429 protein-coding genes, 14 tRNA genes, 2 pseudogenes and 2 riboswitches (1 of these 447 cut by a window edge) are annotated in these 461,373 nt (G+C 54.2%); of the genes and pseudogenes, 206 read left to right on the top strand and 239 right to left on the bottom strand.

Annotation, left to right across the window (positions count from 1 at the left end; translation table 11 throughout):
• Window positions 1-44: 44 nt before the first annotated feature.
• Both mnmH and selD read right to left on the bottom strand, forming a co-directional pair.
• On the bottom strand, window positions 45-1,130 hold the full coding sequence (gene mnmH / locus LN244_RS08555) for a tRNA 2-selenouridine(34) synthase MnmH (RefSeq protein ID WP_239039379.1): 1,086 nt from the start codon (window positions 1,128-1,130) through the stop codon (window positions 45-47).
• Complete coding sequence (selD, locus tag LN244_RS08550; protein ID WP_239042395.1) at window positions 1,130-2,164, bottom strand: selenide, water dikinase SelD; 1,035 nt, start codon at window positions 2,162-2,164, stop codon at window positions 1,130-1,132. Before selD ends, mnmH begins: the two co-directional genes overlap by 1 nt.
• 253 nt (window positions 2,165-2,417) lie before the next feature.
• On the opposite strand from selD, the gene LN244_RS08545 reads away from it, so the two are divergent.
• Both LN244_RS08545 and LN244_RS08540 read left to right on the top strand, forming a co-directional pair.
• On the top strand, window positions 2,418-2,837 hold the full coding sequence (locus LN244_RS08545) for a PACE efflux transporter (protein ID WP_239039378.1): 420 nt from the start codon (window positions 2,418-2,420) through the stop codon (window positions 2,835-2,837).
• A gap of 34 nt (window positions 2,838-2,871) precedes the next feature.
• A complete protein-coding gene (locus LN244_RS08540; RefSeq protein WP_239039377.1) occupies window positions 2,872-3,447 on the top strand; it encodes a TetR/AcrR family transcriptional regulator in 576 nt (191 codons plus the stop codon).
• Window positions 3,448-3,515: 68 nt separating this feature from the next.
• Here LN244_RS08540 and LN244_RS08535 read toward each other — a convergent pair whose 3' ends face one another.
• Complete coding sequence (locus LN244_RS08535; protein WP_239039376.1) at window positions 3,516-3,929, bottom strand: YgaP family membrane protein; 414 nt, start codon at window positions 3,927-3,929, stop codon at window positions 3,516-3,518.
• 154 nt (window positions 3,930-4,083) lie between these two features.
• Here LN244_RS08535 and LN244_RS08530 point away from each other — a divergent pair, with 154 nt between their 5' ends.
• From LN244_RS08530 to hypE, 7 genes are all read left to right on the top strand, one after another.
• The gene (locus LN244_RS08530; RefSeq protein WP_239039375.1) at window positions 4,084-4,770 is read left to right on the top strand and encodes a haloacid dehalogenase type II; all 687 of its coding nucleotides are present in this window, start codon (window positions 4,084-4,086) and stop codon (window positions 4,768-4,770) included.
• Between the two features lie 110 nt (window positions 4,771-4,880).
• Window positions 4,881-7,199, top strand: coding sequence for a carbamoyltransferase HypF (gene hypF, locus LN244_RS08525; RefSeq protein ID WP_275424721.1), 2,319 nt, complete (start codon window positions 4,881-4,883; stop codon window positions 7,197-7,199).
• Window positions 7,192-7,533: a hydrogenase maturation nickel metallochaperone HypA gene (gene hypA, locus LN244_RS08520; RefSeq protein WP_239039374.1), complete on the top strand. Its 342-nt coding sequence runs from the start codon at window positions 7,192-7,194 to the stop codon at window positions 7,531-7,533. The genes hypF and hypA overlap by 8 nt, the downstream gene beginning before the upstream one ends.
• Complete coding sequence (gene hypB, locus LN244_RS08515) at window positions 7,533-8,330, top strand: hydrogenase nickel incorporation protein HypB (RefSeq protein ID WP_239039373.1); 798 nt, start codon at window positions 7,533-7,535, stop codon at window positions 8,328-8,330. The genes hypA and hypB overlap by 1 nt, the downstream gene beginning before the upstream one ends.
• A gap of 39 nt (window positions 8,331-8,369) precedes the next feature.
• On the top strand, window positions 8,370-8,657 hold the full coding sequence (locus tag LN244_RS08510; protein ID WP_239039372.1) for a HypC/HybG/HupF family hydrogenase formation chaperone: 288 nt from the start codon (window positions 8,370-8,372) through the stop codon (window positions 8,655-8,657).
• The gene (gene hypD, locus LN244_RS08505) at window positions 8,644-9,762 is read left to right on the top strand and encodes a hydrogenase formation protein HypD (RefSeq protein ID WP_239039371.1); all 1,119 of its coding nucleotides are present in this window, start codon (window positions 8,644-8,646) and stop codon (window positions 9,760-9,762) included. Before LN244_RS08510 ends, hypD begins: the two co-directional genes overlap by 14 nt.
• Window positions 9,759-10,799 (top strand): hydrogenase expression/formation protein HypE, encoded by a 1,041-nt coding sequence (gene hypE / locus LN244_RS08500; RefSeq protein ID WP_275424671.1) that lies wholly within the window; start codon window positions 9,759-9,761, stop codon window positions 10,797-10,799. The genes hypD and hypE overlap by 4 nt, the downstream gene beginning before the upstream one ends.
• 14 nt (window positions 10,800-10,813) lie before the next feature.
• Here hypE and LN244_RS08495 read toward each other — a convergent pair whose 3' ends face one another.
• Both LN244_RS08495 and LN244_RS08490 read right to left on the bottom strand, forming a co-directional pair.
• Complete coding sequence (locus LN244_RS08495; protein ID WP_239039370.1) at window positions 10,814-10,996, bottom strand: PLDc N-terminal domain-containing protein; 183 nt, start codon at window positions 10,994-10,996, stop codon at window positions 10,814-10,816.
• A 58-nt stretch (window positions 10,997-11,054) separates the two neighbouring features.
• Window positions 11,055-12,476: an aminotransferase-like domain-containing protein gene (locus LN244_RS08490; RefSeq protein ID WP_239039369.1), complete on the bottom strand. Its 1,422-nt coding sequence runs from the start codon at window positions 12,474-12,476 to the stop codon at window positions 11,055-11,057.
• Window positions 12,477-12,539: 63 nt separating this feature from the next.
• Between LN244_RS08490 and LN244_RS08485 the strand changes: the two genes are divergently transcribed.
• Window positions 12,540-13,250: a LysE family translocator gene (locus LN244_RS08485; RefSeq protein ID WP_338037865.1), complete on the top strand. Its 711-nt coding sequence runs from the start codon at window positions 12,540-12,542 to the stop codon at window positions 13,248-13,250.
• Between the two features lie 2 nt (window positions 13,251-13,252).
• Here LN244_RS08485 and LN244_RS08480 read toward each other — a convergent pair whose 3' ends face one another.
• The 3 genes from LN244_RS08480 to LN244_RS08470 form a co-directional block, all read right to left on the bottom strand.
• Window positions 13,253-14,806, bottom strand: a complete 1,554-nt coding sequence (locus LN244_RS08480; protein WP_239039368.1) for a methyl-accepting chemotaxis protein — start codon at window positions 14,804-14,806, stop codon at window positions 13,253-13,255.
• A 253-nt stretch (window positions 14,807-15,059) separates the two neighbouring features.
• Window positions 15,060-15,965, bottom strand: coding sequence for an ADP-ribosylglycohydrolase family protein (locus tag LN244_RS08475; protein ID WP_239039367.1), 906 nt, complete (start codon window positions 15,963-15,965; stop codon window positions 15,060-15,062).
• Between the two features lie 148 nt (window positions 15,966-16,113).
• On the bottom strand, window positions 16,114-17,421 hold the full coding sequence (locus LN244_RS08470) for an NAD(P)/FAD-dependent oxidoreductase (protein WP_239039366.1): 1,308 nt from the start codon (window positions 17,419-17,421) through the stop codon (window positions 16,114-16,116).
• Between the two features lie 233 nt (window positions 17,422-17,654).
• On the opposite strand from LN244_RS08470, the gene ercA reads away from it, so the two are divergent.
• Window positions 17,655-18,815, top strand: a complete 1,161-nt coding sequence (gene ercA / locus LN244_RS08465; RefSeq protein WP_239039365.1) for an alcohol dehydrogenase-like regulatory protein ErcA — start codon at window positions 17,655-17,657, stop codon at window positions 18,813-18,815.
• The gene (locus LN244_RS08460; protein ID WP_239039364.1) at window positions 18,799-20,532 is read left to right on the top strand and encodes a PAS domain-containing hybrid sensor histidine kinase/response regulator; all 1,734 of its coding nucleotides are present in this window, start codon (window positions 18,799-18,801) and stop codon (window positions 20,530-20,532) included. The genes ercA and LN244_RS08460 overlap by 17 nt, the downstream gene beginning before the upstream one ends.
• A gap of 24 nt (window positions 20,533-20,556) precedes the next feature.
• Here LN244_RS08460 and LN244_RS08455 read toward each other — a convergent pair whose 3' ends face one another.
• The 5 genes from LN244_RS08455 to LN244_RS08435 all read right to left on the bottom strand — a co-directional run bounded on the left by LN244_RS08455 (window position 20,557) and on the right by LN244_RS08435 (window position 24,795).
• Entirely contained in the window at window positions 20,557-21,030 is a 474-nt protein-coding gene (locus tag LN244_RS08455; RefSeq protein ID WP_239039363.1) for a hypothetical protein, read from the bottom strand.
• A gap of 78 nt (window positions 21,031-21,108) precedes the next feature.
• Window positions 21,109-21,900, bottom strand: coding sequence for an ABC transporter permease (locus tag LN244_RS08450; protein WP_239039362.1), 792 nt, complete (start codon window positions 21,898-21,900; stop codon window positions 21,109-21,111).
• Complete coding sequence (locus LN244_RS08445; protein ID WP_239039361.1) at window positions 21,891-22,631, bottom strand: ABC transporter ATP-binding protein; 741 nt, start codon at window positions 22,629-22,631, stop codon at window positions 21,891-21,893. The genes LN244_RS08450 and LN244_RS08445 overlap by 10 nt, the downstream gene beginning before the upstream one ends.
• A 14-nt stretch (window positions 22,632-22,645) precedes the next feature.
• Window positions 22,646-23,620 carry a YVTN family beta-propeller repeat protein gene (locus tag LN244_RS08440; RefSeq protein ID WP_239039360.1) on the bottom strand — a complete coding sequence of 325 codons (975 nt, stop codon included), beginning with the start codon at window positions 23,618-23,620 and terminating at the stop codon, window positions 22,646-22,648.
• The gene (locus LN244_RS08435; RefSeq protein WP_239039359.1) at window positions 23,617-24,795 is read right to left on the bottom strand and encodes an ABC transporter substrate-binding protein; all 1,179 of its coding nucleotides are present in this window, start codon (window positions 24,793-24,795) and stop codon (window positions 23,617-23,619) included. Before LN244_RS08435 ends, LN244_RS08440 begins: the two co-directional genes overlap by 4 nt.
• A 173-nt stretch (window positions 24,796-24,968) precedes the next feature.
• On the opposite strand from LN244_RS08435, the gene LN244_RS08430 reads away from it, so the two are divergent.
• The 7 genes from LN244_RS08430 (at window position 24,969) to LN244_RS08400 (ending at window position 30,282) form a co-directional block, all read left to right on the top strand.
• Entirely contained in the window at window positions 24,969-25,409 is a 441-nt protein-coding gene (locus tag LN244_RS08430) for a cupredoxin domain-containing protein (RefSeq protein ID WP_239039358.1), read from the top strand.
• An 18-nt stretch (window positions 25,410-25,427) separates the two neighbouring features.
• Window positions 25,428-26,690, top strand: coding sequence for a sensor histidine kinase (locus tag LN244_RS08425; RefSeq protein WP_239039357.1), 1,263 nt, complete (start codon window positions 25,428-25,430; stop codon window positions 26,688-26,690).
• A gap of 10 nt (window positions 26,691-26,700) precedes the next feature.
• The gene (locus tag LN244_RS08420) at window positions 26,701-27,342 is read left to right on the top strand and encodes a response regulator transcription factor (RefSeq protein WP_239039356.1); all 642 of its coding nucleotides are present in this window, start codon (window positions 26,701-26,703) and stop codon (window positions 27,340-27,342) included.
• Between the two features lie 123 nt (window positions 27,343-27,465).
• Entirely contained in the window at window positions 27,466-28,467 is a 1,002-nt protein-coding gene (locus LN244_RS08415) for an ABC transporter substrate-binding protein (RefSeq protein WP_239039355.1), read from the top strand.
• An 11-nt stretch (window positions 28,468-28,478) separates the two neighbouring features.
• Entirely contained in the window at window positions 28,479-29,264 is a 786-nt protein-coding gene (locus tag LN244_RS08410; protein ID WP_239039354.1) for an ABC transporter permease, read from the top strand.
• The gene (locus LN244_RS08405; protein WP_239039353.1) at window positions 29,249-29,980 is read left to right on the top strand and encodes an ABC transporter ATP-binding protein; all 732 of its coding nucleotides are present in this window, start codon (window positions 29,249-29,251) and stop codon (window positions 29,978-29,980) included. The genes LN244_RS08410 and LN244_RS08405 overlap by 16 nt, the downstream gene beginning before the upstream one ends.
• Window positions 29,981-29,982: 2 nt before the next feature.
• Window positions 29,983-30,282 (top strand): DsrE family protein, encoded by a 300-nt coding sequence (locus LN244_RS08400; RefSeq protein ID WP_239039352.1) that lies wholly within the window; start codon window positions 29,983-29,985, stop codon window positions 30,280-30,282.
• 37 nt (window positions 30,283-30,319) lie between these two features.
• Here the strand turns inward: LN244_RS08400 and LN244_RS08395 are convergent, their stop codons facing one another.
• Together LN244_RS08395 and LN244_RS08390 are read right to left on the bottom strand one after the other, a co-directional pair.
• Window positions 30,320-30,967: a pentapeptide repeat-containing protein gene (locus LN244_RS08395; protein WP_239039351.1), complete on the bottom strand. Its 648-nt coding sequence runs from the start codon at window positions 30,965-30,967 to the stop codon at window positions 30,320-30,322.
• A 58-nt stretch (window positions 30,968-31,025) separates the two neighbouring features.
• Window positions 31,026-32,903 carry a PQQ-dependent methanol/ethanol family dehydrogenase gene (locus LN244_RS08390; RefSeq protein WP_408904440.1) on the bottom strand — a complete coding sequence of 626 codons (1,878 nt, stop codon included), beginning with the start codon at window positions 32,901-32,903 and terminating at the stop codon, window positions 31,026-31,028.
• A gap of 387 nt (window positions 32,904-33,290) precedes the next feature.
• Between LN244_RS08390 and pedF the strand changes: the two genes are divergently transcribed.
• From pedF to LN244_RS08350, 8 genes are all read left to right on the top strand, one after another.
• On the top strand, window positions 33,291-33,731 hold the full coding sequence (pedF, locus tag LN244_RS08385; protein WP_239039350.1) for a cytochrome c-550 PedF: 441 nt from the start codon (window positions 33,291-33,293) through the stop codon (window positions 33,729-33,731).
• On the top strand, window positions 33,718-34,653 hold the full coding sequence (locus LN244_RS08380) for a substrate-binding periplasmic protein (protein WP_239039349.1): 936 nt from the start codon (window positions 33,718-33,720) through the stop codon (window positions 34,651-34,653). The genes pedF and LN244_RS08380 overlap by 14 nt, the downstream gene beginning before the upstream one ends.
• A gap of 58 nt (window positions 34,654-34,711) precedes the next feature.
• Complete coding sequence (locus tag LN244_RS08375) at window positions 34,712-35,461, top strand: quinoprotein dehydrogenase-associated SoxYZ-like carrier (RefSeq protein ID WP_239039348.1); 750 nt, start codon at window positions 34,712-34,714, stop codon at window positions 35,459-35,461.
• A 9-nt stretch (window positions 35,462-35,470) separates the two neighbouring features.
• Window positions 35,471-36,394, top strand: a complete 924-nt coding sequence (locus LN244_RS08370; RefSeq protein ID WP_239039347.1) for a quinoprotein relay system zinc metallohydrolase 1 — start codon at window positions 35,471-35,473, stop codon at window positions 36,392-36,394.
• Between the two features lie 178 nt (window positions 36,395-36,572).
• On the top strand, window positions 36,573-38,345 hold the full coding sequence (locus tag LN244_RS08365; protein ID WP_239039346.1) for a PQQ-dependent methanol/ethanol family dehydrogenase: 1,773 nt from the start codon (window positions 36,573-36,575) through the stop codon (window positions 38,343-38,345).
• 313 nt (window positions 38,346-38,658) lie between these two features.
• Entirely contained in the window at window positions 38,659-39,750 is a 1,092-nt protein-coding gene (locus tag LN244_RS08360) for a porin (RefSeq protein WP_239039345.1), read from the top strand.
• Window positions 39,751-40,094: 344 nt separating this feature from the next.
• Window positions 40,095-41,243, top strand: coding sequence for a nitric oxide-sensing protein NosP (gene nosP / locus LN244_RS08355; RefSeq protein ID WP_338037864.1), 1,149 nt, complete (start codon window positions 40,095-40,097; stop codon window positions 41,241-41,243).
• Window positions 41,233-43,824, top strand: a complete 2,592-nt coding sequence (locus LN244_RS08350) for a hybrid sensor histidine kinase/response regulator (RefSeq protein WP_239039343.1) — start codon at window positions 41,233-41,235, stop codon at window positions 43,822-43,824. The genes nosP and LN244_RS08350 overlap by 11 nt, the downstream gene beginning before the upstream one ends.
• A gap of 16 nt (window positions 43,825-43,840) precedes the next feature.
• On the opposite strand, the gene LN244_RS08345 is transcribed toward LN244_RS08350, so the two are convergent.
• Window positions 43,841-44,515 (bottom strand): response regulator, encoded by a 675-nt coding sequence (locus tag LN244_RS08345; protein WP_239039342.1) that lies wholly within the window; start codon window positions 44,513-44,515, stop codon window positions 43,841-43,843.
• A gap of 66 nt (window positions 44,516-44,581) precedes the next feature.
• Window positions 44,582-45,160: a rhodanese-like domain-containing protein gene (locus LN244_RS08340; protein WP_239039341.1), complete on the bottom strand. Its 579-nt coding sequence runs from the start codon at window positions 45,158-45,160 to the stop codon at window positions 44,582-44,584.
• Window positions 45,161-45,361: 201 nt separating this feature from the next.
• Between LN244_RS08340 and LN244_RS08335 the strand changes: the two genes are divergently transcribed.
• Both LN244_RS08335 and LN244_RS08330 read left to right on the top strand, forming a co-directional pair.
• Window positions 45,362-45,709: a PilZ domain-containing protein gene (locus LN244_RS08335; protein ID WP_239039340.1), complete on the top strand. Its 348-nt coding sequence runs from the start codon at window positions 45,362-45,364 to the stop codon at window positions 45,707-45,709.
• A gap of 19 nt (window positions 45,710-45,728) precedes the next feature.
• Window positions 45,729-46,334, top strand: coding sequence for a hypothetical protein (locus tag LN244_RS08330; RefSeq protein WP_239039339.1), 606 nt, complete (start codon window positions 45,729-45,731; stop codon window positions 46,332-46,334).
• Here the strand turns inward: LN244_RS08330 and LN244_RS08325 are convergent.
• Window positions 46,309-47,220, bottom strand: a complete 912-nt coding sequence (locus LN244_RS08325) for a DMT family transporter (RefSeq protein WP_239039338.1) — start codon at window positions 47,218-47,220, stop codon at window positions 46,309-46,311. The genes LN244_RS08330 and LN244_RS08325 overlap by 26 nt on opposite strands.
• Window positions 47,221-47,308: 88 nt before the next feature.
• Window positions 47,309-47,740 carry an RrF2 family transcriptional regulator gene (locus LN244_RS08320; RefSeq protein WP_239039337.1) on the bottom strand — a complete coding sequence of 144 codons (432 nt, stop codon included), beginning with the start codon at window positions 47,738-47,740 and terminating at the stop codon, window positions 47,309-47,311.
• Between the two features lie 380 nt (window positions 47,741-48,120).
• On the opposite strand from LN244_RS08320, the gene rnk reads away from it, so the two are divergent.
• Window positions 48,121-48,507 carry a nucleoside diphosphate kinase regulator gene (gene rnk, locus LN244_RS08315; protein ID WP_239039336.1) on the top strand — a complete coding sequence of 129 codons (387 nt, stop codon included), beginning with the start codon at window positions 48,121-48,123 and terminating at the stop codon, window positions 48,505-48,507.
• Window positions 48,508-48,574: 67 nt separating this feature from the next.
• Here rnk and paaK read toward each other — a convergent pair whose 3' ends face one another.
• The 6 genes from paaK to paaF are packed head-to-tail and all read right to left on the bottom strand — an operon-like array spanning window position 48,575 to window position 54,704.
• Entirely contained in the window at window positions 48,575-49,882 is a 1,308-nt protein-coding gene (gene paaK, locus LN244_RS08310) for a phenylacetate--CoA ligase PaaK (RefSeq protein WP_239039335.1), read from the bottom strand.
• Window positions 49,883-49,940: 58 nt separating this feature from the next.
• Complete coding sequence (gene pcaF, locus LN244_RS08305) at window positions 49,941-51,149, bottom strand: 3-oxoadipyl-CoA thiolase (protein ID WP_239039334.1); 1,209 nt, start codon at window positions 51,147-51,149, stop codon at window positions 49,941-49,943.
• Window positions 51,150-51,160: 11 nt separating this feature from the next.
• The gene (gene paaI, locus LN244_RS08300; protein ID WP_239039333.1) at window positions 51,161-51,616 is read right to left on the bottom strand and encodes a hydroxyphenylacetyl-CoA thioesterase PaaI; all 456 of its coding nucleotides are present in this window, start codon (window positions 51,614-51,616) and stop codon (window positions 51,161-51,163) included.
• On the bottom strand, window positions 51,613-53,124 hold the full coding sequence (gene paaH, locus LN244_RS08295) for a 3-hydroxyacyl-CoA dehydrogenase PaaH (protein ID WP_239039332.1): 1,512 nt from the start codon (window positions 53,122-53,124) through the stop codon (window positions 51,613-51,615). The genes paaI and paaH overlap by 4 nt, the downstream gene beginning before the upstream one ends.
• Window positions 53,125-53,126: 2 nt before the next feature.
• Window positions 53,127-53,918, bottom strand: coding sequence for a 2-(1,2-epoxy-1,2-dihydrophenyl)acetyl-CoA isomerase PaaG (paaG, locus tag LN244_RS08290; RefSeq protein ID WP_239039331.1), 792 nt, complete (start codon window positions 53,916-53,918; stop codon window positions 53,127-53,129).
• Window positions 53,919-53,921: 3 nt separating this feature from the next.
• The gene (gene paaF, locus LN244_RS08285) at window positions 53,922-54,704 is read right to left on the bottom strand and encodes a 2,3-dehydroadipyl-CoA hydratase PaaF (RefSeq protein ID WP_239039330.1); all 783 of its coding nucleotides are present in this window, start codon (window positions 54,702-54,704) and stop codon (window positions 53,922-53,924) included.
• 406 nt (window positions 54,705-55,110) lie between these two features.
• Between paaF and paaN the strand changes: the two genes are divergently transcribed.
• The 5 genes from paaN (at window position 55,111) to sppA (ending at window position 60,211) form a co-directional block, all read left to right on the top strand.
• Window positions 55,111-56,781 carry a phenylacetic acid degradation protein PaaN gene (gene paaN, locus LN244_RS08280; protein ID WP_239039329.1) on the top strand — a complete coding sequence of 557 codons (1,671 nt, stop codon included), beginning with the start codon at window positions 55,111-55,113 and terminating at the stop codon, window positions 56,779-56,781.
• Window positions 56,782-56,795: 14 nt separating this feature from the next.
• Window positions 56,796-57,581: an enoyl-CoA hydratase-related protein gene (locus LN244_RS08275; protein WP_239039328.1), complete on the top strand. Its 786-nt coding sequence runs from the start codon at window positions 56,796-56,798 to the stop codon at window positions 57,579-57,581.
• Window positions 57,582-57,726: 145 nt separating this feature from the next.
• Window positions 57,727-58,473, top strand: coding sequence for an SDR family oxidoreductase (locus tag LN244_RS08270; protein WP_239039327.1), 747 nt, complete (start codon window positions 57,727-57,729; stop codon window positions 58,471-58,473).
• 30 nt (window positions 58,474-58,503) lie between these two features.
• Window positions 58,504-59,157: an HAD family hydrolase gene (locus LN244_RS08265; RefSeq protein WP_239039326.1), complete on the top strand. Its 654-nt coding sequence runs from the start codon at window positions 58,504-58,506 to the stop codon at window positions 59,155-59,157.
• A gap of 22 nt (window positions 59,158-59,179) precedes the next feature.
• Window positions 59,180-60,211 carry a signal peptide peptidase SppA gene (gene sppA, locus LN244_RS08260; RefSeq protein WP_408904439.1) on the top strand — a complete coding sequence of 344 codons (1,032 nt, stop codon included), beginning with the start codon at window positions 59,180-59,182 and terminating at the stop codon, window positions 60,209-60,211.
• On the opposite strand, the gene LN244_RS08255 is transcribed toward sppA, so the two are convergent.
• Window positions 60,199-60,795: a Maf family protein gene (locus LN244_RS08255; protein ID WP_239039325.1), complete on the bottom strand. Its 597-nt coding sequence runs from the start codon at window positions 60,793-60,795 to the stop codon at window positions 60,199-60,201. The genes sppA and LN244_RS08255 overlap by 13 nt on opposite strands.
• A 122-nt stretch (window positions 60,796-60,917) precedes the next feature.
• Here LN244_RS08255 and LN244_RS08250 point away from each other — a divergent pair, with 122 nt between their 5' ends.
• The 14 genes from LN244_RS08250 to LN244_RS08185 all read left to right on the top strand — a co-directional run bounded on the left by LN244_RS08250 (window position 60,918) and on the right by LN244_RS08185 (window position 71,821).
• Entirely contained in the window at window positions 60,918-61,442 is a 525-nt protein-coding gene (locus LN244_RS08250; RefSeq protein WP_239039324.1) for a YceD family protein, read from the top strand.
• A gap of 17 nt (window positions 61,443-61,459) precedes the next feature.
• A complete protein-coding gene (gene rpmF, locus LN244_RS08245) occupies window positions 61,460-61,639 on the top strand; it encodes a 50S ribosomal protein L32 (protein ID WP_239039323.1) in 180 nt (59 codons plus the stop codon).
• 2 nt (window positions 61,640-61,641) lie between these two features.
• Window positions 61,642-62,700, top strand: a complete 1,059-nt coding sequence (plsX, locus tag LN244_RS08240) for a phosphate acyltransferase PlsX (RefSeq protein WP_239039322.1) — start codon at window positions 61,642-61,644, stop codon at window positions 62,698-62,700.
• 85 nt (window positions 62,701-62,785) lie between these two features.
• On the top strand, window positions 62,786-63,715 hold the full coding sequence (gene fabD, locus LN244_RS08235; RefSeq protein ID WP_239039321.1) for an ACP S-malonyltransferase: 930 nt from the start codon (window positions 62,786-62,788) through the stop codon (window positions 63,713-63,715).
• A 27-nt stretch (window positions 63,716-63,742) separates the two neighbouring features.
• On the top strand, window positions 63,743-64,486 hold the full coding sequence (gene fabG, locus LN244_RS08230; RefSeq protein ID WP_239039320.1) for a 3-oxoacyl-ACP reductase FabG: 744 nt from the start codon (window positions 63,743-63,745) through the stop codon (window positions 64,484-64,486).
• Window positions 64,487-64,666: 180 nt separating this feature from the next.
• Window positions 64,667-64,900 carry an acyl carrier protein gene (gene acpP / locus LN244_RS08225; protein WP_010323864.1) on the top strand — a complete coding sequence of 78 codons (234 nt, stop codon included), beginning with the start codon at window positions 64,667-64,669 and terminating at the stop codon, window positions 64,898-64,900.
• 93 nt (window positions 64,901-64,993) lie between these two features.
• Complete coding sequence (fabF, locus tag LN244_RS08220) at window positions 64,994-66,232, top strand: beta-ketoacyl-ACP synthase II (protein ID WP_239042342.1); 1,239 nt, start codon at window positions 64,994-64,996, stop codon at window positions 66,230-66,232.
• Window positions 66,233-66,244: 12 nt separating this feature from the next.
• The gene (gene pabC, locus LN244_RS08215) at window positions 66,245-67,093 is read left to right on the top strand and encodes an aminodeoxychorismate lyase (RefSeq protein ID WP_239042341.1); all 849 of its coding nucleotides are present in this window, start codon (window positions 66,245-66,247) and stop codon (window positions 67,091-67,093) included.
• The gene (gene mltG, locus LN244_RS08210; RefSeq protein ID WP_239042340.1) at window positions 67,087-68,121 is read left to right on the top strand and encodes an endolytic transglycosylase MltG; all 1,035 of its coding nucleotides are present in this window, start codon (window positions 67,087-67,089) and stop codon (window positions 68,119-68,121) included. The genes pabC and mltG overlap by 7 nt, the downstream gene beginning before the upstream one ends.
• Window positions 68,121-68,762: a dTMP kinase gene (gene tmk, locus LN244_RS08205; protein WP_239042339.1), complete on the top strand. Its 642-nt coding sequence runs from the start codon at window positions 68,121-68,123 to the stop codon at window positions 68,760-68,762. The genes mltG and tmk overlap by 1 nt, the downstream gene beginning before the upstream one ends.
• The gene (locus tag LN244_RS08200; RefSeq protein ID WP_338037887.1) at window positions 68,683-69,750 is read left to right on the top strand and encodes a DNA polymerase III subunit delta'; all 1,068 of its coding nucleotides are present in this window, start codon (window positions 68,683-68,685) and stop codon (window positions 69,748-69,750) included. Before tmk ends, LN244_RS08200 begins: the two co-directional genes overlap by 80 nt.
• Before the next feature lie 13 nt (window positions 69,751-69,763).
• Complete coding sequence (locus tag LN244_RS08195; RefSeq protein ID WP_239042338.1) at window positions 69,764-70,114, top strand: PilZ domain-containing protein; 351 nt, start codon at window positions 69,764-69,766, stop codon at window positions 70,112-70,114.
• Between the two features lie 16 nt (window positions 70,115-70,130).
• Complete coding sequence (locus tag LN244_RS08190; RefSeq protein ID WP_239042337.1) at window positions 70,131-70,913, top strand: TatD family hydrolase; 783 nt, start codon at window positions 70,131-70,133, stop codon at window positions 70,911-70,913.
• A 5-nt stretch (window positions 70,914-70,918) separates the two neighbouring features.
• Window positions 70,919-71,821 carry a radical SAM protein gene (locus LN244_RS08185; protein ID WP_275424712.1) on the top strand — a complete coding sequence of 301 codons (903 nt, stop codon included), beginning with the start codon at window positions 70,919-70,921 and terminating at the stop codon, window positions 71,819-71,821.
• A 51-nt stretch (window positions 71,822-71,872) separates the two neighbouring features.
• Here LN244_RS08185 and LN244_RS08180 read toward each other — a convergent pair whose 3' ends face one another.
• From LN244_RS08180 to LN244_RS08150, 7 genes are all read right to left on the bottom strand, one after another.
• Window positions 71,873-72,433, bottom strand: a complete 561-nt coding sequence (locus LN244_RS08180; protein ID WP_239042335.1) for a chemotaxis protein CheW — start codon at window positions 72,431-72,433, stop codon at window positions 71,873-71,875.
• Entirely contained in the window at window positions 72,411-73,223 is an 813-nt protein-coding gene (gene hyi, locus LN244_RS08175; protein ID WP_239042334.1) for a hydroxypyruvate isomerase, read from the bottom strand. Before hyi ends, LN244_RS08180 begins: the two co-directional genes overlap by 23 nt.
• A gap of 5 nt (window positions 73,224-73,228) precedes the next feature.
• Entirely contained in the window at window positions 73,229-73,561 is a 333-nt protein-coding gene (locus tag LN244_RS08170; protein ID WP_239042333.1) for a TusE/DsrC/DsvC family sulfur relay protein, read from the bottom strand.
• 1 nt (window position 73,562) lies between these two features.
• Window positions 73,563-73,844 (bottom strand): sulfurtransferase complex subunit TusB, encoded by a 282-nt coding sequence (gene tusB, locus LN244_RS08165; protein WP_239042332.1) that lies wholly within the window; start codon window positions 73,842-73,844, stop codon window positions 73,563-73,565.
• Window positions 73,841-74,203 carry a sulfurtransferase complex subunit TusC gene (tusC, locus tag LN244_RS08160; RefSeq protein WP_239042331.1) on the bottom strand — a complete coding sequence of 121 codons (363 nt, stop codon included), beginning with the start codon at window positions 74,201-74,203 and terminating at the stop codon, window positions 73,841-73,843. Before tusC ends, tusB begins: the two co-directional genes overlap by 4 nt.
• Window positions 74,200-74,598, bottom strand: a complete 399-nt coding sequence (gene tusD, locus LN244_RS08155) for a sulfurtransferase complex subunit TusD (RefSeq protein WP_239042330.1) — start codon at window positions 74,596-74,598, stop codon at window positions 74,200-74,202. Before tusD ends, tusC begins: the two co-directional genes overlap by 4 nt.
• A 73-nt stretch (window positions 74,599-74,671) precedes the next feature.
• Entirely contained in the window at window positions 74,672-75,352 is a 681-nt protein-coding gene (locus LN244_RS08150) for a Bax inhibitor-1/YccA family protein (RefSeq protein WP_239042329.1), read from the bottom strand.
• A gap of 115 nt (window positions 75,353-75,467) precedes the next feature.
• Here LN244_RS08150 and LN244_RS08145 point away from each other — a divergent pair.
• A tRNA-Ser gene (locus LN244_RS08145) sits at window positions 75,468-75,555 on the top strand.
• A 40-nt stretch (window positions 75,556-75,595) separates the two neighbouring features.
• Entirely contained in the window at window positions 75,596-76,363 is a 768-nt protein-coding gene (locus LN244_RS08140) for a pseudouridine synthase (RefSeq protein ID WP_239042328.1), read from the top strand.
• An 11-nt stretch (window positions 76,364-76,374) separates the two neighbouring features.
• On the opposite strand, the gene LN244_RS08135 is transcribed toward LN244_RS08140, so the two are convergent.
• The gene (locus LN244_RS08135; RefSeq protein WP_239042327.1) at window positions 76,375-76,854 is read right to left on the bottom strand and encodes an S-ribosylhomocysteine lyase; all 480 of its coding nucleotides are present in this window, start codon (window positions 76,852-76,854) and stop codon (window positions 76,375-76,377) included.
• Window positions 76,855-77,112: 258 nt separating this feature from the next.
• Here LN244_RS08135 and LN244_RS08130 point away from each other — a divergent pair, with 258 nt between their 5' ends.
• Complete coding sequence (locus LN244_RS08130; RefSeq protein ID WP_239042326.1) at window positions 77,113-78,417, top strand: DEAD/DEAH box helicase; 1,305 nt, start codon at window positions 77,113-77,115, stop codon at window positions 78,415-78,417.
• Window positions 78,418-78,472: 55 nt separating this feature from the next.
• On the opposite strand, the gene cspE is transcribed toward LN244_RS08130, so the two are convergent.
• On the bottom strand, window positions 78,473-78,679 hold the full coding sequence (gene cspE / locus LN244_RS08125; RefSeq protein WP_181738938.1) for a transcription antiterminator/RNA stability regulator CspE: 207 nt from the start codon (window positions 78,677-78,679) through the stop codon (window positions 78,473-78,475).
• Between the two features lie 363 nt (window positions 78,680-79,042).
• Between cspE and mtnN the strand changes: the two genes are divergently transcribed.
• From mtnN to LN244_RS08070, 11 genes are all read left to right on the top strand, one after another.
• Window positions 79,043-79,807, top strand: coding sequence for a 5'-methylthioadenosine/S-adenosylhomocysteine nucleosidase (gene mtnN / locus LN244_RS08120; protein ID WP_239042325.1), 765 nt, complete (start codon window positions 79,043-79,045; stop codon window positions 79,805-79,807).
• Window positions 79,808-79,843: 36 nt separating this feature from the next.
• Window positions 79,844-81,031: a pyridoxal-phosphate-dependent aminotransferase family protein gene (locus LN244_RS08115; protein ID WP_239042324.1), complete on the top strand. Its 1,188-nt coding sequence runs from the start codon at window positions 79,844-79,846 to the stop codon at window positions 81,029-81,031.
• 23 nt (window positions 81,032-81,054) lie between these two features.
• Complete coding sequence (locus LN244_RS08110) at window positions 81,055-81,927, top strand: NAD(P)-dependent oxidoreductase (RefSeq protein WP_239042323.1); 873 nt, start codon at window positions 81,055-81,057, stop codon at window positions 81,925-81,927.
• A 61-nt stretch (window positions 81,928-81,988) separates the two neighbouring features.
• Entirely contained in the window at window positions 81,989-82,135 is a 147-nt protein-coding gene (locus LN244_RS08105) for a hypothetical protein (protein WP_239042322.1), read from the top strand.
• A gap of 65 nt (window positions 82,136-82,200) precedes the next feature.
• Window positions 82,201-82,515 carry an excinuclease ABC subunit C gene (locus LN244_RS08100; protein WP_239042321.1) on the top strand — a complete coding sequence of 105 codons (315 nt, stop codon included), beginning with the start codon at window positions 82,201-82,203 and terminating at the stop codon, window positions 82,513-82,515.
• Between the two features lie 20 nt (window positions 82,516-82,535).
• Window positions 82,536-84,359, top strand: coding sequence for an excinuclease ABC subunit UvrC (gene uvrC, locus LN244_RS08095; RefSeq protein ID WP_275424711.1), 1,824 nt, complete (start codon window positions 82,536-82,538; stop codon window positions 84,357-84,359).
• Between the two features lie 32 nt (window positions 84,360-84,391).
• Window positions 84,392-84,940: a CDP-diacylglycerol--glycerol-3-phosphate 3-phosphatidyltransferase gene (gene pgsA, locus LN244_RS08090; RefSeq protein ID WP_239042387.1), complete on the top strand. Its 549-nt coding sequence runs from the start codon at window positions 84,392-84,394 to the stop codon at window positions 84,938-84,940.
• Window positions 84,941-85,036: 96 nt separating this feature from the next.
• Window positions 85,037-85,112, top strand: a tRNA-Gly gene (locus LN244_RS08085).
• A gap of 16 nt (window positions 85,113-85,128) precedes the next feature.
• A tRNA-Cys gene (locus LN244_RS08080) sits at window positions 85,129-85,202 on the top strand.
• 164 nt (window positions 85,203-85,366) lie between these two features.
• Window positions 85,367-85,442, top strand: a tRNA-Gly gene (locus LN244_RS08075).
• A 14-nt stretch (window positions 85,443-85,456) separates the two neighbouring features.
• Window positions 85,457-85,530 (top strand) — tRNA-Cys (locus LN244_RS08070).
• A gap of 146 nt (window positions 85,531-85,676) precedes the next feature.
• On the opposite strand, the gene LN244_RS08065 is transcribed toward LN244_RS08070, so the two are convergent.
• The 4 genes from LN244_RS08065 to gap all read right to left on the bottom strand — a co-directional run bounded on the left by LN244_RS08065 (window position 85,677) and on the right by gap (window position 88,086).
• Entirely contained in the window at window positions 85,677-86,294 is a 618-nt protein-coding gene (locus LN244_RS08065; protein WP_239042320.1) for a trimeric intracellular cation channel family protein, read from the bottom strand.
• Window positions 86,295-86,324: 30 nt separating this feature from the next.
• A riboswitch (glycine riboswitch) is annotated at window positions 86,325-86,424 on the bottom strand.
• Between the two features lie 4 nt (window positions 86,425-86,428).
• Window positions 86,429-86,521, bottom strand: a riboswitch (glycine riboswitch).
• A 37-nt stretch (window positions 86,522-86,558) separates the two neighbouring features.
• Window positions 86,559-86,798, bottom strand: coding sequence for a hypothetical protein (locus LN244_RS08060; RefSeq protein ID WP_239042319.1), 240 nt, complete (start codon window positions 86,796-86,798; stop codon window positions 86,559-86,561).
• 89 nt (window positions 86,799-86,887) lie between these two features.
• Window positions 86,888-86,973, bottom strand: a tRNA-Leu gene (locus LN244_RS08055).
• Window positions 86,974-87,081: 108 nt separating this feature from the next.
• Window positions 87,082-88,086 carry a type I glyceraldehyde-3-phosphate dehydrogenase gene (gene gap, locus LN244_RS08050; protein WP_239042318.1) on the bottom strand — a complete coding sequence of 335 codons (1,005 nt, stop codon included), beginning with the start codon at window positions 88,084-88,086 and terminating at the stop codon, window positions 87,082-87,084.
• Window positions 88,087-88,237: 151 nt separating this feature from the next.
• Between gap and LN244_RS08045 the strand changes: the two genes are divergently transcribed.
• The 4 genes from LN244_RS08045 (at window position 88,238) to LN244_RS08030 (ending at window position 90,508) form a co-directional block, all read left to right on the top strand.
• Complete coding sequence (locus tag LN244_RS08045; RefSeq protein ID WP_239042317.1) at window positions 88,238-88,897, top strand: DNA-binding protein; 660 nt, start codon at window positions 88,238-88,240, stop codon at window positions 88,895-88,897.
• Between the two features lie 53 nt (window positions 88,898-88,950).
• A complete protein-coding gene (locus LN244_RS08040) occupies window positions 88,951-89,388 on the top strand; it encodes a response regulator (protein WP_239042316.1) in 438 nt (145 codons plus the stop codon).
• A gap of 95 nt (window positions 89,389-89,483) precedes the next feature.
• Window positions 89,484-90,158, top strand: coding sequence for a response regulator (locus tag LN244_RS08035; RefSeq protein WP_239042315.1), 675 nt, complete (start codon window positions 89,484-89,486; stop codon window positions 90,156-90,158).
• Between the two features lie 53 nt (window positions 90,159-90,211).
• Entirely contained in the window at window positions 90,212-90,508 is a 297-nt protein-coding gene (locus LN244_RS08030; protein WP_239042314.1) for a hypothetical protein, read from the top strand.
• Between the two features lie 715 nt (window positions 90,509-91,223).
• Here LN244_RS08030 and LN244_RS08025 read toward each other — a convergent pair.
• From LN244_RS08025 to LN244_RS07985, 9 genes are all read right to left on the bottom strand, one after another.
• Window positions 91,224-91,442 carry an OST-HTH/LOTUS domain-containing protein gene (locus LN244_RS08025; protein ID WP_239042313.1) on the bottom strand — a complete coding sequence of 73 codons (219 nt, stop codon included), beginning with the start codon at window positions 91,440-91,442 and terminating at the stop codon, window positions 91,224-91,226.
• Between the two features lie 47 nt (window positions 91,443-91,489).
• A protein-coding gene (locus LN244_RS08020) for an IS3 family transposase (RefSeq protein WP_239042305.1) occupies window positions 91,490-92,622 on the bottom strand; the annotation gives its coding sequence in 2 pieces (ribosomal slippage) (window positions 91,490-92,364 and window positions 92,364-92,622; 1,134 coding nt in all).
• Window positions 92,623-92,652: 30 nt separating this feature from the next.
• Entirely contained in the window at window positions 92,653-93,219 is a 567-nt protein-coding gene (locus tag LN244_RS08015) for an NYN domain-containing protein (RefSeq protein ID WP_239042312.1), read from the bottom strand.
• Window positions 93,220-93,410: 191 nt separating this feature from the next.
• A complete protein-coding gene (locus LN244_RS08010; RefSeq protein ID WP_239042311.1) occupies window positions 93,411-96,392 on the bottom strand; it encodes a DEAD/DEAH box helicase in 2,982 nt (993 codons plus the stop codon).
• Window positions 96,393-96,415: 23 nt separating this feature from the next.
• On the bottom strand, window positions 96,416-98,044 hold the full coding sequence (locus LN244_RS08005; RefSeq protein ID WP_239042310.1) for an EH signature domain-containing protein: 1,629 nt from the start codon (window positions 98,042-98,044) through the stop codon (window positions 96,416-96,418).
• Window positions 98,041-98,916 carry a hypothetical protein gene (locus LN244_RS08000; RefSeq protein ID WP_239042309.1) on the bottom strand — a complete coding sequence of 292 codons (876 nt, stop codon included), beginning with the start codon at window positions 98,914-98,916 and terminating at the stop codon, window positions 98,041-98,043. Before LN244_RS08000 ends, LN244_RS08005 begins: the two co-directional genes overlap by 4 nt.
• A gap of 14 nt (window positions 98,917-98,930) precedes the next feature.
• Window positions 98,931-100,967, bottom strand: coding sequence for an anti-phage ZorAB system protein ZorA (zorA, locus tag LN244_RS07995; RefSeq protein WP_239042308.1), 2,037 nt, complete (start codon window positions 100,965-100,967; stop codon window positions 98,931-98,933).
• Between the two features lie 36 nt (window positions 100,968-101,003).
• The gene (locus LN244_RS07990) at window positions 101,004-101,672 is read right to left on the bottom strand and encodes an ASCH domain-containing protein (RefSeq protein WP_239042307.1); all 669 of its coding nucleotides are present in this window, start codon (window positions 101,670-101,672) and stop codon (window positions 101,004-101,006) included.
• A 47-nt stretch (window positions 101,673-101,719) separates the two neighbouring features.
• Window positions 101,720-102,376, bottom strand: coding sequence for a HEPN domain-containing protein (locus LN244_RS07985; protein WP_239042306.1), 657 nt, complete (start codon window positions 102,374-102,376; stop codon window positions 101,720-101,722).
• Between the two features lie 566 nt (window positions 102,377-102,942).
• On the opposite strand from LN244_RS07985, the gene LN244_RS07980 reads away from it, so the two are divergent.
• The 7 genes from LN244_RS07980 (at window position 102,943) to LN244_RS07955 (ending at window position 106,612) form a co-directional block, all read left to right on the top strand.
• A protein-coding gene (locus tag LN244_RS07980; protein ID WP_239042305.1) for an IS3 family transposase occupies window positions 102,943-104,075 on the top strand; the annotation gives its coding sequence in 2 pieces (ribosomal slippage) (window positions 102,943-103,201 and window positions 103,201-104,075; 1,134 coding nt in all).
• Between the two features lie 205 nt (window positions 104,076-104,280).
• Window positions 104,281-104,601: a hypothetical protein gene (locus tag LN244_RS07975; protein WP_239042304.1), complete on the top strand. Its 321-nt coding sequence runs from the start codon at window positions 104,281-104,283 to the stop codon at window positions 104,599-104,601.
• Window positions 104,598-104,930 (top strand): hypothetical protein, encoded by a 333-nt coding sequence (locus tag LN244_RS07970; RefSeq protein ID WP_239042303.1) that lies wholly within the window; start codon window positions 104,598-104,600, stop codon window positions 104,928-104,930. Before LN244_RS07975 ends, LN244_RS07970 begins: the two co-directional genes overlap by 4 nt.
• Window positions 104,920-105,603 carry a hypothetical protein gene (locus LN244_RS07965; RefSeq protein WP_239042302.1) on the top strand — a complete coding sequence of 228 codons (684 nt, stop codon included), beginning with the start codon at window positions 104,920-104,922 and terminating at the stop codon, window positions 105,601-105,603. The genes LN244_RS07970 and LN244_RS07965 overlap by 11 nt, the downstream gene beginning before the upstream one ends.
• A gap of 57 nt (window positions 105,604-105,660) precedes the next feature.
• Window positions 105,661-105,930 carry a ParE family toxin-like protein gene (locus LN244_RS16505; protein ID WP_425542805.1) on the top strand — a complete coding sequence of 90 codons (270 nt, stop codon included), beginning with the start codon at window positions 105,661-105,663 and terminating at the stop codon, window positions 105,928-105,930.
• Between the two features lie 36 nt (window positions 105,931-105,966).
• On the top strand, window positions 105,967-106,458 hold the full coding sequence (locus LN244_RS07960; RefSeq protein WP_239042301.1) for a glycine-rich domain-containing protein: 492 nt from the start codon (window positions 105,967-105,969) through the stop codon (window positions 106,456-106,458).
• A gap of 16 nt (window positions 106,459-106,474) precedes the next feature.
• Window positions 106,475-106,612 carry an alpha-amylase gene (locus tag LN244_RS07955; RefSeq protein WP_239042300.1) on the top strand — a complete coding sequence of 46 codons (138 nt, stop codon included), beginning with the start codon at window positions 106,475-106,477 and terminating at the stop codon, window positions 106,610-106,612.
• A gap of 2,001 nt (window positions 106,613-108,613) precedes the next feature.
• Here LN244_RS07955 and LN244_RS07950 read toward each other — a convergent pair.
• Entirely contained in the window at window positions 108,614-109,933 is a 1,320-nt protein-coding gene (locus LN244_RS07950) for a tyrosine-type recombinase/integrase (RefSeq protein ID WP_239042299.1), read from the bottom strand.
• Window positions 109,934-110,078: 145 nt separating this feature from the next.
• Between LN244_RS07950 and LN244_RS07945 the strand changes: the two genes are divergently transcribed.
• Together LN244_RS07945 and LN244_RS07940 are read left to right on the top strand one after the other, a co-directional pair.
• Window positions 110,079-110,519, top strand: coding sequence for a YeeE/YedE family protein (locus LN244_RS07945; RefSeq protein ID WP_239042298.1), 441 nt, complete (start codon window positions 110,079-110,081; stop codon window positions 110,517-110,519).
• A gap of 1 nt (window position 110,520) precedes the next feature.
• Window positions 110,521-110,952: a YeeE/YedE family protein gene (locus tag LN244_RS07940; protein WP_239042297.1), complete on the top strand. Its 432-nt coding sequence runs from the start codon at window positions 110,521-110,523 to the stop codon at window positions 110,950-110,952.
• A 65-nt stretch (window positions 110,953-111,017) separates the two neighbouring features.
• On the opposite strand, the gene LN244_RS07935 is transcribed toward LN244_RS07940, so the two are convergent.
• A complete protein-coding gene (locus LN244_RS07935; RefSeq protein WP_239042296.1) occupies window positions 111,018-112,913 on the bottom strand; it encodes a propionyl-CoA synthetase in 1,896 nt (631 codons plus the stop codon).
• Between the two features lie 354 nt (window positions 112,914-113,267).
• Window positions 113,268-113,702: an aspartate 1-decarboxylase gene (panD, locus tag LN244_RS07930; protein ID WP_239042295.1), complete on the bottom strand. Its 435-nt coding sequence runs from the start codon at window positions 113,700-113,702 to the stop codon at window positions 113,268-113,270.
• A 368-nt stretch (window positions 113,703-114,070) separates the two neighbouring features.
• On the opposite strand from panD, the gene metH reads away from it, so the two are divergent.
• On the top strand, window positions 114,071-117,793 hold the full coding sequence (gene metH / locus LN244_RS07925; RefSeq protein WP_343774632.1) for a methionine synthase: 3,723 nt from the start codon (window positions 114,071-114,073) through the stop codon (window positions 117,791-117,793).
• 10 nt (window positions 117,794-117,803) lie between these two features.
• On the opposite strand, the gene LN244_RS07920 is transcribed toward metH, so the two are convergent.
• Entirely contained in the window at window positions 117,804-119,294 is a 1,491-nt protein-coding gene (locus tag LN244_RS07920) for a sensor domain-containing diguanylate cyclase (RefSeq protein ID WP_239042294.1), read from the bottom strand.
• A gap of 281 nt (window positions 119,295-119,575) precedes the next feature.
• Between LN244_RS07920 and LN244_RS07915 the strand changes: the two genes are divergently transcribed.
• On the top strand, window positions 119,576-121,804 hold the full coding sequence (locus LN244_RS07915) for an NADP-dependent isocitrate dehydrogenase (protein WP_239042293.1): 2,229 nt from the start codon (window positions 119,576-119,578) through the stop codon (window positions 121,802-121,804).
• A gap of 96 nt (window positions 121,805-121,900) precedes the next feature.
• Here the strand turns inward: LN244_RS07915 and LN244_RS07910 are convergent, their stop codons facing one another.
• The 3 genes from LN244_RS07910 to LN244_RS07900 all read right to left on the bottom strand — a co-directional run bounded on the left by LN244_RS07910 (window position 121,901) and on the right by LN244_RS07900 (window position 126,024).
• A complete protein-coding gene (locus tag LN244_RS07910) occupies window positions 121,901-122,752 on the bottom strand; it encodes a DMT family transporter (protein ID WP_239042292.1) in 852 nt (283 codons plus the stop codon).
• Between the two features lie 67 nt (window positions 122,753-122,819).
• The gene (locus LN244_RS07905; protein ID WP_239042291.1) at window positions 122,820-125,738 is read right to left on the bottom strand and encodes an insulinase family protein; all 2,919 of its coding nucleotides are present in this window, start codon (window positions 125,736-125,738) and stop codon (window positions 122,820-122,822) included.
• 61 nt (window positions 125,739-125,799) lie between these two features.
• Entirely contained in the window at window positions 125,800-126,024 is a 225-nt protein-coding gene (locus LN244_RS07900; protein WP_239042290.1) for a hypothetical protein, read from the bottom strand.
• 14 nt (window positions 126,025-126,038) lie between these two features.
• On the opposite strand from LN244_RS07900, the gene LN244_RS07895 reads away from it, so the two are divergent.
• Both LN244_RS07895 and LN244_RS07890 read left to right on the top strand, forming a co-directional pair.
• Entirely contained in the window at window positions 126,039-126,425 is a 387-nt protein-coding gene (locus tag LN244_RS07895; protein WP_239042289.1) for a phasin family protein, read from the top strand.
• 240 nt (window positions 126,426-126,665) lie between these two features.
• Entirely contained in the window at window positions 126,666-127,166 is a 501-nt protein-coding gene (locus LN244_RS07890; RefSeq protein ID WP_239042288.1) for a phasin family protein, read from the top strand.
• 51 nt (window positions 127,167-127,217) lie between these two features.
• Here LN244_RS07890 and LN244_RS07885 read toward each other — a convergent pair whose 3' ends face one another.
• From LN244_RS07885 to LN244_RS07860, 6 genes are all read right to left on the bottom strand, one after another.
• Complete coding sequence (locus tag LN244_RS07885) at window positions 127,218-128,426, bottom strand: UbiH/UbiF/VisC/COQ6 family ubiquinone biosynthesis hydroxylase (protein WP_239042287.1); 1,209 nt, start codon at window positions 128,424-128,426, stop codon at window positions 127,218-127,220.
• A 140-nt stretch (window positions 128,427-128,566) separates the two neighbouring features.
• Window positions 128,567-129,841, bottom strand: coding sequence for a serine--tRNA ligase (gene serS / locus LN244_RS07880; protein ID WP_239042286.1), 1,275 nt, complete (start codon window positions 129,839-129,841; stop codon window positions 128,567-128,569).
• A 21-nt stretch (window positions 129,842-129,862) separates the two neighbouring features.
• Window positions 129,863-130,234, bottom strand: coding sequence for a fluoride efflux transporter CrcB (gene crcB / locus LN244_RS07875; protein ID WP_239042285.1), 372 nt, complete (start codon window positions 130,232-130,234; stop codon window positions 129,863-129,865).
• Complete coding sequence (locus LN244_RS07870) at window positions 130,234-131,583, bottom strand: replication-associated recombination protein A (RefSeq protein ID WP_239042284.1); 1,350 nt, start codon at window positions 131,581-131,583, stop codon at window positions 130,234-130,236. The genes crcB and LN244_RS07870 overlap by 1 nt, the downstream gene beginning before the upstream one ends.
• The gene (gene lolA / locus LN244_RS07865; protein ID WP_239042283.1) at window positions 131,583-132,227 is read right to left on the bottom strand and encodes an outer membrane lipoprotein chaperone LolA; all 645 of its coding nucleotides are present in this window, start codon (window positions 132,225-132,227) and stop codon (window positions 131,583-131,585) included. The genes LN244_RS07870 and lolA overlap by 1 nt, the downstream gene beginning before the upstream one ends.
• A gap of 3 nt (window positions 132,228-132,230) precedes the next feature.
• Entirely contained in the window at window positions 132,231-134,747 is a 2,517-nt protein-coding gene (locus LN244_RS07860; protein WP_239042282.1) for a DNA translocase FtsK, read from the bottom strand.
• A gap of 198 nt (window positions 134,748-134,945) precedes the next feature.
• Here LN244_RS07860 and trxB point away from each other — a divergent pair, with 198 nt between their 5' ends.
• From trxB to infA, 4 genes are all read left to right on the top strand, one after another.
• Window positions 134,946-135,902, top strand: a complete 957-nt coding sequence (gene trxB / locus LN244_RS07855; protein WP_239042281.1) for a thioredoxin-disulfide reductase — start codon at window positions 134,946-134,948, stop codon at window positions 135,900-135,902.
• Window positions 135,902-136,618: a leucyl/phenylalanyl-tRNA--protein transferase gene (gene aat / locus LN244_RS07850; protein WP_239042280.1), complete on the top strand. Its 717-nt coding sequence runs from the start codon at window positions 135,902-135,904 to the stop codon at window positions 136,616-136,618. The genes trxB and aat overlap by 1 nt, the downstream gene beginning before the upstream one ends.
• Window positions 136,615-137,322, top strand: coding sequence for an arginyltransferase (locus LN244_RS07845; RefSeq protein WP_239042279.1), 708 nt, complete (start codon window positions 136,615-136,617; stop codon window positions 137,320-137,322). The genes aat and LN244_RS07845 overlap by 4 nt, the downstream gene beginning before the upstream one ends.
• A 98-nt stretch (window positions 137,323-137,420) precedes the next feature.
• Entirely contained in the window at window positions 137,421-137,639 is a 219-nt protein-coding gene (gene infA / locus LN244_RS07840; RefSeq protein ID WP_091824146.1) for a translation initiation factor IF-1, read from the top strand.
• Between the two features lie 33 nt (window positions 137,640-137,672).
• Here the strand turns inward: infA and clpA are convergent, their stop codons facing one another.
• The gene (clpA, locus tag LN244_RS07835) at window positions 137,673-139,931 is read right to left on the bottom strand and encodes an ATP-dependent Clp protease ATP-binding subunit ClpA (protein ID WP_239042278.1); all 2,259 of its coding nucleotides are present in this window, start codon (window positions 139,929-139,931) and stop codon (window positions 137,673-137,675) included.
• 14 nt (window positions 139,932-139,945) lie between these two features.
• Window positions 139,946-140,278 carry an ATP-dependent Clp protease adapter ClpS gene (gene clpS, locus LN244_RS07830; RefSeq protein WP_239042385.1) on the bottom strand — a complete coding sequence of 111 codons (333 nt, stop codon included), beginning with the start codon at window positions 140,276-140,278 and terminating at the stop codon, window positions 139,946-139,948.
• Between the two features lie 297 nt (window positions 140,279-140,575).
• Here clpS and cspD point away from each other — a divergent pair, with 297 nt between their 5' ends.
• Window positions 140,576-140,782, top strand: a complete 207-nt coding sequence (gene cspD, locus LN244_RS07825) for a cold shock domain-containing protein CspD (RefSeq protein WP_239042277.1) — start codon at window positions 140,576-140,578, stop codon at window positions 140,780-140,782.
• Window positions 140,783-140,794: 12 nt separating this feature from the next.
• Window positions 140,795-141,421, top strand: coding sequence for a pseudouridine synthase (locus tag LN244_RS07820; protein ID WP_239042276.1), 627 nt, complete (start codon window positions 140,795-140,797; stop codon window positions 141,419-141,421).
• Here the strand turns inward: LN244_RS07820 and moaE are convergent.
• Window positions 141,418-141,879, bottom strand: a complete 462-nt coding sequence (moaE, locus tag LN244_RS07815) for a molybdopterin synthase catalytic subunit MoaE (protein ID WP_239042275.1) — start codon at window positions 141,877-141,879, stop codon at window positions 141,418-141,420. The genes LN244_RS07820 and moaE overlap by 4 nt on opposite strands.
• Window positions 141,880-141,970: 91 nt before the next feature.
• On the opposite strand from moaE, the gene LN244_RS07810 reads away from it, so the two are divergent.
• The 3 genes from LN244_RS07810 to LN244_RS07800 are packed head-to-tail and all read left to right on the top strand — an operon-like array spanning window position 141,971 to window position 144,224.
• Complete coding sequence (locus tag LN244_RS07810; RefSeq protein ID WP_239042274.1) at window positions 141,971-142,417, top strand: NUDIX hydrolase; 447 nt, start codon at window positions 141,971-141,973, stop codon at window positions 142,415-142,417.
• Between the two features lie 2 nt (window positions 142,418-142,419).
• Window positions 142,420-143,550 (top strand): tRNA 2-thiouridine(34) synthase MnmA, encoded by a 1,131-nt coding sequence (mnmA, locus tag LN244_RS07805; RefSeq protein ID WP_239042273.1) that lies wholly within the window; start codon window positions 142,420-142,422, stop codon window positions 143,548-143,550.
• Window positions 143,550-144,224 (top strand): lysogenization protein HflD, encoded by a 675-nt coding sequence (locus LN244_RS07800; protein ID WP_239042272.1) that lies wholly within the window; start codon window positions 143,550-143,552, stop codon window positions 144,222-144,224. Before mnmA ends, LN244_RS07800 begins: the two co-directional genes overlap by 1 nt.
• Window positions 144,225-144,252: 28 nt before the next feature.
• Here the strand turns inward: LN244_RS07800 and LN244_RS07795 are convergent, their stop codons facing one another.
• Window positions 144,253-144,621 (bottom strand): hypothetical protein, encoded by a 369-nt coding sequence (locus LN244_RS07795; RefSeq protein ID WP_239042271.1) that lies wholly within the window; start codon window positions 144,619-144,621, stop codon window positions 144,253-144,255.
• 9 nt (window positions 144,622-144,630) lie between these two features.
• The gene (locus tag LN244_RS07790; protein WP_239042270.1) at window positions 144,631-145,977 is read right to left on the bottom strand and encodes a sulfite oxidase; all 1,347 of its coding nucleotides are present in this window, start codon (window positions 145,975-145,977) and stop codon (window positions 144,631-144,633) included.
• Window positions 145,978-146,332: 355 nt separating this feature from the next.
• Here LN244_RS07790 and purB point away from each other — a divergent pair, with 355 nt between their 5' ends.
• The 8 genes from purB to umuC all read left to right on the top strand — a co-directional run bounded on the left by purB (window position 146,333) and on the right by umuC (window position 154,901).
• Complete coding sequence (purB, locus tag LN244_RS07785) at window positions 146,333-147,697, top strand: adenylosuccinate lyase (RefSeq protein WP_239042269.1); 1,365 nt, start codon at window positions 146,333-146,335, stop codon at window positions 147,695-147,697.
• A gap of 59 nt (window positions 147,698-147,756) precedes the next feature.
• Complete coding sequence (locus LN244_RS07780) at window positions 147,757-148,590, top strand: alpha/beta fold hydrolase (RefSeq protein WP_239042268.1); 834 nt, start codon at window positions 147,757-147,759, stop codon at window positions 148,588-148,590.
• A gap of 129 nt (window positions 148,591-148,719) precedes the next feature.
• Window positions 148,720-149,451, top strand: a complete 732-nt coding sequence (locus LN244_RS07775; RefSeq protein ID WP_239042267.1) for an RNA methyltransferase — start codon at window positions 148,720-148,722, stop codon at window positions 149,449-149,451.
• Window positions 149,452-149,511: 60 nt separating this feature from the next.
• Entirely contained in the window at window positions 149,512-149,775 is a 264-nt protein-coding gene (locus LN244_RS07770; protein WP_239042266.1) for a hypothetical protein, read from the top strand.
• A complete protein-coding gene (locus LN244_RS07765) occupies window positions 149,768-150,916 on the top strand; it encodes a ribosomal protein uL16 3-hydroxylase (RefSeq protein WP_239042265.1) in 1,149 nt (382 codons plus the stop codon). Before LN244_RS07770 ends, LN244_RS07765 begins: the two co-directional genes overlap by 8 nt.
• 508 nt (window positions 150,917-151,424) lie before the next feature.
• Window positions 151,425-153,020: an isocitrate lyase gene (locus LN244_RS07760; protein WP_239042264.1), complete on the top strand. Its 1,596-nt coding sequence runs from the start codon at window positions 151,425-151,427 to the stop codon at window positions 153,018-153,020.
• 172 nt (window positions 153,021-153,192) lie between these two features.
• Window positions 153,193-153,633 carry a translesion error-prone DNA polymerase V autoproteolytic subunit gene (umuD, locus tag LN244_RS07755; protein ID WP_239042263.1) on the top strand — a complete coding sequence of 147 codons (441 nt, stop codon included), beginning with the start codon at window positions 153,193-153,195 and terminating at the stop codon, window positions 153,631-153,633.
• Window positions 153,630-154,901, top strand: coding sequence for a translesion error-prone DNA polymerase V subunit UmuC (gene umuC, locus LN244_RS07750; RefSeq protein WP_239042262.1), 1,272 nt, complete (start codon window positions 153,630-153,632; stop codon window positions 154,899-154,901). The genes umuD and umuC overlap by 4 nt, the downstream gene beginning before the upstream one ends.
• 33 nt (window positions 154,902-154,934) lie before the next feature.
• Here the strand turns inward: umuC and LN244_RS07745 are convergent, their stop codons facing one another.
• Window positions 154,935-156,026, bottom strand: coding sequence for an FAD-dependent oxidoreductase (locus LN244_RS07745; RefSeq protein ID WP_239042261.1), 1,092 nt, complete (start codon window positions 156,024-156,026; stop codon window positions 154,935-154,937).
• Window positions 156,027-156,260: 234 nt separating this feature from the next.
• Between LN244_RS07745 and arsS the strand changes: the two genes are divergently transcribed.
• From arsS to LN244_RS07725, 4 genes are read left to right on the top strand one after another with little or no spacing between them, the layout of a single operon-like run.
• Window positions 156,261-157,223, top strand: coding sequence for an arsenosugar biosynthesis radical SAM (seleno)protein ArsS (gene arsS / locus LN244_RS07740; protein WP_239042260.1), 963 nt, complete (start codon window positions 156,261-156,263; stop codon window positions 157,221-157,223).
• Entirely contained in the window at window positions 157,220-159,370 is a 2,151-nt protein-coding gene (locus LN244_RS07735; protein ID WP_239042259.1) for an FAD-dependent oxidoreductase, read from the top strand. Before arsS ends, LN244_RS07735 begins: the two co-directional genes overlap by 4 nt.
• Window positions 159,367-160,056, top strand: a complete 690-nt coding sequence (locus tag LN244_RS07730; RefSeq protein ID WP_239042258.1) for a TIGR04283 family arsenosugar biosynthesis glycosyltransferase — start codon at window positions 159,367-159,369, stop codon at window positions 160,054-160,056. The genes LN244_RS07735 and LN244_RS07730 overlap by 4 nt, the downstream gene beginning before the upstream one ends.
• Window positions 160,053-160,697 carry a TIGR04282 family arsenosugar biosynthesis glycosyltransferase gene (locus LN244_RS07725; RefSeq protein ID WP_239042257.1) on the top strand — a complete coding sequence of 215 codons (645 nt, stop codon included), beginning with the start codon at window positions 160,053-160,055 and terminating at the stop codon, window positions 160,695-160,697. The genes LN244_RS07730 and LN244_RS07725 overlap by 4 nt, the downstream gene beginning before the upstream one ends.
• Before the next feature lie 87 nt (window positions 160,698-160,784).
• Here LN244_RS07725 and LN244_RS07720 read toward each other — a convergent pair whose 3' ends face one another.
• Window positions 160,785-161,510 carry an endonuclease gene (locus LN244_RS07720; protein WP_239042256.1) on the bottom strand — a complete coding sequence of 242 codons (726 nt, stop codon included), beginning with the start codon at window positions 161,508-161,510 and terminating at the stop codon, window positions 160,785-160,787.
• Between the two features lie 181 nt (window positions 161,511-161,691).
• Between LN244_RS07720 and LN244_RS07715 the strand changes: the two genes are divergently transcribed.
• The gene (locus tag LN244_RS07715) at window positions 161,692-162,522 is read left to right on the top strand and encodes an enoyl-CoA hydratase-related protein (protein WP_239042255.1); all 831 of its coding nucleotides are present in this window, start codon (window positions 161,692-161,694) and stop codon (window positions 162,520-162,522) included.
• Between the two features lie 165 nt (window positions 162,523-162,687).
• Here LN244_RS07715 and LN244_RS07710 read toward each other — a convergent pair whose 3' ends face one another.
• Both LN244_RS07710 and LN244_RS07705 read right to left on the bottom strand, forming a co-directional pair.
• Entirely contained in the window at window positions 162,688-162,849 is a 162-nt protein-coding gene (locus LN244_RS07710; protein ID WP_239042254.1) for a hypothetical protein, read from the bottom strand.
• Between the two features lie 338 nt (window positions 162,850-163,187).
• On the bottom strand, window positions 163,188-163,844 hold the full coding sequence (locus LN244_RS07705; RefSeq protein WP_239042253.1) for a hypothetical protein: 657 nt from the start codon (window positions 163,842-163,844) through the stop codon (window positions 163,188-163,190).
• A 626-nt stretch (window positions 163,845-164,470) separates the two neighbouring features.
• Between LN244_RS07705 and LN244_RS07700 the strand changes: the two genes are divergently transcribed.
• The 7 genes from LN244_RS07700 to LN244_RS07670 all read left to right on the top strand — a co-directional run bounded on the left by LN244_RS07700 (window position 164,471) and on the right by LN244_RS07670 (window position 173,724).
• Window positions 164,471-166,270 carry an acyl-CoA dehydrogenase C-terminal domain-containing protein gene (locus LN244_RS07700; RefSeq protein WP_239042252.1) on the top strand — a complete coding sequence of 600 codons (1,800 nt, stop codon included), beginning with the start codon at window positions 164,471-164,473 and terminating at the stop codon, window positions 166,268-166,270.
• A gap of 112 nt (window positions 166,271-166,382) precedes the next feature.
• Window positions 166,383-168,047, top strand: coding sequence for an AMP-binding protein (locus LN244_RS07695; protein WP_239042251.1), 1,665 nt, complete (start codon window positions 166,383-166,385; stop codon window positions 168,045-168,047).
• An 11-nt stretch (window positions 168,048-168,058) separates the two neighbouring features.
• Window positions 168,059-168,631 carry a DUF2889 domain-containing protein gene (locus tag LN244_RS07690; protein WP_239042250.1) on the top strand — a complete coding sequence of 191 codons (573 nt, stop codon included), beginning with the start codon at window positions 168,059-168,061 and terminating at the stop codon, window positions 168,629-168,631.
• Between the two features lie 3 nt (window positions 168,632-168,634).
• Complete coding sequence (locus LN244_RS07685; RefSeq protein WP_239042249.1) at window positions 168,635-169,378, top strand: enoyl-CoA hydratase-related protein; 744 nt, start codon at window positions 168,635-168,637, stop codon at window positions 169,376-169,378.
• A 254-nt stretch (window positions 169,379-169,632) separates the two neighbouring features.
• Window positions 169,633-171,780: a fatty acid oxidation complex subunit alpha FadB gene (gene fadB, locus LN244_RS07680; protein ID WP_239042248.1), complete on the top strand. Its 2,148-nt coding sequence runs from the start codon at window positions 169,633-169,635 to the stop codon at window positions 171,778-171,780.
• Between the two features lie 12 nt (window positions 171,781-171,792).
• The gene (gene fadA, locus LN244_RS07675) at window positions 171,793-172,971 is read left to right on the top strand and encodes an acetyl-CoA C-acyltransferase FadA (protein WP_239042247.1); all 1,179 of its coding nucleotides are present in this window, start codon (window positions 171,793-171,795) and stop codon (window positions 172,969-172,971) included.
• 351 nt (window positions 172,972-173,322) lie between these two features.
• Window positions 173,323-173,724: a hypothetical protein gene (locus LN244_RS07670; protein ID WP_239042246.1), complete on the top strand. Its 402-nt coding sequence runs from the start codon at window positions 173,323-173,325 to the stop codon at window positions 173,722-173,724.
• Window positions 173,725-173,778: 54 nt separating this feature from the next.
• Here the strand turns inward: LN244_RS07670 and LN244_RS07665 are convergent, their stop codons facing one another.
• From LN244_RS07665 to LN244_RS07655, 3 genes are all read right to left on the bottom strand, one after another.
• Entirely contained in the window at window positions 173,779-176,148 is a 2,370-nt protein-coding gene (locus LN244_RS07665) for an efflux RND transporter permease subunit (protein ID WP_239042245.1), read from the bottom strand.
• Entirely contained in the window at window positions 176,145-177,245 is a 1,101-nt protein-coding gene (locus LN244_RS07660) for a WD40/YVTN/BNR-like repeat-containing protein (RefSeq protein ID WP_239042244.1), read from the bottom strand. The genes LN244_RS07665 and LN244_RS07660 overlap by 4 nt, the downstream gene beginning before the upstream one ends.
• Before the next feature lie 189 nt (window positions 177,246-177,434).
• Window positions 177,435-178,481: an AraC family transcriptional regulator gene (locus LN244_RS07655; RefSeq protein WP_408904459.1), complete on the bottom strand. Its 1,047-nt coding sequence runs from the start codon at window positions 178,479-178,481 to the stop codon at window positions 177,435-177,437.
• A gap of 241 nt (window positions 178,482-178,722) precedes the next feature.
• On the opposite strand from LN244_RS07655, the gene LN244_RS07650 reads away from it, so the two are divergent.
• Both LN244_RS07650 and LN244_RS07645 read left to right on the top strand, forming a co-directional pair.
• Complete coding sequence (locus tag LN244_RS07650) at window positions 178,723-180,663, top strand: DUF1302 domain-containing protein (RefSeq protein WP_239042243.1); 1,941 nt, start codon at window positions 178,723-178,725, stop codon at window positions 180,661-180,663.
• Between the two features lie 22 nt (window positions 180,664-180,685).
• Window positions 180,686-182,026, top strand: a complete 1,341-nt coding sequence (locus LN244_RS07645) for a DUF1329 domain-containing protein (protein WP_239042242.1) — start codon at window positions 180,686-180,688, stop codon at window positions 182,024-182,026.
• Between the two features lie 109 nt (window positions 182,027-182,135).
• On the opposite strand, the gene LN244_RS07640 is transcribed toward LN244_RS07645, so the two are convergent.
• The 17 genes from LN244_RS07640 to LN244_RS07560 all read right to left on the bottom strand — a co-directional run bounded on the left by LN244_RS07640 (window position 182,136) and on the right by LN244_RS07560 (window position 196,384).
• Entirely contained in the window at window positions 182,136-184,004 is a 1,869-nt protein-coding gene (locus LN244_RS07640; protein ID WP_239042241.1) for a S9 family peptidase, read from the bottom strand.
• Window positions 183,985-185,103, bottom strand: a complete 1,119-nt coding sequence (pqqE, locus tag LN244_RS07635; RefSeq protein WP_239042383.1) for a pyrroloquinoline quinone biosynthesis protein PqqE — start codon at window positions 185,101-185,103, stop codon at window positions 183,985-183,987. Before pqqE ends, LN244_RS07640 begins: the two co-directional genes overlap by 20 nt.
• Window positions 185,104-185,107: 4 nt before the next feature.
• On the bottom strand, window positions 185,108-185,386 hold the full coding sequence (pqqD, locus tag LN244_RS07630; RefSeq protein WP_239042240.1) for a pyrroloquinoline quinone biosynthesis peptide chaperone PqqD: 279 nt from the start codon (window positions 185,384-185,386) through the stop codon (window positions 185,108-185,110).
• A complete protein-coding gene (gene pqqC / locus LN244_RS07625) occupies window positions 185,379-186,137 on the bottom strand; it encodes a pyrroloquinoline-quinone synthase PqqC (protein ID WP_239042239.1) in 759 nt (252 codons plus the stop codon). The genes pqqD and pqqC overlap by 8 nt, the downstream gene beginning before the upstream one ends.
• Window positions 186,138-186,148: 11 nt before the next feature.
• Complete coding sequence (pqqB, locus tag LN244_RS07620) at window positions 186,149-187,069, bottom strand: pyrroloquinoline quinone biosynthesis protein PqqB (RefSeq protein WP_239042238.1); 921 nt, start codon at window positions 187,067-187,069, stop codon at window positions 186,149-186,151.
• Window positions 187,070-187,143: 74 nt separating this feature from the next.
• Window positions 187,144-187,215 (bottom strand): pyrroloquinoline quinone precursor peptide PqqA, encoded by a 72-nt coding sequence (pqqA, locus tag LN244_RS07615; RefSeq protein WP_003243383.1) that lies wholly within the window; start codon window positions 187,213-187,215, stop codon window positions 187,144-187,146.
• A gap of 310 nt (window positions 187,216-187,525) precedes the next feature.
• A complete protein-coding gene (gene exaC / locus LN244_RS07610; protein WP_239042237.1) occupies window positions 187,526-189,046 on the bottom strand; it encodes an acetaldehyde dehydrogenase ExaC in 1,521 nt (506 codons plus the stop codon).
• 194 nt (window positions 189,047-189,240) lie between these two features.
• Window positions 189,241-190,545, bottom strand: coding sequence for a TRAP transporter large permease (locus LN244_RS07605; protein ID WP_239042236.1), 1,305 nt, complete (start codon window positions 190,543-190,545; stop codon window positions 189,241-189,243).
• On the bottom strand, window positions 190,535-191,029 hold the full coding sequence (locus LN244_RS07600; RefSeq protein WP_239042235.1) for a TRAP transporter small permease: 495 nt from the start codon (window positions 191,027-191,029) through the stop codon (window positions 190,535-190,537). The genes LN244_RS07605 and LN244_RS07600 overlap by 11 nt, the downstream gene beginning before the upstream one ends.
• A gap of 63 nt (window positions 191,030-191,092) precedes the next feature.
• Window positions 191,093-192,100: a DctP family TRAP transporter solute-binding subunit gene (locus LN244_RS07595; RefSeq protein ID WP_408904458.1), complete on the bottom strand. Its 1,008-nt coding sequence runs from the start codon at window positions 192,098-192,100 to the stop codon at window positions 191,093-191,095.
• Between the two features lie 194 nt (window positions 192,101-192,294).
• Entirely contained in the window at window positions 192,295-193,569 is a 1,275-nt protein-coding gene (clpX, locus tag LN244_RS07590) for an ATP-dependent Clp protease ATP-binding subunit ClpX (RefSeq protein ID WP_239042234.1), read from the bottom strand.
• A 112-nt stretch (window positions 193,570-193,681) separates the two neighbouring features.
• Window positions 193,682-194,317, bottom strand: a complete 636-nt coding sequence (clpP, locus tag LN244_RS07585; RefSeq protein ID WP_239042233.1) for an ATP-dependent Clp endopeptidase proteolytic subunit ClpP — start codon at window positions 194,315-194,317, stop codon at window positions 193,682-193,684.
• Window positions 194,318-194,413: 96 nt separating this feature from the next.
• Window positions 194,414-195,757, bottom strand: a complete 1,344-nt coding sequence (gene tig / locus LN244_RS07580; protein WP_239042232.1) for a trigger factor — start codon at window positions 195,755-195,757, stop codon at window positions 194,414-194,416.
• A gap of 223 nt (window positions 195,758-195,980) precedes the next feature.
• Window positions 195,981-196,056: transfer RNA gene (locus LN244_RS07575), tRNA-His, on the bottom strand.
• Between the two features lie 23 nt (window positions 196,057-196,079).
• Window positions 196,080-196,164 (bottom strand) — tRNA-Leu (locus LN244_RS07570).
• Window positions 196,165-196,197: 33 nt separating this feature from the next.
• Window positions 196,198-196,273: transfer RNA gene (locus LN244_RS07565), tRNA-His, on the bottom strand.
• Window positions 196,274-196,307: 34 nt separating this feature from the next.
• Window positions 196,308-196,384 (bottom strand) — tRNA-Arg (locus tag LN244_RS07560).
• A 220-nt stretch (window positions 196,385-196,604) separates the two neighbouring features.
• On the opposite strand from LN244_RS07560, the gene folD reads away from it, so the two are divergent.
• Entirely contained in the window at window positions 196,605-197,459 is an 855-nt protein-coding gene (gene folD / locus LN244_RS07555) for a bifunctional methylenetetrahydrofolate dehydrogenase/methenyltetrahydrofolate cyclohydrolase FolD (protein WP_239042231.1), read from the top strand.
• Window positions 197,460-197,571: 112 nt separating this feature from the next.
• Window positions 197,572-199,833 (top strand): PAS domain S-box protein, encoded by a 2,262-nt coding sequence (locus tag LN244_RS07550; RefSeq protein ID WP_239042230.1) that lies wholly within the window; start codon window positions 197,572-197,574, stop codon window positions 199,831-199,833.
• A gap of 50 nt (window positions 199,834-199,883) precedes the next feature.
• Here LN244_RS07550 and cysS read toward each other — a convergent pair whose 3' ends face one another.
• From cysS to LN244_RS07535, 3 genes are all read right to left on the bottom strand, one after another.
• Window positions 199,884-201,275: a cysteine--tRNA ligase gene (cysS, locus tag LN244_RS07545; protein ID WP_239042229.1), complete on the bottom strand. Its 1,392-nt coding sequence runs from the start codon at window positions 201,273-201,275 to the stop codon at window positions 199,884-199,886.
• A gap of 93 nt (window positions 201,276-201,368) precedes the next feature.
• Window positions 201,369-202,253, bottom strand: a complete 885-nt coding sequence (locus tag LN244_RS07540; protein WP_239042228.1) for a hypothetical protein — start codon at window positions 202,251-202,253, stop codon at window positions 201,369-201,371.
• Between the two features lie 3 nt (window positions 202,254-202,256).
• The gene (locus LN244_RS07535; protein WP_239042227.1) at window positions 202,257-203,936 is read right to left on the bottom strand and encodes a glutamine--tRNA ligase/YqeY domain fusion protein; all 1,680 of its coding nucleotides are present in this window, start codon (window positions 203,934-203,936) and stop codon (window positions 202,257-202,259) included.
• A 188-nt stretch (window positions 203,937-204,124) separates the two neighbouring features.
• On the opposite strand from LN244_RS07535, the gene LN244_RS07530 reads away from it, so the two are divergent.
• Together LN244_RS07530 and LN244_RS07525 are read left to right on the top strand one after the other, a co-directional pair.
• Complete coding sequence (locus tag LN244_RS07530) at window positions 204,125-204,628, top strand: peptidylprolyl isomerase (RefSeq protein WP_239042226.1); 504 nt, start codon at window positions 204,125-204,127, stop codon at window positions 204,626-204,628.
• The gene (locus LN244_RS07525; RefSeq protein WP_239042225.1) at window positions 204,628-205,401 is read left to right on the top strand and encodes a UDP-2,3-diacylglucosamine diphosphatase; all 774 of its coding nucleotides are present in this window, start codon (window positions 204,628-204,630) and stop codon (window positions 205,399-205,401) included. Before LN244_RS07530 ends, LN244_RS07525 begins: the two co-directional genes overlap by 1 nt.
• On the opposite strand, the gene miaE is transcribed toward LN244_RS07525, so the two are convergent.
• The 8 genes from miaE to LN244_RS07485 form a co-directional block, all read right to left on the bottom strand.
• Window positions 205,361-206,002 carry a tRNA-(ms[2]io[6]A)-hydroxylase gene (gene miaE / locus LN244_RS07520; protein WP_239042224.1) on the bottom strand — a complete coding sequence of 214 codons (642 nt, stop codon included), beginning with the start codon at window positions 206,000-206,002 and terminating at the stop codon, window positions 205,361-205,363. The two genes, LN244_RS07525 and miaE, sit on opposite strands and share 41 nt — an antisense overlap.
• 158 nt (window positions 206,003-206,160) lie before the next feature.
• A complete protein-coding gene (locus tag LN244_RS07515; protein ID WP_239042223.1) occupies window positions 206,161-206,907 on the bottom strand; it encodes a phosphate/phosphite/phosphonate ABC transporter substrate-binding protein in 747 nt (248 codons plus the stop codon).
• Window positions 206,908-206,920: 13 nt separating this feature from the next.
• A complete protein-coding gene (locus tag LN244_RS07510) occupies window positions 206,921-207,382 on the bottom strand; it encodes a PAS domain-containing protein (RefSeq protein ID WP_239042222.1) in 462 nt (153 codons plus the stop codon).
• A 73-nt stretch (window positions 207,383-207,455) separates the two neighbouring features.
• A complete protein-coding gene (locus LN244_RS07505) occupies window positions 207,456-207,818 on the bottom strand; it encodes a roadblock/LC7 domain-containing protein (RefSeq protein ID WP_181738152.1) in 363 nt (120 codons plus the stop codon).
• 64 nt (window positions 207,819-207,882) lie between these two features.
• Entirely contained in the window at window positions 207,883-208,515 is a 633-nt protein-coding gene (locus tag LN244_RS07500; RefSeq protein ID WP_239042221.1) for a hypothetical protein, read from the bottom strand.
• A 44-nt stretch (window positions 208,516-208,559) separates the two neighbouring features.
• Entirely contained in the window at window positions 208,560-209,786 is a 1,227-nt protein-coding gene (locus LN244_RS07495; protein ID WP_239042220.1) for a hypothetical protein, read from the bottom strand.
• 25 nt (window positions 209,787-209,811) lie between these two features.
• Window positions 209,812-210,282: a hypothetical protein gene (locus LN244_RS07490; protein WP_239042219.1), complete on the bottom strand. Its 471-nt coding sequence runs from the start codon at window positions 210,280-210,282 to the stop codon at window positions 209,812-209,814.
• Between the two features lie 414 nt (window positions 210,283-210,696).
• Window positions 210,697-211,772, bottom strand: a protein-coding gene (locus tag LN244_RS07485; protein ID WP_239039826.1) for an IS3 family transposase whose coding sequence is annotated in 2 segments (ribosomal slippage) — window positions 210,697-211,523 and window positions 211,523-211,772 — 1,077 coding nt in all. Because the reading frame shifts where the segments join, the coding sequence is not laid out codon by codon here.
• Window positions 211,773-212,132: 360 nt separating this feature from the next.
• Between LN244_RS07485 and acnB the strand changes: the two genes are divergently transcribed.
• Both acnB and LN244_RS07475 read left to right on the top strand, forming a co-directional pair.
• The gene (acnB, locus tag LN244_RS07480; RefSeq protein ID WP_239042381.1) at window positions 212,133-214,730 is read left to right on the top strand and encodes a bifunctional aconitate hydratase 2/2-methylisocitrate dehydratase; all 2,598 of its coding nucleotides are present in this window, start codon (window positions 212,133-212,135) and stop codon (window positions 214,728-214,730) included.
• Window positions 214,731-214,878: 148 nt separating this feature from the next.
• On the top strand, window positions 214,879-215,301 hold the full coding sequence (locus LN244_RS07475; RefSeq protein WP_239042218.1) for an immunity protein Imm33 domain-containing protein: 423 nt from the start codon (window positions 214,879-214,881) through the stop codon (window positions 215,299-215,301).
• 18 nt (window positions 215,302-215,319) lie between these two features.
• Here the strand turns inward: LN244_RS07475 and amrA are convergent, their stop codons facing one another.
• Both amrA and amrB read right to left on the bottom strand, forming a co-directional pair.
• A complete protein-coding gene (gene amrA, locus LN244_RS07470) occupies window positions 215,320-215,907 on the bottom strand; it encodes an AmmeMemoRadiSam system protein A (RefSeq protein WP_239042217.1) in 588 nt (195 codons plus the stop codon).
• On the bottom strand, window positions 215,894-216,694 hold the full coding sequence (gene amrB / locus LN244_RS07465; protein ID WP_239042216.1) for an AmmeMemoRadiSam system protein B: 801 nt from the start codon (window positions 216,692-216,694) through the stop codon (window positions 215,894-215,896). The genes amrA and amrB overlap by 14 nt, the downstream gene beginning before the upstream one ends.
• A 58-nt stretch (window positions 216,695-216,752) precedes the next feature.
• On the opposite strand from amrB, the gene amrS reads away from it, so the two are divergent.
• The gene (amrS, locus tag LN244_RS07460; protein ID WP_239042215.1) at window positions 216,753-217,835 is read left to right on the top strand and encodes an AmmeMemoRadiSam system radical SAM enzyme; all 1,083 of its coding nucleotides are present in this window, start codon (window positions 216,753-216,755) and stop codon (window positions 217,833-217,835) included.
• Here amrS and LN244_RS07455 read toward each other — a convergent pair.
• The 15 genes from LN244_RS07455 to leuC form a co-directional block, all read right to left on the bottom strand.
• On the bottom strand, window positions 217,822-218,778 hold the full coding sequence (locus tag LN244_RS07455; protein ID WP_239042214.1) for a tRNA dihydrouridine synthase: 957 nt from the start codon (window positions 218,776-218,778) through the stop codon (window positions 217,822-217,824). The two genes, amrS and LN244_RS07455, sit on opposite strands and share 14 nt — an antisense overlap.
• 58 nt (window positions 218,779-218,836) lie before the next feature.
• On the bottom strand, window positions 218,837-220,063 hold the full coding sequence (locus LN244_RS07450; protein WP_239042213.1) for an O-succinylhomoserine sulfhydrylase: 1,227 nt from the start codon (window positions 220,061-220,063) through the stop codon (window positions 218,837-218,839).
• A gap of 8 nt (window positions 220,064-220,071) precedes the next feature.
• Window positions 220,072-221,598: an amidophosphoribosyltransferase gene (gene purF, locus LN244_RS07445; protein ID WP_239042212.1), complete on the bottom strand. Its 1,527-nt coding sequence runs from the start codon at window positions 221,596-221,598 to the stop codon at window positions 220,072-220,074.
• A 51-nt stretch (window positions 221,599-221,649) separates the two neighbouring features.
• Window positions 221,650-222,144 (bottom strand): CvpA family protein, encoded by a 495-nt coding sequence (locus LN244_RS07440; protein WP_239042211.1) that lies wholly within the window; start codon window positions 222,142-222,144, stop codon window positions 221,650-221,652.
• Window positions 222,145-222,211: 67 nt separating this feature from the next.
• A complete protein-coding gene (locus tag LN244_RS07435) occupies window positions 222,212-222,766 on the bottom strand; it encodes an SPOR domain-containing protein (RefSeq protein ID WP_239042210.1) in 555 nt (184 codons plus the stop codon).
• Entirely contained in the window at window positions 222,766-224,046 is a 1,281-nt protein-coding gene (gene folC / locus LN244_RS07430; RefSeq protein ID WP_239042209.1) for a bifunctional tetrahydrofolate synthase/dihydrofolate synthase, read from the bottom strand. Before folC ends, LN244_RS07435 begins: the two co-directional genes overlap by 1 nt.
• Complete coding sequence (gene accD / locus LN244_RS07425) at window positions 224,043-224,972, bottom strand: acetyl-CoA carboxylase, carboxyltransferase subunit beta (protein WP_239042208.1); 930 nt, start codon at window positions 224,970-224,972, stop codon at window positions 224,043-224,045. Before accD ends, folC begins: the two co-directional genes overlap by 4 nt.
• A gap of 77 nt (window positions 224,973-225,049) precedes the next feature.
• Window positions 225,050-225,667 carry a phosphoribosylanthranilate isomerase gene (locus LN244_RS07420; protein ID WP_239042207.1) on the bottom strand — a complete coding sequence of 206 codons (618 nt, stop codon included), beginning with the start codon at window positions 225,665-225,667 and terminating at the stop codon, window positions 225,050-225,052.
• A gap of 56 nt (window positions 225,668-225,723) precedes the next feature.
• Window positions 225,724-226,563, bottom strand: coding sequence for a tRNA pseudouridine(38-40) synthase TruA (gene truA, locus LN244_RS07415; RefSeq protein ID WP_239042206.1), 840 nt, complete (start codon window positions 226,561-226,563; stop codon window positions 225,724-225,726).
• 12 nt (window positions 226,564-226,575) lie between these two features.
• The gene (locus LN244_RS07410; protein ID WP_239042205.1) at window positions 226,576-229,257 is read right to left on the bottom strand and encodes a FimV/HubP family polar landmark protein; all 2,682 of its coding nucleotides are present in this window, start codon (window positions 229,255-229,257) and stop codon (window positions 226,576-226,578) included.
• Window positions 229,258-229,392: 135 nt separating this feature from the next.
• Window positions 229,393-230,385 (bottom strand): Asd/ArgC dimerization domain-containing protein, encoded by a 993-nt coding sequence (locus LN244_RS07405; protein WP_239042204.1) that lies wholly within the window; start codon window positions 230,383-230,385, stop codon window positions 229,393-229,395.
• 80 nt (window positions 230,386-230,465) lie between these two features.
• On the bottom strand, window positions 230,466-231,581 hold the full coding sequence (gene asd / locus LN244_RS07400; RefSeq protein ID WP_239042203.1) for an aspartate-semialdehyde dehydrogenase: 1,116 nt from the start codon (window positions 231,579-231,581) through the stop codon (window positions 230,466-230,468).
• 95 nt (window positions 231,582-231,676) lie between these two features.
• On the bottom strand, window positions 231,677-232,759 hold the full coding sequence (gene leuB, locus LN244_RS07395) for a 3-isopropylmalate dehydrogenase (protein WP_239042202.1): 1,083 nt from the start codon (window positions 232,757-232,759) through the stop codon (window positions 231,677-231,679).
• A 30-nt stretch (window positions 232,760-232,789) separates the two neighbouring features.
• Window positions 232,790-233,437: a 3-isopropylmalate dehydratase small subunit gene (gene leuD, locus LN244_RS07390; RefSeq protein WP_239042201.1), complete on the bottom strand. Its 648-nt coding sequence runs from the start codon at window positions 233,435-233,437 to the stop codon at window positions 232,790-232,792.
• Window positions 233,438-233,451: 14 nt separating this feature from the next.
• A complete protein-coding gene (gene leuC / locus LN244_RS07385; RefSeq protein ID WP_239042200.1) occupies window positions 233,452-234,870 on the bottom strand; it encodes a 3-isopropylmalate dehydratase large subunit in 1,419 nt (472 codons plus the stop codon).
• A 156-nt stretch (window positions 234,871-235,026) separates the two neighbouring features.
• Here leuC and LN244_RS07380 point away from each other — a divergent pair, with 156 nt between their 5' ends.
• Genes LN244_RS07380 through LN244_RS07370 form a run of 3 tightly spaced genes read left to right on the top strand, consistent with a single transcriptional unit; the run spans window position 235,027 to window position 237,889 of the window.
• Window positions 235,027-235,896: a LysR family transcriptional regulator gene (locus LN244_RS07380; RefSeq protein WP_239042199.1), complete on the top strand. Its 870-nt coding sequence runs from the start codon at window positions 235,027-235,029 to the stop codon at window positions 235,894-235,896.
• 54 nt (window positions 235,897-235,950) lie between these two features.
• Window positions 235,951-236,838, top strand: a complete 888-nt coding sequence (locus LN244_RS07375; RefSeq protein ID WP_239042198.1) for a poly(R)-hydroxyalkanoic acid synthase subunit PhaE — start codon at window positions 235,951-235,953, stop codon at window positions 236,836-236,838.
• Window positions 236,819-237,889 (top strand): alpha/beta fold hydrolase, encoded by a 1,071-nt coding sequence (locus tag LN244_RS07370; RefSeq protein WP_239042197.1) that lies wholly within the window; start codon window positions 236,819-236,821, stop codon window positions 237,887-237,889. Before LN244_RS07375 ends, LN244_RS07370 begins: the two co-directional genes overlap by 20 nt.
• 5 nt (window positions 237,890-237,894) lie before the next feature.
• Here the strand turns inward: LN244_RS07370 and phaR are convergent, their stop codons facing one another.
• The 7 genes from phaR to prmB all read right to left on the bottom strand — a co-directional run bounded on the left by phaR (window position 237,895) and on the right by prmB (window position 243,672).
• Window positions 237,895-238,443, bottom strand: coding sequence for a polyhydroxyalkanoate synthesis repressor PhaR (gene phaR / locus LN244_RS07365; protein ID WP_239042196.1), 549 nt, complete (start codon window positions 238,441-238,443; stop codon window positions 237,895-237,897).
• Between the two features lie 13 nt (window positions 238,444-238,456).
• Complete coding sequence (locus LN244_RS07360; protein WP_239042195.1) at window positions 238,457-238,711, bottom strand: DUF6489 family protein; 255 nt, start codon at window positions 238,709-238,711, stop codon at window positions 238,457-238,459.
• A gap of 65 nt (window positions 238,712-238,776) precedes the next feature.
• Window positions 238,777-239,928 (bottom strand): MFS transporter, encoded by a 1,152-nt coding sequence (locus tag LN244_RS07355; protein WP_239042194.1) that lies wholly within the window; start codon window positions 239,926-239,928, stop codon window positions 238,777-238,779.
• A gap of 64 nt (window positions 239,929-239,992) precedes the next feature.
• Window positions 239,993-240,850 (bottom strand): polyamine aminopropyltransferase, encoded by an 858-nt coding sequence (gene speE, locus LN244_RS07350; RefSeq protein WP_239042193.1) that lies wholly within the window; start codon window positions 240,848-240,850, stop codon window positions 239,993-239,995.
• On the bottom strand, window positions 240,828-241,325 hold the full coding sequence (gene speD / locus LN244_RS07345) for an adenosylmethionine decarboxylase (RefSeq protein ID WP_239042192.1): 498 nt from the start codon (window positions 241,323-241,325) through the stop codon (window positions 240,828-240,830). The genes speE and speD overlap by 23 nt, the downstream gene beginning before the upstream one ends.
• A gap of 278 nt (window positions 241,326-241,603) precedes the next feature.
• A complete protein-coding gene (aroC, locus tag LN244_RS07340) occupies window positions 241,604-242,701 on the bottom strand; it encodes a chorismate synthase (protein WP_239042191.1) in 1,098 nt (365 codons plus the stop codon).
• A 53-nt stretch (window positions 242,702-242,754) separates the two neighbouring features.
• Window positions 242,755-243,672, bottom strand: a complete 918-nt coding sequence (gene prmB / locus LN244_RS07335) for a 50S ribosomal protein L3 N(5)-glutamine methyltransferase (RefSeq protein WP_239042190.1) — start codon at window positions 243,670-243,672, stop codon at window positions 242,755-242,757.
• 67 nt (window positions 243,673-243,739) lie between these two features.
• Here prmB and LN244_RS07330 point away from each other — a divergent pair, with 67 nt between their 5' ends.
• The 3 genes from LN244_RS07330 to folE all read left to right on the top strand — a co-directional run bounded on the left by LN244_RS07330 (window position 243,740) and on the right by folE (window position 246,090).
• On the top strand, window positions 243,740-244,312 hold the full coding sequence (locus tag LN244_RS07330) for a Smr/MutS family protein (protein ID WP_239042189.1): 573 nt from the start codon (window positions 243,740-243,742) through the stop codon (window positions 244,310-244,312).
• A 75-nt stretch (window positions 244,313-244,387) separates the two neighbouring features.
• Window positions 244,388-245,455, top strand: a complete 1,068-nt coding sequence (locus tag LN244_RS07325; RefSeq protein WP_239042188.1) for a PilT/PilU family type 4a pilus ATPase — start codon at window positions 244,388-244,390, stop codon at window positions 245,453-245,455.
• A gap of 92 nt (window positions 245,456-245,547) precedes the next feature.
• On the top strand, window positions 245,548-246,090 hold the full coding sequence (gene folE / locus LN244_RS07320) for a GTP cyclohydrolase I FolE (protein ID WP_239042187.1): 543 nt from the start codon (window positions 245,548-245,550) through the stop codon (window positions 246,088-246,090).
• A 28-nt stretch (window positions 246,091-246,118) separates the two neighbouring features.
• On the opposite strand, the gene LN244_RS07315 is transcribed toward folE, so the two are convergent.
• The 7 genes and pseudogenes from LN244_RS07315 to dinG form a co-directional block, all read right to left on the bottom strand.
• Entirely contained in the window at window positions 246,119-246,967 is an 849-nt protein-coding gene (locus LN244_RS07315; protein WP_239042186.1) for a DUF4892 domain-containing protein, read from the bottom strand.
• A gap of 19 nt (window positions 246,968-246,986) precedes the next feature.
• Complete coding sequence (locus LN244_RS07310) at window positions 246,987-247,835, bottom strand: alpha/beta fold hydrolase (protein WP_239042185.1); 849 nt, start codon at window positions 247,833-247,835, stop codon at window positions 246,987-246,989.
• 12 nt (window positions 247,836-247,847) lie between these two features.
• On the bottom strand, window positions 247,848-248,312 hold the full coding sequence (locus LN244_RS07305; RefSeq protein ID WP_239042184.1) for a SixA phosphatase family protein: 465 nt from the start codon (window positions 248,310-248,312) through the stop codon (window positions 247,848-247,850).
• The gene (locus LN244_RS07300; protein ID WP_239042183.1) at window positions 248,312-249,340 is read right to left on the bottom strand and encodes an NAD(P)H-dependent glycerol-3-phosphate dehydrogenase; all 1,029 of its coding nucleotides are present in this window, start codon (window positions 249,338-249,340) and stop codon (window positions 248,312-248,314) included. Before LN244_RS07300 ends, LN244_RS07305 begins: the two co-directional genes overlap by 1 nt.
• 45 nt (window positions 249,341-249,385) lie before the next feature.
• Entirely contained in the window at window positions 249,386-249,598 is a 213-nt protein-coding gene (locus LN244_RS07295) for a hypothetical protein (RefSeq protein WP_239042182.1), read from the bottom strand.
• A 626-nt stretch (window positions 249,599-250,224) separates the two neighbouring features.
• Window positions 250,225-251,550: pseudogene (gene rhlB, locus LN244_RS07290) on the bottom strand (ATP-dependent RNA helicase RhlB); the annotation flags it as partial.
• A gap of 5 nt (window positions 251,551-251,555) precedes the next feature.
• The gene (gene dinG, locus LN244_RS07285; RefSeq protein ID WP_239042181.1) at window positions 251,556-253,667 is read right to left on the bottom strand and encodes an ATP-dependent DNA helicase DinG; all 2,112 of its coding nucleotides are present in this window, start codon (window positions 253,665-253,667) and stop codon (window positions 251,556-251,558) included.
• A 124-nt stretch (window positions 253,668-253,791) separates the two neighbouring features.
• On the opposite strand from dinG, the gene lexA reads away from it, so the two are divergent.
• Both lexA and LN244_RS07275 read left to right on the top strand, forming a co-directional pair.
• Window positions 253,792-254,403 (top strand): transcriptional repressor LexA, encoded by a 612-nt coding sequence (gene lexA / locus LN244_RS07280; protein ID WP_239042180.1) that lies wholly within the window; start codon window positions 253,792-253,794, stop codon window positions 254,401-254,403.
• A gap of 13 nt (window positions 254,404-254,416) precedes the next feature.
• On the top strand, window positions 254,417-254,839 hold the full coding sequence (locus tag LN244_RS07275) for a SulA-like leucine-rich domain-containing protein (RefSeq protein ID WP_239042179.1): 423 nt from the start codon (window positions 254,417-254,419) through the stop codon (window positions 254,837-254,839).
• 10 nt (window positions 254,840-254,849) lie between these two features.
• Here LN244_RS07275 and LN244_RS07270 read toward each other — a convergent pair whose 3' ends face one another.
• Window positions 254,850-255,377 carry a DUF6586 family protein gene (locus LN244_RS07270; RefSeq protein ID WP_239042178.1) on the bottom strand — a complete coding sequence of 176 codons (528 nt, stop codon included), beginning with the start codon at window positions 255,375-255,377 and terminating at the stop codon, window positions 254,850-254,852.
• A gap of 38 nt (window positions 255,378-255,415) precedes the next feature.
• Window positions 255,416-258,049 (bottom strand): type I DNA topoisomerase, encoded by a 2,634-nt coding sequence (gene topA / locus LN244_RS07265; RefSeq protein WP_239042177.1) that lies wholly within the window; start codon window positions 258,047-258,049, stop codon window positions 255,416-255,418.
• Window positions 258,050-258,224: 175 nt separating this feature from the next.
• Here topA and LN244_RS07260 point away from each other — a divergent pair, with 175 nt between their 5' ends.
• Window positions 258,225-258,941 carry a DNA topoisomerase I gene (locus LN244_RS07260; RefSeq protein WP_239042176.1) on the top strand — a complete coding sequence of 239 codons (717 nt, stop codon included), beginning with the start codon at window positions 258,225-258,227 and terminating at the stop codon, window positions 258,939-258,941.
• Between the two features lie 5 nt (window positions 258,942-258,946).
• On the opposite strand, the gene LN244_RS07255 is transcribed toward LN244_RS07260, so the two are convergent.
• On the bottom strand, window positions 258,947-259,453 hold the full coding sequence (locus LN244_RS07255) for a hypothetical protein (RefSeq protein WP_239042175.1): 507 nt from the start codon (window positions 259,451-259,453) through the stop codon (window positions 258,947-258,949).
• 212 nt (window positions 259,454-259,665) lie between these two features.
• Between LN244_RS07255 and LN244_RS07250 the strand changes: the two genes are divergently transcribed.
• On the top strand, window positions 259,666-260,106 hold the full coding sequence (locus LN244_RS07250) for a universal stress protein (RefSeq protein WP_239042174.1): 441 nt from the start codon (window positions 259,666-259,668) through the stop codon (window positions 260,104-260,106).
• Here the strand turns inward: LN244_RS07250 and uup are convergent.
• Entirely contained in the window at window positions 260,103-261,989 is a 1,887-nt protein-coding gene (gene uup / locus LN244_RS07245) for an ATP-binding cassette ATPase Uup (protein ID WP_239042173.1), read from the bottom strand. The two genes, LN244_RS07250 and uup, sit on opposite strands and share 4 nt — an antisense overlap.
• A gap of 146 nt (window positions 261,990-262,135) precedes the next feature.
• Between uup and LN244_RS07240 the strand changes: the two genes are divergently transcribed.
• Window positions 262,136-264,079: a transglycosylase SLT domain-containing protein gene (locus LN244_RS07240; RefSeq protein WP_239042172.1), complete on the top strand. Its 1,944-nt coding sequence runs from the start codon at window positions 262,136-262,138 to the stop codon at window positions 264,077-264,079.
• A 9-nt stretch (window positions 264,080-264,088) separates the two neighbouring features.
• Here LN244_RS07240 and LN244_RS07235 read toward each other — a convergent pair whose 3' ends face one another.
• Window positions 264,089-264,340 (bottom strand): glutaredoxin family protein, encoded by a 252-nt coding sequence (locus tag LN244_RS07235; RefSeq protein ID WP_239042171.1) that lies wholly within the window; start codon window positions 264,338-264,340, stop codon window positions 264,089-264,091.
• A gap of 297 nt (window positions 264,341-264,637) precedes the next feature.
• Between LN244_RS07235 and LN244_RS07230 the strand changes: the two genes are divergently transcribed.
• Complete coding sequence (locus tag LN244_RS07230) at window positions 264,638-266,383, top strand: PHA/PHB synthase family protein (protein WP_239042170.1); 1,746 nt, start codon at window positions 264,638-264,640, stop codon at window positions 266,381-266,383.
• Between the two features lie 61 nt (window positions 266,384-266,444).
• On the opposite strand, the gene LN244_RS07225 is transcribed toward LN244_RS07230, so the two are convergent.
• Window positions 266,445-267,896, bottom strand: coding sequence for an NAD-dependent succinate-semialdehyde dehydrogenase (locus LN244_RS07225; RefSeq protein ID WP_239042169.1), 1,452 nt, complete (start codon window positions 267,894-267,896; stop codon window positions 266,445-266,447).
• 185 nt (window positions 267,897-268,081) lie between these two features.
• On the opposite strand from LN244_RS07225, the gene LN244_RS07220 reads away from it, so the two are divergent.
• From LN244_RS07220 to LN244_RS07205, 4 genes are read left to right on the top strand one after another with little or no spacing between them, the layout of a single operon-like run.
• Entirely contained in the window at window positions 268,082-269,464 is a 1,383-nt protein-coding gene (locus tag LN244_RS07220; protein ID WP_408904457.1) for an MATE family efflux transporter, read from the top strand.
• Window positions 269,418-270,482 carry a DUF3080 family protein gene (locus tag LN244_RS07215; protein ID WP_239042167.1) on the top strand — a complete coding sequence of 355 codons (1,065 nt, stop codon included), beginning with the start codon at window positions 269,418-269,420 and terminating at the stop codon, window positions 270,480-270,482. The genes LN244_RS07220 and LN244_RS07215 overlap by 47 nt, the downstream gene beginning before the upstream one ends.
• A gap of 54 nt (window positions 270,483-270,536) precedes the next feature.
• Window positions 270,537-271,244, top strand: coding sequence for a transglutaminase-like cysteine peptidase (locus LN244_RS07210; RefSeq protein WP_408904456.1), 708 nt, complete (start codon window positions 270,537-270,539; stop codon window positions 271,242-271,244).
• 2 nt (window positions 271,245-271,246) lie between these two features.
• On the top strand, window positions 271,247-273,193 hold the full coding sequence (locus tag LN244_RS07205) for a bifunctional diguanylate cyclase/phosphodiesterase (RefSeq protein ID WP_239042166.1): 1,947 nt from the start codon (window positions 271,247-271,249) through the stop codon (window positions 273,191-273,193).
• A gap of 7 nt (window positions 273,194-273,200) precedes the next feature.
• Here the strand turns inward: LN244_RS07205 and trxC are convergent, their stop codons facing one another.
• From trxC to tusA, 3 genes are all read right to left on the bottom strand, one after another.
• The gene (gene trxC / locus LN244_RS07200; RefSeq protein ID WP_239042165.1) at window positions 273,201-273,635 is read right to left on the bottom strand and encodes a thioredoxin TrxC; all 435 of its coding nucleotides are present in this window, start codon (window positions 273,633-273,635) and stop codon (window positions 273,201-273,203) included.
• 62 nt (window positions 273,636-273,697) lie between these two features.
• Window positions 273,698-274,264, bottom strand: a complete 567-nt coding sequence (locus LN244_RS07195; protein ID WP_239042164.1) for a ProQ/FINO family protein — start codon at window positions 274,262-274,264, stop codon at window positions 273,698-273,700.
• Window positions 274,265-274,510, bottom strand: coding sequence for a sulfurtransferase TusA (gene tusA, locus LN244_RS07190; protein ID WP_239042163.1), 246 nt, complete (start codon window positions 274,508-274,510; stop codon window positions 274,265-274,267). It abuts the gene before it with no gap.
• Window positions 274,511-274,636: 126 nt separating this feature from the next.
• On the opposite strand from tusA, the gene LN244_RS07185 reads away from it, so the two are divergent.
• A complete protein-coding gene (locus tag LN244_RS07185; RefSeq protein WP_239042162.1) occupies window positions 274,637-274,918 on the top strand; it encodes an antibiotic biosynthesis monooxygenase family protein in 282 nt (93 codons plus the stop codon).
• A 1-nt stretch (window position 274,919) separates the two neighbouring features.
• Here the strand turns inward: LN244_RS07185 and rlmM are convergent, their stop codons facing one another.
• Window positions 274,920-275,999, bottom strand: a complete 1,080-nt coding sequence (rlmM, locus tag LN244_RS07180; RefSeq protein WP_239042161.1) for a 23S rRNA (cytidine(2498)-2'-O)-methyltransferase RlmM — start codon at window positions 275,997-275,999, stop codon at window positions 274,920-274,922.
• Between the two features lie 398 nt (window positions 276,000-276,397).
• On the opposite strand from rlmM, the gene ccoN reads away from it, so the two are divergent.
• From ccoN to queE, 15 genes and pseudogenes are all read left to right on the top strand, one after another.
• Complete coding sequence (ccoN, locus tag LN244_RS07175) at window positions 276,398-277,828, top strand: cytochrome-c oxidase, cbb3-type subunit I (protein ID WP_239042160.1); 1,431 nt, start codon at window positions 276,398-276,400, stop codon at window positions 277,826-277,828.
• 22 nt (window positions 277,829-277,850) lie between these two features.
• On the top strand, window positions 277,851-278,471 hold the full coding sequence (gene ccoO / locus LN244_RS07170) for a cytochrome-c oxidase, cbb3-type subunit II (RefSeq protein WP_425542730.1): 621 nt from the start codon (window positions 277,851-277,853) through the stop codon (window positions 278,469-278,471).
• 6 nt (window positions 278,472-278,477) lie between these two features.
• Window positions 278,478-278,678 (top strand): cbb3-type cytochrome oxidase subunit 3, encoded by a 201-nt coding sequence (locus LN244_RS07165; RefSeq protein ID WP_239042159.1) that lies wholly within the window; start codon window positions 278,478-278,480, stop codon window positions 278,676-278,678.
• Window positions 278,675-279,571 carry a cytochrome-c oxidase, cbb3-type subunit III gene (ccoP, locus tag LN244_RS07160; protein WP_239042158.1) on the top strand — a complete coding sequence of 299 codons (897 nt, stop codon included), beginning with the start codon at window positions 278,675-278,677 and terminating at the stop codon, window positions 279,569-279,571. Before LN244_RS07165 ends, ccoP begins: the two co-directional genes overlap by 4 nt.
• A 132-nt stretch (window positions 279,572-279,703) precedes the next feature.
• Window positions 279,704-281,128: a cytochrome c oxidase accessory protein CcoG gene (gene ccoG, locus LN244_RS07155; RefSeq protein WP_239042157.1), complete on the top strand. Its 1,425-nt coding sequence runs from the start codon at window positions 279,704-279,706 to the stop codon at window positions 281,126-281,128.
• 72 nt (window positions 281,129-281,200) lie between these two features.
• The gene (locus LN244_RS07150) at window positions 281,201-281,719 is read left to right on the top strand and encodes a FixH family protein (RefSeq protein WP_239042156.1); all 519 of its coding nucleotides are present in this window, start codon (window positions 281,201-281,203) and stop codon (window positions 281,717-281,719) included.
• A gap of 8 nt (window positions 281,720-281,727) precedes the next feature.
• Window positions 281,728-284,181, top strand: a complete 2,454-nt coding sequence (locus LN244_RS07145; RefSeq protein WP_239042155.1) for a heavy metal translocating P-type ATPase — start codon at window positions 281,728-281,730, stop codon at window positions 284,179-284,181.
• A 3-nt stretch (window positions 284,182-284,184) separates the two neighbouring features.
• Window positions 284,185-284,385 (top strand): cbb3-type cytochrome oxidase assembly protein CcoS, encoded by a 201-nt coding sequence (ccoS, locus tag LN244_RS07140; protein ID WP_239042154.1) that lies wholly within the window; start codon window positions 284,185-284,187, stop codon window positions 284,383-284,385.
• Window positions 284,382-285,059, top strand: a complete 678-nt coding sequence (locus LN244_RS07135) for a sulfite exporter TauE/SafE family protein (protein WP_239042153.1) — start codon at window positions 284,382-284,384, stop codon at window positions 285,057-285,059. Before ccoS ends, LN244_RS07135 begins: the two co-directional genes overlap by 4 nt.
• A gap of 70 nt (window positions 285,060-285,129) precedes the next feature.
• A complete protein-coding gene (gene hemN / locus LN244_RS07130) occupies window positions 285,130-286,521 on the top strand; it encodes an oxygen-independent coproporphyrinogen III oxidase (RefSeq protein ID WP_239042152.1) in 1,392 nt (463 codons plus the stop codon).
• Window positions 286,522-286,624: 103 nt separating this feature from the next.
• Window positions 286,625-287,401 carry a fumarate/nitrate reduction transcriptional regulator Fnr gene (fnr, locus tag LN244_RS07125; RefSeq protein WP_239042151.1) on the top strand — a complete coding sequence of 259 codons (777 nt, stop codon included), beginning with the start codon at window positions 286,625-286,627 and terminating at the stop codon, window positions 287,399-287,401.
• Between the two features lie 195 nt (window positions 287,402-287,596).
• Window positions 287,597-288,138, top strand: a pseudogene (locus LN244_RS07120) (adenine phosphoribosyltransferase).
• Window positions 288,139-288,343: 205 nt separating this feature from the next.
• Window positions 288,344-288,796, top strand: coding sequence for a thioredoxin family protein (locus LN244_RS07115; RefSeq protein WP_239042150.1), 453 nt, complete (start codon window positions 288,344-288,346; stop codon window positions 288,794-288,796).
• 63 nt (window positions 288,797-288,859) lie between these two features.
• Entirely contained in the window at window positions 288,860-289,771 is a 912-nt protein-coding gene (locus tag LN244_RS07110; RefSeq protein WP_239042149.1) for a recombination-associated protein RdgC, read from the top strand.
• 163 nt (window positions 289,772-289,934) lie between these two features.
• Window positions 289,935-290,567: a 7-carboxy-7-deazaguanine synthase gene (gene queE, locus LN244_RS07105; RefSeq protein ID WP_239042148.1), complete on the top strand. Its 633-nt coding sequence runs from the start codon at window positions 289,935-289,937 to the stop codon at window positions 290,565-290,567.
• Window positions 290,568-290,577: 10 nt separating this feature from the next.
• On the opposite strand, the gene LN244_RS07100 is transcribed toward queE, so the two are convergent.
• Window positions 290,578-291,465 (bottom strand): bile acid:sodium symporter family protein, encoded by an 888-nt coding sequence (locus LN244_RS07100; RefSeq protein ID WP_239042147.1) that lies wholly within the window; start codon window positions 291,463-291,465, stop codon window positions 290,578-290,580.
• A gap of 336 nt (window positions 291,466-291,801) precedes the next feature.
• Here LN244_RS07100 and LN244_RS07095 point away from each other — a divergent pair, with 336 nt between their 5' ends.
• Window positions 291,802-292,968 carry a cation diffusion facilitator family transporter gene (locus LN244_RS07095; RefSeq protein WP_239042146.1) on the top strand — a complete coding sequence of 389 codons (1,167 nt, stop codon included), beginning with the start codon at window positions 291,802-291,804 and terminating at the stop codon, window positions 292,966-292,968.
• A 45-nt stretch (window positions 292,969-293,013) separates the two neighbouring features.
• Here the strand turns inward: LN244_RS07095 and gorA are convergent, their stop codons facing one another.
• Window positions 293,014-294,369: a glutathione-disulfide reductase gene (gene gorA, locus LN244_RS07090; protein WP_239042145.1), complete on the bottom strand. Its 1,356-nt coding sequence runs from the start codon at window positions 294,367-294,369 to the stop codon at window positions 293,014-293,016.
• Window positions 294,370-294,543: 174 nt separating this feature from the next.
• Between gorA and xthA the strand changes: the two genes are divergently transcribed.
• On the top strand, window positions 294,544-295,359 hold the full coding sequence (xthA, locus tag LN244_RS07085; protein WP_239042144.1) for an exodeoxyribonuclease III: 816 nt from the start codon (window positions 294,544-294,546) through the stop codon (window positions 295,357-295,359).
• Here xthA and LN244_RS07080 read toward each other — a convergent pair.
• Window positions 295,356-296,294, bottom strand: coding sequence for a universal stress protein (locus tag LN244_RS07080; RefSeq protein ID WP_239042143.1), 939 nt, complete (start codon window positions 296,292-296,294; stop codon window positions 295,356-295,358). The two genes, xthA and LN244_RS07080, sit on opposite strands and share 4 nt — an antisense overlap.
• A gap of 166 nt (window positions 296,295-296,460) precedes the next feature.
• Between LN244_RS07080 and LN244_RS07075 the strand changes: the two genes are divergently transcribed.
• Complete coding sequence (locus tag LN244_RS07075) at window positions 296,461-297,747, top strand: GGDEF domain-containing protein (protein ID WP_239042142.1); 1,287 nt, start codon at window positions 296,461-296,463, stop codon at window positions 297,745-297,747.
• Window positions 297,748-297,762: 15 nt separating this feature from the next.
• Here LN244_RS07075 and LN244_RS07070 read toward each other — a convergent pair whose 3' ends face one another.
• Window positions 297,763-299,166: a solute carrier family 23 protein gene (locus LN244_RS07070; protein ID WP_239042141.1), complete on the bottom strand. Its 1,404-nt coding sequence runs from the start codon at window positions 299,164-299,166 to the stop codon at window positions 297,763-297,765.
• Window positions 299,167-299,550: 384 nt separating this feature from the next.
• On the opposite strand from LN244_RS07070, the gene LN244_RS07065 reads away from it, so the two are divergent.
• Window positions 299,551-299,838, top strand: coding sequence for an ArsR/SmtB family transcription factor (locus LN244_RS07065; RefSeq protein ID WP_239042378.1), 288 nt, complete (start codon window positions 299,551-299,553; stop codon window positions 299,836-299,838).
• 3 nt (window positions 299,839-299,841) lie between these two features.
• Here LN244_RS07065 and LN244_RS07060 read toward each other — a convergent pair whose 3' ends face one another.
• From LN244_RS07060 to LN244_RS07050, 3 genes are read right to left on the bottom strand one after another with little or no spacing between them, the layout of a single operon-like run.
• Entirely contained in the window at window positions 299,842-300,171 is a 330-nt protein-coding gene (locus tag LN244_RS07060) for a branched-chain amino acid transporter permease (protein WP_239042140.1), read from the bottom strand.
• Window positions 300,147-300,842 (bottom strand): AzlC family ABC transporter permease, encoded by a 696-nt coding sequence (locus tag LN244_RS07055; RefSeq protein WP_239042139.1) that lies wholly within the window; start codon window positions 300,840-300,842, stop codon window positions 300,147-300,149. Before LN244_RS07055 ends, LN244_RS07060 begins: the two co-directional genes overlap by 25 nt.
• Before the next feature lie 56 nt (window positions 300,843-300,898).
• Window positions 300,899-303,634, bottom strand: a complete 2,736-nt coding sequence (locus tag LN244_RS07050; RefSeq protein ID WP_239042138.1) for a bifunctional acetate--CoA ligase family protein/GNAT family N-acetyltransferase — start codon at window positions 303,632-303,634, stop codon at window positions 300,899-300,901.
• Window positions 303,635-303,837: 203 nt separating this feature from the next.
• Between LN244_RS07050 and LN244_RS07045 the strand changes: the two genes are divergently transcribed.
• Both LN244_RS07045 and LN244_RS07040 read left to right on the top strand, forming a co-directional pair.
• Window positions 303,838-305,574, top strand: coding sequence for a PHA/PHB synthase family protein (locus LN244_RS07045; RefSeq protein ID WP_239042137.1), 1,737 nt, complete (start codon window positions 303,838-303,840; stop codon window positions 305,572-305,574).
• Between the two features lie 240 nt (window positions 305,575-305,814).
• Entirely contained in the window at window positions 305,815-306,021 is a 207-nt protein-coding gene (locus tag LN244_RS07040) for a PA3496 family putative envelope integrity protein (RefSeq protein WP_239042136.1), read from the top strand.
• A 20-nt stretch (window positions 306,022-306,041) separates the two neighbouring features.
• Here LN244_RS07040 and LN244_RS07035 read toward each other — a convergent pair whose 3' ends face one another.
• The 5 genes from LN244_RS07035 to ectA form a co-directional block, all read right to left on the bottom strand.
• The gene (locus LN244_RS07035) at window positions 306,042-306,890 is read right to left on the bottom strand and encodes a TPR end-of-group domain-containing protein (protein WP_239042135.1); all 849 of its coding nucleotides are present in this window, start codon (window positions 306,888-306,890) and stop codon (window positions 306,042-306,044) included.
• 77 nt (window positions 306,891-306,967) lie between these two features.
• Window positions 306,968-308,398 (bottom strand): aspartate kinase, encoded by a 1,431-nt coding sequence (locus LN244_RS07030; RefSeq protein WP_239042134.1) that lies wholly within the window; start codon window positions 308,396-308,398, stop codon window positions 306,968-306,970.
• Between the two features lie 109 nt (window positions 308,399-308,507).
• Window positions 308,508-308,906, bottom strand: coding sequence for an ectoine synthase (locus LN244_RS07025; protein ID WP_239042133.1), 399 nt, complete (start codon window positions 308,904-308,906; stop codon window positions 308,508-308,510).
• 54 nt (window positions 308,907-308,960) lie between these two features.
• Window positions 308,961-310,235 carry a diaminobutyrate--2-oxoglutarate transaminase gene (gene ectB, locus LN244_RS07020; protein ID WP_239042132.1) on the bottom strand — a complete coding sequence of 425 codons (1,275 nt, stop codon included), beginning with the start codon at window positions 310,233-310,235 and terminating at the stop codon, window positions 308,961-308,963.
• Between the two features lie 14 nt (window positions 310,236-310,249).
• Entirely contained in the window at window positions 310,250-310,762 is a 513-nt protein-coding gene (gene ectA, locus LN244_RS07015) for a diaminobutyrate acetyltransferase (RefSeq protein ID WP_239042131.1), read from the bottom strand.
• Window positions 310,763-311,042: 280 nt separating this feature from the next.
• On the opposite strand from ectA, the gene LN244_RS07010 reads away from it, so the two are divergent.
• Both LN244_RS07010 and hisC read left to right on the top strand, forming a co-directional pair.
• Window positions 311,043-311,570, top strand: coding sequence for a MarR family winged helix-turn-helix transcriptional regulator (locus LN244_RS07010; protein ID WP_239042130.1), 528 nt, complete (start codon window positions 311,043-311,045; stop codon window positions 311,568-311,570).
• Between the two features lie 73 nt (window positions 311,571-311,643).
• Entirely contained in the window at window positions 311,644-312,705 is a 1,062-nt protein-coding gene (gene hisC / locus LN244_RS07005; protein ID WP_239042129.1) for a histidinol-phosphate transaminase, read from the top strand.
• A gap of 16 nt (window positions 312,706-312,721) precedes the next feature.
• On the opposite strand, the gene LN244_RS07000 is transcribed toward hisC, so the two are convergent.
• Window positions 312,722-313,615 (bottom strand): GGDEF domain-containing protein, encoded by an 894-nt coding sequence (locus LN244_RS07000; protein WP_239042128.1) that lies wholly within the window; start codon window positions 313,613-313,615, stop codon window positions 312,722-312,724.
• A gap of 150 nt (window positions 313,616-313,765) precedes the next feature.
• On the opposite strand from LN244_RS07000, the gene LN244_RS06995 reads away from it, so the two are divergent.
• Complete coding sequence (locus LN244_RS06995) at window positions 313,766-314,974, top strand: EAL and HDOD domain-containing protein (RefSeq protein ID WP_239042127.1); 1,209 nt, start codon at window positions 313,766-313,768, stop codon at window positions 314,972-314,974.
• A gap of 3 nt (window positions 314,975-314,977) precedes the next feature.
• Here LN244_RS06995 and LN244_RS06990 read toward each other — a convergent pair whose 3' ends face one another.
• The 5 genes from LN244_RS06990 to LN244_RS06970 form a co-directional block, all read right to left on the bottom strand.
• Window positions 314,978-315,280, bottom strand: coding sequence for a c-type cytochrome (locus LN244_RS06990; protein ID WP_239042126.1), 303 nt, complete (start codon window positions 315,278-315,280; stop codon window positions 314,978-314,980).
• A gap of 120 nt (window positions 315,281-315,400) precedes the next feature.
• The gene (gene htpG, locus LN244_RS06985; RefSeq protein ID WP_239042125.1) at window positions 315,401-317,317 is read right to left on the bottom strand and encodes a molecular chaperone HtpG; all 1,917 of its coding nucleotides are present in this window, start codon (window positions 317,315-317,317) and stop codon (window positions 315,401-315,403) included.
• 75 nt (window positions 317,318-317,392) lie between these two features.
• The gene (locus tag LN244_RS06980) at window positions 317,393-317,854 is read right to left on the bottom strand and encodes a PaaI family thioesterase (protein WP_239042124.1); all 462 of its coding nucleotides are present in this window, start codon (window positions 317,852-317,854) and stop codon (window positions 317,393-317,395) included.
• Complete coding sequence (locus LN244_RS06975; protein WP_239042123.1) at window positions 317,838-318,323, bottom strand: PaaI family thioesterase; 486 nt, start codon at window positions 318,321-318,323, stop codon at window positions 317,838-317,840. Before LN244_RS06975 ends, LN244_RS06980 begins: the two co-directional genes overlap by 17 nt.
• Window positions 318,324-318,325: 2 nt before the next feature.
• The gene (locus LN244_RS06970; RefSeq protein ID WP_239042122.1) at window positions 318,326-319,042 is read right to left on the bottom strand and encodes a DUF599 domain-containing protein; all 717 of its coding nucleotides are present in this window, start codon (window positions 319,040-319,042) and stop codon (window positions 318,326-318,328) included.
• A gap of 55 nt (window positions 319,043-319,097) precedes the next feature.
• On the opposite strand from LN244_RS06970, the gene LN244_RS06965 reads away from it, so the two are divergent.
• On the top strand, window positions 319,098-319,970 hold the full coding sequence (locus LN244_RS06965) for a DMT family transporter (RefSeq protein ID WP_239042121.1): 873 nt from the start codon (window positions 319,098-319,100) through the stop codon (window positions 319,968-319,970).
• Between the two features lie 9 nt (window positions 319,971-319,979).
• Here LN244_RS06965 and LN244_RS06960 read toward each other — a convergent pair whose 3' ends face one another.
• Window positions 319,980-321,455, bottom strand: a complete 1,476-nt coding sequence (locus tag LN244_RS06960) for a protein adenylyltransferase SelO (protein WP_239042120.1) — start codon at window positions 321,453-321,455, stop codon at window positions 319,980-319,982.
• Window positions 321,456-321,579: 124 nt separating this feature from the next.
• Between LN244_RS06960 and LN244_RS06955 the strand changes: the two genes are divergently transcribed.
• Window positions 321,580-321,903 carry a DUF3301 domain-containing protein gene (locus LN244_RS06955; protein ID WP_239042119.1) on the top strand — a complete coding sequence of 108 codons (324 nt, stop codon included), beginning with the start codon at window positions 321,580-321,582 and terminating at the stop codon, window positions 321,901-321,903.
• A gap of 5 nt (window positions 321,904-321,908) precedes the next feature.
• Here LN244_RS06955 and LN244_RS06950 read toward each other — a convergent pair whose 3' ends face one another.
• The 11 genes from LN244_RS06950 to sdhC form a co-directional block, all read right to left on the bottom strand.
• Window positions 321,909-322,364, bottom strand: coding sequence for a YaiI/YqxD family protein (locus LN244_RS06950; protein WP_239042118.1), 456 nt, complete (start codon window positions 322,362-322,364; stop codon window positions 321,909-321,911).
• A gap of 9 nt (window positions 322,365-322,373) precedes the next feature.
• On the bottom strand, window positions 322,374-323,750 hold the full coding sequence (gene dbpA / locus LN244_RS06945) for an ATP-dependent RNA helicase DbpA (protein ID WP_239042117.1): 1,377 nt from the start codon (window positions 323,748-323,750) through the stop codon (window positions 322,374-322,376).
• Between the two features lie 120 nt (window positions 323,751-323,870).
• A complete protein-coding gene (gene sucD, locus LN244_RS06940) occupies window positions 323,871-324,752 on the bottom strand; it encodes a succinate--CoA ligase subunit alpha (RefSeq protein WP_239042116.1) in 882 nt (293 codons plus the stop codon).
• Window positions 324,753-324,754: 2 nt separating this feature from the next.
• Window positions 324,755-325,921, bottom strand: a complete 1,167-nt coding sequence (gene sucC, locus LN244_RS06935) for an ADP-forming succinate--CoA ligase subunit beta (RefSeq protein ID WP_239042115.1) — start codon at window positions 325,919-325,921, stop codon at window positions 324,755-324,757.
• 124 nt (window positions 325,922-326,045) lie between these two features.
• On the bottom strand, window positions 326,046-327,485 hold the full coding sequence (gene lpdA / locus LN244_RS06930) for a dihydrolipoyl dehydrogenase (RefSeq protein ID WP_239042114.1): 1,440 nt from the start codon (window positions 327,483-327,485) through the stop codon (window positions 326,046-326,048).
• A gap of 39 nt (window positions 327,486-327,524) precedes the next feature.
• Window positions 327,525-328,727, bottom strand: a complete 1,203-nt coding sequence (gene odhB, locus LN244_RS06925) for a 2-oxoglutarate dehydrogenase complex dihydrolipoyllysine-residue succinyltransferase (protein WP_239042113.1) — start codon at window positions 328,725-328,727, stop codon at window positions 327,525-327,527.
• 54 nt (window positions 328,728-328,781) lie between these two features.
• Window positions 328,782-331,613, bottom strand: a complete 2,832-nt coding sequence (locus tag LN244_RS06920) for a 2-oxoglutarate dehydrogenase E1 component (protein ID WP_239042112.1) — start codon at window positions 331,611-331,613, stop codon at window positions 328,782-328,784.
• A gap of 311 nt (window positions 331,614-331,924) precedes the next feature.
• A complete protein-coding gene (locus LN244_RS06915; RefSeq protein WP_239042111.1) occupies window positions 331,925-332,629 on the bottom strand; it encodes a succinate dehydrogenase iron-sulfur subunit in 705 nt (234 codons plus the stop codon).
• Window positions 332,630-332,641: 12 nt separating this feature from the next.
• Window positions 332,642-334,417 carry a succinate dehydrogenase flavoprotein subunit gene (gene sdhA, locus LN244_RS06910; RefSeq protein ID WP_239042110.1) on the bottom strand — a complete coding sequence of 592 codons (1,776 nt, stop codon included), beginning with the start codon at window positions 334,415-334,417 and terminating at the stop codon, window positions 332,642-332,644.
• Window positions 334,418-334,420: 3 nt separating this feature from the next.
• Entirely contained in the window at window positions 334,421-334,768 is a 348-nt protein-coding gene (gene sdhD, locus LN244_RS06905) for a succinate dehydrogenase, hydrophobic membrane anchor protein (RefSeq protein ID WP_181739836.1), read from the bottom strand.
• Entirely contained in the window at window positions 334,762-335,139 is a 378-nt protein-coding gene (sdhC, locus tag LN244_RS06900) for a succinate dehydrogenase, cytochrome b556 subunit (protein ID WP_239042109.1), read from the bottom strand. Before sdhC ends, sdhD begins: the two co-directional genes overlap by 7 nt.
• 446 nt (window positions 335,140-335,585) lie before the next feature.
• On the opposite strand from sdhC, the gene gltA reads away from it, so the two are divergent.
• The gene (gene gltA / locus LN244_RS06895; RefSeq protein WP_239042108.1) at window positions 335,586-336,863 is read left to right on the top strand and encodes a citrate synthase; all 1,278 of its coding nucleotides are present in this window, start codon (window positions 335,586-335,588) and stop codon (window positions 336,861-336,863) included.
• A 1,213-nt stretch (window positions 336,864-338,076) separates the two neighbouring features.
• On the opposite strand, the gene LN244_RS06890 is transcribed toward gltA, so the two are convergent.
• The 10 genes from LN244_RS06890 to uvrB form a co-directional block, all read right to left on the bottom strand.
• A tRNA-Val gene (locus LN244_RS06890) sits at window positions 338,077-338,153 on the bottom strand.
• 130 nt (window positions 338,154-338,283) lie between these two features.
• Window positions 338,284-338,937: a response regulator transcription factor gene (locus LN244_RS06885; protein WP_239042377.1), complete on the bottom strand. Its 654-nt coding sequence runs from the start codon at window positions 338,935-338,937 to the stop codon at window positions 338,284-338,286.
• 4 nt (window positions 338,938-338,941) lie between these two features.
• Window positions 338,942-340,303: a cache domain-containing protein gene (locus tag LN244_RS06880; RefSeq protein ID WP_239042107.1), complete on the bottom strand. Its 1,362-nt coding sequence runs from the start codon at window positions 340,301-340,303 to the stop codon at window positions 338,942-338,944.
• Between the two features lie 63 nt (window positions 340,304-340,366).
• Window positions 340,367-341,656: a TRAP transporter large permease gene (locus LN244_RS06875; protein ID WP_239042106.1), complete on the bottom strand. Its 1,290-nt coding sequence runs from the start codon at window positions 341,654-341,656 to the stop codon at window positions 340,367-340,369.
• A 14-nt stretch (window positions 341,657-341,670) separates the two neighbouring features.
• Window positions 341,671-342,207 (bottom strand): TRAP transporter small permease subunit, encoded by a 537-nt coding sequence (locus tag LN244_RS06870; protein ID WP_239042105.1) that lies wholly within the window; start codon window positions 342,205-342,207, stop codon window positions 341,671-341,673.
• A gap of 81 nt (window positions 342,208-342,288) precedes the next feature.
• Window positions 342,289-343,362, bottom strand: coding sequence for a TRAP transporter substrate-binding protein (locus LN244_RS06865; RefSeq protein ID WP_239042104.1), 1,074 nt, complete (start codon window positions 343,360-343,362; stop codon window positions 342,289-342,291).
• Window positions 343,363-343,528: 166 nt separating this feature from the next.
• Window positions 343,529-345,259: a sensor histidine kinase gene (locus LN244_RS06860; RefSeq protein ID WP_239042103.1), complete on the bottom strand. Its 1,731-nt coding sequence runs from the start codon at window positions 345,257-345,259 to the stop codon at window positions 343,529-343,531.
• Window positions 345,249-346,394, bottom strand: a complete 1,146-nt coding sequence (locus LN244_RS06855; RefSeq protein ID WP_239042102.1) for a substrate-binding domain-containing protein — start codon at window positions 346,392-346,394, stop codon at window positions 345,249-345,251. The genes LN244_RS06860 and LN244_RS06855 overlap by 11 nt, the downstream gene beginning before the upstream one ends.
• 34 nt (window positions 346,395-346,428) lie before the next feature.
• Window positions 346,429-347,166: a sulfite exporter TauE/SafE family protein gene (locus LN244_RS06850; RefSeq protein WP_239042101.1), complete on the bottom strand. Its 738-nt coding sequence runs from the start codon at window positions 347,164-347,166 to the stop codon at window positions 346,429-346,431.
• 37 nt (window positions 347,167-347,203) lie between these two features.
• Window positions 347,204-349,216 (bottom strand): excinuclease ABC subunit UvrB, encoded by a 2,013-nt coding sequence (gene uvrB / locus LN244_RS06845; RefSeq protein WP_239042100.1) that lies wholly within the window; start codon window positions 349,214-349,216, stop codon window positions 347,204-347,206.
• A gap of 198 nt (window positions 349,217-349,414) precedes the next feature.
• Here uvrB and LN244_RS06840 point away from each other — a divergent pair, with 198 nt between their 5' ends.
• From LN244_RS06840 to LN244_RS06815, 6 genes are all read left to right on the top strand, one after another.
• Window positions 349,415-350,602, top strand: coding sequence for a pyridoxal phosphate-dependent aminotransferase (locus LN244_RS06840; RefSeq protein ID WP_239042099.1), 1,188 nt, complete (start codon window positions 349,415-349,417; stop codon window positions 350,600-350,602).
• Between the two features lie 55 nt (window positions 350,603-350,657).
• On the top strand, window positions 350,658-351,824 hold the full coding sequence (locus LN244_RS06835; RefSeq protein ID WP_239042098.1) for a GGDEF domain-containing protein: 1,167 nt from the start codon (window positions 350,658-350,660) through the stop codon (window positions 351,822-351,824).
• 85 nt (window positions 351,825-351,909) lie between these two features.
• Window positions 351,910-352,515 carry a TetR/AcrR family transcriptional regulator gene (locus LN244_RS06830; RefSeq protein ID WP_239042097.1) on the top strand — a complete coding sequence of 202 codons (606 nt, stop codon included), beginning with the start codon at window positions 351,910-351,912 and terminating at the stop codon, window positions 352,513-352,515.
• A gap of 17 nt (window positions 352,516-352,532) precedes the next feature.
• Entirely contained in the window at window positions 352,533-353,585 is a 1,053-nt protein-coding gene (locus LN244_RS06825; RefSeq protein WP_239042096.1) for an efflux RND transporter periplasmic adaptor subunit, read from the top strand.
• The gene (locus tag LN244_RS06820) at window positions 353,582-356,638 is read left to right on the top strand and encodes an efflux RND transporter permease subunit (RefSeq protein ID WP_239042095.1); all 3,057 of its coding nucleotides are present in this window, start codon (window positions 353,582-353,584) and stop codon (window positions 356,636-356,638) included. Before LN244_RS06825 ends, LN244_RS06820 begins: the two co-directional genes overlap by 4 nt.
• Before the next feature lie 22 nt (window positions 356,639-356,660).
• Window positions 356,661-357,968: a TolC family outer membrane protein gene (locus LN244_RS06815; RefSeq protein ID WP_239042376.1), complete on the top strand. Its 1,308-nt coding sequence runs from the start codon at window positions 356,661-356,663 to the stop codon at window positions 357,966-357,968.
• 55 nt (window positions 357,969-358,023) lie between these two features.
• On the opposite strand, the gene LN244_RS06810 is transcribed toward LN244_RS06815, so the two are convergent.
• The 7 genes from LN244_RS06810 to LN244_RS06780 form a co-directional block, all read right to left on the bottom strand.
• A complete protein-coding gene (locus tag LN244_RS06810) occupies window positions 358,024-358,815 on the bottom strand; it encodes a hypothetical protein (protein ID WP_239042094.1) in 792 nt (263 codons plus the stop codon).
• Window positions 358,816-358,845: 30 nt separating this feature from the next.
• Entirely contained in the window at window positions 358,846-359,493 is a 648-nt protein-coding gene (locus LN244_RS06805) for a hypothetical protein (RefSeq protein ID WP_239042093.1), read from the bottom strand.
• Between the two features lie 18 nt (window positions 359,494-359,511).
• Complete coding sequence (gene dcd / locus LN244_RS06800) at window positions 359,512-360,078, bottom strand: dCTP deaminase (protein WP_239042092.1); 567 nt, start codon at window positions 360,076-360,078, stop codon at window positions 359,512-359,514.
• 112 nt (window positions 360,079-360,190) lie between these two features.
• On the bottom strand, window positions 360,191-361,288 hold the full coding sequence (apbC, locus tag LN244_RS06795; protein ID WP_239042091.1) for an iron-sulfur cluster carrier protein ApbC: 1,098 nt from the start codon (window positions 361,286-361,288) through the stop codon (window positions 360,191-360,193).
• A gap of 54 nt (window positions 361,289-361,342) precedes the next feature.
• Window positions 361,343-364,819: an acyl-[ACP]--phospholipid O-acyltransferase gene (locus LN244_RS06790; protein ID WP_239042090.1), complete on the bottom strand. Its 3,477-nt coding sequence runs from the start codon at window positions 364,817-364,819 to the stop codon at window positions 361,343-361,345.
• Window positions 364,812-365,420: a TetR/AcrR family transcriptional regulator gene (locus LN244_RS06785; RefSeq protein ID WP_239042089.1), complete on the bottom strand. Its 609-nt coding sequence runs from the start codon at window positions 365,418-365,420 to the stop codon at window positions 364,812-364,814. The genes LN244_RS06790 and LN244_RS06785 overlap by 8 nt, the downstream gene beginning before the upstream one ends.
• Before the next feature lie 108 nt (window positions 365,421-365,528).
• Window positions 365,529-366,293 (bottom strand): EAL domain-containing protein, encoded by a 765-nt coding sequence (locus tag LN244_RS06780; protein WP_239042088.1) that lies wholly within the window; start codon window positions 366,291-366,293, stop codon window positions 365,529-365,531.
• Between the two features lie 164 nt (window positions 366,294-366,457).
• Here LN244_RS06780 and LN244_RS06775 point away from each other — a divergent pair, with 164 nt between their 5' ends.
• From LN244_RS06775 to LN244_RS06765, 3 genes are all read left to right on the top strand, one after another.
• The gene (locus LN244_RS06775; protein WP_408904455.1) at window positions 366,458-367,021 is read left to right on the top strand and encodes a peptidylprolyl isomerase; all 564 of its coding nucleotides are present in this window, start codon (window positions 366,458-366,460) and stop codon (window positions 367,019-367,021) included.
• A gap of 167 nt (window positions 367,022-367,188) precedes the next feature.
• Window positions 367,189-368,163 carry an amidoligase family protein gene (locus LN244_RS06770; RefSeq protein WP_239042087.1) on the top strand — a complete coding sequence of 325 codons (975 nt, stop codon included), beginning with the start codon at window positions 367,189-367,191 and terminating at the stop codon, window positions 368,161-368,163.
• A 98-nt stretch (window positions 368,164-368,261) separates the two neighbouring features.
• Window positions 368,262-368,837 carry a gamma-glutamyl-gamma-aminobutyrate hydrolase family protein gene (locus LN244_RS06765; RefSeq protein WP_239042086.1) on the top strand — a complete coding sequence of 192 codons (576 nt, stop codon included), beginning with the start codon at window positions 368,262-368,264 and terminating at the stop codon, window positions 368,835-368,837.
• Between the two features lie 20 nt (window positions 368,838-368,857).
• On the opposite strand, the gene paaE is transcribed toward LN244_RS06765, so the two are convergent.
• The 12 genes from paaE to LN244_RS06705 form a co-directional block, all read right to left on the bottom strand.
• Entirely contained in the window at window positions 368,858-369,958 is a 1,101-nt protein-coding gene (paaE, locus tag LN244_RS06760; RefSeq protein WP_239042085.1) for a 1,2-phenylacetyl-CoA epoxidase subunit PaaE, read from the bottom strand.
• A 9-nt stretch (window positions 369,959-369,967) separates the two neighbouring features.
• Window positions 369,968-370,507 carry a 1,2-phenylacetyl-CoA epoxidase subunit PaaD gene (paaD, locus tag LN244_RS06755; RefSeq protein WP_239042084.1) on the bottom strand — a complete coding sequence of 180 codons (540 nt, stop codon included), beginning with the start codon at window positions 370,505-370,507 and terminating at the stop codon, window positions 369,968-369,970.
• Window positions 370,508-370,532: 25 nt separating this feature from the next.
• The gene (gene paaC, locus LN244_RS06750) at window positions 370,533-371,297 is read right to left on the bottom strand and encodes a 1,2-phenylacetyl-CoA epoxidase subunit PaaC (protein WP_239042083.1); all 765 of its coding nucleotides are present in this window, start codon (window positions 371,295-371,297) and stop codon (window positions 370,533-370,535) included.
• Window positions 371,298-371,331: 34 nt separating this feature from the next.
• Window positions 371,332-371,625, bottom strand: a complete 294-nt coding sequence (gene paaB / locus LN244_RS06745) for a 1,2-phenylacetyl-CoA epoxidase subunit PaaB (protein ID WP_239042082.1) — start codon at window positions 371,623-371,625, stop codon at window positions 371,332-371,334.
• A gap of 13 nt (window positions 371,626-371,638) precedes the next feature.
• Entirely contained in the window at window positions 371,639-372,580 is a 942-nt protein-coding gene (paaA, locus tag LN244_RS06740; RefSeq protein ID WP_239042081.1) for a 1,2-phenylacetyl-CoA epoxidase subunit PaaA, read from the bottom strand.
• Between the two features lie 645 nt (window positions 372,581-373,225).
• Entirely contained in the window at window positions 373,226-373,990 is a 765-nt protein-coding gene (locus LN244_RS06735) for a metallophosphoesterase (protein ID WP_239042080.1), read from the bottom strand.
• A 237-nt stretch (window positions 373,991-374,227) separates the two neighbouring features.
• A tRNA-Ala gene (locus LN244_RS06730) sits at window positions 374,228-374,303 on the bottom strand.
• A 24-nt stretch (window positions 374,304-374,327) separates the two neighbouring features.
• Window positions 374,328-374,403, bottom strand: a tRNA-Glu gene (locus LN244_RS06725).
• Between the two features lie 20 nt (window positions 374,404-374,423).
• Window positions 374,424-374,499, bottom strand: a tRNA-Ala gene (locus LN244_RS06720).
• Window positions 374,500-374,588: 89 nt separating this feature from the next.
• A complete protein-coding gene (gene gltX, locus LN244_RS06715; RefSeq protein ID WP_239042079.1) occupies window positions 374,589-376,073 on the bottom strand; it encodes a glutamate--tRNA ligase in 1,485 nt (494 codons plus the stop codon).
• An 89-nt stretch (window positions 376,074-376,162) separates the two neighbouring features.
• Window positions 376,163-376,540, bottom strand: a complete 378-nt coding sequence (locus tag LN244_RS06710; protein ID WP_239042078.1) for a diacylglycerol kinase — start codon at window positions 376,538-376,540, stop codon at window positions 376,163-376,165.
• Window positions 376,537-378,279 (bottom strand): phosphoethanolamine transferase, encoded by a 1,743-nt coding sequence (locus LN244_RS06705; protein ID WP_239042077.1) that lies wholly within the window; start codon window positions 378,277-378,279, stop codon window positions 376,537-376,539. Before LN244_RS06705 ends, LN244_RS06710 begins: the two co-directional genes overlap by 4 nt.
• Window positions 378,280-378,493: 214 nt before the next feature.
• On the opposite strand from LN244_RS06705, the gene LN244_RS06700 reads away from it, so the two are divergent.
• Window positions 378,494-379,708, top strand: a complete 1,215-nt coding sequence (locus LN244_RS06700) for an OprD family outer membrane porin (RefSeq protein WP_239042076.1) — start codon at window positions 378,494-378,496, stop codon at window positions 379,706-379,708.
• Between the two features lie 109 nt (window positions 379,709-379,817).
• On the opposite strand, the gene LN244_RS06695 is transcribed toward LN244_RS06700, so the two are convergent.
• The 10 genes from LN244_RS06695 to LN244_RS06650 all read right to left on the bottom strand — a co-directional run bounded on the left by LN244_RS06695 (window position 379,818) and on the right by LN244_RS06650 (window position 391,376).
• A complete protein-coding gene (locus LN244_RS06695) occupies window positions 379,818-380,237 on the bottom strand; it encodes a YccF domain-containing protein (RefSeq protein WP_239042075.1) in 420 nt (139 codons plus the stop codon).
• 133 nt (window positions 380,238-380,370) lie between these two features.
• Window positions 380,371-381,207 carry an ion transporter gene (locus tag LN244_RS06690; RefSeq protein WP_239042074.1) on the bottom strand — a complete coding sequence of 279 codons (837 nt, stop codon included), beginning with the start codon at window positions 381,205-381,207 and terminating at the stop codon, window positions 380,371-380,373.
• 72 nt (window positions 381,208-381,279) lie between these two features.
• Window positions 381,280-383,220, bottom strand: coding sequence for an alkaline phosphatase D family protein (locus LN244_RS06685; protein ID WP_239042073.1), 1,941 nt, complete (start codon window positions 383,218-383,220; stop codon window positions 381,280-381,282).
• 60 nt (window positions 383,221-383,280) lie between these two features.
• On the bottom strand, window positions 383,281-383,466 hold the full coding sequence (locus tag LN244_RS06680) for a hypothetical protein (RefSeq protein ID WP_239042072.1): 186 nt from the start codon (window positions 383,464-383,466) through the stop codon (window positions 383,281-383,283).
• 340 nt (window positions 383,467-383,806) lie between these two features.
• Entirely contained in the window at window positions 383,807-385,696 is a 1,890-nt protein-coding gene (locus LN244_RS06675; RefSeq protein WP_239042071.1) for a propionyl-CoA synthetase, read from the bottom strand.
• 85 nt (window positions 385,697-385,781) lie between these two features.
• Window positions 385,782-386,675 carry a 3-hydroxyisobutyrate dehydrogenase gene (gene mmsB / locus LN244_RS06670; RefSeq protein ID WP_239042070.1) on the bottom strand — a complete coding sequence of 298 codons (894 nt, stop codon included), beginning with the start codon at window positions 386,673-386,675 and terminating at the stop codon, window positions 385,782-385,784.
• A gap of 69 nt (window positions 386,676-386,744) precedes the next feature.
• A complete protein-coding gene (locus LN244_RS06665; protein WP_239042069.1) occupies window positions 386,745-387,842 on the bottom strand; it encodes an enoyl-CoA hydratase/isomerase family protein in 1,098 nt (365 codons plus the stop codon).
• A 17-nt stretch (window positions 387,843-387,859) separates the two neighbouring features.
• Window positions 387,860-388,636, bottom strand: coding sequence for an enoyl-CoA hydratase (locus LN244_RS06660; RefSeq protein WP_239042068.1), 777 nt, complete (start codon window positions 388,634-388,636; stop codon window positions 387,860-387,862).
• A gap of 13 nt (window positions 388,637-388,649) precedes the next feature.
• Entirely contained in the window at window positions 388,650-389,804 is a 1,155-nt protein-coding gene (locus tag LN244_RS06655) for an acyl-CoA dehydrogenase family protein (RefSeq protein WP_239042067.1), read from the bottom strand.
• A gap of 78 nt (window positions 389,805-389,882) precedes the next feature.
• Window positions 389,883-391,376, bottom strand: coding sequence for a CoA-acylating methylmalonate-semialdehyde dehydrogenase (locus tag LN244_RS06650; protein WP_239042066.1), 1,494 nt, complete (start codon window positions 391,374-391,376; stop codon window positions 389,883-389,885).
• 268 nt (window positions 391,377-391,644) lie between these two features.
• On the opposite strand from LN244_RS06650, the gene LN244_RS06645 reads away from it, so the two are divergent.
• The gene (locus tag LN244_RS06645) at window positions 391,645-392,490 is read left to right on the top strand and encodes an AraC family transcriptional regulator (protein ID WP_338037892.1); all 846 of its coding nucleotides are present in this window, start codon (window positions 391,645-391,647) and stop codon (window positions 392,488-392,490) included.
• Here the strand turns inward: LN244_RS06645 and LN244_RS06640 are convergent.
• From LN244_RS06640 to LN244_RS06610, 7 genes are all read right to left on the bottom strand, one after another.
• Window positions 392,470-393,762, bottom strand: a complete 1,293-nt coding sequence (locus LN244_RS06640; protein ID WP_239042064.1) for a sensor domain-containing diguanylate cyclase — start codon at window positions 393,760-393,762, stop codon at window positions 392,470-392,472. The two genes, LN244_RS06645 and LN244_RS06640, sit on opposite strands and share 21 nt — an antisense overlap.
• Window positions 393,763-393,858: 96 nt before the next feature.
• Entirely contained in the window at window positions 393,859-394,944 is a 1,086-nt protein-coding gene (gene hemH, locus LN244_RS06635; RefSeq protein WP_239042374.1) for a ferrochelatase, read from the bottom strand.
• A gap of 147 nt (window positions 394,945-395,091) precedes the next feature.
• On the bottom strand, window positions 395,092-396,018 hold the full coding sequence (locus tag LN244_RS06630) for a branched-chain amino acid ABC transporter permease (RefSeq protein ID WP_239042063.1): 927 nt from the start codon (window positions 396,016-396,018) through the stop codon (window positions 395,092-395,094).
• A 10-nt stretch (window positions 396,019-396,028) separates the two neighbouring features.
• Window positions 396,029-396,916, bottom strand: a complete 888-nt coding sequence (locus LN244_RS06625; protein ID WP_239042062.1) for a branched-chain amino acid ABC transporter permease — start codon at window positions 396,914-396,916, stop codon at window positions 396,029-396,031.
• A gap of 108 nt (window positions 396,917-397,024) precedes the next feature.
• On the bottom strand, window positions 397,025-398,224 hold the full coding sequence (locus tag LN244_RS06620) for an ABC transporter substrate-binding protein (RefSeq protein WP_239042061.1): 1,200 nt from the start codon (window positions 398,222-398,224) through the stop codon (window positions 397,025-397,027).
• Window positions 398,225-398,271: 47 nt separating this feature from the next.
• On the bottom strand, window positions 398,272-398,982 hold the full coding sequence (locus LN244_RS06615; RefSeq protein ID WP_239042060.1) for an ABC transporter ATP-binding protein: 711 nt from the start codon (window positions 398,980-398,982) through the stop codon (window positions 398,272-398,274).
• Window positions 398,979-399,800, bottom strand: a complete 822-nt coding sequence (locus tag LN244_RS06610; RefSeq protein ID WP_239042059.1) for an ABC transporter ATP-binding protein — start codon at window positions 399,798-399,800, stop codon at window positions 398,979-398,981. The genes LN244_RS06615 and LN244_RS06610 overlap by 4 nt, the downstream gene beginning before the upstream one ends.
• 304 nt (window positions 399,801-400,104) lie before the next feature.
• Here LN244_RS06610 and LN244_RS06605 point away from each other — a divergent pair, with 304 nt between their 5' ends.
• From LN244_RS06605 to LN244_RS06555, 11 genes are all read left to right on the top strand, one after another.
• A complete protein-coding gene (locus tag LN244_RS06605; protein ID WP_239042058.1) occupies window positions 400,105-400,506 on the top strand; it encodes a MerR family transcriptional regulator in 402 nt (133 codons plus the stop codon).
• Between the two features lie 42 nt (window positions 400,507-400,548).
• On the top strand, window positions 400,549-401,715 hold the full coding sequence (locus LN244_RS06600) for an isovaleryl-CoA dehydrogenase (protein ID WP_239042057.1): 1,167 nt from the start codon (window positions 400,549-400,551) through the stop codon (window positions 401,713-401,715).
• 57 nt (window positions 401,716-401,772) lie between these two features.
• Window positions 401,773-403,383, top strand: coding sequence for a carboxyl transferase domain-containing protein (locus tag LN244_RS06595; protein ID WP_239042056.1), 1,611 nt, complete (start codon window positions 401,773-401,775; stop codon window positions 403,381-403,383).
• A gap of 25 nt (window positions 403,384-403,408) precedes the next feature.
• Window positions 403,409-404,209 carry an enoyl-CoA hydratase/isomerase family protein gene (locus LN244_RS06590; RefSeq protein WP_239042055.1) on the top strand — a complete coding sequence of 267 codons (801 nt, stop codon included), beginning with the start codon at window positions 403,409-403,411 and terminating at the stop codon, window positions 404,207-404,209.
• Between the two features lie 5 nt (window positions 404,210-404,214).
• Window positions 404,215-406,209, top strand: a complete 1,995-nt coding sequence (locus tag LN244_RS06585) for an acetyl/propionyl/methylcrotonyl-CoA carboxylase subunit alpha (protein WP_239042054.1) — start codon at window positions 404,215-404,217, stop codon at window positions 406,207-406,209.
• Window positions 406,209-407,117: a hydroxymethylglutaryl-CoA lyase gene (locus LN244_RS06580; protein WP_239042053.1), complete on the top strand. Its 909-nt coding sequence runs from the start codon at window positions 406,209-406,211 to the stop codon at window positions 407,115-407,117. The genes LN244_RS06585 and LN244_RS06580 overlap by 1 nt, the downstream gene beginning before the upstream one ends.
• 61 nt (window positions 407,118-407,178) lie before the next feature.
• Window positions 407,179-407,757: a peroxidase-related enzyme gene (locus LN244_RS06575; protein ID WP_239042052.1), complete on the top strand. Its 579-nt coding sequence runs from the start codon at window positions 407,179-407,181 to the stop codon at window positions 407,755-407,757.
• A 58-nt stretch (window positions 407,758-407,815) separates the two neighbouring features.
• The gene (locus LN244_RS06570; RefSeq protein ID WP_239042051.1) at window positions 407,816-409,504 is read left to right on the top strand and encodes an AMP-binding protein; all 1,689 of its coding nucleotides are present in this window, start codon (window positions 407,816-407,818) and stop codon (window positions 409,502-409,504) included.
• A gap of 50 nt (window positions 409,505-409,554) precedes the next feature.
• Entirely contained in the window at window positions 409,555-410,376 is an 822-nt protein-coding gene (locus LN244_RS06565; protein ID WP_239042050.1) for a class I SAM-dependent methyltransferase, read from the top strand.
• A 148-nt stretch (window positions 410,377-410,524) separates the two neighbouring features.
• Entirely contained in the window at window positions 410,525-411,127 is a 603-nt protein-coding gene (locus LN244_RS06560) for a hypothetical protein (protein WP_239042049.1), read from the top strand.
• 119 nt (window positions 411,128-411,246) lie between these two features.
• Window positions 411,247-411,450 carry a hypothetical protein gene (locus tag LN244_RS06555; protein WP_239042048.1) on the top strand — a complete coding sequence of 68 codons (204 nt, stop codon included), beginning with the start codon at window positions 411,247-411,249 and terminating at the stop codon, window positions 411,448-411,450.
• A gap of 128 nt (window positions 411,451-411,578) precedes the next feature.
• On the opposite strand, the gene fabV is transcribed toward LN244_RS06555, so the two are convergent.
• Window positions 411,579-412,775: an enoyl-ACP reductase FabV gene (gene fabV, locus LN244_RS06550; protein WP_239042047.1), complete on the bottom strand. Its 1,197-nt coding sequence runs from the start codon at window positions 412,773-412,775 to the stop codon at window positions 411,579-411,581.
• Window positions 412,776-412,875: 100 nt separating this feature from the next.
• On the bottom strand, window positions 412,876-413,529 hold the full coding sequence (locus tag LN244_RS06545) for a TetR/AcrR family transcriptional regulator (RefSeq protein ID WP_239042046.1): 654 nt from the start codon (window positions 413,527-413,529) through the stop codon (window positions 412,876-412,878).
• A gap of 208 nt (window positions 413,530-413,737) precedes the next feature.
• On the opposite strand from LN244_RS06545, the gene LN244_RS06540 reads away from it, so the two are divergent.
• Window positions 413,738-414,952 (top strand): multidrug effflux MFS transporter, encoded by a 1,215-nt coding sequence (locus LN244_RS06540; protein WP_239042045.1) that lies wholly within the window; start codon window positions 413,738-413,740, stop codon window positions 414,950-414,952.
• On the opposite strand, the gene pbpC is transcribed toward LN244_RS06540, so the two are convergent.
• The 5 genes from pbpC to LN244_RS06515 all read right to left on the bottom strand — a co-directional run bounded on the left by pbpC (window position 414,921) and on the right by LN244_RS06515 (window position 425,818).
• Window positions 414,921-417,248 carry a penicillin-binding protein 1C gene (gene pbpC, locus LN244_RS06535; RefSeq protein ID WP_239042044.1) on the bottom strand — a complete coding sequence of 776 codons (2,328 nt, stop codon included), beginning with the start codon at window positions 417,246-417,248 and terminating at the stop codon, window positions 414,921-414,923. The two genes, LN244_RS06540 and pbpC, sit on opposite strands and share 32 nt — an antisense overlap.
• A gap of 6 nt (window positions 417,249-417,254) precedes the next feature.
• A complete protein-coding gene (locus tag LN244_RS06530; protein ID WP_239042043.1) occupies window positions 417,255-422,144 on the bottom strand; it encodes an alpha-2-macroglobulin family protein in 4,890 nt (1,629 codons plus the stop codon).
• 89 nt (window positions 422,145-422,233) lie between these two features.
• Window positions 422,234-423,448: a YbfB/YjiJ family MFS transporter gene (locus LN244_RS06525; RefSeq protein ID WP_239042042.1), complete on the bottom strand. Its 1,215-nt coding sequence runs from the start codon at window positions 423,446-423,448 to the stop codon at window positions 422,234-422,236.
• A gap of 101 nt (window positions 423,449-423,549) precedes the next feature.
• Window positions 423,550-423,957, bottom strand: a complete 408-nt coding sequence (locus tag LN244_RS06520; protein WP_239042041.1) for a MarR family winged helix-turn-helix transcriptional regulator — start codon at window positions 423,955-423,957, stop codon at window positions 423,550-423,552.
• A gap of 82 nt (window positions 423,958-424,039) precedes the next feature.
• Window positions 424,040-425,818, bottom strand: a complete 1,779-nt coding sequence (locus LN244_RS06515; protein WP_239042040.1) for an acyl-CoA dehydrogenase family protein — start codon at window positions 425,816-425,818, stop codon at window positions 424,040-424,042.
• A gap of 196 nt (window positions 425,819-426,014) precedes the next feature.
• Between LN244_RS06515 and LN244_RS06510 the strand changes: the two genes are divergently transcribed.
• On the top strand, window positions 426,015-426,446 hold the full coding sequence (locus tag LN244_RS06510; RefSeq protein WP_239042039.1) for a MaoC family dehydratase: 432 nt from the start codon (window positions 426,015-426,017) through the stop codon (window positions 426,444-426,446).
• Window positions 426,447-426,670: 224 nt separating this feature from the next.
• Window positions 426,671-427,255 carry an HAD family hydrolase gene (locus tag LN244_RS06505; RefSeq protein WP_239042038.1) on the top strand — a complete coding sequence of 195 codons (585 nt, stop codon included), beginning with the start codon at window positions 426,671-426,673 and terminating at the stop codon, window positions 427,253-427,255.
• A 111-nt stretch (window positions 427,256-427,366) separates the two neighbouring features.
• Here LN244_RS06505 and LN244_RS06500 read toward each other — a convergent pair whose 3' ends face one another.
• Window positions 427,367-427,768, bottom strand: coding sequence for a GFA family protein (locus tag LN244_RS06500; protein WP_239042037.1), 402 nt, complete (start codon window positions 427,766-427,768; stop codon window positions 427,367-427,369).
• A 127-nt stretch (window positions 427,769-427,895) separates the two neighbouring features.
• Entirely contained in the window at window positions 427,896-428,303 is a 408-nt protein-coding gene (locus LN244_RS06495; RefSeq protein WP_239042036.1) for a GFA family protein, read from the bottom strand.
• Window positions 428,304-428,695: 392 nt separating this feature from the next.
• Between LN244_RS06495 and ppiC the strand changes: the two genes are divergently transcribed.
• Window positions 428,696-428,974 (top strand): peptidylprolyl isomerase PpiC, encoded by a 279-nt coding sequence (gene ppiC / locus LN244_RS06490; protein WP_239042035.1) that lies wholly within the window; start codon window positions 428,696-428,698, stop codon window positions 428,972-428,974.
• Window positions 428,975-429,050: 76 nt separating this feature from the next.
• On the opposite strand, the gene LN244_RS06485 is transcribed toward ppiC, so the two are convergent.
• Window positions 429,051-430,688 (bottom strand): acyl-CoA synthetase, encoded by a 1,638-nt coding sequence (locus LN244_RS06485; RefSeq protein WP_239042034.1) that lies wholly within the window; start codon window positions 430,686-430,688, stop codon window positions 429,051-429,053.
• Between the two features lie 199 nt (window positions 430,689-430,887).
• On the opposite strand from LN244_RS06485, the gene LN244_RS06480 reads away from it, so the two are divergent.
• Both LN244_RS06480 and LN244_RS06475 read left to right on the top strand, forming a co-directional pair.
• On the top strand, window positions 430,888-432,405 hold the full coding sequence (locus LN244_RS06480) for a PAS domain-containing sensor histidine kinase (RefSeq protein WP_239042033.1): 1,518 nt from the start codon (window positions 430,888-430,890) through the stop codon (window positions 432,403-432,405).
• Window positions 432,402-433,010 carry a response regulator transcription factor gene (locus LN244_RS06475; RefSeq protein ID WP_239042032.1) on the top strand — a complete coding sequence of 203 codons (609 nt, stop codon included), beginning with the start codon at window positions 432,402-432,404 and terminating at the stop codon, window positions 433,008-433,010. Before LN244_RS06480 ends, LN244_RS06475 begins: the two co-directional genes overlap by 4 nt.
• Here LN244_RS06475 and LN244_RS06470 read toward each other — a convergent pair.
• From LN244_RS06470 to LN244_RS06455, 4 genes are read right to left on the bottom strand one after another with little or no spacing between them, the layout of a single operon-like run.
• Entirely contained in the window at window positions 433,007-433,819 is an 813-nt protein-coding gene (locus LN244_RS06470) for an alpha/beta fold hydrolase (protein ID WP_239042031.1), read from the bottom strand. The genes LN244_RS06475 and LN244_RS06470 overlap by 4 nt on opposite strands.
• Window positions 433,816-434,235: a PaaI family thioesterase gene (locus tag LN244_RS06465; RefSeq protein WP_239042030.1), complete on the bottom strand. Its 420-nt coding sequence runs from the start codon at window positions 434,233-434,235 to the stop codon at window positions 433,816-433,818. The genes LN244_RS06470 and LN244_RS06465 overlap by 4 nt, the downstream gene beginning before the upstream one ends.
• Before the next feature lie 3 nt (window positions 434,236-434,238).
• Entirely contained in the window at window positions 434,239-434,694 is a 456-nt protein-coding gene (locus LN244_RS06460) for a PaaI family thioesterase (RefSeq protein WP_239042029.1), read from the bottom strand.
• Window positions 434,691-436,337, bottom strand: coding sequence for an AMP-binding protein (locus LN244_RS06455; RefSeq protein ID WP_239042028.1), 1,647 nt, complete (start codon window positions 436,335-436,337; stop codon window positions 434,691-434,693). The genes LN244_RS06460 and LN244_RS06455 overlap by 4 nt, the downstream gene beginning before the upstream one ends.
• 258 nt (window positions 436,338-436,595) lie before the next feature.
• On the opposite strand from LN244_RS06455, the gene LN244_RS06450 reads away from it, so the two are divergent.
• The 4 genes from LN244_RS06450 (at window position 436,596) to dmeF (ending at window position 441,655) form a co-directional block, all read left to right on the top strand.
• Complete coding sequence (locus LN244_RS06450; RefSeq protein ID WP_239042027.1) at window positions 436,596-438,152, top strand: methyl-accepting chemotaxis protein; 1,557 nt, start codon at window positions 436,596-436,598, stop codon at window positions 438,150-438,152.
• Window positions 438,153-438,250: 98 nt separating this feature from the next.
• Complete coding sequence (locus LN244_RS06445) at window positions 438,251-438,727, top strand: DUF523 domain-containing protein (protein ID WP_239042026.1); 477 nt, start codon at window positions 438,251-438,253, stop codon at window positions 438,725-438,727.
• A gap of 88 nt (window positions 438,728-438,815) precedes the next feature.
• Complete coding sequence (locus tag LN244_RS06440; RefSeq protein ID WP_239042025.1) at window positions 438,816-440,528, top strand: proline--tRNA ligase; 1,713 nt, start codon at window positions 438,816-438,818, stop codon at window positions 440,526-440,528.
• A 158-nt stretch (window positions 440,529-440,686) separates the two neighbouring features.
• Entirely contained in the window at window positions 440,687-441,655 is a 969-nt protein-coding gene (gene dmeF, locus LN244_RS06435; RefSeq protein ID WP_239042024.1) for a CDF family Co(II)/Ni(II) efflux transporter DmeF, read from the top strand.
• Window positions 441,656-441,748: 93 nt separating this feature from the next.
• On the opposite strand, the gene trpA is transcribed toward dmeF, so the two are convergent.
• Window positions 441,749-442,570, bottom strand: coding sequence for a tryptophan synthase subunit alpha (trpA, locus tag LN244_RS06430; protein ID WP_239042023.1), 822 nt, complete (start codon window positions 442,568-442,570; stop codon window positions 441,749-441,751).
• Between the two features lie 10 nt (window positions 442,571-442,580).
• The gene (gene trpB / locus LN244_RS06425; protein WP_239042022.1) at window positions 442,581-443,795 is read right to left on the bottom strand and encodes a tryptophan synthase subunit beta; all 1,215 of its coding nucleotides are present in this window, start codon (window positions 443,793-443,795) and stop codon (window positions 442,581-442,583) included.
• Window positions 443,796-443,898: 103 nt separating this feature from the next.
• Here trpB and LN244_RS06420 point away from each other — a divergent pair, with 103 nt between their 5' ends.
• Window positions 443,899-444,777: a LysR family transcriptional regulator gene (locus LN244_RS06420; protein WP_239042021.1), complete on the top strand. Its 879-nt coding sequence runs from the start codon at window positions 443,899-443,901 to the stop codon at window positions 444,775-444,777.
• Here the strand turns inward: LN244_RS06420 and LN244_RS06415 are convergent.
• A complete protein-coding gene (locus LN244_RS06415) occupies window positions 444,767-445,045 on the bottom strand; it encodes an acylphosphatase (RefSeq protein WP_239042020.1) in 279 nt (92 codons plus the stop codon). The two genes, LN244_RS06420 and LN244_RS06415, sit on opposite strands and share 11 nt — an antisense overlap.
• Window positions 445,046-445,047: 2 nt before the next feature.
• Window positions 445,048-446,289, bottom strand: coding sequence for a YihY family inner membrane protein (locus LN244_RS06410; RefSeq protein WP_239042019.1), 1,242 nt, complete (start codon window positions 446,287-446,289; stop codon window positions 445,048-445,050).
• Window positions 446,290-446,371: 82 nt separating this feature from the next.
• Between LN244_RS06410 and arsC the strand changes: the two genes are divergently transcribed.
• The 6 genes from arsC to LN244_RS06380 all read left to right on the top strand — a co-directional run bounded on the left by arsC (window position 446,372) and on the right by LN244_RS06380 (window position 452,215).
• Complete coding sequence (arsC, locus tag LN244_RS06405; RefSeq protein ID WP_239042018.1) at window positions 446,372-446,722, top strand: arsenate reductase (glutaredoxin); 351 nt, start codon at window positions 446,372-446,374, stop codon at window positions 446,720-446,722.
• The gene (gene wrbA / locus LN244_RS06400; protein ID WP_239042017.1) at window positions 446,719-447,327 is read left to right on the top strand and encodes an NAD(P)H:quinone oxidoreductase; all 609 of its coding nucleotides are present in this window, start codon (window positions 446,719-446,721) and stop codon (window positions 447,325-447,327) included. Before arsC ends, wrbA (LN244_RS06400) begins: the two co-directional genes overlap by 4 nt.
• Entirely contained in the window at window positions 447,327-447,716 is a 390-nt protein-coding gene (locus tag LN244_RS06395; RefSeq protein WP_239042016.1) for a DUF2069 domain-containing protein, read from the top strand. Before wrbA (LN244_RS06400) ends, LN244_RS06395 begins: the two co-directional genes overlap by 1 nt.
• The gene (locus tag LN244_RS06390) at window positions 447,713-449,371 is read left to right on the top strand and encodes a SufS family cysteine desulfurase (RefSeq protein WP_239042015.1); all 1,659 of its coding nucleotides are present in this window, start codon (window positions 447,713-447,715) and stop codon (window positions 449,369-449,371) included. Before LN244_RS06395 ends, LN244_RS06390 begins: the two co-directional genes overlap by 4 nt.
• A 33-nt stretch (window positions 449,372-449,404) precedes the next feature.
• Window positions 449,405-450,319, top strand: a complete 915-nt coding sequence (locus LN244_RS06385; RefSeq protein ID WP_239042014.1) for a LysR family transcriptional regulator — start codon at window positions 449,405-449,407, stop codon at window positions 450,317-450,319.
• Between the two features lie 321 nt (window positions 450,320-450,640).
• On the top strand, window positions 450,641-452,215 hold the full coding sequence (locus LN244_RS06380; protein ID WP_239042013.1) for a sensor domain-containing diguanylate cyclase: 1,575 nt from the start codon (window positions 450,641-450,643) through the stop codon (window positions 452,213-452,215).
• Between the two features lie 20 nt (window positions 452,216-452,235).
• Here the strand turns inward: LN244_RS06380 and LN244_RS06375 are convergent, their stop codons facing one another.
• Both LN244_RS06375 and LN244_RS06370 read right to left on the bottom strand, forming a co-directional pair.
• The gene (locus tag LN244_RS06375; RefSeq protein ID WP_239042012.1) at window positions 452,236-453,675 is read right to left on the bottom strand and encodes an aldehyde dehydrogenase family protein; all 1,440 of its coding nucleotides are present in this window, start codon (window positions 453,673-453,675) and stop codon (window positions 452,236-452,238) included.
• A gap of 99 nt (window positions 453,676-453,774) precedes the next feature.
• Window positions 453,775-455,718: a DNA topoisomerase III gene (locus LN244_RS06370; protein ID WP_239042011.1), complete on the bottom strand. Its 1,944-nt coding sequence runs from the start codon at window positions 455,716-455,718 to the stop codon at window positions 453,775-453,777.
• A gap of 228 nt (window positions 455,719-455,946) precedes the next feature.
• Here LN244_RS06370 and LN244_RS06365 point away from each other — a divergent pair, with 228 nt between their 5' ends.
• From LN244_RS06365 to wrbA (LN244_RS06355), 3 genes are read left to right on the top strand one after another with little or no spacing between them, the layout of a single operon-like run.
• Entirely contained in the window at window positions 455,947-456,393 is a 447-nt protein-coding gene (locus LN244_RS06365; RefSeq protein ID WP_239042010.1) for a DoxX family protein, read from the top strand.
• A 43-nt stretch (window positions 456,394-456,436) separates the two neighbouring features.
• On the top strand, window positions 456,437-457,420 hold the full coding sequence (locus LN244_RS06360) for a glutathione S-transferase family protein (RefSeq protein ID WP_239042009.1): 984 nt from the start codon (window positions 456,437-456,439) through the stop codon (window positions 457,418-457,420).
• A gap of 18 nt (window positions 457,421-457,438) precedes the next feature.
• On the top strand, window positions 457,439-458,038 hold the full coding sequence (gene wrbA, locus LN244_RS06355) for an NAD(P)H:quinone oxidoreductase (RefSeq protein ID WP_239042008.1): 600 nt from the start codon (window positions 457,439-457,441) through the stop codon (window positions 458,036-458,038).
• Here wrbA (LN244_RS06355) and LN244_RS06350 read toward each other — a convergent pair.
• Complete coding sequence (locus tag LN244_RS06350; protein ID WP_239042007.1) at window positions 458,018-459,292, bottom strand: YbfB/YjiJ family MFS transporter; 1,275 nt, start codon at window positions 459,290-459,292, stop codon at window positions 458,018-458,020. The genes wrbA (LN244_RS06355) and LN244_RS06350 overlap by 21 nt on opposite strands.
• A gap of 138 nt (window positions 459,293-459,430) precedes the next feature.
• Between LN244_RS06350 and LN244_RS06345 the strand changes: the two genes are divergently transcribed.
• Window positions 459,431-460,186, top strand: a complete 756-nt coding sequence (locus LN244_RS06345; RefSeq protein WP_239042006.1) for an AraC family transcriptional regulator — start codon at window positions 459,431-459,433, stop codon at window positions 460,184-460,186.
• Window positions 460,187-460,278: 92 nt separating this feature from the next.
• Window positions 460,279-461,373, top strand: partial view of a chromate efflux transporter gene (gene chrA, locus LN244_RS06340; protein ID WP_239042005.1) — the 5' portion only. 90 nt of this gene lie beyond the right edge of the window; only the first 1,095 of its 1,185 coding nucleotides appear in the window; it begins with the start codon at window positions 460,279-460,281; its stop codon lies beyond the right edge, outside the window.

Here is a 461,373-nt window from a genome sequence, read left to right as displayed (position 1 = left end):
CGATAAAGCCGATGAGGCAGTCCTTTGCCGGTAGCGCTTGCCTGTTACTGCTTGAGGAACTCAAGCACTTCCTCATGGTTACCCCTGAAAATGACTCTGCCTGCGTTCCGTTCGCTTTGAAAGCGATACATAGGGTCGTAATACTCGTTCAGCAGGGCTGAAATCCAGTCACGGTGGCGGGCTGTATCTCCCGTTTGCATCTGAACAGCCAGGGCTTCGTCCATGATGCCAGCCAAGCGTTGATAGCGTTCGGCACCCAGGCGCTTGGTAATGTTTTTAAGGCTCTGTCGCAAGCGTTTCGCATAGGCGGAGTAGCCGTCGATTTCGCCTTCAAGCGCAATAAATTCAGCGGAGAGGTCAACGACATAGTCCTTGAGGATGCGCTCGACGCGGTTCTCGATACTGTCCTCCAGCCAGATCAGAGGTGAATCAACGAGTCGGCGATGCAGCTCGAGGGGGACATGACAGCTCCCGATGGCGCGATTTTCATCCTCGACCACAAAGTGGCTTACGCCTGCGTCGGCTTTTCGCAGAATATCGATTGCCAAAGCGTTTTCGAAATTGATCTGTGTAGGCTGAGGTCTGGCATGACGGCCAAAGCTGGACCCACGATGATTGGCGTGACCTTCCAGATCGAGTGCGTTTCCCAGCTGATGCAACAGTTCTGTTTTGCCGCAACCGGTCAGCCCGCCCAGCTGAGTAAAGCGGAACTGCACAGCCGCCTGATCAAGGGTATCGATAAGGAAACCACGCAGGGCCTTGTAACCACCGACAATCATTGGATAGTCGATACCGGCCTCATGCAGCCATTGCTGGGTGATGCGCGAACGCAAACCGCCACGGAAACAGTACAGAAAACCATTCGGGTTGGCCCGGGCGAACTCCACCCAGCCTTGGACCCTGGCTTCCTTGATCTCGCCATCGACCAGGCGATGCCCGAGCTTGATGGCTGCATCCTGTCCGTGCTGCTTATAGCATGTGCCCACTCGGTGGCGTTCATCATCCGTCATTAGCGGCAGGTTTTTGCTTTCAGGGAAGGCTCCCTTGGCAAACTCGATGGGTGCGCGCGTATCCAGAAGCGCAGCGCCGCTCAAAAAGATTTGGCGGTAATCTGCACAATTATCGCGCATCAGATCACCTCGACCGCATGCTCAGAGGCTGAGATCAACTCCCCAATGGGCGCAAGTGACAAGCCAAGTTCACAGGCGATGGAAAGAAAGGCATCTTCGGCATCCGGTTTGACAGCGACCAGCAAGCCACCACTGGTTTGAGGGTCGCAGAGAAGCTGTCGTTGTGCTTCGTTCAGATTAGCCACACGGTGACCATAACTCGCAAAGTTGCGGCCGGTTCCACCTGGAACGCATCCCTGACTCAAATAGTAATCGACGCTGCCAATCTTCGGGACGGCATCATAGTGCACGCGAGCACACAGGCCACTGCCATCGGCCATTTCGACCAGGTGTCCAAGAAGACCGAAACCGGTCACATCTGTCATGGCACATACGCCTTCAAGATAAGCAAAACGCTGTCCTGCGCTGTTGAGGGTGCACATGAGGTCCCGTGCGACACCCGCATCTTCAGCGCGGAGTTTGCCTTGCTTCTCGGCAGTGGTGAGAATGCCGATGCCCAGTGGTTTGGTGAGGTAGAGGCGGTTGCCAGCCTGGGCACTGTCATTTCGCTTCAACTGAGCCTTGTCGACACGGCCGGTTACGGCCAGACCGAAGATAGGTTCCGGAGCGTCGATGGAATGCCCTCCCGCCAGGGGCATGCCCGCCAGGTCACAGACTGACCGTGCTCCGCGGATCACCTCGCCGGCGATTTCAGCCGGAATCAGATTGATGGGCCAACCAAGGATCGCAATTGCCATCATCGGAGAACCGCCCATGGCATAGATATCACTGATTGCGTTGGTCGCGGCAATACGTCCGAAGTCGAAGGGGTCATCGACGATCGGCATGAAAAAATCCGTTGTGGAGACGATGCCAGTGTGTTCGTCAAACGCATAAACAGCCGCATCATCGCGGGAAGCGTTGCCCACCCAGAGATTCGGATCAAGTGTCTGGCTGCCACTGCCGGACAGGATGGTATCCAGAACGGCTGGAGAAATTTTGCAGCCACAACCTGCGCCGTGGCTGTACTGAGTAAGGCGAATGGGGTCTGTCATGTACCAACCTGTAATATCCATAGGTTTTGATCCCGCTATCTTACACGAAACACAGGATTGACCTTCAAGTTACAAATGGTAAATTACCTATCGTAACTTGCTGCCGGGCGGCCAATCTCCCGTATGTGCTTTCAATCGCATTTGAGGTGTCAAATGGCGGAGTCGACCTTTTGCCTGGCTTTGAGGAATCGCCGTTCAGCACGTTGGTGTGTGGACTCGTCATTTTAATTCAATGTGCTGCATGGAGCCTTTAATGCAGGGCGTCAAGCGTAAGTTCACCTATGTGTTTTTTTATGAAGCCATCAGTCTGGTGATGTTGAGTACAGCTTTTGTCATTTTTTCAGACAAGAACATGGCACATGCCGGTGCACTTGGGGTGATCACTGTGGTGTTGGCAGTTGTATGGAATTTTCTCTACAACCACGTATTTGAATGTTGGGAGAGCGGGCAGGTAAAACGGGGACGAAATCTTGCCAGACGCGTGACACATGCGGTTGGCTTTGAGCTTGGTTTGGTGGCGATGACACTGCCGCTTTTCGCCTGGTGGCTTGATTTGAGACTGCTGGATGCATTGATGCTGGATGCAGGATTGACGCTGACGTTCATGGTGTTCACATTCGTATACAACTGGTGCTTCGATCGCATATTTGGGCTGCCGTTGGCGGCTCAATAGGCGTTAAATGGATGACAGAAAGGGATCATTCGCAATGAGTCAGTCGCGCATGCCTGCCGCCAAACGGCGCGAACAATTGCTCAAGACAGCTGCTGCCATTGTGGCGACGGAAGGGGCTGATCGCCTGACGCTCCAGACACTTGCCGATAGAGCCGGCGTCAGTAAGCCGATCACGTATAACCATTTTGGAGACCGGAAAGGTCTGCTGCAACAGCTTTACCAGAGTTATGACGAACGGTTGGTCAGTCAACTTCGAGCTGTTGAGTCATCCCGGGTCAGAACGGTTGAGGAGTTGGCTGAAGTTTTGGCCGTTGCCTATTTCGACTGTGCTGAGCGAAATGGCGACATTTACGATGCTGTTGTGGCCGCATTGAGTGCCTATCCAGAGTACATGGATTTGAAAACCCGAATCTGTGTGTATTTCGTCGAGTTTTATCGTGACTTCTTTGGTCCTGTTGCCAATCTGAACGAGCCGGGGCAAAAGGCATCATTAATTGCGATTTACGGTGCCAGTGATGAGCTGGCGCGGGCCCTTACCGCTGGACACTTGAGCAAAGCGGATGCGGTCAGTGGATTGTCGCAGCTGATAAGCAGGATTCTTAAGGGATAATCGTGTGGGTCCTGAACAAAAGCCGCTTCATACACGATACAAGGGCTGTATGAGCGGCTTAATCGTCATCAGACCGAGCGTGTCGGCTTGAACCCCAGCATTCTTGCGACCTGAATGGCGGGACACCAGCCGGTGAAGGCCGATTGCATCAGGCTCACACCAATGATCAGAGTCGCGATCAGCAGTGTTTGTGGCCAGTAGCCCAGAATCACGGGCACAGTGGTCACCAGAATCAGCATGCCTGCAATGATATGTACCCCCTGGTTGATGTTCATTCCATGCCTGTCGCAAACCTCATCCTTGAGTCCCAGTACTCGAAAAATTGTCACAGCGGGACACCAGCGGGTAAAGGCTGACTGCAGCAGGTTCAGACCCACAAAAGCGGTCAACCAAAGCCATGCAGGGCCGAAAAAATGGCTCAAAACCAGGCTCAGTGTCACGACGGAACCTGCCATCAGGCGCAGAGCAGCGTTGAGTGTCATGATGATCTCCATAAATAAGAATGTTCTAATACTATATATTAGTATTATTTAAAGTAAACTCCTGATCATGTTGCGTGGCGGTGCATTTTTGGAACCTTTCGACGAGCCTTGCTAAGGTTCACATTCACTGAATTCTGTTGCGACTGAGGTGCTCATGGCTACCACACTGGCGTTTGATGTCTATGGAACCCTGATCGATACTCAGGGCGTCCTGGGATTGCTGCAGCAAATGATGGGCGAAACAGCAGTCCCGTTTTCACAAACCTGGCGTTCAAAACAGCTGGAATACAGTTTTAGGCGGGGTTTGATGCGGATGTACGCCGACTTTTCGGTGTGTACCCGTGAGGCGCTGGAGTATTGCTGCAAGCTCTATCAGCAACCATTGAATGACGAACAGAAGCACCAGTTGATGTCGATTTACGCCGAGTTGCCAGCATTCAATGATGTCGCTGAAAGCCTCAAAGTGCTCAAGCTGAAGGGATATCGTTTGTTCGCTTTTTCCAATGGCAGTGCATCCGCTGTTGAAGGCCTGCTGCAACAGGCCGGTATTTGTTCTTTTTTTGAAGGTGTGGTCAGTGTCGAGGAGCAGTGCTCTTTCAAACCGGACCCCGGTGTTTACAGCTTATTCCACCGCAAGGCCGAGACCGACGGAGGTCCTGTCTGGCTGATTTCAGGTAATCCGTTTGATGTGATCGGTGCCAAGGCCTCGGGTATGCGGGCGGCGTGGGTATGCCGTTCTCCCGAAGCGGTGTATGACCCCTGGGGGATAGAACCCGATGTAACCGTTGGTAGCCTCATGGAGCTGCCGACCGTTCTGCTCCCGTACACTGCAAGGGGATGATGCTGCCCCACGGATACGCCAAAGAGTGCTAAAGTGCTATCAAGATATTGATAAACAGCAGGAAATCCTTGATAGACACGGCAGAAAAGGGCTCTGAAGCGGGCTACAGAGTGCATGTTCGCGGCCACGTGCAGGGCGTCGGCTTTCGTCCCTGTGTCTGGCGTTTAGCTCAAGCAATGGGACTTTGCGGAGACGTGTGCAATACCAGCGCGGGCGTGGAGATCCGGCTGAGATGTTCGGCAGGCGAACTGGAGCGGTTTGAACGGGCACTTTCACGGAAGCTGCCGCCCCAGGCCAGAATCGAGAGCCTGTATGCCGAGCCGGTTTCGGCCGTTGATCTGGCCGGAGTCGGTCAAGACTTTGCTATTCGCTCTTCGAAGCCCGGTGAAGAATCGACCTGGGTACCTCAGGACACAGCGACCTGTCCAGAATGTCTTGCCGAACTATTTGACCCGCATAACCGCCGCTATCGCTATCCCTTCACCAATTGCACCCATTGTGGACCTCGTTTCAGCCTCATCGAGGCTTTGCCATACGATCGAAAACTCACAGGCATGTCATCATTCGACCTTTGTCGTGACTGCATTGAAGAGTACAGCGACCCTGAAGACCGTCGCTTTCATGCTCAGATTAACGCTTGTGAGAAGTGCGGGCCGAGGCTTTGGCTGGAATCTCCCGATGGCACTGTTCTGACTGTCGACGATCCTGTTGCCAAGGCAAGAGACCAGCTTCTCGAGGGCGGTATCCTCGCCCTGAAAGGGCTGGGGGGCTTTCACCTCTGCTGTGACGCAGGCAATGAGGCTGCCGTCATGCGGCTGCGGAGCTGCAAGCAGCGGCCAGCCAAAGCGCTTGCCGTGATGTTTCCAAGCCTTGCGCATATGGAAGAATTCGCACTGATTAGCCCGGAGGAGCGCCGGGTGCTGCTTTCCCCTCAGGCCCCCATCCTGCTGTTGCGGCCTCGCCCTCAGGGCAAAAGCCTGGCGTCATCGGTTGCCCCTGATTCGGCACGGCTAGGCTGCTTTCTGCCGTATACACCACTGCATCATCTGTTGTTGGATGCATTTTCAGGCCCGTTGGTAATGACCAGTGGCAACGGATCAGGCCTGCCTCAGGTGATTGATAATGATGCGGCACGTCAGCAATTGGCAGGCATGGCGGATCTCTTCCTGATGCACAATCGTCCGATCGTCTGCCGGGTTGATGATGCGGTAGTGCGTCTCCAGCGTGCTTCGGCACAGATGGAGGTATTGCGGCCAGGAAGAGGGCTGGCGCCCGTTAGCCTGCCTTTGCCTCCGGGTTTTGCGAACGACAGGAAAGTGATGGCTCTGGGTGCAGACTTGAAGAATACCTTTTGCCTTGCGGTAGACGGGCAAGCGGTCATGAGCCAGTATCAGGGCAATTTGCAGCAACTGGCGGTCAATGAAAGTGCGCTTTTGGCCAGGCAGCACTTTGCTGAACTTTATCGGTTCGAACCCAGGTTGATCGTCTGTGACCAGCATCCGGCATATGTCTCTACCCAAATGGCGCTTGCCAGCCCTGAGTGTCCGGTTCTTCAAGTACAGCATCATCATGCCCATTTAGCCTCCTGTCTGGGACAACATGGTTACCCGCTGCATGGCAGGCCCGTGCTGGGAATCTGCCTGGACGGTACTGGCTATGGAGACAACGGACAGCTTTGGGGCGGAGAGCTGCTTTACGGGGGGTATGCCGAAGTGAAACGTGTGGGCTGCCTGCAGCCTGTCGCACTGCCGGGAGGTGAGAATGCTATCCGTGAGCCCTGGCGTGTGCTGGTTGCGCAACTGCTGCATGCCGGCATCGACCCTGCAGCGACCTTGCATCTCTTTCCAATACTGGAGGATAAGCCGCTTGTGGTCATCAAGGGTATGATCGACCAGGGTTTCAATTCGCCACTTTCCAGTTCAGCCGGGCGTCTGTTTGATGCCGTTGCGGCCGCTTTGGGTTGCTATGCTGAAGGTATCAGTTATGAGGCGCAGGCCGCTGTAGCATTGGAAACACTGGCGCTGGACAGTTCATCTCAATTAATGGGGCGGGAGTATAGCTTCCCATTTGTGCAGGGGACGGCCTGCAGTCATCTGGATGTTCGCCAGCACTGGCATGAGCTGATCGCCGATTTGAAGAGTGGGCGGTCGAAAGAAGAGATTGCAAGGGCCTTTCATCTTGGACTGTCCAAGGGGATTGTGGACTTGGCTCTGCATGTCAGGCAGGAGTTCCCCTACTCAAGCGTTGTACTGAGTGGAGGGGTCATGCAGAACGAACTGATCGTTGAGCAGTTGGCAAAGCGGTTCGAGTCAGAACACATCGAAGTGCTCAGGCATCAAAAGGTACCCTGTAATGATTCGGGCGTGAGTCTGGGGCAGTTGCTCGTGGCTCTGGCACAGTGTCCACTGGAAGGTGGTCAACATGCATGAACTATCCCTGTGCCGAAGCTTGATAGAGCTGCTGCAGGAACAGGCTGAGCAACATCGCTTTACGCGAGTTAAACAGCTGTGGCTCGAAGTGGGGCCTCTTGCAGCAGTGGTGCCTGAGGCGATGCAGTTCGCCTTCGAGGCAGCCAGCCGGGGAAGTCTGGCCGAAGGCGCGCGACTGCATCTTGTTGAATTGCCGGGAGAGGCTCACTGTCAGGCATGTGGTTTTGAAACGAGTATATCCCAGTGGTATCAGGCCTGCCCGCGATGCGGTGAGTATCAACTGAAGGTGCTATCGGGCGATGAGCTGCAAATCAGGGAACTGGAGGTAGAGTGATGTGTGGTATTTGTGGTTGTGGGCAGCCTCATGGGCATCAAGGTCTGGATGAATCTGCACATGCTGAAGAGCAGGAATCAGGCCATCAGCGGCGGTTGCAGGTTGAGCTGGATCTTTTCAGCCAGAACAATCGTTATGCTCAGGCCAACCGGGAATTGTTCCAGCGGCGCAATCTGCTGGTGCTGAATCTGGTTTCAAGCCCGGGTTCGGGCAAGACGGCGCTGCTGACCCGGACGTTGCAGCATCAATTGGATAAGGTGCCGCTGGCGGTGATCGAAGGCGATCAGCAAACCTCTCATGATGCCGATCGAATCCGAGAGACTGGAGCCGAGGCAGTACAGCTGAATACCGGAAGGCTTTGTCATCTCGATGCACACATGGTGGGGCATGCGATGGAGCAATTGCCGCACCTGGAAAATGGCCTGCTTTATATCGAAAACGTGGGTAACCTGGTGTGTCCGGCTGGTTTTGATCTCGGGGAGGCCGCCAAAGTTGTGGTGCTGTCGGTAACCGAGGGTGACGACAAGCCCCTTAAGTACCCGGATATGTTCCATGCTGCCCGGTTGATGGTGTTGAACAAAGTCGATCTTCTGCCCTACGTGAACTTTGATGTTGAAGCCTGCATCGAATACGCACGTCGCATCAATCCTGAAATTGAAGTCATAACCCTGTCTGCACAAACCGGTGAAGGCATGGAAAACTGGCTCGAATGGATAGAACACCGGCGTCAAGGTCAGACCGCGGCACGTGTCGCGCAGCTTGAACGTGAACTGCTGGTCCTGAAATCGCAGCTTTAGTGCTTTTTAGTCATTTACTCAGCAGTATAAGGAGTCATCATGTGTTTGGGTGTGCCTGGTCAAATCATCGCCATAGATGACTCAGATCGTTCAGTGGCCATCGTCGAGGTTTCGAGTGTACGCAGACGCATCAATCTTGCCTGTGTGCTGAATGACGCGCAGCCGCCGGAATCTTTGGTGGGTGGCTGGGTGCTGGTGCACGTTGGGTTTGCCATGAACCTCATTGATGCGGATGAGGCGCGCAAGACACTGGAGCTTCTGTCCGAGCTGCAAAGCTTTGCCGATGAACAGGGTATGCAGGAGGCGGGAATCGATGAGATACGTTGATGAATTTCGCGATCCCTTGCTGGCTCGTCAACTGCTGGATCGCATTGCTCAGCGCATGCGGTCTCCCTCACTCAAAGCCCGGTTGCCGGTTCGAATCATGGAAGTCTGCGGTGGCCACACCCATTCAATTTTCCGTTACGGACTTGAATCGCTATTACCGGAAGGAATCGAGCTGATTCATGGGCCGGGCTGTCCCGTCTGTGTCTTGCCCAGAGAGCGCGTCGATGACTGTCTGGCGATTGCCGCTCAGCCTGATGTCATATTTGCCACCTTTGGCGACGCAATGCGTGTGCCGGGAACACAAAAAAGTCTGCAACAGGCCCGTTCCGAGGGGCTTGATATTCGCATGGTGTATTCCCCCCTGGATGCACTGGAACTTGCACGCAAGAACCCTTCCCGGCGAATCGTGTTCTTTGGGCTTGGTTTCGAGACCACCATGCCGAGCACCGCGTTGACGCTCAAGCAGGCAGCAGACGAAGGTGTGAGCAATTTTTTCCTGTTGTGTCACCACATTACTATCGTGCCTACATTGAAGGCTCTACTGGATGATGGTGATGTGGCGCTGGATGGTTTTATCGGACCAGGTCATGTCAGCATGGTGATTGGCCTTGAGCCCTATGCCTTCATTGCGCGCCAATTTCAAAAGCCGTTTATCGTCTCGGGTTTTGAGCCTCTGGATATTCTGCAATCAATACTGATTTTGCTTGAACAGCTGGCTAACACAGAGGCTCGTGTTGAAAATCAATACACCCGTGTAGTCCAGCCAGCTGGTAACCGGCAAGCCCAGGCCGCAGTAGCAGAGGTATTCGAGTTGCGTGAGCGTTTTGTCTGGCGAGGATTGGGGGAGATTGAACATTCAGGCGTCAGAATTCGACCCGCCTATGCGGCCTTTGATGCCGAACGGGTTTTCGATCTGCCGGCAGGGCGTGGCGAACAGGGGGAAGATGTTCATTGTGGCCAGGTTCTGAAAGGTCTGTTGCATCCTCATCAGTGTCCGCTGTTTGGTAAGGTCTGTACGCCTTCAACTCCCATAGGTGCGCTCATGGTTTCATCCGAAGGGGCTTGTTCAGCCTGTTACCAATACAAGAGGACTGAAGTTCTGTGACGCTTTCAATCAACGATCACACCCTGATCACCATGGCTCATGGTGCAGGCGGTCGCGCCATGCGCTGCCTGATCGAAGAGGTCTTTATCAATGTATTCGGTGGCGAGCAGTTATTGAGAATGGAAGATCAGGCTCGGCTCGATATGGCGCAGCTATCCTCTCTGGGAGACCGTCTCGCCTATACAACCGATAGCTATGTGATCGATCCGCTCGAATTTCCCGGGGGGAATATCGGTAGCCTGGCGGTCAATGGCACGGTCAATGATCTGGCGGTTGGCGGTGCCCGACCGCTCTATCTGTCCTGTGCCTTCATCATTGAGGAAGGGATCGAAGTCGGACTACTGCGTCGGATTGTCGAGGGCATGCGTGATGCTGCGTTGCGAGCCGGCGTTACTGTCGTTACAGGGGATACGAAGGTTGTGCCCAGAGGCAAGGGTGACAAGGTGTTCATAAACACCAGCGGTATCGGTGTCATTGAACACGGCGTTAATCTGCATGCCACCCAGTGCCAGCCGGGTGACAAAATTATTGTCAGTGGCAGCCTGGGCGATCATGGGGCGACGATTTTGCAGGCAAGGGGCGATCTGGCGTTGGAAGCGGATCTTCAAAGTGACTGCCAGCCGCTTCACGGGCTGGTGCAATTGATGTTGGCCGAGTGCCCCGATATCAGAGCAATGCGCGACGCTACCCGAGGGGGGATTGCTGCCGTTTTGCATGAATTTGCCACAGCCTCGGGGTTTGCGATGCGGCTTCATGAGGAGATGTTACCCGTTAAGCCCGAGGTACGTGGAGTCTGTGAGATTCTGGGCCTGGATGCGTTGCATTTTGCCAATGAGGGTAGGCTGGTCGCTGTGGTGCCGGCAAAGCACGCTGAAGCCTTACTGCGCTCCATGCGTCAGCATCCTGCTGGGCAGGATGCCAACATCATCGGTGAGGTGCTTGATAAAGCCGTCGCCCGGGTGCAGGTGGCTACCGCATTGGGCGGTGAACGTCTGCTGGAAATGCCGGATGGAGAGCTATTGCCGCGTATCTGTTAATGATGCGGGGTGTCTCAGTCCCTGGGACCAAAAAGGAACCACAGAATCAGTCCCAGCACCGGTAGCAGCAAAATAGCGACAACCCACATGACTTTTGCCCCTGTGCTTGCCCGACTCTGAACAGTTTTGATGATGGCCATGACGTCCAGCACCAGGATGATGAGACCAAACAACCCACTGACTTCCACGCTCAACATTTTCGAAATCTCCATTACGAAAGTGATTTGACTATAACACGGGTGATTAAGGGCAGTGTTACAGCAAGGGCGCAGGGATCGCGGGGGCATCATCCAGCAATGCACGTATTCGCTGGAGTCCTTCTGCCAGTGCATCGCGGCTGGCGGGAGGTGTCACACAAATGCGCACTGCCTGAGGCGCCGGTTGGCTGCCGACACAGAAGGGTTCAGATGCAATCAGCGTGACGCCGCGCCCGTCAGCCAAATGGACGAAATCAACAGCTCGCAACCCTTCGGGTAACCTGAGCCAGGCGTGAAAACCGCAAGGGTGAGCAGAAACTTCATAGGGTGACAATATCTCTTGAACCAACGCCTGGCGGGCACGGATCTCTTCCCATTGCCAATTCAACAGTGCATCGGCACCACCGTCGGCAAGCCAGTCACAAGTGACGGCTCCCATCAGCCCCGGTGATGACCAGCACTGTGCGCGCAACGCCACCCGAAGGTGCGCCATCAGGTTAACTGGCGCTCGAAGCGCACCGAATCGAAGTCCGCCCGCGAGCAGCTTGGACACACTGAAAATATAAAGCGCACGCTCCGGAGCGAGTTCGAACAAAGGTGTGCCCCGGTACTCGGCCGTGACGAACTGAACGCCATCCTCCAGCAATAAAAGGTCATGCCGTCGGGCAACTTCCACAATCGCCATGCGACGGCTATCGCTCATGCGCTGACCAGTAGGGTTATTGTACTCCGGCATCAAATACAGGAGACGAATACGCTGCTGCTGACAGAGGCGTTCCAGCAGGTCAGGCCGGATACCCTCGGAATCAGTGCCCACCGGCAGATGCTTCAGCCCCAGTTGTCGTGCGGCAGCGATCATTCCAGGATAGGTCAGGGCGGCGGAAGCAACCGCTTCGCCGGGCTTTACCAAGGCCTGCAAGGCAAGGAAGTCAGCGTGTTGCCCGCCCTCGGTCAGGATCAATTCATCGGGATCCATCTGCAATCCCTGAGTCGACAGCCACTGGCAGAGTTGTTCCCGCTGATTGGGGCAGCCCTGTTCAGGTTGATAAGCCAAAGCCTCATCAATTGCAGCGGGACGGGACGAAACACGTTGCAGGCTGGCTGCCAATTGCTGTTGGCGCAGCGGCGTGGGAATGGGAATGCTCAGTGAAAGGTCTATGCTGTCCTGTCCGGCGCGTGTCAGGTGATGGAAGTGGGGCAGGGACTCTGTTTTGCCTTTGACACGGGTTCCGCTGCCGACTCGCGCTTCGACAAGTCCTCTGCGTTCTGCCTCACGATAGGCGCGCGTAATGGTGCCTACGGTAACCCCAAGTGCATCGGCCAGCAGACGCTGGGGGGGCAGACGGACGCCGGGCTGTAGCTTGCCGGACGCAATATCGCTGGCAAGCTGGTCAACCAGTGCCTTGTACATGGGGCCTGCAGGCATGTTGTCTTCAGGTAGCCAGTGACAGCGTTTGCGAGCCTTTTGTTGCAGATCCATAGTCAAACCCATTGTCATGATTTGTAACGATTACAATTGATTGTAGCAGTCACAAAGTAACAATTGCTGTTATTTATTCGCCGTATTAACGTTAATTGTATCGATTGGCTCTGCCAGTTTGTATCGAATGAACCCCTACAATTAATGGAGAATCCCATGGATACGGCTACTGGAGAACTGGTAGCTCTGATTGCCCCGGTTATTCTGTTTGCATTCACAATGACCGCGACACCAGGCCCAAACAATATGATGCTCACGGCATCTGGCGCAAACTTCGGCTTTCGTAAAACCTTGCCTCACATTGTGGGCGTCATGCTGGGCTGTGTAGGACTGATGACTGCAGTTGCACTGGGCTTGGGCCATATCTTCACCACTTGGCCGATCTTGCAGTCTGTGTTGAAAGTGGTGGGTAGTGCCTATCTGCTTTGGCTGGCCTGGAAAATTGCTACGGCAGCGCCTCCCAGTGCAAAGTCGGCATCTGAAGCCAAGCCTTTATCAGTCATGCAGGCTGCCGCTTTTCAGTTTGCCAACCCCAAGGCATGGATCATGGCGATTTCGGGCGTGGCGTCATTTACTCTGGCAGGTGACGGCTACCTGCTGTCAGCGGCACTATTGATTGGGCTGATGGCGCTGGTGACAATTCCGGCCATATCAATGTGGGCCGGTTTTGGAGTGGCGGTAGGAAGAATGCTGAAAACAGCACGTCACTGGCGGGTTTTTAATCTATCGATGGGCGGCCTGACGGCCGCCTGTGTGGTGCTGATTCTGGTTTGAACTCAGCGTTTGAAGCCGGTTACCAGCTCGTGCATATCCGCCGCTACTGATTGCAGTTTACGGGTCATAGTGGCGGATTCCTCAGCCTGAGACATGCTCTGGGTGGAGAGGCTGGAGATGTTAACGATCTGACCGTTGATCTCCTCGGAAACCTGAGCCTGTTCCTCAATGGCAGCAGCCATCTGCAGCGACATGTTGGCGATGGTGCTCATCATTTCAGAGATGTTATTGAGCAGCTCACCTGCTTCATTCACCTGCTCCAGGCCCGCCTGTGCTTCAGACTGGCCTTCATGTGCGATGGCAACGGACGCCTCTGTGCGAGCGGTCAGGTCGCGAACAATATCATGAATCTCCTTGGTGGAATTCTGAGTGCGAAGCGCCAGCTGTCGAACTTCATCAGCGACAACGGCAAACCCGCGCCCATGTTCCCCGGCTCGGGCTGCTTCGATCGCGGCATTGAGTGCCAACAGGTTGGTCTGGTCGGCAATCTGTTCAATCATCTCCGCAGCTTTGGCGATCTGGTTGGTCTGTTCAGCCAGGCCCGTTACAGACTCCGCAATGTCATTGACGGTACGTCCCAGCTGGGCGATGGATTCACTGGTGGTCGATGCCAACTCACGCCCGCGGATTGCCGTATTGTTCGAGTTTTCAGCCTGATTGGCCGTTAGCTGTACGTGGCTGGAGACTTCAGCGATAGTGGCTGTCATTTCGTGCATGGCAGCTGCCACCTGGTCAGTCTCATGCTGCTGCTGGCGCATGGCGGCACAGGATTGCTCGGATACTTCCAGACTCATGCTCGCCTGATCAGAGACCATCTGCGCAGCATCATCAATTCGGGTCAGTACAGTCGTCAGGTGGGCCTGCTCGCTGAGAATTGCAACTTTCAGGGCAGCAAGATCGCCACTGTCATCCGTGTAGGTGGCCGCTGCCACTGGATGATGGAAAGCAGATGGCATCATCGCCAGAATATTCTGCTGCGCCTTGCGGCGTCTGACGTAACCGGCAATCTGCCCGAGCGCAGAAACCACCGCCAGCAACACCAGCGAGCCAAGCTCGAAGCCGCTACTGAACAGCCAGCCGCTCAACAGCAAAGCGACAGCCAGTGCGATCCATTCTGACTGAAGCGGTAAGCGTTGCTTGAGCGGTTTGCCCTTGTTAATCGCAGCATACACGCGTTCCGCACGCTCTACATCTGTGCGTGAGGGACAGACACGAACGGATTCATAGCCAACGGTTTTGCCGTGTTCGGTGATGGGCGTGACATAAGCATGCACCCAATAGAAGTCACCGTTTTTGCATCGGTTCTTAACCAACCCCATCCAGGGCTTGCCGGCTTTTAAATGTTCCCACATCACCTGAAAGGCCGCAGGGGGCATGTCGGGATGTCGAACGAGATTGTGTGGCTGGCCAATCAGCTCTTCACGGGTATAGCCGCTGACTTTGACAAAAACATCGTTGCAGTGGGTAATGATGCCTTTAAGGTCGGTTGTAGAAATCAGCTTTTGCTCTTCAGAAAAGCGTTTCTCTTTATCGGTTACAGGCAGATTTGTTTTCATGCTTGGTTAACTCGGCATCACTAAAAAAGGGGCCTATTGAATTCCTCAGACCGGCATGCTCCTTGCGAGCGGGGAGGGCGAATACATTATGAACACGCTCGTCCCATACAAGTCTCAAATGATTGCTCAAGGGCTGAGAAAGGAGCGCTGGCGCGAATTCTATGGGTATATAACCTAATGTCAATGCAACAGCTGTTTCATATGCGCGACATTGGGTTGCACGTAGACCATAAGCTTCGTGTCAAACCTAAAGTTAGACAATCGGCTGATATAGATCAAAATATTTTTCATTGTTAAGCAGGGCTTCAAGCCACTGCTGAGGCAGTCGTTGGAGGCGTTCAGGCTGCTCCGCAATCAAAAGCATCACGCTGATCATGCCGCGAGCACTGGAGTCTCCCCCTGCCAGAACATTCTCTTGCAGCATGGCTAATGGATCCTGGTAGCGATGAATCAGGTGCATGACTCCGGGCAGGCCATAGCGGGTATCACAGGCTATTCCGAACTGGCGCAAGACTGTGCGCGTGTCTTCCTGTGACGAGGCTATGCCGGCCCGTGCAACGCGCCTCAATGCCTCTGGCAGGCAGATCAGGTTAGCGGCGACTGATTCGGCGATCGATTTTCCATTGAGGCAGTCGAGCAGTACCGAGGCGAAGAAACGGCAGCTGGCGACGGCAACGTCCGAATCGTGCGTCAGCCGTGCCAGTTGCTCTACATCATCGAGGTAGCACTGGGATGATTTTGCATAGAGCAAAGGGCAGGCAACACGTGCGGTTACCGATAATTCGGTAGAGGGGGATCCTGAGGGCGTTATACCCTGGCAGATGTTAGCAAGCGTTGTCGCAGACGCCTTATCAAGAAAGCCATGATAGTTCGCCATGAATTTGGACCATTCACTTCGATAGTGGTCGATATCAAGGGTCTGGTGTTGCTGCAGATATTGATACAGGTGCCATAGTTGATCACCATAATGTGTCAGATCACCCGCCGCTTTTGTGCAGTGCCAGTGGCTCATGGGGGCATTCAGCTGATCGGTGGGCAGCGGTTGACTGTCAAGCAGATGGTGATCATAGATCCAGTGCAACCCCAGCGCAAAACTGTCTGCAACAAGCGCAGCCTGAATGAGCGAGGCAACACGAGCGGGTTCAATCATCGTTGGCATACTGGGTACTCCACACTGCATCAAGCTTAGCAGATGCGGATCAGTCTGCTTAGAACGTGGTTGCCGAGGGGTTGCATTAAAAAAACCGGCCTTGAGGGCCGGTAAGGCTCAGTGCTGCATACTCGGTTGTACCGAGGCTCCCGGTAGATCAGTGCAACTTGAGGCGGGGACGGATCACCTTGTTGATGCGGTCAACCAGGGTGATCAGAAAAGTCTTGGTGTAGCCGTACACGGCCAGTTGATGAAGCCGGTACAGGGATACATAGACCAGGCGAGCCAGTCGGCCTTCTACCATCATGCTGCCATTGGTCAGGTTGCCCATCAGACTGCCGACAGTACTGAACCGTGACAGTGATACCAGTGAACCGTAATCCTTGTACTCATAAGCAGGCAGAGGTTCTCCCTTCACGATACGGCGGAAATTCTTGAACAGGAAAGAAGCCATCTGGTGAGCCGCCTGGGCTCTGGGCGGTACGTTGCCATTGCCGTCCGCTCTGGCACAGGCAGCACAATCTCCCAATGCAAAGATCCGCTCGTCCTGAGTGGTGCGCAGATCAGGGCCGACAACCAATTGGTTAAGCCGGTTAAACTCAAGGCCATCCAGTCGGGTTATGAACTCGGGTGCGCGAATACCTGCGGCCCATACTTTCAGCTCGGCTTCAATCAGTTCGCCAGTGTCTGTCATGAGGCCTTCCTCATTGACAGAGGTGATGCGCGTGTCCTGTCGAACCTGTACACCCAGCTTCTCAAGCTCATGGCGTGCCGCTGATGAAATCCGATCAGGCAATGCGGGTAATATACGAGGACCTGCCTCAATCAGAATGACCTCAAGCCGATTTCGGTCCAGCTTCGAAATACCATAGGCAGCCAACTCCCGGGCGGTGTTGAATAGCTCAGCCGAAAGCTCGACGCCGGTGGCACCTGCGCCTACGATGGCGATACGCAAGCGCTGTTTTTCCGTATTGCTCGCTTTCAGGCAAGCCTCCAGCAGTGTTCGTCTGAACTGCTCGGCCTGCTTGCGGCTATCCAGAAAGGTGCAGTGCTCGGCGACACCATCCACCCCAAAATCATTGGTGACACTGCCAACGGCCATGACAAGATAGTCATAATAGAGTGTTCTGACCGGCAACAATGTCTGGCCATTTTGTCCCTTTACCGCCGCCAGATGAATACAGCGTTGCTCACGATCGATCGAGTCCATCTGTCCGACCTGGAATTTGAATCCGGCACTGCGTGCCTGAGCGCTGTAGCTGAGTTCATCAATGCCGGCATCAAGCGACCCTGTGGCGACTTCGTGCAGCAGGGGCTTCCAGATGTGTGTCGGCTCGCGGTCCACAAGCGTGACTTTCAAACCCTTGCGCCGGTACTTGCGTGCCAGCCGGGTAGCCAGTTCAAGGCCGCCAGCACCACCGCCGACGACGACCACATGTTGATAGAGAGGAGATGTCTGTTCCATAACAGCAATTATCCTGCAGTTTTGGCAGCGGGAATCTGCTGCCTTGGCGAGATTTATTGCCGTCTATGGTACCTAATACCAAAGTTGCAACCACATGACAGTTTGTGCAACTTTGTGGCTTTTTGTAGCCATTTGTACTCTGGCTGTTGCCTGATGCGTGGGTATAATGTGGGTTGTTAATAATAATTATCAAGCACCGGCCATGAATCGGTGCCGAAGAACAGGCCGTCCCCATGAGTGAAGTCTCTCGACTGCGCAAGTTTGTCTCTCCTGAAATCATTTTTGGCAGTGGAGCCCGCAAAACGGTTGCCAATTACGCATTGACCTTTGGTGCCCGCAAGGTTCTGATAGTGTCCGATCCCGGTGTTCAGCAGGCTGGCTGGGTTGCTGAAGTCGAACAGCTACTGGCAGATCAACAGATCCCCTCCGTTGTCTTTACCGATGTTTCGCCAAATCCGCGTGTCGAGCAGGTGATGAAAGGGGCTGAGCTCTATTCCGAGCAGGGATGTAACGTGATCGTGGCGGTGGGTGGTGGAAGTCCCATGGACTGTGCCAAGGGTATCGGGATCGTAAGCACTCATGGGCGAAGTATCCTCGAGTTCGAAGGGGTAGACCGTATTGAAATACCCATCCCTCCCATGATCTGTATCCCCACCACGGCCGGTACCTCCGCGGACGTGTCCCAGTTTGCGATCATTTCCAATCAGCATGAGAAACTGAAATTTTCGATTATCAGCAAATCCGTAGTGCCTGATGTAGCACTGATTGACCCGGATACCACGCGTACCATGGATTCCTTCCTGACGGCTTGTACAGGTGTCGATGCGCTTGTGCATGCAATAGAGGCATTTGTGTCAACCGCCAGTGGGCCTTTGACGGATATGCATGCTCTGGATGCAATCAGGTTAATCAATACCCATCTGGCGCTGCTGGTCGAGCAGCCCGACGACACTCACTTGCGTGAGCAGGTGATGTTGGGGTCCATGAAGGCAGGCTTGGCGTTTTCAAATGCCGTGCTGGGTGCAGTCCATGCCATGTCTCATAGCCTGGGGGGCTATCTGGACTTGCCACATGGTTTGTGTAACGCCATGTTGCTCGAGCATGTCATTGATTACAACTATGAGTCTGCCTCCGATCGTTTTCGTATCGTGGCTGAAACCATGGGCATTGATCCACGTGGATTGAGTCAGTCACAAATCAAGCGGCGTCTGATGCAGCATGTCATTTCACTGAAACGTGAAGTGGGCCTGTATCAGAAACTGGCAGAGCAGGGCGTTCATCTTACTGACATCCCTTACCTTAGTCAGAATGCCCTCAAGGATCCATGCATTCTGACCAACCCGAGAAAATCCAGCCGGCGCGATGTAGAGGCCGTGTATGAAGAAGCCCTCTGAAAACAGTGAACTGACGGTTGAGCATCTTATCGGACTGGGTGGCCAGTCTGCGCGTAAGAGCTATTACCCGGAACTGCTCAGCAAAATCGAAGAGCTGGAGTCTGAACGGAACCGCTACAAGTGGCTTTTCGATAATGCTCTGCATGGCATTTTTCAGGCTGATCTTACAGGACGGGTTGGCAAGGCAAACCGGGCCATGGCCCGTATCTGTGGCTTTCCTGATCACGAAAGCATGGTTCAGGGGGTGAATTTCGCCACGGATCTGTTGTTCAGTGAGCAGGAATTCCGCCTGATGATGGCCAGGCTGGTGAATGATGGTCAGCTGTTCCTGTATGAAACCCGCATGCGCAAGGCTTGCGGTGAGGCTATCGAAGTATCGATGAACATACTGCTGCGTCGAAAGGGTGATGAGCCTGACATCGTGGCGTTTGTGGCTGATATTACCGAGCGCAAAAAGGTTCAGCAGCGCATGCTCTCACTGAATGAAGAGCTTGAGCAACGTGTTGAAGAACGCACGCGTGAATTGGTGCAGCTCAATGATCGTCTATGGCGAGAAGTGCGAACCCGCCAGCAGGCAGAGCAGGAGATGCTTCAGGCCAAGGAAGCGGCAGAAGCCGCAAACCTGAGTAAGGATAAGTATCTGGCAGCGGCCAGTCATGATCTGCTCCAGCCGATGAATGCGGCGCGTTTGCTCGTCGCTGCATTGCAGGAGCGTAATTTGCCTGCGGCCGAAGCGGATCTGGTGGATCGGGTGCATGTGGCACTGGATGGGGCTGAGCATCTGCTGACCGACCTGCTCGAGATTTCCAAGCTGGATCAGAATGCGGTACAGCCCGAGTTGCAAAGTTTCCCGGTCAGTCGACTGGCTGAAACACTTCGAGCTGAATTTGAACCTGTGGCAGAAGCGGCAGAGTTGAGCTTTGCGGTACATTGCGGAAGTGACTGGGTTGCCAGTGACTTGCGCTTGTTGACCCGGATACTGCGCAACTTTCTCAGTAACGCTTTTCGCTATACCGATCAGGGTGGCGTACTGCTGGGCTTCCGGCGACGTGGAGATCGGATGAGCATTCAGGTCTGGGATACGGGCGGCGGCATCCCTGATGACAAGCAGGAAGCAATATTTCAGGAGTTTTGCCGGCTCAGTCAACATCACTCAAAAAAGGTGGGAGTTGGTCTTGGTTTGGCCATCGTCGAGCGTATCGCACGCATGCTGGATCACCCGATCAGCCTCCGCTCAGTTGTAGGAGCGGGGTCCTGCTTCGAAGTCAGCATTCCGCTCGCCGCTGCAACCTATCAAGTCCCTTCCAGTCAGGCTGCACAACCGGTGGTGAATACTGATCTGCTTGAGGGCCGAAAGGTCTTGGTTCTGGACAATGACCCGGCCATTTTGATCAGTATGCAGGCCCTGCTCGGTGGCTGGGGATGTGATGTACTGCTTGCGCATAACTTGAGTGAGGCAAAAGAGGCCTGTGCTGAAAATCCTGATCTGGTATTGGCAGACTACCATCTTGAAGATCATGATACGGGGCTGGAGCTGCGTGCCTGGCTCAATGACTCCGGTTTTGAGTCTGTGCCGATGGTCATGCTGACGGCTGATCGCAGCGACGAGACACGAAAGGCGTTTCGAGCACAAGGTGTGCAGGTGCTGAATAAACCCGTCAAACCCGGCAAATTGAGAGCGCTAATGACTCACCTTACAGCTGAAAAATCCGTTTAACCATCATCCCCAGCTGCATCATTATTAGCGGATTCTTAGGCGAGAGCGGCTAATTTTGCTCTCTGGGGTCAGAGATTCAAGAGCACGTACCATTTCAGCCATCTCCTCATAGCCTTCAAGCCTGAGTACCTGTCCCTCATCGGTCGTGATTTGAATACGCTCCACCTGGCTGAAACGATAATCCAGTTTCAGGTGGAGAATGCGGCTGATATCAATCTCGACCCTTGTATCGCCTTCTTTTATGGCCAGTTGCCTGGCCTCCATATCCAGATGAATCTCGGGATAGCCTTGACGACCCGCACGCAGATGCTGAAAAAGTTTAATGAAATAGGCAGAGCAGGCGCTCACTCCAAGAACCGGAAGCAGAAAGTCGACGACTTTCGATGCCTGCAACAGATAATGGAAGCTGGCAATGATCGCGACGATCAGGCCCAGCATCCACAGCAGGTGGCTGGCTGTTTGTCGGCGGTAATAGCGGTTTGAAATTCGAAAAAGCATAAAGCAAGCGGCCTGTTATTGCATAGCAGGCCGTGAGTGTAGCCATGGCGGGGGCCTTTGGGAAGGTGGCAGATTTGATCAGGACTTTCGGACTGCCTGCTCCGAATTGAACCCGAGCAAAGCCAGGACGGTAAAGACCAGAGTGGTCCCGGTGGTGACCAGTAGTGCTTCAAGGTTGAGCTCGGTGTAAAGAGCGAAACGGACCAGCTCTACCGCATGGGTAAAGGGATTGAGGCTACAGATCCAATACAGCCATTCACTGGACTCGCGCATCTTCCATAGCGGGTAGAGTGCCGAGGACATGAAAAACATAGGGAAAATAACAAAATTCATTACGCCAGCAAAATTCTCCAACTGGCGAATGCGGGAAGACAAAAACAGCCCTATCGCGCCCAGCATCAAAGCTGTCAGCACCAATGCCGGCAAAACGGTCAAAAGCCCTGTGAGCGGGGGTTCAACATTGACCAGAAAGCCCAGTCCGATAAAAGCATACACCTGAGCCAGAGATAAAAGCGCAATGGCAATCAGCTTGCAGAAAAGTAGCCAGGCGCGTGGCAGTGGACTCATGAGCAAGACTTTCATGCTGCCCATTTCCCGGTCATACACCATGGATAAAGAGCTTTGCATGCCGTTAAACAGCAGAATCATGCAACAAAGGCCCGGCAGAATGTAGGTCTCATAGGTGATGTAGGTTTCGTAGGGCGGAATGATGGAGACGCCCAATGCTGCTCTGAAGCCGGCAGCGAACACGACCAGCCACAAAAGCGGTCGTACAAGCGCGCTTAGAAAGCGAGTCCGCTGATGGATAAAGCGCAAAAATTCACGCTTCAGAATCCCCTTGAGGGCGATCAGGTAAGCGGTCATGCGCATTGGGTTGATTCCTTGAGTCCGGTGATCTGCTCGAAAGCTGCGGCAAGAGTGCGGGTTTGCTGCATATGGCAAATCTCATGTGCAAGTGCGTCTGCGTGCAGGCGCCCCTGGTGCAGGACGAGTACGGGATCGTCTGAATCGATCTCTTCAATAAGGTGGGTGGCCCACAGAACCGTAAGCGCCTGATCGCGGCAAAGATCACGGACATGGCGGTTGATGGACTGGCGTGCAGCCGTGTCCAGGCCTACGGTCGCTTCATCCAGCAGGAGAATCGACGGGCGATGCAGCAGGGCGCGGGCTATCTCGACACGGCGGCGGTGGCCACCGTTCAGGCTGCGGATGCTGTCATGAAGGCGATCGCCAAGCTCCAGGCGTTCAAGCAAGGCCGAGGCCTGATGTCGAACGTCTCTGGATGATAGACCGTGCAGTGCACCGTGATATTCCAGGTTTTGCAGTACGCTCAGGTCCAGATCAAGCGTGCTTTGCTGAAAGACCACCCCAAGTTGCTGCTTGAGTTTTCTGGACTGGCGGCTGATCGGGACTCCATTCAGCAGTATCTCGCCCTGTTGCAGATTGAAAAGCTGGGTCAGCAAGGCGTACAGGGTGCTTTTGCCGGCGCCGTTTGGGCCAAGCAGGGCATTGAGTTTACCATCCACCAGGCGGAAGCTGACGTCCTGCAGTGCCTGGCGTGTACCGTAACGAAAACAAAGGTTGCGCACTTCAATGCCCATACTGCTCTCCCGAATCAATCCAGGGTGACGACACCCCAGGGGTAACGACCTACCTTGATCGACTTGATGACCTTGAGTTTATCGACATCAATCACGGATACGTCACCGCTGACCCCATTGGTGGTCAGAAGATATTTTTGATCGGGAGTGAACTCCATGTGCCACACTCGGCGACCGACCAGCAGATAGTCCAGTACCTCATAGGTTTTGGCATCGACGACCGCGACATGGTTCGAAGGCCCAAGCGCCACGAAAGCGTAACGGCCATCAGCGGACAGTTTGACACCGACCGGCTGAATCTTGTCGGGGTGAATCCCGCGAATCTGGAATGTCAGCTTGTGAATGATCTGGCGAGTGGCAACATCCACGACGGATACCGTGCCACCGATTTCGGATGAGGCCCAGAGAATATCACCTTCCTTGGTAAATTCGACATGACGGGGGCGCTGATCCACCAGCGTATTGTCAATCAGGTCATGCGTTTCAGTGTCGATCCAATGCAGCATGCTGGTCGTTTCACTGGTGTTGACGGCCCATCGGCCATCGGGGCTCACTGCCATCCCTTCAGGTTCTACGCCCACTTCAATCTGAGCCAGCACCTCATGCGTTTCCGTGTCGACCACAGTCACCAGGGCGTCATCTTCATTGGAAATGTAGAGGCGACGGTTATCGGGGTGCAGGGAAAACTGCTCGGGGTCCTCACCGGAGGGGAGGTTGGCAATGATCTTGTGGGTTGCCAGATCCATGACTTGAACGGTATCGGAATCACTGGCACAGATATACAGTTTGGTGTGATCCTTGGACAGAGCAATACCGCGTGGGCGCTCACCCACTTCAATGGTCTTGGTAACCTCCATGGTATCCAGATCAATGACGGAGAGTGTGTTGTCTTTCTCATTGGAAACATAGGCTGTGGCCGCATGAGCTGCCGGGGTGGCCAGCATGGCGGCAATTAGCAATGATTTGAGAAAAGGGGGCTGGTACATCATGAGTCTCCTTTGACAGAACACTGGCTTTCACGTTGATCGAAGCCGAGGGTATCGAGATCGGTAACCGGGTGCAGGTAACCTGCCTGTGGTGATTGGGACACCAGTGCCCGTGGATGAGTGAGAGGTATCGGTTGACGCAGCTGTCCGCTCCAGTCTCGATAGGTCAGCTTGCGCCCTTTGAAGGCACCAAGCTGAAACTTGTCGGAAAGAATGAACTGCTTCAGTGCAGCGGGATCGGTTTCGCCAGTCTGAGTAACGGCTTCAGCCAGAGTGCGTACGCCAGCCCAGCTGGCATAATCACGGCCGTTCATCCATCGGTCAGCCAGTTTTTCGAACCGGCTTTGCAGCTGAGCAGCGCCCCAGGCTTCAACGACACGATGCCAGACCACAGGGCTCATACCCTGTGTGCCCACGACCGGACGCGGGTACCAGGTGTTGAAGGGTACGTACTCGCCGAAATCGCCACGCTCATCAGCTACGACTACGACATCGTACTCGTCGGTCTGGGTAAAGGGCGGCAGCTCTTTCTGAGCCGTTCGTCTCAGGTCAGTATCAAAACTCCATTGCTTGCGCTCAACAATAACGGCGCCCATGCGCTGGGCGCTCCGGGCTACGGAGTCTGCATAGGCACGATCTTCCGGGGTTTGGCCCTCAAGCAAGAGCCAGCGCTTCCAGCGCTTGGTCATCAGCCACTGGGCCAGAGCATCGGTCAACATCGCACGAGAGGGCATGCTGTGCAGCATTCCAGGAATGCATTGTTCAGTCCGCAGCGCATTATCCTGGCTACCAGCATTGATCAGTAAGACATCATCAGGAAGTTCTGCTTCGACGGCGACAAGCTGCTCTCTGGTCAGATTCAATACCATTAAGCGGATGCCCTGATCATAGAGTGCCTGGGTCATCGGCACGATCTGGTCCGGTTGATCAGTGCTTCGTGCATGAAGGGTGTAATGCTGTTTGAGGAAACGACCGGTGGTGTTGCTGTCGTTAATGGCCAGCTCGGCACCCTTGAGCCCAGCATCAGCCGGTTCAGGCAAAATATTGGACAAGACCGGTCCATGATCCGGTTCAAAACCGATATAGCCGATCTCGATCTCCAGGGGGGTAGTCGCGGCACTGGCAAGTAATGGAATGCTCAGGGTCGCCGCGCTCAGCAGTCGGGGCAGCTTGTTCATTGGGTTACACTCGGGTTTATCGTTGTTATCAGTGATGCATTGAGCTTAGGGATGATGGGGGCGGGATTAAATATTCAGAAAGTCTCAATCATTCAGTACCGAAGTAGTATGTTTTCGCGGGTGCTGGTCACTAGGATGTTGTGTGAAGAACTCAACAAGAACAGGAAAGTGACATGAAAACCCCCATTCGTACTCTGAGTTTGGCTCTTGCCCTGTCTGCAGGTGCCGTTGCATCCACGCCTGCACTGGCAGAAGGAGACCTGACAACGCGCCCTGAACGACTGCCTGACCTGGTGCTGGGCAGCGAGGTTACTGACTACGCCATGTCCCAGACCCGATACGAAATGGAGACCGGCAAGGCCTATCGTCTGAAAGTGATATCCAGCGGCCTGAAAGAATACGCCATGCAGGCTCCCGAGTTTTTCAGTTCCATTTATCTGCGTAAAGTCGAAGCCGGTGATATGGAAATCAAAGCGATTGCACTGACTGAGCTGGAATTTGAGCAGGAAGGCGAAGCCGAGATCTATTTCGTGCCGATCAAGCCGGGCGAGTATCGCTTTTACATGAGCGGCCTTGAGCAAAAGGGAATGGAGGGTGTGTTTAGCGTTCGTTAACAGCAAGGATTGCCAGACATGCGTGCTGTCGTGAGATTGAACGTAATGGTTGCGGCCGCATTCATGTTGGCCCTGATGCTCAGCCTGTTCGGGCTGATGCGTCAGGCCAAAACAGACATTGAACGTGAGCTGGCGTCCAGCATGGTTGTTGCCGACCTGCTGATCACGGGGGCAAGCAAGGATGAAGCCTTGCTGGAATCCTTGATTACAACGGACTGGCGTCATCTGACCATTATCAAGCTGCCCATCGGCATCTCTCCACCATCACCGTCCATCGAGCAGGTACCAACCTGGTTTGCCCGCTGGATCTGGCCTGAGATAACACCGCGAATCGAGCGACGAGTGCTGCTGGATGAAGAGGTTCTGGTGCTGATCGCCGATCCTGAAGATGAATTGGCCGAGGTTTGGGAGTCTGCACTTCAGGTGCTCGTCCTGTTTTGTGGAGGAGCATTACTGTCGATCGCCGCCATCAGTTGGGGCGTTGCAAAGGGGATGAGGCCCTTCGGCCAGGTATTGGCCGCCATCGACCAGATCCAACAGGGGCGATTTACCGCAAGGTTGCAGGCGTTCTCGGTACCTGAAGCCAACCGCTTGGCAAACCATTTCAACCGCATGGCACAGGCATTGGAACAGGAACAGGATGACAATCGTCGCCTGACGCGAGAATTGATGGCATTGCAAGAGAAGGAGAGAGCCTATCTTGCTCGGGAGCTGCATGACGACCTGGGTCAGTACCTGACCGGTATCCGGGCCCAGGCATACCTGATTGGACAAACTGCCAATCGTCCTGAGCTCGTGGCGACAACAGCCCCTCGCATTGTGCGTGATTGTGAAGCGATGCAGCAGGGGTTTCGCCGCCTTATCCGGAGCCTGCATCCCGTGATACTCGAGCCGTTGGGGCTTGAAGAATCTCTGCGTAGTCTGGTCGAACAATGGCAGCAAAGCAGCGGTATCAAGTGCCATCTCACGATCCAGGATTTGCCCGTTCTGAGTGATGAAACCTCGACCCATCTCTATCGCCTCCTGCAGGAGGCCCTGAACAACGTGGCACGCCATGCTTGCGCATCCCGCGTGGATATCGGCATTGAAGCCAAGGCCAGGCATCTTCTGGTACATGTGGCGGACGATGGTTTGGGGCTGGCAGACAATATTAGGCCGGGTGTTGGTATCCGCTCGATGCATGAGCGGGCACGGTATATGGATGCAAAGCTCAGCCTGTCATCCGCACCGGGTGGTGGCCTTAAACTGATGCTGGAGCTGCCCTTGGCGGTCAAAACATGAGGACTCAAACGTGAAAGTGTTATTGACGGACGATCATGCTGTTGTAAGGCAGGGCTATGCCAGTCTTCTTTCAACAATGCTGGACGGTTGCGAGATGATGGAGGCCTCAAGCGGGTGGGAATGCCTGACCCTTTGGCAGCAACATCGTCCCGATGTGTTGGTGCTGGATATTAATCTGACCGATATCAGCGGTATTGAGACCGCACGACGGATTCTTCAGCGGGACAGAGAGGCTCGTATCCTGTTTTTCAGTATGTACGATGAACTGCCCATGGTTCAGCAGGCGCTGGACGCGGGTGCCTTGGGTTATATCACCAAGAGCAGCAGTCCTGAAGTGCTGCTCGAAGCCGTGCGCAAAGTGATGATGGGTCAGCCCTATGTGGAACACGAGCTTGCAACGCGGTTGGCCATGCAGCGCAACACCGGCATGGACCCCAGGCTCGAAGGTATGACGCAGCGTGAATTTGAAATATTCGTCATGCTGGCGCGTGGACTCACGCCTAAGGCCATTGCCGAACAGCTTTGCATCAGTGCTAAGACTGTCTCCAACCACAGCACTTTGCTCAAGAACAAGCTTCAGGTTTCCTCGACCGCGGAGCTGGTCCATCTGGCCATTCAATGTGGGCTTTTGAAACTCGGGATCAGCGAATAAACCTGACTAACTTAGTCAACTAAGCTGACTATTGATATGCTTATATGTGATAAAAAATAGATTGTAACTTCAAAAAGAATATATAGCATGAAGGATCATATTGTCCGACAGGAGAGATCCGTCATGCGTAAACTCTTTTCCATCCTTGCCCTGTGTTTGTCTGGCTGGTCTTTAAACGCAGCGGCATCTGATCAAGTTGAGATTGGCTATATGCCAATCATTCCTGTTTCGCAGGCATTCCTGACCCTGGAGCAGGAACGGCTGGCTGCAACAGGGTTTGAGAATCCGGAACTGATTCAATTCCAGAATGGACCTGCAATGGTTCAGGCTCTGCTTGCAGGGCAACTTGATATTGCCTACCTGGGCATTGGGCCGGCGATGGTTGCTCGTGCCAAAGGCGCTGATATCAAGGTAGTCGCGTCTAATATTGTCGAGCAGATCAGCCTGGTTGCCTTGGGTGAGCTGGCGCCCTATTTTGAGTCCGGTGATCCTGCAACGGCATTCAGCCGCTTTGCTGCGGACAAGGGGCGCAAACCTGTCATTGCGACTTTTCCAGCAGGCTCTGTACCTGAAACAGTCCTGCAATACTGGCTGCGCAAGCAATTAGCGATCGATCCCTCACAAGTAGAAATTGTTTATCAGGGTGCCGCGCAGGTACAGCAGTCTCTGCTCACAGGTGCAGTGGACGGGGCGGCCATTCTTGAACCCATCGTCAGCATCAGCCTCGAGCGCATCCCGGAAGCCCGAGTGGTCGCATCCGGCTCTGAGATGTTCCCTAAGCAACCGGGAGCCGTGCTGGTGGTGCGTGAAGCACTGATCAATGAACAGCCAGAAAAGGTTCAGGCGCTGGTCAATGTGCATGCAGAAGTGTCGCGTGTACTCAGAGAGCAGCCAGAAACAGCTGTGGCGGCTGTCCAGCGTTATGTGGGCGGGGGGCGTCTGTCGATTGATGTTGTGCAGCGTGCACTGGAAAACTCACGTGAAAATTTTGTCGATGATCCTCGCCTGATTGTAGAAGGCGCTCGCAACATGCGTGATTTCCAGGCTGAAATCGGCACTCTGAAGGCTGACGTGGATCTGGACCAGTTGTTCGATACCCGCTTTTACCAGTCACTGACACAGTAACGGAGATCAGAATGCACAAGCATCGCTCATCCTTCTGGACGGGACATGCCGTTGGGCGCGCAGTGCTGGGATTCGTTGGGGTTATAGCCTTTGTCGCGATCTGGAAACTGGCTCAGTCCACCGGCTGGGCCAAGGCGGGTACTATCCCGGATCCCTTCCTGTTGCCGCAAACCTTAGTGGAAGAATGGCGTGCTGAGCGTCTGTTGCCAGCTGTTATGTCGAGTCTTGTTCATTATGTCTGGGGCTTGAGTCTGGGAACTTTGCTTGGATTTCTGGTCGGGGCGGTGGCTGCGTCCTCCCGTTGGGCGGACGCACTGCACGCCTGGTTGGCACGCATTCTCAGACCGATTCCGCCGTTGGCATGGGTTGTGTTCGCTATCGCATGGTTCAAAGTGAGTCATGCCGGTGCCGCATTCGTAATTGCCATTGGGGTATTCTGGGTCAACTATTTTGCTACCTGGTCAGCTGTACGCAATGTTGACCCCAAATATTATGAGTTGGCGAGGGCATTCGGCCAGCAGGGCGTGTTGAACCAGGCCGTCAACGTCACCCTGCCTGCTTCGGCACCGGGTATTCTGGCGGGCATGCGTACCGGAATAGGGCAGGCCTGGATGACGTTGATCGCGGCTGAACTGCTGGGCGTACCGGGTATGGGGCAGGAGATGAACGCTGCCGCGGGTGTCGGAGCCTATGAAGCCGTGGTGATCTATATGCTCGTGATATCGCTGGTGTACACCCTGAGCGATACCCTGTTTGCCCGATTTGAAAAGCGAGTGTTGCAATGGCGCCCATCCTGACAATCAAAGACCTGAGCTTTCACTATGGTGACAACTCGTCACCGGTATTTGAAAAACTGAACCTCGAGATCGACAAGGGCGAATTTGTCGCCGTCGTGGGCGGTTCTGGTGTGGGCAAATCAACGCTGCTCAAGTGTGTAGCCGATCTGGCTCACAGCAGTGGGGGGACGATTACGCTGGATATTCCGGAGCGACGTTCAACGCGCCGCCGGGCAACAGTTTTTCAGGATGGCCGCTTGTTACCGTGGAAGCGACTGAGACACAACATTGGCTATGGCCTGAAAGGGCTGGAACTCACGGCTGAGGAGCGCGAGTCTCGCATCGACGAAGTGCTGGTACTGACACGTTTGCAGGAGTTGGCGGATCGCTGGCCTCACCAGTTGTCGGGTGGTCAGGTACAGCGTGCGGGCATTGCCCGTGCACTGGCGGTTCATCCGGATCTGTTGCTGATGGATGAGCCCTTCAGTGCCGTCGATGCGATTACCCGTCAGCATCTGCAGGACGAATTGCTCAATATCTGGCAGAAGACCGGTGCTGCGGTCATGTTTATCACCCATGATATTGAAGAGGCAGTCTATTTGGCTGATCGTGTGGTGGTGTTGTCCGGAAGTCCCGCTCATGTGACCCATGATCAGCGTATAGACTTGCCTCGTCCTCGCGGACGAAATGAGGAAAACTTGCAGCAACTGGCCCACGATATTGCACAGGAGCTTTGAAAGTGGAAAGACTAAAGGTTTTGGTGCATGCACCGACACCCGACGCATTGCAGCGCGCACAGGCAAATGTGCGCAACCTGCTAAAGCTGGAGCCGAATGCAGAGGTTGAGTTGGTCGTTAACGGTCCTGCAGCAGCTGCCGTGGAGATTGACGATGACGATCTGCTGACACGATTGGTGCTTTGCCGCAACAGTCTGGATAAGCAGAATCTCACGCCTCAATCAGAGGCGACGGTTGTTGCTGCTGCGGTTCAGCATCTGGCCCGTCGCCAGCAGCAGGGCTGGAGTTATATCCGGGCCTGAGTGCATGCTTTCCTGAGCACCCGGTTGAGTGGCCAGCCTATTCAACCGGGTGTTTGGGCACCATCCAGTCTGTCGGACAGTTCTGACATTCATTCATATGCGTACCCTGGAAGGTGGCGAACCTGATTTGGGCCCCCCTCAGATCGGCGCCTTGCAGATTGGCATAATTGAACTTGGCTTCCTGTAAATTGGCATTTCTGAGATTGCAGTTGATGAACCGGGTTTTGGTAGCCCAGACCATTTCAAGGTTGGCTGCATACAGAACCGCTGAGTCGAAGTCTGCATTGCTGAGCCTGGCGAAAGAAAGATCGGCTCCGTCCAGACGGGTCTCGCGAAACGATGCTCCCTGCGCATGCATGGCCCAGGCTGAAACTGCCACCATATTGGCATAATCCAGAATGGCACCTTTCAGGTTGGCCTTCTCCAGATTGGCTCGGCTCAGCAGGGCATAGCTGAGATCGGCCCCGCTCAAGTTGGCGCCGCGCAGGTCGGCATGCCTCAAATCCGCGTAGCGCAGGTCAGCACCGCTAAGATCAATTCGATCGAGCTCAAGCCCTGACAGGTCGCGCCCCATCAGATTCGCACCGCTACAAATGGACTCGATGCCCGGATTGCAGTCTGCAATGACGCTTGAGGACAGTAGAAGAGTCAATACTCCGCTGGGAATCAAAGCTGTTTTGGCCATCTTATGGTGTCCTGAGAAGAGGCCTGCCGTCAGGCAGGCCATGGGTGGAGGGTTAGGTCTACTTTTGTGTGATCTCAGATGCCCACTTCGGCAATTTGAAAGCCCAGAAAGAGCCGCCCTGAGGAACGGGTTTGGTCAGGTCAGCCATATCGCCCCCCCACAACGGAACCGCGCCGCCATAGCCGGAGGCAATACCGACATATTGCTCACCATCCATCTCCCAAGTGACAGGGCTGGACACAATTCCTGAACCTGTCTGGAACTTCCATAACTCCTCGCCCGTCCTGGCATCAAAGGCTTTCAGGTAGCCATCGCCGGTGCCCGTGAAGACCAGTCCTCCCTTGGTGGTCAGCACGCCTGCCCAGAGAGGCAGAGCTTCCTTATGTTCCCATTCGATCTCACCGGTCAGGGGGTTCATGGCTCTCAGGATGCCAACGTGATCGTCGTACATCTTGCGAATACGGAAACCCTGTCCCAGGTATGCGGCACCTTTCTGGTAAGTGACGTCTTCAGTCCAGTAGTCTTCCTTCCAGTGGTTGCCAGGCACATAGAACAGGCCGGTATCCTGACTGTAGGCCATGGGATTCCAGTTCTTGCCGCCAAGGAAGGGAGGTGAAACCTCAATTGACTCACCTTTTTTCTCGCCCGGTTTCGGGGGTGGTGGACGCTGACCTTCTACTTCAGCAGGGCGGCCGGTTTCAGGGTCGATGTGGGTTGCCCAGGTAATGTTGTCAACGAAGGGGAAGGCACGAATGAAGTCACCATTTTCGCGGTTAACCACATAGAAGAAACCGTTTCGGTCTGCATGGGCCGTCGCTTTGACCGTTTTACCATCCTCATCGTATTCAAACAGAACCAGTTCGTTGTTGCCGGAGAAGTCCCAGGCATCATTCGGGGTATGCTGGTAGAACCATTTTACTTCGCCTGTGGACGGGTCAACCGCTACCTGACCAGAGGTATAGAGGTTGTCATAATCGAGCGGGTTACCGCCTTTTGACGTTCTTTCCCATGTGTTCCAGGGGGCAGGATTGCCTGCACCGACGATGATGGTGTTGGTCTCAACATCAAAGCTGGCACTCTGCCAGGGAGCACCGCCACCATGGCTCCAGGCTTCAACTTTGCCTGTGGGGGAGTTGGGGTCATCGGGCCAACTCGGTGCACGAGGGTCACCGGTTGGAGTGCTTTCCTTGCCATTCAGGCGCCCCATGTGGCCTTCAACGAAGGGGCGCATCCAGATTTCTTCACCCGTATCAGGATCACGCGCAAACAGTTTTCCAACAACACCAAACTCGTCACCGGATGATCCGTGTATCAGCAACACTTTGCCGGTCTTCTGATCCTTGATCAGAGTAGGGGCCCCGGTCATGGTATAGCCGGCGGTGTGGTCACCAAATTTCTTCTTCCAGACGACTTTGCCGGTGTCCTTGTCCAGCGCGACGATTGCTGCGTCCAGGGTGCCAAAAAATATTTTGTCGCCAAATATGGCGGCGCCTCGATTGACTACATCGCAGCAGGGGCGGATGTCGTCAGGCAGGCGAGCGGCATAGCTCCAGAGCTTCTTGCCACTCTTTGCGTCTATGGCGAATACGCGAGAGTAGGAGCCGGTGATATAAATCACGCCGTCGTGAACAAGGGCCTGAGACTCCTGCCCGCGCTGCTTTTCATCCCCGAAGGAGAAAGACCAGGCGGGCGTGAGCATCTTTACGTTGTCAGTATTCAGTTGTGTCATCGGGCTGTAACGCTGTGCCTTGGGGCCGATGCCATAACCCAGAACGTCTTCAGTAGTCGCCTGGTCATTGAGAATATCTTCCCATGTAACGTCGGAAGACTTGGCCTGGACCATTGTGCTGCCAAGGCCGATGGCAGCCCCAAGGATGACGGCTTGTATCCGTTGGCTCAAAAGCGTACGACCAGGAGTCGTTATTGTTGTTTTCATCTTCTCAATACCCTTTTGGTGAAAGTCGTCAGCCAGGAAATGCTGGCTGTGTGCAAGGGCATTGTGCGAGGTGTTGTGTGGAGGAAGCGACGGAAAGCAGCCCCGACGGATGTGGGAGCCTGTAAGTGGATGATCGGGAAAGCAGACGGGTGTGTCGGGAAAAATTCCCATTTGAAACAATGGTTTATGCGTAAGTTTTACTACTTTCGTGCCGAAGGGTCAAACCATGGTCTTGTTGATGCGCAAAATTTACTACCAAGGGACCATATTTTGGGTGCCAAGGTGTAATTCTGGGCAAAGAGCGTCTGGTTCATCATGAGGCCATCAAAGTCGGGCGGTTGCGCTCGACATTCCGATTAGCCTGAAAAAAAATAATGGTGACCCCGCATGTCCAAGCTGAACAAGTTCACTGGCCTCATGGCCGCTGCCGCCATGGCTACTGCAGTATCCGGTACTGTTCTGGCCCATGGTGATGTCACGCCTCAGGCGGTTAATACAGAAGGTCTGGCTCAACTGGGTGAGGAATGGGCTGATACCAACCCTTACCGTGACAGTGATGACTTCGATCGTGCAGTAGAGATCGGTGCCTCTGCTTATAACCAGAACTGTGCCCGTTGTCACGGCCTGGATGGCATTTCCGGCGGTATTGCTCCTGACCTGCGTTTCCTGACGCCTGATTATGACGGTGACGAATGGTTCAAGTATCGCGTCATCAATGGTGCCGTGCGTGACGGTGCTGTCTACATGCCGCGTATGGCTGATACGTTGAGCCAGGAGGCGCTATGGGCAATTCGCAGCTGGCTGGAGACCAAGTATGTTGAGGAATAAGCTGAAATTACTGCTTATCCCCCTTCTGACAGGCCTGCTCGCGTGCGAGCAGGCTTTTGCACGTCTGTATGATGACGTCATGGCGTCCGGGTACATTCGTATCGGTGTATACAAGGACTTCCCGCCATACTCATTCGTGAAAGACGGGAATCCTTCCGGCGTTGATGTGGAAATCGCGCGCCGCATTGCGGAAGCATTTGATCTGGATCTTCAGTTGCACTGGATTACACCGGACGAGAATCTGGAAGACGACCTGCGTAACAACGTCTGGAAGGGGCATTACCTGGATAAGGACGAAGAAAACCCGCTGGCAATGAAACATCTGGCTGATGTCATGCTCAGGGTTCCCTATGACAAGGCTTATGCCTACAAGCAGGATTCTTTGGGCTACCTGATTAATGAACAGGTGGTGATGAAGGCGCCTTACCAGCAGGAGAGCTGGCAGGTGGCCTACGACAGCAACCGGCTGAACGCTGTTCGTACGGTGGCGGTATTTCAGTATGAACCCATTGGAGTGGAGGTTGATAGCGTTCCGGCTTTCTACTTTACCTCGGCCATGGGGGGGCGCATGCGCAATATGACACGCCATTATCCCACGCCAGGGCTGGCTTTTGAGGCCATGCAGAAGGGGGAGGTGGCAGCGGTAATGGCGATGCAATCTGAAATCGACTGGCTGCTGAAACAGGCCGGTGATCCCCAATACCGTCTGGCTGAAAACGGGTTTCCCACCATGGGGAAGCAGACCTGGGATATCGGTATTGCCATTCGCCAGTCTGATCGTCAATTGGGTTATGCCGTTGAGGAGGTCCTTGATGGAATGATCCGCAGCGGTGACATGGCTGAACTCTTTGCGTCCTATGGGCTTCGATACACCAAGCCCGAGTTTTATCAGGTGATGGCGGAGGTTGGTTCGGAAAATTGATCGCCCCTCCTGAACAATAAAAACAACTGAGGCGAAAATGATGACAGGGATATCTCGAATGCTGACAGGGCTTTTTGCCCTGTTCGCATTTTCGTATGCGCATGCAGCACAACCGGCAGATCCGCTTGAGTCGGTCATGTGGGACTACACCCGCGAGATCTTTATCGGTGATGCCGATTATCGCTTTGATACCTCCATTAAGGTTGAGGTTCCTTCATTTGCAGAGGATCCGACGCAGGTTCCGATAACCATTGATGCTCGCTCCCTGAAAGGGCGTATAGAACGTATCGTAGTCTGGGCTGATCTTAACCCTATCCAGCATATCTTCAATTACTACCCCGGCGACCGTGCCAGCCCTAAAGTGTCTCTGCGTATCAAAGTGCAACAAAGTACGGCAATACGTGCTGCAGTTCGAACACTGAACGGCGAGTGGCATATTGGCTATGCGCAGCTGGAAGCGGCCGGTGGAGGATGTACGACGCCCAGCATGGGGAATGCCGACCCTTACTGGCAAAGCCACCTGGGTGAAGTGAAGGCACGCCGCTTTGCAACCGATGATATGCAGGGCACACGCTTCAAATTTCGCGTGATCCATCCAATGGATACAGGGTTGGTGGATGCCATTCCTGAGTTCTACCTGCAACAGGTCGAGCTGAAGGGGCCTGATGGCGAAGCAGTGGTGCGTATGGAGCTGTCGCCGCCAGTATCCGAAAACCCGGTTATCAGTTTTGATCTGGATGATGAGCGTGAGGGCTACCGTCTGTGGATGCGTGATAACGGTGGCAATGAGTTCAGCCGGGTGCTTTAAGGAGGCGGCATGAGAATCTTGACCTTGTTGATGGTAATGACTTTAAGCATTCCAGTTATTGCTGCGCCGCTTGAGTACAACCTGAGTGCTGAAAAGGTAGCCCTCAATACCTGGTTTATTGAAGGCAAAACTGAAGACTTCAGTTTTGAAAACGGCGGAAATATTGTCAACACAGCGTTCATTGTGACAAATGAAGGGGTAGTGGTGCTCGATACCGGTGTCTCCCGACGCTATGGCGAGGCATTGCATTCATTGATCAGGAGTATCACTGACAAGCCAATCAAGCTGGTGGTGAATACGCATCAGCATCCGGATCATTTTCTGGGTAATCAGGCCTTTGACAGGGCAGTCATCGCTTCACTCGAGCATACGCGAGATCAGATTAGGCAGAATGGTGATGCGTTTGCCGAAAACATGTACCGCCTGGTGGGTGATTGGATGCGTGGTACCGAAGTCGTCGTGCCCGAAAAGGTTATCGAGCCCGGCATGATGGAGATGGGTGGACACCGGCTTGAATGGATCGAGCTGACGGGGCATAGCGGCTCCGACCTGGTACTCTACGACCATACCACAGGTGTGCTGTTTCCGTTTGATATGGTCTTTTATCAGCGTGCACTGACAACGCCTCATACCCCTGGGTTGAACCAGTGGCGGTCTGAAATTCAGCAGCTCAGGCAGATTCCCTTCAGGATTATGCTTCCAGGGCATGGCCCTAAAGTCACAGACCATCGAGCGCTGGACCAGATGAGTGACTATCTGAGCTGGCTGGACGAAACGCTGAAGTCGTCTGCGGAGGCAGGTATGAGCATGACCGAGGTGATGGCACTGCCCATACCTTCGCGTTTTGGTAGTGTTGCGCTCCGGCAAGCCGAATTCGAACGCAGTGTGGTTCATCTCTATCCCGAATATGAAGTTGCTGTCTTTGACCACTGAAATCTCCTTAACGCCCCGAAATACGGGGCTTTCCAAGGAGTATTACTACCAAGTGAGGATAAAACTGCTTCGCCGGTTCAATTGTTGGATCTCTGGTCAGATTCAAAAATGCCTAAACGAGTTGGGAAATTTTCCCGACTTCTCCTGGAAAACAAAAAAATCCTAAAAGGGGACAGCAATGAAGAAGATTGGCCGCAGCAAAGGCTTTGCCCTGACCGCTCTGGTTGCTGCCATGTCTTGTGCAGGTTTTGCACAGGCAGGCATCACTGACAAGGATATCCTTGCCGACCAGATGACCACTGATGACGTGGTATCCAATGGTCTGGGTCCGCGCGCTCAGCGCTACAGCCCGCTCGACAAGCTGAATGCTGAAACCGTCAAGGAACTGCGTCCTGTATGGTCGTTCTCCTTCGGCGGCGAAAAACAGCGTGGGCAGGAATCTCAGCCGATGGTGAAAGACGGTGTCATGTATGTCACCGGTTCCTACTCCCGCGTATTTGCGATTGATGCCAAAACCGGTGAAGAGCTTTGGGAATACAACGCTCGACTGCCCGACGGCATCATGCCCTGCTGTGACGTAATCAACCGTGGCGTTGCCCTGTATGACGACCTGGTGATTTTCGGCACTCTGGACGCCAAGCTGGTTGCCCTGAACAAGGACACCGGTAAGGTGGTTTGGAAGAAGACCGTTGCCGATTACAAGGAAGGTTACTCGCTGACGGCAGCTCCGCTGGTCGTTAAAGGCAAGATCATTACCGGTGTATCCGGTGGTGAATTTGGCGTTGTCGGCAAGGTCGAGGCTTATGACGCCAAGACCGGTGATCTGGTCTGGACTCGCCCGACCGTAGAAGGTCACATGGGTTACATCTGGAAAGATGGCAAGAAGATTGAGAATGGTATTTCCGGTGGCAAGCCGGGCGAAACCTGGCCGGGCGACCTGTGGAAGACCGGTGGCGCTGCGACCTGGTTGGGCGGTACCTATGACCCTGATACCGACCTGCTGTTCTTCGGTACTGGTAACCCGGCTCCGTGGAACTCCCATCTGCGTCCAGGCGACAACCTGTTCTCCTCATCTCGTCTTGCGATCGATCCGGATACCGGCAAAATCGCTTGGCACTTCCAGACCACGCCGCACGATGGCTGGGACTTTGACGGTGTTAACGAGCTGATCGCTTTTGATTACAAGGACGGCGGCAAAACCGTAAAAGCGGCTGCAACTGCAGACCGTAACGGTTTCTTCTACGTGCTTAACCGTGAAAACGGTGACTTCATCCGTGGCTTCCCGTTCGTCGACAAAATCACCTGGGCTGAAGGTCTGGATGAAAAAGGTCGTCCGATCTTCACCAAAGATGGTCGTCCGGGTAACCCCGCAGATGCCAAAGATGGTAAGAAAGGTGAGCCTGTAGTATCTGCACCGTCCTTCCTGGGTGGTAAGAACTGGATGCCAATGGCATACAGCCAGGATACCGGTTTGTTCTATGTGCCCTCTAACGAGTGGGCCATGGATATCTGGAACGAGCCAGTTTCCTACAAGAAAGGTGCCGCTTACCTGGGTGCAGGCTTTACCATCAAGCCGCTGAATGAAGAGTACATCGGTGTGCTGCGTGCAATAGATCCGAAATCCGGCAAGGAAGTATGGCGTTACAAGAACTTCGCACCTCTGTGGGGCGGCGTTCTGGCCACCAAGGGTAACCTGGTTTTCACCGGTAACCCTGAAGGTTACCTGATGGCGTTTGACGCCAAGACAGGTGAAATGCTGTACAAGTTCCAGACCGGTTCCGGCATCGTTGGTTCTCCGATCACCTGGGAAATGGATGGCGAACAGTACGTATCCGTTGTTTCCGGCTGGGGTGGTGCAGTACCGCTCTGGGGTGGTGAAGTGGCCAAGCGCGTGAAGCACCTGAACCAGGGTGGTTCCGTGTGGACCTTCAAGCTGCCAAAAGACAGCTGATCAACGCCTGAGTAAAGTGTTTTAAAAAGCCCTGCCGGGAAACCGGCAGGGCTTTTTTGTGTTGAACTTTTCAAGGTGTTTAATCTCAATAATTCAGTGTGTTACAGCATAAATCTAATGTTGCAGGTGCTTCTACTACCTTAGGGCAGGGGAGTACGACTGGTGCAGGAATACCGGTATTAATGCTGTGGGTTCGGCGCTAAAGTTTCAGTCCAACAATGCCTCTGCAGCATGGGTTTGTGTCCCTCAAATCGAGATCATCATGCCATCGTATTAACGATGTCATGACTGAAGTTTCAATCTGGGGGAAACCATGAAGAATAAAAAAATGACCACCAAACTCCTGCCTGCGATGATCGCGCTGGGTATGGCTGCTCAGGCGCAAGCCGGTATTACACTGTATGACCAGGAAGGCACAACCTTTTCTGCGGATGGTCTTCTGAATGCATTTTACACCTACCAGGACCAGGGAGATCAGCAGGTTTCTCGTGTCCGTATGGGCTTCCTGCCAAACTACATTGGTTTCAATGTCACCAAAGAAGCTGATGGCCTCAAGCTGGGCGGTCGTTCTTCTTTTTGGGTAACCATTAACGACTCAAATAATCTTAATGAAGATTCAACCAAAACCGATACAGGCATAGACGTTCGTCAATTTTATGCAACTGTAGACGGTGAATTCGGTCAGGTATTGTTTGGTAAGGATTTCGGCCTTTATGCTCGCAGCAATATCTTTAACGATGAGCTGCTGCTGGGCGTAGGCTTTGCACCTAAGGGAACTGCAGGAACAACCTTCGGTAACATCACCACTGGTTACCCCTATGCAAATCCCAATGCACAGATTACCTACCGTACTCCAGAAGTAAACGGTTTTAAACTGGCTGTCGGTATCCTTGATCCGAATTATGATTTTACCCCAGGTAATACTCGCTACAGCGAAGATCCGCGTCTGGAAGCTGAACTGACCTACGGTACCAAGTTTGACGGCGGGCACTTCAATGCTTGGATCAGTGCTGCTGTTGGTGAAACCACAACGGCAGCTACTGATACCACTGTAGATGCACATGGTGTCGCTTACGGTGCTCAGATTGGTTACGGTGGTCTTAAGTTGACCGTTTCAGGCTTCGATCAGCAGGGTATTCCGACCAGCTTCGCAAGCAACAACCTCTCAACTGAAGCCGAATCAGATGGCTATCTCGTCCAGACTTCATACACTTACAACTCAGTGCGTGGTGTCTTGTCTCATGGCAACGTTGATAACAATGGCACCGAGAGTGAGCTGAATGCAGCAGGGCTGTTCTACAGTATCAACGACAACCTGCAGTTGGTTGCAGAGTACAGCGTGTATGAGGCAGATGGCAATGATGATATCGATACTATCGCGATGGGTGCCGTTCTGACCTGGTAAACCGCGTTGTTGTGACACCTGACCGCACAACTGGACCCCTTCACCGGTTGTGCGGTTTTTTTTGCTTGATTTTGCCCTCAATATGCTCACATTGACGGTCATCTCGGTCCTGTAGTACAGAGTCGATCATGTGAATCCGCTTTCTTACATCTTTAGTAGTAGTTTTCGCGGCCTGGATTTTATAAAAGCGACTCCATAATTAATTGTTCTTTTATAACAATTAGTTAGGCTTGTTTATGCTTTGTTGAGAAAGTACTGAAGTAGCATTACCTGACTCTATGAGCAGGATTACAATTTAAATTGCCTTGTTTTTCAGCGCGAGTACCACTCCAATGAACGCGCCCTTGTTCAAAGATCCAATCCGCTCCTCGATGTCTTCGGCACAGGATCCACAGCTGGCCGCTTTTGAGCTGGCGGCTGAGCTTAATGATTCAGAGCTTGGATTCGTTCTCTTTTTCTGCTCGGCCGAGTATAACCTCCAGGCCTTGTCTGTTGCGTTGACGACCGCCTTTCCCGGAGTGCGTCTTGCCGGCTGTACCACCGCAGGTGAATTAACCCCCAGGGGTTACGATCAGGGTACAGTTACGGCAATTGGCTTCGACCGAAACCTCTTTTCAATTGAGGTTGGGTTGGTCGAGGCGCTGGATCAATTTACGCTGACTGAAGCGCAATCTTTGATTGATGCACTCGTCGCCGGTTGCCAGCAGAGACGGGTGGCCCCCATCAAGGGTCATACCTTTGCACTGACTCTACTTGATGGCTTGTCGAGTCAGGAAGAACTGGTGTTGCTGACTCTGGATTCCGTATTGGGCAGCATCCCTCATTTTGGTGGCTCAGCGGGGGACGATATTCACCTGACGGGTACACATGTTTACTATGATGGTGAGTTTCGCACACGGGCCGCCGTTGTCATCATGGTCAATACACCGTTGGATTTTGAAGTCTTTACGACACACCACATGCGCAGCCTTGAGCAGAAACTCGTTGTGACTCAGGCAGACCCGGCAACGCGCACGGTCTACGAATTGAATGCAGAACCTGCTGCAATTGAATATGCGCGCCAGCTTGGTCTTAATCCTGAAGAGCTGGATTACCGTGTATTTGCTTTGAATCCTCTCGCTGTTCGAATAGGGCAGGAGTATTACGTGAGGTCTATCCAGAAAGTAAACCCGGATATGAGCCTTACTTTCTACTGCGCAGTGGAGAACGGCATCGTCCTGACAGCCATGCAGCCCGAAGCCATGTTGCCGAATTTGGCTCAGCGCTTTGAGGCGATCGAACAGACGCTGGGTAAACCCCTGATCACGATTGGTTGTGATTGCTTCCTGCGGCGGCTGGAGGCGGAATACACCGAACATACCCAGGAGACTTCCGAATTCCTGGTCGATCATAACGTGATCGGTTTCAATACCTATGGCGAACAGTTTGACGGTATGCACCTCAACCAGACCTTTACCGGGGTCGTGATCGGCAGGACAGCGAATGAGTTCTGAGCCTACACGCGAACAGTTATTGGCAAGGATCGCCCAGCTTGAGCAGGAGAACGACAAGCTTACGCGCATGAAGGATGCGCTGATCGAGCGTGTGGAATCAAGCAGTACTGTGCGTACCGCTCCCTATGCGGCGTTCGAGCATTCAGTTGTGCTTGCTGAACAGGTTAGAGAGCGTACTGAGGCACTGAATACCGCTCTGGCAGAGCTTAAGCGTAGCAACTATGCGCTCAAGCAGGCCAATCAGGAGGCGGCGACTGCCCATCAGCGCCTCATTGATGCAATCGAGAGTATTTCGGATGCGTTTGTGCTGTTCGATGAGCAACGCAGAATCCTGCTGTTCAACAGTCGTTTTCGTGATTACTGGGAAGGCACCGGCACGGAGATTGAGCGTGGTGCAACGATTCAGGATGTCAGTCGACTTGCACTGGAGCGGGGCGTTGTTCTTGAAGAGCATGTTGGCAAAGGTGATGAAGCGACTGTCTACCGCCTGTCCAATGGTCGCTGGGTCCAGGTGAGTGAACGTCATACCGGTGAAGGCGGCCTGGTTATTCTCTACACCGACATCACCGACCTGAAAGCCAGTGAGGCGGCTCAGCGTGAGCAGGCGCTGGCGCAAAAAAGCAGGCTTCTGCAGAGTACGGTTGACAACCTTTCACAAGGGGTCGCGCTGGTTAACCCGGAGGGCTGTCTCGAAGTATGGAACCATCGTTTCGTCGAATTAACGCATATCCATGCTGCCGGAGGCATGCCGTTTGACCAGTTGATGGAGCAATCCGAGGTTGCGCTACTGACACCCGATGTTCAGGACAGCTCTGGCAGGCCATTGCAGGAAATGGAGCAGCGCCTTTCGGATGGCAGGGTTTTGGAGATTCGTACCCATCCCATGCCTTCGGGTGGCTTCGTAAACACCTACACCGATATTACCGAGCGTTATCAGTATGCCGAAACCCTTCGCGAGAATGAGCACTGGCTGCGTCTGATCACCGACCATGTGCCTGCGTTGATTGCCTACGTGGGTGAAAACGGCTGCTTCCAGTTCACCAGTCAGGTCTATGACGACTGGTACGGCTGGCCCCGGGGTTCACTTATTGGGCAGAGTATTCGCCAGGTACATGGCGATCAGTTGTACAGTCGCCTGGAACCTTATATCCAGCATGCATTGGGTGGGGAGAATACGACCTTTGAGATCGATGAGTACAATGCCGCCGGCGAGCCGCGACATATGCTCAAGTCCTATGTTCCCAACCTTGATGCAGAAGGACGTGCCGTTGGCTTCTTCGTATTGATTCGTGATATCACCGAACGTAAGCGTACGGCTATGGCGCTGCAGCAGGCCTACCAGAATCTTGAACAGCGTGTTCGTGAGCGTACGTCTGAATTGACCGAGGTTAACCAGCAGTTGCGCCAGGAAATTGAGGAGCGTCGTGAGATCGAAGCTCGTCTGCTGGATGCTAAGCAGGATGCTGAACAGGCCAATTTGTCTAAAACCAAATTCCTGGCTGCAGTGAGTCACGACCTCTTACAGCCGCTGAATGCAGCACGATTGTTCACCGGGGCATTGCAGGAACAGGCAATGCCTGAGCGTATCAGTTCTCTGGTTTACTCAGTCAGTAATTCCCTGCAGGACGTTGAAACACTTCTGGGGACGCTGGTTGATATTTCAAAGCTGGATGCCGGGGTTATCAAGCCGGATATCAGTGCCTTCAGACTGAACGAACTGCTCGATACCCTGGCCACTGAATACACGCAGATAGCCGCTGCAGAAGGGCTCAGGTTTCGTTTCCGTGGAAGCGATGCGGTAGTGGTCAGTGATGCTACCTTGCTGGCTCGTATCTTGCGGAATTTTCTCACCAATGCGTTGCGTTATACGCCTTCCGGAGGTGAAATCCTGCTGGGGTGCCGCAGACGGGGCGAAAAACTGCTGATTGAGGTCTGGGATACGGGGTCTGGCATACCGGCAGACAAGTTGACCGAGATCTTTCAGGAGTTTCGTCGCATCCCGAATGCCAATCATCAGCAGGATAAAGGGCTTGGTCTGGGTTTGGCGATCGTCGACAAAATCAGTCACATGCTTGAACATCCCGTTCGTGTTCGCTCACAGGAAGGTGTGGGCTCCGTATTCTCCGTCGAACTCCCGATCGGTCGTTTGAATCCTCAGTCCTTTACACCCAGATTCAAGGATCCGGGTATTGATAACCAGTTGCAGGGTGCTCGTATCTGGATGGTGGACAATGATGCCGCTATTTGTGCAGGCATGGCCACTTTGCTTGGTGGTTGGGGGTGTGAAGTCATTACCGCGCTGGGGCTTGAAGACTTGCAGCAGCACGTGTCGATAGGCAGTGAAGCTCTGGATCTTCTGATTGCAGACTACCATCTCGACGACGGTGCCACAGGCATTGAGCTTGTCAGGGATATTCTGCAGCAGCGTTCAGACACGCCTCCCGTGTTAATGATCACGGCCAACTACAGCAACGAGCTCAAGCAGGAAGTGAAGGAGCAGGGGTATCTCTTGATGAATAAGCCAATCCGGCCGCTGAAGCTCAAGGCCACGCTCGCGCACCTGCTCCAGGGGCGGCCCTGACCGCCCCTGGCTGCCTTCAGCGACGAAGATATTGCGCGAAGTCGATATCGCTTGCTGACAGAATCGCCTGTACCCGGTTGTGCACGCCCAGTTTACGCAAGATAGCCGAAACATGAGCCTTAACGGTCGTTTCTGCGATGTGCAGGTTGTAGGCAATCTGCTTGTTTGACTCACCCTTGGCCATTCTTTCCAGCACCAACAGCTGTCGTCGAGTCAAAGAGGACAGGAGTTCAGGGGCAATTTGTGGGTGCTCATTGCTGCGCCGGTTGCGACGATTGCTGTCCTGTTCAGTCTGGCGAATGATGTCAGAAGGCAGATAAACATTACCATCAAGAATTTGTTGCAGTGCTTCTGTCATTTGCGCTCTGGGTGAAGACTTGGAGATAAAGCCCACTGCGCCACAGGTGATCGCTTGCAACACAATCTGCTTGTCGTCTTCGGCAGATACGATAACGACTGGTATGGTCGGTGCTTCATTGCGCAATGAAATAAGGCCATTCAGGCCATTCATGCCAGGCATGTTCAGATCCAACAGAACAAGATCCAAGTCATCATGCTGTTGAGCCAATTCAAGCGCCGATTCAAGATCTTCAGTTTCGAAGGTTTCAGCTTCTGGAAAACCCGATTCGATCACATTGGTGATGGCTTCTCGAAACAGAGGATGGTCGTCGGCGATGAGAATTTTATACACGTTGTTATTCCCCATTTATCGTTATTATTCAGGCACTCAAGGACCATCCGTCTCAAATCTTATGTCTCAATTGCCAGGCTGTAGAGTAACCGGGAAAGGCAAGGGTGTCGCCTTCTCCAGTGCCAAATCAGCCTCTTTCCAGCCGTCAGTGCCTTCAGCGTACCAATACACCTGGGTGTAGCCCCAGACCGAGGCGCGCTTAACTGCATTCCATGACATCCAGCAATCGGCTGTGCAGTATATGACCAGTGGGTAATCCATTTTACCTGAACTGGCCTGACGCAAGCCTTTACTGAAGTAATCAGCCCACTCAGGTTCCAGCTCCCCCAGCCCCACGTTAGGCATCCAGATGCTGCCCGGGAGATTGAAGCGGGGCTTGCTTTGCAGGAAGATGCCATCCTGCCAGCGCACCGGCTGTACATCAATCAATGCAGGCTTGGGCTGCTGTTGGTTCATATCCTGAAGGGAGATTGTATCGATACGCTGACCGCCTTCGGCGAACTCAGGGGTTGGGCTACGATACTTGGTAACTCTGAAGCCTTCCCATGAGAACATGATGTCGATATCCGAACCTTCAGCATAAACCTGCCCAATGAAAGACCCTGAAAGGATCGCCACCACGAGTTGATGCAATATTCGATGCATAGGCGTTTCTCCGATGATGCTATTACACCTTGGTGTGCTTTTAGGCTGAATTCTACGTTGGCGGCAAACAACCGGTACTGAAGTAGTAAGGGTAAGCTCTTAGGGCAAGGTATTGATTATGAAGAACATGATTTCAGACATTGCTGTGCTTGCTACGCCTGCATATGATTATCTCCATTGTTTTGGTAACGGGTTCACACAATGTTTCAGGAAAGACGTATCTATCCCCGCATTCCGTGCAACGTGAATGCAGAGCTGGAAACTGCCGATGGTCGTATGGTGGATGTTCAGATCGTCAACATCAGTCGCAGTGGTTTTTATGTTGAAGGGGCAGACGATCTTTCTGACCTGCAACCTCCCGAAGGGCTTGGTGCAACCGAGGTGTGGCTACATTTTGGACTGCAAACCAGCGCGCTTCACTGTCACTGCCGAATCATCTATAAACGTCGAAATGCGGCTGACAGTATCGGTCTGGGGTTGCATATCATCTCTACTGACGAGTCGGCCCTTCACAGTATCGACCACTTTGTGACTGCACATCTGAATTGACCATCAGTTGGGGCTCGGTTTGTTAAGATCTTTCCATCTGTATCTGTTTGCAGCCCTCCTGATCGGCCTATGGCTGACAAACCCTTTTGAGGAACGTCAGCCACCCGTTTCAACGCCCGTGGTCAATCTACCCTTTGATCGTCACCAGCCAGTGCAGCTCAATCTGTCTTCGGCTCCTGAAGTTCGATTCAATGAGTATGACCTCACGCTGCTTGCCGAGTTTTCAATTGATGCTCGTGTGCTCGGTCGCGAGGATTATAGTCTGGGGCGAGAAGCTGAATTGTCGCCCTGGGATTTCGCGTTAGGCTGGGGCGAAATGGCTCAGCCTGAAGTTGCCAAACAGTTCGAGATACGTCAGTCCGGTCGTTGGTACTATTGGCGGGCAGATACGCTGCCGATTCCCAGACGTCAGATCGAAACCAGTAGCGCCAATATGCACCTTATCCCTGCCTCGCAGCAGGTAAGGGATCGCCTGGAGCAGATTAAAGAACATGACCAGCTGCGCCTGCGGGGGTTTCTGGTTGAGGCGCGTGGTGATGATGGCTGGCGTTGGCGCAGTTCATTAAGCCGTAACGATACGGGCAACGGCGCCTGTGAACTCATTCTGGTGACAGAGGTTCTCTGAGCGATTCATGTCGCAGCGGAGATTTGCGCCTTTCCGCATGAATGTTGATCAGGTTGCCTGCCAGCATGAGTCCTGCCCCTGCTGCAACAGGCCAGTCAATTACTTCTTCGTAAAAGAGATAGCCAACAACAGCAATCAATGGCAGACGCAAAAAGTCCATCGGCACGACGACCGTGGCATCTGCCAGCTTGAATGCCCGCGCCATGCAGTAATGTGCGCTCATCGCGGTTAATGCCACCACAAGAATCCAGGGAATTGAGTGCATCCCGGGCGTTTTCCAGTCCATCACCGAGGGGATGAGACCCAGCGGCAGCTGCATCACTGTCATGTAAAATAAAATACACAGGGGCGTATCGGTTGCTGACAGAGACTTTGTCTGGATGTAGGAAAGGGCATACCCCATGGCGCCTGCCAGCACCGCAAATGAAGCCGGGTGAAGTGATTCCATTCCTGGGCGCAGAATCAGCAACAGACCGCTAACACCGAAAATAAGAGCGATCAGCCGCGGCAGGGTAATCCGTTCCGACAGCAGAAGCCATGCCAGCAGAGCTGTCCAGATCGGCGTTGTGAACTCAATCGCAATCACTTCAGCCAGTGGGATAAAGGCCAGTCCATAAAACCAGCCATACTGACCGCCAAAGTGTGCAAGGTTTCGTATAAGGTGTCCTTTGGTCCGCCTCGTGGCTAACTGAGACCAGCCGTGCCGGCTTCTGGCTACCAGAAAGCCAATCAAAAATACTCCGATCAAACTGCGGAAAAACAGAATCTGAAAAGTGGACAAGTCCTGTGACAGCTCCCGTCCTGAAACCGCCATGGCCATAAAGGAAAAAAGTGCTCCGGTCATCCAGAATGCGGCAATGATTGAGGGGTGTTGATCCTTGCTCATGGTGGGGGCTCATCAAGTGGAGGGATTATGAACTTGCTGGATGGGTAGAACAGGGGCTATTGGGCCTGATCGACTTCAGTCGTTCTTGTCAGGCCGATTCGACGGCTATCAACTCATCACGCAGGGGCTTATGGGTCAGCAAATCTGCCAGGGTATATTTTGACAAGGTATCGAAAAACGCCTGACGCGCCTCTTCAAGAACGGTTTGAAGTGTACAGCTGGTGACCAGTCGGCATGGGCCCCGAAGACAATCCACCAACGGGGCAGCGCCTTCTGTCAGTAGAATCAGTGTGCCCAAATTAATACTTTCAGGCGCCAAAGCAAGACGAATGCCGCCATTCTTGCCACGAAAGGTCTCAAGGTGACCGCTCTTGCCCAGGGCATGAACAACTTTTCGCAGGTGTTCCAGCGAGATGTCATAGAACTGAGCAATCTCGCTCAGTGTGGCCAGCCGGTTAGAATTCAGGGTCACATAAAACAGTACACGAAGCGAGTAATCAGTGAAGCGACTCAATTGCATTACGAATGTCTCAAGTGATAGCTGTTAACGATGATACTAAATAACCACCTGAAATATAATCAAGGTAGAGCTGTGACACAGGTATTCAAAAGCGTGTTATATGCTTGCCTTTTCTCTTTGAAAGCGTTATCAATAGCGGAACATTTAATGAGTTCATAAGGCGCCTTTACCGGCGCCTTTTCATGTTTTTGAGCCCCATGTATAGCCCGTTCAGATCGAAAACGTATCAGGCCTGCAGTGTCACAGGCCCGTTTGCCCGCCTCTGAATCTGATCCTGCCTGCATCAGATCAGTGCAGGCTTTCGGGAACTTCACTTAACAACCTGTTTTTCATTTGCACCGCCAAACGGTGTGCAACTTTGTATATCAATGGAGTTATAAATGGCTGATATGCCCGGTATCAAGGTGTCCGAAAAGGATATCGATCAACTCGAAGCCATGCTGGAGCGTAAGGAATATCGTGATAATCCTGCTCTGGATGGTTTGCGGGCCGAACTGGATCGTGCCGAAGTGGTCTCAGCGGATGAACTGCCGGACAATGTTGTGAGAATGAACTCGACGGTGACTTTTGAAGTGGAAGAAAGTGGCCGTCAGTTTCACCGTACGCTCTATTATCCGCACCAGATGGCGGGTAAGGAAGACGCTATCTCCATCGTTGCGCCTATTGGCTCGGCTTTGCTTGGACTTGAGGTCGGTCAGAAAATCGACTGGCGTCTGCCCGATGGCAAGCACAGTCACGTAAAAATTATTGAAGTCAGCCACGCTTGAACTTTGGTTGATAAGAAAAAGGCCGGTCATGTGACCGGCCTTTTTTGTCATTGGCGAGGAGCGTTTATCAGCCTTTACGCTGGTCGAAAACGCGCTTGGCCTTGCCCTCTGAACGGGGGATACTACCCACTGGCACGATATTGATCTTGGTGCTGATGCCGATGTAGGACTTGATGTGGTGCTGCAGTTCCTTGATAACCGCAGTCTCATCAGTGCCGGTGGCTTCAGGCGACAGTTCAACCTTAACCTCAACCATGTCCAGGTTACCATTCTTGGTCACGAGGATTTCGTAGTGTGGTGCCAGAGCAGGCACTTTCAGAATCTGCTCCTCGATCTGGGTCGGGAATACGTTCACGCCACGAATAATCAGCATGTCATCGGAACGGCCAGTAATCTTGTCGATACGGCGCATCGGGCGTGCGGTACCCGGCAGCAGGCGAGTCAGGTCACGTGTGCGGTAACGAATGACCGGCATCGCTTCCTTGGTCAGTGAAGTGAACACAAGTTCACCGTATTCGCCGTCAGGCAGTACTTCACCGGTGTTCGGATCGATGATCTCAGGGTAGAAGTGGTCTTCCCAAATGGTGGGGCCGTCTTTGGTTTCGATACATTCCATCGCGACACCCGGGCCCATGACCTCTGACAGACCATAGATATCAACTGCATTGATGCCTGCGCGCTGCTCGATGTTCTTGCGCATCTCATCGGTCCAGGGCTCGGCACCAAAGATACCAGTACGCAGCGGCAATTCACGCGGGTCCACGCCCTGACGTTCCATCTCATCCAGAATGTTCAGGAAGTAGGATGGAGTAACCATGATGATGTCAGGTGCAAAGTCCTGAATCAGCTGTACCTGCTTCTCGGTCTGACCACCGGACATTGGAATCACGGTGCAACCCAGACGCTCGGCACCATAGTGCGCACCCAGACCACCGGTGAACAGGCCGTATCCGTAGGAAACATGTACCTTGTCGCCGCGATGGCCACCTGCTGCACGAATAGAGCGCGCTACCACGTTAGCCCAGGTATCGATATCACCCTGGGTATAGCCTACAACTGTGGGCTTGCCGGTAGTACCTGAAGAAGCGTGGATACGGACCACATCCTCCATCGGCACGGCGAACATCCCATACGGGTAGTTTTCACGCAGGTCCTGCTTGGTAGTGAACGGGAAGTGCTTCAGATCTTCAAGCGTTTTGAGCTCAAACGGATGAACACCTTTCTCGTCACACTTCTTCTTGAAATGGGGAACATTGTTGTAGCTGTGCACAAGACTCCAGCGCAAACGACGCAGCTGCAGCTGGCGCAGCTCATCAATGCTTGCAGTCTCGATTTCTTCAAGGGATCCGCGCATCAGAGGCTGTTGAATAGTCATGCTTTTTCTTATCCCGTTGTCTGTAATAATTATGTTGATTCTGGCACCTGAATGGGGATCAGACGCGTTCGATGATGGTTGCGATGCCCTGACCGACACCGATACACATCATGCACAGTGCATAGCGACCGCCGGTACGGTGCAGCTCATACATGGCAGTGGTGATCAGGCGCGCACCGCTCATGCCCAGCGGGTGACCAAGAGAAATGGCGCCGCCATTGGGGTTAACGTGCGCTGCATCGTCTGGCAGGCCGAGATCACGGGTAACGGCCAGCGCTTGAGCAGCAAACGCTTCGTTCAGCTCGATCACGTCCATATCGTCAAGCGTCAGACCAGCCTTGGCCAGTACCTTACGGGCGGCCGGAGCGGGACCAAAGCCCATGATGCGCGGCTCCACACCGGCTGTTGCCATGGCAACGATACGAGCTTTCGGCGTCAGACCATGCGCCTTGGCCGCTTCAGCAGAAGCGATCAGTAGGGCACAGGCACCGTCGTTGACGCCTGAAGCGTTACCGGCTGTTACAGAACCACCGGCACGGAAGGGCGCTTTCAGCTTGGCCAGGGTTTCCAGAGTAGTGCTGGCACGGGGGTGCTCGTCGGTATCAAAGATGATCGGATCACCCTTACGCTGCGGGATGGTGACGGGCACGATCTCTTCCGCCAGCTTGCCATTTTGCTGAGCTGCAGCGGTGCGCTGCTGGCTGCGTACGGCAAAGGCGTCCTGGTCTTCACGGCTGATGTTGAAGTCTTCAGCGACGTTTTCAGCCGTTTCAGGCATGGTGTCCACACCGTACTGGGATTTCATCAACGGGTTGATGAAGCGCCAGCCAATGGTGGTGTCATACAGGCCGTTCGGATCGCGGGAGAAGGCAGATTCAGCCTTGCCCATAACGAAAGGCGCACGTGACATGGACTCAACACCACCGGCAATCATCAGTTCAGTGTCGCCTGACTTGATGGAGCGAGCTGCCAGGCCCACAGCATCCATACCTGAGCCGCACAGGCGGTTGACGGTTGTGCCCGGTACGCTTGTGGGCAGGCCTGCCAGCAGTGAAGACATGCGCGCAACGTTGCGGTTATCTTCACCCGCCTGGTTGGCGCAACCGTAGATCACGTCATCGACCTGGCTCCAATCGACATCCGGATTACGCTCCATCAGCGCTTTCATCGGAATAGCGCCCAGGTCGTCAGCACGAACACTGGCCAGGGTGCCGGCATAACGACCGATCGGGGTGCGGATCGCATCGCAGATAAAGGCATCTTTCATTGGGTCTCTCCTCAGATGGCGGTCTCGTCTTCCGGCAGCAGTGTCCCCTTGATCTGGTAGGACTTGCCACGGAAGAAAGCCAGCTCTTCATTGTTCTGGTTGTAAACGGTGATGTCGTATACGCCTGTACGTCCCTTGCGCTGACGTTCCTGAGCAACTGCGGTCAGTGTGTCGTCAAGAAAGCCGGGAGCGACGTATTCAATACTGCATCCGCTCGCGACAGTAACCTTGTTGTAGCTGTTGCAGGCGTGCGCGAAAGCCGTATCGGACAGTGCAAAAATAAAACCGCCATGGCACATGCCATGCCCGTTGAGCATGTCCTTACGGACTTTCATGCTCAGTCGTGCGTAACCCGGCCGGGTTTCCTCGATCTCGATACACAGGCCTTGGGCGGCGTAATCCGTTTCATGCATGGCAGCGCTGCATGCTGTTGCCAGCTGCTCTGGTGTCATAGTCGATGTGCTCATGCCTGACGACCTCCGGCAACTTTGCGCAACAACAACGGAGAAGGGCGGTAGCGGTCTTCACCGTAGCTAGCACCCAGATTACGCAGTACGTTCAGAATGCGTGACAGACCGACTTCTGTAGCCCAGTTGATCGGGCCGCGCGGATAGTTGACACCGCCCTGCATGGCAATATCGACAGCTTCTTCGTTGCAGACCTGCTGGTTGACGGCGTCAAAGCCTTCATTGGCCAGCATGGCCAGCGTACGCATGACAATCATGCCAGGAATATCATCGATAATGCTGACAGCCTTGCCAGCCGCCTGGAAGAGACCAACGGCCAATTCGACAGCCTTGGTATCAGCCTTGTCTGCTGGGGCCAGGGCGATGCGTGTCGCCTGAGCGTAATCGAGGGCCAGGTCAAAATGGATCAGGTTGCGGTTGCTGATCTCTGCTGCGCGCACAGTGGAGAACTGCCCATTGGTCAGCATCAGAGTGGCATCGCCGACCTGAATGCGACCATCACCCTCGGTACGGATAACCTCGATACCGGCTGCTTCAAACTGAGCAACAAGCGGCTCAGCAACGCCCAGGTCACCTTCAATGGTTACACTGGAAGGCTTGGCGGCCGCTTCGGCGGTCTGAGGAACAGGTTTCTCGGCACCTTCACTGTAGTCGTAGAATCCCTTGCCGGTCTTGCGGCCGAAATGGCCTGCGTTCACCAGTTCCAGCTGAATCAGCGACGGCAAGAAACGCTGGTCGTTATAATAGGCGGCAAAAACGGATGAGGTGACGGCATAGTTTACGTCATGGCCGATGAGGTCCGTGAGTTCGAACGGGCCCATACGGAATCCGCCGGCTTCGCGAATAACAGCATCAATGGTGGCATTATCGGCACCGCCTTCCTGGAAGATGCGAAAGCCTTCCGCATAGAAGGGGCGGGCAACCCTGTTGACGATGAAGCCAGGAGTCGACTTGGCATGTACCGGTTTTTTGCCCCAGCTGACGGATAGATCATAGATTGCACTGGCGATCTCAGCCTTGGTGTCCAGGCCGCTGATGACCTCAACCAGCTTCATGATCGGTGCCGGGTTGAAGAAATGCATGCCGACCAGATTCTGTGGGCGCTTCAGCGTGCTGCCGATGGCGGTCACAGAAATCGATGAGGTGTTGGTCGCCAATACTGTTTGCTCGGAGCAGATGTCTTCAAGCTGGCCGAATACGCTCTGTTTGACGTCAAGACGCTCAACGATCGCTTCAATGACAAGAGCAGCAGGAGCCATGTCTTCGAGGGACTCGATGACCTGGATACGGCTCATCAGGGCCTCCACGTCTTCAGCCTTCATCTTGCCGCGGGCAACCAGCTTCTGCAGACCTTTATCTACGCCTTCGCGGCCGCGTGCAGCCGCACCTTCGGCAGCATCGAACAGCAGAACAGGGTGACCGGCATTGGCTGCAACCTGAGCGATGCCCGCGCCCATGGTGCCGGCGCCAATAACACCGATAACGGATTCAGTGGTAAACATGCTCATCATCACTTGCCTTTGAAGTTGGGCTGACGTTTTGCCATGAAAGCGGAAACGCCTTCACGATAATCTTCGGTGCGGCCAGCGAGGGTCTGCAGGTCGCGCTCAAGGTCGAGCTGCTCGTCAAAGCTGTTGTCCCAGCTGGCTTGAATGGCGCGCTTGATCAGTGCCAGGCCCTTGGTGGGCTGAGTTGCCAGCTGCTTGGCCATCGCCAGCGCTTCTTCTTTCAGATTTTCATCGTCAACACATTTCCAGATCATGCCCCAGGCCATTGCCTGTTCGGCACTGATCTTGTCGCCCAGCATGGAAAGAGCCATTGCGCGGGCATGGCCGACCAGGCGGGGAAGGGTCCAGGTACCACCGGAGTCCGGCACCAGGCCGATCTTGCAGAATGCCTGAATGAAGGACGCAGAACGGGCCGCCAGTACGATGTCACAGGCAAATGCGATATTGGCGCCTGCTCCGGCCGCAACACCGTTTACTGCACAGATGACAGGCATTTCGAGGCCCTGCAGGGTACGGATCAGAGGGTTGTAATTCTTTTCAATGGACTCGCCCAGGTTTGGCATCTCGGCATTAGGGTCTACATTGCGATCACTCAGATCCTGACCGGCACAGAAGCCGCGGCCATTGCCGGTGATGAGCAAGCAGCGAACCGCTTCGTCCTTCTTGGCCTGCTTCAGCGCATCACGAACTTCAGCATGCATCTGGGTATTGAAACTGTTCATCCGGTCCGGACGGTTGAGGGTCAATACCGCAACCCCGTCAGTAATCTCGAATTCAATCGTTTCGTAAGACATGTCTTATTTTCCTGTGAAGTTCGGTTTACGTTTTTCCATGAAAGCAGCAATGCCTTCGTTACGATCAGCTGTCGCCGCCAATAGCGTGAAAGCCTTGCGCTCCAGGCTCAAGCCGCTTTCAAGGGTGGTGTCATAGGCCTTGAGCAGAACCTCTTTCGCCTGTCGAACAGCAATCGGGGGTTTGGTTGCAATCTTGCGGGCCAGTTCGGTTGCACGGTCAAGAGTCCGCTCAGGGATTGTAACTTCGCTAATCAGGCCGAAATCACGAGCCTGTGCTGCCGAAATGAACTCACCAGACAATACCAGTTGCATGGCCATGGATTTGCCAACGGTACGCAGCAAGCGCTGAGTTCCACCTGCGCCCGGGATGATGCCGAGATTGATTTCAGGTTGACCGAATTGGGCATTGTCGCCAGCGATGACAATGTCTGCATGCATCACCAGTTCACATCCACCACCCAGTGCGAAGCCGTTAACAGCTGCAATCAAGGGTTTCGGGAACTGTGCAATAGTGCGCCAGTGGAGGACGCGTGGATCATTCAGCACGCCAACAGCATCCAGAGCTGCCATTTCCTTGATATCTGCGCCCGCCGCAAAGACTTTTTCATTGCCTGTGAGCACGACTGCACGCACTTCATCATTACCTGTTGCCCACTGAAGGACTTCAGCGATTTCACTGAGTAGCTGGGTGCGCAGGGCATTATAGGCTTCCGGGCGGTTGAGGGTGATGGTCAGTACACCATCAGAAACCGCGGAGACAAGAATGTCCTGATACTCATGTTGCATAGAAATACCGTCATCTGTGTTTTGTTATTCTGCCCGGTATGATCTTATTGGTGTCTACCGGACACATTTGGGTGCGCAGGCACGATTTCCGCGGCATGCAGCAATTTCTGGATCCGCTATAGTAGAGAGGCCATACTACACCCAGAGTTTTGGCAAGATTACCCCAAAAGCCAAAAGAGATACAATATTTAGAGACCATATTGTTCTTTTCGTATCACAATGATTGTTGTATCGTGTGGCCTACGATCATGAATACTATAGTCAGGATCATTTCGATACGCTGGGTTGTGGAGCCTGCAGGGCATTCATAACCTTGTTTGACTGCGTTTGATCCTGGTCTGGGACCAATAAACAGAACAAGTCAGCGCCGTATCATGTCGGCGCCGAGCACAATGGGAGATCCCTGATGAGCGAGAATCTTTTTGCCAAGCATAAAGCGACCCTGGATGGTGCGCTGGCAGCGATCCACAGCCGCGACTACTTCAGCCCCTGGTCTGAAAACCCCAGTCCCCGCGCCTATGGCGAGACTGCAGCGGCTGAAGGCGAGGCTGCATTCAAGTCTCATCTGAACAAGCCTTTCGAACTTGAGATGCCTGGCATCAGTGGTCGTGTGGGTGGCGAAGTCTCTCCTTATGGCATGGAGCTGAATGTACAGTACCCGACCGTCGACATGGACAAGCTGCTCCCGGCTATGGAAGATGCACGCAAGGTGTGGCGTGATCAGGGTGTAGAAGGTCGTACCGGCATCTGTCTGGAAATTCTGGATCGCCTGAACAAGCACAGCTTCGAGATTGCTCATGCCGTGATGCACACTTCCGGTCAGGGCTTCATGATGGCGTTTCAGGCAGGTGGTCCTCATGCGCAGGACCGCGGTCTGGAAGCGGTTGCCTACGGTTACGAAACCATGGCGAGCGTTCCTGCTCAGGCAACCTGGACCAAGCCGCAGGGCAAACATGACCCGCTGGTCATGGAGAAAAAATTTACAGCGTGCGGTCGTGGTGTCGGTCTTGTGATTGGCTGCTCCACCTTCCCGACCTGGAATACTTACCCGGGCATGTTTGCTTCACTGGTAACCGGTAACCCGGTTGTCGTGAAGGCGCACCCGGCAGCTGTACTGCCAGCTGCTATCAGCGTCAAGATCGCTCAGGAAGTACTCAAGGAGCAGGGGCTGCCCGCGCATATCGTTTCACTGTTCGTTGATGCCGATCCCGCGAAGCCCGAAACCATGACCCTGGCTCAGCGCCCGGAAGTCAAGGTGATCGATTTTACCGGTAATACCGCTTTCGGTGACTGGCTGGAACAGAACTGCAAGCAGGCGCTGGTATACACCGAGAAGGCCGGCGCCAACACCATCATCATTGACTCGACCGATGATTTCAAAGGCATGGTGCGAAACCTGGCCTTCACTCTGAGTCTTTACTCTGGCCAGATGTGTACCACGACTCAGGATATTTTTGTGCCGAAAGACGGTATCGAAACCGACCTCGGGCACAAGAGCTTTGACGAGGTTGCTGAAGCGATCGCTTCCGGTGTGACCAAGTTCCTGTCTGATCCTGACCGTGCCGCCATGGTTCTGGGTGCTATCCAGTCTGAAGCCACTGCTCAGCGTATCCTGGACAGCAAAGGTTTGGGTAAAGTCGTTCGTGATTCAGAGGTGTTGACGCACCCTGAGTTTGAAAACGCACGCGTGCGCAGCCCGCTGATCATGACCATCGACGCCGATAAGGAAGATGTATGGGGCCAGGAGCTGTTTGGTCCGATCAGCTTCATCATTGCGACCGATAGCCGCGATCACAGCATCGAACTGGCTCGTGATGTGGTCAAGAAGCATGGTGCCATCACCATGGGTTGCTACAGCAGTGACAATGCTCAGCTGGAGAAAATCGAAGAAGCTGCTCTGGATGCCTGCGTTGCTCTGAGTATCAACCTGACAGGTGGCGTGTTCGTCAACCAGAGCGCGGCTTTCAGTGACTTCCACGGTACCGGTGGCAACCCGGCTGCGAATGCTTCCCTGGCTGACCATGCGTTCGTTGCCAACCGTTTCCGCTTCGTTCAGAGCCGTCGTCACCCGAAGTGAGCGAGGATCGATTGATGGAATTCGAAACTGTACTGGTTGAAGTGCGCGATGGTGTCGGTATCGTCACGCTGAATCGACCGAAGGCAATGAATGCGCTTAACCTCCAGCTGACCTCCGAGTTGGGTCAGGCAATCGATGCTCTTGAGGCGGATAATAACGTCCGCTGCATTCTGCTGACCGGTGGTGAGCAGGTGTTTGCCGCAGGTGCCGATATCAAGGAGATGAAGGAACACAACTTCGCTTCTCTGTATGCGCTTAACTTTCCCTATGTGAAACGGGATTGCTGGCGTGCCATTGATGAAGCTCGCAAGCCTGTCATTGCTGCGGTTGCCGGTTTTGCGCTGGGTGGCGGTTGTGAAATGGCTATGGCGTGTGACTTCATCATTGCAGCCGAGACGGCCAAGTTCGGCCAGCCTGAGATCGGTATCGGCACCATGCCGGGGGCCGGTGGCACTCAGCGTCTGACCAAGGCTGTTGGAAAGGCAAAGGCTATGGAGATGTGCTTGACCGGTCGCATGATGGATGCGGAAGAGGCAGAGCGCAGTGGCTTGGTATCACGCATTGTTCCGGCCGAGGAGTTGCTGGAAGCGGCATTCAAGACTGCACGCAAGATTGCGTCCAACTCTGCTCCTGCTGTCAGCATGATCAAGCAGGCGGTCAATATGGCCGTGGATGCTCATCTGGCCGACGGGTTGCGTCATGAGCGTCATGCTTTCCAGTCAACCTTCGCCTTCGAAGATTGCGCAGAAGGCATGAATGCCTTTGCTGAAAAGCGTAAGCCGGAATTCAAGCATCGCTGATCCGCATTGCTTGGTCTGATTAAAACCGCTGCCGCTTGCGCCAGCGGTTTTTTCGTTAAGGGGCAGGTGGACGCCCCTTGGGGCTTGGTTCAGAATATGGTCTGGCCGGATTGTTGAAATTTGCTTAACTTGAATGGGTAACCTAATGAAATTCAAAGGAAAGCGCGCCTGGGTAACGGGTGCCAGCTCGGGTATTGGTCAGGCAACAGCAAAGGCCCTTGCGGCTGAAGGTGCAGAGCTGGTCCTGTCGGCACGTCGCGCTGACCGTTTGGAGGCGCTGGCACACGAACTTCGTCATAGCGGTGCACTGGTACATCTTGAGCCGTTGGACGTATCAGATCGGCAGGCAATTGAGGCTGCAGGTGAGCGTATGGCTGCTCTGGGTGGCATCGATATCCTGATCAATAATGCCGGTACCATGCCAATCAGTCCGATCATCAACGGTCGTGTTGATGAGTGGGAGCAGATGATTGATGTCAATATCAAGGGAGTGCTTTACGCCATTCATGCCGTTTATTCAGGCATGGCTGAACGCAAGCAGGGACACATCATCAATGTCAGCTCCATTGCGGCCCGAACAACCTATCCGAGCGCAGGCGTTTATGCCGGTACCAAGCATGCCGTGCGCGCCATTTCCGAAACGCTGCGTAAAGAAGCGATTCGCTTTGGCGTGCGTGTGACCGACATTCAGCCCGGCTCCGTTGATACCGAGCTGCCTGACAGCATCGGGCACGACAAAATTCGCGGCATAGTGAAGAGCAACATGTACGGTGATGCAGCCAGCATGCTCAAGCCGGAGGATATTGCCAACGCGATTATCTATGCGCTGGAGCAGCCGCAGCATGTGGATGTGGGCGAGCTGCTGATCTGGCCGACGCGCCAGGAAAACTGATTAAGCGATCACGCGTTAAAGGAGCTAAGCTTGTACAAGCTACTGATATTCGACTGGGATGGCACCATCATCGATTCCACTCAGCGTATTGCATCCAGTATTCGCGCATCTGCCCGTGATCTGGGACTGCCTGAGCCGAGTTGGGATGCGGCCAAGGATATTATCGGTCTGGGGCTGCCGGAGGCGATCAAGGCGCTGTTCCCTAATGAGGGCGATGTCATCATCGAGCCTCTGCGTCAGCGCTATGCGCATCATTATCTTGAGGCCGACGAAACGCCGACGGAATTGTTCCCCGGGGTTCAGCGTACTCTGGAGAGCCTGAAAGCAAAGGGCTATCGCCTGGCGGTTGCGACCGGAAAAAGTCGTACCGGTCTTGAGCATGTCTTTGCTCAGACCGGAATTGGTTCGCTGTTTGAGACCAGTCGCTGTGCAGATGAAACCACATCCAAGCCCGATCCGCATATGCTGCATGAGCTGCTGGAAGAAACCGGTGTGCCACGACAGCAAGCACTGATGATTGGTGATACGGAATATGATCTCGAAATGGGGCAGATGGCAGGAATGGATACGGTTGCTGTCAGTTATGGGGCTCATCATTTGGATAGACTCAGAGTGCTCCGGCCGGTGAAAGAGATTCACCATTTTGCGGAACTGGAATCCTGGCTGGATGGTCTGTCAGCGTAACTAGATCGAATGAGGGAATATTGTGAGCGATAATCATTGGGGTGAATCAGGAGCGTCCTCGACGCCGCAAGCAGCTTCTGACAGTACTAAAGGAACCGGGGATGGTCGTCCCGGCACCCAGAAAGAGTGGCGATTGATCGAAAAGATGGTCAACAGCTTGCACGTCGAGCACAGGCGCTCACGTCGCTGGGGGATTTTCTTCAAGCTGCTGACGTTCGTATATCTGTTTTCACTGCTGGCTATTTTCTATGTGGGCAAGGATCTGGATGCAGACAAGGTTGTGCCTCAGGATCATACTGCAATCGTAGAAGTGAAGGGTCCTATTATGGATGACGAGGAGGCCAGTGCCGATACGATCATCCATGCGCTTCGTGATGCTTTTAAAGCGGAACGCAGTCGAGCCATCATCCTGAGGATTAACAGCCCCGGCGGTAGTCCAGTTCAGGCCGGTTATGTATACGATGAGATCAAACGCCTGCGCGCACTTCATCCTGACAAAAAAGTTTATGCGGTCATTACCGACATCGGTGCTTCAGGTGCTTATTATATCGCCGCGGCCGCTGATGAAATTTATGCTGACAAGGCCAGTCTGGTTGGCTCTATTGGAGTGATTTCATCCAGCTTTGGTTTTGTAGAGCTGATTGACAAGCTTGGGGTGGAGCGTCGCACCCTGACAGCTGGTGAGAACAAGGCCTTCCTTGATCCCTTCACGCCCTTAAAGGATAAGGATCGTGAATTCTGGCAGTCGGTGCTTAATACAACACATCAGCAATTTATCGCCCAAGTAAAGCAGGGCAGAGGTGGCAGGCTCAAGGGTGGTGAGGAAATCTTCTCCGGACTGGTTTGGACCGGGGAGCAGGCTCTGGAGCTTGGTTTGATTGATGGTCTTGGCAGCAGCTCCATGGTGGCGCGCGACATTGTCGGGGCTGAAAAGCTCATCGATTATACCTCGCGACCCAAAGCGCTTGACCGAATTATCGAGCGCCTGGGTATCGGTGTGGCCAAGGAGCTGGCTTTGCAGATGGGGCTTAAAAGCGACTATCAGCTACGCTGAGTTTGAAACAGAACAACCCCTTCGGCCTCCAGCATTCGGACAAGTCGAATGAGCGGAAGGCCGATGAGGGTGTTTGGATCATCACCCTCAAGGCGCTCAAAGAGCGCGATTCCGGCACCTTCTGATCTAAAGCTACCGGCGCAGTTATAGGGCTGCTCGTGGGTCAGGTAGCCCTCAATCATGTCTTCGTTAAGGTCCCTGAAATGTACCTGATAAGGGATCACCTCGGTCTGGACTCGTCCGGTTTTGGTGTTAAGCAGGCACAGCCCGGTAAGAAAGGTGACTGACCGTCCTGAAAGGGAGCGCAGTTGATCCTTGGCGCGATCGTGGGTGCCAGGCTTGCCGATAATGACATCGTCAAGTACCGCTACCTGATCAGAGCCGATCACCAGTGCATCCGGAAAAGAGGGTGCTACAGCTCTGGCTTTTTCTTCAGCCAGGCGCGAGACTAGCGCCGCTGCTGTTTCAGCGCCCAGCGGTGTCTCGTCGATATCGGGGTGCTTGGTGCGATATGGCAGGCCCAATTTATCCAGGATTTCCCGTCGCCAGGGTGAGCTTGAGGCGAGTACCAGGGTGGGTAACATGATATTTCCTTTTGAGACCACAGGTTACAAATATTTCTGGTATCATAGTAACCCTAATTTTAATTGCTTAAACCCCTATTTTCTTTGACAGCAAGGGGTTCTAACCATAGAATTGCGCGCTTATGTCGTACGGTCCATTACCGAAAAAAGTTGACCCTCGCAAACTTGCCGAGCGGGAAGCGGTATTCCAAGGCCCAGCAGCTATTGCTGATATGCCTCGTCTTGCATCCTTCTTGGTAGATGACAGCGGCAGTATTGATGCTGAGGTTTCGTTTGCCAAGGATGAACAGGGCCTGCGTGTTCTGAGCGGCAAGATGCATGGCACTGTCAGCATGACATGTCAGCGATGCTTGGAACCGGTTGATGTTGAGATTGAAGCCACGCTCAATCTCGCGGTTGCATTGACTGAGCAGCAGGCGGAGAATTTGCCCCGTTACTATGATCCTCTGATCATGGAGACGGACGAGATTGAACTGCTGCCAGTTATCGAGGACGAGCTGATGCTGAGTCTGCCGCTTGTGCCGTATCACGATGACTGCAGTATTCAGACCTCGTTCGGTGACGTGGAAACGGCCCGGACGCAGGAAGAAAAACCCAACCCCTTTAGTGTATTGGCCCAGCTTAAAGAAAAGGCCGATAAGAGTTAAACCAGGAGCTACATACCATGGCAGTACAGCAGAACAAAAAGTCTCGTTCACGTCGCGACATGCGTCGTTCCCACGATGCCCTGAGCAACCCGACTCTGTCTGTAGACGCAACTACCGGTGAAACCCACCGTCGTCACCACGTCAGCGCTGACGGCTTTTACCGTGGCCGTCAGGTAGTTGCCAAAGGCGACGAGTAAGCTTGACAGCACAGTATTGCATCGCTGTTGATGCAATGGGCGGGGACTTCGGTCCCCGCGTTACAGTTCCTGCTGCACTGGACGCGCTTGAGCGTCATCCATCCCTGACCATTCTTCTGGTCGGTCATCAAGATCAAATCGCGTCTGTACTGAAACGTCTAGGTCATTCCGAACACCCTCGCATTGAGCTTTTGCATGCCGAAACTGTAGTGGCAATGGATGAGCGACCGACCTTTGCATTACGTCGCCGGAAAGATTCCTCCATGTATATTGCGCTGCAGGCTGTTGCCGCCGGTCAGGCTCAGGCGTGTGTCAGTGCCGGTAATACGGGGGCGTTGATGGTGATGGGGCGCGGCATCCTCCAGATGCTGCCCGGGATAGACCGCCCGGCAATCACGTCGGCCATCCCTACCATGAGAGGCTACAGCCACATGCTTGATCTCGGGGCAAACGTGGACTGTTCGGCAGAGCACTTGCTGCAGTTTGCCATCATGGGGTCCGTGATGCTTAAGGCTGTGGCACACATAGAGTCACCCACCGTGGCGCTGCTCAATATCGGGGCAGAAGAGATCAAGGGTAACGAGCAAGTCAAACTGGCCTCTCGCCTGTTGGCGGAGCAGCCGGATCTGAACTATATCGGCTTCGTTGAAGGGGATGGTGTGTTCTCTGGCAAGGCGGATCTGGTTGTGTGCGATGGTTTTGTTGGCAACATAGCGCTGAAGAGCAGTGAAGGTCTCGCGCGGCTGATCAGTCGCAAGGTGCGCAAAAGCTTCAGTCGCAATGTGTATCGTCGACTGCTGGCATTACTGGCACGTCCCGTCATTCACGAATTACAGCAGCAGCTCGATCCGGGCAAGCAGAATGGGGCCAGCTTGCTGGGCCTTCAAGGGATCGTAATCAAGAGTCATGGCGGTGCTAATCGCAACTGTTTTGCTCACGCGATTGATCAGGCTGTGTCTGAAGTTGAGATGAATATCCCTGGACGCATCAGTGAACACCTGGAACACTACCTGATCAATTCAAGCGACCCCGCATCAGCGGGGCGTTCTAATTACCCCTGAATGTTGTACACTAACGGCCTTTAAAGCCCTGTCTCTGCTCAAGAGGCAGGGTATTGAAGTCACTTGTACAGAATATGGGGAAACCATGTCGCAAACGCTTGCTTTCGTTTTTCCTGGTCAGGGCTCTCAGCAGCTGGGAATGCTCTCCGAGCTTGCTGCAGCACACCCGATTATAGAGCAGACCTTCGCTGAAGCCTCCGATGCACTTGGCTTTGATCTTTGGAAAATGACCCAGGAAGGCCCGGAAGAGGCTCTGAACAGCACTGAAAATACTCAGCCGGCGCTGCTGACAGCGGGCGTTGCTCTCTGGCGTCTGTGGCAGGAGCAGGGTGGTGCAAAGCCGTCCGTCATGGCAGGGCATAGCCTGGGTGAATATACTGCTCTGGTGTGTGCCGGTGCTCTTTCTCTGGCAGATGGCGTGCGTCTGGTTAAGCTGCGTGGCGAGTACATGCAGCAGGCTGTGCCTGCCGGTAGCGGTGCCATGGCTGCCATTCTGGGGCTGGACGACGATGCAATCGCCAAGGCCTGTGAGGACGCTGCTCAGGGTGGTGTGGTATCGCCGGTGAACTACAACTGTCCAGGGCAGGTTGTGATCGCGGGTGAAAAAGCAGCTGTTGAGCGCGGCATCGAAGCCTGTAAGGCGGCCGGCGCCAAGCGTGCAGTTCCTCTGCCTGTCAGCGTGCCTTCTCACTGTGCACTGATGAAGCCTGCCGCCGAAAAACTGGCTGAAGCTCTCGGTCAGATAGACCTCCAGCAGCCAGAAATCCCTGTGGTTCAAAACGTTGCTGCCAGCGTCGCTGATGATCTTGATATGCTGCGTGATAACCTTGTGGCTCAGCTGTACAGCCCGGTGCTTTGGACTGCATCAGTACAGAAAATTGCCTCTGAGGGTTCCGATACGCTGATCGAATGCGGTCCGGGCAAGGTCCTGACTGGCCTCATCAAGAAAATCGACCGCTCGTTGAATGGTGTGTCTATCAGCGATCCTGCCGGTCTTGAGAAAGCGCTGGGCTGAACATAAACGGATATTAGGAATACGATCATGAGTATTGAAGGTAAAGTTGCACTGGTGACCGGGGCGACTCGCGGTATTGGCAAGGCGATCGCTATCAACCTGGCATCGCAGGGCGCGGTAGTGATCGGGACGGCGACCAGTGAGAGTGGTGCCGAAACCATTTCTGCCTACTTGGCCGAGGCGGGTAACAAAGGCACCGGCCTGGTCCTGGATGTTTCTGATTCGGCCTCTATAGAAACAGTCCTGAAGAGCATTCAGGCTGATTTTGGCACTATCGAAATCCTGGTCAACAATGCCGGTATCACCAAAGACAACATCCTGATGCGCATGAAGGACGATGAATGGGATGGCGTGATTAACACCAACCTGAACTCCATCTATCGTCTTGTAAAAGGCTGCCTTCGCGGTATGACCAAGACGCGCTGGGGTCGTATTATCAACATCAGTTCGGTGGTTGCGTCCATGGGTAACGCCGGTCAGACCAACTATGCGGCTGCCAAATCCGGCATGGAAGGTTTTACCCGTGCTCTGGCCCGTGAAGTCGGCTCTCGTAACATTACAGTGAACTGCGTTGCTCCCGGCTTCATTGATACTGACATGACCGCAGGACTGGCTGACGAGCACAAGCAGCACCTGCAGGCACAGATTCCGATGAACCGTCTTGGGCGGCCAGAAGAGATCGCGGCTGTAGTCGGTTTCCTGGCTGGTAACGGCGGTGCCTATGTCACCGGTGATACCATCCATGTGAACGGCGGAATGTACATGTCCTGATTCGGAGCAATACCGACTACATAAAGATTTGTGTTTTCTTCGGATTTGTTGATAATTGGCCGTCAGTTGACGGATTATGAAATTCACACCGTCACGCTTGTTGCCAGAGCGTAATGGGTTTTCTAAAATTCCAAATCGCATCCTGCGATGTGATGGTATTGAGAAAAAATAGGAAGAGATATGAGTAACATTGAAGAGCGCGTAAAGAAAATCATCGCTGAACAGCTGGGCGTTAAAGAAGAAGAAGTTGTTAACTCTGCTTCCTTCGTCGAAGACCTGGGCGCTGACTCCCTGGACACTGTTGAGCTGGTTATGGCTCTGGAAGAGGAATTCGAGACCGAAATCCCTGACGAAGAAGCTGAAAAGATCACTACTGTTCAGCTGGCGATCGATTACATCAACGCTCATCAGTAATCAATCCCCACAGAATTAGTCGAAAAGCCGCATCTATATGCGAATATAGTGCGGCTTTTCTTTTGCAAGGCCTGGTAAGGCTGGAGGAGTAGGATGTCTCGCAGAAAAGTTGTTGTGACCGGAATCGGTTTGCTGACACCCGTAGGTAATACCGTCAAGGACACCTGGGACAATATCCTGGCCGGTAAAAGCGGTGCAGCGCCAATTGATTTTTTTGACGCTTCTCAGTTCGCAACTCGCTTCTCTGCATCGGTAAAGGATTTTTCCCTGGAGCCCTACATGAGCGCCAAGGAAGCGCGCAAGATGGATCTCTTTATTCAGTACGGAATGGTCGCTGCAGCCCAGGCCATCGAGGATTCCGGTATTGAGGCAAACGATAGCAATGCGCATCGCATCGGCTGTGCCATAGGCTCAGGCATCGGTGGCTTGCCGATGATCGAAAAGACCCATGATACGCTCAACACCAGTGGCGCTCGTCGTGTGTCACCGTTCTTTGTGCCGGGCAGTATCATCAACATGATCTCCGGTAACGTCGCGATCAAATATGGTTTTCGCGGTCCTAATATCGCAATTACTACCGCATGCACCAGCGGTACTCATAACATCGGTCATGCCATGCGCATGATCCAGTATGGCGATGCGGATGTTATGGTTGCGGGGGGGGCCGAAATGGCGACTACACCTTTGGGTGTTGCCGGCTTCTCTGCGGCTCGAGCTCTGTCTACTCGTAATGATGCTCCTGAGCAAGCAAGCCGTCCCTGGGATCGTGATCGTGACGGCTTTGTGCTCGGTGATGGCGCGGGCGTTCTTATTCTGGAAGAGTATGAACACGCGAAGGCACGTGGTGCTCATATCTACTGTGAGCTTTCAGGTTTTGGCATGTCTGACGACGCCTACCATATGACCGCGCCTCCTGAAAATGGGGCGGGTGCTGCTCTGTCCATGCAGAATGCCATCAATGATGCCGCCATGGCGGTTGAGAATATTCACTATATCAATGCGCACGGCACCTCGACTCCGGCAGGTGATATTGCAGAGTCCAACGCGGCAAAACGAGTGCTGGGCAGCGCTGCAGAACAGGTGCGCATGAGTTCCACGAAATCCATGATTGGTCACTTGCTGGGTGCTGCTGGAGCTGTAGAAGCGGCTTTCTGCGTGCTGGCACTGCGCGATCAGGTAGCGCCACCGACCATCAATCTGGACAATCCTTCTGATGGCTGCGACCTTAACTATGTCGCGCACACGGCTCAGGAATGCCAGATTGAAGCGGCGATGTCCAACTCATTCGGCTTCGGCGGTACCAACGGTACCCTGATTTTCAACCGCATCTAAGGAGCAGGGAGGGTGTTCACCCTCCCTCTGTTGATGCAGCCGCAGACACTGATCAATGGCCAGGCTTCCGATGCTATCGGTTTGAGCGACCGAGGTCTGGCATATGGTCATGGCCTGTTTGAAACCTTCCTGGTCATCGACGGCCAACCTGTTTTTTACCAAGAGCACCTTCAGCGTCTTTTCAGAGGGTGTAAAAGGCTTGGTATTCCGTCGGATTGTCTTGACTCTTTGATCCAGCAGGATCTTCAGAAACTCGTCTACCCGGCCGGTCGCTGTGTGCTCAAGCTGATTTTGACCTGTGGATCCGGTGGCAGGGGCTACCTGACTCCTGATCCTGCCTCGCCGGCCCGTATTCTTATTCTGACGTCAATGCCTGAGTATCCTGATTCACCCGAAGACGGCATACGCGTGCGCTGGTGTCAGACCCAGTTGGCCTGTCAGCCCTTATTGAGCGGCATCAAACATCTGAACCGCCTGGAGCAAGTGCTTGCGCGGAACGAATGGCACGGTACTGATATTCGCGAAGGGTTGGTATGTGACACCCGGGGCTTTGTCATCGAAGGTACAATGAGCAACCTCTGCTTTATCCATGAGGGACGCTTCTGTACACCGGCTCTTGATCAGAATGGGATTGAAGGCGTCATTCGAAACCAGTTGATGCAACTGGCCGTGCAGCAAGGTTTGAAGGTTGAAGTCAGTAACTATACACCGCAGGATGTGCTATCTGCGGACGAAATTTTTCTCTGTAACAGCCTGATCGGAGTCTGGCCTGTCGTGGCACTGGAAAACCATCAATATGCGGTGGGTCCACACACTCGATCCCTTCAGGCCGCTCTGACACAACGGATGGTTCAATGCTGAAAAGACTGTTCTGGTTTTCGGGTTTACTGGTCTTGATGGTGGTGGGCGCAAGTCTGTGGCTGTTTCAGCAGTTAGAGCGAACACTTGAGGCTCCGATTCCGCTCAATGAACCGCAAGTTCTGGAAATCGAGCAGGGTACCTGGTTCAGGAAATTTGCTGTGCAGCTTGAACAGCGAGGAATTGTACAATCTCACCTGTGGCTGCGCCTGGCAGCCCAGTTCAACCCGGAAGTAACAGCAATCAAGGCAGGCGAATATCAAATCGAACCGGGTATGTCCTTGCGTCAGCTCCTCGACAATGTCGTCAGCGGAAAGACGATCAGCTACACCTTTACCCTTATCGAAGGTACTACCTACAAGCAGCTGCGCCAGTCACTGCTTAGTAATGACCAGCTCAAACATGAGCTGGGCGATATGAGTGAAGCGCTATTGCTCGACCAGCTGGGAAGCGACGCCCCGTCCGTGGAGGGGCTTTTCCTGGCCGAGACCTATCATTTCACACGTGGCATGACCGACCTGCAATTGTTGCAACGTGCTCACGAAGACCTGAAACAGGTACTTGAGGAAGCATGGTCCCGGCGAGCAAAGGACCTGCCTTATAAGACGCCCTATGAAGCGCTAATCATGGCCTCCATCATCGAAAAGGAAACCGCCGTGCCGGCCGAACGTGGTCAGATATCAGGCGTTTTCGTGCGTCGTCTCAAACGAGGGATGCGCCTGCAAACCGATCCCACGGTTATCTATGGTATGGGTGAGCGCTACAAGGGCAACATCACCCGTGCCGACCTGAGGCGTCCGACACCCTGGAATACTTATGTCATTGACGGATTACCGCCGACTCCCATTGCGCTGGTAGGCCGGGACGCTGTTGAGGCCGCCCTTAATCCTGTTGATGGCAAGTCGCTGTATTTCGTTGCCAAAGGGGATGGTTCTCATCATTTCTCCAATACGCTTCAAGAGCACAACCGAGCTGTACGCCAGTATCAGCTCAAGCGCCGTGCTGATTATCGATCTTCACCTGAGAACTGATGCCAATGTCTCGAGGATGCTTTATCACCGTCGAAGGAACCGAAGGTGTCGGTAAAACAACCAATCTGGATTTCATTCAGCAGTGCCTTGAACAGCAAGGGATTGATGTTGTTCGTACCCGGGAGCCGGGTGGAACTCCATTGGCAGAAAATATCCGAGAATTATTACTGGCCCCCCGTGATGAGCCAGTATCTGAACTGACAGAGCTTCTTATGATGTTTGCTGCCCGTGCGCAGCACTTGAAGCAGGTGATATTGCCTGCTCTTGACGCCGGGCAGTGGGTCCTCTGCGATCGTTTTACTGATGCTACCTACGCCTATCAAGGTGGTGGTCGCGGCATGGACACCAGGCAGATTTCCACTTTGGAGCAGTTGGTTCAGGCAGACCTCAGACCTGACTTGACTCTCTTGCTGGACCTGCCGGTCAAAACCGGTCTGGCCCGTGCTCGGGCGCGCAGCACTCCGGATCGGTTTGAAGCGGAAAAAGTTAATTTCTTTGAAGCCGTACGCAGCCATTATCTGGAACGCGCCCGGCGTGAGCCTGAGCGTTTTGCCGTGATTGATGCGGAGCCAGCACTCAGTCAGGTACAGATGCAGATTAAAGGCGCGTTGCTGCGGCTGGGAGTTCGTGTGGATGTCTGACTTGCTGCACCCTTGGTTTATGCCTCAATGGCAGCGACTTTGTGCTCAGCACCAGTCAGATCGGCTCCCGCATGCGCTGTTACTGTCTGGACCGAATGGTGTAGGCAAGCGGGATTTTGCGCAGGCTCTGGCGAATCAACTCCTATGCCACCAACCGACAGCGCAGGGACCATGCAATCATTGCCATAGCTGCGACCTGCGGATAGCCGGACATCATCCTGACCTTGTCAGAGTTGCGCCTGAAGCCGAAGGCAAACCGATTAAGGTCGATCAGGTGCGTCTGTTGATTGACCACCTGCACAGTACTGCACAGCAGGGCGGTTACCGGGTTGTAATCATGGAGCCGGCTGAGGCCCTGAATACATCGTCTGCCAACGCACTGTTGAAGATACTGGAAGAGCCGGGCGAGAAGACACTGCTGATTCTGGTTTGCCATCAGCCAGGGCAGCTTATGCCGACCATTCGCAGCCGCTGTCAGCGTATTGATTTCACAACACCCTCAGCTGAACTGGCTTCTGAATGGCTAACATCCAAGCTTGGCTTGGATGCTGATCGATCCGCGCAGTTACTTCGCCTGTCACATGGTGCTCCCCTGAAGGCCTTTCATCTCTATCAAGGCGATTTGTTAGAGCAGCGCAAAAAATTGATGACTGGACTGGCTGATTTGCTGCGAGGTCGAGCTTCAGTGACTGATCTGGCGCTACAGTTTAACAAGTTTGACCTGTTACAATGCCTTGACTGGTTGAATAGCGTGCTCAGCGACATTGTACGCATGCAAATGACCGGGCAATCCAGCCCTCGCGTCAATCCGGATATGTCCAGCATGTTGCAGGCGGTTGCCAAGCAGGCGCACAGCGCTAAAATCTTTGCATTGGCTGACCGAATTCAGGAAGAACGAGTCAGCTTGATGCTGCGCCAGAATCCGAACCGTCAGCTGCTGCTTGAGCGACTTTTACTGCAATGGTCCGACTTGGCACGTAAAACATAGGAGTGTTGATTACATGTCCATCATACCGCGTATCAGCCACGGTATTCTTTCGCTGACAATCGACAACAAGGAGAGTCTTTACAAGGCATACATGCCCTTTATTACCAATGGCGGCCTCTTTATACCGACCACTCGCACTTATCAGCTTGGAGAAGAGGTCTTCATGCTGTTGATGTTGATGGATGAACCGGACAAGGTGCCGGTGACGGGCAAAGTTGTCTGGGTGACTCCCAAGGCCGCTCAGGGCGGTCGCACGCCCGGGATCGGTATTCAACTATCAGCGGATGATACTGCCTTGGTAAACAAGATCGAAACCTATCTGGCTGGTATGGCCGGTACGGGACGTCGCACCAATACTTTGTAAATTTTTCAGAGAAACGATGTTAATAGATTCGCACTGCCATCTCGATATGCTGGATCTCAGCCGGCATGACAACTCGCTGGACAACGTGATTGCGGCAGCAGGAGAGCGTGATGTCTCCAAAATGCTCTGCGTATGTGTTGACCTCAATAAATTTGACCATATGTATCAGGCGGCAAAGCGATTTGATAACGTCTGGTTTTCGGCAGGCGTTCACCCCCTTCATATTGAAGAATCTCCATTTGACCGAGATGAGCTGTCCCGACTCGCAGCAGATCCTCGTGTTGTCGCTTTGGGTGAAACCGGTCTGGACTACTACTATTCAACCGAGACGGTTGAGCAGCAGCAGGCCAGCTTTGCCGGGCATCTTGAGCTGGCGGGTGAGCTGGGGTTGCCGGTCATTGTTCATACACGTGAGGCTCGTGAAGATACCATTCGCCTGATCCGCGAGCATGGCAATACCGAATCTTCAGGTGTATTGCACTGTTTCACAGAATCGTTGGAGATGGCCAAGGCCGCACTTGATCTTGGATATATGATTTCCTTTTCCGGCATCATCAGTTTCCGGAATGCGGCCGAACTGCGTGAGGTCGTAAAAGCGGTTCCTCTGGAGCGTATGCTGGTTGAAACTGATTCTCCCTATCTGGCGCCTGTGCCTTATCGTGGCAAGCAGAACCAGCCGGCCTATGTCGCGGAGGTTGCTGCCTGCGTGGCTGAATTGAAAGGCATCAGTGTCGAGCAGGTTGCCGAGCAAACGACCGCCAATTTTCATCAGCTGTTCAAGCGCACCGCTAATCACTGATCACCATGTTCTATCAGCCACCTGTCGATTATATCGAACCCGTTTTTCGTCCACCCAGCGAAGCAGATTCTCTGATTTTGCAGGTCACAAACGGTTGCAGCTGGAACCGTTGCACCTTTTGCGACATGTATACGGACGAACATAAGAAGTTCCGCCCCAAATCTGAATCCGATGTGTTGGCAGAGATCGAGCGTTGCGGGCAAATGATGCCTTGGGTAAGACGCATCTTTCTGGCTGATGGAGATGCGATGGCACTCTCCATACGTCGCCTGACAGTGATTCTGGAGGCGATTCGAACGCATCTGCCGAATGTAAGCCGCGTTTCCGCATACTGCCTGCCATCAAACCTTCAGCGCAAGAGTGTTGATGAGCTGAAAGCACTGCGCGAGCTCGGGCTGACACTGATCTACATGGGGGCGGAAAGCGGCTGTAATGAAGTGCTCAAGGCTTTCGACAAGGGAGAAACCTTCGACAGTACTGCAGAAGCCTTGATCAAGGCCGGAGAGGCGGGTATCAAGCGTTCTGTTATGTTGATCAACGGTGCCGGCGGCCGTTCATACTCCGAACAGCATGCGCTTGAATCCGCGCGTTTGGTCAACCTGGTTCAGCCTGAGTATCTGGCGACTCTGGTGCTGTTTTTCCGTCGCGATGCTGAAGTGCGGGTGAGGGCGGGATTTAAAGGGCAGTTTGAGCCTCTGGATGCTCAAGGTCTTTTTCGCGAGATGCATCGCCTGATTGGAGCCACCGCGTTGAGGCAGACAATCTTTCGCAGCGATCATGTGTCCAATCGACTGGTACTCAAGGGTGTTCTTGGGAAGGATAGGGCACGAATGCTGGCTGAAATCGAAGCAGCGATTGACTATGCTGCAGGGCACGATATCCCGCTTTATCACGACAAGGGTTTTTGAAGCTGACCGGTTGGGCAGAATGGTTTCACGCCCAACCGAGTCCGTCCACTGTCAGCTATTTCCCATCAACTCTTCTTCCGTCAGAGGTGTGATGCTGAGCAGCATCTTGGTCAAATCAAGCAGAATGATCAGGATGTTGTTGTAGTAACACACGCCCTGAACAAAACGCTTGGTGGAGTCGTCACCGGAAACGCTCGGCGCGCGGTCCATATCGTTGTGCGGCAGATTGATCACCTCATCAACGCTATCGACGACCAGTCCGATCACTTCCTGTTCATTGAATTCGACCACGATCACTCGAGTGTCGTCATCATAGGGTGCCAGCGGCAGCCCGAACATCTGGCGGGTATCTATAACGGTCACGACATTGCCGCGCAGATTGATGATGCCCAGAATAGAGCTGTCTGCGCCCGGCACCGGCGTAATTTCGCTGAAACGCAGCACTTCCTTGACCTGCATGACGTCAATGCCATAAAGCTCGTTATCGACACGGAACGTGGCCCACTGGTGATAAACGACTTCTTCCTGTTGTGTACGGCGGGAGCGATCCGACTCGGCCACTTGCCCATCCTGCAATGTTTTCAAATATTCAGCCGCTGCATTCAAGCTCATTGCGTTCGTCCTGTGTCTTCCAAGTTTTCAACCACCCCAAACCCGCTTCTGTCTTGCACCGGGGGATATATTCCAGACTGATATACCCCTTGTATTCTTGAGACTCGAGCGCCTTGAACAGGTTGGTAAAGTTGATTTCGCCGGTGCCTGGTTCATGACGACCCGGGACATCGGCGATCTGTATATGCCCGATTTTGTCTGCATTCTGCTGCAAAGTCGAGATTAGATTACCTTCCATCATTTGCATATGATAGACATCATACTGCAGAGACGTAGCCGGTAACTCAAGTTTACGGATTAAATCGAGTACCTGATGGCTGTGATGTAGATAAAAGCCGGGAACATCCCGATTATTGATAGCTTCTATCATCAGCTCAATGCCGGCACCCTCGCATCTTTGTGCTGCCAGTTTCAAGTTGTGCGCCAATGTGGCGCTCACTCGTTCAGCCGGCACGTTCTCAGGAGGAACGCCTGCCAGGCAGTTGAGCCTCTCGACCCCAAGTGTTTTGGCCCATTCGATAGCCAAATCAACTGATTCCGCAAACTCGTCTTCCCGGCCGGGAAGGCAGGCCAGGCCGCGATCACCGGCTTCCCAGTTGCCGGCCGGCAGGTTGATTAACACCATTTTGAGCGCATGGTCTTGCAGTTCCTTCCTGACCGCTTCAGGTGTAAGGGTGTAGGGGAACTGGACTTCGACTGCGTCAAATCCGGCGGCCCGAGCAGCGCCAAAGCGTTGGATCAGCGGGTACTCAGTGAACAGCAGGCTCAGGTTTGCGGCAAATTTCAGCATACAGGTTACAGACAATTATCCGGTTTGGGTAAGCCAGCCAGGCGTGCAGCCACTTTGGCTGGGCTGCCCGGAAAAAGCTTCATCAGGTAGATGCTGCGTCCCTTTTCCTTGCCCAGCTTGGCAGCAACAGCCTTGACCAGCGGTCGCATGGCCGGTGAGAGCTGATATTGCTGGTAAAAATCACGGAGCAGGTAGATGACCTCCCAGTGCGCCTCGGTCAGGTCCAGTTGCTCCTCTTTTGCCAGTAACAGGGCCACCTCAGGTGACCACTGCTCAAGATCATACAGGTAGCCTTCATCATCCAGGGCTATCTGATGTTCATTTACGAGAAGTTGCATATCAGAACCAACTCACTATGCGATCATGCTGGACAGTCAGCTCAACAAAGCCGGCATCATCCACTTCTGTCATATTATCTACGACTACGCCCCGCGCAAGTCGATCCGGGGCCAGGGCCACCACGCGGGCCGGGACTCGCGCCAGCTCGCTTCTGTGCTGAGGCAGTAGCCAGTATGTGCCATCTTCAATCAGCAAAAGTGTATCGTCCTCCGCAAGTGCCAGGGCGCAGGTCAAAAACGTATTACGGTCACTGGGTGAAGTATTCAAAATATGAAGAGTCATACAGTCAGTACCACATCATGGCGTTTAATCAGGTCATGCAACTCAGTGGTATCCAGCGCGACAGGGCAGGGCTCAAGCCGCTGAGCCTCAAGTCCATGCAGCGCCAGACTCTGCAGGCTGGTGTAAACCTGATTGATGTCATACAGAGGTAATGCGCCCAGCATTGCATTCAGATTTTTCTCGCCTACCAGGCTGCTGTTCTGATCGGGGAGAAGCTGCAGAACAGCATCGTCGAGTAACAGTAGAGATACCGGGATATCGAATATTGTTCCACTCAGAGCGATGTCAAGCGCGTCACGGGCTGCTGAGGAACCGTAGGGCGCCTTGCGACAGATCACCAGGATAGACTTCTGGCTCATCGCTGTCCTCCGAAAGTAATCACTCGGTCAGAGTGCAGACTGGCTTCTGCCAGTTGACCGAGCCCTGAGAGTTCAAAGCCATCAGCCAGGTTGTGATGGAGCTTTTCATAACGCTTGGCTTCACCAGCGTCCAGAACACCGCGTCGAACCGCTGCGGCTATACAGACAACCATGTCAAGACCATGTTCCTGCGCCAGCTGCTGCCAGTGCGCAGGGATGTTTTGCTCATCACGAGGCGGAGAGGCCAGTGCGCTGGCGTTGTAAACGCCGTCACGATAGAAGAATACACGGTGAATGTCATGGCCGGCCGCAAGAGCTGCCTTGGCAAAGCGGAGAGCCGTTCCAGCAGCGGCGGACTGATAGGGGGCCGCATGTACGACAAGGGTATAAATCATCTGCCTTGACCCTGAAATAAAAAAGCCCCGCAATCTTAACAGATTTGCGGGGCTCTGGTGGTCACTGAAATGATCAGTCGTCGCTGAAAGCGCCAACCAGGCTCAGCAGGTGCACCAGCAGGTTATAGATACTCAGGTAGAGACCTACCGTTGCCATCACATAGTTAGTGTAACGACCGTTAACAATGTTGCTCGTATCGTAAAGAATAAAACTTGACATCAACAATACTACCGCAGCAGAGAAAGCGAGCTGAATGCCGGAGATATCCACGCCGAACAGCGGCAGCACGAAGAGTGCGATCATCGCCACGATCAGGATCATGGAGCCAGCTGCCAGGAAGCCACCCATGAAGCTGAAATCCTTACGAGAAGAAAGGACGTAGGCAGACAGGCCCAGGAATGTAATGGCGGTCATACCCATGGCAGTCATCACGATATGGCCACCGTTCGGCAGCGCCAGATAATGATTCAGAATGGGACCCAAGCCGAAGCCAAGAAGACCGGTAAAGGCGAACGTCAGTGGCAGCGCAGCCGCTGAGTTTTGCTTGCGGTTGATGACGAACAGCAGTACAAAACTAAGCAGCACGCTACCCAGATACACCATAAACGGCGGATTGATCGCCATTGAAATACCTGCAGTCACGGCGCTGAACACCAGCGTCATGGCCAAGAGCATATAGGTATTGCGGATGACCTTATTGGTCTCCAGCACCGCGTGCGACGAGCGGGTTTCGATTGTACGTACGTTATCCATCATGAACCTCGTTAGTTATTTCCTTCTGCCTGCAATGATGAGGGTTTATACCTTTTTTTCAACTTTTTTGGCTGTTTGACTTCAAAAAGATTCCCAGTAGAATTTCAACCCGTGCGGAGGGGTGGCTGAGTGGTCGAAAGCACCGGTCTTGAAAACCGACGAGTCGAGAGGCTCCCAGGGTTCGAATCCCTGCCCCTCCGCCAATCTTCCTTATATGACTGTGCTCATCCTTACGAGTTCCCCGTGTCCGAATCCCATCTGCTCGATATTCTGTACGAAGACGAACACCTTGTTGCGATCAATAAGCCGGCCGGCTTACTGGTTCATCCCAGCTGGATTGCCCCGGCACGAACCCCCAACCTGGTGTCATTGTTGAAACTCCGTTACCCGGGGGAAACCGTTCACACCGTGCATCGCCTGGATCGAGCAACCTCGGGGGTTATCTTGTTTGCCCGTAAGAAGGATGTGGGTCAGCATCTGCAGCAACAATTCATCGAGAGAAGCGTCAACAAGACCTACCTGTGTGTTGTGAGAGGCTGGACAGAAGAGGGCGGGATAATCGACTATGCTCTCAAGCCTATTCACGATAAGCGTGAAGACCCTCGCGCAAACCCTGACAAAGAACCTCAGGATGCAATTTCCAGCTATCGTCGTGTTGCCACCGTGAGTCTGCCCATCCCGGTGGGTCGATATCCGGAAGCACGGTACTCATTGGTGGAGGTCAAGCCTGCAACCGGCAGGAAGCACCAGATTCGCCGTCATATGAAGCACATTCTGCATCCCATCATCGGAGATACCAAACACGGGGAAGGGCGCCATAACCGTCTGTTTCGAGAACACTTCGACTTACATCGAATGCTGTTGATGGCGACGGAGATTGAGTTTGAGCACCCTGTAACCGGGCGCAGAATGCATATTGAAGCCAGTATTGCCGAGGATGTGAAGAGCCTGTTTGAACAGCTCGGCTGGCTGGAGGGCTATCCGGTTACTGACAGGGTATCTGGTCAGTAACCGGAGGTTGATCAGGACAACCAGTTGTCCGGGTCATTCTCATCTGCAAACACTTGTGGCCATTCATCACGGCGATTGAGCATCTCACGCGCGATTGCTTTGGCGCCTTCAAGATCATGACTGGCCGCCCAGCCACACTGCAGTTCGTTACAGGCCGGCACTTCGGTTGCTGCCAGCACATCTTCGAGTGTGCGAGCAAAAACGTCCAGAATCTCCTGGTAATTGTCGTGGTTGAGAACGGAAAGGTAGAAGCCTGTCTGGCAACCCATAGGGCTGAAATCAAGCACGCAATCCAGATGGTTACGAATCAGTTCGGCAATCATATGTTCCAGGGAGTGCAATGACGGCATGGGCATATGAGCCTGGTTGGGCTGGCAGAAGCGCACGTCGTATTTGTGGACTCGGTCTTTCTCGCCTTCGGTCACACCGACCAGGCGGACATATGGGGCCACAACTTTAGTGTGATTAAAGTTAAAACTCTCGACGTTCATTAAAAAGCCTTTGTTTGATAAATACTTAAGAGCATGTTCTCACCTGGTTTGCCAACAACTGACCGCCACTCTCAGGTGATGCTGATGCCATATCTTAGCAAAGCCCGTCAGGAAAAGCAGAGGCTTCGCGATAGTCATAGTCAACTTGGCCAGGTTACTGTAAGCTTGACGTCCTAACACCTCCAGCCTGGAAATCGCTTCCGGGCTCAGGCTGGCACCCAAGATGCTGCCATCCTTTCATAACCAAGAGATCACTGAATGAGTTTTGCCTCACTGGGGTTATCCGCTCCATTGCTTAAGGCTGTTGCCGAGCAGCAGTACACTATACCTTCACCGATTCAGCAACAGGCGATCCCTGCGGTATTATCCGGCCGCGACGTCATGGCCGCCGCGCAGACCGGCACCGGAAAGACCGCCGGCTTTACCTTGCCGATCCTCGAGCAGCTTAGCCAGGGCAAGCCGGCAAAAGGTAATCGGGCTCGCGTGTTGATCCTGACACCCACGCGTGAACTGGCCGCTCAGGTAGCGGAGAGCGTAGCCACCTATGGCAAATATCTCTCCCTGAAATCAGCCGTTGTCTTCGGTGGAGTGAAGATTAATCCTCAGATGATGAAGCTTAGAGGCGGCGTGGATGTGCTTGTCGCAACCCCTGGTCGTCTGCTCGACTTATATCAGCAAAATGCCATTCGATTCGACAGCATTGAAACGTTCGTGCTGGACGAGGCTGATCGCATGCTTGATATGGGGTTTATTCGTGATATTCGAAAGATCATTCAGTTATTGCCGTCGAAACGTCAAAACTTGATGTTTTCGGCAACATTCTCGGATCCAATTCGTAAACTCGCCAAGGAGTTGATCCACGATCCTGTGGAAGTCTCTGTTACTCCTAGCAACAGTACCGCCAAGACTGTTACCCAGTTCGTTTATCCGGTCGATAAGAAGCAAAAGCCAAAATTGCTGTTGAAGTTGATCGAAGATGGAAACTGGGAGCAGGTGCTTGTCTTCACCAAAACCAAGCATGGCGCCAATCGCCTGACTCGCTTTCTGGATGAGGCGGGGATTAGTGCCGCAGCCATCCATGGAAATAAAAGCCAGGGAGCTCGCACCAAGGCGTTGTCAGGCTTCAAGAATGGTGAGGTGCGAGCGCTTGTTGCCACTGATATTGCGGCTCGAGGGCTGGATATTGACCAGCTGCCGCAGGTTGTCAACTTTGAGCTGCCCAATGTAGCGGAAGATTACGTTCATCGTATAGGCCGTACGGGGCGAGCGGGCGCCAGTGGTCAGGCCATATCGCTTGTTTGCCTGGATGAAAGCGACCTGCTGGGTGGGATTGAGCGCCTCACACGACAAACCATCGAGCGGCGAATTGTAGAAGGCTTCGAGCCTGTTCATCCGCTGCCGGATGCATCAGCAAAGCCTGGTGCGCACAGCAAGCGCAGGCCTCATCATAAAAATCATAAATCCGCACGACCAGAGCATAAAGATGGGCAGCGTACTCCTGGTACGCCAAAGCCGGCGCGGCGCCGCCCACGTACTCAAAGCAAGGCAAAGGCAACCGTCTGAGACGGGCACAAAAAAAGCGATCCCTTCGGATCGCTTTTTTTGTCAGCTCAGTACATTACAGAGCGACGATGTTCTCAGCCTGAGGACCTTTCTGGCCCTGAGTCACAGTAAACTGAACTTTCTGGCCTTCCTGCAGGGTTTTGAAGCCGCTGCCCTGGATAGCGCTGAAGTGAGCAAAAACGTCCGGGCCGTTTTCCTGTTCGATGAAGCCGAAGCCTTTAGTTTCGTTGAACCATTTTACAGTGCCGGTAGTAGTAGACATGCTGTTCTTCCTAAAACTTGAATGTGCCGGGATTACCCGAAAAAAAATGCTCTAAAAGTGGTGTTCTATCTACTCTTTGAGGCTCAGGACGAGTCAACGACAAGGCGGGACTTCGAAATGGACGCGGGTAAATATCTTCTTACTTTTAAGCGTTATCCATTCTAATGGGTTGTTTGCAGGTGTCAAACATTAATACCTCCTCAGCATACACTCAAAGTATTAGATACATATTATGTATTAATAATACAAATGAATCTTGAGTGCCCCTATCTTAGTCTTGGCGGGGTGTAAAAAATTGCCAATTGACTCGAGCGTGGTAGCATGCGTTTTTGCATACAACCACGCCAAAAGTACACACAGCTAATGACAACAAATTCTTCCTTCGCAGAGCAACTCAAGGGTCTCGACCGACCGCCTCGCATAGCCCTCATCGGGGCAATGGATCAGGAAATCGAACTGCTGAAAAATAGTCTTGATGACCTCGAGTCTCGCTCAATATGCGGCTTTGACTTCTACACGGGCACAATGCACGGTGTAGAGGTGGTTCTCCTCAAGTCAGGTATCGGCAAGGTTAACGCAGCGATCGGCACTACGCTGCTACTGCAGGCCTTTTCACCTGACTGCGTAATCAATACTGGCTCTGCGGGCGGCTTTGACAGTCGTCTTAACGTGGGAGATGTCGTTATTTCTGATGAAGTGCGGCACCATGACGTTGATGTGACCGTGTTTGGCTATGAGCCTGGTCAGGTTCCAGGCTTACCGCCTGCATTTACGGCAGATCCCTTACTGGCTCGGATGGCAGAGGAGTGCATTTCACAACTGCCGCACACAAACACTGTTCGCGGCCTGATTGCCACCGGCGACAGCTTCATGAACTGCCCCGAGCGTGTTGCTCATACCCGCAAGATATTTCCTGCCATGCAGGCGGTTGAGATGGAGGCTGCTGCAATCGCTCAAACCTGCCACCAGTTCGAGACACCATTTATTGTCATTCGGGCACTTTCGGACATTGCCGGCAAGGAGTCCAATCTGTCATTCGAGCAATTTCTGGATACGGCTGCCAAGCACTCTGCAGAGATGGTAATGGCACTGGTGCAACGCATAGCCGAGTATCACTCAAAACATTAAATAAAAAACATAACTTACTGTTTTAAAGGAATAAACATGATCAAGTCCTTCTATCCGCCAATGCGAACACTCATGGGGCCAGGCCCTTCCGATGTGCATCCCCGAGTACTGGCGGCGATGGCCCGACCAACCATAGGGCATCTGGATCCTGCATTCGTCGGAATGATGGATGAGATCAAGCAGCTTTTGCAGTACGCCTTACGCACTGATAATCCCCTGACAATGCCGGTTTCCGCTCCAGGCTCTGCCGGCATGGAGGCTTGTTTTGTAAACCTGGTCGAGCCCGGTGACAAGATTATCGTCTGCCAGAACGGGGTTTTTGGTGGCCGCATGAAGGAAAACGTGGAGCGTTTTGGCGGCATTGCACTCATGGTGGAAGACGCTTGGGGTGATGCTGTCAGCGTTGAAAAAGTACGTGCTGTGATGGAGCAGCATGACGATATCAAGGCTCTGGCCTTTGTGCATGCCGAAACATCAACGGGTGTTCGATCTGATGCCCAGGCGCTGTGCCGCCTTGCACGAGACTATGGGTGTCTGACCATTGTGGATGCCGTGACATCCCTTGGCGGCATCGAACTGGAAGTGGATGCCTGGGGGATTGATGCACTTTATTCTGGGACTCAGAAGTGCCTGTCTGCGCCACCTGGCATTTCGCCGGTCACCTTCAGCGAGCGCGCGCTGGATAAAGTCAGTAAGCGCAATACTCGCATTCCAAGCTGGTTCCTCGATAAAACGCTGGTGATGGGCTATTGGGGTGGCGGACAGAAGCGTGCCTACCATCATACGGCGCCTGTGAATGCTCTTTATGGCCTTCATGAAGCTTTGGTAATGCTGCAGGAAGAGGGCATTGAAAACGCATGGAAGCGTCATGAAACACATCATGAGGCACTGCGTAACGGCTTGGAAGCGATGGGCCTTCAGATGTCGGTTGCAGCTGATATCCGCTTGCCACAGCTCAATTCTGTTGCCATACCCGAAGGTATTGATGATGCAAAAGCGCGTGGCCAAATGTTGGAAAATTATGGTCTGGAAATTGGTGCAGGGCTTGGCGCCTTGGCTGGAAAGGTGTGGCGCGTAGGCTTGATGGGCACCTCATGCACCCGTCGCCATGTCATGCTTTGTCTGGATGCACTTGAAAATACGCTGCTTGAGCAGGGCGCTGCCATTCATGCTGGTCGGGCAGCGGCGGCCGCGGCCGCAGTCTATGCTACCCAGAACAAATAACAACGCACAACAGGAGGCGTCGTATGGCTAAGATTGCATTTATCGGGCTCGGTGTGATGGGTTTCCCAATGGCTGGACACCTGGCCAATGCAGGGCATGACGTGTGCGTCTATAACAGAACCGCCCAGAAAGCGGAGCGCTGGGTAGAAAAGTACAAGGGCTCATCTGCTCCAACCCCGGCAAAAGCAGCCGAAGGTGCCGAGTTTGTATTTACCTGCGTCGGCAACGATGACGATTTGCTGGAGGTGACCACGGGTGCGCAGGGTGTCTTGAGCACCATGCAACCAGGCAGTCTTCTCATTGACCATACCACAGCCTCTGCTGAAGTGGCTCGCAAGCTGGACGGACTGACCCGTCAGCAATCTCTTGGCTTTCTGGATGCACCTGTTTCAGGTGGCCAGGCCGGAGCCGAGAATGGCGCATTGAGCGTCATGGTTGGCGGTACAGCAGCCGATTATGCACGCGCAGAGTCTGTACTTCAGGCCTACGCCCGCTCGCAGAAGCTGTTGGGACCAGCAGGGAGCGGCCAGCTGGCAAAAATGGTCAACCAGATAGCGATTGCCGGTCTTGTCCAGGGGCTTGCGGAAGCAGTCCATTTCGTTCATCAATCAGGGCTTGATGGTGAAGCTGTTTTTGACGTGATTCAACACGGAGCCGCTGGTTCCTGGCAGATGATCAATAGACATAAAACCATGCTCAAGGGGGAGTATGACTTCGGTTTTGCTGTCGACTGGATGCGCAAGGATCTCCAAATTGCATTGAGTGAGGCCAGGCGCAATGGAGCACGCTTACCGGTGACGGCTTTGGTTGATCAATTCTATGCCGACATCCAGGCGAATGGCGGTGGTAGGCTTGACACATCAAGCCTCCTGAAAAGGCTTGAGAAAGAGGGTTAAAGTCTCGATAATGCTGCGTTTTGTGTATCCCAACTAGAATGATTACAACAGAGGTAGTTCTATGTTCGATATCGACAAATACAGCATGATCTCTTTTGCTCCAAGCATTCTGATCGTCGCAGCGATGCTGGTAATCAGCTTTTTTGGCCTGCGCTTCATGAAGCGTGAAATTGCCAAAGACGCTGCACGCGCTCAGCAGCAGAAGTAAGTCTGCATATTGTGCCGGAGACAACTCCGGCACATGTTTTATCCCACCGCGCTCAAGGAGTTGTTATGACTGTCAACAGCCGATCCCGTCTGGATTCTGCCGCCCAGCAAAGTGATAAAGAGCGCCATCCGTTACTGTCCGATAACGATATAAACACCATTCTCGTCAATGGCGCGCAAATTTCACTAAGCAAACTCAAGCGCGCACGGTCCTTCGATGCTCGCCTGTATTATTACGCCGAAATTGGCGCCTATCTTGAGGTTTCACTGTCCCGAGGCGCCGGCATTCTGGATACCACTAGGGAGCAACTGCAGCGCATTCATACGGAAGCAACGCATCTGCACATGGATGCTAACAAAACCCTCAACGCCGTTGGCTGACACCACCGAAATACAGCCCAGTGACCGAGTTTGATAGCAAATCCTTTCTAAAGGGACTGACGCGCCGCCCAGGCATCTACCAGATGTATGACGAGGCGGATAAGATTCTGTATGTCGGCAAGGCCAAGAATCTGCGCAATCGCGTCAGTAGCTATTTTCGCACAACGGGTTTGAGTCCCAAGACACAGGCACTGGTGGCTCGCATCAGCCGAATAGAGGTGACCGTTACGGGGAGTGAGACGGAAGCGTTGCTCCTGGAACAAAACCTCATCAAGCAGCAACGCCCGCCTTACAATATCCTGCTGCGCGATGATAAATCCTATCCCTATATCTTCGTTTCAGATCGGGATCAATTTCCAGCAATTCGGTTTCGTCGCGGTACAGGGCGACAAAAAGGGCGCTATTTCGGCCCTTATCCAAGCTCTGGCGCAGTTCGCGAGAGCTTGAATCTGTTGCAGAAAGTGTTTCGCATACGGCAGTGTGAAGACAGCTTCTTTCGCAACCGCTCTCGTCCCTGTCTCCAGTATCAGATCAAGCGCTGTACTGCACCCTGTGTAGATCTGATCCCGGAGAGTGAATATCGACAGGACCTCAACAATGCCATGTTGTTTCTGGAAGGGCGAAATCACGAAATTATGCAAACGCTGGGCGAAGAAATGGATGCCGCAGCCCAGCGACTTGATTTTGAACGTGCTGCTCAACTGCGCGATCAGATCAGTGCGCTTCAGCAGGTACAAGAGCAACAGTATGTATCGGGCCAGTCTGGAGATGCTGATATTTTCGGATGCGCCATTCAGCCGGGAGGCGTTTCCATCCACGCGCTTTTTGTACGTGCAGGCCGCGTAATCGGCAGCAAGGCATACCACCCCAAAGTATCGATCGAGGACAGTGCTGATGAAGTGCTGTCTTCCTTTGTTGCTCAATTTTATCTGTCAGGTCCGCGTGAAATCCCCCCCCTGGTAATTACATCGGTAGCGATCACCGACGCTGAATGCGTTCAGCAGGCCCTGGAGCAGCGCCGCGGTCGCAAAGTAGCAGTTCAGCACAGCGTGAGAGGTGAGCGTGCAGGTTGGCAACGATTGGCTCAGACAAACGCTGAGCAACAACTCAGTAGCCATTTGGCCAGCAAGCAGAACGTTTACAACCGCTTCCTGAGTCTGCAGGACGCATTGTCACTGGATAGTATGCCCACGCGGCTGGAATGCTTTGATATCAGCCACAGCTCAGGTGAGGCCACCGTAGCCTCCTGCGTCGTATTTGACCGGGACGGACCCAAAAAGAGTGATTACCGTCGCTTCAATATCGACGGGATTACCCCGGGAGACGACTATGCCGCAATGCATCAGGCCCTGACCCGCCGATATACAAAGGTGAAAAAAGGAGAGGGTGCATTACCTGAACTGCTGATTATTGACGGCGGAAAGGGACAGGTGGCTCAGGCCATGGACGTACTTGAGAGTTTACAGATCAATGAAATTACCGTCGTAGGCATTGCCAAGGGGCCCACACGTAAAGCGGGTTTTGAGATTCTGATTCGGGGAGATACGGGTGAAGAAAGTCTTTTGGCGTCCGATTCACCGGCACTACACTTGCTTCAGCACATTCGAGATGAATCACATCGCTTTGCAATTGCAGGGCACCGAGCCCAGCGAGGAAAAGCACGAAAGCGATCGATGCTGGAAGAAATACCAGGAGTCGGCCCCAAACGACGGAGAGAGCTGCTTCGCCACTTTGGCGGAATCAAAGAGGTCGAGCGCGCCAGTATTGAAGAAATCGCTAAAGTCTCTAGTATAAGCCGGACGCTAGCACAGGAAATATATGCAGCGCTCCACCCCGAAAGTTGACCAGGATGTAACGGGATACTCTTTTGCTGACAATCAAAATACCTAATCTGCTTACGCTACTGCGTATTGTGTTGATACCGGTCTTCATACTGGTTTATTACCTGCCATATGGCTGGGCTCCTTGGCTTGCATCGGGGATATTTGGACTCGCGGCGGTGACGGACTGGTTCGATGGTTATCTGGCTCGTCGTTTGAACCAGAGCTCGCCTTTTGGCGCCTTCCTGGATCCGGTTGCGGATAAATTGATGGTCGCGGCAGCGCTGGTATTGCTGGTAGAGGCCTATGCCAATCCTATTGTAACCATTCCGGCTATTGTCATTATCGGACGCGAGATTGTGATTTCAGCCTTGAGAGAGTGGATGGCAGAGCTAGGACAGCGTGCCAGTGTTGCCGTCTCGATGATTGGCAAGATCAAGACGACCTTGCAGATGGTATCCATTCTGGTGCTGATCGCTGCTCCACTGGAATCACTACTGTCATTGCTCGGTATCTTGGCGCTTTATGGCGCTGCAGCTCTGACTCTCTGGTCCATGCTGGTTTATTTACGTGCAGCATGGCCGCATCTAAGTGAAGATATCTGAGTAAGTGGTTAATTTTTAAGCACTTTTCAAGTATTTTTTTTGTAAAACAGTTGACATGAAGGCGGAGCGCCTTATAATACGCTCCATTGTTGAGGCGCGGGAATAGCTCAGTTGGTAGAGCACAACCTTGCCAAGGTTGGGGTCGCGAGTTCGAGTCTCGTTTCCCGCTCCAATTCAACAATATGTGAGGCTGGATGGCAGAGTGGTCATGCAGCGGACTGCAACTCCGTGTACGCCGGTTCGATTCCGACTCCAGCCTCCATTCACTCCCTTGTTTTACGCTGTTAGAAATTTTCATACTGTCTTATAGAAGTTAAACCGACCGAGTGTCGGTGTTTTTGTTTTTAAAACCTCAACAAATTTTGTTTAAATTAACTTGTTGACAGTATCAATCAACTCTCTATAATACGCATCCACTGTTGAGACGCGGGAATAGCTCAGTTGGTAGAGCACAACCTTGCCAAGGTTGGGGTCGCGAGTTCGAGTCTCGTTTCCCGCTCCAATTCAACAGTATGAGGCTGGATGGCAGAGTGGTCATGCAGCGGACTGCAACTCCGTGTACGCCGGTTCGATTCCGACTCCAGCCTCCATTCACTCCCTTAGCGCCCTCAACAAAGCGCATCCGGTATTTCCCAAGCCCAAGCCGTCACGATCTCAAGTATTCGTTCAGGCTTTGTTTGACTTGTGTTCATGCTCACCGCATATAAAAAGGGCGCTTTTGAGCACCCCTGCGTTATTACTTCCAGCGATTCGGTTCGTATCTGAACGTCGGTAATGACCATCGCCAATAAAGTGCTGCTAACCTGATGGTTAGTCCGAATGCAAATGAGGCAATCAGATTTATATCTTCTTCAATGCCCATGGCATTAAGCTGCAAATAAAGAAGGGCAACCAGCAGAGAGACGCTCGCATAAAGCTCGTGGCGAAACACGACGGGGACACGCTGACATAGCACGTCACGAAGGATGCCGCCAAAAATGCCGGTAATCATGCCTGCCATTACGACGACTGCCAGGTTGTACTCCAGATTGAGGGCGACGTTGCAGCCTATAATCGTGAAGGCGATCAGTCCCATCGCATCCAGCAGCAGGAAAAGCTTATGCAGATGATGCATAAAGCGCGCAATAACAATGGTGAGAAGGCCGGCAGAAACTGTCAGGTAGATATAGGATGGATGCTGTGTCCACGAAACCGGGAAGTTACCCAGAAGGATGTCGCGGATCGTCCCGCCCCCAAGTGCCGTAATAAATGCAATGACACCCACGCCAAAGATATCCATGTTGCGTCTTCCGGCAGCAAGGGCGCCCGACATGCCTTCAGCGATAATCGCGATGATATAGATATAGGTGAGCACGAAAAAACCTCCCTCTTGGGAATGATTTTCGCCTCTCCCTCTGTCCGGTTACCTGAGAGTTTGAGCGGTCGATGCCGCATTGCCCCTTCGGTGGGCTGGTAGGATCCAGCCTCTCTCCAGTCGACGTGTTAGAACTGATGATCGCAGTACATGAGCCTGAGCGATTATGGGAGTTTGCGCCTTCGGCGGAATGACTAAGAAGCCACTCTCTCTCCTGCGATGGGGGGGATTATAAATGGATGGGATGGAAAGACCAATAGCCGCTCAGGTGCGACGCTTAATATCTTTGATGAGACCACTCAGATCAAGGCCTGTATTCGCGGCAAGCGTGTCCAGGTCGTGGAAAGTAGGGGGGAGTTTGGGGCGGTTAAGGTGTGCTTGCTGCTGTTTTTCTCTTTCTTCGTGTCTTTGCTTAATAAGCTTTTCCAGCTTCAGCTTGATACTTTCAAGCTGCTCAGGCTCGAGCCCCATAAGAAAAGCAGAAACATCACAGCTATCGGTCATAATGATCAAACCTGGCAGAAAAACTGCCGATCAAGAATAGATAAAGACATCAAATGTGAGAAAAAAGGCACAGGGCGTTTATCTTAGATTGGTGCCCGGAACCGGACTCGAACCGGTACAGCCAAAGGCCGAGGGATTTTAAATCCCTTGTGTCTACCAATTTCACCATCCGGGCTGGGGGAGACGCCATAAAAAAGCAGGTAGCCTTTTTAATCAATGCGTTAAGCGCGCATTGTGACTTCCCCAGTCTGGAAAGTCAATGACCAATACGCGCTCAATTCAATTAGAGGCGTGCCATGCACGCCGCAGTATCAAGCATCCGGTTAGAGAAGCCCCATTCATTGTCATACCAGGCAAAAACCTTAACCATTCTGCCGCTTACGTGTGTTTGAAGGCTGTCGAAAATACAAGAGGCACTGTGGTGGTTGAAATCAACTGAAACGAGGGGTGTTTCATTGTATTCAATAATGTCGCGTAGATCCGAAATTGACGCCTGACGCATCAAGTCATTGACTTCTTCAACCGAAGTTTCACGTTCAGCTGTAAATGTAAGATCAACCAAAGACACATTAGCTGTTGGTACGCGCACAGCCAGCCCGGACAGTTTGCCGTTCAACTCCGGCAGTACCAAACCAACCGCTTTCGCTGCGCCGGTTTTGGTCGGGATCATGGACAGGGCGGCTGCACGCGCACGATAGAGGTCGGTATGGTAGACATCAGTCAGATGTTGATCATTAGTGTAAGCGTGAATGGTTGTCATCAGGCCTTGAGTGATTCCCAAGCCATCATTGAGCACTTTAGCCATGGGGGCCAGACAATTCGTTGTGCATGATGCATTTGAGACAATGAGATCTGAGGCCGTCAAAGTGGATTCATTGACACCAAAGACAACAGTAGCATCTGCATCCTTGGCGGGAGCTGAAACCAGAACCTTTCGTGCACCCTGTTGAATATGAATCTCTGCCTGCTCTTTTGAAGTAAAGCGACCGGTGCACTCGAGTACGATATCAACATCCAGATCGCGCCAGGGCAGGGCATGGGGATCGGCCTGTTGCAGCATGGGGATGCGATAATCACCGACCAGCAAGTGATTATCAGATGTGCTTACAGGCCACATGAAACGGCCATGTACAGAATCAAACTGGGTCAGATGGGCGCTGATAGCTGCATCGCCAAGATCATTGATAGCAACGATCTGAAATTCTTCTTGTCGTCCACTTTCAAAGAGTGCGCGCAGAATATTTCGGCCGATACGGCCATAACCATTAATCGCAATTCTAATAGGCATCTGTCAGTCTCCTTTGCCGCCATAGTGACATCTTAGAATAAATCGCACCTTTGGGAACGTATTAAGACACAACTACTTGCGTGGGAACGGCAGAGGTCGTTAAATAAAGGCTGCATGGCAATACGTATTATCAATACATATCCGGTACTTTATGACCAGAAAAAATGACACCCACAGCAGAGCGATAGAAATTGCAGATAAGCTGCTTGAGGAGGGCATACGCCCCACGCAGCAGAATGTACGTGAACGCCTTGGTACCGGTAGCCTGACAACAATCAATCGCGCGTTGAATGATTGGTGGCATACTCTCGCTGAGCGTGTACAACGACGAAACGAGCACCCTGAACTCCCCGAGCCGGTGGTTCAACTGGCAAACCAGACATGGAATCGTGCTCTGGCGTACGCAGAACACCGCTTCAATCAGCAAAGAGCCGAAATCGAGCGGCAACAGGCTGAGTTGAAGCAGGCTGCCGAGACGCAGAGATCTGGCGGGGAAGCTGCATTGCTGGAGGCACAAAAGCAGAATGCGCGGTTACTGGAGCGTTGCGAACGTTTGGCTGATGAGAAACACATGCTTGAGAAACGTCTCCTGGAGGCAGAGGAACAGCACATCAGGCTCAGCATGGAAAGAGACCGGGCGCTGCATGAAATAAAGCAACTCAAGAAGCTAAGCAGCCATCAGGGCATGCACGATGAAGCCATTATCGAGCTAAAGGTACAGACGCGTATTCAGGAAGAGGAGCTTCAGCGACTGAGGCGTCAGAACGACCAGCTCAGTAAGGAAAATGCGGCATACAAGGCGCGCAACTGACTCTGCAACACTTAATAAACTGCCTTCCAATAAACCCGCAGGGTATTGTTTATATGGAGTTTTACCTAGAGCCTAGCACCAAGGTAAAAGACGTTACAGAACGCCTGAAAGCATGTCGCTATGGCGATGTAATCAGCTGTACTGATGCCGGTCTGTTCGAGGTTGCCAAGGCAATCCTGGTTCGTGAAAAGCTGCCAGGCCTGACTGTGCAATTATTGGACGACTCGGATTATGTTTTGCGTTCGGTAACCAGTCGAAAGCGGCGCGATAATCAAAAGACGGACCGGTTTAACGATCGACAGGAAGCTGTTCTCAAGGCACTGGAGAAGGTGCTTGCACATTGCGAGAAAGAGGGTATTAGATTGATCGGGTTCAGTGATGATCTGGTTGCTGTGCCCGCTCATCTTGATGACGGAAGTGGCTTGTCTGCAGAAGCCGTCGATCTGGATACATGTGGTGTGTATCGGGGTGCCGAATACAGAGGCAACTAGGCCAAAAGCAACTAGACCAAAAGGTAGTGCAGTCACAATGTCGCGTCAGTCCGAATCTGTTAATCTTTCCCGCGTGTGATGCAAGAGGCCCCGACATGAACAACAAGATCCGTATTCTGCTGGTAGATGACCACTCGATCGTAAGAGCAGGTTTTCAGCACATGCTGCTCAAAGAGGCAGATATGGAAATTGTGGCAGAAGCTGAAAATGGCAGTCAGGCAGTTGATCTGTACCGGCGCGTCAAGCCCGATGTCGTGGTAATGGATCTGGCAATGCCTGCTGATCAAGACACCCCGGAAGCATCTTCAACGACGGGGGGGCTTGATGCTATCAAACGCATCATGCTGGGAGATCCTGAGGCCCGCATACTGGTGCTGACCATCTGGGAGGCCAGTCCTTATCCCTTGCGAGTAGCCGAAGCCGGTGTAAAAGGTTATGTCACCAAGCGTTGCGCCCAGAATGAGCTGGTACACGCAGTTCGCGAGGTTTATGCCGGGCGCACGTACTTTTCTCCCTCAGTAAGCGAACAGATTTCACAGGATGCGGAAGGGGGTGTGGAGTCTTCTCCGATTTCCCAGCTGACACGACGTGAACTCGAAATCTTCACATTACTGGCCGAAGGTCGTAGCGTGAATACCATTGCCGAGACTGTCTTCCTGAGCCCAAAAACAGTGCATGCACACCGTGCAAACATCTTGCGCAAGCTCAAGCTCAACAACGGTTCCGAAATTATTCACCTGGCATTGCGCATCGGCATCATACAGGCCTGATTTTCGGCATGCGCTATACTGGATACAGACCCAGTAGCAGCAGGTGATCTTCCATGTGTTCACTCGGCCCCGAATTCATCGACATCGGGACAGAGATGGTGTTGGAATCCCATCAGCTATGGAAGGCAATCCCGATAGGCAGTTTGGTTCAGATTGAAGCCGATCTGATCGACCACAATCATAAAGTACTGACCCGAGGTCGCCTTTATGAGGTTCTTGCCAAGACTGATCAATCTCCATGTCACCAGATGTTCGTGGTGCAGTCGGAACTTACTCGAGAGTTGGTAGAACTGCACCCCGGACTGATTTGTAACTATCTGGACAGCCCTGTGGAAGTGTACAGGGCTTAGCCAAGCAGAGTCCCATATCACAGTACTGGCAGCCGAGAAAAATTCGATCGAGCTACTCAAGCAGATCGATGGGTTGCTTAGTTGTGTGGCGCGCATAAAAGAGCAAATGATTCATAGAAGAGGATGATGCAAGCAGTCCTGGGTGAGCTTGAACCTTATTGTCCGTTATCAAATTTAACATAATATACATTATACGAATATAGGTATAGGCGCTTCAGCGCCATTTATCAGAAGCAAGACACGTGTCAGTTCCGATTTAAAAGTGAATTAGTTCACACCAAATCGGAATTCGTAGAATGTGCTGTAGCCCTGATAGCCAGAGGCTTTGGCTATCATTGGGTCATTTCAGCTTTGAGGTCGATTCCGGTTTCGGGCTGAATTCTGCTTCATGGGTCTACACAGGCATATGCACGAAACCAGCGGTAAACGCAGATTGAACATACGAATTGTGATGCGCATATACAGGTATGCCGATAAATCACGTTATCGGCACTGAGACTGTACACTGACATTTTTTAAAAACTTGATTTCCCATAGTGTTGGCAGACTATAATCAGGTCAAAGAGCTCTCATTTGATAGCAAAGTCGAAAAGGCAAAAAATACCTAGGGAGTTCATGTTCCAGTAGTATGGTGTACAACGCCCTCCAAGGGATTGGTCAACACGACAAGGAAATATCTTTCCCATACAGCTCACGCTCCTTGATGCAAACTGACTTACCGAGAGCCATTTTTTCTAGCATCACGGATTAAGACCACTTTCCCATCCCATTGGATTTCAAAGAGGCCAATTGCCTCTACTAAATCACTTAGTTTCTTGTAACCATAGTTACGAGGATCAAAGTCAGGACTGGCCTTTGCAATGTAGTTACCTACAAAACCAAGGTGGGCCCAACCATTGTCATCAGACGCAGCGTCAATGCCAGTGCGAATCATTAGAAGAAGCTTCGTGTTCCCACGTAACTCTGACCTGCCCCCAACATTTAATCCAACCGGCTTCTAGTAATGTTGTTGGTTGTTGAGTCTATTTCCTGCTTCCGGAACGCAGATGCGAACTCCAACGGGGTCTGGTAGCCCAGTGATGAGTGCGGTCGTTGTTCATTATAATCGACTCGCCATTCACTGATGAGCCGCCGGGCCTGAGCCAAATCCCCAAACCAGTGCTCATTCAGACATTCATCCCGGAACTTGCCATTAAAGCTTTCGATATACCCGTTTTGCATCGGCTTTCCAGGCTGTATCAGCATCAGTTCCACCTTATTCTCATAGGCCCACTGATCCAGTGCTTTACCAGTAAACTCCGGCCCTTGGTCCGTTCTGACAGCGCTCGGATAGCCTCTGAACGCCGCTATAGCATCGAGTGAGCGACAGACCTGTTCACCTGATATGCCCAGTGCAACCGGTATGTCCAGGCACTCTTTCGTGAAGTCATCCACGATTGTCAGACACTTAATGCGTCGGCCATTCGAGAGTGAATCCATGACAAAATCCATAGACCAGGTCTGGTTGGGTCGATCGGGCAGCGTCAGTGGCTGACGTTCCAGCATTATGCCTTTGCGGCGTTTACGCTTGCGAACGGCTAACCCAGCCTGCCGGTATAACCGATAGACCTTCTTGTGGTTCACTTCGATGCCTTCCCGACGCAAGAGCTGATGGACGCGCCGATAGCCAAATCGGCGCCGCTCCAACGCGAGCTCCCGGATCCGTTCGGCTAACGCATCATTCTCGGCGGAGTAGCGAGGCTCATAGCGCTGTGTGGCGCGGCATAACCCGACGAGTGAACAGGCCCTGCGTTCCGATATTGCTGTTTCAGATCGCATCGTGTGCACGGCCTCGCGCTTGTTCCCGACGGTTAATACTTTCGGTTCAACGCCGCCTTCAAGGCCTCGGTATCGAGCATCGACTCCGCCAGAAGCTTCTTCAGTCGAGCATTCTCATCTTCTAGCGCCTTCAGCCGGCGGGCCTCTGAAACCTCCATGCCACCGTACTTTTTACGCCACGTATAAAACGTGGCGTCGGAGATACTGTACTTCCGACACAGCTCTTTGACTGGCAGGCCTGCTTCCGCTTCTTTCAGGATCGGGATGATCTGTTCTTCAGTGAATCGCTTCTTCATGTTCATCTTCCTTCTCTGTGATGAACATTACTAAGAGCTTGCTGGTTTAGAAAGTGGGGAGCAGGTCAACTCCTTTGATGTCTGTTTAGATAGTGCTGCTTCCGATGAAACCTCTTCGTTATCTGAGCCTGAGTGTTGAGGCGTAAATACCTCGGTGTAAATGAAACGATCACACGCGGCGACGAACGGCTTTGGTGTTTTCATCTCACCAAAGCCGTAAACAACCTTACCTGCTTCCCTTAGCCGGGAGGCTAAACGGGTAAAGTCACTATCACTGGATACAATGCAGAATCCTTTGAACGGCCCCGTGTACAGTAAGTCCATGGCGTCGATGATCATCGCGCTATCGGTCGCGTTTTTACCAGTCGTGTAGCGAAACTGTTGGATGGGTTGAATCGAATGCTCCAGGAGAACCAACTTCCAACCATTGAGGTTTGGTATTGTCCAATCCCCATAGATGCGCTTGACGCTTGCTACCCCCAGTTTTGCGATTTCGCTCAGCAGGCCATCGACTATGTTGGGGTTCGCATTGTCAGCATCAATCAATACAGCTAGAGGGTTTTCAGTTTCTGCTACTTTAAGTGTGCCATTAGCCATCACTTATCTCATCCTTGAAATTGAATCAGCCCAACGAGATACCATTGGTGCATGAGGGTCAGTCGTCCCTTCAGCTTTGTTAAGTGTCGAATTGGTGCTCTATGCACACCGAACATGGGACAGTCGTCTTTATACCCTGAAGTGAGTAAGCCAGGTATAACCAACGACAATACCATCGTTAAATTCCAACTTTAGAGCTTGCTAAAAAACTCGTCGATATCGCCTTTACTTTCCATTGGAATCAGCATATTGCGGGAGAGCGTACGCTTCCGCTCCAGCAGGTCATGCAGAATCGCGTCAAAGCTACCATCACCGTAAAGTGGATGTATTGCCCTTGGAATGTACACGTTGACCTCTCTCTCCTGCCCTATTCGATAAGCTCGGTCGGTACATTGATCCTCGACAGCCGGATTCCACCAACGGGAAAGGTGTATGACGTGCGTTGCAGCCGTAATAGTCAGTCCTACCCCCCCCGCTTTTGGGGACAACAACATAACTCCAAAGACATCTTTGCGTTCTTGAAAGCGATCAACGAGGCGCTTGCGTTCGGCGGATGGGGTCTCCCCATAAATCCTAGGTGGAAGACGTTTGAGCTTGTACCGCTGCTTGATCACAAACGATAGCCATTCCTGCATCGAAAGGGACTCAACAAAGATGAGCACTTTTTCATTTCTTGAAGCAACTTGGTCGAGGATCTTGAACACCGTACGAAGCCTGGCTGATTCAGCGATGTAATTATCAGCTTCGTTACTAGCAGCACTGTCAGGCGCATGAGGATGCAATGAAATGCCGCGCATATGGTGTAGTAGTTTAAGACCTTTCGCTACCTCTTCTCTTTTTACTTGCTTGATTAACGTGTCGTAGCATTCCGCCTGGTATCCGTGCATCGGTTCATCAAGTACATGCTGGGTTTTGGCTGGCAAGTCGGCCAAGATGTCGAGCTTTAACCTTCGTAGCATTGGGGCTGGTGTTTCTGTAGCTCGGTCCATCAAAGTGGCTCGTAGCTTACCAAGTGCTTCATGATCATCCTCAGGGTAATCGCTCATAAACGACTTCAAATCACCCATTAACCCTGGAAACAGCGTATCCAAAATGCACCAAAGATCTGCAAGACTGTTTTCGACTGGGGTACCCGTCAAGCCTAGTGTGAAGTCTGCATTTAGCGATTTTGAGGCATTAGTCGTCAGGGATTTCGGGTTTTTGACCCTTTGAATCTCGTCGAATACGACGCAGGCTAGTGGTAACATCCCTAACGAGATTTGATAGTCACGCAGCGTTTCGTAAGTGGTCAGGAGCCAGTCGCAAGATGCCAACGAGGCAAGCTTAAGCGTGTTTGTTCCTTCCTTTACGTCATTACTACCCTTCATCCCCTTGAACATCTTCAGTTCTTTGCCGAAAAGTAATCCTGGTTCACCAAGACCTGGCTCGTGTAGATGCATCGTCTCTTCGTCAAGCCAGTTATTAAGAAGACTAGTCGGTGCAACGATCAAGACAGGCTGCCTCGGTAGGCCTAACTGTTGACGCTTCTGCTGCAACCAAGAAATGAAGCCCAAGGTTTGGAATGTCTTACCCAACCCCATATCATCAGCTAATAAAGCTCCTGGAAACCCTTTGCACCAGCACTCTTGAAGCCAGCCTATACCCTCAACCTGGTGAGGTTTCGGTGGATTTTTCAGTAATTGAGGTATTTCGGGTGTTAAAAACGCGCAACGGTCCGCATAACTCTTCAGATATGAAACTTCTTCGACGTTTTCTTCTACGATGAGGACATGTTTGAGGGGCTTATGATCCGGTTCATCAGGCAGGACTTCCGGTTCGTCTAGTATGCCTGCTGCTGAAACCTCTGTTGTCCTGCGCTGAAGCTCAGCCCGGAGGGACTCCAAGGCTAATCTCGTGTCTTCAGAGGCTGGAACGGTGGTTCCATCAGGGAATACAGCTTCTGGCTGTTGGTTGGTTATAGCTTGATTAACCGACGCCAGGCAGTGATCTAAGTCTTTCTCGTCAACCTTAAAAAGCTTATCGCCGATTTTCAGTCCAAAACTTTCGGGTAACCAGCTATTCGGTTGACGTTGCAGCCAGGGAATAGCCTTGGGTACCCAAAGCCCTAACTCTCGTACTCGGTCAGAGAACCCTGTAGTTTCAACAAATAACTTCTCTAAAGCTTCGGTCAGTTCTGGATCATCAGCATTCTCGCCTAACAGTCGATCCTTAACGTATCCAGAGGGATTTTTTGCGAAATTTCGGCGGCTGGCAGCATCAGCCTGCTGTTGCTCTCTTACTATCTCGAGAGCCGGCCGTAACGATGGGTCAATGTAGAGATAGGTCCCGCGTTCAATTACATAGCTCGGTTTTGCCTTGTCGCTCTGCTTAAACAAACTGCTGGCAAACCGCTCCTGTTGCTTTTCGGTCAGCAGATGTGATGTGTCGCTAATCTGTTCACCCGTAATCTCTGCCTCTTCTATAACCTCTTGCCCAAAGAGCAGCGGATCGAAAGTAATCCCATCAGACCCGGGCTTTAAGTCCAGCCCAAACGCTGTAGCATGACTAATGCGCAAGTCTTTAAGTGTTTTTTCCAGATGTACAATGTCTCGCGCCTCACCATGGAAAAGCGCCGACATTCCCGCCAATGCTTCTAGACGGTCATCAACCGACTTTGCATCTGCTGTATTGAACTGCTCGATAGCATCTAAAGACGAAAACAGGGGCTCAGGTATACGGTAATGGGCGGGGCCGACTTCCAAAATCGCACCCACCTTCTCTGCCTGCACCTGACGCCCAGACGAATACCAGCGAGCTTTGATGTGAGTCGTTGGCTCAAGAAGAGGGCCGTTTGTCTCAATCCTAAGTTGGAAAGGAACTGACGAGGGTAGCCCTAAGGATAAAGCCTGAGCTTCGGTAAATTCAGCAACAATAGCGTGCGGAATAAAGTACCCATCACCGTCTGGCAGAACGGTGACGGCTTTCTCCTCATCAAGCGTTTTATCGGTGTGATCCACCGTTAAAGCGGCAAGCTTGGCAAGTCCACTGAGCGAATGTAGATCGTCGCAAATGTCCCACTTTTCGACATTGAGCCTTTCCGACACTTGCTTCAAAAGCAGCGTTCTTTTTTGCTCAGTGAGGTAAAGGTAGATACCTCCGGGCGCAGGGTCGTACTTCAGTTCATGTTTGGCCATGGTAAGTCGTTCTTAAATCGCTATTATTTTTTGGCGGAGCATTGCTTGCAGAAAACTGTCAGCTGCCCGGGCCTTTTTCGGGACAAATAAAACTCAGATGCAGGCTTAGTTTTGCCACACGATTTACAGGTGCCAGTAGTAGGCCCCCCGGAGATCGCCCCCCTATTGCCTGTCCGTCCTGAGGTGGTGCTGGGTACAGCATGATACTGAGCCGCCGAGGTCCGGTTCGTACTGGCAGAAGGCTTTTTGGACCCGGGATGCGTGGAGGTTTTAACCGCACCGTGTTTTATACCTGTTCGGGCTTGTATGAAGGCCGCAACCTTATTCTTCCAGCTACCATGTTGATCATGCCTGTGCTCATCTTGTGGTGGGTTACCTGCTGAGCCTCTCAATACTTCAGATTTATAAACAGAACGGTAGAAAGGCGGACTACCAGTACCCACCCTGTCCCACAGACGAACCATACCATTGTGGGTCCACTCGGCGATCACAACACTATCAATCCGCATGAGTAAAACAGAGTGATTAGCTTGAATCTGCCCTGCACCTTTTACTAACTGTGCAAAGGTCCCGGCCACAAAATCACTATCAAAACGAATCAGATCTGTCGCCTGCTGGTAGGCATTGGGTCCAAAAGCCACCCACGCTTCATCGACCAGATCGTTGTCCAGATAGTAATTCCAGAAGTCGTGTCTGGAGTCCCAGTGGTGGTCATCCGCCGTTTTATTTAGCACCTCGATCAACAAGCCCATGGCTTGCTTCGTAAGCCAACGTTTTAATAGCTCGACCAACTCAGTTGGAACCTGGCCCCACTTACCCGGGTTTACTCGAGGATCAGAGTATGCAGTCAACAAGAAATGCTGGATACGCCGCGTCAGTTGTTGGCTAACCCCTCCATCTAGGCAGGGCGTCAGTAAGGCACGGACTATCTTTACCTGGTTCTTGCTACCCAAAAACAAGAGTTTGTCTTGTGGTGCCAAGTAAAACAGAAAGCGGGCTAATAGCTCCTCTGCCTTTGCTTCAGTTAGCCACTCTCCTTGGCTCAACTCGTCACATATCGCGCTCAGTACGCATGCGCCGATACCATTTGTGTAGAGTGACCCAGTAACCCCAGCCTCATGCAATTGACGATCGAAATTTACGTCAACCGCCTTAAAGGAATAAACAAGCGACCGGCAGGGGGATTCATCAAGCAGCCCATAGTCTTCGCAACGCTGGCGCCAGCGTTCTGGCAGTTCGTCGCTATGTCTTTTGAGGAAACGTCTAATGGCACCGGTCCAGACATAGTCCAAGTCTGCGATTTGCAGATAACCATTCAATAGCGCTCTCAAAAGCGATCTCTTTGCGCGTTTTTCAACTTCTCCAAGAAGATTTTGAACCGCCCCTTTTGCTTCGCTAATGTCACAAAAACTGGCTAAGCCTGCAACACAGAACAGGCGAAGGGTCCGCTGTGGAATTCGGCTGGTCTGCCCCTCTGATACAAGAGATGCAGTCTCCTTGATGAGTTGATCAGGAATAGAAACACTCGTAGACTGCACATCAAGATCTCTCTCGAGCTTGATGGAGGCCTGCTTCAACCTGCTTTTCGATGGCAGGTGAATTGAGAAGCGTATCGATGGATCGAAAGTGTCTAACAGTTCTTTTACGCTCATTGCAGACGCTCTATCCTTGATTGCAGGCTAGCCCGGGCTGCTTCATCCTTTGGTAGATACATCACAAAACGCAAATCTATGCGGCGGTTCGCTGCTTTCGCAGCGGTTGAATATCCCTCTTTAATCGGGCGCTGCGAGCCGTACGCGGCGGTACTTAATGCCTGCTGGTCAAACGGGTTTACGATCTTCGTGAGTGATGGTGTAAAAGAGACCATCTGGGCATAGGTATTCGTTGCTCTTCGAGCACTCAGCTCTAAATTGTTGCGACTACCGTCTTTAAGCGTACCGCGTAGGCGGTCTGAATCAGAGTGTCCTTCTACATACACGGCTTCTATGAAGACCTGGTCCGGGTTGCAGGATTCGAAATCTTCAGGGAGTGATGGTTTTAGCCCCTCTTCTTTGTGAAGGCCGTAACACCTGATGCTATCGTACAGTGCCCCTGATAACTGATTAATGAGTTCAACGGCACCTACCCGCTCACTCAGGTTCGAGCTTGTCTGGTTAAACAGCCCGTCCCCTTCGAGCCTGATGACACCCACTTCCAAGTCTACATTGACCTTAATGCCCTGCTGCTCGAGCTTCTGCGAAATTGACTGAATGATTTCACTTCGTTTGTTATTTGCCGCTGCGGCATAGAGCTCCCAGGATTTTCGCTTAAGCTTTTCTATCTCTTCCTTTAGAAGGGCTATCTCTTTGTCTTTCCGCTCGACAATTCTTTCGTGCGCAGTTCGTGAGATAACGTCATTATTCTCGACCGTCTTTTGCAGCTCCATAACGAAATAAGACACGATAATGATGAAGACGAACAACACCCCCACCATCATGTCAGTCATCGAAATGAAGTAGTTGCCATCGTGCCCCTGCTGATCCATATCTACACACTCACTCAGTGACGAGGCCGCTGCGATTCACTCAGCTCTTCGACAAGTTCGCTGACTTCAAGAACGAATCCGCTGAGTTTGCCGACGCTTTCCGATAGATTGGTGTCGAGCTCGCTCGCAAAGGAACTGAGTTGGCTCAAACTATCACTTAGGTGTTTAGATACTTGGCGGAAAGCATTCTCCAGTTCAGTATCTACGTTTGTCAGGTGTTGGCCATTACGTTCCCATGCAGACTGAAGAGCGGCGACAGAGCCGGCCATGATTTTAATGTGCTCCTCCATTGCTGCTGATGCGGTACGTGTTTCGTTTAGTGTTGACTCTATTAGTCCAGACATCTGAGTCATGGATTGGTCCAGTTGGCGTGAAGCCTGGGTTAATGGGGCTGATGCCTCTTGTACTGCTCGCGCAGACTGCTGGAAGTTAAGACCAGATCGCCCTATTTGCTCATTTACATTAGAAATAGCACCAACCTGCTGCGCCAACTGACCTGAAATCGTTTCGAAACGTGTCGATATCTCGTTGAGGTGGGTGCGCCAGCCATTAATACTGGTGGTCAAACCTTCACTGGTATCATTGAGCTGCTGCTGTAATGAAGCAAATGAACTGGTAAACGAATTTTGTGCTGTCTTTGTCGCGGTGGTGACTCTTCCCTCAATGACATCACCAAGTGACCGCAAAGCGTTTTCAACCGTTTCAGACGTGCCCTTAACACTCCCCTTAATAGATTCACTTAGCTCAGTGCCTGAACGCTCTATGAGTTCTTCCACTGAACGCGACACCTTTGTGCTCATGTCGTTCAGGGCCTGGGTCATGGCGTGCATCTGCTCAACGCTAGCCTGCTGCTGGGCCCGCATTTCCGAAATCACCTCCTTGAGTCCAGAAGATGCCTCACCTGCGTCAGTTTTGAATTGATCGCCTGCCTGAGAAGTGGTTTCCTTCAGTTGCTTAGCAACCTCCATCATGGTCGAGTTGATACCAGCTATTGCTTGCTCGAGCCCAGTTGTTAGATTGTTTCCACCGCCGCTCAACTGTGATGCCGTTGACTCGAGTGTTTTTACTAACGCTTCCAGTTGGATGGTGACACTATTCATCGCTTCGCCGCTGGAGCCGGTTATCTTATTGGCAAAGCTATCTGTCATTTTCTCAATAGCAGAGAGGTTCTCGTTACCGAGTTTATCGGTCACTTTTGTAAGCTCTTCTGTAATGGGCTGCATCGTTTCCCCCAGTGAACTTGAAAGCATTGGGGGAAGCTCTGAGATTGCATCGCTGATTCGGTTACCGAGCGCAACGGTGATCTCGGTAGACATCTCTTCGAGACGTCGGGTCTGACGTTGGGAGTGACCATATTGGTCGACAGCAATCCGTTCATGGTTAGCGTAGAGCAGCCGTTCCTCTAACAAGTCACAAATGATATGTAGGCTCTTACGTATGCTGGCGCTAAAACCAGAAACAGCTGCGCCCACCAGAATCGAAGTAAGCAGGCCGCCCACGGATGCCCAGAATTTAGTTCCGGCTATTTCGAGAAGGCTTTTGAGTGCTTTTTGCAGCTCATCTGCATTTGCGTTCGCAAAGGCAGCGCCAGTCTCTGTGAGTGCGGCAACCAACCCTAGAAAAGTGAAAAGCAACCCGAGTCCGACAAAGGTATGCGGCTGAATAAGTGGCCGAAGCTGAAAATGGTGTATGGCTGTAGTGGAAAAATAGTCACTCGGGCGTTTGGTATTGCGGTAGACACGGTAGTTGGGATCATCAATGTCGTCTAAAGGGGGGATCAGGGTCTCTTCGAACTCCATCCAGGCATGGCGGACCCCTGGAATCTCAACGACTTTGCTCCGATAGGTTTCGTAGCCTTCCGTAAAGCTATGAGTGTCATTGCTCTCGCTAACAATCCCTTTGAACTGAGTTAATGCATTCCGGATGCGCCTGTAACGGGTAAACATCCAAAGAATGACAAGAACTCCGAGGCCGATAAGCGCAAAGGCTAGAAACAGACCAATATTCTCGAGGTGGAAAAAGCTAATTAGTGTGTCGTTAAAAATAGACATCTAAATTCTCAATGCAGTTAGTACGATTACTAGCCGTCAGTCGATCCAATCAACAGCTGACACAATGCCCCAATTACCCTTTTCATTAGGGCGCCGCCAACGTGCAATGGGCATCTCTCTTAGGTAGGCGAGTGCCTCGTGAAAGTCAGTGAAGCGCTTCTCGTCCCCTTTGTCTCCCACGGTATACACCCCATTTCTGGCACATTCTTCTGGGCAAAAGACGGTACCATCTCTCGATATCGGTACTAGAAGGTTTGCAGCTATAGAAGGTTGGTTGCTTTCTTCCAAGGTAGAGAAATCCATTTGTTGATTGAGCATACTAGCAATGGTTTTCTTGGCATTAACATCAAGCTCGGCCCAAATGACCGAGCCGTTTTTGTGAACGTAAGGCACGGGTGTTGGTAATTTGATCACCTCGCTCAAATGCCAAGCGTGAAACCACTTGTAATCGGGTGCGCGATAAATATCAGGCGGAATGCAGTGCAAAACCCGCGTGTTGCTCAATTGAGCCTGGCTTAATGGTCCCTGGCTTGCGGATAACTCGGCGACCGCGCACACCTGCTTGCTCCCTTTACGAATCAGGGCGATGGGCCCTCGACGGTGTGTATCTGTCGCCCTCATTTCCCAAGACTTTTGTCCGTCTAGAATCAAATCAATCCATGGTTGATCAATAATTAACCCATGGGTTACATCGCCAATTTCCATTGTTACTTCCTGTGCTGCTTAGCCCACGTGTTCAAACATGCTTAGGGCTAGATGTCTGTTATAACGGGGTAGAATGGCTCACCCCAAGCCTCATGCGGGTTATCCATCATGAGATCCAGAATGATTGGCACCGTTTTGCTTAAAAGGGCTTTACAGTCACGGACCTGCTGACGATTGACACTGCTTTGCCATGTTGCCCCGCCGTGCACGATTTGGTTCCTAAGCGTATAGATACGCCTGAAAACGATAGAAATAACCTGCCCAGTATCTTGCCTGGTTAGGCCTTGAGTCGCCCTAGCCTTGGACTGTCTGAACATGGACTCCCAATGCGCTTCATCTATCCTCCCATTTTGATAGTCCCAAAAGGGCTGAAAAATGAACTGGTTATTCAGAAGGCTTCGAATAGTGCTGGAGAATTGGCTCCATACCAAATCGTACAACTGGTTAGTGTGGTCTTGTGCAACTAACAGATCGAAGAAACTTTCAAACATTCCGCGTTCAGTCGTGCGATAAAGCTCATCAACATCAGCGGCATAAGCAGCATTGAAGGCAATCCAGAGAAAAATAAAGTGAGCATCAGGGTCGTCGTTTGAAAGCTCGGCCTTTTGCAACCAGCTTAAAGATCTATGGATGCGTAGCGAAAGATCCGAAGGGAAGCTATCTCTGAGACTGCGGTGTTTAGCTTTGAGCGTTGAATAATCCATCAAAAGGCATCCGTAGCAAATTTATACTTCTGAGGGTACTTTTGCTGCCGTCGACGATGCATTCCTAGCACGTCCCTTATCGACGACTAAATTGTAACGCGAGTTCTCTTTCAGCGCGATAGCTGAACATCGCACGCTTTTACGCAGAGCTAACGACCAGTTCAAGCTATCGTGAGCAATACGCATAACGACAATGGTTGTTAGTGCAATCATCAGATTTTAGTGCAAATTCAGCGTCGCAGTCCCCTCAGGCAAAATCGAGACTGGTTCGAGGACACAGTCTGTGTCATAACACGGCTTAAACGGCTAAGATTACAGCCATCTACGTTAAGGAAAGATGGTAATCATGGATTCAAGGACGCCTACTCCACCTCGCACTTCGCTCTCATCTTTACTCTTGAACGCCGACTGGCGCATCAGTCGTGCTATCTATTGGGTGTTTACGTGGCTCTGCCTGGTAGGCTTAATGGCACTGGGCGTTCATGCTTTAGCCTCATGTGACCTGCTCCCCACTTTCTAAACCAGCAAGCTCTTAGTAATGTTCATCACAGAGAAGGAAGATGAACATGAAGAAGCGATTCACTGAAGAACAGATCATCCCGATCCTGAAAGAAGCGGAAGCAGGCCTGCCAGTCAAAGAGCTGTGTCGGAAGTACAGTATCTCCGACGCCACGTTTTATACGTGGCGTAAAAAGTACGGTGGCATGGAGGTTTCAGAGGCCCGCCGGCTGAAGGCGCTAGAAGATGAGAATGCTCGACTGAAGAAGCTTCTGGCGGAGTCGATGCTCGATACCGAGGCCTTGAAGGCGGCGTTGAACCGAAAGTATTAACCGTCGGGAACAAGCGCGAGGCCGTGCACACGATGCGATCTGAAACAGCAATATCGGAACGCAGGGCCTGTTCACTCGTCGGGTTATGCCGCGCCACACAGCGCTATGAGCCTCGCTACTCCGCCGAGAATGATGCGTTAGCCGAACGGATCCGGGAGCTCGCGTTGGAGCGGCGCCGATTTGGCTATCGGCGCGTCCATCAGCTCTTGCGTCGGGAAGGCATCGAAGTGAACCACAAGAAGGTCTATCGGTTATACCGGCAGGCTGGGTTAGCCGTTCGCAAGCGTAAACGCCGCAAAGGCATAATGCTGGAACGTCAGCCACTGACGCTGCCCGATCGACCCAACCAGACCTGGTCTATGGATTTTGTCATGGATTCACTCTCGAATGGCCGACGCATTAAGTGTCTGACAATCGTGGATGACTTCACGAAAGAGTGCCTGGACATACCGGTTGCACTGGGCATATCAGGTGAACAGGTCTGTCGCTCACTCGATGCTATAGCGGCGTTCAGAGGCTATCCGAGCGCTGTCAGAACGGACCAAGGGCCGGAGTTTACTGGTAAAGCACTGGATCAGTGGGCCTATGAGAATAAGGTGGAACTGATGCTGATACAGCCTGGAAAGCCGATGCAAAACGGGTATATCGAAAGCTTTAATGGCAAGTTCCGGGATGAATGTCTGAATGAGCACTGGTTTGGGGATTTGGCTCAGGCCCGGCGGCTCATCAGTGAATGGCGAGTCGATTATAATGAACAACGACCGCACTCATCACTGGGCTACCAGACCCCGTTGGAGTTCGCATCTGCGTTCCGGAAGCAGGAAATAGACTCAACAACCAACAACATTACTAGAAGCCGGTTGGATTAAATGTTGGGGGCAGGTCACATGCTACGAGGGAATTTTTGAATACCAAGATGCGTGGTATGACCTGTCCCTCGTTGAATGGTCATTTTTTGGCCTCGCTATCTTACTTGTTGTTCGCCTGATCAAGCTAACTCACCTCAGTGGCGCCTGCTGGTCGTACAGCCTGAATTCCCTGTTAAAAATATTAGGGCTTTTTGTGGTGATCAAAATGCTTCTGTTGGCCGTTGCAGCAATGGCCGATGAGGCTAAATCCATAGGTGCGTTGCAGCTCTATTTCCAACTCGATCAGCTCTACGGTGCCACCTTCTGGCTTGCTGTGGTTAGCCTGTCTTTGTACATGGCTGCCCCGCCCGTTAAGCCCACGCATCAAACAGCCGATGTGAACATGAGTGATGCTGCTGAGGATGTCATATCCGAGGCCAATCATGATGTTGATAATGTGAGGCACGAGCCTGTTTTGCCAGAACCTTCCGAACTCAACGTACTGGCCGCCCCTACAAACCAGAATCAAAACAAGGACGCCTCATGAACAGGAATGTCGCTATCGTCACACTGTTTGTGGCGGCTTTTACATGCCAAATGGCAGCAGCTGAATCACGTTTTTCGCTCATTGAGAGCTGCGGAGAGTTGGTCAGCATTTATAAATCACGAAACGAAAAGCGTTTGCTGGCCGCACAAACAACATCGCTGGCTGAAAGCCTGCGCGCCGGATATTGCATTGGGGTTTTGCAAGAAAATGCCCGACAGCGAAGGTACTGCCAACGTAACTGGTTTGAGCGTGCCACCCTTATCGCTCAGATGAAGGACTGGAAAGGCTTTTCTGAAGAGGAACTCTTGGAGCGTAGCTGTGAAGGATAGCTCTACGCCTTTACAGCTGGCAGATGCAATACATAACCTTTTTGGTATCAAGCTCTCCAGGCATAAACGCTTCAAGGAGCAGATGGAGTCGCTGATGCGCAGCGGTCTCATTGAATACACTGAAGTACCAATTGAGTACACGGTGAAACCGCGCAGTCATAAATACATTGCGCGAGACCAGCTCACCAAGCTTCACAATGCCGTCTTGCTGCATGCTTTCTTTCCGATGCCTAAAGTCATCAAAGGTATTTTCACCGACCCTAGTGCACGTCTGGAGCATGCAAAGATCGCGTCACTATTACTTACTGATCGGAACTCGGTCGCTGGCATCGGGCTGTTGAGGCAGGAGGTACTGCGTTTCCTGGACGTCTTGGCATCAGATGCCGACTTATCAATCCACACACTGCCGAACCCTTTTCAAGAGCTTCCCCAGCTTTCATTCAATGGTGTGAGTAATGTTATGCAAGCGTTGCTGCTTCAGAGCGCAAGCCTGTCAAACGCCGACAGCATGATTGCCCACTACCTGAGCGATGACCTTGAAAAAGCCTATGCTTTCGCGGTTGATGTCGAATCCAACAACGAAATCGTCAACATCTATAAGCAGCGCATCCTCCAAGCATACACCGCCGCGTCAGAGTTCGATCAATTATTGGATCAGATAATCGATCATTAATGCTTTTTAGTGCATTGCACTTAGCCAGACTGGCTCCATACACACAAGGAGCCTTTTATGGATACCGTTCAGACACTTTTATTCTCTACCCGCTACCCTATTCCTGCCTGCCATCAACAACGTGCGTGCGCCATAGAACGAGCCATCGCACACGGCACCCCCTTCACCCAGCTTGGGGGCCAACGTATTGCAGCCTGCCCAGAGCTCATTCGATTTCGTTTGGGCCGACAGTGGCGCCTCATCTTCCGTGATGCCCAGGGCCAACTTATTCCCCATCGTTTGATCTCGCGACAGGCCTTCGAGGCCGAACTGAAACGAAGGCGCTAATCCAGCGCACCCATTAATAGTCTGGAGACAAACATTATGAGTACTGTTACTTACCAACCGAAAACGGTGGATACACTACACCCTCTGGTCGCGGCGACTGACTTTGAGCGCCTGAAATATAAACATACTGCCAGTCATGAGGCTGAGATGACCCCGGAGGAATGGGATCTTGCGCAACGGGAGTATCAGCGTTTCCTCTCATTGAAACTGCTGTATCCCCAGGAAGTCTTAGTCCCAACCAAGCAAGTGGACACTATTTGGCATGCCCATATCCTGGATACACGTGCCTACCGTATGGACTGCGAACGTCTTTTTGGACGCTTCATTGACCACTATCCGTACTTCGGAATTTACGGTGACGACGACTACCAGGCGCTGCAAACCGCATTTGCCAAAACCTGTGAACTGTACACTCGCCATTTTGGTGAGTTACCTGACGAAATGGAGCATCAGGCGACCCGTTGCGCAGAACATGCGTGCCATGTACCCAGTTCATGTGCATGCCGTGTGCCCGGCGCCTGCAAATAATCTAGGAGAGAAAATCATGACCAAGAAGATTCGCCCCCAGGATAACTCAGCGAATATCAACAACCCCAACAAAGGCAGCTCTGGCACGAATCGCCAATATGACCAGAGCCAAGGTAATCGCGGCAAGCAATTGAATCCGAATAAAAAGCCTTAAAGTCCTCAGCAACGCCGGCCCTTCGGGGTCGGTTTTGCACTCATGAACTCCTGTTTACCATTTATCTTATAGCTATTTCTTCCAAGCCATTTACTTACTTTTTGGTACACCACATGGACCATGTGGCTTCTATGAATTGACCATGTCATCCACCATGGATTGCCGTAATGGCCTATCGGAAGCTTTTGCCGGTAGTTTCGTGGATATCTCGCAGGATTACTTGGCAATGAAAGACTGTTACGCTAGTGTCAAATTTGGTGCAGCGGACATGCCCAGAGCATGGCACCGAGCAACCCCTGTGGTCGAGGCAGTGCCCGGTGATGGCTTTCCGAACCAAGCAGCCCCAATGGCTGCTCGGCGGGGCTCCCTGATGGGAGCCTTTGTTATCTCTAGTATGTCTGTGGTAATACCACACCATCATTAAGCATATCTGCTCAGCATCCCAAATGGCGGCTTACTCTACCTTCTCATCAAAGTCCGGCTCATCAGTATCACCCTCTCCTTCACTTTTGTCGGATGGCATCAGCCGATGGAATTTCGTGACATCATCCGGACTATAGCCCTGCGCTAACATGTCGTAGGCCTGAACAAGGAAACGGTAGTGAGTACCGCTGCCTGTGACACGATAGATCGAGTTTCGGGTGTGAACGAGTGCCGAGCTGTTCGGCACCTCATCTTCATTTTGTCACCGGAGATGTCAGCTTGAATCGACCAGGCGGGCGGTTATCAGGCTCACCCCACACCAGCAAATCCACTAGGTGATGGGCTTCATCAAGCAGTTCGATGAGCGCCCAATTATGCAGGGTTTGCTTCACGCACATGCCCTCAACGGATGAATGTGTACCAGCCATTTCAGACGGCTGTTCTGGACGGAGTGAAGTCCCCTTTTCCTTGTCAGGATAGTCGTCAAATCGAGGCCCCTGCACCCTACGACCGTCTGTATAGACTGGCGGCTTGGCGGGCTCCAAAGTACAGGGCCATCGAGTTTATTCTTCTGACACCCGTTTCCGCCTGGCCTGCACAAGCTACTGCAAGTTTCTGAAAGAAATACAAGCTGGCCATCTAACAGCACAAAGACCTAATGGCGGTGGCCTCGAGTACGTAGTGATCAAGGAGAGTACATTTGAGCAATGGTGCCGAGATCAGCGTCAGCAATTTTACCTTTCCAATCCATCGATTCATGGCTTTGCTGTTGAACTCTGGCTCGGGCTACCGTTGAGAGCAGTACATGCTTTATTGAAACAACACATCATCACAATCATGAAGCGCCCATCTGGTCGAGGGGCTCCAGCAATAGAATCAAAAAGTGTCTGTCGATTTGTAGAACGCAACTATAAAGCTCTTCTGCGATAGACCCCGCGAAAGAGCACAGATAGAACAAAGCCTGCGGTTGATCCATAGGCTACCCTCACTACCTATCCCCACCCGCCTCGACTCCGCGTGCTGCGCAATCTCGCCAACAACCAGTCAGTTGACAGCAAAAGCTCCTTTTATATACTGAGTTCAGCCATAAGTTCCCCACATCGTCATGTGCTTCTTGGCATTTATCACTTAATTATAGGTAGTTTTCTGAAAATTCACTCTGAAATCGGAAAAGTAGCCAAAATTTACTTTTCAGCCGGAATAAAGCTGGAACTCAAAAAAGAAAAGCCTTCCTAACCTTTTGATTTCAAAAGACATCGGATTTACTTCTGAATCGGAACCGACACACGTTTCGGTATCGGCGTATTCATGAGGCAACCATCTCATTGCCGATAACCTGATTTATCGGCACCCCCTGGTAACGGTATTTCTGATGATCCAATTTGCGGCCATCCGTAACGGCTTTTGAAGCTCCATTATCCAGATCGGCAACGTATTCATGCTTCACGCTGAATCAAGCATCTATGTTTCGGTACTTCAGTAACTTTGCTGATGGGTCTTATGTCGATTTTAGTGACACAGGTTTTCATTCTGTGCTGCTCTAATCAGGTACCTGCAAGGCTCAATCCTGGCAGCATTTTAATCTTGCGATGCCTGGTACTTATCTTGGGCGTGTTGCAGTCGATCCAACTTCTTGCCGGCAGCGGACTCATGCCGCTCAACCCGACTTGTATGCAAGTAGCGTGATGTCGTATCAATGCTGTCATGTCCAGCATCGGCTTGAACGTGCGACAAGGGCCGCTGATTCAGGTTGATGTCATGCGTAATGCCGGTATGTCGGAGGCTATGCGGTGTCATTTCCCTGATGGCTGCCGCATCCTCATCAAAGCCGTCTTGTTCTGCCGCCAACGAAGCGCGCTCAAACAGTTCATCCAGTAGCTCCCGAATCTGACGGATGCCCAGGTTTGCGTTCTGTATACCAGCATCACGCCCCCTGCCTGCCGCTCGATGTCTGATAAATAACGGAGTTTCATCGCCAGGCGGTGGCAGATCACTCAAACCAAGATGCTTTCGGTAGCGCTTGAGTGCGCGCAATAAATCCTTTGATACCGCCACACTGCGCTGCTTACCGCCCTTACTTCGCGGTATGTGATAACTCCAAATGCCCGTTTGGCCGTCACGCCTGAACTGCCCCATGATCGGTGCGAATCCAGGTCGAGCCGCCACTTCCGATATTCGCAGATAACAGCCATACATCAAACTGACAAGAAATAACGTGCGCTCGTGCAACTGCGGATTATCTTTGGCGAGCTTATGAGCCATCCCCATTACATATGACCATTGCAACTCACTGAATGCCTTGATTTGCTCATACCCTTCACCCTCGGCAAGAAATTGCCCACCCGCTTTAATGGCACCGCTCTTCAGTATTTGTCGTGCCGGATTTCGTTCTGTCAGTTCTTCATCTATAAGGAAGCCGTAATAAGATGACAGGATTGCCAGCTTGGTTCTTAGCGCCTGCTCACTTAATCGATATGGCACCACGAGACCATCCTGCCGACGACCGAGGAAAGGCCTCCATGCCGGGTTGGGATATCGATCGCCCGTTTCCTTATCCGTCTTGAATTGAGCTGAATTGTAATAGGCAATCAACGTCTCCGGTGGATGACGGCAAAACTCCACATACCTGAATAGACTTCTTCGTGTTATATCCAGAGGGCTGCAGTGCTCGATCTCAAAACACCAGTAAAGGAAGGTCGTCAGTTCCGATCGGTAGGTTTTGAAGTTGTTCTCATTGCCACGCTGCTCCAGTAACCAGTCCACGGTGTATTCATAGACCACGGCCGCATCCTTCAGCCTGTGCAGGGTAAGTCCGGTGAGATATTCGTTGACCCGAGCATTTCCGTCCTCAAGCTCATCAACAGTATCAAACAACGGAATGGCAGCTGGTATTTCCATATTTACAATAACTTATGATTTAGTATTAATCCTTTACATTACCATTGTCCTTCCATGAAATGCCAGCACGTACAGCTGATCACCCTTGTCTATACTGATATGAATCTCTAATATATGAGCACAATCTAATAAAGAGTAAGCCTCAATGACAATCGTGAATTTTACTCCACTCCCCGCACTGCTCGGAGGCGCACTGATCGGCCTCTCTGCCGCCTTTCTACTTTATGCAAAAGGCCGAGTTGCGGGCATTTCCGGCATTGCTGGCGGCATCATTTATCCCGAGTCAAATGGTGATATCAGCTGGCGCCTTGTATTCGTACTTGGACTGATTCTAGGCGGCTTCATTTATCAGTTCTCTGGACTGGGTGCCGGTGTTGAGCACATCCAGGCCGTCGTCAGCAAACCCCTGCTGATTGCAGGCGGTTTATTGGTGGGTATAGGTACTCAAATAGGAACGGGCTGCACCAGCGGGCACGGCATTTGTGGACTTGCTCGGCGAAGCCCGCGCTCTCTGGTCGCTACGCTTTGTTTCATGGCAAGCGCAATTGTGACTGTGTACATCACTCGCCACTTGATCGGAGCCTGATATGCCCAATACTCTTCGTCTTCTGGCTGCGCTGTTTGCCGGTACACTATTTGGTCTGGGGTTGTCGGTTGCCCAGATGATTGACCCAGCCAAGGTGCTCAACTTTCTGGATCTGACTGGCAACTGGGACCCTTCCCTTGCGTTTGTCATGGCAGGCGGTCTGATTGTGAATGCAGTCATCACCCCGCTGATTCTAAAACGTGGCCGCCCTCTTCTTGCCGAGCATTTTCGCCTGCCATCCAAGACCGAGATTGATAAGCGCATCGTTATAGGCGGTGCGATTTTTGGCATTGGCTGGGGGTTGGCAGGCTATTGTCCTGGTCCGATGATTACCTCACTGAGCTTTGCGGACAGTGACATCATTACAGTGGTCGCGGCCTTTATCGTCGGCACTTTTGCCAGCCGATGGATTCTCGCACACCGCTCAAGCTGATGCGAAATCCGTACACGAAAAAGGCAGCCTAAGCTGCCTTTTTATTGCCATTACCTGCACCCTGCTCAGCCGCGCTGCACAAGGCCTCGTTCATCCATCAGTGCTTCAATTTCAGCAAGACTGCTTGGGTCATCAATGGTTGAAGGCACTGTATACTCTTGACCATCCGCGATCTGGCGCATCAGCTTCCGCAAAATTTTGCCGGAGCGAGTTTTTGGCAGGCGCTGAACCACCATTGCCTTGTTAAAGCAGGCGATCGGACCGATCTCCTTGCGAACCATGGCGATCAGCTCTTTCTCCAGCTGCTCTTCCTCAACATCAACTCCGTCCTTGAGCAGTACCAGCCCCACCGGAACCTGCCCTTTCAGGCTGTCGTTGATACCGATGACTGCACACTCAGCCACTGCCGGATGATCAGCAACTATCTCCTCCATCTCACCAGTAGAGAGGCGATGGCCTGCAACGTTTATCACATCATCGGTTCGGCCCATGATGAAAACATAGCCATCCTCATCTTTGTAACCGCCATCACCGGATGTGTAGTAGCCCGGGAAGTCAGACAGGTAGCCGCTGTTAAAGCGCTCATGGTTATTCCAGATGGTCGGCAGGCAGCTTGGCGGCAGCGGCAGCTTGATAGCGATGGAGCCCTGCTCGCCGGACGGAAGCTCATTACCATCAGAGTCCAGAATCTGGACATTAAAACCAGGAATCGGCAGAGTCGCTGATCCAGGCTTGGGTTCCTTGGGTTCGATACCCATCAAATTACCGCAAATTGCCCAGCCGGTTTCGGTCTGCCACCAGTGATCAATGACAGGCTTGCCAGTCTTTTCAACTGTCCAGTGATAGGTCGGTGGATCCAGGCGCTCCCCCGCCATGAAAATGATTTCAAGGTTGCTCAGGTCATATTTGCCGATCTCCAGGCCTTCCGGATCTTCCTTCTTGATGGCACGGAAAGCAGTCGGTGCGGCAAAGATCGCCTTAATCTTGTATTCATCACACAGGCGCCAGAATCCACCAGCATCAGGAGTGCGAACAGGCTTCCCTTCGTACACAATCGTTGTTGCTCCAGCCAGCAACGGCGCGTAAACAATGTAGGAATGCCCAACCACCCAACCAACATCCGAGGCCGCCAGGAAAACATCGCCGGCATCGATGTTGTAAATCGCTTTCATTGAGTACTTAAGCGCGACTGCATGGCCACCGTTGTCACGCACCACGCCTTTAGGCTTTCCGGTTGTGCCTGATGTATAGAGGATATACAGAGGGTCAGTACCCTTTACCGGCACGCAATCCGCCGGCTCTGCTGTCGCAACCGCCGCTTCCCAATCCAGATCACGTCCGTCGATCAGCTCTGCTTTCACCTGTGGGCGCTGCAGCACGATACACGCGTCCGGCTTATGAGCGGACTGTTCAATCGCCTCATCCAGCATCGGTTTATATTCGATAACTTTCGATACTTCGATGCCGCAGGATGCGGTCACAATTACTTTCGGCTCGGCATCTTCAATTCGAACGGCAAGCTCGTGCGGAGCAAAACCACCAAATACGACCGAATGAATCGCACCCAAACGCGCGACGGCGTACATGGCAATCAGTGCTTCAGGGACCATCGGCATATAGATAACGACTCGATCACCTTTCTCAACACCTTGTGCCTTGAGGACACCGGCAAAACTGGCAACCTGATCACGCATTTCGCGATAGGTCAGAACGCGTTTTGCATTCGCCACTGGCGAGTCATAAATCACAGCCGGCTGATCGGCGCGGCCATTTTCTACATGGTAATCCAGTGCCATAAAAGCCGTATTCATTTCACCATCTGCGAACCAGCGGTCGATACCGTTTTCATCCTTTGACAGGATCTGCTCCGGCGTTTTGAACCATGGCAGGTCGGCAGCCTTCTCTGCCCAGAAGGTTTCAGGGGCCTCTACAGACTGGGTGTATTCTGCATGATAGGTCATTGCAGCATCCTCTAACTCTCGGTACGTGGTCTTTTGGAATTATATTTTTATTGTCGACACTTAGGGTCGTTGATGACGAACTCTAACTAAAGTCAGGCCGCTGGAAACTACGACAAAAGGCTTATACACCGAGTGAAAAAGGCAACTTATTCATTAGAAACAATATGATAGGAGTTGAAATTCGATTTTTGACATGGCGCTTCATGACAACCCGAAGTGTCGGGATGTCATGCACTGTCAACATAAGAAGGTTAAGTAAGGGGATGTCTTAATGTCTCCTCATTAAAATTCAGACAACAAAAAACCCGCACAACCAAGGTTGTGCGGGTTTCATTACAGCTTGGGAGACAGCTGTTACATATCGCTGGTCTGCACCGGAATAGCGGACTTCATGCCGGTGAGTTTGTTACGCTGGCGCAGCTCATCATCGGAAACACCAACACCACTATCGGATTTGGCATTCTCGAAGTAGCAGAGTGTTGGCTGATAATTGTCAGCTTCCTTCTCATCCAGCTGGACGTAGGAGCAGATGATCAGCAAGTCACCCTTTTGCGCCTTGTGAGCCGCGGCGCCGTTAACAGAGATCACGCCACTACCATTTTCCGCCTTAATGGCATAGGTAGTGAATCGCTCACCATTGTTGATGTTGTAGATGTGAATCATCTCGTATTCACGGATGCCGGATTTCTCCAGCAGATCACCATCAATGGCACATGACCCTTCATAATGAAGCTCTGCATGAGTGACTGTCACTCGATGCAGTTTTGCTTTCAGGAATGTCTGCAGCATACTGAAAACCTGCGTCTTCTCTATCTGTATGACCGGCCTGCGCCGGTGCTCATTTACACCGCTCTGTCCATCCAAGATGGGGGACGTCCGTCCGCGGCTACCCCTTCACCTAATAGGCACAGTCATCCATCTGCTTCACGGGAAGCCAATAAATGTACATTCGGGAGTAATGGACGTCGAATGGTCCCAAGAGACAGCGTCTGAAAAAGTGGTCGCATTCTATCACGATTTATCAAAATGATAAGGTCACAACCATTAAAATTTCTGCAACGCAGCAATCTTTAAATATTTTCAATAGTGTATGACCAGCCCTCAGGCAAAACCCCCGCCATTTGGACTACAATGCGTGATCTCAAAAAAGGTCACTAATGGATGTACACGTGAACGACAATAATCTGCATGCGCAACTCAGTCACTCCCTGAACCAACGTATTTTGATGCTCGATGGCGGCATGGGCACCATGATCCAGGAGCGTCAGCTGACCGAAGCGGATTTTCGTGGTGAGCGTTTTGCCGACTGGCATGTCGACGTCAAGGGCAACAACGACATGCTGGTACTGACGCAGCCGGATTTGATTCGTGACATCCATACTGCCTATTTGGAAGGTGGCGCCGATATCATCGAGACCAACACCTTCAATGCAACCCGCATCGCCATGGCTGACTACGAGATGGAGGCGCTGAGTCGCGAGATCAACGTCGCTGCTGCTCGCCTCGCCCGCGAAGCCGCTGATGCCATGACAGCGCAAACACCTGAACGGCCACGCTATGTGGCCGGTGTGCTTGGCCCGACCAACCGCACCTGTTCCATCTCGCCGGATGTAAACGACCCCGGTTTCCGCAACGTCACCTTTGATGAACTGTTCGAAGCCTACACTGAATCGATTGATGGCCTGATTGAGGGCGGTGCTCAGATTTTGCTGATCGAAACCATCTTCGACACACTGAATGCCAAGGCAGCGATCTACGCCATCGAACACTATTTTGAACAACATGACATCCGCTTGCCGGTGATGATCTCCGGTACCATCACTGATGCTTCCGGCCGCACCCTGTCCGGCCAGACCACAGAGGCGTTCTGGAACTCAGTCCGTCACGCGCGACCAATCAGTATCGGCTTGAACTGTGCCTTGGGGCCAAAAGAGCTACGTCAATATGTGGAAGAACTCTCCCGCGTAGCCGATACCTACGTTTCCGTGCACCCCAACGCCGGCCTGCCCAATGCCTTTGGTGGTTACGATGAGACCCCCGAGCAAATGGCGGAGGAGATTCGCGAGTGGGCGCAGTCCGGCTTCGTCAATATCGTCGGCGGTTGCTGCGGCACCACACCAGACCATATCCGCGTGATACGCGAAGCCTTGCTCGATCAGGCGCCACGCCAGATTCCAGAAATTGCGGTTGAGTGTCGCCTGTCAGGTCTTGAGCCGATGAATATCGGAGCCGAGACCCTCTTCGTCAACGTAGGTGAGCGTACCAACGTAACCGGTTCCGCCAAGTTTCGTCGCCTGATCAAGGAAGGCGACTACGAAACCGCATTGGAAGTCGCCCGCCAGCAGGTGGAGAATGGTGCCCAGATCATCGATATCAACATGGACGAAGGCATGCTCGATGCGGAAGCGGCAATGATCCGCTTCCTCAACCTGATCGCCTCCGAGCCTGATATTTCCCGTGTGCCGATCATGCTCGACTCCTCCAAGTGGAATGTGATGGAGGAAGGTCTGAAGCGCATTCAGGGCAAGGGGGTGGTCAACTCCATCTCACTGAAGGAAGGCGAAGAAAACTTTATTGCCCAGGCGCGCAAGATTCGTCACTACGGGGCAGCTGTCGTGGTCATGGCCTTTGACGAAACCGGTCAGGCCGATACCTACGAGCGCAAGATCGAAATCTGTGAACGCTCCTACCGAGTACTGGTGGACAAGGTCGGCTTCCCGCCGGAAGACATCATTTTCGACCCCAACATCTTTGCCATCGCCACCGGTATCGAAGAGCACAATAACTACGCCAACGATTTCATCAACGCTACCGGCTGGATCAAACAGCACCTGCCCTACGCCAAGGTTTCCGGTGGTGTATCCAACGTATCTTTTTCCTTCCGCGGAAACGACAAGGTACGTGAGGCGATCCACTGCGTGTTCCTCTACCACGCTATCCAGAAAGGCATGGATATGGGTATCGTCAACGCCGGCCAGCTGGCAATTTATGACGACCTGCCGGCAGAACTGCGCGAACATGTTGAAGATATCGTGCTCAATCGCCGTGAAGACGGTACTGAACGCATGCTGGAGCTGGCGGAGAAATACCGTGGCGGCGCCTCTGAATCCTCGGTCAAACAGGATCTGGAATGGCGCACATGGGACGTGAACAAGCGTCTCGCTCATGCACTGGTCAAGGGCATTGCCGATTATGTCGATGAAGACGTGGAAGAATGCCGCCACAACTATGAGCGCCCGCTTCAGGTGATCGAAGGCCCACTGATGGATGGTATGGGCATCGTGGGTGACCTTTTCGGTGCCGGCAAGATGTTCCTGCCGCAGGTAGTAAAATCTGCCCGTGTCATGAAGAAAGCGGTAGCTTACCTGATGCCCTTCATTGAAGAGGAAAAACAGGGTAACGAGAGCAGTTCCGCTGGCAAGGTGGTCATGGCGACCGTCAAAGGTGATGTGCATGACATTGGCAAAAACATCGTCGGCGTGGTGCTCCAGTGCAATAACTTCGAGATCATCGATCTTGGCGTCATGGTGCCGGCGGAGAAGATCCTGCAGACCGCACGCGAAACCAATGCCGATATCATCGGCCTGTCCGGCCTGATCACCCCGTCACTGGATGAAATGGTGCACGTTGCCAAGGAGATGCAGCGCCAGGGCTTCGACATTCCGCTGCTGATCGGTGGTGCAACCACGTCCAAGGCTCACACGGCAGTGAAGATCGAACCGAACTACAAGAACAACCAGGTGGTACACGTCACTAATGCGTCCCGCTCTGTAGGCGTTGCCTCCGCCCTTCTCTCTGAAAGCAAAAAAGAGAGCTTTATCAAAGAGATAAAAGAAGAATATGAAGCTGTTCGTGAGCGTCATGCCGCTCGCCAGCACGACCAGCGTCGCGTAACGCTTGAGGCCGCTCGAGCCAATCGCCAGCCGATTGAATGGACCGACTACCAGGCGCCGATTCCCTTGCAGCCAGGCATCCATGTGCTGGATGACTACGATCTGGAAGAACTGGCACAGTGTATCGATTGGACACCCTTCTTCCAGTCCTGGGAACTGGCGGGTCGCTTCCCGCGTATTCTGGATGACGAGGTCGTCGGTGCCGAAGCTCGCAAGCTGTATGAAGATGCCAAGCTGATGCTTCGGGACATCATCGACAACAAAAAGCTGAAAGCAAGAGGCGTGTTTGGCCTGTTCCCGGCCAACAGCACGGGTTTTGACGACATCGAGATTTACACCGACGAAAATCGTGATCAGGTTCGCATGAGGGTTCACCACCTTCGCCAACAAACCCAAAAGGTCGAAGGCCGTTACAATCACTGTCTCAGCGATTACGTGGCACCGAAGGATAGCGGTGTACAGGATTACGTAGGTGCTTTTGCAGTTACGGCCGGGATCGGTATCGACAAACTTGTTGAGCAGTACGAAGCGGATCATGATGACTACAACAGCATCATGATCAAGGCGCTGGCAGACCGACTGGCGGAAGCTTTTGCCGAACGCCTGCACCAGCGCGTGCGTACCGAGTTCTGGGGTTATGCAGCAGGTGAAAATCTGGACAACGAAGCATTGATCCGCGAGCAGTATCAGGGCATTCGCCCCGCTCCGGGCTATCCGGCCTGCCCTGATCACACAGAGAAAGCGTTGCTGTGGGAGTTGCTGGACGTGGAACACAATGCCGGGATGAGGCTGACCGACAGTTTCGCCATGTTACCGACGGCAGCGGTTAGCGGCTGGTACTTCAGCCACCCGGAATCACGTTATTTTGGTGTCGCCAAGATCAGTGAAGACCAGGTCGAAAGCTATGCCAAGCGCAAGGGCATGAGCATGGAAGAAGCCGAGCGCTGGCTCGCGCCCAACCTGGGCTACGAGCCGGAACAGGGCTAACGATCCCGAATCAGGGGGATGTAACCACCCGGTTGCGTCCCTCTCGTTTGGCTCTATAGAGAGCGGCATCAGCCTCCAGCCAGGTCTGGTCGAAGCTTCTGCATGCCAGCATGGCAACCCCAAAACTGGCTGTAACGCCATGACCATCAGGCAAGACCGTCAATTCTGAAATCTTCTGACGCAACGCTTCAGCCACTGCATAGGCCTGCTCCTGAGAAATACCGCCCAGAACCAGAATAAACTCTTCTCCACCAATGCGTGCCACCAAATCGTCATGACGCACATGGCTTACCAGACAGCTGGCTACGGCCTTAAGCACCAGGTCACCACTCGAGTGACCATACTGGTCGTTGACATGCTTGAAGTGATCAACATCGAGCATAATCACCGCGGTAGCACTATCCAGAGCCTTTTCCGATAACCAGTCCTGCAACAGGAAGCGATTGCCAACACCGGTCAGAGCATCTCTCCTGGCTTGCAATGCCAGTTCCCGGTTGAGACTGGCAAGCTCAGCTGTGCGCTCGGCTACCTGCTGCTCCAGCATTTCGTTGTTAGCCTCGATGATTCGATTGGTTTCCGCCAGTCGACGCTCAGCTTCTTTACGCGCTGAGACATCACTGATGCTACCCACCATGCGCAGAGGCATACCCTCTTCCGAATATTCAACAACACGGCCTCGGTCATACACCCAGATTTCACGCCCGTCGGCACAAATCATACGGTGCTCATGGCTGTACTCACCGCCACCGGCAAGTGCAGCGTCGACAGCAGCCATCATGTCATCCCTGTCATCCGGGTGAATCAGTGTTTCCAAAATCGCCATATCATGTTCGGCCAACCGACCATCCAGACCCAGCATCGAACACCACTTGGGATTGTGCCTGACAAGGTTGTTGGAAATATCCCAATCCCAGATCCCCTCGCCTGCGGCCTCCATGGCATAGGCGTAGCGTTTTTCCTTCTCTTCAATCACTTGATAAGCGCGTTTGAGCTCTGTTACGTCATGTGCGATGACCAGAATGCGATCACTGCCATCAGGCCCCTTGAGCGGTTTTTTGATCGACTGGAAATAGCGCACTTCTCCGGTTTGAGCGTTGGTGGAGGCTTCCTCAACCACTTGAGCCTGCCCGCTCTGCATCACCGCTTGAATATTTTCCTGGTAAAAGCGCACTTGTTCAGCGTCAGGGTTATAGTCGGCGTCGGTTTTACCAACCATCTGCTCAGGCGTGGAGTTGTAGAGTCGTGCCAATGCCTGATTGCAAAGCAGAAAGCGCCCTTCCCAATCCTTGAGGATAATGATGTCCGGCGCTTCATCAATCACCGTTCTTAACAGGTTCTCGCTGCTGGACGGAATCTGAAGGGTCGCAGCAGAGGCATCATTGGCGGCAGGGCCACGCGCTCCGCATTGAATACAGCTCAGAAAGTATTGTCCCGAGTCGCTTTGCAACACACTCAGTTCCCGCGAGCTGCAATAGGGGCACTTTTGTCTGCTCAATTCCATGGCATTTTTCCTACAAGAAACACGCTGGCACTGCTGATTTCCGATATCAGGCAGCCTCTCCCTGTTATTGTACTACTACAGGGCACCGGAGCTCACCGAACTGAAATCAAACATTGTTATCCCTAAGTCGATACTTCCCGGGTATGAAATCACCCATTCAGGCATTATAATTTGTAGCCGTTTTACAAGCGCCGGGCTCTTTTTCTGGACAGCGCAGGGTGATTATCCATCGCCCGAACGAGCCTTTGGCAATCCAGCCATAAATCATTTCGGGGAAAAACATGCCTACAAAATCAAAAATCGTCTACACCCTAACTGATGAAGCGCCGGCACTCGCGACCGCTTCGCTGCTGCCGATCGTACGCACTTTCGCTTCTTCCGCTGACATTGAAGTTGATCTGAGCGACATCTCTCTGGCGGGTCGAATCCTGGCCGCCTTCCCCGAGCGCCTAAACGAAGATCAGCGCGTAGAAGATGGCCTGGCTGCACTAGGCGAACTGGCTAAAGATCCCAAAGCCAACATCATCAAGCTGCCGAACATCAGTGCTTCTGTACCCCAGCTGCGCGCTGCCATCAAAGAGCTGCAGACCCAGGGCTACGATGTACCCGAATACGTTGAGAACCCGCAGAACGAAGAAGAAAAAGACGCACATGCTCGTTATGCCAAGATTCTGGGCAGCGCAGTAAACCCGGTTCTTCGTCAGGGTAACTCCGACCGTCGTGCGCCGGCAGCCGTTAAGGCTTTCGCACGCAAGTTCCCGCACTCTATGGGCAAGTGGAGCAAGGCGTCTCGCTCTCATGCCGACTACATGCGTGGCGGTGACTTCTTCTCCAGCGAACAGTCCATCACTATGGAAGAAGCGGGCGACGTTCGCATCGAGTTCATCCCTAAAGGTGGCCAGCCGGAAGTCAAGAAAGAGCTCAGCCTGGAAAAGGGTGAAGTTCTGGACAGCATGTTCATGAGTGCCAAGGCGCTGGACGCTTTCTTCGAAGATACCCTGCAGGACTGCAAAGAATCCGGCGTGATGTGGTCTCTGCACGTTAAAGCGACCATGATGAAGGTATCTCACCCGATCGTATTCGGTCATGCGGTTCGCGTTTTCTACCGTGAAGTGTTCGATAAATACGGCGAGCTGTTTGCAGAACTGGGTGTTAACCCGAACAACGGCATGAGCAGCGTCTATGAGAAGATCAAGTCTCTGCCGCAGTCCAAGCAGGACGAGATCGAAGAAGCGATCCATGCCTGCTACGAGCACCGCCCGGAAATGGCAATGGTGGACTCCGTTAAGGGTATCACCAACCTGCACATCCCGTCTGACGTTATCGTTGACGCCTCCATGCCGGCAATGATTCGTAACTCTGGTCAGATGTGGGGCCGCGACGGCAAGACCAAAGACACCAAGGCGGTTATGCCGGAGTCCACGTATGCCCGCATCTACCAGGAGATGATCAACTTCTGCAAGACCAACGGTGCATTCGATCCGACGACCATGGGTAGCGTGCCGAACGTGGGCCTGATGGCGATGAAGGCCGAAGAGTACGGTTCTCACGACAAGACTTATGAAATCCAGGCCGATGGCACCATGCGTGTCGTAGACGCCAACGGCAACGTACTGATGCAGCACGAAGTCGAGAAAGGCGACATCTGGCGCGCCTGCCAGACCAAAGACGCTGCGGTACGCGACTGGGTCAAGCTGGCTGTTACCCGCTCTCGCCAGTCCGACACTCCGGCCGTATTCTGGCTGGATCAGGAACGTGCACACGATCTGGAACTGACCAAGAAGGTCAAAGAGTACCTGAAGGAACACGATACCGAGGGTCTGGAAATTCACATCATGTCCTACAACGAAGCGATCCGCTTCTCCATGGAACGTATGATCCGTGGTCTGGACACTATCTCCGTAACCGGTAACGTACTGCGCGACTACCTGACCGACCTGTTCCCGATCATGGAACTGGGCACCTCCGCCAAGATGCTGTCCATCGTTCCGATGCTGGCCGGCGGCGGCATGTACGAAACGGGTGCCGGCGGCTCTGCACCGAAGCACGTACAGCAGGTTGAGCAGGAAAACCACCTGCGCTGGGACTCACTGGGTGAATTCCTGGCGTTGGGCGTTTCCCTGGACGAGCTGGGCCTCAAGGAAGGCAACGCGCGTGCCCAGATCCTGGCCACCGCACTGGACAAGGCTACCGAGCGCCTGCTGGAGAACGGCAAGTCTCCGTCCCGTAAAGCGGGTGAGCTGGACAACCGTGGCAGCCACTTCTACCTGGCCATGTACTGGGCTCAGGAAGTTGCCGCTCAGACCGAAGACGCCGCACTGGCTGCTGAATTCAAGCCGCTGGCTGACGCTCTGACCGAAAACGAGCAGAAGATCATTGAAGAACTGAATGCGGTTCAGGGCAAACCGGCTGAACTGGATGGCTACTACCACGCCAACCTGGAGACCGTTGCCAAGGTTATGCGCCCGAGCGCAACCTTCAACCAGATCCTGGACAGCTTCAAGCAGTAATCCAGCCTCTCCTCCACCCGTCACATCAAGACGGGTGTGATGTGGATTGATAAAAAAGCCCGGTTTTCTCCGGGCTTTTTATTATCTACTATCAGTTCAATGACTGCGTTCCCGAAGTGCCAGCAGCCCTCCGCCTATCACCAGCCCCATACCCGCCAGGGTCCAAACAGCCAACGCTTCATCCCACAACCACCAACCGGCCAGGGCAGCAAACGGAATCGAGGCGTAGGTAAATGGCCCCAGCATACCCGCCCCTGCCAGACCGTAAGCACGACTCAACAACAATTGGGCCATTGTTGAGGCTGCGGCTAGCGCGAGCAACCAGAGCCAGTCCACACCCTCCGGCATCTGCCAACTCTGCCATGCAGGGATCGCCGCAAGCAAAGAGCCGAACAAAGCAAAATAGAACACAATCTGCTGTGGCGATTCCGTACTCCGCATCGCACGGATACACACCTTCGCCGTTGCACCCAGTGCGGCTCCGGCCAGCGCAACCAACATGGTCCACTGCAATTCATCGATTCCGGGACGCAGGATCAGCATCACCCCCAAAAATCCCACCAGGATGGCCCACCGGGTATGACGACCTATTCGCTCCTGTAGCCATATCAAAGCAATCAGCGGTACAAAAAAAGGCGATGTCTGTTTCAGCAAGGCGGCCTGCCCAAGTGGCAGGTGAGCCCAGGAGTAATACAGGCAGGACATGGCTGTTACACCAACCAGCGCCCGTAACAAATGCAGATGAATACGTTGCGTCGGCAGTTCGCGCCTTCCGCGACGGATAATCCAGGGCAATAACCATAACAGCCCAAGACTATTGCGCAAGAATACCAGCACTTCGGTCGGCAAATGGTCGCTCAGCTGCCGGATGATGATGCCACTGGCAACCAGCATCCACTCAGACAGCAGAATCAGCAGAGCCCCTTGCAGAAGAGGATTTGCAGTCAATCTTATCTCCAGACAGAAAAAAGGCCACCCGGAACACCGGGTGGCCGTCAGATGGACATGAGGCAGATCAGACTTCGATGCGCTCGAATATGTCGGGCAGCGACTCTGCGGTCTTCTGACTGGTAACAACCGCGATGCTGGCGCGTTCAGGCTGCAGGTAGGTTTGTGCTACACGCTTGAGATCATCCAGAGTCACCGACAGTATCCGCTCTCTGAATGCCTGGCGAATCTCAGGCGTACGGCCAAAGAGACTGCTGTGATAGGTTGACTTGGCCTCGCCAGCTGGCGATCCGGGTTTATCCATGGAGCTGATGACACCCAGAATCGCCTCCTGCAGACGCTGTTGCTCGTTCTCACAGCCAGCCAGCCAGTCCACCGCCTTAAGGAAGTCTTCCAGGGTGCCCTCAACACGCGGATCTCGATACGAGAAGAAACGGAATACGGCGTCACCGTTATCCTGCCCTGCACCGGAACCGTAGGCTCCCCCTTTTTCCCGAATGGCGCGGTGAAGATAACCGTTCCGCAGAAAATCCCCCAGCACGGTTAGAGCAGCGGCATCCGCATGACCGGTGGGTACCGTCGGGAAAGCACAGGCACAGAAGTTAACCTGGGTGTTGGTCAACCAAAGCTGCTTCACGCCTTCGCGAGTCGACGGTAGGGACAAAGGCGCAAAAGCCTCGGTTACCGGAATGCCGTCCCAATACTGCACCAGCTGTTCCAGCATGGCCTTCTGATGCTCCTCCTCAGCGACCATGAGGAAACGGCGTGGTGCAACCTTGATGCGCTCATGCAACGCAGCCAATTCAGCGGACAATGACGCCAGAGCTTCAGCGTCCTGCAGTTGCTTGTCCAGTGCTTTCACGCGTCGCACGCCTTCAAGTCCGCGTGTCAGATGACTGAAACGAGCAACGGGAGCAAACTGAGCGGTTGCGGCCATCATGGCCAGGGCATGGCCGGAGCCTGTGATGCCCTGCTCCCGCCGTGTACGCTGCTGAGCCACAATTTCACGGATGCGGGTCTGCTCATCGAACCGAGCCTGTGTCAGAGTCTCTGCCATCAGAGAAGTCAGACGTTCGCTATTCACGCTCAAGGCCTTGCCCGACATCACCAGATAGGCAGCCACCTGCTGTTCGTCGTTTACACCGCCTCGCAAACTGGTGTAAGCGTGAAGCCCGCCCGTATATTGGCTTTGATATGCCTGATTGGCACGGTAGTCACGCTCGCCGCAGCCAAGTTCAGTCAGACAGTATGTGAAAATTGGCAGCAGCGACTGCTCTCTTTCACTCAATTCCGGCAGATCGATGATCACCTGTTGGTAAACCAGGCCATTGGTGCCAGCGTTATACCAGGTCGTATTGGCAGGACCTTTTGCCAGTTCGGCAGCCGTCGGCAGATGCAGCGCTGCAGGTACATCTTCAAGCGTCACGCAGGGCAGGATACTGTCGTCATCGACTTGCTGCTGGCGCGCTTCGAGAGCCTCGGCCTGCTCGATGATGGCCTGTTTGCTGTTCTCGTCCAGAGCCGCTTTCATCTGCTCAAGGCGCGCGGCTTCAGCCGCCTCCCGACGATCAGCAAGCTCGGCATCCGGTCGCAACGTCAGACGCACACGGTGGGGATTGTCGAGCAGCCAGCGCTGAATGAGTCCCGGGATGAACTGAGGGTCGCGTACCTGAGCACGCAGCTTCTCAAGTGCCGGGTCGATATCCAGTACATCAATGGGGTTGCCTCGATGGATAGCCGCCGGCATGGAGGCCAGAATCAGCTGCAATCCGAACGGATAGCCATCACCCGTAATCTCACGCTGACTCAGCTCCAGCTGATGCAACTGAGCCTCGACCATCTCTTGAGACACGCCCTCCTCGACCACGCGTTCCAGCGTATCCAGCACCAACTGCTCGAAAGCGGCAGCGTGTTCAGGCTCGCTTCCTTCCAGTCCACACATGAAGCTCATTTCACGATTGGAGTCTTCCAGCCCGCACAACGGCGAGGGCGCACTGCCCAGTTCAGTAGACTCCAGCGCGGCACGCAAGGGGGAGCTGGAATTATCCAACAGCACACGGCTAAGCAGGTGCGCCTGCATCAGATCATCCAGATCGATCGCGCGCGGCAACAGCCAGCCCATCACATGGTGGGTCGCTTGAGAGAGGTCTTCCTGTGACAGCGCATAGGCTTCTTCAACCCGAAGCGGAGCAAAGTAACGCTTTTCATCGCTGACGGCGATGACTTCATCCCGACGTTCGAAACGAGCAAGAGCCTTGTCCTCGAAACGCTGCTGGAGCTCAGTTACCGGCAGATTACCGAACGTCATAAAAACGGCATTGCTGGGATGATAATGGCTACGATAAAACTCCAGCAGGTCATCGTAGGTCAGGTCAGGAATGCAGTCAGGCTCACCACCACTGTTGTGATGATAGGTGGTGGTTGGAAACAGATATCGGGTCAGCGTCTGCCACAAGGTCGACACCGGCGAACTCATGGCACCCTTCATTTCATTGTACACCACACCCTTGTATACCAGGGGCGATTCAGGATTGTTCGCCTCGGCAAACTCTACCCGGTGACCTTCCTGCGCGAAGTCCAATGGGTCCAGACGTGAGAAAAATGTCGCGTCCAGATACACGTCCAACAGGTTGTAGAAGTCCTTGGTGTTCTGGCTGGCGAACGGATACGCCGTCCAGTCGCTGCTGGTGAAGGCGTTCATGAAGGTATTCAGCGAACGGCGTGTCATCATGAAGAAGGGATCACGCACCGGGAAACGTTCGCTGCCACACAGCGCCGTGTGTTCGAGAATATGAGCAACGCCTCGTGAATCACCGGGAACCGTTCGGAAAGCGACCAGGAATACGTTCTCATCGTGATCGGATGCGATATGGTAATGCCGGGCACCTGTGGCCAAATGCTCATACTCGGCCACTTCGATATTAAGCGCTTCCACTGTCCTGCTTTGCAGGAAGCGAAATGTGGGATGACAAAGTTCTGTGTGCATGAGAGGCCTTATCAATTGAATGTCGATAACTGTTTTATCTCATTGTAACGATTCCGGATCATCATTGCAGTGCAGCTCTGGTCAGGAAAAGGCTATTTTCACTGGGCTTCCAACGCTGTTCATTTTGGTTTGTCGCCAGATACATGCCTTGATCAGATGTCTTGGAAAGAGCCTGAACAATCTTTTGTGCAATGCACAAAAAGTGCTTGACAGTCGTTTTGCTGATCAATAAAGTGACCTCATGTTGCAATGCACAAAAGAGCAGTACAACCACAGCTAAAGTCATTGAGAGGTGACCCCATGTACGACAAGATGAAAGATTCCATGAAGCCGGTTATGGACATGGCCGAAATCAACAAGAAAACCACTGAAAAGCTGATTGCTCTGCAGTCTGCCTATGTTTCTGATTTCGTCAATGCCAGCCTGAATCAGATGAAGACCCTGTCTGAGGTGCGTGAACCGAAAGCGGCTGTAGAGCTGCAAGTTAAGTACCTGAAAGAAATCGAAGCCAAACTGACTGATGTCGCTGAAAAAGAGATGGCAGCACTGGTTGAGGCCCGTGAGCAGCTGACTGGCCTGATCGAAAAAAGCGTTGCCGAACTGGGTGACGTAAAAGAGATGCCATTCATGGCTGAGCTGCAGAAGTTCATGAAGCCGATGGATGCGGCTGCAAAAAGCGCCAAATAAGCGTTATTGACGCTGCCGGCCACGCCGGTAGCGCTCCCCGCTTCAAGACCACCCTGTGAAGGTCATACCTTGCAGACAGCAGGCCAGGCCTGACAGGGACACATACGAAGCATGATGCAGTTGCTTGGATTATGTGATTGTAATTTCTGGCGGGTACCATTCAGGACAATGATTGTTGCATCGCAATAATCACGGGAATTCTAGATACGTTTCAATCGCATGAATACAAGGTAAAAAATTATGTACGACAACATGCTGAAAGAGATGCAGGACAAACTGAAGCCGGTTGCCGATCTGGTTGAACTGAATCGCAAAGCCGCAGAAAAAATCTTCGCGCTGCAGTCCGAGCTGTTCACCGAATCTGTCAATGCTGGCTTGGCTCAAGTAAAGGCACTGTCTGAAGTCAAAGAGCCCAAAGAAGCCTTTGAGCTGCAGATGAGCTTTCTCAAGCAGCAGGAAGCCAAGTGGAGCAATACGGCTGAGCAGGAAATTGCCGCTCTCAACGAAGTCCGTGAAGAACTCACCGCATTGATGGAGCAGAGTCTCGAATCAATGAACGAGCTGCCCTACTTCGACATGAGCAAGTTTGAACTGCCAGGTTTCGACCTCAAGGGTTTTGACTTCAGCACTTTCATGCCGAAGACTGCAGGCGAAACTGCAACAGAAGAGAAAAAGCCCGTCGCCAAACCGGCTGCGCGCAAAGCCTCTTCCGCTGCTGCCAGCACCGCTGCATCAGCCTGATATACTGCACGCAACACATCTCTCAATGACCGCCCCTGGCGGTCATTATTTTTATCGGGCCAGATCAGGTACCGAGCCGCGTATACCCATCGCAAACTCCATCACTCGCTTACGAGCAGGCGTAACTCGACCGGCCAGACCCAACCCTACATTGCGTAAAAGCTTGAGCGGAGTAAGGTCATTACTGAAAACATGGTAGAAGCTATCCATCACCTGCATCATCAGCAGGTTGTGTCGACGACGCTGATCTTCATAACGCTTGAGTGTTCGTAATGACTCTATTGGCTCCCCTTGGGCATGCGCTTCCAGCAAAACCTCAGCCAGTGCAGCGGCGTCAAGCAAGCCAATATTAACCCCTTGCCCAGCCAATGGATGGATCATATGGGCGGCATCACCCACCAGCACCAACCCTTCAAGGGCATACTGCTGAGCGTGCTGGCGTCGCAACGGGAAGCTGCTGCGACCCTGGATCTCTGTAATCTGACCAAGCTCGGACGGGAAACAGGCATGTAGCTGTTCGAGAAAAACATCATCAGGCAATGCCCGCAAGCGTTTAACCTCATTGGGCGTGTTATACCAGACCAGCGAGGCGTTATGACCGCTTAAGGGCAAGAATGCAAGAGGGCCGGTCGGCGTGAACTGTTGCCAGGTAATGTCTTCCTGACCGTAAGCGGTCGTCACACCGGCTACCAGCGCATGCTGATGATAATCCCATTTGGTAACCCCAATGCCGGCGGCTTGACGCACCATGGAGTCACCACCATCCGCCGCGACGACGAGTCGGCCGACAACCTGATCGCCATTCTCAAGTTCAACCAGCGTAGCTCCGGGTGAGTAATCAATACGACGCGTGGGTGCCGGCGAAATCAGGTCCACATTGCTCAGCTGCCGAACACGCTCAAGCAATGCGATCTGTACGATACGATTTTCGACGATATGGCCAAGATGGCTATAACCACTGTCTGCAGCATCAAATTCGGTAGCGCCCACGCTGGAGTTGTTTTCCCAAACCTTCATCCGCTTGTAAGGACAGCTGCGTCGAGACTGAATCCCCTGCCAGGCACCAATATTTTGCATAAAGCGCTCCGAGGCAATGCTCAGCGCCGAAACCCGCAGATCATGGGGCTGCTCCGGCGAAAAGGATTCTGGCAGACTCCGCTCCAGCACTCCGACCGACAGTCCGCTTTCGCCCAGAGCACAGGCCAACGCTGAGCCCACCATGCCCCCGCCTACTATCAGAATATCGTAACGCGTTTTCATCGCAGCGCTCCTTAAAACCGATGATGCAACCCTTTGCGCGCCATTATACCCGATGGCCATGACAACCGCTTGCCCGAGGTCATTTCAGAAACGAAAAAGCCCCGCTGATGCGAGGCTTTTTTCTTCAGAAAAACCGATGCTTACAGTTCGGTCACACCACCCATGTAGGGTTGCAGCGCTTCAGGTACACGCACCTTGCCATCTGCAGTCTGGTAATTTTCCAAAACGGCAACGAGTGTACGGCCAACAGCCAGACCCGACCCATTCAAGGTATGCACCAGCTCCGGCTTGCCCGTTTCAGGATTACGCCAGCGGGCTTTCATGCGACGAGCCTGAAAATCCCCCATGTTGGAGCAGGAAGAAATCTCACGATATTTACCCTGCCCCGGCAGCCACACCTCAATGTCATAGGTCTTGGCAGCGCTGAAGCCAAGGTCGCCACCACAGAGTGCAACCACGCGATACGGCAGCTCCAGCTTCTGCAAAATCGCTTCAGCGTGACTCGTCAACGCCTCCAGAGCATCCCAGGATTTGCTCGGTTCAACCACATGCACCAACTCCACCTTGTCGAACTGGTGCTGACGAATCATGCCGCGAGTATCACGGCCGGATGCGCCCGCTTCGGAGCGGAAGCATGGAGTGTGGCAGGTATACCGCAGCGGCAGATTGGAGGCGTCGACGATTTCATCACGCACGGTGTTGGTTACCGGTACTTCTGCGGTCGGAATCAGATAGTAATCGCGGTCGCCGAACGGGATGCGGAACAGGTCTTCCTCAAATTTCGGCAGCTGACCAGTGCCCTGCAGAGAGTCGGCATTGACCATGTAGGGTACGTATATTTCTTCGTAGCCGTGCTCGCCAACGTGAGTATCCAGCATCAGCTGGGTCAGAGCGCGATGCAAACGTGCAACCTTGCCCTTCATGACGGCAAAGCGAGAGCCGGTCAGCTTGGCGGCGGTTTCAAAGTCCAGCTCGCCGTTCTTCTCGCCCAGCGCCACATGATCCAGCGGCTCGAAGTCGAACTGGGCCGGGCTTCCCCAGGTACGCACTTCAACATTGTCATTTTCATCAGCACCTTCAGGCACGGACTCATGCGGGATATTGGGTACGCCCAGCAGCAGGTCATCCAGCTGTGTCTGGATATCATTCAGGCGCTCCTTGGCAGCATCCAACTGGTCACCCAGGTTCTGGACTTCTGCCAGCAATGGCTGGATATCCTCGCCAGCAGCCTTGGCTTTGCCGATCCCTTTCGATCGGGTATTACGCTCGTTCTGCAGGGTCTCGGTTTCGGTCTGGATAGCCTTGCGCTGATTATCGAGCTCGACAAACTGCTCAACCGGAAACTCGTAGCCCTTCTTCTTTAGCAGATTGGCCACCTCTTCCGGGTTGGCACGTACATATTTGGGATCCAGCATGAGATCAAACTTACCTTGTTGTCAGAACAAACGGGTCAACCACAATCCGGCACCAAGTGCCGCGATGCACAATAAAACACTCAATGATATATAAATCAGCGCTGACATGACATGCCCCTCGCCGATCATCGCCACAGTTTCCAGCGAAAAAGTCGAGAAGGTCGTAAAGGCCCCGAGGAAGCCGACCATCAGTAGCGGCCTGAGCTCCGGCGACAAACGAGCACGCTCCAGAATCAGCACAAAACACACACCCATCAGGAAAGACCCCAGCACATTGACTGTCAAAGTGCCCAAAGGCAGACGGTAGTCGGCATTGTTCAGCACTCCACTGACCCAGTAACGCGCCAGAGCACCCAAAGCACCACCGAGGGCGACAGCCACCAAATGCATCATCATCGTCTCCTGTAACGCTGCCTTGGACTCAGCGCATCCTGCTGGCGCAAGCGCTGCAGTTTTTCACGAATCTTGATTTCAAGACCCCGAGGCTCGGGTTCGTACCAGTGCCGATCCGCAATCGCTTCCGGCAGATAGTTCTCGCCAGCCGCATAGGCATCCGGCTCGTCATGGGCGTAACGGTATTCAGCCCCATAACCCAAATCCTTCATCAAGCCGGTTGGTGCGTTGCGCAGGTGTTCCGGAACCGGAAGCGAGCCTTGCTGTCGCACCTCTGACCGGCACTGATTGAAGGCTCGATAGACCGCGTTGCTTTTGGGTGCGCAGGCACAATAGATAGCAGCCTGAGCGATGGCACGCTCACCCTCTGCGGGTCCTACACGTTCAAAGGCATCCCAGGCAGCAAGCACCACCTGCATGGCGCGTGGATCAGCATTACCAATATCTTCGGACGCAATGGCCACCAGTCGGCGTGCCACATATAAAGGATCGGCACCGCCATCCAGCATGCGACAGAACCAGTACAGCGCCCCATCCGGAGAGGAGCCCCGCACGGACTTGTGGAATGCCGAGATCATATCGTAGAAATGATCGCCACCCTTATCGAAACGACGCCCACCCGCCTGCAAAACCTCGCTAAGCACTTCGGTGGTCACCTGACGCGTTCCATCGGGCTGCTCCTGAGCAAGATCAGCCGCAATTTCCAGCAGATTCAGCGCCGTGCGTGCATCTCCATCGGCCGCTATCGCCAATTGCTCACGCATCTCTTGCGGTATCAGCAATGGCTGTGCGCCCAAGCCCTTATCATGATCCAGCAGCGCCTGCCCCACCACCTGCAGCAACTCTGATTGAGTCAGGGAGCGCAACAGGTAGACCCTTGCGCGCGACAATAAGGCGTTATTCAACTCGAAGGACGGGTTCTCAGTGGTCGCCCCGATAAAAATAACAGTGCCATCCTCCACATAAGGCAGAAAGGCATCCTGCTGCGACTTATTGAAGCGGTGCACCTCATCGACGAACAGGATCGTTTTGCGGCCACTCTGTGCCTTGACCTGTCGCGCTTCATCAACGGCTTGCCGAATCTCTTTAACACCTGCCAGCACTGCCGAGACGGTCATGAAATGTGCGTCGACCTGATGAGCGACCAGTTGCGCCAATGTGGTTTTGCCGACTCCGGGTGGCCCCCAGAGGATCATCGAATGGATTGCGCCCTGCTCAAGCGCCTGGCGCAAGGGCTTGCCCGGTGCCAGCAGATGGCTCTGCCCGATATACTGCTGCAGGCTGGTGGGACGCATCCTTGCGGCCAGAGGCTGGTAGCCTTGTGCCGGATCAGTGAAGAGATCCTGCATTACTGGCCTGGGTCCAGAATTACGTCAGCACCTTCCGGGGGCACAAACTCAAACACACCTTCAGGCAGCTCTGGATCGTACTCCAGGTCATGCAGCACCAGCATACTGCGCTGACCAAGACTGTCCTCCATCGACAGTTCACTGATCTGCTTCTGCTCAAACAGCAGGCGGATACGGGTAAAGGTGCTGTTTTCAGCATCAAGAGGCTTGAGTTCATACAAGGCTACACCGCTCTCATTCCAGTCAATGCGATCGATGCTGAAGCGTTCACTGAGCTGCTCAATCTGACCATTAAGAATCATGGCAGGTGCGCTGTTGTTCTGGCCTGAGGCGGGCTTGCGCGTCACCTGCTCCAGGTCCGGATCATGGATCCAGATATAGTCGCCATCACTCACGATCTCCTGCATGAACGGCTTTTCCGTCACCCAACGAAATCGATTGGGGCGAGCGACAATGAATCGCCCACTGGAGTCCTCGGCGCGATCACCGTCACTGCTCAATGCAAACTGGGTGAATTCGGCACTGGCGGCCTCATGACCCGAGAGCAGCTCACTCAACTCCTCCACCGGTCCGGCATGTGCCGCCGCCATTCCCATCGCAAACACGGCTGTTGCCAGCATATTCTTCAGAAAAAATTTTGACATCGCTTAATCCCTCGGTGGTGGCGGAGCCAACACTTCGCGCTGACCGTTACTGCCGGCTTCGGAAACGACACCTGCAGCCTCCATGGATTCAATCATGCGAGCGGCACGGTTGTAGCCGATCTTCAGCTTGCGCTGCACGCTGGAGATCGACGCCTTGCGTGACTCGGTCACGAATGCGACGGCCTCGTCATAGAGCGGGTCCTGCTCGTCATCGAAACCGGCGCCGGCGCTACTTGCCTCGCCTCCTCCATCGGACAGGTTTACGTCGATGTAGTTCGGCGTACCCAACAGTTTCCACTGCTCGACCACACGATGCACCTCATCGTCACTGACAAATGCACCGTGAACTCGGTTGGGGATGCTGGTGCCGGCAGGCACATACAGCATGTCACCATAGCCCAAGAGGCTCTCAGCCCCGCCCTGATCCAGAATGGTTCGAGAATCGATCTTCGAAGAAACCTGGAAGGCGATACGGGTCGGGATATTGGCCTTGATCAGGCCGGTGATCACATCCACAGAAGGGCGCTGAGTAGCGAGAATCAAGTGGATACCGGCAGCACGAGCCTTCTGTGCGATACGTGCGATCAGCTCTTCAACCTTCTTGCCGACCATCATCATCATGTCGGCAAATTCATCGATGACCACCACGATATAGGGCAGGGTCTCCAGTGCAGGTGCTGGCTCATCTTCCGGATAGCCATATTCCTGAGGGTTCCACAGGGGGTCGGGAATCGGTTGTCCGGCTTCCTGAGCGCTGATCACCTTGTCGTTGAAACCGGCGATGTTACGCACCCCCATCTTGGCCATCAAGCGGTAGCGGCGCTCCATCTCGGCCACACACCAGCGCAAGCCGCCGGCGGCTTCTTTCATATCCGTGATAACCGGCGTCAGCAGATGCGGAATACCCTCATAGATCGACAGTTCGAGCATTTTGGGGTCGACCAGGATGAGGCGCACTTCATCGGGTGTTGCCTTGAGCAGCAGGCTCAACAACATGGCATTCACCCCCACTGATTTACCCGAGCCGGTGGTACCGGCAACCAGCAGATGGGGCATTTTGGCCAGGTTCGCGACTACCGGGTTACCGGCAATATCGTTGCCCAGCGCCAGAGTCAGCCGTGATGATGCCTCCAGATAGGGTTTGGCGTTCAGTACTTCACTGAGCTGAACGGTCTGACGCACTTCGTTCGGAATCTCGACACCGACGACCGACTTCCCGGGAATGACTTCAACCACACGGACGCTGGTCACGGCCATGGAGCGAGCCAGGTCACGTGAAAGGTTGGATATCTTGCTTGCCTTGACGCCCGGTGCAGGCTGAAGCTCGAAACGTGTGATCACCGGCCCCGGGTTGACCTCAACCACTTCAGCCTTGACCCCGAAATCATTCAATTTGGTTTCGAGCAGGCGCGACATGCGCTCAAGATCGTCTTCGCTGTAACCCTGCTGCTGTTGCAGCGATGGCGGATCCAGCAGATCAAGCGATGGCAGTCGCGGCAGTTGCTTGCGCTTCTGAGCGGGCTCCTGATCGGCCTCTTCAGCCAATGGCGTGTGAGTTTGTGACAGAGGAACAATCTTCAGGCTCTTTTTGGCCAGTACCTCTTCCACTTTCGATACGACCGGTTGAACGACTGTTTCTGAACGGACATCACTGAATGATTCCTCAACAGAAGAGTTCTCTTTCTGGACGGGTTCGACGGTTACTGGCGCGTCCGCTAATGACTCAGGCTCAACCTCAGCGAATTCCTGTTCAAATGAGGGCTCTACCCTGTCATTCAAGACTGGCAGCTGACGCTCTTCTCTGACTGATCTTTCGAACTTGATCGTCTCGCTCGAACGTTCCAGGTGGTCCTCTTGCCAGCGAGGTTCGGTCTCTGCCACAGTGTCGGCAGACACATTGGTATAACGCTCCCGCAGACGATCCACCAGCCCCAGTATCCCCGCCCCCAGCTTCTCAAGCGCATCACGCCAGGAGATTTCAATAAAGAGCGTCAGTCCGAGCAACAGCAGTGTCCACAGCAGCACTGAACTGCCCGCCAGGCTGAACCAGCTGACACTCCAGTCAGACAGGGCTTCCCCCAGAATGCCGCCCACGGTGAAGGGATAATGCAAACCTTCATTGGAAAGATGAATGGACGCCAGCGCACACAGACTGAACAGAAACAGCAGTGCGCCACTGGTGCGCAACATGAGAAACGGCAAACTGTCGATCAAGCCATACTGAGGCCTGCGCAAAAAGCGCCAGGCCGGCATGAGTAGCAATATCGGCAACAAATAGGCACCAACACCCACGGCAGAAATGGCACCATCCGCGAGCCAGGCTCCAGCGGCACCGGTAAAATTCTCCACCTGAGGCTGATAACCAAGGTGGGACCAGCCGGGATCTCTCGGGTCATACCCGATCAGTGCCAGCAACAGGAACAGGTTGGCGCCCACCAGTATAATCAGACCACTCTCGCGCACGATACTGAGCAACTGTTCCGCCAGAGGGGGTGGGGTTTTGGGCTGCTTATCACTCAATCCGGTTTTCCTTACTCTCTACAGATCAACAAGCTACGGCAAAAATAACATAATCCGTCGAAAGACGCCGAATATTGGCTGCACTTGAAGCCAACATGGACAATCGACCGCTGCAGGTTTAGAGTCAGCTCCATTCTGCCGATGGTTCAGTATACTTGAACCAGCTTACGAACATCTTAATGTGGAATCTGAACACTCATGAGTGAAGTACAACACCATCGTCTGATCATTCTGGGTTCCGGTCCTGCCGGTTACACTGCCGCCGTTTATGCCGCCCGAGCCAACCTGAATCCGGTGGTTATTACCGGCATGCAGGCTGGCGGCCAGCTAACCACCACTACCGAAGTGGACAACTGGCCGGGTGATGTCGATGGCGTTCAGGGGCCTGAACTGATGCAGCGCATGCAGGCTCACGCTGAACGTTTCAATACACAGGTGATTTTCGACCACATCAATGAAGCCGATCTGCAGAACCGCCCCTTCCGCCTGAAAGGTGACATGGGCGAGTACACCTGTGACGCCTTGATCATTGCGACCGGCGCTTCTGCCCAGTACCTGGGTCTGGAGTCCGAGGAAGCCTTCATGGGCAAAGGCGTCAGTGCTTGCGCCACCTGCGACGGTTTCTTCTATCGTGGACAGAAAGTTGCGGTTATCGGCGGTGGTAATACGGCCGTAGAAGAGGCTCTCTATCTGTCCAATATCGCTGCAGAAGTCACCCTGATCCACCGTCGTGACAGCCTGCGCTCTGAGAAGATCCTGCAGGACAAGATTCTGGAACGTGCCGAAAACGGCAACATCAACATCCTGTGGAACCACCAGCTGGATGAAGTTTTGGGTGACGATTCAGGCGTTACCGGCATTCGCGTGCGCAGCACTCAGGACGATAGCACTCAGGAGCTTGAGCTTCAGGGCGTTTTCGTAGCCATTGGCCACAAGCCGAACACCGAGCTTTTCACCGGCCAGCTGGATATGAAGGACGGTTATCTAAAGATCCGCTCTGGCCTGGAGGGCAACGCCACTCAAACCAGCATCGAAGGCGTGTTTGCCGCCGGTGACGTTTGTGACCATATTTATCGCCAGGCGATCACCTCGGCAGGCTTTGGCTGCATGGCTGCACTCGACGCCGAGAAGTACCTGGATAATCTCGAGAAGTAATGATCCCCTGGCTGGCTGATGACAGCCTGGAATTCCCCCCGCTCGAGCATGCGCTGACCGACCCGGACGGCCTGCTCGCGGCGGGCGGCGACCTGAGCAAGCCTCGCCTGCTGAACGCCTATCGCAATGGCATCTTCCCCTGGTACAACCCCGGCGAGCCCATTCTGTGGTGGAGTCCGGATCCACGTTGCGTGCTTTACCCTCAGGACCTCTACCTGTCTCGCAGCATGCGCAAGCGACTGCGAAAATCCGACTACACCGTTACCTTTGATCGCGCCTTTGCCCATGTTGTCGCAGCTTGCGCCGCCCCACGGCGAAAACAGGAAGGCACATGGATCAGCGAAGACATTTTCAAAGCCTATCTGAATCTGCATCGCAGCGGCATTGCGCATTCAGTGGAGGTGTGGATGGATCAACAACTGGTCGGTGGACTCTACGGTCTGGGTATCGGTAAGGTATTTTTTGGCGAATCGATGTTCAGCCGTCAGCGCGACTGTTCCAAAATTGCCTTTGCCTGGCTGACGGCTCAGCTGCAATACTGGGGATATGAGCTGATCGACTGCCAGGTATACAACGATCATTTAGCCAGTCTTGGCGCCACCGAGATTCCCCGGAAGGTCTTTGCACAAGAGTTGGCCCGCCTGCGCGATCTGCCCAATGAGCACGACTGGGCCTTCTCGATCAGCCGTGAAGACCTCACAGGGGATACGCCATGAGCAATCTGCGTACATTGCGTTTTTATGCCACTCCGGAGCACGACTGCAGCTATTTGCCCGATCGACAGGCAAGAACCTTGTTCGTGGACCCGCGAGCGGCGATCGACCGCAATCTCTACAGCCAGCTTTCGGACCTGGGATTCCGCCGCAGCGGCAGTCACATATATCGTCCCCACTGCGAGAGCTGCCAGGCCTGTGTTTCAGTCCGCATTCCCGTCACGCAATTCCGCCCTTCCAAAACCCAGCGCCGAATCGCAAACCGCAATGCCGACCTGATTGTACGATCATCGCCCTGCATGTTGACGCAGGAGTACTATGATCTATATGAACGCTACATCTGTCAGCGACACGCTGATGGTGACATGTACCCTCCCAGTGAAGAGCAGTTCGTCAACTTTCTGGCCGAAGGTGGAACCGACAGCTGTTTTTATGAGTTTCGCACGACCGAAGATCGGCTTCTTGCTGTCGCCGTTTCCGACCGACTCGACCAGGGCCTGTCCGCGCTGTATACCTTCTATGACCCGGATGAGCACAGACGAAGCCTGGGTGTGTTTGCGATTTTGTGGCAGGTTCGCCAGGCACAACGGCTGCAATTGCCATTCCTGTATCTTGGATACTGGGTAAAAGACTGCCGCAAAATGAACTATAAAACCGCCTATTCACCAGTGGAAATGCTCCTCGATGGGGAGTGGCAAAGAGTGTAATCGGTTGTTGGTAAGGATAGATTTTGAATTCAGGCGCAATTTCAGGCAAAATACTGCGCTTTCCAAACAGGCAATCCAGCCTCAAAGGTAGGTAGTGAATGGCTAAAGAAGATTCATTTGAAATGGAAGGGACTGTTATCGATACCCTTCCGAACACCATGTTCCGTGTTGAGCTTGAAAACGGCCATGTTGTAACAGCCCACATTTCCGGCAAGATGCGCAAGAACTACATCCGCATCCTGACTGGCGACAAGGTCAAAGTCGAGCTGACTCCTTACGACCTGAGCAAAGGTCGCATCGTATACCGCGCCCGCTGATTTATCAGGCGCGGCTGCGGTGGATGGCAGCCATCAGGCTGCCACCGCTGCGACCTCCACACTGATCTCCCCGTCGTCCCCGACACAGATATCCACTTCCCCACCGGCTTCGGCCAGATCGCCAAACAGGATCATCTCGGCCAGCGGCTTCTTCAGTTTTTCCTGAATCAGACGCTGCATCGGGCGTGCCCCCATCTTCTCGTCGTAGCCGTGCTCAGCCAGCCACAAACGGGCTTCGTCACTGACATTCAGCACCACATGTTTCTCATCCAGCTGCGCCTGCAGCTCGGTCAGGAACTTGTCGACAACGCCCTTGACGATATCCAAGGTCAACGGTTTGAACTGGATAACCGCATCCAGACGGTTGCGGAATTCAGGGGTAAACAGGCGCTTCAAAGCTTCCATCGCATCACTGCTGTGATCCTGCTGGGTAAAACCGATTGACGGACGGCTCTGGGCTTCGGCACCCGCATTCGTGGTCATTACCAGGATGACGTTACGGAAGTCGGCCTTGCGACCGTTGTTATCCGTCAGCGTACCATTGTCCATGACCTGCAACAGCAGGTTGAAGACCTCCGGATGGGCCTTCTCGATCTCGTCCAACAGCAGCACGCAGTGGGGTGACTTGGTGATCGCCTCGGTCAACAGGCCACCCTGATCAAAGCCCACATAGCCCGGAGGCGCACCGATCAGGCGGGAAACCGTATGACGTTCCATATACTCGGACATATCGAAGCGTACCAGCTCTATACCCAGAATACGGGCCAGCTGCTGGGTCACCTCGGTCTTGCCCACCCCGGTGGGACCGGCAAACAGGAAGCTGCCCACCGGCTTGTTGGGCTCCTTGAGACCGGCTCTCGACAACTTGATCGCCGATGCCAGGGAATCGATCGCCTCATCCTGCCCCAGCACCACCATCTTCAGATTGCTTTCAAGCTTGCGCAGCTGATCCTTGTCTGAGGTCGAAACGCTTTTCGGTGGAATGCGCGCAATCTTGGCAACGACCGTTTCCACATCGGCAACATCTATGATTTTCTTGCGCTGTTCAGGGGCCAGCAGGCGCTGGTAGGCCCCAGCCTCATCGATGACATCGATCGCCTTGTCCGGCATATGCTTGTCATTGATATAACGCTCAGCCAGCTCTGATGCTGCCTTTAACGCAGCATCGGTGAACTCCACCTCGTGGTGCTCTTCAAATCGAGACCTGAGGCCACGCAGAATACGGTAGGTATCCTCGACACTGGGCTCCAGTACATCGATTTTCTGGAAACGGCGCGCCAGCGCCCTATCCTTTTCAAAAATACCGCGGAACTCCTGGAAAGTAGTCGAGCCGATACAGCGAATTTCACCTGAGCTCAACAGCGGTTTAAGCAGATTGGAAGCATCCATGGAGCCCCCAGAAGCGGCACCGGCCCCGATAATGGTATGGATTTCATCGATGAACAGGATGGCCTTGGGCTGCTGCTTGATCTCATTGAGCAGAGCCTTGAGACGTTTCTCGAAATCACCGCGATACTTTGTGCCGGCCAGAAGCGCTCCCAGATCCAGCGCGTAAACCACACTATCGGCAATAATGTCCGGCACCTTCTCTTCAATGATCAGTTTGGCCAGACCTTCTGCAATCGCCGTCTTGCCGACACCCGCTTCGCCAACCAGCAAGGGATTGTTCTTACGGCGGCGGGACAGAATCTGCACCACACGTTCCACTTCGGAGTCTCGCCCAACCAATGGATCGATGCGGCCCAGCGCAGCCTGCTGGTTCAGGTTCACAGAGTACTGTGCCAACGCACTTTTGCTGTTGTCGCGGCTCTCTTCGCCTTCAGTCTCAATCTCGTGGTCACTGGACTCGCTTTCATTGATACGCGAAATGCCATGAGAGATGAAATTCACCACATCCACACGCTCGATGCCCTGCTGTTGCAGCACAAAGACGGCATGACTTTCCTGCTCGCTGAAAATGGCAACCAGTACATTGGCGCCATTGACTTCACTCTTGCCGGATGACTGCACATGGAAGACCGCGCGCTGCAGTACACGCTGAAATCCCAGTGTCGGCTGGGTTTCCATATTGGGAATATTTTCCGGCAGCAGCGGTGTCGTTTCGTCGATGAACACAATCAACTGCTGGCGCAGCCGCTCAAGATCGGCTCCGCAGGCGTTCAGTACCTCCGCGGCCTGACGGTTGTCGAGCAGCGCCAGCAGCAGGTGCTCGACTGTCATGAACTCATGTCGCTTGTCCCGGGCAGACCGGAACGCAACGCTCAGGGTATCTTCAAGCTCTCGATTCAGCATGGCGATTGCCTCCGTCAGACCGTTTCAACTTCGCACAACAGCGGGTGCTTGTTTTCTCTGGCATATTGATTCACTTGAGCAGCTTTGGTTTCAGCCACATCGCGTGTGTATATGCCACAGACGCCTTTGCCTTGAGTATGGACGGCCAACATCACTTGTGTAGCCTTTTCCTGATCCATCCCAAAAAAAATCATCAGCACTTCGACGACAAAATCCATCGGTGTGTAATCATCATTCATCAGCACCACCCGATACATCGGTGGACGCTTCAACTGGGGTTTGGTTTCCGCGGTGGCGAGACCGCCTCCCCCTGGATGATCGTCATCAGTGTTATGATCAGAACTCATCAACCTGAACTCGCGCATCTGTTGCAGCAACATCTCTACCTTCGATATTAGTCTAAATCCCGCCGGAAAAGCCCTGCTCTCTCTAGTGTCATAGGCAGCAAATGCTATACTCGGCCTGTATATGAGGAGAGGTTAAAGGCAGCCCGTCGATAAGTCTACGCCGTTCGTAGGCAAGCCGATTCCCTGCCAGGCCTGTAGTCCCTGATCAGTCATAAATATCAAAGGAACACCATCTGTCGTTTCCAGATGGGTAATGACCTAAGAGCAAGGCTCTGAATGTCGCAGGAGGAAGTAGTGATGCAGGTAGGGACTGTGAAGTGGTTCAACAACGCCAAGGGTTATGGTTTCATCCTCTCGGATGAATGTGAAGACGAGCTCTTCGCCCACTTCTCGGCCATAGTTATGGACGGGTACAAAAGCCTTAAGGCCGGTCAGGCCGTCAAGTTCGAGATTCAGGAAGGCCCAAAAGGCCTGCATGCCGTTAACATTCAGCCGGCGGAGTAATTCACGCGCCAGATGTCGAAGATCCTTCTTTTCAACAAACCGTTCAGAGTTCTGACGCAATTCACTGATCAAGAGGATCGCTCGACACTCGCCGACTTCATCAAGGTTCCCGGAGTCTATGCCGCCGGTCGGCTCGATTATGACTCCGAGGGCCTGCTCATCCTGACCGATGACGGCCGCCTGCAACACCAGCTGGCCAACCCCGCCTTCAAAATGCCCAAAACCTACTTTGCCCAGGTGGAAGGTGAAATTTCCGATGAGGCTGTCGAGACATTACGCCGTGGCGTCAATCTGAAGGATGGGCCTACACGCCCGGCACAGGCGCAAAAGGTCAGCGAGCCTGACTGGCTCTGGCCGCGAAATCCCCCGGTGCGATACCGCAAGGAACAACCCACCAGCTGGCTACAGCTCACCATCACTGAAGGGCGTAATCGACAGGTGCGCAGGATGACGGCCGAAGTCGGTTTTCCCACTCTGCGGCTTATCCGCTGGTCGATCGGAAACTGGACGCTGGATCAGCTGGAGCCCGGTCATTGGCGGGAAGAAACCGTTCACCTGCCGAAAGCCACGTCACCCAAGGGCCCTAAAACAGGTCAGCGCCAAAGACCGCAACGCAATACACGTCGACCGCGCCGCTAGGGCTTCGACTGCCAACGTTCAGCCGCAGCTCGGTCTGAAGCTTTCTGTTCAACCCACTGCTCACTGGTCCGGGTACGCTCCTTCTTCCAGAAAGGCGCATCACGCTTGAGATAATCCATCAGGAACGTGGCCGCTTCAAAGCCTTCCGCACGATGAGGGCTGGCGACACCAACAAAGACGATATTATCGTTTGGCCGCAACCAGCCCACCCGATGACAGATCAGCACACGACCGAGCCCCCAGCGACGCCGAGCCTGGTGCACGATCTTCTCCAGGGCACGTTCGGTCATGCCGGGATAATGCTCCAGATAGAGCCCTTCAAGGCTGTTCTCGGCCAGGTCACGCACGATGCCGGTAAAGGTCACAATGGCGCCCGCTTCAGCCCCCCCCGTTTTGAGCCAGTCATGAAACTCGCCGGGGTTGAAATCTTCGGTTTGCACCCGTATTGAATCATTCACCCCTTTTGCCCTCCTACCAGGTACAACAGACAAGGGTTAAGCCAAACTGCTATCATTGGCCTCCAGTGAAGCAGAGTATCATGGAGTTGTAATGCGCTGGACACCCCACGCAACAGTCGCCTGCATTATCGAACAGGATGGACGCTTTTTGCTGGTCGAGGAAATGGCCAGTGGTCAGCGCGTCCTCAATCAGCCAGCAGGCCATCTGGAACAGGGCGAAAGCTTTATAGACGCCGCAAGACGGGAAACCCTCGAGGAAACCGGCTGGCTTGTAGAGCCTGAAGCCCTGCTCGGCCTCTATACTTATTATGCTCCATCCAATGGCGTGACCTATCACCGCTTTTGCTATATCGCTCGTGCGCTTGAGCAAGTCGACGGAGCCAAACTTGATGACGGTATCATCGGTCCGATCTGGCTGACCCGTGAAGAGATTGAAGACCGCCGTCCCGAGCTGCGCAGCGAGCTGGTTACCCGCTGTATTGACGACTACCTTCGCGGGGTTCGTTACCCGCTGGACTTTATTCAGGAAACCGCTTGAACATGACTGCACCCAAGCCCATTGACCAGACCAAAGTAATCGTCGGCATGTCCGGCGGCGTGGACTCTTCCGTCTCTGCCCTGTTGCTGTTGCAGCAGGGCTACCAGGTGGAAGGTCTGTTCATGAAGAACTGGGATGAAGATGACGGCACCGAATACTGCACCGCCAAGGAAGACATGGCGGACGCCCAGGCGGTTTGCGACAAGCTGGGAATCCACCTGCATACGGCCAACTTTGCCGCCGAGTACTGGGACAACGTGTTCGAACATTTTCTGGAAGAATACAAGGCTGGCCGCACCCCCAACCCGGATATTCTTTGTAACCGCGAAATCAAGTTCAAGGCTTTCCTCGAGTACGCCCAGATGCTGGGTGCTGACATGATCGCCACCGGCCACTATGTACGTCGAGGCGAACGGGATGGCCACACCGTGTTGCTGAAAGGACTGGACCCGAACAAGGACCAGAGTTACTTCCTGCACCAGGTTGGCGAAGATGAGCTGAAACTGACTCTGTTCCCGGTCGGCGAACTCGAGAAGCCCGCCGTACGTCATCTTGCCGAAGAACACGGCCTGATTACCCATGACAAAAAGGACAGCACAGGCATCTGCTTCATCGGAGAACGCCGTTTCAGCGACTTCCTCAAGCAGTATTTGCCGGCACAACCGGGCAAGATCGAGACCCCCGAAGGTGACGTCATTGGTGAGCATCAGGGACTGATGTATTACACCATCGGGCAACGTCAGGGACTGGGCATCGGTGGCCTCAAGGACTATCCTGAAGAACCCTGGTTTGCGGCTGCCAAGGATCTGGACCGCAACGTGCTGGTGGCTGTTCAGGGACAGCACCCTCTTCTGTTTGCCGATTGGCTCTATGCCGGGGATATTTTCTGGATCAACGGGGATGTACCGGAGCTGCCACTGCGTTGTAAGGCCAAGGTCCGTTACCGTCAATCGGATCAGGACTGCACGGTCGAAGCAGCAGGCGGTGGCTACAGGGTCGTGTTTGATCAGCCCCAGCGCGCTGTCACGCCTGGCCAGTCTGTCGTGCTTTATATGGATGATCTTTGCCTTGGAGGAGGTGTCATCGAATACACCTCCCGTCACTCGATTGCCGGCTCGGCTAAGGAGGCCTGATGTCACGCCAACATGATGAACAGACCATCGCACTGGCCGGCATGTTTCAGGCAGCCAGTCTGGTGGACCAGGTAGCTCACCGTGGCATGGTGCCTCAGAACAGCTATGAAGCCTGTATCGCCAGCCTTTTCGTCACATCACCCCAGCTGACCGAAGACGTTTACGGTGGTGTCAGCGAGGTTCCCTACACCCTGAGCCTCGGTTTGCGTCACCTGCAGGATATGGTCGACAAGAATGAAAGCGCCCAGAACAAGCAGATCATCCAGTATGTACTGGGCATGATCATGCTTCAGCGGCAGCTGGATAAACATCCGGATGTACTGGCTAAAATCGGTGAAGGTATCGACGCCATCGCAGCCAAGGCTCGTTACTTCAACGAACAGGACGAGTCATCTTCAGCGGTTCTTGAGCCGGTGGCCTATACCCACCGGAATGTGATTGCCGCGCTGGACAACCTGTACCAGGAAACGATCAGCCATTTCAGTTTCCGCATACAGGTCGGTGGCGATCCGCGACACCTGCAGAACACTGAAAATGCCGCCCGCATCCGCGCCCTTCTGCTGGCCGGTATCCGGGCCGCCCTGCTCTGGCGCCAGGTCGGAGGCAAGCGTTGGCACATGTTGTTTTTCCGCTCACGCCTCAAGCCGTCATTACGGCGTATCATTCGGGCCTGAGGCGCGAGAAGGTGCCAGAAGCTCCCGCTCAGGAGCTTTTGGCGTCTGCCTTGTAGGGATTTTCAGGCATCAGCTCGCGGGGCAGCGGTTCTCGTCGTGCCCCCTCTTTAACTCCGTACTGGGTCGACAGATAATCCAGTATCGTCTTCTCGGTTGCAGTATCGAATTGCCACAGGTTTTGAGTCGCCTGCATCCAACGAATCAGATTAAGCCAATAATTGCGTGAGCCACTGTTCTGCGTGACCAGGCCCGCCGAATGGCAGGCCGTACAGTTATTGCGAACAGTTTCCCACCCCTCCGCCATGATCAATCCCGTATTGGGATCTTTTTCAGCCGCCACAACCGGAAGCGGAACCAGCAGTGCCAACACAAGTCCCGCCAAGGGTAAGGTCTTCATAATCCCCCCTTATGCCACTTGTACCGCTATGCGGTGGCAGGCATTGTTCAGATAACCACGCGGATTCCAGCCCGGTACCACCATCGGCTGTGAATGTCCTTCAGTATCAACGGCACGTGCCCAGACTTCGTAGTAGCCTTTTTCCGGGAACTCGACCTGCAGCGACCAATGCTGCCACGCAAGACGATTTGCCGGTGCTTTAAGCTCGGCCTTCTGCCAGGTCGCACCGAAGTCGATCGAAACGTACACCTCCTCGACGGCCAAATCACCTGCCCAGGCGTGCCCCCTTACCTCAAGCGCCTGCCCCAGTGCATGCGTAATACCTGATTTCGGGAAGGTCACTATCGATTTCACCGGCATCGATCCGATGATTTCCATATCCGATTTTGGCACTTCCGTGCCGGGCGCGACCGGATACTTGGGCATGGCATAGGAAGGCGGTGACATCTTGGCACCATCATGCACCTTGTTGCGGATCACAATCTTTTTCAGCCACTTGCCGGACACAGACCCCGGCCAGCCACCACACACCAGGCGCAACGGATGACCATTCAGCAGAGGAATATCCTCGTCGTTCATCGCCCAGGCAATCAGTGATTCATCTTCCATTGCCTTGGCGATCGGTACGCCACGTGAAATCGCCTCCTTGTTTGGATCGCGACTCAAATGCTGATCAGCACCATAGTAGCCGATATAGACGGCATCTGATTTCACCCCGCAGGCCTCCAGTACATCGCGCAGACGCACGCCGGTGAACCGAGGACAGGCCACCGCACCTAACGTCCACTGGTTACCACTGGCAGACGGTACAAACTCGGATCGGCCATTACCACCACACTCGATTTGAAGTTGATAGGTATAGTGCTTGAACTTCTCTTTCAGCTCGGTGATGGTGAAGCTCATCGGCTTTTCACAGGACTCGCCGGCAATTTCCAGTGTCCAGGTTGCCGGGTCGATCGATGCCATTTCCGGTGGCAAACCATTGTTGCGTACAAACATTCGGCTGCCCGGTGTTACAGCATCATCCAACAGATGGGCAGGTGTTTCAGCGTTGATGGGGCGATCATTCAGTACGGTCAGCCCATCCTTGCCTTCCAGAGCAAAGGGCTCGGTAGTATTGGCCAGTGCAGCGGGTATCAGGCCACCGGGCATTTTGTCACCGAAAGGGATGGAACCCACACCTAACGCCGAGGCCATCGCGAAGAGGCTCGAGCGCTTCAGGAACCCTCGACGGGACTCCGGATCGACTTCACGCCCCCACAGCTTGCGGTCGGCCTGAACCGGGTCTTCAGCGTAGAGCTCATGAATACCACGTGTATCGAGATGCCCGGCAGAGTCGGGTGTTTTCTTGCTCATAACGAAAACTCCTCACGCCCGGCGGCTGCGCAGTCTCGATCTGCATCGAAGGATTCAGTCTGCCAGGCTGTTCTTATTAGTCTTTCCATTGAGACCAGCGCATGGGCTGGCCTAGGCAGTATCTCGAATTTGAGCGTAGCAGTTTTTTTAGCATTGACTAATTTTTGTCCGCACAACCCGCTTGCCGTAGCGGCCACCTTTGGCCTTCAGACATTCCAAGCCTGACCGACATGGCAAAAAAACCTCTATGCCAGCTTCTCAGGATGATCCGCGGCGTTACGGCATACCCAGCTGCGGCCGTTTTCCGTATAATCGCCCCTTTAATGACACAAGCTGATAAGTGAGACTGTGTAACATGGAGCTTTCTGCCCTTACCGCCGTATCCCCGGTTGATGGCCGCTATGGCAGCAAAACCGCTGACCTGCGCGCCGTATTCAGTGAATTCGGTCTGATCCGTTTCCGCGTCCAGGTTGAGATCCGCTGGCTGCAACAGCTGGCTGCCCACCCGCAGATTCAGGAAGTACCGGCTCTGAGCGCAGAAGCCAACGCGCTGCTGGATAACCTGGTCGATAACTTCAGTGTCGAGCACGCCGAGCGGATCAAGGAAATCGAACGTACTACCAACCACGACGTTAAAGCGGTTGAGTACTTCATCAAGGAGCAGATCGCCGACAATGCCGAGCTGATGGCGGTCAACGAATTCGTTCACTTCGCCTGCACCTCCGAAGACATCAATAACCTGTCTCACGCGCTTATGCTGCGCCACGGCGTTGAAGTTGCCCGCAATCAGATGCAGCAGGTCACTGATGCGATCGCTGCACTGGGCCGCGAACACGCCGACCAGCCGATGCTGTGCCGCACCCACGGTCAGACCGCCTCACCCAGCACCATGGGCAAGGAGATGGCCAACGTTGCCTACCGTCTGCAGCGTCAGCTGAAGCAGATCGACAACATCGAATACCTCGGCAAGATCAACGGTGCCGTGGGCAACTACAACGCTCACCTGTCCGCTTACGCCGATATCGACTGGGAAGCTAACGCCAAGTCCTTCGTCGAAAGCCTGGGCCTGACCTGGAACCCGTACACCACTCAGATCGAGCCGCACGACTACATTGCCGAGCTGTTCGATGCCGTGTGCCGTTTCAACACCATCCTGATCGATTTTGATCGTGATGTCTGGGGTTACATCTCTCTGGGCTACTTCAAGCAGAAGACTGTTGCCGGCGAAGTGGGCTCTTCCACCATGCCGCACAAGGTTAACCCGATCGACTTCGAGAACTCCGAAGGCAACCTGGGCATCGCCAACGCCATCATGCAGCATCTGGCAACCAAGCTGCCGATCTCTCGCTGGCAGCGCGACCTGACCGACTCCACCGTTCTGCGTAATCTGGGCGTTGGTTTTGGTCACAGCCTGATCGCCTATCAGGCCAGCCTGAAAGGCATCGGCAAGCTGGAAATCAATGCAGCACGTCTGGCAGAAGATCTGGACAACGCCTGGGAAGTCCTGGCAGAGCCGATCCAGACCGTCATGCGCCGTTACGGCATTGAAAAGCCGTACGAGAAGCTGAAGGATCTGACCCGCGGTAAAGCGATGAACCAGGAAACGATCCAGAACTTCATCGATACTCTGGAGATGCCCGAAGCGGCCAAGGCCGAGCTCAAGGCACTGACGCCATCCCTGTACATCGGCAACGCTGCCGATCAGGCAAAGCGCATCTGATCAAGTTCACGGGGCCTTTTGGCCCCGTTTTCATTTCTAACCCGGTGTGAGTTGCGCGCATGGAAACCCTGCTCAGTTCCGACCAACACCCGATTCGTTACGTCAGCCTCGGCCGTGGCCAGGCGGTTATCTTTCTTCACGGCTGGACCTCCGGTGCCCGTGAGTGGCTACCCTTTGCCACCGAATTAAGCGACAACCTGCATACGTTCTGCTGGGATGCACGCGGTCATGGCCAACACCCGCCTCCCCGACTGGAAAGCATGCAAATCAGTCAGATGGCCGATGATCTTGAACAATTACTTGAACATCATGGCATCCGTGATGCCGTACTTGTTGGCCACTCAATGGGCGCCCTGATCAGCTGGGAATACATCCGCAATTATGGGCTTGGACGCCTGGCCGGTATCTGCATCGTCGACCAGTCACCCAAGCTGGTAACCGACAGCGACTGGCCGCTGGGCATCTATGGCGACTTTGACTACGACCGTAACCAGGCCTTTATCCAGCGTCTTGGCGAAGATTTCGCCGAAGGTGTGCTGGAACTGGCGGCGAACGGACTGAACCCTCGCAGCCGCGAGAACTACGCTCAGAACAGCCGGGGCTTCCAGCAGATGCGCGACTATCTGCGTGGCCTGAATGGCCCGTCTCTGACACGCTGCTGGGACTCATTGACTCAGCAGGACTACCGTGAACTGCTGCCGACCATCGACCGCCCGGCCCTGATGATCTATGGCGATACCAGTCAGTTCTACACCCGCGAGGTACCGGAGTGGATCGAGGCTCATCTGCCTCATCCCGAGCTGCATATCTATCCCAAGGCTGACCATTCTCCTCATCTTTGGCATAAGGAGCAGTTTGCCCATCATTTGCGACAATGGATCCGCAGACTCTGACTCTCCAGTTCGGCGCAATGTGCAAAGGGTCAGTCGTCTGCTGTACGACTGACCGCCCGGTTTTCCAATAACGTTTTCCTGTCTCCGCTTGCCCCCTATAATGCGGCCATTCCAAATTGCGAGGCCGTTATGCTCGAAAACATTCGTATTGTCATGATCAACACCTTCCACCCCGGCAACATCGGCGCAGCGGCTCGGGCGTTGAAGAATATGGGGCTCAGCCAGCTGTGGCTGGTAGACCCTGTTGAGTATCCCCATGAAGAAGCCGAATCCCGCGCGGCCGGTGCCAAGGATCTGCTGGACCAGGCGGTCGTCGTCAAGACCGTAGAAGAAGCCATTGCCGACTGTCAGCTGGTGATCGGCACCAGCGCCCGTCAGCGCACCTTTGACCAGCCTCTGCTCGATGCGGAACAGGCGGCAGGCATGATGGTGGACGAAGCGCGCAATGGTCAGATCGCCATCCTGTTCGGTCGCGAGACTACAGGCCTGACCAATGAAGAGATGATGCTATGTCACCGTCATCTGTTTATTGATGCCAATGAGGACTATCCGGTGCTCAACATCGCCCAGGCGATCCAGCTGGTGTGCTATGAGCTGCGTCGAGCCTCCAAACAGGCCGACAAACTGCCGGAGCCCGCACCCTACCCTCGCCAACAGGAAATAGGGCTGTTTTATGAACATCTTGAGAAAGTGTTGCGGCGTACCGGCTTTATCATCCCGCAACACGAAGGCCGCGTCATGGATAAGCTGCGCCGCTATTTCAACCGTACCCGCCCTGAAAAAGCGGAACTGGGGATGCTGCGCGGCATTCTGACTTCGGTCGAAGAAGTGCTTGAGCGCGAAAAAGCTGACCGGGATTAAGTCAGCTGTGCTATCCGTACTGATAAAGTAAAAACAACGAACCTGATTGGAGAGTATCGGATGAGTCACGCACAATCCCTGCACACCCTGGCCGCCCAGGCAGAAGCTCTGCGCGACCAGCTCACTCGAACTGCCCGTGATTACGAGCAGTTCGAATTCAATGTTACCGGCGTCCACCAGTGCATGCGGCGGATTCAGAAATGTGTCCGTATGGTCGGCAACGACCGCAAGGCTGCCCTTTCACAGCGGGATACCCGCAAGGTGATGGCCGAACTGGAAGATGCCGTCACCCAAATGGCGGAGCTGTTGAATCTTGATGACTGAAATACATTGGGGAGACCTGAGCGCCGAGCAGTTTCTGCGCGACTACTGGCAGAAGAAGCCGTTGCTGATCCGTAATGCCTTCCCGGACTTCGAGCCCTGCATCAGCGCTGACGAGTTGGCCGGCCTTGCCTGCGAAGAAGATATTGAGTCGCGCCTGATCGAAACCGACCCGGCCAGCGGTGCCTGGTCACTTGAGCACGGGCCTTTCGATGAAGCGCGCTTTGCGACCCTGGGCAAGAAGCCCTGGACCCTGCTCGTTCAGGCGGTGGATCACTGGGTGCCCGACGTCGCCCCGCTGATGCAGGCATTCGACTTTATCCCTCAATGGCGCCGGGATGACCTGATGATCAGCTACGCCAGTGATGGAGGTGGCGTCGGTCCGCATTATGACAACTACGACGTTTTCCTGCTGCAGGCCGAAGGCACTCGACGCTGGGAGTTTGGTGGACTCTATGGCGAAGACGCTCCACGCCGGGAGGATACGCCGGTCATGATCCTGCCCGAATGGACAGCCGAACAGAGCTTCGACCTCAACCCCGGCGACATGCTCTATCTGCCTCCTCGTGTGGGACACAACGGCGTCGGCGTCGGTGATGGCTGCATGACCTGGTCGATCGGTTTCCGTGCCCCGTCACACAGCGAGATTTTGCAAGGACTGACCCAATCGGTCTGCGATGGGCTCAGCAGCGACCTCCGTTATGAAGACCCCGATCTGGCGCTCCCTGCCAATCCGGGTGAGATTGATACCCACGCGATCAACCGGGTCCAGCAGATCGTTCAGCAGTACCTGAATGACCCCGCACAGCTGACACGCTGGTTCGGGCAGTCGATGACGGAGCCCAAGTATCCCGAGCTGGCCGGCAACGAGGAGCCCTACTCACTCGACGAGCTGCATGAAGCGTTGGATCAGGGAGCGGAACTGCTGGCGAATGAAGGCTCCCGCTTCGCCTTTTTCAATCAGGACGATCAGGGACTGCTACTGTTTGCCGACGGTCACGCCTTTGATCTTTACGCACCTGCAGCAATTCGGTTTGCGCGTCAACTTTGCGCTAGATCCGAGCTTTCTTTCCAGGCCGATGAAGCGCTGGAATCGCTGGTTCTTGCCTTGCTGAATCAGGGCAGTCTTTACCTGGATTCCTAATCCAACCGCTCTCACAACGGCTTCCAAAAGCCACCCAATCACGGGTGGCTTTTGTTTTTATCTACTTTGGTCGTAAGGACTCTCAGGCATAACTCATTGAAATAGCGAATTTTTCGCAATCTGTAGTGAACATATTAATTATTATTTTGGAATAACAAAACGAATCCTAATAACTTTTTGTTTATGTAAAAACACACTTCCTTCACTACGACCAAAGTGGCTACAACTTAAGGTTTAGCCCCTCAAAACTGCATGGTTACTTGCCTTCAGCCCTTTCCCCCTCAAAACCGCCCTGTAGTGATTTTACAGTTTTGTCATGGCTCCGAGTGTAGTCTCACTACATCCTTTTTGCTCTGCACAAAATCGCTTTGACTCCTTGAAACGGGAGGATCATCATTCGCTTCAACACATCAGGGCTGACCCCAAACGGCGCTGATGCAAGATCAGGGGTAGACGCTAGACGCCAACTCCAACATTACCTAAACACAAACACTGTGAAGGAATGACCATGTCAGATTACAAAACTGAAATCGATGCGATCTCCAGCCTGCGTGCTGCCAACGGTGAAAAATGGGGCATCGAACCCGAATACGCCGCTCGCATGCGTCTGCAGAACCGTTTCAAGACCGGTCTGGATATCGCTCGTTACACCGCCAAGATCATGCGCCAGGACATGGCTGAGTACGATGCTGACAGCTCTCAGTACACTCAGTCTCTGGGCTGCTGGCATGGTTTCATCGGTCAGCAGAAACTGATCGCTATCAAGAAGCACTTCGGTACTACCAACAAGCGTTACCTGTACCTGTCTGGCTGGATGATCGCTGCACTGCGTTCCGAGTTCGGTCCGCTGCCTGACCAGTCCATGCACGAGAAGACTTCTGTACCGGCTCTGATCGAAGAACTGTACACCTTCCTGCGTCAGGCTGACGCTCGTGAACTGGGCGGTCTGTTCCGCGATCTGGATGCTGCCCGCGAAGCTGGCGACGCTGCCAAACAAGCTGAAGTACAGGCCAAGATCGACAACTTCCAGACTCACGTTGTGCCGATCATCGCTGACATCGACGCCGGTTTCGGTAACGAAGAAGCAACTTACCTGTTGGCCAAGAAGATGATCGAAGCTGGTGCCTGTGCGATCCAGATCGAAAACCAGGTATCTGACGAGAAGCAGTGTGGCCACCAGGACGGTAAAGTAACCGTTCCTCACGCTGACTTCCTGGCCAAGATCCGCGCTGTACGTTACGCGTTCCTGGAACTGGGTGTTGACGACGGTGTCATCGTTGCACGTACCGACTCTCTGGGTGCTGGCCTGACCAAGCAGATCGCTGTTACCAACGAACCGGGCGACCTGGGCGACCAGTACAACAGCTTCCTGGACGGCGACTACATCGAAAGCGCTGCCGACATCGACAACGGTGACGTGGTTGTTAAGGCTAACGGCAAACTGCTGAAGCCGAAGCGTCTGGCCTCTGGTCTGTTCCAGTTCAAGAAAGGTTCTGGCGAAGATCGCGTCGTTCTTGACTGCATCACTTCCCTGCAGAACGGTGCCGACCTACTGTGGATCGAAACCGAGAAGCCGCACGTTGGTCAGATCGCTGGCATGGTTAACCGCATCCGTGAAGCAGTGCCGAATGCCAAGCTGGTTTACAACAACAGCCCGTCCTTCAACTGGACTCTGAACTTCCGTCAGCAGGTATTCGATGCCTGGACTGAAGAAGGCAAGGACGTATCTGCATACGACCGCGCTAACCTGATGTCTGTTGAATACGACGAGACTGAACTGTCTGCTGAAGCTGATCGTCGCATCCAGAGCTTCCAGCGTGACGCTGCACGTGAAGCAGGTATCTTCCACCACCTGATCACTCTGCCGACTTACCACACTGCGGCCCTGTCTACCGACAACCTGGCCAAAGAGTACTTCGGTGAAGCGGGCATGCTGGGCTACGTGGCTGGCGTACAGCGTAAAGAGATCCGTCAGGGCATCGCATGTGTTAAGCACCAGAACATGGCTGGTTCTGACATGGGCGACGATCACAAAGAGTACTTCTCTGGTGACGCTGCACTGAAGGCTTCTGGTAAAGACAACACCATGAACCAGTTCGGCTAAGAACCGGTTCCCGGGTGCTCCGGCACCCGGACTGTGTTGAGAGACCGCACCATTCTTCCCCGAGATGGTGCGGTTTTTTTATACCCTTCCCCCGCTACTGCGATCGGTGATAGCCATACCCGCATGATTCGCTATAATACTGTTTATATATACAGTATATGGATTCATGCTTATGAACGCAGTCATTCTGGCCCGCGCCACAATACACGCCTCTCTGACGATTCCCCTTTTCCTTGATCGCGTTCCGGCCGGTTTTCCCTCCCCTGCCCAGGACTACATCGAAAAGACACTGGATCTGAACGATCTGTGCATCCGTCATCCGGCTGCGACCTACTTCGTACGCGCAGAGGGCGACTCCATGATCGAAGCCGGCATTTTCAGCGGCGACATTCTGGTCGTAGACCGCTCACTCACGGCAGAGCACGGCGACATCGTCATCGCCAGCATCAGCGGCGAAATGACCGTCAAGCAGCTGGAAACACGACCGCAGGTACGTTTGATGCCCTGCAATCCCAGGTATCGGGCGCTCAACGTGCCCGAAGGGTGCGACCTGGAGATCTTTGGCGTCGTCACCAATGTGGTTCACCGCTTCAGGCGCGGGAGCGAACGATGAGCTCCGTTTTTGCTCTCGTCGACTGCAACAACTTCTATGCCTCCTGTGAGCGCCTGTTCCGGCCAGACCTGGCAGGCAGACCCATTGTTGTGCTGTCCAACAACGATGGCTGTATCGTGGCACGTTCTGCCGAAGCCAAGGCGCTGGGCATCAAGATGGGCGTTCCGGTATATAAGGTTGAGCGTTATCTGCAGCAACATGATGTCGCCGTCTTTTCATCGAATTACGCCCTTTATGCCGACATGTCGGCACGCGTCATGAGCATTCTGGAGGAGCTGGCGCCACGGGTGGAGATCTATTCGATTGATGAAGCCTTTCTGGACCTGACCGGTATCGACTCCATCCAGTCACTGGACGCATTCGGTACTCGGATCAGGCAACAGGTAGGCCAGCATACCGGCATCCGCGTCTGTGTCGGCATTGCGCCGAGCAAGACGCTGGCCAAGCTGGCCAATCATGCGGCCAAGCAATACCCGGCCACGGGCGGCGTTGTCGACCTGACGAACCCCGAACGCCAGCGGCGCCTGCTGGCCCTGGTGCCCGTCAGCGAGGTTTGGGGCGTGGGCAGACGCTTGCGCCAACGCCTGGAAACCGATGGCATACGAACGGCACTGGACCTGGCCTCTGCCAATCCGAAAAGCATCCGCCAGCAGTACTCAGTGATACTGGAGCGAACCGTGCGAGAACTGAACGGCGAATCCTGCCTGTCACTGGAAGAGATCACCCCGGTCAAGCAGCAGATTATCTGCAGCCGTTCGTTCGGGCAACGGATCACCGGCTATCAGGAGATGCGTGAGGCGATATGCGCGTACGCCAGCCGGGCCGCCGAGAAACTGCGTCAGGAGCAGCGCATCGCCAAACGGTTGTCGATCTTCCTGAGGACCAACCGCTTTAATGCCGCCGAGCCCCAGTATATGCCCTCCCCGAGTGCCGAACTGCCGATTCCGACTGACGATACCCGCGAGCTGGTCGCAACTGCGGTGAAACTGCTGCGCGCGTGCTGGAAAGATGGATTCCGATACATGAAAGCGGGCGTGATGCTGACCGACTTCTACGAAACCGGCACCTTCCAGCCTGACCTGTTCAACAAGGGCGCGGAACACCCACGGTCAAAGGCACTGATGGCGGTTATGGACACTATCAACCAGAGTGGTCACGGACATGTTTTCCTGGCTGGCCAGGGTATCAATCAAGTGTGGAAAATGCAGCGCCGCAGCCTTTCTCCTGCCTACACAACACGATGGCAGGATATCCCCGTGGTGAAATAGAACAGCCAAGGCCAGGACAACAGGATCAAGTATTCAGCCCCGGTCAAAACCTGCAATAAAACGCCGATCGATCCAGTCTTTGAGCGTCCACACCCAGGCACCCGAGAACGCCAGGGGGCCATAGCTGCCGATCGCGGTCTGATTGGCACAGGACAGCAAATAGAGCGAATGGCGACGCGGATGAAAGGGGGTCATGGCATGACCGGCCAGTGACGCCCTGAGGTTAGCCGCCAACACGGGCCCTGCCCGCACCGCATGAACACCAGAGCGATTCAGTGCCCCGTCGACACGGCCGCAGGTATCACCCACAGCAAATACGTGCGGATGGGACAGACTGCGGTGATATTCATCCACGGCAATAAACCCCTGAGGGTTGAGCACTAGGCCGCTACGTTTCACGAAATCCGCCGGCCGCGCACCGGATGCGATGATCACGGCGTCCGTTTTCAAGCGTCTGCCATCTGCCAGCTGCAAGGACCCGTTGACAGCCGTTGCTCGCCCCGAGACCAGGGCAACTCCCTGCCGCGCCAGCTCCAGCTCGGCCAACCGGCGCACCCGGCCGGAAAAACCATCCAACAAACCGCCATCACCGGTTATCAGGGATAACGGTGAGCGGTCAAACGTTCGGGCCGTGGCGAGCGCCAGCTCAACTCCTGCCGCGCCTCCTCCAACCACCGCCAGACGCGGCGAGCGCCCCTTCACTGCCGATGCGTACAACTGATTCCAGTCCTGCAGGAATCGGTCAATGGGCCTGATACTCAGCCGCTGTCCGGAATAATCGGAGAACAGCTGAGTATCAACCTGCGAGCCGATGTCAATGGAGAGCAGGTCATACCCCACTGAACCGCCAGAGGCCAGCTCAACCTGCCGTTGTTGAGGTGACAGGCTGAATGCGCTGTCGAGCACCAGCTGCCCGCCCGCCGCCGCAATCAGCGCCGCCACATCGATGCGACACTGCTCAATGCCATAATGGCCCGCAATACACCCCGGAATCATACCGGAGTAATACTGCCAGCGATCCGGCGTAATCAGGGTAACCTCTGTGCCGGGCAAAGGGTGCCGGGCAAACTGACGCAGAGCGATCAGATGGGCATGACCCGCACCCAATAGAACCAGTCGTTTCATCCTGTCGTTCCCTGAATATTCAATCACTCTCTGGCGAAATGAACAGCCCCCGGGCGCGCTGAACCCAACATGAGCGGCAACTGTCTGATCAGATTAGCATTGATAATGACATGACCAAGAAAGAATTCGGGTACAGTCATGAAAAACGGATGCAGAAAATGTCCAAAAACATGTAATGAAAAACGGGTTCATACTGACTAAGGGATAACAAAAACTCACCGCATGGAGTCTGCGATGCTGTCGACGATAGAACTGCTGGAAGTGACCGACTTCCCCGCCATACGCCGCAACAGAACCGAAACCCTGCAGGTCAATCTGGGCTATCGGTGTAACCAGACCTGTGTACATTGCCACGTGAACGCCGGGCCCAACCGCACTGAAATGATGGATGCGGCACAGATAGACCTGATTCCACAGGTTCTCAAGGCACGCAATATCCGTACGCTGGACCTGACCGGCGGCGCACCGGAGCTGCATCCGCAATTCCGGCAACTGGTTGTCCAGGCCCGACGCCTTGGGGTTAAGGTTATCGACCGCTGCAACCTGACGATTCTGTTTGAGGAAGGTCAGTCCGATCTGGCGGAGTTTCTGGCTGAACAACAGGTTGAGGTGGTAGCCTCACTGCCCTGCTACTCATCGGACAATGTGGATCAACAGCGCGGCAAGGGCGTATTCGACCTGAGCATTGCGGGCTTGCAGACGCTCAACACCCTGGGCTACGGCCAGCCAGACAGTGGCCTGACTCTCAATCTGGTCTACAACCCGCAGGGGCCTTTCCTGCCACCACCGCAGCAGGCACTGGAACAGGACTACAAGCGCGAACTGGAACAGCACTTCGGCATACGCTTTAACCAGCTGTTTACCATCACCAACATGCCGATCAAGCGCTTCGGCTCCATGCTGCTGTCCAAGGGGCAATTCGAACCCTACATGCAACTGCTCAAGGACAACTTCAGCCCGGGCAACCTGAATAACCTGATGTGCCGCACGACCATTAGCGTGGACTGGCAGGGCCGCCTGTATGATTGCGACTTCAACCAGCAACTTGGAATGGCCGTGCCCGGCCGCGCGGGCACCCTGGAAGACCTGCTGAAAGCCGATCTTGACGGCAACCCCATCTGCACCGCCGATCATTGCTACGGCTGCACCGCCGGGCAAGGCAGCAGTTGCGGCGGGGCCATTGGAGAGACGGCATGAAGAAGCTGCTGACATTAGCGGCCATCGCCGTGGTCGCTACCGCCTTTTTCATGCTGGATCTGCACCACTGGCTGACCCTGGAGGGGCTCAAATCAGGCCTGAGCCAGTTCGAGCACTGGAGAACGCAGTCTCCGCTGCTGACCGCTGGCAGTTTCTTCCTGCTGTACATCCTCGTAACCGCGTTATCGCTGCCGGGCGCTGCCATCATGACTCTGGCCGGCGGCGCGCTGTTCGGGCTTTGGCAAGGCGTATTGCTGGTGTCCTTCGCCTCGACAATAGGGGCAACCCTGGCATTTCTGGTCTCGCGCTACCTGCTTAGAGACTGGGTACAGAGCCGCTTCGGAGCCCGGTTGGACGCCATTAATCGCGGTATCGAGCGAGATGGCGCCCTGTACCTGTTTACACTGCGTCTGGTGCCCGCGTTTCCCTTTTTCCTGATCAACCTGCTGATGGGTCTGACTCCGATCAAGGCCAGAACCTTCTACTGGGTCAGTCAGGTGGGGATGCTGGCAGGCACGCTGGTATATGTAAATGCCGGCACCCAGGTCGCCCAGCTTGAGGCCCTTGCAGGCATCCTCTCACCTGAGCTGCTCACATCCTTTGCCCTGCTGGGGCTGTTCCCGCTGCTGGCAAAGAAAGTAATGGGACTGATTCAGCGCCGACGCGTCTACGCACGCTGGCAGAAGCCCGCCCGTTTTGATCGTAACCTGATCGTCATTGGTGCAGGTGCCGGCGGCCTGGTTTCGGCCTATATCGCCGCGGCGGTAAAAGCGAAGGTGACCCTGATCGAGGCGCACAAGATGGGTGGCGACTGCCTGAACTATGGCTGCGTGCCCAGCAAGGCGTTGATCAAAAGCGCACGCATGGCGCAACAGATGCGGCAGGCAGAGCGATATGGCCTGAACGCAACCGAGCCCGGCTTCTCTTTTCGCACACTGATGTCACGCATCCACGAGGTGATCAGCCAAGTGGCTCCACATGACAGCATCGAACGCTATACCGAGCTGGGGGTAGACGTGCTACAGGGCCATGCCCGCCTGATCGACCCCTGGACGGTAGAAGTGCGCGTGCATGACGGCCAGATTCAACGCCTGACCGCCCGCAGTATCATTCTGGCCACCGGCGCCAGTCCCGCTGTTCCTCCGCTGCCCGGCCTGGATGAAACCGGATATGTCACCAGCGACACCCTCTGGGAAACATTTGCCAAGCGGGATACCCCTCCGCAGCATCTGGTGGTGCTGGGCGGCGGCCCTATCGGATGTGAGCTGGCACAAAGCTTCGGGCGACTGGGAAGCAAGGTGACACAGGTCGTGCATGGCGCACGACTGATGCCACGTGAAGACGAAGAGGTGTCCACATTGGTGCAGACCGCCCTGCAAGACGAGGGTGTACATGTCCTGACCGAACACACAGCCCTGCGAACGGAGCGACGGGATGGTCGCAACTACCTGATCTGCCGTGATCGTGAGCAGGAAGTAAGACTGGAATTCGATGAGCTGTTGATCGCCGTGGGCCGCAAACCTCGCCTGAGCGGCTATGGCCTTGAGACACTGGGGATCGAAACCGATCACACCGTGACAACCAATGCCTATCTGGAAACCCTCTATCCCAATATATATGCCGTTGGCGATGTGGCCGGTCCCTACCAGTTCACGCATACTGCGGCGCATCAGGCCTGGTATGCCGCCGTGAATGCGCTGTTCGGCCAGTTCAAGCGCTTTCGCGCTGACTACAACGTGATCCCCTGGACCACCTTCACCGCGCCGGAAGTGGCACGAGTCGGACTGAATGAGCAGGAGGCCATCGAACGGGGCATCGCCCACGAAGTCACGCGTTACGGGCTAGACGATCTGGATCGGGCCATTACCGAAAGCGAGCGTACAGGCTTTGTCAAAGTGCTGACCGAACCCGGCAAGGATCGGATTCTGGGAGCCTGCATCGTGGGAGAGCATGCGGGTGAACTTCTGGCCGAGTTCGTACTGGCCATGAAATACGGACTGGGGCTCAACAAGATTCTCGGCACCATCCATACCTACCCGACATGGGCAGAAGCCAACAAGTACGCTGCCGGAGAGTGGAAAAAGGCCCACGCACCGAAAGTAGCCATGAAGTGGCTGGCACGCTATCACGCCTGGAGGAGAGGATGACGGGCAATCAGGCCGACCTGGCGATCATTGTGCCGGTCCTGAATGAGATTGAGACCCTGCCCTCGCTGCTGAACCATCTGCAACACTGGCAACAACGGGGTGCCGAGATTGTGCTGGTGGACGGCGGCAGTCAGGACGCAACGGTTAAAACCGCGCGCAATCGAGGCTTCAGAGTGTTGCAAGCACCCCGTGGCCGAGCTCTGCAGATGAACGCCGGGGCTCGGTCCACCCGTGCCAGCATTCTAGTGTTCCTGCACGCCGATACCCGCCTGCCGGACGATGCCGATCAAAGAGTGCTCTCAACCCTGACCGGTGTCGCTCAGGGCTGGGGACGCTTTGATGTGCGGATCGAGGGCCGCTCACGCATGCTGCCGGTGATTGCCGGCATGATGAACTGGCGCTCGCGTCTGAGCGGCATCGCCACAGGCGATCAGGCCCTGTTCATGACCCGGGACCTGTTCGAGCGGATTGAAGGCTTTCCCGAGCAGCCGCTGATGGAGGATATCGAAATCAGCAAACGGCTGAAGCAGCTCTGCCAGCCGGTCTGCCTGCGCCAGAAAGTCATCACGTCAGGAAGACGCTGGGACACACGGGGTTGCTGGCCGACAATCCTGTTGATGTGGCAGCTGCGCTGGGCTTATTGGCGTGGTACTCCGCCAGAACAGCTGGCAGAGCGCTACCGATGAACTGCATCCGTATCATCATTATCGCCAAGGAGCCCAAACCCGGATTTGCCAAAACGCGGCTGATTCCGGCTCTGGGCGATCAGGGCGCCGCCGAGCTGGCAGACCGCCTGTTAAAGCACACCGTCTCACAGGCTCTGGCTGCCGCACTGGGGCCGGTCGAATTGTGCGTCACACCGGACGTGCAGGCCGAATACTGGCGTCACTGGGAGGACGAAGACAGCCTTGAGCTGACCCGGCAAACCGATGGCGACCTTGGCTTGCGCATGCTGACAGCCGCCGAACAGGGTATCGCCCGAGGCACCCCGGTCATGCTGATCGGCACCGACTGCCCTGCGCTCGACGCAACACGCCTGAGGCGCATGGCCAACGACCTGATGCAGCGGGATGCCTGCCTCTGCCCGGTCATCGACGGCGGCTACTCCCTGCTGGGGCTGTGCCAGATCGACCCTTCTCTATTCACGGACATCCCCTGGAGCACATCGAAGGTTGCCGCGCTCACCCGTGAGCGAATGAGGCAATTGCACTGGACATGGACCGAAAGCGAGCCGCTATGGGACGTGGATGAACCGGAGGACCTGCTGCGACTACAAGAACTCTCCCCCGTACTGGCCGTCAGCCCCCTGCATTCCGTCGCACACTGATGCACAACCGGTCTTGAAACACCTGCAACCAAACCAAACAAGACGACCGAACACGACCAATGAACGGTCGATCAGCTCAATGCGGCATCAATGCCCTGCAGCCTGCCTGACATCAGCGTCCACAAAAGGATTTCGATGCCCCTGAATCACGGCGATACGACGGGCACGCTGAAGCTCAGTCTGATCCACCGGGTCCTGTCTTGACCAGGCCTCGAACAACTGGCGTTGCTTGCGGCTGAGCCTGAGGCCATAGCGATCTTCCATGTAGAAATAGGTTCGGGCGATATCACCCCGTACCTGCTCGGCAGGCTCGGCGACGCGCTGCTTGAAATCCACTTCGAAGTCACATGCGCCATAGGCACGGGGCTCCCCCGGGATCATGCCAAAACGGAAATTGCTGCGATCACCGTTCAACTCACCCACGGCAGGCACCAGATTGTAGAGGTCGGCTTCCATCTGACGGAATCGGGTGTCCTTTTGACACGCCTTGCGCCCCCCTTCCTGCCAGCACTGCAATTGATGACCAAACTCCCAGGCCGGCACCACATGCTCCCACTCAATCCGTGCCGCCCGGTTGGCATTCTTGCGCGGCTGCAGACCGCAACTCTCCGCGTCCGGTGTCAATCGAGTACGATCAGGCTTATCGGGTACGGGCTGCTCGTCAAAGCGACAGCCGCAGTAAAAGGTGATGCGCTGCTCTGACCGGTAGAGATCAGCAGCGAGAATTTTCTTGGCGGAAGCAAAGGATGACGGCGGTTCAGCCGCAACGGGAGACAGGCACAACAAGGCCACCAGGCCAACAGCAAGGCGCATAGACACTACCGTATGCAAAGAGGTGAGCACACATCCCTGTACACACGAGCGATCCCTGCTGTGACGGCATCTTCGGTGGATTTTCGCCCGGAATCAACACCCTTTTTCAAATCACATCTGATATGCTGACTGCCAGCATAACGCTGTAATAGATAAGAAGAATGAAGGGGAACTAAAGACTATGGATAACACCCCCAAGCTGAGGGATGCCCGCCTGACACTGGAAGAGCGCGTTGCCGTGCTGACGCTGGATCGTGATGACCTGCGCAACGCCCTCACGGGTACAGCCCTGATTGATGACATTGTCGAGACTGTTCACTGGGCCAACCGCTCTTCAGATGTATCCGTACTGATCATCACCGGCAGCGGCAGCGCGTTCTGCGCAGGTGGCAATATCAAGGAAATGCAATACCGTGACGGTGACCATCGCACAGGGCCATTCGGTGGCACCGCGCTAGAGCTGGAACACAAGTACCGCCACGGCATTCAGCGTATTCCCCTGGCCATCCATCAGGCCGAAGTCCCCATCATTGCAGCGATTAACGGCCCGGCCATCGGCGCAGGCTGCGACCTTGCCTGCATGTGTGACATCCGCATCGGCTCCGAGCGGGCCACCTTCGGTGAAACCTTCGTCAATCTGGGCATCATTCCCGGTGATGGCGGCGCCTGGTTCCTGCAGCGCCTGATTGGCTATCAGCGCGCAGCCGAAATAACACTCACCGGCCGACTGGTTCACGCAGAAGAAGCCGTACAGCTTGGACTGATGATGGAACAGGTGCCGGCAGACCAGTTGATGCAGCGCGCCCTGACACTGGCCAGGCAGATGGCTTCCAAGCCGCCACACGCATTACGCATGAGCAAGCGGTTGATGAAACAGGCTCAGCGCCAGGAACTGCCCGACTTCCTTGAACTGTGCGCCGCCTGGCAAGGCATGCTGCACAACACCGACGACCACGCCGAAGCGGTTAATGCGTTTGTCGAAAAGCGTGAAGGCAACTACCGGGGTCGCTGAGGCTTGGAAGATACTATAAATACACATTACGTATAGTGTATTTAACCCCCCCTTCACCCCTATGTCGTTGAAGGGGTCCAATCCCTTGTGAGTTAACGCCGTTTCATAACCGTGAAATGGCATCTCATTCAGGATTATTAGCTTCTACTTGCCAGACCAAGTGAGCTAATTATTGACGATGTTTTCAATATGACCATCAATACCGGTATCAGGAAACTCGCCAAACTCCACCTTTTCTGGGCTATCAACGATATGTCTCTTTGAATCAGTATAGATGCTCGAAACCACTACACCACCCGAATCAACATCGAGCAGACCAACCGGCACCCAGAAATAATCCCTTCCACGCAATCGGTTAGTAGCACTTATAAATTATGAGATTTTCAATAGACAGCTTGAATAAAACTGTCCCACACATGCATTGCCCTTTCATAATATACTCCAACGCAACTCAGATATTTATTAACGGTATTCTCAGGCAGGTCCTCGCGACTGATTTCCTAGTACCGAAACGCTTATGTGTAGTGCTGGTACTCCTTCCTAGTCATCTTGCACTCCCTCGTCAGGGGTAAACCTAACTATAGAAGGTGTCTACTGTTCGTGGGTAACTCGGTTTATTAACGCCGCATTGCAGCGGCTCGTCCGCTGCAATGCGGCGTTAAATTTCAATCTGGAAAAAATTTAAGAAATCGATAAAAAAGTTCTCTTTCACCACACTCCAGATCAACTTCAAGAACATCATCCTCTAAACATTGCCGGGCTGAACCCACGATAGATCTAGCTAAATCAATAACTTTTTCTGGATTTATTAAAGTTGTATATTCAGGTTTGAAGTTTAGTATATTACCATCCCACGTTTCATCTGGATATTGGACGAGCACATCTATTTCCCGATCAAACTGGAAATAATAACTTGGCTTATTAGAATGAAGTGCTTTTGCCATTAAGCTTGCATTATGCAAGAAAGAATTTCTTAAGGCGTAAAGAGCTTTCACATCTTCGCTACCTTCTTCAAAGCCAGCAAAATAATATAATGCTTTATTTATGCTACTGGCATTTTGGTTTGAGTATTCTAGCTTGTCACTTCGCTTATATGTAAACCCAATCTGCTCAATCACACCGAAAGCACCTACAACTGGAACAAAGTTTTTTGAATACGCCATATGCCGTGCATGATTAACTTCTTGCAATGTAATTGGTAAGATTGATTTCAACCAACCATTCTTAAGCCGATAAGAACCAGCATTCCCTAGATGCGCATATGCCAACTCAAGAATACTCAGCTCATCGACATATTTTTCCTTCCAAATGGATATATCCATGCTTTACCTAATTTAACATTTAAATAATGCACATGCGCGTTTTTGCTCAAGACGTGAGCCGAATAAGGAAGTCTAGCTGACTGAAATGAAAGGATATGTGATGGGTCACAGCCATTCTCCTCCGTTGAAAACGAGCATGCGTGTTATTCTACTTTACCGTGCGCACCATCTCACAACGGTCAATCCCTAATGCCCTGATATTGTCCGATTTTCCCGCGCCTTGCCAGTCTCAAAAGATCACAATCAGGTTACAGATCCAGCATCGGTGGCATGCAGCAGTCACTACACGCTATGCAACCACAACACTGAACTTGCGCTATCGACCTGACCAGCACCACCCCCGCCTGGAGGGTTCGATTGAGCAGGAATGCTACTCTGCACACCTTGCCCGCCCTGTTACGCCATTCATCTGACCGAAAATGTCATTAAAAATGACGGCAGAATGACACCTATCCTATTGATAGCCTTACCTCTTGACCAAATGGCGGCATTTGTCATGAAAACTGGTCTCAATTGTCATTGGTCTTGTAGCAGGTTTGGACGATCCTTCAATACAAGAATGACAAGTGAAAGCTGGCCTGTCCCGCTGCTTGCAGCCCAACAATAATGACAATGAGGGTTCAATCATGCCCGAGTACAAAGCACCGCTGAAAGATATCCATTTCGTACTCAACGATCTGCTGGCATTTGATCTACACTACCGTGCACTGCCAGGCTGTGAAGATGCCACGCCCGATATGGTCAGCGCCATCATCGAGGAAGGCGCCCGTTTCGCCGAGCGGGTACTGGCTCCGCTGAACCAGACCGGCGACAAGGAAGGCTGCCAGTTCGACAATGGCAACGTTCGCACACCGACCGGCTTCCGTGAAGCCTATCAGCAGTATGTTGAAGGCGGCTGGCCTTCCCTGTCACATGACGCTGAATGGGGCGGTCAGGGGCTGCCGGACTCCCTCGGTATGGTGATCAATGAGCTGACCAGCACCGCCAACTGGTCATGGAGCATGTACCCCGGTCTTAGCCACGGTGCCATGAACACCCTGGAAGAGCATGGCACGGACGAGCAGAAACAGACCTATCTGACCAAGCTGGTATCCGGTGAGTGGACCGGCACCATGTGCTTGACCGAGCCGCACTGCGGTACCGATCTGGGCCTGCTGCGCACCCGCGCAGAACCCAATGCGGACGGCAGCTACGCCATCAGCGGCACCAAAATCTTCATATCGGCCGGCGAACACGACATGGCCGATAACATCGTGCATATCGTACTGGCGCGCCTGCCGGATGCCCCTGAAGGCACCAAAGGGATTTCGTTGTTCATCGTCCCCAAGCACCTTCCAGATGCCAATGGCGCAGCGGGTGAGCGTAACGCGGTCAGTTGCGGCTCCATTGAGCACAAGATGGGCATTCACGGGAATGCGACCTGTGTCATGAACTTCGACGGCGCGACCGGTTACCTGATCGGCCCTCCCAACAAGGGCCTGAACTGCATGTTCACCTTCATGAACACGGCACGATTGGGCACCGCGCTTCAGGGCCTGGCCCATTCCGAATGGGGGCTTCAGAACTCGCTGACCTATGCCCGCGAGCGCCTGCAGATGCGCGCCCTGAACGGCCCGGCGGCACCAGAGAAGTCTGCCGACCCGATCATCGTACACCCGGAAGTCCGCAAGATGCTGCTGACTCAGAAGGCCTTCGCCGAGGGCGGTCGCGCGCTGATTTACTACTGCTCGATGCTGGTGGATATGACCAAGCATGCCGATGGTGAAACCAGGGCCAATGCTGACACCCAGCTGGCGCTGCTGACACCGATCGCCAAGGCGTTCCTGACCGAAGTCGGCTTCGAAAGTGCCAACCACGCATTGCAGGTCTATGGTGGTCACGGCTATATCAGCGAATGGGGCATGGAGCAGAACGTGCGCGACTGTCGCATCTCCATGCTCTATGAAGGCACCACGCAGATTCAGGCACTGGACCTGCTGGGACGCAAGGTGTTGATGACCCAGGGCGAGACGCTGAAAAGCTTTACCAGGGTCGTTCATAAATTCTGTCAGGCCGCCGAGGAAGATCCCAAGCTGAGAGCCTTCACCGGGCCGCTGGCCAAACTGAACCGTGAATGGGGTGATCTCACCCAGCAGATCGGTATGAAGGCGATGATGAACCGCGAGGAAGTGGGTGCCGCTTCGGTGGATTACCTGATGTACTCCGGTTACGTCACCCTCGCCTACTTCTGGGCTCGCATGGCGCAGGCTGCGCAACTGAAGCTGGCAGCGGGCGAAGGCGATGCCGCCTTCTACCGGGCAAAGCTGACCACGGCGCGCTTCTATTTCGAGCGCATACTGCCACGCACACGTGGCCTGGTCGAAACCATGCTCTCCGGTGCCAGCAATTTGATGGAGTTACCTGAAGACCAATTCGTGCCTGAATAAGGAGATAGGCCATACTGAAAACAGAATGGCCAGGCACCTGAGAGTTCCGGCCGGCACTGCATGTCGGTCGGATATGTGGACCCTGAAACAACAATAAGCAGATGGGCACACCATGAATAGCGCAAAACAGAACGGTCAGTGGATACCCGAGAATCTCAACCCGGATGGTTATGACACCATTCCCGATTTCCTTGCTGATGTCTGTCGCAAACACACCGAAAAACCGGCATTCACCAGCCTGGGTCGCACCCTTAGCTATGCGGAACTGGATCGTCTTTCAGCGGCTTTTGCGGTCTATCTTCAGCGCGAAACCGGTCTTGAGCCCGGCGATCGCATCGCCATCCAGTTACCCAACCTGATCCAGTACCCGATCGTATTATTCGGGGCACTGAGAGCCGGGCTGGTGGTCGTCAACACCAACCCCCTGTACACCGCTGCCGAGATGGAACACCAGTTCTGCGACAGTGGCGCCAAGGCGCTGGTGATCCACAAGAGCATGGCTCATAACGCCGAGAAGATTCTGCACAGAACCGAGATTGAGCATGTCTTCGTGACTCAGGTCGGCGATCTGCACGGCTTCGTCAAGCGCCACCTGCTGAACGCAGCCGTCAAATACATCAAGAAAATGGAACCGCGTTACAATTTGCCCGGCGCTGTCGGTCTGCGTGACGCCCTGCTCCGTTATCTGGATCAGGAGCCTGCAGCCGTTGAGCGCAGCTGCTCCGATCTGGCGGTATTGCAGTACACCGGCGGCACGACGGGAGTGTCAAAGGGCGCCATGCTGACCCATGCGAACCTGCTCTCGAACATGTTGCAGGGGGTCGCCGTTATCCGTGAAGTGGGCAGCGACTGGGCCGATAACGTCTTGTCGCCGCTGCCCCTTTACCATATCTATGCCTTTACCGTCGCACAGATCATCCTGGCCGCCGGGGGACACAGCATTCTCATTCCCAATCCCCGAGATCTGCCCGGTCTGGTCAAGGAGATCAGCCACTGGAAAATCACCACCTTCCTGGGGCTTAACACGCTCTTTGTCGGTCTATGCAACAACGCCGAATTTCGTGCGCTGGATTTCAGTTCACTCAGAATGACCCTGTCGGGCGGGATGGCCCTGACGCATGCCGCGGCGGACCGCTGGAAAGAGGTGACCGGTTGTACTGTCCTTGAGGCCTACGGGTTGACTGAAACTTCCCCCGCCGTGTCGATTAACCCACCACACGCCATCCGAACCGGCACCATCGGCATTCCTGTGCCTGAAACCGAAGTCGCCATCATCGGGCCCCAGGGTGAACACCTGCCCGAAGGCATTCCCGGCGAACTCTGCGTGAAAGGCCCGCAGGTCATGCCAGGCTATTGGCATAACGAGGCGGCAACCCGGGCCAGTTTCACCGACGATGGCTACCTGATTACCGGCGATATCGCCGTCCTTGAGGAGGGGGGCTATCTGCGCATCGTTGACCGCGCCAAGGACCTGATCATCGTGTCCGGCTTCAACGTCTACCCTAACGAAGTCGAAGACGCAGCGACGGATCACCCCGGCGTTATCGAATGCGCCGCCATCGGCATACCCGACTCAATCTGTGGCGAGGTGGTCAAACTGATCGCCGTACGCAGCGACGACACCCTGTCGGAAGAGGAGCTTCGTGCCTGGTGCCAGGAACGGCTGACCCGTTACAAGGTTCCCAAGATCATCGAGTTTGTGCCTGAGCTGCCCAAATCCAATGTCGGCAAGATTCTGCGTAGGATGTTGAAGCAAGACACTCAGAACGTAGCCTGACGGGTAACCACATGCCATTGAATAAACCGGTACGGCGCGCACTTCATCACACCCGGCAGATCCAGTGTCAGGGTTTTGAGCGCGAGGATGGTCTCTGGGATATCGAAGCCCACATGACCGATGTCAAAACGCATAACGTCGACAATGCCGAACGCGGCGGGTATGTCGGTGCGGGTGAGCCTTTCCACGACATGTGGATGCGCCTGACCATCGACAGGTCGCTGAAGATTCATCAGGTTGAAGCCGAAATGGACGCCTCACCGTTCAGACATTGTCCGGGCATCGTCGGACGCTTTCGTCTACTTGAAGGTACCCGCATAGGGCCCGGCTGGCATCGTATGGCACGCGACATGTTCAGCGGTATCCAGGGGTGTACCCATTTGCATGAGCTGCTGACACCCCTGGCCACCACGGCGGTGCAGACGCTCTGGCCGCTGACAGAAGAGATCACGGTCGAAAAGGCAACCGAGCGCATGCTGGATACCTGTCACGGATGGTCAAGGCACAGCGACTTTGTCCGCAAATATGTTCCGCATCTCTATGTGGAAGAGGAAACACTTCAATACAACGACTCGGAGAGTTGATCAATGGGCATTGAGACCATCCACCACCCTCGCCTGCTGGAAGTCAGGCTGACACGCCCCGAGAAGAAGAACGCGCTGACACTGGACATGTACACCCTGCTGATCAACACGCTGGAGGATGCCGCCCGGTCTGATGACATTCGGGCCGTGCTGATCAGCGGTGCCGGCGAAAGCTTCTGTGCCGGCAACGACATCGCCGACTTTCTGGCGGGCGGCGACAACCTGGAGTCTTTGGCCCCCGTTGTCCGTTTCCTGCATACCCTGGTCGATTTTCCCAAGCCCTTGCTGGCAGCTGTACAGGGGGATACCGTCGGCATCGGCACGACCCTGCTGCTACACTGCGATCTTGTCATTGCAGCCGACGATCTGCGCTGCTGCTTGCCCTTTACACGTCTGGGGCTGGTGCCGGAAGGCGGCAGTTCTTTTTTGCTGCCGCAGATGATCGGACAACGAAAGGCGTTTGAGCTGCTCATCGAGGGCGCTCCCTTTGATGCCCGAACCGCTCTGGACGCAGGACTGGTTAACCAGATTGTACCCAGACCGGAGCTTGAAGCCGTCTCGTTGCAGCGTGCGCAGGCGCTGACCGAACTGCCACCCGACGCTATGGCGCTCAGTAAACAGCTGCTCCGAGGGCATCAGAAGGAACAGTTGCATCGCGTGATTGACCAGGAAGTTGAGCATTTCGCAGCCCGCCTGTCATCCGCAGAAGCACGCGCGGCCTTTACGGCTTTTCTGAAGGCGGGCTGAGCCCCAGGCCTTGCCACCACCGGCGGCACGGGCCCCACTCGGGCTGAAGGCCATGAATGCCGCCCATGCACGAAAATGTCACTCAATTTAATGACCGGATGCGCCTTTAAACAGGCTCTTGAACGATAACGTCAAACAGCTTGGCGAATCCTGTCATTGTGGCGCAGGCACAGTTCACTAGACTGAATTAACAGAGTACATAACAACAAAAACCGGTCGACCCCACTCGACCGCGATTGCCTTGGAGTCTGACCATGCTGATGGAAGGAAAAACGATACAGGTTGCCGCAATCGAACCCGGGCTCTATGAGCTGATCTTTGCCAACCGGGATGACAGCGTCAACAAGCTGAACCAGGAAACCCTGGCGGAGCTCAAACAGGCGATCAGTACGCTGACCGCTCAGGATAATCTGCGTGGCGTGCTGATTCGAAGTGACAAGGACAGCTTCATTGTGGGTGCCGACATCACAGAGTTTATCGGTCTGTTCTCCGCTGGCCCGGATGAGATCCAGCAGGGCTTGCAGCAGATGAATGCCATTTTCAACAGCGTCGAAGACCTGCCCTGTCCTACCGTTGCAGCGATCAACGGTGTTGCGCTGGGCGGAGGCTTCGAGCTGTGTCTGGCCTGCGACTACCGTGTGATGACCCAGAGTGCCAAGGTGGGATTGCCGGAAGTCAAACTGGGCATTTACCCGGGCTGGGGCGGCACGGTTCGTCTGCCACGGCTGATCGGTGTCGATAATGCCAACGAATGGATCTGTACCGGCAGCGAACAGCGCGCCGACAAGGCGCTGCAAGCCGGTGCCGTCGATGCCGTGGTAGCACCTGAATTGCTGCGTGAAGCCGGACTTGAACTGCTGCGCGACTGTATCGCCGGTGACTTTGACTATCAGGCACGCCGAGCGGAAAAACAGAGCCCGATTCGACTCAACCAGATTGAACAGATGATGGCGTTCGAATCAGCCAAGGGCATGATCGGCGCCAAGGCAGGCCCTCATTACCCGGCGCCCATGACCGCGCTGAAAACGATTCAGGCCCACGCCAATTTGACCCGTGATGCGGCTCAGGCGGTTGAAGCCAAGGGCTTTGCCACCCTGGCCACCAACGCGGTCACACCGGCACTGGTGGGGCTTTTCCTCAAGGACCAACAGGTCAAGCGCATCAGCAAGCACTATGAAGCGGACGCTCAGCCTGTCCGTCAAGCCGCCGTGCTGGGTGCCGGCATCATGGGTGGCGGTATCGCCTACCAGAGCGCTTCGCGGGGCACGCCGATCCTGATGAAGGATATCAATGAGGACGCCTTGCAGCTTGGCCTGACCGAGGCCTCCAAACTTCTGAACAAGCAACTGGAACGCGGCAAACTGGACGGCACTAAAATGGCCGCCAGTCTTGCCCGCATCCGTCCGACACTCAGCTATGGTGATTTCGGCAATGTGGACCTGGTGGTCGAAGCCGTGGTGGAAAACCCGAAAATCAAACAGAGCGTGCTCGCCGAGGTGGAAGCTCAGCTGCCTGAGGGCGCCATCCTGACGTCGAATACCTCAACCATCTCCATCACAACGCTGGCCAAGTCACTGAAAAAACCTGAAAACTTCTGCGGCATGCACTTCTTCAACCCGGTACATCGCATGCCGCTGGTCGAGGTGATCCGCGGCGAGAAGAGTTCGGAACAGGCAATTGCGCGCACGGTTGCCTTCGCCAAGGCACTGGGCAAGACCCCCATCGTGGTCAACGACTGTCCGGGGTTCCTGGTCAACCGGGTGCTTTTCCCCTATTTCGCGGGCTTTACCGGGCTGGTGCGTGACGGCGCCGACTACCAGCAGATCGACAGGGTCATGGAGCGTTTCGGTTGGCCCATGGGGCCTGCACACCTGCTCGACGTGGTCGGCATTGATACCGCTTTCCACGCCGGGGCCGTGCTGGCCGAAGGCTTCCCCGACCGCATGGCGGCCGATGGTGAAACGGTTATCTCGCACCTGTTCCAGCAGCAGCGTCTCGGCCAGAAGAATGGCAAGGGCTTCTACCGTTATGAGCAGGACCGCAAGGGCAAACCGAAAAAGCTGGTAGACGAGGAACTGTCCGCACTGATCCAGGGTGTTTCGGCGGCTCCGCGTGACTTCAGCGATGAGGACATCATTGCCCGCATGATGATTCCGCTGTGCATTGAAGCCGTACGCTGCCTTGAAGATGGCATCGTCAATACAGCTGCCGAAGTGGATATGGGTCTTATCTACGGCATCGGTTTCCCGATGTTCCGTGGCGGCGCCCTCTTCTACATCGACCAGATGGGCTTGCAGGCCTTCTGTGATCTGGCCGATCGCCATGCCGATCTTGGCAAACTTTATCAGCCCACCGACAAGATGCGCGCCATGGCCGCCGCCGGTCAGACCTATTTTGGATAAGGAGAGCAAACGATGAGTCTTAAACCGAACGATATCGTCATCATCGACGGGGTCCGCAGCCCCATGGCCCAGTCCAAGGGCGGCTCTTTCCGCAATGTCCGTGCCGATGATTTATCTGCCGCGCTGATCAAGGGTCTGCTGGAGCGTAATGGTGCTCTCAATCCGAACAGTATCGACGATGTGATCTGGGGATGTGTCAACCAGACACTGGAACAGGGCTTCAATGTCGCCCGTACCGCGGCGTTGCTTGCCGGTCTGCCACACTCAGTGCCCGGCCAGACGGTCAACCGCCTGTGCGGTTCCTCCATGTCTGCACTGCATACGGCAGCCCAGGCGATCGCCAGTGGCAACGGTGATACCTTTGTGGTGGGCGGTGTCGAGCACATGGGGCATATTCCGATTCTGCATGGCATCGACATCAACCCGGCAGCCTCCAAGGAAATCGCCAAGGCCTCGATGATGATGGGCCTGACCGCCGAAATGCTGGGTAAAATGAACGCCATTTCGCGTGAGGAACAGGATGCCTTTGCGGCCCGTTCTCACCAGCTCGCGCATCAGGCAGCCCTGGAAGGACGTTGGGATCGGGAAATCCTGCCACTGCAGGGACACGACAAAAACGGCTTCAAGCGTCTGGTGACCCGTGACGAAGTGATTCGGCCGGAAACGACCGTCGAGACGCTTGCAGCCCTGAAACCGGCGTTCATGCCCAAAGGCGGCACGGTGACGGCCGGCTCGTCCTCCGCCTTCTCCGATGGTGCATCCGCGATGCTGATGATGTCGGCGGCACGCGCTCAGGAACTGGGGCTGAAACCACGCGCGCGTGTCATCGGCATGGGTGTCGCGGGCTGCGATCCTTCCATCATGGGTTACGGTCCTGTCCCCGCCAGTGAGAAAGCCTTGAAGGCTGCAGGCCTCACCATCGGTGATATCGACGTGGTAGAGCTGAACGAAGCCTTTGCCGCACAGGCTCTGGCCGTGCTCAGGGGCCTGCGCCTGTCCGATGTAATGGATGACAAGGTCAACCTCAACGGTGGCGCCATTGCCCTTGGCCATCCCCTTGGCTGTTCCGGTACCCGCATCTCCACCACCCTGATCAACGTCATGGAGCAACGGGATGCTTCACTGGGCCTGGCCACCATGTGCATCGGCATGGGTCAGGGTATCGCAACCGTATTCGAACGGCTGAACTGATCACGGCAGGCTGCTGCTCAGTTCCACCGCGCGCAGCCTGAAATCAAAGCCCCGGTCACGTTTCCGGGGCTTTTTGCATTCAGCGACCGGCGATTCCGGCTTGTCCTTCCCTCCACCCGGTAGGCTCAATCCTCGCCCTCGCCTGTGAGGGTGACTGATCCAAACAAACCACGGATCTCCAGCAATACCTCTTTCCAACCCTGAGCAACCGGCAACCCTTTGCCCATGATCGGCAAGCATTGGCTGCTTTACCGGCTCGAAACAACGGCACAACAGCCCTGAGCGGGGCTAATCGGTGATGGTCCGTATCTTGCTTCTGAAGATTGACTGAACCCTTATGGATAGCCACTCATGATCAATCTCGACCCCCATATGCGGAGTATAAACAGCCCCACCAGCAGCAGTCAGCGCCCGGCATCTCAGGACGATTTTGCTGCCATGCTGGCAGAGCAGGCCGCCAAAACCGCCGCAGAGGCCAAACGTGTACTGGAGCAGGACCACACGGCTAACGCTCTTGAGCAAATAGAGAAACGCAGTGAAGCAGACCTCAGGGAAGAACTGCTGCGACTGGCCGCCATGTGTCCCGCCGAGCGCATTCGCTATCAGATGCTCAAGGAGATGGGCCTCACCGAAGAGACACTCCAGGCCCTGCCCTTTGATGAGCGGATGAGAATTGAACAGATGATTCAGGATGAAATCGAGCGCCAGCTGGGTGGCAGTGCTTCAGCTGAGCCAAACGTACAGAAAAGCTAAAGGGCCGGAGCACCCGTCAGGCGATCCGGCCCTTTTCAGGGCATCATGTCCGGCTCAGAGAACTGTTTGCGCGACCTCACGGGGAGCACGGCGATAGTTCAGCAGGCAAGACAGCGCGGGCAGCAGAATCAACGCACCCAGCATGTTCAGCAGGAACATGAAGGTAAGCAGGATGCCCATATCGGCCTGGAAGCGAATGGGAGAAAACGTCCAAAGCACCACCCCGATCGCCAGGGTCAGGCCGGTAAAGGCCACTGACTTGCCTGTACTTCTTAAGGTTGCAAGATAGGCCTCCGGCAGCTCCAGCCCCTGTTGCAGATAGGTGTTCAGGCGTGAGTAGATGTAGATGCCGTAATCAACGCCGATGCCCACCCCAAGCGCAATGACCGGCAGTGTTGCTACCTTGACGCCAATGCCCAGCCTGGCCATGAGCGCCTGACAGAGCAATGAGGTCAGCGCCAGCGGCAGAATAATGCAGGCTACGGTGCGAATTGAACGGAACGTCAGCAGGCAGAGCAGGCTGACCACGCCGTAGACCCAGAGCAGCATTTCATACTGCGCATCAGCAATGACTTCATTGGTGGCCGCTTCAAATCCTGCATTTCCGGCTGCCATCAGAAAGCTGATCTCATCGGTGTTGTGCGTTGAGGCAAAGTGCTCAACCGCCGTTGAAACCGTCTGCAGTGTTGCCGCCTTGTGATCTTCAAGGAACAGGATTACGGGCAACAGTGAACAGTCAGAGTTCATCAGCCCTGAAGGCACATACCGCAGCGAGGAGTTGATGATGTACTGATTACGGCTGACACTGCGCCACTTCAGACTGCCTTCATTGAGACCGGCCGTCACACGCTCCGCCACATCAACCAGAGACAGGCTCGTCTGCACACCGGCCACATCACTCAGGAAATACTGGAAGCGATCTACCAGCTGCAGGGTCTCGAAGCGACTGCACTGATCGGGCGGCGTCTTCACCATCACCACAAACACATCACTGGAGTTACTGTAGTTGGAGGTGATGTAGGCATTATCCAGGTTATAGCGCGACTCGGCTCTCAGTTCCGGCGCACCGGCACTGAGGTCCCCGATCTGCAGGTCGCGGCTGGCCTCCAATCCGACCCAGGCCAGGAGCGCAGCCGCACCAAGGGCGATCATCGCGCCTCTGGGGCGAGAAAAGCGAACCAGCGCACGCCAGACAACTGCGCTGCGCTCTACACCGTGGCGGGCCTTGTGTATCGCCCTGTCACCTACACCGGTCCATGAAATCAGCAGCGGCAACAGCAGCAGATTAGTGACCACAATGACCAGAACCCCCAGTGAGGCGGCCACTGCCAGATCCTGAATCACCTGAATATCGATCACCATCAGCGTGACGAAACCCAGTCCATCAGACAGCAACGCCGTGAAACCGGCGATAAAAATGGTCCTGAACGCCTTGCGTGCAGCCGTCACCTTGTCCGCACCGGCTGCCGCTTCCAGACGGACATTGTTCACAACCTGAACGCCATGACTGACGCCGATAGCAAAGACCAGAAACGGCACCAGCATTGAATAGGGATCAAGGCCATATCCCAGAAGGTGCAGCAAACCCAGCTGCCATATCACCGCAATGACCGAGCACAGCAGCGGAATCAAGGTCCCGGCCAGACTGTGGGAGTAGAGGTACAGCAGGACCAGCGTCACCACAAACGCAATACCGAAAAAGGCCGCCACCTGTGCGGCGCCATCAATCAGATCACCCACCACCTTGGCAAAGCCCGTGATGTGAATATCGATCAGCGGCGACTGGTACTTGTCTCTGACGAGGCTTTCCAGGCGCTCGGAGAACTGGTGATAATCGAGCTTCTCCCCGGTTTCCGGAATCCGTTCAAACAGTGGGACCTGAATCAAGGCCGAGCGGAAATCATTGGCCACAAGGCGGCCCAGCTGCCCGGAACGCAAGATATTGACCTTCAGCTGCTCAAGCGCGCGACTCGAACCATCGTAGTCCTCGGGAATAACCGGGCCACCCACAAAGCCTTCTTCAGTCACTTCCGTCCAGCGGACGTTCGGTGTCCAGATCGACTTCAACGCCGAGCGATCAACACCGGGCAGAAAGAACAGCTCATCCGTTATCTCCTTGAGCTTTTGCTGAAAGTCGGCCTGGAGGATATCGCCCTCCCGCGCTGCCACTACCACACGAATACTATTGCCCAGCCCGGCAAGATCATCCCGGTGCTCCAGATAATTGGCCACGTAGGGATGTGAAGCCGGAATCATTTTGACGAAGCTGGCATCGGGACGAATCTGCAACGCCTGCCACCCCAGCAGGACCGTCAGCATCAGGAAGATCGATGCCACCGGCAGGCGATAGCCGAACAGCAGCTGTTCAATCAATTTTTCACTGCCTCTGATCGGTGCCAGAAGCAGGTTATCAAGACGACTCATTGTTCAGCTCCTTCTGCCACAGAGGTCAAATCGATCCTGTGAATGCCTCCCTCTCCTGCGAGCAGCAAACGATCATCCAGCAAGACGCCCGAGGTAAAGCTGTAGCGAGGCACCGGCTGCACGGGTACAAACCGATTGCCCTGCCGCTTCAACACGACGCCCCCTTGTCCCAGTAAGTACAGCTCCCCCTTTGCGGAGACGGCTCCGTTCAATGACGCCTGGGTCGGAACAGGCTCCATTTGCCAATCAATGCCATTTGATGAACGATACAGATGACCTCGCAGCCCCAGCAGAAACACCTGATCATGGTTCGCCAGCGCAAAGAAGGAACCTTCATAGGGTGTGTCTACTGACTGCCAGCTGCCCCCAAGATCATCACTCTTCATGAGCAGCCCCGCCTCACCTGCAACCAGAAGGCGATTACGACTATCCATCAGTATGGCGTTCAAATGCATGCGATCCGGGTTGGGCAGGCGATGACCCAGGCTGTGCCAGCTTTCGCCCCCGTCGATCGTGCCGAAAATAACGCCATAGGCACCGATGACAAAGCCGCGCTGACTGTCCACAAACAGAAGATCCATCAGGGTTGGCATGGCACCCTCTTCAAGTGACACCTGAAGATCGTCAAGTTGCCACTGAATCTCTTCCACGGCCTCGGTTTCTGCCAAACGGTCCTTTATCGCCAGCTCCTGCTCCAGAGCCTTTTCCTGTTGGCGCAGCAACTGTTGACCTGCCGCCTGTATTTGCCAACTTTCGCCTCCGTCCTCAGTGTGCAGAATGACTCCGTCGTGGCCGATGGCCCAGCCGCGAAAGGCCGTTACCATCTGGACCGCCGTCAGCAGAACCGACACCGGACTCTGGGCCTGATGCCAGGACTGCCCGCTGTCGTCGGAATAGAGAATACTGCCCTGCTCGCCAACGGCCAGCAGCCGCTCACGTTCCGGGACTTTTACAAGATCCAGCAGAAGCCCACGTGCGGCATTGATCGAGTGAAGTGCAGGCTGACTAAGCCGATCTGGAGCGGCAGCCAGCAGCGGCTGTCCGGGCGGTGCCAGAAGAGATGCCAGCACCAGGCTGGACAACAGGATTTTGCGCATGAAGCCCCCGTTTTTGTTGTCATTATCGGGAGGCCGGAAACGAAAGCTCCGGCATCTTGGTAGGCTACAGGATCAGGTTCAGCTGCTGCGACCGCAATGGCAAAACCCACCTGTATTACTGACATTAAACGTCAAAGAGCCAAAAGGCGCTGTTTACTCTCGTTTGGGCAGTTGCTCACCAGGTGCCAGCTACTGGCGATAGACGTCACTGCGGCGATACTCACCGGGAGTCATCCCCGTCCAGCGCTTGAAGGAACGGAAAAAGGCAGAGGGGTCATCAAACCCCATCAGTTCCGCCACATCGTTAATTGAAAGCTGGGGTGATCCCATGTAGTGGAGTGCAGCCCTCTTGCGGCATTCATCCTTGACCGTTTGGTAGGAGGTATTCTCTTCCAGCAGCCGTCGTCTCAGGGTGGATACCGACAGGTTCAATGACGAAGCGATCTCTTCGGCACTGGGCAAGGGACGACTGAAATCCTTGCCGATCAATGCTTCAACCTGAGACGTCAACGACGCATCATCATTGACCATGGCGATCAGCTGATAAGGCGCCGTCTTCAGGAAGCTGCGCAACGTCTGCTCGGTCTGCACCAGTGGCTGGTCAAGATATCTGGCGGCAAACACAAACGCATTATCGTGCTGATCAAAACGCACTTCTGAACGGAACAGCTTGTGGTAGACCTCAATATCCTGTTGTGGCGGAAAGGTGAAATACGCAGCCTTGAGCTCTACCTGAGCCCCCAGTAACCAGCTGATGAAATGATGCCACATGGAAAGTGAAGTCCGAATGCGCTCCGGAGTTTCCTGCTGAAGCAGGGTTTCGAGATCCAGCTCGGCATGATCAGTCGGCGCAAAGGAGACCTTGGCGTAGCGCCCCTTACGCACCAGCACAGGCTTGACCTGGGCGCCCCGACAGATTTCGTGGAAAGCACTGGCTCGATAAATCGCTTTCTCCAGCGTCGAGCAGTGAATGATCGCATGGCACATCATGCGGAAGGTCCCGTTCGGAACCTTGCCGCCACTGATCATGCCGAAATACTCGTCCTGAGCGACATACATGAGTCGCTGGTAGAGCGCTCCAAAACGTTCGGCACTGAACTCGGTCTGTGTGTCCAACTCCGCCGGATCGATGCCGACCGCCTGCAGCAACTCATCGGTATCAAAGCCCTGAGCCTGTGCATGTTGAAGTAGATTGACCACATAGCCCGATGGCACCATCACTGTGCGCTGTATCACCTTACCCACCTGTCTTTTTCTTGTTGTTGCAGTCGAATCTACTTCATCTGGACCACTTTTGTCAGTCATTCTGCACAGCATTGTCATTGAGAAGCCCCTCATCGCAGTGGATTATGAGCAACATGGATCAGCGGAGTTGTCTTCAGGCAGCCACAAAAACCAACGGTTTTTCAGAATATTACCCCGACTGACGTCCGCATGGCCGAATCAGGATAAAAATAAGAAGGTCTCGGTGAACGAAATGGAAATAAAAAACGGCACACTTTCACAAAGATTCAGACAGGTTCCGGGCACCCGTCCAGCACTGCTTTCACTGCTGGTAGCAGCCGCGCCCTTTGCCCAGGCGCTTCAGTTCAATCTGGGTGACGTCGAAGGACGATTCGATTCCCAGCTTTCCGTCGGTGCCAGCTGGCGTCTGAATGCACCTGACCCTGCGCTGATTTCCGCTCCGAATGGCGGCACCAGCAATGGCTCCGGCAGTTATGACGACGGCAATCAGAACTTCGAGCGGGGCGAAACCTTCTCCAAGGTCTTCAAGGGCATGCACGAGCTTGACCTGCGGTACGACAATATCGGTCTCTTCGCACGCGGCAAATACTGGTTCGACTTCGAACTGGAACAGGAGGGACGTCCACACGGGCATGCTGCCAACGGCTATCAGCCAGGTGCCGAACTGAATGACGACGAATTCAATGATTATGCGCAGTTTTCCGGCGCCGAGCTGCTGGATGCCTATCTCTATGGCGGCTTTGATCTGGGCAGCGAAGGCCAACACCCTCTGGATCTGCGTATCGGCCGCCAGGTCGTCAACTGGGGTGAAAGCGCTTTCATTCAGGGCGGCATCAACAGCATCAACACGATTGACGTCAGTGCCATTCGTCGCCCCGGCGCCGAAGTCAGGGACGCCCTGCTTCCGGCCAATCAGATTTTCGCCTCTCTTGGCCTCAACGAGAACCTGAGCGTTGAAGGCTTTTATCAACTCCAGTGGGAGCCGACCGCCATCGACGGTTGTGGCACCTATTTCTCCACCAATGACTTTGCTGCCGAGGGATGTAACGGGATACGCATCCCCTTGCCACTCACGGATCAGCAGTATTTCGATACGGCGTTCACCGCAGTTGCACTGGGCTTCGATCCGGTGGTCTACCGCCATGCCAACGGACGCCGGGAAGCGGATGATGATGGCCAGTTTGGTGTCGCCTTCAGATACTTCTCCGAAGCGCTGAACAACACCGAATTCGGCCTGTTCTACGCGCGTTATCACAGCCGCCTGCCTGTGACGAGCGGGGTCAACACACCGGTTTCGGCCTCGGATCTGGCCGCAATCGGCCAGGCAGCTGCTGAGCAATATATCTTGAACAATGCGGTTAATCCCGCCGCCCCCACTGCGGACGAGCTGGCCGCCGCGGCCACTGCAGGACAAACCGCCGCGGCTCAGGCCGGCGCTGCTGGCGTTTTTCAGAGCCGCTACTTCACCTCCTATCCGGAAGAGATCGACATGGTGGGGCTGAGTTTCAACACCAACTTGGGCAATCTGGCCTGGTCTGGTGAAGTCTCCCACAAGCGTGATGTCCCGGTACAGGTCAACGGCCCCCTGCTGGTGGGCGCCATCCTGACACAGTTCTCGGGCGGTATCGGCAATACGGCCGCTGACCAGCTGGTGGCAACGGCTGGCGCGGGGGGCGAAGTGAAAGGCTATGGGCTCTTTGACATCACTCAGGTTCAAACCAGCCTGGTCAGTTTCCACGACCGTGTTCTGGGCGCCAGCCGCCTTGCACTGATAGGGGAGCTGGGCTGGACACATGTTCATGGTCTGGATGAAGGCGTGAATGCGCTCAAATACGGACGCGCCGGCACCTACGGCTACAGCGCCGGGGATGATGAAGGCTTTGTGACTCAGGACTCACTGGGATATGTGGTACGCGCATCCCTGACCTACCCCAATGCCATTGCCGGTGCCAGCCTGACACCGGAGATCAGCTTCAAGCACGGCATTTACGGCAACGGCCCGGAGCCGGGCGCCGCTTTCCGTGAGGATGAAAAGGCCCTGGGTCTGACACTGACAGCCGATTACCTGAATCAGTATCGCCTTCAACTGGGGTATACCAACTTCTTTGGTGGTGACTTCAACGCCATCTCGGACCGGGACTTCCTTTCACTGAGTGCATCGGTATCCTTCTGATACAGGTTGAGGAGACAGAACAATGACAACACGCTTTCCGACCAAACCCTTACTGCTGGCACTGGCGGTCACCCTTCCGGTTCACGCCGCCGTATCCCCCGACCAGGCAGCCAAACTGGGACAGACACTGACACCTGTGGGTGCTGAGATGCAGGGCAATGCCGAGGGCACCATCCCTGCCTGGAAGGGTGGATTGACCCAGAGTAATGAACGTTATGCCAATCCTTTTGCAGACGAACAACCCCTGTTCGTGATCACCGCTGACAATGCGGACCAGTATGCAGACAGGCTCAGTCCCGGGCAGCAGGCACTGTTCCAGCGCTACCCGGACAGTTTCCGCATGCCGGTGTATCCAACCCATCGAACAGCGGCTTACCCGGCATCGGTGTACGAAAAAGCACGCAAAAACGCGCTTCAGACCGAGTTGACCGACGACGGTAACGGCCTGAACAATTTCGATGAAACCATCGCGTTTCCGATCCCTCAAAACGGGCTCGAAGTCATCTGGAATCACATCACCCGCTACCGTGGTGGTGCACTGGAACGCACCTTTGTACAGGTCCCCGTACAGGCCAACGGTGCCTTCACTCCCATACGGATCAATGAAAAGACCAGCTGGCCTGAGTACCTGAATGACAAGGCCGACTCGGATGAAAGCAATATCCTGCTTTACTTCGTACAGCAGGTTCAGGCCCCGGCACGCCTGACCGGTGAAGTACTGCTGGTGCATGAAACCCTGAATCAGGTACAGCAGGCGCGTCAGGCATGGACCTATAACGCCGGCCAGCGCCGCGTGCGACGTGCACCGCAGATCGCTTATGATGCCCCCGGCACCGCCTCGGATGGTCAGCGCACTACAGATAACCTCGACATCTTCAACGGGGCACCGGATCGCTATGACTGGAAGCTGATTGGCAAGCAGGAACTCTATATTCCTTATAACAGCTTCCGCCTCGCAGATCGTAGCCTCAAATATGATGATCTGCTGCAGCCGGGCCACCTCAACCCTGACCATACCCGTTATGAACTGCACCGTGTCTGGAAAGTGGAAGCAACGCTGAAAGATGGCGAGCGGCATATCTATGGCAAGCGGGTGTTCTATATCGACGAGGATAGCTGGCAGATCGCCATCGCAGATCATTACGATACCCGAGGCCAGTTATGGCGTGTCGCAGAAGGGCATTTCTTCCCTTACCGCGATGCGCTGGTCCCCTGGTACAGTGCAGAAGCGCTCTATGATCTTCAGTCCGGGCGTTATCTCGTCGGTAGCCTGACCAATGAAGAGGGGCAGGGCTTCGACTTCACCCAGCGCTTCAAATACAGCGACTTCACTCCTCAGGCCATTCGCCGCCTGGGACGCTGATCATACGCCCCATTGCCTGCCGGTCCGTTCCGGCAGGCATATTGGCATTCAGGAATGCCCGGATCAGCCAGGGCCCAGCTACAGGGTAAAGTCGGTGGTCTATTGTCGGTCAGCGGCTTTCAATGATGCTGCGATAGAATGCCAGCTCGCGCTCCAGAACCAGCGCCTGATTTTCGGGCTGACGAAATCCATGGGCTTCGTCGGCAAAGTAATGCGTTTCTACACGCACGCCATTGGCCCGCAGACGCTCAGCCATGACCTCTGTTTGTTGCGGCAGAACCACCCTGTCCTGTTCACCCTGAAAGAAGATCACCGGCACCCCAATGTGATGCGCCTGCTCCAGCGGCGAGCAAGCCGTATAGCGCTCAGGCTCCGTTTCAGGGTTGCCTATCAGCCAGTGCAGGTAACGTGATTCGAACTTGTGGGTCAGCTCGTTCAGCCGTGCCGGGTCGCTGACGCCATAGAGGCTGGCACCACCGCGGAACAACTCTGACCGGCAGAGTGCGCTAAGTGTCGTATAGCCCCCTGCACTGTTACCGCGAATGAAGACGGCTTCAGAATCAGCCAGTCCCTGAGCGATCAAGTCAGAGGCCACGGCCTCCACATCTTCAACATCACTTGTGCCCCACTTGCCTGCCAACTGGAGGCGGTAATCACGGCCATAACCGGTACTTCCCCGATAATTGACATCGGCAATCATGAAGCCACGTTGTGTCCAGAATTGGACCGCCGGTTTGAACACAGGCGCCGTGGCCGCGGTGGGACCTCCGTGGGTCCAGATAATCAGTGGCAGGGGTTGGCCGGAGGGAGCGCCGACCGGACGATAGAGAAAAAACGGGACCTCGAACTCTGCCACTGGCACGCTCAGGCTCAGCGGCAGGCTCGGAGTGTAGTGCGGCATTTCCCCACCACGGAGTAACTCGCACTGATCGGGGTCGTCAGGCGTCAATTCGCTGTCGATAGCGAGAATCCCCGACAAACGGTCACTGAACTCGGCAACACAGGCCAACCGCTTACCGTCAGCGATCAATGCGTGCAAACGGGCGGGCATCAGGCTCAGTTCAACTGGCTGCCAGTCATCACCTTCATGACGCCAGAGGCGCGAATACCCCTCACTCTGCCCCAGTGCCAGCAGATGCCCTTCTGCATCCCAGGCGTAGGTACTCAGGCCAAACTGCCACGGAGCGGTGGTGAATTCCGTGTGTTCAGGGCTGACGCCCGCAAGTGGTCGTATCCCCTGTTCGGTCACCATTTCGATCTGCCACCAGCCACGTCGGTCACCAACGACATGCAAAACGCCCTGAGGCGAAAAACGTGGCTGAGCCCAGGCAACGTCGCCCTTATCTGACAGCTGACGCGGCTGGATCAAGCGACCCTGTTGGTCCAGCTGCGCCAGCATGAGCCGTGTGCAGCGCCAGGGCTGCGACGGATGATCCCACTCGATCCAGGCCAGCTGATTGCCATCAGGGCGTATGACAGGCGAACTGTAAAAATCAGCACCTTTAACGAGAACCTCAACGTCACCTGTTTCAAGGTCAATCGACACCAGGGAGTTGATTGCCTCTTCACCGCTGTCATGAGCCTCGAAAACGGCGATCAAGCGGTTACGTATGGCATCATACTGAAGATCCGCGAAGCGATTTCCTTTGGAACGGGTCAAGGGTTCTGGCTGTGCAGACATGTCCAGGGGACTCAGCCACACCTGCTGATCACTGTCGTTGATAAAGCAGGCATGATCATTGACCAGACACCAGGCGCCGCCGCCATATTCATGTACTCGGCTGCGTACGCTGAAGGAATCCGGCAACAGACTGACGGCATTGGCCTGCGCGAATCGGCAGAGACGGTTGCGCCCACTGGCTGCATCGAAACTGATGCCGATGACATCCCCCCGGTAAAACCGGAGGGTGGAATAATCATGCAGGGCGGCAACAGCCGCATCAGCACTGAGCGGATGCTCAGCCTCGGGCGAATACACGTGAATTGCGCTCGTTGCGGAACGTAATCGGGGTGTCGTCAGCAACATGTTCAGCTGCTTCGCGGGCATCCAGAATTTTCTGGTGATGTGGCGATTTGCTGCAAACCGGATCGGCGGCATTCATGTCGCCGGCCAACAGGTAGGCCTGGCAACGACAACCCCCCAAATCATTTTCCTTCTCGTCACAGGAGCGACAAGGCTCCTGCATCCAGTCGTCACCACGAAAATGATTGAAGCCAAATGAATCGTGCCAGATATGTTGCAGACTGTTGTCTTTCACATTGGGAAATTCAATTGGCAGCATGCGGGCGCTGTGGCACGGCAGCGCAGTGCCATCCGGCGTCACGGTCAGGAAAATCTCACCCCAGCCGTTCATGCATTTTTTCGGCCGCTCCTCGTAATAATCTGGCGTTACGAAGATTAGCTTGATCGGGTTGCCTTCTTTTGCAAGCTTTTCACGGTACTCATTGGTGATCCGCTCGGCACGCTCAAGCTGGCCTTTGGTCGGCAGCAGCGCTTCGCGGTTCTCATGCGCCCAGCCATAGTACTGGCAGGTCGCCAACTCCACGTAATCTGCTTCCAGTTCGACGCAAAGCTCAATAATACGATCGATACGGTCAATGTTGTGGCGGTGAGTGACGAAGTTAAGCACCATCGGATAGCCTTGGGCCTTTACCTCGCGTGCCATTTTCAACTTCTGCTCAAACGCCTTGCTTGAACCGGCCAGCATGTTATTGACCGTTTCGTCAGAGGCCTGAAAGCTGATCTGGATATGATCCAGGCCTGCTTCACGAAAGGCCGCAATACGGTCGGCGTTGAGTCCAATACCGGACGTGATCAGATTGGTGTAATAACCCAGCTTGCGAGCTTCGGCGACCAGCTGCTCAAGGTCACGTCGTACCAGAGGTTCTCCACCGGAAAAACCAAGCTGCGCCGCACCCATTTTTCGCGCCTGACGAAAGACATCGATCCACTGGTCAGTGGTCAGTTCTTCGCCATGATCAGCGAAATCGAGCGGGTTGCTGCAGTAGGGGCACTGCAGCGGGCACTTATAGGTCAGCTCAGCCAACAGCCAGAGCGGAGGGCTCTGGCTTGGCATTGCATCAGTTGAAGCGGATCCAGTTTTGTTCACGAGCGACCTCCAGGAACTCCAGTACATCAGGCCCAAGCTCCCCTGCTTCAGGGAAACGAGCCTCCAGAGAGCGGATAATGGCTGCGCAGTCCTGCTCGCCGTCTACTTCTGCCAGAATGGCTCCGGCGCTGTCATTAAGCTTGATCATCCCCTCAGGGTAAAGCAAGACGTGGCAGTTTTGCGCCTCTTCCCACTGAAACCGGAACATGGCATTCAGACTGGGTGTCTGCTCCAATTCAGGTTTACTCATTGAACAGCCCCCGGTGATATACCTTGTCCCTGGTAACCGTGTGATAAGGCGGGCGCGCCAATTCATACGCCATGCTCATGGCATCCAGCATGCTCCAGAGCACATCCAGCTTGAACTGCAGGATTTCCAACATCCGATCCTGCTGCTCACGGGTCGTATAGTGATCCAGCGTGATCTGCAGCCCATGCTCAACATCACGCCGTGCTTCGGTCAGGCGGTTGCGGAAGTACTGATAGCCCTCTGCCTTGATCCACGGATAATGCGTGGGCCAGGTATCCAGACGGGACTGGTGGATATGCGGCGCAAACAGTTCGGTCAATGAAGAGCTGGCTGCTTCCTGCCAAGTCGCACGGCGAGCAAAGTTGACGTAGGCATCAACAGCGAAACGCACACCCGGCAGCACATGTTCCTGAGACAGGATTTCTTCTCGAGACAGTCCCACGGCTTCACCCAACTGCAGCCAGGCTTCAATACCCCCTACGGCGCCGTCATAACCATCATGGTCCATGATCCGCTGCATCCACTGACGACGCACGTCACGGTGGGGGCAGTTCGCCAGAATGGCGGCATCCTTGAGCGGAATGTTGACCTGATAGTAGAAGCGGTTGGCCACCCAGCCGCGGATCTGTTCGGGAGTAGACTCCCCTGCGTACATGGCAATGTGGTAAGGGTGGTGGATGTGATAAAGGTCGCCTTTGGCGCGCAACGCCTGTTCAAACTCACTGCGACTCATCGGTTCTTTGTTGCTCATCTCAGGTATCCTCAGAGTTCAATGCTCATGCCGTCAAAAGCGACCTCGATGCCATGCTCGGCCAGTACACCCCGCTCGGGCGAATCTTCGATCAGGATCGGGTTGGTATTGTTGATATGGATGAGTATCTTGCGTGGCTTCTTCAGGGTATCCAGATAAGCGATCATGCCGTCCTCACCGGACTGCGGCAGGTGTCCCATGTGAACACCCAGCTTGTCGCCTACGCCAGCATGGATCATTTCATCCTCACGCCAAAGCGTTCCATCGACCAAAAGACAATCAGCCTGCTCCATTATCGGATGCAAGTGATCCTCAATCTGCCCCAGCCCCGGTGCGTAAAACAGTGAACGCCCGGTTTCATCATCCTTCAGCAGGATGCCAATGTTGTCACCCGGGTGCGGATCATTACGGTGCGGCGAGTAAGGCGGCGCACTGGAGCGCAGCGGCACGGCCGTCAGGGTAATACCGGGCACCTCGGGGATGGTGAATTCGTTATAGGTGTCACTGCTGGGAATCTGGTTCCAGACCAGGCCGCCATTCCAGTGCTCGAGCATATTGAAGACCGGAAAACCGGTACTCAGGTCCTGTTTAACCATATCGGTGCAGTAGACTTGATGCGGGCAACCTTCACGAAGCATCAGCAACCCGGTGGTATGATCGATCTGACTGTCCATCAGAACGACGGCAGCAATGCCGGTATCACGCTTGCCCTGCTTGGGCTGCAGAGGCTCAAAGCTTTCCAGCTGAGCACGGATATCCGGTGAGGCGTTGAAGAGAATCCAGTCACGGCCGTTCATGCTGACCGCAATAGAAGACTGGGTACGTGCTTTGGCATTCAGGGTGCCGTTGCGCAAGCCTTTGCAGTTATCGCAGTTACAGTTCCACTGCGGAAAGCCGCCCCCGGCCGCTGAGCCTAAAATCTGTATTTTCATTATTCTGATGTCCGCTGGGGGTAGGAATTGCCTGTAGGCAGAAAAAAGGCAGCCCAAGGGACTGCCCGGTTTGCTTAGCGGTTAGCGAAGTACATGGTTACTTCGAAGCCGATACGCAGGTCAGTGTAGGCAGGTTTAGTCCACATGATGCTTTCCTCTTTTTTGTTATCGATTTGTCACTTTAGACACCCTGATAGTAGGCAAGAGCCCCCCTGCCCCAACATGGTACTTTGGAACGAATTCAGGGCTGATTTGGTATAGTGACTGGCGGCACCATTGATGACCGAATCTTCTGGTACCGGGCCGCTCCACAGACAGAGGCGCAAACGCTCCTCCATCCACACATAAAAAAACGGCCCGAAGGCCGTTAAAATATTGCTGCAGAGCAAATGCTGCCAGGGTAAAGCAGCCGTGAATTGCACATCCTTGTGCTGAGCTTCAGAGAAAGCGCGCGACTTAGAAGAAGCCGAGCGGGTTGATGTCGTAGCTCACCAGCATGTTCTTGGTCTGCTGGTAATGATCGAGCATCATTTTGTGAGTCTCGCGACCTACGCCGGACTTCTTGTAGCCACCGAAGGCTGCATGAGCCGGGTACTGGTGGTAGCAGTTGGTCCAAACACGGCCAGCCTGGATACCACGACCCATACGGTAAGAACGGTTCATGTCACGGCTCCAAACGCCCGCACCCAGACCGAATTCGGTATCGTTGGCGATGGCCAGTGCTTCAGCTTCATCTTTGAACGTGGTTACAGACACAACCGGGCCAAAGATCTCTTCCTGGAAGACACGCATGTCGTTGGTGCCCTTCAGCAGAGTCGGCTGGATGTAGTAGCCGTTGCCCAGGCTGCCGTCCAGTTGCTCCTTGTCACCACCGATCAGCACTTCAGCGCCTTCGTTACGACCGATGTCGAGGTAGCCCAGAATCTTGTCGAACTGCTCCTGAGAAGCCTGAGCACCGACCATGGTTTCGGTATCCAGCGGGTTACCACGCTTGATCTTCTTGATGCGGTCAATAACACGCTCAATGAAGCGGTCGTAGATGGTTTCCTGAACCAGCAGTCGTGACGGGCAGGTGCAGACTTCACCCTGGTTGAAGAACGCCAGTACGGTACCTTCGACACACTTGTCGATGAAAGCATCTTCATGATCCATGATGTCTTCGAAGTAGATGTTCGGAGACTTGCCGCCCAGCTCGACGGTAGACGGAATGATGTTTTCAGCAGCGCATTTCAGGATGTGAGAACCGACCGGGGTAGAACCGGTGAATGCGATCTTGGCGATACGAGTGCTGGTTGCCAGAGCCTGGCCAGCTTCAGCACCGAAACCGTTCACCACGTTCAGCACACCTGCCGGCAGCAGGTCTTCGATTGCTTCAATCAGCTTGAGGATTGACCAGGGAGTCTGCTCGGCCGGCTTCATCACGATGCAGTTACCTGCCGCCAGGGCCGGAGCGATCTTCCAGGCGGCCATCAGCAGCGGGAAGTTCCACGGAATGATCTGTCCAACAACGCCCAACGGCTCGTGGAAGTGGTAAGCTACAGTGTTTTCGTCGATTTCGCCGATAGAGCCTTCCTGAGCACGGATACAACCGGCAAAGTAACGGAAGTGGTCAACGGCCAGCGGCACGTCAGCAGCCAGCGTTTCACGAACGGCTTTACCGTTATCCCAGGTTTCTGCGACAGCGATCTGCTCCAGGTTGGCTTCCAGACGGTCAGCAATTTTCAACAGCAGGTTAGAGCGTTCGGTAACAGAGGTACGTGCCCAGGCATCCTTGGCAGCGTGAGCCGCATCCAGAGCCAGTTCGATATCTTCAGCAGTGGAACGCGGGATTTCACAGAAGGCTTCGCCTGTCACCGGAGAGATGTTCTGGAAGTACTCACCCTTGACCGGAGCTTTCCACTCGCCGCCGATAAAGTTGCCGTAACGCGGCTTCAGAGTGACAATGGAATCTGCCTGTCCTGGCTGTGCGTAGATCATATTCTTGGCCTCTTGTTGTTATTCGCATCACGCTCGAAGAGCAGTAACGATTGACGATTCAATCTTAGCTACCGCCAACGATATCCGAGTATAGTGCCTTGGGCCTGAGAATGTGGCTCTTTAGTAGTAAACAGGATGAAGTTTCTGAAGGGGCAGAATGGGCAGGAGTAGCCCCCTGCCCGGTGTAAGTCACGTCACCAGCTGCCGACAACGTAACCGAGTTTTTCCGGTAACCAGAGCGCAATGCCTGGCACCAGCATCACCAGCAACAGGCTACAGGCCATTGCGGCGATAAATATCAATGCCCACCCCATGGTGTGCTCCAGACGAATCTGTGCAATACGTGTAGTGACCATCAGGTTCACAGCAACCGGAGGGGTAAACTGACCGATGGCAATGTTCATCGCCAACAAAATACCAAACCAGACCGGATTCCAGCCAAAGTGATTCATCAGTGGCAACAGAATCGGGATCAGGATCAGATAGATCGACACGGCGTCGAGCAACATCCCCGCCAACAGCACCAACAACATCACCAGCAGCAACAGCACCCAGCCATTGTCGGACAGTGACAGCAACCCTTCTGCCAGATGCTGGAAGGTTCCCAATGTTGTCCCCGCCCAGGCGAAGATACCTGCCAGTGCGATAATCAACATCACGACCCCGGAGGTTACCGCCGCCTCAGTGACCAGATTAAACAAATCTTTAATGCCGAGATTACGGTAGATCAGGCTACCGACTACAACACCATAGGTTACCGCTACGACCGCAGCTTCCGTCGGAGTGAACAACCCTGAGCGTAAGCCACCCAGAATGATCACCGGTGCAAGCAGCGCCGGAATTGCAGCCTTGAAACTGGCCCATAGCGGTGGGCGCTCAGATGCTTCCGGGTCTTCCCAGCCATATTTTCGCGCCAGCAGCAGCGCAGGCACCAACAACGAAAGACCGGCCAGAATGCCGGGGAACAACCCGGCCGCAAACAGCGCACGCAAATCCACGCCCGGCACCACGATGGAGTAAAGAATCAGCGCAATCGACGGTGGAATCAGAATCGCTGTAGATGAAGAGGCCGCAATGAGCGTTGCTGAGAATGGCTGAGGATAACCGGCCTTTCGCATGCTCGGCAGCATCACCATCGCCACAGCTGCCGCATCAGCCGGCCCTGAACCACTCATCCCGCCCATGATCAGACAGACCAGAACAGCCACGACAGCCAGGCCTCCGTGACGCGGGCCGATGATAGCCTGAGCAAAACGTACCAGACTCGCAGCCACCCCAGCTCTTTCGAAGATCAGACCCGTGAGTATAAACAGCGGAATCGCAATCAGCGGATACTTGGCAACACTGTTGTAGGTATTGGTACCGAGCGTTGCCAGCATATCCGGTGACAGACCTGTGAGAATGCCAACGACACCGCCAAGCCCAAGCGCGATGGCAACCGGCACCCCCAACAATAGAGCCAGCAGAAAACTGCCAATCATCAACAGATCAGGACTCATGTATCACCTCCTCGTCCTGTTGACCACGCAAGCGATCCAGGAGGTTCTGCGTCATGCGAATGATGATCGCCGCCGCCATCAATGGCAGCCAGATTACGTAAATCCAGTTGGGAAGACCCAGCCCCGGCGATAAGGACTCCCATTGATACTCTTCAAGGGCAAACAATGATCCGTACCAGGTAGTAATGCCCAGCACCACCACTCCGGCCAGCCACTGCAACACATAGACCAGCTTAAGCATCCCCTTCGGCAAGTGGTGTTCAATAAGCTCTATGCGGATATGCTGGTTATGCCGTGCTGCCACTGCAGCCCCGGCAAATGTCAGCAGAACCAGGAAGAAAACCGAAAACTCTTCGGTGAAGGCAAAAGATGCATCGGTCGCATAGCGCACGATGACATTGCCAAGACTGATCAAACAGATCGCGATCAGCGCCAGACTGGCTAGCCAGGCCTCCGGCCTGAACTTGGGGCGTCGAGTAGACATTTCAGCTCCGTTCAAGACAACAACGCCCGCACAATAGGCGGGCGTTCAGGCGGTTCAGGGAGGTTAATTGCGATTGGCAACCGCTTCCTGAGCCTGTTTCACCAGGTCTTCACCAATACGCGGTACCCATTTCTCATAGACGGATTGGGTCGCTTCAACAAAAGCAGCATGCTGCTCCGGCGTCAGATCCGTTACTTCTACACCACGCTCTTTGATTTTGGCCAGCGTTTCATCCAGTTCGGCACGGGACTTTTCGATTTCCCACTTGCCGGCATCAATCGCAGCCTGCTGGAGCAACTGCTGATCTTCCGGTGAGAACTGTTGCCAAACACGTGTACTGACAGCGAATACCAGAGGATCGGCCATATAGCCCCAACGAGTCAGGTACTTCTGACCAACCTGATCGATACGCGCAACGTCAAAAACGGAAAGCGGGTTTTCCTGACCATCAACCGCACCGGTTGTCAGTGCCGGCTTCGCATCAGCCCAGCTCATCTGGGTCGGGTTGGCACCCAGCGCAGAGAAGGTATCCTGGAACAGCGGCGAACCGACTACGCGAATTTTCAGCCCTTGCAGATCGGCTGGCTCGTCAACGGTCAGTTTAGAGTTCGACAGCTGACGGAAACCGTTTTCACCCCAGGCCAGCGGGGTCACTCCACGTTTCTCAATTGCGGCAAAAACGGCTTTACCTGCCTCACCTTGCGTAATCGCATCAATGGCAGCATGGTCCGGCATCAAGAATGGCAGCGAGAACAGATTCAGTTCAGGCACCTGCGGCGACCAGTTGATGGTTGAGCCCACCGCCATGTCGATCAGGCCGGAACGCATGGCCGAGAATTCCTTGGTCTGGTCACCTGACACCAGCTGTGCGCTGCTGTAGATCTTCATGTTGATACGCCCTTCTGAGCGCTCCTTGACCAGCTCGACCCATTTGTCCGCAGCCTGTCCCCAGGGGAAGGCAGACGGCAATACAGTGGATACGGTGTATTCAGCCTTGTATTCGGCATGGGCGATGGGGCTCATCAGCATGCAGGCAGCTGCTGCAGCCATGAATGTACGACGTTTGAGCATCTATCAGTCCTTTATCAATATGATCCAGCAGGCAGGGTTCATTTCAGCTCCAAAACCGCATGGAGCAAAACAGCCTCTCAGGGATTATAAGGTCGTGATTGAAGCTGGCGCAAAATGAATTGTTTCAAATTTGAAACAAGAAACGAAAAATCCCCGCTGTTGCGGGGATTTGAGAAGGTGCGTTAGACCAAGGTTTAATGATCAGGAGCAACCTTGGGCGCATCCTGATTCTCATAAATGAGGATCGGTTCGGATGTACCATTGATCACGCCTTCATCAATCACAACCTTGGCCACATTCTCAAGTGACGGCAGTTGATACATGATTTCGAGCAAGGTCGCCTCAAGGATTGAACGCAGACCACGAGCACCCGTACGACGCTCAAGCGCCTTGGATGCAACAGCCTTGAGCGCTTCCTCTCGGAAGTCGACCTCAACGCCTTCCATTTCAAACAGAGCCTGGTACTGCTTGACCAGACTGTTCTTCGGTTCGGTCAGTATCTGGATCAGGGCTGATTCATCCAGCTCGGACAACGTAGCCACCATCGGCAGACGACCGACAAATTCGGGGATGAGCCCGAACTTGACCAGATCTTCCGCTTCAACGTCGTGCAGTACTTCACTCAGACGGCTCTCGTCCTTGCTCTTCACCACAGCACTGAAACCGATGGAACTGCGTTCGCTGCGATCACGGATGATCTTTTCCAGTCCTGCGAAGGCACCGCCGCAAATAAACAGGATATTGGATGTATCCACCTGCAGGAACTCCTGCTGCGGATGCTTACGCCCACCCTGCGGCGGAACCGAGGCAACAGTGCCCTCGATCAGCTTCAGCAGTGCCTGCTGTACGCCTTCACCGGACACATCACGCGTGATTGAAGGATTGTCCGACTTGCGGGAAATCTTGTCGATCTCGTCAATGTAGACAATGCCCAGCTGGGCTTTCTCAACATCGTAATCGCACTTCTGCAGCAGCTTCTGGATGATGTTTTCCACATCCTCACCCACATAACCGGCTTCGGTCAGCGTGGTTGCATCTGCAATCGTGAATGGCACGTTCAGCAGTCGTGCCATGGTTTCAGCCAGCAAGGTTTTACCACTGCCGGTAGGACCGATCAGCAGTATGTTGCTCTTGCCAAGTTCTACATCGCCCTTCTGCTGGAAACGCAGACGCTTGTAATGGTTGTATACAGCAACTGCCAATACTTTCTTGGCGCGCTCCTGACCAATTACATAGTCATCCAGGGTTGCCTTGATCTCTGCCGGTGTCGGCAGGGTTTCGCGCGGCTCTTGCTCGTCGCTCTCCTGAATCTCCTCACGGATAATATCGTTACAGAGATCGACACACTCATCACAGATAAAGACAGAGGGACCTGCGATCAATTTACGCACTTCGTCCTGGCTTTTGCCACAGAAGGAACAGAACAGCTTGCTGCCCTCGCCTCCCTTGCCGGTCGTCTCGTCTGCCATCTTATTACCTCAAAAAACCGTTTACTCTTTGTATGCGCCCGATACCGGGAAATTTCAACCCCGAAACCCTAATCGTTGTTTCGGCCTGACTCTCCCGGTACCGGTGATGACATCAGTCGGTGCCCAGACGGCGTTCCAGAACCGAGTCAATCAGGCCGTATTCGGCTGCGGTCTTCGAATCCATGAAGTTGTCGCGATCAGTATCACGCACGATGGTTTCGAGCTCCTGGCCAGTATGCTCTGCCAGCAGGCGATTCAGCTTCTCACGGATGGTCAGGATTTCGCGGGTGTGGATTTCGATATCCGTCGCCTGCCCCTGATACCCACCCAGTGGTTGATGAATCATCATGCGTGCATTAGGCAACGCAAAACGCTTGCCCTTGGCACCGCCAGCCAGCAGGAAAGCCCCCATACTGCAAGCCTGGCCGATACACATGGTGCTCACATCAGGCTTGATGAACTGCATGGTATCGTAGATCGCCATACCCGCCGTGACGGAGCCACCAGGGGAGTTGATATACAGGTGAATGTCCTTATCGGGGTTCTCGGCCTCCAGGAACAGAAGCTGAGCCACGATCAGGTTAGCCATGTGGTCTTCGACCTGGCCCACCATAAAAATTACCCGCTCCTTGAGCAGGCGTGAGTAGATATCATAGGCACGTTCGCCGCGTGAACTCTGCTCGACAACCATCGGCACCAGGCCGGAGTTGGTAATTTCGCTGGAGCGCCCAGTGTAGATATCTGCCATGCACAAATTCTCCTTACCCTGATAAGCGAAAAAACGACAGTCAGCCAAGCCAACTGTCGTTTTCCTTATGGCTTACGCCCTGACCGGGAATCCGGATCAGGCTTCGCTTTCTTCTGCTTCAGCAGCTTCTGCCTGCTGCTGTGCCGGCTGAATGGCTTCCTCATAAGGAACTACCTTTTCAGTGACTTTAGCAGATGCAACAAGATGATCAACTACCTGATCTTCCAGTACCAGGCTCTTGATCTGGTTCAGGATCTGGTCGTTACCGTAGTACCAGTCGATGACCTGCTGGGCATCCTGGTAAGTAGAAGCCATTTCTTCAATAGTTTCACGAACGCGATCTTCGTCGGCTTTCAGCTCAGCAGTTTTAACCACTTCCTGCACCAGCAGACCGACGCTAACACGACGCTTGGCCTGATCTTCGAACATTTCCTTCGGCAGCATGTTCGGATCGATGTTGGCGTTCGGACCACCGAACTGCTGGATCGCCTGGCGACGCAGGTTGTCGATTTCGCTGTCGATCAGAGCAGACGGTACTTCGATGTCGTTTACTTTCAGCAGCTGCGTGAAGACCTGATCCTTCAGCTTCATCTTAAGAGCCTGCTTCAGTTCACGTTCCATATTCTTGCGAACTTCACCTTTGAAGCCGTCCAGATCCTTCTCTTCGATACCGAAACGAGAGAAGAACTCTTCATTCAGTTCCGGCAGCTCCTGAGCAGATACGGACTGTACCTTGGTTTTGAATACGGCTGCTTTACCTTTCAGGTTTTCAGCGTGGTAGTCTTCTGGGAAGCTAACTTCCAGATCGAACTCTTCGCCCGCCTTTTTACCTTCCAGACCGGCTTCGAAACCCGGAATCATTGCGCCGGAGCCCAGTACCAGATCGTGGCCTTCAGCCTTGCCGCCTTCAAACGCTTCACCATCGATGAAACCTTCAAAATCGATCTTGATGCGATCGCCATCAGCAGCAGCGCGGTCAACTTCAACCCAGTTGGCCTGCTGCTTCTGCAGAGTTTCGATCATTTTGTCCAGATCAGCGTCAGCGATTTCGGCAGTCTGCTTTTCAAGCTCAACACCGCTGAGATCCTTGAGTTCGATCTCCGGGTACACTTCGAAAGTAGCGACGTACTGCAGATCTTCGCCTTCTTTGTCGTTCTTGAATTCGATGCTCGGGCCACCAGCCGGCTGCAGTTTTTCCTGCTCAACAGCGGTGTAGAAGGTTTCCTGAACTACCTGACCCAGGACGTCCTGACGGATCGCGCTGCCAAACATGCGCTTGATCACCTTGGGCGGTACTTTACCCGGACGGAAGCCATCCAGACGGCGAGTGCGTGCCTGCTGAGCAACCAGTTTGTCGACGTCCTGGTCGATGCGCTCAGCCGGAACAGTGATGGTCATCTGACGCTCAAGGCCGGAAGTCGTTTCAACAGAAACTTGCATGGAGATCCTCACAAATAGTTTTGCAGCATGATGTAGCGACCTGCAGGCTCGTCTTAATATAGAACGACCGACCAGCAGAGCCAAAAATTCTAAAGCGCGAAATTTTCATGCAAGCGCAGCCATTAGTCAAGCAAAACGCCGCATAACAGAACGCAAAAACAGCGCACAATAGCGCCGAAATTGGAATTGAAACAATAAGATAGGATACAAGGAGGAGATACACTGGGGTGGACGATGGGGCTCGAACCCACGACCACCGGAATCACAATCCGGGGCTCTACCAACTGAGCTACGCCCACCACATTAGTGTATCGGGTGTTCATGGTGCGGACGGAGAGACTCGAACTCTCACACCTTGCGGCACTGGAACCTAAATCCAGCGTGTCTACCAATTCCACCACGTCCGCATCAGCAAACGCCGATGATGTTGCCTGAGGTAATGGGGTGGACGATGGGGCTCGAACCCACGACCACCGGAATCACAATCCGGGGCTCTACCAACTGAGCTACGCCCACCACAACCTCTTTTTACTCAACCATCCAGACGACCTGGCACGCCCGGCAGGACTCGAACCTGCAACCTACGGCTTAGAAGGCCGTTGCTCTATCCGGTTGAGCTACGAGCGCATAACACGCCGCCTCGCCTTGAGTAAGTCCCCGTGTCGAGGAGGTGCGTATATTAGACACGCTTCTTTTGAGCGTCAACACCTTTTTTTAATTTTTTTAACAATAACAACACCCTGTAACCAAAAGAGCGATAAAAGTCCATTGGCTCCCAGACGATAAAGATGAGAAAATCAGCGCATTCTCTGCATCTACAATGTACTTAAAGGAAAAGACCTCACTCATGAGCGCTCAGATCATTGATGGCAAACAGATCGCTGCCCAAGTCCGTCAACAGGTTCGCGCAGGTATTGACGCCCGCCTGGAGGCTGGCAAGCGCGCGCCCTGCCTGGCTGTAGTTCTGGTTGGCAGCGACCCTGCCTCCCAAGTATATGTTCGCAACAAAAAGAACGCCTGTACCGAGGTAGGCATTACATCAAAAGCGTATGACCTGCCCGCCGAGACAGCTCGCGAAGAACTGCTGCAGCTGGTCGATGACCTGAACAACGATTCCGAAGTGGATGGCATTCTGGTCCAGCTTCCACTGCCTGCCCACCTGGATTCCACCGAAGTACTGGAGCGAATCCGCCCTGACAAGGATGTAGATGGCTTTCATGCTTTCAACCTGGGACGACTGGCACAGCGCATCCCTGTACTCCGCCCGTGCACTCCTAAAGGTGTCATGACCCTGCTGGCGTCCACCGGAGTTGACCTTCATGGTCAGGAAGCAGTCATTGTTGGTGCATCGAATATCGTCGGACGCCCAATGACACTTGAGCTCTTGCTGGCCGGCTGTACGACCACCACAACTCACCGCTTCACTCGCGACCTCGAAGCGCATGTACGCCGCGCTGACATTGTTGTAGTGGGTGTCGGAATCCCCGGACTGGTCAAAGGTGACTGGATCAAACCGGGTGCAATCGTCATTGATGTAGGCATTAATCGTCTGGATGACGGACGTCTGGTCGGTGATGTTGAGTATGAACCTGCTGCCGCACGTGCAGGCTGGATCACACCTGTACCTGGCGGCGTCGGCCCCATGACCGTCGCAAGCTTGATGGAAAACACGCTTGAAGCCGCCAATCGACTGGATGACTGATCATTACGCCCGACTTGCCACACTCAAGTCGGGCATTTCTTACTACGCTATCTTTCGGCGGCCTGACTGAGCCAACAGACCTCACAGCCCCACAAAAAGCAGGACCTGCAGGATGCAAATTGACGCCAAGCTTGATGAAAGCTCCAGGGATAGCCGTCGTCACCTTCAATTTTGGCAAAGCCCGGTACTTGCATTACTGATTCTCGTCTCGGGACTGGCGCTCAGTTTTTACCTGTCATCCCATTTCGCCAAACAGTCTCGGGAACGCCTCCAGGATCGCTTTCAAGCCACGGTACAGCAGACCACACGCGTTATTCAGGAAAAAGTCGACCGATTTTCCCTGTTAATGATGGCTGGGCGCGGACTGGTTCTGAACAACCCATCGCTCAACTCTGCCGAGCTGAATGTACGCTGGCATCGCATGTTCGATTCATTCAACGTGAATTACGGTGATATTGGCGTCGTTGGCCTCAGCTTCACACGCTTCATCGCGGCACATAGCCGTGAGACATTTATAGATGAGTTCAACCGGAACAACTCCCGTAAACTGACGATTTTTCCACCACCGGCTGACAATCAACCCAGTCTGGTGGTTATGCATCTTGTACCCAAAAGCATTGAAGATCGCGTACTCGGCTACGATATCATGAGCGAGGAAAAACGCCGTCAGGCTGTACTGGAAACCCTGCGCACGGGCAAGATGGTTTTGAGCCGGCCCTTATCCCTGCTGCCGACTGATATCAATTCCCTGGATTACCTCCAGATGCTGCCTGTTCGATCAGTACTGAGTGACGGTGAAACGCATTTTCTTGGCGTCGTGACCATTGGGTTCAGCATGAGCATGCTGATCAATTCCAGCCTTGAGGACTTGCCTACTCCCATGCGTATCCAGCTGATCGATACGCGCGAGTCTTTGGAAACTCCCGGTTTCGATACTCATCCCGATCTCGGCAATACCCCCCCCTTGCTCAGCATGACCCGTATTATCACTATCGGCAAACACTCGCTGACTCTGCGCATTTCCAGTCTGGATCCGAGCGCCATCTCAGCCTTTAGTCGTCACTATGATACCGCTACCCTGATGTCAGGCATCTCGATCACGCTGATGCTCACACTGATTTCAATGTTCTTTATTGTCACTCGACAACAAGCCCTTCAGCTCAGCCGAAACATGGCAGCACAGGCTGAAGAGATGTATCAACGCTATGAATCCCTTTTCGCCCAGTCTCCTGAAGCGATTGTTGTACATGTAAATGGCAAGGTAGAACTTGCGAATCAGCACGCTGCTCGCCTTTTTGGCTGCGGGTCCCCTGATGAACTTTATCAGCGTGACATTACTGAGCTAGTTCATCCCACGAGCATTGAATTTGTTGAGCGACGACGCGAAATCCTGAGCAGCGGCTCACCGCTTGAACCCGCCGAGCAGCTCCTTTTGCGCTGCAATGGCCAGCCATTCATGGCAGAAGTATCAAGCTCACTGATCAACTATCAGGGCCAGGAGGGCATACAGGTCGTATTCAGGGATATCACTGCAGCCAAGCAGCAGCGGCTTGAGCACAGAATGGCAAGCACCCTGTTTGAACATAGCGCGGACTCGATCATGGTTACGGATAACCGAGGCAAGATCGAGATGGCAAACCCTTCGTTTCAACGCCTTACCGGTTACAGCAGCAAAAGCGTCATCGGGCGCACTCCCGATCTGCTCAATGCAGGGCATCACAGCAGTGAGTTTTTCTACAAGCTCTGGTCATCCGCAAAAGGGAATGGTTTCTGGCGCGGTGACATTGTCAATCGGCGCAAGAATGGACAACTTTATATTCAGGAAACCGAAATACATTCATTGCGCAACGAGACACAGGATATAACCCATTTCGTCTGCTTTATGCGTGATGTAACCCAACAACGCGATGGCCTCGAAATAGATGTCAGCTCCACGACTGCGCAACAGCCGTCCAAACTGCCTAATCGCCTTCATTTCCATGCCAGTGCCGAGAGCGATCTGCGCAGAGCCAAAGAGACAAATACACCCTTTGAGGTTGGCATCATCCGAATCGGACACCCAAGCACGCCTGTTGATGGGACCGACAAAAATCATGATCAACTTGAGCGACTTTCACTGGTTGCACAGATACTGGAATCAGCGACCAACAACATCAGGGTTGCACTCCTGAGCGATCATGAACTGGCCATAGCCAAGGACGGAACAGCATCGGTCTGCGATGGCGCCCAATTGAGAAAATACATTCTCAAGCACCTGCCTCCTGCGAGCGAGAGCAGAACCGATATCACTGTTGCCATCGCTCGCTATCCGGAGGACGGCTGCGACCTTGAGAGCCTGATGCTGGTAGCAAAAAATCGCGCAGATCAGGCATAAAAAAGCGCCACCCAAAGGCGGCGCCCCAATGAAAACGACACCGTTACCGATTATTGTTCCCGGTACCAGCTGGTTCCCTCGCGACCATCCTTGAGCACGATTCCCTTTTCAGCAAGCAGGTCACGTACACGGTCAGCCTCTGCAAAATCCTTGTCCTTGCGTGCCTGATTACGCTGTTCAATCAGAGCCTCTACCTCATCGGAGGTCAGATCACCTTCTCCAGCCTCTCCCTGAAGGAAAGCCCTGGGAGACTGCTCTAGCAAACCGATCATACCCGCAAGCTGTTTAAGCTGTGCAGCCAGAGCCGGAGCATCAGCATGCCCCTCACGAACAGACTTGTTAAGTTCACTCACCAGCTCGAACAAGACTGCCAATGCACGCGGAGTATTGAAGTCATCATCCATCGCCTCAAAAAAGCGTGATTCAAAGTCATTATCAAGCCCTTCAGAAGTCTCTGCAGCCTCGACTGAAGCAAGGGCCTGATAGAAACGCTCAAGCGCACTCTGGGCTTCTTTCAAGCCGTCTTGTGAGTAGTCGATATAACTACGGTAGTGCACACTTGCAAGGAAGTAGCGTACCACCTCGGCGTTATAGTGCTTCAGCACTTCGCGAATGGTGAAGAAGTTGCCAAGCGACTTGGACATTTTTTCCTTGCCCATTCGCACAGGACCTGCATGCATCCAAAAGTTTGCGTAGGTACAGCCGTTGGCAGCCTCAGACTGGGCAATTTCGTTCTCGTGATGTGGAAACGGCAAATCAGGCCCACCACCATGAATATCAAAGCTGTCTCCCAGGCAGCACTTGGACATCGCGGAGCATTCAATATGCCAACCCGGGCGCCCTGCTCCCCATGGAGACTCCCAGCTCACCTCACCCGCCTTGGCTGCTTTCCAAAGCACGAAGTCCAGCGGGCTTTCCTTGGCTTCCCCAACCTCAACCCGAGCGCCGGACCGCAGATCCTCGATAACCTTATTGGTCAGCCGACCATAGCTTTCAAATTTTTCAACACGGTAGTAAACGTCACCATTGTCTGCAGCGTAAGCAAAGCCCTTATCGATCAACGTGCTCACCATATCAATAATGTCACCGATATGAGCCGTAGCACGTGGCTCCTGATCTGGACGCAGCACATTGAGCCGACTTTCATCTTCATGCATTGCTGCAATCATGCGCTCCGTCAACTGCTCAACGGTTTCACCATTCTCAGCCGCACGGCGAATGATCTTGTCATCCACATCGGTGATGTTGCGCACATAATCAACATTCCAGCCACGCGCTCGCAGGTAACGGGTGATGACATCAAAAGCCACCATAACGCGTGCATGACCAATATGGCAGAAGTCATAGACCGTGACACCACATACATACATGCGGATTTTGCCCGGCTCGATCGGAGTAAATAGCGTCTTGCTGTTGGTCAGGGTATTGTAGATATGAAGCATTAGGGTCAGCCGAATTCTGTAAAATCAAGAGACCCGCCCCAGGGCGGGACAAAAATATTTCAGGATTATGCCTGAAGATTCAAGCAACTGCGATCAGGGCAACGGGATGAACCCAAGCCAACTCTGTCCCAGCAGACTGGATTCCCGCGTCAACACGAGACCATCAGGACGCCAAAGCACTGCTTCCCACTGCCCTGCTGGCGAAAGCGGATGGCGACGAGCATTTGACCAATCCGGCGCATTCTGAACGACCGGTATCAACCAGATAAAAGCCGACGAACTAAAGCGATTCCGGGTATAACCCAGCAACACCAGGCGTTGACGATCAGGGTCGTAATCAGCCGCGGTTATCAAACCGCCAACCGGGTAAGCAGCCTGACTCACCAGAGCATGGCGCTCACCATCCGCTGACAGCCTATACAGACGGGTCTGCTGATCCTGCCAGTTCTTGCTGAATACCCAGAGCTCATCACCGACCGCAGTGGCCGCCTCGCAATCGTTGTTATGCTCATGCACACCCGCTGAAGGCTGGGCATCCGCAAACCTGAACTCGGTCAGGCGCGAAGGCACTGCTTCCTCGGTATCAGTGGCAAGATCATCCCAGCGAACCGAGTAAACCTGCATCCATTCCCGCAGCCCAGCATTATTGCCGCAGTCAAAAATATGAAGGTAATCCCGATCCTGCGCCAATTCTTCCCAATCGAAATTCAGCGCATCCAGAACAGCGCGACGCTGAACAACCTCGCCCTTCTCAGGTGAGATTTTGTACAGACGCGGCCGGTCACCACTGTCATTGTGGGTCCAAAGCTGACTGCCCTGCGCAGCCAGCCCGGACGTTTCACTGATTTCACTGACCAACAACGCCGTGCGCTCAACTGAAAGCACGGGATACTGTGTCGTGAGCATGGTGGACGCACAGCCACCTGCCAGCAGTGCCATAGCCACCAGCAAGCGCGCCGCGCCCGCTCTCAACCGCATCTTTTATTTACCCTGAATCTTGGCCCAGGAGTCACGCAGCGTAACGGTGCGGTTAAACACCAGCTTGTGTTCTGTCGTGCTTGTATCCACGCAGAAATAGCCCGTACGCTCGAACTGATAGCGACTCTCGGTGACGGCATGCTTAAGCCCAATCTCGGCACGCGCTTCAGACATCACTTTCAGCGATTCCGGATTCAGGAATTCATGGAAGTCACGCGTCTTGTCACCGTCAGGGTTAGCTTCCGTAAACAGACGGTCATAGAGGCGCACTTCGCAAGGCACGGAGTTATCGGCGGACACCCAGTGAATAACACCATTGGGTTTGTAATCCGTCGGGTTTTCGCCCTTGGTTGCAGGGTCATAGCTACAAATCAGCTCAACCACCTCACCCTGCTCATCCTTGATCACTTCATCGCAACGAATGACATAGGAGCCACGCAGACGAACGGCATCACCCGGCGCCATACGCTTCCACTTGCGAGGCTTCTCTTCGGCGAAGTCTTCCCGCTCAATCAGCAGATTGCGCGTGAAAGGCACCTTGCGAATCCCCATGGATTCATCTTTCGGGTGCGCCGGCAGCTCAAACCACTCCTCGTCGCCTTCAGCAAAGTTGGAGATGGTAACCTTGATCGGATCTATGACACACATGGCGCGAGGCGCATTGGCATCCAGATCATCACGGATCGCAGCCTCCAGCATCCCCATATCCACGGTTCCATTAGAGCGGGTTACACCAATCATCTCGCAGAAATTGCGAATGGATGCCGGCGTAAAACCGCGACGACGCATACCCGAGATCGTTGGCATACGCGGATCATTCCAGCCATCAACATGACCTTCATCGACGAGCAGCTTCAGCTTACGCTTACTGGTTACTGTGTAATTCAGGTTCAGACGAGCGAATTCATACTGACGCGGCGTAGCCGGCACCGGCAGATTATTGATGAACCAGTCATACAGCGGGCGATGGTCTTCAAACTCCAAAGTACAGATGGAGTGTGTAATGCCTTCCAGCGCATCTGATTGGCCATGCGTAAAATCATAGGAAGGATAGATGCACCACTTGTCGCCGGTCTGGTGATGATGGGCATGACGAATTCGATAAATGACCGGATCGCGCATATTGATGTTGGGCGCAGCCATATCGATCTTCGCACGGAGGACACACTCACCCTCCTCGAAATCACCATTGCGCATCTTTTCGAACAGCTCGAGGTTCTCTTCAACGCTACGGTCACGGTATGGGCTGTTTTTACCTGGTTCAGTCAGGGTGCCGCGAAATTCGCGCATCTCATGCGCGCTGAGGCTATCAACGTAGGCTTTGCCTGCCTTGATGAGATGAACGGCCCAGGCGTACAGCTGATCGAAATACTCGGAGCTGTAACGAATATCACCACTCCATTCAAAGCCAAGCCAGCGAACATCTTCAATTATGGAGTCGATATACTCCTGGCTTTCCTTCTCAGGGTTGGTGTCGTCGAAGCGAAGATTACACTGACCATTGAAGCGTTGTGCCGTACCAAAGTTCAGACAGATCGATTTAGCATGACCAATGTGCAGATAGCCATTGGGCTCAGGCGGAAAACGGGTCACCACCTGCCCATTATTCAGGCCTTTTGCGAGGTCATCTTCAATAATCTGGTGGATAAAGTTGTTCGGCTTGGTGCTGTCGTTTTTGGTCATATCCATGTCTTGTCGAAGCTGAAAAAGGCCGGCCAGAACGCCGGATACAGTGCCAGGCATTATAACCGTAGAAGCTACTCAGACGCACCTGGATCACCATGAAAAGAATAAAGCGTCTGCCAATGGATGCAGCAACTTAATACTTGAGTATAATGGGCGGACACATAAGAGAAACAGGGAAACTGGAAATGATCATCCTGAAAACCAACGTCGGCACAATCACTCTTGAACTGGACCATGAGAAGGCTCCGGTTACCGCTGCCAACTTTGAACAGTATGTCCGTGACGGATTCTATGACGGCGTCATTTTCCACCGGGTCATTGATGGCTTCATGATCCAGGGCGGCGGTTTTGAACCAGGTATGATCCCGAAAGAAACGCGTGAACCCATCCAGAACGAAGCAGACAACGGCCTTTCCAACCAGGCAGGCACCATTGCCATGGCCCGCACCATGGACCCCCACTCTGCTTCAGCCCAGTTCTTTATCAACGTTTCAGACAATACCTTCCTCGACCACACAGCCAAGACCACTGAAGGCTGGGGCTATGCCGTATTCGGCAAGGTTGTTGAAGGCATGGACGTGGTCAACAAGATCAAGAAAGCCAGCACAACCATGCGTGCAGGTCACCAGGATGTACCGGTAGAAGACATCATTATTGAGTCTGCAAGCATCGAACAGCCGGAGGGCTGATGCTGCGCTATTACATTGCAGACCTGCATCTCGATGCCAAACGCCCGGATATTATCCGGGCGTTTAGCATGTTTCTCCATGAAAAAGCGTGTCATGCCAACGAGCTATACCTTCTGGGCGACATTTTCGAAGCCTGGATCGGTGACGATGCCACACCCGAATACCTTGCCCCCCTGCTGAGTCAACTCCAGGAATTAAGCCTTAGTGGCGTCAAGATTTTCTTCCAGCATGGAAACAGGGACTTTCTTGTGGGTGAAGGCTTTGCCCATCGAACCGGTAGTCATCTCATCAGCGAATTGCACTGTACTAACAGCCCTCACGGAAAAACGCTAATACTACACGGCGACCAGCTATGCACTGAAGACGAGGACTATCAGGCCTTCCGCAACCTGGTACGCAACCCTCAGTGGCAACAGCAATTCCTGGCAAAACCGATTAACGAGCGACTGGAAATCGCTCAAAAGCTGAGAGCAGCCAGCAAGGAGCAGGGAGCCATGAAATCAGCTGACATCACCGATGTCACTCCCGCCGCAGTCAGTCAACAACTGACAGCGCATGGTGCAAACCTAATGATCCATGGTCACACTCACCGTCCGGGCATACACTCTCAACAGAGCCCTTCAGGCGGCATGAGAGTTGTTTTGGGAGACTGGGACAGTCACGGCTGGTACCTGGAACAGGACGAACAAGGCAGCCGGCTTTACGCCTTCGAACTGCCTTGCAAGGAAGGGCTCACTGCAGAGCTGCGGGACTCTTTAGGAGTGCCAGGCTAGGCTTGCCACTATGGAAGCGGAACTCTTCATCTTCAGCCAGAATAAGCTCCGCTTCCAACTGACGAAAGTATTCGACGCGCTCATCGATAGGCTCACCCGCATAGGCCTCTGCCAGTGACAGGTAATCCTGATAATGACGCCCCTCTGATTTAAGCAGTGACCGGTAAAAACGCGCCAATTCATCATCCAAATCCGGCGCCAAAGCAGCAAAGCGCTCACATGAGCGCGCCTCAATGAAGGCACCGATAATCAGAACATCTATCAGCCGACCGGGTTCCGAAGTACGAACATCCTTGCGCAATCCTGCAGCATAGCGCGCAGGGCTCAGGTGACCGTACTCAAGACCGCGAGCATCCATAATCCCGAGCACTTGCTCAAAATGGATCAGCTCTTCACGCGCCAGGCGTGACATTTTGTTTAACAGATCGGACCGATCAACATAACGAAACATCAACGTCATTGCTGTTGATGCTGCCTTCTTCTCGCAATGCGCATGATCCGTCAACAGCAATCGCATCGCTTCAGGCCTTGCAGCAAGTTGAAGCCATTCTGTTGGCGTCTCGCAGCCCAGAAAGCCTTTTATTTCGGTCAACACATCCATCAGAGCCAAACCAATTTCAAATAATGAACAGAACTGCCACTCGGCAGACGCAGGATTCTACAAACTTAGGTAGCTGATTACCAATAACACCAAGCCTTGAAGATGACCCAAAACAAAAAAGGCGCCCTGAGGGCGCCTTTTTCGACCACCTTACAACCTTAATCGATAAGCGTATCAATAAGGTCGATCATGAACTCTGTCTGCTCATCTTCCATTCGATCCCAACCATCCAGCCCCATGCTTTTGAGGACTTCTCGGCCTTTGAGATCTTCTTCCATGTTCAGCAGGCGCTCCGTGAGAAGCTCTATATGCTCTTGCATACGCGGACCGGCAACCAGCGTATGATGGACTACACTGATCTGACTATCGACAAGCGACTTGGTTTTACTGCGAACCAACTCGGACAACTCATCGTAACCGGCCTTAAGGAAAAAGCCGACGTCCGCCTGACCGTTCAGCAGCGCCTTAGCTACGAGAACATAATTATCATACTCACGGAAGGTGACATTGCTTTTATCCAGATCCGCGGATTCAAGCATAATCATACCCATGATATGAACATCCGGATCGGCAGTCGTCGCTACCGTGATGCCGGGCTGAAGATCTTCGACCGCATTGCGCCCATCATCCTTACGAACGGCAATTACCGTCTCATCTGCACGATTGCGGGGGCGCACCAGTACCTTGAACCCAAGTTCACGCACAAGCATGGAAGCATCGTATGGATTTGCATAGATCAGATCGATCTTGCCACTACGAATATCTTCACGCTGCTCTTCGAAGCTGTCATAAAGCTCCAAGTGAACGCCGGTACCCAGCTGACGCTGCAACCAGGTATTGAAAATGAACCATCCCGATAGATGAGCTGGCGGAAAGTCAGGGCTCACCGATAAATTTAATGTCATCGCAGTACCTCAGCTATCGCAACGTCTCATAAAGAGCTTCGCTCTCCTTGATCTTGCTGCGAGATGGTTTGCGGCGCACAGAGGTGTATCCGACCAATTCACCATTGCGAATATTGGGGATGACGGTCGCTTTAACCCAGTAGTATGCACCGTCCTTGCGCAAATTCTTCACATAACCCTGCCACTTTTTACCCTGAGCCACCGTATCCCAGAGGTCCTTGAACGCGACAGCCGGCATATCCGGGTGCCGCAAAATGTAGTGATTCACGCCGAGCAACTCTTCACGGGAATAGCCAGACATCTCTACAAAGGCACGATTGGCATGAGTGATAATGCCACTGGGATCCGTACGGGAGACGATCAACTTGCCATCGGGATAAGGGACTTCTCGGTCAACGATCTTGGCCAGCCGCTCTGTGCCGTCAAAGTACTTGATCAGCACCTCTTGAACTGAACCTGTATCATTTTCGGACATAATAACTCCAAACCGGAAAAGAAGCGTGCACTCGACTAACCGATGCTAATGCACGCCAGTGCATGTGATCGATTTAGAGAATCTTGCCGATTGCGTCGGCCGCACGCTTCACGTCCAGGAAAATAAGACCCAGACGAGCATTTGTTTTAGCGACCACGGTCAGTACAGATTCCTGGTTAGCATGGGTCATCAGGATATAACCATTCTTACCCTTCACCAGGACCTGCTCCAACTCACCACGCGCAAGCTCTTGAGAGGTGCGTTCACCCAGCGACAACATTGCCGCACTCATAGCACCCACCCGGTCTTCATCCATACCAGCCGGCAGGAGCGCATCAATCACCAGACCATCTGTAGAAATCACTGCGGACGCTTCGATTTCAGCAGAGGTACCGTTGAGATCGTTAAGAATAGAAGTCAACATTTCTGAGCGCATGGTAGTCTCCTTTTAGGCCATTAGCGCTGGTTGTAATTCTGCATAAAACGGACAACCCGTTTTATCAGTAATCCAGATAACGTCGGATCAGAACCGACATCAAATCAACAAAAGGTTGCCGGTTCAGATGAGGCATCCCTTCCAGAATCAGGAGGAACTTCTGCTCCCCTACATGCAGGGTCCAAAAACCCAATTCACTTTGACCAACTGCATCGATCAATGCCCAGGATGAGCCATCAATACCCAGATGACGTCCCAGCAATGCCTGATGACGCTCATGCATGGACACCAAATCAGCGGCCATACCTGCAATAGCCTCAGCTTCTTCATCTTCGAAGCCTGACTGCCCCAGACAGAAACCCTGATCATCAGCCAGCAACACTCGGCCATCAGCAAGACTCGGCAGCAGCTTCGGCAGCAGCTCCTCAATTGTCCCTGCAGCGATCGTTTCCGGGGCTTCCGGAAGATCAATAAAGCCATGTTGCACAGCCTTATCCAGAAGCGTCTCCGCTTCAGCCTCCGGCAGACCTGTCAGTTTTTGCAATAACGAGCCGAGATACGGAATATGCGTATCAGCACTCAGCAGCTGCAACAGCAGCGCCCGCAGCGTTTCCGGCTCGGTATTCAGGGTTGCATAGTACGCCCCACTAGGCGTGACCTGAAAATACCGCGGGGTATCATTTTGCTCTTGATTCACGGTTAAACTCCGAAAGATCCATGGTGTGATACACACGTTTCCGGTCAGGGACAGAACAGACCGATGGCGTCCGCTGCCACAAAGAACGAGAACACAAAACGCTGAGGCACACCCAACATAGACGCAATATTCTGTGCTGACAGGCGCTGACTCTGCCACAACTCAGCAATACTCCTTGCATGCGGAGTTTCAAGCAAGCGCTCGAAATCGGGCATTTCGTCCAGCAGTTTTGGCTGTTCTGCAGAGAGCGTATCAGGCACACGGCCACGCGATGTAAACAGCGCCAATTGCCAAAGCAATTCATCAGCCGCAACTTTACGACCCTGAGGCAGCTCAGCCTCCGCACTGCGCTCCTGCAACGATATCTCATCGAAACCAAAGCGAGTACGGGTCAGCTGCAACAACAGGTCAGCATCAATTCCAACAAGAAACACTTTCTCGGCAGGCAAATAGAAAAACGCTCCTGGCACCCCCAACACCTGTTGCACGTTACCAGTCTCATCTCCTTGACGCACACATCGCTGCACCCAAGGCAAAAGCAGTCCGTCCAGACTGAAGTAGGCACGGCGACGCTCATGAGGCGAGTCAAGATTTACGTCCGGCAAACTGCCGCAACACTGCTGGATCATTTCAGCGGAGAGTTTAGGCGTTTGAATCTTCTCTTCAGGCTCAACAAAAGGCTCTGGAGCAGGCTTGGGAGGACGTGAGGCCTGCTGCTTTTGCAACTCGTGCTGAGCTTCCAGAATCAGGCTATTCAGTTCGTTCCGCTCAAGACTGAAACGACTCCGCAGCGCTTCACCCTCTCGTTGCGCACTGTCGCCTTTCCAGGCGGAAAGCGCTTCACTGCTGCGTTGTTTGCGAGCCTGCCATTCTGCAAAAACTTCCTCTCGAGCTTTTTCCTGCTCGCTAACTGCCACAGCCACTCCACTGGCGACCGAAGCAGAATCAAGCCTGCCCCGCAGCTTTGCCAACGCATCCTGAAGCGCACCCAGAGTCAGAGGTCGACGAATTGTCACACTGGCATTCGAAGCCAAATGCTCTGTAGACTGATCAACAACCGCTATAACCGGAAGCTTCTGGTCGCCAAGCAACTTTTCAATCTGGGAGTGATCTTCCTTCTCGCTACAGCCCACAATCAGTGCATCTGCCTGACTGGAATCAGAGAGAGCAAAACCCTCGCCCTTGTTACCCTTAAAGAATATCTCCAGCATTGCCGCTTCATTAGCTGCAAAACCGACGATTCCAATTGAGTGCTTACCACCGACCGACATATTTATATCCTTCTACAGGCGGTACTCAGTGTAATTTCTGCCTGGAAAACTGCATACAACGGCCATTACTCAGCACTGCGTGCTCAAGCGGCAGCTCCGCCAGTCGCGACAAGTCACGTGTATCAACAGCCTTATTCATGATGATCCGATAATCACTCTGCAACAGAGGCCCAGATTGCTGGATAAGACGATTTACCAAAAACTGACCGCGACCACGCAGCACCAGCAAAAGATCGATCAAGGCACCCGTCAGTTGCTCGTTGTCCGCACACTGAATAGCAAGATATACGCGGCGAATGTGATTTCGCAGAATACGGGGGCGGGCAGCAACCAGGCGTGTCAAGTAACGCAGGGCAACTGTTGGCTGAGCACCAACGTAGATCAGACGCTTGTCAGCTTGCAAATTGAACATGATCTGCAACTTGGAAAGTTGAAGATCCGCTTTCACCATGCGCCCATCCTGTGCGACTTCAGCCGGACTGTCTGCTGAACTCATCAAGGCTACCTCCTGCCTGAGATAATGTATTCACTTGTTATACGTAGCTTTTAAACGGAATTCAAACACAGGTAATTGAAAGTTGACCGGTATCAACTGCAACCAGCACTTGAAAACCAGCAGAATAATTCTTACCGCTATCCGGTAGCGACCAGAGCCCACATTCAGAAATGGACAAACCTGTCACTTCGATCTGATTAAACAACAGGTTACACAACATCTAAAGATCACACCACATATCGTTTATGCCAGATGTGGTAGAAAATTTCGATCACAAAAAACAAACTCCAAAAGCGTCTCTGACTCATAACAAACAGATGTTTAATCTGCTCGCCATTAAAATGTGTCAAGGGATACAACACCCCAAAATGATGCGGTAATCCTCCCCTTTTTAGCTGATGCCAAAAGTAGAGGCTAAGCCACTTTTAGTGGTGGCTGGCCACCATTGGCTTTGTGCGGCCGCTCATGATTGTAAAACCAGAGCCACTGCGTTGCATAATCCTGAACGTCCTCCAGTGTTTCGAATAGATGCTTACTGACCCAGCTGTAGCGGAGCGTTCGATTGTGACGCTCGATGTAAGCGTTCTGTTGAGGCTTGCCGGGTTGAATATACTCAATCCGGATGTCATGTTTACGAGCCCAGTTGGTGAATTCGTGACTGATGAATTCTGGGCCGTTGTCACAGCGAATGTGCGATGGTTTTCCCCTCCACTCAATCAACTGAGACAGGGTGCGTATCACTCGCATGGATGGCAGAGAGAAGCCTGCTTCTATTGCCAGTCCTTCTCGCCGGTAGTCATCGATCACATTGAGCAGCCGGTAGCTTCTGCCATCCGACAGCTGATCGTGCATGAAGTCGATCGACCACACCTGGTTGCGTCGCAGGGGCTGTTTCAACGGCTCCGGCTTATGGCGCTTTAGGCGCCGCCGAGGCCGTATGCGCAGATTCAATGCAAGTTCACAGTAGATACGGTATACGCGCTTATGGTTCCAGCCGAAGCCTTTCACATTACGCAGGTAGTCAAAGCAAATACCAAAGCCCCAGTCTGAATCCTGTTCAGTCAGGCGGATCAACCAATCTGCAATCTCAGCATTCTCCGATGACAGCTTGGGTTGGTACCGGTAGCAGGATTCGCTGATACCAAAGGCAGCACAGGCAAGCCGGATACTGACGCCACGGGAAGCAACATAGGTCTGTGCCATCTCCTTGCGCCGAGACGGCTTCACCACTTTTTTTGCAGTGCTTCCTGGACGATCTCGGCCTTCAGCCGCTCTTCAGCATACATTTTCTTCAGGCGGCGGTTTTCATCTTCAAGCTCTTTCAGCCGAGCCATCAACGAAGCATCCATGCCGCCGTATTTCGCCCGCCACTTATAAAATGTGGCGCTGCTCATCCCATGTTCACGACATAGTTCGGGAACTGGGGTACCTGCTTCCGCTTGTTTCAGTATCGCCATGATCTGGCTGTCGGTGTATCGGGACTTCTTCATGCAGAACCTCCTGCGTATACATTACGAGAAAATTCTACTTTTGAGCACTGCTACTTTTCGGGGGGATTACCATGCTCATTAGGAGTTAATGTATAGAGTCTCTTTAAGCGTCTGCCAAGTTTTACACTATAAGCAATGTCAAAATTGTAAAAGCAACGCTCATGTAACGTGCAACCCCTTGTAACCCGTAAGGTTAAGTGTCTAATACTTTGGTCAGGTAATTGTGTCGACAATCTTAACTTTGCGACGCCCTTCCGCTAGAATTCGCTCGCCAATCACCATTCGATACCTAGTCGATACGCCGTCGGTGGGGGTATACCACTCCGGCGTCCGGCGGTGAAAACAGATGAGGGCCATATCGTGCTTGAAGCTTATCGTAAACATGTAGAAGAACGCGCTGCTGAAGGCATCCCGCCGAAGCCGCTTGATCCTGAACAGACATCCGCTCTGGTCGAACTGCTGAAGAACCCGCCTGCCGGCGAAGAAGAGTTCCTGGTCGACCTGATCACCAACCGCGTTCCCGCGGGTGTGGACCAGGCAGCTTACGTCAAGGCTGGATTCCTGGCAGCTATCGCCAAAGGTGAAGCCTCCTCTCCCCTGATCGACAAGGTGAAGGCCGTTGAACTGCTTGGCACCATGCTGGGCGGCTACAACATCGCACCGCTGATCGAGTGCCTGGACATCGAAGAACTGGCTCCGACTGCAGCCAAGGCTCTGTCCCACACTCTGTTGATGTTTGACGCTTTCCATGACGTTCAGGAAAAGGCAGAAGCTGGTAACGCTCATGCCAAGCAGGTTATGCAGTCCTGGGCTGAGGGCGAGTGGTTCACCTCCAAGCCTGAACTGGCTGAAAAGATCACCGTTACCGTATTCAAGGTACCGGGCGAAACCAACACTGACGACCTGTCTCCGGCTCCGGACGCCTGGTCACGTCCTGATATCCCGCTGCATGCCAACGCCATGCTGAAGATGGAACGTGAAGGCATCAACCCGGAAGAGCCCGGCGTCAAAGGCCCGCTGGCACAGATCGAAGAAGTTAAAGCCAAGGGCTTCCCTGTTGCTTATGTAGGTGACGTTGTTGGTACCGGCTCTTCCCGTAAGTCCGCAACCAACTCTGTTCTGTGGTTCTTCGGTGACGACATCCCGTACGTACCGAACAAGCGTGCCGGTGGCTACTGCTTCGGCGGCAAGATCGCTCCGATCTTCTACAACACCATGGAAGATGCCGGTGCTCTGCCGATCGAAATGCCGGTTGACGACCTGAACATGGGCGATGTCATCGACGTTTACCCGTACGAAGGCAAGGTATGCAAGCACGGTACTGATGAAGTGATCTGCACCTTCGGTCTGAAGACTCAGGTTCTGATCGACGAAGTCCGCGCTGGCGGCCGTATCCCGCTGATCATCGGCCGCGGTCTGACCGAGAAGGCTCGTGAAGCACTGGGCATGGGTCCGTCTGACCTGTTCCGCAAGCCAGAGCAGCCTGCAGACACTGGCAAGGGTTACACCCTGGCACAGAAAATGGTTGGCAAGGCCTGCGGCATGGACGGCGTACGTCCGGGCATGTACTGCGAGCCGAAGATGACCACTGTCGGCTCTCAGGACACTACCGGCCCGATGACTCGTGACGAGCTGAAAGACCTGGCGTGCCTTGGCTTCTCTGCCGACCTGACCATGCAGTCTTTCTGCCACACCGCTGCTTATCCGAAGCCGGTTGACGTTAATACGCACCACACTCTGCCGGACTTCATCATGAACCGCGGCGGTGTTTCCCTGCGTCCGGGCGATGGGGTAATCCACTCCTGGTTGAACCGCATGCTGCTGCCAGACACCGTGGGTACCGGTGGTGACTCCCACACCCGTTTCCCGCTGGGCATCTCCTTCCCGGCCGGTTCTGGTCTGGTAGCGTTTGCTGCGGCCACCGGCGTTATGCCGCTGGATATGCCGGAATCCGTTCTGGTACGTTTCAAAGGCAAGCGCAACCCCGGCATCACCCTGCGTGATCTGGTACACGCCATTCCTTACTACGCGATCAAGCAGGGCCTGCTGACCGTAGAAAAGGCGGGTAAGAAGAACGCATTCTCCGGTCGTGTACTGGAAATCGAAGGTCTTGAAGACCTGACTGTCGAGCAGGCATTTGAACTGTCCGACGCATCTGCAGAGCGTTCAGCTGCCGGTTGCACCATCACCCTGTCTGAAGACTCTGTTGCCGAGTACCTGCGCTCCAACATCGTTATGCTGAAGTGGATGATCGCTGAAGGCTACGGCGATGTTCGCACCATCGAGCGTCGTATCAAGGGCATGGAAGAGTGGCTGGCCAACCCGAGCCTGATGCGCGCTGACGCTGACGCTGAATACGCTGAAGTCATCGAGATCGATCTGTCCGAAATCAAGGAGCCGATCCTGTGTGCTCCGAACGATCCGGACGACGCTCGCCTGCTGTCTGAAGTACAGGGCGCCAACATCGATGAAGTGTTCATCGGCTCCTGCATGACCAACATCGGCCATTTCCGTGCCGCTGGTAAGCTGCTGGAAGCTTCAGGCAAGTCGATCCCGACTCGCATGTGGATCGCTCCGCCGACCAAGATGGACGCTGCCCAGCTGACTGAAGAAGGCTTCTACAACGTGTTCGGCAAGGCCGGCGCACGCATGGAGATGCCGGGCTGCTCCCTGTGCATGGGCAACCAGGCACGTGTAGCTGCCAAGTCGACTGTAGTCTCCACTTCTACCCGTAACTTCCCGAACCGTCTGGGTGACGGCGCGGACGTCTACCTGGCGTCTGCCGAGCTCGCGGCTGTTGCGGCACTGGAAGGCAAACTGCCGACCGTCGAAGAGTACATGGCATACGCGAGCAAGATCGACAGCATGGCTGGCGAAATCTACCGCTACCTGAACTTCGACCAGATGGACACCTACGTCGCCAAGGCATCCTCTGTTATCCCGACAGTTGAAGCCTGATACTGACAGGACACCCTTGTCCTTGCAGTAAATACCAAACCCCGCTTCGGCGGGGTTTTTGTTTACCTGCGTGGCATCGGCTCAGCCCGCACAAGCTGATATACTGATGGTCATATCCGAAAAGAACAGCGCATACAGGTCAAGCACCATGAAAACACCAACTCCCGACCAGCCACTGACACAGGAACAGGAGACCGCTCAAACCAAGAACGGCTATCTGGCACTGGTTTCACGCCTGCTGCTCGAGGAAAAGCTCCCAATTCGTTTCATGTACAAGACAGTACCCGAACATCTCAACGACACCGGATGGCGCATGTTTACCGGTTATGAAACCGAAGAGTTTCTCGAAAACGAGCTGGTCAACATGATGCCGATCCCGCTGGAGCGCATCTGCCAGCTTGATCCATCTCTGACTGAACTTGTTGAATATAATGCAGGCACCGTATGGGAACGCACTCCCGACTCAGAGGGCTGGGAACGCGTTTATGATTTTCGGATTCCTGCCCCGAGGGTTGAAGTCGACATTACCAATGACGTCGACCGTTTCAGCCAGCAACGCGAAGGCAGCTAAAAGCTCACTCTGCCGGCATCATTCGCATGCCGGCTTTTCGCCCTCTTCCGAAAAATATTCACTCTGATAACGCCAGACCTTAACCTGATCCGACCAGTAATCCGGTGACAACCCCGCCTTCCGCTTGAGTGCGCGCAAAAACAGCTCAGGCACAGGCAAGCCCTCCCAGACGACGGGCAAGAACGTGGCTCGATTTCGCCCTGCCTGCAACAACACACCGTCCCGATCCCGCACCAGTTGCTTTAACAAGTCTTTTTCAGTCTCAAAACGCATCTCCACCAACGGCGACAGTATGGAAACCGCAACCTGAATCGGCTCGTCAGTCTTTAACGGAGGAAAACGATAGTCATGCAATGCCGCACCACAGGCATTGTGAAGCAGATCATGCGCCAGAGGACGCGTGGCCTGCAGTGAACCTATACAACCTCTCAGCTCTCCCTGGCTGTCCAGCGTGACAAAACAGGCTCTGCTGGTCCTCAGAAAGTCTGCAAACTGATTAATATCCGGCAACGCAACACTGCCATGCTCAACGGCTTCACACACCCCCTTGCGCGCCAGAGACAGAATCGCTGCCTGCTGCTCCGGTGAAAATTCAATAACAGACATAAGCTCCGTACCCCACTACCTGCTCCCTGGTTCCTGCCGTATCGCCTGAAGTCATTCTGCTCAGACAATTAATCGACAACTGGTGATGCCGCGCTGCCAGCAAAAGGCCATTCAACGCGTAGCACCCGCATGCCTGCTCTGATTCCAAATGAGGGTCCGCGCGACAAATCATCTTGCTGGTCATTTCATCCAGCCGTTGAGCATCCTCCCAAGGGTGATAGTGACTCAGATCACTGCTGATCAGAACGAGCGAGGCATTGTCTTGCCAGCAATACTCGATCAACGCTGCAACATCAGCCGCACTCTCAGGCCCAACAAGAATCGGCACCAGCGGCAGACCGGGAGCCAATAGCTGAATAAAGGGCAACTGCACCTCAAGAGAATGCTCAGGGAGGTGGACATCCGGACGAATCGACAGTGAAAAGTGCTTACGAAGTTCCGCAATAAATTCACGATCCAAATGCGTTATCGCCAGAGGCGTTTTCCAATCGGCTTCATCCGGAACCGCCATGCCAACCAGAGGCACTCGGTGATTCGGCCCCAATAGCACGATTCGCTTCCACTCCTGACCCAACTGGCTTGCCTGCAGCAGCCGATAGGCCGCCGCAGCCACAGGTCCGGAATAAACAAGTCCGGCATGAGGTACAACAAGCGCGCGGGGCCTTCTTGGCAGCGTGGGAGGCTCTGGCGCATCCTCGAGCATACTGATCACCAGATGTTGAAGTGCAGTTTTATCAGCGGGATAAAACAGACCTGCAACGGCTGCAGGCCTCAACATACCACTCATGACCGATCTCCAGCTTCTGCTATGCTTATCAGTATAGAGGCCGATCAGAATTTTGATCATGAATACTGACCATAGCAGCAGTACGCGTTACTGGCACGCGCTGGAAAATGGCAAACTCCAGTGCGACCTGTGCCCGCGCTTTTGCAAGCTGAATGACGGACAACGCGGCCTCTGTTTTGTCCGCGGCCGAGTCGGAAACGAAATACGTCTGTTGAGCTATGGACTGTCCAGTGGCTTTTGCATCGACCCTATCGAAAAAAAACCGCTCAACCACTTCCTGCCGGGTACGCCCGTTCTGTCATTTGGCACTGCCGGCTGCAACCTTGCATGCCGCTTTTGCCAGAACTGGGATATTAGCCGCTCGCGTTACACGGAGAGCCTATGCGACAGCGCCTCGCCGGAACAACTGGTACGCACCGCAGTTGCCCACGACTGCCGCAGCATCGCTTTTACGTACAATGACCCGGTAATTTTTCACGAGTATGCCATTGATGTTGCCAAGGCATGCCATCAGCATGGCTTGAACAGCGTAGCCGTGAGTGCCGGGTATGTTTGCCCGGCGCCACGCGAGGAATTTTACCGCCACATGGACGCTGCCAATATCGATCTGAAAGCGTTTAGCGAGCGGTTTTATAAGAATATATGTGGCGGTCACCTTGCTCCGGTACTGGAAACACTGGAATACATTTACCACCAAACGAACACGTGGCTTGAGATCACCACACTGCTGATACCGGATGAAAACGACACAGATCGAGAGATTGCACAACTGTCACGCTGGATCGGAGAACATCTCAGCGATGAGGTACCTGTGCACTTTACGGCTTTTCACCCGGACTGGAAAATGATGAACCACCGTCCAACACCTCTGGATACACTTCAGCGAGCCCGAATGATTGCCCGAGAAGAAGGGCTGAAATACGTCTACACAGGAAACCTGCCGGACCCCGAGGGCAATACAACTTACTGCCCTGAATGCAACTCGCCCCTGATCAAACGCTCCGGGTACATGATTCTTGACTGGGCACTGACCCCACAGGGGAAATGTGGTCACTGCGGACATAGGATTCCGGGATACTTTGAACCGACACCCGGGCACTGGGGCTCAAGACGCCTGCCCGTGAACATCAGTCGCCAGTGACGCTCCATTCCCGGAGCAACTCGGCAAAGCGCTCAGGATCTCGTTCGGCTCTGACGCTGTGAAAGAGTTTCTCTGCCTGCGGATAATGACGCTGCATCATTCTTAGCCACTGCTTCGTGCGACCGTTGACATGCTTGGCTTCCAGTCGTGCAGCTACCATCTCGTGATAAAGCCTTATCAGCTCAAGAGTCCTATCCCAGGTACTCAATGCATCCAACTGACCCTGGCCGGTCTGTATGGCGTTGGCGAGAAAAGGGTTGGCAATGAGACCACGACCGATCATGACATCATTGCAGCCGCTAACCGCACGGCAGCGATGGTAATCATCAACCGTCCAGATATCGCCGTTGGCTATCACAGGAATCGAAACTGACTCTCGTATACGGGCGATCCATTCCCAATGTGCTGGCGGCTTATAACCTTCAACCTTGGTACGCGCATGAACCGTCAACCGCACAGCACCCGCCGCTTCAAGCGCCTGCGCATTCTCGATCGCAAGTGACTTGTCCTGAAAACCCAGGCGCATTTTGGCACTGAGCGGCACCCTGGACGACAGGGCTCGACTCACACCGAGCGTAATGTCATGGACCTCTTCCGGGTCCTTTAGCAGTATTGCGCCACCTCGACTCTTGTTGACGGTCTTGGCAGGGCAGCCAAAGTTCAGATCAATACCGGGCGCACCCATTTCAACAGCACGTACAGCATTCTCTCCCATGGCAACAGGGTCATTACCAAGCAACTGCACCAGCACCGGCGTACCCGTGGGAGTGCGACTCCCTCTGCTTAATTCAGGCGCAAGCCGCTGGAATACGGACTCAGGCAGCAACTGATCCGTTACTCGAATGAACTCGGTAACACACACATCAATGCCGGATATTCGCGTCAAAATGTCGCGCAGAGAGTGATCAAGGACACCCTCCATCGGAGCAAGGTAGATTTTCATCGACTGTAATTTCGGTATGACAAAGGCCACTCAGAACGAGTGGCCGGCCGGAGGCAAATCAACCGCGCAAGGCATCCAAACCGCGCTGCAGGTCGGCTTTGATATCATCCAGTGACTCTAGACCCACCGAGAAGCGAATCAGCCCCTCACGGATACCCGCCGCCTCACGCTCTTCCGCACTCATTCGACCATGAGTTGTCGTGGCAGGATGAGTAATAGTTGACTTTACGTCGCCCAGGTTACCGGTGATCGATACCATGCGTGTAGCATCAATAAAGCGCCAGGCTTCCTCACGCTCACCTTCAACTTCAAATGCCAGGACACCACCAAAAGCCGACTGCTGCTTGCAGGCAAGTTCATATTGGGGATGATCAGGCAGACCTGAATAATAAACCTTGCGAATACCGGGCTGCTGCTGCAGCCAGGTTGCTACAGCCAATGCACTCTCACTATGAGCACGCATGCGCAACGGCAGGGTTTCCAGACCTTTGAGGAATACCCAGGCGTTGAATGGGCTCAGACATGAACCACCGGTCCTGATAAGTCCGAAAACCTCTTCCATCTCTTTGTTACGCCCGACAAGCACGCCACCGACACAGCGCCCCTGGCCATCGAGGTACTTGGTTGCCGAGTGCATGACAATATCGGCCCCTAGTGCCAACGGTCGCTGCAACACTGGCGTCAGGAAACAGTTATCGACACACAACAACGCATTATTGCGGTGCGCAATCTCTGCGACCGCTCCGATATCCGTCAACTCGGCCAAGGGATTGGACGGCGTTTCCATGAAGAACAGACGCGTCTTGGGAGTCACCGCTGCTTCCCAGGCCGCCAGATCTGTAGGATCGACAAAGGTGGTTTCAATGCCGGCACGACTCAAATACTTGGTGAACAGCGATACTGTGGAACCAAATACACTGAGTGAACAGACTACATGATCACCATGCTGAAGCAGCGCAAGACCGAGATTCAGGATGGCCGCCATGCCAGAAGACGTGGCAACGGCACGCTCCCCCCCTTCCAGGGCGGCAATGCGCTCCTCAAATGCCTGGACGGTCGGATTGGTAAAGCGAGAGTAGATGTTGCCATCCTCTTCACCCACAAATCGCGCCGCCGCTTCACGGGCACTTGAAAAGACAAAACTGGAGGTCGCGAAGATGGCATCAGAATGCTCACCCTCAGCGGTTCTACTCTGGCCGGCACGCACCGACAGTGTATCGATGTCGTACCCTTCTGCTGCGTCAAACTGAATCCGCTGAGCACGTTCGTAGCTGGACTGACTCATGAACTACCTCAGTCGATTTTATTATGCAGATCAGCGGATTCATTGCCGTCTTCCGCTGCGTTGTCAGCGGCAGCCTTAGCGCCATCATTGCGCTTGGCATCAATTCGCTCAAGATAGTCCGCATCAACGGTTCCGGTCACATAATTACCGTCGAAGACACAGGTATCGAATTCCTTGATATCGGGGTTAAAACAGCTTACTGATGCCTTGAGGTCATCAAGATCCTGATACAGCATCCAGTCACAGCCGATGTACTCACCGACTTCATCAGCCGTACGCCCATGGGCAATCAACTCGCTTGCAGACGGCATGTCTATACCGTATACGTTGGGGTAACGTACTTCCGGCGCTGCTGACGCAAAATAGACCTTGCGTGCACCAGCATCACGAGCCATCTGGACAATCTGCTTGGAGGTCGTGCCACGTACGATTGAGTCATCAACCAGCATCACTACCTTGTCACGGAATTCGGCCTGAATCGGGTTCAGCTTCTGACGCACTGATTTCTTGCGCAGCGTCTGGCCCGGCATGATGAAGGTACGGCCAATGTAGCGATTCTTGATGAAGCCTTCACGGAAAGTCACCCCAAGTGCATTGGCCATCTCCAGCGCTGCAGTCCTGCTGGTATCCGGAATGGGGATGATCACATCAATATCATGCTCCGGCATTTCACGTTTGACCTTCTCGGCCAGCTTCACACCCATTTCCATTCGGGAATGATGTACGGAAACACCATCAATGATGGAGTCAGGACGGGCCAGGTAAACATATTCGAACAGACAGGGAGCAATTTTGCTGGTTGCCGCACACTGACGCGTGGACACCCGTCCTTGAGTATCGATAAAGATCGCTTCCCCCGGAACCAGGTCACGCACCAGCTCGAAGCCGGAAGTGTCCAGTGCAACGCTTTCAGACGCCACCATGTATTCTTCCTCTCCCTGATCCGACACGCGCTTGCCATAAACAAGCGGACGAATACCGCAGGGGTCACGGAAAGCAACAATGCCATAACCGGTGATAATAGCCACAACCGCGTAACCACCCTGACAACGGCGATGAACTTTCTCAACGGCCTGGAAAATGTCATCCGCTTCAGGGGTCAGTTTTCCAATCTGCTGCAATTCGTGAGCAAAGATGTTCAGCAGCACTTCGGAGTCAGACGTCGTATTGATATGACGCAGGTCTGAGCGGAAAATCTCATCCGCCAGCTGGTCGGCGTTGGTCAGGTTACCGTTATGCGCCAATGCAATGCCGTATGGGGAGTTTACGTAAAACGGCTGTGCTTCTGCAGAGCTGGAACTGCCCGCTGTCGGGTAACGGACATGACCAATACCCATGTTACCGTTCAGCTTTTTCATATGACGGGTGCGGAACACCTCGTTGACCAAGCCGTTGTCCTTGCGCAGATAGAACCGGTTGCCCTCACAGGTGACCATGCCGGCCGCATCCTGGCCACGGTGCTGCAGCACCGTCAACGCATCAAAAATAGTCTGGTTTACATAGGACTTGGCAACAATGCCCACGATACCGCACATTCAATCCACCTCAGAAGGATGTCACTAAAAGAGTGGCGCCAAGCTTCGAGCTCAGCGTCCGATATTCCAGATCATTTGCCCGACGTCACTGGCCACCTGCCGCGTCCAGCCTTCAAGCAATACAAAATGGGGAATCAGCTGAGATTCCAGCCACCAACGGTCCTGAACCGCAGGCGTCATGCCCAGCAGGGCGACAATTACAACAATCACAAGCCCACCGCGAACGGCACCAAACCCCATACCCAACACGCGGTCGGAATTGGTAAGCCCGGTGGCATTGATCAGCGCGGAAAACAGGGCACCGACGAGGGCACCGGCGATCAGCGTAATTATAAATAGAATAGCAAAGGCCGATACCAGGCGCAGGGATGGCGTCTGGATATAGGACTCAAGTAAAACGGTTAATGATGGCGAGAACAGACGCGCCAATACGAAGGCGGACACCCAGGTCACAAGAGATATAGCTTCCCGAACAAAGCCTCGTTTGAGACTCATCAGGCTAGAAATCGCTATGATGGCAAGAATGGTCCAATCAGCCCAGTTCATTGTCGTTCGCCAGTATCGAAAACAGCGCGCATTCTAACAGAGCCCAAGTGGCAACCCAATGGTGAATTCACTGCGTTGTAAATCGCACGATCATACCCTCAAGGGAGTAGTCACGTTTCAGACGCATCTGCAGCTGTTCAAGGCGACTGCGTTGCAGGTCTGGACCAACAAATACCCGCACCATACCGGGACTGTGGCGTATGTAAACCTTATAGCCTGCTTCAACAAGCTCCTTCCTGAGCGAGCGCGCATTGGCCTCATCTCGAAAGCTGGCCAACTGCAATGTCCACGCCACCGGCACCTGCTGCTCATCCAGAACCGGAGTATCGTTAGTTGCGTCGATACTGGGCTGCGACTGTGCGATGGCCGGACGCAAGGCCGGCGATGGCACCTTAACCACTGCCGGAGCGGCAGGGTCGGCGGGCGCAGCCGTATCAGGCAGCGCCCGCTGAGATGGTTCGATATCGACAAGAGCAGGCATCTCGGGCGCTGGAGGAATACGATCCTGCAGATGACGCTCGCGATAGCCACTCCCATCCAGCAGTAACGGTAACAGAATAACAGCTGACACGATGACAGCCGCCGCACCTACCAACCGTTTTTTCTGCTGCTCGGTCATCATCAGCAACCAACTCCAGTTTTCATTGCAAGGGCTTCCGTAACCGTAAAGAAAGACCCCGCAATCACAACGCGGCCCTCAGGCATATCCTGTTGCAGCGCTTCGACCACGGTTTTGACATTCGCACCAGGATGAACGGTATCAGCTGACACACCCGCCTCACTCAAGGCTGCGACGAGCACACCGGAATCAGTGCCACGCGGGACCGCCAGGCTCACGGGGTACCATTGATCGACAGCAGGCTTCAGCACATCAATGACCGCCGGAATATCCTTGTCGGCCAGCATGCCGAATACCAGGTGTACCGGCTCGTTTGACGTTTGGCACAGGCGATCGGCCAGATAGGCTGCTGCTTCGGGGTTGTGTGCGACATCCAGTATGACCGGCAACTCACCTATACAGGTGTGCTGCATACGCCCCGTCAAGCTGGCATGGGCCAAGCCCTCCCTGATCGAGACCTCACTGATGCTGACAGGAAGGAACTGTAGGATCTGCAACACCAGTGCTGCATTAGCCAACGGAAGCATGGGTACTGGGAGCTGCTCAAAATGGCAGGCATCACCATCAGCCGAGACTCCATCCCAGCACCAGCCATCGCCCTGCTGCTGATAATGATAGTCGATGCCATTACGGCACAGGGTTGCACCAATTGCCTTCGCGTGCTCGATCAGTCGTTCCGGGGCTTCAGGATCTCCACAGAGCGCGGGTTTTGCAGAGCGAAAGATCCCCGCCTTCTCAAAGCCGATCGATTCCCGATCCGGCCCCAGCCAGTCGGTGTGATCCAGTGCCACCGTAGTTACGACAGCGATGTCAGCATCAACAATGTTAACCGCATCCAGACGACCACCAAGCCCTACTTCCAGTAATGCCACATCAACCTGCTGCTGACTGAATACCAGCAGAGCGGCCAAAGTACCATACTCGAAATAGGTCAGTGGCGTATCACCTCTGGCCTTCTCGATTGACGCAAAAACCTCGCACAACACTGCATCCGAAACCGGCTCGCCATTGATGGCGATACGCTCGTTGTAGTGCAAGAAGTGCGGCGAGGTATACATGCCGGTACTCAACCCCTGCTGTAGCAGAATGGCGTTGAGCATCGCAAGCGTCGACCCCTTGCCATTGGTTCCACCCACCACAATGCGGGTAGTGTTCGACAGGTCAATGGGCAGACGTGAAGCCACATTCGACAAACGCGCCAGCCCCAGCTCTATTTCGCTGGGGTGACAAGCCTCAATATGACTGAGCCACCCATCAAGCGTCACCGGATAGGTTTCGCTCATTCTTTATCAGCGTCCACAGCTTCAGACTGGGACTGATCAGTCGCCTGATCCGCTGATTGCGCAGCTACATCAGCCGCCTGATGGGTCAGCTTGCGCAGAATATCAGCCAGACGAGTCGGCAAGTCATTACGGCTAATGATCATGTCAACCTGACCATGCTCAAGCAGGAACTCACTACGCTGGAAGCCTTCAGGCAACTTTTCACGAACGGTCTGCTCAATAACACGCGGACCCGCAAAGCCAATCAGCGCATTGGGTTCAGCAACATTCAAGTCACCCAACATTGCCAGCGAAGCTGACACGCCTCCGTAAACGGGATCGGTCAGTACGGAGATGTATGGGATGCCCGCCTGCTTCAGTTTCTCCAGCGCCGCACTGGTTTTAGCCATCTGCATCAATGAAATCAGCGCTTCCTGCATACGCGCACCACCTGAAGCAGCAAAACAGATCAGTGGAATACGCTCTTCCAGTGCAACACGCGCTGCCCGAACGAAACGCTCACCCACTACAGCCCCCATGGACCCACCCATGAAGTTGAACTCGAAGGCTACTGCGACCACAGGAAGTCCCTGCAAGTTGCCACGCATCGCAATCAGCGCGTCTTTCTCACCGGTTTGCTTCTGCGCAGCACTCAGACGGTCCTTGTATTTTTTTGAATCGCGGAACTTGAGGCGATCCACAGGGGCAACTTCAGCAGCCAGTTCCTGACGCCCGTCCTCATCCAGAAACAGCTCAAGGCGACGACGCGCATTCAGGCGCATGTGATGATCGCACTTTGGACAAACGTTGAGGTTCTTCTCAAGCTCAGGCCGATAGAGGATGGAATCGCACTTGGGGCACTTCTTCCACAAACCTTCAGGGATGTTGGTGCGTTTCTTCTCACTGCGCACCAGAGAAGGTACGATTTTTTCCAGCCAGTTACTCATGTTTCACATTCCTGTTGACGCCCGCTTCAACGATGGAAGCGGCCTAATGGAAATCACATACTCTAATTCAAGTTGCTTTAAGACTGCTTAACCGCAGCCATAAAAGCGTAGATTCTTTCGGCGTCCTTGCGTCCCGGCCCGGCTTCAACACCACCCGAAACATCGACCGCATAGGGCGATACTTGAGCAATCGCCTGAGCCACATTCCCGGGATTCAGGCCTCCCGCCAGAATCACTCGTGGCGCCAGTTCCGCAGGAATAAGCGCCCAATCGAACACTTCACCTGTACCGCCAGGCACACCGGGACGGTAAGCATCCAACAAGACCCCCCTCGCAGTGGGGTACAGCGCTACCTGTTCCTTCACATCCAGGCCGGGGCGCACCCTGAACGCCTTGATGTATGGACGCTTGAATCCACGACAGAAGCTTTCAGGCTCATCGCCATGAAACTGGATCAGATCCAGACCGGTTTCATTCAACACCCGTTCCACTTCATCCCCGGAAGCATTCACGAACAGCCCCACAGTGGTGATAAAGGCCGGTAGCTGCCGAATGATGTCTGCTGCCACCTCCGGCGACACATAACGCGGACTTGGTTCATAGAACACAAACCCCAACGCACTGGCGCCTGCTTCAACTGCACACAGCGCATCACCAAGACTGGTAATGCCGCAAATTTTCACCCGTGTAGTCATGCTGCCTCTCGAAAAGTGACGCAAGCGGCTAATATTATCAAAGCCGCTTCGGGGCGTCAGTCTGATGTTTGCAGAAAATGAGGCCCCAACGGCACCTTCGGCAGTTTAAACAGGTCAGGGTATCGCACATCGACAAAGTACAACCCATCAGGAGGTGCCGTAACCCCACCCTGGCGTCGATCCTTTGCCCGCAGAACCTCAAGCGCCCAATCCGGTGATCGCTGCCCTGAGCCCACCGCCATCAACACCCCGGCAATATTTCTGACCATATGATGCAAGAAAGCGTTGGCACTGACATCAATGACAATCAGCTGGCCGCTTCTGTAGACACTCAGTTGACGAATTTCACGGACTGGGCTTCGCGCCTGACAGCCAACGGCTCTATATGAGGTGAAATCATGCTCACCGAGCAAGTGCTCTGCCGCTTGCTGCATCTTTTCGGTATCCAGCTTGCGATGAGTCCAGGTAACGCCACCGGCAAGAATCGCAGGGCGGGACGGAGACGTATAAATCAGGTAACGGTAACGACGTTCCTTGGCCGAAAAACGCGCATGGAAACACCCAGGCACCTTGGTCGCCCACTTGATCGATATATCATCCGGCAAATGGCTGTTGGTACCCAGCACCCAGGCGCGCTCATCTCGCTCGGACCAGCTATCAAAATGAATAACCTGATGACTGGCATTAACGCCAGCATCCGTCCGCCCGGCACAGACAACCTGTACCGGATGATCAGCAATTACCGAAAGCGCGCGTTCAACTTCAGCCTGTATGGTCGGGACATTATCGAATGCCTGCAGCTGCCAGCCTCGATAAGCCGCTCCAACATACTCCACGCCCAGCGCATAACGAAAAGGGGCGATCGAAATCGCCCCGGAAGAGTTCTCTTTACTCATCAAACATCTTGATCAGGCCAGCGTCTCCAGGAGTTTCCGCGCCTCTTCGCGCTGAGAATCGGAGCCTTCGCCGGTAATTTCGTTAAGGATATCGCGCGCACCCTCGGTATCTTCCATTTCTATATAAGCGCGTGCAAGATCCAGCTTGGTTTCGATTTCGTCTGCATCGCTGAGCAGGTTCAGCTTATCCAGTACTTCGTCCTGTTCTTCGTTATGCAGCTCTTCCAGCTCAATATCATCATCTGTTCCGCCAAGCAGCTCGTCTACCTCAGCATCCAGATCCATCTCAAGATCATGAGAAATATTGGCTGTCAATTCCTCTTCAACCTCGTCATTGGTGAGGCGTGCAGAGACTTGATCAATCTCAACGTCATCTTCTGGATCAAATGAAGACAACAGACTATCCAGATCATCTTCGGCCGTATCAGTTGACTGGGTCGCCGAATCATCCGCAAAGCCCATATCGAATTCAAGCCCATCATCGTCTGAACCGGAATCTACCGCAGATGGCTCATCACCACCTTTCAGCATCGCTTCCAGATCAGGATCAATCTCAAACTCGACTTCCTCAGCGGCTTCTACAGTTTCGTGCAGACTGTTATCCGCGTCAGGTTCGACCTCAGTGGATGACACAGGAGCCGGGTCGGTAACATCAGCCGCTAGCGTTTCAAAATCGAGCTCATCGGTATCCGATGAATCAGAGTTGAAATCGACATCCAAGTCAAGCGCTTCGCTTTCAGCCTCGTCGGACGCGATACTGTCATTGAGCAGAAAATCCAGCTCATCATCCACATCCCGATCAGCCAGCATGGCATCGAGCTCACTGGATGTGTCATCTTCTTCAGCCTCAACGCCGTTATCAAGCGTGAACGCCAGATCATCGACATCATCAGCAGCTTCGCCAGTTTCGAGTTCTGCTGCAAGTTCTGTATCTTCCAGTTCTTCGTCTGCATCTGCCAATCCCTTCATGGGTGGCTCATCATCCAGACCAAGGTCAAATTCGCTTGAGTCAACACCTTCGGCATCAGCATCGAGGTCCGACTGGTCAAGGTCATCCAGATCCAGATCCATATCCAGATCCAATTCCTGAAGATCCTTCTCGAGGTCTTCTACCGCCACCTCTTCTTCAGCCGGCGCCAATGAGTCCATTGGCGGGCGCACGAAATCGGTGTCACTTTTTTCGTCACCACCAGACAGTGCATCCGCAGCCACAACCGCAGCACCACCCGCCACGGCAGCTGCAGCCACATCAGGCACGGCATCGCGCTCTTCTCGCTCTCGCAAGTCATCCGGCACATTTACCAGTTCTTTCTTGGCTGCCGGCTCAGGACGCTTGCGACGCAACAGGAACCATATCCCGCCCAACAGGGCAATAGCTCCAGCACCCAGCCCACCCAGCACAGTCGGATTTTCAAACAGCGAGGGAGACGTGGCCTCTGACTGTACAGGCTGCGCGGGGGGCACAACCGGAGCCGGCCGCGGTTTACTCAACTCAGCCTGCAAAGTAGACATCTGCTGAGACTGCAATTCCAGCAGTCGACTCTGAGACTCCAGCTGTTCGAGCACAGAGCTCAGTTTATCGTTCAGATCAGCGTTATCTCGTTCAAGCCGATCGATCTTTTCCTGAGCCATCAAGACTTCATCTTCAAGGCGCTCAGCTGCAGCTGAAATCACCTGTTCGCCGACAGGCTCCACAGCTGCACTCTGTTCAGCATCACTATCGACACTGCTGGTCGCAGAAGATACCTGTTCGGGGGCGGCAGACTCTGGCGGCGGCGCAACGATCGTCAGCTTGCCCTCTTCAGCCGCTTCGTTAGCAGGTGCAGCCGCACTTGAGCCCTTGCTGTCATCAGCAGGGGCTTCAGCCGTTTTACTGACATCCAAAGGCGCCTTTACCGGTGCATTGGTTGAACTGCGGCCTTGACGCCAAGCCTGCATCTGCCGCGCAACCTCTGCAACTGCCTCTCGATGGCTAAGCTGCTGGGCCTCTGCGAGGGACGGGATATCCATTACGGTTCCCGCCTTGAGGTTATTGATGTTACCGGACGGGAACGCCTGCGGATTCTTGCGCAGCAATGCAAGCATCATCTGATGCTCACTGATTCCCTGGGGTTTGGTTTTCTTGGCAATTTCCCAAAGAGTATCGTTCACACCAACATACACCTGGGTGTCACTGTTGGCGCGAGTTCGAATATTACTGGCTGTTACTGAAGCCCTTGGATTCGCGGGCTGCGAAACGGCGGCAGCCGGTTGAACACTGGCTGGCGTCAGACGCTGACGGACCGGAGAGGGTTCAAAAACAGGAGGATCCAGTAGCAACGTGTACTCACGAACCAGACGTCCACTTGGCCAGTTCACCTCAACCATGAAATTGAGGAAGGGCTCCTGTACCGGCTCAGTCGATTTCAGACGAATACGACCAGTTCCTTCAGGAGACACCAGCACCTGGAACTGAATATCGCGCAGGTAACGTGCCTGACTGCTACCCATGGAAGTCGCATACTCGTCCAGCGAGGCCATTCTGGGCTGAATCTGCAGCGGAGAGAGGTCCCGCACCTGCGTCAGTTTAATCTCAGCATCAAGCGGCTCATTCAGGGCTGAGTTAACCTGAATTTCGCCCAGCCCAAGGGCATTAACCTGTGACGCCCCCAGAGCTGCTGAGACCGCAAGGCTTAAGGCTAGTTTACGCAGCATCGGTTACTCCCTTTGGTGTAGTATGCGCGCCCTCTCCATTTCTCTACGAATCAGAGGGTTACGGATCCATATTCTGTGCAAGTATTATGTTTAAACAGCAGAGGGTCAACCATTCACTCTGCTGCCATTTTGCGACTATGCCTGTAGTGCAAGCGCAATTTCCAGCGCGACCAGTGCACTCCCCCTGCCCAGATCATCACTAAGCGCCTGGAGGGCAAATCCGCTTTCGCCAGTCACGTCAGGCCTGATCCGGTTAACGATAACGACATCCTGCCCGATAACGTCATTTACCAAACTGGCCGGCTTTTTGGCCCCTTGATCAAAACGCACACCGGCCGCTTTATCCATCAGCAACTGGAGTTCCTCAACCTTGAGAGGCTGGCGTGTTTCTGCCTGCGCGACGACCATATCGCCATAAAAAACAGGCACACGTACAGCACTCACCTCAAGTTCAAGCTCTTCATCTCCCAGCAACTGAGGCAACTGATGCATGACCTGTGCTTCCAGTGTGCTATATCCTGATGCCAGAACCTCTCCCACATCCGGGATCAGGTTGAAGGCGATCTGGCGAGCAAAGTATCCAGAATCAACCTCTCGGCCATTGAGCAGCTTGGCTGTTTCTGACGCCAGTGCTTCAACCCCTTTGCGCCCGGCTTCAGATGCCGCGCACAGCACCGTGAGATTGAGCTTAAGTATCTGATAAGCATGATGCAACGGCAACAGGGCCAGCGCAGCGGTTATAGTAGCCGATCCCGGCACACCGATAATACGACCTGCGTCAATCGAAGCGAGCGCCTCACCGTTGACGGCAGGAAGCACCAGCAGAGGCTCCTTACTGTAGCGCTGAGGAAAGAGATCGATCACAACTGCAGATGTCTGCGCTTCAAGTACCTGGACGGTTTCTTCACCAAGCTCAGGATCGGCCACAAAAACCAGTGCCAATCCTTCACCGGTAAAGGTTTCCAACGCTTTGGTTCTGCAAGCGCTCCCCCTGAACATGAGACTACGTCCTGCCGTATCGGATTCTTCATACAGGGTCAGACTGTCAACCTGCAGTTCTGATTCATCCAGCAATTCCAGCAGTTTTTCCCCTTTAAGGGTATTCGGTCCAATTAAAGCAACATTCATTGACATATTTTGAAGGGTCTCACAAAGCAAAACAGCCCGGACATACGCCGGGCTGAGGAGGTGTTACATCAGAACTGCTATCAGCGTTCGATGAGGATACGCAGGATACGGCGCAGAGGCTCAGCGGCCCCCCACAGCAACTGGTCGCCGACGCTGAATGCGTTCAGGAAGTCAGGCCCCATCTTCATCTTACGCAGTCGTCCGACCGGGATATTCAGCGTACCTGTCACTTTAGTCGGTGACAGATCACTGATTGTGGTCTCACGGTCGTTAGGTACTACGCTGACCCAGTCATTGGCTTCAGCAATCATCTGCTCGATCTCATCCATCGGCAGGTCCTGCTTCAACTTGATGGTGAACGCCTGGCTATGACAGCGCATGGCACCGATACGTACGCAGGTACCATCAATCGGAATCGGGCTGTCGGAGAGGCCCAGGATCTTGTTGGTCTCAACAAATCCCTTCCACTCTTCCTTGCTCTGACCATCGGCCACAGCCTTGTCGATCCAGGGGATCAGCGAGCCTGCCAGCGGCACACCGAAGTTATCGGTTGCAAAGGCATCTGCACGCATGGTTTCCACAACCTGGCGATCAATATCCAGAATCGCAGATGCTGGATCGGCCAGCAGCGCCTCGGAACCTGCATGGATCTGACCCATCTGGGTGATCAGTTCACGCATGTTCTTGGCACCAGCACCGGAAGCCGCCTGGTAAGTCATGGAGGAGATCCATTCAACCTGACCGGCCTTGAACAGGCCACCCAGCCCCATGAGCATCAGGGAAACGGTACAGTTGCCACCGACGAAGTTCTTGATGCCGGCATCGATACCACGATCAATGACATCACGGTTAACCGGGTCCAGTACGATCAGACTGTCATCGCTCATGCGCAGAGTTGACGCAGCATCGATCCAGTAGCCGTCCCAGCCGGACTCACGCAGTTTCTGGAACACTTCCGTGGTGTAGTCACCACCCTGACAGGAAACAATGGCGTCCATCTGCTTCAGCTCGTCAATATCACGCGCATCTTTCAATGCCGGAATATCCTTGCCGATGTCAGGACCAGCCGCTCCAGTCTGAGAAGTGGTGAAGAAAACCGGCTCAGCAATATGATTAAAATCCTGCTCTTCCAGCATGCGCTGCATCAGAACAGAACCGACCATGCCACGCCAGCCGACAAAACCTACACGCTTCATTCGTGCCCCCAATATTGTTGTGTGCTGTAAAACGAAACACTGGTATAACCAGGCGGATATCCGACAGCGACGGACATCCGCTCATTCACTGGTGATCAGGCGCTCAGTGCAGCAACGACCGCATCACCCATCTCAGAGGTGCTGACCTGGCGCATACCCTCGGACATGATGTCACCGGTACGCAGCCCCTGATCCAGCACCTTGCTGACGGCTGCTTCGATCTGATCCGCAGCTTCACCAGCATTCAGAGAGTAACGCAACATCATAGCGACTGAGAGGATCGTTGCCAACGGATTCGCCTTGCCTTGACCCGCGATATCAGGTGCAGAGCCATGACAGGGCTCATACATACCCTTGCCGTTTTCATCCAGAGAGGCAGACGGCAGCATACCGATGGAGCCGGTCAGCATCGCAGCTGCATCAGACAGAATGTCACCGAACATGTTACCGGTTACCATGACATCGAACTGCTTGGGCGCACGCACCAGCTGCATCGCCGCGTTGTCGACGTACATGTGACTCAGCTCCACATCCGGATACTCTTTGGACAGCTCTTCCATGATCTCGCGCCAGAGCACGGTTACTTCCAGCACGTTGGCCTTATCGACAGAGCACAAACGCTTGTCGCGCGCACGAGCCGCTTCAAAGGCAACACGACCGATACGACGAATCTCATTCTCATCGTAAACGTAGGTGTTGAAGCCTTCACGGATACCGCCTTCCTTTTCGCGTATACCACGCGGCTGACCGAAGTAAATACCACCGGTCAGTTCACGCACGATAAGGATATCCAGTCCGGATACCACTTCAGGCTTCAGTGTTGACGCATGCGCCAACTGAGGATACAGAATTGCCGGACGAAGGTTGCCGAACAGACCCAATTGGGAGCGAATGCCCAGCAGACCTTTTTCCGGGCGAATGGCAAAATCCGGGTTGGTGTCCCATTTGGGTCCGCCTACAGCACCCAGCAAAATGGCATCAGCTGCCTTGGCTGCCGCCAGCGTTTCTTCCGGCAGCGGAACACCGGTGGCGTCGATGGCGGCACCACCCACCAGCGCTTCGCTGATCTCAAGCCCCAGACCATGGCGGGCGTTGACCAGATCCAGCACTTTGCGTGCTTCAGTAACGATTTCCGGACCGATGCCGTCACCGGGCAATACCAGTACATTCTTGCTCATATCGCTGTATTTCCTTGAATTCAAAAAGAGTTACTTGATAGCACCGAACAGCCAGGGGGCTTCCTGACGGCGACGTTCTTCGTAGGCCTTGATTTCGTCTGCGTGCTGCAGCGTCAATCCGATATCATCCAGACCATTGAGCAGGCAATGCTTGCGGAAAGCGTCAACCTCAAAGGCAAACTCTTCACCGGATGGTGTTACAACCACCTGACGCTCCAGATCAACAGTCAGCTCATAACCTTCGGCGGCTTCTACTTCCTTGAACAACTGATCAACCTGCGCTTCCGCCAGTACTATCGGCAGCAAGCCATTTTTGAAGCAGTTGTTGTAGAAGATATCAGCAAAACTCGGCGCGATCACTGTGCGGATACCGAAGTCATCCAATGCCCAGGGCGCATGCTCACGACTGGAGCCACAGCCAAAGTTTTCGCGCGCCAGCAACACGCTGGTACCCTTATAGCGCGGCTGATTGAGCACAAAATCAGGATTCAAGGGACGACCGGCACAATCCTGATCCGGCTGTCCTTCGTCCAGGTAGCGCAGCTCATCGAACAGATTAGGCCCGAAGCCAGCTCGCTTGATCGACTTGAGGAACTGCTTGGGGATGATCATGTCGGTATCGACATTGGCACGATCCAGCGGTGCAGCAATACCGGTATGCTGGGTAAATTTTTTCATTTCACTCTCCCGTCTTACTGCATCAGTTCACGTACATCAATGAAGTGGCCGGTCACGGCGGCGGCAGCGGCCATCGCAGGGCTCACCAGATGAGTGCGTCCACCAAAGCCCTGTCGACCTTCGAAGTTGCGGTTGGAGGTCGACGCACAGTGTTCGCCCTGGCCCAGCTTGTCAGGGTTCATTGCCAAACACATGGAACATCCAGGCTCACGCCACTCAAGGCCTGCTTCGACAAAGATCTTGTCCAGCCCTTCAGCCTCAGCCTGCGCCTTCACCAGACCAGAGCCCGGAACGACCAGAGCCTGCTTGATATTGGCAGCCACCTTGCGACCTTTGACCACTTCAGCAGCTGCACGCAGGTCCTCAATGCGGGAGTTGGTGCAAGAACCGATAAAGACGCGATCCAATTGGATATCGGTAATCTTCTGATCAGCCTGGAGTCCCATGTACTTCAGTGCACGACGGATACCATCCGCTTTAACCGGATCGGATTCTGCATCTGGATTAGGAACCAAAGCACTGACCGGAGCCACCATTTCCGGGGATGTGCCCCAAGTAACCTGCGGCTGGATATCCTCAGCCTTTATCTCGACCACAGTATCGAATCGGGCGTCATCGTCGGAGACCAGTTCTTTCCAGGACGCAACAGCAGCATCCCACTGCTCTTCGCTCGGCGAAAAAGGACGGCCACGGAAATATTCGATGGTGGTCTCATCTACGGCTACCAGACCTACACGGGCGCCGGCTTCGATCGCCATGTTGCAGATGGTCATGCGACCCTCCATGGAGATGGAGCGGATAGCGCTACCGCCAAACTCGATGGCATAACCTGTACCGCCAGCGGTTCCGATCACGCCAATGATGTGCAGCACGACATCCTTTGCAGTCACACCCGCACCCAGCTCACCATCGACACGCACCAGCATGTTTTTCATCTTCTTGGCGATCAGACACTGGGTAGCCAGCACATGCTCGACTTCAGACGTACCGATACCATGAGCCAGCGCACCAAATGCTCCGTGGGTAGAGGTATGAGAATCACCGCAGACCACGGTTGTACCCGGCAACGTCATGCCCTGCTCAGGCCCGACAACATGTACAATTCCCTGACGCTGGTCATTCATTTTGAACTCGACGATACCAAACTCATCACAGTTGGCATCAAGCGTCTTCACCTGGATTCGGGAAACAGGATCTTCAATCTGATCCACACCCGCTGAACGCTCAGTCGTCGGCACGTTGTGATCCGGTGTAGCAAGGTTGGCATCAATACGCCATGGCTTGCGACCGGCCAGACGCAGCCCCTCGAACGCCTGCGGCGATGTTACTTCATGCAGGATCTGACGATCGATGTAGATCAAAGCACTGCCGTCATCGTTCTGGCGTACCAAATGGGCATCCCAGAGCTTGTCATACAATGTCTTTCCGGCCATGTCGCTCTCCCCTCTGAATTAGTCCGAAATCATGGCAATTGAGGCTCATCCTAATCCAGCCATTAGATACAAACAAATTCATAATTTTTATATTTTGAATTCCTTTATGGAATGGATAGACTGTCCCACTGTTTAACTTCACATAGCAAAATCGCGATGGACACTGCCGGCTTACATGCTTTCGTTACCGTTGCCGATACCGGCTCTTTCTCTCAGGCAGCCCAACTGCTGTTTCTGACTCAATCTGCCGTCAGCAAGCGGATCGCGCTACTGGAGAGCCAGCTTGAGTGCCGCCTGTTTGACCGCATTGGTCGCCAGGTTCTATTGACCGAACCGGGCCAAGCCCTGCTGCCAAAAGCGCGCGATATTCTCGCATCCATGGAAGATGCCGAACGCATGCTGGGCAACCTGTCCGGTCGAGTGGGTGGCCGCCTCGCCCTGGCTGCTAGCCACCACATCAGTTTGCACCGACTCCCACCATTGCTGAAACGTTTCGTGGAAAGCTACCCTGACGTTGATCTTGATCTGCAGTTCGCCGCCTCCGAGGTGGCCTATGAAGGCGTCCTTCGCGGTGATCTGGAGCTTGCCCTGATTACACTTGCTCCTGAACAGGATGAGCGAATCTGCGCACGAACCGTATGGAGCGACCGGCTTCAGTACGTTGTAGGCCGCAATCATCCACTGGCCACAAACCGTCGCCTTGATCTGACCGAGCTTAACCGTTACCCCGCCATCCTGCCCGGGCCCGACACCTTTACTCACCAAAGGGTCCGCCAGCAGCTGGCGGGGCAGGGGCTTGAACTAAACCTGGGTATGAGCACCGATTATCTCGACACCATACGTATGATGGTGAGCATTGGACTCGGTTGGAGCCTGCTACCCGAAACCATGATCGATGATCAGCTGGTACGTCTGAATACGGGTACCGAACCCATCGTGCGCCCCTTGGGTTATATCTACCACCGTGATCGCACGCTCAGCAATGCTGCACGCGAGCTGACCCGACTGCTAGAGACAAGCGTTTAACAACTATCCGGCTTGGTTTAAGATCAACACCCCAACAGCTCATGGAGAGGTGAAGTGAACGAGCAACTGCTGAACATGATTGGCCAGTGGCTGGAGCAGTTTGAGCAGGAGCTTAACACTCCCGACAGCGATCAATACAGCGCCGGTGCAGAGGGCCAATCACCACAGGGTGAGACCTCCCCCCATGCCGACCTGCTTCACCGCATTACACGGCAGAGTGAACAATTTCGCCACTTTGCCTCGCAGCTGCTGTCACTGTGTGACGATGAGCACCACATTGAAACCGACCCTCTGATCGACTGTTTTCGCAAGCACCTTGATCAGCTCAATCTGGAGTGGATACTGTCAAGCTGGCCACTGCCTGAGCAGCTAACCACTGTGCTGGCGATATTCAGCCAACAGAATTCAACGCTGAATGAGGAGCTGCAACACGTCAACCAACTGTTGCAACGATTACTGGGAACACTGGGACCACACCTGCAACCCTCGCTCGTACAGCAATTGCGCACCACTCTGGAAGACCTGCGCGACTTTGCACGATCGCGCCAGCAATACCTTGAGCACCTAAGCCGGATCAACAGCGCGGCACTTGACCTGTTCAGCCAACGTCTGCAAGGCACCACGATTTCCGAACTTGAACAACTACACAGACTCTGGATCCAGTCCTACGAGGAATGCTATCAGCAGGCGCTAAGCCAGGAAGAATACAGACAGGCATTTGCTGCGCTGTGCAATAATGCCATGGCTCTGCGTCAACACTGGCAGCAGCAACTTGACCATTTCTATTCCAGCTGCGGCCTGGTTACGCTGGCTCAGTACGATGAACTAAGCCGACAGCACCATGAACTGCGTCGTCGAGTTCGCGTGCTTGAACAGCAAGCATCACATCAACGAGGATCATCCAGCCACTTCAAGGACAGGCATGACTCGAATCAAGGTTGACCCCCAACAGCTGAGCAAACAGTCACATGAGCTGGAAATACTTGACCAGTGCATCAGTGCTGCCGCAAGGATTTCATATACCCATCAGCCGACAGCGCACCAGGTGCTGCTTCGTTCCGGCAGCCTCAAGCTGCTCAAATTTGAGCCGACAACCAGCCGGAAGCTGACGTCACCCTTGCTGATTTGCTACGCACTGGTCAATCGACCATGGATCCTGGATCTCAGCCCGCAACGCTCGCTGATTCAAAACCTTCTGAACGAAGGTATTCCTGTATACCTTATCGACTGGGGCTACCCCAGCCGTTGCGACCGTTTTCTGAACCTTGAAGACTATCTCACCGACCTGCTTGACCAGTGTGTGGACTGTGCCAGTCAAGATAACAATGGCAGACCGGTTAACCTGATGGGGGTTTGTCAGGGAGGCGTACTGAGCCTGTGTTACAGCCTTATTTTTCCCCACAAGGTGCGCAATCTGATCAGCCTTGTGACACCGGCTGATACCTCCCCTGCCAACTTCACTCTAAATCACCTGGCACAAGAAATTGACGCCACACTGGCAACAAACACGTACGGCAACCTGCCCGGCAAATTACTCAACGAACTGTTCACGGCACTGCAACCCATGCGACTGGGGCTGGAGAAGCGACTGGCGGCCGGCCGACAACTATGCGCCGACGATGAAACCGTAAAGCACTATCTATTGATGGAGCATTGGTTGCAGGACTGCCCGGACCTTGCCGGAGAGGCCCTGAAAGACTTTATCGAGCTTTTTTTCCGTCAGAATGCGCTGATGTCAGAACAGGGCTTCGAGCTGGCAGGGAGACATCTCAAGCTTGCCGACTTGCGACAACCCTTGCTGAATATCTATGGCAAAAGAGATCAGCTGGTCCCTCCAGAGGCGTCTGCTGCACTGAAAAACGCAGTCAACGGGAAGGACTACACGGAAGTGGGTATCGATGCAGGGCACATCGGTGTGCTCAATGGCAGCAGGGCATTGCATACGCTGCCACCATTGATTTACAACTGGCTGAAAAAACGCGAGCCACAGTAGCTCGGTTATTGACCTGAACCACCCTTGCTGGTGTCGCTCTTGGCGGGGGCCTCGGTTTCGGGCTGGCCAGACTTAGCCTCACCGCCCTCGCCACCTTCCGCTGTGCGTGGGGCAAACATGTTCCAGACGGCCATATTCTGGTCAGCGATACGCCCCATCATGGTCAGCGGGTTCGCGGCTCCCATCATCGTCTGCATCTGCTCACGGATACGATCCTGATGCTCAAGGAATGCCGCTATACTTTGCTCCAGATACTGGCTCATCATGCCCTGCATACTGTCACCGTAAAAGCGGATCAGCTGCTGAAGTACCTGGTTGGTCAGCAGTGTTCCGTGCCCTTCAGCTTCCTGCTCACTGATGATTTGCAGCAGAATATTACGGGTCAAATCATTGCCGGTTTTGGAGTCCTGAACCTGAAAGGTCTCACCACTGAGCACGAGCTGCTTCACATCTTCCAATGTGACATAGCAGCTGCGCGAGGTATCGTACAATCGACGATTGGTATATTTACGCAGAATCCGCACGGCTGATTCTCCTGATCCACTCTGACTCATCCAAATATTCCATTCAATCGGCGTCGCGTTTGTCCTTACCATACTGACTCATCATTCCGAAAAGCAGTTTCTGAAAGGCTTCCATCGAACCGATACCACTGTTTAGATAGGGCTTCAGAAATGTGAGCGGATCGTAACCTTCCACACCCGCATTCATCTGCTCCCTGAACTTATCGATCATTTCCTGCTGCAACGCGGAAACATCTGGCAGACCCAGCGCCCGGCGCAACTCGTCGGGCGTCATTTCGATATCAATTTTGAAATTCATGCGCGCTCACCCGAAATATTCATATGCACCTCATACTATAGCAATGACCTCTCAAAACAACATTTTCAGTCATTTTGCTGCACTTTATCCGGGTAAATCCAGATGGATGTCAACACAATCGCCAGAACCGAAACCCCTGCAGCGATCGCAAAAGTCATTGCACCCAGGTCACTCCACAGCTGACCGGCCACCACCGCACCCAGCGCACCGCCCGCACCGAATCCAAGGCTGGAAAACAGCGCCTGCCCTCTTCCTTGAGTAGAGGGAGTGAAGTAATGCTGCACCAGCGCAATACCAACCGCATGAAGACTTCCAAAAGTAGCAGCGTGCAGACACTGTGCAAACAGCATTACCCATATCTGATCCGGCCACAGAGCCGTGAGCGCCCACCTCAAGACGCAAAGCACAAGGCTGACCAGTAAAATGTGCCGCATATTGAATCGTTCAAGGATGCGCGGCATAAAGACGAAGAGCAGAACCTCGGCCATCACACCCAAACCCCACAACAAGCCGATCTCGATACGATCGTAGCCAAGCTCCTGCATCATAACGCTGTAGAAGGTGTAATAGGGCCCATGGCTCAGCTGAACCAAAAAACACACCACAAAAAACACGCACACCTGCGGCTGACGCAAAATCGCTCCAATCGTCCGGCTGTCAGCCTCTGCCTCAGTTGCAGTATCGTTCTGATCGCCAATCAACAGCGTGTTTAACCAGATTATGAACAGCATTGCGAACAGAACCACCGGCAACCAGTCAATACTGACCGCATCCAGCAGCCAGCCAATCATGACCACCGCACAGATAAAGCCCACTGATCCCCAAAGTCGAATCCGGCTGTACTGCGATTGATTGACCCCGAGATACCCGAGCGTGATGACTTCAAACTGAGGCAACACCGCATTCCAGAAGAAGCTGAATGATGCCATGACCAGAGCGACACCCATCGCCTCGGTTTGCCAGAAGATTCCCAGAAAGCAGATCCAGCTGGCCAGGGCCCCCAGCCTTACTATCGCAACACGACGACCTGTACGATCTGCAAGCCAACCCCAGACATTGGGCGCCAACACGCGTGACACATGCAGGATCCCCATGAGCCAGCCGATCGTGGCCGCCTCCATGCCTAGCGACTGCAGATAAAGCGTCCAATAAGGCAACAAGGTACCCAGCAGAGCGAAATAAAACAGATAAAAGCCGGAAAGTCGGATATAGGGCATAGGTACTTGGTCAATAAAAAAGCCGGCACAGGGCCGGCTTGAGTATCAGAGGTACAGCTTATGTTTACAAGCCATCAAGCGCCTTAACCATATACTGAGGCAGCGCAAAGCTTGCAACGTGGAGCGCCGGATTGTAGTAGCGAGTCTCGATACCGCTTTGCTCGAAGCGTGCACGAATAGTCGTTACGTCGAGCTGTCGCAGCTCGGCGTTATCACTTGCCCAAGCAAAGGCCATGACTCCGCCCACGTATGTCGGCACAGCACCGGCATAGAAATACTGATCAGCGAAATAGGGTCCGAGACGACGGCGCGTGGTCAGGATTTCATCCGGCTGCATGAAGGCAACGCCATTCTGGGCGACAAAAACGCCCCCCGGTGTCAGACAACGCTTACAGCCTTCATAGAAACGACTGGAGAACAACACTTCACCCGGCCCTACAGGGTCCGTGCAATCCGAAATGATCACATCAAAGGTGTCGGCGCACTCATTCACGAACTCGACGCCATCGGCAATAACGATATTCGCTCGCGGATCATCGAAAGCACCTGCTGAATGGTTCGGCAGATACTGCTTGCACATGTCGATTACAGCCTGGTCAATCTCGACCTGAGTCACGTGCTCGACGCTTTCATGACGCAGCACTTCACGCAGAATGCCACCGTCACCACCACCGATAATTAATACACGCTTGGCATTACCGTGCGCCAGGATCGGTACATGAGTCATCATTTCGTGGTAGATGAACTCGTCACGCTCAGTCGTCTGGATGATTCCATCCAGCGCCATAACAGTACCGAATTCCCTGTTACGGAAAATGATCAGCTCCTGATGTTCGGTGCGATGCTCAAACAGCACCTCATCCAGGGTGAAGCTTTGCCCGTAACCGGCGTAGAGCTTCTCAAGATAGGTAGTCGTCGTCATCAATACTCACCTTACCACGCAGAATTTCTTCGACATTCACTTCCGTCGGCGTGAACGCCGCTTCAAGAACGGGAACCGCCTTGGCAGGCTCGGATTCACCGCACATGAAGATATCGAAAGCCGCAAAGTTACGCTCGGGCCAGGTGTGCACACTGATATGTGACTCTGCCAGTACCGCCACGCCGGATATTCCGCCGTTGGGGGTAAAATGGTGCAAATGGATATGCAGCAGTGTTGCCTTGGCCGCTTTGATGGAATCGCGCAGTGCCTTTTCCATCACCTCAAGATCGTCCAGGCGTGATGCACCACGCAAGTCGATGATCAGGTGTGTACCGGCATAACGGTGACCATCACGCTCGATAAAGTAGTCAAGTCGCTCTTCATCGTCGCCCTGGGAATAGGCGGGCCATTCGGCAACACTGCCTTCAGCCTCTTGGTCGTTCACTTCAGACGCTAGGTCTATCGCTTCTTGCATGGGGATGACTCCAGACAAGTCTGTGCTTACACAGAGTTCAAAAAACAAAAACCCAACCTTCCGAGCCATGCCTGAGCACCATGTAAGCGTTAATGCTACCGGGCGAGTGCGTCATCAGGCACCTTTCCAGATCGCTCCATGAACCCCGCACAACCCAAAGGGTTGGGACGTATCAAATTCTGCCGCCTTTATACCGCGTTATGCCCAAATTTCAAGCAAAAAACGCCAGACTGTCAGAAAAAAATCATCTTGTATCTATAATATCAACCAGTTATGCCTCAGAGCTGCTTAAGGACCGGCAACCCGGAATCCACATCTGCATTCTGCCCTCGGTGCCTGAGCATATGATCAAGCAGCACTATGGCCATCATGGCCTCAGCAATTGGAGTCGCACGAATACCCACACAGGGGTCATGACGCCCCTGAGTAACCACCTCGATCTCCTCACCGGCTGCATTGATGCTTCGTCCGGGCAAACGCAGGCTGGAAGTCGGCTTGAGTGCAATGTGTGCCTCAATGGCCTGCCCGGTCGAAATACCGCCGAGAATGCCACCTGCATGATTCGACAAGAACCCTTCAGGGGTCATTTCGTCACGATGCTCTGTGCCTTTCTGATTGACTACCGCGAAGCCGTCACCGATCTCCACCCCTTTCACCGCATTGATGCTCATCAGTGCATGCGCCAATTCAGCATCCAAACGGTCAAAGATAGGCTCTCCAAGCCCAACCGGCACCCCGGTGGCCTGAACGGAGATACGGGCACCAATGGAATTACCCTCTTTACGCAGGGCATCCATATATTTTTCCATTTCCAGCGCCGCCTGCGTATCCGGCGAGAAGAAGGGATTCTGCTCGACCTGATCCCAGTCGAAACGGTTCATATCGATTGCGATAGGCCCCAGTTGTGACAGATAGCCACGCACCTGAATACCCTTTTGCGCCAGCACCTTCTTGGCAATGGCACCCGCAGCCACGCGCATGGCGGTCTCACGCGCCGATGAGCGACCACCGCCACGGTAATCTCTGAAACCGTATTTGTGAGAATAGACGTAATCCGCATGCGCCGGACGGAACGTCTCAGCAATATTGGAGTAGTCCTTTGAGCGCTGGTCAGTATTTTCTATCAGCAGCCCAATCGAGGTACCTGTCGTTTTACCCTCGAACACGCCGGACAGAATACGCACCTCATCAGCTTCACGACGCTGAGTGGTATGACGAGAAGTACCGGGCTTACGACGATCCAGATCCACCTGCAGATCGGCTTCACTCAACTCGATCCCGGGAGGACAGCCATCAACGATACAGCCCAGCGCGGGGCCGTGACTTTCACCAAAGGTCGTGACTGTAAACAGTTTTCCAAAGCTGTTTCCGGACATAGTGCTCTTACTCTATAACTGTCGGGTGCGGGCCGGGATGGCCGCACCGGAATTCATATCAAATGACGGTGCGCACGCAATTCATCGGCGGTAACCACAAATACGCCGTTGCCGCCCTGCTCAAGCTCGACCCACACAATCGGCAGCTGCGGCAGGCTCGACATGAGGTGTACCTCACTGTTACCAACTTCCACAACCAGCAAACCATCTTCACTCAGATAGTCAGCTGCTTCGCGCAGAATCCGACGTGTAATATCCAGCCCGTCCGGACCTGATCCCAGCGCCAATGCAGGCTCGTGGGCATACTCGGCAGGCATGCTGGCAAGGTCATCAGCATCCACATACGGAGGATTGCTGACAATCAGGTCATAACGTTCCCCGGGCACAGCACCGAACAAGTCTCCCTGACAGGCACGAACCCGATCGACAAGCTCATGCCGCTGAATATTGTGTCTGGCCACCTCAAGCGCCTCGGTTGAGATATCAGCCAGATCAACCTCCGCTTCCGGAAAGGCAAACGCACAGGCAATTCCAATACAGCCACTGCCGGTGCAGAGATCAAGAATACGCTCCACTGGCCCAGGACGAAGCCAAGGCTGGAATTCCTGTGCTATTAACTCCGCAATCGGAGAACGTGGGATCAGTACTCGCTCATCAACATGGAACGGTAGCCCCATGAACCAGGCTTCACCTGTGATATAAGGCAGCGGCTTCCGCTCCTCGGTACGCAAGCGAACATATTCCAGCACCTTCAAGCGCTCTGACGGCGTCAGGCGAGCATCCAGTACTGCAGGATCAGTATCCCAGGGCAGGTCAACCGCATTCAACACAAGCTGACTGGCCTCATCCCACGCCGATACATGGCCATGACCGAAATACACCTGATGACGGTTGAATTCACTCAATGTCCAACGAATGTAGTCACGAAGGGTAAACAAATGCTCGCTAATCGCGGCTTGATCCGACTTCATAGTTCGCCTGATAATAAGTTTCGCTGCATTAGGGCGATTATGTTAATGAAAACCCCCGTTGAACGCCATGTCTTATCCAACTGATACAGATTCGAACGATGATCTTGATTTCAATAGCGCCATGCAGGGCGTCAAACGCCTGAAGCATGACCGTCATATTGAGCCTGCATCGCTGAAGCCCCGACTTAAAGCAGCTCCTGATCAGGCCTCGCACTACCGTCGACAAGCCGCAGCTCAAGAGATCGAGCAGGTTATTGACGGCCTGTCTTCGGAAGCTAGCGAGATCATTGAATCCAGCGACGAGCTACTCTTTGCCTCACCCGGTGTACAAATTCGGTTACTCAAGCGTTTGCGCCAGGGACATATTCCCTGGGAAGCTGGCCTGGACCTTCACGGCTATACCGTTGACCAGGCTCGCGACGAGCTCAGCAGCTTCATCCGAGATGCTGTACGCCAGCAATTGCGCGCCGTCATCATAGTCCATGGCAAAGCGCATACCCAGCCGGGCCAGCCGGCACTACTCAAGTCCTGTGTCAATGATTGGCTTCGTCAGCTAAACCCGGTCATTGCATTCTGCTCTGCACAACCCAGAGACGGTGGCACCGGCGCCGTTTATGTCCTGCTCAAGCGTGAGCGCTAGGATTCACTTCTACGAGACCATTCCAGCGTCTATTCTTGAATAGGTTACCCCCCATTCAAAGGACAGGAACAGACGATGCTGGATCTGCATAAACACCTCCAACTGATGTCCAAAACCGGCGCTTCCGACCTCTTTCTGAGCGCCGAATCCCCCATAATGATCAAGACAGAAGGCGTCATCAAACCGGTTGATGACAACCGCCTGAGTGCAGAAAGCATCACCGAACTGGCCCGTTCACTGATGAACGAACCTCAGGTTCGGCAGTTTCAGGAAGAACTTGAAATGAACTTCGCTTACGACCTACCGGATACCGGTCGCTTCAGGGTTAACGTGTACCGCCAGCGCGGTAATGTTGCGATGGTTATTCGCATGATCCGCCACAGCATTCCAAGTATTGAGTCGCTCAACCTGCCCGAAGCTCTCAAACAGTTAGCTATGCTGAGAAGTGGCCTGGTCCTGATTGTCGGTGCCACAGGGTCAGGCAAGTCAACCTCCATGGCCTCCATGATCGAATATCGCAATCAGCATGCCAGCGGCCACATACTAACCATCGAAGATCCGATCGAGTTCTTGCACAGCAACAAAAAGTCCCTGATTAATCAGCGTGAGGTGGGTGTAGACACCCTCTCATATGCCAACGCGTTGAAGAATGCACTGCGTGAGGCACCGGACGTCATTGTGATCGGAGAAATCCGTGATGCGGTGACTACCGAGCATGCGGTTCGTTACTCTGAAACAGGGCACCTGTGCCTGTCCACACTCCATGCCAACAACAGTGTTCAAGCGATAGAACACATTGCAAATTTCTTCCATGACACCGACAAGCACAAAGTGAACAATGATCTCGCGCTCAACCTCAAGGCAATAGTATCTCTGCGCCTGATCCGGGATACTCATGGCCACTTGATTCCTGCCACAGAGGTTTTGATCAATACTCCATATATCGCCAAGCTCATCGCTCGTGGTGAATATTCACGGATACGGGAAGCCATTGACCAATCAAGCAACAGTGCGGCACACACATTCGACAGCAATCTGCTTAACCTCTATCGTGAAGGCCGCATCACACTGGAAGAAGCATTGCGAAACGCCGATTCTCGCAACAATGTGGCACTGAGACTCAAACTGATGGCGGGGCAGTAATGGCTGAGCACGCCACCGCTCTTTACCCGAGTGTGATAATCAAGTAATTTACGCCGTTTTCCCAAGACGCGTCGAGTAACCGAGGATCCATGATGGAAACAGCCTACGCCCAGATTATTGAACAGCTTGGAGAGGACCTGAACCGTGACGGGCTCAAGGACACCCCCACCCGAGCCGCCAAGGCGATGCGTTTCCTGACCCGCGGCTACAATCAGACGCTGGACGAAGTGGTCAACGACGCTCTGTTTCCCTCAGACAACAGTGAAATGGTCGTTGTACAGAACATCGAGCTTTACTCATTGTGCGAACACCACCTCTTGCCGTTTATCGGCAAGGCACACGTCGCCTACATCCCCAATGGCAAAGTACTCGGCCTGTCAAAACTGGCACGCATCGTTGACATGTACGCCCGTCGCCTGCAGATTCAGGAGAATATGACCAAGGAGATCGCTGAGGCGATTCAAAGTGTCACCGGAGCGTCCGGGGTAGGCGTTGTGATTGAAGCGCAGCACATGTGCATGATGATGCGCGGTGTTGAAAAGCAGAATGCTTCAATGAAAACATCGATGATGCTGGGCTCTTTCCGTAGCAATCCGGCCACCCGCGCCGAGTTCATGTCACTGGTCAACAACTGACATTCGTATAGCACGACAGGGAGGGCACTTAGCCCTCCTTCAGTAGGACCACCGCAACCTGGCTTCGCCCTCCGAGAACACTGGGAACCAGCGCCCCCACTCCTTGCGCCCTGATTCGGCCAAGATCACCTCCTTTATCACCCAACAGACGAAGCAACCTGCTCGCAGCTTCCTCAGACTGACGCAGCGTTAAATCCAGGTCCTCGCCACGCCAATGCACCACCAGCCAAATCTCACGATCAGGGTACGTATCCTGTAAGTCCAAAAGCGCCTGGACGGCACGATCCGTCGAGTCCGGCCAATCCGACAGCTCGGCATAGCCCTGTTCGCGCAACCTAACACTCAACTCGGTTACAGTCGGCGCATCATGCTCGAGCAAGTCCAGATGCAGGTATACCCGGCCATTACCTCTTCTCACGGCATATATCGCCACATGCGCTTCGGGCAGTGAAAGAGCAGCATAAAACTGAGAGCGGTCGACACCGTAGAGACGGGATTGACCAAAAATATCGTTGGCCCACAAACTGCTGGGTCCACACTGACGGCCAGCACACTCAAAGAGCACTTCAGCGCCCTGTGCAAGCAATTGCTGCCTCACATGATTAAATCCGGACTCAGGAGGGTAACCGCCTGGCAGCTGCCACGTAATTCGAGTCAGCTGTGCCTGCAAACGCTGCTCACGGTCACTGCGAACAAGTCCGTTGATCTTGACGATACCTCCCAACATCAGGCGATAGTCGGGGTCATAACGCTCCTGCTGATTAATCACGGACGAAAGCGGGAATGGCTCCAACCCAAACGGCAGAGCGGCCTGTTGTGCATGAAGTGGTGCTGAAAGCAGAATTGCAGACAACAGAGCCAATAACATAGCTTTCATCGATGTTCTCCTTGGATCCTTAAACTCCCGCGTAGAAGTCATTGATCGCGGCAGCCATCAATCGTGCCGGCCCTTCCTCCAGGTGCAAATGATGATTACCTTCGAAAGTTATACGGCGCAGACCGGCAATCAGCTCAGCGCGTTCATCCAGCAGAGGCGTCCCTATACCTTCGCTCCCCATGAGCAACAGCGCAGGTGAATCAATTCTGCTCAGGAAAGCACGTACCTGATCTTCACTCAAGCGCATTACCGACGGCAAAACCAAAGCGGGATCACTGCGCCAGCGGAAACCCTGAGGTGTATGTACTATAGACCGTTCGACCAGCCAACGAGCCGCCTGTTCCGTGACCGGAAACTTGCCCTTCATTCGCGCCTGAACAGCTGCATCGATATCCGGGTAGTACTTAGGGGTGCGCTCCCGCCGCTGCCTTCGCCGGATTGCCAGCGCCATTTTCTCAGGCAACTCTTCGGGTGAATCGGCCATGGGCGCCAAACCTTCAAGGAGAACAAGACTGAGCACACGATCAGGCATAACACCCGCCAGAAGAGACGAGACGCCCGCCCCCATCGAATGACCCAGCAAATGAAAACGCTCCCAGCCAAGCTCATCGGCAACAGCCAGGACATCCGCCACGTTATCCCAGATATAATATGGCATGGCCTCTGGTCGGTGAGCCGAAAAACCATGCCCAACAAGATCCAGCGCAACCAGACGAACAGATTCCAGATGCGGCTCCAGGGCGCGAAAGCTCGCAGCATTATCGAGCCAACCGTGCAGAGCCAAAACAGGCCGCCCATCGACGGGACCAATAGCACGGGCAGCCATTAACTGCCCATTCACTTCAAAGCGCAGCTCTTCTGCCATCATGGAAGTATCTCTTTACAGGGATGTTTCGGGAGCAATCCAGCGGACCAGCCTCGCCATACCGGCAGCAGGCCAGTCAAGCTCGAGTAACGCACCATTACAGGGAGCAATCGACAGCGATTGATCACGCCCATCAACCAGCCAATTGATCAACCGACCACAAAGAGGTTGATGGGTAACCACCACCAGAGTGTGTGAGGCTTGAAAACACGACTCAAGGAACACACCGGCGTCAATTACAGAAGCCGCAGGCGTCAGGTTATAGGTGGTCACACATTCGGAATTACCAGCCAACAATTTTGAGGCTGTTTCAACAGCCCTCAACCAGGGAGAACTGAGCAGCTGAAAATCATCGGAAACAGACTCAAACTGGTGCGCAAGGGACCTGGCTTGCAACTCACCCCGAGGAGTCAAACGGCGGCCAGGGTCGTTATCGGCACCAGGCTCAGCTTCGGCATGACGGAGGATAAACAGCCGCATCAGCACTCCTGCCGCGGCAATACGAACTCTACATCAGTACTCTGAACATTGAGCATCATGCCTCGCGCAACCTCCTTGACAGGCGCACTATTAAACACGACCTCGTAGAGCCCTGAGACCAGTGGCATGTAGATACCCAGGCTCTCAGCCTTTTCCTTCACCAGGCGGAGTGTATTTACACCTTCAGCGACCTCACCCAGCGCAGCAACGGCCTCATCGAGCGTTTTACCCTCGCCCAACGCATATCCAACACGGTAATTCCGGCTCAGCGGAGACATGCAGGTAACAATAAGATCACCCACGCCGGCCAGGCCAAGGAATGTCATTGGGTTAGCCCCCAGGCTCACCGCGAAGCGACTCATCTCGGCAAGGCTGCGTGTCATCAACATGCTTTTGGTGTTTTCACCCATACCCAAAGCGGCACTCAATCCGGCAGCAATGGCATAAATGTTCTTCAGAGTGCCCCCGAGTTCAACACCATAGGTATCAGTACTGGCATATACACGGAAGCAGGAGGTATGCAGCAACGCCTGAACCTGCTCGCGCAGCTCGGCATCAGAGCTTGCAATCACAGTTGCAGTCAGCTGTTTTTGAGCGATTTCCTTGGCAAGATTGGGACCACTGAGTACACCCAATCGAGCCCTCGGGCACTCCTGCTCGATAATCTGACTCATCAGACAGAAAGTACCCGCCTCTATCCCTTTGGTAGTACTGACCAGTAGCTGTTCTGGCCTTAGCCACGGCATGGCATGCTTAAGCACATCCCTGAAGGCACTGCTTGGAATTGCAATAAAGACCGCCTGGGTTCCGGTCAGCGCCTCCCCAAGGTCCGTGGTTGCCGTCAAGGTGGACGCAAGATCACGCCCAGGCAGATAGCGCTCATTACGGTGCTGCTGATTCACTTGAGCGACAGCAGCCTCATTTCGCATCCAAAGGCGAACATCCAGACCTTTTTCAGCCATCAGGTTGGCCAGGACGGTACCAAAACTACCGCCACCCAACACGGCAACAGGGGGCTGGGAATGCATAATCTCTTCCTTCAGGTTGAGCATGAGAGCCCTTTCAGGCTCACATCAGGACTGATCGATCTTGTCCAGCAAACGACCAATTCCAAAAAACAGGAACTTCACTACAGCAAAAGCGAAAACGGAAAGCCCAAGGAAAACCATCAACTGGCCAAGGTCTTCTGTACGCTGGTACCCAGCTATCGCAATCGCCGCAAAAAAGGCGCTGGCAATAACTGCCAGCACCGTACTGATACGACGCAGATTATGCTTATCGCTCATTTCTCTGCTCGGTTGGTCTCATCAGCCTGCTTTGTATCTTCAGTCTGTTCAGTCTGTTCAGTCTGTTCAGTCTGTTCAGACTGTTCAGACTGTTCAGACTGTTCAGACTGTTCAGACTGTTCAGACTGTTCAGACTGTTCAGACTGTTCAGACTGTTCAGACTGTTCAGACTGTTCAGACTGTTCAGACTGTTCAGACTGTTCAGACTGTTCAGACTGTTCAGACTGTTCAGGGGATGATCCTGCAACCACAACATCAGGTTCAACAGTCTTTTCAACTTCAACAGCAGACTCGGCCTCTTGCTTATTCACCGCAGGAGCAGGCGCGTCGTCTGACTGTGCAACCATCATCTGGCCAGCATCAAACTGGACATCTTCAGCCTGCAGCTCATTGCGAGGCTCAACAGACTCTTCTTCCGCTGGGCTGGCACTGACCTCCAGGGCCGTGTCAGACTGGCGCGTTGAGTCTTCGAGCTGATCATCCTGCTGCTTGACGTCTGATTCCTGCGCCGCCTCAGCTTGCTTTTCTTCTTCAGGTGATTGATCCGGCTCAGCTGCGTCATCCTGTGCTTCACTGGGCTTAGTCGCTTCGGTGGCCTTGTCACGATCGACTTCAGACAGTGGCTTCAACAGCTCACCATCCGGGTGGATACACTCCAGCTTAACGCCTGTTTCCCGTTCGATTTCAGGTATCAGGAAGGAGTCATCTTCACAGGCAAAGCAGATTGAAGTTCCTGTCTGACCTGCACGCCCGGTTCGACCGATACGATGCACGTAATCGTCGGCATCTTCCGGAAGCTGATAGTTGATCACATGAGTCACGCCATCGATGTGAATACCGCGACCTGCCACATCCGTCGCAACCAAAACCTCGATTTTGCCGTTACGGAAATCTTCAAGGGTTTTGAGGCGCTTGTTCTGGGGAATTTCACCGGACATGAGCGCAGCCTTGATACCATCCTTGCTCAACCGCTCGGCAAGGGCGCGTGTTTCATGACGCCGATTACCGAATACAATGGCGCGCTCAATACCGTTGACTCTCAGGTAGTTACGCAGCAACTGATATTTTTCCTTGCTGGACACAAGAAAGACTTTTTGCGCCACGTTATCGGTCGTCTTGTGTTCAGATTCAATTTCTATGGTCACAGGCTCGAGAGTCCACTGCTCTGCGAGTCGCATCACATCATCGGTAAAGGTCGCGCTGTACAGCAGGGTCTGACGGTCAGCCCCCTTACGCGGGGTTTGACGGATAATGGTACGCACGTCCGGAATAAAACCCATGCTCAGCATGCGGTCAGCTTCATCCAGAACCAATACTTCAACGTGATAGAGGTCCACTTCCTTAGAGCGGACAAAATCGATCAGACGCCCTGGTGTCGCAACCAGAATATCAACCGGCTTGTCAGCAAGCGCTTTGCGCTGCTTTTCATAATCCATCCCTCCCACCAGGGAAACCACTGACAGATCGGTATATTTGCCAAGACCTTCAGCATCGGCGGCGATCTGAAGAGCCAACTCCCTCGTCGGCGCAATGATCAGCGCGCGAGGCTCACCGAGTTTGCGATCGCCCTCAAGAGGAAAGTCCAACAGATCGGTCATGATACCGATCAGGAAAGCAGCCGTTTTACCGGTTCCGGTCTGCGCCTTGCCGATCAGGTCACGTCCCTGCAACGCATGAGGAATCGTGGCCGCCTGAATAGGAGTGCAGTATTCAAATCCAAGGTCCGCTATGGCATGCATCAGAACGTCAGGCAAGCCGAAGTCGTGAAAACGGCGTTTGCCCTCAACAACTGGCACTTTGAACATCACCGGTGTCCAGCTGCCCTGCTGGCCGCCTGCTTCACGCGGCTTGCGTGAGCGACGACGACGACGCGGGCGATTGGAATTGGGCTTCAGTTCAGAGCCCTCTGCAGCTGTGGTCTGTTTGTCTTCAGTACTCAAGATCGGATCCATTCAGATTAACGGTTGATTTCGCGCCGAAACGGAGGCAGAGAGTCTAACAGTTGTCGGCCATAGCGTCTTGTGACAACTCGACGATCCAATAGCACAACACGTCCACGATCCTGCTCTGTTCGCAACAAACGCCCCACCGCCTGCGTAAGGCGCATGGATGCCGCCGGGACAGTCCAGTCGGTGAAAGCGTTGCCGCCGCGCGCTTCAATCCATTCTGCCATGGTAGCATCGACCGGATCATCCGGGACACTGAACGGCAGTTTGGTAATAAAAACATCGGTCAGATAATTGCCCGGAAGGTCAACACCCTCGGCAAAAGATGCCAAACCGAAAATAATACTGGGATCGCCACCGTCAATACGCTCACGATGACGACGCAGGGTTTCCTGTTTACTGTATTCTCCCTGCGCCAACACGCTATTTTTAATGGATTCATCCAGACGTTCAAGCACCGATCGCATTTGTCGCCAGGAACTGAACAGCACCAGCCCTGCCTTGACTGACTGCAACTCGCGTTCAAGCAACTCCAGCACTTCATCTGTATGCGCGTCAGGCTGACCAGGATCAGTCTTCATAAGAGGCACTTCAAGCACACCATTATTCGCATAGTCAAAAGGACTGTCGAGGCGAATCGCATCCGTGTCCGCAGGTAAACCCAAAGAAGCAAAAAGCTGATCAAAACGTCCCAGCGCCGTCAACGTCGCCGAGGTGAGTACGGCGGCATGGCACACACGCCACAGATGATCCGACAGCGTGTCGGCTGCTGATACGGGTGCGCTGCGCAGTTCAAGATCATCACCGGCGGGAGTTTCATGCCGATTGATCCATCGTGCGGTTGGAGATTTACCTTCCACATCCTCACGAGCATAACTGTGCGCTAGCCAGGCAATATGCTGCACTCTTCCCCACAGAGTACCCAGTTGAGGAAACCAACGCTCAGCAGCAGCACGCGGTATATCGGCAACACTTCCTTCAAGCGCTTCCTTGAGTACATCAACAATCTGCTCAAGATGCTGCTGCGCACGATCAGCCGCCTGTGCAAGCATTGCGCTGGGCTCAATCAAAGGGTGCGGCAGCTTGCCTCCAGGAAATCGATAACGATCCTTGGAATGTTCATTCATCATAGGTCGCAGCAAAAGTTCCAACTGCTCGAGCCCGATATTCATGTCCTCAAAAGGCCGTTGGAGTCGCTCTACAGGACCAGTCAACTGAACCGCCGAACCTGTGTCCTGCAACAGCTGAGCGAGCTGCTTCTGAGCTGAACGCAACATACGACGGCTGCTTTCAAGACGCGCACCAAAGGCAAAGTGACCGCTGGCCTTATCCGCAAGGTGATGACCCTCATCGAAGATGTAGATGGTTTTCTCAGGCTCCGGAAGGATAGCGCCCCCACCCAGCGCCAAGTCAGCCAAAACCAGATCATGATTGGCAACAATCACATCCGCTTCTTCGAGACGATCACGTGCACGATAGAATGGACAAGCACTGAAATTCAGACAACGGCGATTGCTGCACTGCATATGATCGCTGGTCAACGGCTGCCAGATTTGGTCATCAACTTCCTCGCTGAGTGCGTCTCGATCCCCATCCCAACGACCGACCGCATACTCATCCATCAATGATTGATAACGATTGAGCACCTCGGGCTCAAGTTGTTGTGCAGCTTCATCTTCATACAACGCCATCTGGCCCAGCAAGCCCTGCTGTTCGAGCAAACTTTCAACCTTGTTAAGGCAGAGGTAGCGCCCCCGTCCCTTGGCAAGACGGTACTTCATTGCCAGACCTGCATGTTCTTCGACTTCGGGAAGATCCTTGTTGATCAACTGCTCCTGCAAAGCCACTGTGGCTGTCGACAGAACCAGTCGACACTCCTTGGCTCGTGCCAAAGGGATTGCCGCCAGCAGGTAAGCTATGGTTTTTCCGGTGCCGGTACCCGCCTCAACCACGCCAACGACCGGGCCTGCTTCTGCTTGCGCAGCGGCCGAATCAGCTTTCGCCAACGTGCGCGCAACAGCCGCCACCATCTGCTTTTGAGCGGGACGCGCCTTTAGCCCTCTGCTTTTGAGGAAGCGGCTATAGGCCTCTTGTATCTCCCGTTTCTGATCGTCACTCAGCACGATCTATCCCCATTGAAATTCAGTCACACAATTTTACCAAGATACTGGATATTTAAACAGATAACGCTTGACCTATTACACTTACTGTATAAAATCACAGTAAATCGATTGAGTGACGGCCGCTATGAAACTGACTAAACGACAAACTGAAGTACTGGAGTGCATTAAGCACTACATAGACTCAACCGGGTATCCGCCAACCCGCGCCGACATAGCACGGGAATTGGGTTTCCGATCAGCCAATGCTGCTGAAGAGCATTTGAAGGCTCTCGCACGCAAGGGCGCGATCGAACTCACCAAAGGCACTTCGCGCGGCATCCGCTTGCCGGAAAATGATGATGCCACTGGCTCCGAAAGCCTGCCGATTATTGGCCAGGTCGCCGCAGGGGAACCCATCCTTGCCCAAGAGCATGTTGAGGATCAATGCACCATTTCAGCCGACTTCTTCCGCCCACGTGCAGACTACCTGCTCAGGGTAAAGGGAATGAGCATGAAGAATATCGGCATTATGGATGGCGACCTGCTTGCCGTTCATCAGACTCCTGACGCACGGGATGGTCAAATAGTCGTTGCAAGGATCGGTGACGATGTGACGGTCAAGCGCTTCAAGCGTGATGGCCACAAGGTATTTCTGATTGCTGAGAATGAGGACTTTGCCCCAATCGAAGTCGACCTGTCAGAACAGGAATTGATTATCGAAGGTCTGGGTGTAGGTGTCATTCGGCAAGGTCACTAAACGAGGTTGAGCCATGCCTGCCATTGATTATGCACGCGTTACAAGCAACACCACGCAGCTCCATGAGAGCGACATGCTCGAAACGAGTCGCGTCACTGAAATTCTGCTGCATAACAGCCGAGTTTCACTGCACCCGGTCTTGTTGCCGATGATCTCTCAATTGAGCCGTGACAATCGCTGGCTGACACTGATCAACCCTCCTGCCGATCTCAGCAGGAAACTTCTGACTCAAGCTGGCGCGATCACCAGCCATATCCTGTCCCTGCACAGCCGAGACAACAAACACGACACCATTCGTCTGTGCCAACAGGCATTGTCAGCAGGCACCTCTCACACGGTGATCGCGTGGCATGAATCCGGACGATCGCTGCCATTACAACAGCTGTACCTGGCCGCCAGCTGCGGTAATGCTCAGGCCATCCTGGTGCGGCACTGAGCAGAATCCGTCACCACTCCTGCATATTGGCACGCAGGCGTTCCAGCAAATCACGGAATGCCTGTAGCCAGTCGTTATACTCGGCGAGCACATCACGATCTTCTGCATGGTCAGGATTGATCTGCAATACATGAATTTCGGAAACACTCGCATCCTTGGCTGTCGTTTGCGACGTATGATCCGCTGCGTCCCAACAGGCCTGATAGGCCTTCAGCACCTTGTGCAGCCAACTAGCAGGATCAGCCTCCAGGTTAGCCAGCTCATTGGCCTCGGGTGATTCTTGCCCGGTTTTTTCAAGCTGGTCGATCAGATCTTCAAATCGATAAATCGAGGCCGGATCGAGCTTGTAGTTTTCTGCAATCTCACGTAGCAGCGAAGCATAACCACTGGCCATAAAAAAAAGCACTGACTCATGGTAGGACTCAATACGCGGATGCTGACTCCACTGCGGAGTTTCCTGTGCCTGCACCAGTGCCTTGATATGCAAGCGGGCAAAATTCAATTTCTGATTGGTACGAACTGCGTAAACATCACTCATCGTTGCTGCTCTTGCTAAATCCCTGTTTGATGGACAGGTCAGCGCTTGCTGCCCTGCTCCTCCTGCCAGCGTCCATCGCGATAAAAAGCCTTCCAGCCCGTCGCCTTACCTTCCACTTCAGTCATAACATACTGTTCCTTGGTCTTGCGACTGAAGCGTATCACAGCAGGATTACCTTCAGGGTCCTGCTGAGGCGCATCCATCAAGTAAGCATACTTGGGATCAATTTCGTCCCTGTGTGGAATCAATTCCTTAACCAGAGGCGCACGTGTTTCGCGCATCTTGGGGAACTGGCTTGCCGCCAGAAAGAGACCACTGGCACCGTCACGAAGCACGTAGGTATCATCCACCTTCTGGCATTTCAGTTCCGGCATCAGCACAGGATCCATCTTGGGAGGTGCCGGCTCGCCATTCTTCAACAACTTACGGGTGTTTTTACATTCACTGTTGGTGCAACCGAAGAACTTGCCGAAACGACCTGTTTTGAGCTGCATCTCGGAACCGCATTTGTCACACTCAATACTGGGGCCATCGTATCCCTTGATTCTGTAACTGCCCTCTTCCACTTCGAAACCACTGCAGTCAGGGTTGTTACCACACACATGCAGTTTTCGTTTCTCATCGATCAGGTAGGAATCCATCGCCGCATCACAGAGCTTGCATCGGTGTTTGTTGCGGAGGATACGGGACTCTTCCTCATCATCACCGTCGACGCTAACCACTTCATCCCCGGGAATCAGGTTGATGGTGGACTTGCAGCGTTCCTTAGGCGGCAGGTTGTAGCCCGAGCAACCCAGGAACACACCTGTGCTGGCAGTACGGATCATCATCTGACGGCCGCATTCAGGGCAGGCAATATCGGTCGGAGTTGGCGTATTCGGTCGCATCCCATGCTCATCGCCCTGCGCCTCACTCAGCTTATGGGTAAAGCCCTGATAGAAGTCGTTCAGAAGTCGCTTCCAGTCGATATCACCCTGAGCCACTTCATCAAGCTTCTGCTCCATACGCGCCGTGAAACTGAAATCCATCAGATCCGAAAAATTCTCATTCAGACGCTCGGTGACAATATCGCCCATCTTGCAGGCATAGAATCGACGCCCCTGGACCTGAACATAGCCACGATCCTGAATCGTGGAAATGATCGATGCATAGGTGGACGGACGACCTATACCACGCTTTTCAAGCTCCTTGACCAGACTGGCCTCGGTATACCGGGGCGCCGGCTTGGTGAAGTGCTGCTTGGGCTCGAATTCCACCACCGACAGGGATTCACCCTGCTGAATGTCTGGCAAGATGATGTCTTCATCGCTGCGCCCCTTCGGCGGCAATGCGCGGGTATAACCATCAAAACGCAGGATGCGCCCCTTGGTGGTCAATTCGTAATCACCACAGGTCACATGAATACGGGTACTGGTATAGAGCGCCGGTGTCATCTGGCACGCCATGAACTGACGACGAATCAGGTCATAGAGACGCTGTGCGTCAGGCTCCATTCCCTTCAACTGATCTACTGTTAGAGCCACATCGGAAGGACGAATCGCTTCATGTGCTTCCTGAGCGCCTTCCTTGCTGGTGTAGCTTAAAGGCTGCTCGGGAAGGTAGTCTTGACCGTAATGTTCCAGGATGTAATCACGGCAAGCGGCTACCGCTTCAGCACTCAGGTTGGTTGAGTCTGTACGCATATACGTGATGTAGCCTGCTTCATACAAACGCTGCGCCAGCATCATGGTCTTCTTGACGCCAAAGCTCAGACGAGTGCTGGCTGCCTGCTGTAATGTCGAAGTAATGAAAGGCGCAGAAGGCTTGCTGCTGGTTGGCCGATCCTCGCGCTTGTCCACCAGCATGGTACCGGCTCTGAGGCGCGCCAAATGGCCTTCAGTTTCCTCTGCATTCAGCGGCCGGAAGGCCTTGCCCTCGTACTTGCTGACCTGAAGACGAAGCGAATCATTACCCGCTGTCTGGGTATCTGCATGGACCTCCCAGTACTCTTCGGGAATAAACGCTCGAATTTCACGCTCACGTTCGACGATCAGCTTTACTGCTACCGACTGCACCCGACCCGCAGAAAGGCCACGGGCAATTTTCTCCCACAACAGAGGTGACAGCATGTAGCCCACAATTCGATCCAGGAAACGTCGCGCCTGCTGTGCATTGACACGATTCAGATCCAGATCACCCGGCTCTTCAAATGATTGCTGAATGGCCTTTTTGGTAATCTCATTGAATACAACGCGGCGGTAACGATTGTCATCTCCACCGATGGCTTCACGCAAATGCCAGGCAATCGCCTCCCCTTCACGGTCCAAATCCGTTGCGAGATAAATGGCGTCGGCGTTCTTGGCAAGCTTTCTCAGCTCTTCTACGACCTTTTCCTTTCCGGGAAGAATTTCATAATGAGCTTCCCAGTCATGATCAGGATCAACACCCATGCGAGCAATTAGCTGCTGGTGTGCTTTCTTCTTCTTATATTCGGCTTTTTCATCCGGTGACATTTTGCGCGTCAAGGCTGCCTGCCGGGCACGCTCCTTGGGATCACTCTTGCTGGCACTACCGCTGGTCGGCAGGTCGCGAATATGGCCGACACTGGATTTGACCACATACTGGCTGCCCAGATACTTGTTGATCGTTTTGGCCTTTGCCGGTGATTCGACAATGACAAGGGTTTTTCCCATGAGATACGGATCCTTTTTACGACGGGCAACTCATAAACTGCGAGCATATATAAGGTGTGGTGCTCTCAGCGTCAAGCGAACTCTTAGTCAAGACAAAATCGATGAACAGGCTTATCGCTTACATTCTGCCCGGTATCTGATGTAAATTAGTTCTTTTTTCAGAGTGCCAAACCACATGCTTGGAGACAACCTGTATCTTGTAATCATGCTTTCAGGCGTCGGCATACTGGCTCTGGTGGTAAATTATGTCATAACCACTCGAGAGCAGGCGTCGGAAAAGCGCCATGAGCGCTTGAATTGGCTCAAGACCCAGGCAGAACACACTTTGAATGCCCTGGCGATACTGAAGGAAAGCGGCTGTCGACAGGACATCGTGGACAAGCTTAACCAGCACGCCATGGCTTTGATAGAAGAGATCAGTCTTCTGGCACCTGACTCCGAACTCATGACGCAAATCAGTGACCTTAAGGAAACCAGCGACCGCAGCCGCCCGGACAAATCGCGCTTCAACAGCGACCGAGCTGTCAAGCGAGCCCAGATCTACATCAATTTCGCTGAAAAACTGATCATCCAGATGGCCAAGGGTGGCAAAATGACCGGCCAACTGGCACGAACCTACCAACAGGAACTGTACTGGCTGAATGTCTCTCTGGTCGCTGACGCTCACCATCATCAGGCCAATCGTCTAATGGAGATGGGCGACAAGCACACCGCACTCAGTCACCTCAAACATGCCAAGGCTGTGCTGGTACGAGCTACGGCACCTCAGCGCCAGAAACAGCCGAAGCTGGACGAACTGCAAGCCGCAATTGATCAACTGCAACCCAAACGCAACCTTGGCGCCGGTGCTTTGGCAGAGTCACTGGACGACTACCTGAACGAGTCGTCCTGAGCATCTTAGATCTTGTTCGCCAGCAACGGCTTCACCAGCGACTGCAACTGATCGATACGATCAGCCTCTCCCTTTTCGTGCCAGTAGAGTGACAGATGCAGCGGGGTGGACTCTACACCCACCACATCTTCCGGAAGCGCTTCCAGCAGCGCAACCAGCTGAACCTTCGCCTCACTGGACAAGCGCCCCTGCCCCTTGAGCCAACTCCAGCCTGCCGGCAATCCCTCGTTGTCGATGGTCTCTAATCGATGCACTTCCCAACTGGGCCAGTTATCACGCTCAACGCGCTCCAGATTGTCACGAATGAAACGGTAGGCGGGTACGCTCACCGTCTCCTGCTCCACTTCACCCTTGGCGCGCGGCAGCGTGATGCGAGCCAATTGGACTTGAATACCCATTTGACGCGCACGCATACGCAGCTGCGCCTGATAACGCTGACGCGGACTGGGCATCACCCACATGACAGACCCAATCAGGGATGCCAGAATAAAGCCAATAATCAGCCACTTCATTTGTACTTTGCGCCTCCAAACTGGCTGTTTTACAGCCGCTTCGTTTCGTCCCGGATCATAACCGTCCTGACAGGCAGGCAACAGTAGGCCTTAAGACTCCGATAGTGTTTCTTGATCTGAACGGGGGACTCCCACCATGCTTGATGCTATTCTGCTGGAAGAACACCCAGTCGAACGGTTGCAACATGCAGCCCAACGGAAGGATTAAGCGCATGAGTATTTACACCCGCATTCTGCTCGCTTTGGATCTGTCAGAGGAATCAGCTCAACTGGCATCCAAAACAGCCCAGATGGCGCAAGCATTCGGGGCCGAGTTAAACCTGATCCACGTCGTGGAGCCGCTCAGTTTTGCCTATGGCGGCGATGTTCCAATGGACCTTACCACCATTCAGGAACAGCTCGATGAGCATGCCCGCAGCAAACTGGACCAGTATGCTGAAACCATTGGCTATCCGGTCAACAAGAAAATCATTGTCACCGGACACACCGAAACGGAAATTCATCGAGCAGCGGAAGAGCTGGGTACTGACCTGGTGATCGTAGGCAGTCACGGTCGTCATGGTTTGGCCCTGCTTCTCGGCTCCACCGCAAACGGAGTACTCCACGGAGCCAAGTGTGACGTGCTGGCCATCCGGGTGAAAGAGGAGGGTTAATCCCCCTCCTGCATCGCCTCCAGCTCCACCCAGCGCTCCATCAGCTGCTCCAGCTGCTGCTCTTGCTCATGCAGTTTGGCCAGCGTGTCTGCTACCTTGGCGTGATCACCGCTATAGAAATCGGGTGACGCTACCACCGTCTGCAACGCTTCCAGCGCCTGCTCAGCATCTTCCAGCTGAGCAGGCAGCTGATCCAGCTCACGCTGCAGCTTATAGCTGAGCTTCTTGTTCTGCTTCTTAACCGGCTTGTTTTCAGCTGCCTTGCTCTCGGCTTTCTGTTCGGCAGTTGATACCTTTTTGACTGGACGTTGACGTAACCAGTCCTGGTAGCCACCCACATATTCGCGCACCTGCCCTTTCCCTTCAAAGACAACCGAGCTGGTCACAACATTGTCAAGGAAGCGTCGATCATGACTGACAAGCAGGATAGTACCATCGAAATTCAGCAGAATTTCTTCCAGTAATTCAAGGGTTTCAATATCCAGGTCGTTGGTCGGCTCATCCAGAACCAGCACGTTCGCCGGCTGACTGAACAGGCGTGCCAGCAACAGACGGTTACACTCGCCACCGGACAGCGCCTTCACGGGCGTCCTGGCGCGCTCAGGACTGAACAGAAAATCCTGAAGGTAACCAATGATGTGCTTGTTCTGGCCGTTTATCTCGATGCTTTCACGCCCGCCAGACACGTTATCGATCACGCTTTTTTCGGGATCCAACTGCCCTCTCAGCTGATCGAAATAAGCCACCTCGAGCTTGGTACCCAGTCGCACGCTGCCTTCATCCGGTTGCAACTGCCCCAGAATGATCTTAAGCAAGGTACTTTTACCACTGCCATTGGGCCCGATAAGACCAATACGATCCCCTCGCTGCACTTTCATGGAGAAGTTCTGCAGCAACGGCTTGCCTTCGTAAGACATGTAAACCTGTTCAAGCTCGGCAACCAGTTTGCCCGACTTTTGCGCCTCTTCCAGGCCGAAGCTGGCACTGGACTGACGCTCGCGCCGCTGTGAACGTTCGCGTCGCATCTGCTCCAGAGCGCGCACACGTCCTTCGTTACGCGTGCGACGGGCCTTGATTCCCTGACGAATCCATCGCTCCTCCTGAGCCAGTTTCTTGTCAAATTCGGCGTTCTGACGCTCCTCCTCTTCCAACAACTGCTGCTTCAGCTCAAGGTAACGATTATAACTGCCCGGGAAACTGGTCAGGTTACCGCGATCAAGCTCAACGATTCGTGTCGCAAGCTTCTCAACCAGGGCGCGGTCATGGGATACGAACAGAATGGAACCTCGAAAATCGAGCATCATCTGCTCCAGCCATTCAATGGTTTCGATATCAAGATGGTTGGTCGGCTCGTCCAGCAGCAGCAGATCCGGCTTCTGCACCAGGGCCGCGCCAAGTGCAGCACGTCGGCGCCAGCCACCAGAAAGTTCGGCCATTCGGGTATCGGCATCCAATCCCAGGCGGTCCAGCACTGTCTGTACCTGCTGTTCCAGATGCCATCCATCCCGAGCTTCCAACTGGTGCTGGAGTCGCTCCAGCTTCTGCAGCGATGCCGCATCAGTCTGATGTGACAATTGGTCGTAGGCTTCCCGAAACGCCACTACATCTGCAAGCCCTTCCGCAACCACATCGTACACACGGCGCTCATCAGCCGCCGGCAGCATCTGCGGCAACTTGGCTACACGAATAGCCGGGTCCTGCCATACAGTCCCATGATCGGCATGAATTTCGCCCGAAACCAGCTTCATCAATGTCGACTTGCCTGCACCATTCAGGCCTACCAGAGCGATCCGCTCACCCGGGTCGATTTGGAAATCAACATTATCCAGCAGCGGCGCCGCGCTGAAACTGACCGAAACACCCTCAAACTTCACCAACGGCATAAAGACTTGCACCCTGTCATGTAATATCAGCCGCTAGTGTACCTGAAATTGTGTTTAACACTGAAAACCCTTGGCTGAGGTGATTTTCCCAACCAACTCGATATACACTGCCGTTAATGCTCCCCCAGGCAACCCGAGAGGACCCGATGATTAAGCCTTGCCGCATGATACTGATTGGCGCTCTGGTGACAGCCCAGGTCCAGGCCGCTGATTCAAAAGATCAACATCCACTCCGTCAAAGCTTTGTTGAACATTACTCCACAGCTGTTACCGCTCCGGGGAATATCAGCGAGTCCACACACCAGTTATTATCGGCATATCCGTTGTATCCCTACCTGGAATACCGTCTGTTGAGTGCTTCTCTGGATAGCCAGTCCCCCGAGATCATTAACGACTTCCTTGAACGTAATGCTGACACTCCCCTGCATGGTCGTATACTGTTTGCCTGGGCTCGTCACACTGGCGAACAGGGCCATTGGGATGCCTTTGATTCCGCCTGGCAGCAAATCCAGCGTCCCAGCACTGAACTCCGGTGCCTTAATGGTCGGTCTCTGCTTGAACAGGACAGATTGACAGCAGCCTGGAATGAAGCCAGAGAATTATGGACAGTGGGCCACTCTCAGCCCGACCTGTGTGATCCTCTGTTCGATGCCTGGCTTCAATCCGAAAACTTTCGCTCCTCTGATGCTCTACAACGTTACAGGGCCGCACTGATAAGCGGACGCTCTGGCCTGTCTACCTATGTCAAACGCTTCATTACTGATCCTGCAGATCTGGCTGAAGCTGACCGAATCCTGTCTCTTTATCAGAACCCAGGACTGCTCCTGAGCGAACCCGACAGGCTGAAACCGGGTGCTGACAGTGCTCCCGTACTGTTGGAAATGGTCGTCAAGCGGCTGGCACGACAGGACCTTGAGGCGGCACTGAGGCTCTGGATACGCGAACGTTCACGCTTTGAGTTCAGTCCGGAAAAACAGGCCGAATTAACCAACTATTTGGGTGTCTGGTTCGCGAAACGTTTCCCGAATACTGAAGGTCAAAACCTGCTGGCCGAGCTGGATCCAAAACATGAACACTCGGAATTGACCGGCTGGCGTATCCGTTTGGCGTTGAGCGAAAAGAAGTGGGATGAGGTGCTTTACCTGATCGCTAAACTACCGGAAAGTGAGCGCCAGTCGGATCGCTGGCGGTACTGGAAAGCGATCGCCCAGCAGGCCGTTGGACAAGAGAACACCGCCCTTCTGGCCACACTGGCACAAGAACGCAGTTTCTATGGATTCATGGCAGCCCAAATTTTGGGACGTGAATATTCTCTGAATAATCAGCCAGCCCAGCTGGACAGCAACCAGCTTGAGGCCCTGTCCACCACTCCCGCGTTCACTCGCATCCGAGAATTACTGGCTTTGGAGCGTTTCTCGGATGCACGTTCCGAATGGAACCTGGCAACAGCCGAGATGAGCCCAGAACAGATCCACCTTGCAGCTCACCTGGTCAATCGCTGGGGATGGCATCATCAAGGCATCAGAGGCGCGATCAGTAGCCGCCAGTGGGATGACATGACATTGAGGTTCCCCAACCCCTATCCCGAACTGTTTCAGCTCCATGCCAGCAATCGTGATATCTCGCCGTCCTGGGCACTGGCAATTACACGCCAGGAAAGCGCCTTCTGGATGGGCGCCAAATCTCGCGTGGGCGCACGCGGCCTGATGCAATTGATGCCAGCAACTGCTCGTGCAACCGCCAGACGCCACGGCATTACCTTAGGGGGACTCTCAGACTTGAGTGAACCAAACACCAACATCCAGCTGGGCACAGCTTACCTGAGTGAAGTTTTTGAGCGTTTCAATGGCAATAAGGTGTATGCCACGGCGGCTTACAATGCTGGCCCAGGAAGGGTAAGCCAGTGGCTGGACGCTCGCGGCAAGCTGCCTCTGGATATCTGGATCGAAACCATACCTTTCGATGAAACACGGAATTATGTACAGAACGTGCTGTCTTTCAGAGTCATCTACGAACGCTTGAACGACCAAAATGTAACCCTGTTCAGTGAACAGGAGTTCTCGACCCTGGCCTTGAACAGTAAAGACTGACCATCAGGCTCAGCAGTGTGGCAACGCGTCTATGAACTGTCGCAACTGCTGAGCCTCGAACGGCCACCCCAGTTCCTGCCCAGTCCCACGATCAACCAGAACAGGAATTCGCTCGGCATATAGCTCCATCAATTTTGGCTCATATACAATATCGACCAGGTCGACCTCTGCCTGGCCTGCTACCAGCACCTGCTGCAGCACTGCAATCGCGTCTTCACATAGATGACACCCCTCGGTCGTCATCAAATCCAAATACAGCACACCGAAACTCCTAATGAACTCAGTCTGCCATTCTTACTGATTACCGCACCTGCAGCAATCCAACCTGAGACGGACACATACAAAAAATTGCAACATATGATCGTTAGGGTTGCCTATTCGAGACTCAAGAGTATTGTAATAGTTGAGCTGACTTGCCACGACTCCGCCATCGGAGTCGCCATGTGGTAACACCGCTACATGCTCAACAGGTAGTGACGTGCCATCAGCCCGTAGCAACCGGCAGCCGAGTATTCGCCGGTATTGATGTCCAGAACAGCAGATTGGAAGCAGGCATTTATGACGGATACAAACGGCAATATCGCAACGGACCCTCAGGAATTCATCAACTACGTAAATCGAGAAACCAGCAAGGTGCTGGAGATGTTCTCTGCCACAGGTGGAGACGACATCCTGCGCCAATTCACACAATCCTGGACTGAGCTGGCCACGCGCTCACTGGAGGACCCAACAGTCTGGATCCGTGCCATCGCCGACTATCAGCAAGCGCAGTTCAATCTTTGGCGTAACCTGCTTAGCGGCAACACCAGCGAGAACCCGGTTGCTGAGCCGCCTCCCGGCGACCGCCGGTTCAAGGCTGAAGAGTGGTCAAAGAATCCTGTTTTCGATTACATCAAGCAGTCCTACCTGCTCACATCACGCATGCTGATGGAGATGGCTCATAACGCCAAACTGTCTCCCCAGGAACAGCAGAAGCTTGAGTTCTATACGCAGCAGTATGTTGATGCGCTGTCACCGACCAACTTCGCCGTCACCAACCCTGAAGTGCTGCAGCAAGCTCTCGAGACCAAAGGCGCCAGTCTGGTTGATGGACTCAAGAACCTGCTAAGTGATATCGACAAGGGCCGCATCTCGATGACCGACGAGGATGCGTTTGAACTGGGCACCAATCTGGCCACGACTGAGGGTGCAGTCGTATATCAGAACCCCATTTTCCAGCTGATTCACTACAAACCGCTGACCGAACAGACCTATGAACGCCCGACGTTGATCATTCCTCCCAGCATCAACAAGTTCTATATTCTGGATCTTCAACCTGACAACTCTTTTGTCCGCTACTGCCTTGAGCAGGGACAGGATGTTTACCTGATTTCATGGACCAACCCCTCACCGGAACAGCGCAACCTCAGCTGGGATGACTATGTCGGTGATGGCATCCTGAAAGCCATCGAGGTTGCCAAGGACATCAGCCAACAGGAAAAACTGAATCTGGTGTCCTGGTGTGTTGGCGGCACACTGACGGCGTCTGCTCTGGCTGTCCTGGCCAACCGGAAGGACAATTCCGTTGGCAGCTGTACCTTCCTGACCACATTAATCGACTTCAGCGATCCGGGCGACCTGTGCGTTTATATCGATCAGTATCAGGTCAAACACCTGGAGTCCAAGGTCCAGAACGAAGGCATACTGCACGGTCGCGAGCTGGCCACTTCGTTCAACATGCTGCGCTCCAATGACTTGATCTGGTCTTACGTGGTGAACAACTACCTCAAGGGTCAGACACCCCCACCTTTCGACATCCTCTACTGGAACAGCGATCCAACCAACCTGCCTGCCGAGATGTATACTTTCTACATCAACCGCATGTACCTGGAAAACAAGTTGATCCAGCCGGATGCGCTGACCATCTGTGGCGAGCCGATCGATCTCCGCCGGGTCAAAACACCCTGCTACTTCCTGTCGACAATGGAAGATCACATTGCCCCCTGGAAAGGCACCTTCAAGGCAACGGATCTGCTTGGCGGCACAGTGGAATTCGTACTTGGCGCCAGCGGCCACGTTGCCGGGGTCATCAACCCGGCCAAGAAAAACCGTCGCAACTTCTGGATCAAGGGCGAAATGGGCAAGGGCCCGGATGCCTGGCTCGAGTCCGCTGAACGCCAAGAGGGCTCCTGGTGGAACCACTGGAGCGACTGGCTGCGCCGTCGCGCCGGCAAGAAAGTGCCTGCACCAGCCGAATATGGCAATGATCACTACCAGGTCATTGAAGCTGCCCCTGGCAGTTACGTGCGCAACCGACTCGATTAAGCGCTAACTACCGCAAGTAAAACGGGGCCATGAGGCCCCGTTTTTTTAAACGATGACGTCCCTATAACCCGCCCATCAACATGTACTTATACTCCAGATACTCTTCCAGTCCCTGACGCGCACCCTCCCGACCCAAGCCGGAAGCCTTGATGCCACCAAAAGGCGCAAGCTCGGTCGAGATCACGCCTTCATTGATACCGACCATGCCATATTCCAGACCTTCAGCCACGCGCCAGCAACGCCCAAGATCACGACTGTAGAAGTACGCAGCCAGACCATACTCGGTCGCATTGGCCATGGCGATGGCCTCGGTTTCATCGGTGAATTTAAAAATCGGAGCCAAGGGCCCAAAGGTTTCCTCACGTGCCACACACATATCCGTCGTGACGTTTTTGAGCACAGTCGGCTCAAACCAGGTGCGCCCCAGCTCATGAGGTTTGCCACCACAGACCACCTCGGCCCCCTTGGCAACTGCATCATCGATATGTGCCTGAATCTTTTCAACAGCAGCCTGGTTGATCAGCGGCCCCTGCTGCACATCCGGCTCAAGGCCAGAACCGACCTTAAGTGCCGCCGTACGGGCGGCCAGCCCTTCGACAAAACGGTCATAGATGCCTGCCTGAACCAGAAAACGGTTGGTACACACACAGGTTTGTCCGGTATTGCGGTACTTGGATGCCATGGCGCCATCAAGTGCGCGATCCAGATCGGCATCATCAAACACGATAAATGGTGCATTGCCGCCAAGCTCGAGTGAAACACGCTTGACGGTATCGGCACACTGCGCCATCAACAACTTACCGACACCGGTCGAACCGGTAAACGAAAGCTTGCGCACCTTTTCACTGCCCGTAAGTATCGCACCCAACGCCTTGGGATTACCGGTAATGATGTTAAACACACCTGCCGGCACACCGGCCCGCTCCGCCAGTTCCGCCAGCGCCAGTGCTGACAGAGGCGTATCCTCGGCCGGCTTGCAAATGAAGGTACAGCCGGCAGCCAAAGCGGGTGCGGCCTTGCGTGTAATCATGGCAGACGGAAAGTTCCACGGCGTGATTGCCGCAACAACTCCGACCGGCTCGCGACTGACCAGAATACGGGTATCAGGCTTGTGGCTGGGCACAATCTCTCCGTACGCACGCTTACCCTCTTCGGCGAACCACTCGATAAAGCTGGCGGCATAGATCACCTCTCCCTTGGCTTCTGACAATGGCTTGCCTTGTTCAAGCGTCATCAGCAAGGCCAAATCATCGGCGTTATCGAGCATCAGCTCGTACCAGCAACGCAAAATGACTGCACGCTCCTTGGCTGTGGTTTTGCGCCATTTAACAAACGCGCTCTCCGCAGCCTCAACTGCCGCCGCGGCATCGGCTTCTGCCATCCATGGAACCTGCACAATCTCTTCACCGGTGGCCGGATTGCAGACCGCGAAGGTTTCACCACTGAGCGCATCGACCCATCGACCATCAACATATGCCTGCTGGCGAAGCAAGCGGCTATCCTTGAGCTTCATCTATCACCTCCAACTTGATCGGTACCACCGTTACCGTCTCGGGATTGCACTGGACTGAACACCGGCATATGCTTGGCCGCGTTCACGGAGTGAATCGTCATCATAGCTGATGCAGGGAAGCGCGTAGCGCTTTTCCTCCCAACACCATTCTTATCTCCAGAGTATAATATCTCGCCGTGTTAGGTTTGAGTCAAAAACGCAACGCTGAGGTCCGCTATCTGCTACATTTGGGCTGGCCCATCATGGTGGCTCAGCTGGCCCAGAATGCTATGGGTTTTATTGATACCCTCATGGCCGCACGTGCTGGCACGGAGGATCTGGCCGCCATCGCACTGGGCAGCAGCCTCTGGCTCCCCCTGTTTCTGGCCCTGGCCGGCATTCTTATGGCAACCACACCGATTGTAGCTCACCTGGTCGGCGCCAACCGTGAAGCAGACTCGCGCCTTCCCCTGCACCAGGGACTCTGGATTGCTGCAGTACTTGGCTTGATCGGGATAAGTCTCTTACGCTCTGCAGACCCAATTCTGTCGCTGCTTCAGCTTGAGCCCGAGCTTCAGTCCAAGACCCAGGATTACCTGGATGCGATCAGCTGGGGATTTCCAGCGTTCATGTTCTATCAGGTGATCCGCAGTTACTGCGAGGGCTTTGGTAAAACCCATCCGGTCATGCGCATCGGGCTTCTGGGTGTACTGTGCAATATCCCCCTTAATTATGTGCTGATTTTCGGCAAACTGGGGCTTCCAGCCATGGGGGGCGTGGGCTGCGGTTATGCCACAGCCATTGTCATGTGGATCATGATGATCGCCGGCACCCTCTACCTCTGTAAAAGTCCACGCTTTAAGCCTCTGTCCCTGTTTCTCCAATGGCAACCACCGCAACTGGAACAGCTGCTGCAGCTGTTGAAGCTAGGCATTCCGATCGGCTTCTCTCTCCTGATCGAAGCCAGCATGTTCTGCGTGCTGGCTCTGATTCTCGCGCCTCATGGCGAAGTGGTTATTGCCGCCAATCAGATCACAATCAGCTACACCGGAATGATTTTCATGGTTCCTTTAAGCATCGCAATGGCGCTTACCATCAGGGTTGGCCATCTGGTGGGCAGCGACAAGCCGGAAGCAGCCCGGTATGCCGCCATCACAGGCATTATGATTACCTTGTTCATTGCGCTGTTCAGCTGCAGCCTTTCCCTGCTCCTGGCCCGAGACATTGCCGGCCTCTACACGGGTGAAGAACCGATTCTTTTACTGGCTACAACGTTGATCAGTATTGCTGCCGTCTTCCAGTTTTCAGACGCCTTGCAGGTCAGCGCAGCAGGTGCTCTGCGTGGCTATAAAGACACCAGCATTCCTCTTGTCATGGTGTTCATCGCGTACTGGCTGATCGGCCTGCCGACAGGATATATCCTCGGCTTTACCGACTTGATTGCCCCAGCCATGATCGCTGCCGGTCTTTGGTACGGCCTGCTGATCGGTCTCAGCGCCGGTGCCGTATTGTTAACAACACGCCTGATACGGATAGCACGTCATGCGATCAATACTGCTGCTTCTGATCATTGTGCTCAGCGGCTGTAGCGACCAGGTTCATGAAGACAAGCTGCGTGATTATGCTTATCGAGTTGGCAATGCCATCGACTCTGACTACCAACTGAACTTCAGTCTGCTCCCGCCCCCGTTTCCGCCCAAGCGAGAACGCTCACTGCCAGTCGATGAAATTCACGAAGGCCTGTTGGACGTCCTGGACTTTCGCCGCTGTGGTTTAATGGAGCTGATTGGCGAACGCAACACATCGCTTGGCAAGCTGGCCTTACCCTCGCAACGCCTGATTTATGAGACCCGCTTCCTCCCTCGCATCCGCCAGTGCATCCTCGACCTTGAGCAAATTGAAGACAAGGATGAGGATACACTCGCCCTGCTCAATCGCCTGAACCGGATCGAGGAGTCCAAGCGGATCAACTATCCACTGGTCATCAGCAATGCCATCTTCAATTCCGACGAAATCAGCCAACATTTTGCCCTCAAGGCGAAACCTCTGAATCAACTTGCTCTGGACAACTTTAACGGACTGATGCAAGCCTTTGAGCCATTTCAACACTTGGCAACCCTGTCTGAGCGTGACGACTGGGATGAGCCAAACTGGATTCAGGATCTGGAAAACAGCTACGAGACCTTCTACCGCTCTGAATTTGGCGCCGATTGGCTGCACAGTCTTTTAATGTTGACACAAACGCTGGAACAGACCGCACAGGCCATCGAGGCGCGACTTGAACGTCGCCCCATCTGTTTCAACCGCAAACCGACCCCCCAGGCAGAAATCATTCGCAATGTATTCCAGCGCTATTACGCCGGGCAACTCCAACCCTGGATGTCCATAGTTGATCGGACAGGCCAGCAATGGCGCTCTCAGTGGCTGAAACTGGTCAATCAGCTCCCCACAACCGCACCAACGGCAGAGTATTTTGTTCAACTGTTCGGCAAACAGCCTGAAAGTGCCTGGCAAACCTATCTGCAAGCCCGCAACCGCCACACACGCGCTTGGCAAAAATTACTGGGCCAGTGCGGAATGATGCCCAGCGTCAATAATGAGGGTTGAGTGACGCCCTGTTTTCGACCATGATGAGCTCACGATATCCGGGTGGAAATGGATTTGTCTGCACTCTCGCCATCATTGCGCAAGAGCACTTGCCTCTATGCTGCTTCAGCCTTTTTACTGCTTCTTGTTTGCCTTGCGGCCCTTGCAACCGGCAAAGCCCCCTTGCAGCTGGACAGCAAGCAGATAGATCAGTATCGCCAGTTGTATGGCGAAGATGCAGCCAAACGCTTAACCGCTTGGCAAAACCTGCTGGCTGAAGCCGCCCACCTGCCTGAGAGCGAGAAACTCGAAACCGTGAATCGCTTTTTCAATCAGGTTCGTTTTATCGATGATCGTATCCATTGGGGCCAGGAAGATTACTGGGCGACCCCGGTCGAGTTTCTGATCACTAATGGTGGTGACTGCGAGGATTTTTCCATCGCCAAGTACTACACACTTAAAGCACTCGGCGTGGCGGAAGCCAAAATGAGCCTGGCCTACGTCAAGTCCCTTGAGCTGAACCAGGCCCACATGGTGCTAACCTACTATTCAAGTCCATCGGCCATGCCGGTCGTGCTGGACAATCTCATCGGCGAAATTCGTCCAGCGAATCAGCGTCCGGACCTGCTGCATGTCTATACTTTCAACGGCGACAGCCTTTGGCTGAGCAAAAAAGGCCGACGCGCCGAGTTGGTGGGCACTTCTGATCGACTCAAACCCTGGACCAGCGTACAGTCCCGGGTGGAAAACAATCGCGTCAATCTCAACTCCCAGGAGCAATAAGGATGTCATTGACAAACCAGCTGATCGCAACTGTACTTGCCGTTCTGCTAGGGTTGGTCCTCAGCACTCTCTATATTCTGTCTGACAGCTCCCGTGACACCCTGCTGACGCAACTGGAATCTCATGCCGAGGACAGTGCAACGCACCTGGGACTTTATCTGGCTCCCTACATGCAGCAGCAGGACCAGGCCACCATCGCTACAGCCGTCAATGCGATTTTTGATAGCGGCTTCTATCAACAAATCGAAGTGACGGACAGCAACAACAACACCCTGTACAGCAAGACATATGACCCGGCCAGCGTCATCAAAGCGCCAAACTGGTTCATTCATCTGATGCCCATCACACCGCCCGAAAAGTCTCGACAGATCGCCTTTCAATGGCAGCAGGTTGGAAGTATTCATGTACGCAGCAGGGCAGGTTATGCCTACGAGAAACTCTGGCAAGGCGTCCGCAATGCCCTGCTCCTGTTTGCCAGCCTGTCCGCGATTTCAGCCATCATCCTGTCCTGGCTGATGCGTCACCTGCTACGACCTTTACAAGGCGTCGAACATCAGGCAATGGCTCTTGCACGTCGCGAGTACATCGAGCAACCTGTACTGCCTCGAACCCGCGAATTGAGACAGGTCGTATCAGCCATGAACCTGATGGTTCGTCAGGTGCAACTGATGTTTGACGAGCAGAATCGCAATATCGAGTCCTTGAGAAGTACCGCCTACAGAGACAGTCTGACCGGCCTGAACAACCGACGCGCCACCCTGACACAACTGACCGAACACCTGGAATACCGCCAGGACTTCGGCCCTGCTTCTCTACTGATTTTCCATTTGAACGACCTGCAGGCGCTTAACCACTTGCTGGGAGAGGATGCTACCAACCACTTGATCAGCCGTTGTGCGCAGAGCATTCAGGCACTTGGGCAGAATCTGGGACCACACGTCGTGGGACGCATAGGTGGCGCCGACCTCGTTTTGCTGGCACAACGCCGCAGTCTGGATGATTGGCAACTATTACTGGAGCCTCTGCTGCATCAGGTACGCAGTCAGGTCAAAAAGCAGACCGGTGCGGTAGAGAGCGCCGATATTCTCAGCATTGGCATTGCCTCATGTGACACACCCACCACTTCTGAGCAACTGTTGACGCAGGCGCGGCTGGCGCAACAGGAAGCCGAACAGGGCGGCAACCGCAGCATCGCGCTTTATCATACTCAACAGCATCAACAGGGCTGGTCTGACCAATGGCAACGACATGTCGCAACAGCCATTCACAACGAGCAGATTTTCCTGCAGCAGCAACAGCTGGTTGATAATCAAAACCAGTGTATACATGCTGAAGTATTTGCGCGTATTCTGGATCAGGACAACACCCCCTGCCAGGCAGGTGATTTCTTCGGCGTTGCCCGCGACCTGAACCTGCTGGAAAAGATCGACCGCGCCATTGTCAAACATGCACTTCAACACCTGCAGCAAAAGCCCGAATGCCCTGTCCTGAGCCTCAATCTGGCAAATCAGGCGCTCGCTGAACCCGCCTTTATCGAGTGGCTGCTGAACACGCTCAAACACAGCGGAGTCACCAGCCGCTTGAGTATCGAGATCAATGAGACGGCAATCCTTACTCACATGGAAAGCATCAAGGCACTGCGCAGTACACTGTCAGACCTCAATATACACTTCGGGGTCGATAACTTCGGTACACACCCCAATGGCTTCAGCTATCTTTATGCCCTGCGCCCGGACTACCTGAAGATCGATGGCTCATTGATTCGTCATATTGATCGCAGTGACGAGGACCGATTCTTCGTCAGCAGCCTGATCAGCGTTGCCCACAGCCTCGAAATCAAGGCCTATGCGGAGCATGTTGAGCGAGACTCTCAGCGAATAGAACTGGAAAAGATGAAAATAGACGGTACCCAGGGCTACCTGCACGGCGTACCGAGCACACTCAGCTAACCACATATCAAAGGTGCGATCGGACCCATCGTTGCAGATTGTTGAGGTCCATCGCACCAGCCTGACGACCCACTTCTTGACCACGATGCAGCAACATCAGGGTTGGAATGCTGCGAATCTGATAATGACTCGCAAGCTGTTGCGCCTGCTCTGTATTAACCTTGATCAGCCGACATTCGGGTTCCAACTCTAGAGCAGCCTGGGCAAAAATGGGGGCCATCATCTTGCAGGGACCACACCATTCGGCCCAGAAGTCCACCAGCACCGGAATATCGGTATTCGCCACTATTCGCTTGAATGTCTCACTGTCAGCTTCAACCGGATGACCAGCGAAGAGCTGTGATTTGCAACGACCGCATTGGGGAGAATGTTTGAGTCTTGCCGAAGGTATGCGGTTGGTCGCAAGACAAACAGGACAGGAAATATGCAATGAATCGTTCATTGGCGTCTCCATCTAGTGCATTAACGCATTAGATGGAGACACTCGAGTCTGATTTCAACGGCTCAACGACCCTTGAGATTAACCAGCGCTTCCAGCTTGCGGCTCAAACGCTCATCTTTCTCACGCTTACGCTGCTGCTGCTCTTGCTCACGCTGCTCTTTTTGACGTTCGCGTCGCTGCGCCTGAATCTCTTTGATTTTGGCCTGAGCGTGTTCAGCTTCACTGGCCGTCACCAAGCCAGCCGCTTCACCTTTAAGATCAACACGCTCAACACCTTCCTGCACGCTGCGCAGATAGGCAAGTGAACGAACGTAGGTTGCCAGCGCTCTTTTGATCCGGTTCCTCGCCAGCTTCTCATCGGCAATCAGATCTTCCTGAATGCCAATTTTGAGAGGGCGAACGTTTTCTCGGCTGAAGGTCTGCGGATAAGCCTCGATCAGCTGCTCCAGTGCGGCCTGATTTGCGGCACGGTTCTTGGAGCGGGTCTTGCTATTGGCTGCTTGATTCACGGTTTGACTCTCTGTTGTACCCGTTGCTGTCCGCTTGCGCTTTTCGACGGCGGACAACCTGTATTCACACTCCTGCAGCAGCGACTCTACCGCCTGCTGCAGATCGACCAGATCTGACACTCAGCCAGCCCCTTTCCGAATTAGATACTCATAGGTTTCACTTTCCAGGACCACCTGCTTGACAAGTTCATGCCCCAGAAACGTACAAAACTTGGGAATATCACGCTGTGTAGAAGGATCTGTCGCAATCACCCGCAACACCTCGCCGGCGGACATCTCCCGAACCTTGTTGTGCAGCAGCATAACCGGCTCGGGACAGAGCAGACCGCTCGCATCGAGCGTGTGATCGACATCGGATTTATTCATGCAGGCCAGAAACTCCCCCGACAGCATTGAATGATTAAACAATTTGCCTGTATCAACGATACGGGCTTGCGACCTCTGAAGAAGCAATTATCCTGATATAGAGACCATCTCTCAAGGAGTAAGCCAATGATTCGTGTACTGATTGAGCGTCACGTAGCAGATGAGTTGAGTAAACACTATGAGCAGGCTTCGCGGGAAACCCTGCAAAAAGCAATGCATTTCCCGGGTTTCATATCGGGCGAGGCGCTGCACAACACATCTGACCCCAACCATCGGGTTATCCTCGCCACCTACAGATCAGAGAATGACTGGCTCTTATGGCAAGCCTCTGATGAACGACGCGAGATGATGGACCAGATCAACCCGATGCTTGAAACAGAAGAAAAAATTACCGTGTTTGAACACTGATTCAACCTTCAGGGGTCAATGAGAGCCAACAGGTAATTTCTTCACGATCATGATAGAGATGACGTGCCTGCAGCCGGTAGTCAATATCGGCTGCATCCAGTTCCGCACGCAGGTAGCCTAGACAGCGCTCCACCTCATCAAAGCGCTGTTTCATCGGCAGCTTCAGGTTAAAGATGGCATTACGGCACCAGCCGTTAAGCGCCCAGGACAACATCAATTCGGTCACACGAGCAGGCTTGTCGACTACGTCACACACCATCCAGTCAACCGGCTTGGAAGGCACAAAGGTAAAGGCATCCTCACGACGATGCTCAACCTGCCCCGACTCCATCAGGTCTTCATTCATTGGACCATTATCGACCGCCGTGACGAACATGTGCTGATTCACAAGCTGCCAGGTCCAGCCACCTGGAGCAGCCCCCAGATCAACGGCACTCATTCCGCCTCTTAAAAGCTCATCCCTGCGGCGCTGGGGTATAAAGTAATGCCAGGCTTCATCCAGTTTAAGGGTCGAGCGACTGGGCGCTTGCTGAGGAAACTTGAGACGTAACACACCCATGGGCCAGGATGAACTGTTACCCAAAGCTGCAACACCAACCCAGAGGGTACGACCATCAACGACAAAAACGTGCAGGCGCCAGTCAGCACGTTGTTTGCGCGGTTGCATTAGACCTTCACGCCTCAGTGCCTGAGCAAGTGCAGAGCTGAATTTGCGCGCAAAGCCATGCAACTCACGCCCCTCGGTCGTATCAGCAACCTCTACCATCAACTCACTGGTTGGTGGCAGTTCTGCAACGAGAATGGCAATCGGGCTGATGCGATCGGATGAGGACAGATTTTCCAAACACGGCGCACAAGCGATCCACTGACGCGCAAAAATCAAACTCCGAAAACGAAGCTTGCGCATTGCCGTTATGGCACCGTCAGACTCGTGACAACGAAACAGCACGTAACCCTGCTGATTTTCAAATTGCGGATATCCGTATATACCGACCTCTGCACAACGGGTTGTGATTTCAGCTGCACACTCTTTTTCAAAGCCGGAGCGGCAATACAGCAACACTGTGTTTACTTCAGTCATGAGCTCTCCTCGAAAGTGCGCGAACTATAGTAATCCATTGGTCTAATAACAACCGTACTAAAGGGTAATTAGCCGTTAATACTCACAAAAAAAGGGATTTGATCCATATCAACCAAATCCAGATAACGGAATTATAAATAACGAAAAAAACCCGAAAACACCCCCTAACAAGCTGAACAAAGGGAGCAACCGTGCTCAACACTCACCCACTATCCCGTTGAATTATCAAGGTTATCCCACAGACACAGAATCACATCCTCTGAAATGCAATTCAAAACTTGCCCTGCGACAATAAACCACAGTTAAAGGTTCCATCACATTGAAAAGCCGTGGGTATTCCCAGATAATTGCCGGTGGAACTCTTCTTACTACTATTAGCTTGTTGATGAGAGCCTGACATGAGCACTGCAACTGAACACCCGACTTACAACTACAAAGTCGTGCGCCAGTTCGCCATCATGACGGTGGTCTGGGGCATCGTCGGTATGGGCGTCGGCGTACTGATCGCCGCCCAGCTGGTGTGGCCTGCACTGAACTTTGACATTCCCTGGTTGACCTACGGACGTATCCGTCCGTTACACACCAACGCGGTAATTTTCGCGTTTGGTGGCTGTGCGCTTTTTGCTACCTCGTACTACGTGGTACAGCGCACATGTCAGACCCGACTGTTTTCTGATGCTCTTGCATCATTCACTTTCTGGGGCTGGCAAGCTGTTATTCTGGCTGCAGCCATCACACTGCCGCTGGGTCTGACCAGTGCAAAGGAATATGCTGAACTGGAATGGCCGATCGATATCCTGATCGCCGTAGTCTGGGTTGCATATGCCGTTGTATTCCTTGGCACCGTCAAGAACCGCAAGACCTCCCACATTTATGTGGGTAACTGGTTCTACATGGCGTTCATCATCACTGTTGCGGTGCTGCACATCGTCAACAGCCTGGCTATCCCCGTTACGCTGACCAAGTCCTACTCCGTTTACCCGGGCACCGTGGACGCGATGGTTCAGTGGTGGTATGGCCACAACGCGGTAGGCTTCTTCCTGACTGCCGGCTTCCTGGGCATGATGTACTATTTCGTACCCAAGCAGGCTGAGCGTCCGATTTACTCCTACCGTCTGTCCATCGTGCACTTCTGGGCTCTGATCGCGACCTACATCTGGGCTGGTGGTCACCACCTGCACTACTCCGCACTGCCGGATTGGACCCAGTCTGTAGGCATGGTGATGTCACTGATTCTGCTGGCTCCGTCCTGGGGTGGCATGATCAACGGCATGATGACTCTGTCCGGTGCATGGCACAAACTGCGTACTGACCCGATCCTGCGCTTCCTGGTGGTATCTCTATCCTTCTACGGCATGTCCACCTTCGAAGGCCCGATGATGTCCATCAAGACCGTTAACGCCCTGTCACACAACACTGACTGGACCGTTGGTCACGTGCATGCGGGTGCTCTGGGCTGGGTAGCCATGATCTCCATCGGCGCTGTGTATCACATGATCCCGAAACTGTTCGGCAAGGCTCAGATGTACTCTGTTGGCCTGATCAATACGCACTTCTGGCTCGCAACCATCGGTACCGTTCTGTACATCTGCTCCATGTGGGTTAACGGTATCCTGCAGGGCCTGATGTGGCGCGCAGTAAACGAAGACGGCACCCTGACCTACAGCTTCGTCGAGGCGCTTGAAGCCAGCCATCCGGGTTACCTGGTTCGCTGGATTGGCGGCATGTTCTTCCTGACCGGTATGCTGCTGATGGCCTTCAACGTTTGGCAGACCGTTCGCAGTGGCAGCTCCGTCAAGGCAGCTGAACCTTCTGCGCAGGCGGCCTGATTGAGACGAGGAGCAGATAGCAATGATCAAACACGAAACGATTGAAAAGAATATCGGCCTCATGATCCTGCTGATCATCATTACGATCAGCGGCGGTGGTCTGGCGGAAATCGTACCTCTGTTCTTCCAGAGCGCTACGACAAAGCCGATTGAAGGCCTGCGCCCCTACAGCGCACTCGAGCTGGAAGGCCGTGACATCTACATCAAGGAAGGCTGCCACGTCTGCCACACTCAGATGATCCGTCCGTTCCGTGCTGAAACCGAGCGCTACGGTCACTACTCAACTGCCAATGAATTCGTCTGGGAACACCCGTTCCTGTGGGGCTCCAAGCGTACTGGTCCAGACCTGGCACGTGTCGGCGGCCGTTACTCTGACGACTGGCAGAAAGCTCACCTGTATAACCCGCGTGATGTGGTACCCGAGTCCAAAATGCCATCCTACCCTTGGCTGTTTGAAAACAAGCTGAGCGGCAAGGATACCGTGGCCAAAATGGAAGCACTGCGCAACCTTGGCGTACCGTACACCGATGAACAGATCAGTTCTGCTCGTGAAGAGGTTCAAGGCAAAACCGAGGTTGACGCTCTGGTTGCCTACCTGCAGTCACTGGGCAAAACCCACTCTGTTTATACCAACCAGCGGTAATTTTCCGTGAGTTATGAGGTTTATGGTCCCTATCTGCCGGTTGTAATGCTGCTCACCTTCATCGGGCTGTTTGCATGGGTCTTGTTGCCCGGCAACAAAAAAGGCTTTGATGAAGCATCACAGCTCCCCTTCGCGGACGAAGAGAAGCAGGATGAAGAAAAGCAGCAAGACCAGGAAGGGACCCATAACAGGAGAGACAACAAATGAGTGCTTTCTGGAGCGCATGGGTAACTGTAATTACCCTGGCAGTCATCTTCGGCTGCACATGGCTACTCTTCGCGACACGCAAGAGTGAAAAATTCAAGGAAACGACTGACCAAACCGTTGGCCATTCCTTTGACGGCATTGAAGAGTATGACAACCCGCTGCCGCAGTGGTGGTTCTACCTGTTCGTTGCCACCGTTATCTTCGGTCTGGGCTACCTGATGCTGTACCCGGGTTTGGGTAACTTCAAAGGCATGCTGGGCTGGACTTCCGCCAACCAGTGGGAAGCGGAAATGCAGCATGCTGAAGAAGTATACCGTCCGGTATTTGCCAAGTACGCTGCACTGTCTATCGAAGATCTGCAGAAGCCGGAGAACGAAGCAGGCCTGAAAATGGGTCAGCGCATGTTCGCCAACAACTGTTCCGTTTGTCACGGTTCAGCTGGCACTGGTGCCATCGGCTTCCCGAACCTGACCGACAATGACTGGCTGTACGGTGGCGATCCTGCCACTATCAAGCAGACCATTGCAAACGGTCGCAACGGTGGTATGCCTGCGTGGGCTGACGTACTGGGCGAAGACGGTGTCCGTGACGTAGCTAGCTACGTTCTGACCCTGAGCGGCCAGGAAGCAGCTCCAGGTACTGACGTTGCCAATGGTGAGAAGCAGTTCCAGGCACTGTGCACCGCATGTCACGGAGCTGATGCCAAAGGCATGCATGCACTGGGCGCTCCTAACCTGACTGACGACATCTGGCTCTACGGCGGCTCATTCAAGCAGGTTGCTCACAGCATCCGTGCTGGCCGCGCTGGCGTAATGCCGGCACAGAAAGACCTTCTGTCTGAGGACAAGATCCAGCTGATCTCAGCATACGTCTACAGCTTGTCCAACAAGTAATGTCGTAGTGCTGAAGAAAAGGCGGCATGACGCAAGTCATGTCGCCTTTTTTATTGTCGAACTAGTATAATATTCAGGATTCCTAATAGATTAGGAATTGACCTGTCGACGCAATCAGCAGTAGGTACTGGAATGAATCAGATACCGGTAAAAGACGTAACACCTCGCAAGGAAGGCAAGGACCAGGTTGAAAACTACAACCTCTATGCCAAGCGCGAACATATTTACGTCAAGTTCTATAAAGGCTTGTTTAAGAATCTGCGCATCATCTCCAGCTTCATGATGCTCGCTATGTTCTATGGCGTATCCTGGATTCAGTATGATGGACGCCAAGCCGTCCTGTTTGACCTCCCCAATCGCCAATTCCATATTTTCGGCCTGACCTTTTGGCCTCAGGACTTCATGCTGCTTTCATGGCTGCTTATCATTCTGGCTTTCACCCTCTTCTTCGTTACGGTGTTTGCCGGACGTCTCTGGTGTGGTTATTCCTGCCCACAATTTGTCTGGACCTGGCTGTTTATCTGGGCTGAGCGCATCACGGAAGGCGATCGCAACAAGCGCATGCGCATGGACAAGCAACCCATGAGCAAGGAAAAAGCGATTCGAAAAAGCGCCAAACATCTTATCTGGATACTGATTGCAATCGCTTCTGCAATCGCCTTCGTGGGCTATTTTTCTCCCATTCGCGAGCTCATTCCCAACATCCTGGCATGGGATCTTGGCCCATGGGAAACCTGGTGGCTGGCGTTCTTCACGGTTGCGACCTATGGCAATGCCGGATGGCTGCGTGAGCAGGTCTGCATCTATATGTGCCCCTATGCACGCTTCCAGAGCGTCATGTTTGACCAGGATACGCTCATCATTTCCTATGACGAAGCACGTGGCGAACCCCGTGGCAGCCGCAAGAAGAACGCTGTTAAGGATGATACGGGACTAGGCGACTGTATTGACTGCCATGCTTGCGTACATGTCTGCCCTGTCGGGATCGATATTCGCGATGGCCTCCAGTATGAGTGTGTTGCCTGTGGCGCCTGCGTAGATGCCTGTGATGACATGATGGATCGTATGGGCTATGCACGAGGCCTCGTGCGTTACACCACCGAACACTCACTCAACGGCAAGCAGACAAAATTGCTGCGCCCACGCCTGATAGGATATTTTGTCGCCCTCATCACCATGTTCGGTGCCTTCATCTGGGCATTGACCGATCGCGTCCCTCTTGAAGTGGATGTTATTCGTGACCGCGGCCAGCTTTACAACAATACGCCCTCAGGCCTGATTGAAAACGTCTACACCTTGAAGGTTGCCAACAAGGAGCAGACCGATCATCGTTACATCATTTCCGTTTCAGGCCTGCAGGGACTGGAAATCGCGACCGACACTCATATAGCGGTTGCTGCAGGTGAATTGTTGTCATACCCGGTTCGGCTGCAAATTGACCCGGATATCCTCAAGTCCAACAACACAACCATTCAGTTCATGGTTGAGGCGGTTGATAATTCCAACATCAGAATTGAAACTGAAAGCCGTTTCCTTGGTCCTATTCCTCAACGATAGTCCCCGGAAACGTTAAATTAGTTTAGAATGACGGCCGGTTCATCCCGGCCGTCTTTTTATGCAAGGAGTGTCATGAACACGCACGTCCCCCCCCCTGCTCCCTGGTTCAAACAGCCTTGGCTCTGGTTTATTCTGGCACCGCTGATCGCTGTGCTGATTTATTCCACCTTCTTCATGTACGTCGCTGTTACCACCAGTGACGGAGTGGTCAAGGAGGATTACTATAAAGTCGCACGAGGCATGAACATCGACACTTCCAAGGCCGATGCGGCGCGCGCACTGGATCTCAACGCAGATTTGCGACTGGACACACTTACAGGCGATATCAATCTGCGGCTTACCGGCAATCTTGAAGAACAGCCACAGATTCTTAATCTCAACATCATTCACCCGACTCATCAGAAGTACGACCAGATCCTTATTCTGCGCAGTGTCGATGGCAAAGGACTTTATGCCGGTAGCCTCGAGGGCCATATCAGCGGCAAGCGCTATCTTTCCCTCTCGCCTGACAATGAAAGCTGGCAGTTGCGTCAGGAGATTTTGCCTCCGTATACCGAACAGCTCCAATACTCTCTGGCCCCTCAACAGTGAGTTAAAACATGAGCGTTCAAAGGACACAGGCATTGGCACCCTGCTTCCACTGCGGGCTGCCCGTCCCACCAGGTACTGATTACACCACCATCATTGGTGGTGAACAAAAATCGATGTGCTGTCCCGGCTGCCAGGCAGTCGCACAGACCATTGTTGATGGCGGGCTGGATGGTTTCTACCGCCATCGCGACGCCTCGGCGACTACTATGGACTCACGCATCAGCAGTGAGGCCCACCTGGCAGATGAGTTGGCGCTCTATGATTCTGAAGCCATCCAGGCCGAGTTCGTTCGCCACACCGGCGATGAGCAAGCCGAAGCCATGCTGGTTATCGAAGGCATTACCTGCGCTGCTTGTGTCTGGCTCCTTGAGCACCACCTCAGCCAGCAGCCAGGCGTTTCCCAGTTCAGCGTCAACATGACCAACCATCGCGCTCGTTTAGTCTGGGACCCCAGCCAAACCAAGCTCAGCAAGTTATTCGGAGAGGTGCTTCGCATAGGGTACAAGGCCCATCCGTTCCACCCAAACCGTGAAGAGCAGCTGCTGGAGCAGGAGAATAAGCGCGCGATCAGGCGCCTCGGCGTTGCCGGTGTCGGCATGATGCAGGTCATGATGATGGCAATCGCCCTGTATGCTGGTGCACTTCAGGATATGGAAGCTCGATTCGTCGAGTTCATTCGCTGGAGCAGCCTGATTCTTGCCACTCCTGTCGTCCTTTATTCAGCTCGACCCTTTTTCCTGACGGCTTTCAGAGACCTGAAGACTCGTCAGTTGAGCATGGATGTTCCTGTATCGATTGCCATTGGTGGCGCCTATCTTGCCAGTGTCTGGGCGACGATCATGAATACCGGCGAAGTCTATTTCGATTCGGTCACCATGTTCACCTTTTTCCTGCTCATTGGTCGCTACATTGAGATGCAGGCTCGTCATCGCACGGGCAAGGCGGGGAACGCATTGCTTGATCTTCTTCCGGCCAGTGCCACCCTACTGGAAGAGGGCCGAGAAAAAATGGTTCCGGCCACCGAACTCAAACCTGGCGACGTGGTTCTGGTTAGGCCCGGCCACACATTACCTGCGGATGGCATCATTCTAGAAGGCAGCAGTGCTGTCGATGAGTCAGCCTTGACCGGAGAATACCTGCCAATCAGCAAAAACATCGACGATCCTGTTGTCGGCGGTACCATCAATGTTGAGCATCCGCTGAAGATTCGAATCACCGATGTCGGACCTAATACGCGCCTTTCAGCCATAGTCGGCCTGCTTGACCGTGCGCATGCAGAAAAACCTGTTACCGCTCGCATTGCGGATCGTGTTGCACGCTACTTTGTGCTTGCAGTTCTGATAACCTCTGCGACTGTTGCTGGCAGCTGGTATTTCATATCACCAGAGGATGCATTCTGGATAACCCTTTCTGTGCTGGTCGTGACCTGTCCCTGCGCGCTGGGCCTGGCAACACCCACCGCTCTGACAGCAGCAACGGGCACCTTGCGCCAGCAGGGTTTATTGATTACCCGAGGCCACGTACTGGAAGGACTGGCCAGCGCCACCCACATTATTTTCGATAAAACCGGCACTTTGACTGAGGGTAATCTCAGTATTCAGCAGATGCAGCCGGCACGTGAACTTAATAGCATCAACCCCTACTCTATTGCTGCCGCATTGGAACAGGCTTCGGAGCACCCCATTGCGCGTGCATTTCATCCATACTTCCAGATTCCGTCCGTCAACACCCGCGTAAAGGTTAATGCCGGGGTTGAGGGTGAAGTAGAAGGAGTACGCTACCGCATTGGCAAGCCCAGTTATGCGGCTGAGCTGTATCAGGGTGTCACGCCAGATCAGCCTGACCATGAACGGCAATGGCTTCTGCTGTCTGATGACCAGGGGCCTTTGGCCTGGTTCGCTCTTGATGACCAAATTCGAAAGGATGCCGCTTTTACCCTCAACGTATTAAAGCGTCTCGGGCTCAAGGTTGGCATGCTAACCGGAGATGACTCATCTGCAGCGGCTCGTGTTGCTGATGAGCTTGGTATAGAGACCGTCAAACAGGGCGTTTCTCCTGACCAGAAACTGGCCTATATAAATGAACTGCAGAGCAATGGTGCCAGCGTGATCATGGTCGGTGATGGAATCAATGATATTCCTGTACTCGCAGGTGCACGTACTTCCATTGCCATGGGATCTGCCACTGATCTTGCCAAAACCAGTGCCGACGCCGTTCTGATTTCAAGCGAACTGGAAAGGCTCGCACTGGCGCTCATGGTAGCTCGGAAGACACGCATGGTGATTCGTGAAAACCTGTCGTGGGCACTGTTGTATAACCTTGTCGCCCTGCCGCTTGCCGCTATGGGGTTTATTGCCCCATACATGGCAGCAGTCGGCATGTCCGCAAGTTCTTTGATCGTGGTTGGCAACGCCATGCGTTTATCTCGCCTGCCACGGATTCGTCGCAAGCTCCGGGAGTAATTAATGGAAATCATCTACCTGTTGATTCCAATCGCCATCATACTGGTCAGTGTCGCACTCTGGGCTTTTTTCTGGAGTGTCCGACAAGGCCAGTTTGATGATCTCGAATCGCCTGCGCACCGGATTCTTTTTGAGGATGATGAACAGCTGATCCCGGACGACGCTCGCCCAGCCAAGGATGACAAGCAGGATCATAAGTCTTGATTGACCCGACTCACATCCTTTCAGCCCTGCTGTTTGGGCTCGCCGGCAGTACACATTGTGTCGGCATGTGTGGCGGTATCGCCGGTAGCGTTGCCATGAGTCGTGGGGCAGCCGGGTCCGGAGGCTTGCCTCTGCTGGTGGCATTCAATCTTGGTCGCGTATTCAGCTACATGATTGCTGGTGTGTTGATGGGCTTCCTGGGGCAATCACTGGCCAGTAGCCCTGAACTGACAATCGGACTCAGGACCTTGGCCGCACTGATCATGGTTGTCACCGGATTGTATATCGCTGGATGGTGGCAAGGTGCTGCCTATCTCGAGCGTTTGGGCGGGCATCTTTGGAAGCGCATTCAGCCCATCAGCCGGTCGCTCCTGCCTGCCAATACTCTGCCCAGGTCTTTGGCGCTTGGTGGACTCTGGGGCTGGCTGCCCTGCGGCCTGGTATATACCACCCTGATTTGGGCAGGCAGCATCAGTGACGGGCCGACAGGCAGTGCAACCCTGATGCTGATGTTTGGTCTGGGAACCCTTCCGGCAATGATGACGACTGCACTGCTTGCTCGGCAGCTGCGTCAGTTGATGCAACAGAACGGCGTTCGCAGGGGTGCCGGTATTCTTGTCATGCTGTTTGGCCTCGCAACCTTGCCATGGCAGCTATGGCTGCCGCACGCTTGATACTTATCAAGCCCCTGTGTTCGCCCACAGCCTATAATGCCCCCTTTGATTTTATCCGTGAGGTGTAGTTGTGACTCAACAGAGCAATGTCAGCTGGGATCTTGATCTTATTCGTCGTTATGACCTTGCCGGCCCTCGCTATACCTCCTACCCGACCGCCATTCAGTTTGACTCGGGTCTTACCGCTGACCAGCTGATCGCCGCCGGAAGAGAGAGCGCCGACGTAAATGCGCCATTGTCGCTGTATGTTCACATCCCTTTCTGTGCACATGTCTGTTATTACTGTGCCTGTAACAAGGTGATCACCCGTAACCGCAAGAAAGCCCAACCCTACCTCGACACCCTGTATCAGGAGATGGATCAGCTTTCGCAGTGGTATCGTGGAGACCGAACCGTCAATCAGCTTCATTGGGGCGGCGGTACTCCTACGTTCATCAGTGACGAACAGATGCGGGAACTGATGGCGGCCCTGCGTCGCAATTTCAATTTGCGCGATGACGACCTCGGTGACTATTCCATCGAGATCGACCCCCGTGAGGCAGGTCATGACACTCTGGGTGTCCTGCGGGAAATCGGCTTCAACCGCATCAGTCTTGGCGTACAGGATGTTAATCTGAAAGTTCAGGAGGCAGTCAATCGTGTTCAGCCAACCGAACAGACCCGCGCCGTTCTGGATCGTTCCCGCGAGCTGGGATTCAAGTCGATCAACATGGACCTCATCTATGGTCTTCCGCACCAGACAGAGCAGAGCTTCGAAGAGACCCTTGATACCGTCATTGCAATGAGCCCTGACCGCCTGTCGGTCTTCAATTATGCTCACTTGCCTGACCGCTTCCGTTCACAGAAGCATATACGCGCCGAAGACCTGCCTTCTGCTGAAGAGAAGCTGGCCATACTGCAAAACAGTATCAACAGACTGCTGGACGCAGGCTATGTCTACATTGGCATGGATCATTTTGCCAAGCCTGACGATGAATTGGCCATAGCGCAGCAAAGTGGCAAGTTGCATCGCAACTTCCAGGGCTATACCACACATGCCGACTGCGACCTTGTGGCCATGGGAGTCTCGGCGATCAGCCAAATCGGTAATGTCTATTATCAGAATGAACACGACATCTCGGCTTATAGCCAGGCCGTGCTGCAACAGCAGCATGCGGTCAAGCGTGGTGTAGAACTGAATTTCGATGACCATATCCGTCGCGCGGTAATCACCGAGCTGATCTGCCAGTTCAAGCTGGATAAAAAGGCCGTCGAACAGCGTTTCGACATCGACTTTGACCAGTATTTTGCTGATGAACAAGAGGAACTGCTGCAGTTTAATTCCGACGGTCTGGTCCATCTGTCGCCAACCGGAATCGAAGTAACCCCTGCAGGCCGCCTGCTCATTCGTCGCATCTGCATGGCGTTTGATGCTTATATCCCCAAAAAGCAACACTCTCAGAATTTCTCACGCATCATCTAAAGTCGAGGCCCGGTTCACGGGCCTTTCGCTTCACCCCCGAGGGTAAATGTTACATAATGCGGCGTATAGCCATCGTGTGACTAACCAACCAAAGGATGCCCTCATGGCCGACTGCAAAAATCAAGGAAAGCTACATAGCCTGTCCCAGGTACACTGCAAGACCTGCAGCCTGAGTTCTCTCTGCCTGCCTGTCTCACTGGACCTGACCGACATCGACCGTCTGGATGACATCATCGAAAAAAGTCGACCACTGAAAAAAGGTGAACACCTGTTCCACCAGGGCGAGCCGTTCAGCTCGGTTTTTGCAATTCGCGCGGGCACGATCAAGAGTTACACGCTGACAAACGAAGGTGAGGAGCAGATCACCGGCTTTTATTTCCCCGGCGAGCTCGTAGGTCTAAGCGGTTATGACGCTGAAACCTATCCGATGTCCGCTAAAGTGCTGGAAACCACTACCGTTTGCGAAATTCCGTTTGAGCGTCTTGACGAGCTTTCAGGGCAAATGCCCGAGCTGCGTCGCCAGATGTTGCGCAGCATGAGCAAAGAGTTGCGTGATGATCAGCAGATGATGCTGTTGCTGTCCAAGAAAAACGCTGAACAGCGTGTTGCGACCTTCCTGCTCAAGCTCTCTCAGCGGTTCAAGGCACGGGGCTACTCGGCTTCGAACTTCCGTCTGTCCATGTCCCGCAATGAAATTGGCAACTACCTTGGCCTCGCCGTGGAAACGGTCAGCCGTATTTTTACTCGCTTTCAAAAGATGGAGTTGATGCGCGTTGACGGCAAAGAGGTCGAACTGACCAATCTTGAAGAGATGTATCGCCTGTCTGGCGAATCCCGTGATGGCGAGTGTCCCACTCATCAGGAACAATCTACTTCCTGAGCACCGAGAGCCGTCCACATTGGTTAAGCACAGCACCCGCCCGAATAAAAAAAGACGTAGCTTCGTGTGAAGCTACGTCCCAAGTTGCACAATGAAGTAGCCATCTCAATGTGTAACCCAACCCCTGCATTACACCTGTATTCCGTCACTGCGGCATTGAGTTATATCAATTGAGCGCCAACTGGGAGTTACCGAATGTCCTACGATGAATTCTATGTCAAATCCGTGATCCGTTCGCTTGAGGACTGGCCGGAACCTGGAGTCGTGTTTCGCGATGTTACACCGATCTTCAAGGATCCCAAGGCAATGCGCATGGTTTCCGATGCTTCATTCAGCGCTACATAGACAGTGACATTACTCATATTGCCTGTATCGATGCACGTGGCTTTCTTTTCGGCGCTATCATGGCATATCAGCTCAATCTGCCACTGGTTCTGGTGCGCAAGAAAGGCAAGCTTCCGGGTGAAACCATCCACCAGGAATACACGCTTGAATACGGCACTTCCGCCGTTGAAATGCAGACCGACGCAGTTACAACAGGTGATCGCGTCCTTCTGTTTGATGACTTGATAGCGACTGGTGGCACATTGCTGGCAGCTTGCACCCTGATCAAGAAGCTCGGTGCTGAAGTTATTGAAGCCGCTGCCCTGATTGACCTGCCGGACCTGCAGGGCTCTACCCGCATTCAGGAAGCAGGCATCCCCGTCTACTCCCTGCTGGCTTATGAAGGCCTCTGATCCAAGGGACAGACCTCTTCATTTGTGCTGCCCTATTTGATGGTTCAGGCTTGTGCCAGACCTGGATTCACAGCCTGAACCTCAAGCCCAACAAACTGCCAGCCTCACACTGAGCTTCCGCGTATCTGCCAGCGACTGCAGACCTATATCACAGGTATACTGATCAGCTACCTACTCCAATAGGCATGGTCAGGGAGGAGCTGCCATGAAGCCGATTGCCATCCTGTTTTTTTTGTTGCTTTGCGCTCCCTGCAGGGCCAGCGAAGCACTATCGCCATTTACAGGCCTTGCAGCCCTGCGCGAATCCTATCCAGCCAACACACTGCTGGTGCTCATGTTTTCACAGCCTGATTGCCCCTACTGCGACACTGTACGAAGCGATTTTCTGCTGCCATTGCACAACCGGCAAAGGGACGAGCTCATTGTGCGCGAGCTGAAAGTTGGCATGGGTGGTGAGGTGGTGGACCAAAATGGCAACAGCGTTAGCCACAAGACTCTGGCAGATCGTTATGGCGTCAGCCTCTTTCCCAGTGTTTTGATGCTGGACCTTGATGGGGATGTATTGGATAAGCCGCTGGTGGGCATCAGTTCAACCGAGTTTTACGGATACTATCTCGATCAGGCGATCGACAGAGCCCTCGTCGACGCTTCTCAGTGAACATGAGCGCCAGCCACGTTAGAATCCCCATGCTCAGCAAATGACATTTTTTTGGGAGACATCATGCTCTGGTTTCGAAACCTTATTTTCTACCGCTTTGATCCCCCTGCCGGCCTGACTCAAGAGCACCTTGAACAAGCTCTCAGCGCGCATCCGTTCACGCCCTGCGGCAGCCAGGAAATGAGCCGGAGCGGCTGGGGCTGTCCAGTTTCAGAAGCAGAAGACATGCTGGTATTCAGCAGCAACGGTTTTCTGCTGGTCAACCTGATGCAGGAGGAGCGGATCCTCCCCGCCAGTGTCGTTCGCGAACAACTTGACGAAAAAGTTGCACTGATCGAAGCCGAGCAGTCGCGCAAGGTCTATCGCAAGGAGAAGTTACAGCTCAAGGATGACGTCATCATGGATTTGCTGCCGCGCAGTTTTACTCGGCGTCGACGCACTGAAGCCGTGCTGATGCCCCAGCAAGGGTGGATTGTCGTCAATGCATCCAGTCACAAGCGCGCCGAAGAGCTCCTCAATCAACTGCGTGAGGCCTTGGGCTCACTGATCGTCAAACTGCCCCAGACCTGCATCTCAGCCGATAAAGTGATGACGTCATGGTTGCAGGGAGAGGCTATGCCGCAAGGCTGGGCTCTGGAAGATGAATGCGAATTGCGTGACCCGATGACCGAAGGCAGTAAGATCAGTGCCAAAGGTCAGGACCTGCTATGTGATGAAATCAGTGCTCATCTGAGTGCCGGTATGCTCGTCAAAAGGCTCGCGCTCGACTGGCAGCAGCAGATTCGCTTTGTACTTCATGAAGACCTGAGCCTGCATCGACTTCGCCTCAGTGACGAATATCGCGAGCAACTGGATGCCGATACTCCCGAAGATGTGCTTGCCGCACGGGATACCGAATTGGCACGCATGGGACTGGAGTATGCTCGCCTCCTGCCGGAATTGCTTGACGCCTTTGGCGGTGAACCCGAAGCCTGATCCCACTCTAACGCCGAGCCAATTCGCTTGGCGTTCTTTACCCGCCAATCCCCTCTTGCCCTCGACTGCGGTTCATTTTGTCCGGCATCAGCCTGTTTTGCCTGCACGGCTTGATCATTATCAAATTGCCGATACACTGACGCCTCAATCAGCAGGAGCATGCATGTACAGCGTTAAAGAAATTTTCTACACATTGCAGGGTGAAGGCGCTCAGAGCGGCCGCGCCTCTGTCTTTTGCCGCTTCACCGGCTGTAACCTGTGGAGCGGTCGAGAACAGGACCGTCACAACGCTATTTGTGACTTCTGCGATACCGATTTCATTGGCACCGATGGCCAGAACGGTGGCAAGTTCAGCGACGCTGAAGCACTGGCTGAACGGATCGAAAGCTTATGGCCAGATACTCATGAAGGCCAACGCTACGTAGTCTGCACCGGTGGAGAACCTGCACTTCAACTGGATACACCCTTGATCGATGCTCTGCATGCACGGGGTTTTGAAATTGCCATTGAAACCAACGGCACCAAACCGCTCCCGTCCGGTATCGATTGGATTTGCGTCAGCCCCAAGGGCAGCAGTGATGTCATCATCACAGAAGGCGACGAACTCAAGCTGGTTTTTCCGCAAAGTGCGGCACCGCCGGAACGTTTCTCACATCTGAATTTCCGCCATTTTTTCCTGCAACCACTGGACAGCCCCCTGCAGAGCGCACATACACGACGCTGCATCGACTACTGCATGGCACACCCTCAGTGGCGCCTGAGCTTGCAGACACACAAGATCACAGGCATCGACTGAGGTACGAGACTCAGCTGTCTCTCACTCGCACGGGCTGGATCACCAGATCACGGTTACGCCAGCCCAGTATCAACAGCGCAGGCAGCTGCATCATCACGCCATAGATAAGCGCGCTGGCAGACATTTCCGCGCTCTGTAGTAAGCCACCGGTCACCAGCAGGGCCGTCCCGGCATTCTGAATACCCACTTCAATTGCCAAGGTCACACGCCGCTCATCCGGCATTCCCGCCAATCTTGCCAACAGGTAACCCGCCACTATCGCAACAACCGCCAACAACAGCGCAACAGGACCCACCTGGACGATCAACTCAGGAAGGCGATCCCAATTGGCGCGAACGATCGCTGTCACAATTCCGATCATAAAGACCAGCGAACAAACCTTAACGGGCTTCAATAAACGACCACACCAATCCGGCTTCCAGCTTGCGACCAAGAGCCCCAACCCAACCGGTAGCAATGTCACCAGCATGAACTTCAGAATCGTGATCACTACCGGGAAATCAGGTAGCTCATCTGACAACCCGTAAAAGTGCAATGTCAGCACCGTCAAGAGAGGCAAGGTGAAGGGTGTTATCAGACTTGTAACAGCTGTAAGGGTGATGGATAAGGCCGTATCACCTCGGGCCAGCAACGTCAGCATGTTGGAAGTCGCCCCTCCGGGGGCGAATGTCAGGATCATCAGCCCGACCGTCAGCAGTGGCGGCAGGTTTGCCATCCATAGCACTAGTCCCCCCAGCAACGGCAGCAGGATCAGCTGCCCCACTACCCCAAGCAGAACAGCACCAGGCATTCGCCACAATCGAATGAAATCGGAACGATTCAGCGTCATTCCCACCCCCAGCATGATACTGAACAGCGCCAGAGGAAGAATCAACTGGGTGAGATACGAAGACTGCATGGAAAGCCATCCTGAGCAAACCGAAACGACCCAACATGTTAAGTGATACAGCATGAAGGAACAATGTCAGCATTGGGTGTAATCCGCGTGATCGCTGGCTTGCGTCAGCCTACCCACATCTACTGTGGATAACACTGTGAAAATTTCATTACCAAAGTGCTTCAGCACCCATAATTTCTTGCTTCGACACAGATTGTACATTTTTTGTACAGGTGTTTTTTGTTCTTTATAATCAATATGTTGCGATGTCTGCAGAACCAGATACAAGAGCCGCCCTAGAGTGTATGACCATATAAAGGTACAATAGCTGGCTGTTTTCAGCGGAGTACGGAACCCATGCAGGAGCAACTTGATCAACGTCGCCGGGCAGCCGAACGTGTCACCATCATCGGGGCCGTTCTGGATACTGTGCTGGGTGTTCTCAAGATTCTGATAGGTGTAATTGCAAATTCAAGCGCCCTCATTGCAGATGGTATTCACTCGCTTTCCGACCTGCTGACCGATTTCATGGTGGTAGCCGTACTACGCCTTTCTCACCGCGCTCCGGATGATAGCCACCCATGGGGACACGGTCGTTTTGAAACCGTCGGAACCGTAGCTTTGGGTGTCGTCCTAGTTGGCGTTGGCGGCGCTATGGCCTACGACAGTGTGAGCTTGCTCTTTGCGGTGGAGCATCCCCCCCTTCCCACCTGGCCAGCCTTGCTGGCTGCTGCATTGTCCATAGTGGGCAAGGAATGGATATTCCGTTACACACTCAAGATCGGGAAAAAACTGCAATCCGATCTCATTATTGCCAATGCCTGGCACAGCCGGACAGACGCACTTTCATCCATTGTTGTCCTCCTTGCCGTTGCCGGAGCGATGGCAGGAGTATGGTGGCTGGACGCCCTGGCAGCTGTTCTCGTTGCCCTTCTGGTCGGTAAAATCGGCTGGGACCTGGTTGCCAAGAGTGTTACAGAACTGGTTGATACAGCCCTTCCTGAAGACCGTGTCGAAGAGCTGCGTGAACAGGTTCTGAGCGTAGATGGCGTAATCAACGTTCACAGCTTCAAAAGCCGACTCATGGGCAATCAAAGTCTGCTGGAGATGCACCTTCAGGTTGCTCCACACCTGAGTGCTGCGGAAGGCCATTACATCGGCGATAACGTCGTCTGTAAACTTCAAAACCGCTTCGACAACATAGGCCATGTCATCTTCCATATCGATACCTACGATGACGAAATTCATGGCGATGTTTTCTGCCCGGTGATGCCTTCGCGGCGTGAGGTCAGTCAGCACTTGGATGCCACTATGAGTCGCATCCTGGGTGAAAACCCCGACTACGAACTGATCCTTTACTATCATCCCGAGTTTATCGATCTGGACATCAAGGCTTCGCCGCAGTTTCATCAGCTGCTGAGCCATACCGGCTTGAGCGCCCGAGAGCTCGAGGAGCAATTGCGTGAACAGCTGTCATCGCTCAACTGGTTCCGCAAATTAAGCCTTTGGCTACCCCCTCAATAACAAAAAAGCCGGCTTCAGCCGGCTTTTTTGTACTCGTATAGGGAATTAACGTACCGGTTGCCGCATGGTAACGAACTCTTCAGCTGCGGTCGGGTGAATACCGATGGTACTGTCGAAAACAGCCTTGGTTGCACCAGCTTTCAGTGCTACACCGATGCCCTGAATAATTTCACCGGCCTCGGCACCCACCATGTGAACACCCAGTACACGGTCAGTTTCAGCGTCCACGATCATTTTCATCAGCGTCCGCTCATCACTGCCGCTGAGTGTATGCTTGAGAGCACGAAACTCTGACCTGAACACCTTGACCTCAGCATAACGCTCTCTGGCCTGTTCTTCTGTCAGCCCCACGGTCCCGATATTGGGCTGGCAGAACACCGCGGTCGGAATCAGCTCATAATCCACTTCCGGACTGCCTTGCGCGTATAAGTGCCGCACCAGTGCCATACCCTCGGCCAAAGCAACAGGCGTTAGCTGCACCCGGTCGATCACATCACCAATTGCATAAATGGAAGGCACGCTGGTCTGAAAGCTGTCATTAACGATGATGGCGCCATTATCCTGTTGCGCCACCCCTACGGATTCCAACCCAAGACCACGGCTGTTCGGTACTCGACCGGTCGCATAGAGGATCTGATCTGCTTCGAGCACGCGCCCATCCGTTAGCCGCGCCTGCAAACGCCCCGAATCCAGCTTGTGAACAGTTTCAATATTGCAATTGAAATTCAGCCCAACCCCCTTCTTCGCAACCTCCTGAGCGGTAAACTCACGGACTTCCTGGTCGAACCCCCGCAGGAATAGATCCCCTCTGTAGATCAGTTCGGTATTGGCACCCAAACCCGCAAAAATGCCTGCAAATTCCACAGCGATGTAGCCGCCACCGACCACGAGCACATCCTGCGGGAAGCATTCCAAATCAAACACTTCATTGGAGCTAATGACGTGCTCACGCCCCTCGAAGTCGGGAATGAATGGCCAGCCACCGGTAGCCACCAGAATACGTTCGGCCGTATACGTCTTATCACCCACCCGAACCTGGTGCTCGCCAATAATCTCGGCTCGGCCGTGGATCAAGTCGCAGCCGGCACTTTCCATCAGTTGGGTATAGATGATATTAAGACGGCTGATTTCCTGTTTCTTGTTGTCTCTCAGAGTCGGCCAGTCGAATTCAACGCCCTGCGCCTTGAAACCATAACCTTCTGCTTCATGAAAGGTCTCGGCATAGTGTGACGCGTAGACATAGAGCTTTTTGGGAACACACCCCACGTTGACGCAGGTACCCCCAAGGTAACGATCTTCAGCAACGGCGACTCTGACACCTTCAACCGCCGCCATTCGGCCAGCCCTCACACCACCGGAACCTGCGCCAATCACAAACAGGTCATAATCAAAATGTGCCACTGTGCCTCCTTGAAATATTGAGAACCCTGACTCATTGTAACCACCCTAGTCTTTATGCCCCAATAGTAAACACGCCTTAGCAGTGATCGCCAATCACGATCAAGCCACCCCTGACCCGTTCAGATTTTCTGATACCATTAACGCTTTGGAAAATTAGGCACGCTAAGGATCTATATGAAGCTGATCTCCTTTAACACCAATGGCATTCGCGCCCGCATGCACCAGCTGGAATGTCTGATCGATAAGCATCAGCCTGATGTTATTGGTATTCAGGAAACAAAAGTGGCCGATGACCAGTTTCCCGTCGAGCAAATAGAGGCTTTGGGCTATCACGTGGTCTATCACGGACAGAAAACCCACTACGGCGTTTGTTTGATCTCCAGGCAACCTGCGTTGAATGTGCAGTATGGCTTCCCGGGTGATGAAGCCGATGCACAGCGACGCATGATCATGGCAGATTTTGTCAGCTCGAGCGGCCAGACAGTGCGTGTACTTAACGGCTATTTCCCCCAGGGGGAGAACATTGATCACCCGATCAAGTTCCCTGCCAAGCGTCGTTTCTATGCTGATCTTTTACAGCATCTGCAATCAGAATGTAGCCCTGATCAGCCGCTGGTCGTCATGGGCGACCTTAATATCTCCGCGGATGACAAGGATATCGGGATTGGTGAACCCAATCGCAAACGCTGGTTGAAAACCGGCAAGACCAGTTTTCAGCCGGAAGAGCGGGAGTGGATGTCCCATTTATACGAGTGGGGACTGCACGACAGCTTCCGCCGCCTGCACCCGAATGAAGACCGCTTGTTCAGCTGGTTTGACTACCGCAGCCGTGGCTTTGATGACGAGCCGAAGCGGGGCCTGCGTATCGATGCGATCATGGCAACAGAAGTCTTGCTGGAAAAATGTACTGATGCCGGTATCGACTATGAGATCAGGGGCATGGAGAAGCCATCCGACCACGCCCCCATCTGGGCCGAGTTTGCACTTTAAAATTCACTCACCGGGCAGCTAAAGCTGTCCGGTTTAAGAATCAACAGATCACAATTAACTTTGTCCATCAATCGCTCGGCGGAACTGCCCAAGAGCAGACGATCGATGAATCCCCTCGCCAGACTTCCCATCACCAGCACATCAACCAATGTTTCCTCCGCCCAGTCCGGAACCAGCTGATGAAGCTCTCCTTCCAGCAGGTGCACACAGGGATCCTTGATTGACAGCCCATAGGGTGCGATCAGCTCATCGATGCGCGCATGATGCTCCTCTCGAACCTTTTTTTGCAGCGCTTCATAGTCCACGACCAGATGCTCGTCGAAAATCGCCGAATGTGGCAGCGTGTTGAAAACGTGCAATACATGCAGCTCACCATCCAGCTGCTGTGCAAGGCCAGCCGCATGCTGTAACAATTGCTGATCCAGCTCCGCCGCTGCGTCATCAAGATGGAATGGATCGATAGCAGCCGCAATCACGGGGCGATCATTCCATTGAGCCTTCTTGCTCAGCAGAAGCGGTGCAGGGCACTGACGCAACAGGCGCCAGTCGGGTGCCGATAACAACTGCTGCAAGGCATTTGCGTGAGCCTCTGGAGCATGAATGACCAGATCGGGTTTATAGCGCAGCACCTTTCGCACCAGCCCTTCGGCCAGATCACGATCCCAATAGACATCAGCACCGACATCAATATTCTGGTGCTGAAGCTTGTCCACATGGGAAGCCAATCCCTTTTCAACCTTCCGTAACAGCGACTGAATCGCATGCTGACGCCCTTCAGTATCGAACAGGTAGCTTCCTGCCAATGCCGCTGAATACACACAGCTGAACAGTTCCACTTTCGATTCGGAGGTACTCAGGCGCTTCAGCTTCTGCAGCACTTCACCCCGATGCTCGTCAGCGGCCAGACTGACCAGCAAACGCCCGTACTGATTCATAGTACCCTCGCTTCCCTAGACATTCGTTCTGAGCATAGCCCGCAGGGCTCAAAAAAGTAAACGCGCCACGTCACACCTGAACCACTTTGTCCTGGCAAGGAGGTGAGACGTCTGCGATCGTCGGTGTTAGAATACACCTTTTCATCTGCTTCAGAGCATTACCCAGATGATTTGGAAACCGGCCCTGCGCCTGCTGCCCTTATTGCTGCTCCCGCTCCCGCTGCTGCTTGATGATCTGGCCACTGCCCTTTCTTCCGCTCACTTGATGTTTCTCGCCAGTCTGCCGTGGCTGGTCGGCCTGATCGTGATTCTGCTGTCGCTTGGGTTCAAGCAAAGCCGCACTCTGCTCATGGTGCTCCACATTAGCGCTGTCGCCAGTCTCTATGACCTTGCCACCGCCTCGTCACCGGACAACCCGGCAAGCTACGTTTTAGTGGTTCTGGTCGGACTCATCTGGCCGCTGATGCAGGCCTGGATCACGCTGGTCCCTGAGCGGCGTACATTCTCACGTGCAGGGATAGCACGCATCCTTATCGTCATTGGCTGCTATCTGAGCCTTGTGCTGATATGGCGATACCAGCCTATTCAGCTGGTTCAACTATTGACTGCCCTGCCGCGGCCATTTATTGAGCAACTGGCGCCCCAACTGACGATCAGTCCCGCCGTTTTCTGGTGGCAGCTGGGATGCATGATACTTTCTGTCGGACTAGCCCTGATGATGGGACGACGCGACCTGCTGACCCATATTACGCTCAGCTTCTGTGTTCTCTTGACGCTGGCAGATACAACCTCTCGGGTGCAGGGTCAGTTTTATCATTTACTGGGCCAGTTCGTTCTGCTGATTGCCGTTATCCGTAACGGCTATGACATGGCATTTGTCGACACATTGACGGGCGTTCCGGGGAGGCGCGCACTGGAGCACCACCTGATAAGCCCTGGCAAGGGCTACAGCATAGCCATGCTCGATATCGATCATTTCAAGCAGTTCAATGATCGCTATGGACATGATGTGGGTGACCAGGTATTGCGGATGGTTGCCAGCCAACTGCGTCACGTCAGCGCCGGCGGCCGTCTGTTTCGTTACGGCGGCGAAGAGTTCACCATTGTATTTCGACGCGGTTCGCACGAGGCCGTATTAGGTGCTTTGGAAGCCGTGCGTGAGCGGGTTGCCCAGTATCCGATGCGAATCCGGAGTTCCAGCCGCCCAGAGGATGATGAAGCGGGACGGTCGCTGCGCAAACGAGATGAACAGGATCAGGCTGTAAAAGTGACCATCAGCATCGGCTTTTCGACTCATGAAGGGAGCCAGACTGCAGAAGCGGTGATTAAACAGGCAGACCAGGCACTCTACGCCGCCAAGCACGGAGGCCGAAACTGCACCCGTTCGGCACAGCAGACCGCAAAACCAAAAAAAAGGCGAAGCCGCAGTGACTTCGCCCGTAATCCCTCTTAGTAACCCGCCAATCGATCAGCGGTTACCGTATTCCTCGGCCCGCTCCTCGATGTGGATCGGTTCTTCAGGCTTTTCACCTGCATGTTCCTTCAAAGCCTGTTTCGAGCGCTTCTCAAACAGCAGATACAACAGGATGCCCACGGCCAATCCATAAGCCGCACCATACACTGACAGCACGACCCCCATGGTGCCGGCCACCCCCATAGACGTGGCATTATCAATCTGTTCAACACCGACGCTGATACACAGGTAACCGGTAATCAGCAGGGTCAGTGATAGCGCGATAGGCAACACCGGTTTGAATACGGTGACCAGCGGCAGCATGAACAACGCCATAAAACCCACGATCCAGAAAATACTCGCACCACTGTAGATGGTGTCCATTGCCTTGCGCCCATAACGGTAGCGTTCAGCGATGGTGGCCATGGCGCCAGTAAACAGAGGCCCCGCCAATCCCGGATAGGGAGCAAGCAGTGAGTGCAACAGATTACGGATAGCGGTAACAAGATGAACGCGGTCTACATTGACTTCGATCTTTTCGTCCGGGCGCAGATGGTCCACACGATCAAGCAAGCTCTTGCCGACAATGATGTCACCGAATGCAATGATGTACGCGATAATCGCCGTGGGCACAGCCATCCAGATCACCTCCAGTGATGGCAAACCGACACCGAAAACGGTGTAATCCAGCATCTTGTCGAATGCCGGTGACGTTAGTCCAAACTCCACATTCGGAATCGGGTACTCACCTGCTACCCAGCCGATGATCATGGCAATAATTGCACCGGGAACCATGCCGTAGCCGGCGACAATTCGAGCCCAGCGATGCTTTTCAGTCCAGTCACGAAATGACAGCGAAAACAGTATGTAGCCGGTTACCGCGCCCCCAATAATCAGGGAAATCGGTGTCTGCGCAAGGCGCCCGCCCTCAACGATTTCTCCCGATATGGCCGCAATACCGGCCCCGATCAGAATGCCGCCCTTAATCGAGGATGGAAACAGATCAACCAGCTTACTGCCCAGGCGTGTTACCCCCAGTACAAAGAAAATCACCGTTACGACCAACTGCAGGCCAATCAGCGCACGAATTGCGTCAGGACCCGGCTCAAAATTGCCAAGGTATAGACCCACAACCGGAATGGCCGGGGTAATCCATCCGGGCACCATAGGAACACCCAGAATCGTTGGCAGCATAAAACCGAAGCCACAGACCACCACGTAAGCCAAAGCCACGTCATAAGGCAGGCCAAGATATTTTTCCAGCAACGGAATCATCGCCATGCCCACAACGAACATGATCAGTGCCTGGATGGTTTCCGGCCATTCCCAACGATGATGTATGAAAGGTAAACGAACCTTGAAAGGTCCCAGCTTCCAGTAAGGATGCTCGGCCCCATGTTCACGTTGATAAAGTCCCATAAGTGCTCCCCATAAGCGATACGGTCTTTGTTCTTGGAATATTCGGGCATTCCCTTATGCCCGAAGCTGGTGGACAGTACTGAGCCTTGGGTAGCAAGTCGAGTTGTCGACAATCGACTTTAGTATTGGTAGCGACTAAAGTATACGGATTTTCCCTTACATCCATCTACTTTGAACACCGAATGTCTTCATCATGCTGGACTTACAAGTATACCTATAAGGTATAGGGATATGATTTCTACATATATTAGGAGAATGGGATTCAATCCATAAATGGGATAGTATTGCCGACAAATAACAAGATCGAGAAGAGTGCTTGTGAGCGAATCCCTGAGTCTTCAGCAACCCCAGTCCCCAGGCCTGCCCAAAGACAGCCTTGAACTGATGAAACAGAATGCGGCCGCAGCAGCGAAGTTGATGCGCGTGTTGGGTAACGACAGCCGGCTGCTGATACTCTGTTACCTGGATGGCAAGGAGTTGTCAGTATCTGAACTCAACCGCTGCCTCGACCTGAGTCAGTCGGCATTATCTCAGCATCTGGCCGTTCTGCGTCGGGACGGTCTCGTGCGTACACGTCGCGAATCACAAACCATTTTTTATTCGCTCAACGGCGATACCGCAATCACCATTATCAGAACGCTGCACGAGCTGTTCTGTGACGCCCACGCGTGAGCGTCACATCAAAACACCACTTTGAGTCAGAAACATAAATAATCCGGTACCGGACAGGATACTGATCAAGGGATTTCGAAACAGCAGATGCAATATTCCCACTATCACGAGTGAAACCAGGGACGGCAGCAACTCAACGCCTGTCACCAGCGCATCCTTGAGCGCATACATCAGCAGCAACACCATCAGCACCGGCGGTAAATAGCGGCCCAGATGCTTGAGCATCGGATGCTCTGCCCAGCGATACAACAGCAGGAAGGGCAGAGCCCGTGTCAGAAAGGTTGCCACTGCAGCGACCGCCACCACACTCAGAAGATACGCAGTCGAGTCCATTCCACACCTCCTCGTGCCATTATCAGCAGTGATACCGCCATCGCAATTGACAGCATCAGCATGTTGTCTGGACTGATCATCAATGCCACGACACCGATTAGAAACGCCAGTGCGAATACCCTTGGGCGCCTCATGGCACGATATTGTTCAATCGCCAGAACAAGAAACAGCGCCGGCAGCGTAAACTCGATTCCGGCGGTTGAAAACTCGATCTGCCCTCCAACCCACGCCCCTAGCGAACAGCCGATCACCCAATACAGGTGATTCAAAACGGCTATGCGAAACTGCAACCTGGAGCGCAACTTGTCACAGCTTGCACTGAGCATGGTGAGCAGTGAGTATGTCTCATCAGTCAAGGCATAGATCAGGTACCAGCGCCGTGAGCCCCTGAGCTTCAGGCTACTCAGTAGTGACAGCCCATAGACCATGTGCCGGGCATTCAGCAACAAGGTTGCGACAAACACCTCGATAAGGCCTGCGTGATTGGCCAGCAACCCGACAGCCAGAAACTGGCCCGCACCAGCATAAATTACCAACCCCATCAGGGTGGCATATAGCCAGTGATAGCCAAGCTCAGAGAACATTACGCCGAATGCCGCACCCAAGGGTATATAGCCGAAAAGCACCGGCAGCGATAAGCGAAGTGCGGATTGATTGGATTCAGGATTCATATAACCAAAATGCCGCCCCGAAAGGCGGCAACAATTCGTGATACAGCAGAAAATATTCAGTGTTGCAGACGGTAAATCTGCCAGTCTTCGGTGGGCTCATTGAGCATCATCTTCATGTCCACCACGTCTTCTTCCATGTTGTAGCTGATTTTGAAGCCCAGCTTGCGTGCCAATCCTTGCATGCCCTTGTTGGATGGCATGGTAGAACCAACCAGTTGAAGGGTCCCGCGTGCACGGCAGTAGTCCACTACCTTTTGCATCAGCATGACACCGAGGCCTTCTCCTTGAAGGTCATCACGCACGACGATGGAAAACTCACTGCGTACATTATCAGCATCCGTTACAGCGCGCACTACACCAAGCGTTTCAAATCCTGCACCACTGAGTTTCGGTGCCGTAACAATAAACGCCATCTCACGGTCATAATCGATCTGGGTCCAGGTCGCCAGTTCAGCATGAGTGGGTACCCCACGGCTGTAGAAATAACGCAAACGAATCGACTCAGGGCTCAACCGGTTAAAAAATTCCAGGTGCGCTGGCTCATCTTCACCACGTATCGCTCTGAGAGTCGCGCTACGACCTGATCGCTTCAGCGTAACCTGCTCGGTCAGGTACTCAGGATAGGGGGAGATCGAGAGCTCCGCCGGCACCCCAAGCGACACGGCGCAATCAACGGCAAGAAGCCCCCGCTTATTAAGCAGCAGCGGATTGATTTCAAGGCACTTGAGCTCTGGCAAATCAACGGCCATTTCGGAGAGACGGATCAACATCTCACACAAGTGATCAACATCGCGTTCTACCTGATAGCTGTTCTCGGCAATAATGTTGTGTACACGCGAACGCTTGACCAGTTGGCGTGCCAGGGCGAAATTCAGTGGCGGCAGCATGATGTTTCGATCTGCCAGAACGTCTATCGTATACCCGCCAACACCAAACAGAATCAGCGGACCAAACACGGGGTCACGCGTAATACCCACGTTGATTTGCATGGACTGGAAACCACGCTTCATCTGCTGAACAACGAAACCGTGGGTCTCTTCAGGCGCATAACGCTCCCCAACCCGGTACGCCAGCTTCGTGGTCGCGTGACGTACTTCGCTGATCGAGTACAGGTCCAGCGCCAGGTCACGCCAGCGCTGATGCGCGGTATTGTCATAACAGAAGGGATATATATTATCTCGGTGCAGCGCCTTGACTGCGACAGAACCGCCCATTTGACGCGCAATATCCACGACCCCGGCAATATCCTCGGCGTAGCCGGTGTTCGGGGTCGGGATTTCGTACAAGTCGAGCAACTGACAAGACTCGGCATGCGTCAGGTAGTCACGCTCTTCTGCCAGAGCCTGCTGCAGCATCTGTCGTGCTCGTTCTCTATTGGGCTGGTTGTGCAGATGAAAAGGCGCCGGGGTCTGCCTCATCGCTGCCTGGTTACGGTGGTATTCCACCATCTGCATGAAAGCATCGACCGACTCTTCCGGTGTCATGAAAGTGGGTATGCCGGATGCGTTACAGTGATTACGCGCCTCAATGGCCGAGTAACGCCCCATCCAGCAGGTCAACACATTACGAGGAGTCTTGCGAGCAACTTTGATGACTTCATCCGCTGTCGCGACACTGGCCGCCATTCGTGTAGGAGCATGGATGGTCAGAACCGCATCCACATTAGGGTCCTTGGTCAGCAGCCGGGTCACTTCAGCAAAACGTGCCGGAGTCGCATCGGTATTCAGGTCAACCGGGTTGCGGCCGTTCCATCCTGAGGGCAACAACTCAGCCAAAGCCTGCCGAGTTTCTTCCGTAATTTCGGCAAGCTTACCCTGCTTGCGCAGCAAGCGGTCGCAAGCCAGTGCATTGGGTCCCATGCCGTTGCACAAAATTGCCAGACGCTCACCACGCATGGGTTTCATGCGTGACAGGGTTTCCAGCGCGTTGAACAACTGGTCAGACGTTTCCACACGCACCGCACCCGCACGGCGAAGTGCTGCGTCATACACTCGGTCCTCGTCATCAATGCCCGGAGCAAGATCAACGGAGTAACGACCGTCCTGAATGATATTGGACTTGAGGACCAGCACAAGCTTGTTTCGAGACGCTGCACGTACCGCTGACACGAAGTTGCGCGAGGCACCAATGATACGATCCATTTGCAGGAGGATTGCCTGAGTGGCCGGTTCCTTGGCCAGGTAATCGATAATGGCAGGCAAATCCACATCGACACCATCACCAAGGGTCAAGAAGTGAGAAAAACCGATCTCCTGGCCACTGGCCCAGTCGATCATCGCCGTGCCCAGCAAACCTGACTGGCCTATGTAGGCCACTTTCCCCTTGCGAATATTCACATGAGAGTAGCTGGCATTTAACTTGGCACCCGGCACCAGAACACCCATGCAATCCGGCCCCAGAATGCGGATTCCATAGGGTCGAGCCGCTTCCCGAACTTCTTCGCGCAGCGAACGGTTATGGGCCGTATCCGAGGGGTTGAGCCCCCCGGTAAGAATCATCGCCGCCTTGACCATATTGGCCCCAAGCTTGCGGATGATACCGGCAACACTTTCAGGAGGAGAACAGATGATTGCCAGATCCGGCATTTCAGGCAGATCGGCTACACTGCGATAGCACTGAATGCCATGTACCTCATCATACCCCTGCGCATTTACGGCCATCAATTTGCCCGGAAACTGGCTTTCGATCAGGTTGTGCAGAACCACGCCACCCATACTGTCCTCTCGCTCGGAAGCACCGAAGACGGCGATCGATTGTGGCCTGAAAAAGCGCTTGAGGTATTTCGTTGACACTCAATGAGTTCCTTTATTTACAGAATCGGTTTTCATTCAGGCGTCACACCTGATAGCGTATTCTATATTTTTCGCACCTGCAGCAAAAGCTGATTATCAATCGGAACACAATAGGACTTTGGGCAAAACTGACCTCTACCCCGGAACCATACCGACTGCTATGCTCGAGCATCAGGACTCACTGCCGGAACAAGGAGATTTAGATGACGCGCGTACCGCTTCCAGATATCAAGAACAGCATAGACCGGGTAATACATGCAATCGAGGGCCGTTATACTCAGGGCCTTTCCCCCGCATCCTTGACACTGGCCTACCTTGACTGGCTTACACATACCACGCACTCGCCAGGCAAGATCAACGAGATGCTGGAAAACATGCTGCGCAAGTTCAGCGCTTTCAGTATCTGGGCAGCGCGCGCCAGCCTTGACAGTGACGCCCCTCCCTTCATTGCACCTCTGCCCGGTGATCGCCGCTTCAAGGACCCCGCCTGGAACCGCTTTCCTTACAACATCATGGCACAGAGCTTCCTGCTGCAGGAGCAATGGTGGCACTATGCCACGACCGGCATTCCAGGCGTGGCCAAGCACCATGAAAACGTCGTTTCCTTTGCCGCACGCCAATGGCTGGATATGTTTTCACCCACCAATTATCCCGCCACCAACCCGCTGGTTGTAGAGAAAGCGGTTCAGACAGGCGGTCAAAGCCTTTTCAAGGGCATGCAAAATCTGCTGGAGGATATTCAACACAACCTGCTTGAAGAATCCGACCAGACCAATAAGCCATTTGCCGCCGGCAAGAATCTTGCCGTTACACCCGGTAAGGTTATCTTCCGCAATCGACTGATTGAATTGATCCAGTACTCACCCACCACGGATAAGGTAGCGGCGGAGCCGATTCTGATCACACCGGCCTGGATTATGAAGTATTACATTCTGGACCTGTCCGAGCACAATTCCATGGTTCGCTATCTGGTCGACAAGGGACATACTGTCTTCATGATCTCCTGGCACAACCCGGATGCACGGGATCGTGACATGGGGATGAGCGACTACCTCAGCCGGGGCGTCATGGATGCGCTCAAGGCGATCAATGCAGTGATTCCAGAACGCAAGGTCCACCTGGTCGGATACTGCCTTGGCGGCACACTTGCCACGATTGCGGCCGCCGCCATGGCGCGAGATAACGATGATCGTCTTCAGTCGCTCACCCTGTTTACCGCGCAAACAGACTTCACCGAAGCAGGCGAGCTGATGCTGTTCATCGATGAGAGTCAGCTCAGCTACATGGAAGATATCATGTGGGACAAGGGTTACCTGGACACCCAGCAAATGGCGGGCGCCTTTACCCTGCTGCGTTCCTACGACCTGCTTTGGTCACGCATCGTCAGCGAGTACCTGCTCGGGGAAAGCCCTAGTATGAACGACCTGATGGCCTGGAACTCCGACTCCACTCGCATGCCCTACAAGATGCACTCGGAATATCTGCGCAGCCTGTTCCTCAACAACGATCTCGCCAGCGGGCGCTTTCATGTCGGTGACCGCCCCATATCATTGCGCGACATCCGGGTTCCCATTTTCTGCGTCGCCACCCAAAGCGACCACGTTGCCCCGTGGAAGTCGGTTTACAAAATTCATGACCTGATGAATACCGAGGTTACCTTTGTTCTCGCCAGCGGTGGGCATAATGCCGGCATCGTCAGTGAGCCCGGCCACCCACGACGTAGCTACCAGCTGGGGGTACAGAAAGCGGAAGACAAGCATATACCTGCTGATGACTGGCCCCTGCGACACGACAGTACCGAGGGGTCCTGGTGGGAACCCTGGGCAGACTGGCTTTCCAGCCATAGTTCGCCGCCAGTCGCACCACCTGGCATGGGTAATCCGGATGCCGGATACCCTGCCATTGCTCCAGCACCAGGTACTTATGTGTTCGAACGCTAATGCCTCGATGATACACGCCCCTTCGGGGGCATCTACGATTGACTCACACCCTGTTTTTCCTCAATTCCGATAGGAATTTTTTATTTTGAAGCCTGCTCACGGCTGGACTATATTCGCGCTTAGATGAGGGGGTCATCCGAGGGCGCAAAACCCCGTGCTTCCTGCACTCGCACCCTATCCCACATCATTCACTATCGCGGCTCTGCCGTTTCCGTAAACTTTTGTGTGAGAGTGAGTACGATGGGCACCAAGATTCGTGTCGATCAAGTAGCTGATGACGAACTGGACGACTGGAACGAACAGTTCAATGAAGAAGAAGAAGTCAGCCGCAGCCGTGTAAAGTACAACGGCAAACGCCGCCGTCAAATTGAAGATTTCATGGAAGAGCGCCGCCTCAGGCAGCAGATCAGCAATATCTACGACGACTACGATCACCTGCGCGAGTGATCGGCTCAGCCGGCAGCGATTCATGCCTCACTGCCGGCCAACTCTTCTCTTCTGGTCAGAACTGACATGAAGTCCGGCTCCTGCGATAAGGACAGAAGTCGCTGTTCCTGACGCCCCTGCTCGCGATATTCATCAGAAATACTCACAGCCTGCTTCAGGTAATCCAGCGCAATCCTGCTGGCACCAAGGTCGGCGTAGGCACATGCCAATTGAAAATAAGCATGACCACTGTCCGGCTCTACTGTCAGCGCCTGATTACACAACGAGATTGCCCACTGGTGCTGATTAAGTTCAAGCGCCGCATCTGCCTTGTACGTAAGCGCCTCGGCATTGTCGGGACGCAATTCAAGGATGCGATCATATAGGCGTATTTTCTGCTCCCAGGAAGTCTCCTGTGAAGCCTTGACCCACAGCGTTTGCACCTCGTTGGTCACTTCCAGTTCATGCTGGTTTTCCTGGATAATGCGTGACTTGCGAAGCAACTCTTTCTCTACGCGTTCAAGACGCTCCTCATACTCTTCAACTAGGCGCCCGACTTTCTCGTCCGCAATTGACTGTACACGATCTCGAATTTCACGGATTGAATTCCAGCCAACGATCAGCAGAATGGAGGACGCCGCCGCGATCAAGTAGAAAAAGTAAGTCACGGTATCCGTGGCATAAGAGATGGAGCTGTTCGCAACCTTAAGCTCGCGGTCCGTGATTTCGCGGATCATCTCAACCTTCTGCTGCTCAAGCTCAGATCGCAGGACCTTGATCTCATCGATGATGTAACGCTCGATAAAAGGCTTGTACAGCGGCTCCTCCAGCTGCTCAACCTGCTCCTGCAAGGTCGGCGGAGAAGACTGCTTGGCAACTCCATCTGCCATAAAGGAATCGGCCCCCGAATTGGGGGCCTCCGTTTGCGCTACAGCAAGACTGGAAACAAACAGTAACAGAGCTACCTTCAGGCAGCGCATATCACATCCCCATGACCTTCCTGCTCAATGAGCGCGTAATGCATGGCACGAATGGCAGGCTCATAATCATCCTGATTGACGATGCACTGCATTTCGACCTGACGCATGGACTGATGCAAAGCCTGCACACTGATACCTGCATCTGCCAGTGCAGTAGCGGTCTTGGCCAGGATGCCAGGCACCTTCAGGTTCGAACCGATTGCGGAAACGATTGCAACCTTATGCAACGCCACTTCAGCACCATCAAATTTTTCACCAATCAGGCGCTGAGCACGGTTAACCATTTTGCGAGATCCGGCCACGAAATAGGTGATGCTGTTGGCATCAGAGTCCCGGTTGACCACATAAAGCCGCAGATCACTCAGCATTTTAAGCAGCTCGATGTCATAGATCGCTTCGCCCAGCATGTCCTGGTCGAATATCTCGATCGCGAATACATTGGAACGTCCCGCAATGATCTCAACGCGCGGCTCTTCGCTGCAGTAATCGGTACTGATGACCGTACCCGCATGATCAGGCTCAAAGGCGTTCTTGATACGCAACTCAATCTCTTGCTGACGCAGGCCTTTGGCCGCCTTGGGATGGATCGCCTCCATACCCAGATTGGACAGCTGATCTGCAACGTCGTAATTGGTTCGACCGATGGTCACCACCTTGTCCAGACCTACAATCCCCGGATCCGCGGTGCTCAGGTGGAATTCCTTATGGATAACGGCTTCACGAGCCCCCGTCTTGGTGGCAATCTTGCTGAAGGTCATTTCGCTGTAGCCGCGGTCAAACGTCCGCATCAAGCCTTCGGCACAATGCGTATAACCGGTTACGATCGGCATCTCATTGGCGACATCGATATCCTTGAAGCTGACTTCGATCATCTCGTCGAACGGCAGCGGCTTCGGATGATCCCATCCGGAAAGGTCAACAAAACGTGCATTCACGCCTTCCTTTCGCAACGCCAGAACACTGTTATGCGCACTATGTGCTTCACCAATGGCTGCCAGCATTTCACGAACTTTCATCAGGTGTTCGTCAAGCTGGAAGTGACCGTTAGAGCACAGCTGCTCAAGGTTGAACATTATTGATTCAACATCAGCAATACGCTTGCTAATGAAGCGATCAGCTTCTGCTCGCTCGACAGAATCACCAAACAACTCCTGGTTGATATCCAGCATGCGGGCACGAACATCGGCCAGTGCTTCGCGCCATGCACCTTCATTCTCGGCATTGGCAAAGCGCGCATAAACACCCGGCTCCCCGGTTTTCTTGTGTTCAAGAAGCAGATTGGTAATTCCGCCATAGGCGGACACGACGAAGATACGGTTGTACAACTGTTCACCCGTACGGTCACCAATCAGAATGGTATCCATCAGCTCGCGAAAGCGACTCATTGAGGTACCGCCGATCTTCTCTACTGTATGCATGTTATTTCCTGTTGGCTCTCTCGTGTTTTGCTGCCCCTGAATGGCAATGGTTGAGCGATATACAAACATGCCGGCATTCAGCCGGCATGCTCCGCGTGGGATGGCGAGATCAAGCCTCGACCGTCTCCGCCTCCAGCGGGTAGACGCCATTCTCGTCGTGCACCTCTTTGCCATTCAGCGGCGGGTTGAAAACACACGCCAGCTTCATCTCTTTGGTAGCACGCAGCAGATGTTCATCATGTTCGTTCAGATTATACAGCGTACCCGGCTTGATCGAATAGATTTTACCGTCTGCAAGTGTTTCAACTTCGCCTTCACCGCTGATGCAGTAAACCGACTCCAGATGATTCTGGTACCAGATATGGGTTTCTGTACCTTCGTAGATCGTGGTGATATGGAAGGAATATCCCATCTTGTCATCTTTCAACAGCATGCGCGTGCTCTCCCAGTTCTGGGAAACTACACGGCGCTCTGACTTTTCACATTCTTCCAGTGTTCTAACAATCATTACATCGACTCTTGATCTGTGAATTTGCTCTGCTCGCCAGGATCCCGACAACAATCAGGACACCTTGCGCTCACGACTCGACAGCGCCTCGCCAAATGCCTTATCCAGGACCTTGAGACCGAACTCAAGCTGCTCGTCGGTAATGACCAGAGGCACCAGACACTTGACGACCTGATCATGGGCGCCGCTGGTCTCGATAACCAAGCCCTGCTTGAAAGCACTGCTGGTCACATCGCCCGCCAGATCACCATCCGGGCATTCGATACCGCTCATCAGACCTCGTCCCTTGAGCGTGAGAGTCTTCGCACCATGAGATTTGATGATGGCCTGAAGGCCATTACGCAGTTTTTCAGCCTTGCGACGCACCTCTTTCTCAAACTGGTCGTCTGACCAGAAAGTCTTGAATGCAGTCGCGGCAGTAATGAACGCATGGTTGTTACCGCGGAAGGTGCCGTTATGCTCACCCGGATTCCAGAGATCAAGTTCTGGACGGAAGATCGTGACCGCGAACGGAAGACCATAACCGCTGAGTGATTTGGACAGCGTTACAATATCCGGCTTGATGCCAACTTCTTCAAAGCTGAAGAAACGACCTGAACGACCACAGCCTGACTGGATGTCATCCACAATCAGCAGCATGTCATGACGCCGACACACCTTCTCGAGATTGCGCAGCCACTCAAAAGATGCGGCGTTGAGGCCACCCTCACCCTGAATAGTTTCCACGATCACTGCCGCAGGGTGATCAACGCCACTGCTGGGATCACTCAGGACGCGATCCAGATATTCAGTCGTATCAACACCCTCGCCCAGATAGCCATCGAACGGCATACGCGTTACATCGGACAAAGACGTTCCCATACCACCACGATGGTGCTGGTTGCCGGTTGCTGCAAGGGCACCTCCACTCACACCATGAAAACCATTGGTAAAGGAAATAATGTTGCTGCGCCCCTTCACCTTACGAGCCAGCTTCAGAGCTGCCTCAACAGCGTTTGTTCCGGTCGGACCCGTGAACATGACCTTGAATTCACCCATGCCACGAGGCTCAAGGATCAGATCACGAAAAGCATGAAGGAAGTTTTCCTTGGCTACAGACTGCATATCCAGCCCGTGGGTCAGACCATCCGAGGCGATGTAGTCGATCAATGCCTGCTTCAGCTGATCGTTGTTGTGCCCGTAATTCAGGGTTCCCGCGCCCGCGAGAAAATCGACATACTCCTGACCGTCTTCGGTTGTCAGTACAGCACCTTTGGCCTTGCTGAAGGTGACCGGAAAGGAGCGGCTGTATGTACGAACTTCAGATTCAGTTTTCTGGAAAATATTCATCGATCTCTCCTGATTTATGAATTCGGTGCAGTGAGCTTGAAAGGACCCGCGCGATAAAGCATTTCATCGTCATGCTGTCCTTCGAAGTGCTCATCTCGTGAGAACAACATAGAGCGCTCAACCGGCGCCGACAGTGCTGCAAACACACGTGCAAAAAGGGTTTCTGAGGCAACATTGCCCGGGGTAATGGTGGTCTCGATGTATTGCACACCCGCCGGCACAAGTCTCTCCGTTAGTGCCAACAACATGCGTTGACCGAGCTTCTGTCCGCGACATCGCGCATCGACAGCAACCTGCCAAACGAACAGGGTGTCTGGACGCTCAGGAGGGCAGTAGCCCGAGATGAACCCAACCAATTCACCCTCTGCATTCTCGGCCGCGATAGCAGTTTCGGCGAAGTGACTGCATTGCAAGAGATTGCAGTAAACGGAGTTCGGGTCCAGCGGGGAACAACGCTCAACGAGCTTATGAAGGGCAAAGCCGTCAGTGGCTTCAGGCTTACGTAGCTTAAAAATGTCAGAATCCATAGTATTTAATTTATTTAGCCATGCTATGGTTTTTAGTATAAAACATATCTAAAATTACATTTCAAGCTTACAAGCAATCGTGACACATTGACTCACTATGCTTTAAACACAGCATATTACGCGCAAAAGACACCAAAACACATACAAAGAGGGCAAAGATAGATTGCTTTGCATTACAAAATACTGAACCTAAGGTAGTGAAGATATTTTGCATTACTCTACGAATCAGGCTAAAAAGCGTGCTGAATCCAATTCAGTACCCGGGAAACTTCTGACCGCTATGGACAAAAGCCAGGACGCACTCGTTTTGCTGCGCCAAATCATTCGTGCAACGGACCTGCACGATAAGCACCTGAGCCGCATGACCGGCCTCACCATGCCTCAGCTGTTAACCATGCAGACGTTGCGAATCAATGGACCTCTTACCATTGGCATGCTGGCAAAAGAAATGAATCTGGCTCAGGCCACAGTTACCAGTATTCTGGATCGTCTGGAACGAAAGAATCTGGTCCGTCGTGAACGCAGTCACACAGACAAACGCAAGGTGCTTGCGTGCCCGACTGATGAAGGTCTTGAGCTACTCAAGTCAGCACCCGCGACCTTGCAGGATACGTTCATCCGCCAGTTCGAAGACATGCATGACTGGGAGCAGTCAATGATCGTGGCAGCACTTGAGCACGTATCACACATACTGGGTGCACACCACCTGGATGCAGCACCGATGTTGGACATTGGGGCACTTGATCGCACCAATGAGAGCGGCATTCCCGATTATCTCAAGTCAGAGCAGAACAGCCTGAAAAACTGAGCCTCAGGCAAGTGCCGGTCCCATTCAGGTCTGCTATCATCAGCGTTTTGTCTTTTTGGATGGACTGTTTGAAATGAGCCGATTCTGGAGTCCGGCTATTCAGTCTCTGGTCCCCTACACCCCGGGCGAACAACCCAAGGTGGACGGGCTGATCAAGCTGAATACCAACGAAAACCCTTACCCGCCCGCTCCTGGTGTTGAGGCTGTGCTGCGCAACTTCAGCAGTGAGCGTTTGCGCCTTTATCCAGACCCCGATTGCCAGGCACTCAAGCACGCACTGGCAGAGGATGCCGGGCTTGCAACCAATCAGGTGTTTGTTGGCAACGGCTCAGATGAAGTATTGGCCCTCACGTTCATGGCGCTACTGCGCCAGCCAAAACCCTTGCTGCTGCCCGAAACCAGCTACAGTTTTTACAACGTTTATATCGACCTGTTCGGCATCAATGCACAACACATCCCACTGACAGCAGATTTTCGCATCGAGCTTTGCGATTACTGTGGTGAAAATGGCGGCATCATCTTTGCCAACCCCAATGCCCCAACCAGTGTCAGTGTAGATCTGGACAGCATCCGAGCTCTGCTTGAACGCAACACCGACTCCGTAGTGGTAGTCGATGAAGCCTATGTTGATTTTGGAGCCGAGAGTGCAACTCAGCTAATCAACCAGTTCCCCAACCTGCTGGTTATTCAAACATTCTCCAAGTCACGCTCACTGGCGGGAATGCGGGTCGGATTCGCCTTTGGCCACCCCGATTTGATTGAGGCTCTTGAGAGGGTTAAGAATAGCTTCAACTCCTACCCCCTCGACATGCTCGCGCAACTGACAGCCATTGCGGCGGTTGAAGACAAGGAGTATTTCAAGGCGTGCGTCAGTCGAGTAATTGAGACACGCAACTGGACCACAGAGCAGCTGCAACGACTTGGATTTGATGTGCTGCCATCTCACACGAACTTCGTGTTTGCCAGCCATGCTGAAGTAGCCGCCGCTGACCTCATGCAGTACCTGCGCGATAACAAGATACTGGTTCGTCACTTTACCAAGCCCGGAATCGACAACCACTTGCGCATCACCATCGGCACCCCGGAAGAGATGAAGGCGCTGATTGACTGTCTACAGTTACATCCTGAACTGTAAAAAAAGACTGAGGCGCTTAAAGCGCCTCACCTTCCACACGGTTTCGACCACTTTGCTGGGCAACCAGCAAATTCTCACGTGCTCTGCGCATGAGAGCAGCCGCATCATCTTCAAGATTGATCGCTGACGCCAGCCCGATACTGACCGTCCAACGCAAATTACCTGTACTGTAAGGCAACTCGAGATTCTCTACCGCTGCACGCATCCTTTCTGCTGCCAACAAGCCCTGCTCATGATTGGTTTCAGGCAAAACGAAAACCAGTTGATCATCCGCATAACGCGCCAGGAAGTCCGAGGTTCGCTTGAGGGCATGCAACACCATCACCGTTTGCTGCAGTACCTGATCACCCGCATCCCAGCCGTACCGGTCATTAATGCCGCTTAGATCATCCACATCGATCAGAAGAATGCTGGTGGCCCCGTCATAGCGTAATGCCTGAGCGGTTGCCATTTCCAACACCGGTATCAGGGTACGGCGATTATATGCCCCGGTAAGAGGATCACGCTGGGCCTGGTGCGACAATTTACGCTCAAGGTGTTTCTGGGCCGTCATATCTCTTGCAGTCCAGATCACCTCTCCCTGTTCGGACATCACCCAACGGCTCTGATACCAGCAGGGCTCACTCAAACCCAGCTCGCGCAGCACAGGTAGATGTTCAGGCCGTAACTGGTATTCCAGCTCCATGACATCCTCCCCTTCTGCCAGCTGCTTGAGCACTTGACGAAAATGCGCCAGCAAGTCCTTGGCAAACAACTCTTCCAACGAGCGCCCGACCAGCGCCTCAGATTGGCACCAACTCTGCTCTGCAGCACTGACAGCCACGATCGTCTCATTATCCAGAATAAACACCGGGTCCTGACAGGCATTCAGCAGTGCCTGACAACGCGCCTCATATGCATCTGTACTCATTACTACCCCCTTCACTCCGTACCTGAGCAATGTCGCCTGATTATGAGACCCATATCAAGCAATCTATTCATGATCATCCTAAGACTATACTATGTTCCTATTCAGGGACTATAAGTAGTCTTTCAATTGCATTTCGGCAGGAATCCGTAGATGCCCCATTCAGTATTGATGGCACGGCAGCCAATCTTTGACACTCGGCAAAAAGTTATTGCGTACGAGTTATTGTATCGCAGCAATGAGGGCACTAACCCTTTACCACTTATCAGCGGTGAAACCGCCAGCAGCCGTGTCATCCTGCGCTCTTACACCAGTATTGCCGATGCCGGCAATCTTCGCACCCTGCCTGCCTTTATTAATTTCAGCCAACAGATGCTGGAAGCTGAATCCTTGCCGTCGCTTTCGCCACGAGAGATCGTCATTGAAATTCTTGAGGATTGCGAGGTAACGCCCAGACTTATCAATGCAGTCGAGCGACTGCACAAGGCTGGATTCAAACTTGCACTCGATGATTTTATTTACCAGCCAGAATTCGAGCCCCTGCTGGAAATGGTTCATATCGTCAAGCTGGATATACGCAGCCTTTCTGCTATCGAGCTACGCCAGCAAGTGGAGCTGTTAAGACGTTTCAAGGTCAAGTTACTTGCTGAGAAAGTAGAGACCCAGGAGGAGTATCAATTATGCCTGGAGCTGGGCTGCGAGATGTTTCAGGGCTATTTTTTCAGCAAGCCAGAACTACTGAAAGGACGTAAGGCTGCAGGCAGCAAACTGATCATCACTCAATTGCTCAGCGCCCTCAGCCGCCCAGAATCGGACTTCGCGCAACTTAATGATGTGCTTTCTCGGGACCCGGCGCTCAGCTATAAACTGTTAAGATTAACCAATTCAGCAGCTTTCGGCTTGCAACGAAGTGTCAGCAGCCTCCAGGAGGCATTGGTTTATCTTGGCATCGATCAATTGAAAAAATGGGCTTCACTGATCATTCTGGCCGATGACTATGACAAACCCAGCGAACTCGTGCGCCAGATCCTGCTGATGGCACGGTTCTGTGAACGCCTGTCAGAAGCCTATCCAGCCGTCGACAGCGGCGAAGCGTTCATGGTTGGGTTGCTACTCCATCTGGATGCCCTGATGGATCAATCCCAAAGCGATCTGCTGCAGCAGATCGATGTTACATCGAAAATTTTTGACGCCCTGACAGAACGCCAGGGCGATCTTGGCCTGCTACTGCTGCAGGCCGAAGCGTTCGTCCAGGGTAATTGGGAATCGACAGACCAGCACCTGACTGACAAGCTTCAGCACTGTTACCTTGAAAGCCTGGAGTGGAGCCGAGAATCCATGCGCCTGATGGACGAAACCTGACTATTACTTCATTGGAGCCGTCATGACCTCAACAGCCGATTTCAACAGCGCCTCGTCACAGCTTCCGCAGGTGCCTTTCGGCGGCATTGCGCCCTTGCCGGTCAGTACAATCTGAGTCATGGCATCCACACCCTTGGCAATCCGCGGAGACCACGCAGCCTTATCATCGAGTTTCGGAGCACCACCCAAACCCGCCTGGTGACAGGCAACACAGTGATTCTGAACCACCTCATCTGCCGTCATCGCCTGCAGAGACAGCGGTGCAACCAACAGACCAGCCAAAGCCAAACAGTTACGCAGTTTCATAGCATCATCTCCATACGTTTTGTCTCAGCTTAACGTCACTTCCACTAAAGAGATATGACCTGCAACAGCCAACAATAAAAAAGGACACCCGCGGGTGTCCTTTTTGACCTGAGTGGTTAATTAGCTGCTGAGCTCCAGCAGCAACTTGTTCAACCGCTGAACATAGCTCGCAGGATCATCAAGCGTTGCACCTGCTGCCAGGCCCGCCTGATCAAACAACACCAACGCCAGTTCCGCAAAACGATCTTCATCAGGTTCCTGATCAAGTTTCGCGATCAATGGATGCTCCGGATTCAGCTCAAATATCGGTTTGCTATCCGGGACCTTCTGGCCAGCCGCTTCCATGATACGGCGCATTTGCAGACCCATATCATAATCACCAATGACCAGACAGGCCGGAGAGTCAGTCAAACGGTGAGTGATGCGAACCGAATCGACCTTATCTTCCAGAACCTTGGTCAAGCGCTCGATAAGACCTTCATGCTCCTTGGCAACCGCCTCAAGCTTCTGCTTCTCTTCCTCGGACTCGGTTTCACCCAGATCCAGTTCGCCCTTGGTAACATCCTGGAAGCTGTGACCGTCAAAGTCGAACAATTGGCTCATCATCCACTCGTCGATCCGGTCAGAAAGCAGCAGCACCTCGATACCCTTCTTACGGAACACTTCGAGGTGTGGGCTGTTTTTGGCAGTATTGAAGGAGTCTGCGACCACATAGTAGATTTTCTTCTGCCCCTCCTTCATGCGACCAACATAGTCTTCCAAAGAGACCGTTTGTTCGGCATTACCCGTATGGGTAGACGCAAACCGCAACAGCTTGAGAATCTTGTCTCGGTTGGCATAGTCCTCAGCCGGGCCTTCCTTGATCACTTGACCGAAGGTAGACCAGAATTTGGCATACTTGTCTGCATCACTCTTGGCCAGCTTGCTCAGCATGTCCAGAACACGCTTGGTCAAAGCCGAGCGCAACTTATCGACACTTGGATCTTTCTGCAAAATCTCACGGGAGACGTTCAATGACAGGTTATTGCTGTCGACCACTCCCTTAATAAAGCGAAGATAAAGCGGCAGGAACTGGTCAGCCTGATCCATGATGAAGACACGCTGCACATACAGCTTCAAACCACGGGGCGCTTCACGGTTCCACAGGTCGTAAGGTGCATTCTCGGGCACATACAGAAGGCTCGTATACTCCAGGTTGCCCTCGACCTTGTTGTGCGACCAGGTCAACGCGTCAGCAAAGTCATGAGAAATGTGCTTGTAGAATTCCTGATACTCATCGTCGTTGAGATCGGACTTGGAGCGCATCCAGAGAGCAGTTGCTGAATTGACACTTTCCAACTCAGGAGCGCTCGACTCTTCGGAGCCTTCTTCCTCATCGCTCGGCAGCGCTTCCTTGAGCATTTTGACCGGAATGGAGATATGGTCGGAGTACTTGCGTACCAGCGCTCGCAGGCGGTAACCATCGGCGAACTCTTCTTCACCCTCTTTCAGCTTGAGCACAATACGGGTGCCGCGCTGAGGCTTTGCGATCGCAGCAATCGTGAAATCACCCTCACCGGTCGATGACCAGTGCACACCATTCTCGGCCGGCTCACCGGCGCGACGAGTGTACACATCGACACGCTGTGCAACGATAAACGCTGAGTAGAAGCCAACACCAAATTGGCCGATCAACTGACTGTCCCTGGCCTGATCACCGGTCAGGCTTGACAGGAAACCTGCCGTACCGGACTTGGCGATGGTACCGAGATGCTCGATCACGTCCTGACGGTTCATACCGATACCACGGTCCTCGATGGTCACGGTACCGGCTTCCTTATCAAATTCGATACGGATATCGAGGTCAGAATCACCTTCATAGAGAGCATCGTTGTGCAGGGCTTCGAAACGCAACTTCTCAGAGGCATCGGATGCGTTTGAAATCAGCTCTCGCAGGAAGATCTCCTTGTTGGAGTACAGCGAGTGGATCATCAGGTGCAGAAGCTGTTTTACTTCTGTCTGGAAACCAAGAGTCTCTTTCTGTGTTTCTGTAGTCATGGCGGGCTTACCTACCTCCGAAAGCAAACTATCAACCTTCCCTGATATAGGGGTGCTGATTGTTTTTTCAAGGGCTTAGTCTTCGATTTCTGCCGTTACACGAGTATCCAGCAGAAAATGCGCACGCGCCTGAGCGATCGGCTTGCTCTTACGCTCCTGCCAGGCGACCACTGAGCAATTACCGACCCGACGCCCCTGACGACTGATCTGACAGATGGCAAAAGTATCCCTGTCCAGGCCGGATCGCATATAGTCCACCGAGAAATCGATAATCTTGGCCAACCCTGGTTGCGGCAACTGCAAGGTAAGCTGGAACAGTGCTGTCAATTCCATGAAAGACGCAATAACGCCGCCATGAATCGCAGGAATCGTCGGGTTGCCAATGTTGTCCGGATTGGATGGCAGCCGGAAGATTATCTCCTCGCCATAACACTCACACTTGACGCCCAGCACCTGGGCGTAAGGAATCAGATCGACCAGCGGCTGGTAGTCGCCGCTGGCATGAGCTTGTTTGACCAGTTCAAGCAGTTGTTGCATCCGAAGCTCCTTCAATCATGGCTCTGAATGCCGAATCAGTTACACCGCCCTCGGGGCGCATAAAGGTGGCGATCGCATAGGCAACCGGGCGATCGGGATCGTCCTGAAACACTGACGCGCGCGTGAACAGCACACTGCGGGTCACCCGATAGCATTCTGCGGATACAAATAGCGACTCGCTCTGTACCGGTGTGCGCATATGATCAATCCGAAGGTCAAGCGTTGGGCAGAGCTCGAACTGCTCCAGTGCGCACAGCGTCGATACGCTGCTGGCAGCATCGACCAGAGTCGTTAACACACCACCATGGAAATAGGTGTCGATCCCTTCCGTAAGCAACTGCGACTGAACCGGAAGCACAAGCGTCACCTTGCTTTTCTCGGCACTGATCAGACGGATACCCAGTTTGCGCATATGCGGTTGCGCATCCAGAAAACGCATACAGCGTGCGCCGAAATCATTCTTTTTCATGATCAGTCACTTCCCGAGCTCATCATCAGTGTTTTGAGCGTAGACGAGGTAAATTCACGTCGATAGAGCACAACCACCACCGTAAAGGCCAACAGCATGAATACCCATGGATTGATGAACCAGCCCAATACGGCAATGCTGAAATAATAGGTACGCAGGCCCAGATTGAAATTATGCGCAGCCATCGATGCCATTTTGGCGATGCGTTCAGCGTGGGCCTTCAGCTGGGCGGCCGAAGGGTTCTCGGCGGGCAAGGGAGCGCCACCGATCATCACGGAGACAAAACCGTACTGACGCAGACTCCAGGTAAACTTGAAGAAGGCATAAATAAACAGAACAACCAGTACCAGTAACTTCAGCTCCCATTCCTGCTTGGTTGCCACTACAACGAAAGGCAGGTCTTCCACAAGGTTGATTGCCTTCTCGGTCGAGCTCATCACCGTCATCAGGCCGGCAAGCACCAGAATGGTCGTGGATGCGAAGAAAGCAACACTGCGCTCAAGATTGGCAATCGCCGTAGTATCTGCGATACGTACTTCGCGTGATAACATCCTCTGCATCCATTCGGTGCGGTACAGATGCAGCATACTCACCAGGCAGGGGGTTCTGTGGCTCTTATAGGTGGCATAGTACATATAGCCACGAAAGCAGAGCAGAAACCATCCCAACGCCAGTGCGTTAGCCCAGTTGCTTTCTATCAGCAACAGCATTTTTTCCATTGAAAACTCCGGTCACCAGGTCCGTATGACAATAATCTACAGGGATTAAGTTCCAGTGTCTTCAAGCAGTTACAACCTTTCGGCCGGTGCAGGTTATGCCCTTGCCACAACAATCGTCATGAGCATGGCCGCTGTACTGATCAAGTTGACTGCCGTCATGATCAGCATCGAGATGATCGTATTCTTTCAGTACCTGCTATGTGTACTTGTCATGCTCCCCTGGCTTAAGCAGAGCGGCCTGCAGGCTCTGCATACCCGACGGCCATGGCTACATCTGATCCGAGGTCTGAGCGGCTGGGGCTGTTTCTATGCCTACTATCTGGCACTGGAGAAGATTCCGCTGGTTGATGCCGCCTTGCTGCGCAACTCCGCCCCCCTGTGCGTGCCGCTGTTGCTGCTGATGTGGCACAGAGTTGGATTGCACTGGATGAGCTGGTTGCCCCTGATACTGGGCTTCATCGGTGTCGGCCTCATCATGCAGCCGGAAGGCGAAGGGTTAAGTAGCTGGCACCTGGTTGGGTTCATCTCGGCATTGGCGCTTGCAGGGTCAATCGTAACCACACGCGAACTGACGCAAACGGAGCCGGTTAATCGCATCCTGTTTTACTATTTCCTCATCTCAGCTCTTGCAGGACTTCCCCTCGCTGCCTGCAATTGGCAACCTGTACACCTGTCCACCTTGCCCTACATTTTGCTCATTGCAGGTTCCATCTGGCTGACAATGTGGCTGTACACACGGTCATACAGCAATGCGCCGGCATCCGTAATCGCCCCCTTAAGCTATTTGGGTGTGGTTTTCACGGGACTCTGGGGTTGGATGATCTGGGACCAGGTACCCCTTGCAAGTACCTGGGCCGGGATTGCGCTTGTCGTCCTGGGCGGTGTTGGATCCGTATGGATTGGCTCAAGGCTGAAAAGTCAGCACTGAGCCATTCAATCATGATGAGCAAGTGAGAAAAAGTGCCTCAGCCCATTCGGGTCGAGGCCCTGCATAACGCTCAAACCCCGGATGCTGATCGGAGGGGTGGCGCAGCAAGGGCAGCAGGTCCTGCAGCGGTCGATAATCGCCCTGATGCGCCTCGCGGATCGCTTCCTCCGCCATATAGTTGCGCAGAATAAAACGGGGATTGACCGAGCGCATCTGCTGCCTGCGAATTGGCGGACTTGACGCTTCTTCTTCAGTTCTAAGGCGGTAGCGCTCAAGCCAGTCGACCAGGGCCTGGGGGCGGGAGCAGAACGCCAGCAACTCACGATACTGAGCATCGCCAGCCAATTGCCATTCTGTCAGTGCTCGCAGAAAACGGTTATGGTCGATATGCTGCTCTCTCCAAATAGACTCAAGGTCCTTGATAAGTTGCCCGTCACTCGGTTCAACTGAAAGCAACCCAAGGCGAGCCTTCATCCTCTCCAGGTAGTGAGCCTGATATACGCCATCGAAGCGATCCAGCTCGGTTTCTAGATCTGCTCGTTCAACCAGCGGCAACATGGCTTGTGCCAGTGCCGCCAGGTTCCAGAGCACAATCGAAGGCTGCTTGCTGAAGGCATAACGGGCCTCGTGATCATTCTTATTGGCTACATGATGCGGCTCATAATGGTCGAGAAAAGTATAGGGACCATAATCAAATGTCTCTCCGATCAAAGACATATTGTCAGTATTGAGCACCCCATGTACGAAGCCATAGGCTTGCCAGCTGGCGACCAGACGTGCAGTTCTCTCGAGTACTTCACGATACATTGCCCTGTAAGGCTGGTCAGACTCAGTAAGATGAGGAAAAAAGCGGCCCAGACAGTAATCTGCCAGCTTGCGCAGATCCTCATGCTGCCCGGAATAAAAGAAGTATTCAAAGTGACCGAAACGGATATGGCAGGGAGAGACCCTCAACAGCATGGCACAGGGCTCCATGCCATTACGCATCGTATGCTGCTCACTGCCGAACAGGCATAGCGCCCGAGTCGTCGGGATGCCCAGGCCTGACATCGCCTCCCCCGCAAGGTATTCACGAATGCTGGACCGCAGGACGGCACGTCCATCGCCAAAACGGGAAAATGCCGTTTTGCCGGCCCCTTTCAGATGCAAGTCGTAGCGTACCCCCCGGCCATTAACAACCTCACCCAATAGCAAGCCTCGACCGTCACCCAAGTCTGGGTTGTAAACACCAAACTGGTGACCGGTGTATTTCATCGCAAGTGGATCAACCCCGGGCCAGTGCGCAGTGCCTTCAGAGTAAGAGACAAGCTGATCAGAGTTGATGCTACAAGGGTCCAGATCCAGAAGACGTGCCACTTCAGGACTGAAGGCGATCAAATGACCGTGTTTCAGGGGCTGCACCTTTCTGCGCTGAAACCAGTGCTCCGGCAAGCGAGCATAGCTGTTATCAAAATTCAGCGAGTCCAGACTTCGAGCAGCACACATCCACATTTCTCCTCATTCAACGCCTTATAACCTAGCATTTTAATCAGGTATTTACAGCCCCTAAAGTGCAGGGTTATTTTTGATGGCCATACTGATAAGCTTGCGGCTGAGTAAGGAGCAAGTGATGTGGATTGAATTATCAGACCTTTTCTGGCTGGCGATGACGGCGCTGGCATGCCTGACCTGGTGGCATAACCTTAAACTGCGGGAGCATGCGACACTGAAGGTCCAGCGATACTGTGAACAACACGATGTACAGCTTCTGGATCAAAATATCGCGCTGAAGAGCATAAAGCCGATCCGTTCGGCCAAGAGCGGCACGCTGGTGATGGCACGCCGCTACCAGTTCTATTTCACATCGACCGGAGATGAACGCTACCCCGGTACAGTTGATATGGTAGGACGCGACATTACACTGATCGAACTGGCGGCCCACAAACTGAGCTAACCGGATTATTTCGCCTTGAGCGCCCTGGTGATGAGTCGATCCAGCTGATTGGCAAACTGCTGTCTGTCCGCATGATTCAAGGCAGCAGGCCCACCACTCTGTATGCCGCTGGCACGCAGAGTTTCCATGAAGTCACGGATATTAAGTCGTGCCCGAATATTTTCCGCAGTGAAGCGCTCTCCACGAGGCGTCAAGGCCATAGCCCCCTTTTCCAGGACCTCAGCCGCCAGCGGTATATCGGCCGTAATCACCAGATCCCCCGCTTGAGCTCTACGAACGATTTCATGGTCGGCAACATCAAAGCCGGCGGCAACCTGAACTGACCGAATATTGGCAGCAGGTGGCACCCTGAGGGGCTGGTTTGCAATCAGCGTTAACTCAAGCCCGCTGCGCTCGGCCGCACGAAACAGGATCTCCTTGATCACCACCGGACAGGCATCTGCATCAACCCAGATCTTCATCACCATCCCTCAGCGCAGCTGACGCACGCGACAGCTGCGTCCCTTGACCTTCCCTTTTGATAGAAGGCTCACGGCCTCGCGTGCTATTGGCCGACTGACCGCCACATAGGTACAGAAATCAAACACACGAATCTTGCCGACCTGATCCCCTGTCAACTCGCCCCCCTTGGTCAGCGCACCCAATACATCACCCGGGCGTATCTTTTGCTTCTTACCGACATCCAGCTGTAGTGTCGCCATGGGTGGCCGATAGTCAGTGGCAGCACTTCCCTTGGGCAAGGCAGTCGGCGTAATGATCATGTCCATCTGCGCCTCGACCGCCGCCAACTTGAAGCGTTCACGCTCGTTGAACAGTGTCACCGCCACACCGCTCTGGCCGGCACGCCCAGTACGTCCGATACGATGCACATGCACCTGGGCTTCCTTGGAGGGGCGGTGGTTGATAACCAAGTCCAGACCCTCGATATCCAGGCCACGAGCCGCCACATCGGTCGCAACAAGTACCGATGAACTTTGGTTGGCAAAACGCACCAGCGTCTGGTCACGTTGACGCTGATCGAGATCACCGTGCAGCGCGACCGCCGCAATACCAGACTGCTGCAGATAACCTTCCAGATCGCGTACCTCCTGCTTGGTGTTGCAGAAAACAACGGCAGAAACGGGACGATAATGGAAAATCAACCGGGTCACCGCATCGTCACGCTGCTCATCCTCAACCGAATGGAAGTGCTGTTCGATACTGGTGTTCTTGTGCAGCGCCTCGACCTCAACTTTCACCGGCTCACGCATGATTCGCGCTGCAATGGCTTCTATCGATTGCGGGTAGGTGGCGCTGAACAGAAGCGTCTGTCGCAGCTCCGGTGTCGCCGCGACAATGGCATCAACTGCGTCCTGGAAGCCCATTTCCAGCATTCGATCGGCTTCATCCAGAACCAGTATCTGCAGGCGGTTGAGTTGAAGGGTGCCCTTGCGCAGGTGCTCTTCAATACGCCCGGGTGTGCCGACGACAATATGCGCGCCGTGCTCGAGGGAACCAATCTGAGGGCCAAGCGGCATACCACCACATAGCGTCAGTACCTTCACGTTGGAGATCTGACGCGCCAGGCGACGCAACTCCTGCGCCACCTGGTCGGCAAGCTCACGTGTCGGGCAGAGAACAAGCGACTGTACGTGAAAACGACTGCTGTCGAGCCCCTGTAATAGACCGAGCCCGAAAGCAGCGGTTTTGCCGGAGCCGGTCTTACCCTGAGCAATCAGGTCACGCCCCTCGATAATGACCGGCAGGCTGTCCTGCTGGATCGGGGTCATGTAATGGTACTCAAGGGATTCCAGATTACGCAGCAGTTCAGACTTCAGGGAAAGGTGCGAGAAAGGCAGTTGACTCAAGAGGGTTACCTGTCGATGGCGGGTCACTAAAACTACATTCTAACAGAATGCCGGTATCAGACCCGAGACAGATACAAAAAAAGGCAGCCGAAGCTGCCTTTTTCACGGATCAGAAGAAACTTACTTCATTTCCCAACCAGTCACTTCGGCCAGAGCTTTGCCGATGTCAGCCAGGGAACGAACAGTCTTCACACCAGCGTCTTCCAGAGCAGCGAACTTCTCGTCCGCAGTACCCTTACCACCGGAAATGATCGCACCAGCGTGGCCCATGCGCTTGCCCGGAGGCGCAGTAACACCTGCGATGTAGGAAACAACCGGCTTGGTTACGTTTGCCTTGATGTAAGCAGCTGCTTCTTCTTCGGCAGAACCACCGATTTCACCGATCATTACGATCGCTTCAGTCTGCGGATCGTTCTGGAACATTTCCAGAATGTCGATGAAGTTGGAGCCCGGGATCGGGTCACCACCGATGCCAACACAGGTAGACTGACCGAAACCAGCATCAGTAGTCTGCTTAACAGCTTCATAAGTCAGTGTACCGGAGCGAGAAACGATACCCACTTTACCCGGCAGGTGAATGTGACCCGGCATGATGCCGATCTTGCACTCACCCGGAGTGATAACGCCCGGGCAGTTCGGGCCGATCAGGCGAACACCCAGTTCATCACACTTGACTTTGCAGTGAAGCATATCCATTACAGGGATGTGCTCGGTGATGCAGACGATCAGCTTGATGCCAGCATGAGCAGCTTCCAGGATGGAATCTTTGCAGAACGGAGCCGGTACGTAGATAACAGACGCTTCAGCACCAGTCGCTTCTACCGCTTCCTTAACAGTGTTGAACACCGGCAGACCCAGGTGCTCAGTACCACCCTTACCCGGAGTTACACCACCGACCATCTTGGTACCGTAGGCAATCGCCTGCTCAGAGTGGAAAGTACCCTGGCCACCGGTAAAGCCCTGACAGATGACTTTAGTATCTTTGTTGATCAGAATGGCCATGATTATTTACCCTCCGCTGCTTTCACTGCCTGCTGAGCAGCATCAGTCAGGCTGGTGGCTGCGATGATGTCCAGACCGGACTCAGCCAGCTTCTGCGCACCCAGTTCAGCGTTGTTACCTTCCAGACGTACGACAACCGGTACGTTTACACCTACTTCTTTCACCGCACCGATGATACCGTCTGCAATCAGGTCGCAGCGAACGATACCGCCGAAGATGTTAACCAGGACCGCTTTAACGTTCTGATCTTCAAGGATGATTTTGAACGCTTCGGTTACACGCTCTTTGGTAGCGCCACCGCCAACGTCCAGGAAGTTGGCCGGGAAGCCACCGTGCAGGGAAACGATGTCCATGGTGCCCATTGCCAGGCCCGCACCGTTAACCATGCAACCGATAGTACCGTTCAGCGCAACGTAGTTCAGATCCCATTCAGCAGCACGTGCTTCACGAGCGTCGTCCTGAGACGGATCGTGCATAGCCTGCAGATCCTTGTGACGGTATACGGAGTTACCATCGATAACGACCTTGGCATCCAGACAGTGCAGGTTACCCTGGTCGGTGATGACCAGCGGGTTGATTTCCAGCAGTGCCAGATCCTTTTCTTCGAACATCTTCGCCAGACCCAGGAAGATGTTAACGAACTGCTTGACCTGGTCACCCTGCAGGCCCAGCTGGAACGCCAGTTCGCGGCCCTGATACGGCTGCGCACCGGTCAGCGGGTCGATGGTTGCTTTCAGGATCTTCTCAGGAGTCTCTTCAGCAACTTTCTCGATTTCGACACCACCTTCGGTGGATGCCATGAACACGATACGACGGCTGGAGCGATCGACAACTGCACCCAGGTAAAGCTCGTTAGCAATATCGGTGCAGGTTTCAACCAGAATCTTGGAAACCGGCTGACCATTTGCGTCTGTCTGATAAGTTACCAGACGCTGACCCAGCCATTTTTCAGCGAAAGCCTGGGCTTCAGCCGGAGAGTCTACCAGCTTAACACCACCCGCTTTGCCACGGCCACCGGCGTGAACCTGGGCTTTAACAACCCACTTGTCACCGCCAATCTTTTCAGCCGCTTCAGCAGCCGCTTCCGGAGTATCTACCGCAATCCCTTTGGAAACCGGCAGACCATATTCAGCAAACAGTTGTTTGCCCTGGTACTCGTGAAGGTTCATGCTCTAATCCGTTGTATTTTCGGTTATACAGGTGCCCTTGCCAAAGTGCACAGGCAGGACACACCTTTTGCTCTGCAGAACCCGGCAAGTCGGGGTCTCCGACCAACCGGGCTAACCCTTCAGGTTATCGCTTTTTGCGATTTGCAATGTGAATAGCGTGATTGTCTACAGCCAGAGCCGCCTCATGGACAGCTTCGCTGACGGTCGGGTGAGCGAATACCATCAGCTGCAGATCCTCTGCACTGGAGCAGAATTCCATCGCAATCACACCTTGAGCGATCAGTTCGGAGGCGATGCCGCCGACCATGTGAACGCCCAAAATACGGTCAGTAACCTCATCAGCAATGATCTTGACGAAACCGTCAGTCGCATTTGCTGCCATTGCACGGCCAGAAGCCGCGAACGGGAATTTACCAACCTTGATCTTCACACCCTCGGCCTTCAGTTCCTGCTCGGTCTTGCCGACCCAAGCCAGTTCAGGGAAGGTGTAAATGATGTTCGGGATGCAGTCGTAGTTCATTGCGGCCTTGTGACCAGCAATGATGTCGACCACCATAATGCCTTCTTCAGAAGCCTTGTGTGCCAGCATCGGGCCACGTACAGAGTCACCGATGGCATATACGCCCGGTGCATCCGTACGGCAGCTTTCATCAACGAAGATGAAACCGCGCTCGTCAAGCTTGACACCACTGTCTTCTGCCAGCAGACCCTGAGTCTGGGGACGACGACCTACAGCCACGATCAGCTTGTCGACGACCATCTCCTGTTCACCGTTGGCATCGGTGTACTTAACTTTAACTTCCTTGCCATCGATGATTTCAGTACCGGTGCAGCGAGCACCAAGTTTGATGTCCAGACCCTGCTTGGTCAGCAGCTTCTTGGCTTCTTTGGCAACATCAACGTCAGCCAGAGCCAGGAAGTCATCCATCGCTTCCAGCACGGTCACTTCGGAGCCGCAACGTGCCCAGATGGAGCCCATTTCCAGACCGATTACACCTGCGCCGATGATACCCAGACGCTTCGGAGTCTCATCGATATTGAGGGCGCCTTCGTTATCCAGAATCAGACCTTCGGTCAGCGGGGCCGGCGGAATTTCAACCGGTACGGAGCCGGATGCCAGGATCACGTTCTCGGCAGCATGGACGGAAATACTGCCATCCTGAGCGGTTACTTCAACCTGCTTATTAGCCAGCAGCTTGCCGGTACCCTGCAGCAGAGTGACACCATTGGCCTTGAACAGGCCTGCAATGCCACCCGTCAGATTCTTAACGATCTGATCCTTGCGGGCCACCATCTGCTTGGTGTCCATGTGCACGTTATCAGCCATGATACCCTGAGCAGCAAAACCATGCTGGGCTTCATGGAACTTGTGAGTGGTTTCCAACAGTGCCTTGGAAGGGATGCAGCCAACGTTCAGGCAGGTACCGCCCAGTACAGGCGCACCCTTGTCATCAACCCACTTCTCGACACAGGCAGTTTTCAGACCCAGCTGGGCGGCACGAATTGCAGCCACGTAACCACCAGGGCCAGCACCGATCACAATTACATCAAATTTATCTGACATTACTAAATCCTGTTTTCACTCGCTCGATTGTGGGTCTGATCAAACATCCAGCAACATGCGTGCCGGATCTTCCAGCAGATCCTTAATGGTGACGAGGAATTGTACCGCCTCTTTGCCATCAATCATACGGTGGTCATATGACAGTGCGAGGTACATCATCGGCAGGATTTCAACCTGACCATTGACTGCCATCGGACGCTCCTGGATCTTGTGCATGCCCAGAATTGCAGTCTGCGGCGGGTTCAAGATCGGAGTGGACATCAGGGAACCGAATACACCGCCATTGGTAATGGTGAAAGTACCGCCCTGCATGTCTTCCATACCCAGCTTACCTTCACGACCACGCTTACCGAAGTCAGCGATGGTAGCTTCAACTTCTGCCAGGCTCATGGAGTCGGTATCACGCAGTACCGGAACCATCAGGCCACGATCTGTAGATACAGCAACACCGATATCCTGATAACCGTGGTAAACCATATCGTTACCATCGATAGAGGCGTTCACAGCCGGGAAACGCTTCAGAGCTTCAGTAGCGGCCTTCACGAAGAAGGACATGAAGCCCAGGCGCGTACCGCCGTGTACTTTCTCGAACAGGTCCTTGTACTGCTTACGCAGCTCCATGACCGGCTTCATATTGACTTCATTGTAAGTCGTCAGCATTGCAGCGTTCTGCTGAGCTTCAACCAGACGCTTGGCGATAGTTGCGCGCAGACGGGTCATCGGAACGCGCTTCTCAACACGCTCACCAGCGGCTACGTTCACAACAGGTGCAGCTGCAACCGGTGCAGGCGCAGCTGCAGGCTTATTCTTAAGGAAGTTCTGGACGTCTTCCTTGGTGATACCACCATTCTTGCCTGTGCCCGGAATCTGGGCAGCATCAAGACCGTTCTCTTCGATCAGCTTGCGTGCCGCAGGGCCAACCTTGTCAGCGTCAGTAGTCACTTCAGCAGCCGGAGCGGCAGCGGCCTCAGCAGCCGGAGCAGCAGCCGGTGCAGAGGCAGCAGCACCCGCTTCGAAGATCGCAATTACTTCTTCGCTCAGAACAGTATCGCCTTCACCCTTGACGATCTCCTTGATAACGCCATCAGCCGGCGCAACAACTTCAAGAACGACCTTATCGGTTTCAATGTCAACAATCAGCTCATCAGCTGAACAGGCTTCACCCGGCTGCTTGTGCCAGGTTGCAACGGTACCGTCCGCTACGGATTCTGGGAAAGTCGGCGCTTTGATATCGATGGACATGCTGTTTCCTTTAATAATGCTGCGCAGGTATTGATTACAGATACAAACCTGTCATTAACCGTTGATTGCTTCGTTGACCAGCTGTTCTTGCTGCTCAAGGTGAACCGAGATGTAGCCAACTGCGGGCGCTGCTGCATGCGGACGCCCCACACCCATCAGATGCAGTTTTGGATCATGCTGCTGCAACACATTGCGCATGTGATGCTGACTGCAGTACCAGGCACCCTGGTTCATCGGCTCTTCCTGACACCAAACCACTGACTCAAGGTTGGTGTACTCCGCAATGGCCTGTTTCAGACTCTGCTCCGGGAACGGATAGAGTTGTTCGATGCGCACAATCGCAACATCGTCCTTTTCAAGCTCGGCACGGCGATTGTACAGATCGTAGTAGACCTTGCCACTACACATCACCAGACGCTTCACTTTCTTCGGATCCAGGGCATCCACTTCAGGGATGACCGGCTGGAATGTACCTTCAGACAGGTCTTCCAGAGTACAAACAGCCTGCTTGTGACGCAGCAGAGACTTGGGAGACATGACCACCAGCGGCTTACGCAACGGACGAACCACCTGACGACGCAGCAAGTGGAAAATCTGAGCCGGTGTAGTCGGGACACATACCTGAATATTGTGCTCGGCACACAACTGCAGGAAACGCTCAAGGCGTGCAGAAGAGTGCTCAGGACCCTGACCTTCGAAGCCATGCGGAAGCAGCATGGTCAGACCACAGAGACGACCCCACTTGTGCTCACCGGAGGTAATGAACTGGTCGATTACGACCTGGGCTCCGTTGGCGAAGTCACCGAACTGAGCTTCCCAGATGACCAGAGCATTAGGGGTCGTAGTGGAGTAGCCGTATTCAAAGCCAAGCACCGCCTCTTCCGACAGGAAGGAATCGTAAATATCAAATGGCGGCTGACCCTCAGCAAGGTTCTGCAACGGAACGTAAGTCGTTGCATCCTTCTGGTTATGCACGACAGCATGACGGTGGGAGAAGGTGCCACGACCAACATCCTGACCGGTCAGACGAACCGGATAACCTTCTGCCAACAGGGTTGCGTACGCCATGGTCTCAGCGAAGCCCCAGTTGATCTCCATGGCACCGGCTGCCATCTTTTTACGGTCTTCGTAGATTTTCTGAACCTGACGCTGAATGGCAAGACCCTCAGGGAATTCGCAGGTCTTATTAGCCAATTCCTGAAGCAACTTCTGATCCACACTGGTGTCGCAGTCGAATGACCATTCATGACCAAGGTAGGGACGCCAGTCGACGAACAGCTCCTTGTTCGGCTCCATAACCAGTGACTTGGCAACATGTTCGCCGTTTTCCAGCGCCTGACGATAGTCCTGATCCAGCGCCTTGGCTTCATCTGCCGACAGAACGCCTTCTTCAACCAGACGAGCCGCGTACAGCTCTTTGGTTGTTTTCTGAACCTTGATCTGCTTGTACATCAACGGCTGAGTACCGGACGGCTCATCCGCTTCGTTGTGACCACGGCGGCGATAGCACACCAGATCGATCACGACATCTTTATTGAACTCGTTACGGTAATCCAGTGCCAGCTGAGTGACAAAACGGACAGCTTCAGGATCATCGCCATTGACGTGGAAGATAGGCGCCTGGACCATCTTGGCCACATCGGTACAGTACTCTGTAGAGCGTGCGTCTTCCTTGCGGGAAGTAGTAAAACCAACCTGGTTGTTAATGACGATATGGATGGTTCCGCCCGTCTTGTAGGCACGGGTCTGGGACATCTGGAAAGTTTCCATCACCACGCCCTGACCGGCAAATGCCGCATCACCATGGATGGAAACCGGAATGACACTGTTGCCAACCTTGTCGCCACGACGGTCCTGACGGGCACGAACAGAGCCCTCAACTACCGGCGAAACAATCTCCAGATGCGACGGGTTGAATGCCATCGCAAGGTGAACTTCGCCACCCGGAGTCATTACGTTGGAGGAAAAGCCCTGGTGGTATTTAACGTCACCAGACGTTTCGATCAACTTCTTGCCTTCGAATTCACCGAACAGATCCTGCGGGTTCTTACCGAAGATATTCACCAGCACGTTCAGTCGACCACGGTGAGCCATGCCGATAACCAGCTCTTTGGCACCATCACGACCGGCACGCTGCACCAATTCATCCAGGCAGGGAATCAGGCTCTCACCACCTTCGAGGCCGAAACGCTTGGCGCCCGCATAGCGTGAACCCAGATACTTCTCAAGCCCTTCCGCGGCAGACAGACGCTCCAGAATATGCTTGCGCTCGTCATTGGTCAGAACAGGATGACTGCGAACAGGCTCCATACGAGACTGAATCCAGCGCTTTTCCTGAGTGTCGACAATGTGCATGTACTCAGCGCCGACGGTAGTGCAATAAGTTTTCTTAAGATCAGCCAGGATCTCTTTCAGAGAGCTTTCTTCAGGACCGAAGAAGAGTGAACCAAGCTGGAAGCGAGTATCGAAATCCGCCTCTGACAGCTCATGAAAACGAGGATCAAGATCAGGAACCTGCTCACGCTCCATCAGATTCAACGGGTCGATGTCAGCATGCTGATGACCACGCACGCGGTACGCATTGATCATACGCAGAACACGAACCTGTTTCTTTTCATGCTCTGAGCTGACACTGCTTCCGGAAACCGGAACGGCGCGCTTCTGATTCTTGGAGAGGAGAAGGAAATGGTCCCGGATGGTGGAGTGAGGCACATCCTGAGAGATGCTATCACCAACCTTGGGGAGTCGATCAAACTCGTTACGCCACTCTTGTGGAACAGCGTTCGGGTCCATCAAATAGGTTTCGTATAGTTGTTCTACATATGAAAGGTTACCCCCGTAAAGGTGGGCATTCTTCCACATCTGCTCCATTATGCCATCTTGCATTATCATCTCACCCTGGCTCTGAGAGGGCGCTGCAACGGTCAGGCTGCACTATTTCCTGTACCGGCAGTCCTGCGACCCTCTGCTGATTACCGTTTTTGTATATAACCTGCCCCCGCACGGATCACATGCAGTTGCGGGCATTAATTCTACGCCTTTTGTGACAGCCTTTACACTGTTAGCGGGCACCGATTCTACAAAATATTGTCGTTCTGACGACATAGGCCTTTCGGCTAGTAAAATCCACCCGTCGGATAATGGCAAAAAAAAACGGCACCCCGAGGAGTGCCGTTTTCGAAGCTGACAAAACAGGATCAAGTCGCCTGCTGAATCAGCATATTGCGGATTTTGCCGATTGCTTTGGTCGGGTTAAGACCTTTCGGGCAAACGCTTACACAGTTCATGATACCGTGGCAGCGGAATACGCTGAACGGGTCATCCAGATCAGCCAGACGTTCACGAGTAGCAGTATCACGACTATCCGCCAGGAAGCGGTAAGCCTGCAACAAGCCGGACGGACCAATGAACTTGTCCGGATTCCACCAGAAAGACGGACAAGAAGTTGAACAGCATGCACACAGGATACACTCGTACAGACCGTCCAACTCAGCACGTTCTTCCGGAGACTGCAGACGCTCGATCGCCGGCGCCGGAGTATCATTGATCAAGAAAGGTTTGATCTTTTCGTACTGCTTGTAGAACTGGGTCATGTCGATGACCAGGTCACGAATGACCGGCAGACCTGGCAGCGGGCGCAGCACCAGCTTGTCGTTCTCCACCACCTCAGACAGCGGAGTGATGCAAGCCAGACCATTCTTGCCGTTCATGTTCATGCCGTCAGAGCCACAAACACCCTCACGACAGGAGCGACGGTACGCCAGAGTCGGGTCTTTTTCTTTCAGCAACTGGAGGAGGTCCAGCACCATGATGTCCTTGCCACCCGGGATGTCGATATGAACATCCTGCATGTACGGAGCATCATCAATTTCAGGATTGTAACGATATACACTTACCAGCATCGCACCAGCCCCTTAATAGGTTCGTACTTTCGGCGGGAACGGATCCATTGTCTTCGGCGCGAAGTTAACCGCACGCTTGCCAATGGACTTGGTCTGCGGGAAGAACACAGAGTGGCACAGCCAGTTCTCGTCATCACGATCGGTGAAGTCGTTGCGCGCATGCGCACCACGAGACTCTTTACGCTCTTCCGCTGCAATTGCAGTCGCTTCCGCAACTTCCATCAGGTTTTCAAGCTCCAGAGCTTCAATACGCGAAGTATTGAATGCCTGGCTCTTGTCTTCCAGATGTACGTTGGCAACACGCTCACGGATCTCCTTCAACATGCCCAGACCCTTCTGCATGCTCTCACCGTCACGGAATACGCCGAAGTACAGCTGCATAGTATCCTGAAGTGACTTGCGCACTTCTGACACTTTCTCGCCGCCAGTGCTGTTGTTCAGACGATTCAGACGCGCCATTGCAGCTTCAATATCAGCTTCAGTTGCATCAGGAACTTCGTAACCTTCACGCATCTGCTGCTCAATCTGCATACCGGCCGCACGACCAAATACCACCAGGTCAAGCAGAGAGTTACCACCCAGGCGATTAGCACCGTGAACGGACACACACGCGGCCTCACCACAGGCAAACAGACCATTGACGATCTTGTCTTCGCCGGTTTCAGGATCAGGGGAGATCGCCTGACCACCGATATTGGTCGCAATACCACCCATCATATAGTGACAGGTCGGCACAACCGGGATCGGCTCTTTAACCGGATCGGCTGCAGCAAAGGTTTTGGACAGCTCACAGATACCCGGCAGACGGGAGTGCAGCACTTCCTCACCCAGGTGATCCAGCTTCAGGTAAACGTGATCGCCGTTTTCGCCACAGCCACGACCTTCAAGGATCTCCAGGATCATGGAGCGAGCCACAACGTCTCGACCCGCAAGATCCTTCGCGTTCGGAGCATAACGCTCCATGAAACGCTCGCCATCCTTGTTAACCAGATAACCACCCTCGCCACGGCAACCTTCGGTAACCAGCACACCAGCACCTGCGATGCCGGTCGGATGGAACTGCCACATTTCCATATCCTGAACTGCAACACCGGCACGCATGGCCATACCGATACCGTCACCGGTATTGATCAGCGCGTTGGTAGTAGAGGCGTAGATACGACCCGCACCACCGGTAGCCAGGACAGTTGCCTTGGCCTTGATGTAGACGGTCTCACCGGTTTCGATGCAGATGGCGATACAGCCAACAACATCACCCTGGGAGTTCTTCACCAGGTCAACGGCGTACCATTCGTTCAGGAAGGTAGTACCTGCCTTCATGTTCGCCTGATACAGGGTATGCAGCAACGCGTGACCGGTACGGTCAGCTGCCGCGCAAGTACGAGCCGCCTGACCACCTTCACCAAAGTTCTTGGACTGACCACCAAACGGACGCTGGTAGATACGGCCAACTTCAGTACGGGAAAACGGCAGACCCATGTGATCCAGCTCGAATACAGCCTGAGGACCTACAGAGCACATGTACTCAATTGCGTCCTGGTCACCAATGTAGTCTGACCCCTTAACGGTGTCATACATGTGCCAGCGCCAATCGTCGTTCGGATCCGCACTTGCAATCGCACAGGTAATACCACCCTGAGCAGACACAGTATGAGAACGGGTCGGGAATACTTTGGTAACACAGGCAGTATTCAAACCTGACTGTGCAAGCTGCAGCGCGGCGCGCATGCCTGCACCACCACCACCGACAACGATTGCGTCGAAAGTAAGCGTACGCAGTTTAGACATGTTTTAGATACCCCACAGAATCTGGATGCCCCACACGACGTAGATAAACGCCAGCAGGCCGCATACGGACTGGAACACAAAGCGAGCACCGGTCGGCTTGATGTAGTCAGTTGAAACAGACCACATGCCGATCCATGCATGAGCTACCATGGACAGCAGTGCCAGCAGGGTATAGATGCGCATCACAGTACCGCTGAACAGCTCCTTCCACTGCTCATAACCCAGATCCGGGTTCAACAGCAGATAACCGATCATGAAAACGGTGTAGGTCAGCAGTACCAGCGCCGTTACGCGCTGCATCATCCAGTCGTACAAACCGCTACGACCAAAGCTTGTAATACTAGTTACCATATCCAGACTCCTGCCAGCAGAATAGCGATAACCGCTACTACCAGGGTGACTTTGGCAGCCATACGACCACCTTCCAGCTCTTCACAGTGACCCAGATCCATGATCAGGTGCTTGATACCTGCAAAGAAGTGGTACAGCAGTGCTGAAACCAGTCCCCATGCAATGAGTTTTGCCAGGAATGATTCCTGGAGCATCTCAGCAGCTTCATTGAAGCCTGCCTGAGACTCCAGCGACAAACCCAAGACATACATCATAAAGATGGCGCCGAAGAACAGGGCTACACCCGTTACTCGATGCAGAATTGAAGTAATCGCCGGAAGTGGCTGTTTTATGGTTCGAAGATCTAAATTTACAGGTCTTTTCTTGTTCACGGCTCTAGTTCACACTTTTTTGTCCAATTGCAGGACAAGAGGACAAGGTTGCTAGGAAGTGCTCAGAGAGTAGTACCTCGAGATGCCAGAACTGACACTAAACCAGTGGGCACGGTGCCAACTCAGGTGCGAGAGTATAGACAGATCACTTTCGGAATACAACGAGACAACAGGGCCTTAAGGCTTAAGTCTAGTGTATGGCTCCAACAATAAATTTTTTACGTATAGATACTTTTTGACTCCTATTAAACTAATTATTTATTCCCCATTACCTCCCCTACTTGTTAACTCTAAAATCTGTTTTGCAGTGCAGCACTTAAGCTAAAGGCTTAATTGACAATCCTGTTTCAAACTCTATAGTGTTCGGGTCCTTTTTCGGGCCATTTCCTATGACGCGGCTCATGTAGTTTGCCGCAGCAATACAAACAGAATGATAGGAGCCTCTAATGGCTGACAAGAAAGCACGTTTGACAGTCGATGGTCTGGACGAAGCGATCGAGCTGCCGGTCTACTCCGGCACTGAAGGTCCCGACGTCATAGATGTACGCCCGTTGACCGGCAAAGGCCTGTTCACATATGACCCCGGCTTCGTGTCCACGGCGGCCTGCGAATCCAAGATCACCTACATTGATGGTGCTAATGGCATTTTGCTGCATCGCGGCTATCCGATTGAACAGCTGGCTGAAAAGTCAGACTATCTGGAAGTCTGCTACCTGCTGCTGAATGGCGAACTGCCAAACGCAGAAGAGAAGGCCAAGTTCGTCAACACCATTTCAAACCACACCATGGTGCACGAGCAGCTGAGCCAGTTCTTCAAAGGCTTCCGTCGCGACGCTCACCCGATGGCCATCATGTGCGGTGTTGTAGGCGCCCTGTCTGCATTCTACCACGACTCACTGGACATCAACGACCCGCATCACCGCGAGGTTTGCGCGTACCGTCTGATCGCCAAGATGCCGACACTTGCCGCCATGTGCTACAAGTACTCCATCGGCCAGCCGTTCATGTATCCGCAGAACAACCTCAGCTACGGCGCTAACTTCCTGCGCATGATGTTCGGCACTCCGTGCTCTGATTATGAAGTCAATCCGGTACTGGCCCGTGCCATGGATCGCATCTTCATCCTGCATGCCGACCACGAGCAGAACGCCTCCACCTCTACCGTACGTCTGGCAGGCTCTTCCGGCGCCAACCCGTTCGCCTGTATCGCTGCAGGCATTGCAGCCCTGTGGGGGCCTGCACACGGTGGCGCTAACGAAGCCGTGCTGAACATGCTGGACGAGATTGGCGATGAAGCCAACATTGCCGAGTTCATCGAAAAGGCCAAGGATCCGAACGATCCGTTCCGCCTGATGGGCTTCGGCCACCGCGTGTACCGCAACTTTGACCCGCGCGCCAAGGTCATGAAGAAGACCTGCGACGAAGTCCTGGAACTGCTGGGCATCGAAAACGATCCTCAGCTGCAGATCGCCAAGCGTCTGGAGCAGATCGCGCTGGAAGATGAATACTTCGTTAAGCGTCAGCTGTACCCGAACGTCGACTTCTATTCCGGCATTATCCTTAAAGCGATCGGCATTCCGACCAACATGTTCACTGTGATCTTTGCCCTGTCTCGCACAATCGGCTGGATCTCTCACTGGAATGAATTCCACTCCAGCCCGAACAAGATCGGCCGTCCGCGCCAGCTTTACACTGGTGAGCAGCAGCGCGATTACCCCGCGTAAATGCCCCTGCTTAACAAAAGCCCCGCTTATGCGGGGCTTTTGCTCTAAACTTCCTTAACATTCCCTCTAGTGCTTTTTACTGACACAGCCTATAGTAGTACAGGAAATTCAAGTTCAAATGGAGTTGAACATGCTTTGCCAATGCCCTCCCTGCCAGCAGTTGCTTCGCACCGGCAGACGCCACTCTTACCTTACGACCATTAGCCAAATTCGCAATAGCGAACTCGTCAAATGCACACTCTGCCTCAGTTACTATCTGCATGAGCAGTCCCACTGGGAGACAGTTTCATCTCATGGGGATCATTACCCATTTCCGACCAAACCCAAATATGATGCAATTATGCAAAACTAAGTTGTCATAATTTGTTCATTTAAAGCACCTTCACAAACTTATTTTCTCAAGTTAGTGTATATACATAAGATATACCAATAACTATAAGAAGGTGCTTATCCAGAATGTCCGAATGCAAAGATTGCCGTGACTTAATGGGTACCAATAACCCACCGCACAAGGAAATGGTCAAAATCAGCCAACACCACTCCCATCCTATCTACCGCTGCAGGCAATGCCGCTCCGAACTGGTACTGTTGTTTGATTGCTGGGAGCCCAGTTTTCCTGGATGGATACCGCGTCTGGCTTAATCAGCATGCCAAAGCTTTCAGATAGCCGATTAGCGTGAAAATCACAACCTCATCCCTGCTAAGTCAAACTATCCAGCCAGTAATTGCCAATGAATACCAGCTTTAAGGGTCTATTAAACTCCACATTTAAGTGTGGCAATGAATTTCCACAAACCCTCCCGCCCTGGTCACCCTATTGCTCCACAATACATAGAACCGCACCCAGGGCACAGCGTACGCCATTCACCCCCATTCCGATTCCATGAAAGCAGCAGACTTACGCCGATACCCATCAATATTAGCTCTGACATCATACACAGCTGATCAGCAATACAAGCAAAACCCTGAATACAACCCACTCAAGGCTATTTGCAGCAGATTCGTACAGAATAAATGGGAGAATGCATAAAACGCCAAGCTTTAAATAGCGTATTAGTGCTCGCCTCAAGAGTGCCATGCACCACTCAATCCACGGCACCCCTGACAGGCGCAGGTGCAAAATGAAACTGAGCCGGACAACTAACGAATTGCAAGACTGATAAACAAAAACAGCGGGCCGCTTTCGCTAACCCGCTGTTTCTGTTTTGGAATTTGGTAGGACTAACTGGATTCGAACCAGCGACCCCCACCATGTCAAGGTGGTGCTCTAACCAGCTGAGCTATAGTCCTTCGATGTGCTGCGTATTATATAGATGAACGTTTGGCTTGCAAGCGTTTTTTCAAACTTTTTCGTTCGTTTTCATATGGATGCAACAACTGCACAACTGTTGCTCATATCGCTTGCAACATGTCGGTACGATCAGGATAACTGCACCAGATTATGCTCAATAGCATAGCGGGTCAGGCCTGCTGCTGTATGAACATCAAGTTTTGACTTGATATTCTGCCTGTGTGTTTCAACCGTACGAACCGAAATCCCCAGCACTCTGGCTATCTCTTTATTGTTATGCCCTTCAGCCAGCAGCTTCAGCACCGTCTGTTCCCGCTGCGTCAGCTGTGTATCCTTGTTTTCTGCACCTGCATTGGGCTGATCGAAGCTGCTGAAAAGCGTTTGCGAGGCACTCGCACTGAAATAGGTGCCACCGTGATATACCGTTTCAACTGCCTTAACCATTTCCGCGGCCGAAACATCCTTTAGGATATATCCCTTCGCACCTGCCTGAATGAGCTGCACCATATACTCACGGTTATCATGCATACTCAGTATCAGCACGCGAATACCAGGCAGCCGTTCTGTCAATACGCGAGTTGCTTCCAAACCATTCATGACCGGCATCGATATATCCATTAACACAACGTCCGGCTGCAACTCCTCACTCAGCGCTATAGCCTGCTGACCATTACCGCCGCGTCCAACCACGTCTATCGTGCCTTCATCCTCAAGGCGTGCCTGAATACCATCTATGACCAATGGATGGTCATCAACCAGTAATACGCGTATCCGCTGTGTCATCAATTCATGCCCTTTGACGCAATGAGAGACCTACCAACAAGGTAGCTCCCTGACCCGGTTTCGACAGCAATCGGAACTCGCCTCCAAGCAGTTCAACGCGTTCTCGCATATTACGCAAGCCTATACCCTCAAAGCGCTCAAGAACATCGGTATCGAAACCACATCCGTTATCCTGCAATCGTAGCCATAGGGTCCCAGCCTGACCCCAAAGACTCAATTTCAGCATACTCGCATCTGCGTGCCGTTCAACATTGGTCAGCCCCTCCTGTACGAGACGATAGATTGTAATCTCTACATCCTCGGGCAGCTCTGCTGTCGGCAACCTTATATCCACCTTTAAACGGATACCTGTTCGCTCCTCAAATCGACTGAGCAATCCGTCCAAGGCCGCCTTCAGGCCAAGATCATCCAGCAACGTTGGCCGCAAGTCATGGGAAATACGTCGTACTTCCTGGATTGCCTCGTTCAGGACATCATATCCCTGATCAAGGTCCTCAAGCCCACTCGGATCTTCATTTTTGAGTTTGCGTTTGGCTAACTCGATCCTGTAGAGCACTGAAACCATCAACTGGTTGATACCATCATGCAACTCACGCGAAAATCGCCTTCTATCAGCCACGTTGGCCAGGACTGAACGATGGGCCAGCATCCTGAGTCGACTGTCAGCCATTCGACTCTCATGAAGATTGACTGCTATCCCAACAAGAACAACCAGTACTACCGCCACGGATGTAATCACCAACACGGTGAAAAACGTATTTCGAATATTACGATTTACCTGGGCACGAATTTTTGCAACTTCTCGACTGATGTCATCCAGGTACAGCCCTGTACCTAGCATCCAGTTCCACTTGGGCAGCAAAACCACGTAGCTTAATTTGTCGATCTGCTCCTGACGGGACGGCTTGCGCCAGATGTATCGATGATAGCCGCCCCCCAGCTCAACCTGCGCCAACAGATTACGGATAACGTAATCTCCGCCACTATCCTGAAGGTCATAGAGGTTTTGCCCGATCAACTCCGGTTCAGTGGGATGAACCAGATTGGTGCCATCGAGCGTGTAGACAAAGAAATATCCATCCTTGTCTTGCCCAAAAGTCATATCCGTCAATATCTTGCGAACTTCAGCCTGCGCCTGCTCGTCATCGGCGCCTGCGTTATCAACGATATGACCTATCGAGGTCATTGCCAGACTGACGTAGTTTTTAAGCTCACGCTTTTTCGACGCCAGAAGATGTTCTTCAAACAGCCTGATCTCATCCTCCGACAACTGGCGAGCCTGATTAAGGCCAATCCAGGTCACGGCAGCAGTCACCAGCATCATGGGTATGAGCGCAAGGAGGAGAATCTTGAACTTGAGCGGCATAAAGCAGCACCCGCTTCAATAAATGCAAGAAAGCCCCATGCGGATGCATGGGGCCGTTTCAGTCTAAACCAGTCCGTAGAATTCCGGGAACAGCAATATCGAGATAACGATCGCGATCTGCAGCAAAATGAAAGGTACAACACCCTTATAGATATCCAGCGTGCGCACCTGTGGTGGCGCCACCCCTTTCAAATAGAAAAGACTGAATCCAAATGGGGGCGTCAGGAAGCTGGTTTGCAAGTTCATGGCAATCAGGATAGCAAACCATACCGGCGCAATACCCAATACTTCTGCCGCAGGCAGCAGAATCGGTACGATAATAAAACTGATTTCGACAAAGTCGATAAAGAAACCCAGAATCAGAATTGCCAGCATCGACAGTAGCAGGAAGCCCATGGCCCCACCCGGCAGATTTGACAGGTAGTGTTCAACTACTTCCTCACCGCCGGTGTAGCTGAACGCCATCGAAAACGCTGTAGCGCCCAGCAGAATCGCAAACACCATTGCGGTCACTTTTACGGTCTCAGCTGCTGATTCATAAACCATTTTCCAGCTGAATTGACGGTAGACAAGCGCCAGAAACAAGGCACCTACACCACCCAGTGCCGAAGATTCTGTTGGTGTGGCTATTCCGGCAAAGATGGAACCCAGTACGACCAGGATAAGCGCCAAGGGTGGAATAATCGCCTTCAGGGCCTTGTAAACCTGCTGCTTTCTCGTCCCGTCGTCCATATCCATAGGAAGCGCCGGTGCGGCTTCAGGTTTAAGGAAGGTATAAATCAAGATATAGATAATATAGGCGCCAATCAGAATCGCACCCGGCAGAATAGCTGCCTGAAAGAGATCACCGACCGGGATACCCATCACATCACCCAGAATGATCAGGATAATTGAGGGTGGAATGATTTGGCCCAAAGTGCCGGAGGCACAAATGGTGCCGCAGGCCAGTTTCTTGTCATAGTTGTACTTGAGCATCACCGGTAGTGAGATAAGCCCCATCGCCACTACCGATGCACCCACCACACCGGTTGAGGCAGCCAGGAGCGCCCCAACAAGTACCGTTGATATTGCCAGACCGCCACGTACGCCGCCAAATAGCTTACCCATCGACTCAAGCAACTGCTCAGCCAATCGGGTTTTCTGCAACACGATACCCATGAAGACAAACAGTGGCACCGCCATCAATACCGTGTTTTCCATAATGCTTTGGATGCGGAATGGCATGAAAGCAAACATGTCCGGACCTTCAGCATACACGCCAAACCATAGCGCCACGCCGCCAAAGATGAAGGCCACCGGGAAGCCGATCAACAGCATCACCAGGGCCACGAAAAACATTGTTATACCAATCATCGTGAAGTCCTTCGTCAGTGCTGTGTCGGGATGTAGTCATCGCTTTTGTGATGACCATTCAGAGTATTGATCGCCCGCAGCATCAACCCCACCCCGCTGATGAAGGTGCAGAAGAATGCAAAGGGGATCACCGCCTTGATCACCCAACGGTAGGGCAATCCACCTGGGTCACCGGACCCCTCACCCAGCTCAAAGGATTCGCGGGCGAAGTCCACGCCGTACCAGGCCACCAACAGGCAGAACGGAAACAACAATGTCAGGACACCGAACAGATCGATCCAGGCTTTCTTTTTCAGACTCAAACCTTCGTAGATCAGGTCAACACGCACATGACCTCCGGCCTTGAGCGTAAATGGAACACCCAACATGAACATGGCCGCAAAGAGGTGCCACTCCATTTCCTGCATGGCGATAGACACATCGTTGAAAAGGTAACGCGTAATGACGTCATAGAAGACGTTGAACAACATCAAGACAAATAGCACAGCAGAGATCTTGCCCAGCCAGTCTGAGAATGCGTTGATCGTCTGCTCAAGGCGTAACAGAAACATGTGAAGTCCTCTCGGGTAGGGACTGCAGACAAATCGTCTGGCGGTTGAATGGGGCTCGCCTAGCCGAGCCCCGGAACAGGCTTATTCGAAGCTGTTCAGATATGCGCGATCAGCAATATCGGTCCACTGACGAACGACACCCATGTACTCGGCCTGAGAATCAAGAATCTCTTTGGCAAGCTCATCGTTGGCAGCATGTTCAGCCAGCAGTTCGTCGTTGGCTTTGCGCAAAGCGGCCAAAACCTCAGGCGGGAAAGACTTGACTTCCACGTTCGGGAATTCTGCTTTCATGGTTGCCCAGTTCTGTCCAGACTCATGGTATGACTGAATAGTCATGTCATATGCAGCGACACGCATTGCCGTTGTCAGGATTTCCTGAAGATCAGCCGGCAGCTTGTCAAAGGAGCGCTTGTTAACAAGGAACTGCAGCTCGGTGCCCGGCTCATGCCAGCCAGTGTAGTAATAGGGAGCGATCTTGTGGAAGCCCATGCGTAGATCCATAGAGGGACCAACCCACTCCAGTGCATCAATGGTTCGACGCTCCAACGAGGTATAGAGCTCGCCCGGCGGAATATTTGTCGGATTGGCACCCAGCTTGGCCAGCACTTCACCCGCAAAGCCTGGAATACGCATTTTCAGACCTTCAAGGTCTTCAACACTGTTGATCTCTTTCTGGAACCAGCCGCCCATCTGCACACCGGTATTACCGCCCGGGAAAGACATCAGATTGAACGGCTCATAAACCTTCTGCATCAACTCCATGCCGCCGCCATAGTAGAACCAGCCGTACTGCTCTGTCGCGGTCATACCAAAAGGCATAGTGGTGAAATACAGGGTGTTCGGTACTTTTCCTTTCCAATAATAGGATGCGGAGTGGCCCATATCATACTGGCCAGCACGAACCATATCGAAAACACCAAAAGCTGACTTGTGCTTGTTGGCAGTGTCGATACGAATTTCAAGGCGACCGTTGGACATTTTGTTGGCCAGGTCGGCCATGCGGCGCGCAGGCTCACTGAAAACACCAAAGTTGGTCGGCCAGGTTTCAGCCAATTTGAGTGTATAAACTTTCTCGGCCGCTTGTGCCGGGCTAATCAGAACAGCCGCACAGGCAGCAGCCGCCATAATTTTACGAGCAAAGGTCAGTTTAAACATTGTTTTTATCTATCCTCTGTTGTCGTTCTGACCGGCAACTCGGAACTGTTGCCGGCAGTTGTCAGTATCGACACGACAGAGCAATAAAAACATTCGCAATACCCCGCAAATGCCTGCCTTTACTACGCAGGCGCCGCAGGTAAAAGCCGCAAGCCACTACGTATAATTACGTAGAAGCCAATACCTCCCCCGCTTTATCATCAACATAGGCATAACGCGCTGGAACAAACAGCTCTACTTTGACACCTTCATCCGAATGAATTGTCAGCTCAGCATGCATATGCTCTGCGCGTTCTCGAATCCCGAGCAAACCAAAACCTCCTGTACGCGTGGCAGCATTGTCACCGAAGCCTTCCCCGTCATCTTCGATCACCATGCGCAATCCATCTGACTCATCCTCCAGCTTAACCAGTACGTAAGTACCACCGGCATGCTTGATTACATTTGACAATGCTTCCTGAGCGATGCGATAGAGGCTGGACATCAGCTCCTTTTGCAGCGGACGCGACTGATTAATATCAAACTCAACTGCATAATCCAGCTGTTCAAGGATTTTGACTGCCGGAAGAGAGGTCAAACTGACGCCAAGGCCAAAATCATTTAATTCGAAAGGCCGCAACATTCTTATCCGGTTATAAACCGTATCGTAAATCGTGTTTACCAGCTCGATTGCATGCTCGAGCGTTTCGCGCGGGCAGTCTATTTTCTTCAGTTCCTCCCGGTGTAACTGCAGATTCATCTTCACAGCAACCAGGAGTTGAGCCATATCATCGTGAAGTTCATTGGACAGACGCAGTCGCTCCCGTTCCTGAGCCTGAATCAAATGCTGAAGGATCTGACGCTTCTCTTCGTTATTCTTGGATAACTGTCGATTAAGTCCCTCCAGTTCATCCTCACGTTCCTTCAGACAATTCACAATGCTGACAACTTCTTCGCCGATCAGGTTGAACTCTCGGATACGAATTTCCGGCCAGCGCGTATTGCGATTCAGATTAGCAAGCCGAGTAAAGGTGATCAGCTGCTGCAACTGCCTGTCCACCGCTCCGGACAAAAGCAGCGCAAGTCCAAGTGAAACACCCAGTGCCAGCAGGCAGCCGTAGACAAGCGTTTCAATCAGTGCTTCTCGTAATTGCACCTGGGCCAAATCTCTTGAAACCAGGCCAATGCGAATATCCTGCCCCAAGGGCGTACCTCCTTCTGAGAAGGTAATTCTGAGCCCCTGTTGCACCGGGAATTGCTCATCCACCCTGTCCAGCTTTGCCAGTGGCTCATCGCCACTGAAAATACCCAACATTTGTAGGCCATCCGATGGCATCAACAACTGATTAATTAGGTAGCGATTACCTTTCAGCCGCACACCCACCATCAACTGTCCGATAATCTTACCCGTGTCTTTCAAGGACAAAGGCTCTGAATAAACCGCCAGCCACTCACCCTGAACCTGGACCAGGCGCCATCCGGGGCTGGCAAGATCATCCCCCTCCCGAGCCAGCTCTTCACAGGGCAGGATACTCAACTCAGGCACATAGCTGCGCGAGAGGTAACACACATCACCTTCGAATAGGGAGGCCGCTACAAAGTCATAATGAATATGTTCATAGGTTTCTTCCCAATGGGTCAGACTGGTATTGAACCGATGCTGATCTCCCGCATGCAGTGCTTCGACATGTTCCGAATTGGCACCAATTGCATGCGCTTCCTCTGCCACCAGCTGAAAGTACTCGTTCAGGCGTTGCAAGTATCGCGCTGCAAGAGCACGGTTGTACCCCTCAGCCTGAAGCTCAATGACCTGCTTTGACTCTACGAAGGCAGTACCTACAAACACCGCCAAAAACACCAGTGAAGAGGTCAGGGTAAGCAGAAAGGTAAGAACCTTGAATTTTGGCTTATTGAACATGCGCCCCTCCGGAGTAACGGTGGGCACGTGTTTCATAATGGCGAATATTCTCTTCAGCCATCCGATCATCAAGAACAACAAACTGACCTGAATAGACTTTAGGCACCGGCTTTCCTATCAGGTCTCGCCGCATCGCTTCTGCCATGGCGATCCCGGCCTCATCACTCAGGCGCATTAAAACAACCGGCAAGCGTCCCGAAAGGAGCTGTTCTATCTCTTCCGGGCCACCACCCCAGCCATTAACCACCACATCCTTGCGCTCCAATTGTTCCAGTGCATCCAGCGCTCCCAGCGCCACGTCAGTTGAACAGGCGTAAATGTAGTCGAGTTCAGGGTGCTCTGAGAGCATGCGTAACGCCGCATTTCGCCCACCTTCTCGACTGGAGTCCGAGTAGTAACTGCTAAGCAGTCGGTGCTCTGCAGGCACCCCCTGAATAAAGCCGGTACCGCGCATCTGGCTGACCAGCCCTTTACTGCGAAAAAGCACGCCGTAATCAGCTTCAGCAAACCACTTCGCAAAATGCTGAGCAAGCAGGCGCGCACCTTCGGTATGATCAAAGCCGACATACATGAAGGGCTGACGCAACTCCCAGTCTTTCAAGGGGGTAGTGATATTCTGCAGAATCAGGCGCGTCTCTGTATTTTGCACCAGCCGCTCAACCAGCAGCTTTTGTCGCGGGGAGTCCAACGTGTAGATCAGATAATCAGGCTTCCAGTCCAGCAATTCGCGGATTTGTCGGATCTGCTCATCCAGCTGGGTATTTGGGCTGGTGTAGCGCGCCTCCAATTCAAACTCAATACCCAGGTCTTTCAAGCGACCCACCAGCGCCTTCTCGCTGTCTGACCAGTAGCTCGAAGCCTGCAGCCCAGGATAAACCTGCGCGATACGAACCGGACGGTTCTGAACACCCGGTTTTACGGGGACTGGGTCTTTATCAACCTCTCGCTGCAGCTCTTCAAGCCACACTTTCTGATCAGGGTGTGCATTGTAGTACTGCTCCAGGGTCCAGTAGTCCCCAAGCCCTGCCGCCTGCACCTTCAACAGACAAGCCATTACCATCAACAGCAGAAAACATGACCACTGCTGTCTGATCACCCCACCAAACCGGCGATCTCCCTGCGACTCTCTTGTCATCCTTAGATACCAATTCCCTGTTCGACTTTATCCATCAGGCTCGAGCAAAAAATATCGCCGTCATCACCAGACCTACCAGGACCACAAAAGCCTTAACCCAGTTTGCCGGCAGACGCCGGGATAATGCAGCGCCCTGGTAGCCTCCCAGGGTAGCAGCCAACATCATAACCACTGCTTCCAGCCAGAGCACCTTACCCGCCAGGGCAAAAGCGACTACCGAAATTAAGGAGATAACAAATGAAACCCAGTTTTTCAGGCCATTCATGAGCAGCATATTGCTCATGCCCGCCGCAGCAAACATGGCCAGCAACATGATACCCAACCCACCATTAAAATAGCCGCCGTACACGGCAACGGCAAACAACCCGGGCAACAGCGGCAAGGGATGCTCACTCTTGCGAATACGCGCCAGCAACTGTTGCCCAAACGCAAACATCAGCGTTGCCAGCAGCAACAGCAGAGGCACAACCTGCGAAAATACATCTGCAGGCGTGATCAGCAGCAAGAGTCCGCCACAGAGGCCTCCGGTCAGACCAACCAGAGACATTTTCACATGGGATGCACGGCTCATTTCGCCAAGTTCACGGCGAAAACCTGCTGCCCCCCCCAGATACCCCGGCAATACGGCCACTGCGCTGGTTGCATTGGCCACGATTGGAGGAACACCGGCCCAAACCAGCGCAGGAAACGTCAAGAAGGACCCGCCACCTGCGATTGCATTCAAGACCCCAGCAAGGTAGCCAGCGACGACAAGCACACTCCATTCCAGCATAAAGATTCCCTACTTCTGTATGAACAGCTTCTTTGCTTCAACCACTGTGCTTCAATCGCTCCAGTTCATCACGATAGGCCGCAGCTTTCTCGAACTCGAGGTTCTTGGCGGCTTCGTACATCTGGTCTTCCAGTCGGCTCATCGCCTTCACCAATTCATCCGGTGACAGCCTTGATACATCCACTGAGTACTCAGCCGAAGGTTCGGCCACTTTGCGGGCTCCACTCTTTCCTTTTTTACCTGGAATCTGCTGGGCACCTTCCATGATATCGGCAACGGATTTGCGGATTCCACGCGGGATGATGCCATGCTCGGCATTGAAGGCAAGCTGCTTTTCACGGCGTCGTTCGGTTTCGTCAATCGCACGCTGCATCGAACCGGTGATGCGATCAGCATAGAGAATCGCACGCCCGTTCACATTACGTGCGGCGCGACCGATCGTCTGAATCATGGAGGTTTCAGAACGCAGGAACCCTTCCTTATCTGCATCGAGAATTGCCACCAAAGCCACTTCAGGCATATCGATCCCTTCTCGCAACAGGTTGATCCCTACGAGAACGTCAAATTCACCGATACGCAGGTCCCGAATGATTTCGACCCTCTCGACAGTGTCAATATCCGAATGCAGGTAACGTACTCGGACATCATGCTCGGCGAGATACTCGGTCAGGTCCTCTGCCATTCGCTTGGTCAACACCGTCACCACTATTCGTTCCTTGCGGGCAACGACGCGATTGATCTCTTCAAGCAGATCATCAACCTGTGTACTTGCCGGCCGCACTTCGACCACCGGATCAATGAGGCCCGTCGGACGCACGACCTGCTCGACGACTTGCTGCGCATGCAGGGCTTCGTATTTACCGGGGGTGGCCGAAACAAAAATCATCTGGGGCGAGATGCGCTCCCACTCCTCGAATTTCATCGGACGGTTGTCCAGTGCCGATGGCAGTCGGAAGCCATATTCCACCAGCGTCTCCTTGCGTGATCGGTCCCCCTTGTACATGGCACCAATCTGCGGCACGGTGACGTGGGATTCGTCGATGACCAGCAGCGCATCATCCGGCAGATAGTCAAACAATGTCGGAGGTGCCGCCCCAGGCTCACGACCTGACAAATAACGCGAGTAATTCTCGATCCCCGAGCAATAACCCAGCTCCAATATCATCTCGATATCATAAAGGGTACGCTGCTCCAGCCGTTGAGCTTCAACCAGCTTGTTGTTGTCCTTGAGCTGCTTGAGCCTGTGCTGAAGCTCTTCCTTGATATGTTCGGTTGCTTCGAGCAGTGTTTCACGCGGCGTAACATAGTGGGTTTTTGGATAAATCGTTGCGCGAGGCACCTTGCGCAGCACTTCACCGGTCAGAGGGTCAAACCATGCAATCTGATCCACCTCATCGCCAAAGAGCTCTATTCGAATCGCCTCCTTTTCCGACTCGGCGGGAAACACATCAATCACATCTCCCCGCACACGGTAGGTCCCGCGATGAAACTCGATATCATTGCGTGTGTATTGGAGCTCAGCCAATCGACGCAACAGGTCGCGCTGATCAATCACATCGCCACGGTCCAGATGCAACATCATCGACAGGTACGATTGAGGGTCACCCAATCCGTAGATTGCAGATACAGTGGCTACGATAATTGCGTCATCACGCTCCAGCAGCGCCTTGGTCGCTGACAGACGCATCTGTTCGATGTGATCGTTTATGGAGGCGTCCTTCTCTATGAAGGTATCCGACGAGGGCACATAGGCTTCCGGCTGGTAGTAATCGTAGTAGGAAACAAAGTATTCCACGGCATTATCGGGGAAAAACTCGCGGAACTCCCCATACAGCTGTGCCGCCAGGGTCTTATTGTGCGCCATGATAATTGTGGGACGCTGAACGGCCGCGACAACATTGGCGATGGTGAACGTCTTCCCTGAACCTGTAACGCCGAGCAGCGTCTGAGCCGCCAGACCCGATTCAAGACCATCGACCAGCATTTCGATCGCCTTGGGCTGATCCCCGGCCGGCGCGAAGGCCGACTGAACCCTGAACCTTTGTTTCATCACTCCACCACTATTCAAGATGACCCAACAGTATACCTTGTCAGCAAGTACGCATTAAATTACTGAGCCAATGGATCTTCACTTCAACATCGGCTTTTTTGACTCGGGGGCATTCAGACCCGGTCACTTATGCTGTATGCTCTTCTGGCTATATGCATTGATGGATACCTTGCACCGATTTATAGAGAGGACCAAGGCTTGGACGTGCAGCTTTCCAACCGCGTGAACAGCATCAAACCTTCCCCCACCCTGGCAGTCACCAACCGTGCTGCCGAGTTGCGTGCCGAAGGCAAAGACATTATCGGCCTGGGTGCCGGCGAACCTGATTTCGATACCCCGGAGCACATCAAGGCCGCGGCTACCAAAGCCATTCAGGACGGTTTTACCAAGTACACCGCCGTGGATGGCACTCCAGCGCTGAAAAAGGCCATTATCGCCAAATTCGAACGTGAGAACGGCTTCAAATATGAAGCCAACCAGATCCTGGTCTCAAGCGGTGGCAAGCAGAGCTTTTTCAACCTGGCACTGGCCCTGCTCAACCCGGGTGACGAAGTCGTCATTCCTGCGCCATACTGGGTGTCTTACCCGGACATGGTTATTGTGGCCGAAGGCACCCCTGTCATCATCACCACAACTCAGGAACAGCGTTTCAAGATCACACCGGAACAGCTGGATGAAGCGATCACCGACAAAACTCGCCTGGTGGTACTAAACAGCCCATCCAACCCTTCCGGCGTAGCTTACACACTGGAAGAGCTTAAAGCGCTGGGTGAGGTACTGAATAAGTACCCGAATGTGCTGGTCGCTACCGACGATATGTACGAGCACATCCTGTTCACCGAGCAGCCGTTCGTTAACATCCTGAACGCCTGCCCTGAACTGTATGACCGTACCATCGTGCTAAACGGTGTTTCCAAGGCCTACTCCATGACAGGATGGCGCATCGGTTACGCTGCTGGCCCGGCCAAACTGATCGGTGCGATGAAGAAGATTCAGTCCCAGAGCACCTCCAACCCGAACTCTATAGCTCAGGTTGCAGCCCAGGCCGCACTGGAAGGCCCACAGGACTGCGTCGAGATGATGGTCACTGCGTTCAAACAGCGTCATGACTTTGTCGTCGCAGCACTGAACGAGATCGAAGGCGTCGACTGCATCGAAGCTGACGGCACCTTCTACGCATTCCCGAGCTTCCACAAGGTGATCGATTCTCGTCCAGAGTTTGCTGATGACATCGCCCTCGCCGAGTTCCTGCTGCAGGAAGCCGGTGTGGCACTGGTACCCGGCTCAGCCTTTGGCGCTCCGGGTAATATGCGACTCTCATTCGCCACCAGCCTTAACGTGCTGGAATCGGCAATCAGCCGCATCAAAGCGGCACTTGAGAAGTAACACCCTACGCCCCGGTTCAACCGGGGCGTTTTCTTTACGCCACAGATAACCTGCCATGAAAACCCACGCTCTCACCCAACTGCTTGCCTCAACGTCGGCTCCCGCTCTTCTGCTCAAGGAAGGTGACACACACTGGAGTAACGATGCATTTAACTCGCTAGCCAAGTCTGATCGCCACCAATTGGAACACTGGGGAAACGAGGGCAAGGGAGAAATTGTTGTATGCGCAGGCATCGTGTTTGAGCGCCTGAGCGCAGGTGATCATACGCTGATCATAGCAAGCGGGCACCGGGCCGCCTCTCAGCAACGTCAACTGATGCAAGCCCTGATACCACAACTGCAAAAAGGCATCAGTCCTTTCTTTGCTCTACCACAGGTTCTGTGTGAGCTACTCGACTGGGAGTCGTCAGCCGCCTGCACTACCCTGAATAACCATCAACTGACCCTGGTAGGCCATTGGCATGCCGGTGAGCAGCACCCTCCACAAACCCTTGAGCTTCACGATAGCCTTGCCGCTTCGCTTTACATCCACCAGGCACCAACCACCCAGATACAGGAATGGATTAAAGCCACTCGGGACCCCTTGATGCCGACGTCAGGTATCTGGTTGGGTCAACGTATCGAAGACGCCAGCGGCGAGACAATCGGGCACTTGGCGGTCTGGGACAAAGAGCCCAAAGCCAATCTGACAGACAGCATTCACCTGCTGCAGCTCTGCGCCGACCTGGTTGGAGCCTGGCTGCCACCCAAAAACGCTGAGTCCGAACCAACAGCCTATACCGCCGACCCACTCACCCATCTGCCCCAGCGTGATGCTCTGGATAATGCGCTTTCACAATGTGAGAAGTCCTTTCCTGAGCATGAATACATGCTGGCGCTTATTGATATCGACGGTTTGTCCCGCATCAATGCCGAGTTTGGCCACCAGGAAGGCGACCGCGTTCTGTGCACATATGCTGACAAGTTACGGCACGAATGCCGACCCAACGACCAGGTTTTTCGATTTGGCGGGGATGAGTTCGTATTACTGATGCCTGTCAGCAAGAAAGCGGCACCCATCATCAAGCGACTGGACCTGCTGAACCGCAGCATGGCCGAACAGCTGAACCACCCTTTCAAGGCCAGTGCAGGCTACGCACTGATGACCGAAGCCAATGGCAGCAGCGATGAACTGATGCTACTGGCCGACAGCCGCTTAAAACAGGCCAAGAAAAAAACCTGAAGCCCAAAAACAGCGCCCCCTAATATTGAACCGATCATTCCAATGATGCAGAATACCTGTTTTCTGGAATGAATGGTTCAATTTAATGACCAGAGGCAGACCGCCCACACACAGCCGCGAAGCACTACTGGAAATCGGCAACTCCCTGTTCCAGTTGCACGGCTACCACGGCACCAGCTTGAGCATGATTCTGGAGGCCTGCGGCGTCTCCCGCGGGTCCTTCTATAACTTTTTTGGTGGCAAGGAAGCCTATGCCATTGAAGTTATTGAACATTATCAAGTTCTTGAAATGGATTGCTGGCAGGAAGAGTTTTCACGACTGGAAGGTTCACACGCGGCCAAGATGCAGATCATGATGCGCCGCCTGATTGAAGAATTCAGTATTTCCAATGAACGCATCGGCGGACTGCTGGCCAACCTCTCTGGCGAAATGGCACTTGCGTCGGACAATTTTCGCGCTGCGATCCGTAACGCCATCAGCCGTGTATTGCATGCGATTACGGATGACATAAGGATCTGCCAAGAGGAAGGCACCGTAAGAACCGACCTGCCTGCCAATGAGCTTGCGCAGCTGATTTGGGATTACTGGCAAGGTGCCGTCCTGCGTATGAAGACCGAGAACAGCCGCGCCCCGCTGTACCAGGCAGTCGATATGCTTTGGCAGAACCTGCTGCCACCCCAACAACTCTAAGCCCCCAAGAGCCCGACATGAGAAAAACACTAGTAGCCATCTGTTTGACCAGTTTGCTCAACAGCCCGCACACATGGGCAGAGGACGGCAAACCATCTGGATTGCCGGCCGAAGTGATGCGTGTGCAGCCCACATTGCTCGAGCAGTCACTGACCGCTGTGGGCGTGCTGCAGGCCAATGAATCGGTGATGATCCGCCCGGAACAAAGCGGGCGCATCAGCGAGATCCTGTTTGAGGAAGGCCAGCAGGTCAGTGAAGACAGCCCGATGTTCAAGCTTGATAGTGCGCTCTATGATGCGGCCTTTGCACAGGCGCAGGCCCGTGCCCGCCTTAGCCAGCTTGAATACGAACGTGCGGCCAGCCTGCTGCAAAAGCGCGTCGGCTCGCGGACCGAGCATGACGCCAAACTGGCACAATTGCGTGTGGATGAGGCCGAAGTCGCACTGGCCCGTACTCGCCTGGAAAAGATGACCGTTCGCGCACCCTTTACCGGAACTGTGGGCCTTAGACTCGTCAGCCCGGGTGATTTCGTCACCACCGGGCAGGATCTTGTAGAACTGACCGACACCTCCAGTTTGAAAGTGGAGTTCAGCATCCCTGAACGACATTTGCAGCAGCTTCACGTTGGTCAGCCGATCAACCTAAGCGTCGATGCGCTTGGTGACTCTGCCTTTGCGGGCGAGATTTATGCGATCTCACCCAGCGCAAACCCCAACAGCCACAACATCAGTGTGCGTGCCCGAGTACCAAACTCAGAAGGACTGATGCGTCCCGGGTTGTTTGCACGCATTACCATCATCACCTCACGCGATGAGCAGGCACTTGTTGTGCCCGAGCAGACCCTGATTCTTCAGGGTAATCAAACCCTCATCATGCAGGTGAATGACGCCAACCAGGTTGAGATGGTCCCCGTTACCACAGGCAGCCGCCGTTATGGCGAGGTCCAGATCCTTTCAGGCCTGAAGCCCGGAGCCGTGGTGGTAACCGCCGGCCATATAAAGCTACAACCTGGCATGCCGGTAACCCCCATATTTGCACAACCGGGAAGCAGTGAGGGTAAAGGCTCATGATCCTGTCTGATATCAGTATCAAGCGCCCGGTACTGGCCAGCGTATTGAGCCTGCTTATTCTGCTGGTCGGCCTGATCGCTTATGACCGACTAAGTGTTCGCGAATACCCCAAAATTGACGTCCCTGTTGTTTCTGTGGAGACGGTGTATCCTGGCGCCAGCGCTTCAATCATCGAGTCGCAGGTTACCAAGATTATCGAGGACTCGCTTTCCGGCATCGAAGGCATCGACTTCATCAGTTCGATTAGCCGCTCTGAAAAAAGCCAGATTTCAGTCACGTTCCGCCTCGAGCGGGACCCAGACGACGCTGCAAGTGAAGTGCGCGATCGAGTCGGCCGAGTCCGCGGCCAATTGCCCGACGATATTGAGGAACCAGTTGTCGCCAAATCGGAAGCCGACGCACAGCCAATCATCTGGATTGCACTGTCTTCCGACAGTCACACCACCATGGAAGTGACTGACTACGCCGAAAACCGGGTCAAGGATCCTTTGCAAACCGTACCTGGTGTTGCAAGCGTCATGATCGTCGGTGAGCGCCGCTACGCCATGAGAATCTGGCTGGACCCACAGAAGATGGCAGCCTATAGGGTGGTCCCGCAGGATATCGAGGCTGCATTGAGCGCACAGAATGTCGAAATCCCGGCCGGTCGCATCGAGAGCCGCGACCGTGAATTCACCGTTCTGGCCCAGACAGACCTGAATTCCGTATCCGAGTTCGAGCGCATCATCATCCGTAACGATAACGGCTATCCAGTGCGTGTTCGCGATGTCGCGCGCGTGGAGATTGCCCCGGCTTCAGAGCGCAACACCGCACGCTTCAACGGTAACAACGCCGTAGCACTGGGTGTGATCAAGCAATCAACGGCCAACCCGCTTGATGTATCTGCAGGTGTCCGCGAAATGCTGGTACAGATCGAACAGAACCTGCCACCGGGCATGCATGCTCAGGTAGGATATGACTCCTCCATCTTCATTGAAGAGTCAATCGAGTCAGTTTTCACCACCTTGTGGCAGGCGGGTGTACTGGTCGTGCTGGTCATCTTCTTCTTCCTGCGCAACCTCAAGGCCACACTGATTCCTGTGATCACCATCCCTCTGTCGCTGGTCGGTGCTTTCGCGATGATGCTGCTGATGGATTTCTCCATCAACACACTGACTCTGCTGGCACTGGTGCTCGCCATAGGGCTCGTGGTGGATGACGCCATCGTTATGCTGGAAAACATCTACCGTCATGTCGAAGCCGGGCTTGATCCGATTCAGGCTGCTTTCAAGGGCGCTCGCGAGATCGGCTTTGCCGTCATTGCCACCACGGCTACACTGGTGGCGGTATTCGTGCCCGTAGCCTTCTCAACCGGGCGTACCGGCAAACTGTTTACGGAATTTGCCTTGACACTGGCAGGTGCCGTCGTGGTTTCGACGTTCATTGCATTGTCATTGTCTCCGATGCTCAGCTCCCGACTGCTGCATCACGAGAAGCGTCACAGCGCCATTTTCAACCTCATTGAAGGCTGGCTCAATCGTTTGAGTGATTTTTACCAACGCATTCTGAGCAGAGTACTGCGGTCTCGTCTGTTGGCCGTTTTCCTGCTGGGTGCCAGCGCAGCCGGTGCGGCTTACTTTTACCAGCAGCTTCCTCAGGAACTGGCTCCGACCGAAGACCGTGGCACCATCATGACCTTCTCGATTTCTCCTGAGGGCTCATCCGTTGACTACGTTGATCGCTATGCCCGCCAGGTCGAAAAGATCGTCGGCGAAGTGCCAGAGGGAATGTACTACTTCGGAGTGGTGGGCTTCCCGAGTGAAACCAACTCACTGAGTTTCCTGCGCCTTGAGAACTGGGACCAGCGTGAACGCAAGCAACAGGCGATCACAGACAGTCTTACACCTCAGCTGTATGCGGGTGTGACCGGCAATATGAGCTTTGCCATGAATCTGCCCTCTTTGGGGCAAAGCATCATTTCACGTCCAGTCGAGTTCATTATCAAGACCACTGCTGACTATGAGCAGCTGGCAGTGATTACTGACAAGATGATGGAGAAAATTGCCCAGAACCCGGGGCTTGCCCAGCCGGATAGCGACCTTAAGCTCAACAAGCCTGAACTGCTGGTCACCCTGAATCGAGACAAGGTTTCTGATGTAGGTATCGACGTAAACACAATCGGTCGCAGCCTGGAAACCTTTATGGCGGGTCGCGAGTTGACTCGCTATAAACAGCAGGGCGAGCAGTATGACGTTATTCTTCAGATCGAAGATCGTTACCGCCAGGTTCCGGGCGATCTGACCAACGCCTATGTGCGTGGCAGTAATGGTGACATGATCCAGCTGGCCAACCTCGTCACTGTTGAAGAAAGCATCACCGCCAAGGAGCTTAACCACTTTGACAAACTCAAAGCGGTCAAGATTCAGGCAATGCTCGCACCTGGTTACAGCCTTGGTGAGGCTCTGACCTTCATGGAGCAAAGTCTCAAGGAAGTCGCCCCGGAAGCGCTGTACGACTATGCCGGCCAATCGCGTGAATTCAAGGAGTCCAGCAACACCCTGCAGATGACATTCGGCCTGGCTCTGATATTCATCTTCCTGGTGCTGTCAGCACAGTTCGAGAGCTTCAAGAACCCATTGATCATCATGCTATCGGTACCTCCGGCACTGGCCGGAGCTCTGCTGGCGCTGCATTACAGTGGCGGCTCATTGAGTATCTATAGCCAGATTGGTCTGATCACGCTGGTCGGACTGGTGACCAAGCATGGCATTCTTATTATCGAGTTCGCCAACCAGCTTCAGGACCGTGGCACCGAATTGCGTGATGCCGTCGTTGAAGCCGCCGCATTACGCTTGCGTCCTATCCTGATGACAACAGGCGCAACCGTACTGGGAGCCCTGCCGCTGGCTGTGGCCTTCGGCGCTGGCGCCGAGTCACGTCAACAGATTGGCTGGGTGATTGTCGGCGGTATGCTGCTGGGCACGCTCTTGACCCTCTTTGTGATCCCAACAGTCTACAGTTATTTAGGTAAACGCAACTTCCGTCAGGTCGAGCCTGATCCTGCACACCGATAAAGGAAGCACGCACGTGAAACAGATGAAAAAACGATTGCTCCCCCTGATCATCGCTGGCGCCTTCGTCAGCTCGGCAGCTCAGGCAGGCGCACTGGCAGACCTCTATCAGCTGGCACTGGATAACGACCCCCAACTCAAAGCCGCAGAAGCCACTTATCTGGCCGGTCAGGAAGCTGTCCCCCAGGGGCGCGCCGCCCTGCTGCCGCAAGTGAATGCCGGCGGAAGCTACACCCAGTCCGACAGCGGGCTGCTTGATCAGGAAGCCAGCGATCGTGCATGGCAGGTCTCTCTGGTACAACCTGTATTCGATACGACCAAATGGTTTACTTTCCAGAAGAGCAAGCTGGTTGGTGAGCAAGCCAAGTTGCAGTTTGACCTGGCGCAGCAGCAGCTGATTCAGCGTACCGTTAATGCCTATCTGGGCGTGCTGAATGCAAAGAGCGCACTCGAAACCGCTCAAGCTCAAGAAAGGGCCCTCCAGCGTCGCCTGGACCAGGTCAATGCCCAGTTTGACGTTGGACTGATCGCCATTACCGACGTACAGGAAGCACAGGCTTCATTTGACAACGCAGTTGTACAGCGAATCGATGCCGAGGGCGCATTAGCCAACAGTTTCGAAGCACTTGAGCGCTTATCCGGCTCCCCCTTCAGCCAAGTCGACCCGCTTCGGGAAGACTATCCGGTAGAGGCTCTCACCCCTGCCGATCCTGCCGTGTGGCTTGAAAAGGCTCGAAATGGCAACCTGGCACTCAAGCTCAGTGAACTGGGCGTGGAAACCAGTCGCCGGGATACGCAAATTGCACGCTCTGGCCACCACCCAAGGGTTAACCTGGAAGCGGCCTACGGCTACAGCGAGTCCGAGTTCCAACCAGCTACAGGCCAGTGGGACGATAACAGTCAGGTTGCCCTGACCCTGAGCGTACCGATCTTCTCCGGCGGCGCCACCAGCTCCCGCGTCCGTGAAGCAGAACAGGGTCTGTACGCAGCGCAGTACAACCGCGAAGACCAGTACCGAGCCGTCACCGAGCAGACCCGCTCACTGCTGCGTGACCTGCAGACCAGTGTTCAGAGTGTGAAGGCCCGCCTGCAAAGCATCAAGTCACGCGAGACCGCGCTGAGAGCCACTGAAGAGGGGTTCAACGTGGGCACTCGCAACGTGGTCGATGTACTTCAGGCAGAACAGGCTCTGTACCAGGCTCGTCTGAACTATGCGAACGCACGATTCAACCATGTTTCCACCCTGTTCCGCTTCAAGCTGCAGCTGGGCACACTGAGCCCGGATGATCTGATTGCACTGGACGAGTGGCTGCAAGCCGGACCCGCTTCCTGAGTGATGACACAAAAAAAGGCTGACAAACGTCAGCCTTTTTTCGTTCTGGAATAGCCTAATGCACGGTCGGGTTATCTTCCTCAGCATCCGACAGAATCGGTTGACCGGAACTGTCAAGCGCTAGAGCCCCCTGCTCTTGAGCGAGCTCCAGCAACTGCTGCAATAGCATCTCGGTCAGATGCGCACTGATAATGAGACCAGCTGGTGGATCTCCTTCAAAGAGTTCCTCATCCACCAGGCCATCAGCCCTCAGACCCAGCAACAATGGGTTTTCAACGATCAATGGCGCAAGATCATCAGGAGCAAAGACTACATAATCGGACGAGACCTGCAGGGCTAACTGGTAGGCATCATGAGCAGCTTCAGACAATTGCTTTTGATAGGCCTTCTCGGCTGCATTAAACAGCAGGCTTAGCTGACGGGTACCACTCTGCTGCAGATTGGGCCCGGCAACCTCGCTGTAGTCGATACTCTTAACCGCGGGAACATTGTCGAGCTCCCATGCATCAACCATGATGCGATCTTCGGAGTCCACTTCCAGCCATTCACGGTTCACCGCAACCACCAGCAAACCTTCAAGCGCGGCCGCACAGATATTGCTGGTGACAATAACCCCCACGCTGGGATTTTCCATCTCGGAAGGGTCTTCAACCAACTCACTGGCACGCGCGGACAGCAGCTTTGGATCATCTGCAATCAGAGCAGCCAGCTCGACAGGCTCTAGACTCAGCATCTGCTGACATACCCTGTGCGCCGTCAGATAGGGCTCACTCTGCCCGTTTTCCTGCATACGGCGAACATATTCCTGTCGTACACTGTCCATCAGTTCAGCCAAACGCTGACTCATGCGCGCCTCCGCATTCGGCTCACAGGCCGCTTAGTGAATGGTAATACCGACTGGCTGGACATCATCCTTCATGCGATCAAATGCCAGGCGCAATTGCTGCAACGGAATCAAGCCAAAGTCGACGGGTTCATCCGGAAGCTCGCACCAGTCCAGTGCCCACACGCGAGTCATCAATTCGTACTCGCCAATCAGTGCATCCAGAAAGATCATCACCGCTTCGACGCGAGGGTCCATCTCCAGAATCTTAGGTGCATCCTTAAGATAGATCGCCAGCTGCATCTTGCCATTGATGATTCTCAGCGAGCACCAGAAATCATGGATTTCGCAAAGCTCTTCGCCCATGTTGACGCAGGACGGGATGGGATCATAGCGATGGTTGAACGCGCGGAAGCTGATGCCGTTTAACTCCGGTGCCGCACCCACAACGCTCAACACCGAGTGGATCGATTCAGGATAGCCGTCACAGCCGAAGATCATCTCCACCGGTCCCTCTTCATGCTCACGCTCGAAATGAAAGGTCAGGTTGCGATCAATCTTCTGCAAGCTATCACGGTAGGTATTCAACAGACTTTCGGCATCGAACTGCATCTCCTGCTGGCTCTGCAGCAGTTGATCAAGCGTAAGTTCGATCTGTTGCCAGAATGCCTGGATCCGTTTCAGATCAGGTTTGGAATTCATGCACACCCAGTTCTACTGTCAGGTTCGCGGGACAACAACGCCGGTCTGGCCCTGGTATTTGCCGTTACGATCCTTGTAAGAGGTCTCGCAGATGTCGTCTGCGCCCAGGAACAGCATCTGTGCCACACCTTCGTTGGCATAGATGCGTGCCGGCAGCGGAGTAGTGTTTGAGAACTCCAGCGTCACATGACCTTCCCATTCGGGTTCGAGCGGAGTGACATTAACGATAATACCGCAACGAGCATAGGTGCTTTTGCCCAGACAGATTGTCAGGACGTCACGCGGAATACGGAAGTACTCAACCGTACGCGCCAACGCGAACGAGTTGGGCGGGATAATACAAACATCAGACTGGACATCAACAAAGCTGCCCTCATCGAAGTTTTTGGGATCGACGATAGAGGAATTGATGTTGGTGAAGATCTTGAACTCATCAGCACAACGCACATCATAACCGTAGCTCGATGTACCGTAGGACACGATCGGCTGATCATTGACCCGACGTACTTGACCGGCCTCGAACGGCTCGATCATTCCATGCTTGTCCGCCATCTGACGAATCCAGCGATCTGACTTGATACCCATATCACCCTATTACCTGAAAAGAAGTTCAGCAAATCAACGGAGCATTCTACCCGTTTTGGATAAAAAAAACCGCCCCGGCTCTCACCGGGGCGGAAAATTTCATCTCGCTGTACTAATCAAGTTCGACTGCGATATTCGGGACGAAGTTCCCGCCTTGTGAAGATTTTTTAGCGAGGACGGCACTGAGCCTGCGTGCGATCGCTTTGTATCGTTGCGCATGAGCACTGTCAGGATCAGCGACCACCGTAGGCTGACCTGCATCAGTCTGTTCACGGATCGCCAGCGCCAGCGGCAATTGCCCCAGCAGCTCGGTTTCATATTGCTGCGCGATACGCTCACCACCTCCGGCACCGAACAGAGCTTCCTCGTGTCCGCAATTGCTGCAAATGTGAACACTCATGTTTTCGACAACGCCCAGTACAGGGATATCAACCTTGCGGAACATCTCAATCCCCTTGCGTGCATCCAACAATGCGATGTCCTGCGGCGTGGTGACAATAACTGCCGCACTGACCGGCACCCGCTGAGCCAGTGTCAACTGGATATCTCCGGTCCCGGGCGGCATATCGATCAGAAGATAATCCAGATCCTGCCAAAGGGTTTGATTCAACAGCTGCTGCATGGCTCCACTGACCATCGGACCACGCCAGACCATGGGTGTATTTTCGTCAACGAGATAACTCATCGACATGGATTGCAGGCCGTGACGTACGATTGGCTTAAAATATTTTTCTTCAGCCGTGTCCGGGCGCTCACCCTCGGCAACTCCCAGCATCATGCCCTGACTGGGTCCATAAATATCAGCATCGAGAATCCCGACACGGGCACCTTCTGCCGCCAGCGCGAGCGCCAGGTTGACCGTGGTCGTGGACTTGCCAACACCGCCCTTGCCGGAAGCGACCGCAATGATATTTTTGACGCCTGCAAGCCCTGGCAACTTCTTGGGACTGGGGTGACCCTCTACTGCTTGATCAATATGAACATCGATCCGGCGACTCCCTGCCACAGGAGCAATCACCTCAGTAAGAGCTGATCGTATCGTTTCATGACGAGTCGCACAGACATGCTTCAATTTCAGCTCGATGTGTACCTGGTCATTGTCAATCTTGATCTCCTGTACACAACCGGCGGCTGTAAAAGCGCTTTTCAGATCAGGATCGATATAGGTTTCGATCGCTGCTTCGATCTGCCCGCGGGTAATTGCTGTCACTCGACCTCCTCAACTGCCGGCACTCCGGCAATAACCAACTTATTCACTCAAGTATTATGCATTATCCGACGCTATCAGTTCCAGTGCCAGCCGTTTAACTGCTGCCAAATCCGCCTTGCCGCTCCCCAGTATCGGTATCTGCTCAACCTCTATCACTTCGGACGGGCGATGCAGTGGCAGTATGTCCGCTTTACGCAACTGGCGACTCACCTGCTCGGGCTCTTCTTCCACCAGTAGTACGATACGTTCACCTTTCCGGGCATCTGGCACGGCAACGGCAGCCAACCGCTGTTCTTCATACTCCAACGCCTTGCGCAAGGAGGTTTCAACCGCGGTAAGAGAGATCATCTCGCCCCCTACTTTGGCAAATCGGGAGTAGCGGTCCACGATGGTCAGAAAACCATCTGCGTCGAGACGACCCTTGTCGCCCGTCTTGTACCAACGCAAGCCATCTTGATCGATAACCACCTCAGCGGTTTTCTCCGGATTGTTCAGGTATCCCTTCATGATCTGACTGCCACCGAGCAGGATCAGACCATCTTCACCTACCGGCAATTGTTCAAGGGTGTCCGGATCGACAATCCGAAACATTGACCCCGGCAACGCCATCCCGACAGTGCCCTGACGCTCACCGATCTGAACATTCCACCAGCGCGCGTCCAGATAGTCCGGCAGATTAACACTGGCCACCGGTGTGGTCTCAGTACAACCGTAGCCCTCCAGCACCGGAACCTTGAACCTCGCTTCGAAGCCACTCTTGATTGAGGGAGACAACTTTTCGGCACCTGCCACTACAACGCGCAAACTCTCGAACATGAGCGGATGCAACCGCTTATTACGCATATAGAGACCCAGGAACGTACTGGTCCCACAGAGGATAGTCGCACGGTATCGCGCGGCTGCCTTACCTATGTTGACCGCATCGGTGGGGTCAGGATGACAGACCACCGGAATACCCTCCACCAGCGGCAGCATGCAGGTGACGGTCAATCCAAAGGCATGGAACAGAGGCAGCGTCGCCAGAATACAGTCGTCGTCCTGGACATTGAGCACCGATGAGATCTGCTTAAGGTTGGCCATCATGTTGCGATGGCTCAGCATGACACCTTTGGGAGCCCCCTCACTACCGGATGAGAACAGAATGGCTGCGGTCTCATCCAAATTGGAGTGCCCTCCATACATCCACTGCAGTACCGGTCGCGGCAACAGGACCGACTCGATCAGCGTCAACACCGCTTCCAGCTTGCCTATTTTCGCTTTTACCGCTTCCAGCTTGATCACTTTGACGCTGCTGAGCAACTGATCCAGTTTCACGCCACGTTGCTCAAGCTTGTCCAGGAAACGCTCTGACGTGATGATCGTCTTGATTCCGGCTTGCTCCACTGCACTCAGCAGCGCTGCCTCGGGTGCGGTGTAATTGAGGTTTACCACCGTCTTTCCCGCCATTAAGGCGGCCATATTGGCAATGGCACCACCCGCTGCGGTCGGCAGCAACAGCCCCAGATTCTGCTCATTGATCTGACGCATGCGGCGACTGAACAGGATACAGGCTGTCAGCAGACGGCGATGATTCAATACCGGCCCGTTCAGATCTGTCAGCGCCCATTCGGTCGGAGCTGCCTTGGCTGTACGAATGAAAGCAGAAGGAAGCGTTTCCAGCGAGTCTGTGTACTCATTCCAGGCGCGAATCGAAAGCTCAGCCACCTTTTGCTTGACCACTTCCGCCTTGGTATCAAGCGGAATGGTGTCTCCAAAGGCAACAATCACATCACGCTTGATACCGCCTCCCTCGGAGTTCTGCAGGCGCTCACTGGAACGTGAAAAACGACTGCCCCACAACCCCCGCAGATAGAACGGCAAAATACGGGCTTTCAGTGTTTCGTGTGCATCATCCGGACGGGCCAGACGCTCAAAACCTCGCTTGAATTCGCCCAGTTGACCGCTGTAGCTAATCGCACCTTCAGGAAACAGACACACCACTTCGCCCTGTGCCAGCAATTCACGTACCTTCTGCATGGCACTTCGACTGGCACCGGAGGAGATCGGTATCACACCGTACAGATCGAGAAACCAGCGCAGGTACCAGCGTTCGTAGATGGAACGTTCCATGACGAAATAGATATGTCGAGGACAGGCGAGCTGCAACATCGCCCAGTCCAGCCAGCTGATGTGATTTCCCAGCAGCAGAACCCCCTCTCCATTGGCCGGCAAGTGCTCGAAGCCCAGTACCTTCAGTCGATAACGACGTCGTACCAAAGCAGACACCATCAGGCGAATCAGAGCCTGCGGTAGCAACAGGATCGCATAGATCGCACCGGCCACACCGACGGCCCCCAGGAGCCAGAGCAGCGCTCCTGACGATATTGAGGCAGTCGCACTCACCACCGTCAGCACCAGAAAGGCGAGCATGGCAACATTCTGAATAAAGTTGTTACCTGCCAGCACACGCCCCAGACGCGATTCGGGTGCATTGAACTGAATAAGGGCGTTGAGTGGAACCGTCATCAGCGACCCTGAAATCCCGATCAGCAGAAAGGCCCCTGCGCTCATCCAGATGCTATCAAGCGTGGGAAGAGAGACCAGGCCAAGGGCGACACCGGCGGCACCGAGAGGAATAAGCCCGGCATTAATGAAGTGACGCGAGAGGTGTGCCGCCAGGACAGAGCCGATCATGATGCCGATGCCCGCCAGCGCCATCACGGACTGAATGACAAAGGTGTTGCTTTGCCCAAGCTGTTCCTCGGCATACGCAGGGAACACAGCCAGCATCACCTGACTAACGGACCAGAACAATGCCAAACCGATAATGGAGAGCAAAATGACCTTGGGCTCGCCTAACGCGCGCAAATTACGTTTCAGGCTGCGCCCAGTCAGGTAATCCTGCATGTCAAAGCGCTGGGTTTCATCTGTGCTACTCAAGGCTGGCAAACGATAAGACAGGAATACCTCCAGGCCAGCCCCGGCCACCAGCAACCAGCCAAGCGGCGCTATCTGCAGCATGATGGTCTCAGGACTCATTTGCTGAAGCACTGCAACCTTCCATTCGAACAGTGCGGAAAAAGCCACAATTCCGCTCAGTATGGCCACCATGGTACATGCCTGAATCCAGCCATTACCTTCACTGAGACGTTCATTCCCCAGCAATTCACGGATGAATCCATATTTTGCAGGCGAGTACAGCGCACTCTGGACAGCCAGAAAGAACGTGAACACAAAAGCCGCCACAAACCATCCCTGGTAGTAGCAATAGGTAATCGCAAGGGTAATGGCCAAGGCCGCCCAGGCAGAGATACGCATTACACGATGCTTGGGAAACTTATCCGAAACAAACCCTGCCGGGGTAAACAACAGGATAAATGGCAACAGAATCAGGCCATTGACGATTGCCGTCAGTAATATCTGGGTATCACCGTCATATACCTTGAAGAGAGTATTCTGAATGGTGATCTTGTGGCCCAGATCGACAAAAGCATTTATGAAGGCAATCAGGATAAAGGCGACAAAACCTTTTATTCTCAGTAACTCAAGCATCCCTTTCAGCCTCCAGGCTCCAACCGCTCAGCAGACCTTCAATCAAGGCATCAAGCATTTTTCGCTCAGCATCAGCCTGATGCAGGAACAGCTTGTCGCCTGACCTGAGCTGGGCAATGCCATGCACCCCACTCCAGAGCACGCGCGCACGGACTGCAATAACCTCAGCACTATCCTGAAAAAGGTCGGAAAGCGCTTTTTCGATAAGCTCGAAGAGTGACTCAATCCGAAGGGCCAGTTCTGCCGGCAGTCGATTACTGTCGCTGGAGCGGTGCTCGAACAGCAGACGCCACCGCTCGGGATAACGAGCAGCAAAGGCAAGGTAGGTGTCCGCATAGGCATAAAGACTGGTTTTGGGTGATGCCACCTTTACCGCCTTAAGCGCCGCCATCAGCTCGTTTAGCGTCCGGCTATTCAGCTGCCAGCAAAGGTCATCCAGATTACTGAACACGGAATACAAAGACCCGGCCGAATACCCGATAGCAGCCGCTACCTTGCGTGTACTCAGCGCCTGCACGCCTCTGGTTTGGAGAATCTCTTCCGCTGCTGAGAGTGCCAACTCATGTAACTCTTCACGCGTGTGATCATTGCGCCTTGCCATACCGCCCATCCTTTTTTGAACAGTGTTCAATTACATGCAGGCATCATAGTTTCCAGCTGGATAAGCGTCAATAAAATATTGAACGGTGTTTAAAATAAAGCTGACGCCTCAGTCAGACTCACTCTGGATACCCGGAAGTGTTTCAAATCCGGGGCGGGCAAAATAATACCCCTGCATCAGACGCACCCCCCGAGCACGGAAAAACTCCATCTCGCCAGAGGTCTCGATTCCTTCCGCCAAGGGCGTAATCCCCAACCGGCTACAAATTTGCAGCAAGCCTTCAACAATAACCTGCTTCACCTCATTGCGATCAATATCCCTGATCAGCTCCATATCCAGCTTCAGGATATGCGGAATAAAACCGGCCAAAAGATTCAACCCGGCATGTCCTGCACCGAAATCATCAAGCGCCGTTGTAAAGCCCTGGGCACGGTAATACTGGAAGATGCGTGTCAGGTGGGCAGTGTCATGAACTCGTTCGGATTCCGTAATTTCGAACATGATCTGCTCGACCGGAAGGCCATATTCATGGGCCGCAGCAAGCGTACTGCGAATACAATGCTCCGGCGAATAAACAGCATTTGGCAGAAAATTAATGCTCAGTTTCTGCTTGAGCCCCAGACGAGCAGCCAGCTCTATGGCTTTAACACGACATGCCTGATCAAAGGCATAACGATTGTCATCATTAACCTGAGACAGGACTTCACCAGCCCCCTGCCCTTCAGGGCCTCGCACGAGGGCTTCATAGCCAAACACCTTGTTATCGATGACATCGACTATTGGCTGAAACGCAAAGGTAAAATCGAAATCAAGAGGAGCTCTGCATCCACTGCATCCAGGCTCCATCTCGCTCCGTGCAATCAAGTCTGCCATGATCTCTCCTGTTACGTTTCCATGGAAAAGGATATAGATTTTACGACATACAGATCATCTGGCTTCAAATACAGCACAGAGTGATAGGCTACGCCAACAACTTGGGCTAATACCCCAAAGGCCAGCATGGCTGACGCAAATTAATGACACATGGAGAATTTTACATGATCAAAACCATCACGGCAGCACTGGCTTTGGCTGCCCCCCTGGTTTTTGCCGCCCCTGACGCACCCATGCGGGTTTCTCTGGATACGACTGCCGGCAACATTACCCTTGAACTGGACAGCCAGAACGCACCGATTACGGTTGCCAACTTCGTCCAATACGTTGAGAAAGGCCATTATGATGGCGTAATTTTCCATCGTGTTATTCCCGGCTTCATGATTCAGGGAGGAGGCTTCACCCCTGACATGCAGCAGCTCGAAACAGCGGAACCGATACAAAATGAATCCGATAATGGGCTGAGCAACCTTCGCGGTACCATTGCCATGGCTCGTACGCGTGACCCTCACAGCGCCACTGCGCAGTTCTTCATCAATACCGTTGATAATCGCCGTTTGGACGGAACACCCGGTCGCCCGGGATATACCGTTTTCGGCAAGGTCAGCAGCGGCATGGAAGTAGTTGATCTCATCAGCAAGGCACCAACCGGGAGTCGGGGGCATTATCGAGACGTACCGGTCACCCCGATCATTATAAACAAGGCAATTATTGTCGAATCCGAGTAACAACCGACCGTTGACCAACGCCTGAGCTCTGGTTGACTGAACGTACGAGCCTGAGCTCAGGATTTACATCCAGCACATGCGGGCTACGCTTAACCTGATACTTCCGAGTTTCGCACCACATCCAGGCAAATGGATATTCATTGGTAGTGTTAGCATTTGGAGGTTTAATGAGCCGTTATCTGAAGCCTGCTCAACAGGCACGAGCAGACGGCACACTTCGACGGGTTGGCTTTGAACTGGAATTTACCGGCCTTACGTTTGCACAGGCCAGAGAGCATGTCCGCCAGGCTCTGAAAGGAGCGGAAAAGCCCAAATCCCCCGTTGAGACATCTTTCGAGACTGACGCGGGAGTGTTTAACCTTGAGCTTGATTGGGCGCTCCTCAAACAGGTATCCAAAGAATACGCCAATGCTGATCCCACCCCTGACTGGCTGGAGAGTCTTAGTCGGGCAGCGGCGATAATTGTTCCGATCGAGCTGGTATGCCCTCCAATCCCTCTGGATCAGCTCGCATCTCTTGACCCGATCATCAATACCCTGAGAGTGGCCGGCGCACAAGGCACGGATGATTCAATTATTGCGGCACTCGGTGTGCATATAAATGCCGAACTGCCGGATACCAAACCCAGTACTATTCAGGCGTACCTCAAGGCATACAGCCTCCTTCAGTGGTGGCTGGTGGATGCCCATGACGTCAATATCGCCCGCAAGGTTTCACCCTATGTCGACCTGTATCCGGAGGAGTATATCGACAGGCTGCTGGTACAGTCTGATGCTAACCTGGATGATATTTTCGATCTCTATCTGACCTACAATGCCACACGCAACAGGGCACTTGACCTATTGCCACTGCTTTCGCATCTTGACGAGCAACGTGTTCAGGAAAAGGTCCAGGATGATCGCATCAAAGCACGTCCTGCATTCCACTACCGACTACCCAACTGTGAAATCGAGAACAAGACCTGGAGTCTGGACGCTGAGTGGAATACCTGGTGGGTCGTCGAACAGCTTTCGGCAGATAGCAGCGCTATAGAAACGCTATCCCGGCGCTGGTCATCAATGTCGCGACCACTGCTGGGCGTGAATCGTGATGAGTGGGTAAGCGGGGTCGATCAATGGCTGCACGAACGCGGGTGGCTGTGACTGGCAACAATCGGCGCTGGTCCCCCTCATGGTGGTGTACAAGACTCGCCCTGAGACTTGTCGGAGCTGAGGCTGTTCGAGTAAGCGTGAGCCATGATGTGCCGAAAAGCACCATCGATGCATTGGTCGTGGGTGGCGGTGATGACATCAGCCCTGAACATTATGACGGGGATTTGGAAGCGCCGGTCAGGAGCGACCCTGAACGTGATGCACTCGAGATTGCCTGGATCAAGCATGCGCTGGAAGCCAAGCTGCCGATACTGGGAATCTGCCGCGGCGCGCAATTGATAAACGTCGTACTTGGAGGAAAGTTGCACCAGGATCTGCGTAACCTGCGCCAGCTTACCTACAACCGACCCGGACTCTTACCCACGAAGCAGGTGCAGCTTGAGCATCACAGCCGCATGGCTATGGTATGTAAACAGGAACATCTGCGCGTCAATAGCCTGCATCATCAAGCGGTAAGCTCGACAGGCCGGAGCCTGCGGATTGTGGGACGGGACCTGGACAACATTGCTCAGGGCTTTGAGTCCGAGGATAAAGCCATCATAGGGGTTCAGTGGCACCCGGAATATCTGCTTTATCTCCCATCTCAACTCAGACTGTTCCGCTGGCTGGTGACCTCTGCGCAAAGCTCCCAGGCACAAAAAAGCCCCGCAAGGCGGGGCTTTTGAAGATACTGGTATATTGGCGATCAGTTGCGCTGGTCGAAGTCCAGTACGACCTCGTCGCTGATCGGGTGAGCCTGACAACTGAGCACGTAACCGGCTTCAATTTCGTGCGGCTCAAGACCGTGGGAGATATCCATCTCCACTTCACCTTTGATCAGCTTGCACTTGCAGGTAGAGCAGACCCCACCCTTACAGGAGTAAGGCAGATCCATACCAACTTCGATACCGGCGTCCAGAATGTTCTGACCCACGGTAGCCAGATCGAACATGACGGAGCGACCATCGGCAACAACAGTCACCTTGCTCATTTTCTCTTCGCCGTACTGAGCTACACGTGCCTGAGCTTTCTTGAGAGTTGCCTCGGCATCAGCTGAAGAGCTGGCGAACAGTTCGTAGTGAATCTGGTCGTCGCTCAGGCCTTCCATACGGAAGCCGCGTGAAACTTCGGTCATCATCGCTTCAGGACCACAGATGAATGCTTCATCCGTGCTCTTAATGTCGATCAGGCCGGCTTTCTGCAGCGCATAACCCTTCTTGTTGTCGATACGGCCATTCAGCAGATCGGCACCCTGGTCTTCATAGTCCATGATGTTGATCCACTGGAAGCGGTCCATGTAACGGTTCTTGACGAAGTTCAGCTCGTCTTTGAACATCACAGTGTTGGAGCGCTGGTTACCGTAAATCAGGGTCACCTTGCTGTTCGGCTCGATATCCAGCACAGACTTCATGATGGAGATCATCGGCGTGATACCGGAGCCTGCCGCGATGCACATGTAATTCTTGGCATTGTTCGGGTTCAGCTCAGTGTAGAAGCTACCCTGTGGCGGCATCACTTCGACATCCATGCCCGGCTTGAAGTGGTCGTTGGCATAGTTTGAGAACTTGCCGCCATCGACACGCTTGATGCCGACACGCATGTGGCCATCGGTAACGCCGGAACAAATGGAGTAGGAACGACGTACATCTTCACCGTCGATCGTGGCACGCAGCGTCAGGAACTGGCCCTGGATGAACTTGAACTTCTCGGTCAGTTCTTCCGGTACAGCAAAGGTCACGCTGATGGCCGAATCGGTCTCCGGCTGCACTTCGGCAATCTTCAGCGTGTAGAAATTGGTGTCAGACATCGCTTCACCTTATATCTTTTTGAAATAGTCAAAAGGCTCATTGCAGTCATTGCACTGAAACAGCGCCTTGCAGGCGGTGGAGCCAAACTCACTGATCCTGCGAGTGTTGCGTGATCCACAATGGGGACACTGGGCATGAGCATCAGGTGTCAAGCCATCCTCATCGAGCTCGGCATCTTCAGGCGGCGCGATACCGTAATTGCGCAGCTTGCGACGTCCTTCCGGCGACATCCACTCTGAACTCCAGGCCGGCGACAACTTGGTTTTCACCTCAACATCGTCATAACCGTTGGCCTTGAGTGCCGCGATGACATCATCGGTGATGGTGTTCATCGCCGGGCAGCCCGAGTAGGTCGGGGTGATGGTGACCAGGATACGGTCACCATCACGCTCGACATCACGCAAGATCCCCAGATCCCAAATGCTCAGCACCGGCACTTCAGGATCCTTGACTTGATCGAGCAGGTCCCAGAGTTCCTTCACCTCGGCAGCATTGCGTTGCTGCAACCGGCGGTACTGCTCTTCTGGCATCAGTGAGATTTCATTCATGTTTCTTATCCCTGGCAGCTTTTGCTTACCACTGGCAGCCCGGATGAGAGCGGTGCACGATCTGCATCTCGGTCAGCATGTGACCCAGATTTTCAGTGTGGTAGCCGGTACGGCCACCGCGCACAGCCCAACCATCTTCAGGCACAGTCAGGGTCGCTTCAGTCAGAATATCGCTGACCATCTTGTGCCAGGCAGTACGCAGCTTGGATACATCAACCGCGATACCGGCATCAGCCAGCATCTGCTCGGTTTCGTCCATGTCGAACATTTCGTGAGTGTAACCCCAGAGTGCATCGACAGCTTTCTGCGTACGCTTGTGACTTTCCTCAGTACCGTCACCCAGACGCAGCACCCAATCACGGCTACGACGCAAGTGATACTTGGTTTCCTTGATACCCTTGGCGGCGATGGCAGACAGGGTTTCATCCTTGGACTGCAGCAGTTCAGGCAGCACCAGGGTGTAGTAAACATCGGCGAACAGCTGACGCACCTGAGAGTACGCAAAGTCACCTTTCGGCATTTCCATCAACAGCAGGTTGCGGTATTCGCGATCGCTGCGCATGTAGGCGAAGTCGTCTTCGGTACGACCATCATTGGCCAGCTCAGCCGCATAGGTGTAGAACATGCGGGCACGACCGATGTAGTCCAGCGCCACGTTACCGTAGGCAATATCTTCTTCCAGGAAGGGGCCATAGCTGACCCATTCAGAAATACGGTGACCCAGTACAACGGAGTCATCACCCAGACGGGTTGCGTATTCCAGCGTTGCCGCTTTGATTGCATCACTCATTACTTGTCTCCTCAATTTATCCCGTTAAACACGATTACATGTTGTTGACGGGTTCGGGCAGCACGTAATAAGTCGCGTGGCGGTACGGCTTGTCATCGTTCGGATCGTAGAAGCAATCCGCATCATCTTCCTGAGAGGCGCAGATGTCGCTGGACTTCACAACCCACAGGCTGACGCCTTCACTACGACGGGTATAGCAGTCACGCGCATATTCCAGCGCCTGCTCGTGATCTTCGGCGTGCAGGCTTCCGACATGCTTGTGATCCAGACCGCGCTTGGAACGCACAAATACTTCAAACAGTTCCAGTTTTTCAGTTGGCTTTGTCATCTCAGTTACCCTCTTACGCCGCATTCTGCGCTTTCTTCGCGCGTTTCTTTTCGTTGTATGCCGCAATGGCGTCACGCACCCATTCACCTTCTTCGTGAGCGGCGATGTGGTGCTCAATACGTTGACGGTTGCAGTGACCGTTACCGTTAATCACGCTCCAGAACTCGTCCCAGTTCAGGTCGCTGCTGTCATAGTGGCCACGCTCTTCGTTCCACTTGATGTTGGCATCCGGATGATCCAGACCCAGTACTTCGATCTGCTTGACCGTCTGGTCAACAAACTTCTGACGCAGGTCGTCGTTGGTTTCGCGCTTGATCTTCCACTCCATGGACTTCTGAGAGTGGGCAGACTCGGAGTCGTGCGGACCAAACATCATCAGTGCAGGCCAGTAGAAACGGTTCAGCGCATCCTGAGCCATGGCCTTCTGCTCCGGAGAACCTTTGGCCAGCGCCAGCATGGCTTCATAACCCTGACGCTGATGGAAGCTCTCTTCCTTACAGATACGGATCATGCCGCGAGAATAAGGACCGTAGGACGTACGCTGCAGAGAAACCTGGTTCACGATGGCCGCACCATCAACCAGCCAGCCGATAGCGGCAACGTCAGCCCAAGTCAGGGTCGGGTAATTGAAGATGGAAGAGTATTTTGCCTTGCCGCTCTGCAGCTGCTCGATCATTTCAGAGCGAGAAATGCCCAGGGTTTCAGCTGCACTGTACAGATAAAGACCGTGACCGGCTTCATCCTGCACTTTAGACAACAGAACCGCCTTGCGACGCAGCGACGGGGCACGGGTGATCCAGTTCCCTTCAGGCTGCATGCCGATCACTTCTGAGTGGGCGTGCTGGGAGATCTGACGGATCAGGTTCTTGCGATAATCTTCCGGCATCCAGTCCTTCGGCTCGATCTTCTCTTCCGCTTCGATCTTGCGCAGGAAATTTTGTTCTTCAGGCGTCATCGTGCTGCTCTCCGATCTTATGTTTCGTTCTTTCGCACTGTGTAACTTATTCTTGTCAATCAGAGTGTTTTTTGTATCGCTCCGATCTCACCGAGCCGTTATTGAACTCCAGTGAAAGCCAGCAATACCACAAGATAGCGTCACCAGTTTGCGATAGAGTAAATGTACACCATCTCTTTCGATTAATGATACACAATTTTAAAATTAATTTTCAATAAGTGTATCACTTGATGAGTTTGATCCATCTCAATCTCTTACATTCTAGTCCAGCAAGCTCAATCTGCCCGGCAACTCCACAACTGAGGCAGCCACAACCAACAACTGCATCGTCGAGACACACCTGAGTTGCCCGCTGGAATAAACCGAACCTACAGGACTGGATCATCTTACGGCCAGCCTATGCTCTATAGCGTTGTCTCGCTGTGGCAAACAACGTGCAGCACCAGTGCAACTGCCGACAATCAAAGAGTACGTTGTGCGTGAGTTTTTTGATCGCCAAGCTACAACCTGAATGTTGTGGCTCAGGATCCAATACAACCAGGGTCACGAAACAACCTGATGACAGGTGATGAAGATCTGAAGCAAACAAGACAACAACGCCATCGATACGGATAACCCTGCATCAGATAGCCTTATACAGCCGACCTACGCCGGCATCCTGAATTCCCCTTGCGGAATCCGAAACAGATCTTCTACCTGAATAGCGGTAATACGGGGATGAGCACTCACCTCGGAAGCCCTGAAACGACTGTCAAACAACGCAGCTCCAGTATCTATGTAGACTGCATTTCCCCGTCGTATGATGTTTTCTACGATCACATGCCCGTGCACACAGAGGTCCACGCCATCGATCGTGCGGGTGAAGCCGTTAACCTTGATCGGACGCTCCCATAGGATGGCATCGCGCAAGGCTTCTTCATGCGGCAGTCGCAACTGAAGATCCAACCAGCTCGCATCAGGAAGTGTACTGTGGGAGATCGCCAACTTGCGCCCGTCCAACAGACTCAGCTCGATCACCCAAGGCATGGACAGGGACAAGCATTCTGCCAGCTTACGCAGATCCTGGTGCCTAGAAAAGAAGTGCTCTGGCCCCGAGCCGAGCCAGGAACGTCCGCCATAGGTCAGCCAGGCATTCACATCGACACTTGAGGGGTCCTCAAGCCAGTTGAACAGTATCTGCTCGTGATTACCTCGCACCGCGAAGAACCAGGGTTCCCTTGTCAGCTCAAGACAGGCGGCCGAATCCGGCCCACGGTTAATAAGGTCACCGACAGCAAAGAGGCGATCGACCAGCGGATCAAAGCAGACAGCATCCAGCTCTGCCTGCAATGGCTTTAGCCAACCATGAATATCACCGACGATGAAATCACGTCCTTTCACGTTAGCGGAAACATGCTTCACCACAGTCATCGCTAACACCCCTCTTCTTATGCAGACACCACTTGAAGGCACCGCCTCAGCAAAACTGAATGACGGATTGGAGCCTCTTCTCCCATCCCATACAGCCTAATGCTATCAGCAAACAGGGCTGAGGCGCCAAGTAAGGGTGACAACGTTAATCAGAGAAAATTCAAAGACAGACGCAACAATCGAGCCGAACAGAAGGAACAGAAGCGCAATAAAAGGAGATGCTTTGTAGAAAGGATTTGGTGGAGCCTAGCGGGATCGAACCGCTGACCTCAACACTGCCAGTGTTGCGCTCTCCCAGCTGAGCTAAGGCCCCACGATCAGGACAACCTGAAAAGAGTGGCGTCCCATAGGGGGTTCGAACCCCTGTTACCGCCGTGAAAGGGCGGTGTCCTAGGCCACTAGACGAATGGGACGCTGTGGTTTGTAACGATTTTGGTGGAGCCTAGCGGGATCGAACCGCTGACCTCAACACTGCCAGTGTTGCGCTCTCCCAGCTGAGCTAAGGCCCCTTCGTCACAGGACGGGGCGTATATTAATGGCCCCCTCCTGTGCTGTCAAACACTTTTTGCAGATTTCTTACAAAAAATGTTTAGGCTAATCATGCGGTTAGCGCACGATACTCCTTCTCCAGACGTTTGGTCTCCTTCTTCGAAGGCGAGCCAACAACCTCCAGTGCGTGGCGCAAACGCGCACGACTCATGTCCGGCCCCAGAATCGACATGGCATCCACAACCGAGACGCTCTGCGAGGTTCCGGCGATAGCGACGAACAGCGGGAACAGGAAATCACGAATCTTGATATCCAGTCCATCGGCCAAGCTTTTCAGCTCGGTGAAGAGGCTGTCACGATCCCACTTGGTCTGTTGATCCATATGCCAAACAGTGAACTGAAGGATGCGACGGATTTCGTCCATTTCAATCTTCTTGTGTTCAAAGTCTGCTTCACTGATCGACAACATGCCGCTAAGGAAGAAGCCAGCCAACGGAGCCACATCGGTGAACTTCTCGACGCGCGGCTGAATCAGCGGCACGATCTGCATCAGGTATTCCGGATTCAGCGCCCACTTCTGGATCTGTGCCGCGAACTGCTCAGGTGAAAGCTCTTCACGGATCCAGAGGCCGTTCAGCCAGCTGAGCTTCTCCTGGTCAAAGACCGGACCACCCAAAGACACGCGCTGAATGTCAAAGTTGGCAAACATCTCATCGCGATTGAATTTCTCGCGTTCATCCGGCATGGACCAGCCCATGCGCCCCAGGTAGTTCAGCAACGCTTCCGGCAGGTAACCCATGCGCTGGTAATAAAGGATGCTGGTCGGGTTCTTACGCTTGGACAATTTGGACTTATCCGGGTTGCGCAACAACGGCATGTGGCAGAGCTGCGGCATGTCCCAGCCAAAGTACTGGTAAAGCAGCTTGTGCTTGGGAGCCGAATTAATCCATTCCTCACCACGAATGACGTGGGTGATTTTCATCAGGTGATCGTCGACCACGTTGGCCAGGTGATAGGTCGGCATGCCATCGGATTTCAGCAGAATCTGGGCATCAACCTGGCCCCAATCCAGCTCAATCGGGCCACGCAACATATCGTCGATAACACAGACACCCTCTTCCGGTACTTTCATACGTACCACGTAAGGCATACCGGCCGCCATGCGGCGCTCAACCTCGGCCTGCGGCAGCTCCAGATCACTTTGCTTCAACGCAGTATGCTTGCCTTCCGCACGACGGGTTTCACGCAGTTCGTCCAGTTCTTCGGCAGTGCGGAAACACAGAAAAGCCGTACCTTCCTCCACCAAACGCATGGCGAAGTCCTTGTACATGTCCTTACGCTCACTCTGGCGGTAAGGACCGTAGTCACCCCCGATGTCGGGACCTTCGTCCCATTCCAGCCCCAACCAGCGCAATGAATCCAGAATTGCCTGTTCCGACTCGTCGGTGCTGCGGGTCTGGTCGGTATCCTCGATACGAAGGATAAACTGACCGCCATGCTGACGGGCAAAGGCGAGATTGAACAGTGCAATGTAGGCGGTGCCGACATGCGGGTCACCGGTGGGAGACGGCGCTACACGGGTACGAACAGTCATGATTTCCTGTACTCGGTCCTGTTGTGGTTGAGTCAAAGTGCGAATTATAGCCTGTGAGCAAGGGTGGCGACCATGCCACCCGCTTTTCATCAGCTGGCGAGAAAATTATCGTACAGAATGCCACCCCAGATCAGGGCGGTAATGAACAAAGAGAAGAGAACAGCAGCCGAACCCAGGTCCTTGGCAAGACCGGCCAGAGTATTGAACTCAGTACCGGCCCGATCCACGACCGCTTCGATGGCTGTATTGATCAGCTCCATAATCAGTACCAGCAGCAGGGTGCTGATTAACAGTGCAAGCTGCATCCCTGATTGGGCCACCCAGAACGCTGATGGCAGCATGGCAAGTGCAGCCCAACTCTCATAACGAAAAGCGGGCTCGTTGCGATAAGCAGCCTTGATACCTTTGATGGAGTAACGTGTCGCATGGTAGAACCGGGAAAATCCGGTCGTTTTCGTGACTATCACTCTATTCCCTCTGGTCGCTCCAGGCGACGATCAAAAATGGCGCGGTATTTTGCGTCCAGCCTATCGTAAGGAATGACGGTCTCGGCATCCGCCAGCTTGACGTTACGGCGCTCGAAGTCCACTTCGTAGAGACTTCGATCCGGAAATATCAACGCCGCACGCGGATCATTATGCAGCGTTTTCATGAACGCGGTAACCACGCGCATCCGGTCTTCCGGAATAGGCTGCAGCAAACTCAGACCGTCAATGGGCGTGACAGGTTCCACCTGCATCAACTCCAGCATGGTGGCAAAAATATCGGCCTGAGACACGGGCGCATGCTCCTGCCCCTTGATGGTCTCCAATGCTGAAGCTGGCGGAAAGACCAATAACGAGTTGTGCGTCACTTCATCCATGAAATCGCCATGAAACCCGCCGCCCTCTCCGGTCACATGCTCGCCGTGATCCGATGAATAAAAGATCCAGGCATCCGGTGCTTTGGCACGTACCGCCTTGAAGAGCTCATTCAACACATGATCGGTGTACCATACCGTGTTGTCATAGGCATTAATGCTGTTGGGGTTCTCTTCCGGCAGAAATTGTTTCATGTCCTCCGGCACCTGGCGCGAGAACGGTGTATGACTGCCGCTCATCTGCACAACCAGCATGAAAGGCGCATCCTGTTGACGCTCAAGCCAGGGCTTAATCCCTTTCTCAAGTACAACCTTGTCATTGGCACCGACGGACACACTGACATCAGGACTGAAATGTATACCCTGCTCAAAGTGATCCATATCCTGGTCAACAAATATCTTGTCGATGTTGCGCCACTGGAAATCCTGCGCCGTGATCAGCGCCGTGTTATAACCAGCACTCTTGGCATAGTTAAAGATGGTTGGCGTGCTGTAGATAATGCCGTGCGGATCAACGCCCTGCAGACCCGTCATCATATAGGGCACTGAACACAAGGTCCGCGGGCCAATGCTCACGGCATTTTTCAGGGCCACCACCTGGTTGTTGTGCTCCATGCGCACCAGGTTCGGTGTTGTCTGACGCGGGTAGCCGTAGATCTGCATATGATCAACATTCAGCGACTCACCAATCACCATCACCATTGAAGGTGCATTTTTCGCGGCCTGCTCACGGTATTCAAGCGGTGGCTTCGGCGGATAGTCCTCACGGTTGTAATTGAATTCCACCGCGCTGATCAGGTTACCGGCGTACGCAACAGGTGCTATCTGGAAATGCGGCGCACCATACCAGTTCAGCGTTACCAGCAAAAAGATGGCCGCCCCCAGCCCGCCCTTGCTCCAGCGCAACCAACGTCGGGGGGATGCTGGCTGACACATCACCCACCAAAGCAAGCCTGAGGCCAATAACGCGGTGATGGCTGGGCGCACTTTCTCCCCATGCTCCAGCCATAACTCCACGGTCATTAGCGGATCACCGACAAAGAAACGGAAATCAAACACGGTGACAAACTTGCGGTAGATCCCGAAATAGGCACTTTGGGCAAAATAGGCAGCAGCACAGGCAGCCAATAACACAACCGCCGTCTTTCTGTGGCGACGCCAGTAGTCTCGCAGATTAAACAGCAGCACCCAAAGCACAAAGGCACTGAGGGCAAAGTTCACCCAGAAGCGCTTGCCCCTGACATTATCCATGACCCAACCAAGATCACGGACCAGAAACAGGTCCATCAACATGAAACAGGCCAGGACCAGTAACAGGACTCCTGACTGACGAAGAGAAGCTTTCAAACCATCCGTCCCGAAGAAAACCAAAATGACTGGGAATTATACGATTCAGCCTCCAACGAGTCAGCAGCACGCGTTGATTGATTACATTTGATTAGGTCCTGTTTGAGGAATTATGACGCTTTGACTACAATGCGCGCCGTTACAAGCAACTCGCTTAATGTTGTCAATTGATGCGCCTGCCACTTAGAAGCAGGCCCATTTGGAGCTGTCAAAAATGAAATCGCTGTATAAGGCCCCCCTTACCCTGGCTATCGCTGCCGCTACTCTGGGCGCTACCCCGTCTGCTTTCGCAGCCGACGAGCCGAGCCTGAACATCAACCTGCGCACCCTGTACTTCAACCGTGATATCCACGGCGACGAGAATCAGATTGCCGCATCTCAGGCAGTTCGCGTTGACTACGTATCTCCGTTCTATAACAACCTGATCGGTTTTGACGCTTCTGTTTTCGGTGCGCTGAAGCTGGATGGTCGTGACAACGATCAGGGCAGCCGTGTTCTGAAAAACGATGGCAATGACACGGACAGCTACGCCAAGCTGGGTCAGGCCTACCTGAAACTGAAGCTGGGCGAAAACTCTGAACTGCGCGCCGGTCGCATGGTGCTGGGCACTCCGCTGCTGCAGGATGACGATGCTCGCTCAACCCCAAGCTCCACTCAGGCGATCACACTGGACACCAACATCGCCGGTGCTGACCTGTACGCCATTTACAGTGATCGCGCGGTCGACGTCAATGGCACCAAGTTCAATGAATACAAGGACGTCAATGGTGATGATTATGATCTGTATGTTATCGGCGGCGGCTACACCTTTGCCAATGGCCTGAGCGTCCACGCGGCTCACGGGGTTGCTGACGAATTCCAGCAGACCTACCTGAACGCATCTTACCCGGTGGCGCTGGCCAACGGTGACAGCATCCTGATCGACGCCTACTACTACGACGGTTCCGACGACGGCACCCTGTACGGCGACAACTATGAATCCAACTTGTTCAACCTGGCTGGAAGCTACAACACCGGCAACCTGTCTCTGACCCTGTCTTACCAGAATATTGGCGGTGACGATGACTACAACTACGGCTGGGGTGGGGAAGACAGCAATGTGCTGATGACCTGGAACTCTGTTCAGTATCTTGATTTCAACTGGGCCGACGAACAGTCTCTGCAGGTACGTGCGGACTACAATGTTGCCGCCGTTCCGGGTCTGAGCCTGATGGCTCGTCATACTGAAGGCTGGGACATCGATTCCGGTGCTGAAACCGATCTGGAGGAGCGTGAGACCAACCTGGAAGCCAAGTACGTTTTCCAGGGCGGCACCTTCGAAGGCCTGTCTCTGCGTGCTCGCGTTGCTCATGTTGAAACCGAACATCCTGAGATTAACGATGTAGACGAGTTCCGTCTGATCGCCGAATACGGTTTCAGCGCACTCTGATAGACGAGCCTTTCAATGCACATTAAAACGGGCCCTTCGGGCCCGTTTTCGTTATATCCTTTTCAGCTATATACGACGATCACAATAACAGTGTGAAACCCTTAACAGATCAGTCCACCCAGCGCTGCCGATCACTCTCCACGACCGTCTGACCAACCGGCGCCAGAGCGATCATCGCAAGTTTAAGATGCTGAATGCCAAAAGGGATGCCGATAATGGTGATAAAGCAGGCGACGGCTGACATCAGATGACCAATCGCCAGCCAGAGACCGGCAAAGATGAACCAGATGATATTGCCTATCAGACCCAAGGCGCCCGTACCTATGTCATCCTGCCCCGTCAGGTCGCGACGGCTGACGGGCTCTTTTCCAAAGGGAAAAAATGAAAAAGTACCTAATACAAAGCAAGAACGCGCCCAGGGGATGCCCACGATCGTCACCAAGGCCAGCAGGCCAAACAGCCACCAGGCCAGTCCCATCAGAAACCCGCCCAAAACAAACCAGATCACATTTCCCAACAGTCGAAGCATTCAGATCCCCTTCTTTGCATATTTTGGACGTTGCAGCAGCGCTTGCTTCTGCCCGGAGCAAATACAGAATACTCTCAGCTGCCGAGGCGACACAGCACCATGCTGGAGGCAACGACCGACGGATTGATGCAACTCAATCCTGCCGCCTGGCACTCTGCTCCAACTGACGTTCCATCCGATCCAACTGCTCCCCCATCTGCACCATGCGCTCACGCATCCAGTGCACTTCAGCTGCCTCCCCCTGCCCCGACTCCAACTGCTCCGCTTCACTCTCCTTCTGCATCACATCCAGTACGATGCCGATCATCATATTGAGGAACACAAATGCGGTCAGGAAGATAAAGGTCAGGTAGAACACCCAGCTGTAGGGGTAGACCTCCATCGTGGCGTACATCACGTCGGTCCAGTCTTCAAAGGTCGCCACACGGAACAGTGTCAACATGGCGATACTGATGTTGCCCCAGAGCACAGGATCAACCGCATTGAACATGAAGCTGCCAATCGCGGCATATATGTAGAAGATGATAAACATCAACAAAGCGACATATCCCATCCGTGGTATCGACTTCACCAGAGCGGCCAGCAGAATACGCAGCTCAGGAATCATGGATACCAATCGCAATACACGGAAGACACGTAACAACCGGGCGACCAGCACCATCTCGGAGTCGTTGATCGGAACCAGACTGGCCACCACGATGACAAAGTCGAAGATGTTCCAGCCACTGCGGAAAAAGTTCAGCAGCCTCTTCTCGGCTGCCATGCGCACGATAATCTCAAACAGAAAAAACAGGGTGACCCCCAGATCAAGCCAATGCAAGATCCGGTCAAACCGCGAAGCTTCCTCATACGTCTTCGCACCAATCAGTAATGCCGACGCAATGATCACGCCGATAACGAAGGTTTCGAACACTTTATTGGCTCGCAGGCGCTCCAGACGCTCCTGCAGCAGGTTCCAATAGCGTTTCATGATGGCTGTTTCTCCGCAGCACAGGCAAAGTGGGGGAATATTTTCGGCGGCGAATTATACGTCAGGGCTTGCCTAGCCCCAATGCTCCTCTTCGTCACTCAGATCGAAGCGCACATCCTGACCGTCAGCACCCAGCTGCCAAACTTCTTCCGGCTCTCCATCCGCCGCAAAACGAACCAATCCAATGCCGGCGTTATTTACCAACCGGCAACCATCGGATGCTCCTTCAGGCTTTCGGGGCGATACTTTCATCAGGCGTCGACGCGTGAACCAGTTCAGTGGTGAAGACGGTGCATACAGCCAGCGGTTCAGTCGATCAAATACCTTCAGCAGCCGAGGTGGAAACTCGTTCTTCAAGCCGCTGCTGGTGATCTGCCAGATTTTGGGGCCTCCCTTGCGGAAGCGGATTTCGATGTCATAGACGAAGGAGTAATGCACATCCCCCGACAGAATCACGAAATGCTCAGGAGTGCGTGTATGCCGGAAAATATTCAGAATGACATTCGCCGCACCCGGATGAGCCATCCAGTTTTCAGCATCCACCATCAGCGGCTGACCAAAGGTGGTGAAAAGCTTCTGCACCGCCTCAATCAACTTGACTCCAAAGATCGGTGCAGGAGAAACCAGAATCACCGCCTTGCGATCCAGCAACTGCTGCTGAAGCTCAGTCAGCGCCTCCCAGTCCATCAAACCCGATGGACTTTCAAGATTTCTCTCAGCTCGCCATCGCCGGGTGCGGGTATCCAGTACCAGCACACCCGGCTCAATCGGAATCAGATAATCCCAGCGCTGAAATGCATAGAGTTCACTGATCAGAGTCCCGTGATCCTCAACCTGTCTCGTATCCAGCCAGCGATCCACATATTCGCCCAAATGCTTGCGAATCTTGCGCGGCTCATTGCCACTGCCTTGACAGAGCAGGTATCCGATCAGGGCATTCCCGATAATCTGTCGCGAAAAAGGGTGACCATAGGCCGATACTTCCCAGGCGGCAGACAGGTTCCAGTCATCGGTCACATCATGATCATCGAAAATCATATAGGTCGGCAGGTGCGCCATCACCCGCCGAACCTGAACCAGCTGTACCTTGAAGCCAAGCACTGCATCCAGTTCATCGTCATACAGCCGTGCATGGCGTAACGACAGCGGGGGGGGTGTCAGATCAAGCCCTTCCCAGGACAGTGGCGACCAGATCAGGCAATAACTGGCGATCACCTCCGCAAAAGTAATCAGGTGGTTGTGCGCAGAGTCACTGGTAAAGATCGGTTTGCGTACGCCGGCAAAGAAGCGTTCCTTGACAGTCTGGCTTAACTGATCTTTGGGCAACAGCTGCTCACGCTGGTAATAGCAATAGGGGCTGTGGCGAAGCTCGCTGCCACTGGCAGCCCCTCCCCCCTGCAGTTGCTCGTCCCAGAGACCAAGACGGTCACTCAATCGGTGCGCAGCACGCAACATGGGACCGGCCACATCATCGGCATAGAGTTGATCGCCACTGAGCATCAAAAACGCTGGCAACTCTGTCGGCGATTTCAGGTGCTGCTCCATCCACTCATCCGCTCGCGCCAGTCCATCCTTCGATGGATAATGCGGCTTGCGGCACGAACCATGCAGCATCGATTTCAAGTGTGGCTGGAGTACGAATCCCGGCAGTGATTCTTCGGGATAAAGCAGCTCTGGCCCCCACTCAGTGATTGAACACCAACTGTCTGAATTTGAACGACGGATACGCAGGTCATACTCGATCCGCTCGCCCGTCGGTAATGCCTGTTCCGGCGTTATATTCAGGAGACAGACCCAGGCCCTTTCCCCCACTCTTAACGACCAACATTCCTCTGCTGTAACTTGACGATCCAGAAAGGTCGTGTGATCGGATTTCAGCAGCAATGAGAATTCAAGGCGCTCGGTGGTGATACACCATAGCGTAATCTCATCGACCTTCATTCTGCGAAGAATGGGGCCTACCAGTACAGAAGGTAAGCGTTCAGTGGATTCAGTGGGGGTAGGTAAGGACATGGCTCAGGGGGAAGCCGGATGGTCATACATCCGGCTCGGTTCTCCATCAGGAAATCATGATCAGTGCAGAGGGTCCTCGTATTTTTTACGAATCGCCATTAAAGCAGGCTGAATATCGAGCGGAGCATAGTTCATTGCCTGCTCGAACAGTTCCTTGTTTTCTTCAGAGAGACGCTCTTCTTCGCTCATGGCCGAGAGCTGTTTCATCGCCTCAATGAATTTCGGGTGTGGAGTAGTGTGGCTCATGGAATGCTCCTCCGCGCTGATGTGACAGACCACAGATGATCTGCCCTGCCTATTGTGCACTGCGAACAGGCTAAGGGCCAGCCTGCCCAATCAAAAGCTATACAAGAGAAGTCCGTTGAACTACAGAATGCATATACTACGGGTGCAGAAACCAGAGAATGGAGCTATCAGAGGGTGTAACAGAGACGGTTGCCCGGACGCTGGTTTGCAGAATGCCCAGGGCTTGCACACGATGCAAAAAAGAGGGAATTGCTTCCCTCAAGTCCGAGAGACCTTCCGAAGAAGGGTTTGGTACAACAAAAACAACGGAAAAGCCGGAGGAGAAACTCCTCCGGATAGATCAGGCGACCCCTACCTCACGAATCTTGTCTTCGATTTCAGGCAGGATGCTCTCATCATCAATGGTGGATGGCATCTTGTACTCTTCGTTCGCCGCAATCTTGCGCAGGATCGCACGCAGAATCTTGCCCGAACGGGTTTTCGGCAGGCGCTGCACAACAACTGCGCGGCGGAAACAGGCCAGAGCGCCAACCTGCTCACGCACCATCGCAACCAGCTCCTGCTCCAGTTGAGCTTCCTCGATCTCGACACCAGCCTTGAGCACGATAAGCCCAACCGGCACCTGACCTTTCAACGAGTCCGCGATACCGATAACGGCACATTCGGCAACAGATGCATGAGCGGAAACCACCTCTTCCATCTCACCTGTGGAGAGACGATGCCCGGAGACGTTAATCACGTCATCGGTACGCCCCGTGATGTAGACGTAGTTGTCCTCATCTTTAAAACCGCCATCACCGGTATGGTAGTAGCCGGGAAAGGCTGTCAGATAGGAACTGACAAAACGCTCGTTATTATTCCAGATGCTCCATGCAACCCCTGGCGGCAAAGGCAGTTTGATACAGATGTTACCGGCCTCACCCGCCGCAACTGCATCGCCATCGCCGTCCAGAACCTGGATGTCATAACCGGGAATCGGCTTATTGGTCGAGCCAAGACGAGGCTCGGATGGATTGTCCCAGCCCATCATCGGTGCCGTCACCGGCCAGCCGGTTTCGGTCTGCCACCAGTGATCGACCACAGGCACCTGCAGCAGATCATGCAGCCAGTGGTAGGTTGAAGAGTCCAGCTTTTCACCGGCAACAAAAATCCAGCGCAGGCTGCTCAAGTCGTAGTTCTTCGCCAATGCACCTTCAGCGTCTTCCTTGCGCACGGCACGGAAAGCGGTCGGCGCACAGAACATTGAGTTGACCTTGTACTCTTCAATGATGCGCCAGAACGCACCGGCATCCGGCGTTTTAATCGGCTTGCCTTCGTAGAAGATGGCACTGCAACCACCCATCAGCGGGCCATAAACAATGAAGGAGTGCCCCACAACCCAGCCAATATCCGAAGCTCCCCACCAGACATCACCGGCTTCCATACCGTAGACATTGTTCAGGGCATAACGCAGCGCTACGGCATAACCGCCATTATCACGCACAATACCTTTGGGTTGGCCCGTAGTGCCGGAGGTGTAAAGAATGTACAGGGGATCGGAGCCCTTGACCGGAACGCACTCGGCCGGCTCAACGCCTTCCTGAGCCTGGTACCAGTCGAGGTCACGCGACGGATCCATTTCGGCTTCCAGCATCGGGCGCTGGCACACAAGCGTATGGGAAGGTGTATGTGAAGCCAGTGCAATCGCCTTGTCAACCAAGGGCTTATAGGCGATCTTCTTGTCGAATTCGATGCCGCAGGAAGCCGTCAGAATGACTTTGGGCTTGGCGTCATCAATGCGTATTGCCAGCTCATTCGGGGCAAAACCGCCAAAAACGACCGAATGGACCGCACCCAGGCGGGCACAGGCCAGCATGGCCACGGCAGCCTCGGGAATCATCGGCATATAGATGACGACGGTATCCCCTTTCTCGACACCTAATGTGCGCAAGGTACCGGCAAAACGTGCCACTCGTTCCTTCAGGTCACTGAAAGTGATGGCTTCCTTGGTATTGGTAACGGGAGAATCGTAGTAAAGCGCGACCTGATCGCCACGGCCTTGCTCGACCTGATGGTCGACCGCCAGGTAGCAGGTATTCAGCTCACCGTCGGCGTACCAGCTGTGCGTACCCCAGTCGGTAGTGGTTAAAATGGTCTTAGGTTCCTTGTACCAGGCAATGCTTTTAGCCTGCTCAGCCCAGTACATCTCCGGGTTCTCGATCGATGCCCGGTATTGCTCGTTGTAATCCATGCTCCACCTCGTTTTATTCTTGTTATACGTGGGCGGCAGCATCCACCGCCGCCCCAAGGTCCTGCCAATCGCCGACCGGACGGGCTTATTCAGCGTCCTGGTACAACTTGATCAGGCTGGAGAAATCGAGACCGCCGTTGCCTGCAGATTTATGCAGGTTAAACAGTGCACGGGCAGCCGAACCCATGGGTGTAGCGGCAGCGCTCTGCTGGCTCACTTCCATGGCAAGCCCAAGATCCTTGAACATCAGGTCCACCTGGAAACCGCCCTGGTAGTCACGAGATGCCGGAACACCGTCCATGACGCCCGGGAAAGGATTGTAAACCTGAAGCGCCCAGTTGTTACCGGAGCTCTGCTTCATGATGTCTGACAGAACCTTGGCATCAAGACCGTTCTTGACACCCATGTTAAGGGCTTCACAGGTACCCGCCATCAGAATACCCAACAGCATGTTGTTACATACCTTGGCAATCTGGCCTGCGCCATGATCACCTGCATGGAAGATATTCTTACCCATGTTCTCAAGTACTGGGCGCGCCTGTTCAAACTGGGCATCAGAACCACCAACGATAAAGGTCAGCGTACCTGCCTGAGCACCGCCCACACCGCCTGAGACCGGTGCGTCGATGAAGCCAATACCTTTCTCGGCACCTGCAGCGGCGACACGACGAGCGGTTTCGGCATCAATCGTTGAACAGTCGATGACCAGAGTGTGGGACTCCACAAGATCGAACAGCGGCTGCTCACCGCTGACATAAAGGCCTTCCACATGCTTGCCGGCCGGCAGCATGGAAATAACGAAATCAACACCCGTCGCGGCCTGCTGAGCGCTATCAGCCACCTGACAGCCCTGTTCCGCGGCGATTTCCAACGCCTTGGCAGAGAGATCAAATGCCTTAACGGTGTGACCGGCTTTGGCCAGATTGGCAGCCATAGGACCACCCATGTTGCCCAGACCAATAAATGCAATTGTTGCCATGATGCTATTCCTTGTTCTTATTCTGCTATCAGGTTCGATGCGGCCGCCAAGTGCCGCACCTTGATTCAATCAGAGATCAGCCAGAGGATGTGTCGGCCAGGGTGCGTCAAACATCTCAGCCAGGAATTGCTCGTCCACCTCTTCGATAGACGGGAAGGTCCATTGCGGCTGACCATCCTTATCGATCAAAAGCGCACGTACACCTTCCTGCAATTCACGATGACGGCAGCACTGTACCGAGAGAATTAACTCGTGCTGGAAAACCTCTTTCAACGACATGTGACGGCAGCGGCGAAGCTGTGCATGAATCATTTTCAGTGACAGCGGGCTGCCATGACTGATCGCCTTCTGTGCGCGCTTGACCCACTTGTCATCGGATTCAACCGCAAGCAGTGACTCGACCATTTCTTCGACACTGTCATGGTCCGTCACCTCACGGATCAGCGCCTCATGCGCACGAATAGGTGCCGGCATCTCATCAAAGGTGGCACGACACTCGTCTTCCAACTCGCGCAGAACGCGGCTGACGACACCACCGGCATCCTCAGCCCAATGCTCGTTTTGCAACCTTTCAAGCATGCCGTCTCGCATGTCGTTGGTCAGTGCACGATCGGCAAGCCCCAGAAACAGAGCATCCGCAGCATTGATTGGATTACCGGTCAGCCCCAGGAAGAGTCCGGTACCACCCGGCATGCGGTTGAGGAACCAGCTACCGCCAACATCAGGATAGAGACCAATGGTGACTTCCGGCATTGCCAGGTGAGATGTTTCGGTAACCACTCGATGGCTACAGCCGTTCATCAGGCCCATGCCGCCGCCCATAACGATGCCGCTACCCCAGCAGATCACGGGCTTGGGGTAAGTGTGAAGGGTATAATCGAGGCGGTATTCGCGAGTGAAAAACTGCTCGGGAAAGTCGGTATCCCTGGCGACCATCGACTTGTAAAGGTTGACAATATCGCCACCGGCACAGAAGGCCTTTTCACCGGCGCTGTCCAGCAACACGGCCACGACGTTGGCATCATCACTCCACTCGTCCAGTTTCGGCTGGATGAGGTCAACCATCTCCAGCGTTAGCGCATTCAGAGACTTCTCGGCGTTCAGGCGGATCTCACCGATGATCTGACCATCCTTAGTCGGGTGTTCAGTAAAGAGTACACAGCTCATGCTCGGGCTCCCGATGCTTAGCGATTCTTCCATTCAGCCTTGCGCTTTTCCAGGAAAGCGTTGACCCCTTCACGCTGGTCTTCGGTGTGGAACAGATCCACAAAGAGTTCGCGCTCCATGATGTAGCCCTGATCCAGAGGACGGCTGCGACCGGACTGGATCAGCGTCTTACAGGCAGCAACGGCTGACGGGCTCTGCTCGCCCACCTGTTCAGCCAATTGCAGCGCACGCTCAAGGGAATGGCCCTGCTCGACAACTTCCTCAACCAGTCCGATTTCCAGTGCCTTGTCAGCCTTGAGCCGTTCTCCGCACAGAATCATCTTCTTGGCCCAGCCTTCTCCTACCAGCCAGGTCAGATTCTGAGTGCCGCCGGCACATGGCAGAAGACCAACCTTGGCTTCCGGCAACGCCATTTGGGCCTGTGCTTCTGCCACTCGCAGGTCACACGCCAAGGCCACTTCCAGACCGCCACCCATGGCAAAACCGTTAATGGCAGCGATGGAGACGCCACGGAAGCGACTCAAGGTTTCGAAAGCCTCACCAAATAGACGCGCCATGTCACGGGCCACACTGCGATCGCCATCCGCGAACAGTTTGAGGTCGGCACCGGCAGAGAAGAACTTTTCGCCTTCACCGGTCAGCACCAGGCTCCAGATATCGCGATCGGCATTAAGCTCTTCAACAATCTGGACCAGCGCTTTCAGGCTGTCAGCCGTCCAGGTGTTGGCCGGCGGGTTATTCATGGTCAGCAGTGCCACATGGCCCCGTTTTTCTACACGAATCAGTTCAGACATTCCCCAGCTCTCCTTATAGTTCGGCTGCGCCATCCGCCAGTACACGGCGTGAGATAATCAAACGCATAACTTCATTGGTGCCTTCAAGAATACGGTGCACGCGAGTATCACGCAGATAACGCTCCATCGGGTATTCCTTGATATATCCGTTACCACCGTACAGCTGCAAAGCTTCGTCACAGATGTTGTAGCACACATCGGTTGCGAAACGCTTGGCCATGGCGCAATAAGTGGTCGCATCCGGGTGGCCCTTATCGAGTTTGCTGGCAGCCAAACGGACCATCTGACGCGCCGCCACAAGTTCAGTCTGCATATCCGCAAGACGGAATTGAAGTGCCTGAAAATCAGCCAGACGCTTGCCAAACTGCTTACGCTCCAGCATGTATTCACGGGCCTTGTTCAGCGCCTGCTGAGCGGTCCCGACGGAACAGGTGGCAATATTGATGCGACCTCCATCCAGACCTTTCATCGCGATTTTGAAACCTTCACCCTCTTGCGCCAGCAGATTTTCGGCCGGCACTCGCACGTCTTCGAAGGTAATCATGCGGGTAGGCTGGCAGTTCCAGCCCATTTTGTCTTCCTTGCGACCGTAGCTGATACCTTCGCTCTTGGCATCGACGGCAAAGGCAGAAATACCGGAGGCCCCTTCCCCTCCGGTACGTGCCATCACCACCAGAACGTCGGTACTACCGGCGCCGGAGATAAAGATCTTGCTGCCGTTTAAGACGTAGTGATCACCATCACGACGGGCTGTCGTTTTCAGGGAAGCAGCATCAGAACCGGCATTCGGCTCTGTCAGGCAGTACGACCCCAGCAGCTGACCACTGGCCAGACCCTCTGCCCACTGTTCAATAACGGCAGGACCACCGAAGCTTGCCACCATCCAGCTCACCATGTTGTGAATGGTGATATAGGCTGTCGTCGACGTGCAGCCCATGGACAACTGTTCAAAGATGATACTGGCATCAAGGCGACTCAGGCCAAGACCACCCACTTCCTCCGGGGTATAGAGAGCACAGAAGCCAAGCTCTCCAGCCTTTTGAAGCACATCCGTCGGGAAGATGGCTTCCTGATCCCATTCAGCCGCATTCGGCTCCAGTTCATTCTGGGCAAACGCCCGTGCCATATCGGCAAAGGCGATTTGATCTTCATTCAGTTCAAAATCCATTCCATACCTCGGACACGCTTTTTTATTGTTATGGCCATGGCTGTTCTACAGCCATGGCTTGGTTGTTGTAACAGCGACTTATTTCAGCTGGATGGTCATGTTCGGACCGGTCGCGATGTCATCTTCGAACCAGCGAGCGGTCACAGTCTTGGTTTCGGTGTAGAACTTGACTGCCTGCTTGCCATAGGCATGCTGGTCACCATAGAACGACTTGCGCCAGCCAGTGAAAGAGAACATCGGCAGCGGCACAGGCACCGGCACGTTGATACCAACCTGACCCACCTTGATTTCATGCTGGTACTTGCGAGCAGCAGCACCGGATGATGTGAAGATGGATGTACCGTTACCGTAAGGGTTCTCGTTGATCAGGTCGATCGCCTCTTCAAGAGTATCCACCTCCAGCGCGATCAGTACCGGGCCAAAAATCTCTTCCTGATAGATCGACATGTCGCGGGTCACGTTACGGAACATGGTAGGCCCTACCCAGTTGCCGTCGGGGTAACCTTCAACGACACATTCGGTGCCATCCAGGATGCAGTCCGCACCAGCATCCTTGCCTTCCTGAATCAGACGCAACACACGTTCTTTCGCCTGCGGGTTGATCAGCGGACCATAGCCGGCTTCCGGATCATTCCAGGCACCCGGACGCACCTTGGCCAAAGCATCGCGCACTTCCGGAATCCATTCGCGGGCTTCGCCGACGAATACCGCTACAGAAATGGCCATGCAACGCTGACCACCGGCACCGACAGATGCCCCGGCAATGTTGTTGACGACCTGGTTCTTGGAGGCATCCGGCATAACGACCATGTGGTTCTTGGCACCGGCAAACGCCTGTACACGCTTCATGTGGTCGGTACCGGTACGGTATATATGTTCACCCACGGCAACAGAGCCCACGAAGGAGATCGCCGGTGTATCCTTGTGAGTCAGGAGCTGGTTCACTACATCCTTGGTGCCGTGAACGACCTGCAGAACGCCCTCAGGTGCACCCGCTTCCTTGAACAACTCAGCCAGACGCATCGGTGTCAACGGGTCCTGCTCAGAAGGTTTCAGCACAAATGTGTTACCGCAGGCAATGGCCATCGGGAACATCCACAGCGGAATCATCGCCGGGAAGTTGAACGGGGTAATACCTACGCAGACACCCAGGGGCTGGGTGATGCTGTAGCAGTCGATCTTGCGGGCAACGTTTTCAACCGTTTCACCCATGCTCAGTGAGGCGATGTTGCAGGCGTGCTCAACAACTTCGATACCGCGCCATACATCACCCTTGGCGTCTTCGAATGTCTTGCCGGTTTCCTGAGCCAGCAGTTCGGCCAACTCATCATGGTGGTCTTTCAGCAACGCCTGGTAGCGCAACATCAGACGAGCACGGTCGCCGACGGAAGTTTCCTTCCAGCTTTCAAACGCTGCCTTGGCAGATTCGATCGCACGCTCAACCTCTTCAGGAGTTGCGCAAGGCACCTGAGCCAGAACTTCCTGAGTTGCCGGATTGGTTACAGGCAGCCACTGATTGGTTTCGCTCTGGACAAATTCGCCACCGATCATGAGCGGTACATGCTGAGTCATTCGTTTCACCTTCACTGTCGTCAATTTTTGTTGTTATGCATTCAGGCCATGCGAGCCATTCGTTTACGTCAACGTAAATCTTATGACCTTTTGTAACACAGGCACTCAAGGCTCAGGATTGATAATGTTGCTCAGATGATGGACTATATTGCTGCACACTAAGGGTTTTCACTAGATCAGATTCTACCAAGGTATAACCACTCAGATGAGTTCTCCTTCAAGCTGGCCCCTTCCACCTGAGAGCATCCGTTTCGTCCTGCCAAGGAGGATGGTGGCGCAACTCGCAGAACATCCACTCAGTGAACAGCTCTATCCTCTAGGGATCGGCTACTACCAGCTTGCCCGAGGCCACGAAATGCGACGGGAGCAGCATGACGACTTTTTGCTGATCTATTGCCTGGAAGGCAGCGGGCGAGTCGAGTTCGGCTCCAAGGGGAAGCGCCGTATCATTAGGCCTGGCGACCTGCTGGTGTTGCCACGGGGCACACCCCATCACTATTGGACCGATCAGAAAAACCCCTGGAGCATCTATTGGATTCACTTCGATGGATCAATGAGCCAGTCCTTCGTCGATCAACTTTCAATCGACCATCAGTCACCTCTCTTGAGCCTAGGTATCCACTCTCGACTGGTCGCTGACTTTGAGTCTTTATTGGATACCCGTCAGGCACGTCATCACCTGGGGTCCTATTTGCACAGCGCAAACCAGCTTCGTCAGCTAATGACACATATTGCGCTATTGAGGCCCCTGGCAAAATTACAGCAGGACGAGGCTCTTGATCTGGAGAAGATCCATAGTTTGATGCAGGCTCGTCTGCATGAGCAGCTGGATGTTGAAACACTGGCCGCCTCAGTCAGCCTGTCGAAGTTCCATTTCATCAAGAAATACAAAGCATTGACTGGTACAACACCCATCAATCATTTCATTCAGCTCAAGATCGAACGGGCCTGCCATCTGCTGGATGTAACCAACAAAGGGATCAAGGAGATCGCCTGGGCCGTTGGTTACGAAGATGCGTACTATTTTTCGAGGGTGTTTCGCAAGGTTATGGGCATTTCGCCCAGTAACTATCGCGCCATGCGACTGGGGCGCTCATCGTATACCGCCCACTGAGCACACAAGCCCTTCCAATTCATAATCAAAGAGGATGACACGATTCTTGCCCTGCCGCTTGGCTGAATAGAGCGCCGAATCGGCACGCGCAGTCAGATTGATCAAATCAGTGGCGTGGCCGGGGAAGACAGCAATACCGGCGCTGACTGTGATCGAGCGACCTGCCAGCTCACCATCGATTGACAGGCACTCTATCCCCCGACAAAGTTTGTTGATCAGCTCACGCATACCCGATGCATCGGTATCCGGGCAGACCAGAACAAACTCTTCACCCCCCCAGCGAAACAGAAGATCTGAACGGCGTACAAAGTTGGAAATATATTCAGCAAGCCGTCTCAGCACTTGATCGCCCGCCAAGTGACCGTATACATCATTGATCTGCTTGAAATCATCAACATCAATCAGGCACAGCCCAAGATTTCTTCTTTGCCGCTGCATAAGTGCCAACTGCTGCTCGGCCAATACCTCACCGCGACGCCGGTTGAACAGCCCGGTCAATTCATCATAATCAGCCTGCTGCTGCAGCTCCTGCTCAACCAGCTTGAGATCCGTTATGTTGTTGACCATCCCCACAGCTCGCAACGGCAGCCCCTCATCACTGCGTTCACGCACCTGACCACGATCACGAATCCAGAGATAGTGCCCATTACGGTTGCGCAACCGGTATTCGGCTTCAAAAAGATGTCTCAAGCCCTTGAGATGCTCGTCCAGCATGCTCAACACCAGAGGCGCATCCTCAGGGTGAATATTATCTTTCCAGGTTTCCAGACAGGGACGCATTTCATCGGGACCGTAACCCAGCAAGCGTTTGAGACTCGGGCTGAAATAGAGGCTCTGCGACCCTATATCCCATTCCCAGACACCATCGGCAATATCGTGCAATCCGTGCCAGCTATCGCTTTCGCCACTGACACGATTCATGTGCTCAACGCGGCTACTGATGTCCCTGGCAACCGAAATCAACAATTCTTCATCGCCAATGGCTATCAAGGTGGAGTTGACCTCTACCGGATAAACGCTTCCATCGGGGCGTCTATGATGACCGATGAAGAGATAGTTGGGTTGAGCACGCATACTTTCGACCAAGGCATGCCAATGGTTAAGGTCAGAGACATCATCCTGTACCTGCAACACCGTCATCTGGGTGAGTTCTGTGAGGGATGCGCGCATGTCAGAACAGGCGCGCTTATTGGCATCAATGATGGCAGCCGTTTTCGGGTCGATCGCGAAAACGGCATCGGGCAGGAAAAACAGCGGTCGCACTATGTCCATGTTCTGTCGGCTCCTTGCCTCAAAGACTGTCACGATTCCCGAAAGGTTGTGCAATTTTAGCCCCTTGAACGGACTGACAACCAATGGAGACTACTGTTAACGTTCAGCGCCTTGAGCTTGAGCAATTTTTTGCCGCTGGGCGAAATCAATTTCAGTATTGATTTCCCAGCCCTGCAAATGATTCAGCACCAGCTTTTCGAGAGCATCGATATGCTGGACATCGGCATTCAGCGCAGGGATATATTCATAGCGCTCTCCCCCCGCCTCAAGGAAATAGTCACGGTTTTCCTGTCCAATCTCCTCAATTGTTTCCAGGCAGTCTGCCGAAAAGCCGGGACAAATAACCTGAACGGATTTAACACCTTCAGCCGGCAAGCCTTTAAGGGTTTCGTCGGTATAGGGTTTGAGCCACTCCTCTCGACCAAAACGAGACTGGAAGGTCGTCATCCACTGACCTGGCTCGAGCTGCAGGCGCTCTGCAAGCAATCGACTGGTTTTATGGCATTCACAAAAGTAGGGATCACCCTGCATAAGATAGCGCTTGGGCACTCCATGGTAGGACATGATCATCTTGTCAGCACGGCCATGCTGCTGCCAATGGCGCTCCACGGAAGCCGCCAGCGCCTCAATGTAGTCAGGAAAATCATGATAGTGGTTGATCATGCGAAGTTCCGGCAACCAGCGGCGTTGACGGAAGTCCTCGGCGACAGCATCAAAAGTAGAGGCCGAAGTGGCTCCTGAATATTGCGGGTACAACGGCAGCACCAGCAGTCGGCGGACCCCGGCCTTTTGCATACGCTCAATCACACTGGAGATTGAAGGATTACCATAACGCATGGCGAACTCGACCATGACATTTTGACCAAAATGCGACTGCAAGCGTTGCCGCAACTGACGAGTCTGCTCCTCAGTATGAAGCATCAGGGGAGAACCCGCCTCGGTCCACACCTCCCGGTAGGCTGCCGCTGATCGACGAGGACGCACATTGAGAATTATACCGTTGAGAATGCACCACCATACCGGTCGAGGAACCTCGACAACACGGGGGTCCCAGAGAAACTCTTTCAGATAACGGCGCAGTGCCGACGGTGTAGGCTCATCAGGCGTGCCCAGATTAGTGATCAGCACACCGGTTAGATCCTGCTGACTGTGTTTGAAATCGTCGACGCCGCGATATGCCATCATGTCTCCTTATCCTGGCCGGCAAATGATACCCAATGGGAGAATCCTAGATGATACGGTCGTCAGGGCCAAGCGGTTCAACACCCATAAACAAAAAACGCCCGCCGGGGGCATCTCCGGCAGGCGAATGGCTCGACGATAAATTTTTTAGCCGAAATTGCGTTTCCAGACTTTCTGCAGTTCTCCCACGATACCGCTGCGGAATGCCAGTACACAGACCACGAAAATGAAGCCCATGATGATGTGGAGATAGTTACCCAGCTCGCCACCGGACAGGTAGTTCTGCATGGTCACGATCACACCTGCACCCACCACCGGACCCAGAATGGTTCCTACACCACCGACCAGGGTCATCAACACCACCTCACCGGACATGTGCCAATGCACATCTGTCAGGGAAGCCAACTGGAAGACCAGAGTCTTGGTGGAGCCGGCCAGGCCTGCCAGTGCTGAGGAGATAGTAAAAGCCACCCACTTGTAGTCGTTGACGTTGTAACCAAGAGACGTCGCACGCGCCTCGTTCTCGCGAATCCCTTTCAGAATCTGACCGAACGGTGAGTGAATGGTACGGTGCACCAGCCAGAAACCGAACAGGAAGATCGCCAGCACGAAGTAATACATGTTGATGTTATCCGACAGATCGATAACACCGAACAGGTTGCCGCGCGGAACCCCCTGCATACCATCTTCACCTCCGGTGAAAGGTGCCTGCAGGTAGATGAAGAACACCAGCTGGGACAGGGCAAGCGTCACCATCGCGAAATAGATACCTTCTCGCTTGACCGACAGTTTGCCGAAAATCGCTCCCAAAAGGCCTGCCGCCACAGTACCCAGCAGAATCGCCAGCTCAGGTGTAAGCCCAGAGTTCATCATCAGCCAGCCGGTAACATAGCCGCCGGTTCCCAGGAAGGCAGCATGACCGAAGGACAGCAGCCCCACGTAGCCCAGCATCAGGTTAAAGGCGCAGGCAAAGAGTGCGAAGCAAAGCAGTTTGGCCAGGAACACCGGATACAGGAAGAAAGGTGCGACCAGAGCCAGAAGGAGCAGAGCCAGATAGAATTTATTGATTTTCATAATGTCCCCCTCAGGCTTCCTTGCCGAACAGACCTGCCGGCTTGAGCAGCAGAACAATAACCATCACCAGGAAGATCACCGTATTGGAGGCTTCCGGGTAGAAATACTTGGTAAGACCTTCGATGATCCCCATACCCAGACCCGTCAGGATGGCGCCACCGATTGAGCCCATACCACCGATAACAACGATGGCGAAAACCACGATCAGAAGGTTGGAGCCCATGTCAGGTGACACTGAATAGATAGGTGCAGCCAGAACACCCGCCAAACCTGCCAAGCCGACACCGAAACCGAAGGTCAGGGTTACAATCAGCGGCACGTTGATGCCGAACGCCTGCATCAGCTGGGGATTTTCAGTACCGGCACGCAGATAAGCGCCCAGTTTGGTTTTCTCGATCATCCACCAGGTCAGACCACACACGACGACTGAAGCCACGATAATCCAGGCACGGTAGTCAGGCAGGTACATGAAGGGCAGCTTTGTGCCGCCACGCAGCTCTTCAGGAATCGCATAGGACTGACCTGAAGAACCATAAAGATGAGTGAATACACCCTGGATCATCAGCGCGAGGCCGAAGGTAAGCAACAGGCTGTACAGGTGATCTTCGTTGGCAATCGGACGAATGAGGAACCGTTCCATCATTACGCCGACAAAACCAACAGCCAGTGGTACGACGACCAACGCGGCCCAATAGTTAATGCCTATATACTGCAATGCCAGCCAGGCCGCAAAAGCCCCCAGCATGTACATGGCGCCCTGCGCAAAGTTGATGATCTTCAGCAGACCGAAGATGATCGCCAAGCCCAAACTGAGCAGCGCGTAAAAAGATCCGTTAATGAGTCCAACCAGCAGCTGGCCAAACAGACCGAAGAGATTGATACCAAGAAAAGTCGCCATAGCCTTGTCCCGTTCACGCCGCTTTATGCCATCTTATGGCAGAATTTGGCCGCACCGCTGCCGAAAACCGGCAGCAGCGGGCTATTTAAAGCGGTTTAACTCTTATTGTTATTTGAAGTCGCACTCAGGCAGCATTGGCGCGAACGCCTGGTCGCCCGGAATCACGCTGACAACCTTGAAGATGTCATTGCTGTCACGACGCTCTTCAGGCTTTTTGATCTCGACGTAGTACATGTCGTGGACCATACGGCCGTCGGCACGCAGGGTGGCGTTACGAGCGAAGAAGTCATCCGGCTTCATTTCCTTCATCTTCTTCATAACGGCATCGGACTCATCCGTACCAGCAGCTTCGATCGCCTTCAGGTAGTGCATGGTCATGGAGTACGCACCCGCATGGCCCATTGCCGGGATAGCCCCGTGACGCTCCATGAAGCGCTTGCTCCACTCGCGAGTCTGATCATCCAGATCCCAATAGAAACCAGTGGTTGTACGCATGCCACCCGCAACGTTCGGGTCCATTGCCTGAGCATTCGGAGTGAATACCAGCAGACCGGCTACGTCCATCATCTGAGTCAGACCGAACTCGGATGCAGCTTTGAGGGAGTTAACGGTGTCGTTACCGGCGTTAGCCAGAGCAACCACATCAGCACCGGAAGACTGTGCCTGCAGGATGTAGGAGGAGAAGTCAGTGGTACCCAGCGGAGCACGAGCAGCGCCCACTACTTCACCGCCGTTCTCGTTGATCACCTTGGATGCCACACCTTCCAGCGCGTGGCCGAAGGCGTAATCAGCGGTAATGAAGAACCACTTTTTCTTGCCGGCTTCAACCATCGGCTTCACGGTACCATTGGCCAGTGCCACAACGTTATAAGTCCAGTGAACGTTGTAGGGTGAGCAGGCTTTGGTGGTGAAGGCGTTAGAGGCTGAAGTGGAGATCAGTGCGATCTTCTTGGCATCGGTCAGCACCTTGGTTGCTGCACCGGTGACCGCTGAAGACACAAGGCCGCCCACAGCATCAACCTGCTCATCTTCGATCCACTTTCGCACGATGGCAGAACCAACGTCCGGCTTCAGCTGATCGTCGGCGCTGACAACTTCGATCGGCGCACCAAGAACCGTGCCGCCGAAGTCCTCAACTGCCATTTCGATCGCAGTCACACAGCCAGGGCCACAGACATCAGCGTAGGTACCACCCATGTCTGCCAGTACACCGATCTTGACCTTGCCATCAGTGACGTTGGCCATAGCAGCAGTAGATGCGAACGCAGCAACGGAAGCAGCCAGCAGGGTTTTTTTCATCATTTTCATCATTACTCTCCTGTCGAGCATTTTTATTGTTATTTCTCACACGGACGTCAGACGCCCAGATAGGTATTCAGGAGCTCCGTCTTGGCTTCAAGCTCGTGAGCATGAATCTCCTCGACGATATGACCGTGTTCCATGACGTAATGACGGTCAGCGATGGGGGCAGCAAAACGGAAGTTCTGCTCCACCAGCAGGATGGTCAAGCCACGCTCCTTCAGCTTGACCAGAACCTCGCCCAGCTTCTGCACGATAACCGGAGCCAGGCCTTCGGTAATCTCATCCAGCAGCAGAATATTGGCACCCGAGCGCAGAATTCGCGCCAGCGCCAGCATCTGTTGTTCACCACCGGACAGCCGTGTTCCCTGGCTGTAACGGCGCTCATAGAGGTTGGGGAACATTTCATACAGTTCCTCCACACTCATGCCGTCGGAACGCACCGAGGGAGGCAACAACAGGTTTTCTTCTACGTTGAGACTGGAGAAAATGCCGCGTTCTTCGGGGCAGTAACCCAGCCCCAGATGCGCAATTTTGTGAGCCGGCATGCCAATGGTTTCGTTACCATTGATATTGATGGAGCCTGAACGGCGGCCCACCATGTTCATGATCGCGCGCAGCGTGGTGGAACGGCCTGCACCGTTACGTCCCAGCAACGTCACCAACTCACCCTGCATCACGTTCATGTCAATGCCATGGAGGATATGGGACTCACCATAGAAAGCATGCAGGTCCGCAATGCGCAGCTTTTCGCGATGATTGCTCATGCCTCTACCCCCTCCTTTCGAGCAGCTTCAGCAGCTGCTTCGGCATTCATCCTGTCCTGCTCCTCGCTGGCCGCAGTACCCATATAGGCTTCACGTACGCGCGGGTCAGCCGATACAGTGGCGTAATCACCCTCCGTCAGGATGGCTCCACGCTGTAGAACCGTAATCCGGTCAGCAAGCTTGGACACCACATGGAGGTTATGCTCCACCATCAGAATGGTCCGACCTTCAGATACCTTTTTGATCAGATCGGCTACCAGCCCCACATCCTCATGCCCCATTCCCTGGGTTGGCTCGTCGAGCAACATCAACTCAGGCTCCAAAGCCAGGGTAGTGGCAATCTCCAGTGCACGCTTGCGACCATATGAAAGGTCAACAGTCTGCGCGTCAGCAAACTCAGCCAGCCCCACCGAATCAAGCAATTCGATGGCACGGTCATTAAGCTTGTTCAGAACAGATTGCGGGCGCCAGAAATGGAAACTGTTACCCTCTTTACGCTGCAATGCTATGCGGACATTCTCCAGCACTGTCAGGTGCGGAAAGACAGCAGAGATCTGAAAGGAACGGACCACACCGGCACGAGCGATAGCGGCAGGCTTCATGGCGGTAATATCACGACCGTTGAACAGAATCTGACCCTCAGTCGGCGTCAGGAACTTGGTCAACAGGTTGAATACCGTCGTCTTGCCGGCCCCGTTGGGACCGATCAGGGCATGTATATGGCCGCGAGTAACCTGGAGGTTAACATCGTCGACCGCGGTGAAACCCTTGAACGCTTTTACAAGGTTACGGGTTTCGAGAACATAGTCTGCACTCATGTGTAAACCAAGCCTCTTGTTGTTTTTATGCTGGCTTTTCGCACTTGGCGTCGAATTATTACCTTCAAATAAGGCATGAACGAAAACTAGCAATTTACCTTAGGGGAATACAATTACTACTTTAGTCTAAACATCCTGCCTCTCAACCCAAAAAATCGGCATATAACTCAACATTTTCAATGCTTTATGTATTTTTTAACTTTTTATGAACGCACAAAAAAAGAGCAAGCGGACCTTTACGTTAACGTAAACTTCATTTAGCCTCGGTACTAATACTGAAGACATGACAGGACTGCAGCAACAGATGAGCAAGACCTATTCAATCAGCGAACTCTCCTCCGAGTTTGATGTGACAACCCGAAGCATTCGCTTCTATGAAGACCAGGGCCTGCTGCATCCGTCCAGACGGGGCCAGACCCGAATCTACAGCAGCAAGGATCGGGTCCGGTTGAAGCTGATTTTGCGTGGCAAGCGCCTGGGGTTTTCACTGGCTGAAACAAAGGAACTGTTTGACCTCTGGGACGAAACCCTGAGCGGTAGCGAAAAACAGCTGTACCTGCTCTTGAAAACAATCAGCGGCAAACGTGCCGAACTTGAGCAGCAGCTAAATGATATCGCCATGATTCAGCTGGAACTGGACAACGCCGAGGCACGTTGCCTCGATGCATTGAAAGAACTGGAACAGAAAAAGACGACTGTCGAATAAGCCTCCACGGCCATCGGCTCAATAACAATAAAGGTGGATTAGATGATCTCTGCATACTCTGAACTGAACTTTGGACTGGGCGATACTCTCGATATGCTGCGTGAGCAGGTCAACAGTTTTGCAGCCCAGGAGATCGCCCCCCGTGCGGAAGCGATCGACCAGGAAAATGCCTTCCCCAATGACCTCTGGCGCAAGTTTGGTGATATGGGCCTTCTGGGCATCACCGTCAAGGAGCAATGGGGCGGTGTTGAAATGGGTTACCTGGCTCATGTCATCGCAATGGAAGAGATCAGCCGAGCTTCGGCCTCCGTTGGCCTGTCCTACGGCGCCCACTCCAACCTGTGCGTCAACCAGATTCACCGTAACGGCAATGATGAACAGCGTGCCAAGTACCTGCCCAAGCTGATCAGCGGCGAGCATATCGGCGCTCTGGCCATGTCCGAGCCCAATGCTGGTTCCGATGTTGTCTCCATGAAACTGACCGCCCGCGACGCTGGTGATCACTACGTTCTGAACGGCAACAAGATGTGGATCACCAACGGTCCGGATGCCAACGTCTATGTCATCTATGCCAAAACCGATCCTGCTGCGGGCCCTAAAGGCATCACCGCTTTCATCGTTGAGCGTGAGACGGAAGGCTTCACCCAGGCCCAGAAACTGGACAAGCTGGGCATGCGCGGCTCGAACACTTGCGAGCTGGTCTTCCAGGACGCCAAGGTGCCCAAGGAAAATATCCTGGGTGAACTGAACGGTGGCGTTAAGGTGCTGATGAGCGGCCTTGATTATGAGCGCCTGGTACTCTCAGGTGGTCCGCTGGGCATCATGCAGGCCGCGATGGATATCGTTGTACCCTATATCCGTGACCGCAAGCAGTTCGGGCAGTCTATCGGTGAGTTCGAACTGGTACAGGGCAAGATCGCCGACATGTACACCCAGATGAATGCCGCCAAGTCCTACGTGTATATGGTTGCACAGGCTGCAGACCGCGGTGAAACCACCCGCAAGGATGCTGCCGGGGCTATCCTCTACTCTGCCGAGATGGCCACCAAGGTCGCGCTCGACGCAATTCAGCTGCTCGGTGGCAACGGCTACATTAACGAATTCCCGACGGGGCGCCTTCTGCGTGACGCCAAACTTTACGAGATCGGTGCCGGTACATCCGAAATCCGTCGCATGCTGATCGGCCGCGAGCTGTTCCTCAACAAATAAGAATAATCAAACGTTCCCGGGTAGTCTGTGGCTGCCCGGTGCAGCGAGGAGCCTTCGATGACTCAACTGCATAGCAAAGTAAATCCGCGCTCGGACGAATTCCGGGCCAACCAGGATGCCATGGAAGCCGCTGTTGGCGACCTGCGTGACAAGGTTACCCAGATCGAACAGGGCGGCGGTCCCAAGTATCAGGAACGCCACCTGTCTCGCGGCAAGCTGCTGCCACGTGACCGTATCAATGCTCTGATTGATGAAGGTTCGCCCTTCCTTGAACTGTCTCAGCTCGCCGCCTATAACGTCTATGACGAAGTAGTGCCCGCCGCCGGGATCATCACCGGTATTGGCCGGGTCAGTGGCGTGGAATGCATGATCATTGCCAATGACGCTACCGTCAAAGGCGGCACCTACTACCCACTGACGGTGAAAAAGCATCTGCGCGCCCAGGAAATCGCCGAGCAAAATCATCTGCCCTGCATTTACCTGGTGGATTCCGGTGGTGCCAACCTGCCCCGTCAGGACGATGTTTTCCCCGACCGTGACCACTTTGGCCGCATCTTCTTCAACCAGGCACGCATGTCCTCGAAAGGCATCCCGCAGATCGCGGTGGTCATGGGGCTGTGTACTGCTGGCGGTGCCTATGTGCCCGCAATGGCGGACGAATCCATCATCGTGCGTAATCAGGGCACCATCTTTCTCGCAGGACCGCCACTGGTAAAGGCCGCGACAGGCGAAGTCGTCAGCGCAGAAGACCTGGGTGGTGCCGATGTGCACTGCAAGGTGTCCGGCGTGGCTGACCATTACGCCGAAAACGATCAGCACGCATTGCAGATCGCTCGTGATTGCGTACGTAACCTGAATCATCGCAAGCAGCTTAATGACCTCAACCTGCGCAAGCCTGACGCCCCGCTTTATTCGGCCGAGGAGCTCTACGGGATCGTCGGTACTGACCTGCGCAAGCCGTTCGACGTGCGTGAAGTGATTGCCCGTATCGTAGATGGCTCCGAATTTGATGAGTTCAAGAAGTATTACGGCACCACCCTGGTGACCGGTTTCGCGCATATCCATGGTTATCCGGTCGGTATCGTCGCCAATAACGGCATCCTGTTCGGCGATTCAGCCCAGAAGGGCGCCCACTTCATCGAACTCTGCTGTCAGCGCAAAATCCCGCTGCTGTTCCTGCAGAACATCACCGGCTTCATGGTCGGCCAGAAAGCCGAATCCGAAGGTATCGCCAAACACGGTGCCAAGATGGTCACCGCGGTGGCCTGTGCCAACGTACCCAAGTTGACCGTTCTGATCGGTGGCAGCTTCGGTGCAGGCAACTACGGCATGTGTGGCCGTGCATACAGCCCCAACTTCCTGTGGATGTGGCCAAATGCGCGCATCTCCGTGATGGGTGGTGAGCAGGCTGCCGGTGTACTGGCCACCGTCAAGCGCGACGGCATGGAGCGTGCTGGAGAAGAATGGTCCGCCGATGAAGAAAAGGCGTTCAAAAAGCCGATCATCGATACCTATGAGCATCAGGGTCACCCCTACTATGCCAGTGCCCGCCTCTGGGATGATGGTGTTATCGACCCGGCCCAGACACGCGATGTCATCGGCATGGGCCTGTCAGCTGCACTGAACAAGCCGATAGACGAGACCCGCTTTGGCGTCTTCCGCATGTAAGACCGAGGTTTAATAGGATAGCGCTATGGATAATAACAATAACACCGTGCTGCTGGAGGTCTCCGCCGAGGGCGTTGCGACTCTGACACTGAATCGGCCTGAGGTGCATAACGCCTTTGACGACACCATTATTGCAGCACTGATCGAGGCCCTTGAAGCCACTGACCGCAATCCTGACGTACGCGTACTGGTGTTGCGATCCAATGGCCGTAATTTCTCTGCTGGTGCTGACCTGGGCTGGATGAAGCGGATGGCTCAGAACAGCCATCAGGAGAACCTCGAAGATGCCGGCCAGCTTGCCCGGCTGATGGAAGTACTGAACAACCACAGCAAACCGACGATTGGCCTTGTTCAGGGCGCCGCCTATGGCGGTGCTGTCGGCCTCGCGGCCTGCTGCGATATTGTCATTGCAACCGAGCAGAGCCAGTTCTGCCTCAGCGAAGTCAAAATTGGCCTGATACCGGCGGTGATCAGCCCCTATGTGGTCCGTGCCATTGGTGAGCGCCTGTCACGCCGTTATTTCCTGACCGCTGAGCCTTTCAGCGCCAGGGTCGCTGCCGATGCCGGTCTGGTCCACGAAGTAGTCCCGCATGCAGACCTGCTCGACGAAGCCTGCAAACGCTTTATCGCCTTGCTGCGCCGCAACAGCCCCCAGGCGATGAATGCCGCCAAGGAGCTGATCTTTGCCGTCAGCCAGAAAACCATTGACCAGTCGGTCATTGATGATACGGCCCGCCGCATCGCTGACATCCGTGTCAGCGAAGAGGGTCAGGAAGGACTGAGCGCCTTCCTCGGCAAGCGCACACCGAACTGGATCGAGGAATAATAGACATGTTTAACAAAATCCTTATTGCCAACCGTGGCGAGATTGCCTGCCGAGTGATCCAGACTGCACATCGTCTCGGTATCCGCTGCGTCGCCGTTTATTCAGAGGCTGACCGACACGCTCGTCACGTTGCCATGGCTGACGAAGCCTTCCTGCTCGGTCCGGCCCCCAGCAGCGAAAGCTACCTGCGTGCCGACAAGATCATTGAAGTCGCCAAGGCCAGCGGCGCCCAGGCCATCCATCCGGGATATGGTTTCCTGTCCGAGAACACTGAATTTGCCAAGGCCTGCGAAGCCAATGATATCGTTTTCATCGGCCCTCCTGCGTCCGCTATTGCTGCCATGGGCTCCAAGTCTGCAGCCAAGGCCATCATGCAGGATGCCGGTGTACCACTGGTTCCCGGTTACCACGGTGACGACCAGTCTCCCGAACTCCTGCGTGCAGAAGCCGAGAAATGCGGTTTCCCGCTGCTGCTGAAAGCCGTTGCTGGCGGTGGTGGCAAGGGGATGCGTGTCGTTGAGTCGATGTCAGAATTTGACGAAGCACTGGCGGCTGCCCAGCGTGAAGCGAAAAACGCCTTCGGCAACCCGGACATGCTGATCGAGAAGTACCTGACACAGCCACGTCATGTGGAGATCCAGGTGTTCTGTGACAACCTGGGCAATGGTGTCTATCTGGCAGAGCGAGACTGCTCTGTTCAACGCCGCCACCAGAAGGTGATCGAGGAAGCCCCTGCTCCGGGGCTGAGTGACGAAACCCGCAAGGCGATGGGTGAAGCAGCCGTTCGCGCAGCCCAGGCGATCGATTACGTCGGTGCCGGTACGGTCGAATTCCTGTACGACGTTGACGGCTCCTTCTATTTCATGGAGATGAACACGCGCCTGCAGGTCGAGCACCCCGTTACCGAGATGATTACCGGTCAGGACCTGGTCGAGTGGCAGTTGCGCGTAGCCAATGGTGAAACCCTGCCGTTGCAGCAGGATCAGATCCGCCTGCGTGGACATGCGCTGGAAGCCCGTATCTATGCCGAAGACCCGGACCACGACTTCCTGCCGGCCACCGGCACGCTGCGCTACCTGCGCACACCCGACGAGAGCGCCCATGTACGCGTCGATACCGGTGTCGTCGAGGGTGATGAAGTCAGCATCCACTATGACCCGATGATCGCCAAACTGATCGTCTGGGATGATAACCGCGAGCGCGCGATCAACCGTATGGTGCAGGCTCTCGAGGAGTATCGCATCAGCGGTGTGAAGACCAACATCCGCTTCTTGCACGCACTGGCCGATTCCGCCCCCTTCCGTAACGAGGAACTGGATACCGGCTTTATCGGCAAGCACGAAGACCTGTTATTCCCGCCGGCTCGACTCGATGAGAACCTGGGTCTGGTCTTGAGCGCCTGCTTCTTCCTGCTGCGCAGCAAGGCGGAACAGACACTGCCCGCCGATCCCTGGTCGCCCTTTGCCCGTCAGAACAGCTGGCGTCTCAACTCGCAGTATGCACGCCCAATGACCCTGCTCAGCGATGATGTACAACATCAGCTCAGCATTCTAGAGCAGGACGACCGTTACGATATCCGCATCGGTGACAGCAGCTACGATGTCCGCGCCAGCCTTGATGGCGATCGTCTCCAGGCCACCATCAACGGCCATCGCTTCAGCATCTGCGGTGATCTGCACCAGGACCAGTTGGTACTCTTCCATGAAGGGGAAACTTTCCACTGTGCCCAGTACCGTGAGCAGTACGGGCTTGAAGACCAAGTCAGCGAAGGCGGACTTCAGGCCCCCATGAATGGTTCGGTGGTCGCGGTACTGGTCAAAGCCGGTGATACCGTGGCGGCAGGCCAGACGCTGGTCATCATGGAAGCGATGAAGATGGAGCACTCCATCAAGGCACCGGCTGCCGGCACGGTCAGTGAGGTTTTCTTCGCCGAAGGGGATCTGGTTTCCGAAGGTGCTGAACTGATTGCTCTCGAACTGGATACAGAGGAGGCGGCCTGATGGCATTTCCGCAACAGGTGCGTATCGTCGAGGTCGGTCCCCGTGACGGCCTGCAGAATGAGCCTGGCCCGATCATCCCCACCGAAACCAAGGTGTCATTGATCGATCGCCTGGCGGCTGCCGGTATCCCCCATATCGAGGCAGCAAGCTTTGTGTCGCCCAAGTGGGTCCCACAGATGGGAGATGCCGCTGCCGTCATGGCCGGCATCAACCGTCGCAGCGGTGTGACCTATTCGGCGCTGACCCCCAACGTAAAGGGGCTGGAAGCTGCCATTGCCGCCAACGTACCCGAGGTTGCAGTATTCAGTGCAGCCTCCGAAGCTTTTACGCAGAAGAACATCAACTGCAGCATTGCCGAGAGTCTGGAACGTTTTCGTCCGCTGATCGAACAGGCCCAGCATGCGGGTATCCGAGTTCGCGGATATGTCTCAACCGTCCTGGGCTGCCCCTATCAGGGCGAGATTGATCCTGCACAGGTGGCAGCCGTCAGCCGCGAACTGATCGACATGGGCTGCTATGAGGTGTCGCTTGGCGACACCATCGGTACTGGCACACCACTGAAAGCCAAAAAAATGCTGGAAGTCGTGAGCAAGGAGGTTTCAATGGATCGACTGGCCGCTCATTTCCATGATACCTATGGTCAGGCGCTGGCAAACCTTTACGCCGTACTCGAAGAGGGTATCGCAGTCATTGACAGCTCCACTGCAGGCCTCGGTGGTTGCCCTTATGCCAAGGGTGCCTCCGGCAATGTAGCCACTGAGGATGTGCTTTACCTGCTGCAGGGGCTTGGAATCGAAACCGGTATCGATCTGCAGGCTGTAGTCAACACCGGTCACTGGATCACACGCGAGCTGGGCCGTCACAACGGCTCCAAGGTCGCGTTGGCGCTTGGCGAGTGCGGTCGCTGAGCACGACGGACAGTAATACTGAATAACCGTGCCGTATAACGATAATAAGGGGTATTAAAGGATGTCACAGCCCGATCATATCACCGCTCTTGATCTACCGATCCCCGAGCGTCATCAGCTGCCTGAAGAGGTGCAGAAATACTTCGGCAAGTGTGACGAAAAACTGGGTATGGTGCCCAATGTGCTCACGGCGTACAGCCAGAACCTGTCCCAGTTCGAGGTGTTTACCCGCTTCTATAACGAACTCATGTTCGGCGACAGCGAGCTTACCCCTTTGGAGCGGGAAATGATCGCAGTGGTCGTCTCTTCAGAGAACAGCTGCTACTACTGCCTGACAGCACATGGCGCTGCCGTGCGCGAATACTCGGAAGATCCGGCGCTGGGTGAACTGATGGTGATGAACTATCGCGTTGCCGAGCTTGAACCTCGCCAGCGAGCCATGCTGGACTTTGCTCACAAGCTGACTGTCAGTCCGGCCGAAATCAGCGAGCATGACCGTCAGTCCCTGCGGGATGTCGGCTTCAGTGACAGAGGTATCTGGGACATCGCTAACATTGCCGGCTTTTACAATATGACCAATCGCGTGGCCAGCGCAGTCGATATGCAACCGAATCCCGAATATCACGGACGTTTTCGTTAAGGTTGGCTGAGCAACCCTTTCATCTGACCGCATAACAACAAAAATCGGAGTCATTACGATGAGCAAATCTCTACCTAGCTACACCAGCAGCACCGCCGACAAACCGCTGATCGGCATGACCATTGGCGACAAGTTTGACGAGATCGCCAATCAGTATCCTGACAACGATGCCCTGATCGTGCTGCATCAGAATATCCACTGGAGCTACCGTGAGCTGCAGCAGCAGGTCAACCAGTGTGCCCGCGCCCTGATGGCACTGGGCGTACGTAAAGGCGACCGCGTTGGCGTCTGGTCTCCGAACTGTTCCGAATGGACCGTGAGCCAGTTCGCCACCGCCAAGATCGGCGCCATTCTGGTCAACATCAACCCGGCCTACCGTACCCATGAGCTGGAATACGCACTGAATCAGTCCGGAGCACGCTTCCTGATCACCGCCGACAGCTTCAAGACCTCTGACTACCGCGGCATGCTGTATGAGCTGGCCCCGGAACTGAAGGCCTGTGCTGACGGCAAACTCAAGTCGCAGAAACTGCCTGAGTTGGAGTGCATCATCAATCTGTCCAGCGAAAAGCATGCCGGCATGTGGCGTTGGGCTGATATGATGGAGCAGGCTGAACAGGTCAGCGAGAAAGACCTGACGGATCTGCAGGCGACGCTACAGTTCGATGAGCCAATCAATATCCAGTACACCTCAGGCACCACCGGCTTTCCGAAAGGCGCGACCCTGTCACACCACAACATTCTCAATAATGGTTTCTTCGTTGCCGAAAGCATGGGCTTCACCAGCGAAGACCGTCTGGTTATTCCTGTGCCCTTGTACCACTGCTTCGGCATGGTGATGGGTAACCTCGGCTGCGTTACCCATGGCGCGACCATGATCTATCCGGATGAAGGCTTCGAGCCGACCTCTGTGCTTAAAGCGGTCCATTCACAGAAGGCAACAGCACTCTACGGCGTACCCACCATGTTCATCGCCGAACTGGACCACCCGGAGTTCGAAAGCTTCGATCTGTCTACTCTGCGCACTGGTATCATGGCCGGCTCCATCTGCCCGACCGAGGTGATGAAGCAGGTGATCAACAAGATGCACATGTCCGAGGTGCAGATCGCCTATGGCATGACCGAAACCAGCCCGGTATCGACCCAGACCGGTGCCAGCGACAGCATCGAAAAGCGCGTTTCAACGGTCGGCCGTACCCAGCCGCATCTGGAAAGCAAGATCATCGATCCAGGCAATGGTCAGATCGTGCCGCGTGGTGAAATTGGTGAGCTGTGCACCCGTGGCTACAGCGTCATGCTGAAGTACTGGAACAATGAGAAAGCCACTGAGGAAGCGATCGACGAAGCGGGCTGGATGCATACCGGTGACCTGGCCATCATGGATGACGAGGGTTACATTCAGATTGTCGGACGTATCAAGGACATGGTGATTCGTGGCGGTGAAAACGTCTACCCGAAAGAGATTGAAGAGTTCCTGTATACGCACCCGGCAGTTTCTGAAGTGCAGGTAACCGGCGTGCCTGACAAGAAGTATGGTGAAGAGCTGATTGCCTGGGTCAAGCTGCACCCCGGCAACGACGACGTCACAGGAGAGGACTTGCGCGAGTTCTGCAAGGGCAAGATCACCCACTTCAAGATTCCACGCTACTTCAAGTTTGTGGATGCTTTCCCGATGACGGTAACCGGCAAGATCCAAAAGTTCAAAATGCGTGAAATCTCCATCGAAGAACTGGGTCTTGATGACTAAGCCTGCTGCATAAGGAGTTCAACGCCGGCCACTGGCCGGCGTTTTTGATCATGAGCATTGACCAGCATTACGATCAACAACTTGATACCGATACCGTGCTCCAGCGAGTGCACCAGCACTACCCGGAGGGTGCAAGCCTGTATCAATTGGCCCCTCTGGATCAGTTGCACATCGGTGGTATAAAGGCGTCTGAGCGCCTCCTCCGCAACTTCAACCCCGCGCAACATCAACAGGTATTGGATATCGGCTCGGGTGCCGGCGGCCTGATGCGACAGGCCGCCCTGGCGGGCATCAATATGATCGGGCTGGATATTACCCATGCACTCAACCGCCTTAATCTGGGCCTGAACACCTGTCTTTCTGCGCCGGTCCACAACTCCATTCTGACCGCTGACGCGCACCACCTGCCCATCGCCAACAACTGCATTGACCTCGTGCTGTTTCAGCACAGTTTTCTCAACATGCCTGATGACGTGCAGGTACTGCGCGAATGCCGACGCGTTCTCAAGCCGGGTGGTCATCTGGTCATGCATGAAGTGGTTTCAGGCCCTGCCGCCGACCAGATGCGCTTCCCCGTGCCCTGGGCGGAAAATTCCAGCCACTCATGCCTGCTGACACAGACCATTCTGGCATCTCGACTTATGGAGTCAGGGTTCGACATCATACGGATTGAAGACTGGAGCCAGGATGCACTTACCTGGCGGCGTCGCCAGCTTGAAAAGGAACAAGGCCCCTCTTCCAAACCCTCTCCCCTTTCACCGGCCCTGGTGCTGGGCAGCCGATTCAAGTCCATGGGGGAGAACCTGGTGCACAATCTGGAAACCGAAGCTATCAGGGTTGTCGAAGTTTTCGCATCTGCCACCGCAGAATAATGCGCTCGCTTGCACTGGAGGCGGCTGGCAGAATCCGACCTTTTGGCACAAGATCAACTCAACGGGGCTATAAAAGCCACTGCCAGAAGCCTTTGGCAGAGATGTTTTAACTCGTGTTTCTGCAAGTCTTACGCACCGGAGGTGTGGCTTGAGACAGGAAGTACTGGATCGATATGACCGGGACAGTGCCGGTACTCTCGTCATTGACGTTTCTGCAGCACGTATTGAGGAGTTGTATAACGACTTCGACAAGAGCGCGCCTTACATACGGCGAGACCTGGATGAAAACCTTGCCGAGTATCTGTCCGACTCTGCACGTGAGTTATGCCCCGCTCCATTCATCATCCGCTTCACCTTTGATTACCCACCAAACGAAGCGGGTGTCAGGCGCATCGAAAGTAGCCTTAACACCTACTTCCTCTATTTGGCCGACATCGAATTACACAATATTCTGCAACTGTTTCGTCGCTCATTCATTCTGTTCAGTATCGGCCTCTGCATCCTTGTAACGTCCGTCTGGTTGAACCTTCACCTGGAAAACGAACGCTCAATCATTGCCGATGTATTTGCCGAGGGCCTCACTATCGCAGCCTGGGTATCCATTTGGGAAGCACTGGCCATTGTGATGATCGAATGGTTTCCTCACCGTCGCAACCGTCAGCTTTATCGACGGCTTGCACAGGCTTCACTGGCTTTTCGCTCGGCTGCAGATCGCCCCTCGGATACCGAGATGTTCCAACCGCACCCGTGACATTCGCTGGCTTTCTTCTGCATCCCTCCCAGCACGCGAGCAGGTGTGGTGGCATTCTCAACTCCATACACCATACTTCCTTAAGGTAGAGGAAACACATCAAGCCGGGAGGTACTGATATGTCCAGAACCATCACCGTATCCAATGATGTCTACGCCGCAATCGTCGCCAGACGTTTGCATAAGGATGAGCCGGAAGACACTATCCTGAGCCGTATCCTGCTAAACGCCGGGACTGCACAAGAAGTCCATGCACACGCCCACAAGGATACGGATGATGCGCATCTGATTCTGGATAGTGATATGGACCACACTTCCGAATAGCACAATGTTGTATGGGTCATACCGATCAGCCGGCTATGAAACAGCCCTACCGAACGAAAAAGCCCAGATACAAAAAACCCCGCCGAATAGAGCACTCGGCGGGGTTTTTAACGTGCATCACATGAGGATCAGATATCGATCACGTCGAACTGCACGTCCGGATTCACGTCAGCTTCGTAGTCAACACCGTCGATACCGAAACCGAACAGTTTCAGGAACTCGTCCTTGTACAGCTGGTAGTCGGTCACATCGAACAGGTTTTCGCTGGTCACTTGCGGCCAGAGATCACGGCAGGCCTGCTGTACGTCTTCACGCAGCTCCCAGTCGTCCATGCGGTAACGGTTGCCGTCGTCGATCTCGGCAGTGGTACCGTACAAACCAGTCTTGAACAGGCGGTGAACCTGTTCCATACAGCCTTCATGGACACCCTGCTCGCGCATGACCTTGAATACCATGGACAGGTACAGCGGCATCACCGGAATGGCAGAGCTGGCCTGAGTCACGACAGACTTCAGCACAGCAACGTTCGCCTGACCATTGTGAGCGCCGGAAAGCTTGGCATTCAGCTCATTGGCAGCACGGTCCAGATCCTGCTTGGCTTTGCCCAGCGCACCGTGCCAGTAGATCGGCCAGGTGATATCGGTACCGATGTAGCTGTAGGCCACGGTCTTGCAGCCATCAGCCAGTACACCGGCGTCTTCCAGGGCATTGATCCAGAGTTCCCAGTCTTCACCGCCCATCACGGTTACGGTGTTGGCAACTTCTTCTTCCGTTGCCGGTTCGATCTCGGCTTCGGTGATCACATCCTTGTTGGTATCGATCGCAGTCGAGCGGTAAGGTTCGCCAATCGGCTTCAGAGCCGAGCGAACGACTTCACCGGTTTCCGGCATTTTACGCACCGGAGACGCCAGCGAGTACACCACCAGATCGACCTGACCCAGGTCTTCCTTAATCAGTTCGATGGTTTTCTGCTTGGCTTCATGGGAGAAAGCATCGCCGTTCAGACTCTTGGCATACAGGCCTGCTTCCTTCGCACACTTGTCGAAAGCCGCAGCGTTATACCAGCCAGCCGTACCCGACTTGCGCTCGGTGCCCGGTTTTTCGAAGAAGACACCGATGGTGGCGGCATCGCTGCCGAAAGCAGCGGCAATGCGTGAAGACAGACCGTAACCACTGGATGCGCCGATCACCAGCACGCGCTTGGGACCGTTTTCGATCTTGCCCTGTGCCTGGGTGTATGCGATCTGTTCACGGACATTGGCTTCACAGCCAACAGGATGCGTGGTCGTACAGATAAAGCCACGAATTTTCGGTTTGATAATCATATTCGATTCGGTGCCATCATTATGTTCAGGTACAAAATTGCTGCTTAAGATAACGTATTTGGGCGCCAGACAACAGCACCCAGCCGGTCTCAGACTCTGGCTAGCAAGCCATGGCGCCATACAGGAAGAGCTCAATGGCCTGATCGACCGCTCGATCCTGCTCCTCCTTACTGATTGAAACGCCCATCAGCGCGCGCAGCTGGAAATTACCCTTGACCATCTCCATAAACTGGAAAGCAGCCGTTTCCGTATCCCTGATGTTCATGATGCCCTGCTCAACCTGACGCTGCAGATACGCACTGAGCTTTTCGTTGATACGCTTGGGCCCCTGAGCATAAAACAGTGACTGGATATGTTCTCGTTCACTGCTGCAATCCATGCTGACCAGTCGGTACAACCCTATCGCTTCAGGACTCAGTACCCGCTCCAGCAGCAAGTGTCCATAGCGTTTCAATGCCTGCTCCGGTGAGTCACCACGCTTGGCTGCACATTCAACCGCTTCGAAGGCGGCAAACACCCTGTTGGAGGTTTGCATCATCATCGCCTCGAACAGCCCCAGTTTGCTGCCGAAGAGGCGATACAGCGTGCTTAACGAGCCGCCGGCCCGGCACATGATGTCGTTGATACTGGCGTTATCGTAGCCCTGCTCAAGAAACACCTCACGGGCGGCGTCGAGGATTCGTCTCTGACGCTCCAGGCCCTTGGGAGTCAGGCCACAGGGTCTTGCATTCTCATCCGATTGCACGTTGTTCATCAGCTTATTCTGCATCTTGATATGGCGACATTATATCAGCGCCTCTCAGTGAATATATCGGCCTGAATCAATCGATTATAGTAATGAGTGTAATGTAACGTAAATTACATTACACTATATTTCAGTTTCAGCTCCTTCGAGCATCCTGGTCATTCCACATTATTCAAACCAGGACACAGGCCCCCTGTTAGCCATACGAGACGTAATCATGACCGCTAAACACCTTCACATACCTGGCTTGATTCTGATGTTGGCGGGTTTGACGGCGCTCGCCCCCTTATCGACAGATGCCTACCTGCCTGCAATTCCAACCATCGCAGCCGAACTGGGTATTTCAATTCATCAGGTAGAACTGTCCGTTAGTCTGTTTCTGGCAGGCTTCGCCTGCGGCCAGTTGACCGGGGGGCCTTTCTCCGATCGTTTTGGGCGCCGCAAGGCGATTTTCACAGGTCTGAGCCTTTTCTTTCTGGGCGCCTGTGCGGCCATGCTGGCCAACTCCATTGAAACTCTGCTGGCAGCCCGTATTCTTCAAGGCTTTGGTGGCGGCGTCAGTGTCGTCAATTCGGCAGCCGTCATTCGTGATCGTCACTCCGGACGTGAAAGCGCTCGAGCAATGAGCCGCATGGCCAGTATTCTGATGACCGCTCCACTGCTGGCTCCGGTGCTGGGCACCGTCCTGCTGGAGGTTGCCAACTGGCGCAGCATATTCTTTTTTCTGGCCTCATACGCACTGCTGATGTTACTTGTGCTGTGGTTGAAGTTACCGGAAACACGCACTCCCCAGCCCGGCCCAATGCCCAACCCCTTGCGCAGTTATGCGACGATACTCTCACACCGTACCGCACTCGGGTATCTGTTGTCCGTGGCATTCAGTTATGCTGGCATGTTCGCCTTCATCACGGGATCATCGGGCAGTTATATCCATTACTATGGTGCCTCTCCCAGCCTCTACACCGTGCTGTTTGGTCTCAATATTGTCACTCTGCTGGCCTGTAATCAGATCAACATACGTCTGCTGCACCGGTTTTCGTCCCAGCAATTACTGCAAATGGCTCAACGCGTTCAGCTCTTGACAGCCGGTATTCTGATGCTGGTGTTTACGCTGACAGAAGCGCCCCTCTGGGTTGTCGTCGTACTGATCATGTTCTACATCGGTGTTCAGGGCTTTGTGATCTCGAACGGTATGGCCGGTACCAGCGAGTTTTTCCCCAACATGGCTGCAACTGCTGCCGCACTGGTAGGCGCCAGCGGCTTTGCGGCCGGGGCATTAGCCGGCTCTCTGGTAGGCCTGTTGGGTGACGGTACCCCCTTGCCCATGATCGCCGTGATGCTGACTTCAAGCATTGCCGGAAACCTGTTGGGGCTCTGGCTATTGCCACGAAGTGTCCGGGCTAGTCACCGGTGTGAGAACGCTGAAAACTGAACTGGATGGAGTCGGTATTGCCGCTGGCATCAACTACGCTGAGCCGGTAATGGCCACTGTTTTTCAGGGCCAGCGCCAATCGGTTACCTTGAAGTGCCGTTAATGATTCCCCATTCAGGTACCAATTCAGCGAGCCTGTTGCTCCGCTGACGCCAAGATCGATCTCAAGTGTCTCTCGGCCTGGCGGCAACCTTAGATGGTTCCCGTTTTCGATACCGATGATGCGAAGGCGTTCGCGCCCCCCCACGAGGCGGGTGCAACGGTTGGCCGCTGGCGGCAGTCGTGATTCACGCCGCCACTCAGCCCTGATCCAGGGTTCAACCGGCAACGGCCAGAGTGCGATGCTGCGCTGTTCCAGATGCTGCTCTGCTGTCTTGCAACTCGGTGAAACGCCAAGCCCCGTGGCTTCATCCAGCCAAACCTTACGCAGCAATGGTGGCTGAAGCATATCGGGCGTCTGTGTCAGCGTTGGCGGGGCAGTATCATTCAACAGCCAGGCCTCAAACTGCTGAAGGCAGTTGTCGACCTTATTATCCTGCTGCTGTTTCAAAGTCCCCAGAGGCCAGCAAACCGGTTGACGACTGACACTTTCCGGCTGCTTCAGGGGCACTCCCATCTCAGGCAGCAATTGATGCACCCGAAACAGCAGGGGCGCAGCCATCTGCCGCCCAAAGCGACCGGGACTGGGACTTCCATCGGGACGTCCCACCCAAACGCCAATGGTCCATTGTGGAGATACTCCGACCGCCCAGGCATCACGATAGCCATAACTGGTTCCGGTTTTCCAGGCCAGCTGCCAAGGCCTGTCACTCAAGGGATTCAGGGCCCTCACGGGGTTTTGCGCCAGCATGTGCCAACTGATCCAGGCCGCACCTGCACTCATCACCCAACGGTTGTGTTCAGGCTCATGAGGCTGCAGCCTCACCGCTCCTGCAAGCCCCTCTCGTGCGAGCGCAGTATAGACACCGACCAGTGACTCCAGCGTAGTGCCAACACCGCCCAACACAACGGCCTCGCTTGGCTGCAACTGGCCTTCACCTCGCAAGATCATGCCTGCATTTTGCAAGGTTGCCACAAAACGATCAGGCCCCAGATGCTCCATCAGCTGCACAACCGGCAGATTGAGTGAACGCCGCAGGGCTTCGATGGCCGTTACCGGCCCACTGAAGCCACCGGTAAAATTGTGTGGTCGATAGGTTTTCCCGTGCCGGGGAGTATCCATCAGCAACGAATGCGAATGGATAAGACCACGATCCAGCGCCATGCCATAGGCAAAGGGCTTGAGTGTCGAGCCTGGAGAGCGAATGGCACGCACCATATCGACATGCCCTTCACTGAGTTGATCACCGAAGTGGGCACTGCCCACATACGCTCTCACAGCACGATCTGCATTCCGCACCACCATGACCGCCAATGACTGACGTTCATCCAGCCTCACCCGATAGCTTTCCACCAGCCCTTGTAACTGCCGCTGCAAGCCAGCATCCACCAGGCTGTGAATCTCGGTACAGGAGGGACAATGCGCCTTCAGGCGTTGCGCCAGCAGGGGGGCCAGCAAGGGTGGCTCTGGTGGCAGTGCAGCGACAGGCTCCCGCCTGGCGGCGTTGACTCTTTGCGCAGGCCATAGCCCCAACTGGAGCATCCGTTGCAAGACCTTGTCACGCGCCTCTCGCGCACGCTGAGGGTAACGATCAGGGCGCCATTCACTGGGCCGCTGTGGCAAGACCGCCAGCAAAGCCGCTTCCGCATCACTGAGCTGCCGGGCAGGTTTGCCGAAGTAATGACGAGAGGCTGACTCGACTCCCGACAGCATGCCGCCAAAGGGCGCCAGATTGAGATAGAGCGTCAGAATTTCATCTTTGCTGTAGTGCCACTCAAGCTGAAGGGTTCTGAATGCCTGCTGCAGCTTGCCGGTCCAGTTTCGTGGATAGGGGTCCAGCATGCCGGCAACCTGCATGCTGAGAGTCGAGCCTCCTGATACCACTCTGCCGGCGCCAAGATTCTGGAAGGCTGCTCGCACAATCGAAAAGGGATTGATACCGGGATGGTAGTAAAATGCCCGATCCTCGTAGGCCATGAGCACTTCCAGATATACCGGTGCCACCTCTGCAAGGGTGACCGGATATCGCCAGGTTTCATCAGGTGCCGGGAAAGCCCGCAGCAATTGACCGTCTTCGGCAAGCACGCGTGTAGCCGGTGGCGGCGCGGCGGGCAATGGGTACTGACGATCAAGTACCCATGCCAGCACCAGCAGGCCCAACGGCAACAGCCACCACAACCGGTGTTTGCTTTGCACCGGCAATCAGCGTGCCCGGATGCTCAGGGTACCGGCATCGCTGCCAAGATGTCGCAGCTCTGGACGGTACATTGATTCAGCGAAGCTGGGCGGCCAACGGTATTCACCCGGCGTAACGGCTCTAGCCAGATAGAACAGCCGTGCTCGGCCCAACATCAGCTTCACCGCCGCCACATACCGGTCATCACGAAACTCCTGATGACGCAGATCGACCATGGCCATCAGATCACTGACGCTTTCATCGCCGATTTTCAGCTCCGACATCGCCAGGCTGGTAGCAAGATTCTGGTTTTCAAGCTCAAGACCGGCAGGCAACAGATCCACAATCAGCGCATCCGGGATTGACTGCTCACTGCGTATATCCAGTTCAACCAGTACCAAATCCCCCGTTTTCAATTGCTCAGGTACCAGTGGCTGGCCATCGGCATCATAATAACGACGTTCAACACTCATCCCCTGGCTGTAGGCAGCGGGCGGCTGGTCACTGTAACCCTGAATGCCCAAATTTAACCAGGCATTCCCCTCTCCCGAATTCCGAATGCTCAAACCTTCAAGCAAGGATTCACCGAACAACGTGAATGTCTGATTTCTCTGACTGACCTGTGCTTCGATTACACCGCCGATTTCAAGCCGAAGACCCCCGCCGCTCTGCTGCTCAAGTGCCTGGCCTGCCAGGAAAAGCGCATTGCGCTCCTGAGTGCTGAACCAGCGCCTGTCCACCATGGAGGACTGCAGCAATTCCAGCAGCGGCAGCCATTCGCTTTCCGGTTGCCCGTTCTCCAACAACCAGAACAGGGCCAGCGCACGATCACGTACAACACTGCCGTAATCCGTACGCAGGAAGCTGTCACGGGTCATGCCCAACAGCCCTCGCTGCAAGGCTTTCTCGGCCCGGGTACTATCCCCTGCGCTTTGCAGCGCAAGCCCCAATTGAATCATCGCGAGCGAGGTTGATTCTTCTGCACGATGGTCCAGCAGATTACGCAGCTCAGCCAACGGCGCCTGTCCGATGCGAGACAAGACCTGAGCGGCATAGGCACGAACGGCGAAGCGGGAACGACTGTCATGCAACAGCTCACCATTGATTCGGCTCGGGTTGCGCAGATACCGACTGATCTGTTCCAGAGCTTCATTGAGGGCCGGCTCAGAGACTGCGTAACCAGACTCACGGGCTCGCAACAGGAAGTCCGTAATGTACACCGTTAGCCAGGGCTCCTCGGGACTGTCTTTGCTCCAGAGGCCGAAACTGCCGTTATTGCGTTGCATGCCAAACAGGCGACGGATCGCCAGTTCCACCGCCGCGCGACGTTTGGCAGGAGACTCACCCTCAAGCCCCATGGTGGCCAGCAGCTCGGAGGTGACATATAACTGCGCAAAGACACCACTGGTGGTCTGTTCGGCACAACCGTAAGGGTAGGCTTTCAATTCACTGAGGTGTTGCGCCACACCCAGGGGCGGGCGGCTGTCCAGACTCAATTGGGCATTCAGTGTCTTTGGCAACAGGCCCTCAAGAGCACGCCCTTCAAGCTTGAAGGATTCACCCGGTTTAATGGACTGTTGCCAGCTCAAAGACTGTGCCGGCCACGCAGGACGAATACCCAGCCACCACTGGCGTTCGATGTCAGTCTCACCCGCAATACCGCTGACCTTTAATGACAGGGGGACTGCTCCAAACTGCTGTCCGGCTGTCGCCGTTAAGGCCAGTGTTGTCCGCTCACCGGGCGCCAGCTCGACGGCCTGCTCCCAAATACCTTCTCGACCATCCAGCAACATTCCCAGCCCTGCTGTCATCTCTACCTGCAGGATTTGCGGTTGATCCGTGCGGTTGTGCAGATCAAGCGTCAGCCTTGTGCGATCCCCCGGCGACAGGAATCGCGGTCGGTTCAACTCGGCAACCACCGGTGCCACAACCTGCAGCTCTTGGTCACTGGCCCCCATGCTATCCTCTGAAAAAGCCAGCGCCATTAAACGTATTTTGCCGTTGAATGCAGGCAGCGCCAGCGGTATGCTCGCCCGCCCGTCACTGTCGACGGACACAGCTCCCGAGAACAGAGACAGGATCTGAACATCGGTAGGCGGCTGCGCCCCACCCCTGCTCAGATCGGCATCCCCACCAAAGCGCAGGTGTGCCATGTCGCCTGCCTCGGCATCAATCAGGTCGGAATAGTTGTCACGCACCTCGACCGGGTACGCTCCCGGCTTGAAAAACCAATCCAGCGGATCGGGAGTATTGAAGTCGGTTATCGACAACACACCCACATCAACCGCCGCCAGTGTCACCATCACTTTATCCGGCAGCGGTTGGCCATTGCGACGGGACACCGTCAATGGAACCTCGATCTCCTGTTCGGGACGTACTTGCAACGGCAAGGCATCAAAGGCCACGTCCAGCGCCTGCTCTTCCGTTGCCAGCGGCACCGGCTCGATGCCCATCATGCGCATCGGCAAGGTGCCCTTTTCAGCATCCCCCGGTTGCAACAACAGTACGCTGATATAAAGATTCTGCTGCATCCATTCCGGCTTGAGTATTAGTGAAAGCTCCTTGCCTTCAGCAGGGATCACCACCGGCTCACGGTGCAGCAAACGATCGGACTCGAGCAACAGGTAACCCTTGCCGGCGGAAGGAGGCCGAACCTGTATCTTGAGCTCATCCCCGGCAGCGTAGGTCTGCTGGTTAAGGCTCAAACCGATTCGGTCCGGACGCCCCGCCATCAGCTGGGCATCAGGGTCCCAGCCGGCACGGAAGCGATAGGCCGATACCAGCCCCGTCTGCGGGTCCTTGAGTTCAACCCGATAGTACCCCCACTCAACCGGCAGGCTGACTTCAGCTCGCTCGTTCTCAGCCAGGCTCAGCTCGCGCTGCTCGACGGTGTAGTGGCGCTCCGTAAAGTGACTTTGCCAGCCGTCAGCATCACTCCAGCTCCAGTGATAATCGCGGCGCTCACGAACCAGGCTCAGTTGCAGCGACTCAGCTGGCAGGCGGACCTGTCCATCGGTCAGCACCAGTTCAAACACGGCATTGCCATCGTAATCGACCTGATCATTCGCAAACAGCGGTCGAATCCCCGGTAACTGCTCCGCTGGCAATACCACTGAAGCGGCCCGGCGCGTGACAGGGCGACCGCCGGAATCCAGCAAGCTGGTATAGGCCTGAAGCCGCAACGGGCTGGTCAATTCCTGCCAGAAGGACTCCACATTAATTTCAGCGCGCCCCTGGGCATCCAGTTCGATTTCGGCCAGATCTTCACGTCGCTCAAGCGCACTGTCTGCGGGATGCCCAAACCAGTAGTCCTTGAATGCAGGAAAAGGATGAGGCTCAAGTCTGGCAATCAGTTGAGACTGCAAACGTGCGCCGGCAGCCGGAGCGCCATAGAGGAAATCGCCCTGCACCCTAACACTGAAATCCGCCTCGGGGGACAGACGTTCAGCTGCATCCAGATTCAATGCCATACGTTCCGGCAGGAAAGACTCAACCTGTAACGCATATTCACGCTGGCTACCATCCGGCAACAGTGCCTGCCAGCGCCACTCTCCGGTCGGAGCATCATCAGGCAACTTAAGCTCGGTCTGGTAATAATTAAGCTCACCCGGTTCCAGCATCTGGCTGGCAACGACTCGTCCATCCGGCTGAACCAGACGTGTGGATAGCGTAATGCCGGGTACGGCTTCACCTCGCTCGGAGCGCAGCAAGGCGCTGAACACGAGAGACTCGCCCGGGCGATAAAGGTCACGGGGACTGTAGATGAACACTTCCTGCGGCAGGCGCTGCGGACCCGATACCGGGAACTCGGCCAGATCCAGCATGGGACCATTAAGGCGGACCAGCGAGGTCTCAGGCCCTTTCTGCAGCACCAGCAGAGCGGCTGAACCCAGAGCGCCCGGCTCAAGTTGATCCGCCATAAAAGCGGCTCGCCCTTCTCGATCCGTGGCAACTTCAGCGATTCGGTGCCCCTTGTCGTCCAGCAGGTACAGCTTGACGGCAGCCAGAGGATCAGCACCCGATAGCGTATTGACCTGCACCTGCAGCTTGTCTTCGTAGAGGCGCACCTGTGCGCCGAGGTCAGTCACTGCGAACCAGGTGGCGGGATAACGGTAACTGATATTCCCGGCTTCACGCATCACTGCAAGATACACCCCACTCTGGCTTAGCGCCTCCACATCATGAATGGGTAAATAACGTGTGCCGCGGGTGTTGGGATCCAGCTTGAGGTCAAAACGTCCGGACCAGCTCAGCTTGACCTTATCCAGATAGCGTTCGGCATCCCAACTGCTCAGCTGAGAGGCTTGTCCGAAGCGCGCCAGAAAGTCGACCAGACCGGCCTGGGGGATGCGATAGAAGTCCACATCAACCTGTTCCACGTTGACCGCCATCACCGGCAAACCCTGACGCAGACGATGCGCCAGCAGATTGCCGCGACCGGCAAAGCCCAGTGCCGATTGGAGAGCAGGTGTCTCGACGACCACACTGGACAGGTTGGAAAGCGTACTGCCGTTGGCCGCGATCAGGCCAGGGCGTACCCGAACACGGTAACTGCGCTCTGGCTCCAGTCCGGTGAAATAGAGTACTTTGCCCCGCTTGTCGGCGATCCAGGCACCTTCCAGCACATCTCCACTTTCGGTCTCGACCATCAGCCAGGGATCAAAAGGCTGGTTCAGGGCAACTGGTGTCGAGAGAGTTACCGCTACCGCCTGGCGGCCCTGCCAGCTTTGCACGCTGATGTCCTGAACCTTGAGCGCCACTCGCTCAGAAGCGTTTTGACTGACGTTCCCACCCGTATCGGCCTGCTCGGGTGTCGGCGACACGACTGATTTCTCGTGAGAGGAATCATCAGTACATCCGGTGAGCAAAGCTCCCAAGAGCAGGGGCAGGGCTAGCGAACGTTTGAGAGAGGGCATTATCGACTCCGTTGCCAGTACGGCGGGCCGATACACGCCCTGTGATCGCGCTTCGACCCTATCCTTGAAACTTTAGTAGCATCATGCCGTTACTGCCTTCCGGTGACAAGCCGGTTGCTCTGATCAAGCTCGGTCGCCGTCCGGTCGGTCAATTTCAATATCACAATCAACGCGGCCCCCAGGAGTACAAAACCACCCGCCAACCACAATCCAAGGTTGTAGTTGCCACTCTGCTCTGCCAGTACACCGGTCAGAGCCGGCGCCACGATCTGGGCGACACCGTAGGAAAGCGTCATTTTCCCCATCAGCTTGGCGGGTTTGGTGGGATACAGCCGTCCCGCCATGGTCAGAACCAGACTGACGCAGCCAATGAAAGTTCCGCCATACAACACGGCACTGATCAGGACGGCCGTCAGGCTGTCACTGAGCGTAGGCATGACGATGCCGACCACCTGAACCAGATAGGCCACAAACAACGCGCCGAGGTAACCCAGTCGTCGTGCGACAAGATCCCAAACCATCACCGCCGGCGCTGCTGCCAGGCCGACCACCAGAAACACGAGCTGGCCCATACCGGACAATTCCGGCTCACGTTCAACGATGGTAACGATAAAGGTGGCACTGATTACATAGCCATAACCGGCACAAAAATAGGCGGTCATCATCAGCCAGAGAAAACGTGCACCTGGAGGCTGGTCCAGCATTGGCTGTCCACCATGAGTCACGGCAACCTTGGCAGGCGGTGGCAGCCAGCGCCAGGCAGGAATGGCCAGCACGCAGCCCAAAGCGGCAAACCAGAGCCATTGATCGGCCCAGTTCAGGGTAAGTCTGAGCATCGCTTCGACCACGATGGCGGCAAACATGATCCCTAACCCGACACCGGCAAAATGGATGCCCAATTCACCCCGGTGATGATGACGAATCAGCCAGTTCAGAATCAATCCGGATGCGATCAGCATGGAGCCGGCACTGCTGAACCCGGACAGAAAGCGCAGCAGCGACCAGACGGCCATATTCTCGGTCATGGCCATTCCGGCGGTGGTCACCACAGCCATCAGCAGACAGATACGGTAGATTCGGTCCTTAAGCTGGAGGTCACTGAGCATCGCCGCCATCAGGGCACCACACATGTACCCGGCATAGTTGATGGCCGCAAGCCAGCCGCCCTCTGCATCACCGATCCAGGTTTGATCCTGCATCACCGGCAACAGAGGCGTATAGGAAAATCGGGCAATCCCGATACAAAGAATCTGGCTGAAGATACCAGCGAAGAGCACCTTCAGACGTTGGGCCTGATCCGACATCGTGGGTTCCTTATCGTTATTGATCCACTCTTGGAACGATCCAAGCTGATATCAAAGGTACCCGAAGAATTAACTTGTATACAAGCTTTATTGCAGATGCGTTATCCCAGTGCTTTCAGCAGCGCCTGCAACTGCGCCAGCTCCTCATCGGACAGCCTGGCCCGGTAAGCATTGTTGGCTTCAACCATACGCTGATAAAGCTGTGCAGCCAGTGCCCGGCCCGAGTCGGTCAGCAAGACACGGATGGCACGGCCGTCATCCTGACAGGGTTTGCGCTGCAACAACCCGTCCCGTTCCAACCGGTCCAGTACACCACTGAGCGTGGCACTATCAAGACAGGTTTTCTTGCCAAGACAGGCCGAAGTGATTTCATCCTGCTCCTGCAGCACATTCAAAACCATCGCCTGCACTCCGGTAATGCCAAACTCGCATACCGACTGTTTCCAATAACGGGAGGCGTGACGTGCAGCGGTCGTCAGGTGGAAGAAAAGGCAATCATCGAACTGCATAAAAAAAGCCCGGTAACCATCAAGTTACCGGGCATTGTGTAACAGATCCTCCGGCTGATCCAGTCGGAGGCACCTGACAGGCTTACTGCCAGGCGCTGGCGAACTGCTCTTCAGGCAGGGCCATGATGGTCTGGCTGCCGTCATTCAGCATCTCGGCGAAGCCTTTCCAGCGCGGCAGGACCTGAGCCATGTAAAAGCGCGCGCTCTCCTGCTTGGCCTTCAGGTAAGGGTCATCATCACCTTCGGATGCGAGTCTTACCGCCGCAGTTGCCTGACGCAGCAGCTGCCATCCACCACACACGTAACCGGCCAGCATCATGAAGTTGTATGCGATAGCACCTGGCAGCAGCGCATCGCCTTCAGCTCCCTTCAGCAGCAACTCACGAGCGGTCTCGAGACCGGCAACCGCCTCTTCCACCTGCTTGGCCTGAGCCATTAGGGAGGCGTCACAGCTGGTCAGAGAAGCACGCATTTCAGAGATCAAGGCAGCCAGAGCTTCACCTTTGTCCATCAGTGTCTTACGACCAACCAGATCCAGTGCCTGAATGCCGTTGGTGCCTTCATAGATCGGCAGGATTCGAGCATCGCGGTAATGCTGGGCCGCACCGGTTTCCTCAATGAACCCCATGCCCCCATGAATCTGCACGCCCAGAGAGGTCACTTCCTGAGCCACTTCGGTACACCAGCCTTTTACGATTGGTGTCAGCAGGGCTGCACGGGCCTGCTCTCGCGCTTTCTCCTCGTCGCTTTCAGCCTTGGCGGCGAAATCCAGACTGCCACAGGCGTCATAGGCGATGGCACGACCGGCTTCGGTCAGCGTTTTCATGGTCATCAGCATGCGGCGCACATCGGCGTGACGAATGATCGGCCCCGCTTCCCTGGCACCGACAGCCGGGCCCTGAATACGCTCGAACGCATACTGCAGTGCCTGCTGATAGGCACGCTCGGAAATGGATACCCCTTGCAGACCCACACTCAGGCGTGCGTTGTTCATCATGGTGAACATGCAAGCCAGACCTCGGTTCGGCTCACCCACCAGATAACCGATGGCATTATCGAAACCCATCACGCAGGTTGCAGAGGCGTGAATCCCCATCTTGTGTTCCAGTGACAGCGGTCCGGCAGTGTTACGCTCACCCAGTGAACCATCGTCATTGACCAGAAACTTGGGCACCAGGAACAGAGAGATGCCACGTACACCCGCTGGCGCATCCGGCAGGCGCGCCAGTACCAGATGGATGATGTTCTCGGCCATCTCGTGATCACCCCAGGTGATGAAGATTTTTTCGCCGCTGATGCGGTAGTGATCCCCTTCCGGCTCGGCCTTGGCACGCACCACAGAGAGGTCTGAACCGGCGTTGGACTCGGTCAGGTTCATGGTCCCGGTCCATTCTCCGCTGACCAGCTTCGGCAGGTACTTGGCCTTGAGCTCGTCACTGCCGTTCAGATCCAGACACTCGACAGCACCCTGGCTCAACATCGGGCACAAACCCCAGGCCATATTGGCCGAGTGCCACATTTCCATCACCGGGATGGACAACAGAAATGGCAAGCCCTGACCGCCATATTCGGGATCGAACTGCAGAGAACCCCAGCCGCCTTCGGCATACTGCTGGTAAGCGTCCTTGAATGACTCCGGACAAACAACGGTGCCGTCTTTAAGTTGTACCCCCTGCTGGTCACCTTCCCAGTTGGTCGGGGCAACCACATCACGGGCAACTCGCGCGGCCTCTTCCAGAATGGCATCCACCATATCAGCGGAAGCGTCTTCGAAGCCGGGCTTCTCTGCCAACTCTGTCATGCGCGCAACATGATTCAGGGTCAGCTTCATATCCTTCAGAGGAGCGTTGTAATCTGCCATAGGGTACCTTCTCGACGATCTAGTGTTCGTGATTGGATGCCGAACCATTCAGGCTGGCACTCATAAAAATAAGGGAATACACTTATATTAGCACGGACAATCGATTTGATAAGTAGGGAATCGTTCATTCAGGCGATTTACCGCCCCCTACTTTGGTTATACTCACACGAAATCTGACAACATAGAGAGTGATTCAATGCAGGATTTGCACGGTTACTACCTGGAAGATCTGGAAGTCGGCATGAGCGCGTCCTACGCCAAGACCATTACCGATGCCGATGTGGTGCTGTTTGCCGGTCTGTCCGGCGATAACAACCCGATTCACATCAATGACGAATACGCCAAGACCACTCCGTTCAAGCAGCGTATCGTCCACGGCATGTTCAGCGCCGCCCTCATCTCCACCGTTGCCGGCACCCGCCTGCCGGGACCGGGCGCCATCTACGTGGATCAGCAGCTCAAGTTCAAGGCGCCGGTTCACATCGGTGATACAGCCACCGCAAGCCTGACCGTGACCGAGATCGACGAGCGCCGCCGTCGCGTGAAATGCCGCACCGACGTACATGTAGGCGAGACGCTGGTTGCGACCGGTGAAGGCACCTTCATGGTGGATCGTCGCGAGGCTTGATTAAATAGCCAACTCTGTAAAAAAGCCGGCCTGACCCGCCGGTTTTTTTTCGCCCAGAAACGCCATATGATGACCACATCAGCGCGTGTTTGAGTCCCCATCTTCAAGCGGTGAACCAAATAGTCTTTATTTATCGTAAGTCTCGGCTAATGGCTTGTAGCACGTTCAACAGCGAAGGGCCTGATTGAATCCGATTTTTATATGACAGTGACAGAGGCTACCGCGTGAAACAGGTACAGGGTGTAATTTTCGATCTGGACGGTACGCTTGTGTCATCCTCACTGGACTTCAAGGCCATCAAGCAGGAGATCGACTGCCCTCCGGAGGCAGATGTGCTGACGTTTCTGGAGACCTTGCCCGAGCACAAACAATTAGAGGCGATGGCGATCATTCATCGTCACGAGGTTCAGGATGCGCAACAGTGCGAATGGCTGCCGGGCGCTCAGGAGTTCGTCAATACCTGTATAAAGCACTCAATTCCAATGGCGATCGTCACACGCAACTCGCTTCACTCCTCACGAGTGAAAATCAAGCGTAATGCCATTCCCATAGAGCGCGTCATTACCCGAGAGAATTCAAAGCCCAAGCCGGACCCGACAGCCCTGTTACAGATCGCTGATGACTTCGCATTACCCGCGCACAGCATCTTGATGGTGGGTGATTACCGCTATGACCTGGAGGCAGGTCGCAATGCGAACATGAAATCTTGCCTGATCAATTACACAACCCTGCCGGACTATTCTCATCTGGCCGACTATACCTTCGAGCACTTTGGCTTGCTGCATCAAGCCATGTTTGACGATCGCTAGTGAAAGGCGCATCGCTCTAACAAGCCCACAAGCTTTAACGATCGAAATTGCGAGGCATGGAAGCACAGTGCGAGCACATCGCACCACTGCCAACGCTCATGTGACCGCCGCTCACTCTGGCAGCCCCTCAAACCTGGGCACTTCCTCGAAGGTGTCATCCCAACTGGCCTTGCTGGCGGTGAAAATGTGCGCCGTTGGCATTAGTGGAATTTTGGCATCCAGGCATCCTGCGGGAACAACAAGTAAACCGGGAAGCGGTGTACTGGGTAAAGCTGAGCCACAAATTTTGCAGAAGCTCTTGTGGTGGCGAGTGCCGGGCAGCGTAAATGAAGTCACGGCATCTTCACCTGACAGCCAGATCAACCTGGCCGATTTAGCAAACAAGTTTGCCGCATGAGCCGACCCCGTATCTTTTTGGCAATGTTGACAGTGACACAGGTAAAAACTGTCGAAGTCGCCATGCACCTCGAACCTCACGGTGCCACACAGGCAAGCGCCCGGATAGTTGGTCATCAGAATCCCTCCCAGATTATGGATTCAGGAACACATTGATTCTGCCTGGCAAAATCACCTCAATCCCAAAAACAGATGCTGACCAAAACGCTACAGCAGGCTGCCTGTGCCGAGATTATGGCGTTGCCTACTCCGAACGCCCTTCAGTAAACGCAGGCAACTCAGGATAGAGCTCACACCAGCTGGCTCTGTAATCCGTGTAAATTTGAGCGTCTATTCTTACGGGTATATCAACATCAAAAGTAGCGATTGCCAATTCCATGCGTTCCAGAGGTTCAGCTTTCATACGAAACCCCAGACTGGAGCCACAGTTCGAGCAGAATGTCCGTGTTGTGCCATTGGGTGCAACAAACTCTTTGAGAAGGTCCTTACCCGAAAGCCAGCTTAAATCTTGCACTTCGACCAAGGTTCCAAAGGCTGCACCATGAAACTTACGGCACATGGAACAATGGCAATTGGCCGCTTTTTCGCTGAATCCACTGACGGAAAAACGCACATGACCACATAAACACGAACCCTGGAAACGATCAGTCATGTCGAGCACATCTCCTTATTGAAGCGTAATGTAATGGAGCTTCCATCCCAGCATGGGCGAGCAACATGCGAGTGTTTAGGCCAGGTACACAACCCGAGATTAGAAAGTCTCAGGCAGGCGCGAAAACAATCAAGCCAGTTTCTTCGATGCACTCAAGCCTGGGCTTTGGTGTGCTTTGCCGTGCACAGCTTCACGCAGCGGCCATCCCGTTCTCGTGTTGATATTGTCCCTGTTTGACTCAAGTTGCCATAGCCAAAATGGCGACAAAACAACTCAACGCTTCAAGGCATAAGGCCTCGACTGAATCGACGGGCACTCTCCATTCAGTACGCCACCCGTGCGTTTATTGATAGAATACCGCCTGACATTTGAACAGATCAGCGTGAGATACAATGGCGACAGCAGCGGCACTGCACATACTGGTAAAGACGGAGAAAGAGGCGCTGGACATTCTTGACCAGCTGAAGAAGGGTAAAAAGTTTGACGCTCTGGCCAAGCGCTACTCCATCTGCCCATCCGGCAAGCGTGGCGGCGATCTGGGTGAGTTTCGTCGCGGCGATATGGTCAAAGCATTCGACGATGTTGTGTTCAAGCGCCCCTTGCTTAAAGTGCACGGCCCGATCAAGACTCGTTTCGGCTACCACTTGATCAAAACGCTGTACCGTAACTGACCACCTCTTGGCCCCCATAAACCAAAACCGCCACTCATGAGTGGCGGTTTTGGTATCAACCAGCATCAAGTGCTGATTAAGCCGTCTCGTTCGCCTGGGTTCGAAGTACGAACTTCTGGATCTTACCGGTAGACGTCTTCGGCAGGTCGCAGAAAACAACGCGCTTGGGCGCCTTGAAACGTGCCATGTTGGCGCGACAGAACTGGATGATGTCTTCCTCGCTGACCTCGGCGCCCGCTTTCAGGGTAACAAAGGCACAGGGTACTTCACCCCATTTTTCGTCGTGCTGGGCCACAACAGCGGCTTCCATGACCTGGGGATGACGGTAGAGCACATCTTCCACTTCGATACTGGAGATGTTTTCACCTCCAGAAATGATGATGTCCTTGGAGCGGTCCTTGATCTCGACGTAACCGTCCTCGTGCCATACTGCCAGGTCACCCGAGTGGAACCAGCCACCCTCAAAAGACTTGTCGGTGGTGGTCGGGTTTTTCAGGTAGCCCTTCATCACCAGATTACCGCGCATCATGATCTCACCGATGGTCTTGCCATCCTGTGGCACCGGCTCAAGTGTCGTCGGGTTGGCGACCATGAGGCCTTCCAGCATCGGCGCCTTGACGCCCTGACGGGACTTGAGACGCGCCTTGTCTTCGATCGGCAGGTCATCCCACTTGTCATGCCATGCGCAAACTACGCAAGGACCGTAGGTTTCGGTCAGACCGTAGACGTGGGTCACACTGAAACCCATCTTTTCCATGCCTTCGATAACGGCAGCAGGCGGTGCAGCGCCAGCGGTCATCACCTTGACCTGATGCTCGATACCCGCCTTCAGTTCACTGTCGGCGTTGTTGAGCATGTTCAGGACGATTGGAGCGCCACAGAAGTGATCGACCTTTTCTTCCTTGATCAGATTGTAAATATCATCGGCGCGCACATGGCGCAGGCACACGCTGACGCCCGCTGCCGCAGCAATTGACCAGGGGAAACACCAGCCATTGCAGTGGAACATTGGCAGCGTCCACAGGTACACAGGACCATCGCCCATATTCCAGGACACGACGTTGCTGATGGCGTTCAGGTAGGCGCCACGGTGGTGATACACCACACCCTTGGGATCACCGGTGGTACCGGAGGTGTAGTTCAGAGTGATGGCATCCCACTCATCCGCCGGCAGAGCCCAGTCGTATTCCGGGTCACCGCTGGCAATAAAGGCTTCATAATCCATTTCGCCAATAAGGTTGCCACCTTCATAGGAGGCATCGTCGATATCGATCACGATCGGGTTGATACGGGCAATCTTGATCGCACGGTCGATCACTTCGGAGAATTCACGGTCGACGATAACAACCTTGGCTTCACCATGCTGCAGGATGAAGGCGATAGCTTCAGCGTCCAGACGAATGTTCAGCGCGTTCAGCACCGCGCCGGCCATCGGTACGCCGAAATGGGCTTCGAACACTTCCGGCAGGTTGGGCGCCATCACGGCAACGGTATCGCCCTTGCCGATTCCACGCTGGCTCAGCGCGCTCGCCAGACGGCAGCAGCGGCTGTAGGTCTCGGCCCAGTTGCGTCGTACCTGGTTATGGATAACGGCCGTACGCTCAGGATAAACAGCAGCAGTGCGAGCAATGAAACTCAACGGCGACAGGGTCGCAAAGTTAGCCGGGTTCTGATCCAGCCCCAGCATGTAAGGATTATGGTCAGTCGTTGTCATTATTTAGTCCTCTCCACCGGAAAAAGGGGGGAGCCATCCTCGGTTGATTTGATTCCATCCAACGACCTCATCATACGTATTTTCCCTTATTACACAATAGGACCTAATCGTCATACCATTGACGCCAAGCACTGCCTGCCTCCTCCTGTCGCGCCCTCTACCCCGCAGGCACCAAGTACAAAACAACAAAGGAAACGGCATGCAACCACTGGAGCAGGAACTGAAACGATGCCTGCAGGAAGCCGACCGCTACCGCCTGTTGGCCGAGCAGTCCACCGACATGATTTCACGGCACACGCCGACGCCCGAGTGGACTTTCATTGACGTCAACCCGGCGATTGAGCGTGTCCTTGGCTACAAGGCTGAAGACATCATCGGCACACCCGGCTATGACCTCTTCCATCCGGATGATGCCGACAACCTGAAAAAGCGTGCGGAGTCCGTGCGTTACCGCCGCGGCATGTATACTAATGTCTACCGTTTCCAGCACCGTGACGGCCACTACATCTGGCTGGAAACCACCAGCCGCACCATTCGTGACGAAAAGGGCAAGCCGCTTGAGGTCATTTGCGTGTCTCGCGACGTTACCGAACGCGAACTGGCGCAACAGGCAACCCGGCGTCTGGCCCGCGTGGTGGAGGCTTCATCCGACCTGATCTTGTTCTGCAACCACCGCACCCTGCAGCTCACTTACATGAACGAAACCGCCTATCGCACCTTTGGTGCGGAGCGGGAAAATCTGGCGGTGTTCTATCTCAATCAGATGTTCCCTCAGGAAATACTGCACAACCTGGTGGAGCCTGCATTGCAGCATGCGGCCCTCTATGGCACCTGGTATGGGAGTATTCCACTTTACCCTGCCGGTAACCCGGGGCGTATTGCCGAGATTCGCGAGATCATCGCCCACCGCAACCGGGCCGAGAACATGCAGGTCGAGTACTATTCGATCATTGCGCGCGATATCACGCTCAAGCGTCAGGCCGAAGAGAAAGCCAAGCGCCAGCAGCTTGAAATGGCCCACATGTCACGTTTGCTATCGGTGGGCGAGATGGCCACAGAACTGGCCCATGAAGTCAACCAGCCTCTGGCGACCATCATCAATTACTGCAATGGCACCTTCCGCCGACTGGAAGAGGGCCAAATCAATGAGATCAGTCAGGTGACACGGGCGATGGAGCTGATCTCGACGCAGGCCAAACGCGCGTCGGAGATCATCAAGCGAATGCGCCGCTTTGTGCGCCGGACCGAGTTCCAGCGCGTCAGTTTCCCGATCAATGAAACCTGTATCGAAGTCACCCGTTTTCTCAAGCAGGAGGCGATCGATCATGACATCCGCTTTGAGTTCGACCTCGACGACAGCAACCCGATCATTGAAGCGGACCGTTTGCAGATCGAACAGGTACTGCTGAACCTGATCCGTAACGCCATCGAAGCCTACAGCGACTGTCCCATGCGTCCGCGTCCGGTCACTATCCGCACGCGCATCGAAGGGCGCCGCCTGCAAGTCAGCGTGTCGGACCAGGGCCACGGCATCAGTGATGAGCAGCAAAAAACGCTGTTCGAACCCTTCTCCACGACCAAGGAGAACGGCCTCGGTATGGGGCTCTCGATTTCACATACAATTATAGAAAGCCATTCAGGCCGCCTCTGGGTCGAGAGCGACGGTAAAAGTGGCACCTCTTTCCATTTTCAACTCCCGCTTAAGGGGCAGGCATGAGCATCAGTAACGCAACCGTTTTTATCATCGACGACGACGCCGACTTTCGCGAGTCGGTGCAGTGGCTTCTCGAATCTACCGCTTACAAGATCGAAAGCTATGCTTCGGCACAGGAGTTTCTCGACGCATATGACCAACGTCCGGGCTGCATGCTGCTGGACGTCCGTATGCCTGAAATCAATGGACTGGCATTACAGCAAATCATGCAGGACCGGGACATCCGCCTGCCAGTGATCATCCTGACGGGGCACGGAGATGTCCCCATGGCCGTCACGGCCATGAAAAACGGGGCACTCGACTTCCTGGAAAAGCCTTTCGATGACGATGTTCTGCTCAAGTTGGTTGATCGTGCCATGGAGGAAGCCCAACAGCGCTTCAGTGAGCAGAACGAGGAACGTGAGCTGCGAGAGCTCCATGACACGCTCAGCCGCCGCGAGCGCGAAGTCATGGACCTGGTGGTAACCGGAAATTCCAACCGCGAGATTGCGGAAACACTGGGGATCAGCCCGAAAACGGTGGAGGTTCACCGTTCACGGGTGATGGGCAAGATGCGGGCCGAGAGCCTGGCCCACCTCGTACAAATGCATAATCGCCTGTCGCTCTAGGCGGCAGGCAATACTTTTATACGGCGAAGAAAATCGACCGTCTGCATGAGTACCTCAGCGGGCTTTTCCAGATGTGGAACATGCCCGCACCCTTCAATGAAATGCGCTTCGGTATAGACTCCGATGACCTCGCAGGCATCCGTGACCTGCTCAGGCACACCATATTCGTCCTTGTCGCCCTGCATGATCAACGCCGGACAGCGAATACGGGACAGCTGGGGTTTAAGGTTCAGATTCTCGTAGCATGAAGGTCGTAGCCAGGTGTCCGACCAGGCTCTGAAAATCAGGTCCGTACGGTCACCATGATAGCGGGCCAATCGCTGAGGCAAATCGGTCGTTTCATAGCGCTCCACCGCTTCACGAATCCCCGCCAGTGTCAGGTGATCAACATAGATATGCGCCGCCAGCGTGATGATGGCAATGACCTGATCCGCACAGCTGGCCGCACCGATCTGGGCGATGGAGCCCCCATCGCTGTGACCGAACAGAATCACATGTTCCAGCCCCAGCCGATCCAGTAGCTGAGGCAGCCACACCTCCCCCTCCTCGACCAGATAGTCATCCGGTCTCGGCAGCGTTATGGGGCTTGACTGACCATAGCCCCGGCGCTCGAAGACAAGCACATCCAGCCCTGTCGCTTCCGCCAGTTGCTCTGGAAAACGCTTCCACATTGCAATGCAACCCAGGGCTTCATGGAGCAGCACCATGACCGGCCGACCCTCACCGGAAGGCTGTCGCCCCCAGCGAAGCTGCAGGGTGACACCATCATTCAATTGGACCTGTTCATCCTGCCACTCAATCCCGCTCATGCGCCCTCCGGGATTGAGTAGGTGATGGTGGCATGTGCGACGGGGTCATCATCGCCCTCTGAACGAACATACACCTCGCCCACGCCAAGACGCTTGCCGACCTTAAGCAGTTCGGCCCGTGCCAGAAGATCGGCATCCGGGCGTGGTTTTCGCAGGAAATTGATATTGAGATTGATGGTGACCGCCAGCGCTACAGGGCCGATACGGCTCAGCAGTGCCGCATAAAGCGCCACATCCGCCAATCCCATCATCGTGGGTCCGGACACGGTGCCACCTGGGCGCAGGTGATCGTCTCCAACGGCCAGGCGCATCTCGGCCCAGCCATCGCCCAGGTTTTCCAGACGGCCATACTGTTCACCCTGCGGGAAATGATCCTGCAGGAACGCTTTCATTGCCTCTTCACTCATGACCTGCATCGTTTACTCCTTACTCGTGCCCACGACGGCCAACGTCACCATGGCACGGGACACCAGCTGCCGCTTACCTTCGGCTACGGCATAGACATCCGACTCCACCACGATCAGCATACGACCGGGCTTGAGCACCCTCGCCCGGCATTCAAGAGCCTCCCCTGAAGCGGCACGCAGCAGATTGATCTTGAACTCGGCCGTCAGCACACGTTCGCCCGGCCCGGTGAGGGTTGCGCCTGCCGTACCGGCGGTATGGTCGGCCAGCGTAGCCTGCACTCCAGCATGGACAAATCCATCCTGTTGACGGTGCTCGTGCTTCAATGGCAGCCGGGTCAGGCATGCTCCCGGCTTGAATTCACACAATTCAACACCGAGTGAACGAATAAAGGGTGCCTCATCAAAGACACGGCGCGTCTCCTGTTCATATTCAGGATTTCGCGGGTTGAATTCTGCGTGCTCACTCACTGATCCGCTTCCTCACGCGCCTTGTTGCGAAGAATGAAGCGTTGAATCTTGCCGCTTGGCGTTTTCGGCAGCTCCTGCACAAACTCAATCTCGCGCGGGAAGGCATGAGTGGACAGACGATTGCGGACCAGCTCTTTAAGCTCGTCGGCAAGGTTCTCATCCGCATCAAACTGTGGCTTGGTCACCACATAGGCCTTGATTACAGAACCTCGTGCGCTGTCAGGCTTACCAACAACACCGGACTCGGCCACCGCCGGATGTTCCAGCAGGGTACTCTCCACATCAGCCGGACCCACGCGATACCCGGCGGTGGTGATAATATCGTCATCACGCCCGGTGAAAGAGAAACTGCCATCACCATGACTGATCACCACATCGCCGGTCAGGTAGTAGCGATCATGAAAGGGGTCCTTTTCGCCCCAGGTATAACCCTGAAAGAAAAACAGGGGCGAGCTGTCCACATCGACGGCCAGCTGACCGGTTTCATCAGCGCCCACTTCCTTGAAATCACCATCCAGCGCGACCACCCGATGGCCCGGCAACGAGTAGCCCATTGAACCCACGCGCACCTGGTGTTCCAGTGCATGATGGTTACAGCAGGTCATACCGGTTTCCGTCTGACCATAACTGTCCATGACCGGGCAGCCCAGACGACGGTTGACCCAGTTGATCACTTCTGGATTAAGCGGTTCGCCGGCACTGTTGGCGACGCGAAGACCAAGCTTTTCACCTTCAGGCAGCACCTGATCGTTCGCCATCAGCATGCGATAGGCGGTAGGAGCCGCAGCCAGGTTAGTGATCCTGTATTTGCGGATCATGGCGTAGGTGCTTTCAGGGGTAAAACCGTTTTCATTGAAGTGCGTCGTTGCCCCCAGCAGCAGCGGCCCGAGCACGGCATAATACAGACCATAGGCCCAACCGGGGTCAGCCACATTCCAGTAGCGATCATCCGGTTGCAAGTCGATGGCATATCGCATGTAGACATAGAAAGACAGCAAGGCGCGTGCAGGGACAGCGACCCCTTTGGACTTGCCCACGGTACCGGAGGTGAACATCTGCAGGATGGGGTCATCCGCATCGATCAAAACTGGCTCAAAATCGCTCGACTGCGCCTGAATCTGCTGGTGAAAGTCCAAATCTTCATGAGTATCGGCACCCTTGCTCGTTACCCGAACAATAGGTGGACACTGTTGAACTGCGTCCAGCTTGAACCGGTTCTGGTCATCGGTCACGACCAGGCGCGTGTCAGCCTTATCCAGACGGTATTCAATGGCACCGGGGCCAAAAGCGGTGAACAGCGGCTGATAAACGGCGCCCGCTCTGAGTGTGCCCAGAATGACTACCAACAATTCGGGCGTGCGCGGCAGAAGGCCAGCCACGCGGTCGCCTTTTCCAACGCCCTGCTGCCTGAGCAGGTTGGCAAATCGTGCCGCTGCTTCCTGCAGGCGTGCAAAACTCCAACTCTCAGGAGCCCGTTCTACCCCTTCGAAGTTGAGCGCTATACGGGCGGGGTCTGAAGCCCATTTGTCACAGACCTCCTGACAGGCGTTGATGCCAACGGACAAGTCACCTGTCAGTGCTTCCGTTGCCAGCCGGTCAACATCGAAGTGGTCATAGAACGGCTGATAAGCCTGTTTGCTCATTAGGTGCTTCCCTCTTCTTATCTTTATTATTGGATCTGAGGCGCTAAGGTTTACCTTAAGGGATATCCCGAATATATAACCGCTTTTCGTTGACGTAAACCTCCCCCACCGATTTCATCAAATGCTCAGGTGATTTCTGCAGAATGTGAGCAAATGATGTAAAAAGTGGATATTCATTGTCGTCAGAACCCGCCAGTATCGGGCTTTCGCATTGGCGTGCAATTTGCACAAGTGCCTAAAAAACCTGGAATGGACGACATGAACAATAAAAAGAAGCCATCGACTCACCATAACGAACTGATTCTGGTGACCAGCCCAACCGGAGAAATACGTGAAGCCAGTAGTGCCCTGCTGACACTGTGCGGCTACTCGGCGCACGAGATCGAAAGCTCCAAGCTGCAGAATCTTCGCCACCCCGATATGCCCGAGGGTCCGATGAAGGACCTGTGGCAAACCATCGCAGCCAAGCAGCCCTGGATGGGCATGCTGCAACTCAAATCCAGCAATGGATCGCCTGTGTGGCTGGATGCCTATGTGATTCCGCTGGTCGACAATGGCCGGATTATCGAGTGCCAATGCATTTTCCGTCACCCCTCCGATGAGGCTATTGAGCGCGCAGCTGAAATCTATCGACTTCGCCGTCAGGGTAAAACCCCGCGCGCGCTGCGCTGGAAGACTCCCACGCTGGAAAGACGGGTGCAGCTGGCCGGCACTCTGGCATTGCTGCCCATCGCAATTTTCATGCTCATGGGTACGGAGAGCCAGCCGACTGCATTTGTCGCCCTCTTTTTATCCTGGCTGTTCGGACTGCTATGCACCCATTGGCTGTGCCGCCCGCTCAATCAACTGATCGGATACAGCCGCACGCTGGTGAGCCACCCGATCAAGCAGATGATTTATACCGGTACTCATGATGACATTGGCCAGTTGCAATTGGCCATTCACCTGTTGCAGTCGCAGCTGGAAGCCGTTTTGACGCGCATGCAATACTCATCCGATGAAGTGATGAGCGGCGCGGTCGAAACCGTCAAGGTCATGAACAGCACCTGTGAAGAAATTCAGCAACAGCAGGACTCTCTGGTACAGGTCGCCTCGGCAATGAGTCAGATCAACTCCACCATTGAAGAGATGAGCGCCAGTACGGCACAAACCGCCATGCAAACACAGCAGGCACAGGACAGCTTGCGACAGGGGCAGGAAGTGGTCAGTCAGGCGGTTGCCAGCATCCGCTCTCTGGATGCCTCGATCACCAGCACCACTGAACGGGTCTCGGATCTGCAGCAACACAGCAATACCATCGGCACGATCACCCAGGTGATCGGTGATATTGCAGAACAAACCAACCTGCTGGCACTGAATGCTGCCATCGAAGCGGCCCGAGCCGGTGAAAACGGTCGCGGATTCGCAGTAGTCGCGGATGAGGTGCGACAGCTCGCGCAACGCACTCAGCAGTCCACCAGCGAGATTCAGAAAATGATCGCGGCACTCCAGCAGCAAACCGATGCCATCGTCAGCGCGATGCACGCAAAGCGTTCCCTGTCTGGTCAGGGCGTCGATCACATCGAAACCGCCGGCCGTACGCTACTGGAAGTGCTCCATGCAATAGAACAGATCAGCGACATGGCGACCCAACTGGCCAGCGCCAGCGAGGAGCAAAACAGCGTAACTCATGAAGTCGGTCAGCGAATCCAGCTGCTCAGTGACGGCGCAGGGCGTACAGTCGAAGGTGCCAGCATGACGCTGGAGCTCAACAATCGGGCAGCCCAGCTCGCTGAGCGTCAGCGCTCGCTGGTGAGCTGTATCCAGCAGGCTTGATACCCGGAGGCTGACTTAGGTTGTATTGCGTCCACGCAACACTGCCGTAAAATATGCACTCTAAAATAACAACAATTGTAATACGGCAAGAGTTTATCATGGCTAAAGTATTGGTCAGCGCCTGTCTTTTGGGCGCCAAAGTGCGTTACGACGGACGCGACAACCTGCTCGACCACCCCATTCTCAAGCGCTGGCATCAACAAGGGAAACTGGTCGCCACCTGTCCCGAAATGCTTGGCGGCCTGCCAACTCCAAGACCACCGGCGGAAATTCAAACCCGTTTTCCAATTCTGATTACCACCGATGCTGACGTGGATGTAACCCCGGAATTTCTCAGCGGTGCTGAACAGGCTCTGGAACTGGCACGCAAGCATGAGTGCTGCTGTGCGCTGATGAAAGCCCGCAGTCCCTCCTGCGGCAATCAGGAAATTTACGACGGCAGCTTCTCTGGCACCCTGGTTGCCGCACCGGGTGTCGCCGCCGATGAGCTGTTGCGTAACGGCATTCCCGTCTTCAACGAGCATCAGCTTTGCGAACTGATCGAGTTCGTAGAGCAGAATATTCAGGCAGCCTGACACAGCCGCATTCAGGGGGCCACTTGTTCGCCTGACGCTGGCCCCCTAAAATGGGGGCCATTTTCATTATTAAACGGACCCTGGTTCTATGCGAGCAAGCCAATTTCTGATTGCGACCCTGAAAGAGACTCCCTCCGATGCCGAGGTGATCAGCCATCAGCTCATGCTGCGTGCCGGCATGATCCGAAAGGTTGCTTCCGGCCTCTACAGCTGGTTGCCACTGGGCCTTCGAACGCTGCGCAAGGTCGAGCGCATCGTGCGCGAAGAGATGGATGCCGCCGGTGCGCAGGAAGTCCTGATGCCCGCCATCCAGCCCGCTGAACTCTGGGAAGAGTCTGGCCGTTGGGAGCAGTACGGTCCTGAGTTGCTGCGTGTCAACGACCGCCACAACCGCGAATTCTGTGTTGGCCCGACGCATGAGGAAGTCATCACTGATCTGGTACGTCGAGAAATCAAGAGCTACAAGCAACTGCCGGCTAACTTCTATCAGATCCAGACCAAATTCCGTGACGAGATCCGTCCACGTTTCGGTGTAATGCGTTCTCGCGAATTCATCATGAAGGATGCTTATTCCTTCCACACCGACACCGAGTCGCTGGTCGAAACCTATAAGGCGATGCACCAGGCCTACACCAACATCTTTACGCGCCTGGGTCTGGACTTCCGCCCCGTACTGGCCGACACCGGCTCGATTGGTGGCGATTCTTCTCATGAATTCCATGTACTGGCGCAATCCGGTGAAGACGACATTGCCTTTTCCGACAGCAGTGATTATGCAGCCAACGTGGAGATGGCCGAAGCGCTCCCGCTGGGTGAGCGTCAGGCGCCCAGCGAAGAGCTGCGTCTTGTCGATACACCGAATGCCAAGACCATTGCCGAACTGGTTGATCAATTCGGGCTGCCGATTGAAAAGACCGTCAAGACACTGATTGTTGCGGCCAGCGAAGAGATCGAGGCGGATTTCGTGGCTCTGCTGGTTCGTGGCGACCACGAACTGAACGAAATCAAGGCAGAGAAGCTGCCGCAGGTCGAAGCCCCCCTGCGCTTCGCCACTGACGAAGAAATTCGCAAAGTCATCGGGGCGGGCCCCGGCTCTCTGGGTCCGATCAACCTGTCGATCCCCTGCATCATTGACCGGAGTGTCGAGACGCTGTCCGACTTTGGTGCCGGTGCCAACATCGATGGCAAGCACTATTTCGGCATCAACTGGGAACGTGACCTGCCTACGCCGGAAGTCGCCGATATTCGCAATGTCGTCGAAGGTGACCCCAGCCCCTGTGGTCAGGGCAAGATTCAGATCCGCCGCGGTATTGAAGTGGGCCACATCTTCCAGTTGGGCACCAAGTACTCGCAAGCCATGAACGCCACCGTTCTGGATGAAAACGGCAAATCCACAGTAATGGCCATGGGATGTTACGGCATCGGTGTCACCCGCGTGGTTGCTGCTGCCATTGAGCAGAACCATGACGACAGCGGTATTATCTGGCCACAAGCACTGGCACCGTTCAGCGTTGCACTGGTTCCGCTGAACTATGACAAGTCCGATGAAGTACGTGCCAAGGCCGATGAGTTGTATGCAGCTCTGCAGGCCGCCGGTATCGATGTACTCATGGATGACCGCAAGGAACGCCCGGGCGTCAAGTTTGCCGATATGGAACTGATGGGCATTCCGCAACGACTGGTAATCTCTGATCGTGGCCTCAAGAATGGCACCCTGGAATACAAGGGCCGCCGTGATGCCGAATCTCAGGATATCCCGGTTGATAATGCGCTGGAATTCCTGCGTAGCCAAATGAACTAAGGCCTATGGTGCCTGAAGATCCCTCCATCTTCAGGCACTAGCCCCTCAAAAAACTGACCCCGCTCAGCAACAGGCTGAATCGACACCTGATACTCTTTGCCTCACCTGAATCCCTGTTACACTCCGATCAACAGCGTTTACCAGTTCTCGGAGCAGTGATGTCCAATCAGCCCCCACAATCATCCGTGTGTAAAACCGCCGACCAACTTCAACACCCCCACGACTTTGGCCAGGGCCAGAAGCGCAAGGCTGAACAGCGCGCTACGCTGGTCACCCTGCTGACACTGATGACCATGCTGGTAGAGGTCGCAGCGGGTGTCATAACAGGCTCCATGGCACTGCTGGCAGATGGTATCCATATGGCAGGTCATGCCATGGCACTGGGCTTGGCGGCCCTGGCCTATTACCTGTCACGCAAGCATGCCCATGACCGGCGCCTGAGCCTCGGCAGCGGCAAGATCGCTGATCTGGCAGCCTACACCAGCGCGCTAATACTCGGGCTGTCAACGCTGTGGCTGATCTATGAATCCGTTGACCGTATTATCACGCCAGCAGAGCTCATGCCTCGAGAAGCAATGATCGTCGCCGTCATCGGCCTGGCCGTGAATCTGGTTTCGGCCCTTCTGCTTGCAGGCAAGCACGAACACGGGCACTCCCATGGCGATCACGAACATCATCACGATTCCAACCTCAGTGCCGCACTGGTGCATGTACTGGCTGATGCTCTAACCTCGGTGGCTGCAATTGTCGGCCTTGGCGCGGCGATGCTGTGGGGCTGGACCTGGGTCGATCCCGCCATCGCCCTGGTGGCCTCGGTCATAATCCTGCGCTGGTCCTGGGGACTGTTGCGCCAGACCACTAGCGTACTGCTGGACCGCGAAGGCCCGGACGAGATTCGCCGCGCCGCACGCAAGTTGCTGCAGAAGAATGGCGATACCGACATTATCGACCTGCACATCTGGTCCGTCGGACAGGGTTCCTGGACCCTCGTCGCCGCAGTTGTTGCCCATGGCTCGACAACACCCGAGGAATACCGGGCCAGCCTGCGTTCGCTCAGAAACCTGCATCATCCGATCATTGAGGTCAGCTATTGTCGTCAGTGTGCCTTGGCCAGGAAGGCAGGGTAGTCATCAAGTGCCTTTCGAGGCATCCTTGATTGACATAATACCGGGGGTACACAGGAAGGGCCGGGCAGCAAGGGCTACCCGGCAGGCGAAACACTATTGGCGGGCGGTACGTATTGATGCTGCCAGATCACGAGTCAGAGCCAGCACCGCTTCAGTGCCAGCAGCAGGCGATTCAGCATTGGCGATGCAATCGACCAGCGCAGAACCCACGACAACCCCGTCGGCAAAGCGGGCAATGCGTGCCGCCTGCTCGGGAGTACGAATGCCGAAACCAACACCAATCGGGATGTCCGTATGGGCACGAATCGCTTCCACCTCGGCCTGCACCTTCTCCGGGGTCGGCGCAGCGGCACCGGTAACCCCCGTGCTGGACACGTAATAGAGGAAGCCGGAGGTGTTGTTTAGCACACCGGGCAAGCGCCGTGCATCAGTGGTCGGCGTGGCCAGTCGGATGAAATGGATGCCGACTTCACGCGCCGGAATGCACAGCTCGTCATCATGTTCAGGCGGCAGGTCCACCACGATCAAACCATCCACCCCGGCTTCAGCCGCTTCCTGCAGGAACTTGTCGACACCGTAGCGGTACACCGGATTGTAGTAGCCCATCAACACCAGTGGCGTGTCCTGATCCTGTTTGCGCAGCTCACACACCATCTGCAGAGTCTTGACCATGTTCTGGCCGTTGTTCAACGCACGCTGGCTCCCCAGCTGAATAGCCGCGCCATCCGCCATGGGGTCAGTAAACGGCATGCCCAGCTCGATGACATCGGCACCGGCAGCGGGAAGGCCCAGCAGCGTATTCAGGCTGTTGTCATAGTCAGGGTCGCCCGCGGTCACGAAGGTCACCAGGGCAGCACGGTTTTCCTCTTTCAGCGCGGCAAAACGGCGCTCCATACGACTCATGCTTGCTGTCATTGCTATCCCCTTATTTCGCCAGTTCGGCCGCCAGATGTTCGGTTACGGTTACCATGTCCTTGTCACCACGGCCACTCAGGTTGACCACGATGATGTGATCCTTGGGCAGTGTCGGGGCCAGTTTCAGTACATGCGCGATGGCATGGGACGATTCCAGCGCCGGAATGATGCCTTCGTATTTGCACAGCGCCTTGAAGCCTTCCAGCGCTTCCTCATCGGTTACGGCAACGTATTCGACGCGCTGAATATCATGCAACCAGGCATGCTCAGGCCCGATACCGGGGTAATCCAGACCGGCCGAGATGGAATGAGCATCCTGAATCTGGCCATCTTCAGACTGCAGCAGGAAAGTTCGGTTACCGTGCAATACGCCCGGCTCCCCGCCTTTCAGACTGGCCGCGTGTCGCTTGTCGAGACCTTCGCCACCGGCTTCGACACCGATCATCCGCACGGATTCGTCATCCAGGAACGGATGGAACAGGCCCATGGCATTTGAACCACCGCCGATACAGGCCACCAGCGTGTCCGGCAGACGCCCCTCTTTCTCCATCAGCTGGGCCTTGGTTTCCTCACCGATCACAGACTGGAAGTCTCGCACCAGCGCCGGGTAGGGATGAGGACCGGCAACGGTACCGATGATATAGAAGGTATTGTCGACGTTGGTTACCCAATCACGCAGGGCCTCGTTCATGGCATCTTTCAGGGTGCCGGTACCGCTGGTCACCGGAATGACTTCGGCACCCAGCAGCTTCATCCGCTGCACATTGGGCTGCTGACGATGGATGTCAGTACTGCCCATGTAAATCACGCATTCCATGCCAAAGCGCGCCGCAACGGTCGCAGTCGCCACACCGTGCATGCCGGCACCGGTTTCAGCGATGATGCGCTTCTTGCCCATGCGCTTGGCCAGCAGGATCTGACCCAGGCAGTTGTTGATCTTGTGTGCGCCTGTATGGTTCAGGTCTTCACGCTTCAAATAGATCTTGGCACCGCCAAGCGCTTCAGTCAGACGTTCGGCCAGGTAAAGCGGTGTCTGGCGACCGACGTAGTCCTTCTGCAGCTTTTCCAGTTCCGCATGGAATTCGGGGTCCTGCTTGGCCTTCTCATACTCGGCCTGGAGGTCGAGAATCAGGGGCATCAGTGTTTCAGCGACAAAGCGCCCGCCAAAACGGCCAAAGAAACCGCTGGCATCGGGACCCTGTCGCAGGGAAGTGTTGGTACTCATGATTGCGACTCCATCATTCGTTTAGTTGAACACAGTCTAGTGCATGCACGACCGGGAAAAAAACGATAAAATCGCACTAAACTGTGAGAAAAAGTAACAACTAATGACTTCCTCCTTGCCCTCTTTGAACGCGCTGCGCGCTTTTGATTCGACCGCCCGTACACTCAGCATGACAGCTGCTGCACAGCAGCTCCATGTCACGCATGGTGCTGTCAGCCGGCAGATTCGTCAACTCGAGGAACAGCTTGGAGTGGTGTTGTTCGAGCGGGCAGGCAGAGGTGTTCGCCTGACCACGGCCGGCATTCGCCTGGCCAACACGACACAACAGGTTTTCTCGCAGCTTGAACAGACCTGTGACCAGCTGCGGCGTGAAGCAGAAGGAGCCCCTTTTGTGCTGGGATGCTCCGGCAGTTTTCTGGCTCGCTGGTTTATTCCGCGACTGGACCAGCTCAAACGGGACTGCCCTGAACTGGAACTGCACCTGACAGCCTCTGATGAAGATCAGCCTCTGCGCCCCGGCGTGGATGCAGCCCTGCGCTTTGCCACCCCACCCTGGCCAACCAACAGCCAGGTTATCGAACTGGCGCCTGAACGGATCGGGCCGGTGCTGCGTCCCGACTTGCTGTCTGACGCCGACCCGGCAACACCCACCACATTATTGCAACTGCCACTGCTGGAGACACTCTCGCGCCCACAGGCCTGGCCACAATGGTGTCACCAGCAGAACCTGGAACCGGCATCACTCAGGATCGCGCAATCGTTCGAGCACCTGAACTACATGCTGGAAGCCGCACTGGTCGGACTGGGTGTTGCCATTGCTCCCGCCTATCTGGTGGAAGAAGACCTTCGAGCGGGACGACTGATCGCCCCTTGGGGATTTATCGAAACCGATGCGCTGCTGTCACTCTGGTTGCCGCAAACGGCACAGGACCCGCGTGCACGACAGCTGGCGGAGTGGCTCAGACACATGCTCAATCAATGATTTTGAAACTCGTCAGAGCTTCATCATATTCGGCATCCGTTGAAGCGACTTCGGCCACGTTAGCCAGCTCCGGGCCTTGATTGAGCCATGCTTCCACATGACGTACCGCTTTCTCTTCGCCGCAGAGCAGTGCCTCCACCCGACCATCCGGCAGGTTGCGCACCCAGCCGGTAAGGGCATTGGCTTCAGCCTGTTCGCGCGTGAAATGACGGAACCAGACCCCCTGGACCCGTCCGCTAACCAAAGCATGAACACAGATCTTCGCCATTGTTAATCCTGAATCTGTTCGAGGGTCGGTATATGCCCCCGTCGATAAAGATCCTGCAAAGTGATATTGAGTACCACGCCACGCTGGCGTTGCAACATCTGCAGGCGGCTGTGCAATTCCTGCTGCCAGGGCTCTTCCCTGTCGGGCAGCGGGTCTGGCAGAGGCCAAGGCATTTCGCGCTGCAGTTGCAGCAGAGTATAACGGCTCAAATCACGACTGAGCAGATATTGGCCGCCCTCCGTGCGCCGGATAAGTCCGGCATCCATCAACAGCTGTACGTAGTCGTCCCAACGCCCCTGGTCGAGCCCCGGAATCTCCTGCAACAACACACGATCGGGCACCGGTTCACCCTCCTGCTGCGCGACCCAAAGTCGCTGCAGCACCGCCAACACGGTATACAGATGCGGTTCATGGGTGCGGTATTTGCTGACGTGAGACACCGTCAGCAGACGGGTCAACTCCGCACCGAGCAGAATGATGGTCCAGCTGATGAAAATCCATACCAGAAACATGGGCACAGCCGCAAAGGCGCCGTAAATCAGCTCATAGGACGGGAATTGGGTAACGAACAGAGCAAAGCCACGCTTGGCCAATTCAAACAGGACCGCCGCGAACACGCCACCAATCGCCGCATTGCGTAGCGGCACTCTGCAGTTAGGCACTGCAGCATAGAGCAGCATGAATGCGAGCGCCGAAAACAGCGGCGGCAACAGCGATAGCAACCGAGCGCGCCCCACGACCTCAGTGGCGCTGGAGATGAACGGCAGGCTGGCAATATAAGAGGTCAGCAATAAGCCCAGACCGATCAGAATCGGCCCCAGGCTCAGCACGGCCCAGTACAGCAGAAAGCTCGACAAGCCCTTGCGCGGCTCGGTTACACGCCAGATGCGGTTAAAGGCGGCCTCGATGTTTTTCATCATCATGATCGACGTGATCACGAGAAACACGATACCAATGACCGTCAGCTTCTGCGCCTGGCTGGCGAAGGTACTCAGATACTCCTGCACGACCATCCCGGTGGCGGGGACGAAGTTCTCAAAGATCCAGCCCTGGACCTGCTCACCCACGCCACGAAAATTCGGCACTGCCGCCAGCATGGAGTAGGACACCGTCATCAGCGGAACAACCGCAAACAGGGTGGTGTAGGTCAGTGCCGCAGCGTTGAGGACACCCTGATTGGTCTGATACTGACGCGCCAGCGCACGAAGAAACACCAGCACCGCTGGCAGGCTTCCTTTCTGCATACACTCTCACTTAACTAATCAATGCTCTGCCTTATACAATAGGGCGCTCATCAGCCTAATGAAAGCCTCAAACGGAGCACTCATGTCGATTACCATTTATCACAACCCGCGCTGCTCAAAGTCTCGTGAAACCCTGAAGCTGTTGCAAGAGCGCGGCATTGAACCCGAGATTCGTGAGTATCTCAAGGATGTTCCAAGCACTGAAGAACTGAAATCCGTACTGTCCGCGCTGGGTATTACTGCACGTGAACTGCTGCGTAGCAAGGAAGCGGAATACAAGGAAGCGGGGCTGGATGACCAGAGCCTGAGCGATGAGGCGGTTATCAAGGCAATGACCGAATACCCTAAGCTGATCGAACGTCCGATCGTCATCAACGGTGATCAGGCGCGCATCGGGCGCCCGCCTGAGTCCGTTCTGGAGATTCTCGCGTGAGCCAGCCTTACGTACTGGTCCTTTACTACAGCCGAAACGGCGCTACCCGTGCATTGGCTCGGCAGATCGCCCGTGGCGTCGAAGAAGCCGGAGTCGAGGCACGCTTACGCACCGTGCCGGCAATTTCGACAGTGTGCGAAGCGACCGAGCCTGAAATTCCCGAGTCCGGTGCGATCTATTGTACCGAATCGGACCTGGCCAACTGCGCCGGTCTTGCACTGGGCAGCCCCACCCGCTTCGGTAACATGGCTGCACCGATGAAATACTTCATCGACTCAACCAGCAGTCTGTGGATGTCCGGTGCACTGATCGATAAGCCCGCCTGTGTATTCAGCTCCACCTCCAGTTTGCACGGAGGCCAGGAAACAACCCTGCTCAGCATGATGTTGCCACTGATGCACCATGGCATGGTATTGGCCGGATTGCCCTACAGTGCCACCGAGTTGCTGGCTACCCAAGGGGGCGGCACGCCCTATGGTGCCACGCATGTCAGTGGCAGCGACGGCGTGTCACAACTGGATGAGCACGAAGCCGCTCTGGCACTGCAACAGGGCAAACGTCTGGGTCAGCTGACTCTGAAACTGCTGCAAAAGGAATCTTCTTGATGCAATCTCTGGCTGCCAAAACACATCTCAGCCGTGCACTGGTGCTGTTCAGCTATTTCGGCCTGCTGTTGTTGTTCAGTCTCTGGTATCTCTGGCTAGCTCCGTCCCAGGGCGACAACCCGTGGGTCATCTGGCTGGTCCATCTGCTGCCGTTGCTGGCCTTTGCGCCCGTGGTGATCAAGGGCAAGCCGCGTGGTCATGCATGGCTCTGTTTCGTACTCTTGCTCTACTTTCTGGAAGCGGTAATCGCGGCCATGCTGCCGCCGCCTACCCGCTGGCTAGGCCTGATTGACTGCGCGCTGCTGGTCACGCTGTTCACGTCGGCCATGCTCTATGCCCGCTGGCGCAGCCAACTGGATCGCGCTCAATCCACGGGTACTGATGCGTGAGCCAGAACGATCCCAAACGTTGGCGGCGTGACTTCCCGCTGCTGTCCATGCACGTGCATGGACAGCCGCTGGTGTATCTGGACAATGCTGCGACCACCCAAAAGCCACGACCCGTGATTGATGCCGTCAACCGTTTTTACAAAACGGCCAACGCCAACGTGCATCGTGGCAGTCACGCCCTTTCGATGCAGGCAACAGCAGCCTTCGAACTGGCCCGTGAAAAGGTAGCCCGCTGGCTGGGTATAGATGACAGCGCCACTTTGATCTGGACGCGCGGCACCACTGAGGCGATCAATCTGGTGGCACAAAGCTGGGGGCGCCAGCATCTGCAACGGGGTGACCTCATACTGCTGATGCAAAGCGCTCACCACGCCAACATCGTGCCCTGGCAGATGCTGGCAGCGGCCACCGGCGCTCACATTGAGATCATTCCGCTCCAGGCCGATGGCGATATTGATCTCAACGCCTATCACCGGCTGCTTGAACAACGACCTGTACTGGTTGCGCTCGCTCATGTATCCAACGCACTGGGTACCATCTACCCGGTCGAGACCCTATGCCGTGAGGCTAAATCGGCCGGTGCTACGGTGCTGGTCGATGGTGCCCAGGCTCTGCCCCACTTCGATGTATCTCTCGAGGCAATGGGGTGTGATTTCTATGCTTTCTCCGGCCACAAGGTGTTTGGCCCTACCGGTATCGGCGCACTTTGGGGTCGCCGTGAGCTGCTGGAAGCCATGCCCCCCTGGCAGGGTGGCGGCGAGATGATCGAACATGTCAGCTTTGACAGTACCCGCTATGCAGGACTGCCATTCAAGTTCGAAGCCGGCACACCTGACATCTCCGGCGCCATCGGTTTGGCTGCCGCCATCGATTACCTCGGCAGCCAGGATCGACAGGCCATGGAAGCCTACGAGCAGTCCCTGCTTAAGCACGCACTTGAAGGCTGCCGCCAGATTGCGGGCTTCAGGCCTGTGGCGTCCGGAAGCCAGCGGGTAAGCCTGCTGTCCTTTGAGCTCGATGGATTTCACCAGCAGGACGTTGCCCACTGGCTCGACCGTCAGGGCATAGCCGTCCGTGCAGGCCATCATTGCGCCATGCCGTTGATGCAGTCATTGGGCCTGCCCGGCACTCTGAGGGCTTCCTTTGCCTTCTACAACACCTTCCAGGAAGCAGAACAACTTGCTCAGGCTCTGGAGCAGTTGGTTCAGAGCCAGAAAAGCATCCTGCCCGTTGCAAAATTGGAACAAACCAGCTACCAAAATGCCTTAAAAAGCGTATACTCCGCAACAAACTGGACCAGTCGCTATCAGTCCCTGATGCAACTGGGGCAAGCCGCACCTCCCTTGCCCCACGCCCTCAAGCAGGACCGCTTCCTGCTGCCGGGCTGTGAATCTCGGGTTTGGCTCATCACCGAGCTGGATGCCAATGGCCTTTTGAACTGTCGAGCCGACGCGGATGCACGTATTTTACGTGCCCTGCTGACGTTGTTGCTCGATCAGGTCAACGGCCTGACACCCGAACAGATGCTGGCGACTGATCTGGAAGAAACACTGAGCCAACTCGATATTCAGCGTCACCTGAGCCCGTCTCGGGGCAATGGATTGCTGGCAATAATCCGTGGTTTGCAGGACTTTGCACGCCAACAGGACGAGTAAGACTGGCGCCGCCGACCAGTTCTGGAGTATTCAATGAACCTTAACGACCTGAGCCTGTTTATCCGCGTGGTTGAAACCGGCAGTTTTACCGCCGCGGCTGAAAGCCTCAACGTGCAAAAATCCACCATCAGCCGCCGTATCGCCCAACTGGAAGATACCCTTGGCATCCGGCTGATTCAGCGGACTACCCGCAAGCTAAAGCTCACGCCGGAAGGTGAAGAACTCTTCTCGCGTGCGCAGCCGCTGGTGGACGACCTTGAAGCTGTTCAGGATGATATCAGCGCATCCAGAACCGAACTTCGCGGCCGCTTGCGCCTGACCATGCCGACTGAGATTGGCGTGTTCATGATGAACGAAGTAATCTCCAGCTTCATGGAAACCTACCCCCGCATCGAAGTGGATGTGGAGCTGAGCACTCGAACGGTCGATCTGATCGAAGAAGGCGTCGACCTGACCCTTCGGCTTGGCCCGCTGCCCAACTCCAGCCTGATCGCGCGCCATGTTGCCGGTCTGCACCGTGGGCTTTTCGCCACCCCGGACTACATCGAAAAGCACGGCATGCCACAGACACCGGCAGAGCTGGCGCAGCACCAGTGCATCACCTTGCTCAAACCCTTTGATCACCTGCGTTTCATCAACTGGAATAACCAGGAACCGGTCTCCATGGGAGGACGTTTGCGCACCAATAGCCTGAGCTTCGTCCGTGAAATGATTCTTCAGGGATACGGTATCGGTCGCCTTCCGGAAGTGTTTTGCAGCGAGCTGGTGCAGAACGGCACCATTGTCCGGGTTCTGGGCGACTTTAACCTGGAACCGCTGGAGATCAACGCCCTGTACGCCAGTCGCCGTAATCTGAACCCGCGCGTAGGCGCCTTTCTGGACCACATGACTGATCGATTGAGCGATCATCCCTGGGTACAGAGCCGACTGGTTCACCTGTCCAGTTAATCGGTCAAGCCCGGATACTGCAAGTCAAGTCTCTGGGCACCTTCCATCAAACTCCATTCAGACCACATCCGTCGGGATCAGCAGCAAGAATTCTGTCGGGTTCTATACTGTTGCACTGGGCTGCTTCCGGGGTGCCCGAACCTATTCCATACTCACGCTCAAAGGCCATTTGCGGGTAAAGGCCATGTTGCCGATCTGCTTAATTGTCTTCGCACACTACACAAACGATCGATTTAGGTACAAAATGAGCAAAGTGATTCCAAACAGCGACACTTTGAAATGAAGATCAGATCAAGGCTTATCACAAGCCTTTCGGTTCTAGTGTTTATCCTCGGCCTGGGCATTGGGGCGATTGAGTACTGGGTTGTCATTCCGAAAGTACAGTCACTCGAAACCGATGGCCTGAAAGCGGATTTACGGCACGTTGATGAAGCGATCAAGCGTGAACTTGAGCACATCAGTGAGCTGGCGACTGACTGGGGACGCTGGGATGAAACCTACACCTTCGTTCAGGATCTCAATCCCGACTATCTCAAGTCCTCTTTGGCAGAGGGCACACTGTCCGAACTCTCAATGGATTTCCTGCTGCTCACACGTAACCAGCAGGCGATTTCTCTGCACACATCGGACAGGATCAACACAATCCGGGAAGCGCTCACAGAACGCCTTCACCACGCATCGATTCGGGCCCACCTGGCTGATGGAGGCAGTGGTCTTGTTACAGTGAAAGACCAGGTCCTGATGGTATCGGCAAGCCCCATTCTGCAAACCGACGGCACGGGACCCTCAATGGGAATGCTGTTTTTCGGCCGTCTGGTCGACAACTCCTTGCTGCAGACGCTGGAGAAAATAGTGTCACTGGAGGTTTCACTGACGCTGGATAATCGCAAACCCGGCACGGTGAAGATTACGTTTCCCTCAGACAGCCAGAGTCTCAGTCAAGCCTGGCTGCCGCTGATCGGAGAAGAGAACCGCTCGCTCCATATCCAACTGCAAGGAGATCGGCCTTTTTTCGATCAGACGCTGACGTCAACCTATTACCTGATGGGTATCATTTTCGTATTGGGCATCATCGGCACATTCGCCAGCTATTTCCTGCTTCAGCACTATCTGATTTCCCCGATACTTAAACTGCAACGCGCCGTCCATCATTTCAGTCGTCATCACTCCCTGACAGCGTTCGATCCTGAACCTCGTCAGGATGAGCTGGGTAATCTCACGGAAGCGTTTAAAGAGATGGCCCGGCGCCTTTCAGCCGATCGTGAAATGATTCTTAACGAACGAGAGCAGCTTCGGCATGAAAGCCTGACAGACCCACTGACCGGTCTGGGCAATCGCCGTTATCTGATCCAGAATCTGGAAAAGCACAGCCACTGGGCTAATGGGCACTTCCTGCTGGTGATGAACATCGACATCGATCACTTCAAGCAGATCAACGATTGCCACGGACATGATGCCGGCGATCAGGTGCTGAGGGAGTTTGCGCAGCTTCTGAAACATTGCTGTCGCGACCAGGACTTCCTGATCAGGGCTGGCGGTGAGGAATTTATCGCCATCTGTGAAGTCGCCAGCGAAGAGGATGCCAGCATCATTGCCGAACGTATCCGCACTCAAGCGGAGCAAAAGCGTTTTGTCGAGGGGCTCATAACTCTGACCTGCTCAATAGGCCTTCTCATCACGCCCATGAACAGCCCGCGCCAACTCAACAAGAGCTGGAACAACCTGTTCAAAGTGGCCGATATGGCTTTGTATCGCGCAAAAGATGAAGGCAGAAATCGCTGCGTGGGCTGGCGTCATTACTATCAGGCACAGGGCCTGGAGGAACAACTGCCGATGACACCGGAAGAGCTCGAACAGGCTTTGGAACAGCATATTCTGGCTCCGGTTGGCCTCTAGTGCCACCCGGAGCCTGGACCTCAAGCTTCAGGCCATCCTGTCACGACCTTCACTTCCAGATATTCTTCCAACCCCCAGTGACCACCCTCACGGCCGTTGCCAGACTGCTTGTAACCACCGAAAGGTGCGCCACCGCCGAGCATTTCACCGTTCATCTGCACCATGCCTGAGCGCAACTTACGGGCTACGCGTCTTGCCTTTGCTGCATCCTGTGTCTGCACATAATGCGTCAAGCCATAGGGGCTGTCATTGGCGATGGCGAGAGCTTCTTCTTCCGTATCGAAAGGAATAATCGACAACACCGGTCCAAAGATCTCTTCCCGCGCGATGGTCATCTCGTTGGTCACATCGGCAAATACGGTCGGTCGAACAAAATAGCCTTCGTTCAGGCCTTCCGGCTTACCAAGACCGCCCGCTACCAGGCGTGCGCCCTCATCAATGCCCTGCTGGATCAGTCGCTGAATCTTGTCGAACTGGGCCGAGGACACCACCGGGCCAATGTGTTTGCCCTCAAGAGACGCCTGATTGACTTCCGTCTTGGCCGCCACATCAACCGCCATCTGCACTGCCTGCTCGTAGATCGAGCGTTCCACCAGCATACGCGTCGGTGCGTTGCAGGACTGACCGGAGTTCATGAAGCAGTGACGCACGCCACGCACAACCGCCTTGTCATCGGCGTCCGCAAAGACAATGTTGGCACCCTTGCCACCCAGCTCCAGGCTGACACGCTTGACAGTATCTGCCGCGTTTTTGGAGATGGCGATACCCGCACGCGTCGAGCCGGTGAACGAGATCATATCGACATCCGGATGACCGGACAGTTGGGTTCCAACTCCCTGACCATCACCGTTGACCAGGTTGAACACACCCGCCGGGAAGCCGGCTTCATCGATCATTTCGGCAAACAGCATGGCCGAAAGCGGAGCGACTTCGGACGGTTTCAGTACCATGGTACATCCCGCCGCCAGGGCAGCAACCACCTTGAGGGTGACCTGGTTCATTGGCCAGTTCCACGGTGTGATCAGGCCACAGACACCGATCGGCTCGCGCAGAATCTGGTTACCCGGCGCATGTTCACCCAAGGGCTCGTCAAATGCGTAGTCACGCAGGATGCGCATGAAGTTTTTCATGTGGTTGGCACCGGTGCCCCACTGGGCCGTCTGAGCCAGCGCGATAGGGGCTCCCATTTCCACTGAGATCGCCTCAGCCATTTCACTGGAACGAGCCTTGTAAAGGGCATAAAGCTTTTCCAGCAGCGCCAGACGCTCTTCTTTACTGGTCTCACTCCAGCTGTCAAAAGCACGTCGGGCCGCGGCAACAGCAGCATCGGTATCGGCCTGACTGCCCAGAGAGATGACCGCACAGACCTCTTCGGTAGAAGGGTCAATAACGTCATAATCATTCGCCTGTGCCGGCGCTACCCACTGACCGTCGATATAGAATTCACGTTTTTCCAGCATGTTCTGGGCCTCTCTTGTTATTGCTCTGCAGATACTTAACCTGTTAACAGCCAAGAGTACCGATTCCGGGCACTAAGGTCACGGCCTGGAGATCAGGAGTTAACTGCTTCTTGCTGTTTTGCGGCGTACGCCGGTCGCTGTTTTCTTCCGCCCCTGACTGCGCCCATTGCCCCGAGTGGACTTGCCCCGGGTCGGCGCCTTGATGCCGTTCAAGGCTTCCGGACGAATTTGACCTATCAATTCAGGCAACGCCTGCTGCAACGGCTGCATGAAACCCTGATAGTTGAAAGCCTTGCGACTGATTGCATCCAGCTGAGACTCCCAGTGCGCCGTCATGTCCGGACGACTTAACTGCTCGGGCAGTGCCGCGATCAGGGCCTTGCCGGCATCCGTCGCGTGAATCTGTTTGCCTTGCCGCTGCAAAAAGCCACGCCGGAACAATAGCTCAATGATCCCGGCGCGTGTGGCTTCAGTGCCCAGGCCATCCGTCTCACGCAATACCTTGCGCAGTTCATTATCCTGCACGAAACGGGCAATACCGGTCATCGCCGACAGCAGGCTGGCATCGGTGAATGCCTTGGGCGGCTGGGTCATTTTTTCCAGCAACTCACCGCGTTCACACTGCAAGGACTCACCCACCTTGAGCGGCGGCAGCTGTCCCTCATCCTCCTCCTGTGCCTCCTTGCCCATCAATGCCTTCCAGCCCGGATCGGTAATCTGTCTCGCCTTGGCGAGGAACTGCCCCCCGGCAATCTCAATCTCAACCCGGCGATCGGCATAACGACAGGGAGGATAGAACTGCATCAGGTACTGACGCGCTATCTGGCTGTACACCTGGAGTTCAGCCCGACTCAGACGCTCCGGGGAAGTGGCCTTGCTGGTCGGTATGATCGCATGGTGCGCTTCTACCTTCTTGTCGTTCCATGCCTTGGATTTGAGGTTCAGATCAGCGTTGTGGACGGCCGTGCTCAACTCAGGCTGGGTACGGGCGATCGCCTGGGTAACTCGAGCCGCTTCACCAAAATGCTCGGCAGGCAGGTAGCGACAATCGGATCGCGGGTAGGTGATTAACTGGTGCTTTTCATACAGTGACTGCGCCGCATCAAGCACCTGCTGGGCATTAAGGCCAAACCGTTTGGCGCAATCGATCTGCAGCGACGACAGGTTATAGGGCAAGGGTACGGCTTGCTGGCCGGTTTTGCGCTCATCCAGCGTCACGGCACCGGGCTGCCCGGTAACCCGCTGGACAACGTTTTCAGCCAGCGCCTTCGACAGCACGCGCCCCTCTTCGTCCTGAAAACGGGCACAGGCCTCACTGGGCTGCCAACGGGCGGTAAAACGCTCGCCCTGTTGTGTCAGCAGATGCGCATCCACCTCGTAGTAGGGTTTGGGCACAAATGCCGCGATCTCGGCATCCCGCTGTACCACCAGTCCCAACACCGGCGTCTGGACCCTGCCGACCGAGAGGACACCATCGTAACCGGCACCACGGCCTTTTACCGTCAGCGCCCGGGTCATGTTGATCCCAAACAGCCAGTCGGCCCTTGAGCGCGCAAGTGCTGAAACCGACAAAGGAACAAACTCCTTGTTGGGCTTAAGCCTGGCGATGGCTCGACGCACCGCATCCGGGTTGAGATCGGAGATCAGGCACCGCTGCACCCCTACGCGTTTGGCTGCCGGGACCTTGAGGAAATCGATCACCTCATCGACCAGCAACTGGCCCTCACGGTCAGGGTCACCGGCATGGATGATCTGATCCGCCGTTTTGACCAGCTTGCGCAATACAGCCAGCTGCTTGCTGACGCCCTTGCGCGGCTTGAGCTGCCACTCATCCGGCACTATTGGCAGATGTTCAAGCCGCCACTGCTTATAGGCCGGATCATAGGCATCGGGTTCAGCCTGTTCCAGCAGATGACCAATACACCAGCTCACCACCTGATCCCCGCCACAACGGATCATGCCCTCCTCTTTCTTGTGTGGTCCGGGCAGTACAGCCGCAATGGCACGGGCAAGACTGGGCTTTTCGGCGATATAGAGCTTCATGATTTCAAACGCTGATCGGGGAAAACCGTTAGGGTAAGAGATCATCACCGGCAAGTCGATAAAATACTGTATACATCAACAGCATTTAATCGCCTACACACGACCACTGGTTAGCATCCCGCACTCATCATCAATAAATCTGATCAATCAGTGCAAATATATTCGGTTTTTAATCTACCAGGTGACACCTATAGTGACGTTATACCAACGAATACACGGAGTCACTCGATGAACGCTTCCCTGATTACTTGCTTATTAAACACCACGAACAGCCTGGCACCACTGGCGCTGCGTATTCCCGCCGGCATTATCTTCATGGCGCATGGCGCACAGAAACTCTTTGGTGCCTTCGGCGGCTACGGACTTGAGGGCACCGGCCAGTGGATGGCGTCCATCGGGCTTGAACCCGGTTATCTGATGGCGTTGCTGGCCGGCAGTGCCGAATTCTTTGGCGGGCTCGCGATTCTTGTCGGCCTGCTGGTGCGACCGGCTGCCGCTGCCCTTGCGTTTGCCATGCTGGTTGCGATTTTTGCCGTGCATTTTAATAACGGACTCTTCATGAGCAATAACGGCTACGAGTTCGGCCTCGCGCTTTTCGCCATCTCGATCTCCCTGTTGATAAGTGGTGGTGGGGCCCTTTCTGCCGATCGCGTCTTGAGCCAGCGTCGGGGATAAACCCTGACCTGCCTTGCCCACTCACAACCGGAGGAGCTCGACAATGGGTTTACTGATTGATGGCCGCTGGGTCGACCAGTGGTATGACACCGACTCGACGGAAGGCCGCTTTGTCCGCTCGGAATCACAGTTCCGCAACTGGGTCACCGCCGATGGACAACCGGGTCCCAGCGGAGAAGGTGGCTTTCGGGCCGAGGCCGATCGATACCATCTTTATGTCTCTCTGGCTTGTCCCTGGGCTCATCGCACACTCATTTTCAGAGCGCTCAAAGGACTCGAGTCGATGATCTCGGTTTCAGTGGTCAACAGCTACATGGGCGACCACGGCTGGACATTTGAACCGGAAGTAGACGCAACCGGCGATCAGCTTTACGGACTGGATTATCTGTACCAGCTTTATCTTAAAGCAGATCCCAATTACAGCGGCCGAGTCACCGTACCGGTACTCTGGGACAAGCAACGCCAGACCATCGTCAGTAACGAATCAGCCGAGATTATCCGCATGCTGAATTCGGCTTTCGATCATCTAGGTGCCAAAGCCGGTGATTACAACCCACAGTTGTTACGTGCCGAGATCGACACACTGAACAGCGAGATCTATGACCGAATCAACAACGGTGTATACAAGGCAGGCTTTGCCACCACCCAGGAGGCTTACGAAAAGGCCGTTGCACCTCTGTTCGAAGCCCTTGAGGCTCTGGAGCAACGATTAAGCCGACAGCGCTATTTGCTCGGAGCACAGATCACCGAAGCGGACTGGCGTCTTTTTACTACTCTGGTCCGCTTTGACGCCGTCTATCACGGTCACTTCAAGTGCAACCTGAAACGGATCGTGGATTATCCGAATCTTTGGGGATACCTGCGCGAGCTTTATCAGTGGCCCGGCATAGAAGCGACCATCAACATGCGCCATATCAAGGCGCATTACTATCGAAGTCATCACACCATCAACCCGACCGGCGTGGTACCTACTGGCCCCATTCTGGATTTCCACCAGGCACATCAACGCGAAGCAATCACGGACTAACCCAGGAGACATGTCGCTATGAGCAAGATTCTCGTTCTTTATTACTCATCCTATGGCCATATCGAGACACTGGCACAAGCCATTGCCGAAGGCGCTCAATCGGTTGAAGGCACCGAGGTGGTCATCAAGCGAGTACCGGAATTGATGTCCGAGGAGGTGGCCAGAAACGCGGGCGTCAAGCTCGACCAGTCCGCTCCCATTGCCGCCCCCAAGGAACTTGACCAATACGATGCCATTATTTTTGGCACCCCGACCCGCTTCGGCAACATGGCCAGCCAGATGCGCAATTTCCTCGACCAGACCGGAGGGCTCTGGGCCAAGGGCGCACTCATCGGCAAAGTCGGCAGTGTGTTTACCAGCACCGGTACCGGCGGCGGCAACGAAACCACCATCCAGTCGTTCCATACCACCCTTTTCCACCACGGCATGGTCGTCGTTGGCATGCCCTATGCGCTGCCTGAAATGACCGACATCAGCGCCGTACATGGTGGCTCACCGCTGGGCGCAGCCACTATCGCCGGAAGTGACGGCTCTCGAAGCCCCAGCGAGCAGGAGCTGACAATGGCCCGCTATCAGGGCGCACACGTTGCTGGTATCTCAGCTAAACTCAGCGCCTGATTTCACATCCGTGCGGGTTGCCACTGGCAGCCCGCTCTGCTCTGCGTTCTCCGATACGCTCACTGTCACTTGGCCTGTACCGGCAGACTCCATACCTTGCCGCTGAATAGACCAGGCCCCTGCCAACAGCACGGCACCCGCACTGATCACCGCCAGCGTGAAGAGCAGTCCACTCTGATAATTGCCTTCGGATTGTGCCAGATACCCTACCATCATGGGCGCCAACACCTGCGCTATGCCATAGCCAAATGTAAGCCGCCCCATCGGCCGGGAGGGGTTTTCCGGATAGAGACGTCCGACCATTGCCAACGTCATGCTGACAATGCCGATAAAGCTTGCACCATAGATCACCGCGCTCAGCATTACGCCTGCGAGCCCACTTAACAACAGCAACAACAATACACTAACCGCATTGAGCAGATACGCCAGCAACAGTGCCAGCCAGTCCCCTTGTCGCCTAACGAGCAAATCCCATAGCCAGCAAGCTGGTGCTGCCGCAATACCCGTCATCAGCCAGATCAGCCATCCCCGGCCTGCCAGCAATGGCGACGCTTCCGCAATGGCGACGAGAAACGTCGCTGTCACCACGTACCCGACACCGGCACAAAAATAGGACAGCTGCAGCAGTAGCATGAAAGAACTGTCCTTTCGCCCATTAGATACCGGAGTGGCCGCCATCGTTGGCAGGCAGCGGCTGTAATCCGGACTCCACCACCACACCGGCAGCAACAGTATCAGTGCCGCGAAGCCATAGATGGCCCATTGCTGGTCCCAACTGAAATGAACCCGAATCGACTCTGCCAGCAACGCCGTCAGGACAATACCTATTCCAAGGCCCGAGAAAAAGATGCCCAATTCCGGCTTGTGTCCCTGTCGCAGCAGCCAGCTCATCAACAGGCCTGCACCGATCAACACACCGGCAGAACTGCTCAGTCCTGACAGAAAACGCAGCACATACCAAACCCATTCTTCGCTGCTATATCCCATCAGTCCCGTGGTCAGAACGGCTCCAAGCAGACCCGCCTTGTAAAGCCATATTTTCACAGCCGACGAACGAATAAATGAAATCAGTAAAGCTCCGCTCAGGTAGCCAGCATAGTTGGCCGTGGCCAGCATACCGGCCAAAGCGTTGTTCAGCCCGGCACCCGACATCATTTCCGGAAGCATCGGGGTATAGGCAAAACGCGCAATTCCCACTGTGATTACAACTGCCGCCACACTGGCAATCAGAACACGTACTTTTTCGGTCAGCATTCCGCCCTCCTGTCATCCGATATTCAGCAGATTAAGGAATACGGGCAGCACATTCTTTATATAAAATGACAAATTACATATAGAACTCGACAATACTGAACCATGAATAACAGAATTACACGGTTATCACCGCCCGAGATGAGCACACTGCCGCGCCAGGTCTATGTGCGCCAGCAGCTGATGCCCGCTCGACACCTGTTCCCGCCACATACACATGCCTGGCACCAGCTGCTCTATGCCACTTCAGGTACCCTGGTAGCGAGCCTTGAGGGCCAGCGCCTGTTTGTTCCTTCAGGAACGGCCGTATGGCTTCCGGCGGGGGTCGAACACAGTACTTTCACCGAGTTCGGTGCCGAGCTGAAAAGCCTGTATATCGAAACCGTTTACAACGCGCTCGGTTCAGAGACGCCACTGGTTCTGGAAGTGTCACCATTGATGCGTGAACTGATGCTGGCCGCTGCCGACTTTGAAGTGGAATACCCTTTAGAGGGCTATGAGCACAACCTGATCCAGTTGATGTTGCAAACACTGGGGCGACTGCCAGCGCGTGGGCATATACTGCCCTGGCCCGCAGACTCCCGATTGGCAAAACTATGTGCCCAGCTGTATGCAAACCCTGCTGAGCGCCCGGGTCTGGAGCAGATCGCAGCCAGTATGGCAATGTCGGCACGCACACTGGAGCGGCATTTTCGCCGCGAAACCGGTCTTACACTGCAGAGCTGGTATTCGCGCTTGCGACTGATGAAGGCCATAGAGATGTTGAGCACGGACATGAGCATAACCCGGATTGCACTGGAACTGGGCTACAGTGCGCCCGCACCGTTCATCCTGATGTTTCGAGAACACCTCGGGATCAGCCCTAACCGTTACCGCAGTAAAATGCGACCTGCCTGATAGCTGTTTGAGGATGAGCGTCCTGGACAGTCACACAATCGCAACCGATCAGGCGTTATGATGGTTATTTTGACGATCACTCACTCCCAACCATGACATCCGAAAAATCTTCTTCCTTCATTTCTATCCTGCTCATTTTCCTGCGTCTGGGCCTGACAAGTTTTGGAGGCCCCGTGGCCCATATCGGGTATTTTCGTGAAGAGTTCGTCAACCGACGTCAATGGCTCAGTGAGCAGAGCTACGCTGATCTGGTAGCCTTGTGCCAGTTCCTGCCCGGACCGGCCAGTAGCCAGGTCGGTCTCGCACTGGGGTTGTCTCGTGGCGGTTTCATGGGCGCTCTGGCTGCCTGGTGTGGATTCACGCTACCCTCTGCGCTGGTATTGGTGCTGGTCGCATACGGTGTCATGAGCCCAGAGTCCGGTCTTACAGACAACGTCATCCACGCTTTGAAGCTGGTGGCGGTCGCGGTGGTTGTACAAGCGGTCTGGGGCATGGCACAAGCGATGTGCCGTGGCAGAAAAGAGATCACACTGACGCTAATGTCGGCCTGCGCCCTGCTGCTGATTCCCAGCGTCTGGTTACAGCCTTTGATACTGCTGCTGTCCGGATGCGCGGGTGTACTGCTTTTTCAGACAAGGCTGCCTGATGACCAGAGTCACTTGCCTGTCACGCTTTCTCCCCGTATCGGCACCGGGCTGTTGGCAGCCTTTTTTATTTTGTTGCTGGGCTTGCCGGCATTGTCTACTTGGATGCCACTGCCGGTACTGGGCCTGTTTGACCTCTTCTATCGAGCGGGCTCCCTGGTCTTCGGTGGCGGCCATGTAGTATTGCCACTGCTGGAAGCGGAAACGGTACTGCCGGGACATGTCAGCGAAGACCTGTTTTTGGCTGGCTATGGCGCAGCCCAGGCAGTTCCAGGACCACTGTTCACCTTTGCCGCCTATTTGGGCACGGCTATGGACTCACTGCCGGGCTGGCTTGGTGGGCTGACGGCCCTGGTCGCCATTTTCATGCCGTCCTTTTTGCTGGTGGCCGGTGTCCTTCCGTTCTGGAGCCAATTGAGCCCTAACCGACCGATTCGCTCGGCGCTGACCGGTATCAACGCGGCAGTTGTCGGGCTTCTGCTGGCAGCGCTGTACGACCCAATCTGGACCAGTACCGTTCACTCGCCTGTCGACTTTGCACTG

This window comes from Marinobacterium sediminicola, from assembly GCF_022343685.1.
GTDB classification, from domain to species: domain Bacteria; phylum Pseudomonadota; class Gammaproteobacteria; order Pseudomonadales; family Balneatricaceae; genus Marinobacterium; species Marinobacterium sediminicola.
This window is presented reverse-complemented; position numbering and strand designations above follow the sequence as displayed.

Coding starts and splice junctions, on each gene's coding strand:
- LN244_RS08380 (WP_239039349.1), top strand. CDS start 33,718: ATGTTGAGGAATAAGCTGAAATTACTGCTTATCCCCCTTCTGACAGGC.
- LN244_RS07605 (WP_239042236.1), bottom strand. CDS start 190,545: ATGAGTCCTGATCTGTTGATGATTGGCAGTTTTCTGCTGGCTCTATTG.
- LN244_RS07890 (WP_239042288.1), top strand. CDS start 126,666: ATGTACGACAACATGCTGAAAGAGATGCAGGACAAACTGAAGCCGGTT.
- asd (WP_239042203.1), bottom strand. CDS start 231,581: ATGAAGCGTGTAGGTTTTGTCGGCTGGCGTGGCATGGTCGGTTCTGTT.
- LN244_RS08045 (WP_239042317.1), top strand. CDS start 88,238: ATGACCAGAAAAAATGACACCCACAGCAGAGCGATAGAAATTGCAGAT.
- LN244_RS07250 (WP_239042174.1), top strand. CDS start 259,666: ATGAGTATTTACACCCGCATTCTGCTCGCTTTGGATCTGTCAGAGGAA.
- fabV (WP_239042047.1), bottom strand. CDS start 412,775: ATGATTATCAAACCGAAAATTCGTGGCTTTATCTGTACGACCACGCAT.
- clpP (WP_239042233.1), bottom strand. CDS start 194,317: ATGGCAGATATCTACACTGGGCGCTCCAGCGAAATTACCAACTCCGGC.
- LN244_RS08375 (WP_239039348.1), top strand. CDS start 34,712: ATGCTGACAGGGCTTTTTGCCCTGTTCGCATTTTCGTATGCGCATGCA.
- LN244_RS08360 (WP_239039345.1), top strand. CDS start 38,659: ATGAAGAATAAAAAAATGACCACCAAACTCCTGCCTGCGATGATCGCG.
- LN244_RS07690 (WP_239042250.1), top strand. CDS start 168,059: ATGCCATTGAATAAACCGGTACGGCGCGCACTTCATCACACCCGGCAG.
- LN244_RS07060 (WP_239042140.1), bottom strand. CDS start 300,171: ATGGACTCGACTGCGTATCTTCTGAGTGTGGTGGCGGTCGCTGCAGTG.
- LN244_RS07205 (WP_239042166.1), top strand. CDS start 271,247: ATGTCATTGACAAACCAGCTGATCGCAACTGTACTTGCCGTTCTGCTA.
- LN244_RS07915 (WP_239042293.1), top strand. CDS start 119,576: ATGCCTACAAAATCAAAAATCGTCTACACCCTAACTGATGAAGCGCCG.
- LN244_RS07905 (WP_239042291.1), bottom strand. CDS start 125,738: ATGCACACAGAACTTTGTCATCCCACATTTCGCTTCCTGCAAAGCAGG.
- LN244_RS06970 (WP_239042122.1), bottom strand. CDS start 319,042: ATGGAAAAAATGCTGTTGCTGATAGAAAGCAACTGGGCTAACGCACTG.
- LN244_RS07315 (WP_239042186.1), bottom strand. CDS start 246,967: ATGAAAGCTATGTTATTGGCTCTGTTGTCTGCAATTCTGCTTTCAGCA.
- purF (WP_239042212.1), bottom strand. CDS start 221,598: ATGTGCGGTATCGTGGGCATTGTTGCCAAGTCCTATGTAAACCAGACT.
- LN244_RS06470 (WP_239042031.1), bottom strand. CDS start 433,819: ATGAGCGGGATTGAGTGGCAGGATGAACAGGTCCAATTGAATGATGGT.
- LN244_RS07660 (WP_239042244.1), bottom strand. CDS start 177,245: ATGCGCAAAATCCTGTTGTCCAGCCTGGTGCTGGCATCTCTTCTGGCA.
- LN244_RS07095 (WP_239042146.1), top strand. CDS start 291,802: ATGCAGGAGCAACTTGATCAACGTCGCCGGGCAGCCGAACGTGTCACC.
- LN244_RS08340 (WP_239039341.1), bottom strand. CDS start 45,160: ATGCATCGAATATTGCATCAACTCGTGGTGGCGATCCTTTCAGGGTCT.
- LN244_RS07115 (WP_239042150.1), top strand. CDS start 288,344: ATGAAGCCGATTGCCATCCTGTTTTTTTTGTTGCTTTGCGCTCCCTGC.
- hypD (WP_239039371.1), top strand. CDS start 8,644: ATGAGATACGTTGATGAATTTCGCGATCCCTTGCTGGCTCGTCAACTG.
- LN244_RS07990 (WP_239042307.1), bottom strand. CDS start 101,672: ATGGAAATTGGCGATGTAACCCATGGGTTAATTATTGATCAACCATGG.
- LN244_RS07715 (WP_239042255.1), top strand. CDS start 161,692: ATGGATAACACCCCCAAGCTGAGGGATGCCCGCCTGACACTGGAAGAG.
- LN244_RS06480 (WP_239042033.1), top strand. CDS start 430,888: ATGCAACCACTGGAGCAGGAACTGAAACGATGCCTGCAGGAAGCCGAC.
- fadB (WP_239042248.1), top strand. CDS start 169,633: ATGCTGATGGAAGGAAAAACGATACAGGTTGCCGCAATCGAACCCGGG.
- LN244_RS07810 (WP_239042274.1), top strand. CDS start 141,971: ATGCGCTGGACACCCCACGCAACAGTCGCCTGCATTATCGAACAGGAT.
- LN244_RS06990 (WP_239042126.1), bottom strand. CDS start 315,280: ATGAAACTGCGTAACTGTTTGGCTTTGGCTGGTCTGTTGGTTGCACCG.
- aat (WP_239042280.1), top strand. CDS start 135,902: ATGATCCCCTGGCTGGCTGATGACAGCCTGGAATTCCCCCCGCTCGAG.
- LN244_RS06655 (WP_239042067.1), bottom strand. CDS start 389,804: ATGGATTTTGAACTGAATGAAGATCAAATCGCCTTTGCCGATATGGCA.
- LN244_RS06975 (WP_239042123.1), bottom strand. CDS start 318,323: ATGAAAAAGAATGATTTCGGCGCACGCTGTATGCGTTTTCTGGATGCG.
- LN244_RS06595 (WP_239042056.1), top strand. CDS start 401,773: ATGACTCAACTGCATAGCAAAGTAAATCCGCGCTCGGACGAATTCCGG.
- LN244_RS06415 (WP_239042020.1), bottom strand. CDS start 445,045: ATGGCGAAGATCTGTGTTCATGCTTTGGTTAGCGGACGGGTCCAGGGG.
- LN244_RS07535 (WP_239042227.1), bottom strand. CDS start 203,936: ATGACCAAAAACGACAGCACCAAGCCGAACAACTTTATCCACCAGATT.
- LN244_RS06780 (WP_239042088.1), bottom strand. CDS start 366,293: ATGGCAGACTTGATTGCACGGAGCGAGATGGAGCCTGGATGCAGTGGA.
- LN244_RS07515 (WP_239042223.1), bottom strand. CDS start 206,907: ATGACATTAAATTTATCGGTGAGCCCTGACTTTCCGCCAGCTCATCTA.
- LN244_RS06630 (WP_239042063.1), bottom strand. CDS start 396,018: ATGAAAATCAATAAATTCTATCTGGCTCTGCTCCTTCTGGCTCTGGTC.
- amrS (WP_239042215.1), top strand. CDS start 216,753: ATGAATACTGACCATAGCAGCAGTACGCGTTACTGGCACGCGCTGGAA.
- LN244_RS08005 (WP_239042310.1), bottom strand. CDS start 98,044: ATGAGCGTAAAAGAACTGTTAGACACTTTCGATCCATCGATACGCTTC.
- LN244_RS07260 (WP_239042176.1), top strand. CDS start 258,225: ATGCTTGGAGACAACCTGTATCTTGTAATCATGCTTTCAGGCGTCGGC.
- LN244_RS06445 (WP_239042026.1), top strand. CDS start 438,251: ATGGCTAAAGTATTGGTCAGCGCCTGTCTTTTGGGCGCCAAAGTGCGT.
- LN244_RS07065 (WP_239042378.1), top strand. CDS start 299,551: ATGAAACAGAATGCGGCCGCAGCAGCGAAGTTGATGCGCGTGTTGGGT.
- tusA (WP_239042163.1), bottom strand. CDS start 274,510: ATGAATAAATCCGATGTCGATCACACGCTCGATGCGAGCGGTCTGCTC.
- clpS (WP_239042385.1), bottom strand. CDS start 140,278: ATGAGTTCTGATCATAACACTGATGACGATCATCCAGGGGGAGGCGGT.
- LN244_RS06735 (WP_239042080.1), bottom strand. CDS start 373,990: ATGACTGTGGTGAAGCATGTTTCCGCTAACGTGAAAGGACGTGATTTC.
- topA (WP_239042177.1), bottom strand. CDS start 258,049: ATGGGAAAAACCCTTGTCATTGTCGAATCACCGGCAAAGGCCAAAACG.
- tusD (WP_239042330.1), bottom strand. CDS start 74,598: ATGATTTATACCCTTGTCGTACATGCGGCCCCCTATCAGTCCGCCGCT.
- sucC (WP_239042115.1), bottom strand. CDS start 325,921: ATGAACCTTCACGAGTACCAGGGCAAACAACTGTTTGCTGAATATGGT.
- LN244_RS07985 (WP_239042306.1), bottom strand. CDS start 102,376: ATGGATTATTCAACGCTCAAAGCTAAACACCGCAGTCTCAGAGATAGC.
- clpX (WP_239042234.1), bottom strand. CDS start 193,569: ATGGCAGACGAGACGACCGGCAAGGGAGGCGAGGGCAGCAAGCTGTTC.
- LN244_RS08275 (WP_239039328.1), top strand. CDS start 56,796: ATGGAATTCGAAACTGTACTGGTTGAAGTGCGCGATGGTGTCGGTATC.
- paaE (WP_239042085.1), bottom strand. CDS start 369,958: ATGTCTGACACCAATTTCTACACGCTGAAGATTGCCGAAGTGCAGCCG.
- LN244_RS06835 (WP_239042098.1), top strand. CDS start 350,658: ATGAAAACCCACGCTCTCACCCAACTGCTTGCCTCAACGTCGGCTCCC.
- infA (WP_091824146.1), top strand. CDS start 137,421: ATGGCTAAAGAAGATTCATTTGAAATGGAAGGGACTGTTATCGATACC.
- LN244_RS07035 (WP_239042135.1), bottom strand. CDS start 306,890: ATGGCAGATGGAGTTGCCAAGCAGTCTTCTCCGCCGACCTTGCAGGAG.
- LN244_RS07310 (WP_239042185.1), bottom strand. CDS start 247,835: ATGATGGCAGAAGAGCTGCGCTTTGAAGTGAATGGGCAGTTAATGGCT.
- fnr (WP_239042151.1), top strand. CDS start 286,625: ATGGCCGACTGCAAAAATCAAGGAAAGCTACATAGCCTGTCCCAGGTA.
- ppiC (WP_239042035.1), top strand. CDS start 428,696: ATGGCGACAGCAGCGGCACTGCACATACTGGTAAAGACGGAGAAAGAG.
- LN244_RS07595 (WP_408904458.1), bottom strand. CDS start 192,100: ATGCTCAAACGTCGTACATTCATGGCTGCAGCAGCTGCCTGCATGCTG.
- LN244_RS07070 (WP_239042141.1), bottom strand. CDS start 299,166: ATGGGACTTTATCAACGTGAACATGGGGCCGAGCATCCTTACTGGAAG.
- cspE (WP_181738938.1), bottom strand. CDS start 78,679: ATGTCTACTACTACCGGCACTGTAAAATGGTTCAACGAAACTAAAGGC.
- amrA (WP_239042217.1), bottom strand. CDS start 215,907: ATGTCTGTTATTGAATTTTCACCGGAGCAGCAGGCAGCGATTCTGTCT.
- fadA (WP_239042247.1), top strand. CDS start 171,793: ATGAGTCTTAAACCGAACGATATCGTCATCATCGACGGGGTCCGCAGC.
- rnk (WP_239039336.1), top strand. CDS start 48,121: ATGGCTGATATGCCCGGTATCAAGGTGTCCGAAAAGGATATCGATCAA.
- ercA (WP_239039365.1), top strand. CDS start 17,655: ATGAGTGAAGTCTCTCGACTGCGCAAGTTTGTCTCTCCTGAAATCATT.
- sdhA (WP_239042110.1), bottom strand. CDS start 334,417: ATGTCTAAACTGCGTACGCTTACTTTCGACGCAATCGTTGTCGGTGGT.
- paaF (WP_239039330.1), bottom strand. CDS start 54,704: ATGCAACATGAGTATCAGGACATTCTTGTCTCCGCGGTTTCTGATGGT.
- LN244_RS06610 (WP_239042059.1), bottom strand. CDS start 399,800: ATGAGTGCAGACTATGTTCTCGAAACCCGTAACCTTGTAAAAGCGTTC.
- LN244_RS06625 (WP_239042062.1), bottom strand. CDS start 396,916: ATGGCGACTTTTCTTGGTATCAATCTCTTCGGTCTGTTTGGCCAGCTG.
- LN244_RS06345 (WP_239042006.1), top strand. CDS start 459,431: ATGAGCACACTGCCGCGCCAGGTCTATGTGCGCCAGCAGCTGATGCCC.
- folD (WP_239042231.1), top strand. CDS start 196,605: ATGAGCGCTCAGATCATTGATGGCAAACAGATCGCTGCCCAAGTCCGT.
- LN244_RS08390 (WP_408904440.1), bottom strand. CDS start 32,903: ATGAAAACAACAATAACGACTCCTGGTCGTACGCTTTTGAGCCAACGG.
- LN244_RS07325 (WP_239042188.1), top strand. CDS start 244,388: ATGCTGGATCTGCATAAACACCTCCAACTGATGTCCAAAACCGGCGCT.
- LN244_RS08115 (WP_239042324.1), top strand. CDS start 79,844: ATGATCAAGTCCTTCTATCCGCCAATGCGAACACTCATGGGGCCAGGC.
- LN244_RS08320 (WP_239039337.1), bottom strand. CDS start 47,740: ATGCAATTGAGTCGCTTCACTGATTACTCGCTTCGTGTACTGTTTTAT.
- lolA (WP_239042283.1), bottom strand. CDS start 132,227: ATGTCAAAATTTTTTCTGAAGAATATGCTGGCAACAGCCGTGTTTGCG.
- trpA (WP_239042023.1), bottom strand. CDS start 442,570: ATGACAGCAAGCATGAGTCGTATGGAGCGCCGTTTTGCCGCGCTGAAA.
- LN244_RS06855 (WP_239042102.1), bottom strand. CDS start 346,394: ATGACAAGAGAGTCGCAGGGAGATCGCCGGTTTGGTGGGGTGATCAGA.
- pedF (WP_239039350.1), top strand. CDS start 33,291: ATGTCCAAGCTGAACAAGTTCACTGGCCTCATGGCCGCTGCCGCCATG.
- cysS (WP_239042229.1), bottom strand. CDS start 201,275: ATGCTTCATATCTACAATACCCTGACCAACAGCAAGACGCTATTTACT.
- LN244_RS06865 (WP_239042104.1), bottom strand. CDS start 343,362: ATGTTTAAACTGACCTTTGCTCGTAAAATTATGGCGGCTGCTGCCTGT.
- LN244_RS06575 (WP_239042052.1), top strand. CDS start 407,179: ATGTCACAGCCCGATCATATCACCGCTCTTGATCTACCGATCCCCGAG.
- LN244_RS08030 (WP_239042314.1), top strand. CDS start 90,212: ATGTGTTCACTCGGCCCCGAATTCATCGACATCGGGACAGAGATGGTG.
- LN244_RS07030 (WP_239042134.1), bottom strand. CDS start 308,398: ATGCATACAGTAGAGAAGATCGGCGGTACCTCAATGAGTCGCTTTCGC.
- LN244_RS06640 (WP_239042064.1), bottom strand. CDS start 393,762: ATGGACATAGTGCGACCGCTGTTTTTCCTGCCCGATGCCGTTTTCGCG.
- LN244_RS06770 (WP_239042087.1), top strand. CDS start 367,189: ATGAGCCGTTATCTGAAGCCTGCTCAACAGGCACGAGCAGACGGCACA.
- LN244_RS07145 (WP_239042155.1), top strand. CDS start 281,728: ATGAGCGTTCAAAGGACACAGGCATTGGCACCCTGCTTCCACTGCGGG.
- leuC (WP_239042200.1), bottom strand. CDS start 234,870: ATGGCCGGAAAGACATTGTATGACAAGCTCTGGGATGCCCATTTGGTA.
- paaI (WP_239039333.1), bottom strand. CDS start 51,616: ATGAGCACATCGACTATGACACCAGAGCAGCTGGCAACAGCATGCAGC.
- LN244_RS06995 (WP_239042127.1), top strand. CDS start 313,766: ATGCCCCATTCAGTATTGATGGCACGGCAGCCAATCTTTGACACTCGG.
- LN244_RS07665 (WP_239042245.1), bottom strand. CDS start 176,148: ATGAGTCGTCTTGATAACCTGCTTCTGGCACCGATCAGAGGCAGTGAA.
- LN244_RS06885 (WP_239042377.1), bottom strand. CDS start 338,937: ATGACACAGCGGATACGCGTATTACTGGTTGATGACCATCCATTGGTC.
- LN244_RS08025 (WP_239042313.1), bottom strand. CDS start 91,442: ATGATTCGCACTGGCATTGACGCTGCGTCTGATGACAATGGTTGGGCC.
- paaA (WP_239042081.1), bottom strand. CDS start 372,580: ATGACGCCTGAAGAACAAAATTTCCTGCGCAAGATCGAAGCGGAAGAG.
- LN244_RS07780 (WP_239042268.1), top strand. CDS start 147,757: ATGGAAACCCTGCTCAGTTCCGACCAACACCCGATTCGTTACGTCAGC.
- LN244_RS06820 (WP_239042095.1), top strand. CDS start 353,582: ATGATCCTGTCTGATATCAGTATCAAGCGCCCGGTACTGGCCAGCGTA.
- LN244_RS06395 (WP_239042016.1), top strand. CDS start 447,327: ATGCAATCTCTGGCTGCCAAAACACATCTCAGCCGTGCACTGGTGCTG.
- LN244_RS08250 (WP_239039324.1), top strand. CDS start 60,918: ATGTCGTACGGTCCATTACCGAAAAAAGTTGACCCTCGCAAACTTGCC.
- gap (WP_239042318.1), bottom strand. CDS start 88,086: ATGCCTATTAGAATTGCGATTAATGGTTATGGCCGTATCGGCCGAAAT.
- LN244_RS08425 (WP_239039357.1), top strand. CDS start 25,428: ATGCGTGCTGTCGTGAGATTGAACGTAATGGTTGCGGCCGCATTCATG.
- LN244_RS06660 (WP_239042068.1), bottom strand. CDS start 388,636: ATGTCTGAACTGATTCGTGTAGAAAAACGGGGCCATGTGGCACTGCTG.
- LN244_RS08475 (WP_239039367.1), bottom strand. CDS start 15,965: ATGCCAACGATGATTGAACCCGCTCGTGTTGCCTCGCTCATTCAGGCT.
- trxB (WP_239042281.1), top strand. CDS start 134,946: ATGAGTGAAGTACAACACCATCGTCTGATCATTCTGGGTTCCGGTCCT.
- LN244_RS07920 (WP_239042294.1), bottom strand. CDS start 119,294: ATGGAATTGAGCAGACAAAAGTGCCCCTATTGCAGCTCGCGGGAACTG.
- mmsB (WP_239042070.1), bottom strand. CDS start 386,675: ATGGCAACAATTGCATTTATTGGTCTGGGCAACATGGGTGGTCCTATG.
- LN244_RS08410 (WP_239039354.1), top strand. CDS start 28,479: ATGCACAAGCATCGCTCATCCTTCTGGACGGGACATGCCGTTGGGCGC.
- purB (WP_239042269.1), top strand. CDS start 146,333: ATGGAGCTTTCTGCCCTTACCGCCGTATCCCCGGTTGATGGCCGCTAT.
- arsS (WP_239042260.1), top strand. CDS start 156,261: ATGCTGTCGACGATAGAACTGCTGGAAGTGACCGACTTCCCCGCCATA.
- ectA (WP_239042131.1), bottom strand. CDS start 310,762: ATGGATTCTGACATTTTTAAGCTACGTAAGCCTGAAGCCACTGACGGC.
- amrB (WP_239042216.1), bottom strand. CDS start 216,694: ATGAGTGGTATGTTGAGGCCTGCAGCCGTTGCAGGTCTGTTTTATCCC.
- LN244_RS08170 (WP_239042333.1), bottom strand. CDS start 73,561: ATGCAACTTCTCGTAAATGAACATCAGATAGCCCTGGATGATGAAGGC.
- LN244_RS07720 (WP_239042256.1), bottom strand. CDS start 161,510: ATGCGCCTTGCTGTTGGCCTGGTGGCCTTGTTGTGCCTGTCTCCCGTT.
- LN244_RS07405 (WP_239042204.1), bottom strand. CDS start 230,385: ATGAATGTTGCTTTAATTGGACCGAATACCCTTAAAGGGGAAAAACTG.
- LN244_RS07000 (WP_239042128.1), bottom strand. CDS start 313,615: ATGAGTACAGATGCATATGAGGCGCGTTGTCAGGCACTGCTGAATGCC.
- LN244_RS06485 (WP_239042034.1), bottom strand. CDS start 430,688: ATGACAACGACTGACCATAATCCTTACATGCTGGGGCTGGATCAGAAC.
- LN244_RS06365 (WP_239042010.1), top strand. CDS start 455,947: ATGAACGCTTCCCTGATTACTTGCTTATTAAACACCACGAACAGCCTG.
- rlmM (WP_239042161.1), bottom strand. CDS start 275,999: ATGACTGAAGTAAACACAGTGTTGCTGTATTGCCGCTCCGGCTTTGAA.
- LN244_RS08180 (WP_239042335.1), bottom strand. CDS start 72,433: ATGAGCTTGAATGCAGCGGCTGAATATTTGAAAACATTGCAGGATGGG.
- LN244_RS08365 (WP_239039346.1), top strand. CDS start 36,573: ATGAAGAAGATTGGCCGCAGCAAAGGCTTTGCCCTGACCGCTCTGGTT.
- LN244_RS08490 (WP_239039369.1), bottom strand. CDS start 12,476: ATGGATCTGCAACAAAAGGCTCGCAAACGCTGTCACTGGCTACCTGAA.
- LN244_RS07510 (WP_239042222.1), bottom strand. CDS start 207,382: ATGTCCGAAAATGATACAGGTTCAGTTCAAGAGGTGCTGATCAAGTAC.
- sucD (WP_239042116.1), bottom strand. CDS start 324,752: ATGGCCATTCTGATCAACAAAGATACTAAAGTCATCTGTCAGGGCTTT.
- LN244_RS07225 (WP_239042169.1), bottom strand. CDS start 267,896: ATGAAGCTCAAGGATAGCCGCTTGCTTCGCCAGCAGGCATATGTTGAT.
- lexA (WP_239042180.1), top strand. CDS start 253,792: ATGAAACTGACTAAACGACAAACTGAAGTACTGGAGTGCATTAAGCAC.
- aroC (WP_239042191.1), bottom strand. CDS start 242,701: ATGTCCGGAAACAGCTTTGGAAAACTGTTTACAGTCACGACCTTTGGT.
- LN244_RS06615 (WP_239042060.1), bottom strand. CDS start 398,982: ATGAGCAATCATCGCGAAAAGCTGCGCATTGCGGACCTGCATGCTTTC.
- LN244_RS07895 (WP_239042289.1), top strand. CDS start 126,039: ATGTACGACAAGATGAAAGATTCCATGAAGCCGGTTATGGACATGGCC.
- crcB (WP_239042285.1), bottom strand. CDS start 130,234: ATGATGCATTTGGTGGCTGTCGCCCTCGGTGGTGCTTTGGGTGCTCTG.
- LN244_RS08010 (WP_239042311.1), bottom strand. CDS start 96,392: ATGGCCAAACATGAACTGAAGTACGACCCTGCGCCCGGAGGTATCTAC.
- paaN (WP_239039329.1), top strand. CDS start 55,111: ATGAGCGAGAATCTTTTTGCCAAGCATAAAGCGACCCTGGATGGTGCG.
- LN244_RS06690 (WP_239042074.1), bottom strand. CDS start 381,207: ATGAAACGCTATTGGAACCTGCTGCAGGAGCGTCTGGAGCGCCTGCGA.
- LN244_RS08035 (WP_239042315.1), top strand. CDS start 89,484: ATGAACAACAAGATCCGTATTCTGCTGGTAGATGACCACTCGATCGTA.
- LN244_RS08335 (WP_239039340.1), top strand. CDS start 45,362: ATGTTTCAGGAAAGACGTATCTATCCCCGCATTCCGTGCAACGTGAAT.
- LN244_RS07300 (WP_239042183.1), bottom strand. CDS start 249,340: ATGCATTCCCAGCCCCCTGTTGCCGTGTTGGGTGGCGGTAGTTTTGGT.
- LN244_RS06500 (WP_239042037.1), bottom strand. CDS start 427,768: ATGACCAACTATCCGGGCGCTTGCCTGTGTGGCACCGTGAGGTTCGAG.
- LN244_RS07945 (WP_239042298.1), top strand. CDS start 110,079: ATGACAATCGTGAATTTTACTCCACTCCCCGCACTGCTCGGAGGCGCA.
- LN244_RS06775 (WP_408904455.1), top strand. CDS start 366,458: ATGATCAAAACCATCACGGCAGCACTGGCTTTGGCTGCCCCCCTGGTT.
- LN244_RS07080 (WP_239042143.1), bottom strand. CDS start 296,294: ATGAATCAGTACGGGCGTTTGCTGGTCAGTCTGGCCGCTGACGAGCAT.
- LN244_RS07845 (WP_239042279.1), top strand. CDS start 136,615: ATGAGCAATCTGCGTACATTGCGTTTTTATGCCACTCCGGAGCACGAC.
- LN244_RS07440 (WP_239042211.1), bottom strand. CDS start 222,144: ATGAACTGGGCTGATTGGACCATTCTTGCCATCATAGCGATTTCTAGC.
- LN244_RS07950 (WP_239042299.1), bottom strand. CDS start 109,933: ATGGAAATACCAGCTGCCATTCCGTTGTTTGATACTGTTGATGAGCTT.
- LN244_RS07770 (WP_239042266.1), top strand. CDS start 149,512: ATGAGTCACGCACAATCCCTGCACACCCTGGCCGCCCAGGCAGAAGCT.
- LN244_RS08450 (WP_239039362.1), bottom strand. CDS start 21,900: ATGCGCATGACCGCTTACCTGATCGCCCTCAAGGGGATTCTGAAGCGT.
- pqqD (WP_239042240.1), bottom strand. CDS start 185,386: ATGAGTAAACCTGAATTGGAGCAGACACCCAGTCTGAATGCCATGTTC.
- gltA (WP_239042108.1), top strand. CDS start 335,586: ATGGCTGACAAGAAAGCACGTTTGACAGTCGATGGTCTGGACGAAGCG.
- LN244_RS06360 (WP_239042009.1), top strand. CDS start 456,437: ATGGGTTTACTGATTGATGGCCGCTGGGTCGACCAGTGGTATGACACC.
- LN244_RS07725 (WP_239042257.1), top strand. CDS start 160,053: ATGAACTGCATCCGTATCATCATTATCGCCAAGGAGCCCAAACCCGGA.
- LN244_RS06825 (WP_239042096.1), top strand. CDS start 352,533: ATGAGAAAAACACTAGTAGCCATCTGTTTGACCAGTTTGCTCAACAGC.
- LN244_RS07775 (WP_239042267.1), top strand. CDS start 148,720: ATGCTCGAAAACATTCGTATTGTCATGATCAACACCTTCCACCCCGGC.
- LN244_RS06580 (WP_239042053.1), top strand. CDS start 406,209: ATGGCATTTCCGCAACAGGTGCGTATCGTCGAGGTCGGTCCCCGTGAC.
- LN244_RS08480 (WP_239039368.1), bottom strand. CDS start 14,806: ATGAAAACAAATCTGCCTGTAACCGATAAAGAGAAACGCTTTTCTGAA.
- LN244_RS07730 (WP_239042258.1), top strand. CDS start 159,367: ATGACGGGCAATCAGGCCGACCTGGCGATCATTGTGCCGGTCCTGAAT.
- LN244_RS08460 (WP_239039364.1), top strand. CDS start 18,799: ATGAAGAAGCCCTCTGAAAACAGTGAACTGACGGTTGAGCATCTTATC.
- LN244_RS07870 (WP_239042284.1), bottom strand. CDS start 131,583: ATGCAGGATCTCTTCACTGATCCGGCACAAGGCTACCAGCCTCTGGCC.
- umuD (WP_239042263.1), top strand. CDS start 153,193: ATGAACGCAGTCATTCTGGCCCGCGCCACAATACACGCCTCTCTGACG.
- speE (WP_239042193.1), bottom strand. CDS start 240,850: ATGACGACGACTACCTATCTTGAGAAGCTCTACGCCGGTTACGGGCAA.
- pqqE (WP_239042383.1), bottom strand. CDS start 185,103: ATGCCAAGCCAGAGCCCTCCGCTCTGGCTGTTGGCTGAGCTGACCTAT.
- clpA (WP_239042278.1), bottom strand. CDS start 139,931: ATGCTGAATCGAGAGCTTGAAGATACCCTGAGCGTTGCGTTCCGGTCT.
- LN244_RS08415 (WP_239039355.1), top strand. CDS start 27,466: ATGCGTAAACTCTTTTCCATCCTTGCCCTGTGTTTGTCTGGCTGGTCT.
- LN244_RS06530 (WP_239042043.1), bottom strand. CDS start 422,144: ATGCCCTCTCTCAAACGTTCGCTAGCCCTGCCCCTGCTCTTGGGAGCT.
- odhB (WP_239042113.1), bottom strand. CDS start 328,727: ATGTCCATCGATATCAAAGCGCCGACTTTCCCAGAATCCGTAGCGGAC.
- LN244_RS06455 (WP_239042028.1), bottom strand. CDS start 436,337: ATGAGCAAACAGGCTTATCAGCCGTTCTATGACCACTTCGATGTTGAC.
- LN244_RS06920 (WP_239042112.1), bottom strand. CDS start 331,613: ATGCAAGATGGCATAATGGAGCAGATGTGGAAGAATGCCCACCTTTAC.
- LN244_RS06785 (WP_239042089.1), bottom strand. CDS start 365,420: ATGGCAAGGCGCAATGATCACACGCGTGAAGAGTTACATGAGTTGGCA.
- LN244_RS07075 (WP_239042142.1), top strand. CDS start 296,461: ATGATTTGGAAACCGGCCCTGCGCCTGCTGCCCTTATTGCTGCTCCCG.
- trpB (WP_239042022.1), bottom strand. CDS start 443,795: ATGAGTACCAACACTTCCCTGCGACAGGGTCCCGATGCCAGCGGTTTC.
- LN244_RS07380 (WP_239042199.1), top strand. CDS start 235,027: ATGGACACTGCCGGCTTACATGCTTTCGTTACCGTTGCCGATACCGGC.
- tig (WP_239042232.1), bottom strand. CDS start 195,757: ATGCAAGTTTCTGTTGAAACGACTTCCGGCCTTGAGCGTCAGATGACC.
- ccoP (WP_239042158.1), top strand. CDS start 278,675: ATGAGTGCTTTCTGGAGCGCATGGGTAACTGTAATTACCCTGGCAGTC.
- rpmF (WP_239039323.1), top strand. CDS start 61,460: ATGGCAGTACAGCAGAACAAAAAGTCTCGTTCACGTCGCGACATGCGT.
- LN244_RS06850 (WP_239042101.1), bottom strand. CDS start 347,166: ATGCTGGAATGGAGTGTGCTTGTCGTCGCTGGCTACCTTGCTGGGGTC.
- zorA (WP_239042308.1), bottom strand. CDS start 100,967: ATGTCTATTTTTAACGACACACTAATTAGCTTTTTCCACCTCGAGAAT.
- LN244_RS07355 (WP_239042194.1), bottom strand. CDS start 239,928: ATGCCCTATATCCGACTTTCCGGCTTTTATCTGTTTTATTTCGCTCTG.
- LN244_RS08150 (WP_239042329.1), bottom strand. CDS start 75,352: ATGGATAACGTACGTACAATCGAAACCCGCTCGTCGCACGCGGTGCTG.
- LN244_RS07040 (WP_239042136.1), top strand. CDS start 305,815: ATGGGCACCAAGATTCGTGTCGATCAAGTAGCTGATGACGAACTGGAC.
- LN244_RS08495 (WP_239039370.1), bottom strand. CDS start 10,996: ATGTTGAGCGTGGAAGTCAGTGGGTTGTTTGGTCTCATCATCCTGGTG.
- folE (WP_239042187.1), top strand. CDS start 245,548: ATGGAAACAGCCTACGCCCAGATTATTGAACAGCTTGGAGAGGACCTG.
- LN244_RS06915 (WP_239042111.1), bottom strand. CDS start 332,629: ATGCTGGTAAGTGTATATCGTTACAATCCTGAAATTGATGATGCTCCG.
- accD (WP_239042208.1), bottom strand. CDS start 224,972: ATGAGTAACTGGCTGGAAAAAATCGTACCTTCTCTGGTGCGCAGTGAG.
- htpG (WP_239042125.1), bottom strand. CDS start 317,317: ATGACTACAGAAACACAGAAAGAGACTCTTGGTTTCCAGACAGAAGTA.
- LN244_RS08445 (WP_239039361.1), bottom strand. CDS start 22,631: ATGGGCATTGAAGTGCGCAACCTTTGTTTTCGTTACGGTACACGCCAG.
- LN244_RS07795 (WP_239042271.1), bottom strand. CDS start 144,621: ATGAAGACCTTACCCTTGGCGGGACTTGTGTTGGCACTGCTGGTTCCG.
- LN244_RS06350 (WP_239042007.1), bottom strand. CDS start 459,292: ATGCTGACCGAAAAAGTACGTGTTCTGATTGCCAGTGTGGCGGCAGTT.
- LN244_RS07935 (WP_239042296.1), bottom strand. CDS start 112,913: ATGACCTATCATGCAGAATACACCCAGTCTGTAGAGGCCCCTGAAACC.
- LN244_RS06525 (WP_239042042.1), bottom strand. CDS start 423,448: ATGTCGGATCAGGCCCAACGTCTGAAGGTGCTCTTCGCTGGTATCTTC.
- queE (WP_239042148.1), top strand. CDS start 289,935: ATGTACAGCGTTAAAGAAATTTTCTACACATTGCAGGGTGAAGGCGCT.
- LN244_RS06385 (WP_239042014.1), top strand. CDS start 449,405: ATGAACCTTAACGACCTGAGCCTGTTTATCCGCGTGGTTGAAACCGGC.
- uvrB (WP_239042100.1), bottom strand. CDS start 349,216: ATGAAACAAAGGTTCAGGGTTCAGTCGGCCTTCGCGCCGGCCGGGGAT.
- leuD (WP_239042201.1), bottom strand. CDS start 233,437: ATGAAAAAATTTACCCAGCATACCGGTATTGCTGCACCGCTGGATCGT.
- ccoN (WP_239042160.1), top strand. CDS start 276,398: ATGAGCACTGCAACTGAACACCCGACTTACAACTACAAAGTCGTGCGC.
- LN244_RS06495 (WP_239042036.1), bottom strand. CDS start 428,303: ATGACTGATCGTTTCCAGGGTTCGTGTTTATGTGGTCATGTGCGTTTT.
- gltX (WP_239042079.1), bottom strand. CDS start 376,073: ATGACTGTTCGTACCCGTGTAGCGCCGTCTCCCACCGGTGACCCGCAT.
- LN244_RS06870 (WP_239042105.1), bottom strand. CDS start 342,207: ATGTTTCTGTTACGCCTTGAGCAGACGATCAACGCATTCTCAGACTGG.
- miaE (WP_239042224.1), bottom strand. CDS start 206,002: ATGGATGTGTTGACCGAAATAAAAGGCTTTCTGGGCTGCGAGACGCCA.
- tusC (WP_239042331.1), bottom strand. CDS start 74,203: ATGAGCCAGAAGTCTATCCTGGTGATCTGTCGCAAGGCGCCCTACGGT.
- LN244_RS07370 (WP_239042197.1), top strand. CDS start 236,819: ATGACTCGAATCAAGGTTGACCCCCAACAGCTGAGCAAACAGTCACAT.
- LN244_RS08100 (WP_239042321.1), top strand. CDS start 82,201: ATGACTGTCAACAGCCGATCCCGTCTGGATTCTGCCGCCCAGCAAAGT.
- LN244_RS06830 (WP_239042097.1), top strand. CDS start 351,910: ATGACCAGAGGCAGACCGCCCACACACAGCCGCGAAGCACTACTGGAA.
- paaC (WP_239042083.1), bottom strand. CDS start 371,297: ATGAGTGATGCAATCAAAGCGGCAACGCTGGAATACGCAACCCGTCTG.
- sdhD (WP_181739836.1), bottom strand. CDS start 334,768: ATGGTAACTAGTATTACAAGCTTTGGTCGTAGCGGTTTGTACGACTGG.
- LN244_RS07435 (WP_239042210.1), bottom strand. CDS start 222,766: ATGATGACCGAGCAGCAGAAAAAACGGTTGGTAGGTGCGGCGGCTGTC.
- LN244_RS06375 (WP_239042012.1), bottom strand. CDS start 453,675: ATGCTGGAAAAACGTGAATTCTATATCGACGGTCAGTGGGTAGCGCCG.
- truA (WP_239042206.1), bottom strand. CDS start 226,563: ATGAGTAAAGAGAACTCTTCCGGGGCGATTTCGATCGCCCCTTTTCGT.
- LN244_RS08130 (WP_239042326.1), top strand. CDS start 77,113: ATGAGTTTTGCCTCACTGGGGTTATCCGCTCCATTGCTTAAGGCTGTT.
- cspD (WP_239042277.1), top strand. CDS start 140,576: ATGCAGGTAGGGACTGTGAAGTGGTTCAACAACGCCAAGGGTTATGGT.
- hyi (WP_239042334.1), bottom strand. CDS start 73,223: ATGCTGAAATTTGCCGCAAACCTGAGCCTGCTGTTCACTGAGTACCCG.
- ccoG (WP_239042157.1), top strand. CDS start 279,704: ATGAATCAGATACCGGTAAAAGACGTAACACCTCGCAAGGAAGGCAAG.
- LN244_RS06685 (WP_239042073.1), bottom strand. CDS start 383,220: ATGTCCTTACCTACCCCCACTGAATCCACTGAACGCTTACCTTCTGTA.
- LN244_RS07685 (WP_239042249.1), top strand. CDS start 168,635: ATGGGCATTGAGACCATCCACCACCCTCGCCTGCTGGAAGTCAGGCTG.
- LN244_RS06815 (WP_239042376.1), top strand. CDS start 356,661: ATGAAAAAACGATTGCTCCCCCTGATCATCGCTGGCGCCTTCGTCAGC.
- LN244_RS08510 (WP_239039372.1), top strand. CDS start 8,370: ATGTGTTTGGGTGTGCCTGGTCAAATCATCGCCATAGATGACTCAGAT.
- LN244_RS07700 (WP_239042252.1), top strand. CDS start 164,471: ATGCCCGAGTACAAAGCACCGCTGAAAGATATCCATTTCGTACTCAAC.
- LN244_RS07215 (WP_239042167.1), top strand. CDS start 269,418: ATGCGATCAATACTGCTGCTTCTGATCATTGTGCTCAGCGGCTGTAGC.
- mnmA (WP_239042273.1), top strand. CDS start 142,420: ATGACTGCACCCAAGCCCATTGACCAGACCAAAGTAATCGTCGGCATG.
- hypA (WP_239039374.1), top strand. CDS start 7,192: ATGCATGAACTATCCCTGTGCCGAAGCTTGATAGAGCTGCTGCAGGAA.
- LN244_RS06980 (WP_239042124.1), bottom strand. CDS start 317,854: ATGCAACAACTGCTTGAACTGGTCAAACAAGCTCATGCCAGCGGCGAC.
- LN244_RS08545 (WP_239039378.1), top strand. CDS start 2,418: ATGCAGGGCGTCAAGCGTAAGTTCACCTATGTGTTTTTTTATGAAGCC.
- LN244_RS06875 (WP_239042106.1), bottom strand. CDS start 341,656: ATGATTGGTATAACAATGTTTTTCGTGGCCCTGGTGATGCTGTTGATC.
- LN244_RS07670 (WP_239042246.1), top strand. CDS start 173,323: ATGATCAATCTCGACCCCCATATGCGGAGTATAAACAGCCCCACCAGC.
- LN244_RS06950 (WP_239042118.1), bottom strand. CDS start 322,364: ATGAAGATCTGGGTTGATGCAGATGCCTGTCCGGTGGTGATCAAGGAG.
- LN244_RS06570 (WP_239042051.1), top strand. CDS start 407,816: ATGAGCAAATCTCTACCTAGCTACACCAGCAGCACCGCCGACAAACCG.
- paaD (WP_239042084.1), bottom strand. CDS start 370,507: ATGAATGAAATCTCACTGATGCCAGAAGAGCAGTACCGCCGGTTGCAG.
- LN244_RS08350 (WP_239039343.1), top strand. CDS start 41,233: ATGAGTTCTGAGCCTACACGCGAACAGTTATTGGCAAGGATCGCCCAG.
- LN244_RS06555 (WP_239042048.1), top strand. CDS start 411,247: ATGTCCAGAACCATCACCGTATCCAATGATGTCTACGCCGCAATCGTC.
- ccoO (WP_425542730.1), top strand. CDS start 277,851: ATGATCAAACACGAAACGATTGAAAAGAATATCGGCCTCATGATCCTG.
- folC (WP_239042209.1), bottom strand. CDS start 224,046: ATGAGCGAAACCTATCCGGTGACGCTTGATGGGTGGCTCAGTCATATT.
- lpdA (WP_239042114.1), bottom strand. CDS start 327,485: ATGTCAGATAAATTTGATGTAATTGTGATCGGTGCTGGCCCTGGTGGT.
- LN244_RS07455 (WP_239042214.1), bottom strand. CDS start 218,778: ATGAAAATCTACCTTGCTCCGATGGAGGGTGTCCTTGATCACTCTCTG.
- LN244_RS07185 (WP_239042162.1), top strand. CDS start 274,637: ATGATTCGTGTACTGATTGAGCGTCACGTAGCAGATGAGTTGAGTAAA.
- LN244_RS06545 (WP_239042046.1), bottom strand. CDS start 413,529: ATGAACAACGTGCAATCGGATGAGAATGCAAGACCCTGTGGCCTGACT.
- LN244_RS06650 (WP_239042066.1), bottom strand. CDS start 391,376: ATGACTCAGCATGTACCGCTCATGATCGGTGGCGAATTTGTCCAGAGC.
- LN244_RS07010 (WP_239042130.1), top strand. CDS start 311,043: ATGGACAAAAGCCAGGACGCACTCGTTTTGCTGCGCCAAATCATTCGT.
- LN244_RS07970 (WP_239042303.1), top strand. CDS start 104,598: ATGAACAGGAATGTCGCTATCGTCACACTGTTTGTGGCGGCTTTTACA.
- LN244_RS08270 (WP_239039327.1), top strand. CDS start 57,727: ATGAAATTCAAAGGAAAGCGCGCCTGGGTAACGGGTGCCAGCTCGGGT.
- LN244_RS07900 (WP_239042290.1), bottom strand. CDS start 126,024: ATGACTTTAGCTGTGGTTGTACTGCTCTTTTGTGCATTGCAACATGAG.
- LN244_RS07255 (WP_239042175.1), bottom strand. CDS start 259,453: ATGAAGTGGCTGATTATTGGCTTTATTCTGGCATCCCTGATTGGGTCT.
- LN244_RS06520 (WP_239042041.1), bottom strand. CDS start 423,957: ATGCAGTTCGATGATTGCCTTTTCTTCCACCTGACGACCGCTGCACGT.
- ccoS (WP_239042154.1), top strand. CDS start 284,185: ATGGAAATCATCTACCTGTTGATTCCAATCGCCATCATACTGGTCAGT.
- LN244_RS08370 (WP_239039347.1), top strand. CDS start 35,471: ATGAGAATCTTGACCTTGTTGATGGTAATGACTTTAAGCATTCCAGTT.
- paaG (WP_239039331.1), bottom strand. CDS start 53,918: ATGTCTTACGAAACGATTGAATTCGAGATTACTGACGGGGTTGCGGTA.
- paaB (WP_239042082.1), bottom strand. CDS start 371,625: ATGACAAAGCCAACTGAAAAACTGGAACTGTTTGAAGTATTTGTGCGT.
- LN244_RS08535 (WP_239039376.1), bottom strand. CDS start 3,929: ATGACACTCAACGCTGCTCTGCGCCTGATGGCAGGTTCCGTCGTGACA.
- uup (WP_239042173.1), bottom strand. CDS start 261,989: ATGCCGTTGGTGAAGTTTGAGGGTGTTTCGGTCAGTTTCAGCGCGGCG.
- panD (WP_239042295.1), bottom strand. CDS start 113,702: ATGCTGCAGACATTCCTGAAAGCAAAACTGCATCGAGTGACAGTCACT.
- LN244_RS08000 (WP_239042309.1), bottom strand. CDS start 98,916: ATGGATCAGCAGGGGCACGATGGCAACTACTTCATTTCGATGACTGAC.
- LN244_RS06805 (WP_239042093.1), bottom strand. CDS start 359,493: ATGAATTCCAAACCTGATCTGAAACGGATCCAGGCATTCTGGCAACAG.
- xthA (WP_239042144.1), top strand. CDS start 294,544: ATGAAGCTGATCTCCTTTAACACCAATGGCATTCGCGCCCGCATGCAC.
- LN244_RS07800 (WP_239042272.1), top strand. CDS start 143,550: ATGTCACGCCAACATGATGAACAGACCATCGCACTGGCCGGCATGTTT.
- LN244_RS06695 (WP_239042075.1), bottom strand. CDS start 380,237: ATGCTTCGACTGTTGGGAAATGTGATCTGGTTTGTTTTGGGCGGGTTT.
- LN244_RS08195 (WP_239042338.1), top strand. CDS start 69,764: ATGTCCATCATACCGCGTATCAGCCACGGTATTCTTTCGCTGACAATC.
- LN244_RS07705 (WP_239042253.1), bottom strand. CDS start 163,844: ATGGATATATCCATTTGGAAGGAAAAATATGTCGATGAGCTGAGTATT.
- hemH (WP_239042374.1), bottom strand. CDS start 394,944: ATGGCATATCGCGGCGTCGACGATTTCAAACACAGTCAGCAGGATCTA.
- LN244_RS07420 (WP_239042207.1), bottom strand. CDS start 225,667: ATGACTACACGGGTGAAAATTTGCGGCATTACCAGTCTTGGTGATGCG.
- LN244_RS07505 (WP_181738152.1), bottom strand. CDS start 207,818: ATGCGCTCAGAAATGTTGACTTCTATTCTTAACGATCTCAACGGTACC.
- LN244_RS07745 (WP_239042261.1), bottom strand. CDS start 156,026: ATGAAACGACTGGTTCTATTGGGTGCGGGTCATGCCCATCTGATCGCT.
- tmk (WP_239042339.1), top strand. CDS start 68,121: ATGCCAATGTCTCGAGGATGCTTTATCACCGTCGAAGGAACCGAAGGT.
- LN244_RS06680 (WP_239042072.1), bottom strand. CDS start 383,466: ATGAGCCACACTACTCCACACCCGAAATTCATTGAGGCGATGAAACAG.
- pqqB (WP_239042238.1), bottom strand. CDS start 187,069: ATGAAAATACAGATTTTAGGCTCAGCGGCCGGGGGCGGCTTTCCGCAG.
- LN244_RS07600 (WP_239042235.1), bottom strand. CDS start 191,029: ATGTCTACTCGACGCCCCAAGTTCAGGCCGGAGGCCTGGCTAGCCAGT.
- LN244_RS06960 (WP_239042120.1), bottom strand. CDS start 321,455: ATGTGTGCTGCTCGAAGTCTGGACTCGCTGAATTTTGATAACAGCTAT.
- LN244_RS06420 (WP_239042021.1), top strand. CDS start 443,899: ATGACTTCCTCCTTGCCCTCTTTGAACGCGCTGCGCGCTTTTGATTCG.
- LN244_RS06600 (WP_239042057.1), top strand. CDS start 400,549: ATGATCTCTGCATACTCTGAACTGAACTTTGGACTGGGCGATACTCTC.
- LN244_RS06665 (WP_239042069.1), bottom strand. CDS start 387,842: ATGAGCTGTGTACTCTTTACTGAACACCCGACTAAGGATGGTCAGATC.
- mnmH (WP_239039379.1), bottom strand. CDS start 1,130: ATGCGCGATAATTGTGCAGATTACCGCCAAATCTTTTTGAGCGGCGCT.
- LN244_RS06790 (WP_239042090.1), bottom strand. CDS start 364,819: ATGCTTGAGTTACTGAGAATAAAAGGTTTTGTCGCCTTTATCCTGATT.
- LN244_RS07530 (WP_239042226.1), top strand. CDS start 204,125: ATGATCATCCTGAAAACCAACGTCGGCACAATCACTCTTGAACTGGAC.
- LN244_RS07650 (WP_239042243.1), top strand. CDS start 178,723: ATGGAAATAAAAAACGGCACACTTTCACAAAGATTCAGACAGGTTCCG.
- LN244_RS06540 (WP_239042045.1), top strand. CDS start 413,738: ATGACCGCTAAACACCTTCACATACCTGGCTTGATTCTGATGTTGGCG.
- LN244_RS08435 (WP_239039359.1), bottom strand. CDS start 24,795: ATGAACAAGCTGCCCCGACTGCTGAGCGCGGCGACCCTGAGCATTCCA.
- fabD (WP_239039321.1), top strand. CDS start 62,786: ATGTCGCAAACGCTTGCTTTCGTTTTTCCTGGTCAGGGCTCTCAGCAG.
- LN244_RS08060 (WP_239042319.1), bottom strand. CDS start 86,798: ATGACCGATAGCTGTGATGTTTCTGCTTTTCTTATGGGGCTCGAGCCT.
- LN244_RS08430 (WP_239039358.1), top strand. CDS start 24,969: ATGAAAACCCCCATTCGTACTCTGAGTTTGGCTCTTGCCCTGTCTGCA.
- LN244_RS07230 (WP_239042170.1), top strand. CDS start 264,638: ATGACGGATACAAACGGCAATATCGCAACGGACCCTCAGGAATTCATC.
- LN244_RS06955 (WP_239042119.1), top strand. CDS start 321,580: ATGTGGATTGAATTATCAGACCTTTTCTGGCTGGCGATGACGGCGCTG.
- LN244_RS06675 (WP_239042071.1), bottom strand. CDS start 385,696: ATGGATTACAACGAGCAATACCGGGCATCGATCGAGAACCCGGAGATG.
- hisC (WP_239042129.1), top strand. CDS start 311,644: ATGAGCCGATTCTGGAGTCCGGCTATTCAGTCTCTGGTCCCCTACACC.
- LN244_RS07765 (WP_239042265.1), top strand. CDS start 149,768: ATGACTGAAATACATTGGGGAGACCTGAGCGCCGAGCAGTTTCTGCGC.
- LN244_RS07735 (WP_239042259.1), top strand. CDS start 157,220: ATGAAGAAGCTGCTGACATTAGCGGCCATCGCCGTGGTCGCTACCGCC.
- LN244_RS07305 (WP_239042184.1), bottom strand. CDS start 248,312: ATGCGGCTGTTTATCCTCCGTCATGCCGAAGCTGAGCCTGGTGCCGAT.
- LN244_RS07790 (WP_239042270.1), bottom strand. CDS start 145,977: ATGAGCAAGAAAACACCCGACTCTGCCGGGCATCTCGATACACGTGGT.
- LN244_RS07525 (WP_239042225.1), top strand. CDS start 204,628: ATGCTGCGCTATTACATTGCAGACCTGCATCTCGATGCCAAACGCCCG.
- LN244_RS08530 (WP_239039375.1), top strand. CDS start 4,084: ATGGCTACCACACTGGCGTTTGATGTCTATGGAACCCTGATCGATACT.
- fabF (WP_239042342.1), top strand. CDS start 64,994: ATGTCTCGCAGAAAAGTTGTTGTGACCGGAATCGGTTTGCTGACACCC.
- LN244_RS06510 (WP_239042039.1), top strand. CDS start 426,015: ATGCAGGATTTGCACGGTTACTACCTGGAAGATCTGGAAGTCGGCATG.
- LN244_RS07025 (WP_239042133.1), bottom strand. CDS start 308,906: ATGATTGTTAGAACACTGGAAGAATGTGAAAAGTCAGAGCGCCGTGTA.
- LN244_RS06410 (WP_239042019.1), bottom strand. CDS start 446,289: ATGCAGAAAGGAAGCCTGCCAGCGGTGCTGGTGTTTCTTCGTGCGCTG.
- LN244_RS07110 (WP_239042149.1), top strand. CDS start 288,860: ATGCTCTGGTTTCGAAACCTTATTTTCTACCGCTTTGATCCCCCTGCC.
- fabG (WP_239039320.1), top strand. CDS start 63,743: ATGAGTATTGAAGGTAAAGTTGCACTGGTGACCGGGGCGACTCGCGGT.
- LN244_RS08015 (WP_239042312.1), bottom strand. CDS start 93,219: ATGGCTAATGGCACACTTAAAGTAGCAGAAACTGAAAACCCTCTAGCT.
- LN244_RS06475 (WP_239042032.1), top strand. CDS start 432,402: ATGAGCATCAGTAACGCAACCGTTTTTATCATCGACGACGACGCCGAC.
- mtnN (WP_239042325.1), top strand. CDS start 79,043: ATGACAACAAATTCTTCCTTCGCAGAGCAACTCAAGGGTCTCGACCGA.
- LN244_RS06645 (WP_338037892.1), top strand. CDS start 391,645: ATGGTGGCGCAACTCGCAGAACATCCACTCAGTGAACAGCTCTATCCT.
- LN244_RS06515 (WP_239042040.1), bottom strand. CDS start 425,818: ATGGCAGATTACAACGCTCCTCTGAAGGATATGAAGCTGACCCTGAAT.
- LN244_RS16505 (WP_425542805.1), top strand. CDS start 105,661: ATGGATACCGTTCAGACACTTTTATTCTCTACCCGCTACCCTATTCCT.
- LN244_RS07360 (WP_239042195.1), bottom strand. CDS start 238,711: ATGAATTTCAAAATTGATATCGAAATGACGCCCGACGAGTTGCGCCGG.
- LN244_RS07045 (WP_239042137.1), top strand. CDS start 303,838: ATGACGCGCGTACCGCTTCCAGATATCAAGAACAGCATAGACCGGGTA.
- LN244_RS06465 (WP_239042030.1), bottom strand. CDS start 434,235: ATGCAGGTCATGAGTGAAGAGGCAATGAAAGCGTTCCTGCAGGATCAT.
- LN244_RS06440 (WP_239042025.1), top strand. CDS start 438,816: ATGCGAGCAAGCCAATTTCTGATTGCGACCCTGAAAGAGACTCCCTCC.
- wrbA (WP_239042008.1), top strand. CDS start 457,439: ATGAGCAAGATTCTCGTTCTTTATTACTCATCCTATGGCCATATCGAG.
- LN244_RS08255 (WP_239039325.1), bottom strand. CDS start 60,795: ATGTTACCCACCCTGGTACTCGCCTCAAGCTCACCCTGGCGACGGGAA.
- paaH (WP_239039332.1), bottom strand. CDS start 53,124: ATGAGCATGTTTACCACTGAATCCGTTATCGGTGTTATTGGCGCCGGC.
- LN244_RS08185 (WP_275424712.1), top strand. CDS start 70,919: ATGTTCTATCAGCCACCTGTCGATTATATCGAACCCGTTTTTCGTCCA.
- pcaF (WP_239039334.1), bottom strand. CDS start 51,149: ATGAAAGATGCCTTTATCTGCGATGCGATCCGCACCCCGATCGGTCGT.
- LN244_RS06590 (WP_239042055.1), top strand. CDS start 403,409: ATGGATAATAACAATAACACCGTGCTGCTGGAGGTCTCCGCCGAGGGC.
- LN244_RS07960 (WP_239042301.1), top strand. CDS start 105,967: ATGAGTACTGTTACTTACCAACCGAAAACGGTGGATACACTACACCCT.
- LN244_RS08040 (WP_239042316.1), top strand. CDS start 88,951: ATGGAGTTTTACCTAGAGCCTAGCACCAAGGTAAAAGACGTTACAGAA.
- LN244_RS07295 (WP_239042182.1), bottom strand. CDS start 249,598: ATGAGCGATAAGCATAATCTGCGTCGTATCAGTACGGTGCTGGCAGTT.
- metH (WP_343774632.1), top strand. CDS start 114,071: ATGGATGTACACGTGAACGACAATAATCTGCATGCGCAACTCAGTCAC.
- LN244_RS07270 (WP_239042178.1), bottom strand. CDS start 255,377: ATGAGTGATGTTTACGCAGTTCGTACCAATCAGAAATTGAATTTTGCC.
- dmeF (WP_239042024.1), top strand. CDS start 440,687: ATGTCCAATCAGCCCCCACAATCATCCGTGTGTAAAACCGCCGACCAA.
- LN244_RS07410 (WP_239042205.1), bottom strand. CDS start 229,257: ATGCTGCGTAAACTAGCCTTAAGCCTTGCGGTCTCAGCAGCTCTGGGG.
- speD (WP_239042192.1), bottom strand. CDS start 241,325: ATGCAAGAAGCGATAGACCTAGCGTCTGAAGTGAACGACCAAGAGGCT.
- LN244_RS08325 (WP_239039338.1), bottom strand. CDS start 47,220: ATGAGCAAGGATCAACACCCCTCAATCATTGCCGCATTCTGGATGACC.
- LN244_RS07760 (WP_239042264.1), top strand. CDS start 151,425: ATGTCAGATTACAAAACTGAAATCGATGCGATCTCCAGCCTGCGTGCT.
- LN244_RS07475 (WP_239042218.1), top strand. CDS start 214,879: ATGAAAACACCAACTCCCGACCAGCCACTGACACAGGAACAGGAGACC.
- LN244_RS06620 (WP_239042061.1), bottom strand. CDS start 398,224: ATGAAAATGATGAAAAAAACCCTGCTGGCTGCTTCCGTTGCTGCGTTC.
- LN244_RS06565 (WP_239042050.1), top strand. CDS start 409,555: ATGAGCATTGACCAGCATTACGATCAACAACTTGATACCGATACCGTG.
- LN244_RS07055 (WP_239042139.1), bottom strand. CDS start 300,842: ATGAATCCTGAATCCAATCAATCCGCACTTCGCTTATCGCTGCCGGTG.
- prmB (WP_239042190.1), bottom strand. CDS start 243,672: ATGAAGTCGGATCAAGCCGCGATTAGCGAGCATTTGTTTACCCTTCGT.
- LN244_RS08470 (WP_239039366.1), bottom strand. CDS start 17,421: ATGGAACAGACATCTCCTCTCTATCAACATGTGGTCGTCGTCGGCGGT.
- LN244_RS08190 (WP_239042337.1), top strand. CDS start 70,131: ATGTTAATAGATTCGCACTGCCATCTCGATATGCTGGATCTCAGCCGG.
- ectB (WP_239042132.1), bottom strand. CDS start 310,235: ATGAATATTTTCCAGAAAACTGAATCTGAAGTTCGTACATACAGCCGC.
- phaR (WP_239042196.1), bottom strand. CDS start 238,443: ATGAGTCAGAGTGGATCAGGAGAATCAGCCGTGCGGATTCTGCGTAAA.
- arsC (WP_239042018.1), top strand. CDS start 446,372: ATGTCGATTACCATTTATCACAACCCGCGCTGCTCAAAGTCTCGTGAA.
- LN244_RS07645 (WP_239042242.1), top strand. CDS start 180,686: ATGACAACACGCTTTCCGACCAAACCCTTACTGCTGGCACTGGCGGTC.
- LN244_RS08110 (WP_239042323.1), top strand. CDS start 81,055: ATGGCTAAGATTGCATTTATCGGGCTCGGTGTGATGGGTTTCCCAATG.
- exaC (WP_239042237.1), bottom strand. CDS start 189,046: ATGATCTACGCACAGCCAGGACAGGCAGATTCCATTGTCACTCTGAAG.
- LN244_RS08105 (WP_239042322.1), top strand. CDS start 81,989: ATGTTCGATATCGACAAATACAGCATGATCTCTTTTGCTCCAAGCATT.
- paaK (WP_239039335.1), bottom strand. CDS start 49,882: ATGACTATTCAACAGCCTCTGATGCGCGGATCCCTTGAAGAAATCGAG.
- acpP (WP_010323864.1), top strand. CDS start 64,667: ATGAGTAACATTGAAGAGCGCGTAAAGAAAATCATCGCTGAACAGCTG.
- LN244_RS07240 (WP_239042172.1), top strand. CDS start 262,136: ATGATTAAGCCTTGCCGCATGATACTGATTGGCGCTCTGGTGACAGCC.
- hypB (WP_239039373.1), top strand. CDS start 7,533: ATGTGTGGTATTTGTGGTTGTGGGCAGCCTCATGGGCATCAAGGTCTG.
- LN244_RS06860 (WP_239042103.1), bottom strand. CDS start 345,259: ATGTTCAATAAGCCAAAATTCAAGGTTCTTACCTTTCTGCTTACCCTG.
- LN244_RS06880 (WP_239042107.1), bottom strand. CDS start 340,303: ATGCCGCTCAAGTTCAAGATTCTCCTCCTTGCGCTCATACCCATGATG.
- LN244_RS08455 (WP_239039363.1), bottom strand. CDS start 21,030: ATGCTTTTTCGAATTTCAAACCGCTATTACCGCCGACAAACAGCCAGC.
- LN244_RS07885 (WP_239042287.1), bottom strand. CDS start 128,426: ATGAAAACGCGTTACGATATTCTGATAGTAGGCGGGGGCATGGTGGGC.
- serS (WP_239042286.1), bottom strand. CDS start 129,841: ATGCTGGATCCCAAATATGTACGTGCCAACCCGGAAGAGGTGGCCAAT.
- LN244_RS07330 (WP_239042189.1), top strand. CDS start 243,740: ATGTCTTATCCAACTGATACAGATTCGAACGATGATCTTGATTTCAAT.
- LN244_RS08200 (WP_338037887.1), top strand. CDS start 68,683: ATGCGGAGCCAGCACTCAGTCAGGTACAGATGCAGATTAAAGGCGCGT.
- LN244_RS07940 (WP_239042297.1), top strand. CDS start 110,521: ATGCCCAATACTCTTCGTCTTCTGGCTGCGCTGTTTGCCGGTACACTA.
- LN244_RS06585 (WP_239042054.1), top strand. CDS start 404,215: ATGTTTAACAAAATCCTTATTGCCAACCGTGGCGAGATTGCCTGCCGA.
- LN244_RS07450 (WP_239042213.1), bottom strand. CDS start 220,063: ATGAGTCAGTCCAGCTACGAACGTGCTCAGCGGATTCAGTTTGACGCA.
- LN244_RS07495 (WP_239042220.1), bottom strand. CDS start 209,786: ATGTCGGTCGGTGGTAAGCACTCAATTGGAATCGTCGGTTTTGCAGCT.
- dcd (WP_239042092.1), bottom strand. CDS start 360,078: ATGGGTATCAAGTCAGATCGCTGGATTCGTCAGATGGCGGACAAGCAT.
- LN244_RS08405 (WP_239039353.1), top strand. CDS start 29,249: ATGGCGCCCATCCTGACAATCAAAGACCTGAGCTTTCACTATGGTGAC.
- LN244_RS08135 (WP_239042327.1), bottom strand. CDS start 76,854: ATGAACGTCGAGAGTTTTAACTTTAATCACACTAAAGTTGTGGCCCCA.
- pqqC (WP_239042239.1), bottom strand. CDS start 186,137: ATGAGCAACAAAGAACCGATGAGTCGCAGTGAGTTTGAACAGGCGTTG.
- LN244_RS07820 (WP_239042276.1), top strand. CDS start 140,795: ATGTCGAAGATCCTTCTTTTCAACAAACCGTTCAGAGTTCTGACGCAA.
- trxC (WP_239042165.1), bottom strand. CDS start 273,635: ATGAACGATTCATTGCATATTTCCTGTCCTGTTTGTCTTGCGACCAAC.
- LN244_RS08440 (WP_239039360.1), bottom strand. CDS start 23,620: ATGATGTACCAGCCCCCTTTTCTCAAATCATTGCTAATTGCCGCCATG.
- mltG (WP_239042340.1), top strand. CDS start 67,087: ATGCTGAAAAGACTGTTCTGGTTTTCGGGTTTACTGGTCTTGATGGTG.
- LN244_RS06370 (WP_239042011.1), bottom strand. CDS start 455,718: ATGAAGCTCTATATCGCCGAAAAGCCCAGTCTTGCCCGTGCCATTGCG.
- LN244_RS07275 (WP_239042179.1), top strand. CDS start 254,417: ATGCCTGCCATTGATTATGCACGCGTTACAAGCAACACCACGCAGCTC.
- LN244_RS06605 (WP_239042058.1), top strand. CDS start 400,105: ATGAGCAAGACCTATTCAATCAGCGAACTCTCCTCCGAGTTTGATGTG.
- leuB (WP_239042202.1), bottom strand. CDS start 232,759: ATGAGCAAGAATGTACTGGTATTGCCCGGTGACGGCATCGGTCCGGAA.
- LN244_RS06700 (WP_239042076.1), top strand. CDS start 378,494: ATGAAATCGCTGTATAAGGCCCCCCTTACCCTGGCTATCGCTGCCGCT.
- LN244_RS07540 (WP_239042228.1), bottom strand. CDS start 202,253: ATGCGGTTGAGAGCGGGCGCGGCGCGCTTGCTGGTGGCTATGGCACTG.
- selD (WP_239042395.1), bottom strand. CDS start 2,164: ATGACAGACCCCATTCGCCTTACTCAGTACAGCCACGGCGCAGGTTGT.
- LN244_RS07150 (WP_239042156.1), top strand. CDS start 281,201: ATGAACACGCACGTCCCCCCCCCTGCTCCCTGGTTCAAACAGCCTTGG.
- LN244_RS06810 (WP_239042094.1), bottom strand. CDS start 358,815: ATGAGTCAGCGTTTGGCTGAACTGATGGACAGTGTACGACAGGAATAT.
- tusB (WP_239042332.1), bottom strand. CDS start 73,844: ATGACTCTTCATATTTTGAATACTTCACCCAGTGACCGTAATACGTTT.
- LN244_RS07490 (WP_239042219.1), bottom strand. CDS start 210,282: ATGAGTTCAGCAGACAGTCCGGCTGAAGTCGCACAGGATGGGCGCATG.
- LN244_RS07550 (WP_239042230.1), top strand. CDS start 197,572: ATGCAAATTGACGCCAAGCTTGATGAAAGCTCCAGGGATAGCCGTCGT.
- LN244_RS07100 (WP_239042147.1), bottom strand. CDS start 291,465: ATGCAGTCTTCGTATCTCACCCAGTTGATTCTTCCTCTGGCGCTGTTC.
- LN244_RS08540 (WP_239039377.1), top strand. CDS start 2,872: ATGAGTCAGTCGCGCATGCCTGCCGCCAAACGGCGCGAACAATTGCTC.
- umuC (WP_239042262.1), top strand. CDS start 153,630: ATGAGCTCCGTTTTTGCTCTCGTCGACTGCAACAACTTCTATGCCTCC.
- LN244_RS08395 (WP_239039351.1), bottom strand. CDS start 30,967: ATGGCCAAAACAGCTTTGATTCCCAGCGGAGTATTGACTCTTCTACTG.
- LN244_RS07695 (WP_239042251.1), top strand. CDS start 166,383: ATGAATAGCGCAAAACAGAACGGTCAGTGGATACCCGAGAATCTCAAC.
- LN244_RS07955 (WP_239042300.1), top strand. CDS start 106,475: ATGACCAAGAAGATTCGCCCCCAGGATAACTCAGCGAATATCAACAAC.
- LN244_RS06450 (WP_239042027.1), top strand. CDS start 436,596: ATGAACAATAAAAAGAAGCCATCGACTCACCATAACGAACTGATTCTG.
- LN244_RS07975 (WP_239042304.1), top strand. CDS start 104,281: ATGCTTCTGTTGGCCGTTGCAGCAATGGCCGATGAGGCTAAATCCATA.